The sequence below is a fragment of the Caballeronia sp. LZ043 genome (assembly GCF_031451075.1).
In the GTDB taxonomy this organism is placed as follows: Bacteria; Pseudomonadota; Gammaproteobacteria; order Burkholderiales; family Burkholderiaceae; genus Caballeronia.
The window spans coordinates 532,346-904,722 of record NZ_JARUXT010000002.1 but is presented as its reverse complement, the minus strand read 5'-3'; the positions used below and the strand labels follow the sequence as shown (position 1 = coordinate 904,722).

Annotated in this window: 348 protein-coding genes and 5 pseudogenes; 188 read left to right on the top strand and 165 right to left on the bottom strand. The window is 64.3% G+C overall.

The window, feature by feature from the left end:
• The 5 genes and pseudogenes from QCE64_RS17620 to QCE64_RS17605 form a co-directional block, all read left to right on the top strand.
• Window positions 1-1,683, top strand: a 1,683-nt coding sequence (locus QCE64_RS17620; RefSeq protein ID WP_310005092.1) for a hemagglutinin repeat-containing protein, incomplete at its 5' end; no start/stop codon positions are given.
• 10 nt (window positions 1,684-1,693) lie between these two features.
• A complete protein-coding gene (locus tag QCE64_RS17615) occupies window positions 1,694-2,050 on the top strand; it encodes a DUF6188 family protein (protein WP_309921863.1) in 357 nt (118 codons plus the stop codon).
• Between the two features lie 26 nt (window positions 2,051-2,076).
• A pseudogene (locus QCE64_RS17610) lies at window positions 2,077-3,510 on the top strand (hemagglutinin repeat-containing protein); the annotation flags it as partial.
• 1,641 nt (window positions 3,511-5,151) lie between these two features.
• Window positions 5,152-5,334: pseudogene (locus QCE64_RS37930) on the top strand (ribonuclease domain-containing protein); the annotation flags it as partial.
• A 7-nt stretch (window positions 5,335-5,341) separates the two neighbouring features.
• Window positions 5,342-5,722: a barstar family protein gene (locus QCE64_RS17605; protein WP_310005090.1), complete on the top strand. Its 381-nt coding sequence runs from the start codon at window positions 5,342-5,344 to the stop codon at window positions 5,720-5,722.
• A 189-nt stretch (window positions 5,723-5,911) separates the two neighbouring features.
• Here QCE64_RS17605 and QCE64_RS17600 read toward each other — a convergent pair whose 3' ends face one another.
• Window positions 5,912-6,100: a hypothetical protein gene (locus QCE64_RS17600; RefSeq protein ID WP_310005088.1), complete on the bottom strand. Its 189-nt coding sequence runs from the start codon at window positions 6,098-6,100 to the stop codon at window positions 5,912-5,914.
• Window positions 6,101-6,190: 90 nt separating this feature from the next.
• The gene (locus QCE64_RS17595; RefSeq protein WP_310005086.1) at window positions 6,191-6,325 is read right to left on the bottom strand and encodes a hypothetical protein; all 135 of its coding nucleotides are present in this window, start codon (window positions 6,323-6,325) and stop codon (window positions 6,191-6,193) included.
• A 68-nt stretch (window positions 6,326-6,393) separates the two neighbouring features.
• Here QCE64_RS17595 and QCE64_RS17590 point away from each other — a divergent pair, with 68 nt between their 5' ends.
• From QCE64_RS17590 to QCE64_RS17575, 4 genes are all read left to right on the top strand, one after another.
• The gene (locus tag QCE64_RS17590; protein ID WP_310005082.1) at window positions 6,394-6,678 is read left to right on the top strand and encodes a hypothetical protein; all 285 of its coding nucleotides are present in this window, start codon (window positions 6,394-6,396) and stop codon (window positions 6,676-6,678) included.
• Window positions 6,679-6,797: 119 nt separating this feature from the next.
• Complete coding sequence (locus tag QCE64_RS17585; RefSeq protein WP_309935493.1) at window positions 6,798-7,028, top strand: hypothetical protein; 231 nt, start codon at window positions 6,798-6,800, stop codon at window positions 7,026-7,028.
• Window positions 7,028-7,450, top strand: coding sequence for a hypothetical protein (locus tag QCE64_RS17580; RefSeq protein ID WP_309935492.1), 423 nt, complete (start codon window positions 7,028-7,030; stop codon window positions 7,448-7,450). Before QCE64_RS17585 ends, QCE64_RS17580 begins: the two co-directional genes overlap by 1 nt.
• A 440-nt stretch (window positions 7,451-7,890) precedes the next feature.
• Entirely contained in the window at window positions 7,891-9,681 is a 1,791-nt protein-coding gene (locus QCE64_RS17575; protein WP_309935491.1) for a ShlB/FhaC/HecB family hemolysin secretion/activation protein, read from the top strand.
• A gap of 125 nt (window positions 9,682-9,806) precedes the next feature.
• On the opposite strand, the gene QCE64_RS17570 is transcribed toward QCE64_RS17575, so the two are convergent.
• Window positions 9,807-10,700: a LysR family transcriptional regulator gene (locus QCE64_RS17570; protein WP_309935490.1), complete on the bottom strand. Its 894-nt coding sequence runs from the start codon at window positions 10,698-10,700 to the stop codon at window positions 9,807-9,809.
• Between the two features lie 105 nt (window positions 10,701-10,805).
• Between QCE64_RS17570 and QCE64_RS17565 the strand changes: the two genes are divergently transcribed.
• Window positions 10,806-11,921 (top strand): NADH:flavin oxidoreductase, encoded by a 1,116-nt coding sequence (locus tag QCE64_RS17565; protein ID WP_310005080.1) that lies wholly within the window; start codon window positions 10,806-10,808, stop codon window positions 11,919-11,921.
• A 12-nt stretch (window positions 11,922-11,933) separates the two neighbouring features.
• On the opposite strand, the gene QCE64_RS17560 is transcribed toward QCE64_RS17565, so the two are convergent.
• Window positions 11,934-12,926 carry an AraC family transcriptional regulator gene (locus tag QCE64_RS17560; protein ID WP_310005079.1) on the bottom strand — a complete coding sequence of 331 codons (993 nt, stop codon included), beginning with the start codon at window positions 12,924-12,926 and terminating at the stop codon, window positions 11,934-11,936.
• Window positions 12,927-13,038: 112 nt separating this feature from the next.
• Here QCE64_RS17560 and QCE64_RS17555 point away from each other — a divergent pair, with 112 nt between their 5' ends.
• Window positions 13,039-13,578: a carboxymuconolactone decarboxylase family protein gene (locus QCE64_RS17555; RefSeq protein WP_309921825.1), complete on the top strand. Its 540-nt coding sequence runs from the start codon at window positions 13,039-13,041 to the stop codon at window positions 13,576-13,578.
• 82 nt (window positions 13,579-13,660) lie between these two features.
• Window positions 13,661-15,061: an FAD-dependent oxidoreductase gene (locus QCE64_RS17550; RefSeq protein WP_310005077.1), complete on the top strand. Its 1,401-nt coding sequence runs from the start codon at window positions 13,661-13,663 to the stop codon at window positions 15,059-15,061.
• Window positions 15,062-15,119: 58 nt separating this feature from the next.
• Here QCE64_RS17550 and QCE64_RS17545 read toward each other — a convergent pair whose 3' ends face one another.
• Complete coding sequence (locus tag QCE64_RS17545; RefSeq protein ID WP_309935486.1) at window positions 15,120-15,971, bottom strand: LysR family transcriptional regulator; 852 nt, start codon at window positions 15,969-15,971, stop codon at window positions 15,120-15,122.
• 134 nt (window positions 15,972-16,105) lie between these two features.
• Between QCE64_RS17545 and QCE64_RS17540 the strand changes: the two genes are divergently transcribed.
• Window positions 16,106-16,978: a DMT family transporter gene (locus QCE64_RS17540; protein WP_310005075.1), complete on the top strand. Its 873-nt coding sequence runs from the start codon at window positions 16,106-16,108 to the stop codon at window positions 16,976-16,978.
• A gap of 17 nt (window positions 16,979-16,995) precedes the next feature.
• Here the strand turns inward: QCE64_RS17540 and QCE64_RS17535 are convergent, their stop codons facing one another.
• The 5 genes from QCE64_RS17535 to QCE64_RS17515 all read right to left on the bottom strand — a co-directional run bounded on the left by QCE64_RS17535 (window position 16,996) and on the right by QCE64_RS17515 (window position 22,138).
• A complete protein-coding gene (locus QCE64_RS17535; RefSeq protein ID WP_310005072.1) occupies window positions 16,996-17,871 on the bottom strand; it encodes an MBL fold metallo-hydrolase in 876 nt (291 codons plus the stop codon).
• Window positions 17,868-19,250, bottom strand: coding sequence for an MFS transporter (locus tag QCE64_RS17530; protein ID WP_310005070.1), 1,383 nt, complete (start codon window positions 19,248-19,250; stop codon window positions 17,868-17,870). Before QCE64_RS17530 ends, QCE64_RS17535 begins: the two co-directional genes overlap by 4 nt.
• A gap of 29 nt (window positions 19,251-19,279) precedes the next feature.
• Window positions 19,280-20,296: a succinylglutamate desuccinylase/aspartoacylase family protein gene (locus tag QCE64_RS17525; RefSeq protein ID WP_310005068.1), complete on the bottom strand. Its 1,017-nt coding sequence runs from the start codon at window positions 20,294-20,296 to the stop codon at window positions 19,280-19,282.
• Window positions 20,297-20,415: 119 nt separating this feature from the next.
• Window positions 20,416-21,291: a LysR family transcriptional regulator gene (locus QCE64_RS17520; RefSeq protein WP_309921806.1), complete on the bottom strand. Its 876-nt coding sequence runs from the start codon at window positions 21,289-21,291 to the stop codon at window positions 20,416-20,418.
• A gap of 1 nt (window position 21,292) precedes the next feature.
• Complete coding sequence (locus tag QCE64_RS17515; RefSeq protein WP_310005066.1) at window positions 21,293-22,138, bottom strand: helix-turn-helix transcriptional regulator; 846 nt, start codon at window positions 22,136-22,138, stop codon at window positions 21,293-21,295.
• A gap of 249 nt (window positions 22,139-22,387) precedes the next feature.
• On the opposite strand from QCE64_RS17515, the gene QCE64_RS17510 reads away from it, so the two are divergent.
• A complete protein-coding gene (locus tag QCE64_RS17510; protein WP_310005064.1) occupies window positions 22,388-22,912 on the top strand; it encodes a carbonic anhydrase in 525 nt (174 codons plus the stop codon).
• A gap of 22 nt (window positions 22,913-22,934) precedes the next feature.
• Here the strand turns inward: QCE64_RS17510 and QCE64_RS17505 are convergent, their stop codons facing one another.
• Complete coding sequence (locus tag QCE64_RS17505; RefSeq protein WP_309813179.1) at window positions 22,935-24,581, bottom strand: ATP-binding cassette domain-containing protein; 1,647 nt, start codon at window positions 24,579-24,581, stop codon at window positions 22,935-22,937.
• A gap of 183 nt (window positions 24,582-24,764) precedes the next feature.
• On the opposite strand from QCE64_RS17505, the gene QCE64_RS17500 reads away from it, so the two are divergent.
• On the top strand, window positions 24,765-25,283 hold the full coding sequence (locus tag QCE64_RS17500; protein ID WP_309935479.1) for a cytochrome P460 family protein: 519 nt from the start codon (window positions 24,765-24,767) through the stop codon (window positions 25,281-25,283).
• Window position 25,284: 1 nt separating this feature from the next.
• Here QCE64_RS17500 and QCE64_RS17495 read toward each other — a convergent pair whose 3' ends face one another.
• Window positions 25,285-25,932: an isochorismatase family protein gene (locus tag QCE64_RS17495; protein ID WP_310005062.1), complete on the bottom strand. Its 648-nt coding sequence runs from the start codon at window positions 25,930-25,932 to the stop codon at window positions 25,285-25,287.
• 206 nt (window positions 25,933-26,138) lie between these two features.
• Window positions 26,139-29,681: an ABC transporter ATP-binding protein gene (locus QCE64_RS17490; RefSeq protein WP_310005060.1), complete on the bottom strand. Its 3,543-nt coding sequence runs from the start codon at window positions 29,679-29,681 to the stop codon at window positions 26,139-26,141.
• 104 nt (window positions 29,682-29,785) lie between these two features.
• Here QCE64_RS17490 and QCE64_RS17485 point away from each other — a divergent pair, with 104 nt between their 5' ends.
• On the top strand, window positions 29,786-30,745 hold the full coding sequence (locus QCE64_RS17485; RefSeq protein WP_309921786.1) for a LysR family transcriptional regulator: 960 nt from the start codon (window positions 29,786-29,788) through the stop codon (window positions 30,743-30,745).
• Here the strand turns inward: QCE64_RS17485 and QCE64_RS17480 are convergent.
• Window positions 30,730-30,962, bottom strand: a pseudogene (locus QCE64_RS17480) (cupin domain-containing protein); the annotation flags it as partial. The gene QCE64_RS17485 and the pseudogene QCE64_RS17480 sit on opposite strands and share 16 nt — an antisense overlap.
• Window position 30,963: 1 nt before the next feature.
• Here QCE64_RS17480 and QCE64_RS17475 point away from each other — a divergent pair.
• From QCE64_RS17475 to QCE64_RS17465, 3 genes and pseudogenes are all read left to right on the top strand, one after another.
• Window positions 30,964-31,110, top strand: a pseudogene (locus tag QCE64_RS17475) (LysR family transcriptional regulator); the annotation flags it as partial.
• 431 nt (window positions 31,111-31,541) lie between these two features.
• The gene (locus tag QCE64_RS17470; RefSeq protein WP_310005797.1) at window positions 31,542-32,525 is read left to right on the top strand and encodes a DUF1852 domain-containing protein; all 984 of its coding nucleotides are present in this window, start codon (window positions 31,542-31,544) and stop codon (window positions 32,523-32,525) included.
• 26 nt (window positions 32,526-32,551) lie between these two features.
• Entirely contained in the window at window positions 32,552-33,580 is a 1,029-nt protein-coding gene (locus QCE64_RS17465; RefSeq protein ID WP_309935478.1) for a methionine synthase, read from the top strand.
• Window positions 33,581-33,622: 42 nt separating this feature from the next.
• Here the strand turns inward: QCE64_RS17465 and QCE64_RS17460 are convergent, their stop codons facing one another.
• From QCE64_RS17460 to QCE64_RS17425, 8 genes are all read right to left on the bottom strand, one after another.
• Window positions 33,623-34,456 (bottom strand): hypothetical protein, encoded by an 834-nt coding sequence (locus QCE64_RS17460; protein WP_310005058.1) that lies wholly within the window; start codon window positions 34,454-34,456, stop codon window positions 33,623-33,625.
• Window positions 34,457-34,508: 52 nt separating this feature from the next.
• Window positions 34,509-35,606, bottom strand: coding sequence for a redoxin domain-containing protein (locus QCE64_RS17455; RefSeq protein ID WP_310005056.1), 1,098 nt, complete (start codon window positions 35,604-35,606; stop codon window positions 34,509-34,511).
• Between the two features lie 212 nt (window positions 35,607-35,818).
• Window positions 35,819-37,303 carry an FAD-dependent monooxygenase gene (locus QCE64_RS17450; RefSeq protein ID WP_310005053.1) on the bottom strand — a complete coding sequence of 495 codons (1,485 nt, stop codon included), beginning with the start codon at window positions 37,301-37,303 and terminating at the stop codon, window positions 35,819-35,821.
• Between the two features lie 101 nt (window positions 37,304-37,404).
• Window positions 37,405-38,430: a fatty acid desaturase gene (locus QCE64_RS17445; protein ID WP_310005051.1), complete on the bottom strand. Its 1,026-nt coding sequence runs from the start codon at window positions 38,428-38,430 to the stop codon at window positions 37,405-37,407.
• A 176-nt stretch (window positions 38,431-38,606) separates the two neighbouring features.
• A complete protein-coding gene (locus QCE64_RS17440; RefSeq protein ID WP_309921772.1) occupies window positions 38,607-39,938 on the bottom strand; it encodes an LLM class flavin-dependent oxidoreductase in 1,332 nt (443 codons plus the stop codon).
• Window positions 39,939-40,058: 120 nt separating this feature from the next.
• Window positions 40,059-40,667, bottom strand: coding sequence for a cytochrome c (locus QCE64_RS17435; RefSeq protein ID WP_309921769.1), 609 nt, complete (start codon window positions 40,665-40,667; stop codon window positions 40,059-40,061).
• Window positions 40,660-41,976 (bottom strand): sulfite dehydrogenase, encoded by a 1,317-nt coding sequence (soxC, locus tag QCE64_RS17430; RefSeq protein ID WP_310005048.1) that lies wholly within the window; start codon window positions 41,974-41,976, stop codon window positions 40,660-40,662. Before soxC ends, QCE64_RS17435 begins: the two co-directional genes overlap by 8 nt.
• Window positions 41,977-42,139: 163 nt before the next feature.
• Window positions 42,140-43,498: an LLM class flavin-dependent oxidoreductase gene (locus tag QCE64_RS17425; protein WP_310005047.1), complete on the bottom strand. Its 1,359-nt coding sequence runs from the start codon at window positions 43,496-43,498 to the stop codon at window positions 42,140-42,142.
• 226 nt (window positions 43,499-43,724) lie between these two features.
• On the opposite strand from QCE64_RS17425, the gene QCE64_RS17420 reads away from it, so the two are divergent.
• The gene (locus QCE64_RS17420) at window positions 43,725-44,552 is read left to right on the top strand and encodes a MetQ/NlpA family lipoprotein (RefSeq protein WP_310005045.1); all 828 of its coding nucleotides are present in this window, start codon (window positions 43,725-43,727) and stop codon (window positions 44,550-44,552) included.
• Window positions 44,553-44,599: 47 nt separating this feature from the next.
• Here the strand turns inward: QCE64_RS17420 and QCE64_RS17415 are convergent, their stop codons facing one another.
• The 3 genes from QCE64_RS17415 to QCE64_RS17405 all read right to left on the bottom strand — a co-directional run bounded on the left by QCE64_RS17415 (window position 44,600) and on the right by QCE64_RS17405 (window position 48,189).
• Window positions 44,600-46,048: an aldehyde dehydrogenase family protein gene (locus QCE64_RS17415; RefSeq protein ID WP_309935469.1), complete on the bottom strand. Its 1,449-nt coding sequence runs from the start codon at window positions 46,046-46,048 to the stop codon at window positions 44,600-44,602.
• A gap of 18 nt (window positions 46,049-46,066) precedes the next feature.
• The gene (locus QCE64_RS17410) at window positions 46,067-47,158 is read right to left on the bottom strand and encodes a tartrate dehydrogenase (protein ID WP_309921754.1); all 1,092 of its coding nucleotides are present in this window, start codon (window positions 47,156-47,158) and stop codon (window positions 46,067-46,069) included.
• A 95-nt stretch (window positions 47,159-47,253) separates the two neighbouring features.
• The gene (locus tag QCE64_RS17405) at window positions 47,254-48,189 is read right to left on the bottom strand and encodes a LysR family transcriptional regulator (protein WP_309935468.1); all 936 of its coding nucleotides are present in this window, start codon (window positions 48,187-48,189) and stop codon (window positions 47,254-47,256) included.
• Between the two features lie 153 nt (window positions 48,190-48,342).
• On the opposite strand from QCE64_RS17405, the gene QCE64_RS17400 reads away from it, so the two are divergent.
• Window positions 48,343-49,227 carry an NAD(P)-dependent oxidoreductase gene (locus QCE64_RS17400; RefSeq protein WP_310005043.1) on the top strand — a complete coding sequence of 295 codons (885 nt, stop codon included), beginning with the start codon at window positions 48,343-48,345 and terminating at the stop codon, window positions 49,225-49,227.
• Between the two features lie 14 nt (window positions 49,228-49,241).
• On the opposite strand, the gene QCE64_RS17395 is transcribed toward QCE64_RS17400, so the two are convergent.
• From QCE64_RS17395 to QCE64_RS17380, 4 genes are all read right to left on the bottom strand, one after another.
• Window positions 49,242-50,225: an SMP-30/gluconolactonase/LRE family protein gene (locus tag QCE64_RS17395; protein WP_310005041.1), complete on the bottom strand. Its 984-nt coding sequence runs from the start codon at window positions 50,223-50,225 to the stop codon at window positions 49,242-49,244.
• Between the two features lie 34 nt (window positions 50,226-50,259).
• A complete protein-coding gene (locus QCE64_RS17390; protein ID WP_310005039.1) occupies window positions 50,260-51,555 on the bottom strand; it encodes an MFS transporter in 1,296 nt (431 codons plus the stop codon).
• 78 nt (window positions 51,556-51,633) lie between these two features.
• The gene (locus QCE64_RS17385; protein WP_309921742.1) at window positions 51,634-52,590 is read right to left on the bottom strand and encodes a hydroxymethylglutaryl-CoA lyase; all 957 of its coding nucleotides are present in this window, start codon (window positions 52,588-52,590) and stop codon (window positions 51,634-51,636) included.
• A gap of 116 nt (window positions 52,591-52,706) precedes the next feature.
• Window positions 52,707-53,645: a LysR family transcriptional regulator gene (locus QCE64_RS17380; protein WP_309935464.1), complete on the bottom strand. Its 939-nt coding sequence runs from the start codon at window positions 53,643-53,645 to the stop codon at window positions 52,707-52,709.
• Window positions 53,646-53,850: 205 nt separating this feature from the next.
• On the opposite strand from QCE64_RS17380, the gene QCE64_RS17375 reads away from it, so the two are divergent.
• From QCE64_RS17375 to QCE64_RS17355, 5 genes are all read left to right on the top strand, one after another.
• A complete protein-coding gene (locus QCE64_RS17375; RefSeq protein ID WP_309921737.1) occupies window positions 53,851-55,005 on the top strand; it encodes a CoA transferase in 1,155 nt (384 codons plus the stop codon).
• Entirely contained in the window at window positions 55,005-55,907 is a 903-nt protein-coding gene (locus QCE64_RS17370; protein WP_310005037.1) for a DUF2520 domain-containing protein, read from the top strand. Before QCE64_RS17375 ends, QCE64_RS17370 begins: the two co-directional genes overlap by 1 nt.
• A gap of 234 nt (window positions 55,908-56,141) precedes the next feature.
• On the top strand, window positions 56,142-57,095 hold the full coding sequence (locus QCE64_RS17365) for an SMP-30/gluconolactonase/LRE family protein (RefSeq protein ID WP_309935462.1): 954 nt from the start codon (window positions 56,142-56,144) through the stop codon (window positions 57,093-57,095).
• A 34-nt stretch (window positions 57,096-57,129) separates the two neighbouring features.
• Entirely contained in the window at window positions 57,130-58,452 is a 1,323-nt protein-coding gene (locus QCE64_RS17360) for an MFS transporter (protein WP_310005035.1), read from the top strand.
• Between the two features lie 133 nt (window positions 58,453-58,585).
• Complete coding sequence (locus QCE64_RS17355) at window positions 58,586-58,720, top strand: hypothetical protein (RefSeq protein WP_309935460.1); 135 nt, start codon at window positions 58,586-58,588, stop codon at window positions 58,718-58,720.
• 153 nt (window positions 58,721-58,873) lie between these two features.
• Here the strand turns inward: QCE64_RS17355 and QCE64_RS17350 are convergent, their stop codons facing one another.
• Window positions 58,874-59,818, bottom strand: coding sequence for a LysR family transcriptional regulator (locus QCE64_RS17350; protein WP_309935459.1), 945 nt, complete (start codon window positions 59,816-59,818; stop codon window positions 58,874-58,876).
• 103 nt (window positions 59,819-59,921) lie between these two features.
• Between QCE64_RS17350 and QCE64_RS17345 the strand changes: the two genes are divergently transcribed.
• From QCE64_RS17345 to QCE64_RS17335, 3 genes are all read left to right on the top strand, one after another.
• A complete protein-coding gene (locus tag QCE64_RS17345; RefSeq protein ID WP_310005033.1) occupies window positions 59,922-60,656 on the top strand; it encodes an SDR family oxidoreductase in 735 nt (244 codons plus the stop codon).
• A gap of 8 nt (window positions 60,657-60,664) precedes the next feature.
• Window positions 60,665-61,282, top strand: coding sequence for an NADPH-dependent F420 reductase (locus tag QCE64_RS17340; RefSeq protein WP_404987407.1), 618 nt, complete (start codon window positions 60,665-60,667; stop codon window positions 61,280-61,282).
• 215 nt (window positions 61,283-61,497) lie between these two features.
• Entirely contained in the window at window positions 61,498-61,722 is a 225-nt protein-coding gene (locus QCE64_RS17335; protein WP_310005031.1) for a hypothetical protein, read from the top strand.
• 258 nt (window positions 61,723-61,980) lie between these two features.
• Here QCE64_RS17335 and QCE64_RS17330 read toward each other — a convergent pair whose 3' ends face one another.
• From QCE64_RS17330 to QCE64_RS17315, 4 genes are all read right to left on the bottom strand, one after another.
• Window positions 61,981-62,631 (bottom strand): TetR family transcriptional regulator, encoded by a 651-nt coding sequence (locus tag QCE64_RS17330; RefSeq protein WP_309932308.1) that lies wholly within the window; start codon window positions 62,629-62,631, stop codon window positions 61,981-61,983.
• 29 nt (window positions 62,632-62,660) lie between these two features.
• On the bottom strand, window positions 62,661-65,951 hold the full coding sequence (locus QCE64_RS17325) for an efflux RND transporter permease subunit (RefSeq protein ID WP_310005029.1): 3,291 nt from the start codon (window positions 65,949-65,951) through the stop codon (window positions 62,661-62,663).
• 10 nt (window positions 65,952-65,961) lie between these two features.
• Window positions 65,962-67,143, bottom strand: coding sequence for an efflux RND transporter periplasmic adaptor subunit (locus QCE64_RS17320; RefSeq protein WP_310005027.1), 1,182 nt, complete (start codon window positions 67,141-67,143; stop codon window positions 65,962-65,964).
• A gap of 77 nt (window positions 67,144-67,220) precedes the next feature.
• Window positions 67,221-68,780, bottom strand: coding sequence for an efflux transporter outer membrane subunit (locus QCE64_RS17315; protein ID WP_310005025.1), 1,560 nt, complete (start codon window positions 68,778-68,780; stop codon window positions 67,221-67,223).
• A gap of 419 nt (window positions 68,781-69,199) precedes the next feature.
• Between QCE64_RS17315 and QCE64_RS17310 the strand changes: the two genes are divergently transcribed.
• Window positions 69,200-69,532 carry an HdeA/HdeB family chaperone gene (locus tag QCE64_RS17310; RefSeq protein ID WP_309921700.1) on the top strand — a complete coding sequence of 111 codons (333 nt, stop codon included), beginning with the start codon at window positions 69,200-69,202 and terminating at the stop codon, window positions 69,530-69,532.
• Between the two features lie 31 nt (window positions 69,533-69,563).
• On the top strand, window positions 69,564-70,040 hold the full coding sequence (locus QCE64_RS17305) for a cupin domain-containing protein (protein WP_309921697.1): 477 nt from the start codon (window positions 69,564-69,566) through the stop codon (window positions 70,038-70,040).
• 57 nt (window positions 70,041-70,097) lie between these two features.
• Here QCE64_RS17305 and QCE64_RS17300 read toward each other — a convergent pair whose 3' ends face one another.
• Together QCE64_RS17300 and QCE64_RS17295 are read right to left on the bottom strand one after the other, a co-directional pair.
• Window positions 70,098-71,534 carry an MFS transporter gene (locus QCE64_RS17300; RefSeq protein WP_310005023.1) on the bottom strand — a complete coding sequence of 479 codons (1,437 nt, stop codon included), beginning with the start codon at window positions 71,532-71,534 and terminating at the stop codon, window positions 70,098-70,100.
• Between the two features lie 231 nt (window positions 71,535-71,765).
• Window positions 71,766-72,662 (bottom strand): LysR family transcriptional regulator, encoded by an 897-nt coding sequence (locus QCE64_RS17295; RefSeq protein WP_309813674.1) that lies wholly within the window; start codon window positions 72,660-72,662, stop codon window positions 71,766-71,768.
• A 105-nt stretch (window positions 72,663-72,767) separates the two neighbouring features.
• On the opposite strand from QCE64_RS17295, the gene QCE64_RS17290 reads away from it, so the two are divergent.
• Window positions 72,768-73,913, top strand: a complete 1,146-nt coding sequence (locus tag QCE64_RS17290) for a TauD/TfdA family dioxygenase (protein WP_309921693.1) — start codon at window positions 72,768-72,770, stop codon at window positions 73,911-73,913.
• Entirely contained in the window at window positions 73,900-74,784 is an 885-nt protein-coding gene (locus QCE64_RS17285; protein ID WP_309921690.1) for an isocitrate lyase/phosphoenolpyruvate mutase family protein, read from the top strand. The genes QCE64_RS17290 and QCE64_RS17285 overlap by 14 nt, the downstream gene beginning before the upstream one ends.
• 36 nt (window positions 74,785-74,820) lie before the next feature.
• Here QCE64_RS17285 and QCE64_RS17280 read toward each other — a convergent pair whose 3' ends face one another.
• The 7 genes from QCE64_RS17280 to QCE64_RS17250 all read right to left on the bottom strand — a co-directional run bounded on the left by QCE64_RS17280 (window position 74,821) and on the right by QCE64_RS17250 (window position 82,459).
• Window positions 74,821-75,234, bottom strand: coding sequence for a VOC family protein (locus QCE64_RS17280; protein ID WP_309921687.1), 414 nt, complete (start codon window positions 75,232-75,234; stop codon window positions 74,821-74,823).
• Between the two features lie 28 nt (window positions 75,235-75,262).
• On the bottom strand, window positions 75,263-76,585 hold the full coding sequence (locus QCE64_RS17275; RefSeq protein WP_310005021.1) for a dihydroorotase family protein: 1,323 nt from the start codon (window positions 76,583-76,585) through the stop codon (window positions 75,263-75,265).
• Window positions 76,586-76,587: 2 nt separating this feature from the next.
• Complete coding sequence (locus tag QCE64_RS17270) at window positions 76,588-77,628, bottom strand: alpha-hydroxy acid oxidase (protein ID WP_310005020.1); 1,041 nt, start codon at window positions 77,626-77,628, stop codon at window positions 76,588-76,590.
• Window positions 77,625-79,172: an amino acid ABC transporter permease/ATP-binding protein gene (locus QCE64_RS17265; RefSeq protein WP_309921679.1), complete on the bottom strand. Its 1,548-nt coding sequence runs from the start codon at window positions 79,170-79,172 to the stop codon at window positions 77,625-77,627. Before QCE64_RS17265 ends, QCE64_RS17270 begins: the two co-directional genes overlap by 4 nt.
• A gap of 78 nt (window positions 79,173-79,250) precedes the next feature.
• On the bottom strand, window positions 79,251-80,135 hold the full coding sequence (locus QCE64_RS17260; protein ID WP_309932295.1) for a transporter substrate-binding domain-containing protein: 885 nt from the start codon (window positions 80,133-80,135) through the stop codon (window positions 79,251-79,253).
• Between the two features lie 2 nt (window positions 80,136-80,137).
• Window positions 80,138-81,247, bottom strand: a complete 1,110-nt coding sequence (locus QCE64_RS17255) for a hypothetical protein (protein WP_310005018.1) — start codon at window positions 81,245-81,247, stop codon at window positions 80,138-80,140.
• Between the two features lie 66 nt (window positions 81,248-81,313).
• Window positions 81,314-82,459: a porin gene (locus tag QCE64_RS17250; protein WP_309932292.1), complete on the bottom strand. Its 1,146-nt coding sequence runs from the start codon at window positions 82,457-82,459 to the stop codon at window positions 81,314-81,316.
• A gap of 228 nt (window positions 82,460-82,687) precedes the next feature.
• Between QCE64_RS17250 and QCE64_RS17245 the strand changes: the two genes are divergently transcribed.
• On the top strand, window positions 82,688-83,617 hold the full coding sequence (locus QCE64_RS17245) for a glyoxylate/hydroxypyruvate reductase A (protein ID WP_310005016.1): 930 nt from the start codon (window positions 82,688-82,690) through the stop codon (window positions 83,615-83,617).
• A gap of 5 nt (window positions 83,618-83,622) precedes the next feature.
• Here the strand turns inward: QCE64_RS17245 and QCE64_RS17240 are convergent, their stop codons facing one another.
• Entirely contained in the window at window positions 83,623-84,387 is a 765-nt protein-coding gene (locus QCE64_RS17240) for an alpha/beta hydrolase (RefSeq protein WP_309921666.1), read from the bottom strand.
• A gap of 197 nt (window positions 84,388-84,584) precedes the next feature.
• Here QCE64_RS17240 and QCE64_RS17235 point away from each other — a divergent pair, with 197 nt between their 5' ends.
• Both QCE64_RS17235 and QCE64_RS17230 read left to right on the top strand, forming a co-directional pair.
• Window positions 84,585-85,409, top strand: coding sequence for an aspartate dehydrogenase (locus QCE64_RS17235; protein WP_310005014.1), 825 nt, complete (start codon window positions 84,585-84,587; stop codon window positions 85,407-85,409).
• Window positions 85,410-85,434: 25 nt separating this feature from the next.
• Window positions 85,435-86,382 carry a VOC family protein gene (locus QCE64_RS17230; protein WP_309921660.1) on the top strand — a complete coding sequence of 316 codons (948 nt, stop codon included), beginning with the start codon at window positions 85,435-85,437 and terminating at the stop codon, window positions 86,380-86,382.
• Between the two features lie 8 nt (window positions 86,383-86,390).
• On the opposite strand, the gene QCE64_RS17225 is transcribed toward QCE64_RS17230, so the two are convergent.
• On the bottom strand, window positions 86,391-87,383 hold the full coding sequence (locus tag QCE64_RS17225) for a LysR substrate-binding domain-containing protein (RefSeq protein WP_309921658.1): 993 nt from the start codon (window positions 87,381-87,383) through the stop codon (window positions 86,391-86,393).
• A gap of 194 nt (window positions 87,384-87,577) precedes the next feature.
• Here QCE64_RS17225 and rbsK point away from each other — a divergent pair, with 194 nt between their 5' ends.
• From rbsK to QCE64_RS17210, 3 genes are all read left to right on the top strand, one after another.
• Window positions 87,578-88,777, top strand: coding sequence for a ribokinase (gene rbsK, locus QCE64_RS17220; RefSeq protein WP_310005012.1), 1,200 nt, complete (start codon window positions 87,578-87,580; stop codon window positions 88,775-88,777).
• Window positions 88,778-88,900: 123 nt separating this feature from the next.
• Entirely contained in the window at window positions 88,901-90,247 is a 1,347-nt protein-coding gene (locus tag QCE64_RS17215) for an MFS transporter (RefSeq protein ID WP_309932287.1), read from the top strand.
• 27 nt (window positions 90,248-90,274) lie between these two features.
• The gene (locus QCE64_RS17210) at window positions 90,275-90,886 is read left to right on the top strand and encodes a carboxymuconolactone decarboxylase family protein (RefSeq protein ID WP_309932285.1); all 612 of its coding nucleotides are present in this window, start codon (window positions 90,275-90,277) and stop codon (window positions 90,884-90,886) included.
• 31 nt (window positions 90,887-90,917) lie between these two features.
• On the opposite strand, the gene QCE64_RS17205 is transcribed toward QCE64_RS17210, so the two are convergent.
• From QCE64_RS17205 to QCE64_RS17180, 6 genes are all read right to left on the bottom strand, one after another.
• A complete protein-coding gene (locus QCE64_RS17205; protein WP_309932283.1) occupies window positions 90,918-91,538 on the bottom strand; it encodes a MarR family transcriptional regulator in 621 nt (206 codons plus the stop codon).
• Between the two features lie 27 nt (window positions 91,539-91,565).
• A complete protein-coding gene (locus QCE64_RS17200) occupies window positions 91,566-93,221 on the bottom strand; it encodes a GMC family oxidoreductase N-terminal domain-containing protein (RefSeq protein ID WP_309932282.1) in 1,656 nt (551 codons plus the stop codon).
• A 29-nt stretch (window positions 93,222-93,250) separates the two neighbouring features.
• Window positions 93,251-94,543 carry an MFS transporter gene (locus tag QCE64_RS17195; RefSeq protein WP_309921641.1) on the bottom strand — a complete coding sequence of 431 codons (1,293 nt, stop codon included), beginning with the start codon at window positions 94,541-94,543 and terminating at the stop codon, window positions 93,251-93,253.
• Window positions 94,544-94,614: 71 nt separating this feature from the next.
• Complete coding sequence (locus QCE64_RS17190; RefSeq protein WP_309921638.1) at window positions 94,615-96,048, bottom strand: NAD-dependent succinate-semialdehyde dehydrogenase; 1,434 nt, start codon at window positions 96,046-96,048, stop codon at window positions 94,615-94,617.
• 18 nt (window positions 96,049-96,066) lie between these two features.
• Window positions 96,067-96,471: a PaaI family thioesterase gene (locus tag QCE64_RS17185; RefSeq protein WP_310005010.1), complete on the bottom strand. Its 405-nt coding sequence runs from the start codon at window positions 96,469-96,471 to the stop codon at window positions 96,067-96,069.
• Window positions 96,468-97,412: a hydroxymethylglutaryl-CoA lyase gene (locus QCE64_RS17180; protein ID WP_309921633.1), complete on the bottom strand. Its 945-nt coding sequence runs from the start codon at window positions 97,410-97,412 to the stop codon at window positions 96,468-96,470. Before QCE64_RS17180 ends, QCE64_RS17185 begins: the two co-directional genes overlap by 4 nt.
• Before the next feature lie 325 nt (window positions 97,413-97,737).
• Here QCE64_RS17180 and QCE64_RS17175 point away from each other — a divergent pair, with 325 nt between their 5' ends.
• From QCE64_RS17175 to QCE64_RS17145, 7 genes are all read left to right on the top strand, one after another.
• Complete coding sequence (locus QCE64_RS17175; RefSeq protein WP_309921630.1) at window positions 97,738-98,508, top strand: enoyl-CoA hydratase-related protein; 771 nt, start codon at window positions 97,738-97,740, stop codon at window positions 98,506-98,508.
• Window positions 98,505-99,704, top strand: coding sequence for a CaiB/BaiF CoA-transferase family protein (locus QCE64_RS17170; RefSeq protein ID WP_310005008.1), 1,200 nt, complete (start codon window positions 98,505-98,507; stop codon window positions 99,702-99,704). Before QCE64_RS17175 ends, QCE64_RS17170 begins: the two co-directional genes overlap by 4 nt.
• 42 nt (window positions 99,705-99,746) lie before the next feature.
• Window positions 99,747-100,541, top strand: coding sequence for an enoyl-CoA hydratase/isomerase family protein (locus QCE64_RS17165; protein WP_309921625.1), 795 nt, complete (start codon window positions 99,747-99,749; stop codon window positions 100,539-100,541).
• On the top strand, window positions 100,534-102,189 hold the full coding sequence (locus QCE64_RS17160; protein ID WP_310005006.1) for an AMP-binding protein: 1,656 nt from the start codon (window positions 100,534-100,536) through the stop codon (window positions 102,187-102,189). The genes QCE64_RS17165 and QCE64_RS17160 overlap by 8 nt, the downstream gene beginning before the upstream one ends.
• A 71-nt stretch (window positions 102,190-102,260) precedes the next feature.
• On the top strand, window positions 102,261-103,592 hold the full coding sequence (locus QCE64_RS17155) for an MFS transporter (protein ID WP_309932273.1): 1,332 nt from the start codon (window positions 102,261-102,263) through the stop codon (window positions 103,590-103,592).
• Between the two features lie 32 nt (window positions 103,593-103,624).
• On the top strand, window positions 103,625-104,572 hold the full coding sequence (locus QCE64_RS17150) for a nitronate monooxygenase (RefSeq protein ID WP_309921616.1): 948 nt from the start codon (window positions 103,625-103,627) through the stop codon (window positions 104,570-104,572).
• Between the two features lie 85 nt (window positions 104,573-104,657).
• Window positions 104,658-105,782 (top strand): porin, encoded by a 1,125-nt coding sequence (locus QCE64_RS17145; protein ID WP_309921613.1) that lies wholly within the window; start codon window positions 104,658-104,660, stop codon window positions 105,780-105,782.
• A gap of 106 nt (window positions 105,783-105,888) precedes the next feature.
• On the opposite strand, the gene QCE64_RS17140 is transcribed toward QCE64_RS17145, so the two are convergent.
• The 3 genes and pseudogenes from QCE64_RS17140 to QCE64_RS17130 all read right to left on the bottom strand — a co-directional run bounded on the left by QCE64_RS17140 (window position 105,889) and on the right by QCE64_RS17130 (window position 107,574).
• Window positions 105,889-106,200 (bottom strand): aldo/keto reductase, encoded by a 312-nt coding sequence (locus QCE64_RS17140; protein ID WP_309932271.1) that lies wholly within the window; start codon window positions 106,198-106,200, stop codon window positions 105,889-105,891.
• Window positions 106,201-106,267: 67 nt separating this feature from the next.
• A pseudogene (locus QCE64_RS17135) lies at window positions 106,268-106,507 on the bottom strand (integrase); the annotation flags it as partial.
• Between the two features lie 95 nt (window positions 106,508-106,602).
• Complete coding sequence (locus QCE64_RS17130; protein WP_309921608.1) at window positions 106,603-107,574, bottom strand: LysR family transcriptional regulator; 972 nt, start codon at window positions 107,572-107,574, stop codon at window positions 106,603-106,605.
• 166 nt (window positions 107,575-107,740) lie between these two features.
• On the opposite strand from QCE64_RS17130, the gene QCE64_RS17125 reads away from it, so the two are divergent.
• The 9 genes from QCE64_RS17125 (at window position 107,741) to QCE64_RS17085 (ending at window position 116,304) form a co-directional block, all read left to right on the top strand.
• Window positions 107,741-108,730 carry an aldo/keto reductase gene (locus QCE64_RS17125; RefSeq protein ID WP_309932270.1) on the top strand — a complete coding sequence of 330 codons (990 nt, stop codon included), beginning with the start codon at window positions 107,741-107,743 and terminating at the stop codon, window positions 108,728-108,730.
• An 11-nt stretch (window positions 108,731-108,741) separates the two neighbouring features.
• The gene (locus QCE64_RS17120; protein WP_310005004.1) at window positions 108,742-109,350 is read left to right on the top strand and encodes a flavodoxin; all 609 of its coding nucleotides are present in this window, start codon (window positions 108,742-108,744) and stop codon (window positions 109,348-109,350) included.
• 44 nt (window positions 109,351-109,394) lie between these two features.
• Window positions 109,395-110,246 (top strand): aldo/keto reductase, encoded by an 852-nt coding sequence (locus QCE64_RS17115; protein ID WP_310005002.1) that lies wholly within the window; start codon window positions 109,395-109,397, stop codon window positions 110,244-110,246.
• Window positions 110,247-110,309: 63 nt separating this feature from the next.
• Window positions 110,310-110,738: a cupin domain-containing protein gene (locus QCE64_RS17110; protein WP_309921596.1), complete on the top strand. Its 429-nt coding sequence runs from the start codon at window positions 110,310-110,312 to the stop codon at window positions 110,736-110,738.
• Between the two features lie 651 nt (window positions 110,739-111,389).
• On the top strand, window positions 111,390-112,367 hold the full coding sequence (locus tag QCE64_RS17105; protein ID WP_310005000.1) for a LysR family transcriptional regulator: 978 nt from the start codon (window positions 111,390-111,392) through the stop codon (window positions 112,365-112,367).
• On the top strand, window positions 112,367-113,839 hold the full coding sequence (locus QCE64_RS17100) for an NAD(P)/FAD-dependent oxidoreductase (RefSeq protein WP_309921590.1): 1,473 nt from the start codon (window positions 112,367-112,369) through the stop codon (window positions 113,837-113,839). Before QCE64_RS17105 ends, QCE64_RS17100 begins: the two co-directional genes overlap by 1 nt.
• A 2-nt stretch (window positions 113,840-113,841) precedes the next feature.
• Window positions 113,842-114,357 carry a CMD domain protein gene (locus tag QCE64_RS17095; RefSeq protein WP_310004998.1) on the top strand — a complete coding sequence of 172 codons (516 nt, stop codon included), beginning with the start codon at window positions 113,842-113,844 and terminating at the stop codon, window positions 114,355-114,357.
• Window positions 114,354-114,953 (top strand): peroxidase-related enzyme, encoded by a 600-nt coding sequence (locus QCE64_RS17090; protein WP_309932261.1) that lies wholly within the window; start codon window positions 114,354-114,356, stop codon window positions 114,951-114,953. Before QCE64_RS17095 ends, QCE64_RS17090 begins: the two co-directional genes overlap by 4 nt.
• Window positions 114,954-114,999: 46 nt before the next feature.
• Window positions 115,000-116,304 carry an MFS transporter gene (locus tag QCE64_RS17085; protein ID WP_309921584.1) on the top strand — a complete coding sequence of 435 codons (1,305 nt, stop codon included), beginning with the start codon at window positions 115,000-115,002 and terminating at the stop codon, window positions 116,302-116,304.
• Window positions 116,305-116,337: 33 nt separating this feature from the next.
• On the opposite strand, the gene QCE64_RS17080 is transcribed toward QCE64_RS17085, so the two are convergent.
• The 3 genes from QCE64_RS17080 to QCE64_RS17070 all read right to left on the bottom strand — a co-directional run bounded on the left by QCE64_RS17080 (window position 116,338) and on the right by QCE64_RS17070 (window position 121,485).
• The gene (locus QCE64_RS17080; RefSeq protein ID WP_310004996.1) at window positions 116,338-117,567 is read right to left on the bottom strand and encodes a multidrug effflux MFS transporter; all 1,230 of its coding nucleotides are present in this window, start codon (window positions 117,565-117,567) and stop codon (window positions 116,338-116,340) included.
• Window positions 117,568-117,740: 173 nt separating this feature from the next.
• The gene (locus tag QCE64_RS17075) at window positions 117,741-120,911 is read right to left on the bottom strand and encodes a PAS domain S-box protein (RefSeq protein ID WP_310004994.1); all 3,171 of its coding nucleotides are present in this window, start codon (window positions 120,909-120,911) and stop codon (window positions 117,741-117,743) included.
• A gap of 175 nt (window positions 120,912-121,086) precedes the next feature.
• Window positions 121,087-121,485 carry a VOC family protein gene (locus tag QCE64_RS17070; RefSeq protein WP_310004992.1) on the bottom strand — a complete coding sequence of 133 codons (399 nt, stop codon included), beginning with the start codon at window positions 121,483-121,485 and terminating at the stop codon, window positions 121,087-121,089.
• Window positions 121,486-121,580: 95 nt separating this feature from the next.
• Between QCE64_RS17070 and QCE64_RS17065 the strand changes: the two genes are divergently transcribed.
• The 5 genes from QCE64_RS17065 to QCE64_RS17045 all read left to right on the top strand — a co-directional run bounded on the left by QCE64_RS17065 (window position 121,581) and on the right by QCE64_RS17045 (window position 125,937).
• A complete protein-coding gene (locus tag QCE64_RS17065; protein ID WP_309921572.1) occupies window positions 121,581-122,285 on the top strand; it encodes a YafY family protein in 705 nt (234 codons plus the stop codon).
• A gap of 198 nt (window positions 122,286-122,483) precedes the next feature.
• Window positions 122,484-123,299, top strand: a complete 816-nt coding sequence (locus tag QCE64_RS17060) for an ABC transporter ATP-binding protein (RefSeq protein ID WP_404987406.1) — start codon at window positions 122,484-122,486, stop codon at window positions 123,297-123,299.
• Complete coding sequence (locus QCE64_RS17055; protein ID WP_309813872.1) at window positions 123,296-124,132, top strand: ABC transporter permease; 837 nt, start codon at window positions 123,296-123,298, stop codon at window positions 124,130-124,132. Before QCE64_RS17060 ends, QCE64_RS17055 begins: the two co-directional genes overlap by 4 nt.
• Before the next feature lie 38 nt (window positions 124,133-124,170).
• Window positions 124,171-125,046, top strand: a complete 876-nt coding sequence (locus QCE64_RS17050) for a TauD/TfdA family dioxygenase (protein WP_309921566.1) — start codon at window positions 124,171-124,173, stop codon at window positions 125,044-125,046.
• Window positions 125,047-125,049: 3 nt separating this feature from the next.
• Window positions 125,050-125,937: a MaoC/PaaZ C-terminal domain-containing protein gene (locus QCE64_RS17045; RefSeq protein WP_310004990.1), complete on the top strand. Its 888-nt coding sequence runs from the start codon at window positions 125,050-125,052 to the stop codon at window positions 125,935-125,937.
• Window positions 125,938-125,947: 10 nt separating this feature from the next.
• On the opposite strand, the gene fabG is transcribed toward QCE64_RS17045, so the two are convergent.
• Genes fabG through QCE64_RS17010 form a run of 7 tightly spaced genes read right to left on the bottom strand, consistent with a single transcriptional unit; the run spans window position 125,948 to window position 133,168 of the window.
• Window positions 125,948-126,700, bottom strand: a complete 753-nt coding sequence (fabG, locus tag QCE64_RS17040) for a 3-oxoacyl-ACP reductase FabG (protein ID WP_310004987.1) — start codon at window positions 126,698-126,700, stop codon at window positions 125,948-125,950.
• A gap of 26 nt (window positions 126,701-126,726) precedes the next feature.
• Window positions 126,727-127,884 (bottom strand): acyl-CoA dehydrogenase family protein, encoded by a 1,158-nt coding sequence (locus tag QCE64_RS17035; RefSeq protein WP_310004984.1) that lies wholly within the window; start codon window positions 127,882-127,884, stop codon window positions 126,727-126,729.
• Window positions 127,885-127,886: 2 nt separating this feature from the next.
• Window positions 127,887-129,095, bottom strand: coding sequence for an acetyl-CoA acetyltransferase (locus tag QCE64_RS17030; protein WP_310004982.1), 1,209 nt, complete (start codon window positions 129,093-129,095; stop codon window positions 127,887-127,889).
• Between the two features lie 16 nt (window positions 129,096-129,111).
• Window positions 129,112-130,563 (bottom strand): OB-fold domain-containing protein, encoded by a 1,452-nt coding sequence (locus QCE64_RS17025; protein WP_310004980.1) that lies wholly within the window; start codon window positions 130,561-130,563, stop codon window positions 129,112-129,114.
• A 25-nt stretch (window positions 130,564-130,588) separates the two neighbouring features.
• Complete coding sequence (locus QCE64_RS17020) at window positions 130,589-131,467, bottom strand: MaoC/PaaZ C-terminal domain-containing protein (RefSeq protein WP_309921547.1); 879 nt, start codon at window positions 131,465-131,467, stop codon at window positions 130,589-130,591.
• Entirely contained in the window at window positions 131,464-132,363 is a 900-nt protein-coding gene (locus tag QCE64_RS17015; protein ID WP_404987385.1) for an SDR family NAD(P)-dependent oxidoreductase, read from the bottom strand. The genes QCE64_RS17020 and QCE64_RS17015 overlap by 4 nt, the downstream gene beginning before the upstream one ends.
• Before the next feature lie 22 nt (window positions 132,364-132,385).
• The gene (locus tag QCE64_RS17010; RefSeq protein ID WP_309921546.1) at window positions 132,386-133,168 is read right to left on the bottom strand and encodes a glutaredoxin domain-containing protein; all 783 of its coding nucleotides are present in this window, start codon (window positions 133,166-133,168) and stop codon (window positions 132,386-132,388) included.
• A gap of 160 nt (window positions 133,169-133,328) precedes the next feature.
• Here QCE64_RS17010 and QCE64_RS17005 point away from each other — a divergent pair, with 160 nt between their 5' ends.
• From QCE64_RS17005 to QCE64_RS16965, 9 genes are read left to right on the top strand one after another with little or no spacing between them, the layout of a single operon-like run.
• Window positions 133,329-134,591: an acyl-CoA dehydrogenase family protein gene (locus tag QCE64_RS17005; RefSeq protein WP_309921541.1), complete on the top strand. Its 1,263-nt coding sequence runs from the start codon at window positions 133,329-133,331 to the stop codon at window positions 134,589-134,591.
• On the top strand, window positions 134,588-135,274 hold the full coding sequence (locus QCE64_RS17000; RefSeq protein ID WP_309813904.1) for a TetR/AcrR family transcriptional regulator: 687 nt from the start codon (window positions 134,588-134,590) through the stop codon (window positions 135,272-135,274). The genes QCE64_RS17005 and QCE64_RS17000 overlap by 4 nt, the downstream gene beginning before the upstream one ends.
• Window positions 135,264-136,607, top strand: a complete 1,344-nt coding sequence (locus tag QCE64_RS16995; RefSeq protein ID WP_309921538.1) for an AMP-binding protein — start codon at window positions 135,264-135,266, stop codon at window positions 136,605-136,607. The genes QCE64_RS17000 and QCE64_RS16995 overlap by 11 nt, the downstream gene beginning before the upstream one ends.
• Window positions 136,604-137,413 (top strand): SDR family oxidoreductase, encoded by an 810-nt coding sequence (locus tag QCE64_RS16990; protein ID WP_310004978.1) that lies wholly within the window; start codon window positions 136,604-136,606, stop codon window positions 137,411-137,413. The genes QCE64_RS16995 and QCE64_RS16990 overlap by 4 nt, the downstream gene beginning before the upstream one ends.
• Window positions 137,410-138,207: an enoyl-CoA hydratase-related protein gene (locus QCE64_RS16985; RefSeq protein ID WP_310004976.1), complete on the top strand. Its 798-nt coding sequence runs from the start codon at window positions 137,410-137,412 to the stop codon at window positions 138,205-138,207. The genes QCE64_RS16990 and QCE64_RS16985 overlap by 4 nt, the downstream gene beginning before the upstream one ends.
• Before the next feature lie 44 nt (window positions 138,208-138,251).
• Entirely contained in the window at window positions 138,252-139,337 is a 1,086-nt protein-coding gene (locus QCE64_RS16980; RefSeq protein WP_309921530.1) for an ABC transporter substrate-binding protein, read from the top strand.
• Window positions 139,338-139,347: 10 nt separating this feature from the next.
• Window positions 139,348-140,235, top strand: a complete 888-nt coding sequence (locus QCE64_RS16975; RefSeq protein ID WP_310004973.1) for an isocitrate lyase/phosphoenolpyruvate mutase family protein — start codon at window positions 139,348-139,350, stop codon at window positions 140,233-140,235.
• Between the two features lie 3 nt (window positions 140,236-140,238).
• The gene (locus QCE64_RS16970) at window positions 140,239-141,504 is read left to right on the top strand and encodes an aconitase/3-isopropylmalate dehydratase large subunit family protein (protein WP_310004970.1); all 1,266 of its coding nucleotides are present in this window, start codon (window positions 140,239-140,241) and stop codon (window positions 141,502-141,504) included.
• Window positions 141,501-142,031, top strand: coding sequence for a 3-isopropylmalate dehydratase (locus QCE64_RS16965; protein WP_310004968.1), 531 nt, complete (start codon window positions 141,501-141,503; stop codon window positions 142,029-142,031). Before QCE64_RS16970 ends, QCE64_RS16965 begins: the two co-directional genes overlap by 4 nt.
• 35 nt (window positions 142,032-142,066) lie before the next feature.
• On the opposite strand, the gene QCE64_RS16960 is transcribed toward QCE64_RS16965, so the two are convergent.
• Entirely contained in the window at window positions 142,067-142,804 is a 738-nt protein-coding gene (locus tag QCE64_RS16960; RefSeq protein ID WP_310004966.1) for an enoyl-CoA hydratase/isomerase family protein, read from the bottom strand.
• Between the two features lie 41 nt (window positions 142,805-142,845).
• A complete protein-coding gene (locus QCE64_RS16955; RefSeq protein ID WP_310004964.1) occupies window positions 142,846-143,877 on the bottom strand; it encodes a histone deacetylase family protein in 1,032 nt (343 codons plus the stop codon).
• Window positions 143,878-143,992: 115 nt separating this feature from the next.
• On the opposite strand from QCE64_RS16955, the gene QCE64_RS16950 reads away from it, so the two are divergent.
• Together QCE64_RS16950 and QCE64_RS16945 are read left to right on the top strand one after the other, a co-directional pair.
• Window positions 143,993-144,484: an Lrp/AsnC family transcriptional regulator gene (locus QCE64_RS16950; RefSeq protein WP_309932236.1), complete on the top strand. Its 492-nt coding sequence runs from the start codon at window positions 143,993-143,995 to the stop codon at window positions 144,482-144,484.
• Between the two features lie 27 nt (window positions 144,485-144,511).
• Window positions 144,512-145,252, top strand: a complete 741-nt coding sequence (locus QCE64_RS16945) for a dienelactone hydrolase family protein (RefSeq protein ID WP_310004962.1) — start codon at window positions 144,512-144,514, stop codon at window positions 145,250-145,252.
• 7 nt (window positions 145,253-145,259) lie between these two features.
• Here the strand turns inward: QCE64_RS16945 and QCE64_RS16940 are convergent, their stop codons facing one another.
• Window positions 145,260-146,735, bottom strand: coding sequence for an HD domain-containing phosphohydrolase (locus QCE64_RS16940; RefSeq protein ID WP_310004959.1), 1,476 nt, complete (start codon window positions 146,733-146,735; stop codon window positions 145,260-145,262).
• A gap of 139 nt (window positions 146,736-146,874) precedes the next feature.
• Between QCE64_RS16940 and QCE64_RS16935 the strand changes: the two genes are divergently transcribed.
• The 4 genes from QCE64_RS16935 (at window position 146,875) to QCE64_RS16920 (ending at window position 149,193) form a co-directional block, all read left to right on the top strand.
• Entirely contained in the window at window positions 146,875-147,462 is a 588-nt protein-coding gene (locus QCE64_RS16935) for a DUF308 domain-containing protein (protein ID WP_309921501.1), read from the top strand.
• Between the two features lie 34 nt (window positions 147,463-147,496).
• Window positions 147,497-148,279 carry an N-acyl homoserine lactonase family protein gene (locus QCE64_RS16930; RefSeq protein ID WP_310004957.1) on the top strand — a complete coding sequence of 261 codons (783 nt, stop codon included), beginning with the start codon at window positions 147,497-147,499 and terminating at the stop codon, window positions 148,277-148,279.
• Window positions 148,280-148,431: 152 nt separating this feature from the next.
• The gene (locus QCE64_RS16925; RefSeq protein WP_309921494.1) at window positions 148,432-148,749 is read left to right on the top strand and encodes a hypothetical protein; all 318 of its coding nucleotides are present in this window, start codon (window positions 148,432-148,434) and stop codon (window positions 148,747-148,749) included.
• Window positions 148,750-148,812: 63 nt separating this feature from the next.
• Entirely contained in the window at window positions 148,813-149,193 is a 381-nt protein-coding gene (locus QCE64_RS16920; protein ID WP_309813942.1) for a hypothetical protein, read from the top strand.
• 33 nt (window positions 149,194-149,226) lie between these two features.
• Here the strand turns inward: QCE64_RS16920 and QCE64_RS16915 are convergent, their stop codons facing one another.
• Entirely contained in the window at window positions 149,227-149,619 is a 393-nt protein-coding gene (locus tag QCE64_RS16915) for a hypothetical protein (RefSeq protein WP_310004955.1), read from the bottom strand.
• Window positions 149,620-149,705: 86 nt separating this feature from the next.
• Entirely contained in the window at window positions 149,706-150,590 is an 885-nt protein-coding gene (locus QCE64_RS16910; protein WP_309921488.1) for a LysR family transcriptional regulator, read from the bottom strand.
• A 123-nt stretch (window positions 150,591-150,713) separates the two neighbouring features.
• On the opposite strand from QCE64_RS16910, the gene argC reads away from it, so the two are divergent.
• The 5 genes from argC (at window position 150,714) to QCE64_RS16885 (ending at window position 154,318) form a co-directional block, all read left to right on the top strand.
• Window positions 150,714-151,643: an N-acetyl-gamma-glutamyl-phosphate reductase gene (gene argC, locus QCE64_RS16905; protein ID WP_309921485.1), complete on the top strand. Its 930-nt coding sequence runs from the start codon at window positions 150,714-150,716 to the stop codon at window positions 151,641-151,643.
• 288 nt (window positions 151,644-151,931) lie between these two features.
• A complete protein-coding gene (locus tag QCE64_RS16900; protein ID WP_310004953.1) occupies window positions 151,932-152,492 on the top strand; it encodes a hypothetical protein in 561 nt (186 codons plus the stop codon).
• 34 nt (window positions 152,493-152,526) lie between these two features.
• Complete coding sequence (locus tag QCE64_RS16895; protein WP_309921480.1) at window positions 152,527-153,069, top strand: hypothetical protein; 543 nt, start codon at window positions 152,527-152,529, stop codon at window positions 153,067-153,069.
• A gap of 38 nt (window positions 153,070-153,107) precedes the next feature.
• Entirely contained in the window at window positions 153,108-153,686 is a 579-nt protein-coding gene (locus tag QCE64_RS16890) for a hypothetical protein (RefSeq protein WP_310004951.1), read from the top strand.
• A gap of 68 nt (window positions 153,687-153,754) precedes the next feature.
• Window positions 153,755-154,318 (top strand): hypothetical protein, encoded by a 564-nt coding sequence (locus tag QCE64_RS16885; protein WP_310004948.1) that lies wholly within the window; start codon window positions 153,755-153,757, stop codon window positions 154,316-154,318.
• On the opposite strand, the gene QCE64_RS16880 is transcribed toward QCE64_RS16885, so the two are convergent.
• Complete coding sequence (locus tag QCE64_RS16880) at window positions 154,305-154,589, bottom strand: hypothetical protein (protein ID WP_309921471.1); 285 nt, start codon at window positions 154,587-154,589, stop codon at window positions 154,305-154,307. The genes QCE64_RS16885 and QCE64_RS16880 overlap by 14 nt on opposite strands.
• Window positions 154,590-154,610: 21 nt before the next feature.
• Between QCE64_RS16880 and QCE64_RS16875 the strand changes: the two genes are divergently transcribed.
• Genes QCE64_RS16875 through QCE64_RS16865 form a run of 3 tightly spaced genes read left to right on the top strand, consistent with a single transcriptional unit; the run spans window position 154,611 to window position 158,301 of the window.
• Entirely contained in the window at window positions 154,611-156,194 is a 1,584-nt protein-coding gene (locus QCE64_RS16875; protein WP_310004946.1) for a CHASE2 domain-containing protein, read from the top strand.
• A gap of 5 nt (window positions 156,195-156,199) precedes the next feature.
• The gene (locus QCE64_RS16870) at window positions 156,200-156,580 is read left to right on the top strand and encodes a hypothetical protein (protein WP_309932221.1); all 381 of its coding nucleotides are present in this window, start codon (window positions 156,200-156,202) and stop codon (window positions 156,578-156,580) included.
• On the top strand, window positions 156,580-158,301 hold the full coding sequence (locus QCE64_RS16865; protein ID WP_310004944.1) for a M48 family metalloprotease: 1,722 nt from the start codon (window positions 156,580-156,582) through the stop codon (window positions 158,299-158,301). The genes QCE64_RS16870 and QCE64_RS16865 overlap by 1 nt, the downstream gene beginning before the upstream one ends.
• A gap of 31 nt (window positions 158,302-158,332) precedes the next feature.
• Here the strand turns inward: QCE64_RS16865 and QCE64_RS16860 are convergent, their stop codons facing one another.
• Genes QCE64_RS16860 through QCE64_RS16845 form a run of 4 tightly spaced genes read right to left on the bottom strand, consistent with a single transcriptional unit; the run spans window position 158,333 to window position 163,474 of the window.
• Window positions 158,333-159,262 (bottom strand): ornithine cyclodeaminase, encoded by a 930-nt coding sequence (locus QCE64_RS16860; RefSeq protein WP_310004941.1) that lies wholly within the window; start codon window positions 159,260-159,262, stop codon window positions 158,333-158,335.
• 2 nt (window positions 159,263-159,264) lie between these two features.
• Complete coding sequence (locus tag QCE64_RS16855) at window positions 159,265-160,332, bottom strand: proline racemase family protein (protein WP_309921459.1); 1,068 nt, start codon at window positions 160,330-160,332, stop codon at window positions 159,265-159,267.
• 50 nt (window positions 160,333-160,382) lie between these two features.
• Complete coding sequence (locus QCE64_RS16850) at window positions 160,383-161,423, bottom strand: LysR substrate-binding domain-containing protein (protein WP_310004939.1); 1,041 nt, start codon at window positions 161,421-161,423, stop codon at window positions 160,383-160,385.
• A gap of 14 nt (window positions 161,424-161,437) precedes the next feature.
• A complete protein-coding gene (locus tag QCE64_RS16845; RefSeq protein ID WP_310004937.1) occupies window positions 161,438-163,474 on the bottom strand; it encodes an NADH:flavin oxidoreductase in 2,037 nt (678 codons plus the stop codon).
• Window positions 163,475-163,614: 140 nt separating this feature from the next.
• Between QCE64_RS16845 and QCE64_RS16840 the strand changes: the two genes are divergently transcribed.
• The 3 genes from QCE64_RS16840 (at window position 163,615) to QCE64_RS16830 (ending at window position 166,226) form a co-directional block, all read left to right on the top strand.
• Window positions 163,615-164,235, top strand: a complete 621-nt coding sequence (locus tag QCE64_RS16840; RefSeq protein ID WP_309814004.1) for a TetR/AcrR family transcriptional regulator — start codon at window positions 163,615-163,617, stop codon at window positions 164,233-164,235.
• A gap of 196 nt (window positions 164,236-164,431) precedes the next feature.
• On the top strand, window positions 164,432-165,307 hold the full coding sequence (locus tag QCE64_RS16835) for a glycine betaine ABC transporter substrate-binding protein (protein WP_309921450.1): 876 nt from the start codon (window positions 164,432-164,434) through the stop codon (window positions 165,305-165,307).
• Between the two features lie 22 nt (window positions 165,308-165,329).
• Window positions 165,330-166,226: a DMT family transporter gene (locus QCE64_RS16830; protein WP_310004935.1), complete on the top strand. Its 897-nt coding sequence runs from the start codon at window positions 165,330-165,332 to the stop codon at window positions 166,224-166,226.
• On the opposite strand, the gene QCE64_RS16825 is transcribed toward QCE64_RS16830, so the two are convergent.
• The 3 genes from QCE64_RS16825 to QCE64_RS16815 all read right to left on the bottom strand — a co-directional run bounded on the left by QCE64_RS16825 (window position 166,208) and on the right by QCE64_RS16815 (window position 169,613).
• On the bottom strand, window positions 166,208-167,437 hold the full coding sequence (locus QCE64_RS16825) for an alpha-hydroxy acid oxidase (protein ID WP_310004933.1): 1,230 nt from the start codon (window positions 167,435-167,437) through the stop codon (window positions 166,208-166,210). The genes QCE64_RS16830 and QCE64_RS16825 overlap by 19 nt on opposite strands.
• 94 nt (window positions 167,438-167,531) lie before the next feature.
• Window positions 167,532-168,896: an MFS transporter gene (locus QCE64_RS16820; RefSeq protein ID WP_310004930.1), complete on the bottom strand. Its 1,365-nt coding sequence runs from the start codon at window positions 168,894-168,896 to the stop codon at window positions 167,532-167,534.
• A 66-nt stretch (window positions 168,897-168,962) separates the two neighbouring features.
• The gene (locus tag QCE64_RS16815) at window positions 168,963-169,613 is read right to left on the bottom strand and encodes a 4-carboxy-4-hydroxy-2-oxoadipate aldolase/oxaloacetate decarboxylase (RefSeq protein WP_310004928.1); all 651 of its coding nucleotides are present in this window, start codon (window positions 169,611-169,613) and stop codon (window positions 168,963-168,965) included.
• A gap of 99 nt (window positions 169,614-169,712) precedes the next feature.
• Here QCE64_RS16815 and QCE64_RS16810 point away from each other — a divergent pair, with 99 nt between their 5' ends.
• Together QCE64_RS16810 and QCE64_RS16805 are read left to right on the top strand one after the other, a co-directional pair.
• On the top strand, window positions 169,713-170,609 hold the full coding sequence (locus QCE64_RS16810) for a LysR family transcriptional regulator (RefSeq protein ID WP_309921436.1): 897 nt from the start codon (window positions 169,713-169,715) through the stop codon (window positions 170,607-170,609).
• A gap of 106 nt (window positions 170,610-170,715) precedes the next feature.
• On the top strand, window positions 170,716-171,843 hold the full coding sequence (locus tag QCE64_RS16805; RefSeq protein ID WP_310004926.1) for an aminotransferase class V-fold PLP-dependent enzyme: 1,128 nt from the start codon (window positions 170,716-170,718) through the stop codon (window positions 171,841-171,843).
• 40 nt (window positions 171,844-171,883) lie between these two features.
• Here QCE64_RS16805 and QCE64_RS16800 read toward each other — a convergent pair whose 3' ends face one another.
• Window positions 171,884-172,600: a GntR family transcriptional regulator gene (locus QCE64_RS16800; RefSeq protein WP_309921431.1), complete on the bottom strand. Its 717-nt coding sequence runs from the start codon at window positions 172,598-172,600 to the stop codon at window positions 171,884-171,886.
• 449 nt (window positions 172,601-173,049) lie between these two features.
• Between QCE64_RS16800 and QCE64_RS16795 the strand changes: the two genes are divergently transcribed.
• Genes QCE64_RS16795 through QCE64_RS16775 form a run of 5 tightly spaced genes read left to right on the top strand, consistent with a single transcriptional unit; the run spans window position 173,050 to window position 178,946 of the window.
• Window positions 173,050-174,417, top strand: coding sequence for a homoserine dehydrogenase (locus tag QCE64_RS16795; RefSeq protein ID WP_310004924.1), 1,368 nt, complete (start codon window positions 173,050-173,052; stop codon window positions 174,415-174,417).
• Between the two features lie 39 nt (window positions 174,418-174,456).
• Window positions 174,457-175,758: an MFS transporter gene (locus QCE64_RS16790; RefSeq protein WP_310004923.1), complete on the top strand. Its 1,302-nt coding sequence runs from the start codon at window positions 174,457-174,459 to the stop codon at window positions 175,756-175,758.
• Complete coding sequence (locus QCE64_RS16785; protein WP_310004921.1) at window positions 175,755-176,660, top strand: amidohydrolase family protein; 906 nt, start codon at window positions 175,755-175,757, stop codon at window positions 176,658-176,660. Before QCE64_RS16790 ends, QCE64_RS16785 begins: the two co-directional genes overlap by 4 nt.
• Window positions 176,661-176,679: 19 nt before the next feature.
• Window positions 176,680-177,609: an amidohydrolase family protein gene (locus tag QCE64_RS16780; RefSeq protein WP_309932205.1), complete on the top strand. Its 930-nt coding sequence runs from the start codon at window positions 176,680-176,682 to the stop codon at window positions 177,607-177,609.
• Between the two features lie 38 nt (window positions 177,610-177,647).
• Window positions 177,648-178,946, top strand: coding sequence for an MFS transporter (locus QCE64_RS16775; protein ID WP_309921416.1), 1,299 nt, complete (start codon window positions 177,648-177,650; stop codon window positions 178,944-178,946).
• A gap of 39 nt (window positions 178,947-178,985) precedes the next feature.
• Here the strand turns inward: QCE64_RS16775 and QCE64_RS16770 are convergent, their stop codons facing one another.
• The gene (locus QCE64_RS16770) at window positions 178,986-179,666 is read right to left on the bottom strand and encodes a GntR family transcriptional regulator (protein WP_309921413.1); all 681 of its coding nucleotides are present in this window, start codon (window positions 179,664-179,666) and stop codon (window positions 178,986-178,988) included.
• A gap of 207 nt (window positions 179,667-179,873) precedes the next feature.
• On the opposite strand from QCE64_RS16770, the gene QCE64_RS16765 reads away from it, so the two are divergent.
• The 14 genes from QCE64_RS16765 to QCE64_RS16700 all read left to right on the top strand — a co-directional run bounded on the left by QCE64_RS16765 (window position 179,874) and on the right by QCE64_RS16700 (window position 195,102).
• Window positions 179,874-180,626: an ABC transporter substrate-binding protein gene (locus tag QCE64_RS16765; protein ID WP_309921410.1), complete on the top strand. Its 753-nt coding sequence runs from the start codon at window positions 179,874-179,876 to the stop codon at window positions 180,624-180,626.
• Between the two features lie 90 nt (window positions 180,627-180,716).
• Complete coding sequence (locus QCE64_RS16760; protein ID WP_309814048.1) at window positions 180,717-181,376, top strand: amino acid ABC transporter permease; 660 nt, start codon at window positions 180,717-180,719, stop codon at window positions 181,374-181,376.
• A complete protein-coding gene (locus QCE64_RS16755; RefSeq protein WP_309814050.1) occupies window positions 181,373-182,104 on the top strand; it encodes an amino acid ABC transporter ATP-binding protein in 732 nt (243 codons plus the stop codon). Before QCE64_RS16760 ends, QCE64_RS16755 begins: the two co-directional genes overlap by 4 nt.
• Window positions 182,097-183,437, top strand: coding sequence for an FAD-binding oxidoreductase (locus QCE64_RS16750; RefSeq protein WP_310004919.1), 1,341 nt, complete (start codon window positions 182,097-182,099; stop codon window positions 183,435-183,437). Before QCE64_RS16755 ends, QCE64_RS16750 begins: the two co-directional genes overlap by 8 nt.
• A gap of 58 nt (window positions 183,438-183,495) precedes the next feature.
• Window positions 183,496-183,849 carry a cupin domain-containing protein gene (locus QCE64_RS16745; RefSeq protein WP_309921401.1) on the top strand — a complete coding sequence of 118 codons (354 nt, stop codon included), beginning with the start codon at window positions 183,496-183,498 and terminating at the stop codon, window positions 183,847-183,849.
• 165 nt (window positions 183,850-184,014) lie between these two features.
• Window positions 184,015-185,361: an LLM class flavin-dependent oxidoreductase gene (locus QCE64_RS16740; RefSeq protein WP_310004916.1), complete on the top strand. Its 1,347-nt coding sequence runs from the start codon at window positions 184,015-184,017 to the stop codon at window positions 185,359-185,361.
• Window positions 185,358-185,900, top strand: coding sequence for a flavin reductase family protein (locus tag QCE64_RS16735; protein ID WP_309921395.1), 543 nt, complete (start codon window positions 185,358-185,360; stop codon window positions 185,898-185,900). The genes QCE64_RS16740 and QCE64_RS16735 overlap by 4 nt, the downstream gene beginning before the upstream one ends.
• Before the next feature lie 73 nt (window positions 185,901-185,973).
• Window positions 185,974-187,269: an MFS transporter gene (locus tag QCE64_RS16730; protein ID WP_309814068.1), complete on the top strand. Its 1,296-nt coding sequence runs from the start codon at window positions 185,974-185,976 to the stop codon at window positions 187,267-187,269.
• 41 nt (window positions 187,270-187,310) lie between these two features.
• The gene (locus tag QCE64_RS16725; protein ID WP_310004914.1) at window positions 187,311-188,576 is read left to right on the top strand and encodes an FAD-binding oxidoreductase; all 1,266 of its coding nucleotides are present in this window, start codon (window positions 187,311-187,313) and stop codon (window positions 188,574-188,576) included.
• 42 nt (window positions 188,577-188,618) lie between these two features.
• The gene (locus QCE64_RS16720) at window positions 188,619-189,536 is read left to right on the top strand and encodes a LysR substrate-binding domain-containing protein (RefSeq protein ID WP_309814076.1); all 918 of its coding nucleotides are present in this window, start codon (window positions 188,619-188,621) and stop codon (window positions 189,534-189,536) included.
• 52 nt (window positions 189,537-189,588) lie between these two features.
• A complete protein-coding gene (locus tag QCE64_RS16715; RefSeq protein WP_310004912.1) occupies window positions 189,589-190,527 on the top strand; it encodes a glyoxylate/hydroxypyruvate reductase A in 939 nt (312 codons plus the stop codon).
• A gap of 296 nt (window positions 190,528-190,823) precedes the next feature.
• Window positions 190,824-193,616: a molybdopterin cofactor-binding domain-containing protein gene (locus QCE64_RS16710; RefSeq protein ID WP_310004910.1), complete on the top strand. Its 2,793-nt coding sequence runs from the start codon at window positions 190,824-190,826 to the stop codon at window positions 193,614-193,616.
• On the top strand, window positions 193,613-194,140 hold the full coding sequence (locus QCE64_RS16705; protein WP_309921385.1) for a 2Fe-2S iron-sulfur cluster-binding protein: 528 nt from the start codon (window positions 193,613-193,615) through the stop codon (window positions 194,138-194,140). The genes QCE64_RS16710 and QCE64_RS16705 overlap by 4 nt, the downstream gene beginning before the upstream one ends.
• A complete protein-coding gene (locus tag QCE64_RS16700; protein WP_309921383.1) occupies window positions 194,137-195,102 on the top strand; it encodes a hypothetical protein in 966 nt (321 codons plus the stop codon). The genes QCE64_RS16705 and QCE64_RS16700 overlap by 4 nt, the downstream gene beginning before the upstream one ends.
• 18 nt (window positions 195,103-195,120) lie before the next feature.
• Here the strand turns inward: QCE64_RS16700 and QCE64_RS16695 are convergent, their stop codons facing one another.
• Window positions 195,121-196,278, bottom strand: a complete 1,158-nt coding sequence (locus tag QCE64_RS16695; protein WP_310004908.1) for an epoxide hydrolase — start codon at window positions 196,276-196,278, stop codon at window positions 195,121-195,123.
• Between the two features lie 194 nt (window positions 196,279-196,472).
• On the opposite strand from QCE64_RS16695, the gene QCE64_RS16690 reads away from it, so the two are divergent.
• Together QCE64_RS16690 and QCE64_RS16685 are read left to right on the top strand one after the other, a co-directional pair.
• The gene (locus QCE64_RS16690) at window positions 196,473-197,282 is read left to right on the top strand and encodes a class II aldolase/adducin family protein (protein ID WP_309921376.1); all 810 of its coding nucleotides are present in this window, start codon (window positions 196,473-196,475) and stop codon (window positions 197,280-197,282) included.
• A gap of 98 nt (window positions 197,283-197,380) precedes the next feature.
• Window positions 197,381-198,685, top strand: coding sequence for an MFS transporter (locus tag QCE64_RS16685; RefSeq protein ID WP_309921372.1), 1,305 nt, complete (start codon window positions 197,381-197,383; stop codon window positions 198,683-198,685).
• Window positions 198,686-198,705: 20 nt separating this feature from the next.
• On the opposite strand, the gene QCE64_RS16680 is transcribed toward QCE64_RS16685, so the two are convergent.
• Window positions 198,706-199,617 (bottom strand): LysR family transcriptional regulator, encoded by a 912-nt coding sequence (locus QCE64_RS16680; RefSeq protein WP_309905350.1) that lies wholly within the window; start codon window positions 199,615-199,617, stop codon window positions 198,706-198,708.
• Window positions 199,618-199,747: 130 nt separating this feature from the next.
• Between QCE64_RS16680 and QCE64_RS16675 the strand changes: the two genes are divergently transcribed.
• The 6 genes from QCE64_RS16675 to QCE64_RS16650 all read left to right on the top strand — a co-directional run bounded on the left by QCE64_RS16675 (window position 199,748) and on the right by QCE64_RS16650 (window position 203,494).
• A complete protein-coding gene (locus QCE64_RS16675; RefSeq protein WP_309921370.1) occupies window positions 199,748-199,969 on the top strand; it encodes a ParD-like family protein in 222 nt (73 codons plus the stop codon).
• On the top strand, window positions 199,966-200,733 hold the full coding sequence (map, locus tag QCE64_RS16670; protein WP_310004906.1) for a type I methionyl aminopeptidase: 768 nt from the start codon (window positions 199,966-199,968) through the stop codon (window positions 200,731-200,733). Before QCE64_RS16675 ends, map begins: the two co-directional genes overlap by 4 nt.
• Before the next feature lie 180 nt (window positions 200,734-200,913).
• The gene (locus QCE64_RS16665; RefSeq protein ID WP_309921363.1) at window positions 200,914-201,582 is read left to right on the top strand and encodes an arylsulfatase; all 669 of its coding nucleotides are present in this window, start codon (window positions 200,914-200,916) and stop codon (window positions 201,580-201,582) included.
• Window positions 201,582-202,286 carry a substrate-binding domain-containing protein gene (locus QCE64_RS16660; protein WP_310004904.1) on the top strand — a complete coding sequence of 235 codons (705 nt, stop codon included), beginning with the start codon at window positions 201,582-201,584 and terminating at the stop codon, window positions 202,284-202,286. The genes QCE64_RS16665 and QCE64_RS16660 overlap by 1 nt, the downstream gene beginning before the upstream one ends.
• A 6-nt stretch (window positions 202,287-202,292) precedes the next feature.
• Window positions 202,293-202,715, top strand: a complete 423-nt coding sequence (locus QCE64_RS16655) for a RidA family protein (protein ID WP_309921357.1) — start codon at window positions 202,293-202,295, stop codon at window positions 202,713-202,715.
• Complete coding sequence (locus tag QCE64_RS16650; protein ID WP_310004901.1) at window positions 202,712-203,494, top strand: TIM barrel protein; 783 nt, start codon at window positions 202,712-202,714, stop codon at window positions 203,492-203,494. The genes QCE64_RS16655 and QCE64_RS16650 overlap by 4 nt, the downstream gene beginning before the upstream one ends.
• Before the next feature lie 12 nt (window positions 203,495-203,506).
• Here the strand turns inward: QCE64_RS16650 and QCE64_RS16645 are convergent, their stop codons facing one another.
• The 9 genes from QCE64_RS16645 to QCE64_RS16605 all read right to left on the bottom strand — a co-directional run bounded on the left by QCE64_RS16645 (window position 203,507) and on the right by QCE64_RS16605 (window position 214,859).
• Window positions 203,507-204,469: a LysR substrate-binding domain-containing protein gene (locus tag QCE64_RS16645; protein WP_310004899.1), complete on the bottom strand. Its 963-nt coding sequence runs from the start codon at window positions 204,467-204,469 to the stop codon at window positions 203,507-203,509.
• A gap of 48 nt (window positions 204,470-204,517) precedes the next feature.
• Window positions 204,518-205,408 carry an alpha/beta hydrolase gene (locus tag QCE64_RS16640; protein ID WP_310004896.1) on the bottom strand — a complete coding sequence of 297 codons (891 nt, stop codon included), beginning with the start codon at window positions 205,406-205,408 and terminating at the stop codon, window positions 204,518-204,520.
• A 79-nt stretch (window positions 205,409-205,487) separates the two neighbouring features.
• Window positions 205,488-207,146 (bottom strand): hydantoinase B/oxoprolinase family protein, encoded by a 1,659-nt coding sequence (locus QCE64_RS16635; protein WP_309921346.1) that lies wholly within the window; start codon window positions 207,144-207,146, stop codon window positions 205,488-205,490.
• Window positions 207,143-209,254: a hydantoinase/oxoprolinase family protein gene (locus QCE64_RS16630; protein ID WP_310004894.1), complete on the bottom strand. Its 2,112-nt coding sequence runs from the start codon at window positions 209,252-209,254 to the stop codon at window positions 207,143-207,145. The genes QCE64_RS16635 and QCE64_RS16630 overlap by 4 nt, the downstream gene beginning before the upstream one ends.
• Before the next feature lie 44 nt (window positions 209,255-209,298).
• A complete protein-coding gene (locus QCE64_RS16625) occupies window positions 209,299-210,603 on the bottom strand; it encodes a TRAP transporter large permease subunit (RefSeq protein ID WP_309921340.1) in 1,305 nt (434 codons plus the stop codon).
• A gap of 31 nt (window positions 210,604-210,634) precedes the next feature.
• Window positions 210,635-211,213 (bottom strand): TRAP transporter small permease, encoded by a 579-nt coding sequence (locus QCE64_RS16620; protein WP_309921338.1) that lies wholly within the window; start codon window positions 211,211-211,213, stop codon window positions 210,635-210,637.
• Between the two features lie 55 nt (window positions 211,214-211,268).
• On the bottom strand, window positions 211,269-212,258 hold the full coding sequence (locus QCE64_RS16615) for a TRAP transporter substrate-binding protein (RefSeq protein ID WP_310004891.1): 990 nt from the start codon (window positions 212,256-212,258) through the stop codon (window positions 211,269-211,271).
• Window positions 212,259-212,442: 184 nt separating this feature from the next.
• Window positions 212,443-213,282 carry a formate/nitrite transporter family protein gene (locus tag QCE64_RS16610; protein ID WP_309814169.1) on the bottom strand — a complete coding sequence of 280 codons (840 nt, stop codon included), beginning with the start codon at window positions 213,280-213,282 and terminating at the stop codon, window positions 212,443-212,445.
• A 278-nt stretch (window positions 213,283-213,560) separates the two neighbouring features.
• A complete protein-coding gene (locus QCE64_RS16605; RefSeq protein ID WP_309921331.1) occupies window positions 213,561-214,859 on the bottom strand; it encodes a nitrate- and nitrite sensing domain-containing protein in 1,299 nt (432 codons plus the stop codon).
• Between the two features lie 148 nt (window positions 214,860-215,007).
• Between QCE64_RS16605 and cynS the strand changes: the two genes are divergently transcribed.
• The 5 genes from cynS (at window position 215,008) to QCE64_RS16580 (ending at window position 217,918) form a co-directional block, all read left to right on the top strand.
• Window positions 215,008-215,475 carry a cyanase gene (gene cynS, locus QCE64_RS16600; RefSeq protein WP_309921329.1) on the top strand — a complete coding sequence of 156 codons (468 nt, stop codon included), beginning with the start codon at window positions 215,008-215,010 and terminating at the stop codon, window positions 215,473-215,475.
• Window positions 215,476-215,568: 93 nt separating this feature from the next.
• Window positions 215,569-216,024 (top strand): diacylglycerol kinase, encoded by a 456-nt coding sequence (locus QCE64_RS16595; protein ID WP_310004888.1) that lies wholly within the window; start codon window positions 215,569-215,571, stop codon window positions 216,022-216,024.
• A 33-nt stretch (window positions 216,025-216,057) separates the two neighbouring features.
• A complete protein-coding gene (locus tag QCE64_RS16590; RefSeq protein WP_310004887.1) occupies window positions 216,058-216,573 on the top strand; it encodes a GNAT family N-acetyltransferase in 516 nt (171 codons plus the stop codon).
• 391 nt (window positions 216,574-216,964) lie between these two features.
• Window positions 216,965-217,264 (top strand): hypothetical protein, encoded by a 300-nt coding sequence (locus QCE64_RS16585; RefSeq protein ID WP_309921320.1) that lies wholly within the window; start codon window positions 216,965-216,967, stop codon window positions 217,262-217,264.
• Window positions 217,265-217,555: 291 nt separating this feature from the next.
• Window positions 217,556-217,918, top strand: a complete 363-nt coding sequence (locus tag QCE64_RS16580) for a hypothetical protein (protein ID WP_310004885.1) — start codon at window positions 217,556-217,558, stop codon at window positions 217,916-217,918.
• Window positions 217,919-217,997: 79 nt separating this feature from the next.
• On the opposite strand, the gene QCE64_RS16575 is transcribed toward QCE64_RS16580, so the two are convergent.
• A complete protein-coding gene (locus QCE64_RS16575) occupies window positions 217,998-218,867 on the bottom strand; it encodes a helix-turn-helix transcriptional regulator (protein ID WP_310004883.1) in 870 nt (289 codons plus the stop codon).
• Window positions 218,868-219,002: 135 nt separating this feature from the next.
• Between QCE64_RS16575 and QCE64_RS16570 the strand changes: the two genes are divergently transcribed.
• From QCE64_RS16570 to QCE64_RS16540, 7 genes are all read left to right on the top strand, one after another.
• The gene (locus tag QCE64_RS16570) at window positions 219,003-219,782 is read left to right on the top strand and encodes an alpha/beta hydrolase (RefSeq protein ID WP_310004881.1); all 780 of its coding nucleotides are present in this window, start codon (window positions 219,003-219,005) and stop codon (window positions 219,780-219,782) included.
• Complete coding sequence (locus QCE64_RS16565; RefSeq protein WP_309921311.1) at window positions 219,779-220,585, top strand: transporter substrate-binding domain-containing protein; 807 nt, start codon at window positions 219,779-219,781, stop codon at window positions 220,583-220,585. The genes QCE64_RS16570 and QCE64_RS16565 overlap by 4 nt, the downstream gene beginning before the upstream one ends.
• 88 nt (window positions 220,586-220,673) lie before the next feature.
• Window positions 220,674-221,345 carry an amino acid ABC transporter permease gene (locus QCE64_RS16560; RefSeq protein ID WP_310004878.1) on the top strand — a complete coding sequence of 224 codons (672 nt, stop codon included), beginning with the start codon at window positions 220,674-220,676 and terminating at the stop codon, window positions 221,343-221,345.
• 6 nt (window positions 221,346-221,351) lie between these two features.
• A complete protein-coding gene (locus QCE64_RS16555) occupies window positions 221,352-222,005 on the top strand; it encodes an amino acid ABC transporter permease (protein WP_309921305.1) in 654 nt (217 codons plus the stop codon).
• Complete coding sequence (locus QCE64_RS16550) at window positions 221,986-222,720, top strand: amino acid ABC transporter ATP-binding protein (RefSeq protein WP_310004876.1); 735 nt, start codon at window positions 221,986-221,988, stop codon at window positions 222,718-222,720. The genes QCE64_RS16555 and QCE64_RS16550 overlap by 20 nt, the downstream gene beginning before the upstream one ends.
• A 10-nt stretch (window positions 222,721-222,730) precedes the next feature.
• Window positions 222,731-223,987, top strand: a complete 1,257-nt coding sequence (locus tag QCE64_RS16545; RefSeq protein WP_310004874.1) for a hydantoinase/carbamoylase family amidase — start codon at window positions 222,731-222,733, stop codon at window positions 223,985-223,987.
• Between the two features lie 41 nt (window positions 223,988-224,028).
• Window positions 224,029-224,352, top strand: coding sequence for a hypothetical protein (locus tag QCE64_RS16540; protein WP_310004873.1), 324 nt, complete (start codon window positions 224,029-224,031; stop codon window positions 224,350-224,352).
• Between the two features lie 9 nt (window positions 224,353-224,361).
• Here QCE64_RS16540 and QCE64_RS16535 read toward each other — a convergent pair whose 3' ends face one another.
• The 7 genes from QCE64_RS16535 to QCE64_RS16505 form a co-directional block, all read right to left on the bottom strand.
• The gene (locus QCE64_RS16535) at window positions 224,362-225,003 is read right to left on the bottom strand and encodes a dihydrofolate reductase family protein (protein WP_310004871.1); all 642 of its coding nucleotides are present in this window, start codon (window positions 225,001-225,003) and stop codon (window positions 224,362-224,364) included.
• A gap of 83 nt (window positions 225,004-225,086) precedes the next feature.
• Window positions 225,087-225,494 carry a GFA family protein gene (locus tag QCE64_RS16530; protein ID WP_309921291.1) on the bottom strand — a complete coding sequence of 136 codons (408 nt, stop codon included), beginning with the start codon at window positions 225,492-225,494 and terminating at the stop codon, window positions 225,087-225,089.
• Between the two features lie 14 nt (window positions 225,495-225,508).
• Entirely contained in the window at window positions 225,509-226,501 is a 993-nt protein-coding gene (locus QCE64_RS16525) for an ABC transporter substrate-binding protein (protein ID WP_310004869.1), read from the bottom strand.
• Between the two features lie 2 nt (window positions 226,502-226,503).
• On the bottom strand, window positions 226,504-227,691 hold the full coding sequence (locus tag QCE64_RS16520; RefSeq protein WP_310004867.1) for a Gfo/Idh/MocA family oxidoreductase: 1,188 nt from the start codon (window positions 227,689-227,691) through the stop codon (window positions 226,504-226,506).
• Complete coding sequence (locus QCE64_RS16515; RefSeq protein WP_309921280.1) at window positions 227,691-229,016, bottom strand: Rieske 2Fe-2S domain-containing protein; 1,326 nt, start codon at window positions 229,014-229,016, stop codon at window positions 227,691-227,693. Before QCE64_RS16515 ends, QCE64_RS16520 begins: the two co-directional genes overlap by 1 nt.
• Window positions 229,017-229,073: 57 nt before the next feature.
• The gene (locus tag QCE64_RS16510; protein WP_310004865.1) at window positions 229,074-230,048 is read right to left on the bottom strand and encodes a PDR/VanB family oxidoreductase; all 975 of its coding nucleotides are present in this window, start codon (window positions 230,046-230,048) and stop codon (window positions 229,074-229,076) included.
• A gap of 165 nt (window positions 230,049-230,213) precedes the next feature.
• The gene (locus QCE64_RS16505; RefSeq protein WP_309922891.1) at window positions 230,214-231,539 is read right to left on the bottom strand and encodes an MFS transporter; all 1,326 of its coding nucleotides are present in this window, start codon (window positions 231,537-231,539) and stop codon (window positions 230,214-230,216) included.
• Between the two features lie 269 nt (window positions 231,540-231,808).
• Between QCE64_RS16505 and QCE64_RS16500 the strand changes: the two genes are divergently transcribed.
• Window positions 231,809-232,396: a MarR family transcriptional regulator gene (locus QCE64_RS16500; protein ID WP_309814242.1), complete on the top strand. Its 588-nt coding sequence runs from the start codon at window positions 231,809-231,811 to the stop codon at window positions 232,394-232,396.
• Window positions 232,397-232,404: 8 nt separating this feature from the next.
• The gene (locus QCE64_RS16495; RefSeq protein WP_309932170.1) at window positions 232,405-233,583 is read left to right on the top strand and encodes an SGNH/GDSL hydrolase family protein; all 1,179 of its coding nucleotides are present in this window, start codon (window positions 232,405-232,407) and stop codon (window positions 233,581-233,583) included.
• Between the two features lie 18 nt (window positions 233,584-233,601).
• On the opposite strand, the gene QCE64_RS16490 is transcribed toward QCE64_RS16495, so the two are convergent.
• Window positions 233,602-234,729, bottom strand: coding sequence for a YbdK family carboxylate-amine ligase (locus tag QCE64_RS16490; protein ID WP_309921272.1), 1,128 nt, complete (start codon window positions 234,727-234,729; stop codon window positions 233,602-233,604).
• A 127-nt stretch (window positions 234,730-234,856) separates the two neighbouring features.
• A complete protein-coding gene (locus QCE64_RS16485; RefSeq protein WP_309932169.1) occupies window positions 234,857-236,437 on the bottom strand; it encodes an ABC transporter substrate-binding protein in 1,581 nt (526 codons plus the stop codon).
• A 350-nt stretch (window positions 236,438-236,787) separates the two neighbouring features.
• Here QCE64_RS16485 and QCE64_RS16480 point away from each other — a divergent pair, with 350 nt between their 5' ends.
• The gene (locus tag QCE64_RS16480; protein ID WP_404987405.1) at window positions 236,788-238,425 is read left to right on the top strand and encodes a rhodanese-like domain-containing protein; all 1,638 of its coding nucleotides are present in this window, start codon (window positions 236,788-236,790) and stop codon (window positions 238,423-238,425) included.
• 1 nt (window position 238,426) lies between these two features.
• Here QCE64_RS16480 and QCE64_RS16475 read toward each other — a convergent pair whose 3' ends face one another.
• From QCE64_RS16475 to QCE64_RS16425, 11 genes are all read right to left on the bottom strand, one after another.
• The gene (locus QCE64_RS16475; RefSeq protein WP_310004861.1) at window positions 238,427-239,758 is read right to left on the bottom strand and encodes an LLM class flavin-dependent oxidoreductase; all 1,332 of its coding nucleotides are present in this window, start codon (window positions 239,756-239,758) and stop codon (window positions 238,427-238,429) included.
• Complete coding sequence (locus tag QCE64_RS16470; RefSeq protein ID WP_310004859.1) at window positions 239,755-240,963, bottom strand: LLM class flavin-dependent oxidoreductase; 1,209 nt, start codon at window positions 240,961-240,963, stop codon at window positions 239,755-239,757. Before QCE64_RS16470 ends, QCE64_RS16475 begins: the two co-directional genes overlap by 4 nt.
• Window positions 240,960-242,633: a rhodanese-like domain-containing protein gene (locus tag QCE64_RS16465; RefSeq protein WP_310004856.1), complete on the bottom strand. Its 1,674-nt coding sequence runs from the start codon at window positions 242,631-242,633 to the stop codon at window positions 240,960-240,962. Before QCE64_RS16465 ends, QCE64_RS16470 begins: the two co-directional genes overlap by 4 nt.
• Window positions 242,634-242,687: 54 nt before the next feature.
• Entirely contained in the window at window positions 242,688-243,686 is a 999-nt protein-coding gene (locus QCE64_RS16460; protein WP_309921255.1) for an ABC transporter substrate-binding protein, read from the bottom strand.
• Window positions 243,687-243,715: 29 nt separating this feature from the next.
• Window positions 243,716-244,462 (bottom strand): ABC transporter ATP-binding protein, encoded by a 747-nt coding sequence (locus tag QCE64_RS16455; protein ID WP_309921253.1) that lies wholly within the window; start codon window positions 244,460-244,462, stop codon window positions 243,716-243,718.
• The gene (locus tag QCE64_RS16450) at window positions 244,449-245,354 is read right to left on the bottom strand and encodes an ABC transporter permease (protein ID WP_309921250.1); all 906 of its coding nucleotides are present in this window, start codon (window positions 245,352-245,354) and stop codon (window positions 244,449-244,451) included. The genes QCE64_RS16455 and QCE64_RS16450 overlap by 14 nt, the downstream gene beginning before the upstream one ends.
• Window positions 245,355-245,487: 133 nt before the next feature.
• Entirely contained in the window at window positions 245,488-246,864 is a 1,377-nt protein-coding gene (locus QCE64_RS16445) for an aromatic acid/H+ symport family MFS transporter (RefSeq protein WP_310004853.1), read from the bottom strand.
• 72 nt (window positions 246,865-246,936) lie between these two features.
• Window positions 246,937-247,698, bottom strand: coding sequence for a glucose 1-dehydrogenase (locus QCE64_RS16440; RefSeq protein WP_310004851.1), 762 nt, complete (start codon window positions 247,696-247,698; stop codon window positions 246,937-246,939).
• A gap of 18 nt (window positions 247,699-247,716) precedes the next feature.
• Window positions 247,717-248,055 carry an NIPSNAP family protein gene (locus QCE64_RS16435; protein WP_309932161.1) on the bottom strand — a complete coding sequence of 113 codons (339 nt, stop codon included), beginning with the start codon at window positions 248,053-248,055 and terminating at the stop codon, window positions 247,717-247,719.
• Window positions 248,052-249,797 (bottom strand): FAD-dependent oxidoreductase, encoded by a 1,746-nt coding sequence (locus QCE64_RS16430; protein WP_309921239.1) that lies wholly within the window; start codon window positions 249,795-249,797, stop codon window positions 248,052-248,054. The genes QCE64_RS16435 and QCE64_RS16430 overlap by 4 nt, the downstream gene beginning before the upstream one ends.
• Window positions 249,798-249,850: 53 nt before the next feature.
• The gene (locus QCE64_RS16425; RefSeq protein WP_309932160.1) at window positions 249,851-250,681 is read right to left on the bottom strand and encodes an SDR family oxidoreductase; all 831 of its coding nucleotides are present in this window, start codon (window positions 250,679-250,681) and stop codon (window positions 249,851-249,853) included.
• A gap of 155 nt (window positions 250,682-250,836) precedes the next feature.
• Here QCE64_RS16425 and QCE64_RS16420 point away from each other — a divergent pair, with 155 nt between their 5' ends.
• The gene (locus QCE64_RS16420) at window positions 250,837-251,766 is read left to right on the top strand and encodes a helix-turn-helix domain-containing protein (protein WP_310004849.1); all 930 of its coding nucleotides are present in this window, start codon (window positions 250,837-250,839) and stop codon (window positions 251,764-251,766) included.
• Window positions 251,767-251,803: 37 nt separating this feature from the next.
• Here the strand turns inward: QCE64_RS16420 and QCE64_RS16415 are convergent, their stop codons facing one another.
• The 11 genes from QCE64_RS16415 to QCE64_RS16365 form a co-directional block, all read right to left on the bottom strand.
• Window positions 251,804-253,120, bottom strand: coding sequence for an MFS transporter (locus QCE64_RS16415; RefSeq protein WP_309932158.1), 1,317 nt, complete (start codon window positions 253,118-253,120; stop codon window positions 251,804-251,806).
• A gap of 51 nt (window positions 253,121-253,171) precedes the next feature.
• Window positions 253,172-254,065 (bottom strand): phosphate ABC transporter substrate-binding protein, encoded by an 894-nt coding sequence (locus QCE64_RS16410; RefSeq protein WP_309921229.1) that lies wholly within the window; start codon window positions 254,063-254,065, stop codon window positions 253,172-253,174.
• 48 nt (window positions 254,066-254,113) lie between these two features.
• Entirely contained in the window at window positions 254,114-254,962 is an 849-nt protein-coding gene (locus QCE64_RS16405) for an amidohydrolase family protein (RefSeq protein WP_310004847.1), read from the bottom strand.
• 48 nt (window positions 254,963-255,010) lie between these two features.
• A complete protein-coding gene (locus QCE64_RS16400) occupies window positions 255,011-255,982 on the bottom strand; it encodes a PhnD/SsuA/transferrin family substrate-binding protein (protein ID WP_310004845.1) in 972 nt (323 codons plus the stop codon).
• Window positions 255,983-256,137: 155 nt separating this feature from the next.
• Window positions 256,138-256,764, bottom strand: coding sequence for a cytochrome c (locus QCE64_RS16395; RefSeq protein WP_310004843.1), 627 nt, complete (start codon window positions 256,762-256,764; stop codon window positions 256,138-256,140).
• Between the two features lie 11 nt (window positions 256,765-256,775).
• Window positions 256,776-258,725: a thiamine pyrophosphate-dependent enzyme gene (locus QCE64_RS16390; protein ID WP_310004841.1), complete on the bottom strand. Its 1,950-nt coding sequence runs from the start codon at window positions 258,723-258,725 to the stop codon at window positions 256,776-256,778.
• Between the two features lie 139 nt (window positions 258,726-258,864).
• Window positions 258,865-259,020: a hypothetical protein gene (locus QCE64_RS16385; protein ID WP_309921215.1), complete on the bottom strand. Its 156-nt coding sequence runs from the start codon at window positions 259,018-259,020 to the stop codon at window positions 258,865-258,867.
• A gap of 129 nt (window positions 259,021-259,149) precedes the next feature.
• Complete coding sequence (locus QCE64_RS16380) at window positions 259,150-260,145, bottom strand: LysR substrate-binding domain-containing protein (RefSeq protein ID WP_310004839.1); 996 nt, start codon at window positions 260,143-260,145, stop codon at window positions 259,150-259,152.
• A 222-nt stretch (window positions 260,146-260,367) separates the two neighbouring features.
• A complete protein-coding gene (locus tag QCE64_RS16375; protein ID WP_309921209.1) occupies window positions 260,368-261,381 on the bottom strand; it encodes a porin in 1,014 nt (337 codons plus the stop codon).
• Between the two features lie 306 nt (window positions 261,382-261,687).
• A complete protein-coding gene (locus QCE64_RS16370; protein ID WP_309921206.1) occupies window positions 261,688-261,828 on the bottom strand; it encodes a hypothetical protein in 141 nt (46 codons plus the stop codon).
• Between the two features lie 104 nt (window positions 261,829-261,932).
• Window positions 261,933-263,165 (bottom strand): LysR substrate-binding domain-containing protein, encoded by a 1,233-nt coding sequence (locus tag QCE64_RS16365; protein WP_309932152.1) that lies wholly within the window; start codon window positions 263,163-263,165, stop codon window positions 261,933-261,935.
• Window positions 263,166-263,304: 139 nt separating this feature from the next.
• Here QCE64_RS16365 and QCE64_RS16360 point away from each other — a divergent pair, with 139 nt between their 5' ends.
• The 4 genes from QCE64_RS16360 to QCE64_RS16345 all read left to right on the top strand — a co-directional run bounded on the left by QCE64_RS16360 (window position 263,305) and on the right by QCE64_RS16345 (window position 267,672).
• Entirely contained in the window at window positions 263,305-264,156 is an 852-nt protein-coding gene (locus QCE64_RS16360; protein WP_310004837.1) for an amidohydrolase family protein, read from the top strand.
• Window positions 264,157-264,179: 23 nt separating this feature from the next.
• Window positions 264,180-265,079 (top strand): hypothetical protein, encoded by a 900-nt coding sequence (locus QCE64_RS16355; protein ID WP_309921196.1) that lies wholly within the window; start codon window positions 264,180-264,182, stop codon window positions 265,077-265,079.
• A gap of 82 nt (window positions 265,080-265,161) precedes the next feature.
• Window positions 265,162-266,517: a C4-dicarboxylate transporter DctA gene (gene dctA / locus QCE64_RS16350; protein WP_310004835.1), complete on the top strand. Its 1,356-nt coding sequence runs from the start codon at window positions 265,162-265,164 to the stop codon at window positions 266,515-266,517.
• Between the two features lie 114 nt (window positions 266,518-266,631).
• A complete protein-coding gene (locus QCE64_RS16345; RefSeq protein WP_310004831.1) occupies window positions 266,632-267,672 on the top strand; it encodes a porin in 1,041 nt (346 codons plus the stop codon).
• Here QCE64_RS16345 and QCE64_RS16340 read toward each other — a convergent pair.
• The 3 genes from QCE64_RS16340 to QCE64_RS16330 form a co-directional block, all read right to left on the bottom strand.
• Complete coding sequence (locus tag QCE64_RS16340; RefSeq protein ID WP_310005794.1) at window positions 267,660-268,895, bottom strand: MFS transporter; 1,236 nt, start codon at window positions 268,893-268,895, stop codon at window positions 267,660-267,662. The genes QCE64_RS16345 and QCE64_RS16340 overlap by 13 nt on opposite strands.
• 3 nt (window positions 268,896-268,898) lie before the next feature.
• Window positions 268,899-269,228, bottom strand: coding sequence for a hypothetical protein (locus QCE64_RS16335; protein ID WP_310004829.1), 330 nt, complete (start codon window positions 269,226-269,228; stop codon window positions 268,899-268,901).
• Window positions 269,229-269,301: 73 nt separating this feature from the next.
• A complete protein-coding gene (locus QCE64_RS16330) occupies window positions 269,302-269,754 on the bottom strand; it encodes a MarR family transcriptional regulator (RefSeq protein ID WP_309932148.1) in 453 nt (150 codons plus the stop codon).
• Between the two features lie 198 nt (window positions 269,755-269,952).
• Between QCE64_RS16330 and QCE64_RS16325 the strand changes: the two genes are divergently transcribed.
• A complete protein-coding gene (locus QCE64_RS16325; RefSeq protein WP_310004826.1) occupies window positions 269,953-270,222 on the top strand; it encodes a DUF4148 domain-containing protein in 270 nt (89 codons plus the stop codon).
• A gap of 27 nt (window positions 270,223-270,249) precedes the next feature.
• Here the strand turns inward: QCE64_RS16325 and QCE64_RS16320 are convergent, their stop codons facing one another.
• The 13 genes from QCE64_RS16320 to QCE64_RS16260 form a co-directional block, all read right to left on the bottom strand.
• Complete coding sequence (locus tag QCE64_RS16320; RefSeq protein ID WP_310005792.1) at window positions 270,250-271,470, bottom strand: MFS transporter; 1,221 nt, start codon at window positions 271,468-271,470, stop codon at window positions 270,250-270,252.
• A gap of 56 nt (window positions 271,471-271,526) precedes the next feature.
• On the bottom strand, window positions 271,527-272,402 hold the full coding sequence (locus QCE64_RS16315; protein ID WP_310004824.1) for a phosphate ABC transporter substrate-binding protein: 876 nt from the start codon (window positions 272,400-272,402) through the stop codon (window positions 271,527-271,529).
• A 43-nt stretch (window positions 272,403-272,445) separates the two neighbouring features.
• On the bottom strand, window positions 272,446-273,996 hold the full coding sequence (locus QCE64_RS16310; protein ID WP_310004822.1) for an acetolactate synthase large subunit: 1,551 nt from the start codon (window positions 273,994-273,996) through the stop codon (window positions 272,446-272,448).
• Window positions 273,996-274,853, bottom strand: coding sequence for an aldolase/citrate lyase family protein (locus QCE64_RS16305; RefSeq protein WP_309814329.1), 858 nt, complete (start codon window positions 274,851-274,853; stop codon window positions 273,996-273,998). The genes QCE64_RS16310 and QCE64_RS16305 overlap by 1 nt, the downstream gene beginning before the upstream one ends.
• Window positions 274,854-274,864: 11 nt before the next feature.
• Window positions 274,865-275,713: an amidohydrolase family protein gene (locus tag QCE64_RS16300; RefSeq protein ID WP_309932145.1), complete on the bottom strand. Its 849-nt coding sequence runs from the start codon at window positions 275,711-275,713 to the stop codon at window positions 274,865-274,867.
• A gap of 19 nt (window positions 275,714-275,732) precedes the next feature.
• Window positions 275,733-276,758 (bottom strand): amidohydrolase family protein, encoded by a 1,026-nt coding sequence (locus QCE64_RS16295; protein WP_309814335.1) that lies wholly within the window; start codon window positions 276,756-276,758, stop codon window positions 275,733-275,735.
• A gap of 21 nt (window positions 276,759-276,779) precedes the next feature.
• Window positions 276,780-277,751 carry an ABC transporter substrate-binding protein gene (locus QCE64_RS16290; RefSeq protein ID WP_309921167.1) on the bottom strand — a complete coding sequence of 324 codons (972 nt, stop codon included), beginning with the start codon at window positions 277,749-277,751 and terminating at the stop codon, window positions 276,780-276,782.
• Window positions 277,752-277,953: 202 nt separating this feature from the next.
• A complete protein-coding gene (locus tag QCE64_RS16285) occupies window positions 277,954-278,895 on the bottom strand; it encodes a LysR substrate-binding domain-containing protein (RefSeq protein WP_310004820.1) in 942 nt (313 codons plus the stop codon).
• Between the two features lie 34 nt (window positions 278,896-278,929).
• On the bottom strand, window positions 278,930-279,460 hold the full coding sequence (locus tag QCE64_RS16280; RefSeq protein WP_310004817.1) for a carboxymuconolactone decarboxylase family protein: 531 nt from the start codon (window positions 279,458-279,460) through the stop codon (window positions 278,930-278,932).
• 24 nt (window positions 279,461-279,484) lie between these two features.
• Window positions 279,485-281,518, bottom strand: a complete 2,034-nt coding sequence (locus QCE64_RS16275) for a tripartite tricarboxylate transporter permease (protein WP_309921161.1) — start codon at window positions 281,516-281,518, stop codon at window positions 279,485-279,487.
• A gap of 64 nt (window positions 281,519-281,582) precedes the next feature.
• On the bottom strand, window positions 281,583-282,437 hold the full coding sequence (locus QCE64_RS16270) for an amidohydrolase family protein (protein WP_309921159.1): 855 nt from the start codon (window positions 282,435-282,437) through the stop codon (window positions 281,583-281,585).
• Window positions 282,438-282,493: 56 nt separating this feature from the next.
• Window positions 282,494-283,537: a tripartite tricarboxylate transporter substrate-binding protein gene (locus tag QCE64_RS16265; protein ID WP_310004815.1), complete on the bottom strand. Its 1,044-nt coding sequence runs from the start codon at window positions 283,535-283,537 to the stop codon at window positions 282,494-282,496.
• 188 nt (window positions 283,538-283,725) lie between these two features.
• A complete protein-coding gene (locus tag QCE64_RS16260) occupies window positions 283,726-284,712 on the bottom strand; it encodes a LysR substrate-binding domain-containing protein (RefSeq protein ID WP_309921154.1) in 987 nt (328 codons plus the stop codon).
• Between the two features lie 113 nt (window positions 284,713-284,825).
• Here QCE64_RS16260 and QCE64_RS16255 point away from each other — a divergent pair, with 113 nt between their 5' ends.
• The gene (locus QCE64_RS16255) at window positions 284,826-285,845 is read left to right on the top strand and encodes an ABC transporter substrate-binding protein (RefSeq protein ID WP_310004813.1); all 1,020 of its coding nucleotides are present in this window, start codon (window positions 284,826-284,828) and stop codon (window positions 285,843-285,845) included.
• On the opposite strand, the gene QCE64_RS16250 is transcribed toward QCE64_RS16255, so the two are convergent.
• Window positions 285,842-286,588, bottom strand: coding sequence for an alpha/beta hydrolase (locus QCE64_RS16250; RefSeq protein ID WP_309932143.1), 747 nt, complete (start codon window positions 286,586-286,588; stop codon window positions 285,842-285,844). The genes QCE64_RS16255 and QCE64_RS16250 overlap by 4 nt on opposite strands.
• A 317-nt stretch (window positions 286,589-286,905) precedes the next feature.
• On the opposite strand from QCE64_RS16250, the gene QCE64_RS16245 reads away from it, so the two are divergent.
• The 12 genes from QCE64_RS16245 (at window position 286,906) to QCE64_RS16190 (ending at window position 297,766) form a co-directional block, all read left to right on the top strand.
• Window positions 286,906-287,379, top strand: a complete 474-nt coding sequence (locus QCE64_RS16245; protein ID WP_309921144.1) for a hypothetical protein — start codon at window positions 286,906-286,908, stop codon at window positions 287,377-287,379.
• Window positions 287,380-287,789: 410 nt separating this feature from the next.
• A complete protein-coding gene (locus tag QCE64_RS16240) occupies window positions 287,790-288,956 on the top strand; it encodes a M20 family metallopeptidase (RefSeq protein WP_309921142.1) in 1,167 nt (388 codons plus the stop codon).
• 3 nt (window positions 288,957-288,959) lie between these two features.
• Window positions 288,960-290,390 (top strand): 4-hydroxyphenylacetate 3-hydroxylase N-terminal domain-containing protein, encoded by a 1,431-nt coding sequence (locus QCE64_RS16235; RefSeq protein WP_309932142.1) that lies wholly within the window; start codon window positions 288,960-288,962, stop codon window positions 290,388-290,390.
• Window positions 290,391-290,436: 46 nt separating this feature from the next.
• Window positions 290,437-291,150 carry a GntR family transcriptional regulator gene (locus QCE64_RS16230; RefSeq protein ID WP_310004811.1) on the top strand — a complete coding sequence of 238 codons (714 nt, stop codon included), beginning with the start codon at window positions 290,437-290,439 and terminating at the stop codon, window positions 291,148-291,150.
• A gap of 51 nt (window positions 291,151-291,201) precedes the next feature.
• A complete protein-coding gene (locus QCE64_RS16225; RefSeq protein ID WP_309921134.1) occupies window positions 291,202-292,227 on the top strand; it encodes an extracellular solute-binding protein in 1,026 nt (341 codons plus the stop codon).
• Complete coding sequence (locus QCE64_RS16220) at window positions 292,224-293,366, top strand: ABC transporter ATP-binding protein (RefSeq protein WP_310004808.1); 1,143 nt, start codon at window positions 292,224-292,226, stop codon at window positions 293,364-293,366. The genes QCE64_RS16225 and QCE64_RS16220 overlap by 4 nt, the downstream gene beginning before the upstream one ends.
• Window positions 293,363-294,277, top strand: a complete 915-nt coding sequence (locus tag QCE64_RS16215) for an ABC transporter permease (protein WP_309921127.1) — start codon at window positions 293,363-293,365, stop codon at window positions 294,275-294,277. Before QCE64_RS16220 ends, QCE64_RS16215 begins: the two co-directional genes overlap by 4 nt.
• Window positions 294,274-295,086, top strand: coding sequence for an ABC transporter permease (locus QCE64_RS16210; protein ID WP_309814383.1), 813 nt, complete (start codon window positions 294,274-294,276; stop codon window positions 295,084-295,086). Before QCE64_RS16215 ends, QCE64_RS16210 begins: the two co-directional genes overlap by 4 nt.
• Window positions 295,087-295,117: 31 nt before the next feature.
• The gene (locus QCE64_RS16205) at window positions 295,118-295,768 is read left to right on the top strand and encodes a DUF1028 domain-containing protein (protein WP_309932140.1); all 651 of its coding nucleotides are present in this window, start codon (window positions 295,118-295,120) and stop codon (window positions 295,766-295,768) included.
• 28 nt (window positions 295,769-295,796) lie between these two features.
• Entirely contained in the window at window positions 295,797-296,405 is a 609-nt protein-coding gene (locus tag QCE64_RS16200) for a glutathione S-transferase N-terminal domain-containing protein (protein ID WP_310004806.1), read from the top strand.
• A gap of 25 nt (window positions 296,406-296,430) precedes the next feature.
• Window positions 296,431-297,198: a class II aldolase/adducin family protein gene (locus QCE64_RS16195; RefSeq protein WP_309921121.1), complete on the top strand. Its 768-nt coding sequence runs from the start codon at window positions 296,431-296,433 to the stop codon at window positions 297,196-297,198.
• Window positions 297,199-297,262: 64 nt separating this feature from the next.
• On the top strand, window positions 297,263-297,766 hold the full coding sequence (locus QCE64_RS16190; RefSeq protein ID WP_310004804.1) for a flavin reductase family protein: 504 nt from the start codon (window positions 297,263-297,265) through the stop codon (window positions 297,764-297,766).
• A 19-nt stretch (window positions 297,767-297,785) separates the two neighbouring features.
• Here QCE64_RS16190 and QCE64_RS16185 read toward each other — a convergent pair whose 3' ends face one another.
• The gene (locus QCE64_RS16185; protein WP_310004801.1) at window positions 297,786-298,379 is read right to left on the bottom strand and encodes a LysE family translocator; all 594 of its coding nucleotides are present in this window, start codon (window positions 298,377-298,379) and stop codon (window positions 297,786-297,788) included.
• A 100-nt stretch (window positions 298,380-298,479) separates the two neighbouring features.
• Between QCE64_RS16185 and QCE64_RS16180 the strand changes: the two genes are divergently transcribed.
• The gene (locus QCE64_RS16180; RefSeq protein WP_309922885.1) at window positions 298,480-299,367 is read left to right on the top strand and encodes a LysR substrate-binding domain-containing protein; all 888 of its coding nucleotides are present in this window, start codon (window positions 298,480-298,482) and stop codon (window positions 299,365-299,367) included.
• A gap of 28 nt (window positions 299,368-299,395) precedes the next feature.
• On the opposite strand, the gene QCE64_RS16175 is transcribed toward QCE64_RS16180, so the two are convergent.
• The 7 genes from QCE64_RS16175 to QCE64_RS16145 form a co-directional block, all read right to left on the bottom strand.
• Window positions 299,396-300,877: a M81 family metallopeptidase gene (locus QCE64_RS16175; protein ID WP_310004799.1), complete on the bottom strand. Its 1,482-nt coding sequence runs from the start codon at window positions 300,875-300,877 to the stop codon at window positions 299,396-299,398.
• Window positions 300,874-302,136 (bottom strand): Zn-dependent hydrolase, encoded by a 1,263-nt coding sequence (locus tag QCE64_RS16170; protein ID WP_310004796.1) that lies wholly within the window; start codon window positions 302,134-302,136, stop codon window positions 300,874-300,876. Before QCE64_RS16170 ends, QCE64_RS16175 begins: the two co-directional genes overlap by 4 nt.
• Window positions 302,137-302,173: 37 nt before the next feature.
• Window positions 302,174-302,875, bottom strand: coding sequence for an ABC transporter ATP-binding protein (locus QCE64_RS16165; RefSeq protein WP_309814406.1), 702 nt, complete (start codon window positions 302,873-302,875; stop codon window positions 302,174-302,176).
• A complete protein-coding gene (locus tag QCE64_RS16160) occupies window positions 302,872-303,636 on the bottom strand; it encodes an ABC transporter ATP-binding protein (RefSeq protein ID WP_309814409.1) in 765 nt (254 codons plus the stop codon). Before QCE64_RS16160 ends, QCE64_RS16165 begins: the two co-directional genes overlap by 4 nt.
• A complete protein-coding gene (locus tag QCE64_RS16155; protein ID WP_404987404.1) occupies window positions 303,633-304,628 on the bottom strand; it encodes a branched-chain amino acid ABC transporter permease in 996 nt (331 codons plus the stop codon). Before QCE64_RS16155 ends, QCE64_RS16160 begins: the two co-directional genes overlap by 4 nt.
• Window positions 304,629-304,651: 23 nt before the next feature.
• Entirely contained in the window at window positions 304,652-305,512 is an 861-nt protein-coding gene (locus QCE64_RS16150) for a branched-chain amino acid ABC transporter permease (RefSeq protein ID WP_310004792.1), read from the bottom strand.
• A gap of 77 nt (window positions 305,513-305,589) precedes the next feature.
• The gene (locus QCE64_RS16145) at window positions 305,590-306,798 is read right to left on the bottom strand and encodes an ABC transporter substrate-binding protein (RefSeq protein WP_309921102.1); all 1,209 of its coding nucleotides are present in this window, start codon (window positions 306,796-306,798) and stop codon (window positions 305,590-305,592) included.
• Between the two features lie 228 nt (window positions 306,799-307,026).
• Here QCE64_RS16145 and QCE64_RS16140 point away from each other — a divergent pair, with 228 nt between their 5' ends.
• Window positions 307,027-307,863: an FCD domain-containing protein gene (locus tag QCE64_RS16140; protein ID WP_309814420.1), complete on the top strand. Its 837-nt coding sequence runs from the start codon at window positions 307,027-307,029 to the stop codon at window positions 307,861-307,863.
• 17 nt (window positions 307,864-307,880) lie between these two features.
• The gene (locus QCE64_RS16135; RefSeq protein ID WP_310004790.1) at window positions 307,881-308,603 is read left to right on the top strand and encodes a hypothetical protein; all 723 of its coding nucleotides are present in this window, start codon (window positions 307,881-307,883) and stop codon (window positions 308,601-308,603) included.
• Here QCE64_RS16135 and QCE64_RS16130 read toward each other — a convergent pair.
• From QCE64_RS16130 to QCE64_RS16110, 5 genes are all read right to left on the bottom strand, one after another.
• The gene (locus QCE64_RS16130) at window positions 308,600-309,871 is read right to left on the bottom strand and encodes a cation:dicarboxylate symporter family transporter (protein ID WP_310004788.1); all 1,272 of its coding nucleotides are present in this window, start codon (window positions 309,869-309,871) and stop codon (window positions 308,600-308,602) included. The genes QCE64_RS16135 and QCE64_RS16130 overlap by 4 nt on opposite strands.
• A 107-nt stretch (window positions 309,872-309,978) precedes the next feature.
• Window positions 309,979-311,013: an Ldh family oxidoreductase gene (locus QCE64_RS16125; protein WP_309921092.1), complete on the bottom strand. Its 1,035-nt coding sequence runs from the start codon at window positions 311,011-311,013 to the stop codon at window positions 309,979-309,981.
• Window positions 311,010-312,317 carry a C4-dicarboxylate transporter DctA gene (gene dctA / locus QCE64_RS16120; RefSeq protein ID WP_404987384.1) on the bottom strand — a complete coding sequence of 436 codons (1,308 nt, stop codon included), beginning with the start codon at window positions 312,315-312,317 and terminating at the stop codon, window positions 311,010-311,012. Before dctA (QCE64_RS16120) ends, QCE64_RS16125 begins: the two co-directional genes overlap by 4 nt.
• A 151-nt stretch (window positions 312,318-312,468) precedes the next feature.
• Window positions 312,469-313,644, bottom strand: a complete 1,176-nt coding sequence (locus QCE64_RS16115) for a UxaA family hydrolase (RefSeq protein ID WP_309921090.1) — start codon at window positions 313,642-313,644, stop codon at window positions 312,469-312,471.
• Window positions 313,645-313,693: 49 nt separating this feature from the next.
• Entirely contained in the window at window positions 313,694-313,963 is a 270-nt protein-coding gene (locus QCE64_RS16110; RefSeq protein WP_310005790.1) for a UxaA family hydrolase, read from the bottom strand.
• A 251-nt stretch (window positions 313,964-314,214) separates the two neighbouring features.
• On the opposite strand from QCE64_RS16110, the gene QCE64_RS16105 reads away from it, so the two are divergent.
• The gene (locus QCE64_RS16105; protein WP_309921086.1) at window positions 314,215-314,970 is read left to right on the top strand and encodes a GntR family transcriptional regulator; all 756 of its coding nucleotides are present in this window, start codon (window positions 314,215-314,217) and stop codon (window positions 314,968-314,970) included.
• A gap of 15 nt (window positions 314,971-314,985) precedes the next feature.
• Here QCE64_RS16105 and QCE64_RS16100 read toward each other — a convergent pair whose 3' ends face one another.
• Together QCE64_RS16100 and QCE64_RS16095 are read right to left on the bottom strand one after the other, a co-directional pair.
• On the bottom strand, window positions 314,986-315,738 hold the full coding sequence (locus tag QCE64_RS16100; RefSeq protein ID WP_310004787.1) for a GntR family transcriptional regulator: 753 nt from the start codon (window positions 315,736-315,738) through the stop codon (window positions 314,986-314,988).
• A 22-nt stretch (window positions 315,739-315,760) separates the two neighbouring features.
• Window positions 315,761-317,398 carry a GMC family oxidoreductase N-terminal domain-containing protein gene (locus QCE64_RS16095; protein WP_310004785.1) on the bottom strand — a complete coding sequence of 546 codons (1,638 nt, stop codon included), beginning with the start codon at window positions 317,396-317,398 and terminating at the stop codon, window positions 315,761-315,763.
• A gap of 138 nt (window positions 317,399-317,536) precedes the next feature.
• On the opposite strand from QCE64_RS16095, the gene QCE64_RS16090 reads away from it, so the two are divergent.
• From QCE64_RS16090 to QCE64_RS16080, 3 genes are read left to right on the top strand one after another with little or no spacing between them, the layout of a single operon-like run.
• Entirely contained in the window at window positions 317,537-318,715 is a 1,179-nt protein-coding gene (locus QCE64_RS16090; RefSeq protein WP_310004783.1) for a mandelate racemase/muconate lactonizing enzyme family protein, read from the top strand.
• 39 nt (window positions 318,716-318,754) lie between these two features.
• A complete protein-coding gene (locus QCE64_RS16085) occupies window positions 318,755-320,137 on the top strand; it encodes an MFS transporter (RefSeq protein ID WP_309921076.1) in 1,383 nt (460 codons plus the stop codon).
• A 15-nt stretch (window positions 320,138-320,152) separates the two neighbouring features.
• Window positions 320,153-321,601: an NAD-dependent succinate-semialdehyde dehydrogenase gene (locus QCE64_RS16080; RefSeq protein ID WP_310004781.1), complete on the top strand. Its 1,449-nt coding sequence runs from the start codon at window positions 320,153-320,155 to the stop codon at window positions 321,599-321,601.
• 30 nt (window positions 321,602-321,631) lie between these two features.
• On the opposite strand, the gene QCE64_RS16075 is transcribed toward QCE64_RS16080, so the two are convergent.
• The 5 genes from QCE64_RS16075 to QCE64_RS16055 all read right to left on the bottom strand — a co-directional run bounded on the left by QCE64_RS16075 (window position 321,632) and on the right by QCE64_RS16055 (window position 325,813).
• Window positions 321,632-321,883 (bottom strand): hypothetical protein, encoded by a 252-nt coding sequence (locus QCE64_RS16075; RefSeq protein WP_310004779.1) that lies wholly within the window; start codon window positions 321,881-321,883, stop codon window positions 321,632-321,634.
• A 104-nt stretch (window positions 321,884-321,987) separates the two neighbouring features.
• A complete protein-coding gene (locus QCE64_RS16070; protein ID WP_404987383.1) occupies window positions 321,988-323,127 on the bottom strand; it encodes a porin in 1,140 nt (379 codons plus the stop codon).
• A gap of 227 nt (window positions 323,128-323,354) precedes the next feature.
• On the bottom strand, window positions 323,355-324,893 hold the full coding sequence (locus tag QCE64_RS16065; protein ID WP_309921063.1) for a tripartite tricarboxylate transporter permease: 1,539 nt from the start codon (window positions 324,891-324,893) through the stop codon (window positions 323,355-323,357).
• Between the two features lie 3 nt (window positions 324,894-324,896).
• Complete coding sequence (locus QCE64_RS16060) at window positions 324,897-325,304, bottom strand: tripartite tricarboxylate transporter TctB family protein (RefSeq protein WP_309922877.1); 408 nt, start codon at window positions 325,302-325,304, stop codon at window positions 324,897-324,899.
• Window positions 325,305-325,480: 176 nt separating this feature from the next.
• Window positions 325,481-325,813, bottom strand: a complete 333-nt coding sequence (locus tag QCE64_RS16055) for a carboxymuconolactone decarboxylase family protein (RefSeq protein ID WP_309791174.1) — start codon at window positions 325,811-325,813, stop codon at window positions 325,481-325,483.
• A gap of 184 nt (window positions 325,814-325,997) precedes the next feature.
• Here QCE64_RS16055 and QCE64_RS16050 point away from each other — a divergent pair, with 184 nt between their 5' ends.
• The 10 genes from QCE64_RS16050 to QCE64_RS16005 all read left to right on the top strand — a co-directional run bounded on the left by QCE64_RS16050 (window position 325,998) and on the right by QCE64_RS16005 (window position 336,808).
• A complete protein-coding gene (locus QCE64_RS16050) occupies window positions 325,998-327,461 on the top strand; it encodes an FAD-binding oxidoreductase (RefSeq protein ID WP_310004777.1) in 1,464 nt (487 codons plus the stop codon).
• Window positions 327,462-327,473: 12 nt separating this feature from the next.
• Window positions 327,474-328,838 (top strand): adenylosuccinate lyase, encoded by a 1,365-nt coding sequence (gene purB, locus QCE64_RS16045; RefSeq protein ID WP_309791170.1) that lies wholly within the window; start codon window positions 327,474-327,476, stop codon window positions 328,836-328,838.
• 17 nt (window positions 328,839-328,855) lie between these two features.
• Window positions 328,856-329,833 (top strand): LysR family transcriptional regulator, encoded by a 978-nt coding sequence (locus QCE64_RS16040; protein WP_309921058.1) that lies wholly within the window; start codon window positions 328,856-328,858, stop codon window positions 329,831-329,833.
• Window positions 329,834-329,914: 81 nt separating this feature from the next.
• The gene (locus QCE64_RS16035; protein ID WP_309921056.1) at window positions 329,915-330,886 is read left to right on the top strand and encodes a tripartite tricarboxylate transporter substrate binding protein; all 972 of its coding nucleotides are present in this window, start codon (window positions 329,915-329,917) and stop codon (window positions 330,884-330,886) included.
• 46 nt (window positions 330,887-330,932) lie between these two features.
• Complete coding sequence (locus tag QCE64_RS16030) at window positions 330,933-331,931, top strand: tripartite tricarboxylate transporter substrate binding protein (RefSeq protein ID WP_310004774.1); 999 nt, start codon at window positions 330,933-330,935, stop codon at window positions 331,929-331,931.
• A 52-nt stretch (window positions 331,932-331,983) separates the two neighbouring features.
• Window positions 331,984-332,847: a sulfurtransferase gene (locus QCE64_RS16025; RefSeq protein WP_310004772.1), complete on the top strand. Its 864-nt coding sequence runs from the start codon at window positions 331,984-331,986 to the stop codon at window positions 332,845-332,847.
• A gap of 16 nt (window positions 332,848-332,863) precedes the next feature.
• A complete protein-coding gene (locus QCE64_RS16020) occupies window positions 332,864-333,868 on the top strand; it encodes a D-2-hydroxyacid dehydrogenase family protein (RefSeq protein ID WP_310004769.1) in 1,005 nt (334 codons plus the stop codon).
• A gap of 43 nt (window positions 333,869-333,911) precedes the next feature.
• Complete coding sequence (locus QCE64_RS16015) at window positions 333,912-335,294, top strand: MmgE/PrpD family protein (RefSeq protein WP_310004766.1); 1,383 nt, start codon at window positions 333,912-333,914, stop codon at window positions 335,292-335,294.
• A 7-nt stretch (window positions 335,295-335,301) separates the two neighbouring features.
• The gene (locus tag QCE64_RS16010) at window positions 335,302-336,021 is read left to right on the top strand and encodes an MBL fold metallo-hydrolase (protein ID WP_310004764.1); all 720 of its coding nucleotides are present in this window, start codon (window positions 335,302-335,304) and stop codon (window positions 336,019-336,021) included.
• A gap of 4 nt (window positions 336,022-336,025) precedes the next feature.
• A complete protein-coding gene (locus QCE64_RS16005; protein ID WP_310004762.1) occupies window positions 336,026-336,808 on the top strand; it encodes a sulfite exporter TauE/SafE family protein in 783 nt (260 codons plus the stop codon).
• A 7-nt stretch (window positions 336,809-336,815) separates the two neighbouring features.
• Here QCE64_RS16005 and QCE64_RS16000 read toward each other — a convergent pair whose 3' ends face one another.
• The 3 genes from QCE64_RS16000 to QCE64_RS15990 form a co-directional block, all read right to left on the bottom strand.
• Entirely contained in the window at window positions 336,816-337,775 is a 960-nt protein-coding gene (locus QCE64_RS16000; RefSeq protein WP_310004760.1) for a formylglycine-generating enzyme family protein, read from the bottom strand.
• Window positions 337,772-339,400: an arylsulfatase gene (locus QCE64_RS15995; protein ID WP_309921034.1), complete on the bottom strand. Its 1,629-nt coding sequence runs from the start codon at window positions 339,398-339,400 to the stop codon at window positions 337,772-337,774. Before QCE64_RS15995 ends, QCE64_RS16000 begins: the two co-directional genes overlap by 4 nt.
• Before the next feature lie 72 nt (window positions 339,401-339,472).
• Window positions 339,473-340,747: an MFS transporter gene (locus QCE64_RS15990; protein ID WP_309921032.1), complete on the bottom strand. Its 1,275-nt coding sequence runs from the start codon at window positions 340,745-340,747 to the stop codon at window positions 339,473-339,475.
• 298 nt (window positions 340,748-341,045) lie between these two features.
• Between QCE64_RS15990 and glpD the strand changes: the two genes are divergently transcribed.
• Window positions 341,046-342,614 (top strand): glycerol-3-phosphate dehydrogenase, encoded by a 1,569-nt coding sequence (gene glpD / locus QCE64_RS15985; RefSeq protein ID WP_309921030.1) that lies wholly within the window; start codon window positions 341,046-341,048, stop codon window positions 342,612-342,614.
• Window positions 342,615-342,663: 49 nt separating this feature from the next.
• Window positions 342,664-344,193 (top strand): glycerol kinase GlpK, encoded by a 1,530-nt coding sequence (gene glpK / locus QCE64_RS15980; RefSeq protein WP_309921029.1) that lies wholly within the window; start codon window positions 342,664-342,666, stop codon window positions 344,191-344,193.
• 21 nt (window positions 344,194-344,214) lie between these two features.
• On the opposite strand, the gene QCE64_RS15975 is transcribed toward glpK, so the two are convergent.
• Window positions 344,215-344,859, bottom strand: a complete 645-nt coding sequence (locus QCE64_RS15975; protein ID WP_309921027.1) for a TetR/AcrR family transcriptional regulator — start codon at window positions 344,857-344,859, stop codon at window positions 344,215-344,217.
• A gap of 149 nt (window positions 344,860-345,008) precedes the next feature.
• A complete protein-coding gene (locus QCE64_RS15970) occupies window positions 345,009-345,896 on the bottom strand; it encodes a LysR family transcriptional regulator (protein WP_309921025.1) in 888 nt (295 codons plus the stop codon).
• 109 nt (window positions 345,897-346,005) lie between these two features.
• Here QCE64_RS15970 and QCE64_RS15965 point away from each other — a divergent pair, with 109 nt between their 5' ends.
• The 6 genes from QCE64_RS15965 (at window position 346,006) to QCE64_RS15940 (ending at window position 354,394) form a co-directional block, all read left to right on the top strand.
• The gene (locus QCE64_RS15965) at window positions 346,006-346,899 is read left to right on the top strand and encodes a CoA ester lyase (RefSeq protein WP_310004759.1); all 894 of its coding nucleotides are present in this window, start codon (window positions 346,006-346,008) and stop codon (window positions 346,897-346,899) included.
• Window positions 346,900-346,913: 14 nt separating this feature from the next.
• Entirely contained in the window at window positions 346,914-348,104 is a 1,191-nt protein-coding gene (locus QCE64_RS15960) for a CoA transferase (RefSeq protein ID WP_309921019.1), read from the top strand.
• A 16-nt stretch (window positions 348,105-348,120) separates the two neighbouring features.
• Entirely contained in the window at window positions 348,121-348,930 is an 810-nt protein-coding gene (locus QCE64_RS15955) for an amidohydrolase family protein (protein WP_310004756.1), read from the top strand.
• Window positions 348,931-348,958: 28 nt separating this feature from the next.
• Window positions 348,959-350,323 (top strand): TIGR00366 family protein, encoded by a 1,365-nt coding sequence (locus QCE64_RS15950; protein WP_310004754.1) that lies wholly within the window; start codon window positions 348,959-348,961, stop codon window positions 350,321-350,323.
• A gap of 24 nt (window positions 350,324-350,347) precedes the next feature.
• The gene (locus tag QCE64_RS15945) at window positions 350,348-351,682 is read left to right on the top strand and encodes a 2-hydroxycarboxylate transporter family protein (RefSeq protein WP_309932120.1); all 1,335 of its coding nucleotides are present in this window, start codon (window positions 350,348-350,350) and stop codon (window positions 351,680-351,682) included.
• A 432-nt stretch (window positions 351,683-352,114) separates the two neighbouring features.
• Window positions 352,115-354,394: a phosphocholine-specific phospholipase C gene (locus QCE64_RS15940; RefSeq protein WP_310004752.1), complete on the top strand. Its 2,280-nt coding sequence runs from the start codon at window positions 352,115-352,117 to the stop codon at window positions 354,392-354,394.
• Window positions 354,395-354,427: 33 nt separating this feature from the next.
• Here QCE64_RS15940 and QCE64_RS15935 read toward each other — a convergent pair whose 3' ends face one another.
• Window positions 354,428-355,366 (bottom strand): LysR family transcriptional regulator, encoded by a 939-nt coding sequence (locus tag QCE64_RS15935; protein WP_309932118.1) that lies wholly within the window; start codon window positions 355,364-355,366, stop codon window positions 354,428-354,430.
• 285 nt (window positions 355,367-355,651) lie between these two features.
• Between QCE64_RS15935 and QCE64_RS15930 the strand changes: the two genes are divergently transcribed.
• From QCE64_RS15930 to QCE64_RS15865, 14 genes are all read left to right on the top strand, one after another.
• Window positions 355,652-356,395 carry a hypothetical protein gene (locus QCE64_RS15930; protein ID WP_309920996.1) on the top strand — a complete coding sequence of 248 codons (744 nt, stop codon included), beginning with the start codon at window positions 355,652-355,654 and terminating at the stop codon, window positions 356,393-356,395.
• A gap of 230 nt (window positions 356,396-356,625) precedes the next feature.
• The gene (locus QCE64_RS15925) at window positions 356,626-357,240 is read left to right on the top strand and encodes a M15 family metallopeptidase (protein WP_309932116.1); all 615 of its coding nucleotides are present in this window, start codon (window positions 356,626-356,628) and stop codon (window positions 357,238-357,240) included.
• A 152-nt stretch (window positions 357,241-357,392) separates the two neighbouring features.
• Window positions 357,393-358,208 (top strand): IclR family transcriptional regulator, encoded by an 816-nt coding sequence (locus QCE64_RS15920; RefSeq protein WP_309932115.1) that lies wholly within the window; start codon window positions 357,393-357,395, stop codon window positions 358,206-358,208.
• 153 nt (window positions 358,209-358,361) lie between these two features.
• The gene (locus QCE64_RS15915) at window positions 358,362-359,690 is read left to right on the top strand and encodes an MFS transporter (RefSeq protein WP_309920986.1); all 1,329 of its coding nucleotides are present in this window, start codon (window positions 358,362-358,364) and stop codon (window positions 359,688-359,690) included.
• A gap of 36 nt (window positions 359,691-359,726) precedes the next feature.
• On the top strand, window positions 359,727-360,377 hold the full coding sequence (locus QCE64_RS15910; protein WP_310004749.1) for a DUF4286 family protein: 651 nt from the start codon (window positions 359,727-359,729) through the stop codon (window positions 360,375-360,377).
• Between the two features lie 704 nt (window positions 360,378-361,081).
• Window positions 361,082-362,158: a type VI secretion system protein TssA gene (gene tssA / locus QCE64_RS15905; RefSeq protein WP_310004747.1), complete on the top strand. Its 1,077-nt coding sequence runs from the start codon at window positions 361,082-361,084 to the stop codon at window positions 362,156-362,158.
• Between the two features lie 58 nt (window positions 362,159-362,216).
• Entirely contained in the window at window positions 362,217-362,789 is a 573-nt protein-coding gene (gene tssB, locus QCE64_RS15900) for a type VI secretion system contractile sheath small subunit (RefSeq protein WP_310004745.1), read from the top strand.
• A gap of 118 nt (window positions 362,790-362,907) precedes the next feature.
• Complete coding sequence (gene tssC / locus QCE64_RS15895) at window positions 362,908-364,365, top strand: type VI secretion system contractile sheath large subunit (protein WP_309906520.1); 1,458 nt, start codon at window positions 362,908-362,910, stop codon at window positions 364,363-364,365.
• 61 nt (window positions 364,366-364,426) lie between these two features.
• Window positions 364,427-364,909 carry a type VI secretion system tube protein Hcp gene (locus QCE64_RS15890; RefSeq protein WP_309920975.1) on the top strand — a complete coding sequence of 161 codons (483 nt, stop codon included), beginning with the start codon at window positions 364,427-364,429 and terminating at the stop codon, window positions 364,907-364,909.
• Window positions 364,910-365,030: 121 nt separating this feature from the next.
• Window positions 365,031-365,561: a type VI secretion system baseplate subunit TssE gene (gene tssE, locus QCE64_RS15885; protein WP_309932111.1), complete on the top strand. Its 531-nt coding sequence runs from the start codon at window positions 365,031-365,033 to the stop codon at window positions 365,559-365,561.
• The gene (gene tssF, locus QCE64_RS15880) at window positions 365,561-367,429 is read left to right on the top strand and encodes a type VI secretion system baseplate subunit TssF (protein WP_309922873.1); all 1,869 of its coding nucleotides are present in this window, start codon (window positions 365,561-365,563) and stop codon (window positions 367,427-367,429) included. The genes tssE and tssF overlap by 1 nt, the downstream gene beginning before the upstream one ends.
• Window positions 367,393-368,559 (top strand): type VI secretion system baseplate subunit TssG, encoded by a 1,167-nt coding sequence (gene tssG, locus QCE64_RS15875; protein WP_310004742.1) that lies wholly within the window; start codon window positions 367,393-367,395, stop codon window positions 368,557-368,559. The genes tssF and tssG overlap by 37 nt, the downstream gene beginning before the upstream one ends.
• On the top strand, window positions 368,552-371,155 hold the full coding sequence (tssH, locus tag QCE64_RS15870) for a type VI secretion system ATPase TssH (protein WP_310004740.1): 2,604 nt from the start codon (window positions 368,552-368,554) through the stop codon (window positions 371,153-371,155). Before tssG ends, tssH begins: the two co-directional genes overlap by 8 nt.
• A 105-nt stretch (window positions 371,156-371,260) precedes the next feature.
• The coding region (locus QCE64_RS15865) for a type VI secretion system tip protein TssI/VgrG (RefSeq protein WP_310004738.1) at window positions 371,261-372,377 on the top strand (1,117 nt) is incomplete at its 3' end.

Below are 372,377 nucleotides of genomic sequence, written 5' to 3'. Positions count from 1 at the left end.
GGCATATCGGCGGCGATGGCGAACGCGCACGGCGACGCCAACAGCGACGCGGCAATTCAGAACGCGTCGCACGTTACGGGCGCGAATAGCGTCGCGATCGTCTCAGGCGGTGATACGAACGTCATCGGCTCGCAGATCGCCGGAAGACAGATCGCGGCGGACGTCGGTGGCAATCTGAACATTGCGAGCGTGCAGGATACGACCGTCAGCGCGGCGCACCAGAGCAGCGCCGGCGGCGGCTTTGCGATCAGTCAGAGCGGCGGCGGCGCGAGCTTCAGCGCACAGAACGGCCATGCGGATGGCAGCTACGCGCAGGTCAAGGAACAGGCGGGGCTGGTTGCGGGCGACGGCGGCTTTGACGTGTCGGTCAAAGGCAATACGGCGCTCACGGGGGCGGTCATCGCGGGGGCGGATGACGCGGCGAAGAACAGTCTGTCCACCGGTACGCTGACGTTCGCGGACGTCGGCAACCACTCGCACTACTCGGCGAACAGTGTCGGCGGATCGGTGGGTCTGTCGCCAGGTCCGAGCTCCGACAAGGCTGTCGGTCCTGCTTCAGTGCCGGGATCGGGCGGGCTGGTGCCGATGATCGGCCAGCATGAGAACGGCGACCAGAGCGCGACGACACGTAGCGCGGTGAGCCCGGGCACGATTACGCTGACTGACGGCGATCATCAGGCGCAGGACATCGCGAGCCTGAGTCGCGACATGACGAACACGAACGGGACAGTCGCAACCACGCCCGACGTGAACGAGATCCTGAACAAGCAAGCCGACACGATGCAGGCGGCGCAGGCGGCCGGTCAGGTGGTGGCGCAGGGAATCGGTGCGTATGCGGACGGTAGGCGCGATGAAGCGATCGAAGGCGCGAAGTCGGCGTACTACCGCGGCGATCTTGATGCGATGCAGAGCTATCTGGATACGGCGGACGCGTGGTCTGACGGAGGTCTGAACAATCGTGCGGCTTTACATGTAATTGGTGGCGGTATGATTGGCGGGCTGGGCGTTGGAAGTATCGGAGGCGCCGCAGGCGGTGCGGCGGGTGCGGGGCTGTCGTCATACATGGGAGGCCATACCCGAGCGTTTGCTGACAGCGTAGGCGGTGGGTTGGTCGGCAACTTGACGGGCAACGTAGTGAACGGCGTCGGCGGCGTTCTCATCGGCGGACCGGCAGGCGCGGCTACGGCGTCGAGCCTGAACCTGTACAACCAGCAGAACGACAAGAACGAGACGCAGGCGGCGAAGGACCAGAAGGAACTTCGCAAGATTCTGGACCAAGAGCGGGCGGCGCTTGGGCAGAGAAGCATTCAGCAAGCGGACAATGGAGCGGCGACCTTGCGGCCGCCGGTTGGGGCGCTTGGCGGAACGCCGAAGATTCCAGTAAATCTGCAACCGTTCTCAAATCCGCCGCAAGCACCGATTATCCCTTCAAGTTGGGAAAGCCGTGACGGTAGATCGCCCGGAAGTACCATCTACTACCCGCCGGGAACAGACCCGAGCGCGCCGGGAAGTACGTACATTCGCGTAATGCCTCCGGGAACGACGCCCGTGCCCGGCCTGCAAGAAGGTTACTGGATTTCGGTAAGGGACGGCCAACCGATCAATCCCGCCACAGGCGGAACAGGAACGAAGGGGGACACGCATATTCCGCTCCCGCCCAACTCATTGCCGCCGAAACGCTAGAGAGGACATCATGATAGAAGAGAAAGATTTGAATGAGTTGCGCGAAGGCCTGCTTACTGGAGTGACAATTGGTGTTGGTTCGATGGTGCTTACTTTCTCTAACGGCTCGCAAATCCTGATCCAATGCCCGTTCGAGCGAATTCATGGTTCAGACCTGCAACATGGACACGGCGAGCATCTTAGGAGCTCAACGCTGCTATTCGACATGCTAAATCATCGAGTTTCCAGTGCTGAATTCGACAGCGAATCGGTTCTATCAATTTCTTTCGACAACGCGCTGCGACTTCGAATCCTGCCGGAAGTCAATGGATTTGAGTCATATGTCGTTACGACGAAGTTCGGTCAATGCCCTGTGATGGTCTGCTGAATTCTGAACTAGCAGGCCGACACGATTCGAGCAGCAGCTACAGCGTTTCGAGTGAGACGCAGACAATCCATCGCGGCTCAACCGTGAACGCCGGCGGCTCGGCGGCATTCGTGGCAGCCGAGCGAAACCTGAACATCGCCGGCTCGAACATCAGCGCAAGCGACGTGTTGCTCGCCGCGCAGGATCAGGTGAACGTCGTCAACACGACCGACACGGCGTCGACGCGCAGCTCCAACAGCAGCAAGAGCGCGAGCGTCGGCGTGTCGGTCGGTACGAACGGATTCGGCATATCGGCGGCGATGGCGAACGCGCACGGCGACGCCAACAGCGACGCAGCGATTCAGAACGCGTCGCACGTAACGGGCGCTAATAGCGTCGCGATCGTCTCAGGCGGCGATACGAACGTGATTGGCTCACAGATCGCCGGAAGACATATCGCGGCGGACGTCGGCGGCAACCTGAACATCGCGAGCGTGCAGGATACGACCGTCAGCGCGGCGCACCAGAGCAGCGCCGGCGGCGGCTTTGCGATCAGTCAGAGCGGCGGCGGCGCGAGCTTCAGCGCACAGAACGGCCATGCGGATGGCAGCTACGCGCAGGTCAAGGAACAGGCGGGGCTGGTTGCGGGCGACGGCGGCTTTGACGTGTCGGTCAAAGGCAATACGGCGCTCACGGGGGCGGTCATCGCGGGGGCGGATGACGCGGCGAAGAACAGTCTGTCCACCGGTACGCTGACGTTCGCGGACGTCGGCAACCACTCGCACTATTCGGCGAACAGTGTTGGCGGATCGGTGGGCCTGTCGCCGGGTCCGAGCTCCGACAAGGCTGTCGGCACTGCTTCAGTGCCGGGCTCGGGCGGCCCGGTGCCGATGATCGGCCAGCATGAGAACGGCGACCAGAGCGCGACCACGCGCAGCGCGATCAGCCCGGGCACGATCACGTTGACCGATGACGCTCATCAGGCGCAAGACATTGCGAGCCTGAGCCGCGACACGACGAACACGAACGGCACGGTAGCGAGCACGCCCGACGTGAACGAGATACTGAACCAACAGGCCGACACGATGCAGGCCGCACAGGCGGCGGGTCAAGTGGTCGCGCAAGGCATTGGCGCGTACTTTGATATAAAGCATGCGCTGGCAATCACCGATCACGATCAGGCGACAGCCGATGCAACGGCCGAGGGCGGAAGGGACCGGGTGATCGCGCACGTCATCGGCGGCGGCTTGATTGGCGGATTGGGTGGCGGCGGCATCGACACGGCAGCAGGCGGGGCCGCGGGCGCGGGAGTGGCGGCGGGATTCGCGCCACAGCTAACTAAATTGGCCGAGAGCGTGGGAAACGCGACCGGCTCGAAGACGCTTGGAAATTTCGCGGCGAATGTAGTCGCGGGCGCGGGCGGCGCGTTGGCAGGTGGCGAAGCAGGCGCCGTGACCGCCAGTAACGCGGATTTGTACAATCGGCAGTTGAACCAGAAGGAGAAGGAGACGATCGCGGACCAGGCGAACGGAGACGCGGCCGAGGCGAGTCGGTTGACCAAAGCGGCGTGCTATGCGGTGAAATGTTGGGCCGAATACGCGCCGGGCAGTGAGCAATACAACGCTAACTTTGTGAGTCAGCTTGAGGCGTCACAGCTCGGGCCGGAACTGGCGTGGGTGAACAATCAGAAGGAGGCGGGATTGTTCAATTACACGCCCGGGCAGAAGGTCACGGATATAGTGAAGAGCGACCCGGTCGGTGTGGCAAAGGATCTTGCGAAGACTGGACTGGGAATAGTCACTGCTAACACCGGCGGCTCATTGTGTGGCAGCGGTGTTGGCTGCGCGATCGGGGGATGGATGTTCGCCTTCGGCACAAGCGATGCAATTGAAGGGGGATCGAGTTTGCTCAACCGATACGATGCAACTGCGACCTCCGGCTGGAATCCGCTGAGATCGGGGTTCAACAGTCTCAATTCAACATGGGGTGACACTGCCTATGATGGCTTGAACTTAGTGGCGGCAGCTCTGGCTTTGAGGGTTTCGGTTCCGCTCAAAATGGGCACTGCGGACGGTCTGAATCGCCCCGGCTCAATGTTCGGAGTTACAGTGCCGCGCATCAACAACAACACGTTGATTCCCTTTGTCGGCCAGGCCGCTCCTTACGGAACAAATCAAGCCATCTTGTTCTACGGAGTAACCACGAAAGGCATTACCGTCTTCAATGACGTTCAAAATGCTGGTAGCAAAAAATGAACTGGAAACGACTTTACGCAACCCTGCAAATCTGGTTTACGGTGTGCTTAGCCTCCCTCTTTGGCGCGGGGTGTTGGTCATTTCTTATTGCAGGGCTATGCCGATTAGCTTTTAAGCTCGGTGAAAATGAATCAATGTTGGTAATTGGCGTGCCGTTGTTTCTGATGTTTTTTTTGTTTTTGCGAAGCGTCTTCCGAAGCCATTACGAAAGGCTGGCATGCTGAGCGATGACCCTGAGAAATTTGGTCCTTGGTTTAAGTGAACTGGAGACGTCTCTATGCGACCCTGCAGACTGCGTGCGTAGTCTGGGGAACGGCCATTGGATGCGGAATAATGCTCGCTATGCTAATTACCGGAGCATGTCGCTTTGCATCCGGTCTTGACGAAAATGCGGCAATGCTCTTCGTGTTCAGTCCTACCTACCTGGGGCTGATCTTCTATTGGGTGAGAAGGCTGCCGCCGCGCCTAAGAAAGGCTGGCATGCTGAGCGATGACCCGGAGAAATTTGGTCCTTGGTTCAAATGAACTGGAGGCGTCTTTACGCGACGGTTCAAATTTTGACAATGGTCTCGCTTGCTTCAACGATTGGTGCTGGCTGTTGGTCCTTCCTCGTCGCGGGTCTATGTCGTCTGGCCTTCGATATGAATGAGAATCTTGCGCTTCTGTCGATAGGGGTGCCGTTATTTCTTGTGCTCTTCATTTGGCTTGAAAAAACTTTGCCAAGCCATCTCCGCAGGGCTGGGATGCTAAGCGACGACCCTGAAAGCTTCGGACCTTGGTTCAGATGAACTGGAGACGTCTCTACGCCGTTAATCAGATACCTAGAATGGGGGACCCCCATCATCGCGAAATGACGGTAGCACCTTCAATAATCGGCCAGTTGACGGAGCGCATCTTTTATCGGCACAGTCCTCCGGATACTACACGGAGTATGTAGTTTTTACTTCGGGCGCGAATGGGCCAGGGCTTCAGCGTCTTGTGGTAGGCAAGAACGGAGAGATGTACTACACCCTGGACTACTATCAGACATGTGTGCCAATAAGGAGGTAAGGAAGCTATGACGATCAAGGAAGCCTTTGTCTTTGTGGACAATGCTAATCAGTTTAATGACGAAAACGCTCTCGTAGGTCGGATTGACGAATGTTTGCGGACCCCGAAGGAACTGTTCGACGTGCTTTATCAGTCGCTGTCGTTACCAAGTTATTTCGGGTTGAACTGGAATGCGCTCTTCGATTGTTTGAGAGACTTCCATTGGATTAGTCAGGAGCGAGTCATCATCGTGCATGAACGGTTGCCTGAACTTGAGTCGTCTGAGATGAGGATTTATCTTGAAGTTCTGCACGATGCAATTCTAAATTGGCAGCCAGGAGAGGAACATTCTGTACAGGCGGTCTTTAACGCATGCGATCGAAATAGAGTTGAAGCGTTAATGGCATAGCCAAGAGACAAAAAGTTAACTTCGATCGGTGGCGCATGCGATCAACAACGCGTACTCGGAAGGCAAAACTATCGGCCATTCCACGAGCACGGGTAATTAGCGCGCGGCGACCCTGCACGCGATCGCGGCCGCGGGGAATGCGACGATGGCCGTCGCCGGCGCGCTGATGCAGAACCCGAGCATTGCCGTTCAATTAAGCGTCGAGTCGAGCAACAGCCGCAGCGATTCAAGCGAGGCGCAGACGATCCACCGCGGCTCATCTGTGAACGCGGGCGGCGCGACTGCATTCGTGGCAACGGGCGACGGCACGCCCGGCAGCGGCAATCTGAACATCGCCGGCTCGAACATCAGCGCAAACGACGTGTTGCCGGCGCTCACAGGCGCGGTCATCGCTGGGGCGGATAACGCAGCGAAGAACAACCTGTCGACCGGTACGCTGACGTTCGCTGACGTCGGCAACCACTCGCGTTACTCGGCGAACAGCATCGGCGGATCGGTGGATCTGTCGCCGGGTCCGAGTTCCGACAAGGCTGTCGGCACTGCTTCAGTGCCGGGATCGGGCGGGCTGATGCCGATGATCAGCCAGCATGAGAGCGACGACACGCAGCGCGATCAGCCCAGGCACGATCACGCTCACCGATGGCGCTCAGCAGGCGCAGGACATCGCGAGCTTGAGTCGCGACACGACGAACACAAACGGCATCGTGACGAGCACGCCCGACGTGAACGAGATACTGAACCAACCGGCCGACACGATGCACGCCGCGCAGGCAGCGGGTCAAGTGATGGCGCGGAGTATCGGCGCGTATGCCGATATGACGCGCGAAAGTGCGCTCAAGGACGCAAAGGCGACGAAGGCGCGCGGCGACCTTGACGCCATGCAGACATTTCTCGATACCGTCGATTCGTGGGATGAAAGGTGGGAGCAATCGGGTGGCGCTCCACGTGATTGGTAGTGGTCTGATTAGTGGCCTTGGCGGTAGTGGCATCGGCACGTTCGTGTTGTGATCGAGCCCGCCAGCAAAGGTGGTGGAATCGTTACAGCGTTTCCAACAAATGTTCGCAGAAATCCGAAATGACGATGAAACTAGAATGCTACGCCGAGATTGAGCGATTGATGCGTGAATCGCTCACACAAGTTGAGGGCAAGTTCGCCGATCAAGACCGCAATGACGTTGCGGAATACATTGAATTCGGAGAGTACGGTGTGGCTTATGAACTCCTTACCTGCATTCCTGATAAGCAGCACATCGCCTACCCAGATGTGTTGAAAGTCGCCGGGACAATGATGGGAATCAGCAGTTAATGGAAAAACGAACCGGGCTTTTCCGGGTTCGTTGTTTGTGGCTCGCTCAAGCGGGCGTAATGATGATCCAAGGCAGGTTTAACAATCGCACAGCTCTGCACGTGGGCGGCGGCGGTTTGATCGTAGGCTCGGGCGTCGGCGGCGCAGCGGCCAGTGCGGCGGGCGCCGGCATGCCGTGTTACATCGCGAACCATACGCAGCATCTCGCGGAGAGCATTCAAGATGCGACGGGCTCGGAACTCGCCGGCAATCTGGCGGGTAACATGCTCATCGGACTGAGCGAGAACGTCTCTGTGTTTTGCATTGGTATGTCGCGCTTCCTGCTTCTGCTAACAGTCTTTGTTCGGTACTTGCCAGCTCACCTTCGCAAGGCTGGCATGCTGAGCGATGACCCTGAAAAATTTGGTCCTTGGTTCAAATGAACTGGAGACGTCTCTATGCGACCCTGCAAACTACGAGCGTGGTCTGGGGATCAGCCGTTGGCGCCAGCATCTTCTTCGCGATGCTGGCGACCGGACAATGTCGGCTAGCGTTCAAGCTAGACGAAGGACCTGCAATGCTAGTTCTTTTCTGTCCGCTGTGCCTATTGCTCGTGGTCTACTGGGTTAGAGCATTGCAGCCCCGTCTACGAGCAGCTGGAATGATCAGTGACAATCCCAGCCGCTTTGGACCTTGGTTCAGGCATTGACACCGCGTGCCGCAAAAAGCCGATGGTTGCGCCTGTTCGATCAGCACTTTCAGACATTGCTTGTTACGTGCTCAACGCCGCTTCGTTAAAGTAGTTCTCGCGCATCCCACGGAAAGCGCGACCCCGAACTCTTTGCCTCGCCGCGCGCCCGGTTTACCAGTCCGAACAAGCCACATGAAGGTAATCAACCGCCTGACGGCCCTTCCCCTCACCGCCCTTGTGTCATTCGCCAGTCATGCACAGCAAGCTCCGGCGATCGCGGACGAAGCGGCGGCCGTACGCGCCAACGCCGAGCAAAACCAGCAGGTACAACAGCAACGCGAAGCGCAGCAACGTGACGCGGCCATGCGCGCGCCGGTCGTGCGCTCGACGGTGCCGGCGGTCACGGCCTATCCCGACTTGCCGCACGAAGCGCAGTGCTATCGCATCGACACTTTCGCGTTGATGGTCCCGGATACGCTATCAGACAACGCGCGCGCGCAAGGTGCATCGGCGTTGCCGTTCGATCCCTTCGCATTCGCGCGTGAGTGGGCCGAGCACTACCGCGGACAATGCATCGGGCACGATGGTATCGCGGTGCTCACGAAGGGTCTGCAGCAGGCGATACTAAGCCGTGGCTACGTGACAACGCGGGTGCTCGTGCCCGAGCAGGACATCGCAAGCGGTACGTTGTTGTTCGCGCTCATGCCCGGCGTGATTCGCGAGATTCGTTTTGTTGAACCCGTCACGTGGGCCTCGTGGCGCTCTGCGTATCCCGCACGGCCGGGCGACCTGCTCGACGTGCGTGCGCTTGAGCAAGGCATCGAGCAGATGAAGCGGCCCGCGAGTCAGGACGCCGACATGAAAATCGAGCCGACCGACCGGCCCGGCGAGAGCGACATTCTGATTTCGCTCAAGCGCTCGAAGCCGTGGACGCTCGTCGCCTCGATCGACAATTCCGGCAGCCGCGCAACGGGCAAACTTCAAGGGAATGTCAGCCTCGGCCTGGACAACCCGCTCGGGCTGAACGACGTCCTGACCGTCGGCGCGTCGCAAGACCTTTACTTCGACGACAAGGGACTCGGCTCGCACGGCTTCACCGGCTCGTATGCAGTGCCGTGGGGCTACTGGACGGCGTCGCTGTTCGGCTATTCGAGCACGTACTACCAGCAGATCGCGGGCGTCGCGCAAACCTTCGTGTCGAGCGGCAACTCGCAGACGGCAGGGATCAGAATCGCGCGCGTACTGCGGCGTTCTCAGAGCGACGTGCTCGGGGCCTATGTGCAGCTCTCGAAGCGGTTCGGCGCGAGCTTCATCAACGACACCGAGATCGAGATCCAGCGCCGCAATAACACTTTCATCGAGGCCGGACTGACGGACCGGCACTACTTCGGCGGCGCGCAGCTTGACGCCTCGCTCGGCTACCGGCAAGGCGTGGGCGGCCTCGGTGCGACGCCCGACCCGGCGCCAATTCCGCAGATTCCGGCGGCCTCGACGAGCCAGCCAGGCGGCCCGACCTATCGCTACCGGATGGCTGTGCTCGATCTCAACCTCTCCATGCCGTTCGTTCTGGCGGGGCAACCCGTGCGCTACGTGACGAGCTTCCGCGGCCAGTACTCGGCTGATCGGCTGTTCTACGTCGACGACCTCGCGATCGGCAGCCGCTACACGGTGCGCGGCTTCGACGGCGCGCAGATGCTCGCGGCCGAACGTGGTTTCTACTGGCGCAATGAGGTGCAGGCGCCGCTCGGACAGACCCGCCAGTCTCTTTACACCGGCGTCGACTATGGGCGGGTTTTCGGGCCGAATACGGCGTTTCTGGCCGGCACGCAGTTGGTCGGCGCCGTGATCGGGATCCGCGGCGGCGTACCGTTCAACGCCGGCGGTTTGAGTTATGACCTGTTCGCCGCCACGCCGATCCATAAGCCGGCGTCGCTTGTCACGGCGCACGTCACGTTCGGTTTTCAGCTGACGGCGCAGCTTTAGGATGTTCGAGACGCGTGGTGTCTCGCCTCAACACGATAGTCGGTCCCGGCCTGAAGCCGTATCGGGCGTCGCGCGCCGCCGTCGAAAGTCACGGAAAGCGCAGGCTGAAAGAAACCTGTGCCCCCTCACCCGCCCTGCGCAGCCAGCTTCGAAACCTCCCCTTGCAGGGCAGCAAGAAAAACATTCACCCGATTCGGCACATACCGCCGGCTGGGAATGACGGCCCACACCGACAGTTCCTCCATCGCAGCGTCCTTCAGCCGCACCTCAACGAGCGAATGATCATTGAGCTGCCTGAAGACGTCCCAATAGCTCAACATCACCAGCCCGAGCCCTTGCACGGCTGCAGTCCGCGCCGCTTCCACGCTGGTCGTCGCCACAGGCCCATCAATGCGCTTGCGAATCCGCACCCCATCGACGATGAGCGGCCACATTCCCACCGAATCGAGTCGAATGCAGCGGTGCTGCTCCAATTCCGCCGAATTCGCAGGCTGCCCATGCCTCCGGATATACCCAGGCGACGCACAGATCATTCGTGGATTGGGAACCACCAACCTGGCCACCAGTTCCGAATCCTCCAACGGCGCAATCCGCAATGCAAGATCAAGCCCCTGCCCTACGATGTCCAGCTGGCGATCGGACAGATCGAGATCGACACGAAGCTCCGGATTCGCTTCCAGCAGGCCCGGAAGCATCGGCAACACGACGGATTGCCCGAATCCGCTCGGCGCCGTGATGCGCAACACGCCGGACGCCTTGCCCGGCAGCGGACTCAGGTCGGCTCGCGCTCCCGCTTCGGCATCCACCATTGCCTGTGCATAGGGGGCAAACGCCTCACCCTCGGCTGTCAAGGTCAGTGAGCGAGTCGTCCGATGAAACAGACGCACGCCCAGATCGTCCTCGAGCACGGCAATCCGGCGCGACACCTGCATGGGCGCCACATTCAGCTGACGGGCCGCCGCAGAGAGGCTTCCCGCCGAAACAACGGCGAGAAAGGTTCGTATGTCAGGAAGGAACATCGTTTATATCCGGAAGTGTTACGGCGGCTTCACGCTTCGAGCTCTGTTTCCTGCGACGGGCGACGCCTACCATGCAGTCACCTTCCCCACCGAACGAGCAGCGACATGAACCACTCGACCTCTGCCATCCATTCCCCGTATAGCGGCAACGGCATCGCGGTACGTAACCGCATCGCCGTGGCTCCAATGACGCGCATCACGGCCACCGAATCCGGACATCCGACGCAGACCATGTTCGACTACTACAAGCGCTTCGCGATGGGGGGCTTCGGCCTCGTCACAACCGAGGGCATCTACACCGATCAGGCGTTCTCGCAAGGATACCGGTTCCAGCCGGGCCTGGCCGACGACGAACAGGCAAAAGCGTGGTCGGCGTTCACGCACGACATGCGGAAGCACGGCACCCCTGTCTTTGCCCAGCTCATGCATGCGGGCGCGTTGAGTCAAGGCAACATCTATCGGGATCACACGGTGGGGCCGTCGGCCATTCGCCCGACAGGCGAACAGATGCAGTTCTACTTCGGTCAGGGGCGTTATGCCGAGCCGCATGCAATGACCGATACCGAGATCGACGAGGCCATCCAGGGCTTCGTCAGTGCGGCCCGACGTGCCGTGAATATCGCGGGCTTCGCGGGCGTGGAGATTCATGGCGCCAACGGCTATCTTCTCGATCAGTTCCTCACGGAAGGTACGAATCATCGCACCGACCGCTGGGGTGGCGACACGAAGGCTCGGGTGCAATTGCTCGTCGATGTCGCAACGGCCGTCAAGCGCGACATCGGAGAGGCTGTCCCCGTGGGTATCCGGATCTCGCAAGGCAAGGTCAACGACTTCCATGCGAAGTGGTCAGGCGGCGAGGCGGATGCCGAAGCGATCTTCAGCACCCTTGCCGATGCAGGCGTCAACTTCATTCACGTCACCGAGTTCGAGGCCTGGCAGCCGGCATTCGAAGGCACGCATGAGAACCTTGTCACACTGGCACGACGCTACGCGCCTGCCGTGACGATCATTGCGAACGGCGGCTTGCACACGGCGGAGCGCATCGAAAACGCACTGATGTCAGGAGCGGATCTGGTGACGGTCGGACGCGGCGCACTGGCGAATCCCGACTTGCCGAAACTGCTCGAACGCCACGGCGAGCCGCGGTCATTCGACAGTTCCATCCTCCATCCTGTCGCCAGCATCAAGCCTGAAGAACTCGCGATGCAGACCGTAGCGTGAGAGCGTGTCAGTCTATTGCGCCTCCGCTGACGGGGGCGCCGCGAGTTGCTTCTCTTGCTGCGCACGCCGCCAGTCCGCTGGCGTCATGCCGAGGCGCTGGCTGAACGCACGGCGGAACGCGGCGACCGACTGATAGCCGACTGCTTCGGCCACGGCCTCAGTCGAAACGCCTGGCCTCTTCAGTCCGTTGGCCGCCAGCGCCATGCGGATGTCCGTCAGCAGGTCATTCGGCGAACGGCCCAGCTTGTCCTGGAAGTGCCGGATCAAGGTCGCACGCGACATGCTGCAAAGGCTCGCCAATTCAGGCAGCGTCCATGGCCGAGCCGGGTCGCCGGCAATCGCGGCGAGCGCGGGAGAGAGACGCGGATTCCCCGCGACCGCGAGCAGACCGACAGGCGCCTCGCCCGACTCGCTCGCCACGCGCAAGGTCAATGCGAACAACGCCGCCGACAGCGCGTTCATCATCGCAAACCCACCCAGATTGTCCGCGCTGGCCTCTGCTCGCATGAGCGCCACCAGACCGTTCAACTGCTCCTGTGCGCCATGCGTGCCTTCGCCAACGCTATTGTTGACGGGCGACGTACGCGTGACGAGGCGCGCGGGCAGATAGGCACTGATCAGCCTGTCGTGCGGCGGCGCGAGAATGATCCGCCCGCAAAGCATGTCCAGCCGGGGTCCGCTTCCCTTGTTCTCGCTGATGGTCAGATTCATGGCGGCCCGCTCGCGTGCACGCTTCGGCCGCGCACCACTGCCGTCGCGCAGCGCATGAGCGGAGCCGTGGGCCAGCATCACGATGTCGCCGGCCGTCAGTTGCTGCGGTGTGCCGCGACCCGGCGTCTCCAGCACGGCCGACCCGCTGAGCACGATGTGATACGGCATCTCTCCCGGATCCGACTCCCCGTAAATCACTTCCCAGGGCGCGCCATACGAGCAGCGCAATTCGAGTTGGCCGCGCACGGTCATCATGCCGAGCAAGCGGCTCAGCCAGTCTTGAGAAAGTGCCATCACCACCTCGAGTGAAACTTTTGAGCATCTTATTGCGAATTTAAAGACTCAACAAGCTCGCCAGCCAAAACTACGATGGAGGCTCCTGATCACCACTGACGAGGTTCCAATCATGAGTCGCATCGCCATTCCTGCAATCGGTAACGCCACCGGCGCCACCGCTGACGTGTACGAACGGGTTCGCAAGATCGCTGGCGGCGGCGTGCCGAATCTGTTTGCGGCACTCGGCCATCTTGCGCCGGAAACCTTGAACGCTGCACTCGACGCCGAGGGTGCGCTGGCATCGGGCAGCCTGAGCAAGCAGGACCTGGAAACCATCAAGTTGCTGGTGAGCGAGCAGACAGGCTGCGACTACTGCGTGGCCGCGCATGTGATGCTCGGCAAGATGACCGGCCTTGCGCCCGAAGCGCTCAAGAAGATTCGCGCAGGTCAGCCAACCGGCGACGCACGCCGCGACGCCCTCATCCGCTTCGTGCTGAATCTGCAGACGACACGCGGCACGATCCCCGAAGCCGAACTTTCCGCCATTCGCGCAGCAGGTTACAGCGACACGCAACTTGCCGAGATCTCGCTGGCGATCGCCATGACGATCTTCACCAACACCTTCAACCGCATCAACGATACCGACGTCGATTTTCCGCGAGTCGGTTGACACGCTCATCCAACGTGCGCACAGGCGGCCCGGGCTCGAGCCGTCTGTCCCGCACTCATCCATCGCAGGCTTGGAGAACATCATGTCTCAAATCGAACAGTTCGATACGTTGATCCTGGGTAGCGGTCAAGGCGGCAAGCTGCTGGCCTGGCATCTGGGCCGATCCGGTCAGCGCGTGGCGGTGGTCGAGCGTCAATGGGTAGGCGGATCATGTCCGGCGGTCGCTTGTTTGCCGAGCAAGAACGAGGTCTGGAGCGCGCGCGTGGCTCACCTCGCGCGCCATGCCGCCAACTTCGGCGCGATCACGGGCCCGGTCGACATCGACATGACGAAGGTCCGCGATCGCAAGCAGAAGATGGTGGAACGCGAAGCCGCGTTCCACGTCCAGGCGTACGCCGAAAGCGGCGCCGAGTTGATCATGGGTGTTGGCCGGTTCGTCGCACCGAAGACGATTCAGGTGCAGTTGAACGATGGCGGCACGCGCACGCTCAGCGGCAAGCAGGTCGTCGTGAACGTCGGGACTCACGCGGCCATTCCCGACATAGCGGGACTGCGCGCGGCCGAACCGCTGACGCATATCGGCGCGCTCGATCTCGACCGCGCGCCCGCACACCTGATCGTGCTGGGCGGCGGCTATATCGGCGTGGAGATGGCGCAGGCATATCGACGCTTCGGCAGTCGCGTGACCATCGTCGAGCACGGTGCGCGACTGATGGCGCGCGAAGATGCGGACGTCGGCGCGGAGATGCTGCGCATCCTGCGTGCGGAAGGCATCGACGTGGTGCTGGAAGCCCGGACCCTCGGCGTCACTGGGCGATCCGGCACACAGGTCCGGGTGACGGTGCAGACGCCTTCTGGCCAGCGCGAACTGGACGGGAGCGACATTCTGGTTGCCACGGGTCGCGTTCCCAACACGGCGGACATCGGGCTGGAACACGCAGGCATACAGCTCGACGAGCGCGGATACATTCGCGTGAACGAACGGCTGGAGACGTCGGCGCCCGATGTGTGGGCCATTGGCGAGGTCGCGGGTAGTCCGCAATTTACGCATGTGTCGGTCGATGACTTCAGGATCGTGCGCGACAACCTCGCCGGCGGCAATCGAAGCACGGCGGATCGACTGATTCCGTACACGCTGTTCACCGATCCACCGCTCGCACGCGTCGGCATCAACGAAGGCGACGCGCAACGACAAGGCGTTCAGGTGCGGATCGCGACACTGCCGATGAACAACGTGCTCAGGACCGAAGCTACCGACGAGACCCGAGGCTTCATGAAGGTCATCGTCAGCGCGAGCGACGATCGCATACTGGGCTTCACCATGATCGGCTCCGAAGCGGGCGAAGTCATGGCGACGATACAGACAGCGATGATCGCAGCGCTTCCCTACCCCAAGCTTCGTGATGCCGTGATCTCTCACCTGACGATCGCCGAAGGACTCGGGCCGCTTCTGTCGAGGGTGCCTGCACGAGCCGGCGAGTGAATGAAGCGTAGTCAAGCGCATGGTGCCCGACGCGCATCATGCGCCGCACTGCCCCGCTCTAAAGCCGGAACTGCTGCCGTAGCGCCGACATGAGCAGGTCGATCGCCTCGGTCGCGCGTCCGGTGTCATTGCGCATCAACACGACTTCGTGGTCGCCTACAGGTGGAAGGCCGTCCAGCACGCGCATGTCCGCCGTGACGCGTGCACGGTCGAGCAAGGTCACCGCGAGCCCGGATTCCACGCATGCCTTGATGACGTGCGTCGATCCGCTTGCGAGCACCACACGCCACTTGCGCCCCGCGGCTTCCAGTGCCTCTGTCATCGCCAACCGGTAGGGACAAGGCTCGGCATAGAGCGCCAATGGGACTGGACGGGTATCGTCGAGAGCAAAGGTCGGACTGCCGACCCAGACGGGCGTCGTGAGGGTCAGTACGTGCGCGGATCTGCTTCGGTGCGCGGGTTGAACGAAGATCGCCACGTCGAGCTTGCCGCGCGCGAGTTGATCGCGAAGCTTGTAGCTCGGCGCGGCCATGACTTCGAGCACCACGTCAGGCCAGCGGGTCGCGAAGTCCGGCAGGATGTCGTGAATCACATGAGCCGCATATTCGTCGGGGATGCCGAGCACGACGCGACCCGCCAGCCGCTTTCCCTTGATCTCGTCGACGATCCGGTCGTGAGCCGCCAGCAACTCGCTCGTGCTCGACAGCAGCCGCTTGCCCAGCACGGTCAGCGTGACCGACTGGTTGTCCCGCTCCAGCAGCCTGCCGCCCGTCGCCGCTTCGAGGCGCTGGATGTGCAGGCTCACCGCCGCCGGGCTCCGGTTGACGTGCTCAGCCGCGGCCCGGAAGCGGCCCAGCCGCGCAACCGCATGAAAAGTCCGCAGCAGTTCGATGTCTAGCACCGTGGTCATCGCAAGGTCCCGGGTGATTTAACGTTCTTGAACAACCGGATCAGTATATTTTAATTTTCGAAACGACAGCGGCGCGCTAATGTGGGCGCATGGAGACCACCTGTACGAACGAACGCGCATCGCAACGAAACTCCGTGCCGCTTCCGTTGCTCGAAGCGGCGATGGTGCTCACATGGAGTTCGGGCTTTATCGGCATGCGGTTTTCGGCGGATTACGCGCCGGTCTATCTGGTCACGTTATGGCGCTTCGTCGCGCTCTCCATCGCCCTGCTTCCGTTCGTGGCGCGAGAGATGCGGCGCACCGCGCGGCCCGTGCTGGTCCGCCAGGCCTGTATCGGCGTATTGGCGATGGCGGGCTATCTTGCAGGCGTCGCGGGCGGCGTTGAGCTTGGCGTGCCCGCCGGTCTTGCTGCGCTCATCGCGGATCTGCTGCCGGTGGGAGTGGTGCTGATTTCCACTTGTCTGTTTCGCGAGCGGAGTCCCGCTATCGTCTGGGCGGGCCTGGGACTCGGTCTCTCGGGGACGCTGGTCGTCTGTCGCGATGCTCTTTCGCTCGGTCAAGCGCCTGCATGGGTCTATGCTCTGCCGGTCGCGGGAATGCTGTCGCTCGCGGCGGGCACCGTCTGGCAGCAACGTTCCTCGCGTGACGGCACCCTGAGTCCGCTCGGCATGCTCTGGTTGCAGAGCGTCGTATCGTGCCCGATCTTTGTCGCGTTGCAGGCATCTCAAGGCCCGATCACCCCGATCCTGTCCGCCGGGTTCGCCGCGAGCGTCGCGTGGACGGCTATCCTCGCGACCCTCGGCGGCTGCGGCCTTTATTGGGCATGTCTGCGGCGGTCCTCGTCTGCGCGCGCAACGAGCGTGCTGTTCCTGAGTCCGCCCGTCACGCTGATCTGGGCACATGTCATGTTCGGCGAGCCGCTATCGTGGCTGATGGGATTGGGCACGCTGATGTCCGGCGTGGGAATACTTCTTGTCGTCAATCGCCGCAGCGGCAATGCCGCCTGACCGGACATGACATTCGTTCACGCATAACGCCACTCGAATCCTTGCGCGGTTCGCGTCACGGTTCCCGCTGATGTCTCGGCGAAATGTGCTGCGAATACGGTGGCGTCCGTCTCCGCTGCATGTTCCAGCAGACGCCTGCGCGAGGCACGCGCCTGCTGCCGGTCGAGACAGAACATCGAATCCCATTCCGGTCGATGCACCTGCACCGCACTGTGCATCACATCGCCGGAGAAGAGCGCCGTTTCACCGCGCGAACGGATCTCGATCGCCATATGCCCGCTACTGTGTCCGAAGGTCGGCAGGAAGCGGATGCCGTCGAGAATCGCATCGCCCTTGTCCGGTACGACACGCGCCTGACCGGACTCGATGACGGGAAGCACGCTGTCCTCGAACACCCTGCGGCGCGATTCGCCTTCGGGCCCGAGCAGAAAGTCACGTTCTCGCTCGCCGAAGACGTACGACGCATGCAGAAACACCGGCGCCCAGCGGCCGTCCTGCCAATGCGTATTCCAGCCCACGTGATCCACATGCAAATGCGTGAGCAACACGTAATCCACCTTGTCTCGCGAAAAGCCCGCTGCTTCGAGTCGTTCGAGCACGGGGTTGTCGAGCATGTCGAACAGCGCGCTGAATGGCCGCGACTTGCCATTGCCGATTCCCGTATCGACGACGATCGTCATGCCATCGATTTCGACGACCCAGAGATGGGTCTTCAGCGGCACGCGCGCATGGGCAAGGTCGAGCGTGTCAGGGGAGAAGCGCTCGGCCAGTGCTCGTCCGTGGTCCGCATTCCACGCGGGAAACAGCAGGTCCGGAGCGAGCGCGAAGCGGGTTTCATCGACACGCGTGATGGTCGCCGCGCCGACATGATGGACTTGCGAAGCGGGTTTCATGGCCTGTCGTCCTCCTGTTGGCAATGTGAAAGCCTGCCTGTCACTCTGCGAGTTGCCACCGCATAGAGCATGGCGCTCGCAAGCGCCGATGCGCCGCCGACGATCGCCAGCGACATGCCGAGGCTGGCGCCCGTCGCTCCCAGATGCTCGTTGAGATAGCCAACCGACAGCGGCCCCACACCGCCGCTGATCGCATTGGTCATGAAGACAAGCAAGGCAAGCGAACGGCCCCGCATGCGATTGGGCATGGCGATCTGCAGCGGCACGGGCGCCAGTCCCATCGCGATACTGGCCGTCAATGCGCTTACGCCATAGAGTACGAGCGCAAGCTCGCTGCTGGCGACGAGCGGCATCGCAATGGCGGCAGGCGCCAGCAATGCAACGGCGCATGCGGAGAAGCCGAGCACCTTGCGCAACGCGGTGTCGTCGGTGACGCGGGTCGCGAGCAGACCCGCACATCCGACGCCGAGCATGCCGCCGATCATGTACGCGGGCGCCGCCATCTGTCCGACTACTTTCGGTGCGAGGTGAAACTGCCGCATCAGCAAGGTCGGGAACCACGCGGCATGCGAATAGAACAGCGTGATCAGCGCAACATAAGCCGCAAAGTACGGCAGGCAGAAGCGATTGCGCACAAACAGTTCGACAAGGACGTCGCGCAGCGAGGGCATCTCGTCGTGCCTATGCGCGCCGTGCGGGCCCGCCTCGCGTCTCGCCGGTTCGCGGACCGTGAACGCCACGAGCGCGGCCAGCAACAGACCTGGCAGACCGACTGCAACGAACACCGCTTGCCACGGCGCCAGGCCGTGTGCACTGAGCCATGCGTTGCGATGATCCGCCGCTGCCGACAACAGCATGCCCCCGCCGAACAACGCAGCGCCGCCGCCGACGTACGGCCCGAGCATGAAGACGCTGCTTGCGCGCGCGACACGGCGGGGTGCAAAGATATCACTGAAGATGGACAGCGCGGCGGGGCTCAACGCGGCCTCTGCGACTGCGGTTCCCGCCCGCGCGACGAGCAGTTCCGTGAAGTTGCTCGCGAAGCCGCACGCCGCCGTCGAGATTGCCCAGATCGCGATGCATGCAGCAATGAGCTTGACGCGGTTGCCGCGATCGACGAGGCGCGCGACGAACACACCTGCCGTGGCATAACAGATCGTGAACGAAAACCCTTGCAGCAAGCCGATTTGCGTATCGGTCAGCGCAAGCGACTGCTTGATGGGCTGCACGAGAATGCTGACGACCTGGCGGTCCAGATACGAAAACGCGAAGCAGACGAAGAACAGCAGCACGATATACACGGGATGGCCCACGCTGACGGCGGGCGTCATGCGTGCGGCGTCGGCAGCGGACTGGCTCGACATGGAGTGATCGCTCATATACGGTTCCTGGGGTTGATGAGCCTGGCTCAGTCGGCATTCGTTTCGGAAGCGAGCAGCGCGATGCAGTCGCCGGGTTCGACGCGTGCAAAAGTCCGCAGGCACATCACGATGCCATCGCCACGAAACGCGAGATCGAGCGGGGCCTGCCACGGGCGATGCGGATCGAACAGGCGTCCGGCGAGTTGACCTTCGCGCACCTGATCGCCGAGCCTGAACGCCGGTTCGAAAACACCGGCAAGCGGCGCGAACACGTAATGGCGTGCCCCGTCAACTCGCAGAAAGCGCGTGTTGCGGGGCGCCGCGACCGCGGCATCCGGTATCACGCCCAGCCGCTGCAACACGCGCTGCAAGCCGCTTTCCACAAGCGCAAGGTTCGCCGCATCGCAGCCGGCATGTCCACCGAACTCCCCGCACAGGAAGAGCTTGCCGTGACGTTCTGCAGCCGCTGCCATGGTGCGGTCCTCGCCGAGCAGGTCCATGATCATCGTGTGCGGTGCGCCGAATTCACGGACCAGATCCATATACAACGCGCGCCGTTCGGGATCGGCGGGCGGCGACGCAAGCAGCGTCGGTGCGTGTTCGAAAGATGCGCCGCCGGCATGCAGGTCTATCGCGACATCCGCGCGCGACAGCAGTTCGGTCTCCACGTAATGCGCGATCATTTCCGTAGGCGAGCCGTTGCGCGCGCCAGGGAACAGCCGGTTCAGGTTGCCGCGATCGATCGGCGACGTGCGTGTGCCGTTGATGAAGGCCGGAAAGTTCAGCGCGGGAATCACGATCAGGCGGCCACGTATCGACATGGACGGCATGTGCTGCATCAGCTTCATCAGTGCGACGGGGCCTTCGTACTCGTCGCCGTGACTACCGCCTGTCAGCAGGATGGTCGGACCCGTGCCGGCGCCGGCGTTGAGCACGGCGAGCGGAATGGGCACGTGTCCGTATGCCGAGCGGTCGTGTGAGTAAGGCAGACGCAGCGTTCCCGTCTGGAAGCCCGTTCGTTCGAAGTCGACGTCGGTGGCGATGAGCGAGGCGGATGTGGACATGGCGCGATCGGTAAAGAGCTGGGGTGTCTTTACTATCGGCGATGAAAAAACGTCCGGCCAATGCCGTTTTCTGCGGCGAGTGATGCTTCCCAGGCATCACTCGCCGAACGGTCGAGCCACTAGCCCAGCAGTTCGACGAACCGCCTCAGCGCGGGATTGCCTTCCTGCGCGATGAAACAGAATTCGAGCGGCAAGGACACGGAGAGATCGCGCAATTCGACGAAGCGCACACGCGCGGGCGGCCGGTCGCGATTTGCGGCGTTGACGATGGCCGCGCCCAGTCCCGCCGATACCAGCGAAAGAATCGCCGTTTCCGTCGATGCCTCCTGGCGGATATCGAGCGTCAGTCCCCGTTCGGCGCATGCGGAAAGCAGGCGGTCGTAATAGGCGGGATAGACGCGGCGCGGAAACGCGATGAACGGTTTGCCGGCGAGCTCGTGCGTGTCGACGGCGCCCGCGCTGCCCTGCGGCCACGATTCCGGCACTGCGAGCACGACGCTCTGGTCGAGCACATGCACGCTCCCGATGCCTTCCGGCAGCGCGCCGAAGCGATAGGCAAACCCGCCGTCGAGGCGTCCCGCCGCCAACGCATCGAGCTGTTCAGGCGTGTTCATCGGCGTGAGTTCGAGCGCGACATCCGGGGCGGCCTGTTCGAATTCGCTCAGCGCCCGCGAAACGATGCCGCTCCACGCAGCGTTCTCGACAAAGCCGATACGCAGATGACCTTGCACGCCGGACGCGATGCGGCGCGCGAGGCGATTGGCGGTATCGACGCGCGCGAGAATGTCGCGCGCCTCGGAGAGATACGCGTCGCCTGCCGGCGTCAGCTTGAGGCCACGCGATGTCCGCTCGAACAGCGTTGCGCCAATCGCGTCTTCGAGATCCTGGATTTGCCGGGATATCGCCGGTTGCGTCACATGCAGGTGCTCGGATGCGGCCCGCACGCTGCGCAGCTCCGCGACCGCGATGAAATAGCGAAGATGCCGAAGCTCCATGTCATTTCCTGCCCGATCCGATAGTTTCGTTTTGCGAGCCGCGAGCGCTCAACTCCCGCTCCATCAGCGCCCGGTGCAAGCGCTCGGTTTCAGCATCGACCGGCAGCATGCACTCCAGCCTCAACTCCTGCCCGGCGACGGTCTGCGGCGTTCCAACCGTGGTAACCATAGAAAAGAATCGCAGCGTCCGACCGTCTTTGGTGAGCGCAAGCGGCACAACAGGCGACGTCATCACCGACTCGAGCCCTCGTGGGTTCTTCCATTCCGCAGGCACACCGGGATAGCCGAGCAAGCTCTCGAGCAACGCGAGTGTCTGCTCGTCCACATGCCGCCCCACTGCCTCGCGATACACGCGCTGAATGAGGCTGATCGCCAGATCGTTCCATCCCGCGATATGCGGCCGAAGCCGCGCGGGATCAAAAATAGCATGCAGAATGTTATGAGGCTCGCCCCAAGCCGAAGCATTCGTGAAACAGTTGAACAGGCGCGGCAGTGCATCGTTGGTCATGAGCACGTTCCAGTAGCGGTCCATGACCACAGCCGGATACGGTTCCGCGTAATGCAGCATCCGCTTGAGCGCGGTCGTCACGCCCATCATGTCCTCGTCTTCCCAAGTGCCCTCCGGATACATCGGTGCAAAACCCGCCGAGAGCAACAGGCTGTTGCGATCCCGCAAAGGAATATCGAGCGATTCGGCGAGATCCAGAAGCGTGTGCCGGCTTGGAGAACTCCGGCCACTTTCGATAAAGCTGATGTGCCGCTGCGACACGCCGCTCATCAGCGACAGGTTCAGCTGCGTGCATCGACGAACATCGCGCCAGTATCTGAGCAGTTCGCCCGTGCCCAATCGGGTATTCCTGGATGCCGGATTCGCTTAGACCATCTCGATCTCACTCCGCGTTGACTGGGCGCCTTGATTACCCGCCGGGTAATTGAGAGGACCACCGTGAAAACGCCAGAATGGCGGGCACGTATTGTATTGAGGATGCAATGGAAGAACCCGTCACGATCGGCGCATTCACCGCTCCGGATTCAGAACATACGCGCCACGCCAGGGCGCTCGTCGAGCGAGTCCATTCAAGGGCGATGATGGCACATGTCCATCGCACCTGGTGGTTCGCGGAATATCTCGATGGTGATCTGCTGGTTCGACCCGCGTGCGAGCGAAGTCCCGCAGATCGTGGCCGAACACTTCGGCGACGAGGTCTGGCCCGGACAGAATATTCTCGACGAACAGGGCAACAGGGTCGGTCACACGCGCACGCTGTTCGCCGTGTACTGTGCCGCGGGGCGCGCTGCATCGGCATTGCAATCCGTCGCGACCATGGACTATCTCTTCAATGTCCAGAAGGTCGTCGTGGTGCATCACTCCTTCTGCGGCGCGACGGGTTTCAGGCCCGACCAGCTGATCGGCAAGTTCCACGCGTGTCATCACGCCGACATCTCAACGATGTTCGATCACGAAAGTCTCGCGATCATGAACTTCGAGGATTCCCTCAAGCACGATGTGAAGCTGCTGCGCGACAGCCCCGCCGTGCCCAAGCACGTTCAGCTATACGGCTTCTTCCATGAAATGAACGGCGCCGATCTGATCGAAGTGGTGCGCGACATTCCTGCCTGAAACAAGGCCTGTCGCGTTACGTTCAGGCCGCCTCTTCGCGCATCCGCCGCGCTTCCTCGCGCAGGAACTGCTGGTAATCGTCGAGATCCCCGTCGAAGGGCTCGACGCCGCCCTTGGTGACGAGCCAGAACTCGTCGCATACGGCACGCAAGAGCGATCGATCGTGACTGACCAGCATCACCGTGCCTTCGAACTCGTTGAGCGCCATGCCCAATGCTTCGCGCGTGGCGAGGTCGAGGTGATTGGTCGGCTCGTCGAGCAGCAGCAAGTTGGGACGCTGCCACACGATCATGCATAGCACGAGGCGCGCCTTTTCGCCGCCGCTCATCGTGCCGACCGCCTGATGCACGGTGTCGCCGCTGAAGTTGAAGGTGCCGAGGAAAGTGCGCAGCGATTGCTCGGTGCCGCTCTGGCCGGGCGCGCGCAGATGCGGCGGCGTGTCCCGGGCAAGACGGATCATGTGTTCCATCGGCGTGTCGAGCGGGCGCAAGACGTCCAGTTCCTGCTGCGCGAAGTAGCCGATGTTCAGGCCCTTGCCCTCGCTGATCTCGCCGGCAATCGGCGCCAGCTCGTGCGCCAGCGTCTTAACCAGCGTGGACTTGCCCTGCCCGTTGGCGCCAAGAATGCCGATGCGTTGCCCGGCCAGCACGGAGCGGTTGATGCCTCGCACGATGACCGTCGGCGCCGTGCCGGTCTGCGCCGGATAGCCGAAGCTCGCCTCCGACATCGACAGCAACGGATTCGGAACATTGAGCGGCTCCTTGAATTCGAACGTGAACTCGGCGTCGGCCAGGACGGGGGCGATCTTCTCCATGCGTTCGAGCGCCTTGACCCGGCTCTGCGCCTGCTTTGCCTTCGAGGCCTTGGCCTTGAAACGGTCGATGAACTTCTGCAGGTGGGCGATCTTCTCCGCCTGCTTCGCCATCGCGGCCTGCTGCAACTCGAGCTGCTCAGCGCGCATGTCTTCGAACTTGCTGTAATTGCCGCCGTAGCGCACGAGCTTCGCATTGTCGACGTGCACCGTCACCTGAGTCACCGCGTCGAGGAATTCCCGATCGTGGCTGATGACCACCAGCGTGCCCTGATAGCGCTTGAGCCATGCTTCCAGCCAGACCAGCGCGTCGAGATCCAGGTGATTGGTCGGCTCGTCCAGTAGCAGCAGGTCGGACGGACACATCAGTGCGCGCGCGAGTTGCAGCCGCATGCGCCAGCCGCCCGAGAAACTGTTGACCGGCTGTTCGAGCTGCGCAGCCGTGAAGCCCAGCCCCAGGATCAGCGCCTGCGCCCGTGCGGGGGCATCGTGTGCACCGGCGTCGTGCAAGGCCATGTAGGCGTGCGCCATGCGCATGCCGTCGTCGTCGGCCTCGGCGGCGGTGACTTCGGCTTGCGCGGCGAGCAGCAGCGTGTCGCCTTCGATGACGAAGTCCGTTGCGCTCTGCTCCGTTTCCGGCATGTCCTGCGCGACCTGGCCCATCTTCCATGCAGCCGGAATGGAGAACTCGCCGCCGTCTTCGTGCAGCGTGCCGTTGAGAAGACCGAAGAAGGACGACTTGCCGGCGCCATTGCGGCCAACCAGACCAATCTTCTCGCCGGGAGTAAAAGTGACGGATGCGCGGTCGAGAACGACATTGACGCCGCGGCGGAGCGTGACATTACGGACGGAAATCATAAGAGGCAACTTCGGAGGGGACAGGCATGATAGCCGACCGGGCGTACCGACCGGTCAAATTCCTGACTTGCGCCTGGGCACCGAATCACGGGTGCACCGCGGCCTGACCTTGACAAGGGTGGATCGCAAGACTAGTTTCGAACCGGCTCGAACGGTGCGCCTTCGCAGCGGAGAATCCTTGAGATGACTCGACACCTGATCGCCCTGACGTTGATATCGACGTCGCTCGCCGCTTCGTTTCCGCTATCGGGCACGGCCCAGGAAAGCACCTCGCCGGTGTTCGGCGTTGCGCTTCCTCCAGGCTATCGCGACTGGCAATTCATCAGCGTTGCGCATGAAGCCGGCAACAACAACGATATTCGCGGCATCCTCGGCAACGACATTGCGATGAAAGCGCTCAGGGAAGGAAAGCTGCCCTTCCCGGACGGCTCCATCATCGTGCGGCTCGCCTACGAGTATGTTTCATCCGATCGAAACAACGCCATCTTTGGCCGTGAACAGTCGTTTGTTGCAGGCGCGCCCACCAACGTCCAGGTCGAGGTCAAGGACTCGAAGCGCTACGCGAGTACGGGCGGATGGGGCTATGGGCAGTTTGAGAACGGCAAGGCCAATCCTGGCGTGAAGATCATCAATAGCTGCTTTGCCTGCCACGCGAAATTGCCGGCCGCCGCGGACCAGGTCTTCACGACTTACTCGAAGTAGATCAGCTCATTCCCGCGATGACCTCGGCAGTGGGCGCCACCGCGTGGGCGAGAAACGCGTAGTTGATCATCGCGGCCTTGTAGCCATCTCCCCACACGGGATGACGCGGCCCCGCAGTCGCATCGGCGACGACGCACACCTCGAAGCCCTGTTCGAGCAGATCCCGCAAGTGCGCCTCGACACACATGTTGGCGAGCATGCCGCCGAGGATCACCCGGCGCATGTTGCGTTTGCGCAGTTGCAATACGAGGTCGTTGGTTTGCGGCCCGAAGACCTTGTGGGGACTCACGACGACAGTACGCCCGTCATCGATGTAGGGTTTGAATTCGTCGAGCCAGTCCGCGCCGGATCCCTGGAAACCCGACAGGTTCAACGCACCTTCGCGTGAGAACGTGCCGGTGGCGAACTCGTCGGCTTCCAGCGGACCATTGAAGTTCCACGCACGATCGGTCGGATAGAAGTAATGCGGCGAGATGAAGACATTGAAGTCTGAAGCTTTTGCCGTTGCGAATATCTTCAGCATGTTCTCAACGGTCTTGTTCTCTGTGACGCTTGCGCCTACCGCGCCCCAGTTCTTGCCGGAAGGACTCAGAACGTCGTTCTGCGGATCGATGAAGACCACCGCCGTATCGCTTCGATCGAAATTCATCGCAAGGCCTTTTCACGAGGGTTGAAGGGGCCGCTCGGGCGCTCTCGCCGGAATTGTTCAGATCACGTCTTCGAAGGAAAAGGTTCGACGCTCCGGCTGAACAGGGAGCGGACCACCCGCCGCACGCTCGACCGGGAGCAGCGGATGCGTATTCAGTTATAGCAAAGATTCTGGGGCGCGCTGAGGTATGCGCCATGCGCTCCCGTTCACAACGCCACCGCGCTTGCCTGATGCGCAATCAGCCGCGCATACGCCCCTTGCCGCGCAAGCAACTGATCGTGCGTTCCCGCTTCGATCACGCGGCCGTTCTCGATCACCAGAATGGCGTCCGCATTCCGGATGGTCGAAAGCCGGTGCGCGATGACAATGGACGTGCGCTGCACCATCAATTCCTCCAGCGCCGCGCGAATCTGCTGCTCGCTGACGGTGTCGAGGTGCGATGTCGCTTCATCGAGAATCAGGATCGGCGCATCTTTCAGGAAGGCACGCGCGATCGCAATACGCTGACGCTGGCCGCCTGACAACTGTACGCCGCGCTCGCCGACGCGCGTCGCCAGTCCTTCCGGCAAGCGCTCGATGAAATCGCCCAGCGCCGCACGCTGCACCGCGCGCCAGACATCCGCGTCCGATGCATCGTTGCCCGCCAGGCGAATATTGGCTTCGAGCGTGTCGTTGAACAGATACGTATCCTGCGCGACCAGCGCAATATGCTGGCGCAACGCATCGAGCCTGAGCGCGCGCAGGTCCGTCCCGCCCAGCGTGATGGCGCCCTGTTGCGGATCCCAGAAGCGCAACAGCAGATTCGCCACCGTCGATTTGCCCGCGCCCGACGCGCCAACGAGCGCGATCGTGCTGCCCGGCGCCACGTCGAAGCTCATGCCGTCGATGGCGGGCGCCGCGCGGCCCGGATACGTGAAGCGCGTGTTGTCGAAACGCACGGTGGCATCGGCGGGCATGTCGAGATGGCCGTCGGTCACGGCCGCCGGCTCTTTCTCGATGGCGCGCAGGCGCCGTGTCGACGCGATGGTGTCCGCGAGTTGACGGGCCACCTGGCCGATCTCGCCGACCGGCATGAACGCGGCGACCGCCACGAGCACCAGCAACGGCAAGGTTTCGTGCGGAAACCAGCCGCGCAGACACAGCCAGCCGCCGAGCGCCGCGACCGCGAGCCCGCCGAGACCGCTCGCGGCCTCCAGCGCGGCGCTCTGCAGGGACAGATCGGCGAGCAGTCGGGCGCGCTTATGCCGATACGTATCGACGTCAGCGCCGAAGGCCGCGCGGCGTTGCCCGAGCGCCTCGAATGCAGTCAGTTCCGCGAGCCCCTGGATCGTCTCCGTCAGATGCGCGCCGAGCTGCCCGAGCGCTTCGCGGGCCTCGGTGCCGAGCGAATCGATATCGCGCCGCGCCAGCACCGGCGCCAGTCCCGCCCACAGCAGGAACGGCAGCAGGATCACGGCGAGCGGCCACGCGACGGCGGCAAGCAGCGCCAGGACGCCGAGCGGCACCAGCACGGCGACGAACGCAGGCGCGAGCGTGTGCGCGTAAAAATACTCGATGGTCTCCACATCCTGCGTCGCGAGCGCGACCAGATCGCCGGAGCGGCGGCGCAGCAGCCCGGCGGGCGCGAGCCGTTCGAGCCACCCATAGAGTGCGATGCGCATTTCAGCGAGCAGCCGGTACGCCATATCGTGCGCGAACCACGATTCCAGCCAGTGCAAGACCGCGGCGAGCGGCGCAAGAATCGCGAGCGCGACGAGCATCGCATGGAATGGCTGCCCGGCCGACACTTCCGCCACCACCAGCGCGCCCACGATACCCACGCCGATGAAGGCCAGCACCCGGCCGACTCCGCACAGCACGGTCAGCGCGACCTTCGGTTTCCACGGCGCGACGAAACGCAGCAGGGTTTGCAGGGTTTCGGGCCAGCCGATCTTCGCGGCATCTTCGTCGAGCGGGCGAACCGGCAGTCCGGATGCGGCACGGGCGGCGGTCTTCGCGGGGGCCGCCACGACCCCTGCTTCGCCCGCCGCTTCCATCTGCGGCTGCATCAGCCGGCGATACGGCCCGTCCTGCCGTATCAGCGTGGCGTGCGTCCCCGCTTCGGCGACGCGGCCATGGTCGAGCACGAGAATCCGGTCCGCGCCGATCACGCTGGAGAGCCGGTGCGCGAGAATCAGGGTCGTGCGTCCGCGCGTGAGCCGGTCGAGCGCCTGCTGGATCAGCGCTTCGTTTTCCGCATCCACCGATGACAGCGCCTCGTCGAGCACGAGGATCGGCGCGTCGCGCAGGAGCGCGCGGGCGATCGCGATACGCTGGCGCTGTCCGCCCGACAGCATCAGTCCACGCTCGCCGATCCGGGTCGCGTAACCCGCCGGCAACGCGGAGATGAAGTCGTGGGCGTTCGCGGCGCGCGCGGCCTCGAACATGTCGGCATCGCTGGCATCGGGACGGCCGAGACGCAGATTGTCGGCGATGGTGCCGTCGAACAGCGTCGCATCCTGTGCGACGACCGCGATCATCGAGCGCACTTGCCCGGCATCGAGCGAGCGCACGTCGTGACCGCCGATGCGGATCGCACCATGCGCCGCATCGTGCTGCCGCAACAGCAGGCGCACGACCGTCGACTTGCCCGCGCCGCTCGGGCCGACGATCGCCACTTTCTCGCCCTCGCCGATCGTGAACGTCAGCCCCGTGTGGGCATCCACGCGGCGCCCCGGATAAGAGAACGTCACGCCGTCGAACGCGATCTCGGGCTTCAGACCGTCGACACGCGGCGCAGTGGCGACAGGGGATTGCGCCCCACGCGCATCGAGCAAGGCGTGAATGGCATTCGCCGCCGACTGACCGATCATCCCCTGATGCAGCACGCCGCGCAGATCGCGCAGCGGCCGGAAGATCTCGCTGCCCGCCATCAGCACGATGAGCAGCGCCTCCAGGCTCATCGCGCCGTGTTGCACGCGCCAGGCGCCGAGACCGATGGCCGCCGCCGCGCCGAGGCCGATGCCCAGGTCCGTGAACAGCCGCGTCAGCAGCCCCAGCGCGAGCACCCAGAAGGTGCTGTCGGACAGCGCCCGGGCCTTGTTCGCGAGTTTCTCGCCGAACGCGCCGCTCTGGCCGAACGCCTTGAGCGTCGGCAGGCCTTGCACGGCATCGAGGAACTCTTCGCCGAATGCCTTGAAGGCGCCGGCACGCGCGAGCGCCGCCCGCTTGTCGGCGCGGTGAATGAGTTGCGGCAAGGCAAGCGTGACGAGCGCGGCGACCAGCAGCACGGATGCCGTCGGCACGTCCCACCACGCCAGCACCGCGAAGATCATCACCGGCGCGCAGGCCGCGATTGCGAGTTGCGGCAGATAGGCGCCGAAGAAGGTCTGCAACTGCTCTACGCCATCGACGACCGCAAGCATCACGCCGCCCGTGCGTTCCGCGCCAAACCAGGCCGGCCCGAGCGCCGCGATCTGGTCGAACAGCCGCTCACGCAGCCGCGCCTGAAGCTGGCCGGCCGTGCGCTGCGCGAGTGTCGCGCGGCAGTGTTCCAGCCACGCGCGCAGCAGCACGCAGAGCGCGGCCGCGCCGACCGCGAGCGCCAGGCTGCGCAGCGGCGCGCCCGCGAACACCAGCGCGAGCACGCGCCCGAGAAACACGAAGCGCAGGATGCCCACGCCCATCGCGAGCAAGCCCAGCCCGATGGCCGCCGCGACCCGCCAGCGCAAACCCGCCATCATGGCCCACAGCCGCGCATCGAAATACATTGCTCTCTCCCCTGTCCGACAGCGTGGCGACACGTTACGCGCGGCGCGAGCCGCCGGCAAAAGATCATTTCTCATGGGGGTGTTGAATAACTTACACTACCCCCATGACCCGTCTTCCTCCGCTCAACACCCTGCGCGCTTTCGAAGCAGCCGTCCGGCTCGGGGGCTTCGCACGCGCGGCGGCGGAGCTGAACGTCTCGACCAGCGCGGTCAGTCATCAGATTCGCGCGCTGGAGGAAGCACTGGGCGCGCGGCTGCTGGAACGCAGCACCGGTCTGGGCGGCATCCGTGTCACGCCTGCGGGCGCGCGGCTCTTGCCTGCCGCCAGCAGCGCGCTCGCGCTCATCGGCGACGCCTGCAACGACATTCGCGGCGCAGCGCGGCAACTCACTGTGTCGGCGAACGCGCCGTTCTCCTCGATGTGGCTTGCGCGGCGGCTCGCCCAGTTCTCGTCGATGCATCCGCATTTCCCGATCAACGCGGTCGTGCTCGATGGCGAACCGGAGTTCGTGCGCACCGGCGTGGATCTCGCCATCGTCCACGTGCATGAAGGCAATCTGAAACCAGACGACGACGTGCTGCTGCGCGAGACGGTATTCCCGGTGTGCAGTCCCGAGATGTATCCGTTCGCGTCGAAGTCGGTGTGCCGCAGCCGCTTGCTGCAGGAGATGCACGAGGCAAGCCCGGAGATCGAGTGGCGCAACTGGACCTCCGCGTTCACCCTGCCGGCCGATTTCGAGTCGAAGATCGTCCGCTACAGCAGCTTCAGCCAGGTGATCGGCGCGGCGCTGGGCGGTGCGGGCATAGCGCTGGGCCGTGTTCCGCTGATCGATCCCGAACTGCGCAGCGGCCGGCTCGTACCGCTTCTGCACGGCGGCGCGAAGCTGGCGTCATGGCGCTTCGTGGTGCGCCGGAACCCGCACGAGCCGCATCCGCTTCTGGAGCCGCTGATTCGTTTTCTGCATGCGGAGGCGGCCTCTCCCGGCACCGAGGAAGTCGTAATGGCGACTCCTGCACGGGCGGATGATGTCCGGTCGATGCATGTGGCTCAGGAAGGGTTGTGAGTTCGGGGATCGCACTGCCCTGATGGTCCAACGAGATATTGCTCGTCCGTCACCGGTTCTAACCACTCGACATTTTTCCCGTCGAGCGCCTCCTGAATGGCGATGTGCGTAACCGACGTGGTCAACGACGCACCGTGCCAATGCTTGTGCCCCGGAGGACACCAGATCACGTCGCCCGCGCGCATCTCCACAATGGACCGCCTTCACATTGCGTCCAGCGCCTCGAAGAGATCGAGAGTGAACTTGCCGCAGTGATCGAAACGCGCGACAAGCCCGCCGGGACCATTCGCATCACCGCCACCGACTATGCAATCGATACGATTCTCTGGCCGCGCATCGCTCGCGTGCTGCCGGACTATCCCGACGCTCACGGCTGCATCGTTCACTGCAAGCCGGTTCAGCGGGTGGATGTGATTGAGTCCGTTACGTGCGCGCGGGCCGAGCAGACCTCGGCCTGTCGCATTGAGATGTGCGGGCACCCGATCGCCGGTCGCCAGCACGCACTTCTGGATGGTCGGGACGCCCACGCTCTCGATGAGCCTGATCGTTGCAGAAAGCTCGCGCGCCCGTACCAGCCTACCGGGCTGCTGCTCCAGCTTCTCGACCGCGTGACGAATCCACCACGCCCCCATCCATGAACAAATTTGATGCTTGCATGAAATAAATCCATTTTTATTCATGCGTCTTAAACTATATCATCGCTGCCAGTCAGTTCCCTTCTGAAGAGATGCGCGAAGCATTGAACCAGCAACGGACAGATGCGGGTTTCAAATCAGAAATCAGGGTGCAGGTCACGATGAGTAAAGAGATCAAATTTGCCATAAACAGCATCCGCTTCGATGAAGACTATCATCCTGCGGACAATACGCGAATCACGACCAATTTTGCCAACCTGGCGAGAGGAACGAGTCGCCAGGATAACTTGCGCAATACGTTCACGATGATCGACAATCGTTTCAATGCACTGGCGCATTGGGACAATCCTGAAGGTGATCGGTATTCCGTCAAGCTGGATATCATTTCCGTGGAGATGGACCTTGGCGGTGAAAGCAGGTCGAATGCGCTGCCTTTGATCGAAATACTGAAAACGAGCATTCTCGACCGGAAGACCCATAAGATCATCGAAGGCATCGCGGGCAATAATTTTTCGTCTTATGTGCGGGATTATGACTTCAGCGTGGTATTGCTGGAACATAACAAGAGCCGGACTGGCTTCAGCACACCCGACAATTTCGGCGACCTGCATGGGAACCTGTTCAAGAGTTTCATCAATTCACGCGCTTACAAGGCGCACTTCGCCAAGCCGCCCGTGATATGCCTTAGTGTTTCGAGCAGCAAGACGTATCGGCGGACTGCGAACCGGCACCCTGTACTGGGCGTCGAATACCAGCAGGATGCCTACTCCCTGACGGACGAATATTTCGAAAAAATGGGCTTGAAGGTTCGCTATTTCATGCCCGCGAACAGCGTTGCGCCTCTGGCCTTCTACTTCACTGGCGATCTGCTTTCTGATTACACCAACCTCGAACTGATCAGCACCATCAGCACGATGGATAGCTTCCAGAAGATTTATCGGCCCGAGATCTACAACGCGAATTCTCCGGCAGGAAAATTCTATCAGCCCAGCTTGAAACACCAGGATTTTTCCTTGACTCGAATTGTCTACGATCGGGAAGAACGCAGCCGGCTGGCTATCGAGCAGGGACGGTTTGTTGAAGAGCAATTCATCAAACCTTACCAGGCCGTCCTCGAGCAGTGGTCCGCTGACTACGCTCTTTGAATAACAACAACGCAAGATCGTCTACCGTGAAAAAACTGCTACCCACCTCCACTGCCGGCAGCTTGCCCAAACCCTCCTGGCTTGCAGAACCCGAGAAACTCTGGTCACCCTGGAAATTGCAGGAACAAGGCTTGATTGAAGGCAAACAGGATGCCTTGCGTTTGTCGTTGCAGGAACAGCAACATGCGGGCATCGATATCGTCAGTGATGGCGAGCAAACGCGCCAGCATTTCGTGACCACGTTTATCGAGCACCTCAGCGGCGTCGATTTCGAAAATCGCAAGACCGTCCGCATTCGTGATCGCTATGATGCCAGCGTGCCGACGGTCGTTGATGCAGTCGCCCGGCAAAAGCCGGTTTTCGTTGACGATGCCAGGTTCCTGCGCCAGCAGACCACGCAGCCCATCAAATGGGCGTTGCCAGGCCCGATGACCATGATCGATACGCTTTACGACGATCATTACAAGAGTCGCGAAAAGCTCGCCTGGGAGTTCGCCAAGATACTGAACGAGGAAGCCAAAGAGTTGGAGGCCGCCGGCGTCGACATCATCCAGTTCGACGAGCCCGCCTTCAATGTGTTCTTCGATGAGGTGAATGAATGGGGCGTCGCCACGCTGGAGCGGGCGATCGAAGGTCTCAAGTGCGAGACCGCCGTGCATATTTGCTATGGCTATGGCATCAAGGCCAATACGGACTGGAAGAAGACACTGGGATCGGAGTGGCGGCAATACGAGGAAGCCTTCCCGAAGCTGCAGAAGTCCAGTATCGACATGGTTTCGCTGGAATGTCACAACTCGCACGTTCCCATGGAACTGATCGAGCTCATTCGGGGGAAGAAGGTGATGGTGGGCGCCATCGATGTGGCAAGCGATACCATCGAAACCGCCGAAGAAGTCGCCAGCACGTTGCGCAAGGCGCTGCAGTTCGTGGATGCCGACAAGCTCTATCCCTGCACTAACTGCGGCATGGCGCCATTGTCGCGTGCTATCGCGAGAGGCAAGCTGAGTGCCTTGAGTGCGGGCGCGGAAATCGTTCGAAAAGAACTCACGAACTAAGCGAAGGCCACAGCACGAAAGGCACCCTTCGCAAGGCTGCCGCTATGGAAGACACATGTTGAAGTGCGCAGGTGCGCGGTTCAACACGAAGGCGCCAATTTCGTACGAGCCTGCAGGTGCGCCTTCGTAGATGATCGTACCGTTGTCCCCGCTGGCGCCGGCGCTCGTGCAGTTCTCGAAGAAGGAGACCTGGCACGGGTGGGGGCCGAAGATCTGGTGGCCTACCTTGGCCGCCTGGCCTGAAGCGCCGCTCGCAATCGGACAGGAACACACGATCTGGTCCTGTCCGAGCCGGCCGAGGCCCGGGAACGATTGGCCTCGTGTGCTCGCGAAACAGATGCCGCCATCGCATGAGGCATAGGCGCCGGACTTTGACGATGGGGGGCAGAAGTAGAGCGCTCGGGTTCCGGAGGGCCCTACGCTTGCCGGGGGAACGCTGAACGTGCTCACGACGAAACCGTTGCTGGAACCCTCGGCATTCACATTGCAAACGTCCCCGCCGGAATAGGACAAGCGGCGGCTCACGCTGTCGCCATACAACACGTTGCAGCGGCAATAGGCCACGCTGTTGTACACGAAGCATTGGACACCCGCGCATAACGCGTACTCCTGGTTGCGGCAGATCGCAAGCCCATTGTTCGCCAAAGCAGCCGCGATGTTATCGGCGGCGCCGGCAGTGAGCGAGGCGCTGGAAGCAGCGGCGGCAGTACTGCTTGCAGCCCGGCTTCTCGACCCGAGCGAAGTCAGGAACGCCCCAAACAAACCACCGCCTATCAGTTGCAAGGTTCTGCGCCGGGCCGGCTTGCGCGCCACGGCCTTGGTCCAGGCATCGAATCGATGGTCCGTTGCATTTGAATTGGCGGGGCGGGTTTTCATGGCGGCGTCCTGGAATCGGTAGGCATTGCGTTCCGAGAATTCAATCGCTCAATCACAAAAGACTTTCAGCGCGGTTTGAAAGCGCGCTCTGGCTGTCTGCCAGGGCCAATATGGCATCGGATCCTTCCGCGACATCTGATTCGAGTACTCCACGCTCATCGATGAGATAGCCCACCGGCGTAGCGAAGGTCGCGTACTGGAGCGAGACCTCCCAGTTTCTCTGCAGCACCACCAGGAACGTCAATCCCAGCTTGGCCACCTTCTGGCGGTTGGTTTCTGCGTCCTGCCGGCTCACCATGAGCACCAGCACGTCTTTTTGCTCCCGATGCACGCGTTCCAGATGCGGCGCCAGACGCTCGCATGGGCCACAAGCCGGGTCGGTGAAGACCAGCAACACGCGCCTGCCCCGGAAATCCTCAAGGGCTCGCTCCTCTCCATCGAGGCTCGGCAAGCGGAAATTCGGCGCAGGCGTTCCGGCTTTGAGGCCGCTGCGGTTGAGCCGGCTTTTCTCCAGGGGCTTGTTTCCCCGAGCGGCCGGATGCCCGCTGTCCGGCTCCTCAACGGCTTGAGGGGTCGCTAACGCCAGCAAGGCTGCCGCGCCCATGGCCAATTCGCTGGCGACGCTTCCCGCCTCGTCGATCAGGTAGCCCACCGGCGTACCGTGCGCGCGATACTGCGCGGCCACTTCCATTTGTTCTTGCAGCAGCACCGGGCCTTCGAAGCCGTGGGTCCGGAAGATCTGACGGTTGACCTCGGCTTCTCCTGTGGTTATCACCAGCGGCATTGGCTTGCTGCCTTCGCCCTCACGCGAGAAGGCACTCAGCTCCGGCATCATGCTCGTGCAGAAACTGCAGGCCGGATTGAAGAAGATGAGCAGGACAGGACGGCCTCGAAACGCCGAGAGCCGGTGAAGCGTTCCGGAAAGATCAGGCAATTCGAAATCCGGAGCGATGGAGCCCGGCGAGAGGCCGTTCAGTGCAGCCGATGCGGGACCGGGCGGCTCAGCGAGTCCGCCCTGAAAGCCCTTCTCGAGCGCTTCCAGGCTCAGCAAGATTCGTCCGTGTTGACGCAGCAGCTGATAGCCAAACCAGCAGCCAAAGACGATGAGTAACCAGGGCAAGACTACAGCGAAGACCAGGAGTGTCGTCATGGGAAACTCATTCGAGGCTTCGGCTACAAGAACCGGCTTGGATGAGATGGTAATAGTCCCACGAGGCGACGTCTGTCAAGCCTTATCGGCCGTCTTTGAAGTCCACTCACAAGCGTCTTGCCCCACAACTATTCGAATTGAATCGCGGTTCGCTATCGCCGGATTGGTCGAAGGAATTTTTTGTCCATCCTGACCGGTCGATGCCCTGAATACTAGGAAGCGCGCATTCGAGATGATCCTTCGATTCGACGAAGATAAGCCGCAATCTCGCCAGTGTCCTGAGACGAGCACGCCAGATAACCATCCGGGCGCACGAGCGAGATCGTATCGGCGTGCAGCGGCGGCTTGATAGTTGCGTCGAGCAGGTCAGGGAATGTGCTCACGAGACTTTCGACCTGACTGCTTTCCATTCCACACAGAACGAACACAGGCCGTGACCCCGAGCCAGCCGCAGCCTGCCCTTCGACTGGCGCCACTCTCTGTCCAGACTTCAGACTGCCATGATGCGGGCCATTGAGCGGACTATCGGCGTAGTGAATGTCGACCTCCGACATCGTTTCGGCAACGCCGCTGGAAAAGTGCGTCAGTCCCAACGCAAAATGCGCGGCGAGATTGCGCAACTGCTGTGCCACCGGATTACGAATCGTGGCGACGGCGGTCAGCCGTTCAGCCGCCTTGAGTACCGTATCTCCCACTGAACTCCGTTCGGGACTATAGCTGTCGAGCAGGGATTCGTCGGCATCACCTCTTATGACCAGGGCAAGCTTCCAGCCGAGATTCATGGCATCCTGCATGCCCGTGTTCATGCCCTGTCCGCCTGCAGGACTGTGAATATGAGCAGCGTCTCCGGCAAGGAACGTGCGCCTCTGTCGATAGCTTGCGACTTTGCGGCCGTTTATCCGGAAACCGGACAGCCAGATCGCGCCGTTCAAGCGGGTTCCGGCGGGGCCACGCTGATCCACGAGATCCTGCACCTGATCGAGCGTCGGTGTCGGCGGAGTGGCTCCTTCAGTGGCTGGCAGATCGCCGATGATTCTGTAACGCCCTGGCTGGATCGGGAAGATAAGCAGGACGCCGTCCTTATGCCAATGAATGGAAGCGTCAGTGTCCGGCCGAGGGTAGCCGCTCATGTGTACGTCTGCGAGGAACCAGTCGCTCAACAGCGTCTCCCCCGCGAAAGGAACGCTCATGGCATGGCGTACTGTGCTGTGCGCACCATCGCACCCGATCATCCAGTCAACGCGCACGGTTTCCTTTCGACCATCACCATGGACCAGCACCGTGTCCGCCCCTGAATCGTCAGGCGCGATCATCGTCGCCTCGACGTCGCGCTCGACGCGGACTCCCTGCTTGACCAGCCGCTCCTCCAGCAGTCGCTCCGTCTCTGACTGTGGCAGCGCCAGCGCGTAGTTGTGCAAGCTCGGAATCGAATCCATGGCGACTCGACCCACGACTCGATCGCTCGCAATGAATGTCACGCCCTCGAGTTTGAAGCCGGCATCGACGAACGGCGCCGCGCCGCCAACGCCCCGGTCAAGCAGCTCCAGCGTCCTGCTCCAGAGCACCATGGCCTTGGATTTGTCGGTTCGGTGCGGCGCCTTGTCAACGATACGAACAGGAATGCCGTAGCGATCCAGTTCGGATGCCAGCGTCATCCCCACCGGGCCGGCCCCAACAATGAGCACAGGAATCTTCATACACGTATCGTCCCAGGCAAAGTAATCTAGGTGAGACTCTCAGGGTAGGCCAATGCTATGGCAGAAGCCAGACAGCAACCAAGCAGTAAGCAATAGTATCCTCACGCAACCATCTGCTCATCCTCAACGCGTTTTTCCGCAGCAGGTCCTTGAATCGCAGAACTGTCCCCCGCACTCGCGAACCCCGGGTGCACAGGCGCATCAGTCTCGTTCCACGCATAGCGTTTCAGCAACTCCCAATACCCGCCATGGATCACGAACGCGCCGTTTCTCGCAGCGTAAGCATTGCGGCGCATCCGGTACACGCGCGGCAGGTGATACCACGGCAAATGCGGAAGATCGTGATGCACGAGATGATAGTTGTTGTTCAGATAGAGCAGCCGCATGACCCATCCCGCTTCGTTGATGGCGATGCGGTGTTTCGGCTCCGGGTCCGCACGGTGATCATAGAGCGACCGGATCATGGCCAGGGAAAGCGCAGGCCATGTCACGACCAGCAGGTAATACCACCATGCGATGCCTTCGAACCGTTGCAGCCAGAAGAGCAGCGCCGCCACGACGACGGCATGCACCGCCCAGACCCGTGCGTAACGCCATTCGCCGTGGCGCCAGTCATCGAACGTTGCCTTCAGCATCGAGAAGACACTGAGCGGCGGCCCGACCAGAAGCCGGCCGATAAAAGTCTTCCGTGCCCGCCACAAATCGCGTTGCAGCGGCGACGCCGCGCCCCATTGTTCGCGCAGCACGTAATTGCTTTCCGGATCGAGACCGGGCGCGGTCAGCCGGGCATCGCGATGATGCGCAAGATGCGTGTCTCGATAGATCCGGTAGGGATACCAGACCGACAAGGGAACACTGCCGAGCAACTGGTTGATGCGTACGGAGCGCGTCGGATGTCCATGCAGCAGTTCATGCTGGAGCGACATATGCCACGCACAAAGCAGGATCAGCAACGGCGTGCCCACGACCAGCGGCAAGCGCCCTGCGTGCACCGCGAGAACGACCGCGAGCCAGCCGCCGTGGATGACCGCGATCAGAATCCAGGTCGGCCACTCCGTGCGTTCGGTAAAGGTCCTGCTCAGCGCGGCCACTTCCTTGACTTGCGTCTTGTCGATATAGGCGGTCATTTCGCTCGTCCGCAATGCTTTGATCACGGGACGTAATCTAGGCCGCGACAATGAGCGAAGAGTTACGACAGGATTTGCCGCGCCAGGACGACGTAATTCACCCCTAAGTGGCGCGGATCACACTCCTCTCATACGGCGGGCTGGCCGCCGTGAGTGTCTCGCAGGACGCGAAGAACTTACTCGCGCTCGAAGAAGCGGTTGCCCGGCCTCGGCAAGCCGAGATGCTCCCGCAACGTCGTGCCTTCGTAGACGCGTCGGAAGAGGCCGCGCCGTTGCAACTCGGGCACCACCTTCCCGACGAAATCATCGAGCCCTTCGGGCAGGAACGGGAACATCACATTGAATCCGTCGCTGCCCTCCTCGACGAGCCATTGCTCCATCTCGTCGGCGATCTCCTGCGCAGTTCCCACCATCTGCAAGCCGGAATAGCCGCCGACACGCTGCGCCAGTTGCCGGACGGTAAGCCCTTCCGTGCGCGCCATCTCGATCACGCGTTCACGCGCGCTCTTGCTCGCGTTGGTCTCGGGAATGTCGGGCAGCGGGCCATCGGGATCGAAGGACGAGACATCGTGGCCTAGCGCAATCGACAATGAAGCGAAGCCGCTGTCGTCGTGCACGAAGGTGTCGAGCAAGGCGCGCTTCTCCTGCGCTTCGTCGCGCGAATCGCCCACGACGACGAACGCGCCGGGCAATATCTTCAGATGCTCGCGCGCGCGGCCGGCGCGTTCCATGCGGCCTTTGACATCGGCATAGAAGCGCCTGGCCGCTGCGAGATTCGGCTGCGCGGTAAACACCGCATCGGCCGTTTCGGCGGCAAGCTGCCTTCCCGCCTCCGACGACCCCGCCTGCACCACCACCGGCCAGCCCTGCACCGGCCGCGCGATGTTCAACGGCCCGCGCACCGACAGATACGGCCCCTTGTGGTCGAGCACGTGCAGCTTGTCCGGATCGAAGAAGAGGCCGCTGGCGGTGTCGCGCACGAAGGCGTCGTCGGCCCAGCTGTCCCACAGACCCGTCACGACATCGTAGAACTCGCGCGCGCGTCGGTAGCGCTCGTCGTGCTCCATGTGGTCTTCGCGGCCGAAGTTTCGTGCGGCATCCGGATTCGACGTGGTGACGAGGTTCCACCCCGCGCGCCCCTCGCTCAGATGATCCAGCGACGCAAAACGCCGTGCAATGTGATACGGCTCGTCGAAGGTGGTCGACGCCGTCGCCACCAGCCCGATGCGTTCCGTCACCGAGGCGAGCGCGGACAGCAACGTGAAGGGCTCGAACGATGTCGCGGTGTGGCTGCGCTTGAGCGCATTCACGGACATGTTGAGCACCGCGAGATGATCGGCCATGAAGAACGCATCGAAGCAGGCTTGCTCGAGCTTCTGGACGAACTGCTTCAGATGCCGGAAGTTGAAGTTGGCATCGGGGTACGCGCCGGGATAACGCCACGCGCCGGTGTGCAGGCTGACCGGACGCATGAACGCGCCGAGATGAAGTTGGCGGGAGTGTGGCATCGCGTGGATGAATGAAGGAGTGAGGTATCGCGCCAAGTTACTTCAAGTCGCGGAAACACGCTCGATCGCGCCGGGCTTCATGAACCATCGGCGTTCAGGCGCAAGCCGCCGGCATCCTGATCAAAGCCGTCCCGGCCGCGGGTCCGGAACGAATCCATCCCGATTCGGCATGCGGATGGCAGCCAGCGAATGGGCATCGAGACGAGCATCGTCGGGAACGATGCCGTTCTGGTTCAGGATCCACGCGCTCAGCGCATACACCTCGTCCGCGCTCAACGACTGCGGCGCGTTATACGGCATCGCGCGGCGGATGTAGTCGAAGAGGGTCGTCGCGTACGGCCAGTAGCTGCCGACCGTGCGCACCGGCTTCGCACTCGCGAGCGTGCCGCGGCCACCGACCAGCTGGTCGCCAAGCACGCCCTCGCCCTTCGCACCATGGCACGCGGCGCACTTCGTCGCGAAGATCCGGGCGCCGGTCGCCACGTCGCCGCTGCCCGCAGGCAGGCCGTGGCCGTCGGGTGCGACGTCGATGTTCCACGCGGCGATGTCCGCGGCGCTCACCGGGGTGCCGATGGCCTCGATGGCGGCGCGCGGCGTCGCATCAGCCGCCGTGCCATGCGAAGCACGTCCGTCTCGCGACGGACCTGAGCAGGCGGCCAGACAGAGCGCAGTCAGGCCCACCATCATCGGGCGCAAGGAACGCCGGTTTCGAGCGATGTCGCTATGCATTTTTCACGCTGCCATCGGCGCCGATGCGCCATTGCTGGATGCCGTTGTAGTGGTAGTTCGAGTTCAACCCGCGCGCGGCAACCAGCGCCTCGCGGGTGGGCTGGACATACCCGGTCGAATCCGTCGCCCGCGAAAGTATCGTGGCCGGCTCGCCGTTCCACACCCAGCCGAAATTAAATCGGGTGAGCGCGCGATCGCGCACCGGGCCATCGAGCCGCGCCGCTTGCCAGGATCGCCCGCCATCGACGGACACGTCGACCCCGCGGATAGCGCCGCGTCCCGACCACGCCAGTCCTGTGATCGGGTAATAGCCGTGAGTCGTCAGCGCGTGCCCGGGCGATGGCCGTGTGATGACGGATTTCGCGTCCATCTCGAACACGAACTGACGCGCGCGGCCATCGGCCAGCAGGTTCGTGTATTTCGACGTCTCCTCGCGCGTTTCGAGCGGCGCATCGACGAGCTTCAGCCTGCGCAGCCACTTGACGTGCGTGTTGCCTTCGAAGCCCGGGATCAGAAGCCGCAGCGGATAGCCGTTCTCCGGCCGCAGGCGTTCGCCGTTTTGCGCGTACACGACCAGCGCATGATCGAGCACGCGGTCGAGCGGCAGGCTGCGCGTCATGGCCGCAGCATCCGAGCCTTCCGCGAGAATCCAGCGCGGTTCCTGACCATCGTTCGTCACGAGGCCGCCGGCGGCCTCGATCAACGTCGAAAGCCGGACGCCGGTCCACTCGCAGCACGACAGAAGACCATGCGTGAGCTGCACGGGCAAGCCGCTCGGCCCTTTCCATTCGCTCGCGGTGTTGCCCGAACATTCGAGAAAGTGCACGCGAGATTCGGAAGGCAGGCGCAGCACGTCGTCCATCGTGAACAGCTTCGGCTCACGCACGAGACCATGGATCACGAGCCGGTGCTGATCCGGATCGATATCCGGTACGCCGGCATGATGGCGCTCATAGACGAGTCCGTTCGGCGTGATCGCGCCATGCAGATCGGCCAGCGGCGTCAGCGACGAAGCCGCGCCCGGCACCGGCCATGCACGCGCCGCGCGGCGCACGACGCCTGATTCGTGCGGCGACGGCTGGCCATACGGATGGTCGAGAATAGGAGCGCCGGGTACGCGCGTCCAGGGCTCGACGCCGAGCGGCTGCAAGAGTGTGGAAGCGGCCTTCGCGCGCGGCGTCACGACTGCCGACAGCGCGAGACCGCCCAGCAGCCGTCGTCGCGGCGAAGCGGGCGATTGCGGGTTGGCCTTCGCGGAGTCGCGCGACCGGTTTGCGGAGAACGATGAGAAACGCGGGATTTTCGGCATGCTCGATCAGTCAGATGTCCGGTCATGCGTCGCTGTTTCACGAGGCACGATCGGGATTGCAACTATGCTGACGACGGCGATTGCGCAGGGGTCCTGGCGCCGCAAGAGACGCGTCGAAATGCGTCGCACGATGTGCCATGACCGCCTGGAAACGCTCGCCGATTCAGCGGAAGCTCGCGCCCACATGCGGCGCTTGCAGACAAGGGCCCGCGCCCAGCAGCTTCTCGCGCAGCGTGCCTTCGGCATAGGCGGTCTTGTAAGCCCCGCGCCGCTGAAGCTCGGGCACGAGATACTCGACGACATCGTGGAAGGTGCGCGGCGACTCCACCCACGCGAGATTGAACCCATCGATTCCGGTGTCTTCCATCAGCGACTGCAATTCATCGGCGACTTGCGCGGCGTCGCCGACCACCACGGCGCCTCTTCCGCCGATGCTCACGAACTCCACGGCATCGCGCACGGTCCATTCGCGTTCCGGATCGAGCTTGCTGAAGGAAGCAAGCGCCGACTGGCCGGCGTCCGTATCGACATAGCTCAGGGTGTCGTCCGGCCGGTAGCGCGACAGGTCGATCCCCGTCCAGCCCGAAAGCAACGCGATCGCCCCGTCATAGCTCGCCCGTTGCCGGTACGCTTCGTAGCGTTCCTGCGCCCGTTCGGCGGTCTCGTCGACGATCACGGTGAGCATCGCGAAAAGCTGCGCGCTGTGGGGCGCGCGTCCTGCCTGTTCCAGCGCCGCACGCATCGCGCGGGCCGAAGTGCGCAGGCCATTGCGCGTCGGCGCCCCGAGGAAAATGCACTCGGCGTGGCGTGCGGCAAAGCGCGTGCCGCGCGCCGAGCCACCGGCCTGGAACAGCAAGGGCGTGCGTTGCGGCGACGGTTCGCACTGGAAGATCCCTTCACTCTCGAAGTAACGGCCCTTGTGCGCGATCGGGCGCACCCGTTCGGGATCGGCATACACACCGCGTTGCCGGTCGCGCCTGAGCGCGCCCTCCTGCCAGCTTCCTTCCCAAAGCTGATAGCAAACCTCCAGGAACTCGTCGGCGCGATCGTAGCGCTCATCGTGGGCGCGCAGTTCCGTCTGACCGAGACTGCGCGCGCCGCTTTGCAGGTAAGACGTCACGACGTTCCAGGCCACCCTGCCGCGAGTCAGATGATCGAGCGTCGTGAAGCGCCGCGCGAGCAGATAGGGCGCCTCGTAAGCGACGGACACCGTGACGCCGAAGCCGAGATGTCGCGTTGCGTGCGCCATCAGCGGAATCAGTGGAACGGGATCGTTCATCGGCACTTGCGCGGCGGCACGGAGCGCCGCCGCGGGGCTGGCGCCGAACACGTCGTAGATGCCGGTGACGTCGCCGAGGAACAGACCGTCGAACAGGCCCTGCTCGAGCACCTTCGCGAGATCGACCCAGTAGTCCGTGTCGAGATAGCCGACCGAGCGGTCGTCGGGCGCCGTCCACTGACCGGGCGCGAGATGCCCGACGCAATTCATCATGAAGGCATTCAGGCGGATGTGGCGAGGCATGGCGGAGCGGATGGCTTGACGTGACAACCTGCGATTCTAGAGTTCGCCACGCGCGCTCTTAAACGCGCATTTGTCACACGCTTTTCAGGGCGCACATGGAAAGGAAAGCTTGAGCGCCGATATAGCCCGCCGCGCGTGATGCGCGATATCCATAGCGCTCGAAGTTATTTGCGACCCCCTGCGCGCCGCACTAGGATCACGTCTTTTCCACTGACTACGCTCCGCTATGAAGATCACCCCGCCGATGAAGTCCGCCTTGCTCCCGATTCTCCTTGCCTGGGGTGTGGCCTGCATACAGCCGGTGCAGGCAGCGGGCCAGACCGTTCGAGTCGGCATCATGTCGGGCGAGGACGAAGACGTCTGGCGCACGGTCGCGGCCAATGCGGCGAAGCAAGGCATCACGATGAAGATCACGACCTTTGCCGACTACACCCAGCCCAACGAGGCGCTCGCCCAGCACGACCTCGACGCCAATTCATTCCAGCACAAGCCGTATCTCGATGCGCAGATCCAGGCGCGCCACTACGACATCGTGCCGGTCGGATTCACCTATGTGCAGCCGATCGGACTCTATTCGCGCAAGGTGAAATCGGTGGCGGAGCTGCCGCAGAACGCAGCCATCGGCGTGCCGAACGACCCGAGCAATGAAGGCCGCGCGCTGTTGCTGTTGCAGGCCAATGGCGTCATCAAGCTGCGTGACAAAGTCGGCCTGCTGCCGACCGCACGCGATATCGCCAGCAATCCGAAGCACGTGCAGATCAAGGAGCTCGACGCAGGCATCGTCGGACGCGCCATCGGCGACCTCGATGCCGCCGTGGTCAACACGGACTGGGCCATCAAGGCCGGCATCAGGATTCCGCAGGAACGTATTGCGCAGGAGAGCGTGCCGGGCAATCCGTATCGCAATTTCATTGCCGTGAACGCGAAGGATGCGAAGGCGCCGTGGGTGAAAACGGTGGTGGACAGCTATCAGCAAGCCGATGTCGCCTCGACCATTCTGAAGGTCTATCACGGCGCCACGCTGCCTGCGTGGGAGGGCGCGCCGCAGAAGTGAGGCTGCGAGGGCGCGCGGTCGACCTCGCGCTAAAGGTTACGCGCTCTTCACCCGTGCCTGATCGCCACCGTTTTCAGGTTGGTGAACCCGAACAGCGCCTCGAAGCCCTTCTCGCGCCCATGCCCGCTCGATTTCACGCCGCCGAACGGCAATTCCACGCCGCCGCCTGCGCCATAGTTGTTGATGAACACCTGTCCCGCCTGCAGCTTCCGCGCGAGACGCAGGCCACGTGAGGCGTCCTGCGTCCATACGCCCGCGACCAGACCGTATTCGGTGCCATTGGCCAGCCGCACGGCATCGGCTTCGGTATCGAAAGGCATGGCGGCGAGCACCGGGCCGAAGACTTCTTCCTGTGCGAGACGGCTGTCCGGCGGGACGTCGCGGAACAACACCGCCGGCTGATAGAAGCCGTCATGCGATGCCTCCGCCGCAATCCTGCCGCGCGCGGCGACGCGAATCCCCTCGGCCTCCGCGGCCTCGACGAAGGCACGCACACGCGCATGCTGCTTCGCGTTGACGAGCGGCCCCATGTCGAGGTCCATCGAGGGCGGACCGGCGCGCATCGCGGAGAAGCGTTCGCTCAGTCGTTCGATCACTTGCTCATAAACGCCGCGCTGAACCAGCAGACGGCTCCCCGCCGAACAGGTCTGCCCCGCGTTCTGCACGATCGCGTTCAGAATGACGGGCAGTGCCGCATCGAGATCGGCGTCGTCGAAGACGAGTTGCGGCGACTTGCCGCCGAGCTCCAGCACGACCGGACAATGACGCGCCGCCGCCGCTTGTGCAACGAGCGCGCCGGTCACCGTCGAACCGGTGAACGAGATATGGCGGATCCCCGGATGCGCCGATAACGCCGCCCCCGCTTCGCTGCCGAGCCCCGTCACCACGTTGACCGCACCCGCCGGCAGTCCGGCCTCGGCGGCGATTTCGGCGAGACGCAGGATCGACAGGCTCGCGTCCTCGGCGGGCTTGACCACGCAGGCATTGCCCGCCGCCAGCGAGGCGCCCACGCTGCGCCCGAAAATCTGCATCGGGTAATTCCACGGAATGATGTGGCCCGTCACGCCGATCGGCTCGCGCACCGTCAGCACCGTGAAGCCGGTGGTGTACGGCAGGGTTTCGCCGTGCAGCTTGTCGACGCAACCCGCGTAGTAACGCAGATAGCGCACCAGCACGGCGGCGTCGCTGCGCGCGGTCTTGAGCGCCTTGCCGGTGTCGCGCGCTTCGAGCTGCGCGAGTTCATCGGCGTGCCGGGCGACGGCGTCCGCATAGGCGAACAGCAGGTCGCTGCGTTCGACCGGCGACAGCCGCGACCACGGGCCGTCGAGCGCGTCGCCCATGGCGTTTTGCGCAGCGGCGACCGCGCGTTCGATGTCGTGCGCATCGCCGCGTGCGATGGCGGCGAATGCTTCACCCGTGCTCGGATCGATCACGTCGAGCGTTGCGCCGGTTTCCGGCATGACGGGTGTGTTGCCGATGTAGTGCCGATATTCCATGACCTGGCTCCAGTTCGCTCAAGCCTTGCCGACCGCTTCCGCGACGGCGCTGCCCAGTTGCACGGTGGTCGAAGCGCCGCCCATGTCGGGCGTGCGCGGACCGGCTTCGAGAACGCTTTCGATGGCGCTGACGATGGCCTGCGCCGCCTGTTCATGACGCGCGTCGCCGCGGCCGAGGTGTTGCAGCATCAGCGCGGCCGACCAGATCTGCCCGATCGGATTGGCGATGCCGCGCCCCGCGATATCCGGCGCGGAACCATGCACCGGCTCGAACAGCGAAGGAAAGCGCCGCTCGGGGTTCAGGTTCGCGGACGGCGCGATGCCGATGGTGCCCGTACACGCCGGCCCGAGATCCGAAAGAATGTCGCCGAACAGGTTGGAAGCCACGACCACGTCGAAACGATCGGGATGCTGCACGAAGTGCGCGCACAGAATGTCGATGTGAAACTTGTTGGTCTTGATATCCGGATAGCGCTTCGACGCTTCCGCCAGGCGTTCGTCCCAGTACGGCATGGTGATCGAGATGCCGTTCGACTTGGTGGCTGCCGTGAGCTGCTTGCGCGGCCGGGTGCGCGCGAGTTCGAACGCATAGTTCAGGATGCGGTCCACGCCGGTGCGCGTGAACACGGATTCCTGCACCGCGAATTCGCGTTCGGTGCCGGGAAACATGCGTCCGCCGACGGACGAATACTCGCCTTCGGTGTTCTCGCGCACGACCAGGAAGTCGATGTCGCCGGGTTTGCGGCCCGCGAGCGGCGCGGGGATGCCGGGCATCAGCCGCACGGGGCGCAGGTTCACGTATTGATCGAATTCACGGCGGATCTTGATGACCGATTCCCACACCGCGGTATGGTCGGGTACGACATCGGGCGTGCCTACCGCGCCGAAGAAAATCGCGTCGTGCCGGCCGACCTGCTTGTCCCAGTCGGCGGGCATCATCGTGCCGTGGCGCAGGTAGTGTTCGGTGCACCAGTCGCCGAACTCTTCGAACTTGAGCGCGATGTCGAAGCGGTCCGCCGCCGCGCGCAGCACGCGCAATCCTTCGGGCATCACCTCCTTGCCGATCCCGTCGCCCGCGATGACCGCTATGTTGTGTACGGCGTTCGCCATCTTTCCTGTCTCCTGTCGATCGTGTCCGGTGTCCGCCAATCTACCGAAGGGCCGCCAACGGCGGAAGTGCGAATGCCGGAACGGGCCCTTCGAATTCATGCAAGATGCAGCGCGTCGTCACGGGACACCTCCGGCATGACCGACACCGGCTTCGAGGCGAACGCACTCAGGAAGTCGAAGAGCTTTTGCGTCGGCAGCGGCGCGGCGCCGGCGCGCATCGCGACCGACATCATGCGCGCCGCCCACGGATGACTCAGGCGCACAGAGCGCAGGCGCATCGGTTCGAGAAACAGGCCGACCGCGCCTTCCGGCAGAATGCCGATGCCCTGCCCGCTCGCGATCAGCCGGCACATCGCCTCGAAACTCTGCACCTGCACGCGAAAGCGGATCGACCTGCCGAGTGCAGCGGCTTCGCGCACCAATGAACGCGTGATCTCGGACTTGTCATCGAGGGCGACGAGATCGTGATCGAACAACGCAGCGAAGTCCACCGACGGCCCGCGCAGCGCGTGATCCTGCGGCACCAGCACGCTGATGCGATCGCTGCAATATGGCGCGAGCCGGAGCCCTTCGACAGGCTGCTGCGTCGTCACCACGCCGATATCGGCGCGGCCATCGCGCAGCGCCTGCAGGATATCGACGCTGCGCATCTCGCTGATATGCAGGCTGATGTCGCCGTAGCGCCCGGAGAATGCACGCAGTTGCTCGGGCAACTGCTGGGCGATCGCCGAGATATTCGCGTACACGCGCACGCGTCCGACCGCGCCGAGCGCATAGTCGGCCATTTCGCTGTGGATCGCATCGGTGCGGACCAGCAGATCGGTGGCATGGCGCGCCAGCGCTTCACCCGCCGGCGTGGGCTCGACGCCCGCCGACGAGCGGTTCAGCAGCGTCACCCGGAAATGATGTTCCAGCAAGGCGATGCGCCGGCTCGCCGTGGACAGCGACATATGCGACTGCTGCGCGGCGCGCGACAGGCTTCCGGTTGCCACTGCGCGCCCGAACAGCGCGAGTGAGGTGAGATCGAACATGCCGGGGCTTCCAGGAAAGAGGATGGTTTCGAGTTCTTCGAAGAGACGATTTCATGAATTCGCATTCACAGCATCGCCGCGGGGCGTTAGATTGCACACTATCGCGCGCGTGACAGGCAAGCGCGCGCGGCCACTCCATGCAACGGGACAGACATGAAACAACGAATCGGCATGATCGGCATTGGTTTGATGGGCCATGGCATTGCTCGCAACATCATCAGGCATGGCTATCCGCTGACGGTGGTGGAGCATCCGGGCAACCAGCCGCTCGATGAACTGATCGCGGGCGGCGTGAAGACGATCGGTTCGGGCGCGGCGCTGGCGGAGCAGGCCGACATCGTCATCCTGTGCGTTACCGGCTCGCCCGAAGTCGAAGCCGTCCTGACGGGCCCGGACGGCGTGCTGGCAGGGCTCAGGCGCGGCGCCATCGTGATCGACTGTTCCACCGCGGTGCCCGGCTCCACGCTGCGCATGGCCGCGCAGGTCGCGGAAGCGGGCGGCCTGCTCGTCGATGCCCCGATGACGCGCAGCGTCAAGGAAGCCCACGATGGCCGCCTGAATCTGCTGGTCGGTGCGGATGCTGCGACGTTTGAAACGATCCGCCCGCTGCTGGCGTGCTTTGCGGAGAACATCGCGCATGTGGGCGGCACGGGCGCGGGCCACACCATGAAGCTGCTGCACAACTACGTGTCGCTCGGATCGGTTGCGCTGATTTCGGAAGCGGCGGCGTGCGCGAAACGCGCAGGCGTCGCGCCCGAGGTCTTCGCCGATGTGCTCGCCAAAGGCGGCGGGGGCGGCGCGGCGCTGGAACGCGTCAGGCCGTTCCTGCAAAGCGGCGAGACCTCCGGTTTGACCTTTCATATGTCGAATGCGCTGAAGGACCTGAGTTACTACGTCGATATGACGAAGGACATGACCGCCACGCACGCCATTGCCGACTCGGTGAAAGCGACCTATGCGAAAGGCGTCGAACTGGGCGGCGCGCATTGCCCGGTGCTGCGCCTGTCAGACCTGATGGGTGGAGACTCGTTCCTGTAAGGCCGGCCGGCCGCTCAGCCGCGCGCCGCGGCGCCAATCAGACCGTCTACCGAAAACTGGTAGACGGCATCGCTGTTGAGCGAACCGAGGTAGGCCGTGCGCTGATCGCCCGAGAACGTGAGGCTCGTCAGGTGCTTGAGGAAGTTGGCCTTCGAGCGATAGAAATGCGTGCGATGAAACGCATCGCGCTGAAAGGCTTCTTCGGCGGTGCGCAGCGATTCCTCGTCGTAGTCTTCGAGAATCACGCGATAGCGGCCCGTCGCCGTGAAGACCTGCACGACGCGGTTCGAGATCGGCGAGGTGATCCATGCGTCACCGGCCGCGTCGAGTTCGAGTCCGTCGGGCCAGATGCCCGACTCGAATTCCGCGACCGTCTGCCGGTTCGACAACTCCAGCCGCTCGTTCACATCGAAGCGGATCATGCGCCGTCCGATGGTCTCGTTCACGTACAGCACGGTGCCCGTCGGATCGAGCCGGCACTCGTTGGTCCAGCCGATATGATCCGCGACGATGCGGCTCGACCCGTCCGTGTCCACCACGGCGATGTAGCCCGTCGCTTCGGCGCGATCGAAGTGATAGCCGGGCGCACTGCAACCGGGCGTCGTGCTGCTCACGCAGATCCAGAGGCGGCCGGCTTCATCGAGCAGGACGAAGTTGGTGCTGGGAAGATCGCGGCCATCGACCGAACGGACCAGCGGCTGCACGCGACCGGTGGTATCGACCGACCACACGCCGCCCTCCTCGCCCAGGTTCGCGAAGATGAACGAGCCGTCCGGACGTCGCGCGATGCCGTTCGGGCGCACGCCGTCCGGCAACGCGCCGGGCAGGCCGAGCAGACGGGTGGCGCCGTCCGCGCGCACGTGCGCGATCGCGCCCTTGGCGTCGCTGGTGTAGAGATCGCCTTCATGCCACCACACGCTTTCCGGTCGCGTGAGACCGGAGCCGGACGTGGTGACGGCATCGAGAGACAGTACGGTTTTCTGGCTGAGCGTGTGCATCGTTGCGCCTGAAAAGAATGAGAGATAGTCGGCGTCACTCGGTGACGGGACCGGCATGACCGCGCGACATGCGCCTGCCGAAGAGCATCGCGGCGAGCAGCAGGCCCGACAGCGCGCCGAGCACCGCAAGCACTTGCAGACCGCCATCGAATGTGCCGGTGAGATCCTTGATCTTGCCGATCACATAAGGGTCGATGAAACCGGACAGGTTGCCGACGCAGTTCACCATCGCCATGCTGGCGGCGGCCGCCGTTGCCGGCACCATGTCCGAGACCAGCGCCCAGAACACGACGATCGAGCAGAACGCGCCCGCGCAGGCGGCGGTGATGAGCAGCAGCTTCAGCGTGGCGGTCGCGGCGAGCGTCGAACCGCCCAGACCGATCACGGCGATGGCGAGCGGCGCCAGCACATGGAACGCGCGCTCCTTGCGCACGTCCGAGCGGCGGCCCCACAGCGGCATCGCGATGGCGGCGGCGAGGAACGGCAGCGCGCTCACCACGCCGGTCATTTGCAGGCTCAAGTGAAACGCGTGCACGATCTGCGGCAGGAAGAAACTCATGCCGTAGTTCAATCCGACGATGCCGAAGAACGCCAGACCGAGCGCCCACAGATACGGCGCGACGAGCACGCGGGCATTGCCGTGGCTCGCGACCAGGCGGTTCGAACGCTCGGCCGCGAGCGTGTCGATCAGCCAGCGTTTTTCCTGTGCGCCGAGCCAGGTGGCCTGGTCAGGATTGTCGGTGAAGACGCGCCAGATCACGCAGCCGAGCACCACGGAAGGAATCGCCTCGATCAGGAACATCAGCTGCCAGCCCTTGAGTCCGAACAGTCCGTGCAGCCCGATCAGATACCCCGACACCGGTGCGCCGATGACGCTGGCGACGGGCATCGACACGAGGAAAAACGCCAGCGCCCGCGCCCGATACGCGGCGGGGAACCAGAGCGTCAGGAAGAACATCGCACCGGGACCGAAGCCGGCCTCCGCCGCGCCGAGCAACATGCGCACCGCATAGAAGCTCGTCGGCCCGGTGATGAAGGCCGTCGCGCCCGCGACAATGCCCCACGTGATCATGATGCGCGCGAGCCAGACCCGCGCGCCATAGCGTTCCAGCGCGAGGTTCGACGGAATCTCGAAGAGGAAATACGTCAGGAAGAACAGTCCCGCGCCCAGCCCGAACACGGACGCGGAAAAGCCCAGATCGCGGTTCATCGTGAGCGCGGCAAAGCCGACGTTCACGCGATCCAGAAACGCCGCGACGAAACAGATGAACAGCAGCGGCATGAAACGGCGCGTCACCTTGCGCATGGTTGCGCGTTCGAGCGTGTCCATCGCGGTCTCCTGTGCGGACGCACGCGGGCGAACGCCTGCGTGCTGGAAGAGCTTCGGAAAGCGGGAATGGAGGCGCGCTCAGCCCACCGCCGCGCACTGCGCTTCGGTCGAATAGCGGCGCAGACGGTCGCCGGACTTCATCACCTGACCGGGCAGCGTGCGGCCCAGCACGGCTTCGAGCCGGTGCGCGGCGTCGAGCAACCGATCGAGATCGATACCCGTGCGGATCCCCAGGTGATGCGCCATGTGAACGGCGTCTTCGGTACTGACATTGCCCGTCGCGCCGGGTGCGAACGGACATCCGCCGATCCCGCCCAGCGACGATTCGAACGACGTCACGCCGACGTTCAGCGCTTCCAGCATGTTGGCAAGCGCCATGCCGCGCGTGTTGTGGAGATGCGCGGTGAGCGGAACGGGACCGAAGGCCTGACGCAGACGCAGGATCGTGTCGCGCACGATGGGCGGCGTCGCCATGCCGGTGGTGTCGCCGAGCGTGATGCCCTGGCAGCCCAGTTCGAGGTAATGTCCGGCGATACGCAGGATGGTATCGCCATCGACTTCGCCTTCGAACGGACAACCGAACGCGACGGCGATCGCGCCTTGCATCGGCATGCCGGCATCGCGCGCGAGTTGCGCCGCCTCGCCGATATTGCCGAGCGACTGCGTGATATCGCAGTTCAGGTTCTTGCCGTTATGGCTTTCCGAGGCCGACACGAAGAACACCACGGAGTCGATCTTGCAGTCGATGGCCCGCTGCACGCCGCGTCGGTTCGGCGTCAGGGCGGCGAGATGCACGCCACGGTCACGCGGGATGGCGTTCACCAGCGCTTCGGCGTCGCGCAGTTGCGGTACTGCGCGTGGCGATACGAACGAGGTGATTTCCAGATGGCGCACGCCGGCGTCGATCAGCGCGTTGGCCAGTTCGAGCTTGGTTTCGGTCGGCACGAAGGCCGCTTCGTTCTGCAGGCCGTCGCGCAGGCCGACTTCGGTCATGCGGATGCTTTCGGGATACGGCTGGGATTGCGGGGCGGGCATGCTGTCTCCATCGTCGTCTCTGTCTTTGTGAAGAGCTTAGACGCGCGACGATCGGGCACACGATCTATTTGGCGATTGAGACATGGCGAAACGCGATGGCTGATGCTTCAGCCGCTTCACGTCCCCGCCACCCGCGGCAGCCACGCCTGCGCCGGCGCATCCTGCTCCGCTTCGCCCCGCAGATGTTCGAGCAACTTCCGGCAGGCCGGCGACAGCGCCTCGACTGAACGCACGCACAGGCACAACTGCCGCGCGGCCCATTCGTCCTTGAGCTGGATCACGGCCAGCCCTTCCGATGCATACAGCTTGACCGACTGGTTCGGCATCATCCCGACGCCCAGGCCGGCCTTGATCATCGCGATCATCGCGTCATAGGACGTGCACTGAAAGCGCAGATTGATCTGCTCATGCGCCTCACGCGCCACTTTGCGCAGCAGCGTATTGGCTGCGCTGCCCGGATGCATGCCCACCTGTTCGTAAGGCAGCGTCTCGGTGAAATACACGCTGCGCTGCTGCGCCAGCGGATGCCCGACCGGCGCGACCAGCACCATCCGGTCCGTGCGATAGGGAAACGTCTCCAGCCCCGCGTCATTTTCCGCCGTGTTGTAAATGCCGATATCCGCCTCGTTCGTGCTGACGCGCCGCACCACTTCGGTACTCACGAACTCGTCGAGATCCACGCGCACGAACGGATGCGCCTCGCCGAACGCGCTGAGATCGCGCGGCAGGAACTGCGTGATCGACGACAGGTTTGCTGCAACGCGGACCTGCCCGGACAGCCCGGCCGCAAAGTGCGAGATCTCTTCGGCAAGGTCGTTCGCGTTGCGCAGCAGCAGACGCGCGCCGCGTGCGAGCACGACGCCCGCCGCCGTCGGTTCGACGCCGCGCGCCTTGCGCAGCAGCAGCGGCGTGCCCAGTGCCTGTTCGAGCTCGGAAATACGCTTGCTGAGCGCGGAAGTCGCGATGTGCTCGCGCTGCGCCGCTTCGGCGATGGTTCCGGCATCGACCACCGAAACGAACACCTGCAATGAGTAGAGACTCAGACGCATCGTCATATGAGGGAGGATCGAGGGGTCCGCCCATGCTAGGGAGCGCCGCGCAGGCTGTCCAGACGAGATGGCGAGTAAGCAGAAACCCTGATGCTTCACCCGGCATCCACGCGCGGCGTCGCAAAGCGCGATGGAACCGCGAGAAATGGTGATGTCTGAGTCCGCGTCGAATACCGCATCATGAGCGCTCGACGTGAACACGGAGCTTCACATGCAACTCGACGGTGTACGCGTGATCGATCTCACCCGCGTGATTTCGGGTCCGTTCTGCACAATGCTGCTGGCCGACCTGGGCGCCGACGTCGTCAAGATCGAAACCCCCGACGGCGATCCGGTGCGTCAGCAGGGGGCGATCGTCAACGGCATGAGCTGGTATTTCGCGGCCTTCAATCGCAACAAGCGTTCTATCGAACTCGACTTGCGCTCGGAACAGGGCAAGGCGACCTTGCGTGAATTGCTGCGCGATGCCGACGTCGTCGTGGAGAACTTCCGGCCCGGCGTGATGGAGCAGATGGGTCTGGGCTGGGACGCGTTGCAGGAGATCGCGCCGGGCATCATCCATACGAGCATCAACGGCTTCGGCACGACCGGGCCGTACGTCAAGCGGCCCGCCTTCGATTTCATCACGCAGGCGATGAGCGGCTTCATGAGCATGAACGGCACCGCCGAAACCGGCCCGCTGCGCACCGCCCTGCCGATCAGCGATCTCATCGCCGGCAATTATGCGGCGCTCGGCACGGTCGCGGCGCTGTACCGGCGCAAGGAGACCGGACGCGGCGAGCAGGTCTGCGCGTCGCTGCTCAGTTCGATGATCAGCCTCGGCGCGTTCGTGAGCGCGGACTATCTGGCCACCGGCGAACAGATGCCGCAGACGGGCAATGACCATCCGCTGGTCGCGCCTTACGGGCTGTTCACGGCATCGGACGGCGATATTGCCGTGGCGCCGTCGAACGACGCGATGCTGCGGCGGCTGTTGCAGGCGCTCGGCCTGCTGCATCTGATGGACGATCCGCGCTTCTCCAGCAATGCGCAGCGCGTGGCGCGGCGCGCGGAGATCAACGCGCTCATCAACGCGGTGATGTCGAAACAGACGCGCGAACACTGGATCGGCGTCATCAACGAAGCCGGCGTGCCCTGCGGTCTCGTGATGGATCTCGCCGATGTCTACCGCGACCCGCAAGTGCGCGACCAGGAGATGCTGCTGGAGGTCGAGCATCCGGGTCACGGCGCGGTGCGCATGACGGGCTTTCCGATCAAGTTCCGCAACGAACCCTGCGCGCTGCGTCATCCCGCGCCCGAACGTGGCGGCAATACCGACGAGATTCTGGAGGAGGTGGCGTCGAAACTCGCCGCCACGGGCGAATGATGCTGCCGGGTTTGCCGGGCCTTTCCGATCTGAGGATCGGCTTTATCGGCGGCGGCCGGCTGGCGCTGGCGCTGGCCATCGCGTGCCGGAGCGCCGGCTTGCGCGTCGCGTCAGTGGCGAGCCGGCGGCGCGAATCGGCGGAGGCGTTTTGCGGGCAGGTCGAAGGATGCCGCGCGTCCGGTGCCCAGGCGGTCTCCGCTACCTGCGATCTCGTGTTCATCACCACGCGCGATGACATGATCGAATCCATCGCCGCCTCGGTACGCTGGCGCCCGGGCATGGCGGTCGTGCATTGCAGCGGCGCAACGAGCCTGTCGGCGCTCGACAGCGCCGTGCGCGACGGAGCGCTGACCGGCGGCTTCCATCCGATGCAGTCGTTCGGCGACCCGCTCGCGGCGGTGCGCTCGCTGCCGGGTTGCGTGATTTCCGCCGAAGCGCCCGATGCGGAGCTTGCCCGCGTGCTCGGCGAACTGATCGAGCGGCTCGGCTGCCACGCCAACTGGCTGCCGCCGGGCGTGCGGGCGCGCTATCACGCGGCGGCGGGCTATCCGTCGCAGTTCATCAATGTGCTGCTCAGGGAAGCCGTATCGATCTGGAGCACATGGGGCGTGGCGCCCGAAGTCGCACTCAAGGCCTTCTTGCCGATGGCACGCGGCACGCTCGATTCGATCGAAGCGCGCGGCCTTGCCGACAGCATGCCGGGACCAGTGTCGCGTGGCGACGCGAAGACTGTCGCTGCGCACGTCGCCGCGCTGGATGCGCTCGGCCCGGCGCATCGCGCGTTCTACACGAGCTTGTGCGGCCGGACCGTCGATCTCGCGATGGAGCGCGCGCAAGGACTGGATGACGACGCCTGCAGGACGATCCGCGCGACGCTCGCAGAAGAGTCGTCGAGCGGCTGATCGAGCCATCGTGTTTCGGCATGGGCGACTCGTCAAATGCGCCGGATGCACGCGGCGCAAGTGATTAAGCTGGATCGAATATAAAAAATAGCGGAGACACTTCATGAAGCCCTCTTTCGGCCGTATGGCATCCGGCTAGGTCCCGCGTCCGCTTCCCTTCGCATTTCTGCGCCTGATTTCCGGCGATGCCGCCGTGCATCGCGTATTCACGCTCATTCGAGGAGACGCACCGACATGACCCCTGTTGCCGCCCTGAACATCGATTCCGTCTCGACCCTGGGTTCCGGCCTCACCCGCCCCGAGAGCGTGCGTTGCTGGAACGGCCGCCTGTATTCGTGCGATGCCGTCGGCACCGTGGCCGTCACCACGCTCGACGGCGCGACGCGCTTTCTCTGTCAACCGGAAGCGCTGCCCGAAGGCGTGCGTCCGAACGGCATTTCGATACGGCGCGACGGCAGCATCGTGTTCGCCAATGTCGGCCATGCGGGCGGCGTGTGGCGGATCGATGGCGAAGGCCAGGTGCGGCCGCTGATCGAGGAAATCGACGGCGTGCGCCTGCCGAGCACGAATTTTGTATACGCCGATCGCGATGACCGCCTGTGGATCTGCGTCAGCAGCACGGCGGCCGATTGCCACGATCCGGAGTTCCGCTTCGATCGTCACCGACCGTCCGGCTTTGTCGCGATGGTCGATCAGAAAGGACAAGGCCGCATCGTCGCCGATGGTATTTCGTGGACCAACGAATGCCGCATCGATGCGACGGGCCGCGCGTTCTACGTCAACGAAACCATTGGCCGCCGTCTGTTGCGCTTCGATCTCGCGGGCGACGGCACGCTGTCGAACCGCACCGCCGTGACCGGATTCGGCGACGGCTCCTGGCCCGACGGCATGGAGATCGACCCGTCCGGCGCGATCTGGATCACCTCGCCGATCTCGAACCGTGTGATCAAGGTGCTGGCGAGCGGCGAGCAGATTCCGGTGCTCGAGGATGCGGACGAAAAGTCGATCGAGATCACCGAAGCCGCCTACCGCGCCAACGACTTCCGTCGCTCGCACTTCTATCAGGTCGCGTCGAAGAACCTGCGCCATGTGACCAGCATCACGTTTTCGCTCGAGCACGAACTGGCCTTCCTCGGCTCATTGCGCAACGACGCGCTCTACCGCTTTTCGACCGCCGGACTGATGTAAGCGCGCAAGCTCCGCCTACCGACTGGAGATCACCGTGAACCCGTCAGCACAAGACCACGATACCGACCGGCTGATGTCCCGCGCGATGTGGCGGCTCGTCCCGTTCCTCTGCCTTTTGTACTTCGTGTCCTATCTCGATCGCGTCAACATCAGCTTCGCCGCGTTGACGATGAACGAAGACCTGAAATTTTCATCCGCGGTGTACGGCGCGGGGGCGAGCATTTTCTTCGTGGGCTATCTGCTCTTCGAAGTGCCGAGCAACCTGATGCTGGCGCGCTTCGGCGCGCGCCGCTGGATCGCGCGGATCCTCGTGACGTGGGGCGCGTTGTCGGCGTGCATGGCCTTCGTGTCGGGGCCGACGAGCTTCTATGTCATGCGCTTCCTGCTGGGCGTCGCGGAAGCAGGCTTTTTCCCGGGCGTGATCTACTACATCAGCAAGTGGTTCACCCAGCATCACAAGGGCCGCATCACCGGGGCATTCTTCGTGTCGCTGCCGCTGTCGAGCGTGATCGGCGCGCCGGTGTCCACGTTCATCCTTGCGCACATGAACACGGGCAGCCTCGCGGGCTGGCAGTGGATGTTCATACTCGAAGGCATTCCCGCCGTGATCCTCGGGCTGCTGTGCCTTCGCCTGCTTCCCGATCGCCCCGCGCAGGCGCGCTGGCTCAGTGCGGACGAAGCGCAGCTGATCGAGACCACGCTCGAACGCGAACGCGAGAACGTCAGGACACGCACCGGAACGGACGCGCCGATGCGCAGCTGGCAGGCGGTCGGCATTCTCAGCATGGTGCTGTTGCTGCTCGCCTCCGGCATCTACGGACTGGGCTTCTGGATGCCACAGCTCCTCAAGCTCAAGTTCCCCGACAATACGACCGTCGGCTGGCTCACCTCCGCGATCTATCTCGTGGGCGCGACCGGCATGATGGGCTGGGCGCGCTTCTCGGATCGCGGCGGCCAGCGCCATGTGCACCTGGCGATATCGAGTCTTGTGGGCGCGTTCGGGCTCATGCTGTGCGGCGCGTACAGCGGCTCTTCTTCGCTCACCGTGATCGGTCTCGCGCTCGGTGCGGCGGGCATTCTCGGCTCGCTCGTCGTGTTGTGGACCATTCCCGGCCTGTACCTGACCGGCACCGCGCTCGCCACGGGCGTCGCTGTCATCAACAGCGTGGCGCAGTTCTCGGGGATCATCGTGCCGTGGGTGATCGGCATCGCGCGCAAGTCGGGGTACGACTTTTCGATCGTGCTATACGGGCTGGGCGGCTTGCTGGTGCTCGCGGCGATATTGGCGCGGTTCGCGCTCGCCGCGCAGAGGCAGACGGCCGAGATACGCTCCGCACAAGCCGATCAGGTGACTTAGCCGACGTCGGGCGACCCGTCGGGCGACCGCTACGCAGGGAGCCCGCCGCAAAAAATCACCTGATGCTGTCGGTCTCCTGTCACAAAGCTTTCGTAGTCTCTCTGCTTCGACGACAACGAGTGGAGAACCTGGAATGACGACGGAACGCAACGCGCTGCTGGCTGTGGCCCTGACCTCGACGGCCCTGCTTGCCGCCTGCGGCAGCAATGAGGACAACAGCCCGCCCGCCACGCCCGCCGTCGACGACGGCAAGAACAGTCGGCGTTGACAGGCGGACCGAAGTGCATGGCCAACGTGTGAACGTCGACGCCCCGCACGCGCGACAAGCCGCGTGGCATGTGCACCAGCGCGGCTGACAGCGCATTCCATCCTCGATCCGCGCTTGACTGAATGACTTTGGGCACGGGCTGCAGTGTGGTCTTCATGCTTTACCTCTGCGTGAAACGGCGCGCGGTCGGGCCACCTTCGGCAACCGCCGAGCATCGCCAAGACTCTCGACCAGCCGGATCTCGCATTCGGAAAGCGAGTATCCGCGCCGCTGCGAGACCATGAAAGTGAGCGGACGCATATGCCATGCACGCCGTTGAAGTTCGACGAGTGTTCCATTCGCGAGATCGTCTGCGACCATATGATGCGGCATGTGCCCCCAGCATAAACTGCCCCGCAGCAGATCGTGCTTCGCGCCGAGATCGTTCACCCACCACTGGCGCACGCTCGCGACCCCTTGCTGGCTCTTTTCCGCATCGGGCTGATTGTCGGTGACGACGAGCTGGATGTGCCGGCCGAATTCCTCGCGTGGAATCAATCCCGCGATGGCGGCCAGCGGATGCGACGGCGCACAGACGGTCACCATCTGCGTTTCGCATAAGTGCTGCCTTTCGATGGTGTCCGGGCTCAGCTCCGGCACATCCGCGATCGTCACCGCCAGCCCGCACGTCCCTTCGAGAACCCTACGCTCGCCGCCCTGCATGGTGGTCATGCGCAGATTGATGGCGATGGTTGGAAAGTTCGTCTGCAGGGTGCGCAGGCAGTTGATCAGGTGCGTACGCGGAAAGTAGGTATCGACGGCAATCGAGACCTGCGGGATCCCTGCTTCAGCAATTGAAGCAGCGCGCATCTTCATCTCCTCGGTGCGCGAGATCACTGCACGAGCGTCAGGCAGGAGGCTGCGCCCCGCCGCCGTCAGCGTCGCCTTGCGAGCATTGCGCTCGAACAGCACGCAGTCGAAGGCACTCTCGAGCGCGCTGATCGCGTGGCTGATCGCCGACTGCGCACGCCTCAGCTCCCGCGCAGCGCCGGAAAAGCTTCCGTGGTCACACACGGCGACGAAGGTCCGCAGCTGGTTGATGGTGACGTTGTCGAGCATACGTATCCAAAGAGTAGATGGGAATTATAGATATTTAGTGAATTGGCTTCATGCATCGGACGCTCCAGAATGGCGTGGTCGCTTTTCATTGAGAACGCATGACATGAACAGACTGAAAGGAAAGACCGCCGTGATCACCGGCGGTGCAACCGGCATCGGCCGCGCCGCAGCACAGCGATTCATCGACGAAGGCGCCTTCGTCTTCATCTTCGGCCGCCGGCAGGAAGCGCTCGACGCAGCGGTGGCCGACCTCGGGCCCTCTGCCCACGCAGTGCGGGGCTCGGTCTCCGATCCGGCCGACCTCGACCGCCTCTACGCTGCGGTGAAGGCCGAGCGCGGAACACTCGACATCATCTTTGCCAATGCCGGGACGGGCAGCCCGCTTCCGCTCGGCGAGATCACGACCCGGCACATCGACGACACGTTCGACACCAATGTGAAAGGGACCATCCTGACGGTCCAGAAGGCGCTGCCGCTGATGCGCGACGGCGGCTCGATCATCCTCACCGGATCGAGTGCGGGCACCACGGGCGCTCCCGCAATGAGCGCCTACAGCGCGAGCAAGGCGGCCGTGCGCAACCTCGCGCGGAGCTGGGCGGAGGACCTGAAGGGCACCGGCATCCGGATCAACGTGCTGTCTCCCGGCGCGACGGCGACCGAACTCGCGAAGCAGGCGCTGGGCGAGGAAGGCCAGAAGGTCTTTGCCTCGATGACGCCGCTCCAACGTATGGCTGATCCGGCGGAGATTGCCGCTGCGGCGGCCTTTCTCGCGTCGCCGGACAGCAGTTTCATGACTGCCAGCGAAGTCGCCGTCGACGGCGGCCTGGCGCAACTCTGACGCGCAATATCGAAGGAAAAAACATGAGCTATGCAATTGTTGGATTCGGCAAGATCGGCCAGGCCCTCGCCAGGGCGTTCGCCCGAAGCGGCATCGATGTATCCGTTGCAACCACACGCGACCCGGCGAGCTTCGCAGCGGATGCCGCCGCGATCGGACCCGGGATCGTTCCCAGGACGCTGGCGGAAGCCGTCAAGGCGGACATCATTTTTCTGGCGGTCCCTTTCGGCTTGCACGCCGATGTCGCGAAAGCGCTTTCCAACTGGCAAGGGAAGACCATCGTCGATGTCACCAATGCCTATGGCGTGCCTCCCGAGGCACTGGGAGGACTGCCTCCTTCCAGGTTCGTTGCACAGGCCTTCACGGGCGGACGACTCGTCAAGGGCTTCAACCACTTGGGGGCCTCGGTCCTTGCACAGGATCCGGCTGTCCACGGTGGAAGAAGAGTCGTGTTCCTGGCAAGCGACGATGACGGCGCCGCGGCGGACATAGCCGCGCTTGCGGAGCGCCTCGGCTTTGCGCCGGTCGAACTCGGCGGGCTTGCAGAAGGCGGATTGCTGGTCCAGGGGCTCGGAGACAGCTGGGGTCCACTGATCTTCAAGGACTTGCACAAGTTCGATCGATGAACATTGAACAGACCGCAAGGTCGATACATCCGGATCTCTCATGACTCCGCGACCGAGTAATCTGGCAGCGCCACGGCGATCGGCAATGCGCAAATCCAGTCGATCAAATGACGCGACGAAGCCGAACTCGATGCCATGAAAGACGAGTTCGGGCTTCAAGAACTGGCTGTGGAAGACGTGCGAACGCATCATCAGGCCGCAAGCCATGCGAAGGCATGACGACCTGCTTCAAGGCGGTGTACTTCCATCTGGAACGCATCGTGAGCGGCATCGGGGGACGGCGCGAGATGGTCATCACCGCGGTCCAGGTCAGTCTGAGCATGATCGCTGGGATCCACGACGCCTCGCTCACTGCAAGATCGTTGAGCTGCCCCGGCTTTCCCCATCCCGATGACAACCGCTCGATCGGCTTGTCACGATCGCCCTTGCCGCCCGGCTGAAAGAATTCAGCCGAGGTGTCGAAGACTTGACAGGGCGACGGAACACGGCCCCTCGCCTCTCACATTTTGCTGAACGATTTATGTCAGGCGCATCAATTTGGGGGCCCGTCGTTCGATAATCATCCGGGGGAGCTACACGCTTCGATCCATGAGGAAGCCCGCGCGCATCCGGATGGGAAGTGGCTGACGATTCCGATGCTGTCCGCTGAGGACCGGGATGAGGTGACGGAGTTGATGAGCTTGGAGCGCCCTGCCCTTTCACGCCGTTGACGTGCGTCGCAACGAAGGTGAATCTCGCAGCATCCCGATGCACACGTCGCTCAGATATTCTGCATCGCGCGGCAGCTCGATGGAATCCTGATCCATCAGCCAGTCGCGCAGCACACCGCCCAGAAACGCATGCACGACGCTTGAAGCGCGCGCGGTATCGAGTTCGAGCGGCAACTGTCCGCGTGCGATTGCGTTGATGAGCCCCAACTGCAGTTGCTTGCGTCCCCTGCGGGCTGCATCGCGCTGACGCTCGAACACGATGTCCATATCGCCCATGTTGTGCGTGTGCTCGTAATTCGTGAACAGCACTTCGAACACATGGCGGCTGTGCGGTTCGATCGCCACCGTGCCCAGGCAATACACGAGCAGCGCGCGTATCTTGCCGAGCGGGTCCGGTTCGGCTGCATCGACGGCGGCTGCGACGAGCAACTCCATCGGCAAGCTCACGCGGTTCGTCACCGCGACGAACAGATCACCCTTGTTGCGGAAATGCCCATAGACCGCGCCGCGCGTAAAGCCCGCGCGCAGCGCAACCGCCTCCAGCGTCGCATGAAACACGCCGCGCTCGGCGAACACGCGCTCGGCCGCATCGAGGATCTGGTCGCGCGTACTCTGGGCCTGTTGCCGCGTTCTCTTCATCCGCCGCGTCCCCGCTGCTGGTGTCGCCATTACACCGGCTTGTCCTTGCCTGTACCTTCAGGAGGTCCGCTGGCATCATGGCCGCCGTTCTGTCCGTGATGCGGCATCTTGCGCGATACCTCGTCGAGCTTGTCGCCGAGCAACTGGCGCACCACGACATAGAACACCGGAATCAGCAGCAGGCCGAGGAAGGTCGCGAACAACATCCCGCCGATCACGCCAGTCCCGATCTCATGGCGCGAAGCCGCGCCCGCGCCCGACGAGATCACGAGCGGGAACACGCCGAGAATGAACGCCATCGACGTCATCAGGATCGGCCGCAATCGCAGTCGCGCCGCGGTCAGCACGGCATCGCGCAGCGTCATGCCCTTTTGCTGCCCCTCCACGGCGAACTCGACGATCAGGATCGCATTCTTCGCCGCCAGCCCGATCACGGTAACAAGACCGATCTTGAAGTAGATATCGTTCGGCACGCTGAAGCCGAGACAGAACACCAGCATGCCGAGCATGCCGAGCGGCACGACCAGCAGCACCGAGACCGGAATCGACCAGCTCTCGTAGAGCGCGGCGAGACACAGGAAGACGACGACGATCGACAGCGCCATCAGCGTCGTCGCCGACGAGCCCGACAGCAGTTCCTGGTACGACTGTCCGGTCCAGTCGGCCGCGAAGCCGCGTGGCAACTGGTGGTTGACGATATCGTCGAGCGTGTCGATCGCCTGTCCGGTGGAATAGCCCGGCCCCGAGTTGCCGACGATCTCGATCGCCGAGAAGCCGTTGTAGCGCGGCAGCACCGTCGGCCCGAAGGCCCATTTCGCGTTCACCACGCTCGCCAGCGGCACCATGTTGTAAGGCGCGATCGACGTATTGGCCGGCGACGGATCGACCGGCGTGACGAAGCCATTCGACGCCACCGTCGTGACCGTGCCGCTCTTCGAGGCGGAAGCCGTCGAAGTGAACACGCTCGGCGTGTACAGATGCTGAAGCGCATCGAGACTCATGCGGAACGGCGCATCGGCCTGTACGTAGACACGCTTGACGCGCCCGCCGTAGGTGAACTGGTTGATATAAAACGGCGCGAGCTCCATCTCGAGCGTCTGGTACACATCCGAGAGCGAGAGGCCCATCGCCTGCGCCTGCGTGCGGTCCACGGCGATATCCAGTTGCGGCGCATACGGCAGCGAGTTGGGCCGGATGCCGAACAGCACCGGGCTCTTCGCCGCGCTCCCGAGCAGCACGCCCTGCGCCTGTGCAAGCTCTGCGCGTGACTGTCCCGCGCGTGCCTGCAAGTACATGTCGACACCGCCGAACTGGCTCAGGCCGCGAATGGTCGGCAGGTTCACCACGAAGATCTGCGCATCCGGAATGGAAGACAGAATGCGGTTGAACTGCGGGATCAGCTGCATCGCGGTCTGGGAGCGCTTGTCCCAGTCCGACAGCTTGATGAAGGACATCCCCACGTTCTCGCTCGTACCGACGAAGCTGAAGCCTTCCGGCTGGAAGATGCCGACGATGTCCTTGCCGACCGCGCTGTGCAAAAGCTTCTCGCGCAGTTCGCCCATGACATGATTGGTGCGCTCCAGCGTGGAGCCGGACGGCAGGTTCACGAGCGCGAGGGCGAAGCCTTGATCTTCATCGGGCACGAAGCTGGTGGGCAGCCGGGTGTACAGAAAGCCCGTCAGCACCACGACCAGCACGAAGCCGATCATCCAGCGCGGCGCATGCCGCACCGCCTTGCCCGCATGGCTCAGGTAGTGGGTGGTGGTCCAGTCGAAGGTCCGGTCGAACCAGCGATAGAATGCGTTCTTCCTGACCTGATGCTCGGGCTTGAGGATCGCGGCGCACAGCGAAGGCGTGAAGGACATCGCGAGAAATGCGGAAAAGCCCATGGACACTGCGATGGTCAGCGCGAACTGCGCATAGATGATGCCGGTCGCGCCCGGCTGCAGCGCGGACGGAATGAACACGGCGGACAGCACCACGGTGATCGCGATGATGGCGCCGGTGATCTGCTGCATCGCCTTGCGGGTCGCGGCGCGTGGCTCCAGATTCTCCTCGGTCATGATGCGCTCGACATTCTCGATCACGACGATGGCATCGTCCACCACGATCCCGATCGCCAGCACCATGCCGAACAGCGTCAGCTGGTTCAGCGTGTAGTGCAGCGCCGCGAGACCGATGAAGGTGCCGAGCAGCGCCACCGGAATCACGAGCGTCGGGATGATGGTCGCGCGCAGGTTCTGCAGAAACACCAGCATCACGAAGAACACCAGCACGATCGCCTCGACCAGCGTGCGGATCACATCCGCGATGGAGGCCGTGATGAACGGCGTGGTGTCGTATGGGATGCTCCACGTGACGCCTTCGGGCAAGTCGCGCGCGAGCGTGTCCATCGAGGCCTTGACCGCCTTTTCGACCGTCAGCGCATTCGCGCCCGGCAGCAGGAACACCGCGAGGCCGCCGGCGGGCTTGCCGTTGTAGACCGGCGCCTGGCCATAGGTCTGCGAGCCGAACGAAATGCGCGCGACATCGCTCAGCCTGACTGTGGTGCCGTTATTGTTCGCCACCACGATGATGTCGCGGAACTGCTGCAGCGACGAGAACAGGCTGTCGCCTGACACGGTCGCGGTGAACACCTGCCCCTTGACCGCCGGATCGGCGCCGAGCGAGCCGGCCGCGAACTGCGCGTTCTGTCCGGTGACGGCGTTGAGCACCTGCGTCGTCGAGAGACCGTAGCTCTGCAGCTTGTCCGGGTCGAGCCAGATGCGCACCGCGTATTCCGAACCGAGCAGGGTCGTATTGCCCACGCCGGTCACGCGGCCGATCACCGGCTGGATCTGCGACGCGAGAATGTCGGAGAGCCGGCCTGCATCGATCGCCGCATTGTCGGATTGCAGCGCGATGAACAGCAGGATGTCCGGGCTCGACTTCGCGACGATCACCCCTTGCTGCGTGACCTGCGACGGCAACAGCGGTTCGGCGAGCGTCACCTTGTTCTGCACCTGCACCTGTGCGATATCCGGATTGGTGCCGGTCGCGAACGTGAGGATGATCTGCGTCTGGCCGTTGGCGCTCGACGTCGAACTGAAGTACAGCAGGTTGTCGATACCGGTGAGCTGCTGTTCGATCACCTGCGTGACGGTCGATTCCATCGTCTGCGCGCTCGCGCCCGGGTATTGCGCGGTAACGGTCACCTGCGGCGGCGCGATATCCGGATACGAGTCGATCCCCATGGTCCGCACCGAGAGAATGCCGAACAGGGACAGCAGGATCGCGATGACCCACGCGAAGACGGGACGGTCGATGAAGAAACTCGGCATGGGCGCTCTCCTACTTCGCCGCGCCGGCCGAAGCCGCGCCCGGTCCCGACGCAGGCGGCTCCCACGCGACCGCCTTCACCGGCGCCCCGACGTGCGCCATCTGCACGCCGATGACGACGATCTCGTCGCCGTCCTTGAGCCCCTTCGTCACGACCCAGTTGTCGCCGAGGCTGTCGGTCGTCTCGACATCGCGCCGCGCCGCCTTGCTGTCCGCGCCGATCGTGAGCACGTAGGCCCCCGTGGTGTCGCGCAGCAGCGCCTGCTGCGGGATCAGGAACACATTGTTCTGGCGGCCGAAGTCCACTGTGAGCGACACGAACATGCCGGGCAGGAGACGCCGGTTCGGGTTCGCGACCAGCGCGCGCAGATTGACCGCACCGGTGGACGAGTTCACGGTCACGTCGGAGAAATCGAGCCGGGCCACGCTGCCGTACGACGCGCCGTTCGGCAACGCGATCCGCACCGTGGTCTGGTTCTGTTGCGACAGTTCGATCCCGCCGCCGTTCTGCGCCTGCTCCAGCGTCGCCAGGTCGGCCGCGCTGATCGTGAAGTTGACGTACATCGGATCGATCTGCTGGATCGTGGTCAGCAAGGTGCCGTTGCCGCCGCTGTCGGCCGTGCTGCTGCCCACCACCGCGCCCGCCGTGACCTGCTGCTGCCCCGCGATGCCGCTGATCGGCGCGGTCACGCGCGTGTAGTCGAGCGACACGCGCGCGCTCTGGACCAGCGCCTCGTCGGCCTTGATCTTGGCGGCCGCGCTGCGCTCGGCGGCATCCGAATTGTCGACCGTCTGCTGCGACACCGATCCCACCGGCAACAGCTTGCGATTGCGCAAGGCGGTCACATGATCGTTCGTGTAAGTGGCCTGGTCCTCGGCGAGCACCGCGAGGTCGTTGTTGAGTTGCGCGCGATAAAAGGTCGGATCGATCTCGAACAGCAACTGGCCCGCATGGACCTGCGAGCCTTCCACGTAGTTCCGCTTGAGCAGCACGCCGGACACGCGCGCGGTGACGTTCGCGCTGTAGTACGGCGACAGCCGGCCGACGAAGCGGCGTTCGAGCGGCACCGTCTGCGCGTGCACCTTCGTCGTCGAGACCTGCGGCGGTGGCGGCGGCGACGTGCTCTTGTGGCAGGCGGCAAGGACGATCAGACACAAATACGAGAGCGAGACGCGCCAGGGACGTGACTTCATGAGAGCTCCGTTTTTGCTTGCAACCGGCTCGCGCGCCGCCGGGTTTCAGGCGTGGCGCGTCATACAGCGTGCGACTGTCAATCCGATGAAGCGACGGGCCGTTGCGCGGCCACGCCCGGTGCCGATGCCGCCGACGCCATGTCGGCGTCAGCGCGCTGCCAGCCGCCGCCGAGATTCTTCACGAGCAACACGTGGCTTTGCGCGAGCAGCGCCTGCGTGTCGCGCAGACTCTGTTGCGCCTGGATCAGCGTGAGGCGCTGGGTCAGCACGCTTTGCTGGCTGGCCGCGCCCGCCTTGAACTGCGCCTCCTGACTCGCGAAGATGCGGCTGTTGCTGTCCAGCACCTTCGCGTACGCGCCTTCCTGTGCGCGCAGATGATTCATCGAGGACAGACTGTCATCGACACTCTGGAACGCCGTCAGCACCGTGTTGCGATAGTTGGCGACGTTCTCGTCGTAGTTCGCGCGGGCCTCGTGCATTGCGGCCGTGCGCGCGCCGCCGTCGAAGATGGTTTGCGCGATGTCCGGCCCCAAGGTCCAGAAGCGGTTCGGCACCGTGAACAGATGCGCGATGGTGTTGTGCGCGAAGCCGCCTTCCGCCGAGAGCGAGACGGTCGGAAAGAACGCGGCTTCGGCCACGCCGATGCTCGCATTGGCCGCCGCCGCCGAGCGCTCGGCGCTGACGACGTCATAGCGCCGCTCGAGCAGTTCCGACGGCAGCGAGGAAGGCAGCGCAGGGGCGATGAAATGGTAGTCGGGGTCCGGAGCGATGCTGAGCGACGCGGGCGGCACGCCGGTCAGCACGGCGATCGCATGCTCGTCCTGCTCGCGCCGCGTGGCGACCGTCTGCAACTGGGCAATCACCGTGTCCAGTTCCTGATACGACAACAGCAGGTCGTCGTTCGACGCCTGGCCCGCCTGATAGGCGGCCTGGGTCATCGCGAGGAGGCGCGTGTCGATGTCCTGCTGCTCCTGCAGCGCCCGGACATCGAAATCGGCCTGACGCAGTTCGAAGTAGTCGGTGGCGACGCTTGCCGCGATCGACAGGCGCTCACCGGCCAGCTGTGCGTCCGATGCCTGCGCATTGGCCTTCGCCTGCTCGATCTGCCTGCGCACGCTGCCCCACAGATCGAGTTCCCAGCTGACTGAACCCAGCGCCACCACGCTGTTGCCCGGCGCGGCGATGGTCGATGAACCCGCGCTGCGGCCCGCGCTCGCCGACTGGATCGCGCCGCCCGAACGCGCGCCCGACAGCCCCGCCGTGACGATCGGGAACAGCCCCGCCCGGTTGCTCTCCACGGTCGCGAGCGCGACGCGATAGGCCGCCTCCGCCACCGCGATCGATTGATTCGCCTGTAGCGCCTGCTCGACGAGGCCGTTGAGCGTGTCGTCGTGGTACATGCGCCACCAGGTGCTGTCGATGGCGGCTTGCGGATTGGCGTCTGCGCGCTGCCAGTCGACGCCTTCCTTGAAGCCTTGCGGAATCTGTACTTCGGGCTTGCGGTAGTCGGGGCCCATCATGCATGCCGCAAGCGATACGACGACAACGAACCCTGAAGTGGCGCGCGCGGCATGACGCCGTTGCGTGCGCATGCGGCCGGCGCGTGGGGAATCGAAGCTTCGCGAACCTGCGGTCATGCGCATCCTCCTCTACCGAAACAGGATTACGACATGCTTGTTTGGTATTACCTGTTAATTCATGGCTATCGCAAGATAACTACTCTATCTCTTGATCAGGATAACCAGTAAATAAGAATTTTTAATCGTTCCATTCCCGCCGCGATCGGTACGGTATGCGGAATATTTCGTGTCAATCGTGACGTACCGGATAGCTGAAGATATCTTGACGACGTTCTTACAAATTGCTTGTGCTTCGATTGATCTCGCGGCTTGCGTCGGTGCGCCCGTCGCCTCCGGGTCAAGCTCGTCGGAAATCGGCCCTTGAACTCATCTCCACAGGCATCCTTCCTTGATGGTAATTCCGGGCTAAGTCTGCGCCGATACGATGCGCAGGCAGTCTCGAACTTCACCTCTTCACCACCATCAAGGATGTCCAAATGAACCTCGCAAAAAGCCTCGCAGCCGCCCTGTGCGTCCTCACCGTCGGCGTGTCCGGCATGGCCCACGCAGCTGAAAAGATCGCTCCCGCCAAGATGACGTGCGCCGACTTCGTTCAGGTTGACGACGCATACAAGCCGGCGCTGGTTTACTGGGTGGCGGGCGTCGACAAGCTCGGCGTGTCGGGCACCGAAACCACGGTCGTCGATACCATGCAGCCGGTCGCCGCGACCGTCGCGCAGGAATGCCAGAAAGACCCGCAGACCAAGTTCATGACCAAGGTCCGCTCGATGATCAAGTCGAAGCAGATTGCCCTGTTCGACCATCATTGAACGCATGCGCTATCGACGAAGGACCGACATCATGAAGCCGCACCTCATCGACGACTATCCGATCGCGGATAGCGCCATTCACATCCCTGCGATCGGGCTGGATCTGTCGGTCTGCATCGAGCCTTCGGAAACGGAGGGGCGCGCGACGCTCATCGAAACACGCGATGCACCGGGCTTCGGCCCGCCGCTGCATCGGCACCGGAACGAAACTGAAATCTTCCATGTGCTGCAAGGACGCTATCTCTTCGAAGTGGATGGCGTGCTGCGCATCCTGCAGGCAGGCGAGACGCTGACGGCGCGGGCCGGCACCACGCATCGCTTCATCAATATCAGCGAAGGCACGTCGCACATGCTGGTGCTGATCTCGCCAGGATTCGACGCCACCCGTTTCTTCAGCGAACTGCGCGACGTCATGGCGCGCGGCATTCCGGCCCCGGACACGCTTGCGAGGCTGGGTGCGAAGTGGGACATCGAGTTTCTCGGACCGCCGTTGACGGTCGAGCCATGATCCGCTGGACGTGGTGTTGGGGAGATGCGCCATCATCGTGATGGCGCATCTCTCTTTTCAATCGGCTTGAGACAGGCTCGCGCCGCGGCCATGCAAGGCCGACGCCGGTTCCGCGTGAGGCGCATCCTTCGGCTCGATGTCCTCCAGCGTTTGGGCTCGCGTGTTCACACCGAGCGCGAGCAACGCGAGTACCTGCAGCACGATCAGACCGATCAGGAAATTGGTCACGCCGAAGATCCCGCCCATGCCGAAAATCATCACGATGCCGCCCTGCGCACCCGCCGATGCAAGACGCCCCACGGCGGCGGACAGCGATGACCCGCGCATCCGCAACTCGGTCGGAAAGAGTTCCGGGATATAGACCGCGAACGCCAGCGACGTGATGCAGGACGAACACATCATGATGACGGCGCCCGTCGCCATCAGTTCGACCGGCGAGTGAACCATCGGGTAGAGCGCCGTGGCCACTGCTTCGAGCACCAGCACGCAGACAATGCTCACGCGGCGTCCGATGCGGTCCGTCAGCGCCATGCCGATCAGGCAGCCAACCGGCGTGCCGATGCCCATGACCGCCGTGTAGCCGAGCGTCGACGTGACCGCGATGCCCTGCTTGACGAGAAAGGTCGGGAACCAGGCGATCAGTCCGTAGAGCACCGACATGTTCACCGCCGACATGATCATCGTCAGCACGGTCCGCGACAGCAGCGGCTGGCGGAACAGTTCGCGATAGCCGGGTTTTGCCGCGACCGGCGCGGCCTCGCTCGCTGCCGCCGTCACGGAAAACGACACGCTGTCCCACGCCGGAAGTTCCGGAAAACGCGCTTCAATGGACCGCAACAACGCGTCCGCTTCTTCGTGTCGACCTTGCGCCTCGAGCCAGCGCGGCGATTCGGGCATCGACTTGCGCATGAACCAGATGCCGATGGCGCCCAGGCCGACGAGCGCGAACATCGAGCGCCAGCCGAGCGCGGGAATGGCCCAATAGCCGATGATTCCGGTGGCCGTCACGGACAGGTTGGTGAGCAAGGCGAGGATGGCGCCGAAACGCCCGCGCGCGAGACTCGGCACGAACTCGCCGAGCGTCGCATAGCCGATGATCAGCTCGGCGCCAAGGCCGACGCCCATCACGAAGCGCAGCGCGATCAGCACCGTCATGTTCGGCGCGAACACGGCGGCGATCGAGGCCAGCCCGAAGACCGCGAGATTGAACTGGTAGGCCATGCGCCGCCCATAGCGGTCGCCGATATAGCCGCCGATCAGCGATCCCAGCCACATGCCGATCAAGGTACTGGAGATGAAGGCCGCGTTGCTTTGCAGCGTCGACCAGCCGCCCTTGACGAGCGTCGCCAGCACGCCGCTTTGCAGGTAGATATCGAACGCGTCGAGAAACAGGCCAGCCCCGATCATGCCCACGAGATTCCAATGGAACCGGCCGATCGGCAGCCGGTCGAGGCGAGCGCCGGAATGGGCACGCAGCGTAGGGGATTGGCTCAAGAAACGTCTCCTTTTTTGGCCGTCGGAACCTGGCGGGCGTTCTCGTGGAATCGCTCTCTGTGTCGCTCGTCATTGCTACCGTTCAAGACAAACGGCGATGACGGGCGCCCCACCCGGTCCGCTTGCGAGGCTTTCACGCCATATTAAGGTGCTCCCGCGAAAACTTTTATTGAATAATCGTTAGATTTCACGTCAATTTTTTTGACTTAGCGACGGCGCCTGCAGACAGGCTCAAGGCTTGTCCGAGGCGGCATCCCTGTCAGCGGCGCGCGTGGCGGCCAGCAGGATTTCCTGCAGTGCGATCAACTGCCGGCTCTCGACGTCCGTCTTGCGCGTGACCAGCGAGAACTGGAGCACAGGCGCATCGCGCAACGCGATGACCGTGACGGGATAGAGCGTGCAGATGGCCGGCTCCATCAGCGGCACAAGGGAAATCCCTAGCCCCGCGCTGACCAGCGGCGCAATCGCACGGACGCTGTCGAACTCCAGATCTCCCGCCGGCTTGCCGCCGAAGCGCTGCTGGATATACTTGGCGGCCATCGCGCCGGAGATGGTGTTGCGGTCGTAGCGGATCCACTCGTAGCGTTTGAGCAGTGCGCCCAGCGAGCGCTCGCGTTCCTGCGGCGGCACCATCAGGGTCAGCCCGCGTTTGATCAGCGGCTGCCAGTGCAGCCGAGACAAGCCGCGCTCGGGCTGCGCGACTACTGCTGCATCGAGATCGCCTGCCTTGACTGCATTGGTCAGCTCGATGCTTTTGCCGCGCCTCGTCTGAAGATGCAGAAGCGGATAGCGTGTCTTCAGCCGCTTGAGCAGTTCGGGCAGCACGACGGGCAGCATTGATTCGAGCATGCCGAGCTGCACATGGCCTTCAACCTGAAAGCTGGGCTGACGGCGGAACGCATCGAGCCGCGACAGCATGCCGTGCAGCAACTCCGACAACTCGTACGCAGCAGGCAGCGGGCGCACTTCCAGCCCCGACCGATCGAACAGCTGACGGCCCACGTAGGCCTCCAGCTGCTTCATCTGCATGCTGACCGCGCTCGGTGTCAGATGCAGGTTCTTGGCCGCGCCCGCGAGCGACCCGACGTCCAGCACAGCCTGCAGGGTATTGAAGATTTCGATCTTCATCAGATTTTTTGTCGAGTTTCGTCAGCAAAACTCCATTTTATCTTACGAAGCGTTGCTCTATCCTTGCAGTCAAAGGGACTCTATCCCTGCGACAAGGAGATAAGCATGAGCGAAGCATCGGTGAAGCCAAAAATCTGGTACAGCGCGGACCTCGAACGCGACACGTCGTGGACCCTGCGCATGAGCGACGAAGCCGCGGAGGGCTTCGACCGTGCCATGCGTCATGCCAAAGCGCTCGGCAAGCCGCTGCTCGACATGACATCGGAAGACTTTCCGCTCGAACCCGCATCCGCCGAGATTCTTCATCGCGCGTTCCGTGCCACGCAGCAACGCTTCGGCATGTGCCTGCTGAAAGGCTTCCCGGTCCACAAGTGGTCCGTGGAAGAAGCCAAGCTCGCTTATTGGGGACTCGGCTTGCACGTCGGCGTCGCGCGCACGCAGAATCGCGCCAGCGAGATCATGAACGATGTCCGCGATTCGGGCGCGACCTACAAGTCGAAGAACGGCCGTGGCTACAACACCAACGCGGCGCTCGACTTCCACGCGGACTCATGCGATGTCGTCGCCCTGCTCTGTCTTCATGAGGCCAAGTCGGGCGGGCAGAGCAAGATCACGAGTTCGTTCGCATTGGTCGAGGAGATCCGCAAGCGCCGGCCGGAATTGATCGATGCATTGAAGGGACCTGTCTATCACAGCTATCAGGGCACGCAGGCGCCCGGCCGGCCGGGTTTCTACAACTGCCCGGTGATCGGTTCGCTGACGGATCACTTCGCGTTGCGCGCCAATCGGAAGAACACCAACGCGGCGCAGGCGGATTTTCCGGAAGTGCCGCGCCTCACGCCCAAACTGACCGAGGCGCTCGACTTGCTGGATGAGCTTGCCGCCGATCCGCGCCTGTGCTTTTCCATGTGGCTCGAACAGGGCGATCTGCAATTACTGAACAACTACGTGATGCTGCATTCGCGCACGGAGTTCGAGGACTTCGAAGACGAGGCGCGGCGTCGCCATTTGCTGCGCCTGTGGATGTCGGTGCCCGATTCCGCGCCGCTGCCGCCCGAATGGGAGTATTACTTCGGCGACGCGCGTCCCGGTTCGGTGCGCGGCGGCGTCCGTGGCAGCTATATCACCGAGGCTTTCGTCCGCTTCGAGAAACGCCAGGCCGAACGCATGCACATGCTGCTCAAGCCCGGTCTCGACGGATCCGTGCCAGACACGTCGACAGCGGAGGGAGATGCCCATGTCGCCGCATGAGGACGCGTCGCCGTCCGGTGCCTTGAAGCGCCGTCTCGCTGCGGGCGAAACCGTGCTCGCACCCGGCATCTACGATGCGCTTACCGCGCTCATCGCGGAACAGGCCGGATTTCAGGCGCTGTATCTGTCGGGCGGAGCGGTCGCGTATACTTCGCTCGGGCGCTCTGATGTCGGCCTCACGACGGCCAAGGAAGCAGTCGACACGCTGTGGCGCATCACCGACCGGGTGCGCACGCCGGTCATCGTCGATGGCGATACGGGCTTCGGCAACGCGCTGAACACGCAGCGCACCGTGCGCGACTTCGAGCGTGCGGGCGCGGCCATGATCCAGCTCGAAGACCAGGGCTTTCCCAAGCGCTGCGGTCACCTGGCGGACAAGACGCTGGTGTCGTCGGCCGAGATGTGCGGCAAGCTGCGCGCCGCGCTCGATGCGCGCCACTCTTCGGACACGCTGATCCTCGCACGCACCGACGCCATCGCGGTCGAAGGCTTCGACGCGGCCATGGAGCGCGCCGAGGCTTATCTTGAGTGCGGCGTCGATGCGCTGTTCGTCGAAGCCGTTCATACGGTGGAGCAGATGGACATCGTGTGCCGGCGCTTCGGCGAACGGGTGCCGCTGCTGGCGAACATGGTGGAAGGCGGCAAGACGCCGGTGCGAAGCGTCGAGGAATTGCGGCAGCGGGGTTATCGCATTGTCATCTTTCCGGGCGGTACGGCCCGCTTCGTGGCGCACGGGCTGCAAGGGTACTACGCGAGTCTGCTGAAGCACGGAACGACTGAACCGATGTGGCCGGAGATGCTGACGTTCGACCAGTTGAACGAGCTGATCGGCACGCCGGAGCTGCTCGCGGCGGGGAAGCGGTACGTTTGAGCCCGAGCGGTCTTCAGCACGCTGGAAAGAACGCCATTACCTGGCGTAGAGACTGTCGAGACTCCTGAACCCCTTCACCTCGATCGGATTGCCGCTCGGATCGAGGAAGAACATCGTGGCCTGTTCGCCGGGCTGGCCTTCGAATCGCAGTGTCGGGGCGATCACGAAGTCCACTCCGCCGGCGCGCAGACGGTCGGCGAGCGTACGCCAGTCGGGCATTTCAAGTACGAGTCCGAGATGCGGCATCGGCACCATGTGGTCGCCCACACGGCCCGTGTTGGTGACCGGGAAGGGTTCGCCCAGATGCAGCGAAATCTGATGCCCGAAGAAATCGAAGTCGACCCATGTATCTGTGCTGCGGCCTTCCTCGCAACCGAGCAATCCACCGTAGAATGCGCGCGCATTGTCGAGATCGCGCACGTGATAAGCCATGTGAAAAGCACTTCGCATCGTTTGTTCCAGTCTGTTCAGGTAAGAGTCAGGCGCTCGCCGTCACCACCACGCCACGCGCTGCACCTGTTTCCTCCAGCAGCGCGCCCCGCAGATACACCGCCTTCAGCGCCCAGGACACGTGCAAGCCATCGAACGGGGTATAGCGCGCTTTTGAGCGCTGGTCACCGTCACGCAAGGTCATCGAGCCCTTCGGGTCGAGCAGCAGGAGGTCCGCATCATATCCCGGCGCGAGCAGGCCCTTCGTCTTCGCAAGACCGAACCGTTGTGCCGGATTGCAGGCGCAGAGCCTCGCCAGGTCGCGCAAGGTCAGATCGCCGTTGTCAACGAGATGCAGCATCGTCGCAACAAAGGTCTGCACGCCCGGCATGCCGCTCGGCACGTCGCGAAAATCGTCGTAATGCGCGGCTTTCTCCGCATGGGCATGCGGCGCGTGATCGGTCACGATCATGTCGATCAGCCCTTCCCGCACCGCCTCCAGCAACGCCGCGCGGTCGCCTTCCGGTCGCAGCGGCGGCAGTGCCTTGAAGAAGTTGCGCCGTTCATCGTAGGCGTCTTCGGTGAGCAGCAAGGCTTGCGGCGTCGTTTCGATGCTGACATCCGCAAGATCACGCAAGCGCCGCCATGTGTCGATGCCGAGCTTCGAATTCCCCTGCCGCAGATGCACGCGCGTGCCGGTCGCCGCAGACGCCAGGACCGCATGGGCGATTCCCGCCGCTTCCGCCACGGGCGGACGGCTTGCGAGCAACGCATCGAGGCCGGCTCTGCCGGATTGCGTTTGCGGCGCGCTTTGTAACGCATGATCGCCCGGGGAAATACACGCCAGCGTGTTCAGCGGTCTCAGAGCCGTGAGCGAATCGACGAGCGTCTTCTGCGTGTCATGCCGATACGCTTCCGGCACGCCCGCCATGAACAGTTCGAACGACACGGGGTCGAGCGCGCGCACGTCGTCGAGTGCCGGGTGATCGCGCAGCTTCGCAACCTGGAAGCCTACATCGACATGAATACGGCCGCTCGCCAGCGCCATCTTCTCGCGCAATTCGGCGGCGTGCGTCGTGATCGGCGAGTCTGTCGGCATGTCGAGCAGCGTCGTCACACCGCCAAGCGCGGCTGCGCGCGTGCCCGACTCGAAGTCCTCCTTGTGCGTGTAGCCGGGATCGCACAGGTGGACATGGGTATCGACGAAACCGGGCAGCGCCACGAGTCCGTGCATGTCGCGGGTTGCGCGCGTCTCGGCCGGCGTATCCGGTGCGAGCAATGCGGCGATCCTGTGACCGACGATGGCAATGTCCGCATGACGCTCGCCGTTGGCATCGACGAGCATCGCGCCGCGCAGAATGAGATCGAACATGGTCAGTCCATTCGAATGAGTTGATCGCGTGCGATAGCGCCGGGCGACGCCGCTCCCATCCACGCGCAAATGGCCTGCACCTCGCCGATGAGACCGCGCAGCAGCGCGTGCACCGCCTCTTCGCCGCCCGCCGCGAGCGCATGCACGACCGGCCGCACGATGACCGAGAGATGCGCGCCGAGCACGCGCGCGGCGATGATATCGGCGGCCTGGCGGATCCCGCCGTCGACGAGCAGCGCCATGCCGTCATCAAGCACCTCGCCGATGCCTTCGAGTTGCCCCGCCACCGGCGCCCAGCGGTACGACTGGCGCACGCCGATGTTCGACACCATCACGCCGTCGCAACCCGCGGCCTGGGCGGCACGCGCATCGTCGGCATGCATGACGCCCTTGAGCACGAGCCGCATGCCGAGCGCATGCACGGCAGTCAGCAGTTCGCGCATTTCGCTCGAGCCCCACGACGGAAAAGCCGGCAGTTTCGCTACGCCCTCGCTCGCGCCAATGGTGGCCCAGCCGCGTTGCGCGACCTGCGCGGCGACATCGACGCCGCCCGGATGCAGCCCCGGCGCCGGATGCACCGGCGCGAGCACCGTCAGCACGATGCCCCGGCAGCCCGCCTGCGCCGCCTCCTGCGTCAGGCGGATCGCACGTTCGAGCGGTCCCGCAGCACGCAATTGCAGCCAGCAATCGGCATGCGTCGCAGTGATCTGGCCGAGCGGCGTCACCGCTTCTTCCGATACCACGAGCGGCAGGCCAAGCGTCGCACAGACACGCGCAATGGCGGTCACGCCCTCTTCGCCAAACAGACGATCCGCCGCGAACGCGCCTACGCCGATCGGCGCGGCATAGTCTTGACCGAACAGCCGGCAAGTGACATCGACATGATCGTGACCCTGCAGCACGCGCGGCACCAGCCGGTAACGCGACCACGCGAGTTCGTTGGGATCGGCGTCGTCGGGACGCATGTCATGCGGACGGCCCACGAGATAGCCGTATAGCTCCGCGCCGAGTGCGGCGCACGAGGCATCGCGAAAGTCTTTCATCGCGCGGCCTCGAGCATGGCCGGGGGCAACGGCTTCGCATCGGCGGCCTCATCTTCCGGATGACGCAGGAACGCTGCGAATTCCGGTGTCTTCGGCGCACGCAGGATATCGGGCGTGCCTTGTTCGATGATCCGTCCGTCGTGCAGGAACACGATGCGGTCCGCGACGCTCGCCGCGAAATCGATATCGTGCGTCGAGAGCAGCATCGTGATGCCGGTGCGCGCGAGACGCCGGATGGTTTCATCGACCTCGCCGACGAGTTCGGGATCGAGCGCGGACGTGGGCTCGTCGAAGAGAATCACGCGCGGATCGCTCGCCAGTGCGCGCGCGATGCCCACGCGCTGCTGCTGCCCGCCCGACAACTCGTGTGGCATGTGTCCCGCGAAGTCCTTCAGGCCGACCTTCAACAGCGCGATGCGCGCTCTGCGCGAGGCCTCGATGCGCGGCACGTGCTGCACGCGCACGGGAATCGACGCGGCGTTATCGAGCGCGCTCAGATGATCGAACAACGCGAAGTTCTGGAACACCATGCCGATGCGCGCATCCGCACGCGCTTTCGCCAGACGTCGGCGGGGCATCGGCGATCCTGTCGCAGTCGAGGTCAGCGAACGGCCCTCGATGCGGATGCTGCCCGCTTCGAGCGGATTGAGCGCGAGGATGGTCTTGAGCAAGGTGCTCTTGCCCGATCCCGACTTGCCGAGCAACGCGACCACTTCACCCGGGGCCACCGACAGCGACACATCCTTCAACACCTGCTTGCTGCCGTAGCTGACGCGGACCTTGTCGATCTCGAGTTGCGGCATGGTCAAATCGCCTTTCGTTTCGACTGGCGCCATGCGCGCGACGGGACCAGGATCCTCGAGACCATGCTCCGCATGCGCACCGCGACGCACGCGGCGTCCCGTTCCGACATTGCGCTCGCACCAGTTCTGAATCGCCGCGATGACGGCCGAGAGCACGATATACATCACACCCGACGCGAGCAGCACGGGCAGGAACTCGAAGTTCTGCGAGACGATGGTCTGGCTGCGCAAGGTCAGTTCGCTGACGCCGACGACCGAGGCCAGCGACGTCGACTTGAGCAGGCCCACCGCTTCATTGCCGAGCGCCGGAATGATCGCGCGCAGGCCTTGCGGCACGACGACATACCCGAGTTCCGTCAAAGCGGAGAAGCCGAACGCCTGCGCCGCGATGCGCTGATCGCGGTTCACCGAACGAATTCCGCCACGAATGATTTCCGCGCAGAACGCGGTCTCGTTGATGGTCAGCGCCAGCAGCGCGCTCACGAAGGGCGCCAGCGTAATGCCGGCCTGCGGCAGCACGTTGAACAGCAGGATCAGTTGCAGCAGCTGCGGCGTGCCGCGTATCACGTAGATGTAGGCGCGCACCGGATAGCGCAGCCAGAACCAGCGCGCATCGGCGGCGAGCGCAAGCACGAAGCCGATCAGGAGCCCGCCCGCCAGCGCGCCGAACAACAGTCCGAGCGCGGTGATGCAGCCTTGCAGCAGATAAGGGAAAGTCAGGTAATGCAGAAAGTTTTGCATGTCGGGCACGCTTCGTTCACGTCGAAAACAACCAGCGGTGCGGACGCCTTCCGGGCCGCGAAGGCATCCGCTGCGCCATTACTCCGCGTCGGCGGCCGTGCGCTGGGACGCTGCATCTTGTCCCCACTTGTCGAGCAGCGACTTCTCGATGCCCTTGTCCTGGATCACCTTCATCGAGGCCAGCACGGCGCCGCGCAGCGTCGTGTTCTCCTTGGCGATCGGGAAACCGTTGAGAATCGGCAGGTCGATGGTGAAGCCGCTTTCCAGCCCCGGCACCGAAGCCGCCAGCGCCTTCGCATCCGAATGCGCCGTGAGGTAGATGTCCGCGCGGCCGCTCACCACGGCCTGCACGCTCGCGTCCGTTGCTTGCAGAAGCAGCAGGTTCACGTCCGGCTTGTTCGCGGCCTTGCACTTCTCGGTAGCCTGCGGCACGAGCGTTACCGCTTCATACGTGCCTGCCGCGGCCGCGACGGTCGCGCCGCACAAGGTGTCGAGGGAAGTCAGCTTCTTCGGATTGCCCTTCTTGATGACCGATCCGTCGATCACCGCGAACGACGACACGAACGCAACCTGCTTGCGCCGGACCTCGGTGACATAGAGATTCGGGCCCATGTCGAAGCGCTTGCCGGTGATGCCCGTGAGCAGCACGTTGAAGGCCACGTTCTGGAATTCGTGCGTGTAGCCGAGGCACGCGCCCATATACGCGATCAGATCGGGATCGAGTCCTTCGATCTTCGACGGATCATCCTTCGCGGGCGCTTCGAAGCCGGCCGTATAGCCGCCGAGGCCGACCTTCAGATGCTGACCGACGAGCGTCGGAAACTGCTTGCGCAGCGCGACGCATTCGGCGCTCTTGCCGAATGCTTCATAGGTCGGCAGACTGGCCGCATGGGCCGGCGCGGAAGAAAGCGCGAAGCACGCGGACGCCAGGGATGCCACAGTCATGAATACAGGACGAAACATGCTTACTCCGGATTGAATGAGTCGATGAGGTGACGTGTCGGCCACAACGTATCGCCGTGGACGATCGCCATGACACGTGGCTTGAAAGACGCGGCACTGAACGGATCGCGCTCGGCATCGATGCCGCGCATGACGCCGCCGTGCGGTGAATCGGTTGAGACGAGGGCGACGGCCCAGTCGGTCGGGTCCTGGCCGAACAGCATCGCCGGACGGCTCGATGCACGGCCGAGCACCGCTTGAGCGGGAACGCCCAGCGACTCGGCCAGCGTCAGCAGCGCGGGCAGGAAGTGATGTTGCGATTGCAGTCCCGGACCCGTGGTCGAGCCGTGCGCGACGTGATCGGTGGCGATCAGGTCGATCTCGTCGAAGCGGGCAAGCAGCGCATTGCGCGTGGTGTCGTCGGACACCGGCGGACGCACGCTCAGCGACGCGCGCCGCGAAGCGTCCACCGGCAGCAGATACTGCGGCGAACTCGCGACCCAGCGGGACACGTCGAGCGCGGCATCCGCGTGCATGGCATCGAGATCGGCAACGCTGGCGGCGTGACGGAACACGACCGCGGACTGCCGCTCCACCGCCTGCGCCAGCACCGCGCGAGGGTCGGCGGTAAAGACGACCGGCAGCCAGCCCGCATTCCACACGGCGTCGAGGTTGCGCTGGAAGTGCGGCTCGCGTCCGTACAGCTTGCAGGCGCGTAACAGCGTGCCGTCTTCCGTCGGCGCATGCGGAGCGAAGTCCGCGAACCACGCGGCAAAGCCCGCGGTATCGTGGTCCGGCATGACCGACAGCAGCAGACGCACGCGCGGCATCACGCTGTCCTTCGCCATGCGCAGCAGCGCCGCCGCATCTTCGCGATCCGACATGCGCTGCCAGCCGATGCTCGCATTCAGCCGCGCCACCCCGCCCGCCAGTGCAATCTCGCGGTCGTTCTCGTCGAGACGGGCATCGCGCAACGCGAGCAGCGTATCGGCGTCGTACAGCGCCGGGTGCAACTGCCAGTGCGCGGCATCCAGCGTGCGCAGGTTCGCCGGCAATGTGCGCGGCACACGAAACACGCGCCGCGCGCCGAGCAGACCGGCGCTGTCGTTCAGATTGTCGAGGACAAGCTGCATGCTGATTCTGAAGCCTTCAAAGTCCAATTAGACCAAGCCAAATTTCGGCTTACCCGTGATCAAAAATCAGAACTTGTGGCGGATGCCGACTACGCCCAGCACCTGTTTGCCGTTCGACGATGCGTTGTTGTAGTCGCCCACGTTCGCGGTGGCGGCAACCACCGACGTGCCGTCGGCGGACAGCGTCGAGCCGTTTGCCTTGGTGTAGCCGGCGATTGCATAGACGTCGGTGCGCTTCGAGAGGAAGTAATCGACGCCTGCCGATACCTGGTTGTAGTTCGCGGACTGCGCGCCGCTTGCCTTCGTGTAGCCGTAGTTGACGGCGGCCATCAGCGCCGGCGTGAACTGGTAGGCCACATAGCCGCTGACCACGTTGAATTTCTCCGTGTCGTTGAAGACGGCGGTCTGCGTGTAGGTCTTGTATTGCGAGTTCGAATAGCGCGCCCCGACCGTGAACTTGTTGAACGCGTACGAAATGGCCGCATGCGCCGTCTGGAACGAACCGGGCGCGACTCCGTAGCCCGCGGTAACGAGGCTGCCGTCGTTGATGAAGCCGCCCGACGATGCATTCGCGAGCGTGTCGTTCTTCGTATACAGGTAACCGCCCGCGATATTCAGGCCGCCGTTGCTCCAGGCAAGCGCGGCGCCGATCGAATTGCCGCTGGAGATGCTGCCCGCCGTGCCGCCGAAACCGTACATGGCTTCGAACGTGAAGCCCGCGAGCGTCGGGCTCGTGTACTTGACCGAGTTGTTGACGCGGATGCTGTTGTCGTTGTTGTCGGCGTCGCCGGGCGTGGTGAAGAACGCGCCGAACACGCCGTCGCCGGTGATGCCTTGCACGAGATCCACGGTCGGATCGTATTGACGGCCGAGCGTGATGGAACCGAGGCGCGCATCCGTGAGCCCGACATAGGCCTTGCGGCCGAACATGCGGCCGCCCTGTCCGAGTTTGCCGGTGGAGAGATCGTAGCCATTCTCGAGGTTGAACACCGCCTTCAGGCCGCTGCCCAGGTCTTCCTCGCCGCGCAGGCCGAAGCGGCTGCCCGACATGGTGCCGCTCGCCGCCGCCCATTGCGCGCCGCCGCCGACGTTGTTGCCATAGGTGATGCCTTCATCGGCCACGCCGTACAAGGTGACGGTGCTCTGCGCAAACGCCTGCGACGAAGCGGTGGCCAGCAGTGAAGCGAACAGCGGCAGTGCGAGACGGTTCATGTTTTCGTTCCTTGCGAATGCGCTTTCGATGGGCATGTGGGTTAAGTCGAGGCCATCATAGGAAGGCGAAAAAATGACAACAAACGAGATTTTCGCGAGCATTCGATGAGTTGAGGTCATGCGTCGAGGCATGACCTCAACTCATGCGCGACGGCAAATTTATTCGTTTGATATCCGTATCAGCAGGCTCTATCGTGCGAGGTTTTCATCGACGAACAGGGCTGATTCATGGATATCCTGGTAGCGGTCGGCACCCCACAGGCCGCGCGCTGGATGCAGGCGATACGGAGCGTTCTGCCCGGGGCGAATGTGCGCGAATGGACCGAGGGCGATGCCAGCCCTGCCGACTACGCGCTCGTCTGGAAATGCAGCGCAGAGGCATTGCGGCCGCGTGCCGGCCTCAAAGGCCTCTTCAATCTGGGCGCGGGCGTGGATGCGCTGCTTGCCATGCTCGACGAATCGCCTATCGATGCGCCGATCTATCGCCTCGAAGATGCCGGCATGGCGCAGCAAATGGCGGATTACGCGCGTTATGGCGTGCTGCATCACATGCGGCGCTTCGAGGCGTATCGGCAGCAGGCCGCGCGGGGAGAATGGCGGCCGCTGGAGGCGCTGCATCGGCGGGACATGCGTGTCGGCGTACTGGGACTCGGAAGCCTGGGCGAGCACGTGGCGCGCACGCTGGCGTCGGACGGATTCATCGTGCGCGGTTATAGCCGTTCACACAAAACCATCGATGCGGTCGAAACGTTTGCCTCAAGCGATGGAATCGATGCCTTTCTCGATGGCCTTCATGTGCTCATCAATCTGCTGCCCGCCACGGCCGATACGCAGGGCATCATCGATCGCCGGACCCTGGCTTGTCTCGCGGATCACGCCTGCGTCATCAATCTCGCACGCGGCGTCCATGTGAACGAAGACGATCTGCTCGAAGCCCTCGACGCGGGCAGGCTCGCCTTCGCGATGCTCGACGTCTTCGCGCATGAGCCGCTCGATGCAGCCCATCCGTTCTGGCGGCATCCGCGCGTGATGGTCACGCCGCATATTTCCGCCGCGACCCTGATCGACGATTCCGCCCGGCAGGTCGCGGACAAGATCGTCGCGCTCGAAGCGGGACGTGACGTGTCGGGTCGTGTCGATCCGTCACGCGGTTACTGACGCGATCACGGCTGCGCTTGCAGCCATGCGAAGACCTGCTCGTTGAACACGTGCGGGGCTTCGAAGTACGCGGAATGACCGGCGGCATCGATTTCCAGATAATCGGCGTGCGTCATCGTGCGCTGCGCCGCTTCGATTTCCCGCGGAGGGAACAGGACGTCCTCGTTGCCCGCCACGAACAGCACCGGCACGCCGCACGCATCGAGTTCCTCGAGCGAGGTCATCGGCTGGACGCCGCGCAGGGTGCGTACATTGGTGTCGTTGAAGCTCGCGAGCGCCGTATAGAGATACGATTGCGCAGGCTGAGCACGCATGAACGTGGGCCCGAGCACGCGTTCGAGTTGCGACAGATTCGCGGTGCGTGCGGCAATGGCCTGCATGCGCGCGGCGAGGTCATCGGGCAGCGTCAGGCCGACGAGCGTATCGGCGAGCACCAGCGCGCGCACGCGTTCGGGATGGCGGACGGTGAAAGGAACGGCCGCACCGCCGCCCATCGACTGGGCAATCAGCGCGACACGCGGGAGTTGCAGATGATCCAGCAACGCTTCCAGATCGTTGGCGAAGGCCGCGCGTCCGAGCCCTTCCACATCGCTCGAATTGCCGAAGCCACGCGCGTCGAACGTGATGACCTGCCCCGTGTCGCGCCACGCGACCACCTGATGGAACCAGCTTGCATGATTGCCGCCCACGCCATGCAGCAGCACCAGCGGCGCGCCCTCGCCATGGGTTTCGTAATAGAGGCGGCTCGCGCCACGATCGAGATACGGCATCGACAGATCCTTCTGCAGCGGTAAAGGCCCATTATCGTGAGCCAAAAACGCGCCCGGCAAACGACTTTTGTTGCGCCCTTCGATGAGATCCGATCATGGCGACGCATGACGAGACCTCATCCGTGCGCGCAGAAAATCTCGTTTGTTGCGGGGTTTTGGCGCCCCTAAGATGCGTCCATACCCTGGAGAGACATAGCATGAATCAAAAGCAGGACAAGCAAGCGCTGCGTGTCGGGATTGCCGGCCTGGGCACGGTGGGCAAGTCGATTGCCAAGGCGATCGACACAGGCATCGACGGTCTCGAACTCGCCGCCGTCAGCGTACGCGATGCATCGACCGCCGGCGCCTGGCTCGCGGAACTGAGACACACGCCGCGCATCGTCTCGTTCGACGAGATGCCGCTCCACGCCGATGTCGTCATCGAATGTGCGCCGTCGCAGCTGTTGCCGAAGATCGCCGAACCCATGCTGCGCGCGGGCAAGACCCTGGTGCCGCTGAGCGTCGGCGCCTTGCTCGATCACATGGAACTCGTCGAAATTGCCCGCGAGAACGGCGGCCAGATCAGCGTGCCGACCGGCGCGCTGCTCGGCCTCGACGCGGTGACCGCTGCGGCGAAAGGCAAGATTCACTCCGCGCGCATGGTCACGCGCAAGCCGGTGACCGGTCTGCTCGGCGCGCCGTTTCTCGAGGAGAACAACATCCGCATCGACGATATCAAGACGCCCATGCGTATCTTCTCGGGCACGCCGCGTGACGCGGCCAAAGGCTTTCCCGCAAATCTGAACGTGTCCGTGGCGCTGTCGCTCGCGGGCATCGGTCCGGACGACACCCAGCTCGAAATCTGGGCCGACCCCGCACTGACGCGCAATACGCACACCATCGAAATTGACTCGGACTCGGCACGCTTTACGATGACGATCGAAAACATTCCGAGCTCGAATCCGAAGACGGGACTCATCACCGCGTTGAGCGTCATCGCGCTGCTCGAAAAGATGCGCGCGCCGCTGCGCGTGGGCACCTGATGCACTCAATATAAAGGACCTGACCATGACTTCACGCTTCTTTGCCCCGCGCCGGCTCGCCCATGCCAATGTGTTCGTGGGCGACTATCAGCGCGCCAGCGACTATTACCGCGATATCTTCGGTTTCGAAGAGGTCTACAACCAGCCGGACAACAAGGCGAGTTTCATCAGCAACGGCAACACCTATCACGACTTCGCGCTGGTCGATATCGGCAGCCGTTACGCGAAGCCGGGGCAACAGCCGGGACTGAATCACGTTGCCTTCGAAGTGGCAAGCGAAGCGGCGCTCGTACAAGGTTATCGCGCGGCGGTGGCCGCGGGCGTGCTGTATCGCTCGACGGAAGACCACGACGTCGCCCACTCGCTCTATCAGAAAGACCCCGACGGCAACGAAGTCGAGATCTACGCGGACGTCGTGGAGGACTGGCGTTCGGCACGCAAGGGCTCGTTCAGCAAGAAGAAGCCGAAGTGGGTGCCGGGCGAAACCAATGTACCGGTTGCCGAGCAACTCTTCCCCGTCGATCCCGAGATTCGCGTGATCGACGCCGCGCTCGTCCATGGCCGCCGCGTGTCGCACGTTGCGTTGATCGCGCAGGACTTCGGGGCCATGTTCGACTTCTATACGAACATCGTCGGGCTGAATGCGCTTGCCGGCGGCCGCGATCAGCCCTTCGCGCTGCTCGCGGGCACGCATGGCATGGGCGATATCGCGCTGTATCGGAACGATGTGGAGTCGCACATGCCGATGCATCACATCGGCGTGGAAGTCAGCTCCGAAGCGGATCTGGACGCGGCGATCGAAGGCATCGAGCGTTCGGGCGGCAAGCTGATCGCCGCGCACGAGCACGCCGCGCGCCGCGTGGTGTTCGTTCACGATCCGGATGGCCTGCCCATCCAGCTCTACGTGAACCGCGACTGGACCGTGGATACGATCCGCAGCATCGACGCCAGGCTCGCGCCGTTCCTGATCTGATGTAGAGCCTAAAGACCGGCTTCGCTCAAGTCGGTCTCCTTCAGCGCCCGCTCTTCGTCGCGTTGCGCGAACAGCCAGTCGCGAAACGCACGCACTGTCGCGGAGTCGGCCTGGTGGTCTCGGCACAGGATGTGATAGGCGCCCGCGCTTTCATGCTCCAGCGCCAGCGGCACGACAAGACGGCCTGCCTGGATATCGGGCGCCGCCAGCATGCGCGGCACGAGCGCCACGCCGCGTCCCGCCAGCGCCGCATCCAGCACCATGAAGAAGTGCCCGTAAGCCTGGTTGTGCGCGGCGATATCGTATTCGACGCCGCTCGCGCGGAACCAGTCGGGCCAGGCGTGCACGCGCGTCGCCATGTGCAGCAGCGGCAATTGCAGCAGTTCGCGCGCTTCATGCACTTGCGGCATGCCCTCCATCAGCTCGGGGCTGCACACCGGCACCAGCACATCCGGCATCAGGCGATACGCCCGCACATTGCTCCAGTCATCCGCCATTTGCAGGCTGATGCGCGGACGCGTCTCGGCATCGGGATCCGGATCGCTGTCGGGAATGACGCCGACGCGAATGGCGACATCCAGATCCTCGCGCCAGAAATTGACGGGCCGTATCGACGTGATGAGCCTCACCTCGATATCCGGATGCTCGGTTGCGAAGTGCGGCAGGCGCGGAATGAGCCAGCGCATCGCGAACGTCGGCAGCACATTGACGTTGAGGATGCGATGACGGTCGCGGTTCACGAGCCGCAGCGTGGCCTGCTCGATGCGGTCGAACGCGTCGCGCACCACGGGCAGGTAATCGCGCCCGTGCTCGGTGAGTTCGATGGTCCGCGTCAGCCGCCTGAACAAGGGCACGCCGAAGGACTCTTCGAGCAGCTTGATCTGCCGGCTGATGGCGCCCTGCGTCACGAAAAGCTCTTCCGCCGCGCGGCTGAAGTTGAGATGCCGCGCCGCCGCTTCGAAGGCGCGCAAGGCGTTCATGCTGGGCAGACGGCGGGACATGGATTCCTCGGCTTCAGTTGCACATGCAAAAGAGGTCATTATTCCGCGCCAAAAATCGTTTCAAAAATCTGCATGGACATGCGTTGACGCAATGGAGCACCGATCCGGTCGACACTCTGTCAACGCATGCGATATTTATTGCCGCCACCGCTTTCCGTACGATCTTCATCACTCAACTCAACCTGGGAAAGACAATGAAGATCACGGTAGTCGGATACGGCAATGTCGGCGCGGCCATGGTGAAGCAGCTCAAGGCAGCCGGTCACGACGTGCAGGTCACGGGCCGCGAGCTGGAAGGCGCGGAGAAAGTCGCGCAGCAGTTCGGCGCAACGAGCGCATCGCTGGCAGCGGCGGCGAAGGATGCAGAACTGGTCGGCGCGCGATCAGGAAAGCGGCGACACGCGCGGCAACTTCCGCATCGGCGTGGCAGCGGTACCGCGCGTCTGATGCACGCGAAGACTAACGTGACCGCAGCGGGCCAGCCGGGACGCGTGCTCGTGATCGGCAGCATCAACACGGATTTCGTCGCGCGGACGCGGCGTCTGCCGCAGGCGGGCGAGACCGAGTTGTCGCATGCATTCGAAACGGTGCCCGGCGGCAAGGGCGCCAATCAGGCGATCGCGGCGGCGTGCATGGGCGCACGCGTGGCGATGATCGGCTGCGCCGGGCGCGACGAGTTCGGTGTGCAGCGTGTCAGGGAACTGGCGGCGGAAGGCATCGATTGCGCGGGGATCGAGGTGTCGGAGACGCATCCGACCGGCATCGCGATGATCACCGTGTCGGAGACGGGCGAGAACAGCATCGTGGTGGCGTCGGGCAGCAACGCGGCGCTGTCGCCTGCCAGCGTGCTCGCGCAGACCGACCGCTTCCGTGCCTGCGATGTCGTCGTGTGCCAGCTCGAAACGCCGCCCGACACGGTCCATGCGGCGCTGGCGATAGCGCGGCGGCTCGGCAAGATCACCGTGCTCAACCCGGGACCCGCGACGCAGCCGCTGCCCCGACACTGGATGCCGCTCATCGATTACCTGGTGCCGAACGAGAGCGAAGCGTCGATCCTGGCCGACGGCTTGCCGAGCGCAGAGGACGCCGCGCTGGCGCTGCATCGTGCGGGCGCGCGGCATGTCATCGTGACGCTGGGTGCGCGCGGGGTCCATGTGATCGGGGATGCCGTCGAGGGCGCGCATCATCCGGCGCGGCCGGTGCGCGCCGTGGATACGACCGCTGCCGGGGACACCTTCGTGGGCGTGCTGGCCACGCAACTGGCGACAGGTTGCACGCTCGACGACGCGATGGCGCACGCTCAGATCGCCGCGAGCGTGCGCGTTCAACATCATGGTGCACAACCCTCGATCCCCCGACGCGAAGCCTTGCCGATCTTCGATTCAGTGAGGTAGCGGCTTGCGGTGCAGCGCGAGCCTTCGCTCCGGCGTCTATGCAAAGCACAAACGATTGGTTCGCAGCGCGCCTGATCGATGCTTCAATTGCGCCTTTGCGTTCAAGTCCGTCACCACCGAATCATGTCATCCCCGCCCGTTTCGACGACCGCGCGCGCCGGTACCGCGCGCGTCGCTTTTGCCGCCTTCATCGGTACCACCATCGAGTGGTATGACTTCTACATCTACAGCACGGCGTCCGCGCTGATCTTCAGCCACACGTTCTTTCCCCCTGCCACCAATCCGCTTGCCGGCATCCTCGGTTCCTTCGCCGCCTACGGCGTGGGCTTCTTCGCGCGGCCGCTGGGCGCCGTGTTCGCCGGTCATTTCGGCGATCGCATCGGGCGCAAGCGCGTGCTGGTGCTTTCGCTCGTGCTGATGGGCGTCGCCACGGTGCTGACCGGTCTGCTGCCGACCTACGCGAGCGCCGGCCTGCTGGCGACCGCCCTGCTGGTCATCTTGCGCCTGCTGCAAGGCGTCGCGACCGGCGCCGAATGGGGCGGTGCGTCGCTGCTGTCGGTCGAGCACGCGGCGCCGCGCCGGCGCGGGCTGCTCGGCTCGTTCACGCAGGTCGGATCGGCGACCGGCATGCTGCTCGCGTCCGGGACCTTTCTTGCGGTGCGCTCGACGCTCTCGGTCGAAGCGTTCAACGACTGGGGCTGGCGCATCCCGTTCCTGTTCAGCGTCGTGCTGGTGGCGGTGGGCGCTTTCGTCCGCTCGCGCATCGACGAGCCCGCGCCATTCGTTGCCCTGCAGAGCGAAGGCCGCATCCGCCGCGCGCCGGTTGCCGACGTGCTGCGTTACCACCGGCGCGCGTTGCTCGTCACGATCGGCTTGCGTCTGCTGCAACCGGCCATGTACGCGATCGTCACGACCTACGCCATCAGCTATCTGAATCTCAAGCGCGGCGGCGCGTCATATGCGCTGACTGCGGTGATCGTCGGATCGGCGTTCGCGGTGATCGCGACGCCGCTGTGGGCCGCGCTCACGGATCGCATCGGCCGGCGCGGGCCGGCCATCTGGGCCGTGGTGGGCATCAGCCTGCTGGTCTGGCCGTTCTTCTGGTTTCTCGATCATGGCGATCTGCGTTACCTGCCGCTCGTCTTCGCGATCGAACTCGCCATTTTCGATGCCGCCATCTACGCGCCCGGCGCTGCATGGTTCGCCGAGCAGTTTCCGGTGGAAGTGCGTTATAGCGGCATTTCGCTCGGGTATCAGATCGGCACGTTGCTCTCCGGTGGACTCACGCCGTTCGTTGCCGCCGCATTGCTGGCCGTGGGCGGCAACACGCCCTGGCTGATCTGTGCTTATATCAGTGCGCTCGGCTTGCTGAGTCTCATCGCAGTGCTGGCCGCCGCCGATCCGGCTGCACGCGGCGCACTGCGCGCTCCGCAGCCGCCCGTCGATCCTGCTGTCGCCAGTCCGGGCTGAGCGCCGTCATCACACGAAAGGGAAGTCATGAGTCACCCACGCTCTCATACGGAAGAAGCACGCATCCTGGCCCGGCTCGAACGCGAGCAAGCCGCGCCCAAGGCGTTTCGCGCGCTGTCGGCGCCGGTCTGGAAGGCCGGCGCGCTGAGTGAGAAGGACAAGCATCTGGTTGCCGTCGCGATTGCGCAGATCACGCGCTGTGCGTTCTGCATCGAACATCACGCCGAGCTGGCCCGTCACGGCGGCGCCAGCGCGGCTGAAGCGGTGGCGATCAGCTATCTGAGCGCCGCGCTCGAATCGCTGGGTGATGCAGCCGTGTCTGTCGATGCGGGCAATCTCGTTGTACAGGATGAGGACGCGGTCGCGGGTTCAGGCATCGCCGAGGCAAGACAACGGTTCGTGCAACAGGTCTTCGATACGGACGCGCTGACGCCGGCGCTGGTCTGGGTTGCTGCGGCCGCTGCCGCGTACGCGCAATCAAACGACGCGCGACGACGGGTCTTTCACGCCCAGGCGCTCGAAGCCGGTGCGCCAGGCGAGGCGCTCGATGAAGCGTATGCGATCGCCGTGGTGCTGCGCGCGGGTGCTGTCTATGCGCACGTGCTGCATGTGGCGGATGCGTTCGCGCACCATGGTTGAAAGCACGGCAGCGGGATGCTGAGTGCGGCGACTACCACTGATTCAAATCAGTGACGTTCCGATGCCTTTTCTCATCCGACGCGCCGGCAGCGTCCGAAGTCGTGTGTGCCTGCGCTTCCTCACGCTCTTGTTCGAGCATCACGCGCGCCTGATGGGTGAGCTTCAGCAGAACGTTCGGCAACATCTCGCGCTCTGAACGCGTGAGGCAGGACAGCAGCCGCGCATTGCGCTCCTCGGCGATCGGAAACACCTTCGACACCAGCGCCCGCCCTTCCGCCGTCAGTGTAATGACGACGCCGCGGCCATCGGTGACATCGGCCTCGCGCGCGAGCAGGCCGCGTTCTTCGAGACCGCGCACGGTGCGGCTCGCGAGCCCGCGATCGAATTGCGCATGCTCCGCAAGCCGATTCATCGACATGCCGCGCTTGCCGTGCAACAGGGCAATGCAGCGCCATTCGTTCATCGTCAGCCCGAAGTTGCGCTCGTATTCGCTCGATGAACCCTTCGTGTAGATGTTGCTCAACTGACGCAACTGAAACGAGACGAGGTCGCGCAAATCGCGCAACGCGGATGCATCGTGCTCTTCTGCAACGGCTCGTCCCGCAGCCTGCCCCGCTGCTTGTCCCTTCGCCTTACGAACAGTCGCTCCCACGTTCACCTCCACCGGTCAAGATCCGCTTTACATGACATCGTCACGCATTTTAGCAGAAGCGGCAAGCACGTCGGCGGCGTGCACGGCGGGTTCGATGCGTGGCGCGTTGAGGATGAAATCGGCGCAGCGTTCGCCGATCATGATCGCCGTCGCGTTGGTGTTGCCGCTGACGAGCGCAGGCATCACCGATGCATCCGCCACCCGCAAACCGCTCACGCCATGTACGCGCAAGTGCGGATCGACGACGGCCAGTTCATCGGTACCCATGCGGCAACTGCCTGCCGGATGGAACACGGTCTTGCACACCGTACGAACATGTTCTTCGATGCGCGCATCGCTGATTTCATCGGCCGCGCCCGGCAACAGCTCTTCCGCGATCACCTCACGCAACGCAGGCGCACGCAGGATCTTGCGGCTGATGCGCACGCCGCGAATCATCGTCTCCATGTCATCCGGGTGACTGAAGAAGCGCGGATCGAGCCTGGCGGGCGCAAGCGGATCCTTCGACACGAGCCGCACCGTGCCGCGTGACTTCGGCCGCACGACACACGGTCCGATGGTGATGCCGTGCCCTTCCAGCGGCTTCCTGTCGACGTCGCCGACGAGCGTGGGCGTCGTATGGATCTGGATGTCGGGACGGCCGCTGCCGCTGGTATCGATGAACGCGCCGCTCTCGATCACGTTCGAACTCAGCAGGCCCGAACGCGTGAGCACGTATTGCAATCCATGCCGCAGCGCGCGATAACCCCGGTCATGCCCCAGCACGCTATGCGGATGACGCGCACGGCCGTAGACCGGCGCGGTCAGATGATCCTGGAAGTTTTCGCCGACGCCGCGCAGATCATGCACGACGGGAATCCCGAATTCACGCAGATGCGCCGCCGGCCCGATGCCCGAATGCATCAGCAACCTGGGCGAAGCGGCGCCGCCCGCGCACACGATCACTTCCTCGCGGCACATCAACTGCTCGGTTTCGCCGTTCGCGTGCCGTACGAGTACGCCCGTTGCGCGCCGTCCTTCGCACAGCACCTTGAGCACGTCCGCGCCGGTGACGAGACGCAAGCGCGCATCGTGCTTCACCATCCTCAGATAGGTTGCCGCGCTGCTGCCGCGACGGCCATCGAACGTGGTCGTCTGAAACAGGCCGGCGCCTTCCTGACGCTCGCCGTTGAAGTCATCGGTGAGCGGCACGCCTGCCTGAACCGCCGCCTCGACGAAGGCGCGCGTGAACGGATGAACGTGACGCGCATCGTTGACCTTGAGCGGGCCGGACGTGCCGTGCAGCGGGCCTTTGAGCCGCGCATTGCCTTCGCTCTTCACGAAGAACGGCAGCACGTCGCGCCAGCCCCAGCCGCGCGCGCCGAGCGCTTCCCAGTCGTCGAAGTCTTCGTGCTGGCCGCGAATGTAGATCATCGCGTTGACCGAACTGCCGCCGCCGAGCGTGCGTCCCTGCGGGATGTACATTTCGCGATCGTTCACGTTGCCTTGCCGCGCAGTCTTGTACATCCACATGCGATTCGTACCGTGCACCTTGAAAAAGGTCGCCGGAATATGGATGAACGGATGATTGTCGGGCGGTCCCGATTCGATCAGCGCCACGCGCTTTCCCGCCTGCACGAGGCGTGCGGTGATCGTGCATCCGGCGGACCCGCCGCCCACGATGACATAGTCGAATGCGTCCATTTGGGGTGTGCTGGTTGAGTGACTGTTTTTTAGCGATCGAACTGCGCCGCGCGGCTCACCGCCAATTCATCGGAACGGATGCGCAGCGCAAGCACGGCGGCACTCAGCGCGCTTGCGCCGATGATCATCAGCCCGAGTGCATAGCTGCCCGTATGCTGTTTGACGTAGCCCATCAGATACGGCGCGCCGAAGCCCGCCAGGCTGCCGATGGTGTTGATCATCGCGATGCCCGCCGCCGCGCCGGTGCCTTTGAGGAACATCGGCGGCAGCGACCAGAACGGCGGCAGCGAAGCGAACGTGCCGCACGCGGCGAGTCCCAGCCCGATCATCTTGAGCGTGACCGTATCCGACTCCGCGGCGATGGCAAAGCCCGCGACCGCCACCAGCAGCGGCAGGATCAGATGCAGCTTGCGTTCGCCTGCGCGGTCCGACTTGCGGCCCCAGACGATCATCGAAATGGCGCCCGCCAGGAACGGCAGCGCGGTGATCAGACCCGTCTGCATCTTGCTGAAACCGAACTCCGACACGATCAGCGGCAGGAAGAACACGCAGCCATAACTGCAGGCAATCAGCGCCACATTGATCAGACTCAGCAGCCATACGCGCGGATGCACGAACGCCGCCATGATCTCGCCGCGTCCGTGCGATTCGACATGCTCGACATCGCGTGCAAGACGTGCGATCAGCCACTTGCGTTCGGGTTCATCGAGCCATGTGGCTTGCGCGGGGGTATCGGTGAGAAAGAAGAAGCAGAAGAACGCGAAGAACACGGCAGGCGCTGCTTCGATGACGAACACCCACTGCCAGCCCGACAGGCCGCCCACGCCGTCCATATACAGGATCGATGCCGACACCGGCGCGCCGATCACGATGGACAACGGAATGGCGACGAGAAAATAGCCGAACGCCCGCGCACGATAAGTGGACGGAAACCAGAACGAGATGTAGTAGATCAGCCCCGGAAACAGCCCCGCTTCCGCAATGCCGAGCAGCACGCGCAGTGTGAACAGCGATTTCGCGCCGACCGCGAAGGCCATCGCGCCGGACAAGAGGCCCCACGTCAGCATGATCCGCGAGATCCACAGCCGCGCGCCCAGCTTCGACAGGAAGATGTTCGACGGAATCTCGCAGATCACATAGCCGAGAAAGAAAATACCGGCAGCAAAGCCGTAATCCGTCGGCGACAGACCGAGTTCGCGGTTCATCGCGAGTGCGGCGACCGCGAGATTGCTGCGGTCGATATACGAGATCAGATAGCAAATGATCAGGACCGGCATCAAGCGGAACATGACGCGTTTCATGACCTGCTGTTCAAGATCCATTGCTTCGTCTCCGTCAATTTGTTTTGTATTTGAAGGCGCGCTTGCCTTGGACCAGTCGCGCCAGGCAGGTTTCAGATGTCGAGTTGCGAGATGTACTTCAGGTTGAGGTAGGCATCGATGGCTTCCGCGCCGCCTTCCGTGCCGTAGCCGCTGTCCTTCACGCCGCCGAACGGCACTTCCGGAAACGCGATGGCGATCTGGTTGATCGTCAACATGCCGGTCTCGACTTCAGCCGCAATGCGATGCGCCTGCCGGGCCGACCGCGTATAGGCAAACGCGCACAAGCCGTACGGCAGGCGGTTGGCCTCGGTGATCATGTCGTCGAGCGAATCGAACGCGTTGACGACCGCGATCGGACCGAACGGCTCTTCGCGCATGATGCGGGCGCCTTGCGGCACGTTGGCGAGCACCGTCGGCTCGAAGAAATACCCGCGCTCGCCGATGCGCTTGCCGCCCATGCGCAGTTCGCCGCCACCGGAAACGGCGTCATCGACCAGCCCTTGCAGCGCGCGCACCCGGCGTTCGTTGGCGAGCGGCCCCATCGTCACGCCGTCTTCGAGACCGTCGCCTACGCGGACCTTGTTCATCGCGGTCATCAGCTTGTCGAGGAACGGTTCGAACACGGCGCGCGCCACCATGAAACGCGTCGGCGACGTGCACACCTGACCCGCGTTGCGCAGCTTGAATGCGCCGAGTTGCGCGGCGGCGGTGTCGATATCGGCGTCATCGCAAATGAGCACGGGACCGTGGCCGCCGAGTTCCATCGTCGCTTTCTTCATGTGACGTCCGGCCAGTTCGGCGAGATGCTTGCCGACCGGTGTCGAACCGGTGAACGAGATCTTGCGGATGGCCGGATGCGGCACCAGGTATTCGCTGATCTCCGCCGGCACGCCATACACGAGATTGATGACGCCACGCGGCACGCCTGCATCCGCGAACGCGCGAATCAGCGCGGCCGGTGCGGCGGGCGTTTCTTCCGGCGCTTTCACGATGATCGAGCAGCCCGCCGCCAGCGCCGCAGAGAGCTTGCGCACCACCTGATTGATCGGGAAATTCCACGGCGAGAATGCAGCGACCGGACCGACCGGCTCCTTGATCACCAGCTGATACGAACCCGGAATCCGCGACGGCACCATGCGTCCATACGCGCGGCGTCCTTCATCGGCGAACCAGTCGATCAGATCCGCGGCGGAGAGCGCTTCACCCTTCGCTTCGGCGAGCGGCTTGCCTTGCTCCAACGTCATGATGCGTGCGATGCCATCGGCACGTTCACGCAGCAGATTCGCCGCGCGGCGCATGATGTTCGCGCGCTCGTAGGCGTTCATGCGCTTCCACGTAGCGAAGCCCGCTTGCGCGGCGGCGACCGCGGCATCGAGGTCCGCGGTTTCCGCATGCGCCACGCGGCCGATCGTTTCCTCGGTCGCTGGATTCACCACGTCGATGGTGCGGCCCGCTGCGCCCGCTTTCCATTCGCCATCGATAAAGAGTTGAACGTCTTCGTACATGGATTTGCTTCTCCTGGATTATTGGGCGTTCGGTGAGACAGCGAACACGGCGCTTGCCGTGGCGACGACGTCATCGTCGGCGTTGCGCGCCTCGGCTTCGCAGAATGCGAGCGTGCGGCCGCTGCGGCGCAGTTGCGCATGCACGGCAATGCGTCCTGATGCAGGCTTCAGGTAGTTCACGGTGAGGCTCGCCGTGCCGAGATTCTGGACGCGCCCGCTGGCGCGCGTGGCGAGTCCCATCGCGGTATCGAGCAGCGCGGCCAGCAGGCCGCCGTGCGCGTTGCCGTGGCGGTTGGTGTGGCGCGGCTGCACAGTGCAGGCGAGCGTACTCCAGCCGTCGCCGTAATCGACCAGCTCGAATCCTTGCTCGATGCAGAACTCGGATTCGAGCGCGAGCGGCGGAAGCGTCGCGGGCGCGTTCATGCGGCGAGCGCTTTGGCGCGCATGAGCATCGGGTTGAGTCCGGTGCGTGCGACCCGGCTCGCAAGTTGCCGCCCGAGCGCCGTTTCGCAAGCCTCCGACGCTTGCATCATCGCGTCCAGATCGATGCCGGTCACGACGCCCATCGTTTCCAGCACGTTCACGAAATCTTCCGTGCAGACATTGCCGGTCACACCGCCGCCGTACTTCACTTTCGCGGGATGCCCGCCCGTGCCGCCGAACGCGACGTCGAAATGACGCACGCCGGCTTCGAGCGCCGCCAGATAATTGACGATGCCGGTGCCGCGCGTGTCGTGGAAATGCGCGATGGCATGCACGCCCGGAAACGCTTGCAGCATCGCGCGGAACAGGCGCTGGGTGCTGGCCTGCGTCGCCACGCCGATGGTGTCGCCGAGCGTCACGTGATGCACGCCGAGTGCGGCGAAGCGTTCGACATCCGCGAGCACGCTGGCTTCACTGATCTCGCCTTCGAACGGGCAGCCGAACGCAACAGAAATGGTCCCGATGAGGCGGAAGCGGCCCTTCGCGGCGGCGGCCATCGCTTCGATGCGCTTCCACTGATCCGCGCGCGACTGCTTGAGGTTGCGCTGCGAGTGCGCTTCGCTCGCGGATACGAGCAGGCTGATTTCATTGGCGCCGATGCCCGCATCCAGATCCGCCAGCGCGCGTTCGACGGCGCGCAGGTTCGCGCAGGTCGCCTTGTAGAAGACGCCGTCCAGGCGCGGCAGCGTGCGCAGGAGCTCGGTGGCATCGGCGAACTGCGGAACGACTGCCGGGTTCGAATACGACGTGGCTTCCACGCGCGCAAAGCCGGCACGCGCGAAGCGGTCGATCAGCGCGGCTTTCTCCGGCGTCGGGATGAATTCGGTCTCGTGCTGAAGCCCGTCGCGGGCGAAGCATTCACACAGAGTCAGGTCGGACATGGTTGGCGGTGCTTGCGCAAGAGGTTGACTGTCAAGCGAATCAAAACATTGTTGTGATGCAATGTCAACTATATGGCCGAATGTTTCTGACAAGTCCGCAAGTCGTTCAGCGCCTCGTAAAACAGGCCTAAACACCTCTATTTGCAACGTTTATTTGCGACATGAGTGTCACCGTATGCCCGCAAAAAACGACCTGAACAGACTCAAATAGCGGGTTTACACCGACCCAATTGCGCTCGAATTAGTTGTTTTCATCACGGATATTTGTTTGACTTAATCACGCATCGGCCTTACTCTTTGCACCATCGCTTCGACTCGACTACTCATGACCACCTCTGACAGCCTCCTCATCGAAGACCGCGCCGCCGTGCGCGTCCTGACGATGAATCGCCCCGACAAGCGCAACGCGCTCAACAACGAACTCACGCACGCGCTGCTCGCCGCACTGCAAGCCGCCGAGCGCGATCCCGCGGTGAAGGCCATCGTCCTGACGGGCGCGGGCAAGGCGTTCTGCGCCGGCGCCGATGTCAAGGAATTCGGCGGCTTCGTCCAGTCCGGCAACGACGATGCGGCCAGCGCCGCACAAGCCGCGCTCGAACGCGCGCATCTGACGACGAATCTGCATCGCGTGTTCTCGCAGATGTCGAAGCCGGTCGTTGGCGCGGCGCACGGTCATGCGATGGGCGGCGGCGCCGGTCTCGCGCTCGCCTGCGACATGCTCGTCGCGGGCGAAAGCCTCAAGCTCGGCTATCCCGAGCTGAAACACGGCATCGTGGCCGCCATCGTGATGGCCAATCTCGTGCGCCAGGCCGGACGCAAGACGGCGTTCGAACTGGTATCGCTGGGCGAAGCCGCCGACGCGCAACGCACGCTTGCGCTGGGCCTTGCCAACCGCGTCGTCGCTGACGAGGACATGCTCGACACCGCCGTGGGCATCGCCGAACGCCTCGCCGCCTTCGATGCCCCCGCCATGGCCGCGACCAAGCGCCTGTTCCATCGCGTCGCGGATTTGCCGCTGCAACAGGCGCTCGATGCATCGCTCGATACGAATCTCATGATGCGCAGCTTCCGCAAGCAACGCGCAAACGACCAATGACCAACGCTCAAGTCAAACCGCTCGCAGGCGTCACGGTCATCGAACTCGCGCGCGTGCTCGCGTGCCCGTTCGCGGACATGATCCTGGCCGAACTGGGCGCGACCGTCATCAAGATCGAGCAGCCGGGAACGGGCGATGAAACCCGCAGTTTCGAGCCGCAAGTGGGCGACGAATCCGCGTATTACTTCGCGTGCAACCGCGGCAAGCAGTCCGTGACGGCCAATCTCAAGACCGAAGCGGGACGGCGCATCGTCCGCGAACTCGCGCAGAACGCCGATATCCTCATCGAGAATTTCCCGGTGGGCACGCTGGCGCGCTACGGTCTCGATCACCAGACGCTGCGCGCGGATAATGAACGCCTCGTGTACGTGTCGTGTACCGGCTTCGGCCAGACCGGTCCGTATGCGAAGCGCAAGGGCTACGACACCGTGTTCCAGGCGATGGGCGGCATCATGAGCCTGACCGGCGAGCGCGGCGGCGGTCCGGTCAAGCCCGGCCTGCCGATCGCGGATCTGACGTCGGGCATGTGGATCGCCATCGGCTTGCTGTCGGCGCTGAATGGCCGCGCGATGACGGGCAAGGGCTGCCACATCGACTTTTCGATGCTCGATGGACAAGTCAGCCTGCTCACGCTCGCGGCGGGCCGCTTCTTCGCGCTGGGCGAAGTGCCGCCGCGTCTTGGCACGGAACATCCGGGCCGCGTGCCCTCCGCGACTTTCGCATGCAGCGACGGCGCGTTCGTGCATATTACGTGCAGCGACCAGCACTGGCTGCCGCTCTGCAAACTGCTGAAGCTCGATGCACTTGCCGGCGATCCCTTGCTGTCGACCAACGCGGGGCGCGTGGAGCATCGCGAACGCGTGATGGCGGCGCTCACGCAAGCCATTGCGGGCTGGACACGTCAGGCCTTGTGCGATGCGTGCGACGCCGAAGGCGTGCCCGCCGGTCCCATCAAGGACGTCGCGGAAGTGCTCTCCGACCCGCACGTAAAGGCGCGCGGCATGGTGAGCGAGTTCGAGCATCCCACCATCGGCACCTTCGGCGCATTGCCGCTGCCCTTCAAGTTCGATGGCTTCGCCGATCCCGAAGTGGTCCGCCCGCCTTTGCTCGGCGAACATACGGAACAGGTCCTGCGCGAACGGCTCGGCTACGACGCACAGCACATTGCAGCGCTGCGCCGCGACGGCGCCATCTGAGCGTGGCGCGCGCGGTACGGAATCAAGCATCAAGGGGAAACCATGACAGATGACCAAACGCTGATCGTCGAGCGCCTGGACGGCGTGGCCGAGATCATTCTCAACCGGCCGGAGCAGCGCAACGCGCTCAACGCACTGATGTGCGACGAATTGCGCGCCGCCGCGGTGCGCCTGCGCGCCGACGACTCGATCCGCTGCGTGATCGTGCGCGCCAACGGCCCGGTGTTCTGCGCGGGCGCGGACCTGAAGGAACGCAAGGGCATGAATATCGACGATGTGCGCGCCCGCCGCCTCAAGGCCTTCGCCGCTTACGATGCGCTCGAGAAGATCGGCAAGCCGTGCATTGCGCTGGTCGAAGGGCCGGCGGTCGGCTCGGGCGGCGAGATTGCGATGGCATGCGATTTCATCGTCGGAACGGAGAAAACGAGCTTTCGCACGCCGGAAGCGCTGTGGGGCACCGTCGGCGCGACGCAGCGTCTGCCGCGCGTGATCGGCAAGCGGCTCGCGAAGGACATGGCCTATACGGGCCGCACCCTGAGCGCCGACGAAGCGCTGCACGCCGGTCTCGTGTCGCGTATCGTGCCCGCCGGCGAAGCGGTGAAGCTTGTCCGCCAGATGGCCCGCGATATCGCCGATGCCCCGCCGCTCGCGATGCAGCTGACGCGCGATTGCATCGACCGTGGCGTGGAGACCGACCCGGCGGGCGCGCTTGCCATCGAGATTCTCGCTATCGACACGGTGCTGCAAAACTCCGACTGGAAGCAGTCGATCTCGGGCTTCGGCCAGCGCAACGATGCCGACGACAAACATGACAGCAGCGGAGCGCGCCATGCATGACGATTACCTGGCCTATGCCGAACGCTTCGGCCTGACACAACCGGTCACGCTGTCCGCGATCCTCGCCGCGCGCGCCGCGGCGACACCGGATGCCGAAGCGCTCGTCATCGACGGTGAGCGTATTGCTTACGGCGCCCTGGCGGAACGCGTGCAAAGCGCCGCCGCGCGAATGATCGCAGCGGGCGTGCAGCATGGCGAGCACGTCGGCATTCTGATGGGCAATTCCATCGACTGGGTCGTGCTGTTCTATGCGGCGGCGTCCATCGGCGCGGTGACGGTTCCGGTCAATACGCGCTTCAAGCTCGACGAGCTGAACTACTGTCTGAAGCAGGGCGACGTGCGCGTGCTGTTCTACGTCGATACCTTCCTCAACATCGACTACTCACAGCTGCTGCGCGACGTCGAACCGGCCTTCGATGCACACCTGCCCGGCGACGTGCTGCCGCTGTTGCGCCGCGCCGTGCTGGTCGGCAAGACGGAACGCGCTTTGCCCGCCGGCGTCGAACGTTTCGAAGCGCTGGCCGACAGGCCGGAGACGCGCGCCGAAGCCACCAGGCGCGCGAACGAAGTCTCGCCCGAAGACACGCTGCTGATCCAGTACACGTCCGGCACGACCTCGTTCCCGAAGGGCGTGCTGCTCCGGCATCGCAACATGCTGATGAACGCGGCAGCCTCGGCGCAGCGCATCGGCGTGCAGCCGGACGACCGCTATTTCAGCGTGCGCCCGTTCTTTCACGTGGCGGGCACGACGATGTCGCTGCTCGTATCGCTGGTATCGGGCGCTTGCCTGCTGTCGGTGCCGTCGTTCGACGTGCCGAAGGTGCTCGACATCCTCGATGAAGAACGCTGCACGCTCACCTCGGGCAACGACACCATCTTTCTGATGATGATGAGCCACCCCGAATTCCGGCGCGAACGCATCCACTTGCGCGGCGGCTGGGCGGCGGCGGGTCCCGAGATCATGCAGAAGATTCACGACGTCATGGGCGTGAGGCACATGGTCGGCGCATACGGGCAATCGGAAGCGTCGCCGAACGTGGTCCTCAACGACTGGCGCGATCCGCTCGAGACTCGCGTCGCGGGCTGGGCGTCGCCGCATGCGGGCATCGAGATTCGCACGGTATCGACGGAAACGGGTGAAGTGCAGCCCGCCAACGCGCCCGGCGAAATCCAGGTGCGCGGCTGGAGCGTGATGAAGGGCTACTACAACAAGCCGCAGGAAACCGCGAAGGCGTTCAGCGAAGACGGCTGGCTGCGCACCGGCGATCTCGGCGTGATCGATGCCGATGGCCGCATGCGCATGCTCGGCCGCCTGAAGGACGTGTTCCGCGTCGGCGGCGAGAATGTCGCGCCTGCCGAAGTGGAAGAGACGCTGTTCGGCCATCCCGCCGTGCAGCTCGCGCAAGTGGTCGGCGTACCCGATGCGCGTCTCGGCGAAGTGGCCGCCGCATTCGTCGTGTTGCGGGCGGATGCCGAGGCATCGAGTGAAGAGTTGATCGCGTGGTGCAAGGCGCGCTGCGCGAACTTCAAGGTGCCGCGCTATCTGCGGGTGGTGCAGTCGTTCGACGACATCGGCATGACGGGAAGTTCGAAGGTGCAAAAAAACAAACTGCGCGACTACGCGATCCGTGAGTTCAAGCTCGCGTGATTGCAAGGCGGACGGCTGCGGCCGCCGCGTGTCGACGCAAGCTGAAGAAGCCATCCACCAAGGAAGAGACAATGACGACGTACGCATCCGGCGCCGTCGGGCTTGCACGCCCGGAAGAAGCCGTCAGCGAAGCGACGTATCGCAAGATCAGCCGGCGCATTTTGCCGCTGCTGTTCGTGTGCTACATCATCAATTACATCGACCGCGTGAATATCGGCATCGCGCAGATTCAGTTCAAGGCCGACCTGCAGTTCAGCGATCTGGTGTACGGCATCGGCGCGGGACTGTTCTTCGTCGGCTTTCTGCTGTTCGAGGTGCCGAGCAATCTGCTGCTCGCGAAGATGGGCGCGCGCCGCACGCTTTTGCGCATCATGGTGCTGTGGGGCGCCGTCTCCGCCGCGACGATGTTGGTGCGCACGCCGTGGGAGTTCTACATCGCGCGCATGTTGCTGGGCGTAGCCGAAGCGGGCTTCTTTCCCGGCATCATCCTGTACCTGAGCTACTGGTTTCCGGCGGAGCGGCGCGCGCGCGTGACGGCCTTGTCGTTCATCGCCATTCCCGTTGCAACGATGATCGGCGCGCCGCTGTCCGGCTGGATCATGCGCAGCTTCCACCAGTTCCATGGCCTCGCGGGCTGGCAGTGGATGTTCCTGCTCGAAGGCTTGCCTGCGATTCTGCTCGGCGTCGTCGTGTATTTCCGGCTGGAAGACAAGCCTGAATCCGCTGCATGGCTGACGGCTGAAGAGAAGGCAAGCCTGGTCAGCGCGCTGTCCGCCGAACGTCGGGTGCGCGCCACGCATGGACACGGCGGCATGCTCGCCGCCCTGAGCGACTGGCGCGTGTATATCGCGGGGCTGGTGTCGTTCTGCGCCTATGTGCTCGCCAGCACGATCGCCTTCTTCGCGCCGATGGTGATCCAGGCCACCGGCGTGCGCGATGCGCTGCACGTCGGCCTGCTCGCCGCCATTCCGGCGATCGCCGGCATCGTGACGATGGTCATCGTCAGCCGCCATTCCGACCGCGTCCGCGAACGCCGCTGGCACGCCGCCGTGCCGCTGATGTGCGCGGCCGCCAGCCTCATCGCCCTGCCCTTCGCACGCGGCGACCTGATGTTCTCCGTGCTGCTGCTCGCCATCGCGACATCGGGCCATCTGTCGAGCCTGTCCGTGTTCTGGACCATTCCATCGACCTATCTCGGCTCGACGAGCGCGGCGGCGGGGATCGCGCTGGTGAGCAGTATCGGATCGCTGGGCGGGCTGGTCGGCCCGAGCATGATCGGCTATGTGAAGTCGGTGTCGGGCAGTCTCACGCTCGGCATCCAGTTCGCCGGCTGCCTGATTCTTGTGGGCGGCGTCACCTTGCTGATCGGCATTCCGGCGCGCCTGCTGACGACCCGGAACTGAGTTTTTAGAACAGGAATTTGGAGGATCGCACGATGACACCGACCCGACTCACCCGCATGCTGAACATTCGCTATCCGATCATCCAGGCCGGCATGAGCTGGGCGTCGTCGAATGCGGCGCTGCCTGCCGCCGTCAGCAACGCGGGCGGCCTCGGCGTGATCGCGGCGGGACCGATGTATCTCGATGCCTTTCGCCAGGCCGTGCGCGAGGTCAAGGCCGCCACCCACGGCGCGACGTTCGGCGTGAACCTGCCGCTGTATCGCCCCGAAGCGGCGCTGTTTCTCGATGTCATCGAGGAAGAGCGCGTGCCGGTGGTGTTCGCCTCGCAGGGCGGACCGAAAGCGCATCTGGAGCGCTTCAGGCGCGTCGGCACGCGCTGGATTCATGTCGTCTCGACGATGGAACATGCGCGCAAGGCCGCCTCCGCAGGCGTCGATGCGCTGGTCGTCGTCGGCGCGGAAGCAGGCGGTCATCCGCCCGCAAACGGCGTCAGCACGCTGATCGCGGTGCGGCGCGCGGCACAGGAGTTCAGCGTGCCGATCGTCGCGGGCGGCGGCGTGGCGGACGGCTACGGCATCGCGGCGCTGCTCGCGCTCGGCGCGGATGCGGTACAGCTCGGCACGCGCTTCATCGCCACGCGGGAAGCCGGCGTGCATGAGAACTACAAGCGCGCCGTGCTGGAAACCGAAATCGATCAGACCGCGCTGGTGGGCGTGCGTCAGCTGCCGGTGCGCATGACGAAGAACCAGTTCGCCGCCGATGTCCTGCACGCCGACACCCACGAACCCGACGATGCCGCCTACGACACGCTCTTCAAAAGCAGCACGCTCAAACAAGCCGCGCTCGATGGCGATATCGAACGCGGCAAGGTGGAGCTAGGCCAGTCGGCGGGTCTGATCCACGATCTGCCGGGCGCGGCGGAAGTCGTGGCCCGACTCGTCGATGAGTATCGCGATGCGGTGGGACGGCTCATCGGCTGAATGAATGCAGCGGTATCCGCACGGATGCCGCTTCATGCAACCACTATTTCGCCACCCTAATCAAAATAAACCGGAGACTTGCAAGATGAAGAACGCATGCGCTGCAGCCGCTCTGCTCGCTTTCACCTGCGCCGCACACGCGCAAAGCAGCGTCACGCTGTACGGCCTGATCGATACCGCGATCTCGTGGCAGAACAACCAGGTCGGCGCGACGGCCGCGAACGGTCGCGCGCTGTCCAGCGGCAGTTCCGTGGCGCTCGGACCGGGCTTCTTCAACGGCTCGCGTTGGGGCTTGTTCGGCACGGAAGACCTGGGCGGCGGACTGTCCGCGATTTTCCGCATCGAGGCGGGCTTCAATCCGGGGACGGGGGTCTCGCTGCAAGGCAACCGCGAGTTCGGACGGCAGGCGTATGTCGGCATCAAGAGCAGCTATGGTCAATTGACGTTGGGCCGTCAATACAGCGTACCGTTCGAAACGCTGCTGCCATACGATGTCATCGGCTGGGCCAATTCCGCCGCCAGCGACGTGTGGGTTCAGTTGCTGGCCGGCTCGCGCATGGACAACACGGCGAAGTACACGCTCACCCTCGATCAGTGGAAGATCAACGCGGCCTACTCGTTCGGCGGCCAGGCGGGCAGCGTGTCGCACGGGTCCACGTATGCAGCCGGGCTCAACTATACGGGCAACGTGTTCTCCGCAGGCCTGACTGCGCAGCAGGCGAAGGATCTCGTCGGCAACAAGCAGTCGAATCTCGGCGCGGGCGCGTTCGTCGTGACGGGACCGGTGACGTGGCAGGCCTACTACCTCTACACGCGCCGCGACGGCGGCTTCACGCCGACCAGCGGTCAGGACTTCTCGCCCACTTACGGCACGTATTCGCAGCTCTACACGAATCCGGGCAATACGAACATCGGCGTGAGCAGTCAGGCGCGCACGGACAACGTGTTCCAGTTCGGTGCGACGTGGCAGGCGACGTCGTCGGTGCAAGTCAAGGCGGCCGCCATTTACGACCTCGGCCGCCATGTCAACGCGAACGGCGAAGGCGGCAACAAGCTATCGACGTTCCTGACCGGCGACTACTTCCTGTCGAAGCGGACCGACGTGTATCTGGCCGGCGCATACAGCAAGGTCAGCGGCACGTTCAATGGCCCGTTCGCGGGCAATGACGACAGTGCGTCGGTCACGCTGGGGCTGCGGCATCGGTTCTGATCGGGATACCGACACGATGCTGCGTGCGGGCAGAGGCTCCATGCTCGTGACTGCCGGCTAGTGCCGGCAGCGCCAGAACTTCTGTGCCGCTGCCTCGCTCCGAAGATCAACGGTCATTCGAATGACTGTACGCGGGCTTCGACCCCGGACAAGGCCATGCAACCGGTTTGTCCGGCCGAACGAAATCATCGAGCTTCCCGCCGGTGATTCTCTGCCGGTACTCCTCGGTATGCAGCATCGAATGCGGGAAGATCGGCGGGGGCTGGCTCACGGCATCGAGGTGCGCGACGTCCTCGGCGGAAAGTGCGATGTCGGCGGCGGCAAGATTCATGCGCAATTGTTCGACGCTTCGTGGTCCGATGATCGGCAGCACGCCTTTCGCCATCACCCAGGCAGTGGCGATCTCATCCGGGCTCACGCCGCGCGCTTGTTCGGTCGCATATGAGGCGGAAGGGTCCGTTGGATGACTCGCTACGGATGTTGGGCTACAGCAACCGGACGGCGCGCAGGTTCTTTGTGCGGCAATAGATCAATGATGCTTTCGTTCGTCGCATCGTGTGCGTGTCGTACGCACGGTTGTCGAGTCCGATCGACGCGACCCAACGATGAACAATACGCGCGTACTGACGCGTCGACACATGGGCTGACGCGTGCAACCGACGTGGAAAAAAACAGTCGGCTGGCCTCAATCCTCGGAGTGAAATCCAACCCGAAACACCTTGACGGGATCGAACACTGACTGCTCATGAACGATGGCTTCACAGCCGGTCGCAGCCATTCGATTTGAGACTGCTGAATTTATTGTTGAAGAACCAGGGCACTACCCAATGCGGCTGTATCGCTTCGATCGCGACCTGAATTGGGCTAGCTCTTTCTCAGTGAGCAGGTATTCTCGGCAATCAAGCAGGCGAGCAAAAGCGAGGTCCAGGAAGGCTCGTACTCGCTTGGGTTGAGCAGCCCGGCTTCCGTAGTACACGTGCAAACCGATATGCGCGCTCATATGCCGCAAGAGAACTGGCTTCAGTCGGCCAGCCCGGATGTGGGCCGCTGCCGAGAAGCTCGCGAGCTGACCGATGACCTGCCCCGCAAGCACGGCTTGTAATTCGAGCTCCGAATCGTTCGTCGCGAATGCGGGGGACAATTGCCGGTGTTCGAGCTTACCGTCCACGGTCAAATACCAGGGCGCCACCTTGCCAGTGACCGGATGCCGGAACACACTGCAGCGATGTGCCGCCAGATCATCGAGTATCGATGGCGCGCCGTACGCTTTCAGGTAGGCGGGCGCCGCGCACACGATCATCTGGATCGGGAAGAGTTGCCGACCGATCACACCCTCGCTGGGCGACGCACCGATCCTGAAGCCGACATCTACGCGGTCCAGCACCCAGTTGCCGATACCGTCATCGAGCTGGACGTCCGGCTCGATGCCAGGGTACTCCCGGCAGAACTCGTCGAGCAGAGGCATGAGGATGGCGGCGAACGACGATTTCGGCCCGACGATCCGCAACGGCCCCGCGATCTCATCCTTGGACTCCCGCGCCAAGGCCAGAGCCCTGTCCAGTGCCGCCAGGGCGGGCTGTGTATTTTCCAGGAAGCGTTGGCCCTCCTCGGTTAAGGCGAGGCTGCGCGTCGTCCGATGCAACAGGCGCACTCCTAGATGCTCTTCCAACTGCGCAATGGCCTGACTGGCAGCCTGGGGGGTGACACCCTGGGCCAGAGCGGCCTTGCGGATGCTGCCGAGTTCGACGGCTCTGGCGAACGTCGCGATGGCCTTGAAATCATTCGTGGGCATGGTCGATTCTTTTCCTGAAGTACGACAGAAGCGTCGCACACTTACTCAGTATCAATCTGGGGTTGATACTGGTGCAAGGGATAATCGACTAGTCGCTTGAAACTGCGGCGCCTAAAGTAACGAACATCGGGCCACGGCCCTCGTCGTCTACTGTAAGGAGCGCATCTTGGACAAGCGACAACTCGGCCATTCGGGACTCGAAGTTTCGGCGATTGGCCTGGGGTGCATGGGATTGAGTCACGGCTATGGGCCGGCCACGGATCGAACCAAAGCCGTTGAGCTGATTCGTGCGGCCTTTGACCGAGGCGTGACCTTCTTTGATACCGCCGAGGTCTACGGGCCGTATCTTAACGAGGAGGTTGTCGGAGAGGCGCTGGCGCCCGTACGAGACCAGGTTGTCATCGCCACCAAATTCGGCTTCACCTTTGGTGACGACGGCAAGCAGCAGATTCTCAACAGCCGCCCGGATCATATCCGGTGGGCGGTCGATGGCATGCTTAAGCGCCTGAAGACGGACGTGATCGACTTGCTGTATCAGCACCGAGTTGACCCGGACGTGCCCATCGAGGATGTCGCCGGCACCGTCAAGGAACTCATCCAGGCGGGCAAGGTGAAACACTTCGGCCTGTCGGAAGCCGGCGAGCAGACCATCCGCCGGGCGCATGCCGTGCAGCCCCTGACCGCTCTCCAGAGCGAATATTCGATGTGGTGGCGCGAGCCCGAAGAAAGAATTCTGCCCACGCTGGAGGAACTCGGCATCGGTTTTGTGCCGTTCAGCCCGCTCGGCAAGGGCTTCCTTACGGGCGCCATCGATAAGAGCGCGACGTTCGGCAAGGACGACTTCCGTAGCATCGTCCCTCGTTTCACTCGTCAGGCGCTTGAAGCTAACCAGGCACTGGTCGACGCTCTCAGCGGGATCGCCAAGGGCAAGGGCGCGACGCCGGCTCAGGTCGCGCTCGCATGGCTGCTTGTCCAAAGGCCCTGGATCGTGCCGATTCCGGGCACGACGAAGTTGCATCGTCTGGACGAGAACCTGGGCGCAGCATTGGTCGAACTGACTGAGCCTGACCTCCAGCACATTGCCCAGGCGCTCGCGAACGTCGAAATACATGGCGATCGCTACCCGGCCTCCTTGAAGGCTCGCGTTGGTCGCTGACACAAGGCAACATGATGTCTTCCAACGAGCGTAAGCGCCGGGTGCTTATGGCCGCGGTCGCAGCCTTGCCTTGGAACGCCGCAGTGGCTATAGGCAGCGGCAGCAACACAGTTCGCAAGACGAGGTCGCGAGTTCTCGTCGCCTACTTTTCGTGTTCCGGCAATACGCGGGTTATAGCCGGGCTGTTGCAGCGAGCGTTCGAGGCGGACGTGTTCGAGATGCGACCGGCCGACCCGTATCCCGAGGAGTATCTCGCAACCGTCGAACAGGCCCGACAGGAGCGGGACAGTGGCTTCGCGCCGGCGCTGGCGGCTCGTCTCACGGACATCGGCACGTACGACACCGTCTACCTTGGCTTTCCGATCTGGGGAGAGACGGCGCCACCGGTGGTTCGTTCGTTTTTGGCGACCCACGATCTCACGGGCAAAACGCTCACGCCTTTCGTAACACATGGTGGATACGGCCTCGGCAACGGCCTCTCCGCGCTCGCCAGCCTCGCGCCGTTGGCGAAGATGCGTAGCCCGTTCGTGATGGAGGCGGACCAGGAGCGCAAAACGCTGAATCTCGTCAACGAGTGGCTCGACAAGACAGGCTTGACCAGGGAACCCGGCGCGTCCTGAGCAGACCTCATGCCGCCGTCGACTTTCAACTGCAAGGAACGAACATGCAAGACGTGACACTCAACAACGGAATCAAGATGCCGATCCTCGGCTACGGTGTCTTCCAGATCGCCGACGAGACGGAATGCGAACGCTGCGTCGTGGACGCGGTGCAGGCAGGCTATCGTCTCATCGACACCGCTGCGTCCTATAAGAACGAGGAGGCGACCGGGCGTGGCCTCAAGCGTTGCGGGGTCTCCCGCGACCAGCTTTTCGTCACCAGCAAGCTGTGGGTCGAGGATGCTGGCTATGAACGTGCTCAGGCGGCCATCGACGAGTCGCTGAAGCGTCTGGGTCTGGACTACCTCGATCTGTTCCTGATTCACCAGCCGTTCTCGGACGTTCACGGCGCGTGGCGAGCGATGGAGGAGGCGCATCGCGCCGGCAAGCTTCGTGCGATCGGCCTGAGCAACTTCCAGCCGGATCGTCTCATGGACATCAAGTGTTTCAACGAGGTGACTTCAGCCGTCAACCAGATCGAAGTCAATCCCTTCCATCAGCAAGTTGAAAGCGTCGATTTCATGCGCGGGCTCGGCGTTCAGCCAGAGGCCTGGGCCCCCTTCGCCGAAGGACGAAACAACCTGTTCGAGAACGAGCAACTAGTGGCGATTGCGCAGGGCCACGGCAAGACCGTGGGGCAAGTGGTACTGCGATGGCTGGTTCAGCGCGGCATTGTCGCCCTCGCGAAGTCTGTGCGGAAGGAACGGATGCTGGAAAACCTGGCTGTCTTCGACTTCGAGCTGTCCGAGGGAGACATGCAGGCAGTCGCAACGCTGGAGACTGGTCAGAGCAGCTTCTTCTCCCATCGCGACCCGGCGATCGTGAAATGGATGAGCGAGCGAAAACTTGGCCTCTGACATGGCGGTCTGGCTAGTCGCCGAGGGAGACCCGGGCACCCCTTAACCTGAAAGAGCGCAATCATGACCAAAGCATCTCAGACCATCGTCCGTAACGGCACGAAGCCGTCAATCAAGGGCCCTGAAAGCTGGTTTACCGGCTCGGTCCGTATCGATAGCCTCTTCCAGGCTGAGGAACCGGCGCGTCTCGGCGGCGGCATCGTGACGTTTGAACCCGGTGCACGCACCAACTGGCATACGCACCCGCTCGGGCAAACACTCCTCGTTCTCAATGGCGTCGGCTGGACTCAATGTGAAGGCGGCCTCCGAACGGAAATCCGCGCCGGTGACATCGTCTCGTGCTCGTGCGGCAAGCGGCACTGGCACGGAGCGGCTGCGACCACCGCCATGTCGCATCTTGCTCTAACCGAATTGCTCGACGGCAAGAATGTCGAATGGATGGAGCCGGTGACCGACGAGCAATATCATGCAGGGCCGCTCGTCACTGAATAACCGTGCTCCCGGTCTCGGCATATGTTCTTAGGCGAGACCGCAAATCGGTTAAGCGGCCACTGTACATGGCCCCCTTGTAACGGCGATGCAGCCCTACGGCTCAAGCGGTGAGGAACACCTTCAAAGTCGCGGAGAGGGTCGCCCCTGAACGTCGGGTTCTTTTCTGAAACCGGTCGCTCAGATTTCAGTTGCGTCCGGCCGTTCATGGCCGCTTGCTGCCTGCTGCGCCCGGCTACGCCGACCCTGATTCCTATAACGTCGCCGCCCTTCCGACCAAGAGAAGGCGCCGTATGGAATGGGAAGCTAACCCGGCCACTTTGCCTTAACGCAACGTGCAGTCGAAATGAGAAGGACTTCCCTGTTCGTCTGGACATCATTTGCTTTCTGCCTAGCCAGGTTTGCAGTCTTTTGCGACCGCCTTGCGACTAAGCCATTCCACCGAAGCCTCATCTTCGGTTGAGCAATCACCGATCGCCATTCCCCTGATCTCTGTGCCTTGCTGACGAGCGGCCAGGACGAACCGCGCGGCGCACGTCCACCGGAAACCAGCACCCCTCCCCCTAATGTCCATATTCCAATTAATTATTTGCAGTTTGCATTATTGACGCCCCAGAATGTGAAAACCACATTCTCCTCGCGACCATACACCGCATGGACCTACGCCAGCTCGAAGCCTTCGCCGCAGTCGTCACCACCGGCAGCATCACCGCCGCTGGCCGCCTGCTGAACCGCTCGCAGCCTGCCATCACGCGTCTGATCCAGGACCTGGAGGCCGACGTACGCTACGCGCTGTTCACCCGCAACGGCCCCCGCGTCACGCCAACCGAACAAGGCATCCAGTTCTACGATGAAGTCGAATCCATCCTTGCAAGCCTGCAAGGAATCCAGAAACGCTCTGACGAAATCGCGCGTGGCGACAGCCGTCCCTTGCGGATTGCCGCGACCTCGGCACTTGCCGCGGGCCTCGTGCCGCTCGGGCTCGCCCACGTCCAGACCGCCAAGGCCACGCGCAACATCCAGTTACGCAGCGTGACCCCGGAGCAGGTGGTGCACGCCGTGCTCACCGGTGCCGCCGATATCGGCGTGGCCAGCCTGCCGCTCGAACATCGCGGCGTGCTCGTGCACTGGATCGGCCAATCCGCGTGCGTCGCGGCGCTGCGCGACGACGATCCCCTCGCGCAACACGACCGCCTGCCCCTTTCGGCCTGCGAGGGTCGCTCCATCGTCACGATGCAGAATCCGTATCGCCTGCGCCGCCGTCTCGACCACGCGTTCGCGCAAGCGTCAGTCAAACCCACGGAATTGATCGAAACGAATTCGTCGCTGAACGCGCTGACCGCCGTGCGCGCAGGCCTCGGCATCTCCGTTCTCGAACCGGTCACCGCCTATGGCACACCGCTGACCGGCATCACGATCCGTCCGATCGACGCGGACATTCCGTATTTCTTCGGCGTGATCTCGCGCGATGCAGTCCCGTTGCCGCTCGTAGCCGCACACCTCGTCGACGCGCTCGCCGATGCCGCCCGCACCCTGCTCCCGGATTTCACTCTGCGCGCGGGCACCGAACACGCCCAGGTCCTGCAGTCGCTCTATGGCGACCTGCCCGCCATGAAGGAAAACTTGCTGTGATGAACCCGAGCACTCCATCTACCGCGGGTCTCGCGGCGCTCGAAACCCGCTTGCGCCAGGATCTCGCCTGGCTCGAATTGCCCGCGAAACGCTGGATCCCTGAGCGGACCGTCGACGGCCACGCGCTCGTCAACGTCGCCATCATCGGCGGCGGCATGGCCGGGCTCGCGGTGTCGGCAGCACTGGGCCATCTCGGCATCGATGCCGTCATCTACGATCAATCGCCGCGCGGCTTCGAAGGCCCGTGGGCGACCACGGCACGCATGGAAACCCTCCGCTCGCCGAAGCAACTCACCGGTCCCGCGCTCGGCCTGCCGTCGCTCACCTTCCGCGCGTGGTTCGAAGCGCAGTTCGGCACGCAGGCCTGGGACGCGCTCGACAAGATCCCGCGCCTGCAATGGATGGACTATCTGCGCTGGTATCGCGATGTGCTGGACATCGACGTGCGCAATGAACACCGCATCACCGCCATCACGCCGCGCGAGGACGGTTGCGTGGCGCTCTCCATCACGAATGCCGCGGGCAACGAGACGGTCTTCGCGCGCCATGTCATCCTCGCGATGGGCCGCGACGGACTGGGCGGCCCCGCCGTGCCCGCGTTCGTGCGCGACCTGCCGCGCCGCTTCTACGCCCATTCGTCCGATGCGCTGGACTACGGCACGCTGCGCGGCAAGCGCGTGGGCGTCATCGGTGCGGGCGCATCGGCGATGGACAGCGCGGCGACCGCGCTCGAAGCGGGCGCAGCGTCCGTCGATCTGCTGATTCGCCGGACGGACATTCCCCGCATCAACAAAGGCAAGGGCGCAGGCAATCCGGGCCTCACGCACGGTCATGTCGTGTTGCCCGACGACTGGAAGTGGCGCATCCGCCATTACATCAACGTGCAGCAGGTGCCGCCGCCACGCGGCAGCACACTGCGCGTATCAGGTCACGCCAACGCGCGCTTCAATCTCGGTACGCCGATCACCGATGTCGAAGTGACCGGGAACGCGTTGCAGGTCCATACGCCGAAAGGCGACTTTGCGCTCGACTTCCTCCTGTTCGGCACGGGCTTTCGCATCGACTGGACGGCCCGTCCCGAGTTCGCGCCGTTCGCGCGTCATGTCCGCGTCTGGAAAGACCGCTACGCGCCGCCCGCCGGTGACGATGACATCGAGCTTGCTGATTCGCCGGATCTCGGACCTGTCTTCGAATTCCAGGAAAAGACCGCGGGCGAATGCCCCGGCCTGGAACGCATCCATTGCTTCTGTGCGCCTGCGACGCTCTCGCACGGCGCGCTCTCAGGCGACATCCCGGCCGTGAGCGACGGAGCCAAGCGGCTTGCCCAAGGGCTCGCGGCGACGTTCTATCGGGAGGATGTCGAATTGCATTACGCCAACATGGAGACGTTCGCGGAGCCCGAAATTGACGGGACCGAGTGGACGCCCGCGCCACCGCCGCCGGCACTCGCCGACCAGGCTTTCGGGAGTTGAACATGACACATGACATTGATCAGGACGTGATCGATAGCGTCGCTGGCCTCGCGCCCGACTCAGGCACTTACGCGCTGCGGCACCAGCGGGCGAAGGTCGTGGACGCGACTCAGGGCAGCTACGACGCGCTGTTCGATCCCGCGCTCGAAGGCCTCACGCTTGTCGAACGATTGCTCGTCGCGCTCTACGCAAGCCGTCTCACGCCCTCCCCGGCGCTTGCCGCCCATTACCGCGCCGAACTGACCGCGCGCGATATCGATCAAGCGACGCTCAGCGCCGTGGAAAGCGGCACGCCTGACGATCTGACCGAGCCGCACCTGCGTGCAATCCTCGCGTTCACGCGCACGTTGATCGAGAACCCGGTCGCCGGCGACGAGGCCGCCCTGCAGACGCTGCCCGCTGCCGGACTCACGACGCCCGCTGTCGTCGCGCTTGCGCAATTGATTGCCTTCCTCTCGTATCAGACGCGCCTCGTCGCGGGTCTGCAAGCCTTTGCACAACTGGAGCGCGCAGCATGACCGACTTCATCCGTTCGAACGGCTTCACGAACGAGTCACTGGGATGGCGCGCATGGCTCGACGTCGTGAACCTCGACCAGGCGACCGGGGAACAGATCGCCGTGCTCGAAGAGAGCCACCCCAAGGCAAAGGAGTCGGATTACTACCGCTTTCTGGTGCATCAGCCGGAGATCCTGCGGCAGCGCTCCGCGGCGTTCAACGCGATCATGTACGCACCCGGCGGCCTGCCCCGCGCGGAACGGGAACTGTCGACCACCGTGGTATCGCGGATCAATGGCTGTGTGTATTGCGCGTCGGTCCATGCGCAGCGTTTCGAACAGCTCGCCAAGCGCAACGACGTCATCCGCCAGGTTTTCGACGATCCCCACAGCGCCGGCACGACGAGCCGCGAACAAGCGATTGCGCGCTTCTCGGCCGCGCTGACCGAGCATCCGGACAACATCGAAGCCAGCCATCTGCGCGCGTTGCGCGAGGCCGGTCTCTCTGATGCCGAGATTCTCGATCTCATCCATTCGATCGCCATCTTCGCGTGGGCCAACCGGCTGATGCTGAATCTCGGCGAGCCTGTGTTTCCCGGGCAAACGCCGGCTGCATGATCCGACGAATTCGGACTCTCCTTCCAACCTTGTCCCGAGATAGCCGATGGATACTCAACCTGGCCTGAAGCCCGTCATCGTGGCTGCGGTGCTGGCCAATGCGATGGAGTGGTTCGACTTCACCATCTTCGCCGCGATGACGCCGCTCATCAGCAAGCTGTTCTTTCCCGCCGCACCTGCCGATTCGGGCGCGAGCCTGAATGCCATCCTCCTGACGACCGCCCTGTTCGGCGCGGGCTTCTTCATGCGGCCGGTGGGCGGCGTGCTGCTCGGTCTCTATGGCGACAAATACGGCCGCAAGTCGGCCATGACGCTTGGCATGAGCATCATGGCGCTGGCCGCGGCCATCATGACCTTCGCACCGACCTACGCCACGGCGGGCGTCGCCGCACCGCTGCTGATGCTCGCGGCCCGGCTGCTGCAAGGCTTCTCGATTGGCGGCGAGTTCGGCACCTCGACGGCCTTCCTGATCGAACTCGCGCCGCCCAGGCGCTCCGGCTTCTATGGATCGTGGCAGATGAGCGGCCAACTCATGTCGACGATGCTGGGCGCCGCGCTCGGCGTGCTGGTCACCCAGGTGTTCACGCCCGAGCAGCAGATTGCGGGCGGCTGGCGTCTTCCCTTTGCCGTCGGCCTGCTCATTGCGCCACTGACGGTTTATCTGCGCCGTCACGCCAGCGAAACCTACGCGCGCATCCACGCAACGCCGCACGCGCGCCCGGCAGACGCAAGCGCCGTCAAGCGCGGACTGTCGGACTATCTGATCGGCATGGGCATGGTGGTCGCGAGCACGGTCACGTTCTACGTCACCTTCGGCTATACCGTCACCTATGCGAAACAGGTGCTCAAGCTGCCCGTGTCCGAGAGCTTCATGGTGCAGATGATCGCGGCCATCGTCATGCTGATCGTCACGCCGATTGCCGGCGCGCTGTCCGATCGTCACGACCGCAAAACCCTGCTGGTCGGCTCGCTGGCCGCCTACCTCGTCGCCATCTATCCGCTCTATGCCTGGGTCGTGGCTGCGCCATCCGTCTCACGGCTTCTGGTCGCGCAGATCGTGATCGGCGTGATCAGCGCCACCTTCCTCGGCGTCTATTGCACGACGCTCGCGGAAATGTTCCCCAGGCGTTCGCGCGCGACGTCGCTCGCCGTGGTCAACAACGTGGTCGTTTTAATCTTTGGCGGCTTTGCGCAGACCTTCGTCACGTGGCTCATCGCGCTTACGGGTTCGCCGCTGGCGCCCGTGCTGTACGTGATGATCGGCATTGCGTTGAGTCTCATCGCCGTGCTGGCCCTCAAGCCGGGCCACTTCGCGCAAGGCCGGGCCAGCGCTGCGCAAACCACGGGATAGCCGCAAGCGGGTCAAGCGGCGTACGGCCCGTGTTTACGCCGCCCTGACCGCCGCTTCGTCCCGCGCGGCTCGCTCCAGATGCCGCAGCAGCAGGTTCACCATCACGACCACGGTCACGCCGATCGCGACGAAGAACAGGGCCAGCGGCGCAAGTATCTGCACTGACACGAAGCCGGCCAGTCCCATCATGACGGACGAAACCAGCAGCAGTGCGCAACCGAGAATCGCGCTCGTCAAACCGGCGATATGCGGAAACAGCGAGTTGCCCTTCGCCATGAAGGTCGGATACATGGCCCCTGCACAAAAGCCCATCACGAGCACGGGCAAGGCAAGCGACCACACCGTGAGTCCCGCGGTGAGCGAGAAGAGCAGCATCGCGACCGCGGCGCCTGCCATGATTCGCGAGCCCAGGCGCAAGCGCGTTTCGGCGCTCGGAAAGCGCGGTCCATGCAAACGGTTCGAGAGGCCCCCGAGAAAATACATCATGCCGATGGCCAGCGCGAGATAGCCGAAATAGGTCGGCGGCCTGTGCAACGTGTTCTGCACCATGAACGGCCCGACGATATTGAACACCAGCAGAATGCTGTAGCACAGGCCTTGCGCCAGAAAACAGCTTTGAAACACGGGGCTTGCCAGGACCTTCCCGGCATTGCTGATCAGCGTGCGCGGCGCCAGATGCACAGGCTTGCGTAACGTCTCCTGGTATCGCCAGACGAACCCCCACATCACGATCGAATAGATCAGCAGGAACACCAGGCAGGCTTTCCAGCCCAGCCATTCCTGCAGGTGCGCGCCGATGACCGGCGCGACGATCGGCGCGAACCCCCAGGCAATCGACATGTAGGTGAACGCGTGCAGCAAGCGCTGGCCACTGAACGAATCGGTGATGATCGCCTTGGCAAGCAGATTGGTGGCCGCGATGCCGAAGCCCTGCAGGACGCGCGCGAGGATGAAGGTTTCGAGGCTGTTCGCCGTGAGCGAGAGCAGACAGCCGAGGGTATAGACCACCAGCCCGAAAGCGAGCACGCGCTTGCGGCCATAGGCATCGGCGACGGGACCGAGCACGAGCTGGCCGATGGCGTAGGCGGCCATGTAGCCGGACACGCTCGACTGAATGGCTTGCGCCGACACGCTGAAATAGCGCGCCATCGCGGGCAGCGCGGGCACATAAATGTCGATGGCGAGTTGTCCGGCGGACGCGAACAGGCACACGAGCAACAGCAGAAAGCGCGGCGAATTCTGCCTGGAAGAAGCTTCAGTCATGGGTGGGCGGGGACGAGGAACAGGCGGCCGCGCGCGGACAACCCGCAGTGGCTGGCGCTGCGTATTGTGCCTGCTATCGTTGGCGTCGTCCCAATACCCCTGCTTCAGCCGATGTCGGCCACCGGCATCGAACGCGCCCGTTCCGGTTCATGCAAACGCAACGGCCCCGCGCGTCAGGCCGCCTTTTCCTTCCTCGCCAGCTTCCTGCCCTCTTCAACCCACCCCTCACCCTTCAGCTTCTTCTTCGTCTCCCGCAGCACGCCCGCCAGCTCGGACGCCTTGGTCGCATCGAGCAGCACGAAGTCCCGCAGCGCCGCCGTGGCGTCGATCTCGAAGCAACGCCTGCCGCTCGTCGTCGTTCTGGCGTCGCCCGCCTCGATCCCGGCGATCTCCTCTGCCAGCGGATGAAGCTGTCGCTTGAGCAAGGCGCGAAGGCGCGCGTCAACCATCACGCGGTCCATGCTCCAGGAGGCCCGGTTCGACAGCGCGTTTTCGCCGGCAAGCACGCTATCGGCGACGACCTGAAGACCCATTGCCCTGAGCCTCGCGAGATCCGCGCGCAGGCTTTCCGTGTTCACGCGAGCGGTGCCGCGTTCGAGCCGCAGTTCAAGGCGGTTCGCGTCGACGCCGCTCTCGCGCAGCGCCAATGTCAGCGTCTCGGTGAAGTCGCTCGTCAGAAGCTGCTTGGGGTAGACGGGCACGCAGACCGTCACTTCGGGCAGCCGCGTGGCGAGCTTGCAGGCCTCGCGCAAGACCCATTCTCCGAGCGGCACGACAAGCCCGCTCTGCTCGGCCACGCGCAGATAACTTTCCGTGCCGAGCCGGCCGAGCGTCGGATGATTCCACCACGGCTGGACCTCGACGGCGATCGCGTTCGTGGACGAGACGCGCACGCTGCAGGCGAGATCGAATTCACGCGCCTTGATCGCGATCAGCATGTCATGCGCGAGATGCCGTTCGGTCTCGGCCGAGGTTTCCGCATCTTCGGCGTAGAACGTGTAGGTGCCGCGCTGCTTGCCCTTGGACCGATACAGCGCAACGTCGGCGAAGCGGAACAACTCGTCTTCTTCGAGCGTATCCTGCGGCGTCAGCGCGATACCGATCGACAGGCCCACCTCCAGCCACCGGTCGCCATGAGCGATGGGCTGGGACACCGCCTCGATCAGGCGTTCCGCGAGTTCGACGACCTGCGGCCGCGCCAGGTTCGAGGCAGCAACAACGAACTCGTCGCCACCGATCCGCGCAACCAGCTGCCCTTCCCTCATCTCACCCGTCAGGCGCGCGGCGACAGTGCGCAACACGAGATCGCCCACATCATGGCCGAACGTGTCGTTGATCGGCTTGAAGTGATCGAGGTCGAGATAGAACAGCGCGAGTTCGCTGTCGGTCGCCCTGAGCACCTGGCGCATGAACATGCGCAGGCCGAGCCGGTTCGGCAGGCCCGTCGCCGGGTCGTGCTGGACTTCCTTCTGGGCCCGCGAGAGATCGGCGGCGAGGGACACGTCGGCGGTGATGTCGGCGGCGATCTTGACGATCTTGAAGGGCTTGCCGTTCAGGTCGTAGATCGGGTTATAGGATGCCTGGATCCAGACCTCGGCCCCGTTCGCCGCGATGCGCTTGAATTTGGAAGACAGGAACGTGCCCGCGCGCAGCTCGGTCCAGAAGCGTGCGTAATCCGCATGCGCGGCGGTTTCCTTGTCGACGAACATGCGATGGTGCCGGCCCACCACGTCCCGAAGCGTGTAGCCCATCAGCGTCAGGAAGTTGTCGTTCGCTTCGAGCACGTTGCCGTCCATGTCGAACGAGACCACGCTCTGCGACTTGTTGATCGCGGCGATCTGGCCTTCGTAGTCGCCTTGCCGCAGCTTCTGCTGGGTCACGTCGACGGCGTTCTTGACGACCTTGAAGGTCCGCCCGTTCATGTCGAGGATCGGATTGTAGGAAGCCTGCAGCCAGATCTCGCGGCCATCGCGGCCGAGGCGCTTGAATTCGCCCGCCTGGTACTGACCCGCGGCGAGCGCCTGCCAGAACTTCCGATAGCTTTCGCTGTCCCGCTCCTCCGCCGAAACAAACATCGAATGATGCCGGCCGATAACCTGCGACAGGCGGTAACCCGCCAGGTCGAGAAAGTTGTCGTTGGCGTCGAGGATCGTGCCGTCGATATTGAAGGCGACCACGCTCTGCGACTTGTGGATCGCGGCGATCTGGCCTTGATGATCCGCCTGGCGAAGCTTCTCGCGCGTGACCACCGTTGCGTACTTGACGATCTTGAAGGGCCGGCCGTCCTGATCGAGCACCGGGCTATAGATGGCCTGCAGCCAGATCTCGCGCTTGTCGCGGCCAATCCGCCGGAACTCGCCGCTGCGATGACGGCCGGCGGCCAGATCGCTCCAGAAAATCTCGTAGTCGAGACTGTGCGCGTAGGCCGGATCGACGAACATGCGGTGATGGCGGCCTTCGAGTTCCTCCATCGTGTAGCCCACCGCTTCGAGGAAGTTGCGGTTGGCATCCAGAATGGTGCCGTCGGGCGCAAAGGTCACGATGCACTGCGACTTGTCGATGGCCGCAATCTGGCCTTCGAAATCGGCGTTCTGCTGTTTTTCCGAGGTGACGTCGACCGCATACTTGACGATCTTGAACGGACGACCTTCGAGGTCGAGGATGGGATTGTAGGTCGCACGCAGCCAGACGGCGCGGCCGTCCTTGCTGAAGCGCCGATATTCGCCGGAAGCGTGCAAGCCTTCTCGCAAGCGTTCCCAGAACGCGGCATACGACGGGTCGCTGGCCTCGTCGGCGGCGACGAACATGCGGTGATGCTGACCGACGACTTCATCGAGACCATAGCCGGTCGCGTCGAGAAACTTCTCGTTGGCGTGAAGGATCGTGCCGTCCATCGCGAAGTGGATCACGGCCTGCGAGGTATTGATGGCGGCGATCTGGCCGGCGTCGTCCACGGCCGACATCATGCGGGCGGTCACGTCGCGCACCAGCATCACGATTTCGCCGACCGTGCCGTCCGCGGCCGCGAACGGGATGCAGGAAACCTCGGTCCAGAAAGACGAGCCGTCGCGCTTCAGCTGCTGCATTTCGCCGAAGAACGCTTCGGCGGTTTCAAGGACCGTATCGATCTCGTCCCGCACGGCTGCGCCCGCTGCGAGCGGCCGGAAGATGCTGCGATTGCGTCCGACGAGCTCCCATCCCTGGTAGTCGAAGAGTTCCAGGAAGCGCTCGTTCACGCGAAGGATGCTGCCGTCGGGCGCAAAAGCGATCCGCCCCACGGTTCGCTCCATGGCTTCCGCATCGGCGGGCGTGAAGGAAGACTTGATCGAATTGTGAAGCATCATCACCCCGCCAATATGAGTTGCGGCGACATGTGCTGATGACGGGTTGCAACGGCGTTGGCTTATGCACGAACACGATGATCGCTCAACCCCTTCGCTCAGCACGAACTTTCCGCTTATCGGCACTGAATGGAAAAAGTTGAGCGTAATGACATAACCAATCGACCCAAGGCAGGAACTACTTCCTCGCAAACCTTTGCGATGCTTCCGGCGTAACCGGCGTGAAGAAGTTGATGAGATTGCCGTCGGGGTCACTGAAGAGCAGGGAGCGGTTGCCCCATGGTTGTGTGACGGGCGCCTGCTCGATGCGAGCGCCCATTGCCTGCAGCTTCTCGTAGTCGGCGTCGGCGTCCTCCACGCGGAATTCAATGATGACCGAGCGATTGCTCGCCGCCGTCGCAGCGCCGGCAAAGAACTGCTGCATCGTCCGGGTGGTGCCGATCGCCAGCGTGCAGGACGGCGACCTGAGTTCTGCAAACTCGTCGGCCAGCCACGTGGCGGTCAGGCCGAGCTGTTCATAGAAACGGACGAGCCCGGCAATGTCGTCGGTGATAATGCGGGTTGAAACGAAGTCCATGTTTTCCTCCGTGATGGGATCGCACCAGAATGGTGTGCGACGTCACGGCCATCCTACAAAGGTGCTGTTGCCACCGTGTTGTCAGCAGCGAACGCATGCGCCGATCCGACCGCCTCTTCCAGCTCATCCAGATCCTGCGACGCGCACGGCGTCCCGTCATCGCGCGTAGTCTCGCCGAGGAACTCGAGGTGTCGACCCGCACGGTCTACCGGGACATCGCGGACCTGATGGCGCAGCGCGTGCCGATTCGTGGCGAGGCCGGGACAGGGTATGTTCTCGATCGTCAATACGACATGCCGCCTTTGATGCTGACCGCCGAGGAACTGGAGGCGGCCGTGCTCGGCGCACAATGGGTGGCGCAGCGTAGCGACGCCGTGCTCTCGCGGGCAGCGAACGACCTCATCGCGAAGATCGCGGCCGCGGTGCCCGACCATCTCCGGCCCTTCATCGCAGACCCGACGATCGGCGCGGTGGCGCCGCTCACGGTCTCCGCCGACACGCTCGACATGAGCCGCTTGCGCGAGTCGATCCGCGACGGCCGCAAGCTGCGGATCCGCTATCGCGACGAAGCAGAACGCATGAGCGAGCGGACGATCTGGCCGCTAATCATCGGCTATGCGGATGCCGCGCGTCTGCTGGCTGCCTGGTGCGAGTTGCGGCAGGCCTTCCGACACTTCAGGACCGACCGGATCGTGAGCATCCACTTCCTCGATGAACGGCACGGCGAACGCAGGCTGATGCTGGTCGCGCGCTGGAAGCGGTATATGAAGGAATCGCGTGGCGTGGATCTGTCTCCTTAGACAACCGCGCGTCATGACTGACGGGCCCGCCCCGCCCGCGTAAACACCTACCCGCTTCTATTGACGCCCAACATACGCGTCAGTATGATTTCCCTCAAGACATACTCATGAGTATGTATTTGAAGATGCCACTTCGCCCGCCAGCCGGGCTTCCTCGTTGTCTGATGTTCAAGGAGAGCTTCCGCCGTCATGGATCGCATGCCCACAATGTCGCTCTCCGGCAGCGAGCCGCGTGCGCCGCTCCCCGCCCTCATCCAGATCGACGGTCTGCAGAAGCATTACCGCACCCGCAGCGGCGATTCGGTGCAAGCCCTCGGTCCCATCGACCTGACCATCGACCGGGGTGAATTCATTACCGTCGTCGGTCCCTCGGGATGCGGCAAGTCCACGCTTCTCAAGATGCTGGCCGGTCTCATCCCGCGTACTTCCGGCACCATTCGCGTCAATGGACAAGCCATCGACGGTCCGCAGCGCGATATCGGCGTCGTGTTCCAGAGTCCGGTCCTGTTGCCGTGGAAGACCACCTTCGACAACGTCATGCTGCCCGCCACGGTGCTCAAGCTCGATCGCGAGGCGACCGGCGCGCGTGCCAGGCAATTGCTCGACATGGTCGGTCTGGCCGATTTCGCAAACCGCTATCCGAACGAGCTGTCGGGCGGCATGCAGCAGCGCGTTGCGATCGCCCGCGCGTTGGTGCACGACCCGGCCGTGCTGCTGATGGACGAGCCCTTCGGCGCGCTCGACGCCATGACGCGCGAAACCATGAACGTCGAAATCCGGCGCATCTGGCGCGAGTCCGGCAAGACGGTGCTGTTCGTCACGCACTCGATTCCCGAAGCGGTGTTTCTCGGCAGCCGCGTGCTGGTGCTGTCGAGCCGTCCGGGCTGCATCGCTGAAATCGTCGATGTCGAGCTGCCCGCGCAACGCGATCTCGATGTCATGACCACCGAACGCTTCGGCTCGTACACGCGCCGCATCCGTCAACACTTCCAGGCCAAGGGATTCATAGAATGAGCGCCGAACTCGCGATTCCGCATTCGCCGCCGACGCCGCGCCGTCAGGCATTCGCCATGTTGAAGCAACATCCGGAATGGATCTGCGTGCCGGCGCTGTTCGTGCTGGTCGTCGCCGTGTGGGAAATCGGCTTCATGCTGGCAGCGGTGCCCATCTACATTGCGCCGGCGCCTTCCGACATCTTTCACGCGCTCGTCAACGGCCTCTCGTCCGGACTCTTCATCAGCAACGGCCTGACCACGCTCGCTGAAGCGCTGCTCGGCTTCCTGCTGGCGACCATTCTCGGCATCATGCTCGGCGCGGTGATCGCGCAATCGCGCTTCGTCGAGAAGACGCTCTACCCCTATCTGATTGCCATCCAGACCACGCCGAAGGTGGCGATCGCGCCGCTCTTCATCATCTGGTTCGGCTTCGGCATGACGTCGAAGGTCATCATGGCGGCGGTCGTCGCGTTCTTTCCGATCCTGGTCAACGTGATCGTCGGGCTGCGTTCCACCGATATCTCCCGCATCGAACTGATGCGTTCCCTGCAGGCGAGCCGCTGGCAGATCTTCACGATGGTGCGCCTGCCGAGCGCCGCGCCGATGATCTTCGCCGGCCTGCACATCGCGGTCATCTTCAGCGTGCTGGGTGCGATCGTCGGGGAATTCGTCGGCTCGCGCAAAGGGCTGGGCAATCTCATCATGCAGTTGAACAACAACCTCGACACCGCCGGCGTGTTCGCTGCGCTCGTCGTGCTGTCCGGGATGGGCATCGTGCTGCATCTGCTGATGCACATGCTGCAGAAGAAGCTGTTGTTCTGGTCCGAGCAGCAGCAGATCGCGCAGGTCTGATCGCACCCGGTCCAACGTCACATCACACGGATTCCATCATGACGTTCACGTTGAAACCTCTTGCGTCGGCGATCGGCGCGGAAGTGGTCGGGCTCGATCTGCGCACAGCGATCGACGACGACACCATCGCCGCGTTACGCGACGCCTGGCATCGTCATACGATCCTGCTGTTTCGCGGCCAGTCGCTCGATCATGCGCAGCATGTTGCGTTCAGCCGCCGCTTCGGCGCGCTCGACGATCACGCTTCCATTCCGCGCTTCCGGCATCCGGAGCATCCGGAAATCCTGCTGGTGACCAATCACGAAGCGGGCGGCAAGCGGCTTGCGGTGGGCCGGCAATGGCACTCCGATCTGTCGACCACCACGCGTCCCGCCAAGGGTTCGCTGCTGTATTGCTCGGTGCTGCCGCCGGTCGGCGGCGACACCATGTTCTGCAACATGGTGCGGGCGTGGGAGACGCTTTCGCCTGGCCTTCAGTCGATGCTCGACGGCCGCTGGGCGCTGCATGACATGACCATCGCGCGCGAGACGCGGGCGAACCGCACGCCGGAAGATCTCGCCGACATTCGCCGGCGCAACCCGCCCGTGTTTCAGCCGGTCGCGCGCGTGCACGACGAAGCAGGTCACAAGGCGCTCTACGTGAGCGAGATGACGACGGTTTCCTTCGAGGACATGACGCGCGCCGAAAGCCGGCCATTGCTCGAGTACCTGTATCAGCACAGCGTGCAGCCGGAGAATGTCTATCGGCACCGCTGGCAGGTCGGCGATCTGATGATGTGGGACAACCGCAGCGCCATGCATATCGCGCTATCCGACTACGACCAGACGCAGCCGCGCATGATGTATCGCACCACGCTGCTCGGCAATCCGAGCGGACGCGTCGCCGAAGAAGCGGCGCTCGCGCTCGCCGCCTGAAGCATGCCTGCACACGCGCCGCTGGATCCGGCGCAACTGCTGAACTGGCCGATCGACGCCCTCTCGCAGCGCTACACCGCCCGTGACGTCATGTTCTACGCACTGTCACTGGGCATCGGCCAGGCGCCGCTGGACCCGGCACAACTCGCTTACGTGTATGAAGAAGGCCTCGCTGTATTGCCGGCCTTCGCCACCGTCCTCGCCGATCCGGGCCCCTGGCTCGGCGATCCGCGTCTCGGGCTCGACTGGCCCGGCATGCTGCATGGTGCGCAGCGCATCGAGCTTCATCGTCCGCTGGCAACCGCTGCACATGTGCGCAGCGAAAGCCGTGTGGTGACCGTGGAGGATCTCGGCCGCGAGCGCGGTGCGCGCGTCGTGACGAGACGCAAGCTGTTCGATGCCGACGATGGCGCGCCCATCGCCACGCTCGACATGACTTCGATCCTGCGCACCCATGGAGGATTCGACTCCACTCCTCGCGTGCGTGAGGCAGCGCAACGCGACGAGCGTAAAGCCGCAAGCCGTCATGCATTCGACTACACCGTGCCGCCGCAAACCGCGCTTCTGTTTCGCCTGAACGGCGACATGAACGGCCTGCATGCCGATCCCGCCATTACCCGCGCGGCAGGATTCGCGCAACCCATCCTGCATGGCATGGCGAGCTTCGGCATCGCGGGCTACATGCTGTTGCGCGCGCTCGAACGGCACGCCGTCGAACTCCGCGAAATGGAAGCGCGTTTCAGCGCGCCCGTGTTTCCAGGGGACACGCTGCGCATCGAAGCATCCAGCCGTACCTCCGTCGAAGGCGATCACCTCTCTTTCGACGTGTTTGCCCTCGAACGCAACGTGAAGGTCATGACGCGCGGGGCCGCGCGCTTCGGCCCCGCCTGACGCCCGAGTCTCAGTACCGGCCGCCGGAGACGTGCAGGAGATCGCCGCTTACATAGCTCGCGCGTTCGGACAGCAGGAATGCCACCGCATCCGCGACATCGGACGGGTTGCCCATGCGCGGCACCGGCGTGGTCTTCTCGGCGGCTTCGCGCACCTTGTCGTAGTGAGGCAGATCGCGCACCGCCTGCGTGTCGATGATGCCCGGCGCGATCGCATTCACGGTCACGCCAAAGCGCCCGTTCTCCAGCGACATCGCCCGCGTGAAGCCGATCAGTCCTGCCTTGGCCGCCGAGTAGTTCGCCTGCCCCGGATTGCCCAGATGCGCACGCGACGAGATATTGACGATGCGTCCCCACCGCTGGCCTTCCGCCGTCATGTGCGGCAACACGGCGCGCGTACACAGGAAGGCGCCCTTCAGGATGACATCGACAACGCTGTCCCAGTCGCCGACGCCCATCTTCGTGATGCGCATGTCGCGGGTGAATCCCGCATTGTTCACGAGCAGGTGCACGCTGCCCCATGTGTCCGCCACCGCCTCGACCATGTCGTTGACCGATGCTTCGTCGGTGACATCGACGGCATACGCGCGCGCCTCCACGCCCATCGTCTGAAGCTTGTCCGCTTGTGCCCCCGCGCCGGCTCCATCGCGATCGACCACCGCGACGCGCGCGCCTTCCATCGCCAGACGCTCGCCGATTGCCGCGCCGATGCCGCGCGCCCCTCCGGTGACGATCGCCACCTTGTCCCTGAGTCCGAGATCCATTCCGCCGTTTCCCTGTTTTTATGAAGTCATGACGCCGCGGCACGCCGGGCGAGTTCCTTGCCGATGATGATCTGCTGAATCTGCGTCGTGCCTTCGTAGATGCGGAACAGCCGCACGTCGCGGTAGAAGCGCTCCACGGCGCTGTCGCGCATGTAGCCCGCGCCGCCGTGAATCTGCACGGCGCGATCCGCGATGCGGCCGACCATCTCCGAGCAGAACAGCTTGCAGCACGACGCTTCGAGCGAGACACGCTCGCCCGCGTCATACCGGCGGGCGACGTCGCGCAGCATGCATTCGGCAGCGTAGAGATCGGTCTGGCTGTCGGCGAGCATGGCCTGGATCAGCTGGAAGCTGGCGAGCGGCTCGCCGAACTGCGTCCGTCCGACCGCATACTGCGTGGCCTCGTGAAGAATGCGCCGCGCTTGGCCGACACACACCGAGGCAACATTGATGCGGCCGCGATCGAGCGACTTCATGGCCGTCACGAATCCCCGGCCCGGTTCGCCGCCGATGATCGCGCTCCGCGGCACCCGCACGTTTTCGAAGTACACGTCCGCCGACCAGGCGCCCGCCTGACCCATCTTCTTGTCCTTCGGGCCAACGGTCACGCCCGGCGTATCCGCCGGCACGAGGAACGCGGTGACGTGCGCGTTCTTCGGCAGCCGTTCCGGATGCGTGCGGGCCATGACGAGAAACAGCCCCGCAACCGGCGCATTGGTGATGTAGCGCTTGCTGCCGTCGATGACCCAGCTGTCGCCGTCGAGCACCGCGCGCGTGCGCAGCGCCGCGCTGTCCGAGCCCGAATCGGGTTCGGTGAGGCAGAAGCTCGTGATGACTTCGCCGCTCGCGATCTTCGGCAGCCAGTGATCCTTCTGCGCCTCGGTTCCGTCCATCAGGATGCCTTGCGAGCCGAGCCCGAGATTGATGCCCACCGCCGAGCGGAAGGCCGCCGAGGCCCACGTCAGCTCGATGATGATCTCGATCTCTTCCGCGCAGACGAGCCCGAGGCCGCCGTACGCTTCGGGCGTCGAGAGTCCGAACAGGCCCATCTGGCGAAAGTCGTCGAGGATGCCAGGCGGAATGCGGTCTTCTTCAGCGACCTGCTGCTCCAGCGGCACCAGCTTCTCGCGCACGTAACGGCGCACGGAGTCTTTCAGTTGTTCGAGGGTTTCGCGGTCGAGCATCGTCAGGCTCCGGCCAGGCCGACAATCGCGACCGCACTGACGTTCTGGTTCGGCATGCCGCCGAGGTTGTGCGACAGCGCGAGCACCGGCGGCTTGCGCACCTGCCGCTTGCCGGCGCGGCCCAGCAATTGCAGATAGTTCTCGTAGATCATGCGCAGTCCCGATGCGCCGATCGGATGCCCGAAGCACTTCAGCCCGCCGTCGATCTGGCATGGATTGGCGCCGTCCGCGTCGAAGCGGCCGTCGAGCACGTCGCGCCAGCCTTCGCCGGGCTCGCTCACGTGCAGATCTTCCATCGTCACGAGTTCGGTGACGGAGAAGCAGTCGTGGACTTCCATCAGGCTCAGTTGCTCGCGCGGCTTCGTGATACCCGCTTCGTCGTAGGCGCGTTGCGCGGCAATACGTGTGGTATGGAAATAGCTGCCGTCCCAGCCCGCGCCCTGCAGTTCCCAGCCGTTCGATACCGCGAGTTGCAGCGCCTTCACCGTCACGAGCTCGCCGCCCTTGCCGAGCGCGCGGGCGATCTCCGGCGTCGTGACGATCGCGCAGGCCGCGCCATCCGACACGCCGCAGCAGTCGTACAGGCCGAGCGGCTCGGCGACCATCGGCGCGTTCAGCACGGTGTCCATGTCCACGGCACGGCGCAGATGCGCCTTCGGATTGTTGACGCCGTTCGCATGGCTCTTGACCGAGACGTGCGCCATGGCGCGTTTGAGATCGTCACGCGAGACGCCATGCCGCGCGCGATAGGCGCCGGCAAGCTGGGCGAAGTTGCCGGGCGCCGATCCCACCACGCCGATCATGTCGAACGTGGTGCCGCGCGTGCGCACCGGCAGGCCGCCGTAGCCCGTGTCCTTCAGCTTCTCGACCCCAAGCGCGAGCGCGATGTCGGCCGCGCCCGAAGCGACCGCATAGACCGCGCCGCGAAAGGCCTCGGTGCCCGACGCACAGTAGTTCTCCACTTTCGTGACCGCAATGTCGTGCAGCCGCAGCGCCATGGCGAGCGGAATGCCCGACGGCCCGATGTTCATCGCGTCGAAGCCCACCGACAGCCACGCCGCGTCGATCTGCGCGGTCTCGACGCCCGCATCGGCGAGCGCCTCCGTGTAGGCCTCGACCATGAGATCGTCGGCATCGTCGTTCCAGCGCTCGCCGAAGCGCGCGCAGCCCATGCCGAGTATCGCTACCTTGTCCCGAATGCCTTTGGGCATGTTGATTCGCTCCTTGTCAGGCGGGCATCGCCTTCCAGAAATATTTGACGAAGCCGCGCCGCTCATCGACGGACTTGATTCGAAAGCTCATGCGCATGGCCCGGCCGACCTCGATCTGAGCCGCATCGGCGTCCGTGAACTCCGCCAGCATGCGGCCGCCGCCGTCAAACTCGACCATGCCGTAGCAGCCCGGTGGATCCGGCGTGAAGGCCAGCCGGTCCGCCGTGAAGGTCAGCACGCGCGCGGTGCGTTCGGCGAGCGGATAAGGTTCGAGCGTCGCGCTGCGCGCATCGTGCGATCCCACGGCGATGCCGGTCGGCGGGTACTGCACCGCGCCGCTTTCCGGATCGCGCCCGCCGACCAGGCCGAGCACCGCCGACCGGTTGCGATACAGCGCCGTGAGCGGCTGCTTCTGCTCGAACTCGGCGCGCATGCCCGTGTCCAGGCCGATGCCGCCCGTGAAGAACAGATACTTGAGGTAGTTCGCTTCGGGCTTGCCGCGCGCGAGCCAGCCCGACACGCCGCGCTTCGTCGCGTTCGTCTGGGCGGCGATGGCGGGCGTGGTCTCGAAGATCAGCACGTCCGCGCCCTGGCCGAAGCCGAGCAGCACGATCCGCTCACCCGGCTGCGCGCGTTCGAGCGCATGCGCCAGCAGCACGAGCGGCTGCGCGCAGCCGGCATGACCGAGCGTGGCGCCGAGCGTGTCCACGATGGCGCTCGCCGGCACGCCGCAGGTCCGCGCCAGCGCTTCGGCGACGCCACGCACCGGAATCGGCACGATCAGCCGATGCACGTCCTCGCCGGCCAGGCCGAACTTCGCGAGCGCCTGCGTCAGCGCGTCGCCGGCAATGCGGCCGTAGCCTTCATCGCGGACCCAGCGCGCTTCCCAGCCGTAGTCGAAACTGGCGTCGCTGCCGCGGAAATGATCGACGAAATCGACCGAGACCGAATGGCTGCCGATGAAGCGCGCAATCGCTTCGCCGCGACCCAGCACAAACGCGGCGGCGGCATCGCCGTTGATCAGTTCCGCCTCCGAGGCAGGCTTCGCGGCCGCGCGCTCGGATGCGATGCAGAGCGTGTGCGCGGCATCGGCCGAGGCTACCCCGCGCAATGCCTGGATCAGCGCGCCCGTGCCCGCTTTCTGGCTGCCGGTGATGTCCTGGGTGAACACGTCGTCGGCGAGATTGAGTGCTTCCTTCACGATGCCGGCATTCTGACGGTCCGCGAACGGCAGACTCGTCGAGGCGAGCATCAACGTGCCGATTTCCCCGCGCGCCGCTTCGGGGGCGGCGTCGCGGGCGGCTTCCACCGCGAGCGTGAGCGCGTCTTCGTCCCAGTTCGCCATCGCCCGCTCGCCTTTGCCATGCGCCTTCAATGCCGGCGCGAACCACGCGTGCGCCGCGCTCACCGACGCGCGTTGCAGGCGCAGACGCGGAACATACGCGCCGCAAGCCAAGATTCCAATCATTGCTGTATCCGTCAGGTTGAAGGCTTCAATGCCATTGAAAGCGGCCATTGCCGAGGACGACCGCATCGCGTTCCGCGACGCGCGCGACGAACGACGCCTCGCCCGCGCCAGTGACCCAGATGTCGGTGACGATCGTCTCGCCCGGATAGACCGGCTTCGAGAAGCGGCAGTCCATGCGCGAGAAGCGGACGGCGTCGCCGTCGCACAGGGCGTCGGTCAGCGCGCGCGCCGCCACGCCGTAGGTGCACAGGCCGTGCAGGATGGGCCGCGCAAAGCCCGCCGATTCGGCGATATGCGGATCGATATGCAGCGGATTGCGATCGCCGCTCAGCCGGTACAGCAACGCCTGATCGTCCCGGGTGGCAAGCGCGACCGACTTGTCCGGCGCGCGTTCCGGCAGCGCGTGCGGCGTTGGCGCCGCATCGTCATGCGGGCCCGCCGAGCCGCGTCCGCCGTCGCCACGCAGAAAAGTGGCGCGACGCTCGGTCGCGAGCAACTGGCCGCTCTCGCTCGCATACAGGTCGCGCCGCGAGTACAGCAGCGCGCCCTTGTCGGCGCCCTTGTCGACGATGCGCTCGACCCTCAGCACGCTTCGGATGCTGCCTTCGCAAGGCAAGGGCGCGAACACTTCCAGCGACTGCTCCGCGTGCAGCACCTTGCGCCAGTTCACGCCGTATTGCGGTTCCTTCAACCAGAAGCCGGGCCAGGCGAGCACCACTGCCATCGTCGGGCAGACCTGCAGCCGGTCTTCGTAGACGTATCGCAAGGTGGAAGCCGAGGTCGCCGCATCGCTGCCGACACCGATGCCCAGCGCATACAGCATCACATCGCGCACATCATGCGTCGCGACGGTCTCGCGCGGCGGCGCTGCCACGAGGCGCGCGGGTTCGAACGCGGCGTTCATGCCGGATCCCACGCGAACACATCCGATGAGCGCTGCAAGGGCTGCAAGGTCGGGCGGAACGCGGGCAGCAGATCCGAGGCGAGCGTATCGACACTCCAGCCTTCGGCACGCTGCATCGAACGCACCGGACGCGGCAGGGAAAACAGGAAGATTTCGTTCTTGCGCGCGCAGAACACCTGCCCGGTGACGTCCTTCGCCAGGTCGGAGCACAGGAACGCGGCAAGCGGCGCCACCTTGTCGGCGGACATGGTCTTGAGCCGCTCCACGCGCGCCTTGTCCGCTTCGGTTTCCGCCGGGATCGATGCCGTCATGCGGCTCCACGCGAACGGCGCGATGCAGTTGGAACGCACGTTGTAGCGCTGCATGTCCAGCGCGATCGACGTGGACAGGCCGACGATACCCATCTTCGCCGCCGCATAGTTCGCCTGGCCCAGGTTGCCGACCAGCCCTGACGTCGACGTGAAATGAACGAACGCGCCGCTGCCCTGCTCCTTGAAATGAACGGCCGCCGCTTTCGATACGTAGAAATAGCCGTTCAGATGCACATCGACGACGTCGCGCCATTCGGCATGGCTCATCTTGTGGAACATGCGGTCGCGCAGAATGCCGGCGTTGTTGACCACGGCATCGATGCGGCCGAAGTGCTGCACCGCATCCTCGACGATGGACGTCGCGCCCTGCTCGTCGGCGATGCTGGCCGCATTCGACACCGCGCGCCCGCCGGCCTTTACGATCTCCTCGACCACCTCCGCACCAGGATTCGGCTCGTTGCCATCCGCACCGCCATAGTCGTTCACGACCACCGCCGCGCCCTCGCGCGCACACAGCAGCGCAATCTCCCGGCCAATGCCGCGTCCCGCCCCCGTTACCGCCACTACCTTGTCGATCAGGTTCACGTCGTCTCCGTTGTTGAAGGCATTATTTGTCGTCGTCCCACGCTTTTTCGGGCAGCGGCAGGCCGGCGAGGTCGGCGGGCGTGAACGGCTCGCGGACCGCATGGCCTTGCGCCTCGATTACGACCGTCAGTTGCCGCGCGTGCTGCATCGCATGCCAGGTTGTGCGTTCGAGCACTTCGTGCAGGGATTGCTCGCCCCAGTAGGTGGGCTGCATGGCAGAGAAGTCGTCGTCGCGATGCATCTGCCACCAGCGGTTGAAGCGCGCGAGCACCGCTTCCCCGTAGGTCAGTACGTCCTGGCCCGGCACCACTTCATGCGTGCCGCGCATCGTCATTTCGTAGGTGAGTTCGCGCTGTTCCTCGACCGCTTCGAGATACGCCTCGACCACGCGGAATACGTGATGAGCCAGCCCGCGCGGCGGCGCCCAGCTGTTGCGGAACGGACCGTCGAGCACGTCGTCCGGCAACTGCTTCACGAAGCCAAGCGCCTTCATGATGGTGAGGTTGACCCGCTCCGCCAGCGTGGCGGGCGTCAGCCGCGTGTCGTCGGGGATATCGAGTTCGAGGAAGGTCTTGATGTCCGCAAGCGACTGGCAATACACATAGCGCGTCCCGATCGCGAGCACCGGCACGCTGCGGGCGCCGAGACTGCGCAACTCCTCCATCGCGCCCGCCTGCGCCGCCACGTTCACCGATTCGAACGCGATGCCATGCCGCGTCAGAAACTCCTTGGTACGCAGACAGCTTGAACAACCCGGCGCCCAGAACACCCTGAGCGGCTGTGCAGCCGTTTCCTGTGCGTGCATCGCGTGTCTCCTGTTGATCGGTTTGCAGCCTCCGGGGCGGGCTTTCCCTGCCCTGCGCGCTGTTGACCGAAAACATACTCGTTAGTATGATGCGTTGACCGAGCATACTACACAGTATTTTTTTGGGTCAACCGTTTCGAACCTGGCAGGGTCCTGGCGAATGAATATTTCCGAACGCGCAGCCGTTGCAGCAGAGAGTGAAGAGAGGGCGCATGAAGAGCCCGCAAACGGCGCCACGCGCGGCATCCGTCCGACGCGTGAAGTCGTGTGGCAGCCGCAGTTGAACGCTGCGGAAGCGCATTGGCGCGATCTTGCCGCTGAGTTGTCTGCCACGTACTTCGCACCGCTTGCGGCCGAGATCGATGCGAGTCAGCGCTATCCGCTCGAGACCGTGCAGCGCCTGCGCGACAGCGGCATCGCCAGCATGGTGCTGCCCGCGCGCCACGGCGGCGGCGGCGCGAGCCTGGTCGCGTATTGCGCGGTGGTGGAAGAGATCGCGCAGACCTGTGCTTCGACGAGCGGCATCGTCGCCACCATTCAGCTCGGCGCGGCGCCGCTCCTGTTGCTGCGCGACGAGGCGCTCAAGAGCGAACTGCTGCGCGGCCTCATCGAGCGCGGCGAAGCCATTTCGTTTGCGTTGAGCGAACGCCACGCGGGCTCCGATCCCGCGTCGATGCAGACCCTCGCGACGCCTGAAGACGGCGGCTGGCGCATTCGCGGCGAGAAGTGCTGGATCGGCGGCGGCGGCGCCGCGCACTGGTACGTCGTGTTCGCGCAGACCCAGGCGGGCGCGGGCAAGCACGGCATCGCCGCGTTTCTCGTCGATGCAAAGGCGCCCGGCGTCGACGACAGCCAGCTCGAAGACAAGATGGGCATGCGCGGCACCCGCACCGCGACGATCGAACTCGATACCTGGGTCGCACAGGCGCGCATGCTCGCGCCGCCAGGCGATGGCCTGCGCATGGCGTTCGGCTCGCTCGATGTGGGCCGCATCGGCGTGGCCGCGCAGGCTTGCGGCATGGCGCTGGCCGCTTTCCGGCTGGCCGTGGAGTATGCTGCGAAGCGGCGCACGTTCGGTCAGTTGCTGATCGATCATCAGGCGCTCGGTTTCAATCTCGCCGATCTCGCGGCCCGCCTGTCCGCAGCCCGCGCCCTCACCTACGAAGCGGCGCGCGCCCATGACAACGGCCTCGACGTTTCCGTGCTGGCCGCCCAGGCCAAGCTGATCGCGAGCGAAACGAGTCACGACGTGATCGATGCCGCGCTGCAGATCTTCGGCGGCGCGGGTTACGTGAAGCCGAATCCGGTGGAACGTCTGTACCGCGACCAGCGTGTCACTGAAATCTACGAGGGCACTTCCGAGATCCAGCGCCTGCTCATCGCGCGCGCGATCCGTGCTCAGGCAACAGGAGAATCCGCATGACGGTCGAAGTCGAATCCCGCCCGGCGCGCAGCCGCGCGGCTCAGCCGAAAGCATCGAAGTCCGCCGACGACGACAGCAGCAGCGTCGCCCAGATCCTGCACGCGGCGGCGAGCGCGTTCATGCTCAAGGGCTACGCCGCCACCAGCATCGACGATGTCGCCGAGGTGCTCGGCTGCACCAAGGGCCGCATTTATCACCACTTCAAGAGCAAGGCCGACCTGTTCTTCCAGGTGCACGGCGCGGCCATGCAGATGGTCACGAACGCGGTCGCCACGGCGGCGGAAGGCGTCGCCGATCCCATCGCCCGCATTGCCGCGATGTCCCGCGCGCACGTGCTGATCATCATGAGCAACATCGAGTTCCAGTGCGTGGTCGTGCAGGGTCTCGACATGCATCTGCACGGCCAGACCACGCCGGCGCAGCGCAAGGTGCTCAAGGAGTTCCTGGCCATGCGCGACCGGTATCAGGCCTTGTTCGTCGGCGCGATCGAAGAGGCGATGGCGGCGGGGTCGTTGCCGCAGCAGGACACGCACGTCGTCGTGAAGGCGCTGCTCGGCGCGCTCAACTGGACGACGATCTGGTATCGCCCGCGCCGCACCGAAACCGTCGCGGAGCGCAATGCCACCGCCGACAGCGTGGCCGCATTCTGCGTGCGCGGACTGGGAGCGACGTATGCAGGCTGACACGCTCACGCCGACGGATACGCCGCGCGACGCCTGCGAGACCTGGACGCGTGAAGCAATCGGCGCCTATCAGCTCGGGCGCCTGCGCGAGCAGCTCGACTACGTCGGCGAGCACAGTGTGTACTACCGTCGCCTGTTCGCGGAACACGGCTTTCGCGCGGCGCAGCTGACGAGCCTCGACGATTTGCGCGCGCTGCCGTTCACCCGCAAGCGTGACTATGTGGATTCGATCGGCCGCGTGCCGCCTTATGGCGAGTTCCAGGCCGCCGCGCCCGCCGACGTGCGGCGCATCCACTTTTCCTCGGGCACCAGCGGCGCGCCCGCACCGCAATACTGGACCGAAGCCGACCTGGATCGCTGGGCAGGCCTGTACGCACGCTATGCCCATGCGCAGGGCGTGCGGCCCGGCGACGTCTACCAGTGCCTGTTCGGCTATGCATGGTTCGTCGGCGGCCTTGGAGCGACAGCGGGCTACCAGAAGCTCGGCGCGACCTGCATTCCCGGCGGCAGCGCCGACTCCGAAAGACAGATCCGCTCGATCTTCGAATATGGCGTCAGCGTGATTACCGCGACGCCTTCCTTCGTCGCGCATCTGGCCCAGACCGCGCGTTCGATGGGCCTCGACGCACGCGAGTCTCCGGTCCGGCACATCATGCTCGGCGGCGAGACCGGCGCGAGCGTGCCGGCCACGCGCGAGCGTCTCGAAGCCGAATGGAACGCGAAATGTTTCGATGCGTACGGCAGCCTCGAATTCCAGACCATCGGCCAGGACTGCCATGTACAGAGCGGCCCGCATCTCGCGGAAGACTTCGCGTACGCGGAAATCGTCGATGACGAGGGTCAACCGGTTGCCGACGGCACGCCGGGCGTGCTGGTGCTGACGCATCTGGACAAGCAGGCGGGTCCGCTCGTGCGCTGGTGGACCGGCGATGTCGTCGTGCGCGACAGCAGCCGCTGCGCATGCGGACGGACGCACGCGCGTCTGCCCGGCGGCGTGCGCGGCCGTGCCGACGACATGCTGGTCATCCGCGGCGTCAACGTGTTTCCCTCGTCGGTCGAGCAGATCGTGCGCGGCTTCGAGGGACTCAGCAGCGAGTATCAGATCGTGCTCGATCCGTCCGTATGCGATGCCCGCACCGGCTTCCTGACCGGCTTCCGCTTGCGCGTCGAACTGGAAGGCGCGCCACTCGGCGCGGACGTGGCGGAACGGCTCGCGCATGAGATCCGCGAGAAGCTGCAAGTCCGCGCGAGCGTCGATATCGTGCCGGCCGGAAGCTTGCCGCGCAGCACGCACAAATCGAAGCGCGTGGTCCGCGAAGGGCTCGACACGTGAATGCGTCCGCGCCGGTCCTCGCCCCGTCCGCACTGCGCGGCAAACGCATTTATGTGACCGGAGCGGGCTCGGGCATAGGACGCGCCATTGCGTGCCGGGCCGCGGCGCTGGGCGCCACGGTCGGCGGTTGTGGCCGGCATGCCGAAGGCCTTGCCGAGACCGGCCGCATGATCGCGAACGCGGACGGTACGTTCCTTTACGACATCTGCGACGTGCGCGACGCCGAGGCCCTGCGCTCCGTGCTGCACGCCTTCGCGGGCGAACACGGCCTGGACGGCCTCGTGAACAACGCAGGCGGCCAGTTTGCCGCGCGCGCCGAACAGATCTCGCCCAAGGGCTTCGCGGCTGTCGTCGATCTCAACCTCAATGCGGTATTTGCCGCATCGCGCGCCGCGCACGACGCGATGCCGCGCGGCGGCGCAATCGTCAACCTGTCGATCTGTCCCGCCGAGCGCGGTGGTCTCGGGCTGGCGCATGCGGTCGCGGCGCGCAGCGGCGTGGCCGGACTGACGCGCGCGCTCGCGCTGGAATGGGGCGGACGCGGCATTCGCGTGAACAGCGTGGCTCCAGCGGCGGTGGAAACAGAAGCGTTCGTCGCGTCCTATGGCGCCGCTGCAAGCCGAGCGCTCGGCGCCGCGACGCCGCTCGGCCGCAATGCGAGCGTCGGCGAGATTGCCGAACTCGTGGCGTTCCTGCTGAGCGATGCGGCAGCGCTCATCACCGGACAACTGCTGCGCATCGACGGCGGCGCGTTTCTCGGCGCGCCGCTGGACCTTCGCCCCGTGCACGAGGAGACATTGGCATGAGCGACGAAACCACAAGCGACACAGGCGCTTCCGTGCGCTGCGAACGGCATGGCGCTGTCCTGCTGATCCGGTTGAACCTGCCGGACAAGCGCAATGCCCTCGCGGCCGAACTGCGTGAAGGCCTGATCGCGGCGCTCGAGTCCGCGCAGCAGGACGAAGCGTGCCGCGCGATCGTCGTCACGGGCAACGGTACGAGCTTCTGTGCGGGCGGCGATCTCGACGGCCTGCGCGATCACGATCCGCTCAACGTGCGTGCGCGCATGAGGCGCGGCCAGCAGCTGATCCGCCTGATCGCGGCCGGCGACAAGCCGGTCATCGCCGCCGTCAACGGCGCGGCGCACGGCGCGGGACTGTCGATCGCGGCGGCGTGCGATTTCGTCGTCGCAAGCCAGACGGCGAAGTTCGGCGCCGTGTTCGGCAAGCTCGGCCTGATGGCGGACTTCGGTCTGCTGTGGACGCTGCCGCGCCGCATCGGCATGGCGCAGACCCGGCGCGTGCTGTTCGCGAGCCGCGTGCTCGATGCCCGGGAAGCGGCCACGCTCGGCCTCGTGGATCAGCTTGCCGAACCCGCTGCGCTGCTCGCCGATGCCCTCGCGCTCGCCGAGTCGTTCTGCGACGCCGCCCCCGTCGCCGTGGCGATGACGAAGGCCGCGCTCGCCAAGCCCATCGAGTCCCTGGACGCCGCACTCGCGCTCGAGCTCGAAGGCCAGACCCTGCTCTTTTCCACCGAGGATTTCGTCGAAGGCCGCAGCGCATTTCGTGAGCGCAGAACGCCGCAATTCAGAGGCCGCTAACAGACACCACGGCCCCATTCATAAAAAGCAAGGAGACACGCATCATGACCCGTTCGACCCGCGCCCGCCTGACGCTGTGCGCCCTCGCCGCTTCACTCCCGCTCGTCGCGGCGCCGGGCATCGCTCTCGCGCAGGACATGCAGAAGATCACGATGGCGGTGGGCACCACGGTCATCGATGCATCGCAGGCCAACAACACGTCCATCCCGCTCTACACCAAGTGCTGGCAGAAGCAGGGCCTCGACGTGACCATCCAGCCGATCAACTCGACCGCCGGCATGCAGGCAGTGCTCTCGGGTCAGGCGCAGTTCGTCAACATGGCGCCCGGCGCGGCGATCGTCGCGCGCTCCAAGGGCGCGCCGATCAAGGCGGTCTATCTGAACATCCGCCACAACTTCCAGTTTCCGGTCGTGCTGGATTCGAGTCCGATCAAGAGCATCAAGGACTTCAAGGGCAAGACCATCGGCGTGATTTCCTATGGCGCGGTGCTCGTCAACATCATCAAAGGACAGATCGCCGAAGCGGGTCTCGACCCGGACAAGGACGTAACCTTCGTCGAGACCGGCACCGGCGCGCAAGCCATTACGGCGCTGCGCAGCGGCAAGGTCGATATCTGGGGAACCTGGGATTCGCAGATTGCGCTGGCGGAAGACATGGGCCTCAAGCTGCGTGTGTTCAAGTCGCCTTCCGCCGAGAAGCTCACATTCGGCAGCGCCTATTTCGTGCGCGATGACTACACCAGGTCGCATCCAGAAGTGATCGAAAAGCTGCTGCGCTGCGTCGTGCAGGGCACGCAGATCACGATGGCCGATCCGCAAGGCGCCATCCGTGCGCACTGGGAAGAGTTTCCCGCCAGCAAGCCTACGGGTCTTTCGGACGCGGCCGCGATGAAACAGGCACTGGCGCTCGTCAACATGCGCATGAACTACCTGAAGACGGACGCGGGCGAAAAGATGGGCGAGACGCCTTCCGCATCGGCCGCCGCCATGGTCGATTTCCTGAAGGCGAACAAGCAGCTCGCGGGGCCGCTCGATCCGAAGGACGTGTACACCAACCAGTTCATTCCCGCCGCCAACCAGTTCGACTCGCAAGCGGTCAAACAGGCAGTGGCGACGCTGCCGAAGTCGTGAGGCCAGTCATATGAGTTCTTCTTTGTCGCAGGATGCAAGCAAGGGGGCGCGCGTGCGCGCCATGCTCGCGAGACGCGAGGCGGTGGCGGTGCCGGGCACGCACGACGCCCTCGGCGCGATGCTCATCGAAGCCGCGGGCTTCGAGGCCGTGTACATGTCGGGCTATTGCGTGGCGGCGAGCCGCGGCAAGCCGGACATCGGCCTCATCAGCGGGTCGGAGATGATTGCGCAGGCTGCGCAGATCGTCGCGGCGGTGAATCTGCCGGTGATCGCCGATGCGGACACCGGCTACGGCGATGTGTCCAACATCGCGGAAACCGTGCGCGCACTCGAACGCGCGGGCGTGGCGGCGATGCACCTCGAAGACCAGATGTCGCCGAAGCGTTGCGGCGCGATGTCAGGCAAGGCGCTCGTCGACGATGCCGAGATGGCCGGCCGGCTGCGTGCCGCGTTGCTCGCGCGCCGTTCGCCGGACTTCCTCGTCATCGGACGCACGGATGCGGTGGCGCTGCACGGCGTCAGCGAGGCGATCCGCCGTCTGAAAGCCATGGCCGAGCTCGGCGTCGATGCGGTGATGGTTCCGTCGCTGTCGTCGCTGGACGAGTGCCGCGCAGTGGCCGAGGCGGTGAACATCCCGGTCATCCACACGGTCGCTGAAACCATCCGGCCGTTGCAACCGCAGCGCGAACTGGCGCAGACCGGACTGGGCATGTCGCTCTATCCGATCACGCTCATTCAAGGCATCGTCGGCTGGCAGCGTACGCTGCTGGAACGCCTGAAAGAGGAAGGCAGCACCGCTGCGATGGTGCCGGACATGGCGCCGCTCGCGCAGATCACCGAGATGCTCGGCGCGTCGCACTATGCGGCGTTCGAGCGCCAGGTCGTGAAGGGAGCGTGATCCATGGCCGCGACGCTGGTACAAAAAATTCTGGCGCGTGCAAGCCGGCGCGCGCACGTCGAACCGGGCGAAGTGATCTGGGCAACGCCCGATCTGACGACGATGCCCGAGGTGTCGTATCCCGCGTATGTGAAGCGGCTCGCGGATATCGGCATCGACACGCTTGCGCATCCTGAGCGCCTCGTCGTTGCCATCGACCACGAGACGCCGGCGCACAGCGTGGCCGCCGCCGACCGCAACCGTCTCACGCGGCAACTCGCCGTGAAGATGCAGGTCGGCCATCTCTTCGACAGCGAAGGCATCACGCATCCGCTGACCATCGAACGCGGGCTGGTGGCGCCCGGCATGTTCGTCGCGGGCGCCGATACGCATACGCCGGGACTCGGCGGCGTCGGCGCGCTGGCGATTCCTTTCGGCATCGAAGTGACCATGATCATGGCGACCGGTCGCATCTGGCTCAAGGTGCCCCGGACGATCCGCGTGCGCGTGCACGGGGTGCTGCCTGCGGGCGTCACGGCGCGTGATGTCGTGCTGCATGCGATGCGGCTCATCGACGCGGACGAGGCGAACGAGAGCGTCATCGAATACAGCGGGACGGCCATCGAACGGCTTTCCGTGCCGGAGCGCTGTACGATTTCCGGCCTGAGTGTCGATATGGGCGCCGATGCGGGCGTGGTACCCGCGGATGCACGCACGCTCGATTATTTGCGCGAAGCGGGCATGCAAGCACCCGCGCTCCTTCGCGGCGATGATGACGCGCCCTGCCTGCGCACGATCGACATCGATGCCGGCACGCTCGAACCGCTCGTCAGCATTCCGCCCTCCCCCACGCACGTGCGCACCGCGGCGGAACTGGGCGGTATCGAGATTCAGCACGCGTATATCGGTTCATGTGCATCCGGGAGTCTCGCTGAACTGCGCGCGGCGGCTGACGTATTGAAGGGACGAAAAGTCCACGACAACGTGAAGCTGCTGGTCATTCCCGCCACGCGGCGCGTGCATGAACAGGCAATGGCCGAAGGCGTGCTGGGCGTGCTGATGTCGGCCGGCGCGCAGATCGCGCCATCGACGTGCGGACCCTGCTTCGGCGGCCTTGCGCAACTCGCGGCGGGCGAGGTGCGCATCAGCACCAGCACGCGCAACGACCCTGGCCGCATGGGCAGCCCCGACGCGCATATCTATCTGGCGAGCGCGCTGACGGTCGCCGCTTCGGCGCTTGCGGGCCGGGTAGCCGATCCGCGCGCCTTCCTGCAGGAGACCGTTGCATGACCGCCCCGCTGACGACGACAGGCCGAGTCTGGAAACTGCCCGACGATGTGTCGAGCGACGCGCTCATCTCCGCGAATCATGTCTTCAACTACGACCCGCGCGTGCTGCGCAAACACCTGCTGCATGAGGTGCGCCCCGAGATCGCCGAAGAAGCCCGGCCCGGCGACATGCTGATGGCCGGGAAGCGCTTTGCTCACGGCAGTCAGCACAGCCATCCGTTTCTTGCCATGAAAGAGATTGGCCTGGGATTGCTGGCGATGCGGCTGACGCGTGCGCCATATCGCATCTCGGTCTACATGGGCGTGCCCTTCCTCGAGATTTCCGCGGCTGAATACGATGCCATCGCCGATGGCGAGACGTTGGAGATCGACTATCGAAATGGAGTCATCCGGCAGACGGCGAGTGGCGTCGTGCATCGCGTGCCGACCTTGCCGCCGTTCGTGATGGACATCGTGTCGGCGGGCGGTGGGCTCGCTTATTTGCAGGCGCAGGCGTCGCCGGCAGGGAACGGGGTGCGGGGTGCCTGAGCGCACAGGCTCGCGAACGCTGCAGCCGGTCTTCGTCAGGCAAGGATCGTCTGCAGCTCGCCGTCCGGCCCGTACTCCAGACCAGACGATACGCCTTCGATACCGTTCAAAAACTGCTTGATCGCGCGCGGCTTCGCCGGCGACGTGGCGAGCAACTCTTCGACCAGCGCATCGGTGACGTTTTCGAGTTCGGTGTCCACCGTGAACTCGTTCGCGATGCCCCAGTTGTAGGCCTTCACGCCATCCAGGAAGCGCGAGCGCATGACCAGGTCCTTGGTCCTGCCCGTCCCTATCAGCCGATGCAGCCGCCGCATGCTCTCATATCCTGGCAGATGGCCGTCGTGCAGCGCCGGCAAGGCATAGACCGTGGACTCCGTGACTACCCGGAAGTCGCACGCCAGCGACAACTCGAAAGCGCTGCCGAAGCAATGACCCCGGTTTGCTGCAATCACCGGCTTGCTGCAGCGCGAAGGCGCGCTCAATGCAAAAACCAGTTTCGATGCGTTCTGCATGGCGGCATGGCTCAGGCCGAACGCGTCCATGCCATTGGAGAAGTGTTCCCGCGAGCTTCGCAGCACGATGATCTGAACGACCGGGTCCCGATCCAGCGCTTCGATGACGGCACGGATCTGCTCGTGCTGCGAGAGCGACATGACGTTGAACGGCGGCCGGTCGAGCACGATGTCGGCGCGCACGCCCTGCATGCTGGTTTCGACACGAAAGCTGTCGAGGTCTGACAGACAGTCGGAAGAGAGATACACAAGCCGGTTCATATGCTCACCTTTTGCCATGCGCTTGCGGGAAGCAAACAGCTTCACGCGCGTCCTTCGAAGCCCAGCAGTACGTTCACGGCATTGACCCCGATCTCGTCGACCATGTAGCCGCCTTCCATGACGAAGAGCGTCGGCAGCCCGAACGTCGCGATCCTTCGGCCGATGCGCGTGAAGTCAGGCGTGCTCAGACGGAAATGGCCTATGGCGTCGCTTTCGAACGTATCGACGCCCAGCGAGACGATCAAGGCATCGGCGCCATGCTGTGCAATCGCGACGCCGGCTTGCAGCAGCGCGGGTTCGTAGAGATCGAATGTCGTCGCGCGCGGCAGCGGGAGATTGAGGTTGCTTCCCAGGCCCTCACCCGCGCCACGTTCATCGGCATAGCCCGAGAAATACGGGAACGACACGCCGGGGTCTCCGTGGATGGAGACGAACAGCACGTCCTTGCGTTCGTAGAAGATGTCCTGCGTGCCGTTGCCGTGATGGAAGTCGATGTCCAGGATGGCCACGCGCCGCGCGCCCTGTTGAACGCAGCGCTGTGCCGCAAGCGCCGCATTGTTCAGATAGCAGTAACCGCCCATGTACTCGCGCCCCGCGTGATGACCCGGTGGCCTGCACAATGCGAATGCGGCATTCGTGCCTTTGGACAAGACTTCCGCGCCCGTCAGCGCCGAGTTTGCGCTGGCGGACACGGCGTCCCATGTCCCTGCGTTGATGGGCGATCCGGCGTCCATCGAAAACAGGCCGAGCTTGCCGTCGATGAATTGCGGCATGGCCGTGGCAGGCAGCCCCCGAACGGGCCATACCAGCGGCAAGGCCTGACAGGTGCGGCCCGTGGCGGTCCACTCGTCCCACGCATGAGCCAGAAATTCAACATACCTTTCGCTATGCGCGCCGACATAGTGATGACGCTCATAGTGGGTCGGGCTGATGACCTCGCCCAGTTCCGCCGCCTTGACCTGACGAAGTATCGCTTCTGCACGAACCGGTTTTTCGAAGGACTCGGAGATCGCGCCGTCCTTCAGTTCGACACCTTGATGAAGACTGTGATGGCTGCTGTAGATGGTAAGCATGGTGAACTGCCGTGCTGAGACTGCCTTAAGTCTAGTCACGCGTGGACGCACTCATTTTGCTTTTGGATGCGCGAAAGCCTACACTATTAGAACGTTTGTCTACGGATCGGGCCCAATGAGCACAAACCGTTCAAGACCTGTCATGGATCCGGTCGACCGGTCCATGCTGCGCCTCCTTCAGAATGACGGCACGCTTTCCAATGCCGCGCTTGGCGAACAGCTTTCCTTGAGCGTCACGCCATGCTGGCGGCGACGCAAGCACCTCGAAGACCAGGGGGTGATCACAGGCTATCAGGCCAACCTCAATCGACGCGCCATTGGCCTGGACCTGCTGGCCTTCGTGCATATCCGCATCAATATCCATTCCGACAAGACCGCCGATAACTTCGAGGCCGTCATGCGCGGCCGGCCGGAAGTGCTGTCCTGCCACAAGATCACCGGCGACGCGGACTACATTCTTCAGGTGGTGACACCCGATCTCGACGCATACGGCGACTTCATCGAGCGTGTGTTGCGCAAGCAGGCGGGCATTGCCTCAATTCAGTCGAGCGTCGCGCTGCGTGAAGTCAAGTCGTCGTGGAAATACCCGATACCCGACGAGTCGTGACGGCTCGTTCATCGCAGGAGAAACAGCTTGCCCACGGAACAAGTCATCATCCCGACCGCTGACGGAATGTGCCCCGCGTATGTCATGTCGCCGGACGGCGTCGGACCCTGGCCTGCCGCGATCTTCTACGGCGATGCCGGCGGCATCCGGCCGGCCATGCTGGACATGGCCACGAAGCTCGCGGACGCGGGCCATGTCGTCTTGCTGCCGGACCTTTACTATCGGTTTGGTCCTTATGAGCCGCTTGTGCCCAAGGAAGTTTTCAAGGGCGACGTGAAGGCCATCCTCGGCCCGCTCATGGCGACGACAGGAATCGACAAGGCCTCCAGCGATACCGGCGGCTTCCTGGCCTGGCTCGACACGCGCAAGGACATTGCGCACGGCAAGCTGGGCGCAGTGGGTTTCTGCATGGGCGGCGGCATGGCTATCGCTGCGGCGGCCACGTTCCCCGAGCGCTTCGCGGCGGTCGCCAGCTTTCACGGCGGCAATCTGGCAACCGACGCGCCAACGAGCCCGCATTTGCTCGCAGGCAGTCTGGACGCGCAGGTGTATATCGCGAGTGCCGACAACGACGACAGCTACCCACCGGCGATGGCTGCCCGTCTCGAAGAGTCGTTGATCCATGCGGGCGTCCACTACCGCGCCGAAACCTACCCTGGCGCCTTGCACGGCTGGATGGTCCCAGACTTTCCCGTGTATGACCCGAACGCGGCTGAGCGAGGCTGGCACGCGCTGCTCGACTTGTTCAAGCAGACGCTCCGAGCTTGAACCGGCGTCAAAGCCAGCCCATCGCCGATGCCTTCAGCGTCGCGGCCGCACGGGTCGAACATTCGAGCTTGCGAAAGATATTCTCGATATGCGTTCGCACCGTGCTCGGACTCAACGCGAGCTCGCGCGCGGCTTCCTTGTTGCTCGCGCCGCGCGAGATGGATCGCAGGACTTCGATCTCCCGTACCGAGAGCAGCACGCGCGTATGCGCTTCGTTGACGGGCCGTCTGATGGGGCTGTCGGCATCGGCGAGGAGCGCATCGACTGCTTCGCCATCCAGACGGCCGCCGGCCACGTCTTCGAGCAACTGCCGCGCGGCCTCGTCGGACGATAACGCGGGACGCCAGGGACGCGGCAAGCGCAGTGCAACCCAGGCCACCGACGCCGCCAGAACGCGTGCTTCCATGCTGATCGCCCGGTCGCGCACGCCGCGAAAATAGCCGGAGCCATCGAGCCTCTCATAGGCATACGATGCCAGCTCGGCCGCTTCGCCGATCGCGCCCGCCAGGCGTCCCGCACGCGACGTCCAGTACGGCACCAGACGCACCTTCTCCCAGGCGCTTTCAGTGAGGCGCTCGCGCTGATTCCATACGGCATTGGGCACCGATGCCCGGCCAATGCCATGGATCAATCCGGCGTGATACACGCGCGCATGCACCTCCGTGTCCGGCGTAAGGCGCACACACGCCGCTGCCGCAGTCGCCGCAACCGTGCGCGAGAAGCCGGTCATCCACGGCAGTTTCAGATCGATGACATCCGCGACCAAGGCCGGCGACGTGCTGTGCTGCATGTGCCGGGTCAGCAGCGCGGCATCGACCTCGGCGGATGACAGTTCGTTCAGTTGCTTCAGCCATGGCCGAGCATGCGTGATCGCGTGCTTCACGAGATCGGCGGGATAGCGCATGTCCGAACGCTGCGCCAGTCGGGCCAGCGCGCCTTCCACGCCGAACACGCGGCTATAGATCTCGAGATCGCCGGCCAGCGCGACGATGAAGACCGCTGCGGGCACGGCATCGCCCGCGAGATGCGCAGGCAGGCCGCGGCCATCCCACGTCTCGAAGACATGGCGCAACGCGGTCTCCGTGGATGCACTCAATCCGAGCATGCGCGCCACTTCGCCCGCGACCTCGCAGTGAATCACGGCGAGCGGCGTCAGCGCCGCGCCACCGAGCGCTTCGAGCGGCTCCGCCCAGTCCGGATGCTCTTCGAGCATGGCCTGGCGAAACGCCACGTCGTCACCGAAAACCTGCGCGAAGCCTGCCGCGTTCGCCGTACAGCCCGACCAGCGCAGCAAGGCTGCTTCACGAACCGCGTCGCGATCCGCCGCAGACAGTCCGGCCGCATCGGCGAGACGCGCGGCGAGCCATGCCGTGCGGGGCGAATGGTCGGTGGGCTGTCCCATGCTCAGGTCGCCGATGAAGGCGAGCGCCTTCACGCAATCGAACACGAGCAAGGGGAGACGGCTGGCTTCCGGAGGGGTCATGGATGTCAGCGAAGAGAGGGGCATCGGAAAGGCCCCACTATACGCGACAACGGTTTCAGGCCGCCTCGGTCATTTGACCGATGTCCGCGCGACGCCATAACTGAGAATCTCTCGATCATCATCTTCAAGGGAGTTTCACATGGCAGAGCATCGAGTCACACAGGGACTGCAAGCCGCGGCTGAGCAATGGCTCAAACACTATTACTTCACTCGCGCGGCGGTTTCGATCATATGGGTGGCACTGGCCTTCGCGGTCGGCATGCATTCCACCGTCGGCGCGGCCATTCTGCTGGTCCTCTATCCCGCGTGGGATGCACTCGCCAACTATCTCGACCTTTCGCGCAGCGGCGGCAAGACGGATAACCGCACGCAGGCCATCAACGTAGCGATCAGCGCGGCCACTACCGCCGCCGTGATCATTGCATTGAAGACCGATCCGGCCTGGGTGCTCGGCGTCTTCGGCGTCTGGGCCATCCTGTCCGGTCTGCTGCAACTGGGTACAGCGCTGCGTCGCTGGAAGCAATCGGGTGCGCAATGGGCGATGATCCTGAGCGGCGCGCAATCCGCAGTCGCCGGGTGCTTGTTCCTCACGCTCGCGCCCACACCCCTTCTTGCGGCCATTGCGAGAATCGCCGGCTATGCGGGCGTGGGAGCGGCGTACTTCCTCATCTCGGCGGTATGGCTCTCGGTCGGGCAGTTTCGACGCAGCCGGGCAAGGGTCTCGTGAGCGAGCGGTCCAACTCCATACCGGAAGCATCGCCATGCATGAGCACGCCACCGTCGAGAAGATCTGCATTCTGGATGGCGGGATAGCGCGCGTCGAAGACGGCTCGATCTATTCGCCGGGCGTGAATGTCGACGTGCCCATGACGCTGAGTTGCAATGCCTACCTCATCCGCCACAGGAACAAGTGGCTGATGTGGGATACGGGCACGCCGGACCGCATCTACGCCGAGCCCGGCGGCGTGATCATGGCGCATGGCATCCGCGGCATCGTGACCCGGACAATCGCCTCGCAGTTCGACGCGATAGGCGTCTCTCCCGACGACGTCGACATCATTCTGTTCTCGCATGCGCACTATGATCACGTGGGCAATGCGAAGCTGTTCAGGAATGCCCGATGGATCGTCCAGCGCGCGGAACACGATGCCATGTTCGGACCGCATCCCGAAGCACGGGGCTATCTTCCGGAGCTATACGATACGATGCGCCAGAACGACATCGAGATCGTGGAAGGCGATTGCGATGTGTTCGACGACGGCGCCATCCGCCTGCTTCATACGCCCGGACACACGCCGGGCCATGGCTCCTTGCTGATACGTCTTCCGCAAACCGGCCCGGTCATCCTGAGCGGCGACGTCGCGCATAGCTGTTGCAACCTGAAGCATCGCAGGGTTCCGCAATTCAATGCCGCGCTACACGCCTCGCTCGAGTCGATGAGAAGAATCGAGGAAATCGCTGCGAAGGAAGGCGCCCGCATCTGGATCAATCACGATATCGCGCAGAGCGCCACGCTGCCCCGCGCACCCGCGTGGATCGTTTGATCGCGCGTCCATTCGCTTCAAGATATGACAGCATTTTTTCAACCCTCCTTGAGCAGGGTGCGATTTACCACGCTAAAAGCTTGCAGCGCATGAAAGACCTGTTTATATTACGTAACACTCTGTAAGCACTTACCAAGAAAAGGAAGTTAAACATGTTCAAGAGAGTTATGTTTTATGGCGCGACTGCTTCTGCAATGTGTCTTGTTCTTTCAGCCTGCGGGGGCACACAGCTGAACATGACGGAGATGCAGACCACTACAGCAAAGACGTTGGGTCTTGCGTCCTCTGACGAGATCACGGTCACCAATGTGCAATACGTGAAGAAAAATGCTATTGGCGGCAGCAAGATCAGCTACGACGCCACCACGGCGCGCGGCCGCAAGTTCACCTGCACGGCTTTCGTGATTCCGGGGCTGACGCCTCTGGACAAGGCAACGTACACGGACGGCGAATGCCATCCGAGAACGTAACGCGATGGTTGCGATCGTTGTGATCGTTGCGATTGTCCCGAGTCTATTTTCAGCGCCGCTAACATGAAAAAAATCTTTCTGATCGCCCTGCTTTTCTCTCTGGCTGCGTGCTCCACGGGTGGCGCAATGGGAGTGGGCAACGAGAAATTCGATCCGGTCTGGATCAAGCAGCATGTCGTGATCGGTAAATCGACCCAGCAGGATATCTATTCGCTGTATGGAGAACCCGAAAGCAAGCAGACCAGCGCGAACAACTCGGATACATGGATTTACTCCAAGAACCGCTCAGGGAATAACCTGCTTTCGATGGCGTCGGGAATGATCCCGGGCATGTCGACCGTGAATCAGGCCACCACAGTTGCCGACGTCCACACGAAAGAAGGCTATGGCAATACGCTCTGGTTCTGGTTCAAGAACGGAACCGTGACGAACTGGCATAACTGATCTTCGCTCGCCGCTTGCGCGCAAGTCTCGGGATCAACGATAAAGCCGGGACTTCGCGCCATTGCCGGCGCGGCTCCAGATATCTGCATTGGTCAGGCTCGTCTGAATCAATTCAATCGGCATTCCGCCGTTGTCGATGACGGCGACGCGGAAATCGTCGATCGGTTCGTAGGGCCCAAGAATGACCACATGCCCTTCGATCGCCGCCTCGAGGTTGTCCACCTTGTACGCAATGTGCGGCTGACTGCGCATGGGCTCGGCCAGCGTGCAGTCTGGGCCGAAGCGGTGCCATTGAATCGGCAGCGGGCCGGTGAGATCGTCCGACGTGTACATGTCGATGCTGGCCGCGTAGCGCTCGCCGGGCCGGTGTTCGCCGGTGGGAATGCCGATGTGATGCAGTTCGTAGGTCACGCCTTCACGTCGCATGATTTTTTCCTTCTTGTCGCCGATGAGTGCAGTAAGCCAAGCTTACGCAGCGAGAATTAGCCAGAAATTACCGCCGTCGTGCGCCCTCATACCGACCGTAGATCCCACACGACATCCAGCACGTGCTGAGTGGCGCGCTCGACGTGCCCCGCACGGTGCGCCACGCCGAGCCGGCGCCACATTGCCGGCCGCAGCGGCCGCATGACGATGCGCTTCTCCGGCAACGGCGTCGCAGCCTCATGGGGCAGCAGCGCCGCGCCATAGCCCGCCGCCACCAGACTCTTGATTGCATCGTTGTAATTCAGTTGAATGCGCGGCGCAGGATGATGGCCCGCCGCCGCGAACCATTCCGCCGTCAGGCGCGAGAGGCGCGTGGTCGTGTCATTGAGGATCAAGGGCTGAGCGGCCAGCCAGGCCGGCGTGACACGCGCGGGGCACGGCCAGTGCGCCGGCACGAAGGCCATCACCGGATCGCGGCGCCAGGGCTTGATGACGAGTCCCGCCACCGGCGGCTGAGGCAAAGCGACGAGCCCCACATCCAGCGTTCCGTCCGCCAGCCGGGACAACGTCTCATGCGACGTCAGCACGGCAAGCTGGATATCGATGGCGGGATGATGCTGACGCAATGTCTCGAGTGCTTGCGGCAGCAAGTACGCAATCACGCCCGTGGATGCCCCGAGCCGCACGCGCCCTTCGAGCCCCTGCACCTGGCGCTGGATATCGTCCAGCGCCTGCTCGGCATCGGCCAGCAACCGGCGCGCACGCTCCACCAGCACTTCTCCTATCGCCGACGGCCTGACCTGTCCACGCTTGCGTGACAGAAGCGGCGCGCCGACGCGGTCTTCGAGTTCGGCGATATGGAGGCTGACGGTGGGAGGCGCCAGGTTCAGGGCGCGCGCTGCATCGGCGAACGAACCGCGCTCGCTGATCGCAACCAATGTGCGCAAGCGGTCCAGACTGATCTCTCGCATGGCGGCATCCGGATTCAGGAAAAATGAATGATTGGGTCATGAAATTCAACTTTTCCTATTCTAGCGAATCGGTGAACATGAGCGCTCGTTCAACCCCACACCTTGACTTCGAGTCTTCCGCATATGAGCGCACCCATTGTCTTCATCGATGGAGACCAGGGCACCACCGGACTGCAAATCCACGAACGGTTGCGTAACCGGACCGATATCACGCTGTCCACGCTTCCCGCCACGGAACGCAAGGATGCGCGACGTCGCGCGGAAGCGATCAATGCCTGCGACATCGCCATTCTCTGTCTGCCCGATGCCGCCGCGCGCGATGCGGTGGAAGCGATCGTCAATCCTGCGGTGAGGGTCATCGATGCCAGTTCGGCCCATCGCACACAGGCGGGCTGGACCTACGGCTTTCCGGAAATGGCGCCGGGCCAGGCCGCGCGTATCGCTGAGGCGCATCGCGTCAGCAATCCCGGCTGCTATCCGACCGGTGCTATCGGCTTGCTGCGGCCCTTGTTGCAGGCCGGGCTCATTCCGGACAGCTATCCGGTCAGCATCCATGCGGTGTCCGGCTATTCCGGACGCGGTCGCGCGGGCGTCGAGGAACATGAGGGCCGGGGTGCCGTCAACGCGCCCTCGTTCCAGCTCTATGGCCTGGGACTCGCGCACAAGCACACGCCGGAAATCCAGCAGCACGCGGGGCTCGCGCAGCGGCCGCTTTTTATCCCAGCCTATGGTTCCTATCGCCAGGGCATTGTCTTGACCGTGCCGCTCGAATTGCGACTGCTCGCACCCGGTGTGGACGGCGCCACGCTGCACGAATGCCTCACGCGTCATTACGAGGACGCAGCGCACGTACACGTCCTGCCGGCCGATGAAGCCGCAGCGCAAACGCATCTGGACCCTCAAGCACTGAACGGTACGAACGACATGCAATTGAGCGTGCTGTTCAATGCGGAACACGGGCAAGTGCTGTTGTCCGCCGTGTTCGACAATCTCGGCAAAGGCGCATCAGGCGCTGCGGTTCAGAACCTGGACCTGATGCTGGCGCGTGACTGAAATCACTAGCTTCAATGCCACTTTCGACATGACGAGTCGAGGGTCAGAAAGATGCTTCGACTCGCCGTCAGACTTCGATATGTATGCGCAAAGCATGCCGATGTTACCCACCCTCCCACGTCGTGGAATCCGCTTCGGAAGATATTCCACAGTATTAAATGTTCAATTGAAATTTCGAAAGGCTTTCTCTATCCTCGGCGCTGGCGATAAACAGAAGCGATAACCAGGACACGTCGAAGGCATGCAAAGGCACGCAAGCGCGGCCCCGACGACTCGAGGAGACAGCTCATGCGTTGGGTCAGCGTTGCCACCACTCTGATGCTTGCCATCACGGCCGCCCATGCCGACGAATCCAGCGCGCCTGCCACGCTGGCGCAAGGCGCGCAGAAGCCGGCTCTCAAGGTCTATGACGCCCATCACAAGGCTATCGGACTGCTGGCTTCGTACAACGGAGCGGACGGCGTCTATATCGCGATCAACGGCGCCACGACCTTCGTGCGCATCGGCCGCCCGTTGGATGCGGCCGGCAGCGGCACCGCCACCGGCGCGCCGGCGAATGCTTTCGCCTGGTCGACGCTCAACACGGCCTACTTCGAAAGCGCGGATTGCAGCGGACAGCCCGTGATCAACTACGACTCGAACTGGCCACGCTCGTCGGTCGCCGTCCGTCAGGGCGCCGATGTCGTGGTCTATGTCGGCAGCGATACGAACACCACGCCCATCCCCGCTGCTTCCATCCTGAACGGCACCTCCTGCGTCGTACAGAAATCGACCATGCAGAGCGTCAGGCCGGAGTCGAGCTTCGACGTGTCGCAGCGCTATCCTGAGCCGCTGACGATCGACTACTGAGTCACTCCCGCATAACGACATCGAGGAGCCACTGATGCGCAGCATTACCTTGCCCGCCCTGCTGCTTGCAAGCGCGACGGCCGCGCATGCGCAAGTCGCAACGCCTGCCTTGAACCCGCCCGGACAGACAAAAGTACTGAAAGTATTCGATGCGCAAGGCAAGCCGGTTGGCCCGGTCGAAAGCTATGAACGCACGCAAGGCGTCTATATGAGATTCGGACGCACGCCCGTGTTCATGCCGCTGCGTCACAAGAAGATCTCCGCCACCCAGTACTCGGAGTCGCAGTTCGAATGGGCCGATGACACCGCCGCCGCTTTTCCGTCTGCGAATTGCAGCGGTGCGCCGCTCATCATGATGGGATCGTCGCCGCGCCCCGTTGACCTCGTGCGAACCGGCGCGGACGTGACCGCGTATATCGCGGGTCCGGGTTATGGCAGTCCGCTCACCGCGAACTCTTATATCTCGTATGACGGCGCGTGCGTGACGGCCACCCGCTCGGTGCCTTCGTACTGGACGCCGCAGACATCCTTCTCGCTCACGCAGCACTATCCCGAGCCGCTGACGGTTCGTTACTGAGCCGGATCACCGTGATTCATGCTTCGAGGAGACTGACCATGAACAAGGCGTTTATCGCGATGTTCACCGTGCTCGCCGCGAGCCTCGCTCACGCGCAGATATCGGCAGAGGCCGTTGCGCCGAATACACCGGATACACCGGATATGCCGCCCAATGTGCTCGATGCATCCGGCCACCTCGTCGGCACACTCTCGCACTTCCAGTACAACTATGGGCCGCTGATCACGCGGGGCAACACGCGCTTCGTCGTCCCCTTGCAGCGCAAGACGACGACCGACGATCCCAGCGATATCAAGGCGCCTTCATCGGCATCGCTGTTCCTTTACCACACTGTTGACTCGCTGCTTTACTACACATCCGCTGATTGCAGCGGCGACCCCGTCGTGATCCCTTCCGAAGGTCCGACGCCCGCCCTGGTGGTGCGCGAAGGCGCGACCGTCACCGCCTATGTCGCGAGCAACACGGCTTCGCAGTCGTTCAGCATCGCATCGCAACGGAGCACGCAGACCGAAGCCTGCACGCCGCTGTCCACTCCGTCGCAACGCACGGGATGGCCCATGGGCAGCAAGATCGTGTTGACCCGCGAGCATCCGGAACCATTGACGGTCAGTTACTGACATACCGGCGCGCCTTTCAAGGCGCTTATTTTTTATATTGTGACGCACCTCCAACTTACCAGTCGAACATGCGCACACGTCATCTGTCTTCCCTGACTCTCGCCGGCATTGCCATTCTTATAAGCGGATGTGCCGCCACGCTGCAAACCCAGGACACCGCAGCGCCGACCGCGAAGACCACGCAACCGGGCGTCGTGGTGCCGGCAGCGTCCGCGCATACCATCGTGCTGCGCATGAACGGATCGTCGGTTGCCACGTCCGCATCCGACTGGCCGCGTGTCCAGACGGAATGGCGCGAAGCCTTGGAAGGCGCGTCCAAGGACGCCAGTTCGACCTTCTTCGACGAAACCGTCAAGCGCATGGCGCGTCAGGGCGCGGGCACGGTGGTCGATGTCTACGTGGAAGACTTCCACTTCGTCGCGCCCGGTGCGCGCTACACGCTGGGCATCATGACGGGTAACGCATTCATGCAGGCCCGCGTCACCTTCCGCGACCTGCAAAGCGGTCGCGTGTTCGGCGAACGCAACTACAACACCTCGTCGTCCGCGTGGCAGGGCATCTTTGCGCCGACGTCCGACAAGCAGGCGCGCGCCATCGCCGCCGATATCGTCAAGCAGATCAATCCGCGCTAGGCAGGGGCAACGCACCTCGGCGGTGAATTCTCATGCAAGTCGATAGGCGCGGCTTCGGCCGCGCATCTCCAAGCTGACAACCCGTAATCATCAGCGCAAAGCTATCGATTTTCATCGGTAAGCAATACTCGTCGCCTTGCGAAAACATCGAACGCGACTTGAAAAATCCTTTCTCATCATAGTTTCGATTTCCTAAACTCAACCTGTCGCGTTTCGTAACGCTAAAGGTTGAGCGATGGCGGCGCACGATCAAAAAGAACATCGAGGTCATCGCGGGCCGCCTCCGGTCGTCATGTTCTTCGTTCGCCTGTGTGCGACGCTCGCGATCGGATGTCTGGCTGCGCTCATTCTGCCAAGCCGCTTCACGGAAGAACTCGGGGCACAGAAGATCGCGAAGCTGGCGGCGCCCATCGAGGGCTATCACTATCCGGTCGCGCAACGCGACGACATCACGATACTGTTGATCGACGAGCCGTCGCTGGAGGTCGAACACCAGTCGTGGCCGGCCACGTTCGACTACTACGTGAAGCTTCTCGAATACGTCGATACGCCCGCGAATGCCCCTCTGCGAAGATCCTGGCATCCCAAGGCCGTGTTCTTCGACATCGTCTTCGAACACGAACAGGACAAGGCGCGTCTGCTGGCGTTCGAGACAGCGCTCGACGCCATCGACGCAGCCAGTCAGGCGCGTCGCAAGGCGCACGGGCAATCCGGCAGCGGGCGGCCCGTGGTCTTCCTGGCCGCGCGCCTGCAAGAGCACAAGGACCTTCACATCAACGAAGACCTCGACGCTTATCCCGGCGCGACCGAAGTCGCGATCGAATATGCGCCGAGTGAAGTGGATCGCATCGCGTGGACGTACCGGCTCTTCCTCGACGAGCACGGCGTCGCCCCGCCACGGGACCATGCGGATATCAGGCACGCCTCCACGCAGGCCCGTGCCTCGGATGCGGCGCTTCCGCCCGAGCGGCGCAGCGCGGCGCTGTCCATCTACGAAGACGCCTATGGCCTGGCCAGGCCCACGCCCTACAGGTACGTTTCGCCGACGATGATGCTGACGTGGGGCCTCGACACCGCGGAGTACGGCCTGCGCTGGAAGGTGGAGGAAGACGACGAAGAGGATCGTAAAGACGCGTGGTGGAGCGCCGACGGCGAACACAGCAACGACCCCATGTATTGCACGTCGGATGAAAACGACAACGTTCTGCTGAAGCGCGCCGAGGCACGCTCCATCATGCGCAGCCTGAGCCGGCCGCTCTGCGTGTTCCATCGCACCATTCATGCAAGCCAGCTTCGCGACATGACATCGGGCGAACTGAAAGCGGCCTTCGACGACAAGGTGGTCATGATCGGCACGTCGCTCAGATATTCGAACGACATCGTAGTGTCGCCGCTGCATGACCGCATTCCCGGCGTGTTCCTGCATGCCATGGCGCTGGACAACCTGCTCACCTCAAAGGGCAATCACTATCAGGAGTATTGGGAGCCGCCGCAATCACCATTCAACGAGCATTGGCCTGCCTTCGCGGCGCTGTGTGTCATCGGACTGGCGCCTGTGGCGCTGGTGCGCGGCTTGAAGGAAGTCGCGCGGAACGCTTATCGGCAGTGGAGACAGCCCCGCCCCGGAGGCAGGCCGAAGCCCCTCGGCGGACTGTGGTGGCGAAGAAAAGCGTTGGACGCCACTTTCAAGTGCCTTCTCTTCGTCATCAGTGGCCTGTTGCTCGTCTACTGTGCGATCAAGCTGCTGGTGTGGGGACAGACATGGATGCATGTTCCGTTTCTCGCCGTTTCGCATCTCGTTGCGTGCGCGATGACGGTCGAGTGGTTCGATTGGGGCAGTGATTTCGTCAACTGGATCCTGGACGTCAGGGAGTGAGTTTCATGAACACACGTGCTTCCGGAACAAGACGCGCCGTGCTGGCCTGCAGCACCTTACTCACGATGGCCACACTGATGCCGCTCCCCTCCTCCGCCGCCGATTCGGGTGCCATCGTCGAGCCGATGAAAGCCGGCGCGCCAGTCAAGCTCTACGAAACGCCGGAATCGAAGGACAGCACCGTCACCGCACCGCCCGACAGCTTGCCGCTGCGGGTGGAGGGCAGCGAGAGCAACGGCTTCTATCCGGTGAACGTGCGTGGCAAGCGCTACTGGGTCGACGGCATGGAGGTCAAGATGAAACGCACCAATCATGCGCAATGCAATGCTGGCGCATCGGTCCATGCAGCCGGGCAGCTCGGCGCCGCCACCAACCGGTGCGAATGATGAGCGCCCCGAAGATGAGCGCGCTGAACCGGCGCGGTTTCTGCCTTGCTTGTTCCAGCCTGCTGCTGGGCGCGTGCGCGGACGCGAAGCTGCCGATCGATCTCGGCAATCTCACCGGGACCAATCGGAATGCGGGCGGCATGGATAGCGTCGGCGTGCTGCCCCCGCCGCCGCAGCGCGACTGGCCCGACCCGAAGGTGGAACTCAATCGGGCGCGCGCAGACGGCTATGGTCTCGTGCCCATGCCCGACATGGAAAGCTATCTCAACGGCCTGCTCGCCACCATCAGGAAAACCGCCGGTACGCCGGGCTATCCGGGGTCCGTGCACATCATCGCGGACACGGCGCTGAACGCCAATTCGGACGCGGCGGGGCACATCTTCGTCTCGGTCGGATGGTTGCAGTCCGCCGAAACCGAGGACGAGATCTTTGCGATCCTCTCGCACGAGTTCGGGCATATCTATCTGAACCATCACGCGATCTTCGACGTGCGCAGCGCAGGCCAGCGTTCCGTCGAGGTCGTCTCGCTCGCCTGGTCCGTCGCCAACAAGCCGCCGGCAGCCAACACGTGGACCGGCATCGACAACGTCGGCGTGATCGATACGCTGGGTACGCGCGTGATGTTTCCCGCGTGGCAGCGCAGCGTCGAGGAGCAGGCAGACCGCTTCGGCGCGACCATCAGCCTGCGCTGCAATTACTCGTATATCGACGGTTTCAAGGCGTTCTTCGAGCGCGTGATCACCTACGACCAGCAAGCGAAGGAGCGGCGCCAGAAGCTGCGGGACCAGCAAGCGCAGGTGGCGCGCGCCAAAGCGAGCAAGGAAGCCGCAGCCACAGCCCACGCCCAGCCGCTCGTGCCGGTGTCGGTCGCCGGCTCGAATGCGGCGCGGTTGAATCAGCTGGGCAGCCTGTCGGCCCTGAGTGAAGCCGTCTCGTCCTATACCTCGATGCGCACGGACGCAGAAGTTGGCCTCACCCAAAACGTGTTCGATCTGCAGCAGATGATCGAGAATCAGATCGACGAACAGATGGACAGCCTTCACGACGATCATGGCGATCCCGCCGCGCGCGAGGAAAGCCTGACGAAGCTGGTCCGAGCCGCGATGAGCGGCAAGCGTCCAGAACCGCGCAAGGAGCCATGGGAGGCGGCGCGCAAGCGCGGCACGACGCCGACGATCCTCGCCCACTATGCGGCGACGACCGAGGTCGTGAACCTCCAGGCAGCGGGCCAGTATGGTCAGGCGCTGGATCAGGCGCAGCGTGCGGCATCGGGCGTCACGTCGAACGACGCCTATCCTCTGTACCTGTTGACGAACCTGATGGCGCTTTCGCACAGCGGTTCGGCCGATGCGCAGACGCAGGCACTGCGGCGCAACCAGAATTCGCGCGACCCGTCGTGGTTGATCCAGGCGAGCCTGGCGCAACACGTGACGGCGAAGGATCCGCGCGCCGGCGAGTCCTTCCTGCTGCAGCAATTCGATCACTTCGACAGGGCGCCGCCCGCGTGGCCTTCCGTCATTACGTGGTATCGCGAGCACGGCAACATCCAGCATGCGAACGAGCTGGCGCAGACATGCAGCCTGAAGCATCCCGAGATGAAGGCGGCCTGTCTCGCCGCTGCGAAGACGCCGACTCAGCAGGCCAAGGCCGAAGGCGGCAACGAACTCGACAAGGCGCGCAACAAGGTCGTCGACTGGGCGAAGAGCATCCTGCCGAAATGAGAATGGGCAACCCCGCCCTTGACCATGCTTATCACGATCTCGATCGCTCCACGACATACTGACTGACGAGCAGATCGAGATACGCGCCGCCAGCGTTTTTATAGACCGTGCGGTCGGCTGCTTCGCGATGAAAAGCCGTGTCCTGGCATAGCTCGAACAGGTCGGCCTCGATCTGCTGCGCCTGAATGACCTGCGCCTGCATCGGAATCAGGATGTCACCTGAAACGCTCGCATTCTCGCGATCGTCGACGAAGATGCGTGCGCCTCTGAGTGCGTCGCAATCGGCCTCCTGCATGTCCGGGCGATAGCCGCCCACCAGATCCACGTGCGTGCCCGGACGAACCCGCTCTCCCCGAATCACGGGTGTGGCTGCGCCGGTGGCCGCCGTCACGATATCGGCGCGGGCGACGGCTGCATCCAGATCCTCGACCACGCGCACGCGGACGTCTCTACTCTCAAGTATCGCGCGCATCTCATCCAGCTTCGACAACGTGCGATTCCACAGCAGCACCTCGCGCAGCGACGGCCGAATGTGCAGATAAACCTCCGCCAACGCCAGCGCAACCGGCCCCGCGCCCAGCACGAGCAGCACCTCGCTGTCTTCCCGGCTCAGCTTCGTGGCGGCCAGCGCGGAATCGGCGGCGGTCTTCCAGCGCGTGATCTCCGGACCGTCCAGCATCGCGACGAGGCTTCTGCTGTGCTCGTCCACCACCAGAAAGGCGGACTGCTCGGTCGGCCGCGCTGGACTCGCGAACTGATTGCCCGGACAGAGCGACGCAACCTTGAACCCGGCGCCCTTGCCCGGCAGAATCACGCCCCGGCTGAACAGGCCAAACCCGGCATCGCCGACGAAATAGCTGCCCCCGATCGGCCGCGCACCCGCATGTCCCGCGCGCAATGCGTCGAGCACGCCCGTCCAGTCCAGCACCGACCTGATCTGCTGCGCCGTCACGATCTGCATCTTCAATGCTCCTGTTGGTGCGGCCAGATATCGCCGACGATATAGCCCTCGGGGAATGGATCGTCGTGATCCAGCACGATGGTGTTGATGCCATGAATCCAGCTGGTCCCTGACAGCGTGGGAATGACCGCATCGTTCCCGCCGATGCGCGCCTGCTCGACCAGCCGTCCCGTGAACACGGTGCCCAGGATGCCCTGATGCCGGAAGTCCTGGTGCAACGGCAACTCGCCCTTCGCGTGCAGCACGGCCATCTTCGCGCACGTGCCGGTGCCGCAGGGACAACGGTCGATCGCGCCGGTCCAGGTCGAGGGATCGTCCCAGGAGAGCGGACCCGTCGGCATGGTGACGGCGTTCTTCCAGTCCGCGCGTGGATCATCCGACGGACCCGAAAGCTGCGAGATGGTGATGCCCACGCCCGGATAGTCGGGATGTGCGACCGGCAATTGCTCGATGGCCGCCTGCCGGATCAACGCCGACACCCGCGTGATCTCCTTGCCATGTTCCGGCTTGAGTTCGAGCCCCGCGAATTGCCGCACATCGGCGATGACATAGAACATGCCGCCCCAGCCGACATCCACGCGCACCTTGCCCAGATGCGGCACGTCGATGACGGCATCCAGATGCGCGGCGAACGCCGGCACGTTCCTGAACGTCACCCGCCTGACCTTGCCGTGCTCGCATTCGGCGACGACCCGGATGAGTCCCGCGGGCGCTTCCAGCGTGAGTTCGGTGACCGGCTCGCGCATCGGCAGCATGCCCATCTCCAGCAGCACCGTAACAACGGAGATGGTGTTGCCGCCCGACATCATCGGATACTCGACCTGTTCGAGGATGATGAAGCCCGCGTCCGCCTCCGGATGACACGGCGGCACGACGATATTGCAGCAATGCGCCGGATAGCCGCGCGGCTCGCGCAGCAGCAGCTTGCGCAAGCCATCGTCGTTCGCGGCCAGCCAGTGCATCTTGGCCCGGACGGTGTCGCCGGGAATGTGTGGAAGTCCGCCTGTGACGACGCGCATCGGTATGCCCGAATGCGTCTCCACCGCGTGCAGGGTTCGCTTGAAGCCCATCGATGTTGTCCTCGTTCAGGCCACACGGGAGATGCGGCGCATGAGGCAATCTATGCGAGTTCGCGGCTCAACCCAAACGACGTTTTCTCCGGCCTTGCTTCAACTTTGGTTGAAGCGGCATCCTTCGCATTTGCCAGGAGCGCAAGTTGCGGCCTGAGCCACTCGCAGAACTTTCTGCATACGGCGGCATCGGTCTTGTCGCGGCGCATGGAAAGATAATGGCCGCGATTCTTCATCACCGTCTTGTGCGGCAGCGGACGCACGAGGTCGCCGCTCGCGACCAGATGTCCGACAAGGTGATGCCAGCCGAGCACGATGCCCTGATGCGCCAGCGCCATCTGCACCAGCGCAGGGTAATCGTTGCTGGTGAAAAGCTGGCGCGGAATGTCGGCGCGCCAGACCGTATCGACGTCGTGCAGCGCCAGCCAGACCTTCCAGTCGATATGCTCGGAAATCTGCGACCGGCCATAAGCGCTGATGTCCAGCAGCGCCATGCCCAGCAGCGCTTCCGGCGTATCGATCGGGCCATGGCGCTGCAAGTACTGCGGCGTGCAGACGGGATACACCTCGTCGTCGAACAGGTGCTCGGTATCGTAGCCGTCGCGCATGCTCGCCAGCTTCGCGATGTAGACGTCCGGCTGCACGCCCGCTTCCATCGCGATGAAGTTCTGCGTGGCCAGCACCGTGAGTTCGATATCCGGATGCGCGTGGATGAACTCCGGCAGCCGCCGATGCAGCCACAGCGCGGAAAACGCCGGCGAACAGCACACGATGAGCGTCTGCCGCGCGGAGATCTTCCTGCGCAGGCGCTCGGCAGCCTGATGAATGTTGATGAGGGAAAGCTGGGCGGCATCCTTGAACATCTCGCCATCGGACGTGAGCGTGACGGCCCTGCCCGTTCGCACGAAGAGCGTGGTGCCCAGGTAGTCTTCCAGTTCCCTCACCTGCTTGCTGATGGCCGCGGGCGTCACGCACAGCACATCCGCCGCCGCCGTGAAGCTCCTGCATTTCGCGGCCGCAAGAAAGGCCTTGATGGCTCTCAGCGAGAGCGCACCGGACAGGCTGTCGCTGACATCGAACCTCGCCGTCATCGCCGTGGGCCCATTCAGATGTCCTTCATCAGCCGAAGCGCGTCGTAGATCGCCGCATGCGTGTTACGCGCGGAGACTGCATCGCCAATGCGGAAAAGCTGGAAGCGTCCGTCAGGGTTGCGCTCGACAACCTGCGCCTTGCCGTCGATCAGATCCTCGTAATCGACCGCGCCGAGATTGCGCGACAGCGGCTTCAGCTCGAAGTACAGCTCGTCCATTGGAATGGTGCCGTGATTGACGACGATCTGGTCATGACGCTGTTCCTTCGTCACGCCGCCGTAATCGCTGCCGATGGTCGCCACCAGTTCCTTGCCTTCCCGGCGCACGGCCTCCAGCCGGAAGGTCACGGTGAAGGTCGTGGCAAGCTTCTGCAGCGCGCGCATGTATGGCACCAGGTTCATGCTCATCACTTCAGGCGAGAAGGTGCGGTCGGGCGTCATCACCTCGACCTTGCCGCCCGCCTGCGCAATGGTTTCCGCTGCCTGGAGCGCGGCATGATCGCCGGCATCGTCGAAGACGAGGACATTGGCGCCCGGCTTCACGTCGCCCGAAATGATGTCCCACGACGACACGACATGCTCGTTGCCCGCGCTGCACACGTCGGTATGCGGCATGCCGCCCGTCGCGACGATCACCACATCCGGGCTGTACGACAGCACCGTTTCCGTATCCGCCCACGTATTGAATGCAAAACGCACGCCGAGCTTCTCGCACTGCGCCATGCGCCAGTCGACGATGCCCATCATCTCCTTGCGGCGTGGGTTCTGGGCAGTCAGGCGAATCTGTCCGCCCGGATCGTTCATGGCTTCGAGCACGGTCACATCGTGTCCACGCTCGCCCGCCACGCGCGCCGCTTCGAGTCCCGCCGGCCCCGCGCCCACGACCACGATCTTGCGCTTCGTCTGCGCCGGCGCAATCCGGTGCGGCATCTCCAGCTCGCGTCCGGTCGCGGCATTATGAATGCATAACGCCATGCCGCCCTGATAGATGCGATCCAGACAGTAATTCGCCCCGACGCAAGGCCGGATATCGTCTTCCCGCTTCTCGATGATCTTGCGCACAATATGCGGATCCGTCATGTGCGCACGCGTCATGCCGACCATGTCGATCCTGCCCGACTCGATGGCAAAGCGCGCCGTCGCCACGTCCTGGATGCGCGCGCCGTGAAACGTGGGAAAGTCCGTCGCCTGGCGGATGTCGCCCGCGAAGTCCAGTTGCGGCGCGCTGCGCATGCCCATGATCGGGATGACATCGGTGAGGCCGGCATCGGTATCGATATGACCGCGCACGATGTTGAGAAAATCGACCAGCCCGCTGTTCTTCAGCCGTTTCGAAATCTCGATGCCCTCTTCCTTCGTGATGCCACCCGCCATCATTTCGTCGGCGGTATAACGAATGCCAAGCAGAAAACGTTCGCCGACGCGTTCACGCATCGCGCGCATCACGTCGAAGGTGAAGCGCAGGCGATGATCGAGCGACCCGCCATACGGACCTTCCAGCGTGTTCGTCAGCGGCGACCAGAACTGGTCCATCAGATGCCCGTACGACTCGATCTCCAGGCCATCGAGACCGGCCGCTTTCATGCGTTCGGCGGCATCGGCGAAATCCTTCACGATGCGCTCGATATCCCACTCTTCCAGCTTCTTCGGAAACGCGCGATGCGAAGGCTCACGCTGATGCGACGGCGACACCGCCGGCAGCCAGTCGCCCTTGTCCCAGCGCGTGCGCCGGCCCAGATGCGTGAGCTGGATCATCACCTTCGCGCCGTGCTCGTGGCATTCGTCGACGAGATCCTTCATCCACGGCACCACTTCATCCCGGTACGCGAGGATGTTGTTGAACACCGGCGGACTGTCCTTCGACACCGCCGCGGAACCGGCCGTCATCGTCAGCGCGATGCCCGCCCGGGCCCGCTCGACGTGATACGCGCGATACCGCTCCTTCGGCATGCCGTCCTCGGCATACGCGGGTTCGTGCGACGTCGTCATGATGCGATTGCGAAACGTGAGATGTTTGAGCGTGTACGGCTGGAGCAGCGGGTCCGTGGACATGAGCGCCTCATGGGGACGATTGGGGGAATCGAAAGACGTGTCGTGCGCTCAGATTAGGTCGCATGTACACAGGTGTCAAGTGAAACGACAGTGGTGTACATTACGTGTATCGCACGCAAGCAAGAAAGAAAGGGAATGCCATGGATCAGACCGTCGATACCGTGCGCGGCTCGGCCGACATGTGGCTAGATTGCGCCTACGAAAGCCTGCTGGAAGGCGGGGTGGAAGCGGTGCGCATCCTGCCGCTGGCCAAGAAGCTGAATCTCGCGCGCACGAGCTTCTACTGGTTCTTCCGCGACCGCGACGAATTGCTGAACGCGCTGGTCGCGCGCTGGGAAGAAAAGAACACGGGCAACTGGGTCACGCGCAACGAGGCCTATGCGGACAGCATCTGCGAGGCGATGCTGAATATCTTCGACTGCTGGTTCGACGACTCCTTGTTCGACACCCGCTTCGAAGCGGCCATCCGCAACTGGGCGCAGCAGTCGCCCGAGATCACGCGCCTCATTCAGAAAGACGATGCACTGCGCATTGATGTCCTGACCGCGACCTTCGTGCGCTTCGGCTACGACGCCGATGTCGCCGACGTGCGCGCCCGCACCACCTATCTCACGCAAGTGGGCTATGCCGCGATGCGGGCGGAGGAATCGTTCGAGACGCGCATGAAACGCATCCCCGCCTTCGTCGAAGTATTCACCGGCGTCCGTCCGCAAGAACACGAGATGCAGCGCTTCTATGCGCGCAGAAACTTCGAGGGCTGAAGCTTCATCCGGCGCGTTTCGCATAACCTGAAGTAATGGCGTCACAACTTCAAATCACGTTGACAGCCCTTTAATGCACTCGAATACTCAAGCCCCATCGCGTTGGCAAGCGCTTTCAAAGCACTAATCAGGGTATTCCATCAATCAGCAGATCGATCCAGTTTCTTCGTCGCGGCAAGAACTCCGGGAGCTTCACATGAAGAAGTCCACGCTCGTACGTTTCGTTCTCCAGGCTGGCATCGCGGTATCCACCGCCGCGTTCGCAATGACGGCCAGCGCCGCCGATCCGCTCAAGATCTCACTGGCCAACTGGGCCGACACCCAGGCGGTGACCTATACCGCCAAGTACGTGCTCGAAACCAAGCTGAATCAGCCGGTGACGTTGATCGTCGCCGATCTGGGCATCCAGTTCCAGGGCGTGGCGCGCGGCGACGTCGACCTGATGCTGGGCGCGTGGCTCCCCGTGACGCACGCGGCCTATTACGCGCGCTTCAAGGACGAGATGGACGATCTCGGCGTGATCTACACGGGTGCGAAGATTGGCTGGGCCGTGCCCGACTATGTGCCCGAGAGCGAAGTGGCCTCCATCGCCGACCTGAACAAGCCGGAAGTCAAGACCAAGCTCAACAGCACGATCCAGGGCATCGAACCGGGTGCGGGCGAGATGGTGGCGTCGGAGAAGGCGCTCAAGGAATACGATCTCGCGGGCTATAACCTGATCCGCGCAAGCGAGGCCGGCATGCTCACGGCCATCTCGCGTGCGTATCCGGCGAAGAACTGGATCGTCGCGACGGTGTGGAGCCCGCACTGGTTATGGCAGAAGTACAAGATGCGTTATCTGAAGGATCCCAAGGGCGTGCTGGGCGGCGATGAGCAGATTCGCGGCTTCGGTTCGAAACAGTTCGCGACGAAGTTTCCGCGCGCCAATACCTTCATCAAGCATTACAAGCTGACGCTCGCCGAGGTCGAGCAGATCGAACTCGACGGCAATGCCTCGAACGACTGGAATGCCGCCGCGAAGAAGTTCGTCGACGCGCATCCGGAGAAGCTCAAGGAATGGCTCCAGCAATGACGGCTTCAGTGAAGCAGCCATCATGAGAATGGCGCGGATTGCGTTGGTTTTGCTGGGTCTGTTCTGGGGTTCCAACTTCATCTATATGAAGTGGGCCGCGTCATCCATCACGCCGATGCAGATTGCCTTCGTGCGCGTGCTGTTCGGCTTTCTGCCGCTGGCGTTCGTCGCGTGGCGCACGAAGGTCATCGAGCGGCGTCAGTTGCGTCATCTGCATCACTACAGCGTGATGGGCGTGCTCGCCACGGCGTTCTACTATGTCGCGATCACGCGGGGTACGGCGCTACTTCCCTCCGGCATGGCCGCCGTGCTCGGGAATGCCGCCACGCTGTTCACCGCGATCTTCTCCGCGCTGTTCCTGAGAAGCGAGAAGCTCAACAGCACGATGACCTTCGGCGTGCTGCTGGGCTTCCTCGGCATTACGCTGATCGCGCGGCCTTGGGAAGGCGCCGGTGGAACCATCGACTTGACAGGCGTGCTGTGGCTTCTGACGAGCTCGACGGTGCTAGGGCTCTCCTACGTCTATGTGCGCGTCTTCCTGACGCCGCTGGGCTTGCCGCCGCTCGCACTCGCGACCTGGCAGATGGGCATCGCCGTGCTCGTGCTCGCGGCCGTCACGGACTTCAACGGCATCAGCCACTTGCTCAACGATCCGTTTGCCGCCGTGGCGCTTGCGACAGGAGGCGGCGTGCTGGGGACCGGTGTGTCGTTCTTCCTGTACTACTACCTGCTGGAGCGCTTCGGCGCCGTTGCTTCGTCCGCCGCAACCTATCTCGCGCCGGCGGTTGCGCTGGTGATCGGCTGGGCGGTAGGTGAACGCTTCGGCTGGCTGGAGTTGACGGCGTTCGTGCTCGTCATCCTCAGCGTGGTGACCCTCCATCTCGGCCGACAACGAACCGTTCAGCGCGCTACCGCCTGATCAGTCGGATGCCGCCCGGGCACGGACACGGGCACCGTGAACGACTTCTGCATCAGGAACGAGGCATCCAGCTGATCGAGCGACGTGATGCCGAGCATGCCCATGTCGCGCGACACTTCATCGGCGAGCAAGCGGATGCCATGCTGCACGCCCGCCTCGCCCGCAATCGCCGACGCATACGCGAAGGGCCGCCCCACGAACGCCAGCTTCGCGCCGAGCGCGAGGCACTTCAGCACATCGGTGCCGCGCCGCACGCCGCTGTCGATCATCACCGGCACGTCCCGGCACACGTCCACGATGCCGGGCAGCACGCGCAACGGCGCCACGCTGCCGTCGAGTTGCCGTCCGCCATGATTGGACACGATGATGCCGTCCGCGCCGGTCTGGCAGGCCCTCGCGGCATCATGCCGGTTGAGGATGCCCTTGACCACCAGCGGCCCCTTCCACATCTGCCGGATCATCGCGAGGTGATCCCACGTGAAGTGGCCGCGATCGGAGAAGTCGCGCAACACGCTCGGCGAAAGAATGGGCGCGCCGCGCGTGGCGTAGTTGTTCTCGAAGTGCGGCATGCCGTGCTTCAGCACTGTCTTGAGGAAGGTGCCCAGCAGCCAAGCAGGATGCGTCACGCCGTCCCACGCGAGACGCACTGTCGGCCGCAAGGGCGTCGAGAAACCGGTGCGGATGTTGTTCTCGCGATTGGCCGCGACCGGCGTATCCACCGTGATGACGAGCGTCCCGAAGCCCGCCGCGCGCACACGGTCGATCAGTTGCGTGATCTGCGCGGTCTGTCCCGGCAGATAGGCCTGGAACCAGGTTCCTTGCGCCACGCTTGCGACGTCTTCCAGACGGATCAGCGACGAACCGCTCATGATCATCGGCACGTTGGCCTGCTGCGCCGCGCGCGCGAGCACGATATCGCCCCGGTACGCGGACAGCGCGGCCAGGCCGAACGGCGCAAGGCCGAATGGCGATGCATAGCGGACGCCGAAGAGTTCGACCTGCGATGAGCGCTTCGATACATCGACGAGCACGTTCGGCACGAAGTCATAGTCCTGAAAGCTCAGGCGGTTCTGTGCGAGCGATGCGTTGGTCTCCGCCGCCCCGGCGATATAGCCGAACACCGGCCGCGGCAGGAAGCGCTGGGCGGCGGGCTCGAAGTCATCGAGGCTGAGGATGGGCTTGAGTCTTCGGGATGGTTTGTGTGCTTGCATGCCGTGAGCGGTCAACACGATGATGATTGCCGATGTCCGGCACATGTTAGGCGCGGCATCGCAATCAGTCCAATCAATGGGTGATGCCTTTCTTTCATCGAGATTGACGCACAGGCTCGACCTCGAGCGGTTCCGAGATCGTCAGCAGGATGATGAAGGTCAGCGCCGAAATGGCCGACATGAAGCCGAACACGTAGTTCCAGCCGAAGTGATCGAGCAGCAGCCCTGCGATGAACGGCGTCGCCGCGCCGCCGAGTTGTCCGCCCATGTTGACGATGGCGTTCGCCAGCGGAAACTTCTCCCGCGATACGAACGAAGTCGGATACACCATGTACGCCGAAAAGCCGATGCTCAGCGTCACGCCCGTCATGAAGATCAGGAAGCCGTACACGACGGGCGATGCCGGCGACTTGATGAGCGCAACCATCATGACGGCGGTCGCGATGGCGGAGAACATCATGCCGGGCTTGCGCCGCTTGCCGAGCGCGCGGTCCGAGAGCAGCCCGCCCGCGATGTTGCCGAACACCGCGCCCACCCACGGCGCGGCGGCCACGAAGCCCATCCCCGCGACGCTGAAGTGTTTCACGTTGAGCAGATAGGTGGGGATCCACGCGAGCAGCACGCTCGAAATGCCGAGCTGGCAGCAGTAGCCCAACGCACAGCCATAGATGTTCCATGAGGTGGCCACGGCGCGGCTCGTCTCCAGCGGCTTCTCGCTGCGCACGCGTGTCAGGCGGTCGAGCAAGGGCATCGCGCGGGTGCGTTCGATCTGCGTCGCGGAAGGCGTGCCGGGACTGGCCGTATCGATCAAATCGCGCTCGGCCTGATTGACCGCGCGGCTGTCGGACGGACGGTCGGCCACCATCAGCCACCACACCAGCGAGAACAGCACGCCCGGCACCGCGAACACGATGAAGATCGCCTGCCAGCCCCACAGCGAAATGACCGCCGCGCCGATGATCGGCGTGATCACCGGACCGAACTTCACCGCCGAAAGAAACAGGCCGGATGCCGTGCCCTTCTCCTTCGCCGGGAACCAGCGATTGATGGTCGCGGCAATGCCCAGCGGCAACGGGCCTTCCGCGAAGCCGAGCGCGAACCGGCACATCTTGAGCGCGAACAGCGAGCCCACGACGCCGGTGAGCGCGGTGGCTACTGATGTAAGGATCATCGAGATGGGCAGCGTGCGGCGCACGCCGAAACGCGACACGATCCACGCCGAAGGCAACTGCGCGCACGCATAGGCGATGAGGAACACGCTGACGAGCGCGCCGGCTTCCGCGTTGCTCATCGCGAACTCGCGCCGCAGGAACGGCAAGGCGATGCCGAGGTTCGCGCGATCGGCGGCGGCTACCGTGTAGATCAGGAAGAACAGCGTGGCGACGACCCAGCGATAGCGTGTCGGACGCGCCGTGGCGGCGACGGTGTTCATCGCGGGCATTCCGGTTGATTCTTTCATGTTGTCTCGCTCCATCCTGGCGGCTTTTATGCGGTTCTTGTCGGGTTCTTTCTCAAACAGGCGCGATCATTGAAGGCCGAGCCGCTCCAGCGTGTCCTGCAATCCCAGCAGTTCGACGGTGCTCGCGCCCTCGCGGATCCGTTGCCGGAACACGCTCTCCTTTTCCTCGCGCGCACGGCTGACCTGCACCACGCGTTCGACGTCATGCTTCGGCACGATGACCACGCCATCGATGTCGCCCACGACGATATCGCCCGGCTGGATCGCTACATCGCCGATGCACACCGGCACGTTCACGCGGCCCGGCTGGTTCTTGCCCGTGCCCTTGATGCTCAAGCCACGGCTGAACACCGGAAATCCCATGTCGATGATGCTGCGCGCATCGCGCACCGCGCCATGGATCACGAGTCCCGCGAGGCCCTTGTGCAGCGCGAGTTCGGTGAACACGTCGCCCCATGGGCCGGCTTCGAGAAAGCCCTTGGCGTCGACGACGAGCACGTCGCCGGGTTTCACCTTCAGCATCGCGTAGTGCAGCATCAGGTTGTCGCCGGGACGGGTATCGACGGTCACTGTCGGGCCGGCCATGCACATCGACGGATGAATGGGCTTGATGCCGCTGTCGAGCGCGCCATGCGCGCCCTGGGCTTCGTAGACGGTAGCGCTGCCGAGTGCGCGCAGCGCCGCGATGAGATCGGCGGATGTCTCTTGACTGCTCATGTCGCTTGATTGGAAGTTCGGAAGTTTGATCGCAGCGACAGTTTTAGATAAAGTTTCTCCGCTATCAAACATCGATTTCTGAGCTTAGGCTCAATAAAAATGAATCTACGTCAGGTCCGGTACTTCTGCGCGGTGGTCGAAGCCGGCAGCGCGACGAGCGCGGCGGACGCGCTCCACGTCGCGCCGACGGCCATCAGCATGCAGCTTGCGCAACTCGAAGCGCATCTCGGCGGCGAACTGTTCGACCGCTCGCGCCGCCCAATGGAACTCACGTCGCTCGGCAAATACTTCTATCCGCGTGCGAAGGAATTGCTGTCCCACGCCGGCAGGCTCGACGACGAAGCGCGCGGCATTGCTTCGGGGCAGCGCGGCTGGCTGGGTATCGGTTTCGTGCGCTCGGTGTCTTATTCGGTGCTGCCGGCCGCGGTGCGGCGCTTTCGCCAGAGCTGCCCGGACGTGCATCTGGATCTGGTCGAGGCGCTGTCCGAATACCAGCCCGAACGCTTGCGTCAGGGGCGGATCGATGTCGGCATCTCGCGCTTCATCGGGCCGCTGGAACCGGGTCTGGATCTCGACTGCGCCGTGGTGCTCGACGAACCGTTCGTCGCGGCAGTGCCGGCCGGCGATCCGCTGGCGAAACAGCGCTCGGTGACGGCGGCGGAACTGTCCCGCCTGCCGTTCATCCACTATCCCAAGGATGAGCGCAGTCCGTTCGGCCAGCAGTTGCTGACCGCGCTCAAGCGCGCGGGCGGGGCTCCGCGCGTGGCCCACGAAGCCATCGAGATTCATACGGCGCTCGCACTCGTGGGCGCGGGACTGGGCGCGACACTCGTCGGCCGCTCGACCTCGAAGAACAACCGGCGCGACGTCCGCTTCATTCCCGTCGCCGATCTCGACTTGCGGACCAAGCTCGTCATGCTCACGCGCGCGGGCGAGGACAACCGGCTGGTCGAAACCTTTCGCGAGGCGCTGTCGAAGTCGAGCGGACGACGCTGAATGGCGCTGAACAACACGCGGAGCGACACGGAGCGCGCGACGCGTCATCGGGCGGCTTTCGTTAGAATCGTTCTTCACCCCTTTTCCCCAAGTGCAGGAGGCGAGCGTGCCAGCGTTACTCCCTGATGTCGACCGCGAGGGGCTCCTCGAATATTCGGTCGTCTACACCGACCGGTCGATCAACCACATGTCGCAGCTGTTCCAGGGCGTCATGCGCGATCTCTCCGCCGGTCTGAAGAAAGTCTATAACGCGCATGCCGTCGCCATCGTTCCCGGCAGCGGCACGTTTGGCATGGAAGCCGTGGCCCGGCAGTTCGCCACGAACCAGAAGTGTCTCGTCATCCGCAACGGCTGGTTCAGCTTCCGCTGGACGCAGATCTTCGACATGGGCGGCATCCCGTCCGAATCCGTGGTGCTGAAGGCGCGTCCGGTCGAAGCGGGACGTCAGGCCGCTTACGCGCCCGCGCCCATCGAAGAAGTCGTCGCGGCGATCCGCGAACACAAGCCGGATCTGGTCTTCGCGCCGCATGTGGAAACCGCCGCCGGGATCATCTTGCCCGATGACTATTTGCGCGCCGTGGCGGACGCCGTGCACGAAGTGGGCGGCATGTTCGTGCTGGACTGCATCGCCTCGGGCACGGTCTGGGTGGACATGCAGGCAAGCGGCGTCGACGTGCTTATCAGCGCGCCGCAGAAAGGCTGGAGCGCGTCGCCGTGCTGCGGGCTGGTCATGCTGAGCGCGCTGGCTCGCGAGCGTATCGACGGGACCACCAGTACGAGTTTCGCCTGCGATCTGCGCAAGTGGCTGCAGATCATGGAAGCCTACGAGAACAATGGCTTCGCGTACCACGCCACGATGCCCACCGACAGCCTCGCGATCCTGCGCGACGTCATCAAGGAAACCGAAGCCTACGGCTTCGACAAGGTGAAGGCCGAGCAGCTGGACCTGGGCCAGCGCATCCGGGCCGTGCTGGCCGACAAGGGCTTCAGGAGCGTGGCGGCGAAGGGTTTTGAAGCGCCGGGCGTCGTGGTCTGCTACACGGACGACGACGGCATCCGTTCCGGCAAGAAGTTCGCCGATGCGGGCGTGCAGATCGCGGCGGGCGTGCAGCTCCAGTGCGACGAGCCGGCGGATTTCAAGACCTTCCGCATCGGCCTGTTCGGCCTCGACAAACTGCATGATGTGGCGGGCGCCGTGGCCCGCTTCGAGAGGGCGCTGAACGAAGTCGTCTGACACACGAAAGCACGAAAGCACGAAAGCACGAAAGAGCCGGTTACTGCGCCTCGTGTTCCGCGGCGGAGGCCGGCTCCGTATCGTGCGGCGACAGTTGCTCCCACGTGCTGTGCACATGCCGGCGCAGGAACTCGCCGAGCTTCGCGCCATCGCGGGCCGTCAGCAGGCGAATGATGACCTCATGTTCGTCAATGGCGGTATGCCACGTCTCCGACGTCACGCTGCCCTGGAACCGGTAGCGGTACAACTGCCGGTTCAGGCGCTCGTGGACCTCCCTGAGCGTCGCGTTCTTCGCCGCCGCGATGATGCTCGTATGGATCGCCTGATTGAGCCGGAAGTAGTTCATCCGGTCGCGCCGCTCGTACGCCGCATGCATTTCATGATGCAGCGCGCGTATCTCGGCGATCTCCTCGCCGCTCGCCATCCGGCAGGCCGCCTCCCCGCCGAACGCCTCGATTACCCCCAGCACGTCCAGCTTCTCGGCGATTTGCGCCGCTCCAAGATCCGCCACGACCGCGCCGCGTTTCGGCAGCACGACCACTAATCCATCGCTCGCCAGCTCCTTCAGCGCCTCGCGCAGCGGCGTGCGCGATACGTCGAGCCGCTCGGCCAGCGTGCGCTCGCGCAGGCGCTCGCCGGGCTTGAGTTCGTCGGTGGCGATGAGCGTGCGCAGCCGCTGCGCGATCTGCATCGACAGCAGTTCGTCGGGCGCTTCGCCGTTCTCTAAAGCTTCGGTGTCGTCTTCGGAATCCATCATGGGGGCGATCCTTCTTGGCCGAAATGCATCGTCGGCGCTTTCGGTATGCCACTTTACCAGCGCGGGATGAGCGACGACAGCCGCGCAGGCCTTTTGCTCTCCATGGTGTTATCCCGCACTTGACCGGATCATGACCTCCGGATAAATTTTGGTATACCAAACCAGCCGTTTCATCATGCAAAAGCAGATGAAGCGCTGTCGCGAACAAGAATGAAACAGGGATGAAGCCACGCCCGGAGACCTCCGAAAGCCTTATCTGATACAGCTTTCCGCCCGATTTCCGGGTGCTGCGACAGATTGTCTCCTACAGGCCGCCACGCCCTCTCATTGGTATACCGCGCCAGATCGCAAGGCAGACCGCTCAACCTGAAAACGACCGCCGCTTCCAGGCCGTCATCCGCCGGAATGTGCGGCACAGCACACTCCCGCTCGCCCAAGGACGAACACACATGAATTACGAACATCTCTTCCAGTCGCTCGGCAGCCGCACGATCCGCATGGCGCTCGTCGGGCCGAAGGGCGGCTTCGGCCGCTCGCTGCTGGTGCAATGCCGCGTGCTGCCGGGCATCGAGATCGCCGCGCTGTGCGACCTGGACGTGGACGGCACGCTCGCCGCTCTCGCCTCGCTCGGCTTCGACGCCAGCGCGGTCGCCGTCTGCAACGATGCCGCCGATGTCCGCACCGCGCGCGCGGCAAGCCGCATTGCGCTCGTCGCCGATTACCGGCTGCTCGACGGCGTGGAACTCGACATCGTCGTCGAGGCGACCGGCCATCCCGAAGTGAGCGTGCGGATCGCGGAGAACGCGCTGCGGCGCGGCGTGCACGTCGCGATGGCGACCAAGGAAACCGATTCGGTCGTCGGACCGTATCTGAATCAACTGGCGCTGGAGAGCAAGGTCGTCTACACGACGCCCGACGGCGACCAGCCGAGCAACCTGATCGGCCTCGTCACGTGGGCGCGGGTGCTTGGCTTCGACGTGGTGGCGGCGGGCAAGTCGAGCGAATACGACTACATCTACGATCCGGCCGCGCACAGCGTCGACTATCTGGAGCAGCGTCACGCGGTGTCGCTGGATGCGTGCTGGGCGCTCGGCGACGACATCTCCGCGACGCTCGCCGCGCGCAGCCAGGCGCTTGCAATGCTGCCGCAGAGCGCGACGCCCGACTATTGCGAGCTGAACGTGGTCGCGAATTCCACCGGCCTGCTGCCCGCCGCCGACGCGCTGAACTATCCGCTCGCGCGCATCAACGAACTGGCGGACATCTTCGTGCCGAAGGAAGACGGCGGCATCCTGGAGCGCACCGGCGTGGTCGATGTCTTCAACTGCCTGCGTCGTCCGGACGATGTCAGCTTTGGCGGCGGCGTGTTCGTCGTCGTGCGCTGCAAGGACGACGAAACCTGGCAATTGCTGAAGCAGAAGGGCCACGTGGTCGGCAAGAGCGGACGCTACGCGTGCATCTACCTGCCCTATCACCTGATGGGCCTGGAAACCCCGATGAGCCTGTTCTCCGCCGTGCTGCTCGGCCAGCCGACGGGCAGCGCCGCGCAACGGCCGCACGCGCGCATGGTGGCGCGCGCGGAACGCGACTTCAAGGTGGGCGAGACGCTGACGATGGGCGGCCATCACCACACCATCGAAGGCGCGACGCCCCTGCTCGTCGATACGGCCAAGGCCGGCGGCGCCGCGCCGTTCTATCTGGCGGCCAACAAGCGCCTGCTCGCCGATGTCGCGAAGGGCGAACAGGTGCCGCTCGCCGCGCTGGATCTCGACGGCTCGGCGCTGTACGCGGCATGGCAGCGCAACCCGGCGCACTGAGCGTTGATGCACTCGAATCACCAATAAGAGAGAAGAGACATGCAAACCGAAAGTCCCGTCGCGGCTTCGTCCGGATCGATCCGCTCGCTCGCGTCCACCACGCGCTGGCGCATGGTGCTGCTGCTGTTCGTGCTCTACACGATCAACTGCGTCGACCGGATGTCGCTGTCCATCGCGATGCCGACCATCGTGCACGAGTTCCATCTCGCCGCGACCATGCAGGGGCTGATCCTGTCGGCGTTCTTCTGGACCTACAGCACGTTCCAGATTCCCGCCGGCTGGGCCGCCGACCGCTTCGGCGGACGCCGCATGATCGGCATTGCGGCGGTGCTGTGGGGCGGCTTTCAGTGTCTCGCGGCCTTCGCGGTGAATGGCGTGACGCTGCTGCTGTCGCGCATCGGCCTCGGCGTGTTCGAAGCGCCCTACATGCCCGCCGCGACCAAACTCACGGCCGCGTGGCTGCCGCCCGCGGAACGCGCGCGTGGCGTCACGCTGATCGACAGCGGCGCGCCGCTCGGCTCGGCCATCGGCGGCCTGGCCATCAGCGCGCTGCTCGCGTTCACGGGCTCGTGGCGCACGGCCTTCCTGATCGTCGGCGGGCTGACCATCGTGTTCGGTCTGGTGGTGTATCGGCTGCTGCGCGAGACGCCGGAGCAGCATCCCGGACTCGATGAAAGCGAAGCCGCCTATATCCGCGCGCAAAAACTAGCCGCCGGCGAAGCGCCCCGCGCGAAGAAAGAACCGCTGTCGCGCGGCACGATCGCGGCGATGGTGGTCGGCCGGATCGGCTGGGCGATGGTGTTCTTCGGCCTCGTGACCTGGGGCCCGAACTATCTCTCCGCCGGACGCGGTCTCGATATCCGCAGCATGGGCTTCGCCACCTTCCTGATCTTCCTGGCAGGCGCCATCGGCGAAGTGCTGTCGGGCGTGACCGCCGACTGGCTGCAAAAGCGCTTCTCGCGCAAGGTGGCGTTCCGGATCCTGTTCGGCCTGTCGGGCGGCATGTCGCTCGTCTGCCTGCTTGCGCTGCCCTTCGTGTCGGATATCCGTTATGCGGTCGCGCTGCTGTCGCTCGGCGTGTTCTTTCATCTGTGGGGCGGCCTCTACTGGCTGATTCCCGCGATGCTCGCGCCGCGCGAACAGGTCGGCCTCGTCGGCGGCGTGATGAACTTCGCGGGCACGGGCGGCGCCATCGTGGTGCCGATCGTCGTCGGCGTGCTCGTCGATGCCACCGGCGGCTTCAACGCCGTCATCCTGTTCTTCGCCGCCGCGGCGTTCGCGTATCTGGTCGGCTCTTTGCTGATCGACTTCGGCGGCGGCAAAGCCGGAGAGCGCGCATGACGACGCTCTACGACGGCCCGATCATCGACGCCCATCAGCACTTCTGGGATCTCGAAGCGAATCACTATCCGTGGCTCGCGGGCGACACGCTGGTGCCGCACCGCTACGGCGACTACTCGGCGATCAAGCGCACCTATCTGCCGGCCGACTATCTGCGCGATGCCGCCGGTCACGACGTGGTCGGCAGCGTGTATGTCGAAGCGGAGTGGGACCCGGCCGATCCGCTCGGCGAGACGCGCTATGTGTCGCAACTGGCGGCATCGAGCGGACGGCCCAATGCGATCGCCGCGCAGGCGTGGCTCGATCGCGACGACACCGAAACCTTGCTCGCCGCACAGTCCGCCTTCGAGCGCGTGCGCAGCATGCGCCACAAGCCGGGCGCGCCGGATGACGCGGGCCGCACGCTGATGTCCGACGCACGCTGGCGGCGCGGCTATGCGCAACTCGCGCAACACGGATTGCATTTTGAATTACAGGCGCCGTGGACCCAGATGCACGAGGCCGCGCGCCTCGCCCGCGACTTTCCTGAAACGCTGCTGATCGTGAATCACTCTGGCGTGCCGGGCGACCGCGCGCCGGACACGCTGCGCGGCTGGGGCGACGCGATGGCCGCGCTCGCCGCGCTGCCGAATGTCGCCGTGAAGGTGTCGGGCTTGTGCGAGCGCGGCCAGCCGTGGAGCGTGGCGGCGAACCAGCCGGTCATCGATACGCTGCATGCGCTGTTCGGCGCGGAGCGGCTGATGTTCGGCAGCAACTTTCCGGTCGACGGCATGTTCATCACGCTCGACGGCCTGCTGGACGGTTTCATGCAACTCGTGCGCGCGTGGCCGCAGACGCAGCAGCGGGCGTTTTTCCATGACACGGCCGAGCGTGTGTATCGCCCGCTCGGACTGGCTTCCTGATCACTCAAAGGACTTCCGCATGACCACCCGGACCGACAACGCGCTCGGCTTCACATTGCCGATCTTCGACGCGCATCACCATTTCTGGGATCTGTCGGACGGCACGTTTCCGTGGCTCACCGACGAATACGACGACAGCTTCTTCCTCGGCGACTACCGCCAGATGTGCAGCGACTTCCTGCCCGAGCAATATCACCGCGCGACGGCGGGCTTCGACGTGATCGGCACGGTGCACGTGGAAGCGGAACGTTCGCGCAAGGAACAGGTGCGCGAAACCGAATGGCTCACGCAACTGAACGCCAAGACTGGGCTGCCGAGCGCGATCGTCGGTCATGTGTTCTTTGTGCAGCCGGATTGCGATGCGATTCTCGCGGGCCATGCCAAAAGCCCGCTGATGCGCGGCGTGCGCTCGAAGCCGGAGATCTCGGCGGGCCCGGGCGATTCGGTGCAGGGCCGTCCCGGCACGATGCAGGACGACGCCTGGCTGCGCGGCCTCGCCCTGCTCGGCAAGTACGGCTTCTCGTGGGATTTGCGCGTGCCGTACTGGCATCTGGAGGAAGCCGCGGCGGTGGCGCGGGCCTTCCCCGATACGCCGATCGTCACGAATCACCTGGGCCTGCCGCTCGACCGCTCGGAGGAAGGCATCGCGATCTGGCGCACGGGGATGGAAGCGCTCGCGGCCTGCCCGAACGTGTTCCTGAAGGTGTCGGAACTCGGCCTGCCGAACGGCACGTGGGACAGCGAGAGCAACCGCCGCGTGATCCGCGAAGCCGTGGAGCTGTTCGGCTATGACCGCTCGATGTTCGCGAGCAACCTGCCGGTGGGCAATCTGTCGGCGACGATGACGGAGATCGTCGCCGATGTGCTCGCGGCCGTTCCGCGAGCCGACGAAACGCAACTGCGCCAGCTGTTCGCCGGCACGGCGAAACGCTTTTACCGCATCGACTGACCCTGATTCGTTCCGAAAAAAACATTACGAGACAAGCAATGCAGACCATCGACGAAAACGCGCTGTTCCGGAAAATATCGATACGGATCCTTCCGGTTTTGATGCTCGGGTTTTTCTTTTCTTATCTGAACCGCGTGAACGTGGGCTTCGCCAAGCTGCAAATGGCGAGCGACCTGAGCTTCAGCGACGCCGTCTATGGCTTCGGCGCGGGCATCTTCTTCGTCGGCTATTTTTTGCTTGAAGTGCCGAGCAACGTGATCCTGCACAAGGTGGGCGCGCGGCGCTGGATCTCGCGCATCATGGTGACGTGGGGACTGCTGTCGTGCGCGTCGATCTTCGTGCGCACGCCCACGCAGTTCTACATCATGCGTTTCCTGCTCGGTCTCGCCGAAGCGGGCTTCATTCCGGGCGCGATCTACTACATGAGCCAGTGGTACCCGTCCGCGCGACGCGGCCGCGCCTGGGGCGTGTTCTATATCGCGCTGGCTTCGTCGGGGGTGATCGGCGGGCTGGTGTCGGGGTCGATTCTCGGCTTCATGTCGGGACTTGGCGGCCTGCGCGGCTGGCAATGGCTGATCCTCGTCGAAGGCCTGCCCACCGTGCTGCTCGGCATCTATATCTTCTTCCGCATGAGCGAAGACATTGGCCGGGTGAAGTGGCTGTCGGAGCCGGAGAAGGCGCACCTGACTGGCCTGCTCGCCACGGAGAACCGCGACAAGCTCGGCCACGGTTTCACGGCGCTGCTCGGCAACGGGCGCATCTGGGCGCTGGTCGTGATCTACTTCGTCTACAACATGGGCCTCTACGCCATCAGCTTCTGGATGCCGACGCTGGTGCAGAAGATGGGCGTGAAGGATGCGTTCACCATCGGCGTGATGACGGCGATTCCGGGCGTGTGCGCCATCGTCAGCATGCTGGCCTTCGGCTACAGCGCGGACCGGCACAATGAACGCAAGTGGCATCTGATCGTGGCGTTCGCGATGGCGGCGGTCGGCTTCTCGCTGTGCGTGCTGTGGCAGACGCAGCCGGTCCTCGGCCTGGTTGCGCTGTGTATCGCCAACATGGGCGTGCTGTCGATTCCCGCGCTGTTCTGGAGCCTGCCGACCGCGTTCCTGACCGGCGTCACGGCGGCGGCGGGCATTGCGATGATCAACTCGATCGGCAATCTCGCGGGCTTCGTCTCGCCGTACATGATCGGTTATCTGAAGGACCTCACCGGACGCACCGATACCGCGTTGTTCGTCGTGGCGGGCGGGCTCGTGCTGGGCGCGCTGCTGGTGGCGGCGATCGTCCGCTCGCGTTCGCATGCGCCGCAGGTGAGCGTGGAAGCGCGTTGAGGCATGGACTCACTGCCGCACACGGCGCGGCAGTCGCGTTCAATCCTTGCGCCGCCGCGTCCCGAAGTGCAGATCGACCACGCTGCGAATGTGATACGTCATCTCCGCGATGCCGATGGTGGCATCGCGACGTTCCAGCGCGCTCAGCACGCGCGAGTGTTCGTCGATGGAATACTTGAGCCAGTTGGGCACGTCGTATTCGCGGCCGCGCGTCAGGCGGATCTTTTCGTGGATGGCCGTCAACTGCTGCAACAGCAACCCGTTGCCCGCGCCTTCCGCGAGCGTCAGATGGAAGGCCGAGTCGTATACCGAGAAGCGTTGCCGGTCATTTGCCGCCAGCGCCTCCACCTGCCCGGCGATGGTTTCCCGCAGCCGGTCGAGGATGGAATCGTCGGCGCGCTCGACGCATAGCCGCACCGCCGTGGTTTCGAGACTCTCGCGGACCTCGTACAGGTCACGGACGTCACTGGGCGTCAGGTCCTTCACCTGATAAAAGCGCCCCTTGCGCTCGACGAAGCCTTCGTCGAGCAATTGCCGCAACGCCTCGCGCACCGGCGTGCGGCTCACGCCGTAGTGCGAGGCCAGCTCCACTTCCTGTAGCGGCGCGCCCGCCAGCAGGCGCATCTCCAGGATCCCGGCCTTGATGCTGCCGTACACGCTGCCACGCAACGGCCCGTTGGCCGCGCCTTCGGCAATCACGTCGTCGTCCGACATCTTCATCCTCTCTGTCGCTCGGGCCGCCAGCCGGCATTGCCCATCGGTTCAGCATACCGAAAATCTGTCCAAACGGAAAAATACCGACGAAAAACCCGAAATTTAAGCTTGTTATGCTTTTTTGACGTGTTTAATGTATACCGAAAGCCGCATGAAATCTGATTGCGGCAAGCGACATCACGGTAACGACCACTTCAAAAGGGGAGCTTCGCAATGAGGAACTGGCTTGGATTTTTCGCGGGTATCGCGATGGTAGCGGGAGTCACCCTGAGCGGCACGGCAGGCGCCGAGACGCTGAAAGTGGGCTCCACGCCCACGGGCGTACCGTTCACGTACCTCGATACGAAGACCGACACCATCACCGGCGTCATGGTGGACATCATGAGCCTGGTCGGCAAGGAAGCGGGCGATAACGTCACCACCGTGCCGCTGGCGTGGTCGGCGCTGATTCCGTCGCTCACCACCGGCAAGATCGATGCTGTCGCCGCCGCGATGTTCATCACGCCGGACCGCCAGAAAGTGGTCGATTTCACCGACCCCGTCTACCAGTACGGCGAAGGCCTGATCGTGCCGAAGTCCGACACGAAGAACTACGTGAGCTTCGCGGACCTGAAGGGCAAGGTGGTGGGCGCGCAGATCGGCACGCCGTTCCTGAAGGCGATGCAGGACTCCGGCCTGTTCGCCGAAGTGAAGGTCTATGAAACGCTGCAAGACCTGCTGCGCGACACCAACACCGGCCGCGTGGATGCCGCCGTCGCCGACTATCCGATCCTCGCTTACCAGGTCTCGCACGGCGGCTTCAACAACACGCGTCTCGTCACCAGCTACAAGCCCGTGATGCCGGGGCAGATCGGCATTGCGGTGCAGAAGGGTCATCCGGAGCGCGTCGCGAAGCTCAACGCCGCCATTGCCAAGGTCAAGGCCGACGGCCGGATCGACGCCGTCGTGAAGAAGTGGGGTCTCTGATCTCCATCTGGCCGGGGCCTGTCCGGCCCCGGCGCCGCAGATGTTCGAGCAACCCTGCTCTGGCCGGCAACGGCCAGGAGAACCTGATTGATGCAAGACTTTTTCCAGCATTCGGCCGAGTACCTGCCGATCCTTCTACGCGGCGTCAAGCTGACGATCGTCGTCACGATCGGCTCGCTGCTGCTCTCGACCGTGCTCGGCATGGTATGGGCGCTGATGCGGGTGTCGGGCGTGCGTTCGCTCGACCTGATCGCACGCGGCGTCATCAACTTCATTCGCGGCGTGCCGATCATCGTGCAGCTGTTCGTGATCTATTTCGTGCTGCCGGACTTCGGCATCTCGATCACGGCCTTGCAGGCGGCGATCATCGGTCTGGGCGTCGCGTATTCGGCGTACCAGGCGGAGAACTTCCGCGCCGGTATCCAGGCCATCGACAAGGGGCAGATCGAGGCCGCGCATTCCATCGGCATGCGCGGCGCGATGACCATGCGCCGCGTGATCCTGCCGCAGGCCTTCCGGATCGCGCTGCCGCCCTACGGCAACACCATGATCATGATGCTCAAGGACAGCTCGCAGGCATCGACCATCACGGTGGCCGAGCTCGCGCTGCAAGGCAAGCTGATTGCATCGTCCACCTTCCAGAACACGACGGTGTTCACGCTGGTCGCGGCGCTCTATCTGGTGATGTGCATTCCGCTGTTCCTGCTCGTGGGCCAGCTTGAAAAGAGACTCGGGAGCGGACGCAAATGATCGAACTGCACGACATTCACAAGAGCTACGGTTCGCTCGAAGTCATCAAGGGCGTGTCGGCCACGGTGTCGAAGGGTGAAGTGGTGTGCCTCATCGGTCCTTCGGGGTCGGGCAAGTCCACCATCCTGCGCTGCATCAACGGGCTGGAGAACTATCAGTCGGGCACCATCACCGTCGAAGGGCGCAAGGTGGACGCGGCGCACCGCTCGATCGCCGAACTGCGCGCGAGCGTGTCGATGGTGTTCCAGCGCTTCAACCTGTTTCCGCACCGGACAGTGCTCGAGAACGTGATCGAAGGTCCTATCTTCGTCAGGCGCGAGCCGCGCAAGGAAGCCATGGAACGCGGCCGCAGCCTGCTGGCGCGCGTCGGCCTGTCGGCCAAGGAACACGCGTATCCGGCCCAACTGTCGGGCGGCCAGCAGCAGCGCGTGGCAATCGCCCGGGCGCTCGCCATGCAGCCGAAGGCCATTCTCTTCGACGAACCGACCTCCGCGCTCGACCCGGAACTCGTCGGCGAAGTCCTCGCGGTGATGCGCAGCCTCGCCGACGAGCAGATGACGATGATCGTCGTCACGCATGAAATGGGCTTCGCGCGCGATGTCGCGGACCGCGTGCTGTTTCTGGACCGCGGCACGATCGTCGAACAAGGCGCGGCCAAGGAGGTGCTCGGCAATCCGCAGCATCCGCGAACCCAAGACTTTCTGAAGCGAGTCATCGAGCATGTCTGATTCCACGCTGACGCCCGCCGCGCAATTCCGCGCCACCGCGCCCGGCGAACTCTTCCCGCTGGCCCCTTCGCTGTGGGCTCACACGGCTGTTCCCGCCGTCTCCACGCCCGCGCTCGGCGCGAGCTGCACGGCGGATGTCGTGATCGTCGGCGCCGGCTATGCCGGCCTGTCGACGGCCTGCCATCTCGCGAAGAACGGCGTGAATGTCGTCGTGCTGGAAGCGCGCGAACCGGGCTGGGGCGGCTCGGGCCGCAACGGCGGGCAGATCATTCCGGGCCTCAAGTACGATCCGGACGAACTCGAAGCGCGCTTCGGCGCTGAAGCGGGCCGCGCGGTGGCGGCCTTCGCCGGCTCCACGACCGAGCACGTCTTCAGGATGATCGACACCGAAAAGCTCGCGGTGCCGCACGTGCGCCACGGCTGGGTGCAGGGCGCGCACAACGACGCCGCGCTGCATACGGTCGAGTCGCGCATGCGTCAATGGGAGCGGCGCGGCCTGAAAGGCGCGCAACTGCTGGACGCCGCGCAAGTGCGCAACCTGCTCGGCACGCAGGCATACAAGGGCGGCTGGCTCGACCCGCGCGCGGGCGGCCTGCAGCCGCTGACGTATGCGCGTGAACTCGCCCGTGTGGCCATGGCCTCGGGCGCCCGCATCTTCGGCCAGACGCCCGTGACGGGCTGGCAGCGGGAAGGCAATGCGTGGAAGGTGAACACGGCATTGGGGCCGCATGTGACGGCCAGGACGGTCATCGTGTGCACGAATGCCTACACGCGCGAACTGTCCTCGAAGCTGTCGAGCACGGTGATCACGCCGAACTCGTATCAACTCTCCACGGCGCCGCTGACCGCGCAACAGGCCGAGAGCGTCATGCCGGGCGGACAGGTGTCCTCGGACACACGCAACCTGTTGCTGTATTTCCGCAAGGACCATACGGGCCGCCTGCTGATGGGCGGACGCGGGCCGTTCCGCCAGCCTGCGTCGAACAACGACTGGGCGCATCTCGAACGCGCCGTCGTGAAGATGTTCCCGCAGCTCGCGGGCATTGCATTCGATCATCGCTGGTGCGGCCATGTCTCGGTCACGCGCGATTTCCTGCCGCATGTGCATGAACCGGAGCCGGGCTTGCTCATCAACATCGGCTGCATGGGTCGCGGCGTCGCGCTGGAAACCGCGATGGGCGATGCGCTCGCCCGCTACACCCTCACCCGCGACGTGCGCGCCCTGCCCTTCCCGCTGACGCGCATTTCGCCGATCCCGTTCCACGGCTTGCAGCGGCTCTATCTGGCGGCGGTGGTGAGCTGGTATCGCATGCGCGACGCCGGATTGCTGTGATCGCGGTTATCGCTCCCGGTTATCGCTCTTTCTGACACGACCTTATCAAACCCAGCCCATGTCCCTGCTCGTCTCTCTCGACACCGCGCCCGATTTCGCCCCGCAACCCGGCGCGCCGCTGCCCGAACGCCTGATCTCGGGCAACCCGCAGAACCAGACCTGGCTGCTCGACGAAGCCTTCGACGGCAAGATCCAGACCGGCATCTGGGAATCGACGCCGGGTGCGAACCGCTCGATCCGCGGCGAGATGTTCGAGTTCTGCCACATCCTGTCGGGCGTCGTGGAAATCACCGAGGACGGCGGCTCGCCCGTCCGCTTCGGCCCCGGCGACAGCTTCCTGATCAAGCCCGGTTTCACCGGCGTGTGGCGCAACATCGAGACGGTACGGAAGATTTTCGTCATCTACGAGTAGTTCCAGAGGCCCGCTGCACCGCACTGACGCCGCCCTATTCGGTTTCCGGATAGCCGACCAATTTTGACAGCGTTGAGTCGCCCGATTTCGCGACTCACCATGCTTACATGACGCCGCTTCACACCGGAGCGGCGAGATGAACGGCAGCACATGGAGGTGTCGGAAATGACGAAGGACGGCAAACTCAGACTCGGTCTCTCGATGCGGTATCTCGGCTATCACGTGGCCGCGTGGCGGCATCCGTCGGTGCCCGCCGATGGCGCGCTCAGCTTCGAGCATTTCCTGAACACGGCGCGCAAGGCGGAAGCCGCGCACTTCGACATGATCTTCTTCGCGGATGGCCTCGGCATCCGCGCCAACGACAATCCCAAGGGCTCGCTCGCCCGCGACATGCGCAACGCGGAACTCGAACCGCTGACGCTGCTGGCGGCGCTCGCGGCCACGACGCGCAACATCGGCCTGGTGGCGACGGCATCGACCACCTACAACGAGCCGTTCCACATCGCGCGCAAATATGCATCGATCGATCACATCAGCGGCGGGCGCGCGGGCTGGAACGTGGTGACGTCGTGGTCGGACGAAGAGGCGCAGAACTTCAGCCGCACCGAGAACCTCGCCTACGCGGACCGCTACGAACGCGCCGACGAATTCGTCAACGTCGTGCGCTCGCTGTGGAACAGCTGGGAAGACGATGCCTTCGTGCGCGACAAGGACTCCGGCCTGTTCTACGACGAAGCGAAGCTGCACACCCCGAACCACAAGGGCAAGCACTTCCAGGTGCGCGGCCCGCTGAACTCGGCGCGCACGCCGCAGGGACAGCCGGTCATCGTGCAGGCGGGCGCGTCCGAAGCGGGCCGCCGGCTCGCGGCGCGCTGTGCGGAAGTGGTGTACAGCAACTCGCACGATCTCAGCAGCGCGCAGGCCTATTACGCCGACCTCAAGGGCCGGCTCGCCGCTCATGGCCGGCAGCCGGATGACCTGCTCATCATGCCGGGCATCGCGCCCTTCGTCGCGGCGACGCGCGAGGAAGCGCGCGACAAGTACGAGGAACTCCAGGCGCTGATCCATCCGCTGAGCGGGCTGGCGGCGCTGTACGGCCAATTGGGCGATCTGTCGGCCTATCCGCTGGATGGCCCGGTGCCCGATCTGAATACGGCGAACACGAAGAACATCGGCAGCATCGCGCAGAACCTGGTCGAGGTCGCGCATGCCGAGAACCTGTCGATCCGCCAACTCGGTCAGCGCGTGGCGTCGACGTTCGGCGTGCGTCTGCTGATCGGCACGGCGGCGGATGTCGCCGACGAAATGGAACACTGGTTCCGCAACGACGCCGCCGACGGTTTCAACATCTGCCCGCCGATTCTGCCCACCGGCATGGACGACATGAGCGACTTTCTCGTGCCCGAACTGCGTCGGCGCGGGCTGTTCCGCTCGCGCTACGAAGGTACGACCTTGCGCGCGAACCTCGGCCTCGCGCCGAGCGTCTTCCAGCGCATCGGAGGCGCGTCATGATGCCGACCGCAACCGCAACCGATACCGAACACAGCTTCCAGGACGCCATGGCGCTGTTCGCGGCGGGCGTCACGGCCGTCACCACCTTGCGCGACGGCAAGCCCGCGGGATTGATCGCGACCTCGGTGTGCAGCCTGTCGTCGGATCCGCCTTCGCTCGTCGTGTGCGTGAACAAGAACGCCTCCGCGCACGATGCCATCGTCGCGCACGGCACGTTCGCGGTGAACCTGCTGTCGGTGGAACAAAGCGACATCGTCGACCGCTTTCGCGCGGCAAAAGGCGATGCGCGCTTCGAGCCCGGCCAGTGGACGACGCTCGAAACCGGCGCGCCTGTGCTCGCCGATGCCGCCGTCGTGCTCGATTGCCGGCTCGACAAGTGTCACGACGGCTACACGCATTCGATTTTCGTCGGCGTGATCGAGCGGATTTCGTCGCGCCGCGATGCCGATTCCGCTTGTCTGCTCTGGCATGGCCGGAGCTTCGCGCGCAGCACGCCACTGGGTGCGGCGCAAAGGGTTTCAAAGGCAGTTGAGGTCTGAACCAGCACTATCGCTATTGAACGTTGGCACCACGGCATCCGGCGGCCGCTCCGCCTGCTCAAGACTGCAAAGGATGAATATGTTGAACAAGGCCAGCACCCTCGACGCCCCGGTCGTGGACCAACCCGCTCCAAACCGCGTGCGGGATGTCATCGCCGCGAACTTCGGCACGTTCTTCGAATGGTTCGACCTGCTGGTGTACGCGATGTTCGCGATCACCGTGTCGAAGCTGTTCTTCCCGACCGGCGACGGCCAATCCGCGCTGCTGCTCAGTCTGCTCACCTTCGGCAGTTCCTTCGTCATCCGTCCGGTGGGCGCGATCGTGCTCGGCGTCATCGCGGACCGGCGCGGGCGGCGCTTCGCGCTCAGTCTGGCCGCCCTGCTGATGCTGCTCGGGACGGCGTCCATCGCCGTGGTGCCGACCTATGACAGCATCGGCGTGCTCGCGCCGGTGATTCTCGTCGCCGGACGCCTGCTGCAAGGCTTTTCGGCGGGCGGGGAATTCGGCGCCGCGAACTCGTTCCTGACCGAACAGGACAAGCGCCGCATGGCCTTCTTCGGCAGCCTGCAGTTTTCGGCGTCGGGTCTCGCGGTGCTGACGTCGTCGCTGTTCGCTTACTGCATCAACCACTTCCTGACGGCCGAGCAGGTCAATTCGTGGGGCTGGCGCCTGCCCTTCGTGTTCGGCTGCCTGATCGGGCCGGTCGGGCTGTATATCCGCCGCAAGGTGAGCGAGACCGCCGACTTCGAACAGGTGAAGAAGACCGAGCATTCGCCGCTGCGTGAAACCGCGCGCTCGCACAAGTCCGCCGTGCTGATTGGCGCGATCGTCGCGGGCGCGGGCGGGCTGGCGAGCTTCATCAACATCTACATGCCGACCTTCGCCATCAACAATCTCGGCGTCAGCAAGGACGCGGCGTTTTCGTCGTCGATCGCGAGCGGTCTCGTGTGCGTGCTGCTGCCGCTGGTCGGCGGCATGGCGGCGGACCGCTTCGGCACGGTAAAGGTGATGCGCGCCGCGCTCCTCACCGGCATGGTGCTGATCCTGCCGCTCTTTTACATGCTGACGCGCGCGCCGGGCCCGGTCACGCTCGTCGCGTTCCAGTGCATTCTTTCGCTGGTGTTCTACAGCTTCTATTACTCGCCGGTCGGTTCCTTGCTGTCGCAGTTGTTCCCGGCAAGCTGCCGCACGACCGGCGTATCGCTCGCCTATGTGATCGCGATGACGCTGTTCGGCGGCCTCACGCCGCTGGTGACGAGCCTGCTGGTCAAGACCACCGGCAGCATCATGTCGCCCGCGTGGTATCTGATCGCCGTCTCGGCGCTCGCGCTCTGCGGCCTGGCAGCGAGCCGGAAGCGCCTGGCCTGACGGCCGGACCGCATCGACTGACTCATTTCGGAGCAAGCGAGTTGAAACCGGAACTGCCCAAGCAAGTGTCCGTCGCCATTGTCGGCGGCGGGATCATCGGCGTGAGTTGCGCGCTGGCGCTGGCCCGCAAGGGCGTCGACGTCGCGGTGTTCGAAAAGGGCACGGTGGCGGGCGAGCAGTCGTCGCGCAACTGGGGCTGGATTCGCAGCGTGGGCCGCGACGTGCGTGAGTTGCCCTTGTCGATGCTTGCGAACGAACTCTGGCAAGAGATCCAGTCGCAGGTCGATGTCGGCTATCGCACCACCGGCCTCGCCTATCTCGCCGCCTCCGATGCCGACATGGCCGCGCACGAGAAGTGGCTCGCCGCCGCGCAGACGAAGGGCGCGCACGCGCGGCTCATGGACCGCGCCGCGCTGGCGAAACTGATCCCGCCTTCGCAGCGGCCGTGGGCGGGCGCGCTGTACAGCGATGCCGACGGCGTCGCCGAGCCGCTCGCCGCCACGCGCGGCATCGCCGACCTGGCGCGTGCGCACGGCGCGCGCATCATCGAACACTGCGCGGTGCGCGGGCTCGACGTGGCCGCCGGACGCGTCGCGGGCATCGTGACCGAGCACGGGCACGTGCAATGCGCGGACGTCGTGCTGGCGGGCGGCGCGTGGTCGCGGCTGTTCTGCGGCAATCACGCCATCGACTTTCCGCAGCTCAAGGTGCATGCCTCGGTGATGCAGACCGCGCCCATCGATGCCGGTCTCGATGTCACCATCAACGGCGGCGACTTCACCTGCCGCAAGCGCAGCGACGGCGGCTACACGGTGTCGAAGCTCGGCGCATCAGTCGCGGATCTCACGCCCGACAGCATCCGTCTCAGCACGAAGTTCATGCGCGCGTGGCTCAGCGAGCGCAAGTACCTGAAGCTGCGCCTGGGCCGGCGCTTCTTCGAGGAGATGATGATTCCGCGCCGCTTCGGCCTCGACCGTCCGTCGCCGTTCGAAGCGTGCAGGACGCTCGACCCGGCCGCCAACCTGCCGATGCTGCACGACGCGCTCGCGCGGCTCAAGGCCACCTTCCCGAGCTTCGCAAACGCCACCATCCATCGTGCGTGGGCCGGCATGATCGACGTGACGCCGGACGCCATACCGGTCATCTCGAAGGTCAAGGCGCTGCCCGGCTTTCACCTCGGCTCGGGCTTCTCGGGACACGGCTTCGGCATCGGGCCAGCCGCCGGACAGGTGCTGGCGGATCTGGTGACGGGCGACCGACCGCGCGTCGATCCGCGTGACTTTGCTCTTGAACGGTTTTCCTCCTAGGATGAGGGCTTCCGTTTGCAGGGCGGTTGCGCCGTCGTCATCATGAACATCCGGCAACTTGAAGCATTCCAGGCCACGATGAAGGTCGGCACGATGATCGGCGCCGCCGAACTGCTCGGGCTGTCGCAGCCGTCCGTCAGCAGGCTCATCAGCGACTTCGAACGCGCACTGGGCGTCACGCTGTTCGACCGCGCCAACGGCAGGCTCGTGCCGACGCCGGAAGCCCGCATGATCCGCGAACAGGTCGAGGCGACCATCCGCTCGCACGAACGCATTGCCGAACTCGCCGCCGACGTGCGCAAGCTGCGCGTCGGAAGCATTGCGATTGCCTGCATGCCCGCGCTCGGCATCACCTTCATGCCCACGGTGATCGCGCGCTTTCGCGAGGCGCATCCGGAAGTGGACGTGTCGCTCGATGTGCAGATGTCCTCGAAGATCGAGGACTGGATCGCGGCGCAGCAGATCGATTTCGGGCTCGCCGAACTGCCCGCCGTCGCGGACGATCTGACCGTCGACGAGTTCTGCAACGTGCCCTACTACGCGGTGATGAAGAAGCAGCACGAACTGTCGGCGAAGGACGTGCTCGCGCCGCAGGACTTCGAAGGACGCACCTTCATCTCGATGACTGGCCACTACCAGCCGCGCGGCCACGTGGACCGTTTCTTCGACAGTCACGACGTGAGCCGGATCACGCGCATCGATACGTCGCTGTCGCATGCCACGTGCGAGATGGCGGCGCTGGATCTGGGCATCGGCTTCGTCGATCCGTTCAGCGTGCATGGCTATCTGGATCGCGTCGATGCCCGGCCGGTCGATCCCTGTATCCGCTTTCGCGTCGGGCTGATGTATCCGACGCATCGTCCGCTGTCGAAGCTCGGGCGCACGTTCGTCGCGTTCATGAAGGAGTTCCGCGACGAATGGCTCGCCGACGTGGCCGCCCGATGCCGTCCGGCCGCCTGACGCGGCACCTTGTTTTCACGATTGCAGCGCACTATCGAGGAGAGGCGTTTTCATGTTGTTACTGGTCAATTCGGGCGGACCCGGCGCGGTCGGCGAGTGGCGGGATCATTTTGCGAAGTGGCTGCCCGAACTCGAGGTGCGCGGCTGGAACGATCCCGAAGTCGACGATGCGAAGGTGGACTTCGTCCTCGTCTGGGAACCGACGCCGGGACGTCTGGCACGCATGCCCGCGCTGAAGATCGTGTTCAGCGCGGCGGCGGGCGTCGATCACATCATGGCCGACCGATCCGTGCCCGCGCATCTGCCCATCGTGCGGATGGTCACGCCCGAGACCACCGAACGCATGTCGGACTACGTGATGGCCGCGTGCTTCGGCATTACGCGGGATTTTGCCGCGCTTAACGATGCGCAGCGCCGGCGTAGCTGGAACGACGAGCTGATCGGCAGGCGCTCGGGCGAGACGAACGTGGCCGTGCTCGGTCTCGGCGAACTCGGCGCGGCCTGTGCGCAACGGCTCGCGCTGAACGGCTTTCAGGTCCGGGGCTGGTCGCGTTCGCCGGGAAACTTGCAGGGCGTGACGTGCTACAGCGGCAATGAAGCACTCGATGCCCTGCTCGACAACGCGCACATCGTGGTCAATCTGCTGCCCGACACGCCGCAGACGCGCGGCATGATCGACGCGGCCTTGCTCGCAAGACTGCCGGTGGGCGCGTCCATCGTGAACGCGGGCCGTGGTCCGCAAGTCGTGCTCGACGACGTGCTCGCCGCGCTCGACGAAGGCCGCCTGCGCAGCGCGTGGCTCGATGTCTTCGAGCAAGAGCCGCTCGATCCGGACAGCCGCCTCTGGTCTCATCCGGGCGTGGTCGTCACGCCGCATGTGGCTTCGCTGCCTTCTCGCGGCGCACGGGCGGAGCAGGTCGCGCGGGCGCTGCGCGAGCATCTCGAAGGCAAGCCCTTGCAGCATGTGTATGACCGGGTGCTGGGATATTGAGTCTGCCGAGGTCCGAAAGCAGCTGAACTGAACGACTGGACACTTCTTTTGCAGCGCTCCTTCGCCACAAGAGCGAACAACGAGCGGAAAAGCGCTGCATTTTGACCTTGTTTAGAGACAGGTCATCGCCTAGTTTCATATCTAACCGACGTCCATCCCGATACCGCGCGCATCGTTCTCTTTCCTTCACCTGCGCATTGCTTGCCTGAGCAGTAGAAGCTGAAGTCGCCGCTGCACGAACGGCTCTCGTGCAGGGCCATCCTTGCGGTTGCGAAGAACCCTGTGTCGAGGGCAGCATGGACGGTCGATTTCCGGTTACACGGCGGGTGTTCCTCAAGGCTGTCGGCGGCGGCGCCGCGACGGTCACGGTCAGCGGAATCGGGTCGCTGCTGGACGGTTGCGCGACGCACGCCGTCGATGACGCGTCGCCACGAACCGCCGACAACGCTTGGCCGACGCATGCCGGCAACCCCGACTGGGCGCCGGAACCCGGCAAGGCGCGCTGGCGGATCGAGGGCGTGAGCAAGGTCACGGGCGCGAAGGTCTATGCGCGCGACTTCAAGGCCGCCGACTTCGATGGCTGGCCCAAGGAAGAAAACTGGCTGTACGCGCTGCGCTGCGATCGCGTCGATCAGGTCATCGACGATTTCGACCTGAGCATGCTGCCCGGCGCGTTGAAGCCGCTCGTGGTCATCACCAGCGAGACGCTTGCAGAACACAAGATCCCTTCTTCCGCCGACAGCAGCGGCATCGGTCACGCAGCCGCCGAGTTGTTCGCGCGACGATCCGCGCCGGCAGGATGCTATGGACAGCCGGTCGCATTGCTGATCTTCGAGAACTTCGACATCTATCGCCGGGCGAAGAAAATCCTCGACTTCAATCCCGCCGTCATCCGCTACGGCGCAATGAAACCCGATGCCGTCACGCCGTATCCCACGCTGAGTCCGGATGCCTTCAAGAACAGCAAGATCTACGTCCGGAACGACGCAAACGGCGTCTGGAACACCAACATGCAGCCCGACGACAACGGCAATCCGACGCAGGCGTTCAAGGAGGTCGCGCGTGACGAACGCGAGGTCATCCTTGACCTGGCCCGGGCGCAGGTCCGGAAGGGAAATTGGCTGCAATTCGGCGCCACGGACGGACACATCTTCCAGACCCCCGCGATGGACCCGGTGTTCATGGAGCCGGAATCGGGCCTCGCGTGGTTCAACCCGGACACGGGCGTCATGAAGATGGTGCTGGGCACGCAATCGCCGCGTGACGATGGCTTCAGCGTCAGTGATCTGCTGAAGCCCAGCGACCTCCCGCTCGATCACGTCGATATCATTGCCTGCTATCCCGGCGGCGGCTTCGGCGGGCGCGACAAGTCGCCGTTTCCTGCCTACCTTGGGCTGGCCGCGCGCTTCGCCAGGGCGCCGTTGCGCTGGCAGCTGTCGCGTTACGAACAGTTTCAAGTGGGCTTGAAGCGCACCGAGTCGAGATTCGAGGAAACCATCTGGCTCGATCACGGCGGGAAGATCCAGGCGCTCAGCAGCCGCTTCCTGCTCAACTCCGGTGGCAGGCAAAACTTGACGGGCGCGGTCGGCGACCTCGCGGCAATGAGCGCGATGAGCTGCTATGACATTCCGCGCGCCAGCGCCGAAGGCGCCACCTTCTTCTCGCCGGAAATCTATGGCGGCTCGCAGCGTGGCTTCGGCGGTCCGCAGGCCTTCATGGCCATCGAGACCCTGCTCGACGAAGCGGCTCACGCGCTCGGCAAATCGCCCTTCGAGATTCGCCGCATGAACCTGCTTGGCACGCCGGGAAGCCGGACCATCACGGGCGGAAAAATCCTCTTCGATCTCCAGTTGAACCAGCATCTGAGGCAGCTGGAAACGCATCCGCTCTGGACCGGACGCGCGCGGATACGCAGCGCGCGCGCGAAGGACGGGTTGCGCTATGGCGTCGGCTTCGCAATGTCCAATCAGGCCTATGGCACGGCAAAGGATGGCGTGTTCGCGCTGGTGGAGATCAGCCAGACGACGGGCGTGCGCGTGGTGACGCACTACACCGACATGGGCAACGGCGCGGCCACCACGCTGGCGCTCGCGCCGGCCCGGCATCTCGGCCGCAATGCACAGCAGATCAGGATGAGCGACGCGGCCGTATTCATTGCCATCAAGGATTACGACGCCAGCCAATCCGGCCTCTGGAGCAAGTTCCGCAACGCCAAGGGGCTCGGCGGGCCATTCGGATCGTCGAGCGCGTGCCTCGGCGCGTTCCATCACGTCCAGGCGGTCGATCGCGCGGCGTTGACGTTGATGCTCCAGAGCGTCCTGCCGGCCGCGCGCGCGATCTGGCGCGACGACAAGGTCCCGTTCGGCGATCTGAAGTGGATCGAAGGGAATCTCACCGCTCCGGGACGTGAGCCGCTGACCTGGTCCAGGCTGCTCGACGCCATCAACCGCCAGGGCCTGCATACCGTTGCCGCCGCCCACCTCACCTACGCGGGCGACTTCTGGAAGAGCAACTATGTCTTCACGTCGGGCGTGACGATGATGGACTGCGATTTCATCGCCACGGGGCCGAGCGTCAGCGAACTGCGCCCCGTGACGCACGGTGTCCTGCGCGAGCCGAAGGAGATCATCGTCGGCTATGGACGAACCAACTATGCGCCGGCGGCGGCGCTCGTGTCCGTTGCGGTGGATGCGCAAACGGGCGGCGTCAAGGTCGAGCAGGTCGTGAGCACGCTGAGCGCCGGGCGGCTGTTGTGTCCGGAGATCGTCAGCGGACAGTCGCATGGCGCAGTGGCGATGGCGCTCAGCAACGTGCTGACCGAAGCCTGCCCTCCCGGACCGAAGGGTCCGGGCAACGGCAGATGGAATCTGGACCAGTACCGGATCATGAGCATGCAGGAGGCGCCCAGGCAGGAACTCCATACGCTCGATCCGCCCGACGACGGTCAGCAACACGCGGCGCGCGGCATCGGCGAAGCGGTCATGTGTCCGATCGCGCCCGCGCTGCTCAACGCGCTCGCGATGGCGACGGGACATCGCTTCAGGCAGACGCCGGTGACGCCGGCCGTGATCCGCGAGGCCCTCAAGTGAACGGCGCCGTCATCAGGCTGCACGTCAACGGCCAGCCACGCACCGTCAGCGCCGACGATGCCGACATGAGCCTCGCCGATTATCTGCACGAGCGCCTCGACCTGACGGGCACGAAGGTCTGCTGCGGGATCGGCGTGTGCCGCGCGTGCACGGTCGGCATTCGCAACCGGCCGGATGCGCTGCTGGAGAAGACGCTTGCGTGCGTCACCACGGTCAGCACGCTGGCGAATCAGCACGTCTATACGGTCGAGAGCCTGGCACAGGGCAACCGGCTCGCGCCGCTTCAGCAGAGTTTTCTGGAGGCGTTCGCGTTCCAGTGCGGCTACTGCACGCCCGGCTTCCTGATGGCCGCGACCGCCATGCTGGAGCATCTCGGCCAGTACGGCGCGTCCGTCGAACGGATCGACGACGCGATCGATACATGGGTCGGCGGCAACCTGTGCCGCTGCACCGGCTACGTCAGGTACAAGGAAGCGATCCGACGGGTCGCGCAGGCGAAGGTCAAGGGTGGAGCGGGATCATGAGGCTCGCGCTCGTCATTGCTGCGGTGGCGGTGGTGGCTATGGCGCTTGCCGCTGAAGCCGCTCCGCCGCAGCAGCAGGGCATCCTCGACTATGGTGCGCAGTGCTCGCGGGAAATCGGCGAGATTCCGCCATTCGATTGCGCCAGCGGCACCGAGATACCCGTGACCGTCGACGGCAGGCGGATCGGGCTGGACGAACGCCCCACCCGTTGCGACCGCCCGTCGCTGCTTTATCCTCGGGATGACAAGGTGCAGCAGTGCCTGCCCGGCGCGAGGATTCTCGATCTGTCGCGCGGGGCGACGCAGATTTCCGCCTATTGCCGCAAGAACGATCCCAGCAATACCGTTGCGGCCCGTTTCGACGAGGTCGTGATCGTGCTGCATCACACGGGGAACGGCAAGACGTGCTGGTTTGCGTCGAAGGATCCGCCCGATCCGAAGATGGGCTGGGACACGTCGCGCGTGCCGCCGCCCGACGAGAAGACGCCGCCCGCGGCGAAGCTGGCGGCGGTCGAGTTCTGGCAGACGCCGGGCATCCTGGCCGGCAAGAATCCCAACTGCATTCAATGCCACGATGCCGGGCCGTTCATCATGAGCCCGTTCATCGCGCAGGTGTGGGACAAGGTGCCGACCGATCCGTGGGGCAAGTATTCGAGCATCGGACCGGCTTTCCAGATGGAGCGTCTGAAGACGATGAGCACGCCGGGCAATACGTGTGTCGGCTGCCACCGGATCGGCACGAAGCAGACTTGCGAGGTCTTTCTCGGGCTCTCGGCAGGCGGGCACGCACCGGGTAACGGTCCGCTCGCCGATCGCTTTCCGCTGAGCCACTGGATGCCCACGGATACCAATTTGAGTGAAGCGCAGTGGAAAGCCGCGCATCACGATTCCATCGACGCGCTGCAAGCCTGCTGCCGTGACCGGACCACGCCCGGCTGCACCTTCACGCCGATGCCGAGATGACTGGGCGCAAGCGCCTGCTCAGGTCGCGCGCAACGGCCTGAAGAATGCGCGGATCTCTTCCGCGAGCAAGGCCGGCTGTTCGAGCGCGGCGAAGTGTCCGCCGCGCGGCATGGCGTTCCAGCGCTGCACATCGAAGACGCGTTCGAGCCACGAACGCGGCGGCATCGGCAACTCGCGCGGAAACAGCGCGACGCCGAGCGGTGTCGCCACGCGTTCCGCGGGATCGAAGCTCAGCGGCTGACGGCGGTTCTCCTTGTAGATGCGATACGACGCATCGAGCATGTGGCCGAACCAGTAGAGGGACACGTCGGTCAGCACGTCGTCGAGCGTGAATGCACGTTCGATGTCGCCGTCGCAATCGCTCCAGGCGCGGAACTTCTCGACGATCCACGCGGCGAGGCCGACGGGTGAGTCGGTCATCGCATAGGCGAGCGTGAGGGGCTTCGTGCTCTGCAAGGCGGCATACGCGCCTTCGGCTGAGGCCCATGCGGCGATGGTGTCGAGATAGGCCTGTTCGTCTGCATTTGGAGGAGGCAGGTCCGGGGCAAGCGCCGGACGGTAACTGGCGGGGATGTAGTTGACATGGGCACCGACGACATCGTCCGGGAAACGGCGCGCCAGCCACAAGGAGACCGCTGCGCCGATGTCGCCGCCTTGCGTGCCGAAGCGTTGGTAGCCGAGGCCGTGCATCAGCCCGCGCCATAGTCCGGCGATGTGGCGCGCACTGCAACCGGGGCTGGCCGGTGGCGCTGAAAAACCGAAACCCGGCAGAGATGGCACGACGACGTGGAACGCATCGGCCGCATTGCCGCCGTGCGCGGCGGGGTCCGTCAGCAGTGGAATGATCCGCTCCATTTCGATGAAGGAACCGGGCCAGCCATGCGTCAGGATCAGCGGCATGGGCGCGGGGCCTTGGCCAGACCGATGGATGAAGTGGATGTCCTGGCCGTCGATGGTCGCCTGGAACTGCGGCAGACGGTTCAGGCGGGCTTCCTGGGCGCGCCAGTCGAAATGGTTGAGCCAGTGGTTTGAAAGGCGTTGCAGGTAGGCGAGGCTCGTGCCGTCTTCCCAGTCGTCCGCATCGAGCGAGGATGGCCAACGGGTCTGGCGCAGGCGCTGTTTGAGGTCGTCGAGCCGGGCCTCGGGGATGGCGATGGTGAAGGGGCGCGGGTTCATGGCGCGGTGCGGGCGTGGGCTGGAGCGGAGGTCAGCTTAGCGGGTTTCGGGGCGTCGCGTCCGGGGGGCGCACCGCCCCGCCTCAGGGTTTTCCACTCCCACGCCACTGCATAAAACCTATTCCCCCCGCCCCCTGAATCCCTCGAAACTCCGCTCCTATACTGGCTCCTCACCCCACACGAGGAGACGTATCGATGCTGATGGACGCCAAGGATTCGATCTACAGTCCCACGCAAAACGGCCTGATCTTCCCGCAGGAACCCAGCTTCGCCAGTTCCGCCGAAGAACGCCGTTATCGCAAGGAACATCTCGCCGCCGCGTGCCGGATCTTCGCCCGGCACGGCTTCAGCTTCGGCTTCGGAGGCCATCTGACGGTGCGCGATCCCGAACACCCCGACCTCTTCTGGACCAATCCGATGTGCGTGCCGTGGTCGCGCACGAAGACCTCGCAGCTCGTCCTCGTCGATCACTCGGGCACCGTGATCGAAGGCCAATACGCGGTGAATCGCGCGGGCTACGTGCTGCATTCCGCGATCCACGCCGATAACCCCGACATCATCGGCTCATGCCATGCACACACCGTCCACGGCGATGCGTGGGCCGCGATGGGCAAGCCGCTCGACTACGTGACCCAGGATGCCTGCATGTTCTACGGCAGCCATGCCGTGGTCCGCGACGGCGCGGGCAAGGTGCCGGTGGCGGACGAATCGGGCAATCCGATCGCGCGCGCCTTCCACGATCACAAGGCCATCATTCACCAGAACCACGGCCTGCTGACGGCGAGCCGCCACAGCATCGACGATGCCGTGTGGACCTTCATCGCGCTCGATCACTGCTGCAGGATGCAGTTGCTGATGGACGCGACCGAATCGCGTCCGGTCGAGATCGACCCGAAGTTCGCGGAGTATTCGCATCAGCATCTGGGCAATTCGTTCATCAGCTGGCTGCACTTCCAGACCATGCTCTACGAGATCAACGAACAGGAGCCCGATTACCTCGACTGAAGCACCGGCGTTCCCCCAGTACATCGGCGGCATGAGCGATCCTGCACGTCGCGCATGCCGCACGAAAGCGCTCGAGAATACTTAAATCGGAGACATGCATGGAAGCGCTCTATGGTGAAGACACCGTCCGGCAGACAGACACGAGCCGCACGTATTACCGCGCCTACTGGCGGCTCCTGCCGCTGCTGCTGATCTGTTATCTGGTCGCCTATCTGGACCGCGTCAACGTCGGTTTCGCGAAGCTGCAGATGCTCGACGCGCTGCACTTCGACGACGCCATCTACGGCCTCGGCTCAGGCATCTTCTTCGCAGGCTATTTCTTCTTCGAGGTGCCCAGCAATCTCGTCATGCGCAAGGTGGGCGCGCGCAAGTGGATCGCGCGCATCATGCTGACCTGGGGCGTGATCTCGGCGGCGATGATCTTCGTCAAGACGCCCACCATGTTCTACGTCGCGCGCTTTCTGCTCGGCGCCGCCGAAGCCGGCTTCGCGCCCGCCATCATGTATCTGCTCACGCTCTGGTTCCCCGCGCGCTATCGCGGCCGCGCGATGTCCATCTACGTGATGGGCGCACCGCTCGCGTTCGTCGTCGGCGGGCCGATCTCGGGCTATATCCTGCACGCGTTCACCGGAAACGAGCATCTCGCGGCATGGCAATGGCTGTTCCTGATCGAAGCCATTCCGGCTGTCGCGCTGGCCTTCATCGTGCTCGCCTTCCTCGACGACGATCCCGCGCACTCACGCTGGATCAGCGAAGAAGAACGCCAGAACGTGCTCGCCGAACTGCGCGCGGAAAACGCCGGCAAGGTCGATCATTCGAGCGTGCGCGCGTTCCTCGCCAATCGCAAGCTGTGGGAGTTCTGCGGCATCTACTTCTGCCTCATCATGGGCCTCTACGCGCTGGGCTTCTGGATGCCCTCGCTCATCAAGCGCAGCGGCGTGATCGATCCCTTCGCCATCGGGCTCTATTCGGCCGTACCCAACATCTTTGCGGCCATCGCGCTGTATGTGTCGAACCGCAGCGCCGACCGCACCGGCGGACGCCGCGTGCACTTCGCGCTGTTCATGCTGATCGGCGCGGCAGGACTCGCGGCCAGCATGTGGTTCTCGGCAGGACCGCTCGTGACGACAGCCTGTCTCTCCGTCGCCGCCGCGGGCGTCTACTCGTGCATCGCACTGTTCTGGGCCTTGCCGACGAGTCTCTTCGTCGGAGCATCGGTGGCCGCCGCGCTCGCGTTCATCAATTCGGTAGGGAACATCGCCGGCTTCGTGTCGCCGTATCTCGTCGGCATGCTCAACGTGATGGCCGGGCACGCGGAGGTCGGCATGTACGTGATCTCCGCGTTTCTCGTGCTCGGCGGAGCGATGACCATGCGCCTGCCGAAGACGCTCGACGACCGCTGACCGCTGACGTCACCTTGCGCTCAGGCGGCCCACGGCGGCCGCCTGAGCCGCTCCGCCACATGGTCGATGAACGCCCGCACCCGTGGATGCAGCGACGCATCGCGCGGATACAGCGCATAGATGGCGGTCTCGTCGCTGGGCTGGAAGTCAGTGAGGAGCGGCACGAGCATCTTGCTGCGGATCGACGGCAGCACCATGTGCTCCGCCATGCGCGTGATGCCGACGCCCGCCAGGCACATGTTCACCGAACTCACGCCGCTGCTCGTCTGGAAGTTGCCGTTGATGAGCATGGAGGTACGCTCGCCGTCGATCATGAACGGCCAGTGGTTCAGATGATCCATCGGCGGTTCCCACATCAGGCAGTTGTGCCGGGCGAGATCGGCGGGCACTGAAGGCACGCCGTGCCGCGCAATGTACAAGGGCGACGCGGTGACCACGCGTTGCAGATGACACAGCTTGCGGCTCACGAGGTTCGAGTCCTGCAGGCTGCCCATGCGTATCGCGACATCGAAGCCTTCGCCGATGATGTCCGCAAGCGTGTCCGATAAAGAGAGCCGCACGCGCAGCCCCGGATAGCGTTCGAGAAAACCGGGAATGAGCGGCACGATCTGATCCATGCCGAACGAGGTCGCCACCGTCACGCGAATGCCGCCGGTCATGTCCTGACTGGCGCGCGCAAGCTGCGCCTCGGCGGTATCGATGTCATCGAGCACGCGCCGGCACAGCGCGAGGTACTGGTGCCCTTCCTGCGTCACCTGAAGACTGCGCGTGGAGCGCCGCAACAGCGCGACGCCGAGGCGCTTCTCCAGCGCCGACACGGCGCGGCTGACATACGGCTGCTGGAGATCGAGCAGGAGCGCCGCGGCGGTGAAGCCGCCGCTTTCCGCGACGGCCTTGAAGATCTTCATTTCGACGAGACGTTCGTCCTTCATGTTCGCTATGCACGCTCGAGCGGGATCAAAGCGAGCATCTTAGCCAGCGGCCGCATGCCGTTCTACCGGGACTTGCACTGCCCTCTGCTTCAATATACGATTCGTATATGTTTCATATAAGGAGAAGAGCATGGGCATCGTCAATATCGACGACGATCTGCACGACCAGATCCGCAAGGCCAGCGCCGTGTCGTGCCGGTCCATCAATGCGCAAGCGGCTTTCTGGATCAAGGCCGGCATGTTGTGCGAGATGAATCCGGGCATGACGCTCAACGAGATCGTCGCGCGGGAATTGCGCGCGGCGGGCGTGGTCGCCGAGTCCGCCGGGCTTGCCGGAGTCGCGCCAGCGTGACCAGGCGTCCCGAGGAAATCGCCTTGCTCGCCGAGTCGGGCAGGCTGCTGGCGCTGGTATTCGGTCACCTGGACCGCCTGGATCTGACCGGCATGTCGACGATGCAGGTCAACGATCGGGTAGACAGCCTCATCGTCGATGAACTGAGCGCGCGCCCTGCAAGCAAGGGGCAGTATGGCTATGCCTACGCGCTCAACGCATCCCGCAACGACGTGGTGTGCCATGGCGTTCCGTCGCACGCGGAGATTCTGCAGAGCGGCGACATCGTCAACTTCGACATCACGCTCGAGAAGAACGGCTATATCGCGGATTCGAGCAAGACCTATCTGGTCGGCGATGTCGCAGCGCCCGCCAGGCGGCTCGTGCAGGTGACCTATGAAGCCATGTGGAAAGGCATCAAGGCGGTGCGGCCCGGCGCGACGCTCGGCGACATCGGTCATGCCATCGAGCGGCATGCCCGCAGGAACGGCTATACGGTGGTCAGGGAGTATTGCGGGCACGGCATCGGCCGGGAGATGCATGAAGATCCGCAAGTGCTGCACTGGGGCCGGCCGCGAACCGGCCTGCGCTTGCAGGAAGGCATGGTGTTCACCATCGAACCGATGCTCAATCAAGGGCGCTCCGCCGTGTGGACCGGGAAGGATGGCTGGACCGTCCTCACCCGCGACGGTCAGCTCTCCGCGCAGTTCGAGCACACCGTCGCGGTGACGCGCAATGGCGTGCGTGTGCTGACCTTGCGAGCCGAGGAAACGCGCCTGCACTGAACAGGACTTCACGCGACACCCCGCCTCGGCACGGCGGTCGAGTGCTGACGCCTTCGCCCCGGTGACATCGACTCAACACCTGTTGCGTTTTTTGAGTTTGAGCGGCCACACGCGGGCCGGTACGCTGGGATGAGTTGCCGGACGCCTGATCCGGCGCCCGCACCCGGCGCACCGATCTCCATGAAACTCGACCATTCCATCGTGCTCCTGCACGCGACGCCCGTCGCGATCGCGCCGATTCAGGCCGCGTTCGCTACTGACTGGCCCAAAGCGAAACTGAGCAATCTCCTCGACGATGGCCTGACGGCCGCACGCGGCAAGAGCCGGGACCTGGACGGCGCGCTGCGGCAGCGCTTCGTCCGCCTCGCGCGCTATGGCTGCGAGACCGGCGCCGATGCCGTGCTCGCCACCTGCTCGGCCTTCGGTCCCGCCATCGAGGCAGCGGATGCCGAGTTGCCCATTCCGGTCTGCAAGCCGAACACGGCGATGTTCGCGGACGCGCTGGCACAAGGCCAAAGCATCGCGATGCTCGCGACCTTCGCGCCCGCGTTGCCGACGATGGTCACGGAATTCTTCGAGGAAGCCGAACGCAGCAATCCGGGCGCGACGCTTTCGACGTTCGTGGTCGACGATGCGATCGACTGCCTGCGCGCCGGCGATGCCGCGACACACAACCGTCTCGTCGCGGACAAGGCCGCGAGCCTGCATGGCTACGACGCGATCATGCTCGCGCACTTCTCGACGGCACAGGCCCTCGATGCCGTCACGGCCGTTGCGGCGTGTCCGGTGTTTTCGGCGCCGCGCAGTGCGATCGCGCATCTGAAAAGACGGCTTGGCGTGTCCTGCTGATGAATCAGATCCCCGACTCTTCGTTTTCGCTGATGAGCACGCTGGCTGTGAAACGCGCGCTCGTCGATACGGTGATCCCTTCCTTCGAGGCTGAACACGGAATCGAAGTGCAGCCGCTCTTCGATCCCACCAACGTGCTGCAACAGCGCATCTCGGACGGCACACGGGCGGACGTGCTGATCGCGACACGCGCCGGCGTGCAGCGTCTCGCGGAAGACGGGATCGTTGCAGCGCCAAGCGTGCGTGCGCTGGTCAGGACCGGCGTCGGCGTGGCAGTTGCCGGAGATGTGGCCCTGCCGTCCCTGCACAACGTCGATGCATTGCGCACGCTGCTCCTCGACGCGCGTTCGGTCGCCTACTCGCAAACAGGCGCGAGCGGCGTGTATTTTTCGTCGCTGCTTCGGAGACTGGGCATCGCGGAACAGGTCGATGCGCGCGCAACCATCATCGAGAAAGGCCTGACGGGCGAATGCATCCTGCGCGGCGAGGCGGATGTCGCGATCCAGCAGATGAGCGAACTGGCGATGGTGAACGGCATCGCGCTCGCCGGTCCCTTGCCTGAAGAGGTACAGCACTACACCGATTTCGATGTCGCAATGTTCGACGCCAGCGCCGGCCTGCCAGCGAGCGCCGCGTTCGTCGAAGCCTTGTTCTCTGCCACGGCCCGTCGCGCTTATGCGCGCTTCGGCCTCACTGTCTTCTGACTACTCATGGACCCCGACAAGCACACGCCCAGTTCACTCATCACGCCCGTCACCGTGTTCGGCAATCTCGCGTTCGTGAGCGGCCAGTTGCCGCGCCAGAATGGCGTCGTGATGTATTCGGGCAAGGTCGGCGCCGACCTGTCCGTGGACGATGCCCGCCACGCCGCCGCACTGTGCGCGCAGGCTTGTCTCGATGCCCTCGCCCAAGCGCTGAATGACGACGCGCGCGTTGCACGGATCGTGAAGATCACGGGATTCGTCGCCTCCGCGCCGGATTTCACGCAGCAAGGCGCGGTGATCGACGGCGCATCGCGCGTGCTGATCGATGCTCTCGGCGAGCGCGGCCGGCACGCGCGCAGTGCAATCGGCGTGCAGCAGTTGCCGCATGGAGCCGCGGTGGAAGTCGAGATGATCGTGGGACTGACATGAAGCGCCGCTTCGCCGCGAATCTCAAATGGCTGTTCACCGAACTGCCGTTCATGGAACGCTTCGAAGCGGCGGCGCGGCAAGGCTTCGAAGCAGTCGAGTACGCCTCGCCCTATGAATATGCGCCGCCCGAACTTCGACGCGAACTTGAACGCTGGAACCTGACCCAGGTGCTGATCAACACGCCCGCGGCGCAGCCGGGCACGACCGGCGCGAACGGCCATGCGTGCCTGCCAGACCATGTCGAGGTGTTCCGCGAAGGCATCGATCAGGCGCTCGACTACGCCGACGCTCTCGGCTGCGGTCTGATCCATCTGCTTGCCGGAAAGCGGCCGGATACGTGCCCACAAGAAGAAGCCGAAGCGGTCTTCCGAGACAACCTCGCATGGGCGTCTGAGCGGGCATCGGGAACGCACGTGACCTTCGTGCTCGAATGCCTGAATCAGCAGGACGTGCCCGGCTACTTTCTTCACAGCCTCGACCACGCGAGCACGTTCCTGCAACGCAATGTCAGGCTGCTGTTCGATTGCTATCACGCTGGCATGAGCGGCGTAGACGTGGCACGCGAGTTCACCACGCATCAGGAAAACATCGCGCATATCCAGATAGCCGATCTGCCGGGCCGCCATGAACCCGGATCAGGCCGTCTGCCGTGGCGCGCGATCCTGTGCGCCATCGACGACAGTGCCTATGCCGGATGGATCGGTTGCGAATACCGTCCGCGTACGACGACGCTCGCGGGCCTCGACTGGCGCAACGACTTCCCGGCTACAGCAAGCTGAGCCGCGCGGCGCTCAGAACATCGTCCGCAGGTGCGCGGTCTCGAGTGCCGCGCGCAACCACTTCTCGAACACGGCGGCCTCGGCCGAGTTGCGCAGGCTCGAAGACCGCAGCAGGTAGTACGAGATATTGTCGACGTGATACTTCGGGTCTGGAAACGGCTCGATCAGGCGTCCGTCGCGCAACTCCTCTTCCGCGAGAATCTCGCTCTCCAGCACCACGCCCAATCCCTCGACTGCGGCCTCGATCGCCATGGCCGAACGGTCGAGCCACAAGTCGTGCGCCGGCTTGACGACCAGATTGCCCACACGGCGAAAATAATCCACCCAGTTCAGCGGATTGTTGGAATGGATCAGCGTCGCCCTGGCGAGATCGCGCGGACTTTCCAGCGCGAGTTCGCGGGCCAATTGCGGACTGCACAGCGGTCTCAGCCGTTCGACCAGCAGCGGCTCGGCCAGCTTGAGACCGGGCGTTTGCGGACCGTGCGCGATGGCGATGTCGTAGCGGTTGGAATCGAGTTCGTGGGTATGCAGCGTGGCGAGGCGCACGCGGAACAGCGGATTGGCCTTCAGGAAGGTTTGCAGGCGCGGCTGCAGCCACTTGACCGAAAAGCTGTTGGGCACGGCAATCGCCAGATAGCCGCCGCAGGACTGCGGCGCCAGCGCATTGGTCGCGTTCGCGATCAGGCCGAACGCCTTCTCGAGTTCGCGCGCATACGAACGGCCGGCGACGGTCAGCACCGCGCGGCCCGCATGGCGCTGGAACAGCGGCACGCCGAGGAAGTCTTCGAGTTGCTGGATATGGTGGCTGACGGCGGAGGTCGTGATGCCGATCTCGTCCGCGCCCTGCGTGAAACTGCCATGACGCGCGGCGGCCTCGAAGGCAATCAGGGACTTGAGCGGCGGAAAGCGCACACGGCGCGCATCGGCTGCCGTATCCGCCGGTTCGCCGTTCTTCTTCCTCGACTCAGCCGTCATGAACCTGTCCTTCGCTTTTCGATGACGGCCAGCATAACGCAGTTCAAGTCAGCGACCCAGGCACAGACTGAAGAAGCGCATCAGCTCGTCGGCCAGCTTCTGAGGCTGCTCTTCGGGAATGTAATGACCGCACGCTTCGATCACGCCGCCGTCAAGCCGCTCGCACAACGGTTTCATCAGTTCGTGGATGGTCGGCGCGCTGCCGACGTCGCCGCCGAGCGCCAGCACCGGCGGCCGGATGCGTTTGGCGAACAGCTCCCGGTTCTGCCGCATGTCTTCCTCGACGGCGCGGTAATAACCCAGCATGCCGCGCAGCCCGCCGGGCGACGCATAGGCTTTAACGTACTCGTCGACATCGGCGGCTTCGAAGGTCGTCATCGCATTCGCGGTCTTGCGATTGAAGAACCATTCGATCAGGATGCGCTCGCGCCCCGCAATCAACGCCTCGGGCAAGTCTTCCACGGCATTGAACAGGAAATGCCAGCTGCGCCAGTTCGACGGCGCCGTGACCGACACGTCCGGCTTGAGCGTGATGCCCGGAATATTGCCGTCGATGAACACGATGCCGTCGAGATCGTCCGCGTAGTGATGCGCATACGGGTACGCGATCCACGAGCCGATGTCGTGTCCCACATAGAAGTGCCGGCCCACGCCCAGCGTCTTCAGCAGGTCGTGGATGCGGGCCGCGGCGGTTCCGGTGTCGTAGCCGCTCATCGGCTTGTCCGTGTAGCCCTGACCCGGAAGGTCAATGGCGATGGTGCGGAACGAATCGGCCAGCAGCGGCTGGACCCGGCGCCACGCGTACGCCGTCTGCGGGAAGCCCGCGAGGAGCACGACCGTCGGCCCGGTTCCGCCATCCACCATGTGATACCGGATGTCGCCGCTGCGGACGAAGCGGCGCTTGAACGGCTTGCCGCCGAGATCGATCACGCCTTCCATGAGAGTCCTCTTCGAGAGTTGTCGGGGAGCGCCGCATGCCGATTGTATCGGCGCTTTGCCAACGTTTCAGACGATGGCTTCAGGCAAGTTCGCGCGACTGCCGCGGATAATTCGCCGCGACGAACTGCGCGCTGACGAGGCCCGCATCGAGGTCCGCCGCGATGCGCGCAACCGGCCGCCGCGCGGGATCGCCGAAACCGCCCCCGCCCGCATCGCGAATCTCGACGATGCCGCCGTCCGGAATCAGCACGCGCGCCTTCGGATCGGTCTCCACGCCATCCACGATCACCCGCCGGTGCGCGCCCGGCTGCGCGCCTGCAAAACCCTTCGCCGCGATGCGCGTGCGCGACGCCATGAACGACGCTTCCAGCGGCCGGCCGGTGTCGTTGCGGATCGCAAAGACCTGGCCGTTGCCGCCCTGATACTCGCCGGGTCCGCCGGTGTCCTCCAGCACTTCCTTGCGCAGGAACGTGCAACTGATCTGCTGCTCCCAGAACTCCACCGAGCCGCCGATGATATTGGCCGGCGCCGGCAGTGCCGCGCGGCCGTCGTAGCCCAGCAGCGCGCCATAGCCGCCCGCCGAAAAGTAGATGGACGAATACGGCTTGCCCGCGCGCGTCTGGCCGCGCAGGTTCATCTGGAACACCATGCCCGAGTCGGCCTGCACGTCGTGCGGAAAAGCATCGGCGAGCGCATTGAAGATCAACGGCCCGACAAAATGCCCGAACACATGGCGCGCGCCGGTCGGGTTCGGACGCAGCGCGTTCAGGATGCAGTTGTCCGGGGCATCGATGGTGACGAAGTCCAGGATCGCCTGGTTGTTCGGGATGTTCGGCGCCACCAGCACCTTGGTGCAGAAGTAGCAGAACGCCCGCGTGTAGCACAGCGGCACATTCACGCCGCGCGCCACCACGGGGTCCGTGCCGGCGAAGTCATAAGCGAAGCCCGCGTCGCTCAGCGTCACCGCGACGGCCAGCGTAATGTCCGGGAAGTCGCTGCCGCCTTCGACCGGGATCGTGGCCGCATAGCGCCCCTTCGGCATCGCTTCGAGCTTCGCGAGGATCGACTTGCGCGTCAGGGCGAAGATGGCGTCGGCGGCCTCCGTCGTCGTGGCGAGCCCGTGCTCCGCGAGAATCCTGACGAGCCCCTGCGCGCCCACGTTGCAGGCCGCGATGTTGCAGTAGATGTCGCCGAGCACGTAATCGACGGTACGCACGTTGTTCCGGATGAACTCGATCACGAAGCGGTTCTCCACGCCCGCCTCGTACAACTTGACCGGCGGGAGCGAGAAGCCTTCCTCGTAGACGTCGCGTGCGACTGAACCCATCCCCACGCCGCCGACATCCGCCAGATGCGACACGGTCAGGCAATACCCGACCAGCGCGCCCTCATGAAACACCGGCTTCATCACGTTGATGTCGAAGGTATGCCCGGTGCCGATCCACGGATCATTGGTTACGATGACGTCGCCGTCGCGCAGCGTGGCTGCATCGAACGCGTCGAGCATGTGGCCCAGCGTGCTCGGACCCGTGCCGGTGAATGACGGCACGCTGGTCGCGCCCTGCGCGATCAGACGGCCGCGTGCATCGAACAGCATGCAGGAGAAATCGCCGCTGGCCCGCACCATCGTCGAGAAGGCGGTGCGCTCCATGGCCGAGACCATTTCGTCGGCGACGGAAACGAAGCGCGACCAGATGATGCCGGCATCCACCGGGTCCATGTTGATTGGGGTTGTCACTGCATGATCTCCGCGATGAGGTCGAGCGTCGGCGCCACACGAGCGTGCGCGTAAGCGGGAATGTAGAGGGTCGTGTCGTTCTCCTCGATCAGCGCCGGACCCGTCCGCGCCCAGCCGACCGGCAATGCATAGCGGTTGAACACGGGCACGTCGGTCCAGGTGTCGCGTTCGCCGTCGCTGATGTAGCAGGCGCGTGGCGCCTTCTCCTGCTGCGCGGCGGGCGTCAGCGCGTCGTAGGTGAAGCGGCGCACGGACTTGAGCTGCTCCGGCATCGACACCTCGACCTCCCAGGTGCTGATCTCGATACCGTAGTCGGCGAAGTTCAGGCCGAAGATGTCCTTGTACGCGGCAAGAAAGCGCGTGCGGATCGCGGCCGCATCGAGATAACGTCCTTCAGCGGATATCTCGACCGTCACCTCGGAATCCTGCCCCTCGTAGCGCATGCCGAGCTTCACGCTGGTCTGCGCGCCGCCCGACACGAGTTGCCGCGCATACGGCTCGGCAGCGATGAGCGCATCAACGGCGCGGCGAATCACGTCATCGTCCACATCCGCGAGGTTCATCTTGCGCGTCTGTTGCAGCACGATGCCTTCGCTGCTCGCGAACTGACCCATCGCCGATGCCACGCCCGCGGCGAACGGAAAGATCACCCGGCGGATCGACAGCAGACGGGCAATGGGCAGCGCGTGTACCGGCGATGAACCGCCGGTGCAGACCAGCGTGGCCCGCCGGTAATCGACACCCCGTTCCGCCGCATGCACGCGAAACGCACGAGCCACGTTCTCGTTGATCGTGCGGTGGATGCCGAGCGCCGCGCGTTCCACGGCGATCCCGAGCGGCCGCGCAATCCGCTCTTCGATGACCCGCTGCGCTTCCATGCGCGTCGCCTCGATGCCGCTGTTGCGAAAGTTGGCTTCGCCCAGAAAGCCGAGGAACAGGTTCGCGTCCGTGACAGTGGCTTCGGTGCCGCCGCGCGCATAGCACGCCGGTCCCGGCGCCGCACCCGCGCTGCGTGGTCCGACCGAGAGCGCGCCGCGTTCGTCGATCTCCGCGATGCTGCCGCCGCCCGCGCCGATCTCGATCAGATCCAGCGCCGGGATCATCAGCGGGAAGCCGCTGCCCGCTTCGAACGCGCCTTCACGCGCCACTTCGAGCCCGGCCTGCACGTCCACCTTCCCGCCGATCAGGAACGCGCCCTTGGCGGTCGTGCCGCCCATGTCGTAGGCGAGCACGGTGTGCGCGTCCGGCGCGGCATCGTCGGGCGCGTTGCGCGCGGCGATCTCGCGCGCCGCCAGCACGCCCGCCGCCGGCCCGGATTCGATCAGCCGCACCGGCGCGCGCACGCAGTGATCGATCGGCAAGGGCAGGCCCGAGGACGTCATCATCAGCAGACGGCCTTCGAAACCCTTCTCGCGCGCGCCGGCATCCAGACGCGTCACGTATTGCGCCAGCAACGGCTTGGTGAACGCGTTCACCGCGCAGGTCATCCAGCGTTCGTATTCGCCGGAGCGCGGCGCGAGCGCGCTGGACACCGAGACCACCGCATCCGGAAAAGCTTCGAGCAGCCAGGCTTCGACCAGCCGTTCGTTGGCGGGATTTTGAAACGCATGCAGGAAACAGATGGCGAAGTTGCGGATGCCGGTGTCCTGGGTCAGCCGCCGCACGTCCGCCAGCAACGCGTGCTTGTCCGGCTGCTGCACGACGTCGCCGTCATAGGCCACGCGCTCCCGCACCGGCACCTTCAGCCGATGCTTCGTCAACGGCTTCGGAAACGCGAGCCGCAGGTTGGACACGTTGTAGCGATGCTCACGGCCGGTCTCCAGCGTCGTGCCGAAGCCTTCGGTATGCAGCAGGATGAAGTCGTGACCGCGCCGCTCGATCACGGCATTGGTAATGACCGTGGTGGCGTGCAGGAACACGTCGCAAGCGGCGAGATCGAGGTGCGCGTCGTCGCGCAGATGGTCGAAACCCGCGAAGATGGCCTCTTCCGGGCTCGGCGGCGTGCTCAGCACCTTCGCGGTGGTCACGCGGTGCGTCTCGTGGTCGAGCACGACAAAGTCGGTGAAGGTGCCACCGATATCCACTGAAACAGCAAACCTGGACGTCATGGTGTTTTTCATTTGACGATGCAATGGGCGAAGGGTCGTGGCGTTCATTTCATGCCGAGGTGTTCGGGCAGCCACAGCGCGATCTGCGGAAACGCAATCAGCGCGATGCCGAACAGGATGAGCAGCGCGAGGTACGGCAGCGTGGCTTTCGTGATGACGGACAGCTTCTCGCCGGTGATGCCCTGGATCACGAACAGGTTGAAGCCGATGGGCGGATGCACCTGCACGATCTCGACGGCGATCACGAGAAAGATGCCGAACCAGATCGCGTTGAAGCCGGCGGCGAGCACCATCGGCAGGACGATGGGCAAGGTGATGACGATGATGGAAAATCCTTCCAGGAAGGAGCCGAGCAGGATGTAGCCGATGAACAGCACGAACAGCAGCGCGAACGGCGACAGATGCAGCTGGTGCACGAACGACGCCGCCGCCTGCCCGACGCCGAGGAACGCCGAGGCGCTGCCGAGGATCGACGCGCCCAGGATGATCAGCGCGATCATCGAGCAGGTCTTCACCGCGCCGAGGCCCACTTCCTTGAGCTTGGCGACGCTCAGGTCGCGCTGGAATCCGGCAATCGCCAGCGCGCCCACCACTCCGGCCGCCGCGGCCTCGGACGGCGTGACCAGCCCGCCGTACATGCTGCCGAGCACCGCCCCGATGAGCAGCGAGACCGGCGCGAGATGCCTGAGCGAAGCCCAGCGTTCGCTCCACGGCAATGTCGCCATGCTCTCTTCCTCGGGGATCAGTTTCTTGTTCCACGTCGTGTGAATCATGATCCACGCCATGAAGCAGGACGCCAGCAGGATCGCGGGCACGAGTCCGGCCGCGAACAGCTTCAGCACCGACACCTGCGCGAGCACGCCGTACACGATCATGATGTTCGAGGGCGGCACCAGGAAACCCAGCGTGCCTGCGCCCGCGAGACTGCCCATCGAGATGCGGCGGTCATAGTGACGGCGGTCGAGTTCGGCGAGCGTCACGCGTCCGACGATCTGCGTCGTCGCGGCCGAGGACCCGGAGATCGCCGCGAACAGGGAGCAGCCGATCACGTTCGAATGCAGCAGCTTGCCGGGCAACAGGCTGGCCCATGGCGCGAGTCCCTTGAACAGCGACGTGGAAATGCGCGTGCGGAACAGGATCTCGCCCATCACGATGAAGAGCGGCAGCGCCAGCAGTTCCTGCGTGGTCATCACGTTCCACGCATATTGCGCGACGAGGCGGTCGACCGGAATCGACTTGAAGATGAAGAGCGCGAGCGAGCCGGTGATCGCCAGCGTCAGTCCGACCCAGATACCGATGGACAGCCCGCCGAACAGCAGCACGCCCATCGTGGCCAGTACGGTTCCCATATGCGTTACCTCCGTGTGATCGACGCTGCGCTCAGCGGATCAGGTTCTTGTCTTCGACCGGCTCGCCAAGCAACAGCTGGCCGAGACGCGCGAGCAGTTGCAACGCGAGCAGCATCGCGCCGAAAGCGACCAGCGCTTCCGGTATCCACAGCGGCGTATTGCTGGCGAGCGAGCGTTCGTCGAGCGTGTAGGCCTGATACGAGAAGTGCGTCATCGCGATGGAGAAGAACGTGGCAAAGGCAAGGCCCGCCGCGCTCGAGATGCATTCGAGCGCCGTCACCACGGCGGGCGACGCGTTCGACAGCAACACCCGCACGCGAATGTGGCCGCCGGCCCGCAAGGTGAGCGCCGCGCCGAACGTGAAGGTCACGGCCATCAGGTACGAGCTGTATTCCCATGCAATCGGGATGTCCTTAGGCAGCCAGCTGACCACGCTCGACAGCGTCCGCACGACGATGCCCGCGATCATCAGCAGGCACAGCAGAAACAGGCACAGCGCGCCGAGCCAGCCGTCGAGCCGCGCGAGCGTGTCGATCGCGAGCAGCGCCTTCTGCGCGAACGCACGGCCCCGGGAGCCCGTGACGTGGGCGCCTGATTCGATGTTTTCCATGATTGATTCGCTCCGCTTCGGTCCGTGGCCGGTGCGAGAAACAAGATGCGGCGGCTTACTTGCCGGCCGCCTTCAGGTATTGATCCAGCAGCGGCCGGGCAGCGGGCACGGCTTGCTCGAAGGCGGTCCAGCTCGCCTTCCCCTTCGCCGCCATGGCATTGCGCACATCGGCGGGCGGCGTATAGATCGCCATGCCCTTGGCCTTGAGCATCGTGAAGTTGCGCGTGTCTTCTTCCCGCGCCGCTTCCCAGAACTCAGGCTCGAGCTTCGCGGCGACCTCTTCGATCGCTTTCTGGTCTTTCGGGCTGAGCTTGTTCCATGCGTCGAGATTGACCGTGACGCCTTCGAAGTTCGATTGCCAGTTGACGACGTTGCAGAACTTCTGGAAGTCCCAGAACTGACCATCCACCGCCGACGAAGTGGACGTCGACACACTGTTGATCACGCCCGTCGACAGCGCCGGCACCACTTCGCCCCACGGAATCTGCGCGGGCGACGCCCCCAGGCTGCGGAAGAAGTCGCTGCCGTTGCGGTCGGTGGTGCGGATCTTCATCGAGCGGAAGGTGTCCGCATTCGCCAGTTCGGCCTTCGAGAAAATGTTCTGGCCGGGCCACGGAATCGTGAACAGCAGCTTCTGGTTGAACTTCTTGAATTCGGCGTCGTAGTAGGGCTTCGAGACGATGCGGAAGGTCTTCATCTCGTCGAAGCCGGACACCAGATACGGCACGGAGGACGCGCCGAGAACGGGCGAGACGCCCACTTGCTGCGCGAACTGGAACGAGCCGATCGGCACGAGTCCGTCGCGGATCACGCCGAGCATTTCAGGGCCCTTGAAGCCCAGTTGTCCGCCGGCGTGAACGGAAATCTGCACGTCGTTCTGCGTGGCCGCGGCCACAGCAGCCGCAAATTTTTCGTCCAGTTTCGTCTGGTAATTGCCGGGCGCATTGGCGGTCGCGAAGTCCCAGTTCACGGCATGCGCGGGCATCGCCGCAAGCGATGCAACGACGCACGCGCATGCCGCGCCCAGCCTTTTCAATCCGTTCATGTCTCACCTGTTCGAAGGGGTTCATCGGCGAGATCGGGCTTCGCCTGACTCGACTTCGATCAGGTTAATCAGCCGGGTTGGGACCGGCCAGTTCAAAAAAGAAATGACTTGTTGAATGAAATTCAACGGCGCGGAGGGCGTGCTTCAAGCGGCTTCTGCCGCCCTCCATCAGGGCGTCTGGCGCTCAGGCCTTGCTCACCCGCACGCCGCGCGCACCCGGCGTACGCGCCGGCGCGGTCTTGTAGTGCGTGCTATAGAGCGTCGCGCCGACGAACGTCAAACCGCCGACCAGATTCCCGAGCACCGTGGGAATCTCGTTCCACAAGAGGTAGTCCATCAGCGTGAAGTGACCGCCGAGCATCAGGCCCGACGGAAACAGGAACATGTTGACGACCGAGTGCTCGAAGCCCATGTAGAAGAACACGAGAATGGGCATCCACATCGCGACGACCTTGCCGGTGACCGAAGTCGACAGCATCGCCGCCACCACGCCGGTGGACACCATCCAGTTGCACATCACGCCGCGAATGAAGAGCGTCAGCATGCCCGCCGCGCCGTGCGCCGCATAACCCAGCGTGCGGGCCTCGCCGATCCCGCCGATCTTGTGCCCGATGGCGTTCGGCGCTTCCGAGAAGCCGAACGTGAAGATGATGGCCATGAACAGGGCCACGGTGAGCGCGCCCGCGAAGTTGCCGATGAACACCAGCGACCAGTTGCGCATCACGCCGCCCCATGTCGCGCCGGGACGGCCATCGAGTACGGCCAGCGGCGCGAGCGTGAACACGCCGGTGAGCAGGTCGAAGCCCAGCAGATACAGCATGCAGAAGCCCACGGGAAACAGCAGCGAGCCGACCAGCGCATTGCCCGTGTTGATGGTGATGCTCACCGCGAACGCCGCCGCCAGCGCGAGAATGGCGCCGGCCATGTAGGCGCGGATCAGCGTGTCGCGGGTGGACATCAGGAGCTTGGACTCGCCGGCATCGATCATCTTCGGAACGAACTCGGCGGGAGACAGGTAGGCCATGGTTGTACTCGCTTTGAAAAGCCAAAAAAAAACCGCGCACGGGCAACGCATTCACATGCGTGACCTTGTGCGCGGACTTCGTTATCCACGGGTTGACGCGCAGCGTGTTGCCTGCGCGACGATCAAACCACCGTTAGCTTGATGGCCTCTAAAAGCACCTTCCATACCAGGCGACGTTCATGACGGTATGACAGGGCTTGCTTGCGGTGCGTGTGTTCGCGGTTGCACTGACGAAGTGCTTTGAGGCATCGCGCGGGACCAATCTAGTGCAGGCGTGCTCAGGAAGAGCGCTTGTCCGGCCGTGCATGACGCGGCGAGAAGCTCACCGTCTCCGGCGCGATCAGGAATTCTTCGGCAAGCTCCACGAGCGAACGGTTGCGGTCCATCGAGGTCTTCTGCAACAGCCTGAAGGCGACGTCCTCGCTGAGACCATGACGCACCATCAACGCATGCTTCGCCCGCTGCACGAGCTTGCGTTCATGCAGTGCGCGGCGTGCTTCGTCGAGTTCGACTTCCATGCGTGCCAGCCGTGCCGACTGCGCCTCCAGCACCGACTTCAGGCTGCTGACCGTCGCGCGGTCCGCGCCGGTCAGCGTGTCCGACGAGACTGGCGCGCCGTCGCCTGCGAAGAAATGATCGAGCGCCTGCGCGTGCGTGGGCGGCGTGTCGCGCAACGCCTGCAACAGCGCTTCGGAGTCGCGCAGCGCCTGTTGTGCGAGCGCGATGGAGGCATCGCACGCCGCGCGGCCGAGCGCCGTCAGCGCGAGTTGCAGATGCCACAGGTCGGTGATGCGCGCACTGCTGGCATCGAACCAGGATTCGGTCAGCGATGCATCGAGCGTCTCGCCCGCCTGCGCGCCGCACAGGATGCGCCGCAGCCGCATCAGCGCGCCGGCATGCGGCGTGAGTGCACGGCTTGTCCACCAGTCGGCCTGGGCGGCAGCGGCGAAATTCTCGAAGACTTCGAGACTGCGGTCCTGTGCGTGGATCAGATGAAGCAAGCGTTGCTGCTGGTCGGCCGGGAAGCCGCCCGACGCGAACATGTGCGCGCCCACCGCGCGTTCCTGCCCGGCTTCTTCCTTGCCCTGCACCACATGCACCAGCGCGACGAGCAGCCGCGAGATGGCCGGCTCGGGCGCGCCGTCGGCGAGCTGGAACACGAGCTCCATCAGGCCGCCGATGACCTTGCTGAAGGCCAGCACGGATGACGGCGCGGACAGGCTGCGACGATCGATCCGTCCGCGTAATGCATCGAGCGAGTCGAGATCGAGCAGCACCCACGCGATCAGCGCGAGCATGCGCGACGACGCAGCGCGCTCCGGCGCGAGTTGGAGTTCGAGATGCGTCTGCAATTGCGCGATGAGCGGCCCAAGCTCGCCGCGCGCCGTCATGCGTTCTTCGCTGAAGCGCTTGCCGCTGGACGCGAGAAAAATGCTCGTGATGCCGCGCTCGCGTTGCAGGACGTGAATGGTGCGGCCGATGAGATCGACGAGTTCGATACGGTCGGCCAGCAGCTGCAACGCGGCGATCTCTCGTTGCTTGGCGCGCAGCGCGAACTGCGAGGCGGGTGCGAACATCGTTCCGGAAAAAACTGAATGCGGGTTGCACGGATTGTAAGCCGGACAATATTCGCCGCGGTTCAGCGTGGCTTCGAAACACGGACGCACGGATTTTTGAAGTGTTCAACTGTGCATCCCGCTGTTTGAATCGACCGGAGGAAACCTCATGCAATCGCAGATCTCGCAGTTGTCGCGCGCCACGCTGAGCGAGGCGCTCGTCGCGGCCAAGGCGCGTCTTGGCCTGACCTATGCCGAACTCGCGGAAGGCACCGGACTGAGCGTGCCCTACGTCACGGCGGCGATACTCGGCCAGCATCCGCTGCCGGAACAGGCCGCGCACAGCGTCGCCGAAAAGCTCGGCATGGACGGCGACGCCGCCGCGCTGCTGCAAACCATTCCCCTGCGCGGCAGCATTCCCGGCAACGTGCCGACCGACCCGACCATCTACCGTTTCTACGAAATGGTGCAGGTCTACGGCACGACGCTGAAGGCGCTCGTGCATGAACAGTTCGGCGACGGCATCATCAGCGCGATCAACTTCCGTATCGACATCAAGAAGGTGGAGGATCCGGAAGGCGGATCACGCGCGGTGATCACGCTGGACGGCAAGTTCCTGCCGTACAAGCCGTTCTGAGCAGCCGCGCGATGGCGGGACAGACGGGTCAGTCACGTGCGACGTGCGGCCCGTGGCATGATGTTCGTTCAGCTTCCACGCCACCTACGCGTCATGGTTCGTCCCACTTCATCTTCGCGGTCATCGTCATCGTCCAAGGACACGCCTCATTCCAGTCCGGGCAACGGCAAACGCAGCGGCTTGCTGCGCGGCTTCTTCGCGCTGCGCCATTCGCGTGACGGCATCGTCGCGACGTGGCGCGAGGAAAGCGCGTTCCGCCAGGAGGTATGCATCGCGGTGATCCTGCTGCCGATCGCGTTTCTCGTGCCGGTCACGAGCGCCGAGCGCATCTTGCTGGCTGCCTCGGTGCTGCTCGTGCTGCTGGTCGAGTTGATCAATTCGAGCATCGAGGCGGCCATCGACCGCATCTCGCTGGAGCGCCATGAACTGTCCGGCCGCGCGAAGGACTGCGGCAGCGCGGCGGTGACCGTGGCGCTTTTGATCGGCGTCATGACCTGGGGCGTGATCTGCGGACCGCTCGCGTGGCAGTGGCTGCGGGCGCATCTGTGACGCTGTGCCGTTTCATCGACTCGTGGAGCTTCCATGCCTGTTCGACTTCTCACCGCCGCCGACGCCTCCTCGTTCCAGGCACTGCGGCTCGCCGGACTCAGTGAATGTCCGGCATCGTTTGCATCCAGTCATGAGGAAGAAGCGGACCGCTCTCCTACGCAGGTCGAGCGCATGCTCACGACGAACGACGACCAGGGCGTGTTCGGCTGCTTTGAAGGAGCGCGCCTGATCGGCATTGCAGGCGTGAAGCGCGAGACTCTGCGGAAGTTGAGCCACAAGGCCTTCGTCTGGGGCGTATATGTCGCACAGGACATGCGAGGCAAAGGCGTCAGCCGAAGCCTGCTCCGCGAAGCCATCGCCTTTGCGCAACGCACGCCGGGCGTTACCCAGTTGAACCTGACCGTGAATGCGGACAATGCGGCTGCGATACGGCTCTATGCATCGCTCGGCTTCGAGCAGTTCGGCCTCGAACGCAATGCGATCTTCGCCGAGGGATGCTTGCACGACGAGATGCTGATGCAACTCCTCCTCGACTTGCAAAGCCGCTGAAGACACGAGCGCCCGGACGCAGTCGCGACTGCGCCCGCGAACTTTGGTGCGACCGCTTCATGAGCGGTCAAGCAAGCGCACGTTCCAATCTTTTCTATTCCGCAGTTCTTCCCTTCCCCAACGTTTCATTTTTCGAAACGCATTCCGCTATTTATCGGCGAAGAATATTCCGTTACACGAAAGCCCCGACGGACGCGACGGATCGCAAAGCACAGCCACGTTAAAGAGCCATTGCCGACGGAATTCCTGTCCGAGGTAATAAGCACGATTGGCTGATGTCATGTTTGCGCGCGGTTTTTTTAAGCGACTCACCACCGCTCCAGAAAACGCGTCGCCCGGAAATGTGATTGCGCAAATCAAGTCGAAGACGTCCTACGAGGTTCAACCGATCATGAAAGCCACCCTCACCCTTCTTGCGCTTGCAGGCGCTTTTTATTTTTCAAATGCCCAGGCGCAGGTCATCGTGGCGCCGCCGCCGGCTGTCGTGGTCGCGCCGCCACTTCCGGTAGTGGTCGCCCCGCCGCCGGCGGTCGCGCCGGCGGGCGTGGCCTATCTCGCGCCCGTAGGCGTGGCGCCGGCCCCCGGCTATCTGTGGCGCTATCACGTCGGTGCTGGCTGGGGATGGTGGCATCCGCATTACGGATGGCATGCGCCGGTCGTTTATCACCACTGGGGCTATCGCCGGTGGTAAGCGGGATCACGGTGCATCAACGGATCACATCATGGTTTGGGCCATTGGAACTCTAATGAACAAGCAATTCACCTTACTCGTCGTCTCGACCTTATTGGCTGGAATGCTCGGCGGATGTGTAGTGGAGCCCGTGCCTGCCGCGCAATGGGTGCCGGCGCATTACGGTCCTCACGGCGGCTGGATCCCGGGACACTGGAGATGATCCGGCCTGCCCGTTGCATTACGCGCGTGCATCCCGCGGGAGCGCTCGCGGCGCGTGGCTCGACTGTTTATCGCTGGACTGGCGAAATCTTGAAAACGCTTGTTGTAATCACCGCGCTGGGTCTGGGCGCGGCACTGGGCGGGTGCGCCGTGTATGACACGCCCGGTGGCCAGCTGGTCGGCCCCATAACGGCAGCACCCGTGGCGGCATCCGCCGTTGTTGATACAACCGTGACGCCCGCGCAGACAGCACCTGTAGTGGCGCCGGCCACCGTCGTGACGGCGGCTCCGCCCGCGCCGGTCGTGGTCGCTCCGCCCGCGCCCGTGGTTGTCGCACCGCCCGCGCCTATGGTGGTTGCGCCAGCGGTCGTGGCGCGGCCCCCTTATGTATGGGTGCCTGCGCACTATGGGCCTTATGGCCGCTGGATACCAGGACACTGGCGTTACTACTGACGGGCATCATGCCGGAGGCGGTTCGCGTTCGCGCAAGACGATGCACCCGCGAACCGCCCCCACCCGCAAAGCATCACACTCAGTCCGAATACTTCTTGATGAGCCGGTGCAGCTCGTGCATCGCCTGCGCGCCCTTCAACGCGCTTTGCCATAGCGTTCCAGTCAAATGATCGTGCTTGGCCAGCGCCTCCGGATCTTCCGTGATGGTGCCGACGCCATAGCGCAGGTTGGTCGGCTGGCCGATCCGGAACGGGCTGTTCACGAGATACCGCCGCCCTTCCGCATGAATGATCTGATAGCCGGAGGTAGGCAAGGGCTGCGTCGTCAGGCCGATCTGCACATGCATCGGCGGCGAAGCGATCAGGTCCGCCATGTGCCCGATCTCGCGCGCGGCCTCGCGTCGGAGTTCGGCGCGCTCGGCGTACGGCTTGTCGGCCGTCACCGCGAGTCCGTTGGCAAGATAGCGTTCGATGCTGCTCAACGGAACGATGTTGACCATCGCCGGCTGGCGAAAACGAAAGATCGCCTTGCGCCGCTCCAGGACCTGCAACAGCCGCTTGCCTTCGGCCGGCGTGAGCGGATCCAGGTCCTGTGGATCATGCAGGCTGCGCGCGAGCGAGCGGTCGTAACCCGCCGAACTCAGCACGTAGATCAGCGGCCCGAACACCACTGACACCCGGTCTGCCTTCTCTTCCAGGCTCGCGACGCGCTCAAAAAAGCGGAACCCGTCGGTCAGGTATTCGGCGCCGAGCCCGAGCAGCGTGCTCGGCGACATGCCATATACCCGCGCGAATCTTTCGAGCGTCTCCAGCTTGACGATATTGCCCGCTTCATACCGGTGCAGCAGCGCGCGCGAGACGCCGATGGCCTCGGCGACTTCATCGGCGGTCATTTTCAATTGCTGGCGATGCAGCTTCAGGCGCTCCCCGATAGCGCGAAAACTCTCCATGCGTTCCGTTTTTTAATGGTGGCCCGTGACTCAAAAAAGTTACATGCGCCATAAATATGCGTCAAATCATAAAAATGAGCGTTGGCCCGCTGGTTTTGCCGCCCGATACTCGCTCCATCCAACCAGGAGCACTTCATGCCCATCATCCGACTCGACGGCGCCCGCGTTCACTACACCGACAGCGGTGGCGAAGGCCGCCCGGTCATCTTCCTGCACGGCGGTTTCGGCAGTTCGTCCGAACTCTGGCAACGCACCATCGACGCGCTGCCGCCCGGCTATCGCGGTCTCGCCATCGACAACTTCCTGCGCTCCGACGCACCGCCCGACGGCTTCACCATCGAAGCGCTCGCGCGCCGCGTGGCGGCATTCATCGACCGGCTCGAACTGGAGCGGCCGGTGGTAGTCGGTCATTCGATGGGCGGCGTCGTCACGCAGATGACGGCCGTGCGCTATCAGGAAAAGCTCGGCGGCATCGTGCTGGTCTGCACGGGTCCGTCGATGACCAATCACGCTTTGGGCCGCGCGCTGCTTGCGCAACTGGAGAACGACGGCATCGAAACGATGCGCGAGATCAGCGCGCACTGGTTCCGCGAACTGCCGCAGCCGTTCTTCGACGGCTACGTGGAGCGCGCCAAGGCCGCGCCGCTGACGGCGATGATCGACATCCAGTCTTCGCTGATCGAAACCGACATGCGCCCGCATCTGCCGGGCGTGCAGCTTCCCGCGCTGGTGGTCTGGGGTGCGCACGACAGCGGCCGCACGATGGAGCATGCTCAGCGCCTGCTGGATGGCCTGCCGAACAGCACGCTCGCCGCCATGACCGACAGCGGCCATTCGCCGATGCTGGAAACCCCCGCTGTATTCGACGAAGCCTTCCACGCCTTCCTGAAGTCCATTCCGGAGTTTGCACAATGAGTTTCACCGCTACGTTCAAGCGCCGCCTGGGTGCGGCCATGTTGTCGGTTGCCGGCGCGATGGCGCTGCTGAGTCACGCCCCAGCCGCGCATGCCGACACGCTCGACACCGTGAAGAAGACCGGTGTGATCCGCGTCGCGGTGCCGCAGGATTACGCGCCGTTCGGCTCGGTGGGCAGCGACATGGAGCTGCACGGCTACGATGTCGAAGTGGCGAAGCTGACTGCCGCCGCGCTGCATGTGAAGCTGCAGATCGTGCCGGTGACGATGGCCAACAAGATTCCGTTCCTGGTAACCAACAAGGTCGATCTCGTACTCAATCTCGGCAAGAATCCGCAGCGCGCGGAAGTGATCGACTTCACCTCGCCGTACGCGCCGTACTACACGGCGGTGTTCGGTCCGCAAGCCGATGCTCTGACGGACGTCGCTGGCCTGAAGGACAAGAAGATCGGCGTGGTGACGGGCTCGCAGGAAGACCTCTTCATCACGAAGAACGCGCCGGCCGGCACGCTGTTCTCGCGCTATCAGGACAACAGTTCGGCAGTGGCCGCCTTCCTGTCCGGGCAGACGGAATATCTCGCGACGGGCAACATCGTCGGCGCGAAGCTGCTCGCCGACAATCCGCAGAAGCATTTCGCACAGAAGCTCCTGCTGATCGATTCGCCGGTGTGCGCCGCCGTGCGCAAGGGCGACAGCGCCATGCTGGCCGCCGTCAACAGCGTCTTCGCGGCACAGAAGGCCAGCGGCCAGCTCGACGCGTTGTCGCGTCAATGGCTCAAGCAGCCGCTCGACGCAAAACCCTGACGCACTCCGCTGCCTCATCCGCTTCCTTCGCGTGGCATGGGGCAGTGAAGCGCCCTTCCGCCGCATCCGCTCCGGATAGCTTCAGACCATGTCCTATCAATTCGACTTCGGCGTTATTGCGCCGTATCTGCCCCTGCTCGTCCAGGGCGTGGCGATGACGCTCGCAGTCAGCATCGCCGGCGGCCTGGGCGGCTTTGCGCTGAGCATCGCCGGTGCGTGGATTCATGCGGAAGGCAAGCCGTGGGCGCGCGCCATCACGCGTGCCTATGTGGAAGTGTTCCGCAACACGCCGTTCCTGATTCAACTGTTCTTCATTTTCTTCGGCTTGCCGCAACTGCATGTCAGGCTCGATGCCGTCGAGGCCGCGCTGTTGGCCGTGACGATCAACTTCGGCGCATATGGAACGGAGATCCTGCGCAGCGCGATTGCAGCGACGCCGCGCGGCCAGCATGAAGCAGCCGCGAGTCTCGCGCTGACGCGCCTGCAAACCTTCCGTCACGTGCTGCTGCGGCCCGCATTGCAGAAGGTATGGCCCGCGCTCACGAGCCAGTTCATCATCATGATGCTGACGACTTCCGTCTGCTCGCAGATCGCGCTGATGGACCTCTCGCATGTGGCGGACTTCATCCAGGGCCGCACGTTCCGTTCTTTTGAAACCTACGCCGCCGCGACGTTCACGTATCTGCTGCTCGCCCTCGTGCTGCGCCATGCGCTGCGCACGCTCGGCAAGCGCTTCGTGACCGCGCGCCCCGCGAGATAAGCCACCATGGACTTCACCCTGTGGGACATCCTGCGCGTATTGCTCGCCTCGCTGCGCTGGACCGTGGCGCTCTCATTGGTCGCCTTCGTCTGCGGCGGCGCGCTGGCCTTCGCGATCATGTGGCTGCGCCTGACGCCCGCACGCCTGCCGCGCGGCGCGGCGGCCGCCTTCATCGAACTGTTCCAGGGCACGCCGCTGCTGATGCAGTTGTTCATCGTGTTCTTCGGCATCGCGCTGTTCGGCTTTGACGTGCCCGCGTGGCTCGCGGCAGGCTTGGCGGTGTCGCTGTGGTCGGCGGCGTTCCTCGCTGAAATCTGGCGCGGCTGCATTGAAGCGGTGCCGCGCGGACAGTGGGAGTCATCCGCTTCGCTGGCGATGACACGCATGCAGCAGTACCGCCATATCGTGCTGCCGCAGGCCTGCCGCCTCGCCGTGGCGCCGACGGTCGGCTTCTGCGTGCAGATCGTCAAGAACACCTCGGTCACGTCGATCATCGGCTTCGTCGAGCTCACGAAGGCAGGCACGATGATCAGCAACACGACCTTCCGGCCGCTCGAAACCTTCGGGCTCGTCGCGCTGATGTACTTCCTGCTGTGCTCGGCGCTGTCCGCGCTGAGCCGTCATCTGGAGAAGCATTTCAATGCCCCTTATCGCAATTGACCAGGTCACCAAGCGCTTCGGCGGTAACGAAGTGCTCAAGGGCATCGACCTGAACATCGGCGCCGGCGAAGTCATTTCGCTGATCGGCAGGAGCGGCTCGGGCAAGAGCACGCTTCTGCGCTGCATCAATGGACTGGAGGGCATCGACGGCGGCCGCATCGATGTGGCGGGCACGCGCCTGTCCGACGACGACGCCGCGCTCAAGCAGTTGCGGCTTCAGGTCGGCATGATCTTCCAGCAGTTCAACCTGTTTCCGCATCTGAGCATTGGCCGCAACGTGATGCTCGCACCGATGATCGTGCTCGGCATGAAGCCCGCCGAAGCACGCAGGCAAGCGGGCCTGCAACTGGAGCGCGTCGGCCTCAGCGACAAGTTCGACGCCTATCCCGACCAACTCTCCGGCGGACAGCAGCAGCGTGTGGCGATCGCGCGTGCGCTGTGCATGTCGCCCAAGGCGTTGCTGTGCGACGAGATCACGTCCGCGCTCGATCCGGAACTCGTGCAGGAAGTGCTCGCGGTGATGAAGGAACTCGCGGCGGGCGGCATGACGCTCGTGATGGTCACGCACGAGATGCGCTTCGCGCGCGAGGTCTGCGACCGCGTGGTGTTCCTGCATCAGGGGCGCATTCATGAAAGCGGCACGCCCGATGTGCTCTTCAACCAGCCCCGCACCGATGAACTGCGCCAGTTCCTTGCAGCGGCCCATGATGCATGAGCGCACTCGCATGACGGCATCGACTGATTACGCGCACAGTGCACAGCAGCTCTTCGACACAGTGCGTGAGGCCACCGCTGAAGGTCGTGGCGTGACGCGCGCATCGTACGGCGCGGGCGAGAGCCGTGCGCTCGACTTGCTGACGGCGTTCGCACGGAAGCAAGGCTTCGCTGCACATGTCGATCGCGCGGGCAACGTCACCTTCTCGCATCCCGATGACGCACGCACACGCCCCATCCTGTGCGGCTCGCACATGGATTCCGTGCCGGAAGGCGGCAACTTCGACGGCCTCGCCGGCGTGATCGCGGGCCTGCTGTGTCTCATGCGGCAACGCGATGAAGCACAGCGAGGTATGCATCCGCTGCGCGTGCTGGCGCTGCGCGGCGAGGAGAGCGCGTGGTTCGGCAAGGCATATATCGGCTCCAGCGCGCTCTTCGGGCGCTTGCCGCCCACGACGCTGGACGCGCAGCAGCGCTCGACAGGCGAGACGCTCGCTGCCTGCATGCGCGAAGCAGGCGCCGATGTGGAGGCGATCGCGGCGGGCGAAGTGCTGCTCGACGCGAACGGCGTCGCGGGCTATATCGAGTTGCATATCGAACAGGGTGCGCTGCTCGATGATGCACAACGCGCGGTCGCCATCGTGCCGTCGATACGCGGCAACGTGCGTTACCGCAACGTGCGCTGTATCGGAGAGCCAGGTCATTCGGGTGCGGTGCCGCGTGAACGCCGTCACGATGCGGTGTTTGCGGCGGCCCACGTGGTCAGCGCGCTCGATACGTACTGGAAACGCGCGCTCGCCGAGGGCGCGGACCTCGTGATCACCTGCGGCGTGTTCGGCACGCGCGCGGAACAGCACGCGATCTCGCGCATTCCAGGCGAAGTCGATTTCAGTTTCGAGGCACGCAGCGCGGACCCCAACGTGCTGGCGCAGGTGCTCGACGTGTTCGAACACACGCTCGCGGACACGGCGGCATCCCATGGCGTGCGCTTCGAAACGGGCGCGCTGTTGCAGACCGCGCCCGCGCACATGGACGCGGGCTGGATCGGCTTGCTCGAACAGCATGCGCAGACACTGAACCTGCCCGCGCCGCACGTGCCGAGCGGAGCGGGTCACGACGCCGCCATGTTCGCCGCAGCCGGCATTCGCAGCGCGATGATTTTCGTGCGCAACCAGAACGGTTCGCACAATCCCGACGAGGCCATGCGTCTCGTCGATTTCATGGACGGCGTGGCGCTGCTGTATGAAACCATCAACGCCTTCGCCTGACTGGTCGCATAACGCGACGCCTCATCTTTGGAGAAGCAACTATGAATCTGGAACTGGCAGCGGCATCGCTTTCGCGACGAGGTCTGGGCTTGACCGATATCCGCGAGTTCGCGCTGCAATGCCGTGACAGCGCCCGTCAGCCCGGCGGCGAGGCGGCCGCGTTGATCCTGCTCGCGGAGAAGGCATCGGCGTTCTTCGAGCGGCACGAAGGCATCGCGATGACCAACGACGCGCTGCACGGCTTCGTCGAGTCCCTTGGTGCCGATGTCACGCGTCTGCGCGCGGCCGCCATGGCAGGCGATGCCGCGCTGATTGAAGCGTTGAATGCGTTCGCCTCGGCCTTCTCGAACGACGTGGTGATCTGAGCACGACCTTCAGCGCATCAGGACGATGTGAGTGGCACGTTCGGTCGGAACATGTTCGACGGTCCTGTATCCCAATGCATGGAGATCCAGCCCGTCGAAGAGCGGTTCTCCGGCGCCCAGCACGACCGGCGCCATCGCGAGATGAATCTCGTCCACATGGCCCGCCTGAATGTACTGCTTCACCGTAGAAGCCCCGCCGCCGATCTTGACGTCCCGCGCACCCGCCGCTTCGCGGGCCCGCTGCAGCGCTTCGTCGATCCCGCCGGTGATGAAATGAAACGTGGTGCCGCCGCGCATCTCGATGGAAGGCCGCGCGTAATGCGTCAGCACGAACGTGGGCGCGTGATAAGGCGGATCTTCGCCCCACCATCCTTTCCATTGATCGTCGGGCCATTCGCCACGCACCGGTCCGAACATGTTGCGGCCGAGAATGAAGGCGCCGAAGTTATCCATGGCGCGGTGGGCGAAGCTGTCGTCGGGGCCGGCTTCGCCATCGTCCTTGCCTTGCATCGCGCGGAAGGTGCGCGTCGGGAAGAACCACTGGAAGATTTCGTGGCCTCGCACGCCAAGCGGATGTTCCAGGCTCTGCGCGGGGCCCGCAGCATAGCCATCGAGTGAAACGCCGAAGCCGGCAACTTTTACTTTGCTCATTCACGTCTCCGTGTCAGGTCGTGCATGTCGGTCACGAGAGCATGAGCACGAATCGACGCGGGACGCAATAGAGGTTTGTCTCTTCAAGGCTGCCCTTCGAAAGCCTCTGCCGTGCCGAGATCCGGGAGCCAGCCGAAGCGCCGCCGGGTCCACGACTGCCGCTTCGGCACGCCGAGTTCGTAACGCTGCTTCAGCGCGCCTACTCGCAACGAATAAGAAGAAGGGTTCTCTTGCGCCGACGAATACACCGGCCCGCCGCATTCCGCACAGAACGCGTGGATGCGGCGCGCGCCGCTGTCGGCGGTCTTCAGATAGCGCTTGGGCTCGCCTCTGAGGATGCGAAAGCTCTCCGCCGGTGCGGCGATATTCACGCGAAACGCCGAGCCCGTCAGCGTCTGGCAGTCCGCGCAATGACAGATGGCGACGGTGCCAGGCGTGACGTCAGCTTCATAGGCGATCGCGCCGCAATGACATTGCCCTTCGACTTTCATGGACACCCCTTCGATCAGATCTTGAAGCTCTCCAGCGTCGCCGGATGAAACAGTTCTTCCGGTTGCAGCAGCCGGCTCGACAGCCCTTCATCATGATGCCGCTTCAGGAAGCGCGACAACACATGCCGGTTGGGCGCAAAACCATACGACCAGAAATCGTGGCCCATCAGGCGGCGCGCATTGCTCAACTGTTCCTCGACGAAAGGCAGCGTCACTTTCGTGGCCGACGTGTCGCTCAACTTTGCAAGTGCCACTGCCTTGCTCTTCTCGAACGCCTTGGCCACCGCGCCCGGCAGCCACGGATGCCGCTCGGCGAGGGTGCGCCGCACGCCCAGCAGGTGCATCACCGGGAACAGCTTCGTGCGCGTGTACCAGTCGGCGGCCGCTTTCTGCGGATCGTCGTAAAGATACTTCACGTTCGGATGACCGTTCGTGAAACATGACGGCGCACGCGGACCGATGACCGCATCGATATCACCGGATGCCAGCATACCCGTGATGGTCGCGTTCGACGGTGCATTCTCCAGCCGTACATCGGCGGGAAGATTCAGCGTGATCTTTTCTTCACGGCCGGTCTCTTCATAACCGCCGCGCACCCACGTCACATCCGATGCCTTGACGCCATGATCCTCTTCGAGAAACAGACGCGCCCATACGTTGGCGGTCAACTGATACTCGGGCACGCCGATGCGCTTGCCTTTCAGATCCGCAGGCGTGTCGATGCCGCGATCGTTGCGCACGTAGATGGACGTATGACGAAACGCACGCGACGGAAACACCGGCACACCAATATACGGACTCGTGCCCGCCGCCGTCTTCACGCTGTAACTGGAGAGCGACAGTTCGCAGATGTCGTAATCCGCGTGACGGAAGGCGCGAAAGAAGATTTCTTCCGGGTCTTGCAGCATGAACACCGGATCGACGCCGTCGATCTGTACTTCGCCATCCACCAGCGGTCGCATGCGGTCGTAGTTGCCCACTGCAACCGACAGATTCAGCTTGCTCATGTTCAATGTTCCTGTGTTGTAAGCGTCTCGCCGCCGATGAGTACGTCGCGCTGCTCAGCGCTCGAACGCAGCATCGCGAGGCAGATTTCCAGCGTGCCGCGTGCCCATACGCCGTCGTGCAGCGGTGCGATATCGCGCTGTACCGCGGCGATCAGTTCGTCGATGACTTCGGCGCGCGGGACCTGCGGCGCATCGAGCGCGACTCGTTCACACCGCTCGTCGCCATACACGACGATGGCGTCCGGCAACGGCCTCAAGTCGCCCCGTTCGCACGAGACGATGAGCGGCCCGAAGTGCTGATGCCAGCGTGCTTCGGATCGAGTTGGGGAATAAGCCGCGCCGCCGTAAGTGCCCGCAGCCTTCAGGCGCGCCTCTTCATCCCGCGACTGCACACGAGCCAGCTTGCGCCGCGCGGCGCCATAGTCGGCGGCGTGCTTCGTCTGGCCCATCTCGCCGATCCATCCGGTCCATTCATCGGAATCGAAGTGCGCATAGCCGTTGTAGGAGAGCGTCGCGAACGCCCCGTTCTCGAACCACAAGGTAGCCGTGTATGCGCCTTCGGTCGGACGCGCGGCGTCCCAACGGCCCACAGCTGCACGGATGCGCGTCACGCGGCTTCCGGCGAGCATTCGCACGATATCGACCTGATGCGCCGCCTGACTGAACACCGCGCCGCCGCCCTCTTCCGTCTGCAATTCCTCGGGCCTGCGCGGCCGGTACAAATAATCCGTGAAGTTGAGCGCCTGGATCATCTTCACGTCACCGAATGCGCCCGACGCAATCACCTCGCGCGTGCGCAGATACGGCGTGTCGAAGCTATGGCAATGACCGACGATCAGATGCACGTGCGCATCACGGCATGCGTCGATCATCACGTCGCATTCGGCGAGCGAGAGCGCCATCGGTTTTTCGACCAATACATGCTTGCCATGCCGCGCCGCCACCCGCGCATGCGCTGCATGAAACTGATGCGGACTCGCGATGTACAGCGCATCGATGTCCGGCTGGCTCGCGAGCGCTTCGATATCGGCGAAGGTGGGCGCATCGAAGTCGGCGGTGAACTGCGCACGCGCCGTCTCGCGCGGGTCGCATGCCGCGACCAGCCGCACGCGCGGGTCCGCGAGAAAGGTCGGCAGCATCAACGAGAACGCGCGCCCGAGGCCCACGATGCCAAGCCGCAACGGCTCCATCAGACCTGCACCTGATAGTTCGTCTCGAGCTCCGGCGCCGCTTCCGCAGCCGGTTCGACCCACACCGGATGCGCGGCATACTGCTTCCAGTCGGTGTCCTTCGGCACCATCGCCTGGAACGAGCACACGTGGCGCGGAATCGCCTGCTCACCCGTACCGATACCAGCCTCGCCCGCCTGAAATTCCCGCAGCGCATCGAGCATGCGGCGGCGGAACTCGACCACGGCAACATCGCTGGCGCCGAGCCTTTCTTCGGTGCGATCGGCGATCGGACCCATCGTCACCCACATCGCGATGTCCTGATTCGGGAAGCCCTTGATGCCGGTGAAGTTGCCGTTTTTCATCGCCTCGCGATCCTGCCAGAAGCGATTGTCGTGATTGCGCAGCGGCCGATACGTCGCATCCAGATCGACGCCCACCTGCTGCCCGAGAAACTTGCGCCACGTCTCGGTTTCCGGCGTCTTGTCCGGGTGCCCCCACGCCATGAAATAAAAAGCAGTGCTGGTGTCGTCGCAGGGCACGTTGATGTTCGCGACGTTGTAGAGATTGTTCGGCGGAATCAGCGCGGTGGCCGGCGCGACGAACACCGTGGAGCGCACATAGTCATGCGTCGCGGCGTTCTGGATGGGACGGCGCAGCGCGGCATAGCGGAAGCCATAGCTCGTGCGATGCACTTGCAGGCGCGGCGCCTTGTCCGTCGACGGACGCAGCCAGTTCTTCGCCGTGGCTTCCGCGCCGCCGACGCGCGCGGGCACGAAATCCGACGAATGCAGGCTCGAACTGTGCGCGGAATCGATCGCGCCTTCGAGAATCTGCGCCCAGTTGCACGGCACGATGACCTTGGCGATGCTCACGCGCGTGTCCTCGGTCGGCGCCCACGCGGGCGGCGCGAACGCGGGAATCGCGTCCTGCGGGCCCATGTAGGCCCAGACGAAGCCGCCCCATTCCTTCGTTTCATAAGCCTTGTGGCGGACCTTCTTCGTCATGTCGCTGCAGGAAGGCTCCGAGACCATTTCGATGACGTTGCCCTTCACGTCCATCTTCCAGCCGTGATAGAGGCAGCGCAGGCCGCAGTCCTCGTTGCGTCCGTATACGAGCGACACGCGGCGGTGCGGACAGTATTCATCCATCACGCCGACGTTGCCATCGGTATCGCGGAACACGACGAGATCTTCGCCGAACACACGCGCCTTCACCGGCGCGCCGTCCGGCTCGCTCACTTCCTCGATGAGACAGACCGGCGTCCAGTGACGACGCATCAACTGGCCCATGGGCGCGTCGCCTTCGACGCGGCACAGCAATTCGTTTTCTTCATGCGTAAGCATTTGCGCTTCTCCTGACCTGCTTATCTGAAATCAATGCAATGGGGATGAATTCAAAATTCAAAGATCCAGCACGAGTTCTTCGCTCCGGGCGCGCGACACGCAAATCATGATCTGATCGTGCTGCTCGTCTTCGCCGAGCACCATGTCGCGATGTTCCGCCACGCCCGCACACAGCTTCGTGCGGCACGATCCGCACGTGCCGCTCTCGCAGGAACTCGGCGCGCGGATGCCGTTGTCGCGCAGGATTTCGAGAATCGAGCGGTCGGCGGGGATGGCGAAACTGCGACCGGTCCGTTCCAGTTTTATGTTGAACGGCGTGTTCTCCGCCGCGCGCGACTGGTCCACGCCGAAGCTTTCGAAATGCACGCTGCCGGTCGGCCAGTGACCCGTCATGTCGCGCACGCCATCCATCAGCGCGCGCGGGCCGCAGCAGTAGACGTGTGCGCCGCTGCCGGGCTTTTCGAAGACCGGCCAGAAGTCGAAGGCCCGGGCGAGGTCGCCGTGATCGTGATGAACCACTACATGCGGCTGCCATTCCTCACTCGAGAGTTCATCGAGAAACGCCGTGGTTTCAGGGCTGCGCGACACGTAATACAGCTTGAAGCGCGGGCCGCCCGTGGCCTTGAGATGACGCATCATCGAGAGAATCGGCGTAATGCCGATGCCGCCCGCGACAAACACGAAGCTCCGCGCGCGCTCGCTCAGCCCGAACTCGTTGCGCGGCTCCGAAACCTCGATGCGTGCGCCTTCCTCCACCTCGTCCGCCATGCTCACCGAGCCGCCGCGGCCGGCTGCTTCGCGCTTCACGGCGATCACATAGCGGTCCGTTTCAGCAGGATCGCTGCACAGCGAATAGTTGCGGTTCGCTCCGCTCGGCACCCGCACGGTGAGGTGCGCTCCCGCCGTAAACGGCGCCAACTCGCGCCCTGCTTCATCACGCAATTCGAAACCGAAGATGCCTTGCGCCACGCATTCCTTCTTCGTCACCACGAGCGTCCTGAATGACATTTCGTGGCTCGCCGACTCGTTCATTGCACCTGCTCCCTTGCTGATCTCCATGGGCTTTATGTTAGATATCTAATCATTTGTAGGCAAGGGGGTTTTCCCTGAACGCGTTATTTTTTACTGTTGCGCCGTTGCAAAAAAAAACGGCGCCTTCGATACGAAGGCGCCGTGCTGCCGCAAAAACCCGGAACGTCAGGAGAGCTTTTCCGCGTGCTCGCGCAGCGTGTTCGCCGGCACGCCGATCAGCACCGCCAGGCCGCCGAGCATCACGATCGCCGCGATGGCCGCAAGCCCGATCGCCAGGCTGCCCGTCATGGTCTTGATCCAGCCGAGCGCGATAGGTCCGCAGAACGCGCCGACCTGGCCCAGACAACTGATCGCGCCGATGCCCGCGGCGGCGCCTTCGTCGGAGAGATAGGCGGGCGGAATCGACCAGATGATGGCCGCCGCGCCGAAGTAGGAAATGGAGATCATGCCGAGACAGATGATCGCGGCCGCCGTGTTGCCCGACAGCACCGGCAACAGGAAGCCGCCCAATGCGCCAATGGCCGTGCAGGCAAAGAAGTGCCAGCGGCGTTCGAGCGTGACATCGGAACTGCGCGCCACCGCAAACATGCCGAGCGCGCCGATGATGTACGGCAACGCGGACAGCAGGCCCACGTTGAGCACGTCGGACACGCCGGCCTGACGAATGATGGTCGGCGTCCAGTAGTTGAGGATCGTGCCGCACAGCGGGACCGTGCCCCAGCCCGCCGCGAGGATGTACACGCGCGGATCCTTCAACGCGACCAGCAACTGGTGGCGCGTGTGCTTTTCCGTTTTTTTCTCGGCACGGTCGGCGGCGAGCGCATCGAGGATGATCCGTTTCTGTTCGTCGTCGAGCCAGCGCGCGTCCTGCGGACGATCGACGAGATAGAAGAACGCCACCACGCCCATCAGCAACGCCGGCAGGCCTTCGAGGAAGAACAGCCATTGCCAGTTGCGGAAGCCGAGCACGTCGACGAAGTTATGCAGGATCCAGCCCGACAGCGGCCCGCCGATGACGCCCGCCGCCGCAATCGCCAGCAGGAAGCGTGAGGTGATGCGTGCGCGCCGCGCGCCCGGATACCAGTAGGTCAGGTAAAGGATGATGCCGGGCCAGAAACCCGCTTCCGCTGCACCGAGCAGAATGCGCGCGATGTAGAACTGCATCGGCGTGGTCATGAAGGCCATCGCGGTGGAGATGCCGCCCCACAGGATCATGATGCGTGAGATCGTCAGCCGCGCGCCGATCCGCTTGAGCCACAGCGTGCTCGGCACTTCCAGCAGGATATAGCCGATGAAGAAGAGGCTGACGCCGAGGCCGTAGGCGGCATCGGACAGGCCGAGATCCTGCTTGAGATGCAGTTGCGCGAAGCTCACGTTCACGCGGTCCAGGTAGTTCAACACCCAGCAGACGAAGATGAACGACATCAGCCGCCAGGTGACCTTGTGATAAGTCGCCTCGACGCGCGCCGCTGCTGCGTCCGATTCCGACATGAATTGCGTGACTGTGGATTTGGCCACCAGACTCTCCGTTTCCCGCATCGATGAAGATGATGCGCAAACCGGCTCGATCGTCCGGCTCACGCTTTGGTTTTTATTCGATATCTAATCATAATGGTAAGGAGGCAGCGGTTCGCGAACAAGTTCGGGTTTGCACGGAGAGCGCCGCGCGCGCGGCCGGACGGCTGATTGAAGGGGCCAGCTGAGGGGGCCAGCGGCTATCATGTCGGGAGATACCCGCTTTCATGAAAGAAGACATCGCCATGACACGAAAGAAGACCGTTGAAGGCGCGCCGCGCGAAACCGTGGAAATGCTGCGCCACTGGCACGAGTCCGTGCCGAACGACCGTCTCGCGCACCTCGTCAAGGACGCCGCGCGCTCGATGGTCCGCGCGTTGCAGATGCGGCTCGCGGAACACGCGGTATCGTTCGGGCACTGGACCTTTCTGCGCATCCTGTGGGAGACGGACGGTCTCACGCAGCGCGAGCTGAGCGAACAGGCCGGCGTGATGGCGCCTACGACGTTCGCGGCCGTGACGGCGATGGAGAAGCTCGGACTGGTCGAGCGTCAGCAGCGTCCCGAGAACAAGAAGAACACGCATGTGTATCTCACGGCCGAGGGCCGTGCGCTGAAGGACAAGCTCGTGCCGCTCGCGGAGGAGGTGAACGACATCAGCGTGACCGGACTGAGCGAGCGCGAGATCAAGGTCGCGCGCAAGGTGCTGTTGACGATCATCGAGAATCTCGCGGATGACGAGTCGGGTTCCACCGATCCGCGACGGCGTGTGCTGTCCACGCGCGAACTCGGCAAGCTGATTGCCGAGCGCGGCGAGAGTCTGGAAGACGCCTGATTCGGCATATGCACAACTGGATCACCACGCCCATCGATGCCGCGCTGCTGCGTGGCGCCATCGAACTCGAACACACGCCGTATGGCGTGCGACCGCATCGCCTGCCGGCCTGGGCTCGCAAGCAGTGCCCCGATCCGCAACTGATGCTCGCGGAGGCCAAGCCTTCCGGCGTGCGGCTCGTGTTCGATACCGCCGCGACCGACATCGAACTCGACGTCCTGCCCACGCGCTATGTCCATGCCGGTGCGCCGGTGCGTCCTTCGGGCCTCTACGATCTCATCGTCGATGGCCAGCTCACGCAGCAACACCGCGCCAAAGGCGGCGACACCGTAACGGTCGATGCCGCGACCAACACCACCTCCGTGCAATCGGACGGCCCTGTCACGCTCGCGTTCCCGGGCCTGCTGGAAGGCCGCAAGCGTATCGAGATCTGGCTGCCGCACGACGAACTCAGCGTGCTCGCCGCGTTACGCACGAACGGCCGCATCGAAGCAGTCGGCACGGAGGGCAGGAAGACGTGGATGCACCATGGCAGTTCGATCAGCCAGGGCTCGAATGGCGACAGCCCCACGTCGATATGGACCGCGCTCGCGGCCCGTCTCGCGGATGTCGAGCTAACGAACCTGGGCTTCAGCGGCAGCGCGTTGCTCGACCCGTTCACGGCGCGCGTCATGCGCGACACGCCGGCTGACTTCATCAGCGTCAAGATGGGCATCAACGTGGTCAACTTCGATCTGATGCGCATGCGCGCCTTCGGTCCGGCGATGCATGGGTTTATCGATACGATCCGCGACGGTCATCCGCACACGCCGCTGCTGATCGTTTCACCGCTCTATTGTCCGATCCACGAAGCCACGCCCGGTCCGGGTGCCTTCGATTTCGCCGCGCTGGCCGAAGGCCGGATAGCGTTTCGAGCGACCGGCAACCCGGACGATGTTCAGGCCGGCAAGCTAACCCTGCAGGTGATTCGCGAGGAACTGCGCCGCATTGTCGAACAGCGCGCCGCCGATGATCCGAACCTGCATTATCTCGACGGCACCCGTCTGTATGGTCCTGAAGATCAGGCCGCGTATCCGCTACCTGATGAACTGCATCCGGATGGAGCGACGCATCGTTTCATCGGCTTGCGGTTCGCGCAATTCGCTTTTGCTGACAATGGTCCCTTCGCGCGGCGTGACGCACGCTGACGGTCACGCGCTACGCCCCTATTCCGGCATCTGCGCCCCGCGCCATATCCGGCACTGCTGACGCACGACCTCATGCAACGAATCATGCGCGTCATACACGCGGCGCAGCCACGCGGCGTCGCTAGCGCCTTGCGTCACGGCGCGCCGGATGTCCGCCAGTCCTTCTTCCGCGCCCAATGCCTGCGCATGGGGCGCCAGGACGTCCAGCGTGGCGAGGATGCGCTCGCGGATCGGCGCGCTTTGCCCGGTCTCGGGATCGACGCAAGCGCCGTCCAGACCGAAGCGGCACGCCATGAAGCGGTTGGTCCGATACACCTCGTAGTCGCGCTCGCTGAGACGTAACGGCCGGTCAACCAGCAGATAGCGCGAGAGCGCCTGGATATACGCGGCGATGCTGGCAGCCCATTCGACGCGCAACGGCGTATCCATCACACGCACCTCGACGGTGCCATAGCCCGGACTCGGGCGAATGTCCCAGTAGAAATCCTTGAGGCTATGCACCAACCCGGTATTCGTCATGCGTTCGAAGTAGGCTTCGAAGTCGGACCAGTTCGTCACGAACGGCGCCTGGCCCGACAGCGGAAACGGCGCAACCGAGTTCAGCCGTGCGCACTGGAACTGCGTGTCGCTGCCCTGCACGAAGGGTGAAGCGGCGGCCAGCGCGATGAAATGCGGCACATAGCGCGACAGCGAATGCAGCAGGACGAGCGCCGAATCCGCATCGGGACAGCCCACATGCACGTGCTGGCCGAAGATCGTGAATTGCTGATAAAGCGCGCCGTACAGACCCATCAAATATTCGGAACGCTCGCGGCCGTCAGAACGCTGGTCGTACCAGTTCTGGAAAAAATTGGTGCCGCCGCCGCACACGCCGACGTTCAGGAAATCCGCCGCGCGCACCAGCGTGTCGCGCAGCGTCTGCAACTCGCTGCGTGCCTGACCGAAGTTCCGGCAGACGCCGGTCGACAGCTCGATCATGCCTTCGGTCGTCTCGGGATTGATTGCGCCCGCGAAGCGCTCTTCCCGCACGCGGGTCAGGAGCTCGGTGGTGGCCTTGGTCAGGTTGTAGTCGTGTGTGTTGACGACCTGGATTTCGAGTTCAACGCCGATCGTGAACGGATCTGATGACGCAAAGGCTTGCAGCATGGGAGGTCCTGTGCGGTCGGAGAGCGCGTGTTTTCATTCTACGCGCGCCGTCTCGACGCCATGGATATCCACGACGCACGTCCGTGCCATTCCGGTTTCTTGTGATGGTCAGGTTTGAAGCCGATGGTCAGGTTTGAAGCCAGGCATCCGCAAGCGTCGAATAGAACAGCATCGGTCCCTTGCGCAATCCCTTGAGCCGGCTCGAATAGAAGCCGAAGAACTTCAGTTCGAGCAGGTTGATCGAGGGCACCTCGGTCTGCACGAGCAACTGCATCTCGTCGATGAGCGCCTTGCGCTTCGCGACATCGCCTTCTTCCTGAATGCCTTCGATGATCCGGTCCATCTGCGGATTCGCATAACTGGATGCATTGCTGGACGGCACGCCCTGCTTGATGTTCTTGCTCCAGAAACGGCGCGTGACGCCGATCTGCGGATCCGGATAAGCGGAATACCACATTGAGGCCGTGTCGAAATCGCGTTCCGTGTACAGCTTGCGAATCACGCCCGGCAGGTCGAGATTGACCAGCGTCATCTCGACGCCCACGTTGCGCAACTGCTGGCGCATCAGCTCCGCCGCACGCAAATACACCTGTCCATACGCCACCTCGGTCACATGATCGATACGAAGGCGCACGCCGTCCGCGCCGCGTTTCAATCCCGCTTCATCGAGCAGACGCTCGGCTTCCTTGGGATTGAACGCGTGTTGCGGCAGTCCCGGTTTGAAGAACTGCTTTTGGTAGCTTGGCACGCAACTCTGCGCGACATCCGCCAGACCGAACCAGACGATGCGCGCCAGCGCGGCCCGGTCGATGGCATGCGCGAACGCCCGCCGCACGCGGATATCGTCAAAGGTCTTGCGGCGGTAGTTGAAGTCGAAGAAGAACATCGGCGCGGGCGCCTGCCAGCCGATCGTATCGAGCACGAGCTTCGGGTTCTTCTGCAAACGCGCGACATCCACTTCCGGCACCGGGTTGTTCGCCGCGAATGTCAGTTCGCCCGTCTCGAGCGCGACAGCACGCGCCGCCGCGTCCGGCACCATCTTGAAGATGATCTGCTCCAGATAGGGCTTGTTTTCCTTGCCCGAGGCGCCTTTGTCCCAATAGTCCGGATTGCGCTGCAAGATCACATGACTGCCGCGCACCCATTCCTTGAACATGAACGCGCCATTACCGATCGGCTTCACGTTCCAGGGATTCGTCAGCGGATCGGTGCCCTCGTAGAGATGCTTCGGGACGATCTGCGTTTCAGTGCCGAACAGCACGGCCCACAGTACCGGCGAAGGACCGCTGAGCCGGAACACGACAGTATGCGGGTCAGGTGTATCCACGCCGATCACCTTCGCCAGATTCGACGCGCCGCGCGGATGCGTCTTCTTGACCACGTTGAGGATCGAGTACTGGACATCGGCGGAAGTGAACGGCACGCCGTCGTGCCATTTGACGTTCTTGCGCAGCCGGAACGTGATTGACTTGCCATCCGGCGCGGTGTCCCACGATTCGGCCAGCTGCGGCTTCGGGCGATAGTCGCTGTCGTAGGTCAGGAGGCCGTCGAAGATGTTCGCCGAGATCACCACCGCCGGACTGGAGATGTTGATGCCCGCCACGAGACCGCCCGGCTCGGGCGTCACGTTCGCGAGCAGCGTTCCGCCTCGCACGACGGCGCCGGGCAGCGACGCGGCGAGCGCCTGCGCCGCGTGAGCGGAGGACACGAGGCCGGCTCCGGAGCTGGCCAGCAACAATTGCAGCATGCGGCGGCGTGTGATGAGGGGCGAATCCGGATTCATGGGCAAATTGGCAGGCAAGGTTATGCGCGGGTGGACGCCGTGCTTTGGAAGGACCGAAAGCGTAGGCCATGCGCGCCATCGCGCGAACCAATCTGATCTGCTATGCAAAGCTCGCGCGCTGGAAACGCGGTTTGCCCGCGTATAAGGTTGTGACGAATGCTTGGTTCGGAAAGCCGCGTGGCATTTCTAGAATGGGGCTCTCCGCGGAATGCGGAATGCATAACGCAACATGCAAAATGCAACCCCTCTCGAACACCGTGACAGGTAGCCCACCCATGCCCTTTGCCACCGACGCTTTCCGCTTCATCGACGCCGCCACCCTGCGCGCCTGGCTCAACGATGGCCGCGAACTCGCGCTGCTCGACGTGCGCGAGGCCGGACAGTTCGGCGAGGGCCACCCATTCTTTGCGATCCCGTTGCCGTTCAGCCGCCTCGAACTCGATGCGCCGCGCCTGCTGCCGCGCACCAGCGTGCGCATCGTGCTGATCGACGACGGCGCGACGGCCAGCGGCGCGGGCATCGACCATGCGCCGGTCGCGCAGCGGGCCGCCGCGCGTCTGCATGCCCTTGGCTACAGTAACGTCGCGGTGCTGGAAGGCGGCGCGCCGGCGTGGCAGCGCGCGGGCCGAACACTGTTTCGCGGCGTGAACGTACCATCCAAGACATTCGGCGAACTCGTCGAACATGCATACGGCACACCGCATGTCAGTGCATCGCAACTGGCGCGCTGGCGCGCCGAGCGCGGCGGATGTCCGCTCGCGCTGATCGACGGACGCACCCGCGAAGAGCATCGCAAGATGGCGGTTCCGGGTGCGGTATGCGTGCCGAACGGCGAACTGCCCGCGTGGGTCGACGCCTTTGCCGGACCGCCGGACACGACCATCGTCGTGCATTGCGCGGGCCGCACGCGCAGCATCATCGGCGCGCAGACGCTGCGCAATCTCGGCGTGCGTCGCGACGTGTTCGCGCTGGAAAACGGCACGCAGGGCTGGGCGCTGGCAGGTCTGACGCTCGAACACGGCAGCACGCGCAGTTACGCCGACCTGCCACCGTTGAGCGAAGCCGAACGTGATACCGCGCGGGAACGGGCCCGGGCGCTGGCGGAGCGCTTCGGCGTCAGCGCGGTGGACGCCGGCACGGTGCGGCAATGGCTCGGCGATCCCGCCCGCACCACGTATCTCTTCGATGTCCGCACCGCCGAAGAGTACCGCCGCGATGGCCTGCCGCTTGCGCGGCACGCGCCCGGCGGCCAGTTGATCCAGGCAACCGACCAGAGCGTGGCCGTGCGGAATGCGCGCATCGTGCTGGTGGATCATGACGGCATCCGCGCGCCGGTAGTGGCGCACTGGCTGGTGCAACTGGGCTATGAGACGGCGATCGTGGAAGCGGGATCGCTGGCGTCGACGTCCGCTGAAGCCGAGCCATCTTCGACAGTGGACGAAGACGCGCCGGTCGATCCGGCCGCCCTCATACTCGATCTGCGCGCCAGCGAAGCGCATCAGATATCGCGGCCTGCCGGAAGCATCTGGACGAACCGCGCGCGTGTCTTCGGCGCACTCCGCGCCCGCAACGTGCACCGCGATGCGCCCCTGATCGTATTCGCCGATGCCCGTTCGCGCGACGCCGCGCGTCTCGTCGTACAGGATCTGCGCGATGCGGATTACACAGGCGTCACACTCGCGGCACATGGAATCAACGGATGGTCAAGCGCAGGCTGGCCCGTGGATGACACGCCGCTCCGTCTCGCGCCTGAAGACCGCATCGACTTTTTATTTTTTGTACACGATCGGCACGACGGCAATCTCGATGCCGCACGCGCTTATCTTGAATGGGAAACCGGTCTGATCGCCCAATGCGCGGAGGATGAACTCGCAGTGTTTCGCGTGGGCGAGGCGGCGCTGAGCGGGCGCTGATTCACGCCGCATCCGCCCCACGTTCGTACTGACTGCGCGGACGCGGCAAGCCCAGATGCTCGCGCAAGGTCGTGCCTTCGTACTCGCGTCGAAAGATGCCCTTGCGCTGCAACAGCGGCACGACATGATCGACGAACGCGGCCAGTCCGGACGGAAACACATCCGCGTTCAGATTGAAACCGTCCGCGCCGCGTTCATGAAACCAGCGCGCGATATCGTCGGCGATCTGCTCCGGCGTGCCGACAATCATCCTGTGCGCACCCGGATTGCGATCGAGCAGATCACGCACCGTGAGACCTTCGCTGCGCGCCAGCGCAACCGTCGAATCGATGAAACCGCGCGGCAGGTCCGAGCGCGATACCTTCGCGATCAGGTCATAGGGCAGCGGCGCATCGATGCGCAGATCGTCGGGTGCAAGCCCCAGCGCACCCGCGAGCCGCGCCACCTCACGCTCCGTATCGAGCAGCGCGTCGAGTTCGCCCTTGCGTTGCCGCGCTTCGGCTTCGGTGCCGCCGATCACCGGATACAGCCCCGGCAACAACAGGAAATGCTCCGGATTGCGCCCGTGACGCCGCACGCGCTCCTTCATCTCCGTATAAAAAACCTGCGCGGTGGGCAGCGTGGTCTGGGCGGTGAACACGGCATCGGCGAAACGCGCGGCGAGCGCCCGCCCGCCTTCCGACGATCCCGCCTGCACCAGCACCGGCCTTCCCTGCGGACTGCGCGGTACAGTCAGCGGCCCGCGCACCGCGAAGTGAGCGCCGCGATGCGCGATCGCATGCACGCGCGCCGGATCGGTATAACGCCCGCTGTGCTGCTCGGCGATGAAGGCATCGTCTTCCCAGCTGTCCCACAGCTTCGTGACCACCTCCACGAATTCCTGCGCGCGCGCATAGCGTTCTTCGGTGGAGAGCGGCACGTCATGACTGAAGTTCGCCGCAGCGGACGCGTCATACGTGGTCACTGCATTGAAGGCCACGCGCCCGCCGCTCACGTGATCGACGGATGCGAAACGCCGCGCGAGATTGAACGGATCGTTGAACGTGGTCGATGCCGTGCCGATCAGCCCGACATGCGTCGTCGCGCTCGCGAGCGCCGTCAGCAACACGGTCGGCTCCAGCGCCTGCGACGGCCCTTCCGCGTGATTGCGCAGCGCCAGCAGGTCGGACAGGAAGATGGCATCGAGCTTGCCGCGTTCCGCCGTCCGCGCGATCTCCTTGTAGAAGTTCAGATCGACGATCGCGCGCGGATTCTCGAGCGTGCGCCATCCCGCCGGGTGACGTCCGACGCCCGTGACATTGGTGTTCAGGTGAAGCTGACGTGGCTGGCTCATGACGTTGCCTGAAGTGAAGAGCGAAGCGGCGCTGCGGGCACGCGCAAGCCCGCTTGCACGAGCAGCGGCAGCACGGCCTCGCCGAAATACTTGAGGTCCGGCTCGAAGTCGAAGAAGGCGAGCTGAACGCCGTCGCAGCCTGCGTGCTTCAGCGCGATCAGTTGCTCCACGACCTGTTCCGGCGAGCCGATCAGATGCAGGTTTCCGCCCAGCACGCGCTGCTCGCGCTTGTGCTTGGCCCACGCTTTCGCGTCGCTGCGGCCATGCATGCCGATGAAACCATCGAGCGCGCCTTCGTCCGGATGCGCGACGATGGCATCGTGATACGCGCGGGCTTCGCGTTCGGTCGGCCGGCAGACGATGGTCGGATTGATCAGCGTGCGTACGCGCCGCCCGACGCGCGCCGCGCCTTCGCGGATCTTCGCCGTATGCGCGGGCAGCGCGCCGATCGCATCCTTGAAGTCCGCGCCGGCCGGGCTCGTGATGAAGATCAGGTCGGAATGCCGCACGGCATAGTCGATGCCCGCCGCCGAGCCCGTCGCGTTCACCAGCACCGGCCGATGAAAGCACGGACGCGGACTGACGAAGGCATCGTCGAGTTGCCAGTGCGGCGTGCGGATGGTCAGGTTGGCATCGCTGCGCCACAGCGTGTCCAATACGCCGACGAACTCCGCCGCGCGCACATAGCGTTCGTCATGCTCGATCATCGGCTGGCCGAACATCGCCCATTCGCTCGCGACGTGACCCGTCACGAGATTGATGCCCCAGCGCCCGTTCGAGATGTGATCGAGCGTCGCGCCGAACTTCGCCAGATGCAGCGGATGCCACGGCCCATAGAGCGCGTGCACCGTCGAGATGAGCAGGATGCGTTCGGTGATGGCGGCGAGCGCGCTCGTCGCGATGAACGCATCGAGCGACTGCTCGCGATACTTCAGCGTGCCGCCATGTCCGTTCTTGCCGAGCCACTGCGCGAGGCCGAACACGAGATCGAAGCCGAGCGCCTCGGCCTGCTTCGTCAGGCGCGCGTTGTAGTCGAAGCGCCAGTCGGTCCCGCGCGGCAGCGTCGAGATCGACCAGCCGCCGTTCTGGATCGGCAGGAACAGGCCGAGCATCAACGGCTGCGCGAAGGCCGCCGCGAGCGGACTGCCGGGGATGTCGGCGGGGCTCGTGGCGCCGTCGAAGACGGGCGAGACGGCCGCGTTCATGCGGCGCGCGCCTGGTCAGCCTTCAGTTCGTCAAGCCGCGCATGACTGCGCTTCGCCGTTGCCGTGCCGAAATCGAGCACGTCGATGGACGCAATGGCGTCACGCTCCAGTTGCTCGACCAGTTGCAGTTCCCATGCGAGATACGCGTTCATCTGCTCGGCGACACGTTCTGGCGCGGCGTGATAGGGGCTGTACCAGGCGTCGTCGTCGCCGGTGAGATTGCCGGTATCGCCGGAAGCCTGCGGCAGGCCCAGGGACAACCAGCGCCGCGTGCCGCCCGCGAGTGCCGCAACATTCGCGCGCTGTTCCGCCAGTTCAGCCGCGACCAGCGCTGCCAGCGCGCCGTCTTCCGAGGTCAGCACCAGATCACGATCTGACGGGAAATCCGCGAGCTTCGACTGAAGTTCGCTCGCCGCGATGAAGCGCGCGCCCTCGATATGCGCGCGCCTGAACCCCAGACTGCTGTCGATATCGATGACCTGCGCCGTGCCCTGCTTCAGCGCATCGGCCAGCCGGTCCGCCTCGATCCAGCGCGTGCGCGCGCCGTGCGGCCGCACGTTCAGCGGCTCGGGGCCAGCCGCGTAGCGATCGTTGCTCAGCGCAGCGCTGGCCGTGTCATCGAGCACGCGGACATCGAGATAGCCGAGTTGCTTGAGCCACGACGCGGTCATGCGCGCGCGCACGCCATCGTCGTCGCGGAGGATCACGCGTGCATGCAAAGTACCGATGTACTCGTCCGTCGCCTGCACCAGTTGGCCGCCCGGCGCCGAACGCCAGCCTGCCGGATGCCCGGCTTCGTATTCCAGCGGATCGCGCACGTCGAAGCGGTACAGCGTGCGCGTGCCGCTCTCCTGTTCCAGCGCGGCGAGCGCGGCGCCGTCGATGACCGCTACATCGGCCTTGCGTGCCGCCGCAGCGGCAAGCTCGCGCGCGGCTGCGAGCGTTGCGCCTTCAGGGCGCGGCGCAGTGCGCACTTCGCCATGTTGCAGTTCGAGGCCCTCAAGCAGCCACGCCATCGAGCCCCCCGTGAGCGCGGCAACCGGATTCGGCACGCCCGCGTTGATGAGCGACTGCGCGCCGAGAATGCTGCGCGTGCGGCCCGCGCAGTTCACCACGATCAGCGTGTCCGGCGAAGGCACCGCCGCCAGCGCGCGATACACCAGTTCCGCGCCCGCGCAGTCGATGCCGCCCGGAATGTTCATCGTGTGATATTCGCCGAAGGGACGCGAATCCAGCACGACCAGATCGTCGCCGGCATCCTGGCGCGCCTTGAGCGTGACAGCGTCGATGTTGGGCGTATGCAGGCGATGTTCGATCAGTTCGCCGAACGCCTTGCCCGGCACGTTGGTGCCGCTGAATACTTCGAAGCCCGCCTGCTCCCAGCCGTCGATGCCGCCCGCAAGCACCGCGACGTCCGTATAGCCCCAGCGCGCGAGCAACGCGGCGGCGCGCGGCGCGTGCTCTCCATGACTGTCGACGAGCACGACCGGCGTGCCGCGGCGCGGCACGAGCCGCTCGATCAGCAAGCCGAGCCGCCCCACCGGCGCAACCGACGAATAGAACAACCGCCTGCGGGCTGACACGCCTTCCTCGCGGACGTCGAGCACCGCGAGTTCGGAGCGTTGGGCGATGAGCGTGCGCAATTGCGCGGGAGACACGGAGCGGGACATGAGCGCGGGATCCTGGGTAATGAATATCAATGAAGGTTGGCCGGACACGGCGCGTCAGCGCGTTGCCACTGCCTGCGCGTCGAACACCGGGTTGAACTCGATGTCGACCTTGATGGGATGCTTGATGTCGCCCGACTTGTGCAGCGTGTCGGCGATCTTCTGCTCGCGTGCGACCAGCGCGCCATCGAGCGGATAGAACACGGAACGGCCGTTCTCCGCCGAGAACTTCGCGCGCGCCGGGCTCTGCTTCATTTTCTCCAGATAGATCTTCTCGACCGCCGGCACGTTCTGCGCCCACCAGGTCCACGAGTTCTTCAGACGGCCGAGAAAGTCGCCGAGCGCGCGGCTCTTTGCGGGATCGCGCAGCACGTCCGTGCGCGCGGCGAACACTGACAACGCGGGGATGTCCAGTTCGTCGCTCTTGATGATGACGCGCGCCTCGCCCTTGTCGACGGCTTCCTTCACCGGCGCATAGCCGCCCGAATACACCGCGACCTGACCGGCATTGAAGGCCGAAGCCGACACGTTGCCGTCGCCGAACTTCACGCCTTCGAAGTCCTTCGGCTTCAGATCGGCCTTGATGTACGAGAGCACGTATTGCAGATAGTTGAAGCCGCCGAAGTTATAGCCCCAGGTCTTGCCGCGCAGGTCCGCAATGGTCTTCACATTGGCGTTGTTGCGCACCACCGTGACGATGGGCGGATAGCTGCTGTCCGGGTTGCGCCATCCCGCGATGATCTGCAACGGCGCGGTGTCCGCGGTCCATGGCGCGCGCGCGTTGCCTTGCTCGATGATGAGCGAGGTATCGCCCATCAGGCCCACGTCGAGGCTCTTCGAATACAGCGCGGAGAGTTGCGCGGCGGGACCCGTGAGCACGGCCCACTTGATCTTGTAGGGCGCGCCATCGAGCACGTGCGACTGCTCGACGATCAGCGGCCACGCCGCATCCTGCGTGCCGATGGTGAGGGTGAGCGGTTCATCGGCGAACGCGGAAGAGGCGCCCGCAAGCAGGCTCGTGAAGAAGACAGCGGCAAGACGTGTTCTGATGCGCATGGTGCTTGAAGAGGAGTTGAGTGAGAGGTTCAGGCAGCGTCGGCATGCGTGACGCCAAGCTCGGCGAGCAGCCGTGCTCTGAGAGCGACGGCGGCGGCATCGCTACGCGAGCGCGGGCGCGGCGTGTCCACTTGCAGGTGCGCGCTGATCTCGCCCTCTGCCAGCACGACGATGCGGTCGGACAGCAGAATGGCTTCGTCGATATCGTGCGTGACGAGCACCACGGCCGGCGTATGTGAACGCCATAACCGCGCGACCAGTTCGTACATGCGGATGCGGGTCAGCGCGTCGAGCGCGGCGAAGGGCTCGTCGAGCAGCAGCAGCTTCGGCTCGCGCACCAGCGCACGCGCCAGCGCGACCCGCTGCGCCTCGCCGCCCGAGAGCGTCTTGGGCCAGCCATCGGCATGACGCGCGAGGCCGACTTCATCGAGCGCGGCGAGCGCCGCCGCCTTCGCGCTGCCCAGCCGCGCATGACCGATCACGACGTTCTCCCACACGCGTCGAGCCGGCACGAGGCGCGGTTCCTGAAACACCACGGAGCGCGCGCCCGCGACGCGCACGCGGCCGCTGTCGGCCTGATCGAGTCCGGCGAGGATGCGCAGCAGCGTGGTCTTGCCCGCCCCCGAGGCGCCGAGCATCGAGACGAACTGGCCGCGCCGCACGTTCAGCGAGACGTCCTTCAGCACGGCGCGGCCGTCGAAGACGCGACTGACGGCTTCGAGCGCGAGCGCGTCGTGAGCATGGGCATTGGCATGCGTGCGTTCAGGCGAGTTCAAAGCGCGGCCTCCATGGCAAAGCGAGATGTTCGAGCGCACGCATGACGAGGTCCGTCACGATGCCGAGCGTCGCATAGACCAGGATGCCCGCGATGATGATGTCGGCGCGCTGGTTCTGGTTCGCATTGACGAGGATGTAGCCGATGCCGTTCTGCGCGTTGATCTGCTCGGCGACGACGAGCGCCAGCAGCGCCACCGCCGACGCATAGCGCACGCCGACGAGGATCGCGGGCAGCGCGGTCGGCAGGATGATGCGCCACGCGACCTGGCGGCCCGAGAGGCCGAACACGCTGGCCGCTTCGAGCAGTTTCGGATCGACGCCGCGCACGCCGGCATAGGTGTTGAGATACATCGGGAAGATGGTGGCCGCGAGGATCACCGCGACCTTCGCGCCCTCGCCGATGCCGAACCACGTGATGAACAGCGGAATCAGCGCGATGAACGGAATGGTGCGCAGCATCTGCAACGGCGCGTCGATGACTTCTTCGCCGATGCGCCAGAGTCCGGCCAGCAGCCCCGCAATCAAGCCAATGCCGCCGCCAATCGCGAGGCCCGTCGCCGCGCGCACCAGCGACACGCCGATGGCGCTCTGCAACTCCCCATCGGCGATCAGTTCCTTGAGCGCGGCGAAGATGACGGTGGGGGGCGGGAGCGTTTCAGGCGCGACGAGCTGCAAGGAAGAGGCAAGCTGCCACAACACGACGAGCGCCACCGGCACGCCGATGCGCAGCGAGCGCGAGCGCAACGCGGCGCGGCGTTGCGTGCCGCGGCGGGCGGCGGCACGCGTGGGGAGATCAATCAGCGAAGTGTTCGTGCCGCGCGCGCCCGGGCGTTCGAGCGGCGTGCCGGGATCGAGTCCGAGCGCGGCGGAGGGAAAGCGGGGGACGGTCATCGGTGTTCATCGGCGGATGGGTGAACAACCGATGGTACGGCTGCCCTATCCCGTGCCCAACCAACGAATTACCAGATGCTATGCGCATGAATCGTCATTTGGAATCCCGCGTGGGCGCAATGAGCGCGCGCGCCTATTCCACCGTCGATACCGCCTTCTCCGCAAGCGCCGGCTCGAACCCCGGCATGCGCATGCCGCCCAGCGCGAACAGCGCGAGCGCCGCGACGAAAGCCGGCACCGCGAGCAGCATGAACACCGCGCCGAACGGCAGGCCCATGCTCATCATCACGCCGCCGGTCATCGCGCCGGCCACCGCGCCCATGCGGCCGACGCCCAGCATCCATGCAACGCCGGTCGCACGGCCCTGCGTCGGATAGAAGGCGGCAGCGAGCGCCGACATCGACGTGACCGCGCTCGTCACCGCCGTCCCCGTGAGGAAGATCAGCACGGCCAGCCAGACTCGGTCCGATACCCCGCTGCCGATCACCAGCACCAGCGCCGCCGACACCACATAGGCACACGCATTGACCCGCCGCGGATTCGTGCGGTCCATCACCCAGCCGAGGCACAGATTGCCGAGAATGCCGCCAAGCGGAAACAGCGACGTGGTGAGCGCGGCGCCCTGTGCAGTGAAGCCCGCATCCTTGAAGAGCGTCGGCAGCCAGTTGGTCAGGAGGTAATAAATCATCAGGCCCGTGAAGTACGCGAGCCACAGCATCGCCGTGCCGAAACGATACGGCCTGGACACGATCAGCGATACCGCCGAGGTCTTCTCCGTCGCCGCTTTTGTGTCGGCGGCCACGAAATGGATGCGGGCGCTGTCGTCGAGACGCGGGTCGCTGGAGATGCGCCGCAACACGCGCGCGATCCGCTCGGCGGGACGCTTGCGGACCACCATGAAATGCGCGGACTCGGGCAGCAACGCGACGAGCAGCGCCGCCAGCACGAGCGGCCCGACGCCGCCCGTCACCAGCACGCTTTGCCAGCCGAAATGCGGAATGAGCCACGCGGCGCTCAAGCCACCGATCGACAGTCCCACGGAAAAGCCGCAGAACATCGCATTGACCGCGACGCCGCGAATGCGCGCAGGCGCGTACTCGGACATCAACGTCACTGCGTTCGGCATGGCCGCGCCCAGCCCGAGCCCGGTCAGGAAGCGCCACGCCGTCAACGACTCGATGGAGCTTGCATGCGCCGACGCCAGACTCCACACGCCGAAGAAGAACACCGACAACACCAGCACCGCCTTGCGTCCGATACGGTCTGCCGCCGGCCCGGCCGCCAGCGCGCCGATGCCGAGACCGACGAGCGCCGCGCTCATCACCGGGCCGAGCGCGGCGCGTGTGATGCCCCACTCGCCGAGCAGCGAAGGCGCGATGAAACCGACCGCCGCCGTGTCGAAGCCATCGGCGGCCACGACCAGGAAGCAGAGAATCAGGATCCTCCATTGATACGGCGAGAAGCGTTGACTATCGATGAAACTCTGGACTTCCAGACTGTGCGTTTTCATGGCGGTTCGTCTCCGTTGATCTGCTGTCGTTGTCGTGGTTCATGCAAGCGCGGGTTCAGGCGTCATCGGCCGTCATGCCGAGCCCGACGCATGCCAGCCGCCGTCCACGCTCAGCACTGCGCCGGTGACATAGCTGGCGGCATCGGAGGCGAGGAAGAGAATGGCCTGCGCGATCTCGTCGGGTTGCGCGAGGCGGCCCATCGGCGTGCGGCGTTCGATGCGCGCCAGGTCGATCTGCCCGTTCTTCACGAGTCCCTGCGCGAGCTCGGTCGCAACATAGCCCGGCGCGACCGCATTGACACGAAGGCCGTCACGGGCCCATTCGCATGCCATCGAACGGGTCATCGCCGCGATGCCTGCCTTGGCCGCGCCGTAGGCATTGCGTTGCGGAATGCCTGCCAGCCCGGCGATCGAACACAGGTTCACGATGGCGCCCGAGCCTTGCGCGAGCATCGCTTTCGCGGCCTCGCGGCTGGTCAGAAAGGTGCCGCGCAAGTGAATGCCGATCAGCGCATCGAACGCGTTCACGCCTTGCTCGATGGTCGGCTTCGCCTGTTCGCCGATGCCCGCGTTGTTGACCAGCACGTCGAGCCGTCCGCAGGCTTCGAGCGTGCCTTGCAACAAGGCCGCGACCTCGGACTCCGACGACACATCCACGCCGATCGCCACATGCCCTTCGCCGTCAAGTTGCGCGATACGCTGTCGCGCCGCTTCGCGATGCAAGTCGGCGATAACCACGCGATATCCCTGCGAGGCAAACGCGCACACCGTCGCCCAACCAATCCCGTTCGCGCCGCCGGTGACCAGCGCCACGCGTTGCCGTCCTTCGTTCATCGTCTCCTCCTTGATGCTTCAGCGCACGGCCGCCGACAGGCTCCTGAACTCGACGCGCCTGATGATGCGGCTTTCCTGCGCGGTGATCAGATGCGCCGATGCCTGCAAATAAGCGGGCCAAGCGGGATCGTCGTCGCGCGCGGTGCGGCGCTGGTCGTAATCGGCGATGCTGTCGTAGCCCCACAGATGCACGACCTGGTTCAACGCGCCGATATCGCTCATGTAGAAGCCCACCGGCGCGCCGAGATACTTCAGCTGGATGGGCATGGCAAGACGATCGAACACGTCGATGAACTCGGCCATGCCGCGCGGCCTGATGGTGTAGATGCGGTGATCGATGAAAGGCTTGTGGCTCATGCCGCGCTCCTCAATGGGCTGACGCTGCTGCGCTCGGCGATGCGTCCAGCAAGATGCAAACCGGTGAGATAGCCGAAGGTCATGATCGGTCCGAGCGTGATGCCCGCGCCCGGATAGTTGCCGCCCATGATGCTCGCGCGGTCGTTGCCGACGGCGTAGAGACCGGCAATCGGCTCCGTGCCCTTCAGCACCTGGCCATGCGTGTTGGTGGCGATGCCGTCGAAGGTGCCGAGATCGCCCATCACGAGCTTGAGCGCGTAGTACGGGCCAGCGCCGAGCGGCGCGACACACGGGTTCGGTGCATGAGCGGCATCGCCGAGATAGCGGTTGAAGGACGTCGTGCCGCGCCCGAAAGCCCGGTCCTGTCCCGTCGCCGCATCGCGGTTGTACTCGCGCACCGTGGCTTCGAGCGCGGGGCCGTCGATGCCCGCGCGCTGCGCGAGTTCGGCGAGCGTGCGTCCCTTCACGAGATAGCCGCTCGTCAGATGCGGCTTCAGCGAGAGCGGCGCGGGTTTCGCGAAACCGAGTCCGTAACGGCGGATCGTCGCGTGATCGCAGATGAGCCACATCGCGGTTTCATGCGCGCCGCGGCAGGCTTCGATCATCGCCGCGCCCACGTCGTGATACGAATTCGCTTCGTTGGTGAAACGCACGCCGCCGCGCGTCACGCCGATGACACCCGGCTTGTAGCGGTCGAGCAGATGCGGAAACACGCCGACGCTGCCGTCTTTCTGCGGCACGCGTGACACGGGCATCCATGCGGCGGCCTGCGGATAGCGCAGATCGACGCGTCCGCCCGCGCGTTCGGCCATGCGCGCGCCATCGCCGGTATTGCCCGTGGGCACCGGCGACACGTGTTCTCCGCCCCGTTGCACATGCGGATACGCCGCCGAGAGACGCGCGAGATCGTGCGAGAACCCGCCGCAGGCCAGCACCACGCCGCGCCGCGCCACGATGCGTTGCTCGCTGCCGTTCGCTTCGACTATCGCGCCGGTCACGCGGCCCTTTTCGGTGATGAGTTCCTTCGCGCCGGTGTGAGTGTGGATGGGAATGCCGAGATCGAGCGCGGACTTCGCGAGGCGTGCGGCCAGCGCGTTGCCGCTCGTCACCTGCACGCCGCGCCTGTAGCGCACAAGTTCCGTGATGTGGCTGCTCAACCGCTTCGCGACATACCACGCCGAAGCAAGCGATTTCGTCGCGTTGAAGAAGTGCTTGAGATCCGCGCTCGACGAATTGAACATCATGCCGATGAAGGTGATGGTCTTCAGCGGCGGACGCAGACGCGGCAGGTCCGCGCCGAGCGCACGCGCATCGAAGGGCTTCGCGACGATCGAGCGGCCGACATCCACACCGCCCGGCGCGTCGGGATGGTAGTCGGGATAGAGCGTGGGCAGGAATTCGACCGAGGTTTCGCGCTCGAAGAATTCAACCATGCGCGGACCGTGATCGAGAAACGCATCGATGGCGGCCTGATCGAACATCGGGCCGGTTTCATGACGCAGATACTCAATAGCAGCGGCGCGCGTGTCCTCGATCCCGGCACGTCGCGCATGCGGATTGCCGGGAATCCACAGCACGCCGCCCGAATACGCGGTGGTGCCGCCGAAATAGCCTTCCTTCTCGACGACGATTACGTCGAGCCCCTGTTTCCTGGCGGTGATGGCGGTCGCAAGACCGCCAGCGCCCGAGCCGATCACGAGCACGTCGCAAGCGAGATCGGACGACCGTGTCACGGTAGTCATCATCGTGTCCTTTATGAGTGAAACGGGCGCGGCGATGCGCGCAAATGAATGCTCTATGCAGCCCGTCTGGCTTCGTAGCCGGGGCGCGGCACGAGGTCCATGAGCATGCATTCGAAGCCGCCGTCCACGGCGATCTCGGCGCCGTTCACATAGGCCGAGCGCGGACTGGCGAGGAAGGCCACGACTTCGGCGATGTCGGCCGGCTCGCCGATGCGCCGGCTCGCGGTCATCGCGCTGCGGCGCGCTTCGACATCGCCCTGTTCATAGAAGGCACGCGAGAGCGGCGTGCGGATCATGCCAGGGCACACGGTGTTGCTGCGGACGCCGCGCGGTCCCCACTCGGCGGCGATCTGCCGCGAAAGCATCGCGATGCCGGCCTTGCTCGCGCTATACGCGCCGCTCCAGGTTTGCGGATGATGCGCCGCCACCGAAGCAATCTGTACGATGCTGCCTCGGCCTTGCGCGAGCATGCCGCGTCCGAAGGCTTGGGCGCACAGCATGGTGCCCGTGAGATTGACGGCGAGCATCGCGTTCCATGCATCCAGCGCGATCTCTTCGATACCGCCCGCACGCAACAGGCCGGCATTGTTCACGAGCACGTCCGCCGTGCCCATTGCGCGTTCCACTTTTTCGCAAGCGCCTTGCACGCTTGCTGCATCGCCGATGTCGCAGGCCACGGCAAGCGCCTGGATGCCCCGTGCCTGCAATGCGCGCGCCGTTTCATGACAGGCTGCTTCGTCGCGGTCCAGCAGCGCGATGCGCGCGCCGGCATCGGCCAGCGTCGCGGCAATGGCGCGGCCGATGCCGCCCGCCGCGCCCGTCACCACGCACAAGCGCGCTTCGAGACCGAGCCAGTGCTGCGGGCCGTCGTTCGTCTCCTTCATCCTTCTCTCCTTTTGCACTTTTCGAGCCTTCAGGGAAGGGCTTTTCCGCGTTGCCGCGTGACGCTTCCCTGTGAGAAAAGTATATTCACGGCCTCGTTCCAGGAATTGGACAAAGGCAGCAGACCACAGGACAATTTGTGCAAAGGAGACGGGACGTGCTCAGGAGAATCCCTAACTACAATTTATACGGCGAATCGGCGCGGCCGCCGTGGTATGACGCGTTCAACTTCGAATGGATCGCCGAGCGCAGCGCGCCGAACGACTGGCATATCGATGCGCATCGGCATGACGCGCTCTTGCAGTTTTTGTACATTCGCGGCGGCGGCGACGACGGCGACGTGCTCATCGAGAACACGCGCATTCCCATTCAGCCGCCCTGCGTCATCATGCTGCCCGCGCAAACAGTCCACGGCTTCAACTTCGCGCCGGATGTGGACGGGCTCGTGTTGACGGTAGCGCAACGTTCGCTCGAAGCGCTTGCCGCGATGGCGGCGCCCCCGCTCATTCCGCTGTTGCAGCGCGCGGGCGTGACGCGCGTGAATGCCCGCACGCACGCCGGTGCGCTGATGCCGCTGATCGAACTGCTGGAGAACGAATATCGCGCAACGGACCGCGGACACATGGCGGCAGGGTTGCCGTTGCTGATCGCGCTCTTCGTGCATGTCGGGCGCCTGTGCGAAGCGGCGCCGGCCTCGCGCACGGCGGCCGGCACGAGCCTGTCCGCCACGCAACGGCGCGCCGGGCAGATCAGGCGCTTCAGGGAACTGGTGGTCAAGCATGCGCGCGAACATCGTCCTGTGGATTTCTATGCGCAGACGCTCGGCACGACCGTCGCGCAGCTAGGGCGCATCTGTCGTGAGGAGATTTCGAGTTCGCCGCTTGCGGTGATCAACGAGCATCTCGTGCGCGAGGCGCAACGGGATCTGGTCTACTCGCATATGTCGGTCAAGCAGATTGCGCATGAACTCGGGTTCGACGACATCGCCTATTTCAGCCGCTATTTCCGCAAGCAGACCGGCGTGACGCCGACGCAGTTCCAGAAGGAAGCGATACGCGCGCTGGCGATCGACCGGCGCGGAGCCTGACGCGCCGGTCCTGTTGTCAGCTTACGGAAATGACCGCTCAACGCACGCCCTGACTCATCGCCGCCGGCGGCGTGGCCTTCCGCTCCGACGCTTCACCGTTGACGTCGTTCACCTTCGGCGCCCATTTGCGCCGCATGAGCACGATGGTGCTCGTCGCGCCGACCAGCAGGAACACGAAGATCGCCATCATCGGCAGTGTGTAGCTATGTCCCACATGCAGCAGCCAGCCGGAGAGACTGGCGGACACGCCGCCCGCGAGGCTCGTCGCGACCTGCTGCAAGCCGGTGTTCAAGCCCACAGCCTGCTTCGGAATCAGTGTGAGCTTGACGAGCGCGAGGTTGTTCGTCGTGACGAGACCCACCAGCGTCAACGACAGCACGTTCCAGAACAGCGCCATCTGCACGCTCGGTGCGTAGGCCCCGAACAACACCGTCATGCCGCCGATGAAGCCGACCACCATGAACGACTTGCGCACCACGACGGCATCGTGACCGCGGGCAATCAGCCGGTCCGCCAGCCAGCCGCTGAGCGCGGCCGTGACCGCCACGCCGCAGAAGCTGAAGGCCGTGTACAGACCCGACTGCTGCAATGAGAGTCCACGCTGCTCCACCAGATACGCGGGCATCCACGTCATGCAGTAGAACGCGAAGTAGGCGTAGCAGAAGTTGGTCAGCAGGCCGCCCCACACCACTGGGCTCGCCAGCAGATTGCGCAACGGCACCGAGGCGGCGCGCTGCTTTCTCGATGCGAGTTCGGTCGCATCGGGGAAGTCGTTGCGCACCATCAGCAACCAGGGCAGGAGCCACACCAAACCCGCGAGACCCGTCACGATGAACATCATCTTCCACGACGTGCCCGCGATCAGCCACGCGGCAGCCGGCGCGCCGAGAGCCGGACCCATCTTGCCGCCGACCGAATAGATGCCGAGCGCCGTGCCCTTCTGCGTTTCCTCGAAGCGGTTGGCGATATAGCGATAGGTAGCGGGCACGACCACCGCTTCCGCCGCGCCGATCAGCACCCGCACGATGATGAGCGCCGACAGCGTGGTGACGATGCCGGTGACCGCTGCCGCGACACACCACAGCAGGAAGCAGATCGCGTAAGGCCATTTGACGCCGTAGCGGTCGACGAGCCAGCCCATCGGCAATTGCAGCAGCCCGTAGGCCCAGAACACCGATGAGCCGAGCCAGCCGCGCTGCACCGACGTGAGCGTGAAATGCTGGACGAAATGATGATCCGCAAGCGCGGCCGACATGCTCGTGCGGTCCATGAACGCGATCATCAGGCCAAAGGCGAGCAGGAATACGACGCCCCAACGGCTCTCGAGGCGTGCCGCTCTTCGAATAGTCTCCATCACATCGTCTCCGTCTGATTTTTTGTTATCACTGCGCGCCCGTGCGCGGGTCTATCCGAGACTGCCGGTTACATCGTCGAACAGTTCGTCCACCGAGAAGCGGCGCGGAATGATCTTCTGGTCGAGCGCCCAGTCGATGGCAAGCTGGATACCCTTGCGGTTCGCTTCCAGACCGAACGGCGGGATCACGGCGGGCACGCCCTCGCCCAGTGCGCGGCTCTCCACGATCATCCGGTACAGCTCGCGCACGATGTCCGGCCGCTCCTTCGACAGCCCGGCATGCACGACGAACATATGGTTGATCGGCACCACGCCCTCGCGCGCGAACCAGTCCTTCGCGGCGGCCTGGGCATCAGGAACCAGCGTTTTCACGCGCGGGTCCTTCGGCATGTCTTCGCCCGCCAGCACCGCCGCGAGTTCGCCGTCCAGCATCATCTGCCCGACCGACGAACCCTTCGGCAGCCGCTGGCAATTGGCCGGGTCCGTGTATTCGGCGAGATGCCCCTCGCCTTGCGTCATCCACGTGACCTTGTCGAGATCGACGCCGTACTCGTGACGCAGGATGCCGCGAATCCACAGGCCAGTGGTCTGTGCATAGGTGCGCACGCCCACCCGCTTGCCCTCGATGTCCTTCGGGTCGAGATGACCCAGCTCACCGTTATAGCCTGCGCAATGATGCTGGAAGCGTCCTGAGATCGGCGCCGGAAGCAGCACATAAGGCTTGCCGTAAGCCTTCGCCTGCAGATACGTGACGATGGCCAGCTCGCCGGCATCGAACGCATTCTCGCGCAGCATCGGCTTGAAGCCGTCGTGCGCGCGTGCCGGGCCGCAGTAGTCGAGATTGACCACGTTCGACGACACGCGGCCGTCTCTCATCGCTTTCGTTGCCGCGTACTCGGCCAGGTTCACCCGCAGCGTCGGCAGGTCGGTTTGAATCGTCGCCATCTGGTTGTTCCTCATGCTTCGTTCACTGGAGATCCGTCGCCACGCCGCTCAGGCCAGCGCCGGATACAACTGTTGCGCCGTCTTGCCGAAGATCCACGCGCGGTCGTCTTCGTTCAGGCAACGAAGGCCCGCTTCGGCTGTCGCGAGAATCTCAGGCAGCGTGCCCTTCGAACTCGGGAAGTTCGAACCCCACGCCAGACGCTGCGCGCCAAACACGTCGATCAGGCGCGGGAAAAAGGTCCCGGCGTTCGCATCGCCCTTCTGCATGTCGTCGAAAATGCGCGGGGTCAGCTTCATGTAGATGTTCGTGAGCGGCGCAAGGTCGAACAGGGTCTGTGCCTTTGCGTAAGGCGCGCCGTCCGTCACGTCGGGACGGCCGAGGTGATCGAGAATGATCTTCACGTTCGGAAAGCGCCGCGCCAGATCGGCGACCTGCGGCAGGCCCACCGGACCGGTCTGGATGCACATCGGCAGGTTCAGTTCCGCGCAGGTTTCCCAGGCAGGCCAGGCGCGCGGATCTTCGAGTTCGCCCGGATCGAAATCCTTCGTGCTGCCGCCCGTGAACATGCGCAGGCCCGCGAGGCCGCGCTCCACGCAGGCGCGAATGGTGCGCGGGGCATCGGGCAGCGTCACGTCGACGGAGCCCACCGCGACAAGACGGTCCGGATAAGCCGCGCACGCATCGAGCACGTAGCTGTTGTCGAAGCCATACGTGGTCGACGAATGCACGACGGCGGCCTTCGCCACACCGGCTTGGTCCATTGCGGCGATCAGCGACTCGACGGTGGAAGGACGCTCCTTCGACCAGTCGGAACGCTTGCCGCCCAGCGGCGCGACGGGATAGCGCGCGGTATCGTCGGAGATGATGTGCGGATGAATATCAACGATGGATGCCATGAGTTGCTCTGTGATTCGATTGAATGGTTATGCGGTGGTGGCTATGAACTAAGCAAGCGGATCGACGAACAGCTCGGCCATCGACATCCGGCGCGGCGTGAGCCGCTGCTCGAAGGCGGTGGCTTCCAGTGCCTCGATGGTCTTGCGATTGGCCTCGATCCCGTACGGCAACGGATCACGTCCGACGATCTTGCGCAGCGCGAGATACTTCTTGTCGCTGGCGTTGGTCGGGTCGTTGTGGTCGAGCGTGGCGAGCCATGCCTGCTTCGCCTGCTCGAATGCGTCGTAGAGCGACTTCGCGATCCACGGATGCTCGGCGAGCACCGCATCTTTCACGACGATGGTGCCGTGCATCGGATACACGCCCGTGCGGCGGTAACAGTCGGCTTCGAGTTCGGCCGCGTTCGGCAGCAGGTCGGGATAGTCGGCTTCGACTTCCTGCCAGCCGCCGTTCGGGTTGCCGGTGCGGCCGATGCCGGCATTTGCCGCAAAGCCCGCCGCGAGTTCGCCTGAGGCCATCAGGTCCGCAAGCGACTTGCCTTGCGGCGCGTGCATCACATTCGACGGAAGCTTGAGCTGCGTGACGTGTTCCTCGTCATCGACGACCCATGTGACCTTCGACGAATCGAGACCGAACTCGTCGATCAGCACTTGCCGCGTCCATACGCCGGTCGTGACGGAATACGCGCGCACGCCGACCTTCCTGCCTTCGAGATCCTTGGGTGTGGCAATGCCCGCATCCGGGCGCACGAGCAGGCCGCCATGATGAAAGCGCCGCATGACGAAGATCGGCAGCGCGACGAACGGTGCGCCATAGGCTCGCGCGATGATGTAGGTGGTCGGTGCGAGTTCGCACACGTCGAACTCGACATCGCGGACCATCCGGCGGAACGCGCCGATCTGCGGCTTGACGGTGACGATCTCGGCATCGACGCCTTCGATGAGAATCGAGCCGTTGCGAATGGCCGACGTATGCGGATACTCTGCAATGGCGATCTTGAGCGGGACTTTCCTGGTCAACGGGGTCTCCTGTTGGACTCGAATGATGTTCGGGGACCGTCGGGCGATCCGGTCAGAAGATCATCGGGTAGCGTGTGTTTCCCGTCTATTGAAATAAGCCGTGGGTGCGTTAACCAACTGGTAAATGCTTCGGGATCCGTATATGTGAGTTTTGGTCAGCGCAACTGCGCCACGTAACGGGCCACGTCCCTCACGTTTTCATCGTTCAGGACGTGTGGATACAGGCGCGGCATGATGCCCGAGGGTTCGCGAATGCGCGCTTCGATGTCGCTCGTTCCATAACGGCTCGCGATGCCGCGCAGCGCGGGGCCTGCACCGCCCTCGCCGCCCGCGCCATGACATGCCGCGCAATTCGCTGCGTAAATGGACGAGCCGTGTCCCGGTGACACCGATGCTTGGGCTGTGGGCGCCGCGCCGTCGTTCAGCAACGCGAGACTCTCCGCGGGAGGATTCGGCGGCAAGGAGGCGAGATAAGCGTGAATGCGGGTGATCTCGTCATCGGAGAGAATCCGCTTGCTGTAGACCGGCATCTCGCCCTTGGGATCGTGCACATACGCTTGCATCGCCGATAGCGGGACCGGATGCGGCGCGAGCGCAGGCCCCGTCGATGCGCTGCCCTGCCCCAGCACGCCATGACATTCGTAGCAGCCCTTCTGCATGAAGAGCGCGCGGCCGGTTTCGATATCGGCGTTCGTGTCGGCATGTGCTCCCAACGACACCGCGAACGCGATGAACGCGATGAACGCCAGCGCCTTCATCGGCAAACGTGAACAGAGAGGCATTGCGGCGTCCGTCATCGAGGTTGGGTCAGCACGTCGAGCAGCGCGGGCTTGCCGCTTCTGACCTGCGCCATCGCGCGCGTCAGGGCCGGGCCGAGATCGGCGGGACTGGAGATCGGGCCTTCCGCCCAGACACCCATGCTCTTCGCCATCGATGCGTAATCGATCGGCGGATCCTGCAACACGGTGCCGATGCGCCCGCGCTCAGGATGACGATCACGCCGTCCCGCCATGCGCTGGATATGCATGGTCTCCTGATGCCACGCGCGGTTGTTGTGCATCACCATCAGCAAGGGCACTTGATGATGCGCCGCCGTCCACAGCACGCCGGGCAGCACCATCAGATCGCCGTCGGTCTGGATGCTGACGGCGATGCGCCCGGCATCGCGATGCGCGATCGCCGCGCCCACGGCGGCGGGCGCCGCATAGCCGACGCCGTATCCTCCGCCCGCGCCGATGAACTGATATGTCTTCGTGAAGTCCCACAGGCGGTTGGGCCACTGGCTGCACGCGCCGGGCGGTGAAACGAGCGCCCAGTCATCGTGGCGGATGACGTTCCATACTTCCTGCGCGAGACGTGCGGTGCTGATCGGCGTGCCGTCCCATCCGCGCGCGGCGGCTTCCCGCGCGGCGTGCTGCATGCTGTCGTGCGAGGCTCGCAGCGTTGCCGCACGCGCTTCAACGACCGTGCGTTGCGCAGCAGTCATCGTCGTGCGGATGGCCTGCGCCAGCGCCGGCATCGACGCCTGGGCATCCGCGCCGATGGGCAAGGTCGCAGCGTAATAACGCTCCGCATCCTGCATGTTCGACTTGCCGTAGAGATAGGACGTCGAGATGCTGATGACGCGCACGTCCGGCTTCGCGCGCCGCTTCGACGCGCGGCCGATCGTATCTGGAACGCTCTGCGTAAGGCCCCAGACATCGCCCACTTCGAGCGCAAGGATCACGTCGGCATCGGCCAGCAGGCGTGCCTGCATCGACGAATGATTGAGGGGGTGCCGCGTGGGGAAGTTCATGCGGCCCAGCAGGTCGATCACCGGCGCGTTGAGCGATTCAGCCAGCGCGACCAGCGACTCCAGGCCCGCCTGCGTGCGCACCGCGCGATCCGCGACGATCACCGGCGCCTTCGCCGCGCACAGCATCGTGGCGGCGGCTTGCAAGGCATCGGCGCTTGCGGCGGGCGGCGACACTTCGCGCAGCGGCGGCACCGTGATGCCATGCGGGTCTGCGATCGGCTGTTCCTGCAACTCCGCATCCGCGACGATCAGCACGGGCGCCATCGGCGGCGTGACGGACATGGTGTAGGCGCGCATGAACGATTCGGCGTAATGCTGGAGCGACACCGGATAGTCGTCGTACTTGGTGTAGTCGCGTACCAGCGCGCCGAGGTCCTGCGCCGTGTGATACCACTCGACACCCGGACGGCGCTTGGTCGCGTCGGCGATATTGCCGGCGATGACCGTCATCGGCACGTGATCGCACCATGCGTTGTAGAGCGCCATCGACGCATGCTGCAATCCCACCGTGCTGTGCACGAGACAGGCCATGGGCTTGCCCGCGACTTTTGCGTATCCGTGCGCAATCGCCGCCGACGCTTCCTCGTGGGTGCAGACGATCATCTGCGGATGCGTGTCGCCCGCATAGTTCACGATCGACTCGTGAAGGCCGCGAAAGGTCGAGCCGGGCATCGTCGCGACATAGTCGATACCCGCGATGCGCAGCAGATCCACCATGAAATCGGAGCCGGGATTGCCGATGTGCGCGGCATCCGTGGCAGGCGCTTCGTCGAGCGAGGGCGCCAGGGCATCGCCTTGCGCTTCCGCTGCCACCAGCGCCGGCGATGGCCTGCTCACTAAAGGCCGCTGCGGCGCGGTGGACGTCGGCGTGGCCACCGCGGGCTTGACGAGCGCCGCCGCTGTGCCGCTGATGAGCGCTTCCTTCAGAAAGGTGCGTCGGCCTGTCATGCAGGATTTCCCCTTTATTTTTTATATCGCCGTTGTGTGTTGGCCGTGCGTGCAGGCGTACGGAGGCCGGCCGCGACTGCGCGCGGCGGAGATCGAACTCTGATTGACTGGAACGGGAAGCGCCTTCGGATAGCGAAGGCTAGCGTCGCGGCTGGCTCAGATCGTCCATGCCGAAGATGGGGATCAACACCGGGAATTGTCCCGGCCAGGCACGCGCGATTGCTTTCGTGGTGCGCGCCGCCGTGCCGCACCATGCGGCCGCGCGACGCCATGCTCTCATGATGGGGATGGCCATCCGTCTGTCTCCTTTACGGTGAACCGCCGGCGCGTCAACGCGCTCTTGATGCGGGTTCGATGAAGACATCATCGCGCCGCCTGCGTTTTCCGTCCATTGAATAAAAGGGCAGATGCCTTAACCTTTCGGTTAAGTCCCTTGACCGGATCCGACGTGCTCCGCCATCGCGGCGAGGTCGGCTTCATCCTGCACGCCGCTCGGCGGACATTCACGTTCGAGGCATTGCAGAAGCAGCATGGCGCTGGGCGCGAGCGGCTTGTCGGCACGCCAGATCACGCCGAGCGGCCGGGTCGCGAGGTTCATGTCGAGCGGCAGCACATGGAACGGGCTGGCCTCCGAATCCGGATACAGCATGTCCACGGTATGCAGCGCAATGGCGTCGTTGATCTGGATGTAGGCGCGGATCAGATGCGTAGAAAGGGTCTCGATGGTGTTCGACGGCATCGGCAGGCCATGGCGCGCCAGCGTGTTTTCGATCGGCTCGCGCAGCAGCGAACCCGAAGGGGGCAGGATCCACGGATAGTCCTTCAGGTCCGACCATTGCACGGTGCTTCTGCTTGCGAGCGGATGCTGCACGCCCGTGACGAGCTTGATAGGCGTGTTGATGAGCGCGCGTTCATGCAGGCCCACGGTGTCCGCGCGGTTCGGCAGACGGCCCACGATCATGTCGAGGTCGCCGCGCCGCAGGTCCTGCAACAGCCCGTTCATGCGGCCTTCGAGGATCGAGACGTTGGTCTGCGGCGCTTCTTGCTTCAGGCGCGCGAGGGCGCGCGGCATGAGGGTGGAGATGAGCGTCGGCAGCGCGCCGACATGCACCTTGCCGGCGCTGCCGGTCTGCAGCGCCTTGATCTCTTCGGCCGTCTGGCTCAGGCTGCTCAGCACGGCGCGCGCGTGCCGCACCACGCATTCGCCATAGGCAGTGGGACGCAGGCCGTTGACGGTGCGCTCGAAGAGTTTCACGCCCAGCGCGCTTTCAATTTCGCCGAGCGCCTTCGATACCGCCGGAACCGTAATGTAAGAATTCGACGCCACTTGCCGCAAGTTGCGGAAGTCATAAATGGCGACGAGCAGGCGCAGATGACGCGCCTTCATGTTGACGCTCAAATACCAGTCCAGCTGACTCATAGTGTCTCCGATGCGCCTTGCGCATCGGACGATGACACGCTTCGACGCTAGTCGTTCTGCGTGCGGCTTTCCGCTCGCGCCGTCGCACGATTCTTATGCCGCACTTGTTCCTCTGCCTGCCGCGCGAAAACCGGCTGCGCGGCGATAAAGAATAACGCAGCAGGATAATGGAAACGACGGGGAGCGTGCAGAACCGGCATCGAAGATGCGCTGACCGACTTATCAGAAGCCATGGTTGATCCCCACGGTGAAAGCGAGTTGATGCGGCTGCTGGGTGGCGTTCAAGGTCTTGTTGGTGATGTAGGTTCCGGAGAACTTCGTGTAGTCGAACTCGGCGTAGAGCACCGTCTGCTTCGACAGCGAATAGGCGATGCTCGCCAGTCCCTGACTGCGCTTGCCGCCCGTATTTGGCAAGTCCGTGATGTAGTACGCAGCGCCCACGCGCGTGTACGGAGTCAACTGATACGTCAGGCCGCCCCAGTAGTTGAGCGTGCGCACGTCGCGGTTCGGCGCGGCCACGTCGACGTTATCGTTCATGTAGCCGCCCGCGAAGCGCAAGTCGCCGAAGGTCAGCGCGGCACCGAGCGTGTAGTAGTTATCCGGCTGATAGGTCGTGCCTGACAGTACCGACCGGTGGATATAGACGCCGCCCACGTTCACCGGTCCCATTTTGTATTGCAAGCCCACGCCGCGTGCCGATCCCGCGTTGAAATCGCCCGCCACGCCGCCGAAGGAATTCTCCGCGCGAAAGCGGAACGGTCCATACGTGCGGCTGTACTTCACGTCGTTGTTGAAGCGCGTGCCCGCGGTCGCGGGCGTGAGCGGCGTGATGCCGGGATACTCGAAGTTGAAGGGATCGTAGTCGTAGACCACGTCATGCGCGATGGTGTACTGGCGGCCGAAGTCGAGCGAACCGAACCACCCGCCCAGGCCGACATACGCGCCCCGGTTGAACGCGACGTTGTTCGTGTTGTCGTACGCGCCATTGCCGAGATTGAAGCCGCTCTCGAGCCTGAAGTGCGCGTTGTAGCCGCCGCCGAGATCTTCCTTGCCGATGAAATCGAGCCGGTTCGAAGTGAAGAAGCCGTTCGAGTTCATCGAATACTGGTTGCCCAGTCCCGTGTGCGTATAACGAATGCCGCCGTCCACCACGCCTGCCAGCGTGACAAAGGATTGCGCGTGCGCCACACCCGCGAACTGACAGGCGGCGAGAACGATTGTTAGTTTCCTGATCATGAGATTTTTTCGGTGAGATGCGGTATCGCTTTCTCATGCCGTCCGCGCGACCCGGACGGCATGGGGCCGTCTGTCAGTCATTCGGCGTGCTGCTCCGCTCTCTTTCCGGATGATCCGATGTGTGTCTCGTTCGCTTGCTTGCATGCATGGCTGTCTCCAACTATGGCGCCTTGTTTCAGGCTTCTTTTATTGCGGGCGTGAGTGCCCCTCACCGCCTTTTCGGGCAGTGATTCCTGCGTTGATGCGTGATGGGGGTACGAAGGCCGCGTGCCTTCGCAAAGCGCGTATCGGCCTTGAATGAAGGCGTCAGCCGCCCTGCGCGATCTCGCGATGCATGTGCTTGTCTCCTTGTGCCGCTGTATGCGCCACACCCTTATGCTTGTAGCTCAAGACATTGACTTGCAAGGTGGCTTGCAGCGAGTCGTCTGTGGCTTTCGATGCTTGCATCGTCTCATCGCGACCCGGCAGCGTCCATTGAATAAATTTCTCGACGCGTTAACCTGCGGGTAAAGGCGCCTGCCTGATTCAGTGCGGGAAGTGGACACCCATGCTCACGCGGGCAGTCCGCATTCTTCGCGCAAGCACTCGATGAAAGCCTGCTGCACGGCGGTGCCGAGCCAGTCGCTTCGCACCGTATAGCCGACCGCGCGATCCGCCTCCGGCGTCTTCAGTTCGAGCGCGACCATGTCGCTGCCAGGATAGGCCTCGCGTATCTGCGAGCGCGACAGCAAGGTGATGCAATCACTCTCGACGAGCATGGCGATCATCATCGCGAGCGAACTCGTTTCGACCACGAGCGGCGGCGTGGCGGGCAAGCGCGCGAAGAGGCGGTCGATTACCGCGCGGCGCGGCACGGTGCGCTGCGGCACGACCCAGTCGTAGTCGGCGAGATGGTTGGGCATGATCGACTTCTGCCGCGCAAGCTTATGCCCCTTGCGCACCGCGACCACATACGGGTCCGCGAACAGCTCGGTTTCCTGCACTGCGCCAGTGAGCCGGGGCTCGCGCAAGCCGCCGACGATGATGTCGATGCCGCCCGCGCGCAGATCGCGCAGCAGTGGCGCGTGCGAGCCTTCGTCCACCGTGATGCGGGCCGCCGGATAGCGTGCGCGCAGCCGTTGAATCACGCGCGCGACGAGCCGCGGCGGCAACAGCGGCAACACGCCAATGGCCACGCGCCCGGTGCGCTGGCCGCGCGCATAGGCGAGATCTTCACGGGCCTGCGCAATCTCATACAGCGCAAGACTGAGCCGCCGCGCAAATTCGACGCCCGCCGGATTCGCCGCGACGCTGTGCACGCGCCGTCGATACAGCGACACACCCACGCTCTGTTCGATCTGTCGCGCCGCGCGATGCACGGCCGGCTGCGAGATGCCGAGCTGCTGCGCCGCCTCCGCCGCCGACCCGGCCTGCGCGATGGCGATATGACAGCGCACCTGGGCATCGGTGAGGTGCCGGCAGATCGTCGCGCTGTGCGGGGAAGGCTCGTCATGGCCGGTCAAAGCCGCGACCGCGCGCTCCATCTGATCGAGCATGCGCCGCGTGCGCCGTTGCAGGATGCGCCCTTCCGCCGTCAGTTCGCTGCCGCCGTAGCCGCGCTCGAACAGTTGCCCGCCGAAGCTGGCCTCGAGTTTGGCGATGGCAAGGCTCACCGCCGGCTGGGTGCGTCCCGCGCGTGCGGCCGCCTGTCCGATACCACCCGATTCGCACACGGCGTCGAACAGGAACAGGCGCCGCAAGCGCGTCAGATCGTCATTCGACGGGTCGTCTTCGCGGTTCGCCATGGCGTTCAACCCCTATGTGAAAACCCTTAGCTTAACCAGAATTTATGCCAAAGCGCAAAGTTCATATTGAGGGATTCGCTCGCAACCGGCTTACAGTGACGTCCATTCCACTGCGAAGAAGACCCCCTGGAGCCGCTTCATGTCCGTTGTCATCGATACTCACACTCACGCCATTTCCTCGGATAAACAGCGTTTTCCGCTCGCGCCGGTTGGCGGCCACCAGTCCGAATGGTCGGCCAAGCGTCCCGTCAGTTTCGAAGGCTTGCTGGCCTCGCTCGACGATGCCGGCATCGACCGTGCCGTGGTCGTGCAGGCGTCCACCGTGTACGGCAACGACAATAGTTATGTGGTGGAAGCGGTGCGCAGTCAGCCGGACCGCTTCGCCGGCGTGTTCTCCATCGACGTGCTTGCGAACGACGCCGTCACGCAACTGCAACGCTGGCTCGACGCGGGCCTCTCCGGACTGCGCCTCTTCACGACGGGCAGCACGATGCCCGGGCAAGCGGGCTGGCTCGACGACGAGCGCTCCTTCCCGGTGTGGGAATACGCGGAACGTCATGGCGTATCGATCTGTCTGCAAATGACGGCGCAAGGCATTCCCGCGCTGCTGAACATGCTCGCGCGCTTTCCGAAGATCCGCGTGTTGCTCGATCACCTGGCGCGTCCCGACCTCGCGGGCGGAGCGCCGTATGAAGCGGCGGCACCGCTGTTCAGCCTGGCATCGCATGAAGGGGTGTATCTGAAGCTCACGAACCGCACGATCGCAGAAGCGTCGCGCGGCGCATCGACGCCGGAGGCTTTCTTTCCGCGCGTGCTCGACGCCTTCGGTGCGCACCGTATTGCGTGGGGCTCGAACTTCCCCGCGGCGGAAGGCGCGCTGCCGCAATTGCTCGCCGATGCACGCGCCAGCCTCGCGATGCTGCCCGCTGATGCACAGCAAGCCATCTTTGGCGGCACCGCGCTGACCGTCTATCCGGCGCTGGCCGTCTGAATACGCCTTCCGTGAGTCACGACATGCAACCGCTGCTGCTGAAAACCGCCCTGAAAACGTATCCGCACACGCGTGCGCTCAAGCGTGGCGAACTGACCGATCCCGCCGTGCAACTCGTGTTCGACGAAGTCGAGCCGATTCACAACGCGTTCGCGCCGATGGCACGTCGCCAGGCTTATGACGTAAGCGAACTCGCCATCGTCACGTACTTGCAGGCCAAGGCTTATGGCAAGCCGCTCATCCTGCTGCCCGCCGTCGTGGCCGCACGGTTCCAGCAGGGCTGCATTATTTATAATGCGCGGCGCGGCAAGCTCGATATCGATCAGTTGTCTGGCAAGAAGATCGGCGTGCGTACTTATACGCAAACCACCGGCATGTGGGTGCGCGCCATTCTGTCTGGCACGTACGGCGTGCCGGTCGAAGCGAACGAATGGATCACCATCGAAGGCGCGCATCTCGAAGAGTATGCGGACCCGTCGTTCGTGCAACGCGCCGCGCCCGGCAAGCAACTGTTGCCGATGCTGCGTGCCGGTGAACTCGATGCCGCCATCCTCGGCAACGACCTGCCCGACGAAGCGGGTCTCGAACCGCTGATTCCGGATGCCGCGACGGCCGATCTCGCGTGGTACGCCGCGCATCGCTACGTGCCGATCAACCATGTCGTCGTCGTGACGCAAGCGCTGGCCGATGCCCATCCGCAAGCGGTGCGCGCCGTGTATGACCTGCTGTGCCGCGGCAAGGCCTCGGTGGCCGCGGAGAATGCCGGCAAGCCCGACAAGCTGCTGTTCGGTTACGACGCATTGCGCGCGCCGCTCGAAGAAACCCTGGCGTTCTGCGAGGAACAGGGTCTGCTGCCACGCAAGCTGACCGTCGATGAAATCTTCGCGGACAGCGAACGCATTCTGGGCGACGCGGGACGTTGAGCCGCCTCGCACGCCGCCTTTTCACTTATTTCATTCTCAGAAGCGAATCTGAATTCGCCACCCGCACCGCAAGGAGACATCCATGAGCTTGCCCGGCAACGCCGCCACGCAACCCAGGAAACGCCGGCCATTCTATCGCGACCTGTCCTTCCAGGTCCTGGCCGGCATGGCGCTCGGCATCGCCACAGGCTATCTGTTCCCGAAGTTCGGCATCAATCTGCAACCGGTCGGCGACGCCTTCATCCGCATCATCCAGATGCTGATCGGCCCAATCATCTTCTGCACGGTATGCAGCGGCATCGCGGGCGTGAAGGACTTCAAGAAGGTGGGCCGCGTCGCGATCAAGGCGCTGTTCTACTTCGAAGTCGTCACGTCGCTCGCACTGGTGCTCGGGCTGGTCGTCATCAACGTGCTGAAGCCGGGCGTCGGCATGAACGTGGACATGCACAGCGTGCATTCCGCCGCCGTCGATGCGTATGTCGCGAAGGCTCATCATGTCGTCACGACGAGCGAATTTCTGCTCAATGTGATCCCGCACACCGCGTTCAGCGCGTTCTCGGGCGGCGACGTGCTGCAAGTGCTGTTCTTCTCGGTCCTGTTCGCGTTCGGTCTTGCGGCGATCGGCGACCGCGCGAAACCCGCACTCGATTTCATCGACTCGGTCTCGGGCGCGCTGTTCTGGGTAATCGGCCTGACGATGAAGATTGCGCCCATCGCGGCGTTCGGCGCCATCGCGTTCACGGTCAGCAAGTTCGGCTTCGGCACGCTGATCTCGCTCGGCAAGCTGATCCTCGAGTTCTACCTGACCTGTGCGCTGTTCATCGTGCTGATCCTGTGGCCCATCGCTCGTGCGAATGGCTTCAGCCTGCTGCGGCTGATGCGCTATATCGGCGCGGAGTTGCTGCTCGTGATCGGCACGAGTTCCTCCGAAACCGTGTTCCCGCAATTGATCGACAAGCTCGAACGCCTGGGATGCGAACAGTCCGTCGTGGGTCTCGTGCTGCCGACGGCCTACACCTTCAATCACGACGGCACCTGCCTGTACTTCGCTGCTGCCGCCGTGTTCCTCGCCCAGGCCACCAACACGCCGATGGGCTGGCACGAACAGCTCGTCCTGCTCGCGGTGCTGCTGCTCACCTCGAAGGGCGCGGCTGGCGTTTCCGGCGCGGCCATCGCGGTGCTCGCGGCCACGCTGGCTGCATCGAACACGATTCCTGTCGAGTCCATCGCGCTGATTCTCGGCATTCACAAGGCGATGTCGAGTGCGTTCGTCTTCACGAACATCATCGGCAATAGCGTGGCGACAATTGTCGTCGCGAACTGGGAGAAGGCCCTCGATCGCGTGGCCCTGACGCGCGAGCTGAAGTCCGGATTCCGTCCGTCCGACGTCCAGATCGGACCGATCAAACAGGCGAGCGGCAGCTCCGCCGGTCACTGACTGACCGCCGCCGGCATCGACTCGATTCCGGCGGCCTTATTTTCGGAAAGAAAAGTTCCGAAAATATTTAGTCATACCGATCGCAAAAAATCCTAATGAAGTTGGAGACACGTTGTGAAAAAGATAGCTTGGAAAAGGCTAGGACTGACCCTGTCCGCGGCCGCCGGAACGTTGTCGGCCTTCTCTGTACATGCGCAAACCAGCGTGACGCTGTACGGCACCGTGGATGGCGGCATCCGCCATCAGACCAGTGCGGCCAAGGGCGGCGGCACCGTGACCACGATGAACTCGAACGGTTACTACAGCTCGAACAAGCTCGGTTTTCGCTTGAAGGAAGATCTGGGCGATGGCTGGAACGCACACGCCCAGCTGGAAAGCGGCTTTAATCTCGGTAACGGCCAGTTCGACAACACGGCCAACCGCGAATTCAACCGGCAGTCGTTCGTCGGCATCGGGCATCGGACTTACGGCTCGATCGATCTTGGCCGGCAGTACACGATCGCGCACGACATCATCAGCATCTACGATCCGTTCAGTTTTCATTTCACGCCGATCCTGCCGCTCACCGCCGCCTCCGACGGCACGCGCAACGACAACGACGTGAAGTACAAAAACCGGATCGGTTCGTTGCTGTTCGAAGCGGACAACTCGTTCGGCGGTGTCGCGGGCAATTTCAGCAGTGGCGCGGCCCGTGCCGTGGGCATGAGCTACGCGGCGGGCCCCGTGGCCGTGGGCGGCGTGTATGGACACCGCAATGTGCTGAACGGCACGCGCTACCTGGGCGACAGCTACTACATGCTGGGCACCAGCTATGCGATCGGACTGATCAAACTGTCCGGCGGCTTCATGGCCGAAGACCTGCAGGACCCCGCCGCGCCGCATACGGTGACGAACAATGCGTTTGGCGGGCTGGCATGGACGGTGACGCCGTTTATCGTGTTTCGTGGCGGCTATTACCAGACCAACGTCTCCACCGACAAGGCCGGACGCCGCAGCCTGTCAGTCCTGTCACTGGCCTATCTGCTGTCCAAGCGCACGACGCTCTATGCCGAAGCCGACTACACGTCCTATCGCCACGCTGTTGTCAGCACGCTGAACCCGGCCGGGGCGAACAGTCAGACCGCGTTCACCATCGGTATCGATCATCTGTTCTGAAGTGACATGCGCTGTTCACGCCGGATGCGGGACAGCGCATAGCCGCCGACCGATACGGCGGCGAACCCCGACAGCGCGCCAATCCCCAATGCCCAGCGCGGCCCCAGGTGGTTGGCGACCCAGCCGACCACGGGCGCGCCAATCGGCGTTCCGCCAAGCGCAATGGCCAGCCGCAGCGCCATGACGCGCCCTCGCATCGCGGGTTCGGTCGAGATCTGCATCAGACTGTTCGTGGTGTTCGTAAAAGTGAGCGCCGCCACGCCGATCACGACCAGCGCACCTGCGAACAGCCAGTAGGTCGGCGCAACGGCCGCGAACGTACAGCCCACGCCGAACATGCCGGCTCCGGCCAGGATGGCGCCGAAGCGCGGCCGGCCGCGTCCCGCCGCGAGCAAGGCGCCGGAAATCGTGCCGATCGCCATGAACGACGAAAGCAGGCCGTAGCCGCGCGCGTCGGTATGAAAAACGCCGACGGCCATCGTCGAAATGAAAATCGGAAAGTTGAGACCAAAAGTGCCGATCAGGAAAAGCATGACGAGAATCGCCTTGAGGTCGGGGCGTGACCACGCATAGCGGAACCCCTCGGACATGCCCTTCCGGGCGCGCCCGGCCCGCGCGCTCCCGCGCAGCTCGGACCTGCGGAACCACGACATCGAAACCAGCACGGCGACGAAGCTGACACCGTTGACGAGAAAGGCCCAGCCCGTGCCCACCGAGCCGATGACCAGCCCCGCCACCGCCGGTCCGATCATCCGTCCCGCGTTGAACGACGTGGAGTTGAGCGCGACCGCGTTGTGCAGGTCCGCGTCACCCACCAGCGAGCCGACGAAAGTCTGCCGCACCGGCCCGTCGAAAGCCGATGCACATCCGAACAGCAGCGCGAACACATACACATGCCACAGCACGACGACACCGGTCACTGTCAGCGCGCCCAGCGCCAGTGCCAGCGCGCCCATGGTCGCCTGGGTGAACATCAGGAGCTTGCGCTGGTCGTAGTGATCCGCCGCATAGCCCGTCCACGGCAGCAGGACGATCTGCGGCCCGAACTGGAGCGCCATCACCGTGCCGACCGCCGAGGCGTTGTGATGCGTCAACTGCGTCAATACGAGCCAGTCCTGCGCGGTGCGCTGCATCCAGGTGCCGACATTGGAGACGAGCGCACCGGCCGCCCACAGGCGATAGTTGAAAACCTTCAGGGAACGGAATGCCTGCACTGCCTGAATCCCTCACGTCCGCGTAGTCATCCGGCCACCATGGAAGCGGCCGAAGTGCCTGGCTAGAAACAGCCCGATGACCAGCATGCCGAGGCCGAATGCCAGGGCGTCAATGGTGTTGCGAAAATCGAAATGACCGACGTGACACACCAGCGCATATCCGATGACGAGATTGAAGAAGCCCCACACCACGTTCACCGTGGATGAGGAGAGGCCCTGGCCGGGCGGCGTCGCGAAGGGGCTCTGGAACGGTTCGCCTCGTACGCCGCTGACCAGATGCGGCAATGCGTTGCAAAAAAAGACGCCGCCGAAGAACCAGGCGATGAGATCGAGCCATTCCATTTTTTTTCAAACGCCTCGTGTGTCGAAATGGTCAAGGCGTCGCGCTTCCGGCGACGCATGAAGACAAGCAGGTTCACTCGTCCACCAGCCGCGCGAGCAATGCCACGGCCGCTGCGACTTGCGCCTGCTCGGTGGCAGACAGCCGCGCCCGGATGGTGCGGGACAACCAGTCCTGCCGCGCGCTGCGCCCTTTGCGGATCATCGAGAGACTGGTTTTGGTGAGGGACAGGATGGTGCGGCGTCCATCCTCCGGGTCCGGCTTGCCCACGACATGCCCGCCGGCCATGAGCGCCGCAACCGCCGTTCCCATGGATTGCGTGCGGATGCCTTCGGCCTGTGCGAGTTCCGATACCGAGGCCGGGCCCTCGCGCTCCAGACGCAGCAACACGGCAGTCTGCGTGCCGGTCAGATCGCCATAGGTCGACTGTGCGCGCATGTTGCGCTTGAGCCGGGAGACGACGGAACGAAGTGCGGAAGCGAGTTCGTCGGCGCTGTCGAGCTTTGAGGTTGCGGATTGATCTGCCATGGCGTCACTCTGACAGATGAAAAGAAAACTGCCAAGTTAACTTACTAATTTGCACGAGGCAAAGATTCGTTCACCCTTAACCAAACCGTCAACTCTCACGCCGATAAATTCAATAGACTAGGTAATTACCCTAGTGTGAAATACGACCTGTCGCCGCTGAACAGTCACGCGGTTCTCATCACGCAGAAAGGTCAAGACATGAAACTCGCCATCCACGCCGTATTGGTCGCCGCCGCCATCCTCGTTCCCGCAGCAGCCTTCGCTCAGACGAGCGAGCCGCTCACGCGCGCTCAGGTCCGGGCTGAACTCGTGCAGCTCGAGAAAGCCGGCTACAACCCGCTCAGCAACTGCGACGGAAATTGCCCGGACAGCCTCCAGCGCGCCGAAGCCACCCTCCTGCGCAGCCGGAACGAGGCGACCGCCGCGTACGGTCCCGCATTCGACGGCACGCAACAAGCCGGCCGATGAACCCTTGGCGAACCCTTGGCGCTGCGTTCAATGCAGCGCGTCGCGCGTGGCGAGCGGCTTGAACAGGTGGCTCCATGCAAGGCTCACGAGAATCGTCGCAACGCCGCCCGCGACCACTGAGCCGATTACGCCGAGACCTGACGCCGTGACGCCGGACTCGAATTCCCCGAGCTGATTGCTGGCCCCGATGAAGAGCGTATTCACCGCCGCCACGCGACCGCGCATGCGATCCGGTGTCTCCAACTGAATGAGCGTCTGCCTTACGACCACGCTGATGGTGTCCGCGCCGCCAGAGACGGCCAGCAGGATGAGCGACAAGGGAAACCATGTCGACAGCCCGAAACCGACGATGGCAACGCCATAAATGCCCACCGCAACGAGCAGCTTCTTGCCGACGCCGCTGGCAATCGACCGTCGCGACAGGAACACGCCGACACACAATGCACCAATGGCAGGCGCCGAGCGCAGCAGTCCAAGCCCTTGCGGTCCCACATGCAGGACTTGCCGCGCATAGACCGGCAGCAACGCCGTAGCGCCGCCGAACAGCACGGCGAAGAGATCGAGCGAAATGGCGCCGAGCAGAAGCGGATGGCTCCAGATGAAGCGCAGGCCGGCAAGGATCGAATCCGCGGTGACGGGTTCACGCGGCGGCGGCGTGAAGTCATAACGCACGAAGAAATACAGCAAGGCGCTGAAGCAGAACAGCGCCGCGCTGGTCAGATACACCGTGACCACGCTGATAGCAAACAGCACGCCGCCCAGCGCCGGCCCGGCGATGACGCAGGTCTGCTGGACCACGGTGCTCAGCGCCATTGAGCGCGCGAGGAGCCTGGGCGGCACGAGCATCGGCAAAAGCGCCTGCTGGCCAGCCATCTGGAACGGCCTGATGGCGCCGAGCACAAGCGACAGCGCCAACAGCGCGTCGCGCGTGACATGATGCGTGGAGGTAGCCGCCGTCAGCAGCGCTGCCGCAACCGCTTGCAGCGCGAGACACGCGGCGACCATCCGCCCGCGATGCAGGCGGTCCGCGCAATGACCGGCAACGAGCGTCGTCGCGAGGCCCGGCGCGAACTGAAACAGACCGACGAGGCCAAGGTCCCACGCGCTCGATGTCAGGTCATACATGTGCCAGCTGATCGCCAGCATCAACATCTGCTGGGCCGTGATGGAACCGATGCGCGCGATCAGGAAGCGCGTGAGCGGTGCGTGGCGCAGCAACGACGTCACGTCATCGGAACGGGTCTGCATGGCGGGTGATGGAGTCATCTCTTGTACTGCGGAGCGCAGCCGCTCACTGCCTCGTATCAACCGAGGCTGCCGGTCACATCGTCGAAGAGTTCGTCCACGGACAGGCGCCGCGGAATGATCTTCTGGTCGAGCGCCCAGTCCACCGCGAGTTGCAGACCCTTGCGGTTCGCTTCCAGCCCGAGCGGAGGAAACACGGCCGGAACGCTCTCCGCAGCCGCGCGGCTCTCGGCCACCATGCGATACAACTCGCGCACGATATCCGGCCGCTCCTGCGACAAGCGCTCGTGCACCACGAACATGTGATTGATCGGCACGACGCCCGTGCGCGCAAACCAGTCTTTCGCGGCGTTCTGCGCATCGGGCACGAGGGTGCGCACGCGCTCATCCTTGGGCATGTCCTCGCCCAGAAGGGCCGCCGTCAGCCCGCCGTCCATCATCATCTGCGGAATCGACGAACCGGCCGGCAGACGACGGCAGTTCGAAGGATCGCTGTATTCGGCGAGGTGGCCGTCACCGAGCGTCATCCACGTGACCTTGTCCAGATCGACACCGTACTCATGACGCAGGATGCCGCGAATCCACAGCGCAGTAGTCTGCGTGTAGGTGCGCACGCCGACCTGCTTGCCTTCGATGTCCTTCGGATCAAGATGACCGAAGTCGAGGTTATAGCCCGCGCAGTGATGCTGGAAGCGGCCCGAGATCGGCGCGGGCAGCAGGACATACGGCTTGCCATAAGCCTTCGCCTGCAGGAAGGTGACGATGGCGAGCTCGCCGGCATCGAACTGGTTCTCGCGCACCATCGCCTTGAAGCCGTTGTGCGCGGGCGTCGGTCCGCAGTAGTCGAGTGTGACGAGGTCGGACTTCACGCGGCCGTCGCGCATGGCCTTCGTCACGCCGTATTCGGCGAGATTGACGCGGAGCGTCGTTGTCATGATGTGTGCTCCTTCATTGCTTGTAGCGTGCTTGTGATGAGGTTCAGAGGCGCACTTCGATCAGGCAAGGTCCGTCCGCGTGCGTCGAATCGGTCAAGGCCTTGTGGAAGCCCTCGGCCGTCTCGACCGCCACTGCCGGCACGCCCATGCTCTTCGCCATCGCCAGCCAGTCGATGCGCGGCTTGTCGATGTCGATCATCGACAGCGCCCGCTCACCCGGCGCACCCGCGCCCATGTTCGCGTACTCCGCCTTGAGAATGGCGTAGCTGTTGTTGGCGAAGATGATCGTCGTGACGTTCAGGCTCTCGCGGGCCTGCGTCCACAGCGACTGGATGGTGTACATCGCGCTGCCGTCGCCGACCATGCAGAACACGCGGCGATCGGGACACGCGAGCGAAGCGCCGGTGGCTACCGGCGTCGCATAGCCGATCGACCCGCCCATGTTGTTGATGAGATCGTGCGGACGCGCGCCCATCGTGAGATTCATCGACTCGCGCCCGGTTGTCAGCGATTCGTCGACGACGATGCAATGCTCCGGCAACGCCGCCGCCAGTGCATGCGCGATGCTGGCCGGATTGAGCGCGCCCGTGGGTACCGGCGTCTCGATGCGTGCTTGCAGCAACGGCGCCGTGCCGGATGCACCGAGCGCATCCAACAGCATGTCGAACGCGAGTTCGCTGTCTTCGTCGGCTTCGACGAGCGCATGCACCAGCGTGCCTTCGGGCTTCAGCAAGCTCGGCTTGTCCGGATACGCGAAGAACGCCACCGGCTCGCGCGTCTCCACTATGATGATGTGCTTGAAGTCCTTGAGGAACGCTGTGGCCTGCGCGACCGCATACGGAATGCGCGCGAGCGGCACACGCCCGGCGCCCCGCTCGATGCGCGCCGTGAAGAACTGCGATCCCAGCACCGCGCCGGTCGCGGCGGCGACACGGCCGGCCTTGTCCAGCGTCACGCCGCGGGTCGCCTTGTTCGCAAGCACGATCAGCGCGGGTTCGCCCGAACGAAGCACGCGCGCAATGTGCTCGATGCGTTGCGCGGACGGCGCCTTGCGGCCCGTCGCGCGAGCGGGCCACGCTTGCGGCGCGGTACCGGCTTGCTGCCAGGACGTGTCGCCCGGAAGAATCAGCGTCGCGATCTGCCCCGGATGCTCGCTCGCCTTGGCAACCGCCTGCGCGGCGTCCCAAGCGATGGTGTCCGCGGATTCGGCACGGCGTACCCAATGACTCAAGGGCCGCGCGAGGCCTTCGATATCCGAGGTCAGCGGCGGATCGTACTTGAGATGCGACACCGAATGCTCGCCGACGACATTGACCATGCCCGACGATGCGCGCTTCGCGTTGTGGATGTTCGCAAGACCGTTCGCCAGGCCCGGTCCGAGATGCAGCAGCGTGGACGCGGGCGTGTCCTTCATGCGGTACCAGCCGTCCGCGGCGCCCGTAGCGACGCCTTCGAACAGGCACAGCACGCTGCGCATGCGCGGGTTGTTGCCGAGCGCGGCAAGGAAGTGCATCTCCGAGGTGCCCGGATTCGCGAAGCAGATATCGACGCCCTGATCCACCAGCGTCGCGACGAGACTTTCGGCGCCGTTCATCAGTAGCCTGCCAGTTCGCGTGCGAGACCGACGACGCCATACGTACGCGCCGGCGCCGACATCAGGAAGCGATAACCTTCTTCCTGCAAGCGGCGATGATTCTTCGCGGTCACATGCGGGTTGCCGACGACCACGTTGTGCTTGTGACAGGTCTCGGCAATCTGCCGCATCGCGGCGACCACTTCAGGATGCTCGTACTGACGCGGCAGCCCCAGTTCCTGGCTCAGATCGCCCTCGCCGATCAGGATGAAGCCGATGCCCGGCACGTTGGCGAGGATGTCGTCGAGGTTCTCGATAGCCTGCGTGCTCTCGCACATCAGGCCCACGAGAATCTCGCCTTGCGGCGCGAGCGGCCAGACGTCGGCCTTCTCGTAGTACTGCTGCATCGACAAGCCCCAGTAGCGCGCGGCATTCGCGGGACCGTCGCCGCGCACGCCCTTCGGTTCGTACAGCGGCGCGTTCTTCGGGCGCGCATAGCGGCACGAGGCCACGGCGTTATAGGCCTGCTCCACCGTTGCCACGTGCGGCCAGATCACGCCGTATGCGCCGCGGTCCAGCACCTGCTTGGCGAAGCTCTGGTTCATCTCCACGCCGTTCGCCGGAATGCGCGCCAGCGGCGTCACCTTGGGCGCGACCGAGCCGGATTCGGCAATCTGCTTGCGGTTCAACATGTACTGGAAGGCATCGCCGAGCGCGGCCACGTCGTACGGGTTGTGCTCCATCTCGAAGACGATGCCGTCATACGGCGAATCGCTCATCTCGATGGCGGTCTGCTTGTCGAGCTTCGCGAATGCCGCGTGCGCGGCCTTGCCCGATTCGAAGGCGCGGATGATGCTGTTCAGGCGAGTGTCTGACATGATGGTCTCCGTTATTGGCTCAATGCCGGATAGAGCTTCTGCGCGGTCTTGCCGAAGATCCATGCGCGATCTTCTTCGCTGAGGCATGCAAGCCCTTGCTGGGCCGTCGCGAGGATCTCGCCGAGCTTGCCAGGCGACGTCGGGAAGTTCGAGCCCCATGCGAGACGTTGCGCGCCGAATGCCTCGACCACGCGCGGGAAGAACGTCTCCGCGCTGGCCTTCTCCTTCTTCACGTCGCCGAAGATGCGCGGCGTGAGTTTCATGTACACGTTGGACAGGTCGCGCAGTTCGAACAGTCCCGCAGCGTTCGCATACGGCGGGCCGTCGAGGACATCGGGACGCGCGAGGTGGTCGAGAATGATGTTCACGCCGGGAAACTTCTCTGCGAGCATGCGCACCTGCGGCAAACCGACCGGACCCGTCTGGATGCACATCGGCAGCTTGAGTTCGGCGAGCATCTCCCACGCCTTGAACGACTTCGGGTTATCGAGCTCGCTCGGGTCGAAGTCCTTCGTGGAACCGCCCGTGAAGATGCGCAGGCCCGCAAGACCCTTGTCGGCCCAGCCCTTGATGACGGTGGCCACGTCGTCGGCCAGCATGTCGACGGAGCCCACCGCGATGAGCCGGTCCTTGTACTGGTCGCAGCCGTCCACCACGTAGCTGTTGTCGAAACCATAGGTGGTCGACGAATGCACGACGGCGGCCTTCGCAACGCCTGCCTGATCCATCGCCGCGATCAGCGCCTCGACGGTGTTCGGGCGCTCCTGCGACCAGTCCGAGCGCTTGCCGAACAGCGGCGCCGGCGGATAGCGCGTCTCGTCGTCCGAGATGATGTGCGGATGAATGTCGATGATGTTCATGTCTGCCTTCCTCGTCCGGTCACAGGCCGCGCGCCTTGAGTTGCTGGTCCAGGCGCGGATAGACGCGGCGCGCGTTGCCTTCGAAGATCGCGTGGCGGTCCGCGTCGCTGAGCGCTTCGCAGGCGTCGATATAGCGCTTCGTATCGTCGAAGTACTCGCCGGTATTCGGATCACGCCCGCGCACCGCGCCGATCATCTCCGAACCGAACATCACGTTGCTCGTCGGCACGACCTTGGTCAGCAGTTCCACGCCCGGATGGTGATAGACGCAGGTGTCGAAGAAGATGTTGTTCAGCAGGCCTTCGAGCGGACGCTTGGCGATCTCCAGCGACATGCCGCGATAACGTCCCCAGTGATACGGCACCGCGCCGCCGCCGTGCGGAATGACCAGGCGCAGCGTCGGGAAGTCCTTGAACACATCGCCTTGCAGCAACTGCATGAACACCGAGGTATCGGCGTTCAGATAGTGCGCGCCGGTGCCGTGATGGCACGGATTGCAGGAGGCCGCGACGTGGATCATGGCGGGTACGTCGAGATCGCAGAGCGCTTCATAGACCGGATACCACTCGCGGTCCGTCATCGGCTTGCCGGTCCAGTAGCCGCCGCTCGGATCCGGATTCAGGTTGCAGCCGACGAAGCCCATTTCCTCGACACAGCGGCGCAACTCGGGCACCGAGTTCTTCGGCGGCGCTTTCGGCGATTGCGGCAGCTGGCACACCGGCGCGAAGTTCTCCGGGTACAGGTCGCATACGCGCCGCACCAGATTGTTCGATACCTCGGCCCATTCGAGGCTCGTACGCTCGTTGCCGAGGTGATGGCTCATGAGGCCGGCGATCGGCGAGAACAGCGTGAGGTCGCCGCCGCGTTCCTGTTGCAGACGCAGCTGACCATTGCCGACGCCTTCGCGGATCTCGTCGTCGGACACATGCGCGCCGGAGAGCGGCGGCGCGTTGGAGGGGTCGTCCGCGGCTGCGATCTGCTTGGCGCGCCAGTCGCGAAAAGAGGCGGGGACGGTCGTGAAGTGACCGTGACAGTCGATGATCATGTTCCTGGCCTTACGGGTGATTTAAACGCGGGGATCGACGAACAGCTCGTTCATGGACATGCGGCGCGGCGTCAGGCCTTGCTTGAACGCGGTCGCTTCGAGCGCTTCGATGGTCTTGCGGTTCTCTTCCACGCCATACGGCAGCGGATCGTTGCCGACGATCTTCTGCAACTCGATGTACTTCCTGTTCTTCTTGTCGGTCAGTTCGCCCGCGTTGAGCTTCGCGAGCCAGTCCTGCTTGGCCTTGTCGAAGGCGTCGTAGAGCGACTTTGCCACCCACGGATGCTCGGCCAGCACCGAGTCCTTGACGACGATGGTGCCGTGCATCGGATACACGCCGGTGCGGGCGTAGTACTCCGATTCGAGTTCAGCCGCATTCGGGAACATGTCCGGATAATCCGCTTCGACTTCCTTCCAGCCGCCCGTCGGGTCGCCGGTACGGCCGATGCCTGCGTTGCCGTGGAAGCCGGCAACGAGTTCCCCGTTGGCCATCATCTCGGCAAGCGAGGTGCCCTTCGGAGCATGGATCACGTTCGGCGGCAACTGCAGTTGCGTGACGTGCTCTTCGTCATCGACAACCCAGGTGACCTTCGAGGGATCGAGACCGAACTCGTCGATCAGTACCTGACGCGTCCATGCGCCGGTGGTCACCGAATACGCGCGCACGCCAACCTTCTTGCCTTCGAGATCCTTCGGCGTCTTGATGCCCGCATCCGGACGCACCAGCAGACCCGAATGATGGAAGCGGCGCACGACGAAGATCGGCAGCGCGACGAACGGCGCGCCATACGCACGGGCGATGATGTAAGTGGTCGGCGCCAGTTCGCAGACATCGAATTCGACGTCGCGCACCATGCGGCGGAACGCGCCGATCTGCGGCTGCACCGTGATGAATTCCGCGTCCACGCCTTCGATGGGAATGGAGCCGTCGCGGATGGCCGAGGTATGCGGATGCTCGGCGATCGCGAGCTTGAGATGGACTTTCTTGGTCACTGGAGTCTCCTGGGAAGATTGATCGTGCGAGTCGAACTCGTGTCGGTGCCGACATGATCTTTCGAGACGCCCTGCTCCGTCTATTGAATAAAGAAGCAAGGGGCTTAACCGTTTGGTAAAGAGTGGGTTGCACGTCGCCGATACGGAACCCTAACTAACTGGACGATGCAAAACCGAAAACACGTCGCCGTGCTTTCGGCAGTCAGGCCTTGGCGCTTTGCAGCTGTTGCGCGGCCTCCTCCAGGCACGCGACCATGAGTTGCGCGCTCGGCGTCAGGCCGCGATTGCGGTTCCACAGCACGCCGGAGGGGCGCAACAGCCGCGGCAAGCTCAGGGGCAGCGCATACAGCGGTTGCGTCGGATCGTTGGCGGGTGTGCCCACCATGACGGCAATGAAGTCCGATATCTGCAGATGCGCCCGGGTCACATGCACGGACAGGGTCTCGATGTAGTTGTTGGTCAGCGGTACGTCATGCGCTCTCAGCGTGCGTTCGAGTGAATCCCGCAGGATCGAGTTCTGCGGTGGCAGGATCCAGGGATAAGGAAGAAGGTCGGACCACTTGATTGTCTTCGCCTGCGCCAGTGGATGATGCCGCCCGGTCATCAGCGTCACGGGTTCTTCCAGCAGCGGCTTTTCCTCGAAGCTGCCGAGCGTATCCGGCGCGGGCAGGCGCCCGACGATCAGGTCGAGACGGCCCTGCCACAACTCCGGCAGCAACGCGCCCCGCGTGCCTTCCACGACTCGCACGTTGGTGCCTGGCGACTTGTTCTTCAGCAGGTTGAGCGCGAGCGGCAGCAGCGCGGACGCCGAAGCCGGCAACATGCCGATATGCACCTTGCCCTCGGTGCCCGCGCTCAGTGCCTTCATTTCATCGCGCGCCTGATGCAGGATGGTCAGCATCTCGCGCGCATGACGGATGAGGCATTCGCCGTGCGGCGTGGGCACGAGCCCTTGCGCCGTGCGCGCGAACAGCGTGAGGCCGAGCCCGCGTTCCAGCTCGGCCAGCGACTTCGATACCGCCGGCATCGTGACGTGGGTGACTTCCGCCACCTGCGTCAGATTGCGATAGGTATCGATGGTCACGAGCAGGCGCAGATGTCTCGCCTTGAGATTCACTTGCAGATAACCGTCGAGTTCCGACACGATCTTTCTCCTACTGCCTCATAACCTGAGTCGTTCAGTCTTTGGGCTGCAATGCATGCAAGGTCATGCCGAGCGAGATCGACGTGAAATAGCCGATCGTGACGAGAAGTTCGGCGATCACCGCCCGGCCCAACTCAGCATCGTACTGGGCAAAGCGCGCATCGTCGACCGCGCCGCCTGCGAGCAGCGCGCTCACCGCGTCGCATACCAGCGCCAGACGCCCGTCGTCCGCCTCGGGCTTGCGCCGCTCCAGGATCGCGGCGACCACCGTTTCCGGAACGCCCGCCTTCAGCGCGTGCCGCCGATGATTGGCGATCACATACGGGGCATTCCAGAACACCGCGGTGGCCAGGATCGCGACCTCGGTTTCCGCTTCGCTCAGCACGGGCGAATGATCCACATGCGTGCCGATGATCTCCATGCCTTCAGCCAGACGCGGGTTGTGCAACCAGATGTTGAACGGCGTGGGAATCCGTCCGCGCCCTGCGCCCAGTTGCGCGATGACGCGCTGCTGATGGTCGGTGGCCTGCTGCGCGTCGATGCGCGCCAGTCGGTCTCGCGTCATGCTTCGCTTCCTTTCGATGATGAATCAGGCTCCGCCCAGTCCGGGCAACCACTGTCCGAGAAAGCTCTCCGGCCAAGGGATATGCAGGATCTGATCGAAGACGATGTACAGGAACACGGTCACGCACGCGGCGAGAATCAGGCTCAGCTTCCACGACTCACGGCCTTCGATGCGCATGTACGCAACGATCATCAGCGGCACCGTGGGCAGCATGCCGATCACCGACATGCAGGCGAGAAACGCGAGAAACCAGCTGAAAAAGCGGGCCGCACGCTTCAGCACGGTCCTGACGGGGAGCTGCTCGTCGTGGTCGCCGGATACGTCCATGTGAACGCCGCTGCTCGCCCGCGCCACGCCGTGCGCCGGAATCACGAAGACCTTGTACGCGAGGCTCAATGTTCCCGCGATGACGAGAATGCTCGCGACCACCGTCGGCCCGATGCGCGCCATCAGCAGCCAGTCCTGCGAGCTTGCCAGCATGTAAATCCCGACGATGATGAAGAACACATGCACCAGATCTTCGCGCTTGAAGTGCACCGAGCCGCTCGGCTTGAACTGCGCGAAGCCGCCGCTGCGCAAGGCCGTGAAGAGCGGCTTGAAGAACACCAGCGCGGCCAGCCCCAGCAACACGATGACGACAGGACGCGCGAGCCAGTCGGTCCCGTAGCGGACGAAGGAGATCGACATGTAGCGCTCCATCAGCACGCCGAGCACGAGGCCGAGGATCAGCGGCGGACGCGCCCACCTGAGCCGCTTCATGGTCCAGCCGATGACGCCCGCGATCAGCAACACGAACAGGTCGCCCCAGCTGCGCGAGCCCTGGAACGCGCCGACATAGATGACGGGCATGATGACCGGCAGAATGAGCGTATAGCGCAGCGTCGATACCTTCGCGAACTGGCCGCTCAACAGGAAGCACAGCCCCGCGCCGAAGATGTTGGCGAGCGCGATGGACCAGACCATCGAATAGGTGAAGTCGAGATGCTTGGTCAGCATGTCGGGGCCGGGGATGAAGCCGTGCACCATCATCGCGCCGAGCAGGATGGCCTGCGCCGCGCCGCCCGGCACGCCGAAGGACAGCATCGGCACGAGGCTGCCGCCCTCGCGCGCATTGTTGGCCGCTTCGGGCGCGATCACGCCGCGCACGTCGCCCTTGGTGAACGTCTCCTTCGCACCCTTCGCGGTCTGCAACGCATGGCCGTAGGCGATCCAGTCCGTCACCGCGCCGGTGATGCCCGGCACCGCGCCAAGGATCGCACCGAGACCGCCGCAACGCAGCACCAGGAACCAGTTGCGGAAGCTGTCGAGCACACCCTCGCGCATGCCTTGCCGCGACGTGAACTGCACGTTCTGCGCAATGGCCGCGCGGCGGATGGCCAGCTCGCACAACTCGGGCAACGCAAAGATGCCGAGGATGATCGGCACCAGCGGAATGCCGTCCTGCAGATAGAGAAGATTGCCGGTCCAGCGCATCTGTCCGGTCGCGACATTGGTGCCGATCATGCCGACCAGAATGCCGAAGCACGCGGCGACAACGCCACGAAGCGGCGCGTTGCCGGACAGCGCCGACACCATCGACACGCCGAACACGGTCAGCGACAACATCTCCGGCGTGCCGATGGACAACACGAACGGACGCACCAGCGGCAGCGACACCGCGAGAATGACCGCGCCGATCAGGCCGCCCATCAGCGAAGACATGTAGCACGCGCTCAGCGCCCGCGAGGCTTCACCGCGCTTGGTCATCGGCAGGCCGTCGAGCACCGTGGCCTGCGACGCGGCATGGCCGGGCACGCCGAACAGCACGGCCGGAATCACGTCCGAGGTGGTGATGACGGACGCCATGCCGAGCAGCATCGCGAAGGCGGAATACGGGTCCATCGTGTAGGTGAACGGCACCAGCAGCGCAAAGCCCGTCAGCCCGCCGATGCCCGGCAGCAAGCCGATCGCGAGACCGACCGCCACGCCGAACACGAGAAACATGATGCGGTGGAATTGCAGGAGCGTCGACAGCGCATGTCCGGCCGCCATCAACGTTGCATCGTTGAAGAACTCCATGTCTCATCCTGATGGAATGGCGAGCTGCACAGGCTCGCCTGTTATCGGTCGTGCAGGAACGGAATTAGCCGGCCAGCATCGGATACAGCTTTTTCGCGGTGCCGCCCCAGATCCAGGCGCGCTCGTCGTCGCTCAGGCCCGCGAAGCAGTCATTGCCTTGTGCAACGAGATCCTTCAACGGGCCGGCCGAAGCCGGATAGTTCGAGCCGAACGCGAGATGGTCTGCGCCGGACACCTCGACGAGCTTCGCGAAGAACGGCTGCGCACCGCCCGGCGCGGCCTGCGCGAGATCGAAGGTGCGCGGCGTGATCTTCATGTAGACATTGGGGAATGCGGCCAGCGCGAACAGGTCCGCGCAATTCGCATACGGCGGCCCGGCTTCGAGGTTGGGCCGGCCGCAGTGATCCAGCACGATGTTCACCGAAGGAAAGCGATGGGCCAGTTCCGCCACCATCGAAAGGCCTTCAGGCGTGGTCTGCACCGCCATCGTCATGCCGATCCCGGCGCAGCGTTCCCAGATCGGGAAGGTCGCGGGATTCACCAGCCAGCTGCCGTCGCTCTGATGCGTGGCGCCGCCGGTGAAGAGGCGAATGCCGCCCATGCCGCGAGCAAGCCAGTAGTCGAACGTCTGCAGTGCGTCGGGCGCGAGCAGGTCGAACGAATAGACGCCGGTGAAGCGGTCCGGATGTTGCGCGACGCTGTCGGCGACGTACGCGTTGTTGGTGCCGTAGGTCGTCGATGAATGCACGATCGCGGCCTTCGACACGCCCGCCTCATCCATCTCGGCGATCAGCTGCTCGAACGTGATGGGCCGCGTCGCCGACCACTTCGACCGGTGTCCGTGCTGAGGCGCGATCGGATACCGTGCCGTGTCGGTCGAGATGATGTGCGGATGAATGTCGATGATGTCGGGCGTCATGGGAAGCTACCGTAAGGGTGTTGATGTTCTCTCAGGTTCTTTCTCGCTGCGGCTGCTCAATGCGCGCTGAAGATGAGCTTGCGTGCATCGTCGAGCTGACGTTGGGGCGTCGCATACAGCTTCGCGATGATCTGTTCCACCGCATCGCCGCTGATGGGATCGATCGGATAGCCCGACTGCTTCATGGCGTCGATGAAATCCGGATCCGCGATGGTCTTCGCGAACGCCTCGCGCAGCGCATCGAGCCGGTCTTGCGGCACGTCCTTCGGCACGGCGATGGGACGCCCCGCCTGGAACGGCAGGATGAAGAGGTTGAACAGCGCCTTGACGTCCGGCTGCGTGATGTAGGAAGAGAGGTTCGGCACGTCGGTGTACCCGGCCGGGCTTTGCCAGCCCAGATGCAGCAGCACCTTCATCTTGCCGTCCTTGAGCAGCCGCGCGGGTTCGCCCTGTTGCAGCCCGTCGATGGTGGAGGCCCAGCCGTCGACTTCACCGCGCTGCATCGCCAGATACACTTCGCCGCGGCCCGTATAGCCGGGCACGATGCTCATCTTCGCGCCCATGTATTCGTTCAGCAGCGCGGGCAGCGTGCGGTCCTCGTTGGCGAAGCCGGTCGCGCCGATATACATCTTCTTCTTGTTCAGGTCGTCCGCCGTGGAGACGCCGGAACGGGTCATCGAGACCAGGCAGTACTCCACCTTGTTGAGACTGCCGAGCCATCTCACCTTGCGCGGATCGAAGCGGTTCTGCCGCTCATCGAGCAGCGGGATGTACAGGTTGTTTCGTTGCAGGAAGCCGATCACGGTGCCGTCGCTCGGCTGCCGCGATTGCAGCGATGCCGCTGCCACCATGCCGCCCGCGCCCACCACGTTCATCACGATGGCCTTCGGATGACCCGGAACATACTTGACGAAGAAGCGTGAGAACTGGCGCGCGACGATGTCCGTCACCGTGCCCGCGTCCGCGCTGACCAGAAGCGTCAACGCCTTGCCGCGATAGAAGTCCGCGACCGACTGCGTGGATGCCGGGGCCGCGTAGGCATGTGCGGCGAAACCGAACAGCGTCGCGCAGGCGCAGAGCGCGGTCCTCAGATTCATCATCGTTCTCGTCTCCGTGTAGATGCGCGGAACTGTCCGTGGAATGGCCGGGAAAGCGTGCTTCCCGGTGGCAGTTCGCGTCGTCGCCCGTGTCGTTGAGCGTGAATGAATTGTGCCAGCGCCTCGAATGGCCCGGTTTGAGAAAAACTGCGGGCCGGTTGAGGAAATGGTTAAGGGGCTGACGGGAGGCGTCAGCCGCGCTTCTGGCCTTCCCGGGACAGGCGCTGCGCGGTTTCCTCGAGGCAGGAGATCATCAGCTGCGCGCTCGGCGTGAGCGTGCGGACGCGGTTCCAGAGCACGCCGGCGGGCCGCAGCAGGCGGGGAAGCGTGAGCGGCAGGGTATGGAGCGGCTGGGGCAGCGTGGCCTCGCGCGCGGAGGTGTCGGCCATGACGGCGATGCAGTCGGACACCTGCAAGTGCGCGCGGATCACATGCAGGGACAAGGTCTCGATGTAGTTGTTGGTCAGCGGCACGCCGTGGACTTCGAGCGCGCGCTCCAGCGGATCACGAAGAATGGAGCCCGCGGGCGGCAAGATCCACGGATAGGGCAACAGGTCCGCCCACTGCACGCTCTTCCTGCGCGCCAGCGGATGCTGCCGGCCCGTGACGAGCACGACGGGCTCCTCCAGCAGTTCCTTCTCGTCGAAGCTGCCCGGCGCATCCGGAGGCGGCAAACGGCCGACGACGAGATCGAGATGGCCTTGCCACAACTCCGGCAACAGCGACTCCGCGGACCCTTCGACGATCTTCACGTTGGTGCCCGGCGAGCGCTGCTTGAGCAGGTTCAACGCATGGGTCAGCAGACTGGACGCCGAGACGGGCAGCACGCCGATCTCGATCTTGCCTTCCGTGCCGGCGCTGAGGGCCTTCAGTTCGTCGATGGTCTGATGCAGCACATGCAGCATGGCCCGCGCGTGGCGCGTCAGGCATTCGCCGTAGGGCGTCGGCACCAGTCCCTGTGCCGTGCGCGTGAACAGCGTGAGGCCGAGTCCGCGCTCCAGTTCGGTCAGCGACTTCGAGACCGCGGCCAGCGTGACGTGCGAGACCTCCGCCACCTGGCTCAGATTGCGATAGGTATCGATGGTCACCAGCAAGCGCAAGTGCCGCGCCTTGAGGTTGATTTGCAGGTACCAGTCGAGTTCCGCCGACACGTTGCCTCCTCTCCCGGTATGAGTCATTCGTCAAGTCGTTACCCATTTTACTCAATCGACCCGGCCGCGACGGTTCGGCACAATGCGCCCTCGTGCCAGCGCTTCCCGATTAATAACGACCGGCATCCGGAGACACTAAGATGACCTGTGATTTGAACCGTCGCGGCTTCTTGCGCAAGGCGGGCGCCCTCGGCGTGGGTCTCGCCGCGGGTCCGTTTGGCGCGCCTTATGTCGCACGCGCCGCCAACAGTGAAATCCGCATTGTCAGCAATCCGGGCCTGGAGAACGCGACGCTCAACGCGCTGATGGACGAACTGGGATACTTCAAGACCTATGACGTCGATGCGCGGATCATCCAGATCCCCGGCCCCACCGGTCCGTTCGACGCCATCGCGCGTGGCGCGGCCGACGTCTGCATGGTGTCGGGCTACAACCTCGTGCTCACGCGCATTGAACAGGGCGCGCCGGTGAAGATCGTCGGTGCGGGGATGAAGAAATGTGCGCTGACGGTGTACGCAAGGCCTGGCGGCGTGCGGACGCTTGAAGGGCTGGAGGGAAAGACCTTCGCGGTTGGCCCGCAGCATGGCCTGCTGCATACCCTGATGCTTCAGCTCTTGAAGGAGAAAGGCCTCGATGCTTCGCGCATCACCTTCGCCGATCATGGCAGCAACGAGCACTGTTTCGATGCGGTCGCAAGCGGCGCCGCCGATGCCTGCCTCGCCAGCATCTCGCATCTGAACGACGATAGAGGGCCGCAGGTCATCAGCGATGGCAACCTGTGGCAGGCGTTGCCGGATTGCGTGTTTCAAACGGCCTATGCGGCGGATGCGGCGCTCGGCGCGAAGCACGAAGGTCTGGTGGCCGTCATGGCCGCGTATGGCGCGCTCTATGACTATCTGATGTCGCCCGCCTCGCACGATGCTTTTATCGATGCTCGCAAACGGGCGCAGAAGCATTTCGACGCTGCATCGGCCGAGGCGATCTGGCGGTTCAACCAGAAGCAACGTCCGTACTCGCGCAACCTGACGCTGAGCGAGCGCGAGATCGGTTATCTGCAGGACATGGATATCGGCGTCGGCAGCCTGAAGCGCAAGCAGCCGTTCAGTGCGGTGGCGGATATGTCGGTGGCGCGCGCGGCCGCAGCCCGTTTCGAGGCTTAGTCCTTCCTTGCCGAACGCTCCGCGATCCCGCGCATGATGGCCGCGAACGCGGCTGGATCTTCCGCACAGGACGTGTGGCCCGTATCGAGCACATGCAGCGTGGCGTGCGGCATCCCTGCCGCCAGTTCCTGCGCATGGGCCAGTGTGCGCGCGACGTCGGACTTCCCATGCACGATGGCAGCCGGCAAACCGCCAAGCCGGCCGAGCAAGGGCGTGAGATCCGTCTCCATCTGACTGCGGATGGCGGCGGCGACCGCTTCCTTGCGCACGCGCGAAGGGTAGTTGCGCACTTCCATCAGCAAGGGCTCTTCGGGAAGACGCAGGAAGCAGCGCGCCAGGAAAGCCTCCCAGAACTCGACGCCCCAGTCGGTTTCGATGCGCCTCACGATGGCATCGGCATCGCCATGACCACGCGTGTTGGCGCCGCTGTTCGACAGCACCAGCCCGCACACGCGCGGGCCGTCGCGTTGCATGTCCTGCAATGCGGCGAGCACTGCGAGCGGCGTGCCGAGCGAGTGGCCGACGAGCACGATGCGCGGTTCGTCGGCGACGCATTGCAAAGCACGCCCGGCGATCGCTTCCAGCGAAAACGGGCCATCATCCTCGAGCCATGCGAGCGCCAGTGCGCGCAGGCCGGACAGACGCGCGGCCTCCGCGAACACGGCGGGACTGCACATGGCCCCGGGCAGGCAAACCAAGGTGGGCAGCGACCGGTCTCCGTCGCTGATAGGAAGGATGCGCATGCTGTTCGATGGAAGGTTGAGGCCGCAAGGGCGCCCGAAGGTGACCGACTTTATCAGATCGATCTGCGGCAGACGTCCGCGCCGACACTAAAGCTCACCATGCCTCACGCATATCGCATGCAGAACACGAAATGCCATCCGGCATTTTGAATGCAAACGTAATGCGCCCGTTTCGACGGAGCGCAAGGCATCGGAAACCACGCTGAAAGCCTTGGCGGAACAGGATCCGGGCGGTGCGAGGGCCGGGCCACGTTCTTGCTGGCAGCGCCTCGGACGTCCTGTGATCCATCCATCTCTTCACTCGCCAAGGAGCCCTCTTGCGACGCTACACTTCCCTCCTCCTCATGTTCGTCACCCTGTTCTCCGGCTGTGCGGCTTACCGGACCCACGAGGCCCGCAAGGACTCGGGCGCGCTGATCGGCTCGAACGTACTCGACCTGGTGGCTGCTGTCGGCATTCCCGACAAGACCATGAAACTCGTGGACACGAACTCCCCGAATGACCGCATGGTCATGCAGTGGAATTTCTCCAATTCGGATGCCGCATTCGACCTGAACGTGATCCTGCTCGACCTCAAGATCGGCGGCGCGGGCAAGTGCAGCATGACCGCCACCGCCGACCGCTGGGGTGGCAAGGTCCTTTCGGTCAACTTTCCCCAGGCACACAGCGACAGCATGAATTCCGACTACAGCGCATGCGAACCGCTCGTGGAAGAAGCGCTTCAGCATCTGGCACATACACCCGTCGATCCGTCTTTCGACGCCTTCTCGCTGGTCGGCGCGGCGAAGTAACGATGGCATGACGGAGCATCGCAATGGTGCTCCACGCCCTGCTTTCCGATTCGAATAGCACGCGAGAGCCGGTCCGAAGCATGCGCTTTCTCGTGCTTCCTGCATGCAGCAAGTGTTGTTTTCTGCATGCAGCATCAAAAAAAATAAGCCCCGAAGTGGTTCCTCTCGGCCCTCGATCAGTGCATCGCGGGTGCATCATGCATCGCTTGCGGGCAAACACGCCCATGCAAACGATCGCCCGCAATCCCTTATGGTGCATGGCTTTGCAGCCGGCCCTATGCATTCTTTCGACCGCATTCTTTTCCGGTTGACGCCAAAAAATCGACTTCATATCGTTCGTCGTCGCGTGCAGTTCTGCATGCAGAAAACAACGATGCAGGGGTGTTCCATCGCCCCGCCATGGAGCTTCGATGAACTTCGACGTCCGCGAGTGCAGGACCACGCTCGCGCAGCAATTGCCCGAGATGACGCACACGCTCGAGCGCCTCGTGAATATCGACAGCGGGTCGTATTGCGTCGAAGGCGTGAACCGGGTCGTCGACATCATGGAAGCCGGGCTGCGCACGCTCGGCTTCACGATCGACCGCCGGCCAATGTCCGCATGCGCGGATCAACTGGTTGCCACGCGCACGCTGTCCGGCAGGGGCCGCCTGCTGATCCTCGGTCACGCCGATACCGTATGGCCGGAAGGCACCGTCGCCGAGTGGCCCTTCAGCATCGACGGCGACCGCGCCACCGGCCCGGGCGTCGGCGACATGAAGGGCGGACTCGTGATGGCGCTCTCGTCGCTGCGCTATTTGTTCGCGCATGGCTTCGACGACCTCGCCTCCATCACCTTCTTCCTCGTGCCCGACGAAGAACTCGGCAGCGTGCACAGCCGCCCCGCCATCGAAGCGGCGGCGCAAGAAGCGGACTTCGTGCTGGTGCTCGAACCGGGACGCCCCGGCGGCGGCATCGTCACCGCACGCGGCGCGCTCGGCGCGTTCCAGCTCTGCGCTCACGGACGCAGCGCGCATTGCGCGGTGAACTACGCAAAAGGCGCGAGCGCGATCCGCGAACTCGCCGTCAAGGTCGAACCGCTCGAAGCGTTGAGCGATCCGGAGCACGGCGCAGTGGTCAACGTCGGCATGTTCCATGGCGGCGCGGCGCGTCAGGTGGTGCCGCCCGAAGCGCGGATGGATATCGACCTGCGGGCGCGCACGCAAGCGCAAGCCGACGCGATGATCGCGGAGATTCGCCGTATCGGCGCGGAACGGCGCAATGAAGGCGTCGCGCTCGATCTGCGCGGCGGCCTGACGCGCCCCGCCTTCACCGACGCCCACAACGGCCCGTTGCGCGACATCGCGCTCGACCTGGCCGCGCAACTCGACATTCCGCTGTTCGAAGTGCCGCCGACAGGCGGTGGCTCGGACGGCAATTTTTCGGCCGCACTCGGCATCCCGACGCTCGATGCGCTCGGCCCGGTCTGCGAGAACATCTGCGCGCGCGATGAATCCATTTCGCTCGCCAGTCTCGCCGAACGTGGCGCGCTCTTTTGCGGCCTCATCCTGCAACTCAATAACACCAGGAAGATTTGACCCATGGCACTGATGACGGGGGATCAATATCGCGCTTCGCTCCGCGATGGACGCGAGGTCTATATCTCGGGCGAGCGTGTCACCGACGTGACCACGCATCCGGCAAGCAAGCCGATGGTCGATGCAATGGCGCGCATGTACGACCTGCAGCACGACCCGCGCTATGCCGACGTCTTCGGCTATCGCACGGAAGACGGCGAGATGGCAAGCCGCGTGTACAAGCTGCCCGATACGCTCGACGACCTGCGCAACCGCCGCGAGATGACTGCTGCGGTGCTGAATGAAGTGAGTCCGGTGATCGACCGCTTCGGCGACGAAACCGTCACGCCGCTGTTCGTGATGAAGGACCGCAAGGACCTGCTCGACCGCTTCGACACGCGCTATGCACAGAACGTCGAGCGCTGGCTCTCGAAGCTGCAGCGCGAGAACCTCTTCATGACGAGCGGCAATACCGATCCGAAGGGCGACCGCAGCAAGCAGCCGTATCAGCAGGACGATCTCGACATGTACCTGCGCGTGGTAGAGGAACGCGACGACGGCATTGTAATTCGTGGCGCCAAGTATGAAACCGGCGCGTGCTATGCACACGTGGCGTTCTGCAAGCCGACCGTCGGCAACTGGATTCCCGAGAATCGCGACTACGCGGTGGCCTGCATCGTGCCGCTCAATTCGCCGAACGTGCGCCATATCTGCCGCGCGCCGCTGGAAGAAAAACAGTCCGCCTTCGATCACCCGCTGTCCGCCCGCTTCGACGAACTGGACACGCTGATGGTGTTCGACAACGTGTTCGTGCCGTGGGAGAACGTGATCTTCTCGCGTCAGCCCGAACTCGCCAACCTGATTCGCCAGGATTTGCCGAAGTGGGCCGCGCAAGGTTTCCTGAACCGCTCGTATGCGAAGGCGGACCTGCTGGTCGGCACCGCGTTGCTGCTCGCCGAACAGACGCGCCTCATCAATGTGCCCGTGATCCGCGAAAAGATCGCGACGCTGATGGGGTTCCGCGAAGGCATCCGCTCGTTCATCCTCGCGTCCGAAGCCGCGTATGAAACCAGCCGCACCGGCATGATCATGCCGAACCAGTCCATCCAGAATGCGGGCCGCGTGTTCGCGTCGTCGAACTACTACACGATGACGCAGATCCTGCGCGACCTCGCGGGCGGCGCGGCCGTGATGGCGCCGGACGAAGCCACCTATAACAACCTGGACCTGCGCCGCGATCTCGAGAAGTACTACCGCATCGGCGAAGCAAGCGGCGCGGAACGTCTGCGCACGCTGAACCTCGCGGCCGAACTCACCGCGACGTCGTTCGGCGGCCGCATGCAGGCCTATCAGATGTTCGCCGAAAGCCCGCCGCCCGTGCAGGCGATGGCGCTCTTCAATTCGTTCGACAAGCAGGCCTCGGTGGCGCGTGCCCGCGCGCTGATCGGCGCCTGACGAGAAAGCAACGGCCTGGTCCGAAACCGCTTCCGGAGACACCTTGATGAACAACACGACCGACACGATCGACACACAAGCCGGTGATGCCGCGCTGCTGCTGCCGCCGAACGACGCCGCGCCCGAACGGGTCGCGGACCAGCTCTATCGCAAGCTGCGCCGCGCGATCATCGAAGGCCAGTTGCCCGCGCGCAGCCGGCTGATCGAAGTCGAACTGGCGCAAGCGCTCAACGCGAGCCGCACGCCGGTACGCGAGGCGATCTCGCGTCTCACGAGTGATCAGCTCGTGCGGCCGCTGAAGCATGGCGGCGTGGAAGTGGTGGATACGTCGAGCGAACTCGACGAGATCTACATGATCCGCGAAGCGCTCGAAGGCTGCGCGGCGCGGCTCGCGGCGGAGCGCATCACGGACGAGGAACTGAAGGTGCTCGATGGCCTGATCGACGAGACGCATGCGTCGATGCATGACATCGATGCACGCGTGCAGATCAACCAACGCTTCCACGAAGCGATCACCCGCGCCGCGCGCTCGGAACGGCTCGCGCGAATGGTCGAAAGCTTTCAGGAATTTTTCCTGAACGAAAAGATGCTCGCGAGCTACAGCCCGCGCGAAAGCCAGACGGCCATTGCGCAGCACAGCGAGATTGTCGCCGCGCTGCGGGCCCACGACAGCGCGCGTGCCGAGAAGCTGGTGCGCAAGCATCTCGAACAGGACAGGAAGCGTGCGCTGAAGGAAAAGGCCAAGGCCGCCTTGCGCTGAAACAGAACAGCTCGATTTTTTTATCAACGATTTCCACTACGGGGTAATGCAATGAACCTGAAGCTTGCAATTTCCCGCCGCGTCGCGCTTGCGACGGCGGCCGTACTGACCCTGCTGGGCGCGACCACCTCGCAGGCCGACGAAACCCGTTCCATCACGGTACTGTCCTGGGGTCTCACGTGGCAGACCGCGCTGCAGGCCGCGAGCGAGGCCTATACGAAGAAGACCGGCGTGAAGGTGAATCTCGTCACGCAGTCGTCGTCGGGCGAAGGACTCGTCAAGCTTCAGGCGATGAAGAGCGCGCCGAGCGTCGATGTGTGGCTCACCACCTCGTCCGTCGCGGAACGCGCGGTGACCGACCAGCAGTTGTTCACGCCGCTGCCCGCCGCGCAGATGCCGAACCTGAAGGACGTGATGCCCGGACTCGCGACGCCGAACTACGTCGCGCTGTATTCGTATCCGCTGTCGATCGTGTATCGCAACGACCTCGTGGACAAGCCCATCACGTCCTGGAAGGAACTGTGGGATCCGCGCTTCGCCGGCAAGATCGCCGTGCCCGCCATGGGCTTCTATCAGGGCCGCATGCTGATGATCGCCGCGAACGTCGGCGGCAAGCCGGGCTCGGCGGATACGGGCTTCGACATGCTGAAGAAGATCAAGCCGAACGCCGCCATGTTCTACAACTCGGACGCACAGGCACGCCAGGCGCTCGCGCAGGGTGAAGTGTCGGTGCTGATCGCGCCGCCGTCGCAGGCCAAGCGGGTCGCGGACGCGGGACGCCCGGTGAAGATCGTCAGCCCGAAGGGCACGCCGATGAACTCCGACGTCGCCGTGCTGGTGCGCACGCCCAACAGCGCGCTCGCCGCCGACTACCTCAACTTTTTGTTGAGCGCCGACATCAACGGCCAGATCGCTGAAAAGCTGAACATGAGCGCGATCAACCGCAAGTCGACGCAGCCCGCCGCGCTGGTGGACGCCCTGCCCAAGCCGGGCGACGAGATGGTGATCGACGAGAAGAACGTCAACGCCAACATCGGCGCATGGACCGACCGCTTCAATCAGGAAATCGCACGATGAGCACCCAACTGTCGGCCGCCGTGACGGCGCCGGATATCGCATCGCCCACACGCGGCGAGCCATTGTCGGTCATCGGCGTGCGCAAGCGCTACGGCGATTTCACCGCGATCGACAGTGTCTCGCTCGATGTTCCCGCCGGCGCGCTGCTCACGCTGCTCGGCCCGAGCGGCTGCGGCAAGTCCACGCTGCTGCGTCTGATAGCGGGCTTCGTCACCGCCGACGAAGGCCGCGTGACGCTCGGTCAGCGCGACGTGCTCGGTGTCGCGCCGCATCGCCGCGACACCGCCATGGTGTTCCAGAGCTACGCGCTGTTCCCGCACATGGACGTGCTGACCAACGTGATGTTCGGCCTGAAGATGCGCCGCGTGCCCGCTGCGGAAGCCCGCAAACGCGCGCTCGAAGCGCTCGAGATGGTGCGGCTCTCCGCACTGGCCCAACGCTATCCCGCGCAGCTGAGCGGCGGCCAGCAACAGCGCGCCGCACTGGCGCGCGCACTGGTCACGCAGCCGAAGGTCCTGTTGCTCGACGAACCCTTCGGCGCGCTCGACAAGAGCCTGCGCGACCAGATGCAGGTGGAACTGCGCAAGCTGCAACGCGCGGTGGGCGTCACCACCATCTGCGTCACGCACGACCAGCAGGAAGCGATGGCGATCTCGGACCGCATCGCGGTGATGAACGCGGGCCGCATCGAGCAGTGCGGCGCGCCCGCCGACATCTACGACCGCCCCGCCACGCGTTTCGTCGCGCAGTTCATCGGCACGTCGAATACCGTTACGGGCACACTGGCCGCCATGGAAGGCCAGCGCGGCGTGCTGAACCTGCCGGACGGCGGACGCCTGAGCGTGAGCGGGATCGCCGAGCGGCGCGTGGGCGACGCTGTGGACGTCACCATCCGTCCCGGCGCGATACGTCTCGCGGCAGCGGGCACGGCACGAACCGGCGTGCAGTCCGGCTCGCATCTCGTTGGACGCATCGCGCTCGCGATGAATCTCGGCGACAAGGTGACGTATGAAGTGGAATCGCATGGTCTGCGTTTGACCGTCGACGCACCGCGTCATGCCGGCGAGCCGGTCTTTCCCGAAGGCGCGCTGGTCGAACTCTCGATCGCTGTCGCGGACTGCATGGTGCTGCGCGCATGAAGAACCCGCCCATCATTGCTCCGGGCATTGCGCCCATCGTCGATTTCACGCCGCGCGTATCGCGCTGGAATCTCGCGCCGGCCGCCGTGGTGCTGATCGTGTTCTTCAGCGCCTATGCGATCTTTCTTTATACGAGCCTGCTGCATCGGGTGCCGGGACAGGCGGCCAGCGTCGGACCCATCAGTCTCGACAACTACGCCCGCTTCCTGCGCTCCGCCTCCGAGTGGCGCATTCTCGGCGCGACGCTTGGCATCTCCGCCGAACTGACCGTCGCCGCCGCGCTGGTGGGCTTTCCGATGGCGTATGTGATGGTGCGCTGCGCATCGAGCGGCTTGCGCCAGTTCCTGATGGTGTCGCTGGTCGTGACGTTCCTTTCCGGAACGGTCACGCGCGCTTATGCGTGGGTCATCATCCTCGGCAACAGCGGGCTCATCAATTCGGTGCTGCGCAAGCTCGGCGTGATCGATTCGCCGCTTCACCTGATCTACAACCAGGGCGGCGTCTTCGTGTCCCTGCTGCATTTCGTGATTCCCTTCTTCGTGCTCACGCTGCTCGGCCCGCTGAAGAACGTGCCGCGCGTGCTGGAGGAATCCGCCATCAATCTGGGCGCATCGAGGCTGTCCGCGTTCTGTCGCGTCACGCTGCCGCTCAGCGTGCCGGGCGTGATCGCGGCGAGTGCGTTGACCTTCGCGGTCTCGCTGAGCTCGTTCCTGTTTCCGCTCGTGCTGGGCGGCGGACACGTGCGCCTGCTGTCGAATGAGATCTACGAACTGATCTTCGTCGCGTTCGATCTGCCGTTTGCCGCCGCCACGGCGACTCTCTTTCTCGTTGTTTCGCTCGCGTTCGTGTGGCTGTTCTCGCTGTCGCAACGACTCGCCGGCGGTCATGTTGCCAGGAGCGCCACCCGATGAGCACCGCCCGTGAAGACTATCTCGCCTATGGCCCCGGCGTGCGTCTGTTCGCCGTCCTGGTCGGGCTGTTCATGCTGACGCCGGTGGTGTTCATCGTGTACTACGCGTTCAGCAACGACAGTTATTTTTCGTTGTCCCCTTCCGGTTTTTCCCTGAAGTGGTTTCAGCAATTTTTTTCCAGCGATTCGTTCCGCACGGCGTTCGGCACCAGCCTGCTGATGGGCGCCATCGTGACGCCGGTGAGCCTCATCATCGCGGTGCCGACAGCATGGGCGCTCGTGCGCGGCCGTTTCCGCGGCGTGGAGGCGATCAACGCGCTGCTGATGTCGCCGATCATCATTCCGGGCGTCGTGACCGGCATCGCGTTCCTGATCCTGCTGTATCACACCGGCATCGGCCCGGGATTCACCGGACTCGTGATCGCGATGATCTGCTTCACGCTGCCCTACTCCGTGCGCGCGCTCGTCGCGAACCTGCACGGCATGCGCACCGATCTCGAAGAGGCCGCGCGCAACCTCGGGGCGTCGAACTGGCAGGCCTTTCGCCTGGTCGTGCTGCCGCAACTGAGACCGGGACTGATCGCGGGCGGCACCTTCGTTTTCGTCGAGGCCATCGACAACTTCTCCGTCTCCACCTTCCTCGCCGCGCAGCACAGCACGACGCTGCCCGTCGCCGCCTATGCGTATATGCGCGACTTCGACGATCCCACTGTCGCGGCGATGTCGGCGGTGCTGATCCTGCTCTCCACGCTGCTCGTGCTCGTGGTGGGCCGGCTGATCGGGCTGGAGAAGATCTTCCGTGTCGAATGAGCGTGCCGCCCTCCACTGAACGCATACCGTCATGACCTTCTCTCTCGTTGCCCGTTGCGCCGAAACCGGCGCCTTCGGGATGATCGTCACTTCGTCGAGCATCTGCGTGGCCAGCCGTTGCGCATGGGTTCGCGCGGGCGTCGGCGCCGTCGCCACGCAGAACCTGACCAATCCGGCGCTCGGCAACATCGGCCTGGATTTGCTCGCGCAGGGCATTCCCGCCGCGAAGGTGCTCGACGCGCTGCAACGCATTGATCCACAACCGGACTATCGCCAGTTGAGCGTCATCGATGCGCGCGGCGAAACCGCCGTGTTCACCGGCGCTGCCGCGCTGCCAACTGTCGCGTCGGCGCGCGGGCTGAACTGCGCCGCGGCCGGCAACCTGCTCGCATCGAGCGACATTCCTGCCGCGATGGTCGCAGCCTTCGAGGCATCGAATGCGCCCTTCGCGGAGCGTCTGCTCGCTGCCGCCGATGCCGGGCTTGCCGCAGGCGGCGAAGTGCGCGCGCTGCGCTCGGCCGGCCTGCTGTGCGCGCATGCCGAGCCCTGGCCTGAAACCGATCTGCGCATCGATTGCGCGGAGACGCCCTTGCGCGCACTGCGTGATCTATGGACCGTCCACGCACCGCTGCGCGACGGTTATGTGAGCCGCGCGCATGCGCCGCAGCTGACCGTCGTCTGAACCTGTTTCGCCACGAGGACAACTTCACATGCAACTGATGTACGCCGCAACATCGCCGTTCGTGCGCAAGGTGGTGATCGTCGCGCACGAACTCGGGCTCGATGCGCGCATCGAGAAAGTCGCCGCCACGGCCAGTCCGGTCAGGCGCAACGACACGCTCGGCGCGCTCAATCCCTTGTGCAAGCTGCCCACGCTCGTCACCGACGACGGCCTCGCGCTGTTCGATTCACGCGTGATCGCCGAGTACCTGTGCGCACAGGCAGCGCCCGAAGCGACCGTGCTGCTGCCCGAGGGCGCGGCGCACTGGACCGTGCGACGCGCCGAAGCGCTCGGCGACGGCCTGCTCGACGCGGCCTTGCTCATCCGCTACGAGGCGGTGCGTCCCGAAGCCTTGCAGTGGGAACAATGGTCTTCCGCGCAATTGCTGAAAGTGACCGCCGCGCTCGATGAAATTGAATGCATGTCGAATGCATTCAATGTGCCCGTCGATCTCGGCCAGATTGCCATTGCGTGCGCGCTGGGCTATCTCGACTTCCGCTTTGAATCACTGGACTGGCGCGCGGGCCGCCCTGCCGCGAGCGCATGGTTCGCGCGCTTCGCGCTTCGTCCGTCGTTCGCCGCGACTCGTCCTGCCTGACCTGCCCGACCAAGGAACCAGAACAATGCTCATCAAAGACCGCCCGCCGCTGCTCGTCCCGATCGAAACCGAAGCCGATGCGCGTCTGCATCTGTGCGCGCTGTATCGTCTGCTCGCTCACTACGGACTCGACGACACCATCTTCACGCACGCCTCGGCCAAGGTGCCGGGCGAAGAGGCCTTCCTCATCAACCCCTACGGCCTGCGCTTCGAGGAAGTGACGCCGGGTGGCCTGCTCAAGGTCGACTACGCCGGCTTCAGCGACGATCCGTCGAACCATCCCGCCAATGCCGCCGGCTACGTGATCCACAGCGCGCTGTTGTCGGCGCGGCCGGATATCGGTTGCGTGGTGCATACGCATACGCGCTCGGGCGTCGCGCTGTCGTGTCTCGAAGACGGTCTGCTGCCGATCAACCAGTTCGCGATCGAGTTCCATGACCGCATCGGCATGCATGAATACGAAGGTCTCGCCTTCAACCTCGACGAAGGCGAACGCCTGCGCCGCGATATCGCGGGCAAGGTGGGGCTGATCCTGCGTAACCATGGCTTGCTCGCCGTGGGTCCGAACATCCCCGCCGCGTTCTACCTGATGTACTACCTGGAGCAGTCCGCCCAGGTGCAGATGGATGTGCTCGCGTCGGGCCGGCCGTTCGTGACGCCGTCGCGGGCGCTGATCGAGAAGACCGTGAGCCAGTTCACCAGCAGCTTCAATCCCGAAGCGGCCGGTCACCGGATGTGGCCTTCGATGCTGCGCTTGCTCGATGAAAAATATCCCGGCTGGCGCGAAGACTGATCCACACACCGCTGAAGGCATGCACGCGGCTCGCCTCCGCTCAAATCACTCGCAGGAGCAGGAATTGCAGGTCACCGATCCGGTCATTGAGTTTCAGAAAGCGATGTCGCTGTTCGCCGCTGGCGTGACGGTCATCACCACGATGAGCGACGGCAAGCCGGCCGGTCTGGTCGCAACATCGGTATGCAGTCTTTCATCGACGCCGCCTTCCATCGTCGTGTGTGTCAACAAGAGCGCGGCCACGCACGACGTGTTGATCCAGGAAGGGAAGCTCGCCGTGAACCTGCTTTCGGTGGAGCATCGCGACGTGGTCGACCGGTTCCGCGACGTGCGCGGCGAAGCCCGCTTCGACACGCATCGGTGGCGCGTGAGCAAGACCGGTTCGCCGATGCTCGACGATGCCGTCGTCGTGCTCGATTGCGAAATCGCCGGGCGGCACGATGGTTTTTCGCATTCAATATTCATCGGCGTGATCCGGGATATTGCATTCACGCAACAGGACGATGCCCCGGCATGCCTGATGTGGCACGGCCGGACCTTCGCGCATTGCAGTCCATTGAGTGCGTGAAGCTCGCAGGCGGATCGGATCAGACCCACGCCGCGACGACGGACGCGCCCAGCATCGCACCCATCGCGAGATTGAGCACGCGCCATTGCAGCGGCGTGCGGAAGACCCGCGCCAGCACGGCGCCGAGCGCACACCACAGCGCAAGCGAGACGCACGCGGCCACGCCGAACGCCACCGCGAGCAGCATCGCGAGGCGGCCGGGACTACTCGCGAGCAACTCGAAGGACGCCGCCGCGCCGACGGTCATCGCCCAGCTCTTCGGATTGAGCCAGAGCAGCATCACGCCGTTGACGAGCGTGACCGGCCGCGCGGGGCCCGCTTGCGCGTTCAGCGGCCCGCTGCGCGCAATGCGCCACGCGAGCCACGACAGGTAGGCGGAGCCGATTGCCTTCACGGCGGTTTGCAACGTAGGCATGGCCAGCAGCATGCCGCCCAGGCCGAGCGCCGCCACCGCCGCAAGCGAAGCGAGGCCGGTCGCGATGCCGAGCATCAGCGGCAGCGAACGCGTGAAGCCAAAGCGTGCGCCCGATGCGGTGGCGAGCGTGGTCGCGCCGCCGGGCGTGACGGTCGCCACGGCGACAAAGAGGCAGAGCGGGAGGATCGAGGCAGTCATTAGCGCAAATCGGGTAATCGATATTTGCACTCTAGCGACCGCCTATGCATCATAAAAGCCAATAATATTGATGCCGTCCATTACCGCGCCTAATGCATCGATGATCCGCAATCTCGACCTCGACCTGATCCGCACGTTCGTGACCGTCGCCGACAGCGGCAGCATGACCGTGGCCGCACATCTCCTGCACATGACGCAGGGCGCCGTCAGCCAGCAGGTGAAGCGTCTGGAAGAGCAACTGGACTGCCCGTTGTTCGTGCGCAAGACGCGCAAGCTGGAGCTGTCGCGCCAGGGCGAACCGTTTCTCGTCAAGGCGCGTCAGCTGTTGAAGCTGAACGACGAGATCTGGGCCGACATGAACGCGCAGCCGTTGCGCGGCAGCCTGCGCGTCGGCGTGCCCTACGACCTCGTGACCCCGCTCGCTCCCGCAATGAAGGCATTCGCTGAAGCCCATCCGCATGTGGATGTGTCGCTGGTCTGCGCGGCCTCGTCCGAAGTCGGCGAGGCACTGGATGCGGGGCGCGTCGATGTGGCGCTGGTCGAAGCCGTCGCAGGCGAAGCCGAGGGCGACGTGATCCGTATCGAACCGCTCGTCTGGGTGACGGGGCGCGACAGCGTCGCGTGGCAGAAGCGGCCACTGCCTCTTTCGATGGTGGATGAACGCTGCGCCTTCCGGCCGCTGGTGCTCGGCGCGCTCGCGGACAAAGGCATCGCGTGGCGCACGGTCTTCGAGAGCGGCAACATCGAGGCGACCGCCGCCACGGTCAGGGCCGGCCTTGCGATTACCGCATGGCTCGCATCCACGGTGCCCGCCGACCTCGAAACGCTCGCGCCGCATCTCGCAGGCTTGCCTTCGCTTCCGCAGTTCGCCATTTGCCTGCGCTTGCCGGCATCGGCCCAGCCTTCAGCGCAGGCCTTCGCGCGCTGTGTGCGGGAAACGATGCCGCAGGAAGTTGCTTCATCAGGGCGGATCGCGAAGATCGCGTGAACATGAAGCCGCGGACGCACGCTGTCGCTCAATACCCCACATCCGCATCCAGCGGAAACACCGGACGCTTCAGATTGACGAACGGGAACAGCGCATAGTCCGAACTCGTCGGTCCGCGACTGTCGCACTCCACCAACCCTCCGGCGATAGGCACGAACACCGGGCGGCAATACATGCGCGACTTGAGAATCAGAAAACGGGCGCCGCGCGGATCGATGCCCACGCTTTCGAACACGCCCAGATCCCACGGTTCATGCGTGCGTTCGGTCAGGAGAATGCGCGCAGCAGGCGTTTCGATGACAGCCGCACGTCCCATGTAGGCGCGCTGTCCCGTGTAAGTCGGGCCGCTGATCACATACTCGCCATCCGTCAGCGCACGAACGATACCCGTCACCTCGAAAGGCGGCTTGCCCCGCGAAGTCACACTCGCCAGCTTGTTGCCGATGCCGAGCGTGACCGTCGCGCCTTCGCCCGCCGCAAACAGCTGTGCCACCGCTTCCGGATCGCACAGCGGCCCGACGACGATGCCTTCGAGTCCCTGCCGCAACGCTTCCTCGAAAGCATCGGTGGTGTCGCACGTGCCGCCTGACATGCAGTTGTCGCCATGATCGAGCAGCAGGACGGGCTTCGTGGCATCGCGCGCAAGCGACGCCCCTTCAGCGATGGATTCCGCAAGCGGCGCGCTGCGATACACGAAGTCTTCGCGCTCATCCCAGATCTGCCGTGCGATACGGTCCGCCACGTCCTGCGCCCTCGCCCGATCGCCGTCCGCCACCACCACCACGCTGATGCACGGCGACGCGATGTCCGCCAGCGAAAAACCCGACAACACCGAAACCGCCAGCACGCCGTCGCGTCCTTCGGCGGCGCGCGCGGCATCGACGGCCCGCTTCATCGCCCCTGCGGCCGTCGAACTCCTGAGCGTGTGGGTCAGGAGCGGCGGCTGCGCCCATGCGATGACAGGCTTTGCCCTCGCATGAACCCGATCGAACACGAGCCGCGCCGCAAGCTCGCCGCTCTCGTACATGTCCACGTGCGGATAGGTCTTGAAGCTCGTGATGACATCGGCGTTGTCGATCATCTTCTGCGTGACGTTCGCATGCAGGTCCAGCGATACCGCAATCGGCGCATGCGGCAGCGCTCGCCGCACGCGTTCGAGCAGATCGCCTTCGCCGTCGGGCGAATTTTCGGCGACCATCGCGCCATGCAGATCGAGCATCACGAGGTCACAGCCTTCGGCGGCATCGACGATGGACTGGCAGATCGCATCGTAAGCCGCGGCATCCACGCGACCGCTCGGATTTGCCGAAGCGGAGATCGGCGTAACGATCTCCGCTTGCGCGCGTTCGGCGGCGTCGATGAATGCGGACATTGCCGTGCGCATGCCCGCGTTCTCGCGATAAGCCTCCGCGCCATAACAGGGACCATCGCGGCCGAAGGCTTCGAGCGGCGTCGGCACCGGCGAGAACGTGTTGGTCTCGTGGTTCATCCGGGCGATGAGGATCTTCATGCGCGCGCTCCTTCAACCGATGCATTCGCTGCCCGCAGCATCGCCTGAAGCAGCACGTTGCAGCCCGCTTCCAGATGATCGGCGCGCGCATCCTCGATTTCGTTGTGGCTGATGCCGTCCTTGCACGGCACGAAGATCATCGCGGCAGGCGCGACGCGTGCGAGATACACGGCGTCATGTCCCGCGCCGCTTACCACGTCCATCGATGTCAGACCGAGCGCACCGGCGCCTTCGCGCACCGCCGCCACCAGCGATGCTTCGAAAGGCTGTGGCGCGAAGTAGACGACTTCGTCTACCGTCACCGGCAAGTCAGCCTGCGCACACAACTCGCGCAGCGCACGGTCCATCGCGTGCAGCGTCGCATCGTCGGGGGCGCGCAGATCGACGGTCAGTTTCACGCGCCCGGGAATCACGTTGCGTGAGTTCGGATGCACATCCACCCAGCCGACCGTGCCGCGCGCATGCGGCGTATGCGTCAGCGCAATACCGTTGACCGCGCGAATCAGGTCCGCCGCGACGAGCAGCGCATCGCGGCGCAGTTCCATCGGCGTCGGGCCGGCGTGCGCTTCCATGCCTTCGATCGTCACGTCGTACCAGCGCTGCCCGAGCGCGCCCTGCACCACGCCGATCACCTTGTCATTCGCCTCGAGCACCGGACCTTGTTCGATATGCGCCTCGAAGTACGCGCCCACCGCATGCGCCGCAATGCGCTCGCCCGCATAACCGATCGCCGCGAGCGCGTCCTTCACCGTCACGCCTTCGCGATCGGCCTGCGCCAGCGCATGTTCCAGCGTGAACGCGCCGGCGAACACACCCGAGCCCATCATCACCGGCACGAAGCGCGAGCCTTCCTCGTTGGTCCAGACCGCGACTTCGAGCGGCGCCTGCGTGCGCACGTCGTTGTCGTTCAGCGTGCGCAGCACTTCGAGGCCCGCGAGCACGCCATAGTTGCCGTCGAACTTGCCGCCGGTCGGTTGCGTATCGATATGACTGCCGGTCATCACGGGCGGAAGATCATCGCGCAATCCCGCGCGGCGCGCGAAGATGTTGCCGATCGCATCCACACGCACCGTGCAGCCCATGTCCTTCGCCGAGGACACGAACAGATCGCGGCCCTGACGGTCCAGGTCCGTGAGCGCCAGACGGCACACGCCGCCCTTCTCCGTCGCGCCGATTTGCGCGAGTTCCATCAGGCTGTTCCAGAGACGCGCACCATCGATGCGCAAGCCGGCGTGCGCCGGCAGATCGTGAGCTTGCATGCCAGGTTTCCTTCGCTGTGTGCTATGTAGGCGGCGCTCAGACGACGCCGACACCGAGATAACGGTCCTTGACGGATTCATCCGCGATGAAATCCGCATTCGTGCCTTCGTAGACGATGCGCCCTTGCTCGATGATGGTGTGCCGATCAGCAAGCTGCGTGCAGACTTCGAGGTTCTGTTCGACCAGCAGAATGGTCACGCCTGCCTGCCGAATCAGCTTCAGTTGCGCGACGATCTCCTCGACGATCACCGGTGCAAGACCTTCCACCGGTTCATCGAGCATCAACAGACGCGGATGATTCATCAGCGCCCGGCCGATGGCGAGCATCTGCTGCTCGCCGCCCGAGAGCTGGCCGCCGCCGTTCGTCCTGCGCTCTTTCAGGCGCGGAAAGATGCGATAGATATCGGCGAGTTGCCACGGCGAATCCTTGCGCGCGCCGAGCCTCAGGTTCTCTTCCACCGACAGCAGCTTGAAGATGCCGCGATGCTCCGGCACGAAACACACGCCGCGCGCCGCGATCTTGTGCGGCGGCAGTTTCTCGAGCTGCGTGCCGTTGAAACTCACGCTGCCTTGCTTCGGCGTCACGACGCCCGCGATGCTCTTGAGCGTCGTCGATTTGCCCGCGCCGTTGCGGCCCAGCAGCGTGACCGTCTCGCCCTCGGCAATCTTCAGCGTCACGCCTTGCAGGATATGGCTCTTGCCGTAGTAGCCATGAAGGTTCTGGACCTCGAGCATCATGCGCGGCCTCCGGTGATCATGTTGCCGAGATAGGCGCTGCGCACGCGCGGGTCGCCGCGAATCTCGGCGGGCTTGCCTTCCACCAGCACGCGGCCCTGCTGCATCACCGTAATCGTGTCCGAGATGTCCATCACGATGTCCATGTTGTGCTCGATCAGCACCACCGTGTAGTCGTCGCGCAGGCTGCGGATCAGGTGCTTCATGTCGTCGAGATCGTCGATACCCATGCCTGACGTCGGCTCGTCGAGGAAGATGGCCTTCGGGCGCGCGGCCAGCGCCATGCCCACTTCCAGACGGCGCTGCTGGCCATGCGACAGCACACCGGCCTGCGTCTGCGCGAACCGTTGCAGCGCCAGACGTTCGAGAATGCCGTCCACCGTGTCGCGATGTTCGAGCGCGCCGCGCGGCGGCGTCCAGGCGTTGAGCGCGCGCTTCGAATCGACGCCCTGTGCGGCGAGCCGCAAGTTCTCGCGCACCGGCAGATTCGTGAACAGGCTCGTCACCTGGAACGAGCGCGCGATGCCGCGCTTCACGCGCCGGTGATCCGGCTCGCGCGTCACGTCATGTCCGTCGAACACGATCTGCCCCGCGCTGCTCGGCACGGTGCCGGTGAGCACGTGGAACAGCGTGGTCTTGCCCGCGCCGTTCGGACCGATCACCGAATGCACGGTGTTCTTGGCGATGCTCAGGTTCACATCGGTAAGCGCCGCGAACTTGCCATAGCGCTTGCCTAAGTCTTTTGCCTCCAGTAACACGCTCATGCTGGCTCTCCCCCTTCACGCTTCACCGCGCGCCAGATGCGCTCGCCCAAGCCCCACAGGCCGCGCTGCATGAACAGGCTCACGGCGATCAGCACGAGGCCCAGCAACAGCAGCCAGCGCGGCCATAGCGTGGCGAGCCAGTCGGCGAACAACACATAGAAGGCTGCGCCCAGCACCGAAGAAAACAGATTGCCCGTCCCGCCGATCACCGTCATCACGAGGATCATCTCGCTCGTGTGATAGTCGATGTTGGACAGCGGCGCAATGCCGGTCATCAACGCGTGCAGCGCGCCGGCCAGCCCCGTGACCGCACCCGACACGACGAACGCCGCGAGCTTGAAGCGCTTCACGTCGTAGCCCACGGCGGCGGCGCGCGCTTCGTTGTCGCGGATCGCGAGCAGCGTGCGGCCGAACACCGAGTGCGACACGCGCAGCATGACCCAGAACGCGATCAGGAACAGCACCGCGACGAACGCGTAGTACTGCCACGGCGACGCGATGGACACGAGCGGATGCCCGAGAACCGACAGCGCGGGACGCGGAATGTCGAGCAGGCCGTTGTCGCCGCCGGTAAGATCGGGCGTCGTGTAGGCGAGGAAGTAGAACATCTGCCCGAACGCCAGCGTGAGCATCACGAAGTACGCGCCGCGCTGACGAATGGAGAACCATCCGACCACCGCCGCCGCCACGGCGCCCACCACGATGGCGCCAAGCAGCGCAGCGGGAACCTGGAGTCCGGCTTTCGTCAGGCTCAGCCCAGCGCTATAGCTGCCGAGGCCGAAGAAGATGCCCTGCCCGAACGAGAGCAACCCGGTATGTCCCAGCAGCAGGTTGCAGCCAAGCGCCGCGAGCGCGAAGACCAGTACTTCCGTCGCGAGCGATCCGGAGCGGATGGTCAGCGGCAGGATGCAGACGACCACGGCCGCGAGCAGAAGAAAGCGATAGCGGTGCAGCGCATGCCGCGGGGAAGGTCGTGACTCGCTCACGTTCAGCGCCTCCGATGTCGGTTTGGAATTCACGCGGCCCTCCCGAGCAATCCGTTCGGACGCAGCAACAGCACCGCCGCCATGGCGACATAGATCATGAGACGCGCGCCTTCGGGCCACAGCGTGCTCATCACGCTCTGCACGATGCCCACCAGCAGTCCGCCGACGAGCGCCCCCAGAAAATTGCCCATGCCGCCCACCACCACGACGACGAAGGCCACGCCGAGCGCTTCGATGCCCATGAAGGGATCGACGCCGCGAATCGGCGCCGCCAGCACGCCGGCGAGCGCCGCAGTGCCCGCGCCCAGGGCGAACACGAGACTGAAGATGCGCGTCACGTTGATGCCGAGCAGCGACACCATCTCGCTCGATTCACTGCCCGCGCGCACCGCGCTGCCAAGCCGCGTGCCTTCGAGCACCCACCAGAGCAGCGCCGCGAGCACGGCCGTGAACGCGATCACGAAGAGCCGGTACTTCGGGTAGATGAAGCTGCCCCAGATCACCACGCCGTTGAGGATGTCCGGCACGGCCACGTTGTCGCCGATCGGCCCCCACGCGATGATCGAACACTCCTGGATCACGAGCGCGAGTCCGACCGTCGCGAGAATATGAAACTCATGCTGTTGCGCGTAGACGTGCCGCAGCACGACCTTCTCGACGACCCACGCCAGCGCGCCCACGATCACGGGCACGATGACGAGCGCGGTCCAGAAGTTCATCGACCATTGCATGGCCTGATAACAGAAATACGCGCCCAGCAGATAGAACGCGCCGTGGGCGAAGTTCACGAAGCGCAACAGCCCGAACACGATCGACAAGCCGACCGCGAGCAGAAAGTACAGCATGCCCACGCCGATGCCGTTCACGACCTGCAACAGATAAACGTTCATGGCCTTGCGTCAGAAGAGTGACGGAGCGAATGCGGGCCGCGCCTGCATTCGCCTGGAAGACACACACGCCACGCGCTTTACGCGAGCTTGCACTGCGTCTTGTCGAGCGGCAGGAATGACTGGCCGGAGCTGACGATATCCGCGTAATCGTCCTTGTCCTTCATCTTGCCCTTGGCCTTGCCCTTCAGAAGATAGTAGTTCTTCAACACCTGATGGTCGCCCGCGCGGATCTCTTCGGGACCCGTCAGCCCGGCGTACTTCATCCCTTCGAGCGCCGCGATCACCTTCTTCGGATCCGCACTGCCCGCCTTCACGATGCCGTCCAGCAGGATCTTCGTGCAGATATACGAGCCGGCGAGGCTGTAGTTCGGGTTCGACTTGTAAGCCGCGTTCACGCGCTTGACGAGGTCATGATTCAGCGGCGAGTCGATCGCATGCCAGTACTGTGCGCCGAAGTACACGCCTTCGCAGATGTCCGGGCCGAGCGCTTCGAACTGTTCGAGGCCCGATGCCCACGCCATCAGGATCGTGCAGTTGTTCTTCATGCCGAAGCTCACGGCCTGCCGCAGCGTATCCGACGATTGCGAGCCGAAGTTCAGGATCAGCAGCACATCGGGCTTGGCCGCAACGGCGTTCGTCAGATAGCCGCTGAACTCCTTTTCGTTGAGCGAGTGATAGCTGTTGCCCACGTGCTCGATGCCCTTTTCCTTGAAGATGTTCTTCGCGGCGGACAAGAGGCCGTCGCCGAACACGTATTGCGGCGTGATCGTGTACCAGCGCTTCGCGTTGGGCATCGTCTGGATCAGCGGCCGCACGGTCTGTTCGATGGCGCCGAAGGTCGGCACGGACCAGCGGAAGGTGGCGCTGTTGCAGTCCTTGCCGGTGAGTTCGTCCGCGCCCGCCGTCGTGATGAAGATGCCGCCGGCCTTCTCGGCTTCCTTGCCCATGGCGAGCGCCTCGGACGAGAGAATGCCGCCCGCGAAGAAATGCGCGTTCTTCTGCTGCGCGATTTCCTGAACGCGCCGCACCGCGGTTGCGGGTTTTCCCTCGGTATCGAGCGTCGTGTAGGCGAGCGGCTGGCCGAGCACCTTGCCATATTGTTCGATGGCGAGCTTCATGCCGAGGTCGGCGTACTTGCCGTTGGCCGCGAAGGGGCCGGACATCGGCACCGGACAGGCGAACTGGAGCGGCGACCCCTGCGCCAGCGCGCTTCTTGATACGAGCGCTTCGAACGATCCAGGAATGGCCGTCAGCGCGGCCAGCTTCAACATGTTTCGGCGATTCAAAATTGACGCTCCTTGAGAGATGACCTTCGCGACCGCCGCGCTTTTTTTCGTGATACGTTCAGGCATCGGCTGGCTTCATCCTATTTATCATGATAAATAGGATGAAGCTGATGCTAGGAACAATAAATTCGGGTGTCAATAAGGCAATATTCCGGTCTGCGCGAAAGCGCATGCGAATGAAGGTGCCCTGGACAGGTTGAACGGCCGGCGAGTCGAGAGGAGCAAGGAATGGTGATGGAGCGTGCCAAGCGCGCCGGCGCGGGAATCGAGCTCGCGCGGCAATCGATCAAGCAGCCCAAGCGCGCGGACCTGGTCGCCGAGGAAATCAAGCGGCTGATCACGGAGAAGGACCTGAAGCCCGGCGACAAGCTGCCGCGCGAAGTGGAATTGCAGCAGCTCTTCACGGTGAGCAAGAGCACGATTCGCGAGGCGCTCAAGTCGCTCGAAGTGCAAGGGCTCATCAAGGTGACGACGGGGCCGTCGGGCGGCGGGACCATCGTCGAGGTGCCGCTCGACCGCACCTTGCAGTTGCTGCAGAACTATCTGTTCTTCAAGGACGTGACCATCGACGACATCTACACCGTGCGCCAGTTGCTCGAACCCGAACTGGCGGCCGGTGCGGTGCCGCATCTCACCGAAGAAGACTTCGCGGCGCTCGAAAGCAATATCGCCTGTTGCGACGAGCCGTCGTCGGCGCTGGCGGGAAAGGATATCGTCAGGCAGCGTCAGGAAGACGTGAACTTCCACGACATCCTCGCCGCCGCGAATCCGAATCCGTTCCTGCGCTTCAGTTGCGAGCTGATCAACGAAATGATCCGCCAGTTGATCGAATATCGGAACGATACGCCGCAGGCCGAACATGAACGCTTCGGGCGCGCCAACGTGAAGATTCATAAGGCGATCACCGAAGCGGCGCGCGCGCGGGACGCCGAAAAGGTCCGCGAGCTGATGGTGATTCACATGACGGAAGCACCGCGATACGTGAAGCGCATGAAGGGCAAGCTGCGCGGGCGGCTGATCCTCGATTCCGAAATCCGCAAGCGCATGCGTGCGCGCAGCGAGTGATCCAGGAGCGACATGCCATGCCCGGCGAACTGACTTCCTTCTTCTGGAGCGGCGACACGTTGCGCAGCCGCTCGGTCAGCCGCATCGTGCTGTCGGATACGCTCGACGTGCCCGCGCCTTCGGCGCGCGTGCTCGCGGACTGGCAACGGGAAATAACGTCCCAACTGGATCTGGAAGCCGGCGACGTCGAACCGATGTCCCTCGCGCGCACCCAGGCGCGCTGGCCGGATTATCGCCACTGCGTGCAGGCCATGGTTGCGTGGACGGATGCGCTCGGATTGCCCGGTGCGCTGGCTTCGAGCGACGTGGCGCTGATGGCATGCCGTGGCGCACGCTATCACCATGACGGCGCGCAGTACGGCGGCGCGGCGTTCTGCAATCTGTTCTTGAGCGAGGACAAGGGACTGGATGTGCATTTCCCGCTCACGGGCCAGCGCATTCCATTGGTGCGCGGAACCGCCATGATCTTCGATACGGGGCAGCCGCATGCGGTCATCCCGCGTGGCAGCAGCGGCTTCTGCGAAGCGGACTTCGCGCCGGATCAGGACCTCACCCAAGTGTTCCTGACCTGGGAGCTTCCCGTCGAAGATGCACGTATCGCGCAAGCCCTGAACGTGGCCTTCGATACAGCCCCCGCCACCGCCCTCCACCTCGATGACGAACAAGTGTGGGTGGATGGTGCGCCTGCCAGCTTGTGTCCGGACACAGGGAGTTGGAAGCCAGTCGGCCAGCCCGGCTAACGCGTCACCGCCTTCGGCCGCATCCCAAGCGTCTCGCGCATGCACACGTCATCGCGCTGACGCTCCCAGTGCGCGACCGCCACCGTCGCCACTGCATTGCCGATCATGTTGGTCGTCGCGCGAATCTCCGCGATGAAGCGATCGACGCCCAGCACGATCGCCGCGCCTTCAATCGGAATGTGCTTGAACGCGGCAAGCGTCGCGAGCAGGCAGATGAAGCTCGCGCCGGCCACGCCCGCCATGCCGCGCGAGGTCAGCATCGAGATGCCCACCAGCACCGCCTGTTCCGCCACGGATAATTGAATGCCGAATGCCTGTGCAATGAATACCGCGCAGATCACCTGCGCGACGCAGGTTCCGGCGAGATTGAAGGTGTAGCCCATCGGCATGACGATGCCGACCACGCCAGTCGGACAGCCCAGCGCTTCGAGCTTCTTCACGAGCTGCGGGAACGCGGCTTCCGATGACACCGTCGCGATCACCAGCAGGATCTCGCCGCGAATGTATTTGAGCAGACGCCAGAGACTCACGTCGCACATCAGGCAGATGCCGCCGAGAATCAGCACGATATACGCGAGCGTCGCGACATACACGGTGACGAGCAGCTTCAGCAGCGAGTTCATCGTGCCGAAGCCGAACTTGCCCACCGCATACGCCATCGCGCCGAACGCACCGATGGGCGCAAGCCGCATCACGATGCGCACGATGCCGAACAGCGCACTGCCGACGCCTTCGAAGAACTTGTAGGCCGTCTCGCCGGTCTTGCCCGCATGAGACAGGCCGATCGCGAAGAGCGTCGAGAACAGCACGACCTGGAGCATGTCGGCGTTGGCGAATGCCGATACCGCACTGTCCGGAATGATGCCCAGCAGGAAGCCCATGATGCCGCCCGATGCATGCATCGAGTGTTCATAGCCGTTGAGCACGCTCGCGTCGATGGAACTGGGCGTCAGGTTCAGGCCCGCACCGGGCTGGATCGTATTGACTGCCCAGAGCCCGAACAGCAGCGCAAGGGTCGTCGTGAGTTCGAACAGGATGATCGACTTCCCGCCGATCCGCCCGAGCGCGCCCGCACCGCCCATCTCCTTCGCGCCGAGCACGATGGTCACGAAGATCAGCGGCGCGGTCACCATCTTCACCAGCTTGATGAACGCCGTGCTCAGTGGCGCCACGCTCTGCCCCGCATGCGGGAAGTAATGGCCGAGCAACGCGCCGGCGACGATTGCGATGAGAACCTGCACGTAAATCTGACGAAAGATCTTGCGCATGCTTGTCTCCGGGGCGTCTTGAAGGCGCCTGTTCGGGTATCGCGAGGGAAGGTGTTCGTGCGGTGTGTTGCCTTTTACTGATAAGAATTTTTTATGCGGAGCGGATATCAGAGCGCGTCAGCGTTATCGTTCGCCAGTGCGCTGAGTTGCTCGAACAGCTTGCGGTTCAGCACGATGCCCGAGCGCTCGCTGGCCGCCGCAATCTCATGCCGCCGATAACCCGGCAGACGCACGTCGTCATCCGCGAGCATCAGTTCGATCAGCGTCTCGATGCGCTCCTGATAGACCCGCGAGCCCGCCAGCGCATCCGGATCGAGCAGCCAGAACAGATGGCCCACGCCCGAGCGCGGACCCTCTTCGGTCAGGAACGATCCCGCCTCCGAACCGAACTGCGCGCCCGACAACGCCGCCGCCAGCAGTTCCACCATCAGCGCCAGCACGGCGCCCTTCGCGCCGCCGAAGGGCAGCATCATGCCGCCGAGCGCGGCGTGAGCGTCGGTGGTCGGCGCGCCATCGGCGGTGGTGGCCCAGCCTTCCGGAATGGGCTTGCCGTCGCGGGCCGCGACCATGATCTTGCCGCGCGCCACCTGCGACAGCGAAAGGTCGATCATCAACGGCTCGGCCTGTGCACGCGGAAACACGGCGGCAATCGGATTGGTGCCGAGCAGCGCGCGCTTGCCGCCCCATACAGGCATGGAACCCGGCGCATTGCTGAACGCGAGACCGACGAGTCCCGCCTGCCCCACCGCTTCGAGGTGATACGCGCCCGCGCCGAAGTGATGACTGCGCGTGACGCTTGCCGTCGCCGTGCCGAAAGTGCGGGCGCGTTCGATGCCGGTCGCGATGGCAAGTGCGCAGGCATCGAAGGCGAGGCCATCGGCGGCGTCGACGAGAAACGCAGCGCCCCGGTCGCGCACGATGGACGGCACCGCCGCCGCATCCACGCGGCCGTTGCGCAGTTGCGCGAGGTACATCGGCAGGCGTGCGACGCCATGTGAGGACAGACCGCGCGCATCGGCATAGACGAGCGCCTTTGCCGTGGCTTCCGCAGCCGATGCGGTGGCGCCCGCCGCCAGCAAGGCGCGGCGCGCGAGTGCGTGCAGTGTGTCGGGAGCGAGCGTGATGTCTTCTGATGCGGTCATTTCTGCAGATCCTGCGCGGGTTCGATCAACATGCGCGTGTCCTCCTGGAGGGCCGCGCGCGGGTCCGCGAGTATCGCACGCGCGGTTTCGACATCGAACACGCCTTCCCAGCGCGCGACCACCAGCGTCGCCACCGCATTGCCGATCATGTTGACGAGCGCGCGGATCTCGTTGAGCACGCGATCGATCCCGATGATCAGCGTAATGCCCGCCACCGGAATGATGTTGTGCGAGGAGAGCGTAGCGGTCAGCGCGACCAGCGCCGCGCCCGCCACGCCCGCGCCGCCCTTCGACGTCAGCAGCAGGATCGCCAGCAAGCCGAGTTGCTGCATCAGCGAGAGATGCGTGTTGGTGGCCTGCGCGATGAACAGCGAGGTCATCGTCAGATAGATGGCGGCGCCGTCGAGGTTAAACGAATAGCCCGTGGGCAGCACGAGACCCACCACCGACTTCGGACAGCCGAGCCGTTCGAGCTTCTCCATCAGCCGCGGCAGCACGGATTCCGTCGTGGAGGTGCCCAGCACGATCAGCAATTCCTCGCGCAGATAGCGCAGCAGCGGCCACAGGCTCACGCCCGCCCAGCGGCACGCGGTGCCCAGCACGAGCACGACGAACAGGATGCTCGTCACGTAGAAGCACAGGATCAGCAGGCCGAGTTGCTGCAAGGTGCCGATGCCGTACTTGCCCACCGTGAACGCGATGGCGCCGAACGCGCCAAGCGGCGCCAGACGCATGATCATCTCGACGATGCGCATCAACGCATCGCCCAGTTGCTCGATCGCCTGCGCCAGGAACTTGCTGCGTTCGGCCATCAGCGAGAGCGCCACGCCGAACAGCACCGAAAACAGCAGCACCTGCAGCAGATCGCCGCGCGCGAACGCGCCGACCACCGAGTTCGGCACGAGTTCTTCGAGCAGGCTCTTGTGCTCGGCGGTGTGCACTTCCGTGACGAAGTGCGAGACCGCGCCGGGATCGAGCGTCTTCGGATCGATGTCGAGACCCGCGCCCGGATGCACCACGTTCGCGACCACGAGACCGATGACCAGTGCGATGGTCGTGACCACTTCGAAGTACAGGATGGTCTTGAAGCCGACGCGTCCCACCTGCTTGAGGCTCTCCATGCGCGCGATACCCACCGACACCGTGCAGAAGATCAGCAGCGTGATGAGCATCTTGATGAGGCGGATGAAGGTGTCGCCCAGCGGCTTGAACTGCACGCCGAGCGTCGGCGCGAAATAGCCGACGAGAATGCCGGCTGCCAGGCCGATCAGGACCTGGACATAGAGATGCTTGAGCACGCGCAAGATGGTGTCTCCTCCACTTGCTGTCAGATGACTTGCGATGCGCGCCGCCGCGGTCCGGGCCGTTTCTGTGACGGCTTGCCGGACCGCCGGGCGCATCGGGCGGGGACTTCTGTATGCCTCTGCAATCCTTGCTTCTGAAACTACCGCAACGTCATGCGCTTTCGAACAGACGCGTCAGCACGAACTCGCGATGACCGAGCGTCTCGGCTGCGGTCCAACGGCCGTTCGCGGTGGCAAGCATGCATTCAAGGAGCTTGTCGCCGGTCTGGTCGAGGTTCTGCTCGCGTTGCAGGATCCCGGAGACATCCACGTCGATGTGTTCACCCATCGTGCGTACCGTGCGGGGGTTCGCGCAGATCTTGATGACGGGCACGATGGCATTGCCGATCACGTTGCCTTGCCCCGTCGGGAAGAAATGCACCGCGAAGCCCGATGCCGCGCACAGCGTCACCATCTCCGCCGCCGCCGACGACGAATCCATGAACCACAGGCCCGAATGCGTCGGCTCTTCGGCCTTGTCGAGCACGCCGTCCACCATGCACTTCTTGCCGATCTTCTGGATGTTGCCGAGCGCCTTTTCTTCGATGGTCGTGAGCCCGCCCGCGATGTTGCCCTTGGTCGGCTGCGACTCGGAGAGGTCGTCGGTCTTCCAGCGGTTGATCATGTCCTGATAGCGGTCGAACATGAACTGGAAGCGCTCGCGCACGCCGTCATTCGCGCAGCGCGCCGCGACGATCTGCTCGCCGCCCGTCAGTTCCGAGGTCTCGCCGAACACCAGCGTATTGCCGAGGCCGTAGAGCTTGTCGAACGCATTGCCGACCGTGGGATTCGCGCCGCAGCCCGACGTCGTGTCGGATTCGCCGCACTTCGTGGAGACCCACAGTTCGCTGATCGGGCATTCCTCGCGTTCGAGCGCGGTGGCGTACTGGACCATTTCTTTCGCGGCCTTCGAGGCACGCATGATGGTGTCGTGATCGCCATGCAGTTCGATGCCGAAGCCCATCACCGGCTTGCCCGATTTCGCAATGCCGTCCACGACGCGCTTGGTCCAGCCTTCCTCGATGCCGATCACCACCACCGCCGCGACATTCGGATTGGAGCCCGCGCCGATCAGCGTGCGGAAGTGCAGGTCGAGGTCGGCGCCGAACTGGAGGCGGCCGTAGGGATGCGGAATGGCCATGGTGCCCTTGATGGCCGCTTCGACCGCCTGGGCGGCGGCATTGGACAGGTCGTCCACGGGCAGGATGATGACGTGGTTGCGCACGCCGACGCGGCCGTTGTCCCGGCGATAGCCGCGGAAAGTGGTATCCAGTTGAATCGCGCTCATGGTGTCTCTCTCTCGATGTGGGGTGAAGGGTCCGATGCAGCGCGACGGCTTACCAGCGCTTCGTCTTGATGTTGTGCACGTGCGCGTGCTCGCCCGCCGAGATGGGCGCGACCACCTTGCCGATGTCCACGCCGTACTTGAACACCGTGTCGCCCACTTTCATGTCCTTCAGCGCGACCTTGTGACCGATGGGAATGTCCTGCTTCGCGGGCACTGTGACGATCTCGTCCTCGTCCATGATCCACGCGTTCAACTGCGATCCGGCCTTGATGCCTTCGACCACCGCGACGCCCACCGTGTCCTTGGCTTCGTGCAGCACGATATGAATGGTCCTGCGCTCACCCGCTTCCGCCTGGGTTGCACTGCTTGCTCCCGCTGCTGCGTGACTCATGTGCTCCTCCTGTTGGTGATGTTCCGATGGCCTGCCCGGGATGCCCCGCGCCGTTCGTTGAGATGCATGGTAGGCGTCGATGTCATCCATGTCAACTAGGTCATCTATATGTGTTACATGTTTCTGGAGACGCGGGTTACAATACGCGGACAGTTCAGGAGAAGGTCGAGGGAGGCGCGATGAGCACGGTCATGGGCATGCCGGTCGGTCCGGGCGGTACGCGGTACAAGGAAGTCAAGGAAGCAATGCTGGCCGCGCTCACCGCACAGGAATGGAAAGGCGGCGAGGTGATTCCATCCGAGAAGAAGCTGGCGGAGCGCTTCGGCGTGTCGATCGGCACCTTGCGCAAGGCAATCGACGAGCTATGCGCCGAGAACATCCTGATCCGGCATCAAGGGCTGGGCACCTTCGTCGCGCAGCATCGGCGTGACCGGCATTTCTTCCGCTATTTCCGCGTGGCGCGGCGCGATGGCGACCGCGCCTATCCCGTGGTGACGCTGGTCAACTTCAAGCGCGCGAAGACGCCGCCGGCGGTGGCCGCGCGGCTGGGCATCGCCGAAGGGACGCGGCTGTTCGTGTTCACGAACGCGCTCGCGCTGCATGACAAGGTCGTGGTGGTGGACACGGTCATGCTGCCGGAAACCAAGTTCCCCGGCCTGACCGAAAGCATGTTGCGCGAACGGCCGAACACGCTCTACAACTTCTATCAGGATGCGTTCGGCATCAACGTGACCAGCACGGATGAACGCCTGCGGGTCGCACGCGCCAGCGAGCTGGAAGGCAAGCTGCTCGAACTCGAAGCGGGCGCGCCCGTGCTGGAAGTGGAGCGCGTGGCCTACTCGATCAACCAGAAGCCGGTCGAGTATCGGATCACGCACATCAACACGGACGAGTACGAGTATCTGGCGGGAGGGGCGAGGAATGGGGAGAGTTGATCGGACGGGGGCCCGTCACTTCTTCTTGACGAGCGTTCCGCCCAGATCCATCTCGAGGCGCACCACGTCGCCGCGATAGACGACATCGGCGTAATAGATCACCACGCCGTCACGGTCATTGAACACGCGCTCCACGCGCGCAATGGGCGATTCCGCCGGCACGCGCAACAGCCGCGCGGTTTCCGCGTCGGCGCTTCCGATCGTCAGGGTCTGATGCGCCTTCGCAATGGGACACGGCTTCAGATCCATCAGCAGCGGAATGACCGTTTGCGAGCGAAAGCGCTCGGGTGACTTGGAGAAAATGCGCTCGTCCAGATAGAGCGAGATGACGCAGTACGGCGCCCCCTCTGTGGAATGCACGCGCTTCATGTGCGTGTACGCGGGCGCGAGCGCGCCGAGCGAAGCGCCCACCGCCGGCGCGCGGCTGTTCTCATCCACCGTGAGCAGCTCCGGCGTGGTCGAACGGTACATCTCCGCGAGTTCCTGCAGGTTGGTCACGACCTGCACCGGCTTGATGGAGGGCGCTGCCGCCGACACGAACGTGCCGCGTCCGCGCTGCGGCGTCAGCGCGCCTTCGGTCATCAACATCTGCACGGCCTGCCGCGCGGTCACGCGCGCGACATCGAACTCGTCGGCGATCTGTTCGAGCGTCGGGATCAGTTGCCCCTGCTGCCAGACGCCGCGCGCGATGCGGTCGCGCAGCGCGTCGGCGATCTGAAGGTACAGCGGAATGGGACTGGCCAGCGAGGCACGTGTCATTGTCAGCATGTCTGGACTATAGAGTCCTCTACTATAGTGCCTCGGCAAGCGCGGGCGCCGCGATGCGTCCCTGCACGAGCGCCGCGCCCTTCTCGCCGATCATGATCGCGGCCGCGTTCGTATTGGTCGAGATCATGTTGGGCATCACCGACGCATCGATCACACGCAGCCGGTTCACGCCACGCACACGCAGTTCGGCATCGACGACTGACCGGTCGTCGGAACCCATGCGGCAGGTGCCAACCGGATGGAACACCGTGCCGCCCTTCTGCCGCGCGAACGCCTCCAGTTCCGCGTCGCCGCGCAGACCCGCGCCCGGCAGATGTTCCTCGCCGGTCACGAGCGAACGGAAGGTCGGCTGATCGTAGATCTCGCGCAAAATCTTCAACCCCGCCACGAGCGTCTTCACGTCCTTCGTCTCGCGCAGATAGTTTGCGTGGATGAGCGGCGGCGCGAACGGATCGCCGCTGCGCAAACCGACGGTGCCCGACGATTCCGGGCGGCATTGGGTCGCCGAAGCGGAGAATCCCGAGAAGCCGTGCAGCGGGTCGCCAGGCTTGTCGACCGAAAGCGGCATCACGTTGAACAGGACATCGGGACGGCCGCGTTCGGCATGCTCGGTCGCGACGAGCCCGCCCACCTGCCCCGCGCCGACCGTCAACGGGCCGCGCTTGCCGAATAACCACTGCGCGCCCATGCCCGCGAGCTTGAACGGATTGCGCACGTCGTCGTTCAGGGACATGCGGTGCTTGAGCTTGACGATGACGCGCGCCTGATAGTGATCGCGCAGATTGCGTCCGACTTCGGGCGCATGCACGCGCGCGCCGATGCCATGCTGCCGGAGCAGCGCCGCATCGCCGATACCCGACAGTTGCAGCAGTTGCGGCGATTGCAGCGCGCCCGCCGCGAGCAGCGTCTCCTGGCTCGCGCGCGCCTGATGCGCGACGCCGTCGAGCACATATTCGACGCCCACTGCATCGTCGCCTTCGAAGAGCACGCGCGTCACATGCACGCCCGTCTTCACGGTGAGATTCGGGCGCTGCCGGACCGGATGCAAAAACGCCGTCGCCGCGCTGCAGCGCCAATGTCCCGCGATGGTCAGTTGATACGGCCCGAGCCCGTCATCCTTCTCGCCGTTGAAGTCTTGCGTGCGCGAAAAGCCTGCTTCCTCGCCCGCACGCAGCCATGCGTCGCAGTAGGGATGATCGTTGCGCAGGTCCGAGACCCCCAGTTCGCCCGACGCGCCGTGATATACCGTCTCGCCGCCCGCGTACTTCTCCGAGCGCTTGAAGAATGGCAGCACGTCGCGATACGACCAGCCGTGTGCGCCGAGCGCGTCCCAGTCGTCATAATCGGCGCGCTGTCCACGGATATACAGCAAGCCGTTGATCGCGCTGGATCCGCCGAGCACGCGCCCGCGCGGCCAGACGATGGGCCGCATGCCCGTGGTGGCTTCCGGCTCGACTGCGAATTGCCAGGAAAAGCGCGTGTCGTAGATGCTGCGGAAGTAACCGACCGGCAGCTTCAGCCAGAAGTGACGGTCATGCCCGCCGGCCTCCAGCAGCAATACCCGGCACGCCGGATCCGCGGACAGCCGGTTGGCCAATACGCATCCCGCCGATCCCGCGCCGACGATCACATAGTCATAAGCGTCCTGTTTGTTCTGCATGGCGTGTCTCCTGTTGCTCTGATTGTGAACCGGTGGCCCTTGCGGGAAAGCCCGCATCGATACCGATTGCAAAATTCTAAAACATGGTAGTACTATAAACCATACTTTCTAACTTTAAAAATCATCAGGAGGCAGGCAATGACCGAAACGCGACGCGGAGCGTTTCCACGGCTGGATCCGCATGGCATCGAGCCGGTGAGCATCGCGCGGGTGGAAGCGTTCGTGTTTCGCGCCCCGATTGCGACGCCGGTGCGCACCTCCTTCGGCACGATGACGGACCGCCCCGCCGTGTTCGTGCGCATCACGGATTCGGACGGTGTTCAGGGTTTCGGCGAAGTCTGGTGCAATTTCCCGTCGGTGGGCGCGGAGCATCGGGCGCGTCTGGTGGAGTCCGTGTTCGCGCCGATGCTCGTCGAGCATCCGGTCGTGCATCCCGTCGATACCTTCCACATGCTCACGCAGCGCACCGAAGTCCTCGCGCTGCAATCCGGCGAGCCGGGACCGTTCGCGCAGGCCATCGCCGGCCTCGATCTGGCGCTGTGGGATCTGTGGGCCCGCAAGGCGCAGTTGCCGCTGTGGCGTCTGCTCGGCGGCGCATCCGGCGACATCGAGGTGTATGCCAGCGGCCTGAATCCGGTTGGCGCGGAAGCGCTGGTGCGCGAGAAAGCCGCTGAAGGTTATCGCTCGTTCAAGCTGAAGGTCGGTTTCGGGCGCGAGCGCGATCTGGGCAATCTGGCGCGCCTGCGCGAGATCATCGGCGAGCATTGCACGCTGCAAGTCGATGCCAACCAGGCATGGGACCTGCCTGCCGCGATCGAGATGGCGCATGCCTTTGCGCCGTTCGATCTGGGCTGGCTTGAAGAGCCGCTGCGCTGCAACCGTCCGGTGGCCGAATGGCGCGCGCTGCTCGAGCAATCGCCGGTGCCGATTGCAGGCGGCGAGAATCTCGCTGACGCGCAGAGCTTCGCGACGCACATCGAGCAACGCGCCTACGACGTCGTGCAGCCCGACGCCGCCAAGTGGGGCGGCGTTTCCGGCTGCTGGCCGGTGATCCAGGCGACGCGCGCGGCGGGCCTGCGCTACTGTCCGCACTATCTCGGCGGCGGCCTTGGGCTGCTGGCTTCGGCGCACCTGCTGGCGGCGGCGGGCGGCGACGGCATGCTCGAAGTCGACGCCAATCCCAATCCGTTGCGCACCTTGCTGTGCGGGCCGATTGCGCAGCCACACGACGGGCGCGTGGCGCTCGGCGAATCACCCGGCATCGGTTTCGTGCCGCCGCTCGACGAACTGGCGGCACAGTTCAAGCAAGCGTCATAAACAAACACATCAGACGTGGACAGACAGGAGACACAGGACATGGACAGGTTGGTCGTCAAATCGGCGCAGGACATTGAGCGCTTCGTGGATGCGCACCCTTCGGACAAGCGCACGCTCTTGCTCACGCTGGTCGCACTCGGCGGCATCTTCGTGGATGCCTACGACTTCGCGAGCCTGGGCGTCGGCATCGTGCAGTTGCGGCAGGCGTTCCATCTCACGCCGGCGGAAGTCGGCCTCATCACCGCGATCATGGCGCTGGGCGCGTGTCTGGGCGGAATCGTCGGCGGGCGTTACATCGACCGGATCGGGCGCTTCAAGATTCTCATCATCAACGTGGCGCTGCTGGTGGTGGCGGCCATCGGCGCGGCGCTCTCGACCAGCTTCGAAATGCTGCTGGCGTTCCGTCTGCTGATGGGCATCGGCGTCGGTCTCGACTTTCCGGTGGCGCTGTCGTATGTCGCCGAGATCGTCAACAAGAAGTCGAAGACGGCAAGCGTCGGCGCATGGCAGGTCATGTGGTACGTCGCGGCATCGTGCAGCGGTCTCGTTATCCTGCCATTCGACACCGCCATGTTCGGCGATCATCTGTGGCGCTTCGCGATTGGCTTCGGCGCGATTCCGGCGCTGATCATCCTGCTGGCGCGCTACTTCTTCGCCGATGAAAGCCCGCGCTGGGCCGCGCACAATCTGCCGCTGGACCAGGCCGCGAGGATTCTCGAGAAGACCTACAACATTCGCGTCGATCTGCAGCCGTCGGGCTTCGCGGAGAAACGCGAGGCGAAGCAGAGCCTGTCAGCGCTGTTCCAGGGCAAGTATCTGCCGCGCACCATTCTCGCTTCGGCCGTGTGCATCACGCAGGCCATCGAATACTTCTCGGTGGGCTTCAACATCCCGTCGATGTCGCAGGCCATCTTCGGCAACTCCATGGAAAACGCCATTCTCGGCGCCGTGTGCTTCAACGTGTTCGGCATCATCGGCGCGGCGCTCGGCGCGAAGTATTCGGGAAGAGTCGGCGTACGGCGCATGTCGATGCTCGGCTACTGCATCGTCGCGCTGAGCCTGCTCCTGTTCGGCACGATGCATGCGCATCTGAGCCCGTACGTCATGGCGCTGCTGCTCGCCACGATGATCTTCGGCCATTCGATCGGACCGGGACAGGGCATGACGCTCGCAACGCTCTCCTACCCAACCGAACTGCGCGGGCTCGGCTCCGGCTGGGGCCAGGGCATGGCGCGCGGCGGCAGCATCTTCGGCTTCTTCCTGTTTCCGATCATCATGGCGTCGGCGGGCATGGCCACTACGTTGCTGTACATCTCGGTGGTGCCGGTCATCGGGCTCGTGATCGCGCTGATGATCAACTGGGATCCGATCTACGAAGACACCCATGCGGCGCCCAAGGCAGTTTCGGCGTCGCGTACTTAAGGAGACATTCAGGCCATGGCAGCACACCAACCGAATCGCGCGTATTCCGACACGCTGCTTCACATTGGCGGCGCCTGGTGCACAGGCGGTCGCACGCGGCCGGTCGTCAATCCGGCGACGGAGGACATCATCGGCAGCGTCGTGCTCGCGGAAGAGCGGGAACTGGAGGACGCGGTGCGCGCGGCGCAGCACGGCTTCGCAGTCTGGCGCAAGACCGCCGCGTTCGAACGCAGCAAGCTGATGCGCCAGGCCGCGCACAACGTGCGGTCGCGGGCGGAAGCCATCGCCGTGGCGATGACGATGGAGCAAGGCAAGCCGCTCGCGGAAGCGCGTCTGGAGACGCTCGCCGCCGCTGACACCATCGAGTGGTTCGCGGAAGAAGCGCGCCGCACCTACGGCCGCGTGATCCCGGCGCGCGCCGGCGGCGTCACGCAGATCGTCACGCGCGAGCCGGTGGGCATCGTCGCCGCCTTCACGCCGTGGAATTTCCCGCTCAACCAGGCGGTGCGCAAGGTATCGGCGGCGCTGGCGGCGGGTTGCTCGATCATCCTCAAGGGACCCGAGGAAACGCCCGCGAGCTGCGCGGCGCTGGTGCAGGCTTTTGTCGATGCCGGTTTGCCCGAAGGCGTTCTCAATCTCGTCTTCGGCGTGCCGGCGGACGTGTCGAGCTATCTGATCGCCCATCCCGCGGTCGCGAAGATTTCGTTCACGGGGTCGACGCAGGTCGGCAAGTTGCTTGCGTCGATGGCGGGTCAGCACATGAAGCGCGCGACGATGGAACTGGGCGGTCATGCGCCGGCCATCGTCTTCGCCGACGCCGACCTGCCGCGCGCGGCGAAGCTGCTCGCCGCCGCCAAGTTCCGCAACGCCGGACAGGTGTGCATTTCGCCGACGCGCTTTCTCGTCGAAGAGAAGGCATGCGAGGCGTTCACGCAGCATTTCGTCGCGGCAGCGCGTGCGCTCGAAACCGGCGACGGTCTGCATGAAGGCGTCCAGATGGGACCGCTCGCGAATGCGCGGCGCGTCGAAGCAATGGAGCGGCTGGTAGCCGATGCCCTTGCCCACGGCGCGAAGCTGGCGCTCGGCGGACATCGTCCGGAGAGGCGCGGCTTTTTCTTCGAGCCGACCGTGCTGACCGGCGTGCCGCTCGCGGCGCGTGTGATGAACGAGGAACCGTTCGGTCCCATCGCGCCGATCGTCTCGTTCCGCACCTGCGATGAAGTCATCGCGGAAGCGAACCGCCTGCCCGTGGGGCTGGCGGCGTATGCTTACAGCGGCGCGGCCGGCACGCTCGCCGCGCTGTCGCGTGATATCGAAAGCGGCATGATCTCGCTGAACCATCACGGACTCGGCCTGCCGGAAACGCCGTTCGGCGGCGTGAAGGAATCCGGCTACGGGTCGGAAGGCGGCACCGAAGCGATGGAAGCGTATCTCGTCACGAAGTTCGTATCGCAGATGGCTTAGTGGAAAGGGACGCTTTGAAGCGGAGGCTTCTCAGTCCAGGCGATCCGCTCGCGCCAGATGTCTGGCGTGAGCCTGCCGGATCGCGGCCTCGAAATCGGGCTCGGTGGCGAGGTGCCGATGGTTCACGCTGACGAGCCAGCCCTCACTGGAACGGCACCAGCGAATGCGGCCTTCCTGACAGGCCAGACAGAACCAGCGCCATAGCTCGGCGTCGTCCCGATTCGCGCGTCTGGCCGCTTCGGTCCGCACTCCGTCTTCGCGCTGCTGCATCAAGGTCGGCACGTCCGCGCCCTCTTCGACACACGATATTGGCGCGCTTCATCGAGCGGCGAAACGCGCAGTTTCCTTGCGGCGACACCTGGCGTGCCGGGTGTCGCCGCCCTTCATCAGAACCGCTGCCGCATCCCGATGACAAAGCCCGTCTGGTCATACCCCGCCGCAACGGTCTTGTAACCGCCCACGCCGAGCGCCGAATTGCCTTCGTTATGCGCATATCCGGCGGTGGCGTAGATATCCGTGCGCTTGGACAGCACGTAGTCCGCGCGCAGCACGAGCAGCCACGGATCCGCATCCGAAGAATTCACATCCTGCAGATAGCCCGCCGCGCTGACGAAGAACGCCGGTGTCACGGCGTAGCGGCCGCCCAGCCAGTACATGTTCGCCGAGCTTGCATCGGAGCCGTTCGCCAGCGCAATCGGGCTCGCGGGCAGGAACTGGCGCGACGCCTGCAAGTATCGATAGCCCGCGAACGCCTTCAGCGCACCGATCTCATAGCTCAGCGCGGCCGTCGCGCGCCGCTCGCGGGCCGTGTTGGTCGTCACCGTATTGCTGTTGCGCTGCTCGTACGACACGCTGGCGCCCAGCGGTCCCGCGCCATAGGTCAGCGAACCGCCGAAGTAGCGCCCCGTCAGTTGCGCGCCGGGGACTTCGGCGCCGTAGCCGGTGTCGTAGCGCGTGCTGTACATGGCCGCCGCCTTGAACGCGCCGAAGCTGCCGAGATACTTCACCGAGTTGTCCGCGCGCGCCGACATCGCGTAGTCCACCGACAGCGCCGAATAGCGCGACGACACCGCCATCGGATCGAAGGCGATGGCCTGGTCGTACAGCAGCGTGTTCTGGCGGCCCAGCGTCACGCGCTGTCCTTTCATCGCGATGCCGACCCACGCCTGCCGGCCGAACAGCCGCGTCGTGGTCGCGGCGTTCGCGCCGATACCCTTGGTGGATTGTGCCGTTGCGCCGTCGTTGATGTTGAAGCCGTCTTCGAGCGTGAACACGGCCTTGACGCCGCCGCCGAGATCCTCGACGCCCTTCAGCCCCCAGCGCGATCCCGACGAATTGCCGGACACCACGCGCGTCTGCGCGCCGCCCGCCGACGTGTTGTTGACGTGTTCCACGCCTGCATCGACGATCCCGTACAGCGTCACGCTGCTCTGCGCATGCGCGCCTGCGGCGCAGAGCAGCGCGCCTGTCATTGCCGTGATGCGCAGCGCCCCCGTGGGTCGTCGATTGTTCGTTGTGGTGTGCATCCAGGTGTCTCCGTTGTGGTCGTTGGCAAGAGTGCGCCTCGCCGCGGCGCGGGACCGGGCGGGCAAAGGGAAGTCATCGGGAGATGACGAGACGAGACGGCGCGCACACCGGTTCGGGAACCGGCGCGGGTCGTTCGAATGGCGATGGAATATCCGTCCCGATGCGCAACGCATCGGGCGGCAAGGGCCGGCGCCGCCTCATGACGCGGCGGCGCGGCCCGGAGAGGTCAGCTCGTCGTGCGCAATTGCGCCGTCTGCTGACGCTGCCTGCGCTCACGGTGCATGGCGCGCATGCCGAGCCACACCTGCACGAGAATCAGCACGGCGCTGATGCCCATGAACACCGCGCTGATCGGATGCTCGACAAACACCAGCAGGTCGCCGCGCGAGAGCAGCAGCGCGCGGCGGAAGTTCTCTTCCACCATCGGTCCGAGCACATAGCCGAGCAGGATCGGCGCCACCGGGAACTTGAGCGACGCGAAGATCGCGCCCGCAACGCCGAACACCAGCACCTCGCCGATCTCGAACAGGCTGTTGTTGGTGCTGTACACGCCGATCGCAATGAAGAACAGCGCAGCCGGATACAGGAAGCGATACGGCACGCGCAGCAGACGCACCCACACGCCGATCAGCGGCACATTCAGGATCACCAGCAGCACGTTGCCGATCCAGAAGCTCGCGATGAGCCCCCAGAACAGATCGGCATGTTCGGTGATGAGACGCGGGCCCGGCTGGATGCCGTGAATCAGCAGCGCGCCGAGGATCAGCGCCATGGTGGCGTCGCCGGGAATGCCGAGACTCATGGTCGGGATGAAGTCGACCTGCGTCTTCGAATGCGCGGCCGCTTCGGGACTTGCGACGCCCGCGATCATCCCCGTGCCGAACTTCTCCGGATTGCGCGATACCTTGCGCTCCAGCGTATAGGCGATGAAGGTCGTGATGGTCGGGCCGGTGCCGGGCATCGCGCCGAACAGCGTGCCGATGAACGTGCCGCGCAGCAGCGGGAAGAACGCCTCGCGCAACTCCGCGCGGCTTGGCCGCATGTCGCGCAAACGGATGCGGGTCTTGCCGCCCACCGCCTGGATGCGGTTCACGCTGCGCAGGAACTCCGCCACGCCGAAGATGCCCAGTGCGAGCGCCACCAGCTCCACCTTGTCCGACAGCTCCACCATGCCGAAGGTAAAGCGCGAGATGCCGGTGTTGACATCGGTGCCGGCCACGCCCACCAGCAGTCCGACGGACGTCATCGCCACGCCCTTGAGCGCCGAGCCGCGGCTCATCGTGGCGCCGGCCAGCAGGCCGAGCAGCATGATCGCGAAGATCTCGGTCGGGCCGAACTTGAAGGCCATCTGCACGAGCAGCGGCGAAGCGAAGATCATCACGATGATGCCGAACGACGCCGCGAAGAACGACGCCACCATCGTGATGCCAAGCGCGGTCCCGCCGCGGCCCTGCTTGGCGAGCGGATAACCGTCGAGACAGGTGACGGCATGCGGCGGATGGCACGGCAGGTTCAGCAGGATTGCGCCGATTGCGCCGCCATACTGCGAGCCGTAGAAGATGCCGGCCAGCATCAGCACGGCGGGCACCGGGCCCATCGAATAGGTGAGCGGCAGAAGAATGGAAATGGCCGAGAGCGCGCCCATGCCGGGCAACACGCCGATCAGGTTGCCGACCAGCACGCCGACAAACGACCACATCAGGTTGTGCATCTCCAGCGCGACGCCGAAGCCATGCCACAGATCAGCTAGCGATTGTCCGATCATGGCTCAACTCCACTGGAACAGCGGCAGTTGCACTTGCAGCAACCACCAGAACACCACGACCGCGACCACGCACATGGCGGCCGCGAGCAGGAAGGCATCGCGCAGGTTGTTCTTGCGGTCGCCGAGCGCGGCGATGAACACCGTCGCGAAAGTGGCGGGCACGAGGCCGCCGTGATTGCCGAGCACGATGAACGCAACGATGCCGAGCAGAATGCAGATCCAGCCGCGCCATTCGGGCTTCTGCCTGTCGCCGGCCGGTTCGACGGCCACGCTGGTCAGCGCGATGCCCAGCCCCGACAGCGCCATGATCGCGCCGACCGCCACCGGGAAAAAGCCCGGCCCCATTTCGCGCAGGCTGCCGATGTCGTAGCTCGAGCCTTTGAAGATCGCGCCCAGGCCGAGCAGAATCATCAGCCCGCCCGCGTAATAGTCGCGTCGCTGCGTCGACGCTGCCGGATGCTGTTCAACCACGTCTGTCTCCTTTCATGTCCGTCTGTGCCGACGGCATTGCGCGCCGTGCGCGCCCGCTGGCTATCGATCAGGAACGCGGCTGGCGCGTCCCGATCGATGCCGGTTTCGCGCAGCTCTCAGGCAGCGTCGAAGAACTTCATGGCGAGGCCGCCGTGCGCCGCGGCTGCGCCCGCGCACAGTGCCGCCGACAGCAGGATGGCTTCGCTCATTTCTTCCTTCGTCATGCCCGCGGCCTTGCCCTTCTTCGCGTGCGATTCGATGCAGTACGGGCAGCCCGTGGCGTGCGCGACGGCAATGGCGATCAGCTCGCGGTACTTCAGCGGAATCGCACCGTCTTCGCGGCCGACGATGTTGTTCAGGTTCGCCCACGCCTTGAACTCCTCCGGCGCGGCCTTGGCCATGCCCATGCGGTGCGCGCTGTCTTCCTTGTCGTAGTAATGGGATGTCATCTCGATGCTCCTGGTTTCTTATGGTGAAGGGATTGTGCGATTCAGGTCACGCTGCGGTGAGCCGCGATCACGATGACTGATTATCTACAAATTAGATGAACATGCAATAGATTATTCCGATAGTGGCTAATCACCGGAAGTTGGGATATCGTTCGGTCATCGTCGAACCAACCGAGTGGCCCTGATGCTTCGTGACCCGCACGCCGAAACTTCCTCAACTTCCACCGCGGACGCCTTCCTGAGCGGGCTGCGCGAGATCGTCGGCCCGCAGGGCGTCGTCACTGAAGCCGCTGACCTCGAACGTTACGAGCGCGACTGGCGCGGCAATTTCCCGGGCCGCGCGCGCGCCGTGGTGCGTCCGTCGACGACCGGACAGGTCGCGGCGGTCGTGCGTTTGTGTGCGGCCGAGCGCGTGCCGGTGGTGCCGCAGGGCGGCAATACGGGGCTGGCGGGCGGATCGTCGCCGGACGAGTCGGGCCGCGAAGTGGTGTTGAGCCTTACGCGCATGAACCGCGTGCGCAGCGTGTCGCTGGAAGATCACGCGATGATCGTCGAGGCCGGCTGCATCCTGCAGAACGTGCAGGAAGAAGCGGCGCGTCACAACCGGCTGTTTCCGCTGTCGCTGGCGGCCGAGGGCAGCGCGACCATCGGCGGGAATCTGGCGAGCAATGCCGGCGGCGAACAGGTGCTGCGCTACGGCAATGCGCGCGATCTCACGCTGGGCCTCGAAGTCGTCCTGCCCGACGGCCGCATCTGGAACGGCCTCTCGCCGCTGCGCAAGGACAACACGGGCTACGACCTCAAGCATCTTTTCATCGGCAGCGAAGGCACGCTCGGCGTCATCACGGCGGCGTCGCTGAAGCTGTTTCCGCTGCCGCGCCAGCAGGCCACCGCATGGCTCGGGCTCGACACGCCGCAACAGGCCATCGACGTGCTGGTGCTGCTGCGCGAAACGCTCGGCGATTGCGTGACCTCCTTCGAACTGATCGGCAGCAAGACGCTGGAACAGGTGCTCGCGCATATCGTGAACACGCGCGCGCCGCTGACGGAGGCAACGCCCTGGTCGGTGCTCGTCGAGGTCTCGGAAGCCGCGCGCGACGCGCAACTGGCCGAACGCTTCGAAGCCGCGCTCGGCGATGCCTTCGAACGCGGCCTCGTGCGCGACGTGATGATCGCGCAGTCGTCGGAACAGGCGCATGCGCTGTGGCATATCCGCGATCACGTGCCGGAGGCGCAGCGCCGCGACGGCCCGTCGATCAAGCACGACCTGTCGGTGCCGATCTCGCAGATTCCGCGCTTCATCGAGGAAACCGGCGCCGCGCTCGAAGCGGCGTTTCCCGGCATCCGCCTGATCACCTTCGGTCATGTCGGCGACGGCAACCTGCACTACAACCAGAGCAAGCCCGCCGGCCAGAGCGACGCCGACTTTCGCGCGCAGATCGAACGGGTGCATGAGATCGTGCATGAACAGGTCGCGAAGATGAGCGGCTCGATCTCGGCGGAACACGGCATCGGCCGCCTCAAGCAGGACGCGTTGATGCACTACAAGGACCCGGTCGCCCTCGACCTGATGACGCGCGTGAAGCGCGCCTTCGACCCCGACACTCTGTTCAATCCGGGCCGCATGCTGCCCGCCGACAAAAAGTAAAAGGAGATATCCATGAGCGTTTCCGTATTCGACATGCTTGCGCTGCAACATCTGTGGAGCAGCGAAAAGCTGCGGCAAATCTATTCGGAGGAACAGCGCATCCAGAAGTGGCTCGACTTCGAAGCCGCGCTCGCCAATGCGCAGGCGGCGCTGGGCATCATTCCGAAGGCGGCGGCGCAGGCCATCACGGAGAACGCGAAGGTCGAGAAGATCGACATTCCGCTGATGGCGAGCGAGATCCGCCGCATCAAGCATTCGCTCGTGCCGCTGCTCAAACAGTTGCAGGCCCACGCCGGCAAGGAAGGCGAATGGGTGCATTACGGCGCGACCACGCAGGACGTGCTCGATACCGGCACGATCCTGCAACTGAAGGACGCGCACCAGGTGTTCATGCACGAGTTGCGCGCCATCGGCCGGGAACTGGCGCGTCTCGCGAAGCAGCATCGCGATACGGTGATGGTCGGCCGCACGCACGGCGTCCAGGCGCTGCCCATCACCTTCGGCCACAAATGTGCAATCTGGCTCGACGAAGTGTCGCGCCACTATCAGCGCATGGAGGAATGCGAGAAGCGCGTGTTCGTCGGCATGCTGATCGGCGCCGTGGGCACGCAGGCCTCGCTCGGACCGCAGGCGCGCGAAGTGGAAACGCGCACGCTCGAAGCCCTCGGCCTCGCCGTGCCGACCATCAGCTGGGGCCCGTCGCGCGACCGCGTCACCGAATACGCGAACCTGCTGGCGATGATCGGCGCGACGATGTCGAAGATCGGCAACGAGCTGTTCAACATGCAGCGCAACGAGTTCGGCGAAGTGGAAGAACAGTTCTCCGACGGCAAGCTGGCCTCCTCCACGATGCCGCACAAGCGCAATCCGACCGCCGCCGAGAACATCGCCGGGCTGTCGCGCGCGCTGCGCTACAACGCAGCGATGATGACCGAGGCGATGGTGCAGGAGCACGAGCGCGACGGCATCGCGTGGAAGACCGAATGGAAGGCGCTGCCGGAATGCTGCCTGATCTCCGGCGCGCTGCTGGAACAGACCACGAAGCTGCTGGCCGGCCTGCGTGTCGATGCGGACGCGATGTCGCACAATCTCGACAAGATGCGCGGCTATTTGCTGACCGAGCGCGTGATGATCGAGCTGGGCGAGCGCGTCGGCAAGCAGACGGCGCACCATTGGCTGTATGAAGCGTCGATGCACGGCATCGCCAACAAGCTCGATTTCGCCGATGCCATGCGCACCCACGAAGGCCTCGCGAAGGTGCTCGACGAGAACGACATCGTGCGCCTGACCGATCCGGCCGGCTATCTCGGCCAGACCGGCGCGAGCATCGACCGGACGCTCGCCGCTCAGGAAGCGGCGGGCTGGATGAACGACTGACTCCACCTTTTTTCGGCATGAAACTCGAAGACATCAATGCATTCGTGGCGGTGGTCCGCTACGAATCCGTCACCGGCGCCGCGGAGGCGCTGCTGACGCGCCAGCCGCTCATCAGCCGGCGCGTGCAGAACCTCGAGCGCGATCTCGGCGTGGAACTGCTCGACCGCCATACCAAGCCGCCCCGGCCCACGCCGCTCGGCCGCCGCGTGTATGAGCGCTGCGAGGCGGTGCTGCGCGAAGTGGCGTCGATCGACGATCTGGTGCGGGGCGACTCGCCGCCGGGCGGAACGCTGCGCGTCGGGGTGTCGGAGGTGATTGCCGAACTCGCGCTGCTCGACGCCATGCCCCGGCAGATGGAAGAGACGCCGGGGCTGTCCATCCAGATTTCGTCGGGCTGGAGCACGGACGTGATCGCGCGCCTCAAGGCCGATGAACTCGACGGCGCCATCGTCGTGTTGCCGGGCTCGACCCAGTTCGACCCGGGCCTGAGCGCCACGCGCCTGGGCGAGCTGCACATGGTGGTGGTGGCGCGCAAGGGCGCGATGCCGGCGCACACGCTGCATCTCGCCGATCTCGGCGGCATGGGCTGGGTGCTGAACCCCGAAGGCTGCGGCTTCCGCGACGGCCTCTTCAGCGCGTTCCGCGAGCGCGGCATGCCGTTGCAGGTGAACGTGGGCGCGTTCGGCGCGGAGCAGAAGCTGGGACTCGTCGCGCATGGCGTGGGCCTCGGCTTCGTGCCGGACTGCATGCTGGCCGCGAGCGCCTATGCGGACGATCTCGAAGCCGTCGATCTCGACGACTTCTCGCCGCGTCCGTGCATCTGGCGCGTCGTGCCGGCGCATGCGGAGCGCTCGGCCGCGCAGGTCGAACGTTTCGGCGATGCCGTGGTGCAGGCGCTCGAAAAGCTCGCTGCGGACACCGCGCCAACGCTCCCGCGCCGTCCGGCTCGTTCCAGCGCCGTGCGCGCGCGCAGCGGCGCCGAGCCGCGCAAATAAATCCAGGGGCTGTGCAGAAAAGCGGCGTGCGTGCCGGTCGCGCGCCGCTCTGACAAAACTAACCGGAAGGAGACGACTCGCATGAAACTCACCCGCCTGCTCGGCGCAATCGGCCTCGCCTGTTGCGCGATCCTGCCGGTCACCAGCCACGCCGACGATAGCTATCCGACGCAAACCATCCGCCTCGTGGTCGGCTTTCCGCCGGGCGGCGGCGGCGACCTCTACGGCCGCGCGCTCGCGGCGGCGCTCGCCCCGATCCTGCATCAGACCGTGATCGTCGACAACCGGCCCGGCGCGGGCGGCATCATCGCGGCGGAGACGGTCGCGCACGCGAAGCCGGACGGCTACACGCTGCTGCTCGCGATGAGCGGCAACCTCGCGACCGCGCCCGCCATCCGCAAGCGGCTGCCGTACAAGGTGCCCGAGAGCTTCGCGCCCATCGCGCTGGTGGCCGAGGCGCCGCAGGGGCTGATGGTGTCGGCGAAATCGAAATACCACACGCTCGCCGATTTCATCAGCGCGGCCAAGGGCGGCAAGCTGAGCTATGCATCGACGGGCACCGGCTCCGCCGCGCAGCTCGGCATGGAAATGTTCAAGCAGGCCGCGGGCGTGGACGTGCTGCACGTGCCGTACAAGGGCTCGGGCCCGGCGATCAACGACCTGATCAGCGGCCGCGTCGATGCGTTCTTCGCCACCTATCCGCCGCTCGCCGGCCAGATCAAGGGCGGCCAGTTGCGCCTGCTGGCGAGCACGGCCGAGAAGCGCAACGCGCAGATGCCGGACGTGCCGACGATGAAGGAAGCCGGCGTCAACATGACGCTGACCCAGTGGTACGGCCTCGCGGCGCCTGCGGGCACGCCCGCGCCGGTCGTCGCGAAGCTCGAACAGGCGACCATGCAGGCCCTCGCCGCGCCGACGGTCAAGGAACTGTTCGACCGCGAAGGCGTGGTTCCGGGCACGCTCACCGGCGACGCGTTCTCGAAGTACATCGTCGAGGACATCGGCCGCTATCGGCAGACCGTGCAGAAGGGGCACATGCAGTTGTTGCAATGACGCGGCGCGCTTGCGGTGCAGGCCATCGATAACAACGGAGACAAGCATGCGTTCAACCCGAAATGCGAAGAACGAGGTTCCGGCGCGTCTGCTGCGCGCTGTGTCGGCCTGTGTGCTGGGCCTGGGCATCGGCGTGGCGGCCATGCCTGCGGCGCACGCAGGCGGCTATCCGGACGGCCCGATCAAGCTGCTGGTCGGCTTTCCGCCGGGCGGCGGCGGCGATACGTACGCGCGCATCGTCGCCACGGCGCTCTCGAAGAGTCTCGACAATCCCGTCGTGGTCGAGAACCGTCCCGGCGCGGGCGGCGACATCGCGGCGGATATCGTCGCTCACGCGAAGCCCGACGGCTACACGCTGCTGCTCGCGATGAGCGGCAACTTTTCGGTCGCGCCGGTGGTGCATCCGGACCTGCGCTACAAGGTGCCGGGCAGCTTCGCGCCCATTTCGATGGTGGTCGAAACGCCCTTCGGCCTGATGGTCAGCGCGAAGTCGAAATACAAGACGATCCAGGACTACGTGGCCGCGGCCAAGGGCGGCAAGCTCACTTACGCGTCCACCGGCACGGGCGGCGCGGCGCAATCGACGATGGAGATTTTCAAGAAGAAGGCGGGCCTCGACATCCTCAACGTGCCCTTCACCGGCTCGGGCCCGGCGACCACCGCGCTGCTCGGCGGCCAGGTGGACAGCTTCTTCGCGCCTTATACGCCGCTCGCCGGGCAACTGACCGACGACGGCATGCGCCTGCTCGCGACCAGCGGCGCGCAGCGCAATCCCGCTTATCCGGACGTGCCGACCTTCCGCGAACTCGGCTGGGCCGTGGGCACGACGCAATGGTACGGCGTCGCCGCACCGGCCGGCACGCCGCCCGACGTGGTCGAGAAGCTGAACCAGAACATCCAGCAGATTCTCAAGCAGCCCGACGTCGCGAAGCAACTGACGATGAACGGCGCGGTGCTGACCAACACCTCGGGCGACGCCTTCGCGAAGTTCATCGAAAGCGATATCGCGGATTACCGCGCCGTGGTCAAGCCGTTCAATCATTGAGCGCGCCGCGAGCGAGACCTTCAACCTCATTCTCTCAAGCAACAGGAACCCCATGCGCTTCGACACGCTGATTTCCCCCGAACAACTCGCCGCGCTGCTCGCCGATGGTTCGGCCAACGTGCTGGTCTGCGATTGCAGCTTCGACCTGACCAACCCGGACGCGGGTCTCGCGAGCTATCGCGATGCGCACGTGCCGGGCGCGGTGCATCTGCATCTGGAAAGCGAACTGAGCGGCCCGAAGACCGGCCAGAATGGCCGTCATCCGCTGCCGTCCGTCGAGGCCTTCGCCGCCGCGATGGCGCGCGCCGGCGCGAACGACGCCACGCAGATCGTCTGCTACGACAGCGCGGGCGGCATGTACGCGGCGCGTCTGTGGTGGCTGGCGCGCTGGGCCGGTCATCGCGATGTCGCGGTGCTCGACGGCGGCCTGCCTGCCTGGCGCGGCGCGGGTCACGCAGTGGAAAGCGGCGAGCGCACGGCGTCCGCGCCGGGCAGCTTCACGGTCCGCACGCCGCTCGTCACGACGGTCGATTTCGACGCCGTGCGCGCCAATATCGACAGCGGTGAGCGCGTGGTGCTCGACGCCCGCGCGGCCGACCGCTATCGCGGCGAGAACGAAACGCTCGATGCCGTGGGCGGCCATATTCCGAACGCGCGCAACCGCTTCTTCCGCGACAACCTCGACGCCGGCGGCCGCTTCAAGCCGGCGGATACGCTGCGTGAGGAGATCGGCGCGATTGCCGGCACGACCGACGGCGCGGTGTTGATCGGCCAGTGCGGTTCCGGCGTGACCGCCTGTCACAACCTGCTGGCGATGGAGATCGCGGGCATTCGCGGCGCGGCGCTCTACCCGGGCTCGTGGAGCGAGTGGAGTTCGCGCCAGGGCGCGCCGGTCGCTACCGGCGCACAGGCGTAACCAGCGCGCGGCCGCGATGAAGATCGCCATCCTCGACGACCATCAGGACGCCGTCCGCAAGCTCGACTGCTTCCGGCTGCTCGACGGTCACGATGTCCAGGTGTTGCACGACACCATCAAGGACCTCGACACGCTGGCCGCGCGCATCGCCGATGCAGAAGTGCTGGTGCTGATCCGCGAACGCACGCCGGTGCCGCGCGCACTGCTGGAGCAGCTGCCGAACCTGCGCTTCATCGCGCAGACCGGCAAGGCGAGCGCGCAAATCGACCTGGACGCGGCGACGGAGTTCGGCATTCCCGTGACCGAGAGCCGCTTCTCCGGCGTCGCCACGGCGGAACTCGTGTGGGGGCTGATTCTCGCGGCGGCGCGGCGCATTCCGCAATACGCGGCGAACCTGAAGGCGGGCGTCTGGCAGCGCAGCGGCCTTGAAGACGATGCGACGCCTTACGGCCACGGTCTCGGCGTCGCGCTGGAGCATCGCACGCTCGGCATCTGGGGTTATGGGCGCATCGGCCGGCGTCTGGCGCAGTACGCGACGGCCTTCGGCATGCGCGTGCTGGTGTGGAGCCGGCCGGAGTCGCTCGCGCTCGCGGCGGAACACGGTCATGAACTTGCCGCCGACGCGCACGACCTCTTCACCCGTTCCGACGTGCTGACCTTGCAGGTGCGCCAGAACGACGCCACGCGCGGCACGGTCACGCTGGATCATCTGCTGGCGATGAAGCCCGACGCGCTCTTCGTCAACACGAGCCGCGCGGGCCTGGTGCAGCCGGGCGCGCTCGCCGAAGCGCTGGCGCGCGGGCGGCCGGGCCTTGCCGCACTCGATGTCTTCGACGAGGAACCCGCGCTGCGCGATGCCTTCGTGCAGATGCCCAACGTCGTCTGCACGCCGCATCTCGGCTATGTGCAGAAAGAAAACTACGAAACGCTCTTCGATGCGGCGTTTCGCGACGTGCTCGCCTGGCAGGCCGGGACGCCGCGCAACCTCGTCAATCCGGCGGCATTCGGACGACGGCACTGAACCGCCGGCCGCCATCCAGTCACAGCATTCCACGGAGACCCTCATGAGCGAAGCTTCGAGCGCCCGCTACCCTCTCACACGCGAACTTGCCGAGACCTGTCTCGCACGCGCCCGCGACCCGCTGCCGGCTGAAGTCATCGAGATAGCGAAGCACTCGCTGCTCGACTGGCTTGGCACGCTGACTTCCGGCTGGGCGGATCCTTCGGTGGGCATGCTCGAAGCCGAGATTCGCGCGGAAGAAGCCGCGCCGCGCGCGACGCTGCTCGGCAGCGGCGCGCGGACCAGCGTGCGCAACGCGGCGCTGGTCAACGGCATGGCTTCGCACGTGCTCGATTTCGACGACGTGCATCTCGGTTCGCGCGTGCATCCGTCGGTGCCGCTGTGGTCGGCGATTCTCGCGATCGGCGAACGCGACGGCCTGCCCGGTCAGCGCGCGCTCGCCGCCTTCGTCGCGGGCGTGGAGATGCAGAGCCGCATCGCACTCGTGATGGGCGAGGAACACTACAAGCGCGGCTGGCACAACACCGCGACCTTCGGCATGTTCGGCGCGGCGCTCGCCAGCGCGACGCTGCTCGATCTCACGCCCGCGCAGACGCAGCACGCGCTGGGCATTGCCGCGACGCAATCGGCCGGGCTGCGCGCGGCGTTCGGCACCATGTGCAAGCCGCTGCATGCGGGCCACGCGGCCGCGAGCGGCGTGCTCGCCGCGAGTCTCGCGAAGCGCGGCTTCACCAGCCAGACCGACATGCTCGAATGCGAGGCCGGTTTCATCGAGCTGTACGCCAGCGCGCGCGACCACGACGCGATTGCACGCGCGCTCGCCAACGCGCCGGACTATCAGGCGCGCACGATTCTGTTCAAGTACAACGCGTCGTGCTACGGCACGCAGGGTTCGATCGAAGCGTCCAAGCTGTTGAGAGAACAACTGGGCGCGCGCCTCGACGACATCGAGCGCATCGAGATCCGCGTCGAGCCGCAATATCTCTCGGTGTGCTGCATTCCATCGCCGACGAACGGACTCGAAGCGAAGTTCAGCATCGCGCAGATGGTTGCGCTGACGCTGGCGGGCTGGAGCACCGTCGATGCCGCATCGTACGGCCCCGCCGCGCTCGACGACGCGCAGGTCGGCCGGCTGCGCCGGCTCGTGACGATCACGCCCAATCCGCAGCAGCCGCGCGCGAGCGCCGATGTCGCGATCGTGCTGAAGGACGGCACGCGCCTCGAACAGCACATCAACACGAGCCGCCCCGAACAGGATCTCGCCCGACAGGAACGCAACCTGAGCGCGAAGGCCGGTTCGCTGCTGGGCGAGCGGCTGGAGGCGGCACAGGTGGACGGCATCGTGAAGAGCGTGCTGGGCTTCGAAAAGGTCGGGAACGTCGGCGACTTCATCGCGCGCTTCGCCCAGGCGCTACGCAAGGATTGAGCACGCCATGATCTTCCGACAACTCTTCGACAGCGCCTCCTGCACCTACACCTATCTGCTCGCGTCGCGGCCGGGCGGCGAGGCGCTGATCATCGATCCCGTGAAGGAGAAGCTCGACCAGTACCTGCAACTGATCGAGGAACTCGGCGTGGAACTCGTGCATGCCATCGACACGCATACGCACGCCGACCACATCACCGCGCTTGGCGACCTGCGCGACGTGCTGGATTGCACGACGATCATGGGCGAACGCACGCGCGCCGAATGCGTGACGCGCCATGTGCGCGACGGCGAGCGCATCGACGTGGACGGCATCACGCTGGGCGCGCTCTACACGCCCGGCCATACCGATGAGTCGTTCAGCTTCGTGCTGCAACCGGACGCGCCGCGCGCCGTGTTCACCGGCGACGTGCTGCTGATCCGCGGCAGCGGCCGCACCGACTTCCAGGGCGGCGACGCGCGCCGTTCGTGGGACTCCATCGTCAACCGGCTGTTCCGCCTGCCCGAGCCTACGATCGTCTATCCGGCGCACGACTACAAGGGCATGAGCGCGTCGAGCATCGGCGAGGAACAGCGCTGGAATCCGCGCATCGCGGGCAAGACCGAGGACGAGTATGCGCGCATCATGTCGTCGCTCGACCTGCCCTATCCGAAGATGATGGACGTGGCCGTGCCCGCGAACCTGACCTGCGGCCAGCCCGCGTCCACACCGCGACGGCAGGGCTGAACGCATGCCCGCACCGTCTCTCATCCAGATCCTTCTTGCTGTGCTATGCGGCGGTTTCGTGAGTTTCATGCTCGGCATGATCGGCGGCGGCGGGTCCATCCTCGCCATTCCGCTGCTGCTCTATGTGGTCGGCCTGCACAACGCGCATGCGGCCATCGGCACGGCTGCGCTCGCGGTGGCCGCGAGCGCTTATCTCAACATGATCCCGCATGCGCGCGCCGGACGCGTGCGCTGGGACGCGGCCTTCACCTTCGCGGCGAGCGGCGTGCTCGGCGCGGCGCTGGGTTCGACGCTCGGCAAGCTCGTCGACGGGCACCGTCTGCTCGACTACTTCGCCATTCTCATGTGCATCGTGGCCGTGCTGATGCTGCGCAGCACTCCCGCCGACGCCGACGACACGCGCGCCGGCACCTCGCGACGCTATCCGCAACTGTGCGGCACAGGGCTGGGCGCGGGCGGACTGTCGGGCTTCTTCGGCATCGGCGGCGGCTTCCTGATCGTGCCGGGACTGATGTTCGCCGCGCAGATGCAGATTGTGGAGGCCATCGGCACGTCGCTGTTCGCGGTCGGCACCTTCGGCCTCACCACCGCGATCAACTATTCGATCTCCGGCGACGTCGACTGGCCCGTGGCCGCAGTGTTCGTGCTCGGCGGCACGGTCGGCGGCTGGATGGGGGCGCGCGCGGCCGGACGGCTCGCGCATCGGCGCGGCACGCTCAACCGCGTGTTCGCCGGGGTGATCGTGCTGGTGGCGGGCTACATGCTGATGCATGCGTCGCAGGGGTGACGGACTTCTACCGATGCGCGATCCTGAACCCGATATTGCTCGCCGACGTCCCCGGCACATTCGAACTGCGCGCCGCAACGCGATAGCGGTTGCAGTACGAATCGTGGCAGAGGAATGAGCCGCCGCGCATCGAGCGCCTGCCCGTAGGTGTATCGAAGCGCGGATCGCGTGCAGCGGTCGCGACGTGATAGTCCGGTGCGTACCAGTCGGCGCACCATTCCCAGACATTGCCGCACATGTTGTAGAAGCCGAGACCGTTCGGCTCGAAGGCATCGACGGCCAGCGGACCGGCGTTCCATCCGGGCGCGGTGGAACGCGGGAAATCGCCCTGCCAGATGTTGCAGCGGGGCCGCCCGTCCGGTTCGAGTTCGTCGCCCCAGGGATAGCGCTTGCCTTCGAGACCGCCGCGCGCGGCGAATTCCCATTCGGCTTCGGTCGGCAGGCGGCCGCCTTTCCAGGCGCAGTAGGCGTGCGCATCGTCCCACGACATATGCACCACCGGATGCCGCGCCCGGTCGCGAATGTGCGAGCCAGGCCCTTCAGGCCGCTGCCAGCAGGCGCCTTCGACATCCAGCCACCAGTGCAGGCCCGGCGCCACGCGACGCATCCCGGCGCGCCGTGCTTCCGGCACCTGAAGATAGAACACGAACGACGTGCCGAGCTGCTCGGCGGTGGTGATGTAGCCCGTCGCCCGCACGAACGCGCTGAACTCGCCGTTCGTCACGGTGGTCGCCGCGAGCGCGAAGTCACTGACGCGCACGCGGCGTGCGGGGCCTTCGCCATCGTCGGCAAAACCTTCGGCGAGATCGGTGCCCATCTCGAACTCGCCGCCGCGAACTTGCACCCACGCATCGGGCTCGCCAGTCCGCGCGATGTCCTGCGCTTGCGACTCCACGTGAACAGCACGCTGCGGCGTGCAGCAAGCCCGCTTCGTGCCGCCCTCGTGCAAGCCCGGCGTCTCCATCATTTGTCCTCTTCCTTTTCCCAGAACGCAGGCTCGTCCTGCTCCGCCATCAGCGCCAGGATCTTCTCGCGCGGAATCACGCCGCAGCGCGCGGCCCATTCGTCGTAGCGCGCCGCCATGTCCTTCACGCGATCCGGATGCTGCCCGGCGAGGTCGTTCAGTTCGGTGCGATCCGCGTCCATGTCATAGAGCTCCCACGGATTCGGATAGCGCCGCACCAGCTTCCACGTACCGATGCGCACCGCCGCGTTGCCTTCGTGCTCCCAGAACATCGGCGGGCGGGCTTCCCCGCCCTTCTGCTCGAACGACGCCCGCAGCGAGTGACCCTCCAGCGGCGCGATGGCGTTGCCGCCATGCTGCTGCGGATAGTCGGTGCGGGTGATGTCGAGCACCGTCGCCATGACGTCGGGCAGATAGCCCGGCGAGTGACGGATCTCGCCCTTCGCCTCGATGCCGTCCGGCCAGTGCACGATGAACGGCGTCGAAATACCGCCTTCGTGAATCCAGTGCTTGTAGAGCCGGAACGGCGCGTTCGACAGATTCGCCCAGGCCGTGCCATAGCTCTGGTACGTGTCCTCGCCGCCCGGCATCAGCGCCGGGTTGTTGCCGAACTGGACTTCGGCGCCCTTGCGCGTATGCGATTTGGCGATCTTGAGATTGTTGACGAGATCATCGACCGTGACGCCTTCCGGAATGTCCTCGGCGCACGCGCCGTTGTCCGACAGAAAGATGATCACGGTGTTGTCGAGTTGCCCGGCGCGCTCCAGCGCCGCGACGATACGCCCGATGCCCTGATCCATCCGGTCGATCTGCGCCGCATACACCTCCATGCAGCGCAGGCGCCAGGCCTTGTGATCCGCTTCGCTCCATTCGGGCTGCGTCGGGTCGCGGTCGCTGAGACGCCAGATGTCGCGCAGGATGCCGTCATCGACGAGCCGCTTCAGGCGCTCCTCACGCAGCGCGTCCCAGCCTGCGTCGAAGCGGCCCTTGTACTTGGCGATGTCTTCCTCATGCGCATGCAGCGGCCAATGCGGCGCCGTGTAGGCGACGTACTGGAAGAACGGCGTGCCGGCATGCTCGGCGACATGCTGCTCGATGAACGAGACCGCTTCGTCACTGATGGCATCGGTATAGAAGAAGTCGTCCTGCTCCTTCGCCTCGTGCTCGATATTGGTGTTGCCGCGCGTGAGCGTGTTCGGATCGTAGAAGCTGCCCGCGCCGATGATCGTGCCGAAGAATTCGTCGAAGCCGCGCTGCATCGGCCAGGTGTCGCTGGGTTCGTCGAGGCTGCTCGCCACATGCCATTTGCCGCTCATGTAGGTGCGATAGCCGTTGGTCTTCAGCACTTCCGGAATGGTCACGCACTGCTTGTTGAGATTGCCCGCATAGCCTTCGGGACCGTAGTCGTAGGTCAGCACGCCGATGCCCGTCTGATGCGGATGCAGGCCCGTCAGCAAGGACGCGCGCGACGGGCTGCAGCGCGCGGTGTTATAGAACTGCGAGTAGCGCAAGCCGTTGCGGGCAAGCCGGTCGAGGTTCGGGGTCTCGATTTCTCCGCCATAGCAGCCGATGTCGGAGTAGCCCATGTCGTCGTTGAGAATCAGGATGATGTTCGGTTTGCTTGCCATGCTGGTCCCGGTGCCAAAAATGAATGAAGGTGCGCGGGTTCGTCGATCCCCGCGCCGAAGTCGCAATGCCGTTCAGGTCTGTGAGTTCAGGTTGGTCTTCAGCGTGCCGTGCGCGTCGCGTTGCGGTTCATGCGCGAACCACACGAAGACGGCAGCGACGATCAGCGAGACCGGCAGCGCGAGAATGGCGCTCTGCAAACCGAGTTCCTGCGCCAGGATACCGCCCGACAGCGGCCCCAGCACCGCGCCGACTTCGCCGCCGAACAGCGCCACGCCGAAGGCCGTGCCGGCAAGACGCGGATCGGTCGAATCCATCACCAGTGCGATGGCGGTGGAGATATACGCGCCGAACACGCCGCCGAGCACCATCAGCGTGAACAGCATCGGTGCGCTTTGCGCCTGCGTAAAGCCCCACAGACAGATGGCCGACACCGGCGTGAGCAGGCTGATGGTGCGCTTGCGGCCGATGCGGTCCGCGAGGAAGCCGCTCAGCACGAGGCCGATCGACACGCCGCCGAACAGCGTCGCCGACATCAGTCCGCCGTTGAGGAAGGACATGTGATGCACCTTGATCGCATACGCCGGGACCCAGGTGGCGGCCATCCAGAAGGTGAAGTTGTAGAGCCCGTGCATGACGAAGACGACCCACACGTTGCGCATGCGGATGACGTCGCGGATGCGCGCGCCGCCCTTCTCGATATGCAGCGCGACGGCTTCGTCGTGGCCCGGCGTCTCGGTGCGCGGACGCTCCTTGATGCGGCGCATGAACAGGACGCCCGACAGCAGCGTGATGACGCCGCAGATCGGCCAGACCGCGCGCCAGCCCATGTGCGCGCCGACGACGGTCGCCGCCGCGATGCCGGCCAGCGTGCCCAGGCTGTAGCCCGTCTCCCAGATGGCCAGCGCACGGCCGCGCTGCTTGTACGGGAAGCTCTCGCTGACCCAGGCGGCGGCAGCCGGATACTGGAGCCCTTCGAAGATGCCGGTCATCACGCGCACGGCGGCGAAGGACTTGACGCCGGTAACGAGACCGGTGAGACAGGTGGCCGCGCCGAAGCCGAACACGGAGAGCACGGTCATCGGCTTGCGGCCGTAGCGGTCCGCGAGCAGGCCGCCGAAGAAGGTCGAGAGATAGCCGACGAAGAAGAACGATACGAGGCCGCCCGCCGTCGCATAGGAGATGCCGAACTCCGCGATGATGAGCGGCAGCAACGGCCCGATGAGACCGCGGTCCGCGAAGTTGAGCAGCCACGTGAACCAGTTCCAGAACAGGACACGCCGCGCGTAGCCGGGCCAGTCGGGCCCTTGTCTGTACACCACCTGTCCGAGTTGCGTGCGCTCCTGCATGGCGCGGTCTCCTTGTGTTTGCCGTAGCGGGCGCAATGGACGCACCCGGATTTTGAGATACAAGGCGAACTATAAGGAACAATTTCGAAAACTAAAAGTTCACTTTCGAAAATATTGGTCAGGGTATACGCTGAGCAAGCTTATATTTCTTCCTTGCTGCCTCTGCTTGTTTTGCGCAGGAATGGCTGGCGTGCAAGCGTCTTTACTTTTTCGCCGTTGTTCGTTAAATTTTCGCAAACGAACATTTTCGTTTCTTTGCGTCAACTTCGTGCCGGACACCCTGGAGAGTGAACAGACCATGCAAGGCTTGATCTACGACCTGCTCGTGGCGGGCGGCGGCATCAACGGAGTGGGCATCGCGCGCGATGCCGCCGGACGCGGGCTCTCCGTCTTGCTGGTCGAACAGGACGATCTGGCGTCGCACACGTCGTCATCGAGCACGAAGCTCATTCACGGCGGACTGCGCTACCTCGAGTACCGCGAGTTCGGTCTGGTGCGCAAGGCCTTGCAGGAGCGCGAAACCTTGTTGCGCTCGGCGCCGCACATCATCTCTCCGCTGCGCTTCGTCATGCCGCACATGCCGGCACTGCGCCCGGCCTGGCTGATCCGCGCCGGACTGTTTCTCTACGATCATCTGGCGAAACGCGAACTGCTGCAGGGGTCGAGCGGCATCGACATGCGCCGTCATCCTGCCGGGGCGCCGCTGATCGACAGCATCGAGCGCGGGTTCATCTACTCCGACGGCTGGGTCGACGACGCCCGGCTCGTCGTGCTGAACGCCCTCGATGCACGCGAACGCGGCGCGACCGTGCTGACGCGGACGCGGCTCGTCAGCGCGTCGCGGCAGGAAGGCGTGTGGCACGCGCGCATTGGCGGCGGCGAAGGATCGCTCTCGACCGTGCGGGCACGTGCGATCGTCAATGCGGCGGGTCCGTGGGTCGGTGAGTTGCTGCGCAACGGCATCCACACCCGCGAGAAGCCGCAGCATCGCGTGCGACTGGTAAAGGGAAGTCATATCGTGGTGCGCCGTCTCTTCTCCCACGATGACGCCTACATCTTCCAGAACCCCGACAAGCGCATCATCTTCGCGATTCCCTACGAGCGCGACTTCACGCTGATCGGCACGACCGACCTCGAGTTTCACGGCGATCCGGCGCGGGTGTCCATCGACGCCGAGGAAGTGCGCTATCTGTGCGACTCCATCAATCGCTATTTCAAGCAGAAGATCGCGCCGGCGGATGTCGCGTGGAGCTATTCGGGCGTGCGTCCGCTGCTGGAAGACGAGCACGCGCAGAACGCTTCCGCCGTGACGCGCGACTATCGGCTGGAAACCGATCATCCCGATGACGAAGCCCCGTTGCTCTCGGTCTTCGGCGGCAAGATCACGACCTATCGGAAGCTGGCGGAAGAAGCCGTCGACACGCTTTGCGAGGCGCTTCGACACGACGGCCGAACCTGGACCGCCGGTGTGCCGCTGCCGGGCGGCGACCTGCCTCGTGCGGACATTCACGCGTTCATCGCGGCGTTTCGGTCGCGACATCCCTGGCTGCCTGAGTCACTGGCGCGCCGTTACGCGCATGCCTACGGTACGCGCGCGGACACGCTCATCGGCGCGGCGCGCAGTCTCGACGATCTCGGGCCGTCGCTCGCGCCGGGCATCGCTCTTCACGAAGCCGAATTGCGCTATCTGCGCGACGTCGAATGGGCCAGGACTTCCGAAGACGTGCTGTGGCGCCGCTCGAAACTGGGCCTGCACATCGCGCCGGATTCGCGCGATACGGTCGCCTCCCGCATCGACGACTGGTTCGCCCGGCAGGACGCAGCGGCGACCGACATCGCGGGGCCGTCGCCGGAACACGCGGCCTAAAGCGCACGCGAGGATTGCGCGGGCCAAGAACAATATTCGGAGACGGACAATGAAACGGCGCTTCATCCTGAGCCTCGACCAAGGCACCACCAGTTCACGCGCGATGCTGTTCGACGCCCAAGGGCGGCTGGTGTCATCGGCGCAGAAGGAGTTCACGCAGCGGTATCCGCGTCCCGGCTGGGTGGAACACGATCCGTGGGAACTCTGGTCGACGCAGTCGGGCGTCGCCGCCGAAGCGCTGTTGCGAGGCGGCGCGGAAGCCGGCGATATCGACGCGATCGGCATCACCAACCAGCGCGAGACGACCATCGTGTGGGACCGGGAGACCGGCAAGCCCGTCCACAACGCCATCGTATGGCAGGACCGGCGCACCGCCGACCTGTGCGACACGCTCAAGGCGGACGGCCTGTCGGCGATGGTGCGCACGAAGACGGGCTTGCCCATCGACGCGTATTTCGCCGCGACCAAGATCCGCTGGATCCTGGACAACGTCGAGGGCGCGCGCGAGCAGGCGGCGCGCGGCAAGCTCGCTTTCGGCACAGTCGACAGCTGGCTCATCTGGAATTTCACGAAGGGCGCGCTGCACGTCACCGACATCACCAACGCGTCCCGCACGATGCTCTTCAACATTCACAAGCTCGACTGGGACGACGACCTGCTCGACGCCTTCGACATCCCGCGCAACCTGCTGCCCGAAGTGCGTGCGTCATCGGAATGCGTGGGCCGCACCGCAGCGGGCGTGCTGACCGCCGAAGTGCCGCTGGCCGGCATCGCGGGCGATCAGCATGCCGCACTGTTCGGCCAGATGTGTACACGTTCCGGCATGGCGAAGAACACTTACGGCACCGGCTGCTTCCTGATGATGAACACCGGCACACAGCCGATCGAATCAAAGAACGACCTCGTCACGACGATTGCATGGAAGCTTGGTGACGAAGTTCATTACGCGCTGGAGGGCAGCATCTTCATCGCGGGCGCGGTGGTGCAATGGCTGCGCGACGGACTGGGCATCATCCGCAGCGCGGCCGAAGTCGAGGCGCTCGCGCGCAGCGTGCCGGACTCCGACGGCGTCTTCTTCGTGCCGGCTTTTGCGGGACTCGGCGCGCCGCACTGGAGCGCCCGCGCGCGCGGCACGCTGTTCGGCGCGACGCGCGGAACGACGGCGGCGCACATCGCGCGCGCAGCGCTGGATTCGATAGCTTATCAATCGGCGGATGTGCTCAAGGCCATGGAAGCCGACTCGGGCATGCATATCGATGAATTGCGCGTCGATGGCGGCGCCTGCGCCAATGATCTTCTGATGCAGTTTCAGTCCGACCTGCTCGGCATCGACGCGGTGCGTCCGCGCATCATCGAAACAACCGCGCTTGGCGCAGCCTGTCTGGCAGGACTGGCAACGGGATTCTGGCCTGACATCGAAACGGTGCAGCAGCAGTGGCAGCAGGACCGGCGCTTCAACCCGTCGATGCAGCCCGCACGCGTGGCGGCCAGCCTGAAGGACTGGCGGCGCGCGGTGGCTGCCGCCAAGGCCTGGGGCGACGACACCGCGTTGCCTGATTCATCGCATCAGAGGGCGTGACGGCGATCGCCCCGGCAAAGCTTATTGCGTCTTCTTGTGCGAAGTGAGATAGGCCAGCAGCATGTCGGTATGCATCGCCGCGATGGCTTCGTAACGCGGCTGCTCGCTATAGTTGCGCCCGATGAACGCATTGATCGAGAAGCGGTTCGACACCACGTAGTACCCCATGCCTACTACCGTGATGTAGAAGTCGAGCGGATCGATGCCCGGCCGGAACTCGCCCGACGCCATGCCGCGCTCGAGGATCTCGCGCATGATGGCAATCACCGGGGAGATGGTTTCGCGCAGCGTGCTCGACCGCTCCAGGTATCGTCCTTCATGCAGGTTTTCGTTATTGATCAGACTCAGCCATTGAGGGTTTTCGCGCAGATGATCCCAGATGGACTCGGCCAGCTTGCGCACGGCCTCGGAAGGCGGCAGGCCCGTCAGATCCAGACTGACTTCACGTTCTCCGAAGCGCCCATACATTGTTTCGATAACCGAAACGTACAAGCCTTCTTTACTCGTAAAGTAGTAATAGAGCATGCGCTCATTGGTCTCGGCCGCGGTGGCGATGGCGTCGACTCGTGCGCCGGCCAGGCCGAACCGGGTGAACTGTTCGGTGGCTGCCTCCAGAATGCGCCGCCGTGTTCCCTCCGGGTCTCGCTTTATTTTTGGTTCGCTCATGGTAGCGCTCGCTCAGTTATCAATCCGGAAACGGATTATCTGCATTATGCCGCGCATCATTCGACAGTTAGTCAAAGTATGCATGCGGATTGTTGCTGCCTTGACGTCTCTGTGACAAGACGTTCTCCTATGGCTGATCATTCCTTCGTTCACCCCTTCGCAATGCTCGCCGCGACCGCCTCGTCCGCGCAGCGCAGCAAGCCCTGAATCAGCCGCGCGCGCGGCGACGAACGTTGCCACACCATGCCGAAGCGGCGCGGCTCTGCTTGCATCGGCAGAGCAAGGCGCGCAATGGACAGCGCGGCGGTCATCGGCGAAACGATGTCCGGCACGAGCGAGACGCCCAGTCCGCGATCGACCATCATCGCAATGGCCATCAGCGAATTCAGTTCGAACAGTTCGCGCGGCACGATGCGTGCAGCCCGGAGATAGTTGTCGGCCTGCTTGCCGCCGCCTAGCGTTCGGTCATAGCGGACGAACGGCTCGCGCCGGAGCAACTCATGCGGATCCTCGCGAGCCAGCCTTCCGGGCGCCAGCACGACGAGCGGCTCCTCACGCAGCAAGTGCCAGTCATAGGCCTTCGGCAACGCGAACGACGGATGCAGGCAGATGGCGACATCGAGATCGCCGCGTTGCAGCGTGTCGTACAGCTCCATCGAGGTGCCCGCGCGAATCAGCACCTTGGCGCGCGGAAAGGCGCGCGCAAAGTTGGCGAGCACATCGGGCAGCAGACTCAGCAGCGCCGTCGTGATGGTGCCGATCCGCAGTTCACCGGTCGGCTCGCCTTCCAGCGCGTGTGCCTTGAGATCCGCGATATCGGCAACCAGGCCGCGCGCCCGCTCGATCACGCGATGCCCCGCCTCGGTCGGAATCACCGTGCGGCCCGAGCGCACGAACAGCGTGATGCCGAGCTCGCGTTCGAGCGACGCCATTTGCTGTGCGATCGCCGCCGGCGTCACGCCGACGCGCCGCGCCGCTTCCGCCATCGAACCGGTATCGACGACGAGCAGCAGGTTGGAAAGGAACGCTGATTCCATAACGTAGATTTGCTTTTGTTTGAAGATAGACGCGGATAGTTTATCTAAAACCTGAGCCTGCGTAGACTGTTTGATAAAGCAAATACAGTTCAGAACAGTTGGGAGACACATGAGAAGCAAGCTCTTCGTGCCGGCATCGCGCCCGGAACTCTTTGCCAAGGCGCTCGCCGGCGCCGCCGACGCCCTCTCGTTCGACCTTGAAGACAGCGTGACGCCCGAGCGCAAGCCGCAGGCGCGCGCGGACTTGCGCGTACTGCTCGAAAGCAGCGACGCCCTGGCGAGCGACAAGACGCTGATCGTGCGCGTGAACGCGCTGTCCACGCCGCATTTCGCCGCCGATATCGACGCAGTGGCACGCAACGGCGTCTCCCTCGTCAACCTGCCGAAGCCCGAACATCCCGACGACGTACTGGCCGCCGCCGCCGCGCTGGAAGCCGCCGAACGCGCCAACGGCGTGAGCGCGCCGATCGGCCTGCTGCTCAATGTCGAGTCGCCGCGCGCATTGCGCCAGGCCGCCGAGCTGGCCGCCGCGCATCCGCGAGTCGCGGGGCTGCAACTCGGGCTGGGCGACCTGTTCGAGCCGCTCGGCATTGCGCGGCGCGAGAACGCGGCCATCGAACAGGCGATGTTCGCGCTGCGCATCGCGGCGGGCGAAGCGAACGTCTTCGCCTACGACAGCGCCTTCGCCAACATCAAGGACGCGGACGGCTTTCGCGCGGAGGCGCAACTGGCGCGCGCGTTCGGCTTCATCGGCAAGAGCTGCATTCACCCGAGCCAGATCGCGATTGCCAACGACGTCTTCCGTCCTCCCGACGAAGACATCGCGCACGCGGTGCGGGTCGTCGTTGCCGCGCGCGAAGCGGATGCAAAAGGTGTCGGCGCGTATGTCGTCGATGGCCGGATGATCGATCCGCCGTTCGTCGAACGCGCGCGCGTGCTGGTCAGCGACGCCGCGCGGCTCGGCCTGCTCTCCGACGAGCAGCGCGCCGTTGCGGGAATTTGAAAGGAGAAGGTTTCATGGAACAGAACATTGGGCGCGGCGGGCCGCTCTCCGGCGTGCGCGTGCTCGACCTGAGCGCCTACATCGCCGGTCCTTATGGCTGCACGCTGCTGGCGGATCAGGGCGCCGAAGTCATCAAGATCGAGCCGCCCACGGGCGACAACCTGCGCAAGTACCCGTCGACGCTCGAAGCGGAAAGCCGCGCGTTTCTCGGCGTGAACCGCGGCAAGCGCGGCCTCGCGCTCGACCTGAAGCAGCCGGAAGCGCTGGACGTGTTGCTCGCGCTCGTGAAGCAGGCCGACGTGCTCGTGCATAACTTCCGTCCGAGCGTGCCGGCGCGGCTCGGCATCGCTTACGAGCAACTGCGCGAAGTGAATCCGCGGCTCGTGTATTGCGCAGTGACGGGCTATGGCGAAACCGGTCCGAACAAGGACAAGGCGGGCTACGACCAGGTCCTGCAGACGATGACCGGCATGTGTACGCTGCAAGGCCCGGCCGACGGCCCGCCCGAAGTGCTGTACGGCTCGGTGGTGGATTACTACGCGGCGGCGCTGGTGGCGTCGGGCGTGGCGTCCGCGCTGTTCGCGCGCGAGAAAAGCGGCGAAGGACAGTACGTGGGCGTATCGCTGCTGCGCAGCGCGCTGACGATGCAGTCCGCGCGTCTCATCTGGGCCGACGGCGAACCGAAGGACGTAGGCCGCGACATGCGTTCGGGCGGCATCACGGGCATTCATCCGACGCGCGAAGGGTATCTCTATCTTTCCGCGAACACGCCGCATTTCTGGAAGTCGCTGTGCGAGCTGACCGGCCTCGACGCGCTCGCCGCCGACGAACGTTACGACAGCGTGCGCAAGCGTGCGATCCATCGCGATGAAATCGTGCCGCAACTGCATGCGGCGCTCGCGCAGCGCAGCGCGCTCGAATGGGAAGCGCGCTTCGGCGACGCGGTGCCTTGCGCCGCTGCACGCAGCGTGGAAGACATGTTCGACGATCCTCAAGTCCTCGCTGAAGAGATGGTCACGCATTTCGAGCATCCGGGCCTCGGCGGCTATCGCGGCTTCCGGCATCCGGTGCGCTTCGGCGCGACGCCGCTGCCCGAGCCGTTCGCCGCGCCCGCCTTCGGCCAGCACAGCGATGCGCTGCTGCGCGAAGCCGGCCTGAGCGAAGCGGACATCGAAGCATTGCGTGCGAAGCGCGCCGTGCTGTGAACGGAGACCTGCCGCGATGAAATGCGATTCCCACATTCACATCTATGACCGCGCGTTCCTGAAGCAGCCGGACGCGCACGGCTTCGTCGCCGATGCCGATGTCGCCGCGTATCGCAGGGTGCAGGCGCGCATCGGCACGGAGCGGGTCGTGATCGTGACGCCGCGCGTGTACGGCACCGACAACGCCGTCACCGTCGATGCCATCCGCCAGCTCGGCATCGAGCATGCGCGCGGCATTGCCGTGCTGCATCCGGACGTGTCCGACGACGAACTCGCCGCGCTCGACCAGGGCGGCATACGCGGCATCCGCTTCACGCTCTACACGGCCGCGAATGCGGCGGTCGGCTTCGAGATGGTGGAGCCGCTCGCGCGGCGCGTCGCCGAACTCGGCTGGCACGTGCAGCTGCACTGGACCGCGGAACAGATCGTCGAGCACGAAGCGCTGTTGCGCAGCCTGCCCGCGACGATGGTGTTCGATCACCGCGCGCGCCTGCCGCTCGCTGACGGCGTGCGTCACGCGGCCTTCGACATCGTGCGCAGTCTCGCCGACGCGGGCCGCGCCTGGATCAAGCTGTCCGGTCCTTATCTGGATTCGGCGGCGGGCCTGGAGCAACGCTACGCCGACATCACTCCGATGGCGCGCGCCTGGGTCGATGCCCTGCCCGAGCGTCTCGTATGGGGCAGTGACTGGCCGCATGTGACCGAGACGCACAAGCCCGACGACGCCATGCTGCTCGATCTGCTCGGCGAATGGGCCGAGGACGGCAGCATCCGGGAACGCATTCTCGACACCAACCCCGCCGTGTTGTACGGCTTCGCGATCTAAAAAGAACAAGACTCACAGGAGACACCGCATGAAATCCACCGCCGCGCCAACGCCCGTGCGCAAGACCCGTTTCACCGAAGCCACCATCCGGCTGTTCGAGCGCACTATTCCCGACCCGTTCGTGCTCGCGATCCTCATCACCGCGATCGTCGCGGTGCTCTCGCTGATCTTCGCGCCGCATGCGTCCGTGCCGGGCATGATCGGCGGCTGGTACAAGGGCTTCTTCGGCATCTTCACGTTCGCGTTCCAGATCACGCTCGTGCTCGTCACGGGCCATGCGTTCGCGCACGCGCCGCCGGTGCAGCGCCTGTTCAAGGCGCTCGTGTCGGTCGCGCGCACGCCCGCGCAGGCCGCCACGCTGACCTTCGTGCTGGTGGCCGTGACCTCGTTCTTCAACTGGGGCATGGGGCTGGTCGTCGCGGCGCTGCTCGCGCGCGAAGTGGCCAAGCGCCTGCGCGTGGACTTTGCGTGGATCGTCGCGGCAGGGTTCTCGGGCTGGGTCGTGTGGGCCAGCGGCATTTCGAGTTCCATCGCGCTGGCGCAATCGACGCCAGGCAGCGCGATGAACGTCGTGCAGAAGCTGACGGGCGCGGTGCTGCCGTTCGGCGAGACCGTGTTCACGCGCTTCAATCTCGTGCCGACGCTCGTGATGCTCGTCGTCATGCCCTTCGTGCTCACGTGGCTCAAGCCGCGCGACGAAGACGCCGTGGTGCTCGACACCGACAAGCATCCCGACGCCCCGGTGCGCAAGCGTCCCGAAGGCAAGCTGAGCTTCGCGCAGGCCATCGAGCATTCGTGGCTCGGCAGCGCGTTCATCGGCGTGATGGGGATTGCGCTGATCGTGCTGGCGCAGGTGCAGCACATCCCGTTCTCGGGCGTGAACGCGGTGATCTTCGTGATGTTCATCGGCGGCGTGATCTGCCATGGCTATCCGCTCGCCTATGCCGATGCCATCAAGAACGCCGCGAAGCAAACCGGCTCGATGATGCTTCAATACCCGCTGTACGGCGGCATCATGGGCATGATGGACGCCACCGGCCTCCCCGACGTGATCTCGCACTTTTTCATCACGATCTCGAATGCGCACACGCTGCCGTTCTGGAGCTACATCTGCTCGGTGATCGTCACCTTCTTCATTCCGAGCGGCGGCGGTCACTGGGCCGTGCAGGGGCCGTTCGTGGTGCCGGCGGCGGTCGCGCTGCATGCATCCGTGCCGGCGACGACGATGGCCGTCGCCATGGGCGAGCAGGTCTCGAACATGTTGCAGCCGTTCTGGGCCGCGCCGGTGGTCGCGATGGCGGGCGTCGGCGTGCAGCGCGTGCTCGGCTTCACCGTGATGACCTTTGCCGTGGGTTTGATCGTGTATGGTGCGGCCTTGCTCATTTTCATCTGACCCGCGATGAACGGAGAACCCTCGATGAAGTCCGCCGCACCCTCGGTCGCCACGCGCGAGAACCCGGGCCTGAAAGAACGCTGGTGGCGCGTGTTCGACGTGCGCATCGGCGCGTTGCCGCTGCCGGTCTATGTGCTGCTGATCCTCGTGCTCGGCGCGATGACCGCGCACGGCAAGCTCGCCGCCGACCTGCCGACCGGCATCGCGCTCGTCGCGGTGGGCGGCTTCACCTGCGCCGAACTGGCGAAGCGCATTCCGTGGATCCGTCACATCGGCGCGACCTCGATCTTCGCGGCCTTCATCCCGTCGATGCTGGTGTACTACCACCTGATGCCCGCGCCCATCGCGAAGGCTGTCACGACCTTCACCAGGCAGTCCAACTTCCTCTATCTGTTCATCGCGGCGATCATCGTCGGCAGCGTGCTGAGCATGGACCGGCAGACGCTCGTCAAAGGCTTCGTGCGGATCTTCGTGCCGGTGGCGGCGGGATCGGTGGCGGCGGCGCTCGTCGGCACGACTGTCGGCACGGTGCTCGGACTGGACCTGAAGCACGCGCTTTTCCTCGTCGTCGTGCCGATCATGGCGGGCGGAGTCGGTGAAGGCGCACTGCCGCTCTCGGCGGGCTATGCGCAGATTCTCGGCGTCGAGCAAGGGCCGCTGTTCGCGCAGGTGCTCTCGGCGGTGATGCTCGGCAACATCGCGGCGATCTGCTGCGCGGGTCTCCTGAGCTATCTCGGCACGCGCCGTCCGCAACTCACCGGCAATGGGCGCCTGACACTCGCCCAGGCCGACGACGACGTCACCGAAGCCCGCGCGCCCTCCTTCGAGTTCGATGTCAGTTCGGTCGCGGCTGCGGGCGCGACGGCCATCGCGCTGTATCTGGTGGGCGTGCTGAGCCATCAATACTTCGACTGGCCCGCGCCGGTCGTGATGCTCGTGCTGGTGGTCGCGGCGCAGTTCTTCCAGCTCGTGTCGCCCCGCGTGCGCGGCGGCGCGCGCTTCATGTACGGCTTCTTCTCCACCGCCGTGACCTATCCGCTCATGTTCGCGATCAGCGTTGCGATGACGCCGTGGGGCGAGATCGTTGCCGCGTTCCATTGGGTCAACATCGTGACGGCCGTGTCCACGGTGCTCACGCTGACGCTGACCGGCTTCCTCGTCGCGCGCCGCATGGGCATGTATCCGGTCGAGGCGGCCATCGTCAACGCCACGCATAGCGGCCTCGGCGGCACCGGCGACGTCGCCATCCTGACCGCCGCAAACCGCATGGAATTGATGCCCTTTGCCCAGATCGCCACGCGCATCGGCGGCGCGATCACGGTCATGATCGCGCTCGCGGCCTTCGCCTGGCTGCACTAGCCGCTGCAAGGATATTTCCCTCGCCTGGCGCTTCCCCGCGCCAGCTTGACCTCCGCTTATCCCGTCTTTACGAAACCACTTTCCGCACCTTTCACATTTCTGCAAGAAAACCCCGCTAGATTGACGGTCTGAATCAGGCGCCCGATTCCATCGGCACGAAGCTTGTCCTCAAGCTCGTGTCGTCCGTCGATCAACCCGCTCCATTCACCTCAAGACCACCTACATGACCCGCTTCTTCAAGTCGGGCAGACCGCTGCTCGCGAGTGCAATCGTTTGCGCTACGCTCGTGCTGACAGCCTGCGGAGGACATGACTCAGGCTCCGATGCGCCTGCGTCCAGCAACGCTTCCACCTGCAAGACCAGCCACTGCGCACCCGCTCCCTGAGCCACGCCGCCCCTCCCGCCTCTCCCATAACGAGCCCACAAGAACGCATGACTTTCAGTCCATCGAAGAGAAACTTCCTCCGCTCGTCGCTCGGCACGGTCGCATCGGCAGCGGTGCTCTCGACCTTTCCGCCCGCGATCCGCCGTGCCCTCGCCATCGATGCGAACAACGTCACCGGCACCATCAAGGACGTGCAGCACGTCGTGTTGCTGATGCTCGAGAACCGTTCGTTCGACAGCTATTTCGGCACCTTCAAGGGCGTGCGCGGCTATGGCGACCGCTTCGCGATTCCGTCGCCGACGGGTTCGAGCGTCTTCTACCAAAGCTATACCAATGGCGGCGCCACCAGCACGCTGCTGCCCTATCATCTCGACGAAAGCCAGGGCAACGCACAGCGCGCCGGCAGCACGCCGCACAGCTGGGCCGATGCGCAAGCGGCCTGGGACAACGGCCGCATGGCGGCATGGCCCACTTCGAAGAAGCCCTTGTCGATGGGTTACTACGAGACCGTCGAAGTGCCGTTCCATCGCGCGCTCGCGGATGCCTTCACGCTATGCGACGCCTATCACTGCGGCATGCATACCGGCACCATCGCCAATCGCCTGTTCTACTGGACCGGTACGAACGGCCCCAACGGCGTGACGCCGGGCGGCAACGTGCCGGTCAGGGTGGCCGCGCTTAACAATGAATTCAACGGCGGCAACGACGTGGGCGCATCCACGGACGGCTGGACCTGGACGACCTATGCGGACCGGCTGCAGTCGGCCGGCGTGAGCTGGAAGGTCTATCAGAGCCTGATCGACAACTTCGGCTGCAACGAGATGATGAGCTTCCGCCACTGGCGCGCGGCCATCGAGCAGATGCCGGCGGAGCGGCGGCCGCTGTATGTCGCGAGCACGGACATCACGCAGGCGGTGACGGCGGCCGGTCCGTTCTACGATGCCTCCATCGACGACCCGCTGAGCCCGCTCGCGAAGGGCTTCGGCAACACCATGCCGCAAGGCTTCCTCGAAACCTTCCGCGACGACATCCAGAAAGGCACGCTGCCGGCCGTCTCGTGGATCATCCCGCCTTCGGTGTACAGCGAGCATCCGGGGCCGTCCAGCCCGACGCAAGGCGGCTGGTACGTGCAGGAAGTGCTCGACGCCCTCACCGCGAATCCGGAGGTGTGGAGCAAGACGGTGCTGCTCGTGAATTACGACGAGAACGACGGCTTCTTCGATCACGTGCCGCCGCCGAGCGCGCCGTCGCATGCGGCGGATGGCTCGATGGCCGGCGCCAGCACGCTGTCGGACATCGAGATGGCGCCCGAATACCACAACTTCACGCCGGCGACGAGCAAGCAGCCCGCCAGCGACGGACGGCCCTACGGCCCCGGGCCGCGCGTGCCGATGTGGGTGATCTCGCCATGGAGCCGCGGCGGCTTCGTGAACTCGCAGGTCTTCGATCACACCTCGACGCTGATGTTTCTCGAGAAGCGCTTCGGCGTAGTGGAGCCGCAGATCAGCAGCTATCGACGGGCCGTGTGCGGGGACCTGACGTCGTGCTTCGACTTCGTGAGCCCGAACAGCGCTACGTTGGCGGCCTTGTCGGGACGCACCACAAAAGACTCCGCCGATTCGCTCGCCACCTCGCAGGCAGCGTCTGCGGCGATTGCCGTTCCTGCGGCGACGGCGGCATCGGCGGTGCCCGCTCAGGCCACGGGATCGCGTCCATCACGTGCCCTGCCCTACGAGTTGCATACGACGGCGCATATCAGCGCGGGTTCGGGCGGCATCGCATTGGAGTTCGCCAACGGCAGCGCGAGCGGCGTGGGCGCGGTCTTCCACGTGTACGACCGCAATCATCTCGATCTCGTGCCGCGCCGCTATGTGGTCGAGGCGGGCAAGTCGTTGACGGGAACCTGGACCGTGCCCGCCGCCGACAACGGCCGCTACGATCTCTGGGTGCTCGGTCCGAACGGCTATCACCGCGAGTTCGTCGGCAACCTGAACGAAGTGAGCGCGGCGGCGAACCCCGAGATCCAGGTCTGCTATCTGCCGTGCGATGCGACATCTGTCAGCGTGAAGCTGCATAACCGCGGCAACCAGCCCGTGACCTTCACGGCCGCCGCACTCGCCTATCGGACCGATGGACCGTGGAGCAAGACGGTTGCGGCCAACAGCATCGGCGAACTGAGCTGGCCGGTGACCGACAGCGGCAACTGGTACGACTTCACGGTGACGAGCAGCACGTCAGCCGCATTCAGGCGGCGCTTCGCGGGACGGATCGAGAATGGCAAGGATCTCGTCTCCGACCCGGCCATGGGGATGAAGACGGGCGCTTGATGAGCACACGGCGCCCCGCGCGGGGCGCCGGCTTCATTCTTCTTCGTTCAGCGCATCGAGCAGCAGCGGCAGCCATTGCGCGGGCTCGCCCCGGCGATGGATCAGCGCCACGGGCCATGGAGGCAGGCGGGGCGTCATGTTGAGGATCCTGACTTGTTCGTCCACCGCCTGATTCAGCAAGACGAGCGAGGGCAATGCGCTCACGCCGACGTCGTCGGCCACCATTTGCAGGTTCGTCAAGGGCTGCTGCGATTCGATCACCGGAACCGGCGGCGGCAGACCTTCGAGCACGAACATCTCGGCAACGGCGTTGCCGACGATGGAATCCGATGGCGGCAGGACCCAGCGCTTGTCCTTGAGCATGTCCCACCGTACTTCATCGAGCTTCGTCAAGGGATCGTTCACGGAAGCGATCACCACGAGATTCATGGTGAACAGTTTCCGGAACTGAAAAGATCTCACGGCCGAACGGGGAAGCGCGAAAGTCGTGATGACCGCATCCAGTTCGCCCTGTTCCAGCCGAAACAGCAATTCGGGTACGTGCGCTTCCTTGAGCCTGACGCGCAACTGGGGATTCGAGCGAGTGAGTTCGCGAAAGACGACGGGCAGATAACCTTGCGCAATGAAGGGCGCCGCACCGATCTTGATCAGGAGGTCCGGGTGATCGCTGAGTGTTTCGCGGCGCAGGCGTTCGAGATCATCCAGCAGGAGCTTGGCGCCTCGCAGGACGGTTTCGCCATATTGCGTGGGCACGACACCGCGGGAATCCCGCTCGAACAGCGCCACGCCGAAGGTCTGCTCCATTTCCGCGAGCGTCTTGCTCAATGCCGGCTGCGTGACATTGAGCTGCTTCGCCGCCGCATTCAGGCTGCGGCACTCCTTAAGCGTTACCAGAATTTGCAGATGACGAAACTTGAGCCAACCAACCAGTCGGTGCGATTTTTCACGACTATTTTCGCCGAATGTGCTCAACGTGATTCTCAAAACTCAAGTGGTTGAAATGTTATCACCAATATCTGGATAAACGCCTTGAATTCTCTTGCTGAATGCGCAATACAACTCGCCGCATTTTCGATTGTTCAATGAATCATTGTTCAAGGCAAAGTCCGTTTTCAACCGTGCAATGCCGTACAAACGATAGCCGGATTCCGGCCTCGCTCAAGTTCGGCCGCGCACTGCCGTTATCCGCCAGAACGGCGAGTCATCGCCTCCTCACAACGTTTGCCGCACGGGCGAACTCACTCGATAAAAACCAGCATGAAACGTGTCGTTGCCCTCTCCGCGCTTACCTTGGTCCTGGCAGGATGTGGCGGAGGCGGTGGCGGTTCGGATGCCGCGCCAGCCACGCCCGCACCGAACGCCGCACAAGGTCTCTATTCCGGCAGCGACGCATACGGCCACACGATCGGCGGCGCAGTGCTCGACAGCGGCGCGTTCTACTTCGTCTATGTCGATACGGCCAGCAACACCTTCGGCCTCGTGCAAGGCACGGCGACTGCCTCTCACGGCACGTTCCAGTCCGACAACGCACGCACCTTCGACATCACTGGCGGCCGCACCAGCGACACCCCGGTGCTCGCCGGCTATAACGGGCGCAACAGCATCCAGGGCGCGCTGTACACGAGCGCGGCGAAACAGAGCAGCAGCACCTTCAACCTGGTGTACGACTTCGCCTATGAACGCCCTATCACGCTCCCGGCAGTCGCAGGCACCTATTCGGGCGCGGCCGGATCCACGCGCGGCGGCGAAGCGACGAGCTTCACCATCGGCCTGGACGGCTCGATCAAGGGCGCCGGACCGAGCGGCTGCACCTATGCCGGAACGACCCGCCCGCACGGCGACAAGAACGTACTCGACGCCACCATTACGTTCGGTGCCGCACCTTGCCTGTATCCGGGCGCGACCGTGACGGGCGCGGTGTTCTTCAACAACAGCGAGCTGCTGGGCGCACTGACGCTGGCAGACCGCTCGGATGCATTCGTGGTTGCCGCCACCAAATAAGGCATGACGACAGTCCGAATAAGCAGGGCTGTCGCGCTTCCCTACATTTTCGTTATGTGCGCCGAGCAGCGCACGCGTGAATCACGCTATTGACGAACAATGCGCGAAGAAACCATGATCGACTGGAGATTCAAACAAGAAACTCATTCACGCTAAAGGAATCTTCAATGCTGACACTGGCGCACCCAAGCATAAAACGAATGGAATACATTGAGTGCGGTGAAGCTTTCGTGAACTTGCAAGGCATTCATGAGCGCATTGCCGTGGACATGAGCCGCCAGCTCATTTCCAGCGCTGGCGATTACTTCTGCTGGTCCCGGCATGATGTGGCGAAGCGGCTCGTCACGGCGGCACGGAGCCTTCCGCCGCACCTTCGGCTGCTGGTGGTCGAAGCGTACCGGTCGCTCGATGTACAGCGCAGCTACTTCCGCGACTACACCCACGTGCTCAAGCGCGACTATCCCTGGCTCGATGGCGATGCCCTCTACGAGAAAGTCAGCCAATGGGTCGCGCCGCCGGAAGTGGGCGGCCACCCGACGGGCGCGGCCATCGACCTGAGCTTGCAGCATATCGATGGCGGTCACGTCGACATGGGCACCGTCCTCAACGCCAACGACGCCGAGTCATCGGGCGCCTGCTTCACTGACAGCGCCTTCATCACGCGTGAAGCCGCCCGCAACCGCGCCATTCTGCGCGATGCCATGAGCGCCGCCGGCTTCGTGAACTATCCGTCCGAATGGTGGCACTGGTCCTATGGCGACCGTTACTGGGCCGTGGTCTCCGGCAAGCCGCATGCGGTCTATGGACCGGTCGAAGAGTTCGAAGTAGAAGGCGTGCGCGTCTAGCCTCACAGCGCAAACGGCGTCTCGCATCCCTCGTACAAACCCCAATCTCGCAATTCTGGAAAGTCTTTGCAAACCGCAAATTCTTTCCAATATACTATGGGCACGCGGTACAAGCGGCAGGAGCCGGTTGCCGGACCAAGCGAGAGGACAGCATGAGTGCGGTGGCGGATCGAATCCTGCGGGTACTGGAAGAGCTGGCGAACGCGCCGGAAGGCAGGACGCTTTCCGAAGTCGCAACCGCGCTCGATGTCCCCGTCAGCGCCGCGCATCGGCTGCTGGCCGACCTGATGGAACAGGACTACGTGCGCAAGGACGAACGGCGCGGCGAGTTCATGCTCACGATGAAACTGCCGTCGCTCGGACTGCGTTTCCTGAGCGCGGGCGGCGTCGTGGACGTTGCCCAGCCGATCCTCGAAAGGCTCGCGTCGACTTCGGAAGAACTGGTCCGCCTCGCCATCCTCGACGGCGAGCAACTGATCTACGTGGCCAAGGCCCAGGGCGCGCGCCAGGGCATTCGCTACGATCCCGAGATGGGCAGGCCCGTCACGCTGTCATGCAGCGCCGCCGGCATCGTGTGGCTGGCCGGCATGAGCGACGAAGAAGCCATGCGCCTGGTGTCCAGACAGGGCTTCGGCGCGCCATCGGACTTCGGCCCGCGCGCGCCGACCACCTTCAAGGCGCTGCTGCCGCTCATCGAAGCCGCGCGCGCCAACGGCTTTGCCACCACCCAGGACATGTTCCTTCCGGCCATGAGTTCGATGGCGACGCCGGTGCGGACGCCGACCGGCGAAGTGCGCGCCATCCTGATCATCGCAGGCCCGATGTCGCGTCTCACCGAAGAGCGCATGAGCGCGCTCGTGCCGGCGTTGATGTCCACGGCGGCTGAACTGTCCGAAGCCAGCGGCGTGTCGCCGATGCTTCGCCGCGCCATGCAGGGTCCCAATTACGCAGTGAGCATGTCGGCATAACTTCGGGCGCGTTCGTCGCCTGTCGCATCAGCATTTTCATTTTAATTAGCATCCCGATGCGAAGGGACGCGCACGCCTGCACGATCGGCAACAGCATATCTTCCGGGAGGAGACAAATTGGAATCGGCACACGCAACAAGCAGCAAGCAATCGATGGCGAACCGCGCCGTCAGTGCGGCGACCTTCGGCACCGCACTCGAATGGTTCGACTTCACGCTATACGGTTCGGTGGCCGCCACGGTCCTGCCCAAACTGTTCTTCCCGGCGATGGAGCCCAGCTCCGCCCTGCTCGCCTCGCTGGCCACCTTCAGCGTGGGGCTGGCGGCACGGCCGCTGGGCGCGATCATCTGCGGCCATTTCGGCGACAAGATCGGCCGCCGCAATCTTATGCTCGGCACCGTCTCGGTGATGGGCATCACCTCGGTGCTGATGGGCCTCTTGCCCACCTACGCGCAGATCGGCATGCTCGCGCCGATCCTGCTCGTCCTGTTGCGCATCATCCAGGGCTTCGCGCTGGGCGGTGAATCGACGGGCGGTCAGCTGATGGCGCTGGAACACGCACCCGCCGACCGGCGCGGCAAGTACTCCGGCCTGATCGGCATGTGCGCGCCGCTCAGCCAGATCCTCGCCAATGCGGTCCTCTTGCTGTTGTCCGCGACCATGAGCGCCGATGCCTTCACGCGCTACGGCTGGCGCATTCCCTTCGTGATGAGCTTCCTGCTCGTGCTCGTGGGCATCTATATCCGGCTGCGCGTCGCCGAGACGCCCGCCTTTCTGCAGATGAAGCAGTCCGCCGTCGCGTCGGTCAGCAGTCCCCTCAAGGATGCATTCCGCCTGCACTACAAGACCATCATCCGCATGATGCTGTTCTTTTGCGGTCCCACCGCGCTGTTCTATCTCGCGGTCGTGTTCACGCTCGGTTATCTGACCAACACGCTCGGCGTGCCGAAGCAAACCGGCTTCACGCTGCTGATGATCGCCAACGCATGTGCCGTCGCCGGCTCGATTCTCGGCGGCCTGCTGAGCGACCGCATCGGCCGCAGGCGCGCGCTGATGCTCGCCTCGGCGGCGACCCTCGTCATCATGTTGTTCTATTTCCCCGTGCTGGGCACCCGCAGCTTCGTGCCGATGGCCATCGCAATGGGCCTGTTCATGGGCTTCACGCAAGTGCAGACCGGCATCCAGCCCGTGGCGTTCGCCGAAGCCTTCCCGACCAACGTGCGCTATTCCGGCTCGGCGCTGGCCTTCACCGGCGCGAGCCTGTTCGCGGGCGGCCCGATTCCGGTGGTCGCGACGTGGCTGCTGAACCTGAGCCATGGCTCGCCGTGGCCACTCGTCGCGCTGGTCGCGGCATTGAACGTGTTGTCCTTCTGCATGATCGCGATCGGGCCGGAGACCGCCGGCGTGGATCTGAACCGCCTGGATTCCGCCGATGAAGTCCTCGGCAAACGCGACGCCGGCGCGCAGCAGGCCAGCTTTTGAGCGACATCTTATCCATCAAATCGAACGAGGAAGCCGATGAACGAATCACACCGCGGCCTGCTGGCTATCTGGAGCACCATCGCTCCGGAAGCCGAAACCGACTATCTGCACTGGCTCACGCGCGAACATGTGTTCGAGCGGGTGAGCGTGCCGGGCTTCTGCTCGGGACGTGTCTTCAAGCGGCGCGACAGCAAGCCGTCCGAGTACCTGATGCTCTATGAACTCGACCATGCCGAAGTCATGTCGAGCGAGGGCTATCTGACGCGGCTCAACGCGCCCACGCCGTGGACCCAGCGCATCATGCCCACGCTGATGCACTTCCGGCGCGGCGGCGGCACGCTGAGCCATGAAGCGGGACATGCGCGCGGTCATGGCAGTCACATCGCGATCGCACGCTTCGAAGATGACATACCCGCTGCGCTGACCGGCGAGCGCCTGGATGCGCTTGCGCAACTGGACTGGGTCGTCGCGGTCCGCGTGATGCGCGTGCAGTCCGATTCGACATCCATCTCCACGCGCGAGAAGTCGATGCGCCGCAGTGAGGAAGGCGCGTTCGCCGGACTCATCGTGATCGAAGCGTTGGACCGCGCTTCGCTTGATCGTGCGGTCACGGCAGCAAGCCGTGACGTTCCGGAACTCGACGGCGCGTTTCAACTTCACGACGCGGTCTTCGGCAGTCACCGATAACTTCGACGCATGAAACGAGGCGCGTGATGAAAAGCCCCATCAAGCGCCCCATGTCCTGCAAGATAATGAGAGCCTCGAAAGAACCATGGTCGTGTGACAAGAATCCCTGTTTCCGTAGAATATTCCAGTAATATGAATTCGTTGATTTGTAAGTTATAGCCGTCAACGATTTCTGCTATCGATCGATTTGCCGCAACAGAATTCAAAACATCAAAAGCGCGCAGTCGTCATGCAAAACAGTGATATGTCCATTATTGGTTTTCAGCGTCTAACATTGACTCCGTCGATTGTGAAGATGCAGTTCCGGTGCAGCGGATCGGCTTGAACGCCGCGCAGGAACTCGAGCGGAACCAGCAAGCCAGCGGCCCGCCTGCCTCTCAAGTCAGGAAGCAGCAGCGCCGCGCGCAAGCAGGATGCGCGCATCATTCAGACGCAAATCATCCCTGAATCGAAGCCCGGTTGCCCGTCGCGCAGTCCAGCGACGGTCGTCCGGTTCCCGTTATTCGTCCCGCGTGCTTTCACGCCTGAGTCTGACGCGTCCGTCATTTCCATGACGTCGATCGCGACGTATTTCAAACCGCCTGACTTCCTTTTTTCCAGCCCCAATGGATGTATTCCACGGCGTCTGGAATGAAAGCCGGGACGGCAGCCGATTCTTATTCGTCGAACGCAAGATGCACATCTCGTCAGATAACGCAGCCGCCATGGAAGCCGATCCGCATGACAGCTCGCTGCTCGAGCCCGTCGCGGATGAGGCGCCGTGTGGTGACGAGCTGAGCTACGACCAGGCGTTCATCGATCTCGAACGACTCGCTGTCGGCAAGACCGAACAGCAGTTCGGCTCGACGATCATCCCCGCTGAAAACCCGGACTGGCATCAGGTGGCTTTGCGGGCGAGCGGACTGTTGAAGCGCACCAAAGATCTGCGGGTCGCCACGCTGCTGACACGCGCATGGGTCGAACTGGACGGGCTGGCCGGATACCAGCGCGGCGTCGCGCTGATCGCCGAATTGCTGGAGCGTTATTGGCCGGCGCTGCATCCGCGCATCGAGACCGATGGCGAAAGCGATCCGCTGATGCGCATCAATGCGCTGCGCAATCTCGGCGATCCCGAAAGCATCGGACGTGCAATCCGCAACGCCACCATCCTGCGCCTGAAGCAAGGCAGCCTGAACATGCGCGACGCCGCCGCCCTCCTCGATGGCCATGCCTCGCAGGCGGCGGCATCGCTGAATCTGGATGGACCCGAACTGCGTCAGCAGCTTGTGCTCGCGGCGAATGCGCCGCACAGCCTCACCGCGCGCATCCCGGAGATTCTCGCGGCACTGAAGCACATCGCGCAGACCGTGCAGCGCGAACTCGGCGATAGCTGGGTGCCGGACTTCCGCAGTGTCGAAGCGCCCTTGCGCCTCATTGGCGATGCCGCGCAGCCGCTTCGCGGCCAGGTTGCCGACGCGCCGCTGCCGCTCGATGACCACGGCTCACCGCATGAAGCGCTCGCCGGCGCGCTGCCCGATAGCACAGCCGAGCCGCTGCCGAACCCGGTGCATCACGCGTTGCGTTCGCGCGCCGAAGTGATCGCGTTGCTGCAGAAGGCCTGCGCCTATCTCGAGCTTCACGAACCGGGGCACCCGGCGCCGCTCCTCATTCGTCGAGCGATACGGCTGATGGGCATGAGCTTCTACGAGATCGTGCGGGACATGATGCCGGCCGGCATTCCGCAACTCGACGTACTGGCGAACAGCCCGAAGCCGGGCGAACCACCGGTTCAGCCAGGCTGAACGATGCGGCCTGGACGCCAACCCAAGCGCACACGAGCAAGCTTACTGGAGGCAATCCGTGACGAAAGCAAAACAGACCCGATCGCGTCAGGGCGGTCAGCAATTCATCGGCAGGAATCGTGCGCCGCGCGTGCAGATCGAATATGACGTCGAGATCTACGGCAGCGAGCGGAAAGTCGAGATTCCCTTTGTCATGGGCGTGATGGCGGACCTGGCGGGCGATACCCGCAAGGTGCAGCCCGAGATCGGCGAGCGCAAGTTCCTCGAAGTCGATATCGACAACCTGGATGAACGCATGAAGTCCATCCAGCCGCGCGCTGTGTTCCAGGTCCCGAACAAGCTCGGCGGCGATGGCCGCCTGCAAGTGGATCTGACCTTCGAGAGCATGGACGACTTCACGCCGGGCCGGATTGCCCGCAATGTCGACTCGCTCAGTCATCTTCTGGACGCGCGGACCCAGCTCGCCAATCTGCTTTCGTACATGGACGGCAAGAATGGCGCGGAAGAACTCCTCGCAAAAGCGCTTGCCGATCCGGCGCTGCTCAAGGCGCTCGCCAAAAGCGCGAAACCGCAGGACGACGCATCCGCGGCGCCGTCCGACGCAGCGCAGCCGGGCGAACAGGACGCCTGAGCGCGTCCCCGCCTCGCGAACGCCACGACATGGACAGCGCAGACTTCACTGACGGAATAAACGCATGACGACCACCAGACACGCCGAGCACGCCGAGCACGCCGACCACCCGCAGACGATGGAGGTGGATCACTTCAGGGATCTGCTGAACAAGGAGCTCAAGCCGACGACGGATCAGGCGCATCAGGCCATCGAAAGCGCGGTGAAGACGCTTGCGCATCAGGCGCTCGAACACGCCGCCGTGATGTCCGCCGATGCCTATCAGGGCATCCAGGCCATCATCGCGGAGATCGACCGGAAGCTGTCCGACCAGATCAACGAGATCCTGCATCATCCGGCCTTCCAGAACCTCGAATCGGCCTGGCGCGGCCTGCACTACCTCGTCACCAACACCGAAACCGACGAGATGCTGAAGATCCGCTTCATGCCGATCTCGAAGAAGGAACTGGCGCGCACGCTCAAGCGCTACAAGGGCGTGGCCTGGGACCAGAGCCCGGTGTTCAGGAAGATCTATGAAGAAGAGTATGGACAGTTCGGCGGCGAGCCGTTGGGCGGACTGGTCGGCGACTTCTATTTCGATCACAGTCCGCCCGATGTCGAGATGCTGGGCGAGCTGTCGAAGATCGCGGCGGCGGCGCATTGCCCGTTCATCGCGGCGGGCTCGCCTTCGGTCATGCAGATGGATTCATGGCAGGAACTTTCCAATCCGCGCGACCTGACCAAGATCTTCCAGAACACGGAGTACGCCGCCTGGCGCGGTCTGCGCGAGTCGGACGATTCCCGCTATATCGGCCTGACCATGCCGCGCTTCCTGGGCCGCCTGCCCTACGGCATCAACACGCTGCCGGTGGATGAATTCGACTTCGAAGAGAACACCGACGGCGTCGATCACCGCAACTACATGTGGATCAACTCGGCCTATGCGATGGCCGCGAACATCAACCGTTCGTTCAAGCACTACGGATGGTGTACGTCGATTCGCGGCGTGGAGTCGGGCGGCGCGGTGGAGAACCTGCCGATGCATACGTTCCCCTCCGACGACGGCGGCGTCGACGCCAAGTGTCCGACCGAGATCGCGATCAGCGACCGTCGCGAAGCCGAGCTGGCGAAGAACGGCTTCATGCCGCTCGTGCATCGCAAGAACTCCGACGTCGCCGCGTTCATCGGCGCGCAATCGCTGCAAAGCCCGAGCGAGTACTACGACAACGCCGCCACTGAAAACGCGCGCCTGGCGGCACGGCTGCCGTATCTGTTCGCCTGCTGCCGGTTTGCGCATTACCTGAAATGCATCGTCCGCGACAAGGTCGGTTCATTCAAGGAACGCCGGGACATGGAGAGCTGGCTCAACGACTGGATCATGAGCTATGTCGATGGCGACCCGGTCAATTCCTCGCAGGAAACCAAGGCGAAGAAGCCGCTTGCCGCCGCCGAGGTCATGGTCGAGGAAGCCGACGACAACCCAGGCTATTACACCGCGAAGTTCTTTCTACGCCCGCACTATCAGCTCGAAGGGCTCACGGTTTCTCTTCGGCTGGTTTCCAAGCTGCCATCGTTAAAGGAAGGCAGTGCTTCGTAGCAACGTTCGTCACGATCACCGTGGCGATACCCTTGTTTCATTTAATCCCGGAGAACTGAAAATGGCTGTTGATATGTATATGCGGGTGGATGGCGTAACAGGCGAATCGAAGGATGCGAACCATCAGGGCTGGTCGAACGTGCAGTCCTATGCGTGGGGCGCGAACCAGCCCGGCAGCATGGCTTCCGGCAGCGGCGGCGGCTTGGGCAAGGTGAGCTACAGCGATCTGCAGGTGACGGCGCCGATCGACAAGGCATCGCCCGCCATTTTGAAGTACTGCTCGAACGGCAAGCACCTGCCGACGGTGGAAATCTCCGTCTGCAAGGCCGGCGGTACACAGGTCGAGTATCAGCGCATCACGCTCAGCGAAGTGCTGGTGACGTCCGTCACCCATGCCGCCGCCAGTACGGGCGATGCCGTGCTCGTGACCTACACGTTCCAGGCCGCGAACGTGCAGCAGCAGTACTGGGAGCAGACCGACCAGGGTAATCGCGGCAGCGCGAGCACGCTCTCGTGGAACATCAAGCAAAACCAGGAAGCCTGACGCACCGAGTCTGAATGTGTGGCGCCGGGCGGACGCATTCGCCCGGCATGCAACGTCATGATCCTGGACCCTTTGCCGGCCGCAAGGCCCCGACCCACTCGCATCAACCACCGCGAGCAGCATGCGCAAATTGCCATCACGTCATACGCAACCGGCCGGACGCCGGCTGACGCCCGTCTTGCTTGACCGCCTGACCGATCAGGCGCCGCACGAAAGGCGCGAAGCGGACGGCGCCTTCATGCTGACGCGCGCGTTGCTGCGCGAATCGGTGCTGCGCGACTTGCGCTGGCTGCTCAACACGACGAACCTCGAAGCGACTGTCGATCTCGCCCCGTATGCGGGCGTGCGCGAGTCCGTCATCAACTTCGGCACGGGCGCGCTGGCGGGCCTGCGGATGTCGGAGATCGAATGGACCGACATCGAACGGACCATCCGCGAGGCGATCCTGGCGTTCGAGACGCGCATCGTTCCCGACAGTCTGCAAGTGAAGTGCGTCGAGAACAACAGCGACTCCCTGTTGCATCACAACCTGCTGGTCCTGGAGATTCGCGGACAGATCTGGGCCGTGCCCTATCCCTTCGAGTTCGTGTTCCGCTCGGAAGTCGATCTCGAGAACGGCTACATGGTGCTGCAAGCGCCGGGGAACGAATGATGGACGGCCGCCTGCTCGACTATTACAGCCGCGAACTGAGCTATCTGCGCGAACTGGGCGCGGAGTTCGCCGCCGAGTATCCGAAGATCGCGGGCCGGCTCGGCATGCGCGACACGGAAGTCGTCGATCCGTATGTCGAGCGTCTGCTCGAAGGCTTCAGCTTCCTGGCCGCGCGCATCCACCTGAAGATGGATGCCGAGTTCCCGCGCTTCTCGCAGCGGCTGCTGGAACTGGTTTATCCCGGCTATCTGTCGCCACTGCCCGCCATGGCCATCGTGCAGATTCCGCCCGATCTCGACGTCGGCAATCTCGCGAGCGGCTATACCCTGCCCGCCGGCACCGCCCTGCGCGCCAACGTGACCGCGGGCGAACAGACGGCCTGCGAATTCAGGACCGCGCACGAGGTCACGCTGTGGCCCATCCGCATCACGGCGGTGCGCATGGAGCCGGCGCCGGAAGACTTGCCGTCCGCCTTGCTCGACCCGCAACGCACCGTGCGCAGCGTATTGCGCATCCGCCTGGAAACCGACGGCGCGGCGCGCTTCGCCGACCTGCCACTCGAACGCCTGAGCTTCTTTCTCGGCGGCCAGACGCAGCAGGCGCAGCATCTGCTCAGGCTGCTGCTCGGCGAGCGCGTGGTGGCCGCGGCTGTGCGCGATCCGGCCAGCAAGACGCCGCTCTACCGAAGCCTGCCCGCCGATGCGATCCGTCACGAAGGACTCGATGCCGGCCAGGCCCTGCTGCCGGACGACATGCGCGCATTCAGCGGGCATCGCATCCTGCACGAGTACTTTGCGTATCCGTCGCGGCTGCTGTTCTTCAGCATCGGCGGATTGCGCGACGCATTGCGCACGGCCGGCACGGCGTGCGAGCTGCTGGTGATGTTCGACGAGCGCGCGGAAGAACTGTATCGGTCGGTCGATGCACGCAGCCTCGCGCTCTATTGCACACCCGCCGCCAACCTGTTCCCGAAGCGCACCGACCGCATGCCGGTGTCGCGCCGACAGCATGAATATCACATCGTCGTGGACCGCTCGCGGCCGCTCGACTACGAGGTGTACCGCGTCAACCGCGTGACGGGACACGGCGGTCCCGAAGGCCGGGAGCAGACCTTCCTGCCGTTCTATTCCCCGCATGCGCATCAGCGCAACAGCGCGGGTTGCTACTTCTCGACGCGCCGTGAACCGCGCCTGTCCAGCGCGCGGCTGCGCGGTCATCACCGCAGCGATTACGCGGGCAGCGAAGTGTTCGTGTCGCTCGTCGATCAGCATGAAGCGCCGTTCAGCGGCGAGCTGCGCCACATATCCGTGGATGCGCTGTGTACCAATCGCGATCTCGCCATCCTGATGCCGCTCGGCGCGAAGGCCGACTTCACGCTGACCGTATCGGCGCCGGCGGGGACCATCAAGGTGCTGAAGGGACCGAGCGTGCCGCGTGCGTCCATCGCGGAGAACGAGATCACCTGGCGTCTCATCAGCCATCTGGGCCTCAACTATCTGACGCTTACCGATCTCGACGGCACGCAGGGCGCCGCCGCCTTGCGCGAGCTGCTCGGGCTCTATGCGGACCTCGCCGATCCCGCGCTGACGAAGCAGATCCAGGGCATCCGCAGCGTGCGCGTCGAGCCCGTGTGCCGCGCGCTGCCGCATGCGGGTCCGATCATGTACGGCCGGGGCGTGTGCATCACCGTGCTGCTCGAGGAAGCCGTCTTCGAACCGTACGACATGCATCTGTTCGGCGCCGTGCTGGACCAGTTTTTTGCGCGCCATGTATCGCTGAACAGCTTCAGCGAACTGGTCATCGAAACCTTGCAGAGAGGAGAGATCGGACGATGGAAGCCCCGGATCGGCTGCCGGCCGACAGCCTGACACAGGCGGTCTACGGCCGGACCGAAGAGGCTCCGTCCGTCAGACCCGCCCCGCCGCCGCGCGAGGAGCGGCTCGACCGTCTGCTGGAGCAGGCGGCGGCCGCGCCCTACGAGTACGACCTGTTCGAGCTGATGCGCTGGATCGACGCCTGTGCGGTCACGCCGGTGCGGCTCGGCCGTGCGTCCCATCCGCGCGACGAGCCGGTGCGCTTCGGTCAGCGTCCGTCGCTTGCGTTCGCACCCGCGGCCCTCGCCGAAGTGCGCCGCGATCAGCGCAAGCGCGCGCAGGTCTCGGTATTCGGCTTCGGTCTGTTCGGACCCAACGGTCCGATGCCGCTGCATCTGACCGAATACGCCTACGAGCGGGCGCGCAATCACGGCGATACCTCGCTGGCCGGCTTCGCGGACCTGTTTCATCACCGGCTGATCGCGCTGTTCTACCGCGCCTGGGCGAATGCGCAGCCGTGCGCGAGCCTGGACCGCGCAGGCGACGCCCGCTTCGACGACTACATCGCGAGCCTGATTCATCTCGGCCAGCCGTCGCTCAAGGGACGTGGCGCGGTGGCGGACCACGCGCGCTACTACATGGCCGGGCATCTCGTCAGGCAGACTCGCAACCCGGAAGGCCTGTGCCGGATTCTCGCCGATTACTTCGGCGTGAAGACGCGCATCAACGAATACGCGCCCGGCTGGATCGCCATTGAACCGGCGCGCCAGTGCGCCTTGCCGCTCCGGCTGGGCGCCAATGCGTCCGGCGCGGGCGCGGTTCTGGGCCGCGCGGTGCGGGATGCGCAGCATGGCTTCGAGATCGTGATCGGGCCGTTGCCGATGGAACGCTTCCGCCAGTTCCTGCCCGATACCGAAGCGGCGATGCAGCTGGCGGACTGGGTGCGCTTCTATGCCGGCGACGAACTGGACTGGAACGTCAGGGTCCTGCTGGCGCGGGCCGATGTGCGCGGCGCGAGCGTCGGCATGCAGCAGCGCCTGGGCTGGGACACCTGGGTCGGCGAGCGCCTGAGTCCCACCGATGCCGGCGACCTCGTGTACGGCCCCGGCATCGTCGCCCATCATGCGCGCCAGCGGCGCGCCGAACAGGCCCGAAACGAATCGCCTGTGACCTGCCATGACTGACATCAACCGTCCCGCCCTGTACGGCAAGCTCAATCCGTTCCTGTTCCGCTCGCTGGAAAGCGCGACGTCGCTGTGCAAGCTGCGCGGCAATCCGTATGTCGAGCTGGTGCACTGGCTCCATCAGATGCTGGCCGAAAACGACAGCGACCTGCATCGTCTGATCGTGCGTTTCGATCTCAACGCGGGCCGGCTCGATCACGATCTGTCCGTCGCGATGGACCGTCTGCCGCGCGGGGCCAGCGCGATCGCCGACTTCTCCGCCTTCATCGATGAAGCCATCGAACGCGCATGGGTCTACAGCACGATTGCCTATGGCCGCGCGCGCATCCGCAGCGCGTTCCTGCTGGCCGGCATCCTGAAGACGCCGTCGCTGCGCAATCAGCTGCTCGCCACGTCGCAGCAGTGGGGCAAGCTCGTCCCGGATCTCGTGATGAACGAGATTCCCGCAGTCATCGCCGGGTCCGCGGAGGACAACGACAGCGCCGATACGCCCGAGACCGAAGCCGCCCCGGAAGGCGCCGCCGCCGAGTCCGCGTTGCAGCGCTTTGCCGTCGACATGACGGCGCAGGCGCGCGCCGACCGCATCGATCCGATCACGGGCCGCGAGTCGGAGATCCGCCAGGTCATCGACGTGCTGATGCGTCGCCGTCAGAACAACCCGCTGCTGACCGGCGAGGCGGGCGTCGGCAAGACGGCCATCGCCGAAGGACTGGCCTTGCGCATCGCCGCCGGCGACGTGCCGCCCGCCCTGCGCGACGTCACGCTCTACTCGCTCGACATGGGACTGTTGCAGGCGGGCGCCAGCGTCAAGGGCGAGTTCGAAGCACGCTTGCAGCAGATCATCAGCGAGGTGGAACGCAGCACGCGGCCGGTGGTGCTGTTCATCGACGAAGTGCATCGGCTGATCGGCGCGGGCGGCGCGCACGGCACCGGCGATGCCGCCAACCTGCTCAAGCCCGCGCTCGCACGCGGCCAGTTGCGCACCATCGGCGCGACGACCTGGAGCGAGTACAAGAAGTACATCGAAAGCGATCCCGCGCTGACGCGGCGTTTCGAAGCCATACAGGTGCGCGAGCCCTCGGAGGACGAAGCCGTCGCGATGCTGCGCGGACTGGTCGGCCGGCTCGAACGGCACCATCGCATCGTCATTCTCGATCAGGCGGTGGATGCGGCGGTGCGCCTGTCGAACCGCTATCTGCCCGCGCGGCAATTGCCCGACAAGGCCATCAGCCTGATGGATACCGCGTGCGCACGGGTCGTCGTGGGCCGGCATGCGCCGCCGCCGGCAGTCGAGGATCTGCAACGCCGGATCAGCGCGCTCGAAGCAGAACAGGCCGCGCTGGAACGCGAACGGCTGATCGGCCTGCCGGTCGAGATCAGGCCCGCGCTGGGCGAGGCGCTGGCCGAACGGCAGCAGGAACTCGCGGCGTCCGAGGCGCGCTGGAAGCAGCAGCGCGAACAGGTGGAAGCGATCGTCGCATTGCGCGCCGAACCTCACGATCCGCAGGAAGCCAGCGACCGCCGCGCGACGCTTGCACGCCTGCGCACCGAACTCGCCGCGCTTCAGGGCGATACGCCGCTCGTTCAAGTGGACGTGGATGTGGAAACGATCGCGGCGGTGCTGGCCGACTGGACCGGCATTCCCGCCGGCAGGATGCTGCGCAACGAAGCGCAATCGGTGCTCGCGTTGCCGCAGACGCTGGCGCGCCGCGTGATCGGACAGCCCGCCGCAATGGATGCGATCGCGCGCCGCGTGCAGAACGCGCGCGCCGCGCTGGACGATCCGCAACGGCCGGTCGGCGTGTTCCTGTTGTGCGGTCCGTCGGGTGTCGGCAAGACGGAGACAGCGCTGGCGCTGGCCGAGGTGATGTATGGCGGCGAGCAGAACCTGATCTCCATCAACATGAACGAGTTCCAGGAGTCGCACACGGTATCGACGCTGAAGGGCGCGCCGCCGGGTTATGTCGGCTATGGCGAGGGCGGCATCCTGACTGAGGCGGTGCGTCGGCGGCCGTATAGCGTCGTGCTGCTCGACGAGATGGAGAAAGCCCATCCCGATGTGCAGGAAGCCTTCTACCAGATCTTCGACAAGGGCTGGATGGAGGACGGCGAGGGCCGGCGCATCGACTTCCGCAACACGATCCTGATCCTGACCACCAATGCCGGCGACGCCGAGATCATGCGTCTCGCGCAGGAAGAGCCCGCGCCCGCGAGCAGTCAGGTGGAACGGCGCATCCGCGATGCGTTGCGCGAGTATTTCACGGCCGCCTTCCTCGGCCGCCTGACGGTGGTGCCGTTCTATCCGCTCTCCGGGGCCGTGTACGAGGAAATCATCGCGATGCGGCTGCGCACGATCGGACGGCGCCTCGCTGAACAGCACGAGATCGCGTTCCATCACACGCCCGAGGTGGGCCTGCTGATCCACGAGCGCTGCGCCGAGGTGGAGTCCGGCGGCCGTTTGATCGATTCGATCATCACGCAGTCGCTCCTGCCCCTCATCAGCCGCGAAATCATCTCCGCGCTGGCCGAAAACCGCACCTTGAATGAAGTGCGGATCTCCGTCGAGAACAATGAATTTCAAGTCACGCTTTGCTGAACCGGATTTCCCCAGGTCTTAATCGATAGTGAGCAGAAAGAAATGGCACAGGTCGTAACCGCGTATTGCAGCGCATTTGATGTCGGCACTCTCAGCTTCCGCTCCATGACAGGAAACGAAGCCCTTTCCACTCTCTTCGACTTCGAGGTGCAGCTCGTCTCGGGCGATGCTTCGCTCGATCTCAAGAGCGCCCTCGGCAAGTCCCTCACGCTGGAAATCCAGCCGCAGGTCGGCGCGCTGCGCTATCTCGACGGACAGATCACCCGCTTCGAGTTCAATGGCCGCGAGACGCTCACCTCGCGCAGTTATATCTATACCGCCACTGTGCGGCCTTCGCTGTGGTACCTCACGCGTTCCGTCAACTGCCGCATCTTCCAGGAGAAGACGGTTGTCGAGATCATCCAGGAAGTCTTCTCCGCTTACGGCTTTCCGGTTACCAACCGCCTGGGCGCCACCTATCGCACCTGGGGTTACTGCACCCAGTTCCAGGAGACTGACTTCGCCTTCGTCAGCCGTTTGATGGAGCAGGAAGGCATCTATTACTACTTCACGCATCAGATGGGCCAGCACACGCTCGTGCTCGCCGATGACATGAGCGGCCACGACGCCCTGCCCGATTACGCCTCGCTCCCTTATCTCGCGCCCGATCAGATTGCGCTGCCCGAGACCGAAGGCGTCGATCGCTGGCACACCGAGGACAATGTCACCACGGGCCGCTATGTCGTCGATGACTACGACTTCCGCAAGCCCAAGGCGGACCTGCAAAGCCAGCAGGCCAACCCGCTCAGCGATGAACACGGCTCGTACGAGAAGTACAACTGGCAACTCGGCTATGTCAATGGCGACGAGGGCAACCATTACTCGCGCGTGCGGCTCGAAGAAGAGCAGACCGGTAGCGAAAGCGCTCATGGTCACACCACGATTCGCGCCTTCGCGCCGGGCTATCTGTTCACGTTGACAGGTTGTCCACGAACGGCCGATAACCGCGAGTACCTGATCGTCGGCGCAAGTTATCAGTTTCAAAGCGGCGGCGATGCCAGCGGCAGCAGCACGGCGCGTTACGACACGGAGTTTCTCGCGCAGCCGACTTCACTGCCCTGGCGCGCGCCTTCCATCACGCCTTTGCCGAAAGCGACAGGACCGCAGACAGCGGTGGTCGTTGGCCCGGCAGGCGAGACCATCTGGACCGACCAGCACGGCCGCGTGAAGCTGCAATTCCGCT

Coding starts and splice junctions, on each gene's coding strand:
- QCE64_RS16810 (WP_309921436.1), top strand. CDS start 169,713: ATGAATCTACGTCAGGTCCGGTACTTCTGCGCGGTGGTCGAAGCCGGC.
- QCE64_RS17450 (WP_310005053.1), bottom strand. CDS start 37,303: ATGAAGATTCCTGTGCTCATTGTTGGGGCCGGCCCGGTGGGGATGACG.
- QCE64_RS17330 (WP_309932308.1), bottom strand. CDS start 62,631: ATGAAGAGAACGCGGCAACAGGCCCAGAGTACGCGCGACCAGATCCTC.
- QCE64_RS16655 (WP_309921357.1), top strand. CDS start 202,293: ATGGACCCCGACAAGCACACGCCCAGTTCACTCATCACGCCCGTCACC.
- QCE64_RS16410 (WP_309921229.1), bottom strand. CDS start 254,065: ATGGCGACGATTCAAACCGACCTGCCGACGCTGCGGGTGAACCTGGCC.
- QCE64_RS16275 (WP_309921161.1), bottom strand. CDS start 281,518: ATGGAGTTCTTCAACGATGCAACGTTGATGGCGGCCGGACATGCGCTG.
- QCE64_RS16790 (WP_310004923.1), top strand. CDS start 174,457: ATGCAAACCGAAAGTCCCGTCGCGGCTTCGTCCGGATCGATCCGCTCG.
- QCE64_RS17400 (WP_310005043.1), top strand. CDS start 48,343: ATGAAACAACGAATCGGCATGATCGGCATTGGTTTGATGGGCCATGGC.
- QCE64_RS16825 (WP_310004933.1), bottom strand. CDS start 167,437: ATGCAAGCACACAAACCATCCCGAAGACTCAAGCCCATCCTCAGCCTC.
- QCE64_RS17160 (WP_310005006.1), top strand. CDS start 100,534: ATGCATGACGATTACCTGGCCTATGCCGAACGCTTCGGCCTGACACAA.
- QCE64_RS17100 (WP_309921590.1), top strand. CDS start 112,367: ATGAACCCGAGCACTCCATCTACCGCGGGTCTCGCGGCGCTCGAAACC.
- QCE64_RS17275 (WP_310005021.1), bottom strand. CDS start 76,585: ATGTTCGATCTCATTCTGCGCGGCGCGATGCTCGTCGATGCCAACGGC.
- QCE64_RS16185 (WP_310004801.1), bottom strand. CDS start 298,379: ATGACTGCCTCGATCCTCCCGCTCTGCCTCTTTGTCGCCGTGGCGACC.
- QCE64_RS16260 (WP_309921154.1), bottom strand. CDS start 284,712: ATGACTCATACCGGGAGAGGAGGCAACGTGTCGGCGGAACTCGACTGG.
- QCE64_RS16925 (WP_309921494.1), top strand. CDS start 148,432: ATGTTCAAGAGAGTTATGTTTTATGGCGCGACTGCTTCTGCAATGTGT.
- QCE64_RS16985 (WP_310004976.1), top strand. CDS start 137,410: ATGAGCGACGAAACCACAAGCGACACAGGCGCTTCCGTGCGCTGCGAA.
- cynS (WP_309921329.1), top strand. CDS start 215,008: ATGCAATCGCAGATCTCGCAGTTGTCGCGCGCCACGCTGAGCGAGGCG.
- QCE64_RS15890 (WP_309920975.1), top strand. CDS start 364,427: ATGGCTGTTGATATGTATATGCGGGTGGATGGCGTAACAGGCGAATCG.
- QCE64_RS17395 (WP_310005041.1), bottom strand. CDS start 50,225: ATGCACACGCTCAGCCAGAAAACCGTACTGTCTCTCGATGCCGTCACC.
- QCE64_RS16215 (WP_309921127.1), top strand. CDS start 293,363: ATGAAGAACCCGCCCATCATTGCTCCGGGCATTGCGCCCATCGTCGAT.
- QCE64_RS16505 (WP_309922891.1), bottom strand. CDS start 231,539: ATGTCGGAATCGGACGCAGCAGCGGCGCGCGTCGAGGCGACTTATCAC.
- QCE64_RS17565 (WP_310005080.1), top strand. CDS start 10,806: ATGAACCACTCGACCTCTGCCATCCATTCCCCGTATAGCGGCAACGGC.
- QCE64_RS15940 (WP_310004752.1), top strand. CDS start 352,115: ATGACTTTCAGTCCATCGAAGAGAAACTTCCTCCGCTCGTCGCTCGGC.
- QCE64_RS16195 (WP_309921121.1), top strand. CDS start 296,431: ATGCTCATCAAAGACCGCCCGCCGCTGCTCGTCCCGATCGAAACCGAA.
- QCE64_RS16700 (WP_309921383.1), top strand. CDS start 194,137: ATGAGGCTCGCGCTCGTCATTGCTGCGGTGGCGGTGGTGGCTATGGCG.
- QCE64_RS16840 (WP_309814004.1), top strand. CDS start 163,615: ATGGATCAGACCGTCGATACCGTGCGCGGCTCGGCCGACATGTGGCTA.
- QCE64_RS17375 (WP_309921737.1), top strand. CDS start 53,851: ATGCAACTCGACGGTGTACGCGTGATCGATCTCACCCGCGTGATTTCG.
- QCE64_RS16450 (WP_309921250.1), bottom strand. CDS start 245,354: ATGACCGTCCCCCGCTTTCCCTCCGCCGCGCTCGGACTCGATCCCGGC.
- QCE64_RS17165 (WP_309921625.1), top strand. CDS start 99,747: ATGACAGATGACCAAACGCTGATCGTCGAGCGCCTGGACGGCGTGGCC.
- QCE64_RS16230 (WP_310004811.1), top strand. CDS start 290,437: ATGAACAACACGACCGACACGATCGACACACAAGCCGGTGATGCCGCG.
- QCE64_RS16540 (WP_310004873.1), top strand. CDS start 224,029: ATGAATCTGGAACTGGCAGCGGCATCGCTTTCGCGACGAGGTCTGGGC.
- argC (WP_309921485.1), top strand. CDS start 150,714: ATGAGCGCACCCATTGTCTTCATCGATGGAGACCAGGGCACCACCGGA.
- QCE64_RS16980 (WP_309921530.1), top strand. CDS start 138,252: ATGACCCGTTCGACCCGCGCCCGCCTGACGCTGTGCGCCCTCGCCGCT.
- QCE64_RS17355 (WP_309935460.1), top strand. CDS start 58,586: ATGACGACGGAACGCAACGCGCTGCTGGCTGTGGCCCTGACCTCGACG.
- QCE64_RS17075 (WP_310004994.1), bottom strand. CDS start 120,911: ATGATGCTTCACAATTCGATCAAGTCTTCCTTCACGCCCGCCGATGCG.
- QCE64_RS16385 (WP_309921215.1), bottom strand. CDS start 259,020: ATGGCCATCCCCATCATGAGAGCATGGCGTCGCGCGGCCGCATGGTGC.
- QCE64_RS16525 (WP_310004869.1), bottom strand. CDS start 226,501: ATGAGCAAGCTGAATCTGTCGGTTGCAGTGGGCAACTACGACCGCATG.
- QCE64_RS16960 (WP_310004966.1), bottom strand. CDS start 142,804: ATGAACCGGCTTGTGTATCTCTCTTCCGACTGTCTGTCAGACCTCGAC.
- QCE64_RS16685 (WP_309921372.1), top strand. CDS start 197,381: ATGGAAGCGCTCTATGGTGAAGACACCGTCCGGCAGACAGACACGAGC.
- QCE64_RS17380 (WP_309935464.1), bottom strand. CDS start 53,645: ATGACGATGCGTCTGAGTCTCTACTCATTGCAGGTGTTCGTTTCGGTG.
- QCE64_RS16425 (WP_309932160.1), bottom strand. CDS start 250,681: ATGAAGGAGACGAACGACGGCCCGCAGCACTGGCTCGGTCTCGAAGCG.
- QCE64_RS16315 (WP_310004824.1), bottom strand. CDS start 272,402: ATGACAACGACGCTCCGCGTCAATCTCGCCGAATACGGCGTGACGAAG.
- QCE64_RS17065 (WP_309921572.1), top strand. CDS start 121,581: ATGCGCCGATCCGACCGCCTCTTCCAGCTCATCCAGATCCTGCGACGC.
- QCE64_RS16610 (WP_309814169.1), bottom strand. CDS start 213,282: ATGGCCTACCTGTCTCCCGCCGAGTTCGTTCCGAAGATGATCGATGCC.
- QCE64_RS16020 (WP_310004769.1), top strand. CDS start 332,864: ATGAAGATCGCCATCCTCGACGACCATCAGGACGCCGTCCGCAAGCTC.
- QCE64_RS17150 (WP_309921616.1), top strand. CDS start 103,625: ATGACACCGACCCGACTCACCCGCATGCTGAACATTCGCTATCCGATC.
- QCE64_RS16850 (WP_310004939.1), bottom strand. CDS start 161,423: ATGACGGCGAGGTTCGATGTCAGCGACAGCCTGTCCGGTGCGCTCTCG.
- QCE64_RS17145 (WP_309921613.1), top strand. CDS start 104,658: ATGAAGAACGCATGCGCTGCAGCCGCTCTGCTCGCTTTCACCTGCGCC.
- QCE64_RS16375 (WP_309921209.1), bottom strand. CDS start 261,381: ATGATCAGGAAACTAACAATCGTTCTCGCCGCCTGTCAGTTCGCGGGT.
- QCE64_RS17435 (WP_309921769.1), bottom strand. CDS start 40,667: ATGCATAGCGACATCGCTCGAAACCGGCGTTCCTTGCGCCCGATGATG.
- QCE64_RS16880 (WP_309921471.1), bottom strand. CDS start 154,589: ATGACCTCGATGTTCTTTTTGATCGTGCGCCGCCATCGCTCAACCTTT.
- QCE64_RS16860 (WP_310004941.1), bottom strand. CDS start 159,262: ATGCAGATCGTGACGGCGCAGCAGATCAGGTCGGTGCTGGACTGGACG.
- QCE64_RS16405 (WP_310004847.1), bottom strand. CDS start 254,962: ATGGCATCCATCGTTGATATTCATCCGCACATCATCTCCGACGATACC.
- QCE64_RS17420 (WP_310005045.1), top strand. CDS start 43,725: ATGAAGATCACCCCGCCGATGAAGTCCGCCTTGCTCCCGATTCTCCTT.
- QCE64_RS16530 (WP_309921291.1), bottom strand. CDS start 225,494: ATGAAAGTCGAAGGGCAATGTCATTGCGGCGCGATCGCCTATGAAGCT.
- QCE64_RS16765 (WP_309921410.1), top strand. CDS start 179,874: ATGAGGAACTGGCTTGGATTTTTCGCGGGTATCGCGATGGTAGCGGGA.
- QCE64_RS16940 (WP_310004959.1), bottom strand. CDS start 146,735: ATGACCCCTCCGGAAGCCAGCCGTCTCCCCTTGCTCGTGTTCGATTGC.
- QCE64_RS17255 (WP_310005018.1), bottom strand. CDS start 81,247: ATGCAGCTTGTCCTCGACAATCTGAACGACAGCGCCGGTCTGCTCGGC.
- QCE64_RS17270 (WP_310005020.1), bottom strand. CDS start 77,628: ATGAAAGACTTTCGCGATGCCTCGTGCGCCGCACTCGGCGCGGAGCTA.
- QCE64_RS17370 (WP_310005037.1), top strand. CDS start 55,005: ATGCTGCCGGGTTTGCCGGGCCTTTCCGATCTGAGGATCGGCTTTATC.
- QCE64_RS16740 (WP_310004916.1), top strand. CDS start 184,015: ATGACGAAGGACGGCAAACTCAGACTCGGTCTCTCGATGCGGTATCTC.
- QCE64_RS16170 (WP_310004796.1), bottom strand. CDS start 302,136: ATGCAAGCTCACGATCTGCCGGCGCACGCCGGCTTGCGCATCGATGGT.
- QCE64_RS16845 (WP_310004937.1), bottom strand. CDS start 163,474: ATGTCCACGGACCCGCTGCTCCAGCCGTACACGCTCAAACATCTCACG.
- QCE64_RS16470 (WP_310004859.1), bottom strand. CDS start 240,963: ATGAACGCGGCCGTCTCGCCCGTCTTCGACGGCGCCACGAGCCCCGCC.
- QCE64_RS17090 (WP_309932261.1), top strand. CDS start 114,354: ATGACCGACTTCATCCGTTCGAACGGCTTCACGAACGAGTCACTGGGA.
- QCE64_RS17085 (WP_309921584.1), top strand. CDS start 115,000: ATGGATACTCAACCTGGCCTGAAGCCCGTCATCGTGGCTGCGGTGCTG.
- QCE64_RS17250 (WP_309932292.1), bottom strand. CDS start 82,459: ATGAACCGTCTCGCACTGCCGCTGTTCGCTTCACTGCTGGCCACCGCT.
- QCE64_RS16680 (WP_309905350.1), bottom strand. CDS start 199,617: ATGAAGGACGAACGTCTCGTCGAAATGAAGATCTTCAAGGCCGTCGCG.
- QCE64_RS16415 (WP_309932158.1), bottom strand. CDS start 253,120: ATGGAGACTATTCGAAGAGCGGCACGCCTCGAGAGCCGTTGGGGCGTC.
- QCE64_RS17120 (WP_310005004.1), top strand. CDS start 108,742: ATGATGTCTTCCAACGAGCGTAAGCGCCGGGTGCTTATGGCCGCGGTC.
- QCE64_RS16465 (WP_310004856.1), bottom strand. CDS start 242,633: ATGTCCCGCTCCGTGTCTCCCGCGCAATTGCGCACGCTCATCGCCCAA.
- QCE64_RS17080 (WP_310004996.1), bottom strand. CDS start 117,567: ATGACTGAAGCTTCTTCCAGGCAGAATTCGCCGCGCTTTCTGCTGTTG.
- QCE64_RS16595 (WP_310004888.1), top strand. CDS start 215,569: ATGGTTCGTCCCACTTCATCTTCGCGGTCATCGTCATCGTCCAAGGAC.
- QCE64_RS16555 (WP_309921305.1), top strand. CDS start 221,352: ATGGACTTCACCCTGTGGGACATCCTGCGCGTATTGCTCGCCTCGCTG.
- QCE64_RS16750 (WP_310004919.1), top strand. CDS start 182,097: ATGTCTGATTCCACGCTGACGCCCGCCGCGCAATTCCGCGCCACCGCG.
- QCE64_RS16755 (WP_309814050.1), top strand. CDS start 181,373: ATGATCGAACTGCACGACATTCACAAGAGCTACGGTTCGCTCGAAGTC.
- QCE64_RS16265 (WP_310004815.1), bottom strand. CDS start 283,537: ATGATGAATCTGAGGACCGCGCTCTGCGCCTGCGCGACGCTGTTCGGT.
- QCE64_RS16065 (WP_309921063.1), bottom strand. CDS start 324,893: ATGATCGGACAATCGCTAGCTGATCTGTGGCATGGCTTCGGCGTCGCG.
- QCE64_RS17575 (WP_309935491.1), top strand. CDS start 7,891: ATGAAGGTAATCAACCGCCTGACGGCCCTTCCCCTCACCGCCCTTGTG.
- QCE64_RS17155 (WP_309932273.1), top strand. CDS start 102,261: ATGACGACGTACGCATCCGGCGCCGTCGGGCTTGCACGCCCGGAAGAA.
- rbsK (WP_310005012.1), top strand. CDS start 87,578: ATGAAGATCACGGTAGTCGGATACGGCAATGTCGGCGCGGCCATGGTG.
- QCE64_RS16870 (WP_309932221.1), top strand. CDS start 156,200: ATGAACACACGTGCTTCCGGAACAAGACGCGCCGTGCTGGCCTGCAGC.
- fabG (WP_310004987.1), bottom strand. CDS start 126,700: ATGGATCTCGGACTCAGGGACAAGGTGGCGATCGTCACCGGAGGGGCG.
- QCE64_RS16300 (WP_309932145.1), bottom strand. CDS start 275,713: ATGAACATCATCGACATTCATCCGCACATCATCTCGGACGACGAGACG.
- QCE64_RS16280 (WP_310004817.1), bottom strand. CDS start 279,460: ATGACGCGAGACCGACTGGCGCGCATCGACGCGCAGCAGGCCACCGAC.
- QCE64_RS16920 (WP_309813942.1), top strand. CDS start 148,813: ATGAAAAAAATCTTTCTGATCGCCCTGCTTTTCTCTCTGGCTGCGTGC.
- QCE64_RS15975 (WP_309921027.1), bottom strand. CDS start 344,859: ATGAGCGAACCAAAAATAAAGCGAGACCCGGAGGGAACACGGCGGCGC.
- QCE64_RS16745 (WP_309921401.1), top strand. CDS start 183,496: ATGTCCCTGCTCGTCTCTCTCGACACCGCGCCCGATTTCGCCCCGCAA.
- QCE64_RS17265 (WP_309921679.1), bottom strand. CDS start 79,172: ATGCAAAACTTTCTGCATTACCTGACTTTCCCTTATCTGCTGCAAGGC.
- QCE64_RS16520 (WP_310004867.1), bottom strand. CDS start 227,691: ATGGAGCCGTTGCGGCTTGGCATCGTGGGCCTCGGGCGCGCGTTCTCG.
- QCE64_RS16800 (WP_309921431.1), bottom strand. CDS start 172,600: ATGATGGATTCCGAAGACGACACCGAAGCTTTAGAGAACGGCGAAGCG.
- QCE64_RS17185 (WP_310005010.1), bottom strand. CDS start 96,471: ATGAACGCGCCCGCGACGCTTCCGCCGCTCGCGCTCGAATCCGAGTTC.
- QCE64_RS16310 (WP_310004822.1), bottom strand. CDS start 273,996: ATGAACGGCGCCGAAAGTCTCGTCGCGACGCTGGTGGATCAGGGCGTC.
- QCE64_RS16890 (WP_310004951.1), top strand. CDS start 153,108: ATGAACAAGGCGTTTATCGCGATGTTCACCGTGCTCGCCGCGAGCCTC.
- QCE64_RS15915 (WP_309920986.1), top strand. CDS start 358,362: ATGGCGAACCGCGCCGTCAGTGCGGCGACCTTCGGCACCGCACTCGAA.
- QCE64_RS17260 (WP_309932295.1), bottom strand. CDS start 80,135: ATGTTTCGTCCTGTATTCATGACTGTGGCATCCCTGGCGTCCGCGTGC.
- QCE64_RS16695 (WP_310004908.1), bottom strand. CDS start 196,278: ATGAACCCGCGCCCCTTCACCATCGCCATCCCCGAGGCCCGGCTCGAC.
- QCE64_RS17020 (WP_309921547.1), bottom strand. CDS start 131,467: ATGAACGCCGCGTTCGAACCCGCGCGCCTCGTGGCAGCGCCGCCGCGC.
- QCE64_RS16040 (WP_309921058.1), top strand. CDS start 328,856: ATGAAACTCGAAGACATCAATGCATTCGTGGCGGTGGTCCGCTACGAA.
- QCE64_RS16915 (WP_310004955.1), bottom strand. CDS start 149,619: ATGCGACGTGAAGGCGTGACCTACGAACTGCATCACATCGGCATTCCC.
- QCE64_RS16210 (WP_309814383.1), top strand. CDS start 294,274: ATGAGCACCGCCCGTGAAGACTATCTCGCCTATGGCCCCGGCGTGCGT.
- QCE64_RS17000 (WP_309813904.1), top strand. CDS start 134,588: ATGACGGTCGAAGTCGAATCCCGCCCGGCGCGCAGCCGCGCGGCTCAG.
- QCE64_RS17210 (WP_309932285.1), top strand. CDS start 90,275: ATGAGTCACCCACGCTCTCATACGGAAGAAGCACGCATCCTGGCCCGG.
- QCE64_RS16500 (WP_309814242.1), top strand. CDS start 231,809: ATGACACGAAAGAAGACCGTTGAAGGCGCGCCGCGCGAAACCGTGGAA.
- QCE64_RS16125 (WP_309921092.1), bottom strand. CDS start 311,013: ATGACCGCATCAGAAGACATCACGCTCGCTCCCGACACACTGCACGCA.
- QCE64_RS17295 (WP_309813674.1), bottom strand. CDS start 72,662: ATGAAGATCGAAATCTTCAATACCCTGCAGGCTGTGCTGGACGTCGGG.
- QCE64_RS16150 (WP_310004792.1), bottom strand. CDS start 305,512: ATGAACGTTTATCTGTTGCAGGTCGTGAACGGCATCGGCGTGGGCATG.
- QCE64_RS16950 (WP_309932236.1), top strand. CDS start 143,993: ATGAGCACAAACCGTTCAAGACCTGTCATGGATCCGGTCGACCGGTCC.
- QCE64_RS16625 (WP_309921340.1), bottom strand. CDS start 210,603: ATGGGAACCGTACTGGCCACGATGGGCGTGCTGCTGTTCGGCGGGCTG.
- QCE64_RS16975 (WP_310004973.1), top strand. CDS start 139,348: ATGAGTTCTTCTTTGTCGCAGGATGCAAGCAAGGGGGCGCGCGTGCGC.
- QCE64_RS17180 (WP_309921633.1), bottom strand. CDS start 97,412: ATGTCCGACCTGACTCTGTGTGAATGCTTCGCCCGCGACGGGCTTCAG.
- QCE64_RS17315 (WP_310005025.1), bottom strand. CDS start 68,780: ATGACCGCAGGTTCGCGAAGCTTCGATTCCCCACGCGCCGGCCGCATG.
- QCE64_RS17130 (WP_309921608.1), bottom strand. CDS start 107,574: ATGCCCACGAATGATTTCAAGGCCATCGCGACGTTCGCCAGAGCCGTC.
- QCE64_RS16570 (WP_310004881.1), top strand. CDS start 219,003: ATGCCCATCATCCGACTCGACGGCGCCCGCGTTCACTACACCGACAGC.
- QCE64_RS17345 (WP_310005033.1), top strand. CDS start 59,922: ATGAACAGACTGAAAGGAAAGACCGCCGTGATCACCGGCGGTGCAACC.
- QCE64_RS17410 (WP_309921754.1), bottom strand. CDS start 47,158: ATGGCGAACGCCGTACACAACATAGCGGTCATCGCGGGCGACGGGATC.
- QCE64_RS17095 (WP_310004998.1), top strand. CDS start 113,842: ATGACACATGACATTGATCAGGACGTGATCGATAGCGTCGCTGGCCTC.
- QCE64_RS16650 (WP_310004901.1), top strand. CDS start 202,712: ATGAAGCGCCGCTTCGCCGCGAATCTCAAATGGCTGTTCACCGAACTG.
- QCE64_RS17235 (WP_310005014.1), top strand. CDS start 84,585: ATGAATCAAAAGCAGGACAAGCAAGCGCTGCGTGTCGGGATTGCCGGC.
- QCE64_RS17045 (WP_310004990.1), top strand. CDS start 125,050: ATGCCTGCACACGCGCCGCTGGATCCGGCGCAACTGCTGAACTGGCCG.
- QCE64_RS16100 (WP_310004787.1), bottom strand. CDS start 315,738: ATGCTGACAATGACACGTGCCTCGCTGGCCAGTCCCATTCCGCTGTAC.
- QCE64_RS16820 (WP_310004930.1), bottom strand. CDS start 168,896: ATGAAAGAATCAACCGGAATGCCCGCGATGAACACCGTCGCCGCCACG.
- QCE64_RS16515 (WP_309921280.1), bottom strand. CDS start 229,016: ATGCTTACGCATGAAGAAAACGAATTGCTGTGCCGCGTCGAAGGCGAC.
- QCE64_RS16720 (WP_309814076.1), top strand. CDS start 188,619: ATGAACATCCGGCAACTTGAAGCATTCCAGGCCACGATGAAGGTCGGC.
- QCE64_RS17425 (WP_310005047.1), bottom strand. CDS start 43,498: ATGCCTCGCCACATCCGCCTGAATGCCTTCATGATGAATTGCGTCGGG.
- QCE64_RS16135 (WP_310004790.1), top strand. CDS start 307,881: ATGCCCGGCGAACTGACTTCCTTCTTCTGGAGCGGCGACACGTTGCGC.
- QCE64_RS17225 (WP_309921658.1), bottom strand. CDS start 87,383: ATGTCCCGCCGTCTGCCCAGCATGAACGCCTTGCGCGCCTTCGAAGCG.
- QCE64_RS17525 (WP_310005068.1), bottom strand. CDS start 20,296: ATGTCCACATCCGCCTCGCTCATCGCCACCGACGTCGACTTCGAACGA.
- QCE64_RS16475 (WP_310004861.1), bottom strand. CDS start 239,758: ATGAGCCAGCCACGTCAGCTTCACCTGAACACCAATGTCACGGGCGTC.
- QCE64_RS17505 (WP_309813179.1), bottom strand. CDS start 24,581: ATGATTTCCGTCCGTAATGTCACGCTCCGCCGCGGCGTCAATGTCGTT.
- QCE64_RS16225 (WP_309921134.1), top strand. CDS start 291,202: ATGAACCTGAAGCTTGCAATTTCCCGCCGCGTCGCGCTTGCGACGGCG.
- QCE64_RS16010 (WP_310004764.1), top strand. CDS start 335,302: ATGATCTTCCGACAACTCTTCGACAGCGCCTCCTGCACCTACACCTAT.
- QCE64_RS17470 (WP_310005797.1), top strand. CDS start 31,542: ATGAGTAAAGAGATCAAATTTGCCATAAACAGCATCCGCTTCGATGAA.
- QCE64_RS17240 (WP_309921666.1), bottom strand. CDS start 84,387: ATGCCGTATCTCGATCGTGGCGCGAGCCGCCTCTATTACGAAACCCAT.
- QCE64_RS17030 (WP_310004982.1), bottom strand. CDS start 129,095: ATGCCCAAAGGCATTCGGGACAAGGTAGCGATACTCGGCATGGGCTGC.
- QCE64_RS17545 (WP_309935486.1), bottom strand. CDS start 15,971: ATGACCACGGTGCTAGACATCGAACTGCTGCGGACTTTTCATGCGGTT.
- QCE64_RS16730 (WP_309814068.1), top strand. CDS start 185,974: ATGAATATGTTGAACAAGGCCAGCACCCTCGACGCCCCGGTCGTGGAC.
- QCE64_RS16630 (WP_310004894.1), bottom strand. CDS start 209,254: ATGACGTCCAGGTTTGCTGTTTCAGTGGATATCGGTGGCACCTTCACC.
- QCE64_RS17200 (WP_309932282.1), bottom strand. CDS start 93,221: ATGGACGCATTCGACTATGTCATCGTGGGCGGCGGGTCCGCCGGATGC.
- QCE64_RS16620 (WP_309921338.1), bottom strand. CDS start 211,213: ATGGAAAACATCGAATCAGGCGCCCACGTCACGGGCTCCCGGGGCCGT.
- QCE64_RS17440 (WP_309921772.1), bottom strand. CDS start 39,938: ATGCCACACTCCCGCCAACTTCATCTCGGCGCGTTCATGCGTCCGGTC.
- tssH (WP_310004740.1), top strand. CDS start 368,552: ATGACTGACATCAACCGTCCCGCCCTGTACGGCAAGCTCAATCCGTTC.
- QCE64_RS17385 (WP_309921742.1), bottom strand. CDS start 52,590: ATGCCCGCCCCGCAATCCCAGCCGTATCCCGAAAGCATCCGCATGACC.
- QCE64_RS17230 (WP_309921660.1), top strand. CDS start 85,435: ATGACTTCACGCTTCTTTGCCCCGCGCCGGCTCGCCCATGCCAATGTG.
- QCE64_RS17110 (WP_309921596.1), top strand. CDS start 110,310: ATGACCAAAGCATCTCAGACCATCGTCCGTAACGGCACGAAGCCGTCA.
- QCE64_RS17195 (WP_309921641.1), bottom strand. CDS start 94,543: ATGGATCTTGAACAGCAGGTCATGAAACGCGTCATGTTCCGCTTGATG.
- QCE64_RS16370 (WP_309921206.1), bottom strand. CDS start 261,828: ATGCAAGCATCGAAAGCCACAGACGACTCGCTGCAAGCCACCTTGCAA.
- QCE64_RS17050 (WP_309921566.1), top strand. CDS start 124,171: ATGACGTTCACGTTGAAACCTCTTGCGTCGGCGATCGGCGCGGAAGTG.
- QCE64_RS16460 (WP_309921255.1), bottom strand. CDS start 243,686: ATGCGCATCAGAACACGTCTTGCCGCTGTCTTCTTCACGAGCCTGCTT.
- QCE64_RS16660 (WP_310004904.1), top strand. CDS start 201,582: ATGAATCAGATCCCCGACTCTTCGTTTTCGCTGATGAGCACGCTGGCT.
- QCE64_RS16780 (WP_309932205.1), top strand. CDS start 176,680: ATGACCACCCGGACCGACAACGCGCTCGGCTTCACATTGCCGATCTTC.
- QCE64_RS16160 (WP_309814409.1), bottom strand. CDS start 303,636: ATGAGCGTGTTACTGGAGGCAAAAGACTTAGGCAAGCGCTATGGCAAG.
- QCE64_RS16710 (WP_310004910.1), top strand. CDS start 190,824: ATGGACGGTCGATTTCCGGTTACACGGCGGGTGTTCCTCAAGGCTGTC.
- QCE64_RS16795 (WP_310004924.1), top strand. CDS start 173,050: ATGAATTACGAACATCTCTTCCAGTCGCTCGGCAGCCGCACGATCCGC.
- QCE64_RS15920 (WP_309932115.1), top strand. CDS start 357,393: ATGAGTGCGGTGGCGGATCGAATCCTGCGGGTACTGGAAGAGCTGGCG.
- QCE64_RS15965 (WP_310004759.1), top strand. CDS start 346,006: ATGAGAAGCAAGCTCTTCGTGCCGGCATCGCGCCCGGAACTCTTTGCC.
- soxC (WP_310005048.1), bottom strand. CDS start 41,976: ATGCCGAAAATCCCGCGTTTCTCATCGTTCTCCGCAAACCGGTCGCGC.
- QCE64_RS16885 (WP_310004948.1), top strand. CDS start 153,755: ATGCGCACACGTCATCTGTCTTCCCTGACTCTCGCCGGCATTGCCATT.
- QCE64_RS16335 (WP_310004829.1), bottom strand. CDS start 269,228: ATGGAATGGCTCGATCTCATCGCCTGGTTCTTCGGCGGCGTCTTTTTT.
- QCE64_RS15995 (WP_309921034.1), bottom strand. CDS start 339,400: ATGGCAAGCAAACCGAACATCATCCTGATTCTCAACGACGACATGGGC.
- QCE64_RS17170 (WP_310005008.1), top strand. CDS start 98,505: ATGACCAACGCTCAAGTCAAACCGCTCGCAGGCGTCACGGTCATCGAA.
- QCE64_RS17455 (WP_310005056.1), bottom strand. CDS start 35,606: ATGACGACACTCCTGGTCTTCGCTGTAGTCTTGCCCTGGTTACTCATC.
- QCE64_RS16855 (WP_309921459.1), bottom strand. CDS start 160,332: ATGGGCTTCAAGCGAACCCTGCACGCGGTGGAGACGCATTCGGGCATA.
- QCE64_RS16305 (WP_309814329.1), bottom strand. CDS start 274,853: ATGTCAGACACTCGCCTGAACAGCATCATCCGCGCCTTCGAATCGGGC.
- dctA (WP_310004835.1), top strand. CDS start 265,162: ATGAGCTTGCCCGGCAACGCCGCCACGCAACCCAGGAAACGCCGGCCA.
- QCE64_RS17585 (WP_309935493.1), top strand. CDS start 6,798: ATGACGATGAAACTAGAATGCTACGCCGAGATTGAGCGATTGATGCGT.
- QCE64_RS16270 (WP_309921159.1), bottom strand. CDS start 282,437: ATGACGCCCGACATCATCGACATTCATCCGCACATCATCTCGACCGAC.
- QCE64_RS17175 (WP_309921630.1), top strand. CDS start 97,738: ATGACCACCTCTGACAGCCTCCTCATCGAAGACCGCGCCGCCGTGCGC.
- QCE64_RS17615 (WP_309921863.1), top strand. CDS start 1,694: ATGATAGAAGAGAAAGATTTGAATGAGTTGCGCGAAGGCCTGCTTACT.
- QCE64_RS17570 (WP_309935490.1), bottom strand. CDS start 10,700: ATGTTCCTTCCTGACATACGAACCTTTCTCGCCGTTGTTTCGGCGGGA.
- QCE64_RS16490 (WP_309921272.1), bottom strand. CDS start 234,729: ATGCTGCAAGCCTTTGCGTCATCAGATCCGTTCACGATCGGCGTTGAA.
- QCE64_RS17070 (WP_310004992.1), bottom strand. CDS start 121,485: ATGGACTTCGTTTCAACCCGCATTATCACCGACGACATTGCCGGGCTC.
- QCE64_RS16000 (WP_310004760.1), bottom strand. CDS start 337,775: ATGATGGAGACGCCGGGCTTGCACGAGGGCGGCACGAAGCGGGCTTGC.
- QCE64_RS16575 (WP_310004883.1), bottom strand. CDS start 218,867: ATGGAGAGTTTTCGCGCTATCGGGGAGCGCCTGAAGCTGCATCGCCAG.
- QCE64_RS16380 (WP_310004839.1), bottom strand. CDS start 260,145: ATGAGTCAGCTGGACTGGTATTTGAGCGTCAACATGAAGGCGCGTCAT.
- QCE64_RS16665 (WP_309921363.1), top strand. CDS start 200,914: ATGAAACTCGACCATTCCATCGTGCTCCTGCACGCGACGCCCGTCGCG.
- QCE64_RS16495 (WP_309932170.1), top strand. CDS start 232,405: ATGCACAACTGGATCACCACGCCCATCGATGCCGCGCTGCTGCGTGGC.
- QCE64_RS17535 (WP_310005072.1), bottom strand. CDS start 17,871: ATGAAACCCGCTTCGCAAGTCCATCATGTCGGCGCGGCGACCATCACG.
- QCE64_RS15950 (WP_310004754.1), top strand. CDS start 348,959: ATGAAATCCACCGCCGCGCCAACGCCCGTGCGCAAGACCCGTTTCACC.
- QCE64_RS16930 (WP_310004957.1), top strand. CDS start 147,497: ATGCATGAGCACGCCACCGTCGAGAAGATCTGCATTCTGGATGGCGGG.
- glpD (WP_309921030.1), top strand. CDS start 341,046: ATGCAAGGCTTGATCTACGACCTGCTCGTGGCGGGCGGCGGCATCAAC.
- QCE64_RS16395 (WP_310004843.1), bottom strand. CDS start 256,764: ATGCCTCTCTGTTCACGTTTGCCGATGAAGGCGCTGGCGTTCATCGCG.
- QCE64_RS16770 (WP_309921413.1), bottom strand. CDS start 179,666: ATGAAGATGTCGGACGACGACGTGATTGCCGAAGGCGCGGCCAACGGG.
- QCE64_RS17520 (WP_309921806.1), bottom strand. CDS start 21,291: ATGGAGCTTCGGCATCTTCGCTATTTCATCGCGGTCGCGGAGCTGCGC.
- QCE64_RS16590 (WP_310004887.1), top strand. CDS start 216,058: ATGCCTGTTCGACTTCTCACCGCCGCCGACGCCTCCTCGTTCCAGGCA.
- QCE64_RS16935 (WP_309921501.1), top strand. CDS start 146,875: ATGGCAGAGCATCGAGTCACACAGGGACTGCAAGCCGCGGCTGAGCAA.
- QCE64_RS17320 (WP_310005027.1), bottom strand. CDS start 67,143: ATGAAGTCACGTCCCTGGCGCGTCTCGCTCTCGTATTTGTGTCTGATC.
- QCE64_RS16390 (WP_310004841.1), bottom strand. CDS start 258,725: ATGACAGGCCGACGCACCTTTCTGAAGGAAGCGCTCATCAGCGGCACA.
- QCE64_RS16565 (WP_309921311.1), top strand. CDS start 219,779: ATGAGTTTCACCGCTACGTTCAAGCGCCGCCTGGGTGCGGCCATGTTG.
- QCE64_RS16875 (WP_310004946.1), top strand. CDS start 154,611: ATGTTCTTCGTTCGCCTGTGTGCGACGCTCGCGATCGGATGTCTGGCT.
- QCE64_RS16070 (WP_404987383.1), bottom strand. CDS start 323,127: ATGCACACCACAACGAACAATCGACGACCCACGGGGGCGCTGCGCATC.
- QCE64_RS17025 (WP_310004980.1), bottom strand. CDS start 130,563: ATGATTGGAATCTTGGCTTGCGGCGCGTATGTTCCGCGTCTGCGCCTG.
- QCE64_RS16175 (WP_310004799.1), bottom strand. CDS start 300,877: ATGAAGATCCTCATCGCCCGGATGAACCACGAGACCAACACGTTCTCG.
- QCE64_RS16235 (WP_309932142.1), top strand. CDS start 288,960: ATGGCACTGATGACGGGGGATCAATATCGCGCTTCGCTCCGCGATGGA.
- QCE64_RS16035 (WP_309921056.1), top strand. CDS start 329,915: ATGAAACTCACCCGCCTGCTCGGCGCAATCGGCCTCGCCTGTTGCGCG.
- QCE64_RS16760 (WP_309814048.1), top strand. CDS start 180,717: ATGCAAGACTTTTTCCAGCATTCGGCCGAGTACCTGCCGATCCTTCTA.
- QCE64_RS16735 (WP_309921395.1), top strand. CDS start 185,358: ATGATGCCGACCGCAACCGCAACCGATACCGAACACAGCTTCCAGGAC.
- QCE64_RS17415 (WP_309935469.1), bottom strand. CDS start 46,048: ATGGAATATCGGCACTACATCGGCAACACACCCGTCATGCCGGAAACC.
- QCE64_RS16200 (WP_310004806.1), top strand. CDS start 295,797: ATGCAACTGATGTACGCCGCAACATCGCCGTTCGTGCGCAAGGTGGTG.
- QCE64_RS17485 (WP_309921786.1), top strand. CDS start 29,786: ATGACCCGTCTTCCTCCGCTCAACACCCTGCGCGCTTTCGAAGCAGCC.
- QCE64_RS16085 (WP_309921076.1), top strand. CDS start 318,755: ATGGACAGGTTGGTCGTCAAATCGGCGCAGGACATTGAGCGCTTCGTG.
- QCE64_RS16645 (WP_310004899.1), bottom strand. CDS start 204,469: ATGACGGCTGAGTCGAGGAAGAAGAACGGCGAACCGGCGGATACGGCA.
- QCE64_RS16360 (WP_310004837.1), top strand. CDS start 263,305: ATGTCCGTTGTCATCGATACTCACACTCACGCCATTTCCTCGGATAAA.
- QCE64_RS16585 (WP_309921320.1), top strand. CDS start 216,965: ATGAAAGCCACCCTCACCCTTCTTGCGCTTGCAGGCGCTTTTTATTTT.
- QCE64_RS17365 (WP_309935462.1), top strand. CDS start 56,142: ATGACCCCTGTTGCCGCCCTGAACATCGATTCCGTCTCGACCCTGGGT.
- QCE64_RS17010 (WP_309921546.1), bottom strand. CDS start 133,168: ATGCACGCACAGGAAACGGCTGCACAGCCGCTCAGGGTGTTCTGGGCG.
- QCE64_RS17605 (WP_310005090.1), top strand. CDS start 5,342: ATGACGATCAAGGAAGCCTTTGTCTTTGTGGACAATGCTAATCAGTTT.
- QCE64_RS17055 (WP_309813872.1), top strand. CDS start 123,296: ATGAGCGCCGAACTCGCGATTCCGCATTCGCCGCCGACGCCGCGCCGT.
- QCE64_RS16835 (WP_309921450.1), top strand. CDS start 164,432: ATGAAGAAGTCCACGCTCGTACGTTTCGTTCTCCAGGCTGGCATCGCG.
- QCE64_RS16435 (WP_309932161.1), bottom strand. CDS start 248,055: ATGAGCCACAAGCCTTTCATCGATCACCGCATCTACACCATCAGGCCG.
- QCE64_RS16255 (WP_310004813.1), top strand. CDS start 284,826: ATGACCTGTGATTTGAACCGTCGCGGCTTCTTGCGCAAGGCGGGCGCC.
- QCE64_RS16430 (WP_309921239.1), bottom strand. CDS start 249,797: ATGACTACCGTGACACGGTCGTCCGATCTCGCTTGCGACGTGCTCGTG.
- QCE64_RS16965 (WP_310004968.1), top strand. CDS start 141,501: ATGACCGCCCCGCTGACGACGACAGGCCGAGTCTGGAAACTGCCCGAC.
- QCE64_RS17280 (WP_309921687.1), bottom strand. CDS start 75,234: ATGCGAAGTGCTTTTCACATGGCTTATCACGTGCGCGATCTCGACAAT.
- QCE64_RS17550 (WP_310005077.1), top strand. CDS start 13,661: ATGTCTCAAATCGAACAGTTCGATACGTTGATCCTGGGTAGCGGTCAA.
- QCE64_RS16785 (WP_310004921.1), top strand. CDS start 175,755: ATGACGACGCTCTACGACGGCCCGATCATCGACGCCCATCAGCACTTC.
- QCE64_RS17495 (WP_310005062.1), bottom strand. CDS start 25,932: ATGAATTTCGATCGAAGCGATACGGCGGTGGTCTTCATCGATCCGCAG.
- QCE64_RS17005 (WP_309921541.1), top strand. CDS start 133,329: ATGAATATTTCCGAACGCGCAGCCGTTGCAGCAGAGAGTGAAGAGAGG.
- QCE64_RS17580 (WP_309935492.1), top strand. CDS start 7,028: ATGGAAAAACGAACCGGGCTTTTCCGGGTTCGTTGTTTGTGGCTCGCT.
- tssF (WP_309922873.1), top strand. CDS start 365,561: ATGGACGGCCGCCTGCTCGACTATTACAGCCGCGAACTGAGCTATCTG.
- QCE64_RS16055 (WP_309791174.1), bottom strand. CDS start 325,813: ATGACATCCCATTACTACGACAAGGAAGACAGCGCGCACCGCATGGGC.
- QCE64_RS16815 (WP_310004928.1), bottom strand. CDS start 169,613: ATGAGCAGTCAAGAGACATCCGCCGATCTCATCGCGGCGCTGCGCGCA.
- QCE64_RS17350 (WP_309935459.1), bottom strand. CDS start 59,818: ATGCTCGACAACGTCACCATCAACCAGCTGCGGACCTTCGTCGCCGTG.
- QCE64_RS16445 (WP_310004853.1), bottom strand. CDS start 246,864: ATGAAAACGCACAGTCTGGAAGTCCAGAGTTTCATCGATAGTCAACGC.
- QCE64_RS16545 (WP_310004874.1), top strand. CDS start 222,731: ATGACGGCATCGACTGATTACGCGCACAGTGCACAGCAGCTCTTCGAC.
- QCE64_RS16060 (WP_309922877.1), bottom strand. CDS start 325,304: ATGATTCTGCTCGGCCTGGGCGCGATCTTCAAAGGCTCGAGCTACGAC.
- QCE64_RS16715 (WP_310004912.1), top strand. CDS start 189,589: ATGTTGTTACTGGTCAATTCGGGCGGACCCGGCGCGGTCGGCGAGTGG.
- QCE64_RS16480 (WP_404987405.1), top strand. CDS start 236,788: ATGCCCTTTGCCACCGACGCTTTCCGCTTCATCGACGCCGCCACCCTG.
- QCE64_RS16165 (WP_309814406.1), bottom strand. CDS start 302,875: ATGATGCTCGAGGTCCAGAACCTTCATGGCTACTACGGCAAGAGCCAT.
- QCE64_RS17405 (WP_309935468.1), bottom strand. CDS start 48,189: ATGTTCGATCTCACCTCACTCGCGCTGTTCGGGCGCGCAGTGGCAACC.
- QCE64_RS17035 (WP_310004984.1), bottom strand. CDS start 127,884: ATGCTCGACCGCGAAACCCTCGAACAACTGAAAGACTCCGTGCGCCGT.
- QCE64_RS16675 (WP_309921370.1), top strand. CDS start 199,748: ATGGGCATCGTCAATATCGACGACGATCTGCACGACCAGATCCGCAAG.
- QCE64_RS16865 (WP_310004944.1), top strand. CDS start 156,580: ATGAGCGCCCCGAAGATGAGCGCGCTGAACCGGCGCGGTTTCTGCCTT.
- QCE64_RS17560 (WP_310005079.1), bottom strand. CDS start 12,926: ATGGCACTTTCTCAAGACTGGCTGAGCCGCTTGCTCGGCATGATGACC.
- QCE64_RS17290 (WP_309921693.1), top strand. CDS start 72,768: ATGAGCGAAGCATCGGTGAAGCCAAAAATCTGGTACAGCGCGGACCTC.
- purB (WP_309791170.1), top strand. CDS start 327,474: ATGAGCGTTTCCGTATTCGACATGCTTGCGCTGCAACATCTGTGGAGC.
- QCE64_RS16910 (WP_309921488.1), bottom strand. CDS start 150,590: ATGCGAGAGATCAGTCTGGACCGCTTGCGCACATTGGTTGCGATCAGC.
- QCE64_RS16970 (WP_310004970.1), top strand. CDS start 140,239: ATGGCCGCGACGCTGGTACAAAAAATTCTGGCGCGTGCAAGCCGGCGC.
- QCE64_RS15945 (WP_309932120.1), top strand. CDS start 350,348: ATGAAGTCCGCCGCACCCTCGGTCGCCACGCGCGAGAACCCGGGCCTG.
- QCE64_RS16250 (WP_309932143.1), bottom strand. CDS start 286,588: ATGCGCATCCTTCCTATCAGCGACGGAGACCGGTCGCTGCCCACCTTG.
- QCE64_RS17460 (WP_310005058.1), bottom strand. CDS start 34,456: ATGAAAACCCGCCCCGCCAATTCAAATGCAACGGACCATCGATTCGAT.
- tssE (WP_309932111.1), top strand. CDS start 365,031: ATGCGCAAATTGCCATCACGTCATACGCAACCGGCCGGACGCCGGCTG.
- QCE64_RS16295 (WP_309814335.1), bottom strand. CDS start 276,758: ATGATCATCGACTGTCACGGTCACTTCACGACCGTCCCCGCCTCTTTT.
- tssG (WP_310004742.1), top strand. CDS start 367,393: ATGGAAGCCCCGGATCGGCTGCCGGCCGACAGCCTGACACAGGCGGTC.
- QCE64_RS16095 (WP_310004785.1), bottom strand. CDS start 317,398: ATGCAGAACAAACAGGACGCTTATGACTATGTGATCGTCGGCGCGGGA.
- QCE64_RS17310 (WP_309921700.1), top strand. CDS start 69,200: ATGAACCTCGCAAAAAGCCTCGCAGCCGCCCTGTGCGTCCTCACCGTC.
- QCE64_RS15990 (WP_309921032.1), bottom strand. CDS start 340,747: ATGCAGGAGCGCACGCAACTCGGACAGGTGGTGTACAGACAAGGGCCC.
- QCE64_RS17060 (WP_404987406.1), top strand. CDS start 122,484: ATGCCCACAATGTCGCTCTCCGGCAGCGAGCCGCGTGCGCCGCTCCCC.
- QCE64_RS17500 (WP_309935479.1), top strand. CDS start 24,765: ATGACTCGACACCTGATCGCCCTGACGTTGATATCGACGTCGCTCGCC.
- QCE64_RS16355 (WP_309921196.1), top strand. CDS start 264,180: ATGCAACCGCTGCTGCTGAAAACCGCCCTGAAAACGTATCCGCACACG.
- QCE64_RS16005 (WP_310004762.1), top strand. CDS start 336,026: ATGCCCGCACCGTCTCTCATCCAGATCCTTCTTGCTGTGCTATGCGGC.
- QCE64_RS17555 (WP_309921825.1), top strand. CDS start 13,039: ATGAGTCGCATCGCCATTCCTGCAATCGGTAACGCCACCGGCGCCACC.
- QCE64_RS16325 (WP_310004826.1), top strand. CDS start 269,953: ATGAAACTCGCCATCCACGCCGTATTGGTCGCCGCCGCCATCCTCGTT.
- QCE64_RS16115 (WP_309921090.1), bottom strand. CDS start 313,644: ATGAGCGCGATTCAACTGGATACCACTTTCCGCGGCTATCGCCGGGAC.
- QCE64_RS17510 (WP_310005064.1), top strand. CDS start 22,388: ATGTCCATCGCACCTGGTGGTTCGCGGAATATCTCGATGGTGATCTGC.
- QCE64_RS16550 (WP_310004876.1), top strand. CDS start 221,986: ATGCCCCTTATCGCAATTGACCAGGTCACCAAGCGCTTCGGCGGTAAC.
- QCE64_RS16320 (WP_310005792.1), bottom strand. CDS start 271,470: ATGCAGACCCGTTCCGATGACGTGACGTCGTTGCTGCGCCACGCACCG.
- QCE64_RS16605 (WP_309921331.1), bottom strand. CDS start 214,859: ATGTTCGCACCCGCCTCGCAGTTCGCGCTGCGCGCCAAGCAACGAGAG.
- QCE64_RS15955 (WP_310004756.1), top strand. CDS start 348,121: ATGAAATGCGATTCCCACATTCACATCTATGACCGCGCGTTCCTGAAG.
- QCE64_RS17490 (WP_310005060.1), bottom strand. CDS start 29,681: ATGTATTTCGATGCGCGGCTGTGGGCCATGATGGCGGGTTTGCGCTGG.
- QCE64_RS16140 (WP_309814420.1), top strand. CDS start 307,027: ATGGTGATGGAGCGTGCCAAGCGCGCCGGCGCGGGAATCGAGCTCGCG.
- QCE64_RS16640 (WP_310004896.1), bottom strand. CDS start 205,408: ATGGAAGGCGTGATCGATCTCGGCGGCAAGCCGTTCAAGCGCCGCTTC.
- QCE64_RS17285 (WP_309921690.1), top strand. CDS start 73,900: ATGTCGCCGCATGAGGACGCGTCGCCGTCCGGTGCCTTGAAGCGCCGT.
- QCE64_RS16615 (WP_310004891.1), bottom strand. CDS start 212,258: ATGAACGGATTGAAAAGGCTGGGCGCGGCATGCGCGTGCGTCGTTGCA.
- QCE64_RS16130 (WP_310004788.1), bottom strand. CDS start 309,871: ATGCGCAAGATCTTTCGTCAGATTTACGTGCAGGTTCTCATCGCAATC.
- QCE64_RS16330 (WP_309932148.1), bottom strand. CDS start 269,754: ATGGCAGATCAATCCGCAACCTCAAAGCTCGACAGCGCCGACGAACTC.
- QCE64_RS16900 (WP_310004953.1), top strand. CDS start 151,932: ATGCGTTGGGTCAGCGTTGCCACCACTCTGATGCTTGCCATCACGGCC.
- QCE64_RS16105 (WP_309921086.1), top strand. CDS start 314,215: ATGAGCACGGTCATGGGCATGCCGGTCGGTCCGGGCGGTACGCGGTAC.
- tssA (WP_310004747.1), top strand. CDS start 361,082: ATGGAAGCCGATCCGCATGACAGCTCGCTGCTCGAGCCCGTCGCGGAT.
- QCE64_RS16775 (WP_309921416.1), top strand. CDS start 177,648: ATGCAGACCATCGACGAAAACGCGCTGTTCCGGAAAATATCGATACGG.
- glpK (WP_309921029.1), top strand. CDS start 342,664: ATGAAACGGCGCTTCATCCTGAGCCTCGACCAAGGCACCACCAGTTCA.
- QCE64_RS16030 (WP_310004774.1), top strand. CDS start 330,933: ATGCGTTCAACCCGAAATGCGAAGAACGAGGTTCCGGCGCGTCTGCTG.
- QCE64_RS17335 (WP_310005031.1), top strand. CDS start 61,498: ATGACGACCTGCTTCAAGGCGGTGTACTTCCATCTGGAACGCATCGTG.
- QCE64_RS15910 (WP_310004749.1), top strand. CDS start 359,727: ATGAACGAATCACACCGCGGCCTGCTGGCTATCTGGAGCACCATCGCT.
- QCE64_RS15930 (WP_309920996.1), top strand. CDS start 355,652: ATGAAACGTGTCGTTGCCCTCTCCGCGCTTACCTTGGTCCTGGCAGGA.
- QCE64_RS16220 (WP_310004808.1), top strand. CDS start 292,224: ATGAGCACCCAACTGTCGGCCGCCGTGACGGCGCCGGATATCGCATCG.
- QCE64_RS16690 (WP_309921376.1), top strand. CDS start 196,473: ATGCTGATGGACGCCAAGGATTCGATCTACAGTCCCACGCAAAACGGC.
- QCE64_RS17115 (WP_310005002.1), top strand. CDS start 109,395: ATGCAAGACGTGACACTCAACAACGGAATCAAGATGCCGATCCTCGGC.
- QCE64_RS16995 (WP_309921538.1), top strand. CDS start 135,264: ATGCAGGCTGACACGCTCACGCCGACGGATACGCCGCGCGACGCCTGC.
- QCE64_RS16180 (WP_309922885.1), top strand. CDS start 298,480: ATGATCCGCAATCTCGACCTCGACCTGATCCGCACGTTCGTGACCGTC.
- QCE64_RS17305 (WP_309921697.1), top strand. CDS start 69,564: ATGAAGCCGCACCTCATCGACGACTATCCGATCGCGGATAGCGCCATT.
- tssC (WP_309906520.1), top strand. CDS start 362,908: ATGGAGGTGGATCACTTCAGGGATCTGCTGAACAAGGAGCTCAAGCCG.
- QCE64_RS16955 (WP_310004964.1), bottom strand. CDS start 143,877: ATGCTTACCATCTACAGCAGCCATCACAGTCTTCATCAAGGTGTCGAA.
- QCE64_RS16205 (WP_309932140.1), top strand. CDS start 295,118: ATGACCTTCTCTCTCGTTGCCCGTTGCGCCGAAACCGGCGCCTTCGGG.
- QCE64_RS15970 (WP_309921025.1), bottom strand. CDS start 345,896: ATGGAATCAGCGTTCCTTTCCAACCTGCTGCTCGTCGTCGATACCGGT.
- QCE64_RS16895 (WP_309921480.1), top strand. CDS start 152,527: ATGCGCAGCATTACCTTGCCCGCCCTGCTGCTTGCAAGCGCGACGGCC.
- QCE64_RS15960 (WP_309921019.1), top strand. CDS start 346,914: ATGGAACAGAACATTGGGCGCGGCGGGCCGCTCTCCGGCGTGCGCGTG.
- QCE64_RS17245 (WP_310005016.1), top strand. CDS start 82,688: ATGGATATCCTGGTAGCGGTCGGCACCCCACAGGCCGCGCGCTGGATG.
- QCE64_RS16560 (WP_310004878.1), top strand. CDS start 220,674: ATGTCCTATCAATTCGACTTCGGCGTTATTGCGCCGTATCTGCCCCTG.
- QCE64_RS16535 (WP_310004871.1), bottom strand. CDS start 225,003: ATGAGCAAAGTAAAAGTTGCCGGCTTCGGCGTTTCACTCGATGGCTAT.
- QCE64_RS17190 (WP_309921638.1), bottom strand. CDS start 96,048: ATGTACGAAGACGTTCAACTCTTTATCGATGGCGAATGGAAAGCGGGC.
- QCE64_RS16090 (WP_310004783.1), top strand. CDS start 317,537: ATGACCGAAACGCGACGCGGAGCGTTTCCACGGCTGGATCCGCATGGC.
- QCE64_RS17530 (WP_310005070.1), bottom strand. CDS start 19,250: ATGAGCGATCACTCCATGTCGAGCCAGTCCGCTGCCGACGCCGCACGC.
- QCE64_RS17105 (WP_310005000.1), top strand. CDS start 111,390: ATGGACCTACGCCAGCTCGAAGCCTTCGCCGCAGTCGTCACCACCGGC.
- QCE64_RS17445 (WP_310005051.1), bottom strand. CDS start 38,430: ATGACCGCCTATATCGACAAGACGCAAGTCAAGGAAGTGGCCGCGCTG.
- QCE64_RS16830 (WP_310004935.1), top strand. CDS start 165,330: ATGAGAATGGCGCGGATTGCGTTGGTTTTGCTGGGTCTGTTCTGGGGT.
- QCE64_RS16510 (WP_310004865.1), bottom strand. CDS start 230,048: ATGAACGAGTCGGCGAGCCACGAAATGTCATTCAGGACGCTCGTGGTG.
- QCE64_RS16440 (WP_310004851.1), bottom strand. CDS start 247,698: ATGAACGAAGGACGGCAACGCGTGGCGCTGGTCACCGGCGGCGCGAAC.
- QCE64_RS16365 (WP_309932152.1), bottom strand. CDS start 263,165: ATGGCGAACCGCGAAGACGACCCGTCGAATGACGATCTGACGCGCTTG.
- QCE64_RS17390 (WP_310005039.1), bottom strand. CDS start 51,555: ATGGACACGCTCGAACGCGCAACCATGCGCAAGGTGACGCGCCGTTTC.
- QCE64_RS17325 (WP_310005029.1), bottom strand. CDS start 65,951: ATGCCGAGTTTCTTCATCGACCGTCCCGTCTTCGCGTGGGTCATCGCG.
- QCE64_RS16050 (WP_310004777.1), top strand. CDS start 325,998: ATGCTTCGTGACCCGCACGCCGAAACTTCCTCAACTTCCACCGCGGAC.
- QCE64_RS16015 (WP_310004766.1), top strand. CDS start 333,912: ATGAGCGAAGCTTCGAGCGCCCGCTACCCTCTCACACGCGAACTTGCC.
- QCE64_RS16025 (WP_310004772.1), top strand. CDS start 331,984: ATGCGCTTCGACACGCTGATTTCCCCCGAACAACTCGCCGCGCTGCTC.
- QCE64_RS16080 (WP_310004781.1), top strand. CDS start 320,153: ATGGCAGCACACCAACCGAATCGCGCGTATTCCGACACGCTGCTTCAC.
- QCE64_RS16240 (WP_309921142.1), top strand. CDS start 287,790: ATGAACTTCGACGTCCGCGAGTGCAGGACCACGCTCGCGCAGCAATTG.
- QCE64_RS17215 (WP_309932287.1), top strand. CDS start 88,901: ATGTCATCCCCGCCCGTTTCGACGACCGCGCGCGCCGGTACCGCGCGC.